The following is a 461,373-nucleotide window of genomic DNA, read 5'->3' as shown; positions in this document are numbered from 1 at the left end:
GTTAATTGATTGACGTTAGGCAGCATGAAGATCGAGATCACAACAATGAGAATCCACGCGATCAAGGATCCAACGTGGTTTTTAATAAATCGCATCTCAAAATTTCTCCTTACCTATTTATATAAAAAATAATGCACCAAAATTGCGGCTTGCATGTCCTAGGCTTTTTCAACGGGGTCAATCAGTCGAAAAAGCATTTGATGGTAGTTGACGGTCGCAACATTTTCATCTTCATCTTGGTAGAGTGGTGTCGTTTCAAGAAAAATATAGCCTAAAACCGCACCAATCAAGACGTGTGAAGAAATCAGCCGGTTGCCATCTACATCAACGACTTGATCGACCAGCTTGATCATTCGCTTGATTTCTTGATACATTGCCGAGTCGGTTGAAAAACGCTGGGCATGGTACAGGATCGCTGATAAAGAAGCATGGGCCAGTAAAAAATCACGAACGATATCCGCGAATTTTAAATAGGCCTTGGAACCGGAAAGACCGATAATGCCATCAACGACCTGCTGATACATTTGCTGCATCAGTCGAGCACCAGTCAGCGATACCATTTCTTCACGGTTGGCGACGTAGTTATAAAGCGATTGTGAGCGAATGTCGAGTGCTTTAGCCAGATTGGGCATGGTTAAAGCTTCAAGCCCTTGTTCATCGGCTAATTTTTCAGCAGTAGCAAGTACCTTTTCCCGATCAAGGGTTCGTCGCTTGGTCATGAAATCCCTCCTTTACTTTTTTTAACCAGAATAATATAACATTACTGAATGTAGATAACAATCTACACTCTGTAGTTTATTTGAGCGAGACGTTTCATTATGAGATGTATGTCGCAAATTATTCCATAATGACATAAAAAAAGACCTGCAACATTTGGCAAGTCTTAGGATAAGGGATGAGCAATATAGCGTAATTGATCGAAATCAAAGAAATAGGAAAGATTTTTTGATTGAACCAAATAGCGATCCTGACCAAGCGATTTTAAATAGCCGCGCACTTCAACCGGCTGGCCTGCAGCAGTTTTAGGCATCAGCTGCAGATAGACCAGCAGATGATCAGACAATGCTTTTTGGATAAACATTTTCCTTTGAAAAGCGGGCTGGGGATTTAATAAATCTGGAATAGGAGCGAACTCAATCGGCTCAAACAAATGGTGCAGACTTTGGGAGATAATTTTGGTACTACGATTAATAATTGACTGCCGCTGATTTTGCATGATCATTCCTCCGAACACTCGTTTGTGACTATAGTATACGAACAAGCGTTCAAAAAAGCAAGCAATAATTTCAATACAGCTTTTTATTTATTGAGATGAACGGGCCAAATGCCGGTAAATAAGGGACTGGCCGGCTTAGTTGATGTTGAGATGACCATTGCTGAAACAAGATGATCGACAGCCATATTAATAAAAAGAATCGCCGTAAGCATGGCCAGAAAAGATCGTTTCATCATCAAGGCGATATTTTTAAAATGCTCTGGCTGCCATCAAACAAATGCAGGCGCTTGTCAAAAGAATTCCTAATACAAGTCTTCTCTTAAGCACGAAGGATCATTCTCAATAGCAGCGAATGGTTTTGAGCTGTAATTCAAGCAATAGCAAGATCAGAATCCAGCTGCTGATTAGGCGGATCTTTAAATTTCCATTGAATTATGACCGAATTTATTGCAGAATATGGTATCATTAAACATTAAAAGAGCTATGAGAAAAGAAGGTATGGAAGCAATATGAGCAAGCGAGGAATGCTGATTGTTTTGTCTGGTCCATCAGGCGTAGGTAAAGGAACGGTTAGAAAAGCGCTGTTTAGTCAGCCCGGCAATGATTTTCAATACTCAGTCTCAATGACGACGCGGCAGCCACGGCCCGGCGAAGTCAACGGTAAGGACTATTTCTTTGTTTCAAAAGAGGAGTTTGAGCAGCACATTCGCGAAGGGCAGATGCTGGAATATGCCAAGTATGTTGACAATTATTACGGCACTCCTTTAAAATATATAAATGATACGCTAGACGAAGGTAAAGATGTCTTCTTGGAAATTGAAGTCAATGGTGCCATGCAGGTTCGCTCAAAATGTCCTGATGGCGTCTTCATCTTTCTTACGCCGCCGGATCTGATGGAGCTGCGCCAACGCTTGATCCATCGTGGTACCGACAGCATGGAAGTCATCAACAAACGAATCCACAAAGCTTTCGGCGAGATTCAAATGATGCAGAACTACGACTATGCCGTGGTTAATGATCAAGTTGACAATGCAGTCACCAAGATCAAAGACATTATTCGTTCCGAACGCTTGCGGGTACCTCGCGTAATGCCGGATTACCTTGAAATGTTAGGAGATTCAGAAAAATGATTCTTTTTCCATCAGTCGATGAATTGCTCAAGCGCGTTGACTCTCGCTACTCTCTGATTATGCTGGCAAGCAAGCGGGCTCACGAAATCGATAAGTACCGTGCTGATAAATGGCGTGCCGAAAATGCTGATCAGTCAAAGGACAATCACGCAGCCGAAGCATTGGCACAAGATCATCCATTGCTGCTGGATCATTACTACTCAACCAAGTCAGTCGGGATGGCGCTGGAAGAAATCGAAGCCGGCAAGGTAACGATTGATACTGATCATACGGAAGACTTGCAAGACTAGTTGCAGCTGCCAAAGAGCGACACCAGACAAAAGTTTTGGTGCTGCTCTTTTTATTTTTCATCAAGGAGGCAAACATGACGAAGATTGCGGTACATATGACAGGTGGGATTGCTGTCTATAAGGCAGTTGAAGTTGTTCGCGGCTTGCAGAAGCAGGGACATGAGGTTCGCGTGGCGATGACTCAAAATGCAGCCCGCTTTGTCGGCCCGGCAACTCTGGCGGCGCTAACCAAGCATCCCGTTTTAATCGATCAGTGGGCGGCGACTTTAAATGGTCAGGTGCCGCATATTGAACTGGCGGACTGGAGCGAGCTGGCCTTAGTGGTTCCGGCAACGGCCAATCTGTTGGCAAAAATGGCAGCAGGCCTGGCTGATGACGCGGTTTCAGCCACGCTTTTGGCAACCAGCGCGCCAAAGATCGTAGTCCCAGCCATGAACGTTCACATGTGGAACAATCCGGCTACACAAAGAAACGTTGCGCGGCTCAGACAAGATAACGTCATGGTAATGGATCCGGCAGCAGGCATGCTTGCAGAAGGATATGCCGGTAAGGGACGCATGCCGGAGCCAGCTGATATCATAAAACAGGTACAGGATTACTTAACCAATGGCCCCTTGAAAGGCAAGACGCTGGTAGTGACTGCTGGTGGTACCAGAGAGGCGCTTGATCCGGTTCGCTATCTAGGCAATCGTTCCTCTGGCAAAATGGGAATTGCAATTGCAAAAGCAGCGGCCAATGCAGGCGCACGGGTTGAATTGATCGTCGGCAGCGTTTCGGCTGAACTGCCGCATTCTGATCGCATTACGGTGACCCAGGCCCTTTCAACGAGCGCGATGGCGGCTGCCGTATCCGATAAGTTTCAAAATGCTGATGCCTTGATCATGGCGGCAGCGGTTGCGGACTTTCGGCCAGCTGTTTTGGCGGATCAAAAAATCAAAAAGCATGGTGATGGCACTTTGACTCTGCATTTGGTACCAACTGAAGATATTTTGGCAAAGATGGGCGCGCAAAAACGATCAGGTCAAGTAGTAATCGGCTTTGCAGCTGAGACCAATGATCTTTTGCAAAATGCCAATGCCAAGCTGCAAAAGAAAAATGCCGATGCAATCGTGGCTAACGACGTGTCTGATCCGGGAATCGGGTTTGGAACGGATGACAACGCCGTTACGATTCTGCGGCCAAACCAGGCACCGTTGAGATGGTCGCGCCAGTCTAAGATGATGATTGCCGAAAAAATCGTTGCTTTGACGGCCAAACTGCTGAAAGTGGGTGATTAAATGGCTGAACTGGCCCAGGTAATCGTTGACGTACCGACGATGCAGACTGACCAGCCATATACCTACGCGATTCCCAAACGCCTGGAAAGTCAGATTCAAGTCGGCATGCGCGTAATCGTACCATTTGGGCGGGGTAAGCGCGAGGTGCAGGGCTTTGTCGTTGGCATTGATCAACCGACGGAATATGATGGCACGCTCAAATCAATTATTGGGTTAATGGATCTGGTACCGGTCGTCAATACCGAACTGCTGCAACTGAGCCGTTGGATGGCCGATCAAACCTATGCATTCTGGATCTCGTGTTTGTATACGATGCTGCCCAATGCCTTAAAAGCCAAGAGTCATCGGGTGGTGCGCATAATCGATGAGGTTGATGAGCAGACAGCCCTGGATCTTTTTCAAGGAGCTGATGAGCTGGATTTTGAACGGTATCAAAACGATCCGCAAATCGTCAGCCAGCTGCTCAAACTTAAGCGGCAGGGCAAGGTCTCGTTTGAGTATCAGGTTGAGGACCGGGCCCGTGTCAAAAAAGAAACTGCCATTCAGCCCTTGATGTCGTTTGAACAATATGAAGATGAGCGAGTCGGCGTTCGGACCAACGCGCATGCTCAACAGCGGCTGCTTTCCTATCTGCAGCAGATTGACGGCCAAAAAGTCAAGCTTAAGCAGGCCGAACAGCAGTCGGGGCTGAAAGCTGGAACGTTTAACGTTGGCGAAAAGCGCGGCTGGCTCAAAAAAATCGCAGTGGAGACCTATCGAACGCCGGCTGGTATGATACCTGATGATCAGCATCTGGATTCACCATTGAAATTGAATCCGGATCAGCAGGCGGCCGTTGCCAAAATCGACCAGGCCATCGATCAAGCCCAAAATCAAACCTTTTTGCTGCAGGGAGTTACCGGGTCAGGCAAAACCGAAGTCTATCTGCAGGCAATGGCTGAAGCTTTAAAACAGGGGGAAACGGCCTTGATGCTGGTGCCGGAAATCTCTTTGACGCCACAGATGGTTAATCGGGTCCGGCGGCGGTTTGGTCAGCGCGTGGCCGTTTTGCACAGCAGTCTTTCGGATGGCGAGCGCTATGATGAATGGCGCCGAATTGAGCGTGGTGAGGCCCAGGTAGTGGTCGGCGCGCGATCGGCAGTGTTTGCCCCGCTTGAAGATCTGGGGCTGATCATTATGGATGAAGAACACGAAACCAGCTATAAGCAGGATGAAACGCCGCGCTATCATGCTCGTGACGTTGCCGCCTGGCGTGCTGAGTATCATCATGCGCCGCTGGTATTGGGATCAGCTACCCCTAGTCTGGAAAGTCGGGCGCGGGCACTGGCTGGCGTCTATCAGCTTTTGAGAATGCCAACGCGGGTCAATCAGCGGCCGTTGCCACCAGTAGAAGTCGTTGACATGCGGCCGGAAATGCAGCGCAATGGCGAGACCAATTTTTCAGATCGGCTGTTGAATCTATTGAACGAGCGGCTGCAAAAAGGCGAACAGAGTATTTTGATGCTGAATCGGCGCGGCTTTTCTTCATTTATTATGTGCCGAGACTGCGGCTTTGTTTTGAAGTGTCCCAACTGTGATATCTCGCTGACGCTGCACATGGACTCAAGAACGATGAAATGTCATTATTGTGGCCATGAGGAGCCGATTCCTTCAATCTGTCCGCAGTGTCAAGGCCGCCATATTCGCTACTATGGTACGGGAACCGAAAAAGTTGCGGCCGAGCTGCAGCAGCTGATGCCAAGCGCGCGTGTGATTCGCATGGATGTTGACACAACACGGCGCAAAGGGATGCATGCCAAGCTGCTGAAAGAATTTGGCGAACATCAGGCCGATATTTTGCTGGGTACGCAGATGATTGCCAAAGGACTGGACTTTCCCAACGTGACTCTGGTTGGGGTCTTGAATGCCGATACGGGATTGGACCTGCCAGACTTTCGGGCCAGTGAGCGGACGTTTGATCTGCTCAGTCAGGTCAGCGGTCGTGCCGGTCGTGCCGATAAGCCGGGAAACGTCGTGATTCAGACCTTTAATCCAGACAACTACGCGATTCGCTATGCGCAGCTGCATGATTATGAAGACTTCTTCAAGGCCGAGATGAACATTCGCTACCAGGCCGGCTATCCGCCTTATTACTACACCGTCCGCATCATGGCCAGCAATGAAGACGAACGCGCGGCTGCCAAGGCCATCTATGAAATCAGAAACCAGCTCAGTGTCAATCTGAGTAAAGAGACGGTCGTTTTAGGGCCTACGCCGCGGCCGATTGCTCGAATGAAAAACCGATACTATTATCAGATAATCGTTAAGTATAAGCATGATCCTAAGCTGCACGCGCTTTTAAAGGACGTCATGCGTCAAACGCAGGCCAAGAGCCGTCAAGATACCTTGGTCAGCATTGATCCGGAACCACAGTATTTTATGTAATCAAGAAAGGATTTGTTGTTATGTCAGTATCAGTCGTATTTATGGGAACGCCCCAGTTTGCCGTGCCGATTCTGCAGGCTTTGATTGATGATGAGGCCTATGACGTAAAGGCTGTCGTTACGCAGCCGGATCGTCGGGTTGGCCGCAAGCATGAACTGCGCGCGACACCAGTTAAGGAACTGGCCGTTAAGTATGGAATCGAGGTTCTGCAGCCCGAAAAGCTGAGCGGCAGTCCCGAAATGCAGCGCGTGATCGACCTGGCGCCTGATTTTGAGATTACCGCGGCGTTTGGTCAGTTTTTGCCCGTCAAGATGCTTGAAGCGGCTAAAATCGCGGCCATCAACGTTCACGGCTCGCTGCTGCCTAAATATCGCGGCGGCGCGCCGATTCAATACTCAATCATCAATGGCGATCAAGAAACCGGCGTCACGATCATGTACATGGTCAAGGCAATGGACGCCGGCGACATTATTGCGCAAAAGGCAATTCCGATCACCAAACAGGATGACAGCGGCACGATGTTTGAAAAATTGAGCCTGCTGGGCCGCGACCTTTTGATGGATACGCTGCCTAAAATGATTACCGGCGACGTAAAGCCAGTCAAGCAGGATCCTGAAAAAGTCGTCTTTTCGCCGAATATTACCAGCGAGCAGGAACGCATTGACTATCGCCTGCCAGCTGACCGGATTGACGACAAGGTGCGCGGCTTGCGGCCATTCCCAATTGGCAACATGATTATTGACGGCCTGCAGACTAAGATCTACGACGTCACGCCATTGGATGAAAAAACGAATCTGGCACCGGGACAGGTCGTACGCGTTGAAAAGCATGCTTTGATTCTGGCTGCTGGCGATCATACGACTTATCGGATCAATCGGCTCAAGCCTAAGGGCAAACGCGAAATGGACATCACTTCTTATCTGAATGGTCATCAAAATCTAAAGCAAGGAGTTCAGGCAATCACCGATGAAGAATAAGCAAATCAATACCGCACGCGGCGCTGCCTTAAAAACGCTTGATCAGGTATTGCAGAATGGCGCCTACTCCAATCTGCAGCTGAATCAGAATCTCAAGAGCAGCCAGTTGAGCGAAGTCGACAAGCGCTTGGCTACCAACCTGGTCTACGGCGTCTTGCAGCACAAGCTAACCCTGGAATACTGGATGGCACCTTTTATTAAGGGTAAAAAGATCGAAAGCTGGGTCAAAACGCTGCTTTTAATGTCGATCTATCAATATCGCTACTTGGATCGCGTGCCTGACTGGGCGGTAACCAATGAGTCGATCGAACTGGCTAAGCAGCTTGGCAATCCGGGAACCCGTCGTTTTGTGACCGGCGTTTTGCATGCCGTTTTGCGTCAGGGGCTGGGGGATGTTAACGCCATCAAGGATCCAATCAAGCGGCGTTCAGTCGAGTTCAGTCTGCCGCAATGGCTGGTTGAGGAATTGATCAAACAATATGGTCAGCCGACTGCCGATGCAATTTTTAGGGCCGTTAACGAACCAGCTCGCGTATCGCTGCGGGTAAATGAGGCCAAGACGACTATTCCCCAGGCAATTGCCATTTTAAAAGAGCAGGGCGTTGAAGTTGAGCCTAGTCAGGTTGCCAAGACCGGTCTGGTGGTCAAAAGCGGCGATGTCGTCAATACAGACGCGTTTATGCAGGGATTGGTCACGATTCAAGACGAAAGCGCCATGCTGGCAGTAGAAAGCATGGCGGTTAACCCAGCAGATCAGGTTTTGGATGCCTGTGCCGCGCCGGGAGGAAAAACCGTCCAGATTGCGGCCGCCTTGGATAAAAAACAGGGTGGCAGCGTTACGGCCCTAGACATTCATGCTCATAAGATCAAATTAATTGAAAAAAATGCTCAGCGGCTCGGGGTAGCTGATCGCGTCCATGCCTGCCAGCTGGATGCACGCAAGGCGGATGAAAAGTTTGAGGATGGTCAGTTTGATAAGATTTTAGTTGACGCGCCCTGCAGCGGAATTGGCCTTTTGCGCCGCAAGCCCGAGATTCGCTATGATAAAAAACTCAGTGACAGTCAAAACCTGCATAAAATTCAGCTGGCAATTTTAAATGCAGTTGCCCCAAAACTAAAAAAAGGCGGTATAATGACGTATAGTACGTGCACGATTTTGCAGCAGGAAAATGATGGTACCGTGCAGGCCTTTTTAGCCGCGCATCCTGAATTCAGACTGCTAAAGACGCAAACGGCGCGTACTTTGAAAAACGCGCGAACGGGGGCAACCTTGACGATTTTGCCAAGCGATTATGGTTCTGATGGATTCTTTATCAGCAACCTCCAACGTTTGTAGAAGGGAACATAGACCCATGGAAACAGCCTATCAATCAGATATTGGACAACAACGATCTGAAAATCAAGATCGCGTCGATAGTTTTACCACGGATGCCGGAATGCAGCTGGATTTAGTTGCGGATGGCATTGGTGGCAATCGTGGCGGGGATGTTGCCGCTCAAACAACCGTTCAGGCTCTCGGTCAGCGCTTCTTAAAGTCTGCGCCCAATGATGAGGCAGCTGCTAAACAGTGGCTTGCCGATCAGGTGCAGCAGGTCAATGATCAAATTATTGACGAATCACGCAAGAATAAAAATTATCAGGGAATGGGGACCACTTTGGTAGCCGCCATTTTCTTTAATGATCGGCAAAAAATCGTAATTGCCAATATCGGCGACAGTCGTGGCTATATCATGCATCAAAACGTCTTGACACAAGTCACGGTTGATCATTCCTTGGTAAATGAGTTAGTCAAGAACGGCGATCTAACCGAACAGGAAGCCGCCGTGTCACCACAGAACAATATTATAACCCGGGCAATTGGAATCTCGCATGACGCGCAGATTGATGTCAACGTTTTTCCATTTGAACCGGGAGATCAATTGCTAATGTGCTCGGATGGCCTGTCCAAAACTGTTGATAAGCAGGAATTGACCCAAGTGCTGCAAAGCGATGCACCGCTGAAGGACAAGTGCAGCGTTTTGGTTGAAAAAGCCAATGCAGCTGGTGGTCCGGACAATATCACCGTTCTGATCAGCCAAAATGATCAGGAGAGATAAAATCAATGAAACCCGGATATGAGCTTAATCACCGGTATAAAATAATCGAATCGCTGGGTGAGGGCGGCATGGCCAATGTCTACCTGGCTCACGATCTGGTGCTGGATCGCGATGTTTCGGTCAAGCTGCTGCGCTTGGACCTGCGCGATGATCCGAGTACCAAACGCCGCTTTGAACGAGAAGCCATGGCAGCCACTCAGCTTAACGATCCTCATATCGTTGGCATTTATGATGTTGGCGAAGAGCATGGCGTTCAATACATGGTAATGGAATACGTTAAGGGTACCGACTTGAAAACCTATATTCATGATCACTATCCGATTCCCTTGCCGCAAGTCATCGATATTATGGAACAGGTTTTGTCGGCAGTGCAGACGGCCCATGCGAACGGCATTATTCACCGCGACTTAAAGCCGCAGAACATTTTGATCGATGAGAATAAAAACATTAAGATTACGGATTTTGGGATTGCCATGGCGGCTTCGCAAAATTCAATGACGCAAACCAATAGTCTGTTGGGATCGGTTCACTACCTTTCTCCCGAACAGGCGCGCGGCAGCATTGCTACGCCGCAGTCTGATATCTACTCTTTAGGAATCATCCTATTTGAACTGCTGACTGGTCAAGTGCCTTTTGAAGGTGAGACAGCAGTTTCGATTGCTTTAAAACACTTTCGCGATGAGATTCCGTCAGTGCGCAAATTCAATCCGCAGATTCCGCAGCCGTTGGAAAACGTGGTCTATCGTGCGACTGCCAAACACCCTTGTGACCGATATCACGATGTGGCGGCGATGGCGGCTGATCTGCAGACCGCGCTGGACCCATCACGAGCTGATGAACCTAAATTCGTAGTTGGTCAGCGTTCCAGCAACGAAGAAACCAAAGTATTGGATCTGGATGCAATTAAAGAGGCTGCCAATCTTGATGAAAACAGCGATGAAAAGATTGACGACGACACCAAACAACTGACGGCAACGCGACAAAGCCGTATGAAACGCTCTATTCAGCGCCACCCAATTCGCAAGTGGGCGGTTATTTTAGTGCTGCTGGTCGCGGCAATCGGAATTGGTACCGGTCTTTACATGCATCGCTCGGTCAGTGTTCCTGACGTCGAGGGACTGACGACGGCACAGGCAGAAAAGAAACTGCAGGCAAATCATCTGCGCTTAGGCAACGTTACCGAAAAAAACAGTCAGACCGTAGCTAAAAATCATGTCGTCAAAGTTGCCGGCAATCAGCATCGTGCACATGCCGGCCAGTCGATCGACCTGGTTGTCAGCCGCGGCGTTAAGACATGGAAGATGGCTGATTACGTTGGCGACAGCTATTCTGACACGGCTGATGAGCTGCGCGATAAAGGCTTCGTCGTTAAGCAGACCAAAAAATATTCCGATACCGTTGCAACGGGGAAGGTCATTAAACAAAGCGTCAATGCCGGCACAACGATCAATCCCAGCCAGCAGACGGTCACGCTGACGGTTAGCGCCGGCAAGAAACAGGTCACGATTCCAAGCTTTAAAGGCAAGGATGTCAGTGAAGTGCAGGATTTTGCCAATAAGCACCAGCTGCAGCTGACGACAACGCAAAAAAATTCAACAACCGTCGCTACCAATCATGTAATCCAGCAAACGCCTAAAGCAGGCAGCAAGCTGACGCATGGTGATACCTTAACCGTTCAGATTGCCAGCAATTCCAATGAGTTAAGAACGACCAATATTCAAATCAACATTCCGTTTGATGGTAATGGTGGCAAGAAGGAAAACCGAGTACAGGTATATATTCGCGATGCCTATCATAACCTGACGATGGAATATGAGGATATTACCATCAATCAAGAAACGACGATTAACGTACCATTTACGCTGCGTAATGGTCAAACTGGCGCCTATCGAGTAATTCGCAATGGTCAGACCATTATGAGCGCGACGAATATTACAGGATAAGTTGAGGTGTAAAGTGCAACAAGGAATCATCCAGCAATCGCTCAGCGGCTTTTTTGACGTGCTTTGTGACGGCGCGGTTTATCGTACGCGCGGCCGGGGCAACTTTCGTAAGCGCGGCATTAAGCCGATCGTTGGCGATCAAGTAGAATTTGAAGACGGCTATCTGCTCAAGGTGCTGCCCCGTAAAAATCAGCTGCGGCGGCCGCCAGTAGCCAACGTCGATCAGGCAGTCGTCGTTACGGCCGCCAAACAGCCCAAGTTTTCCAGCAATTTATTGGATCGTCAGCTGATTGCACTGGAAAAACAAGCTATTGAACCAATCATCTATTTTTCTAAGACGGATCTGCTAAACGATGATGAATGGCAGAATCTGCAGCCGATCTTAGCTGGCTATCGGGCAATCGGCTACGCAGTAATTGCGCAGCGGCCGCCGTTTGGTCAAACAACACTGGATCAGCTTCAACAGCTGCTCAGTCATCATATCGTTACGATGATGGGGCAGACTGGGGCTGGCAAGTCAACGCTGCTGAATCATCTGGCGCCTGAATTAAATCTGGCAACTGGTGAGGTCTCACAGGCTCTAAAACGCGGACGGCATACTACGCGTAAAGTCAGTCTGATGACGATTGGCGAGGCCTTGATTGCCGATACGCCTGGCTTTTCGTCATATGAGGATTTTGATATGGACGTGACGGAGCTTTCAAAATTATTTCCAGAAATGCGTCAGTTGGCCCCAGAATGCAAATTTCGCGGCTGTCTGCATCTAAAAGAACCTGGCTGTGCCGTGAAGAACGCCGTCGAGCATGGTACAATAATGAAGAGTCGGTATGACAATTACGTTCAGTTTAATGAACTGATTGTCAGCCAAAAACCAAACTATTGAATTGAAACGAGGGAAAAAGATTATGATTAAAGTAGCACCATCGATTTTGAGCGCAGACTACATGAATCTTGAAAAGGACATTAAGCTGGTTGACCAGGCTGGTGCTGAAGAACTGCACATTGACGTGATGGATGGCACGTTTGTTCCAAGCATTTCCTATGGCCCAGGCTTTGTAAAGGCAATTCGTCAAATCACTGACATGTACCTGGACGTTCACATGATGGTTCAAAACCCTGAACACCTGATTCCAGCAATGGCAGAAGCAGGTGCCGACAACATTGGCGTTCACGTTGAAGCAACGCCGCACATTCACCGTGCTCTGCAGCTGATCAAGAACGCGGGCAAGGATGCTGAAGTCGTGATCAACCCAGGGACGCCGGTTGAAATGATCAAGCCGGTTCTGCACATGGTTGACCAAGTATTGGTAATGACCGTTAACCCTGGCTTTGGCGGTCAAAAATTCCTGCCAGAAACGGTTGCCAAGATTGCTGAATTGGATGCAATCAAGAAAGCTAACGGCTATGACTTTGACATTGAAATCGATGGCGGGATCAACAATGAAACGGTTGTTGACTGCTACAAGGCTGGCGCAACGGTTGCGGTTGCCGGTTCATACGTCTACAATGCCGAAGACCCACTGGCTCGCATTCAAGCACTGCGCGACGCTACTAAGTAATCAGATTAATTAGGTTAAAAACGTGACGAAGCGATTCGTCACGTTTTTTGAGAGGCTGCTTATGAATGAAAAGATCAACATTATGGTTGGCGGGCCAGAAGCGCTGATTCCTTATGATCAAGTTGCTGATCATCGCTCTGAGACTTGGCTGGGCGTTGATTTAGGAGCAACCAGACTGCTTGAGCATGGTATTGTTCCCGAATATGCTGCTGGCGACTTTGATTCCAGCACGCCTGAGCAATTGGCGCGAGTCAAAGCGGCGGTCCAAAAAGTAGATATCTATCCGCCAGAAAAAGACTATACCGATACTCAGATCGGTATTTTACTGGCAATGAAATATTACCAGCCGGCTTCAATCACGATCTGGGGTACAACGGGTGGCCGCCTGGATCAGCTGCTGGCCAACCTGTACACGCCATTGATGGAGCCATACCGTAAGTACCTGGCGAAGATTCATCTGGTTGATCGTCAGAATACGGTTGATTTTTATGAACCGGGCAGCTATGAGATTTATAAGGTGCCCGAGATGCCGTATCTGGCTTTTGTCAATCTGACGCCGGTAACTGGTTTGACCCTGCCTGATGAAAAGTACAATCTGGATCATTTTGACAGCCCGCTGCCCATTTCTTGGTCCAGTAATGAGTTTGTCGGGACGATCAATCATTTTTCTTTTGACAGTGGGGTCGTGGCTGTTATTCAAAGCCGTGATGTCCATTCACAGGGACCTTTCAAGGGTGTCAAGTGAAAATACTTGAAAGAAAACTATTGCATTGAAAGCCCCCCTATGGTAAATTATTTAGGTGAGTTACAGCGCGCATCTCAGCGCGGAGAAAATAACTGATGAGGAGAGGAGGGTTCCACATGGCTAAGGATTTCATGACCGGTAAGCGGACGCGCTTCGGCAACAAGCGTTCACACGCCCTTAACTCAAGTCGTCGTACCTGGAAGCCAAACCTGCAAAAGGTTACCATTTTGGTAAATGGCAAGCCAAAGAAGGTTTACGTTTCAGCACGTACCCTGAAGTCGGGTAAAGTGACTCGGGTTTAGTCCAAAGAAATAGGCTGTCCGCCTTGCGGGCGGCTTATTTTTTTGCCGATTGGTTTAAGCAATGCGGGCTAATTTGCTTTTTGACATTGCTGTGCTATGGTAAGATGATAGAGATATCAACTTGATGACAAACGATTAAGGGAGGCCATTGAAGATGGCAGTTAAGATTAAAACAAAGTCTGGCACGATCGATATTGCTAATGATGTGATCTCAACGGTCGTAGGCGGCGCCGCTACCGACAACTATGGCGTAGTAGGGATGGCCAGTCGCAATCCATTAAAAGATGGCGTCAACCAGATCCTGCGGCATGACAGCTACAGCAAGGGCGTTGTTGTTCGTCAGCAAGACAATGGCGTTTCCGTTGACGTTAATATCATTGTTGGCTATGGCACGAAGATTTCAGAAGTGTCTAAGAGCGTCCAAGAAAAGGTCAAGTACAACCTCGAATCCATGCTGGGCGTCACGGCCAATGCGGTCAATGTATACGTTCAAGGCGTTCGCGTTTTGGGCGATGATTAAGACGTGCCACGGGAGGAATTGATTTTGACAGTTACCAAGATTACTAATCTCGAATTTGGCAAGATGGTTCAGGCGGCAGCCGCCAAACTGAACGCTCAAGCCGAATTCATTAATTCGTTAAATGTATTCCCGGTTCCAGATGGCGACACGGGAACCAACATGAGTATGTCAATGGCCAGCGGTGCCAAGTATGAGCGTGAAGCTACCAGTACCGGTGTTGGCGATTTGGCACAGGCACTGGCTAAAGGTCTTTTAATGGGTGCCCGGGGCAATTCCGGCGTTATCCTGTCGCAGATTTTCCGTGGTTTTGCCAAGGGCTGTGCCGATAAGCAGGAATTGTCAGCCAAAGATTTTGTTGACGCCTATGCCAATGGTGCTCAAACGGCCTACAAGGCAGTTATGAAGCCAACGGAAGGGACGATTCTGACGGTTGTTCGCGAATCGGCTCAAGCTGGCTTAAATGAGGTCAAGGCTGGGAATGACGATCTGGTTGACATTATGGAAAAAATCTACAATGCCAGTGAAGAAGCCTTGAAAAAGACGCCGGACCTGCTGCCGGTGCTCAAGGAAGTCGGTGTGGTTGATTCTGGTGGTCAAGGGCTGGTGTTTGTTTTGCAGGCCTTTTATGAATCATTAAGCGGCAAGGTTGCGGAAAACGACCTGGTTAAGCCGGATAATGCTCAAATCGATGAAATGATCAATGCCAAGCACCATCAAAGTGCACAGGGTAAGCTGGATCCGAATGACATCAAGTACGGCTACTGCACGCAGATGATGGTTCGAATTGGCCGTGGCAAGCAGGTAACGCAAAAATTTGACTATGACACCTTCTATAACTACCTGGCCAAGCTGGGCGACAGTCTGTTGGTCATTAATGACGATGAGGTTGTCAAGGTTCACGTTCATACTGAATTCCCAGGCAAGGTGCTTTCATGGGGTCAGCAGTTTGGTGATCTGCAGACGGTCAAGGTTGACAATATGCGTTGGCAGCAAGAAGAGATCATGGAAAAGGACGAAGGCGAGCCGACACCGCTTGAAAAGGCCAAGGAAGCCGAAAAGCCAGCTCTGGATACAGCAGTGATTGCCGTAGCCTCTGGCGATGGGATTGCCAAGCTGCTGGAAAGTCTTGGCGTAACCCATGTGATCAACGGTGGTCAGACCATGAATCCAAGCATTCAAGAAATTGCCGAGGCCATCAACGAAAGCGGTGCTAAGCAGGCCTTGGTATTGCCTGATAATGGCAACATCTTTATGGCTGCCGATCAAGCTGCCGAAGTTGCCGACATTCCAACTAAGGTCGTTCATGCCAAGACGATTGCGCAAGGCATGAGCGCAATGCTGGAATTCAATCCAGAAGCTGACCTGGCAGAAAACCAGGCCAACATGGAAGGCAATCTGGATATGGTTAAGAGCGGCGAGGTTACCAACGCGGTTCGTGATACGACGATTGATGGTCAAACGATCAAGAAAGATGATTTCATGGGAATCGTGGATGGCAAGATCGTCAATACGGCGGCTGATGTTAAAACGGCAGCAATCGAAATGGTTAAGCAGATGCTGGATGAAGACAGCGAGATCGTTACGATTCTTTATGGGGTCGATGGCGATAAAGAAACTGCTGAAGCCATCAAGGAAGCTATTTTGGCCGTTGATGACGAATTAGACGTTCAGATCTATGATGGTGGTCAGCCGGTCTACCCATACCTGATTTCGGTTGAATAATTATCAGCGCTGAATTGGCGTAATCAAGTCGTGTCGTCAGCAGGCGATGCGGCTTTTTTTACCAGCATTAAAAGGGGGCGTTCGTTTGAAAAGTCTGCAGGATCCAGTTGGCTGCCTAAAAGGGGTTGGCCCGAAAACGGTTGAGGCACTGGCGACTTTAGACATTAAAACGGTTGAGGATCTATTGACGTACTTTCCTTCACGCTATGATGACTTTGCCCCGACTGATCTGAGTGCTGCCAAGGATCGTCAAAAAGTAACGGTGCATGGGACAGTTAGCTCGGAACCGGTTTTGACGCGGTACGGCTATCGGCGCAACCGCTTGAGCTTTCGGCTGTTGGTTGATCGCAACGTTGTCTTGACGACTTTTTTCAATCAGCCATATTTAAAAAACAGTATTATCCTAAATACCCATGTTACCGTGCAGGGAAAATGGGATGCCGCGCGTCAGCAGATTCTGGGAAGCAAATTGTTTACGCAGAATCAAGAGCGTGAATTGGGCGCGATCTATCCAGCCAACAAGCATGTTTCACAAAAAACACTGCGTAAGTTGATCAAACAGGCCTATGATCAATATAAAGACGTCATTGCAACGCTGCTGCCGATTTCGCTGCGCCAGCGCTATCAGCTGATGGAGCGCCGTGAAATGATCAAGCAGATGCATTGGCCAACCACGCCTTTTGTTGCCAAGCAGGCGCAAAAAACAGCTGCCTACGAAGAATTCTTCTTGTTTCAGCTGAGACTGCAGGCAATTCGACGGGCGCACCGGCAAGACGATGGCAATCAGATTCTGTATAACAATCAGGAACTCAAGGAATTTATCAAAACGATTCCCTTTGAGCTGACTGACGCACAGAAACGCTCGGTCAATGAGATCTGCCGCGACCTGCGCGCGCCTTACCAGATGAACCGTCTCTTACAAGGCGACGTGGGGTCAGGCAAAACAATCGTCGCCGCGCTGGCAATTGCAGCCACGGTTAATGCCGGCTACCAGGCTGCTTTGATGGCGCCAACCGAGATTTTGGCGGCCCAGCATGCTGCCAAACTGACCGATATTTTTGAAGGCACGCATGTCAGCGTCGGTCTTTTAACCGGGTCAATGACCGCAAAGCAGCATAAGCAGCTGCTTAATGAGATTAAAGCGGGAACCATTAATCTGGTTGTTGGTACGCATGCTTTGATTCAAGACAAGGTTGATTATGCCAATCTGGGGCTGGCGATTATTGATGAGCAGCACCGGTTTGGGGTTCGTCAACGGCAGCTGCTGCGCGAAAAAGGCGAGAATCCGGATGTCTTGGCAATGACGGCCACGCCGATTCCACGGACGCTGGCAATTACAACCTATGGCGAGATGGACGTTTCAATCATTGACCAGTTGCCAGCTGGCCGCAAGCCGATTGAGACGCGTTGGCTGCGGGAAAATCAGAGCGGAGCCGCGCTGTCGTTTTTAAAAGAACAGCTGGCAGACGGCGCGCAGGTTTATGTAGTCAGCCCATTGATTGAACAGTCGGAATCAATCGATGTAAAAAATGCGACCGACCTCTATGAAAAATTTGCCGAATATTTCGCGCCCGACTACCGAGTTGGACTGCTGCATGGTCGGATGAGCAGTGATGAAAAAGCAGCGGTTATGCAGCAGTTTAAGGACAATCAGCTGCAGGTACTGGTGGCAACGACCGTCATTGAAGTCGGTGTCGACAATCCAAATGCCACGGTCATGCTGATCTATGACGCGGATCGTTTTGGGCTGGCCCAGCTGCATCAATTGCGCGGTCGTGTCGGGCGTGGACAGCGGCAGAGCTATTGTCTGCTGATTGCTGATCCAAAAACTGAGGATGGTCAGGCCCGGATGCAGACCATGACCGAAACGACAGATGGTTTTGCCGTTGCTCAGCGCGACTTGGAGCTTAGAGGTTCAGGCGATGTCTTAGGAACCAACCAGTCAGGCTTACCGCAGTTTAAAGTCGGCGATCCAATTGGGGACTTGAAGATGCTGCAGACGGCGCGGGCTGACGCAGGCGCGCTCTTGGCTGCACCGCATTGGGATGAAAAAGATGAAAATCAGCCGCTGGTACTGTATTTAAAACGTCACCAGCTGGAAACGCACTTTGATTAAGGAGAAGAGAAAATGATTAAAATTGCCGTAGATGCCATGGGCGGCGACCACGCACCCCAGGCAATCGTTGCTGGAGTTGAAGCAGCCCGTGATCAGTATGCCGATTTGGAATTCGATCTGTACGGAGATCCGCAAAAAGTTGAACCGCTGATTAAGAATCAGACGCGGCTGCATTTGGTAAAAACCACTGAAGAAATCGAAATGGGCGAAGAACCAGTCAAGGCCATTCGCCGCAAAAAGGATTCCTCGATCGTACGGGCCGCGCAAGCCGTTAAGGAAGGGCAGGCCGATGCCTTCTTTTCAGCTGGCAATACCGGCGCGATCCTGGCAGCGGGCCTGCTGATCGTCGGCCGCATTAAGGGAATCGATCGGCCAGGTCTGACCAGCGTTTTGCCGATTGCGGAGCCAGGCAGCTCACGGCACAGTTTTGTCTACTTGGATTGTGGCGCTAATGCCGAGGCCAAGGAGCGCAATCTGGTTCAGTATGCTCATTTGGGCCGTTTCTATGCCGAAAGCGTGCTGGGAATCGAAAATCCACGGGTGGCACTGCTCAACAACGGTGCAGAAGAAGACAAGGGCGACCGGCTGCATAAAGAAGTTCACCAGCTGCTTAAGGCTGAAGACAATCTGAATTTTATCGGCAACGTGGAAGCCGGCGACTTGCTGGTTGGCAAGGCCGATGTCGTAGTCAGCGACGGCTGGACGGCCAACGCGGCACTGAAGGCTACTGAAGGCACTGCCAAGATGTTTTTGAAGCTGATCAAAAACGGGATCTTAAATGGCGGTCTGCGGGCCAAGATCGGCTACCTGTTCTTAAAGCCCGTCTTTAAAAACATTGCCAAGCAGATGAGCACTTCGACCTATGGCGGGGCCGTACTGCTTGGCTTGAAGGCACCAGTCGTTAAGACGCATGGCTCTGCTGATGCCGTTGCGGTCAAGAATACGATTGGCCAGATTCGCACCATGATCCAGACCGGCATTATAAAAGAAGCCGTTGACTACTTCAGTCCCGAGGAAAACATGGACAATCAGCCGAAAAACTAATACAATAGGAAAAGTTAGTTCAAAATAAAATTGTGAGGTAGAACAGACGATGGATAAAAAGGAAATCTTTGACAAGGTCTCATCAATCGTAGCCGATCACTTTGACATTGACCGGGCTAAGATTACGGAAGACCTGAACTTAAAGACCGACCTGGATGCCGATTCCATCGACTTTGTAGAATTCGTTCTGGAAGTCGAAGATACTTTTGGTGCTGAAATCGAAGACAGCGAAGCCGAAAAGCTCAGCACGATCGGTGAAGTGGTTGATTACATCGCTGCCCATCAACAGGACAAAAAATAAGCAAAATCACCGGGACCGCGATGAAGCATTACTTTGTCGGCGGTCTTTTTTTCAATGGAAATTACACGAAAGGAAGTTTTTCTCATTAAAGAACTAGAAGACTATCTTGCCAAAGAGTTTGGCATTCATTTCAATAATCCGGATCTTTTAGCAGAGGCCTTTACGCAGGCATCATACGTCAATGAGCATCCGCACCAGGGACTGAAATACTATGAGCGGATCGAGTTTTTGGGTGATGCAGTTTTGCAGCTGTTTGTTTCGGAATATATCTATAAGCGTTTTCCCGAGCTGCCGCAGGGTAAATTGACGCGACTGCGGGCAGCAATGGTGTGCGAGGACAGTTTTTCCAAGTTTGCCAAGGAATGTCACTTTGATCAATATATTCGTCTGGGGCATGGTGAGGAAATGGCCGGCGCTCGGCAGCGGGCCAGTCTGCTGTGTGACATTTTCGAAGCTTTTATTGGTGCTTTGTATCTGGATCAGGGTCGCGATGCCGTGGAAAAGTTCATTCACCGCGTCATCTTCCCGAAACTGGATATGGGTTGGTTTGACCACGCCGTTGATGCCAAGACCAGTCTGCAGGAATTCTTGCAGCGCAACGGGGATGTCGATATTGAATACCATCTCCTCAGCGAAGCCGGTACTGAAAACGATCCGCAGTTTAAAGTCAGCGTCAGCGTAAATGGCGAACCGATTGCTCAAGGGATCGGCAGCTCAAAGAAGCACGCTGAAATGCAGGCGGCACAGGCAGCTTTGAATCAGCTGCGCAAAAATAACTAAAAGGCAGGGAATCCCGATGCGCTTATTGTCGCTAACGTTGGATGGCTTTAAGTCATTTGCCCAACCAACAACAATTGAATTTCGTCCGGGAATGACCGGGATCATTGGCCCCAATGGCAGTGGGAAGTCAAATATCATCGAGGCCATTCGCTGGGTTTTGGGTGAGCAGTCAGCCAAAACTCTGCGTGGTAATAAAATGGCGGATGTCATCTTTAATGGTTCTGAAGACCGTGCGCCACTAAATCGGGCACTGGTTTCGATTGCCTTTGACAACAGTGATCATTATCTGAACAGTGATTTTTCCGAGCTCAAGATCACGCGCAAGCTGTATCGAAATGGCGACAGCGAATATTTGATCAACAGTCAGCAGGTTCGCTTAAGAGATATTGTTGATCTGTTTGTTGACTCTGGTGTTGGTCGCGAGTCGTTCTCCGTGATCTCACAAGGCCGGATTGCCGAGATTTTTAATGGCAAGCCCGCTGATCGCCGTGCCATTATTGAAACGGCCGCCGGAGTATCAAAATATAAACAAAATAAGGCAACTGCTGAAAAACGCCTGGATACGACGCGAGAAAACCTCAACCGAGTCAATGACATCGTTGCCGAGCTGGAAGATCAGCTGGAGCCTTTAGCCGAGCAGAGTGCATTGGCCCAAGACTATCTGGAGCAAAAAGGCAAGTTTGATCTGCTGGACAAGACCAGGACCGTCCGTGAGCTGGATTCGAATCAAGCTGCGCTAAAACAAATCGTTGCCAAGCAGGAAAAAGCACAGGCAATGGCGGCTGAATATGACGAACAGGCTAAGGAAGCTGCTCAAACATTGGCCCAGCAGCAGGCTCAGCAAAAACGGCTGTTAGTCGTCAAAGATGAGCTGCAGCAAAAGATTCTGGATGCCACGACGATCATTGGCAAGCTTAACAGCAAACAGTCGCTGTCCTCTGTCAGACTTGAACAGCGCGAAAATGAAAAACAGCGCCTGCTTGCCCGGCAAAAAGAGCTTAAACAGCAGCTGGCGGCAACTGAAGAAGCACTCATGCAGCAGGATCAGGCAATTGCCGATCAGCAGCAGGCAATCAAGGAACACCAAAAAGCGCTCAATGAAGCCAAATCGCAAAGTGCGGAACAGCGCGCGCAGCAGCTGGCTCAAGAACTGGAATCAATGCGTGATCAGCAGGTTGATCTGATGCAGAAACAGGCTGCGGCTCATAACCAGCAGACGTTTTTGCAGCGCAGCCATGAACAGGCACTCAATCAGTATCAGCAGCACAGCGATGAACTGAAAAACGTGCGGGAACGCCTGGAAAATGCCCAGCAGAATGCTGATCAGCAGGCCCAGCTCGTGATTGCCGCTCAAAAAGAACAGCAAGTCAAAACCCAGCAGCTTGATCAGGAAAAAGCTCAGCAGGCCCAGCTGCAAACGCAGTATGAACAGGTTCAGCAGAGTTGGTATCAAGCGCTGGGGGATGTGCGCTCGTGTCAAAACCGCGTGAAAAACTATCAGGCAATGGCTGCCGACTATACCGGCTATTACAGCGGCGTGCAGAACGTCTTAAAACAGCGCCGTCAGTTCAACGGTTTGTACGGTCCAGTCAGTGAGCTGATCAAGGTGCCGCAAGCCTATACGACAGCACTGGAAACGGTTCTGGGCGGTCAGCTCCAGCATTTGGTGGTGGCGACTCAAAACGATGGTAAGCAGATTATCAACTATCTGGTTCGTCAGCGCGGCGGTCGGGCAACGATTCTGCCATTGGATACGCTGCGCGGCGGCTATCAGCCTCGCAATCTGGCACGCCTGCGCACGCTGCCTGGCTTCGTCGGTCGTGCCAGTGAGCTGATTCAATATGATCCACGCTTTCAAGTCGTGATCGATCATCTGCTGAGCAATACGATCGTGGCCGATAATCTTGATCATGCCACGCTGCTCGCCAAAGAAGGCCAGCACCAGGTTCGCGTCATTACGCTGGACGGTCAGCTGATTAATACCAGCGGGGCAATGACTGGTGGGGCTAGCCGCAGTCAGCGCATTGGTCTGTTAAGCCAGCAGCAGATGGTTGAAAAGATGAAACAAGAGCTGCAGGTACAACAGCAGCGATCCAGTGAGCTGGAACAAAAAGTATCGCAGCTGGAACAGGCAAGGAGGAGCAATCAGCAAACGCTGGCTGCTTTGCAGAATGAAACTGCCCAGGCTAATCAAAAACTCAGTGAAGCCAAGGCCAATCAGCAGCTCGCTGACAGTCAGCTGGCTGAGCTTAAGCGTCAATTGAAGGCTTTGGACTACCAAGCCAATGCGGCCGGCAATCCAGATCAGTTTGCCCAAGAGATGGCCGCAGCCAAGCAAAACGAACAGCAGCTCGCTGATGAACTGACGCAGCTTAAGGTCACCATGGAGAAGATCAAACAGCAGCAAAATGATCTACAGAACAATGCCAGTGCCCAGCTTGAACAGCTTCATGAAATGCAGCAGTGGCTGGCCGTGGCGCGTGAACGGCTGCGTCAGGCCAAAGAGCAGCGCGCGGAACTGCAGACGCGTCAAGAGAATGCCAATGAGCAGCTAGCCAGTCTGGAACAGCAATTACAGGCGCTTGACCATGATGATCAGCTGCAGGCCGATGATCGCCAGACAACGGCCGCTGCATTGGCTGAGGCTCAACAGCAGCTTCACGATGCGCAGGATCAGTTGAAAGCCAGTGATGAAAAACTGACGACGCTGAATGATCAGCTGCAGGATGCCAATGAGCAGAACGATCGACTGCAGGCATTACAGCGCGCGGCTATCGAAGATCTTTCTGGCATCAAGTCGCAGCGAGCTCGTTTGGAGATGCAGATCGATCAAGGACTGAATCGTTTAAGCGAAACCTATTCAATGACGCTTGCCGATGCCAGACAAGAGCTCAGTCCACTGCCTGATGATGAATTGAACCGGCAGCTGAAGCTTTTGAAGCGCGGTCTGGATGAGCTGGGTCCGGTCAATACCGGTGCCATTCAGGAATATGAACGTATTTCAGAGCGCTATGACTTCTTGTCTGGCCAAAAAGCCGATTTGGAAAAAGCCAGAGATCAGCTTAAGGAAACCATGGATGCGATGGATGAACAGGTTAAGACGCGCTTTATCAAGACTTTTAAAGAAGTATCGGCCGCCTTTACCGAAACGTTTGCCACGATTTTTGAAGGCGGGCAGGCTAAGCTGGTGTTGACTGATCCGGATGACGTTTTGACCAGTGGGGTAGACATCATGGCCCAACCGCCTGGCAAACGCAATCAACAGCTGAGTCTGCTTTCTGGTGGGGAAAAAGCGCTGACGGCAATCGCGCTGCTATTTGCCATCTTGAAGGTGCGGCCGGTACCATTTGCCATTTTGGATGAACCCGAAGCTGCCCTGGATGAGGTCAACGTTGATCGATTTGCCAAGTACCTGAGTCGTTTCGGCGAGGATGGCCCACAGTTTATCGTAATTACGCACCGGAAAGGAACCATGATGAATGCCAACGTCTTGTATGGAGTTACCATGCAGGAATCGGGGGTTTCCAAGATGGTTTCCGTCGATGTTGAAGAAGCACTCAATAGCGATGATCGCAATTAGGTTAGAAAGAAGGCGTAAAAATGGGATTATTTGATATTTTCCGTCGTAAGTCCAAGCAGAAAAAAGAAGAAACCCCTGAATCAGCGGCCAGTGAAAATGCTGAAAGCCAGGCCGCTGCCAGTGAAAGTGCGACTGGCCAAAGCACGGCTGCTGAATCTAAGGTAAGTGAAAGTGCGGCCAGCCAAGGTACTGCTGCTGAATCTGGGGTAAGTGAAAGTGCGGCCAGCCAAGGTACTGCTGCTGAATCTGGGGTAAGTGAAAGTGCGGCCAGTCAAGGTACCGCAGTTGAATCCGAAGCAGCCAGTGCGGCAAATGATCAAAAAGAAGCAGCTGCCGAAATTGATGAAGCAACCGCAGCAGCCATGCAGGAATCGGCCGCGGCAGCCGAAGAACAAGCTGCTCAATCCGATGCCGCGCGTCAAGCAGAACAGGCTGCCATTGAAAAAGCACAGTCCGAAGCCGCCAAGCAAAGTGCCGCTGCCGCTGAGGAACAAGCCGCTCAATCTGATGCCGCGCGTCAAGCAGAACAGGCTGCCATTGAAAAAGCGCAGTCCGAAGCCGTCATGCAAAGTGCTGCTGCCGCTGAGGAACAAGCCGCTCAGGTTAAATCCGCTCAGTCACAAGCCGCATCAGAAGCGATCAGCGATGAAAAAACAGCTGAACAGGCCGCCTCGCAGTCTGCCAGCGTTGAAAATACCAGTTCAACCGCAGCTGATGAGCACGCGACTACAGCGACCGTCAAAGAAGCAGTCGCAGCCGAAGAAACCGTTGAAGAATCAGCCAAGACAGCTGAACCACAGTCAGCTGCTGACCATGATTCAGCCGCGGCAGTTCAAGCTGAAACAGACGCCGTGGCTGAGCCAAACAGCGAAAATAATGAAGAGGCTGTTTCGGCATCCTCAGTCGAAGAATCGACGACTGAAAAGTATGATCGCGGTCTGAAAAAGTCACGGACCGGCTTTGGGGCCAAACTGAATCACTTCTTAGCCAATTTCCGCCACGTTGACGAAGATTTCTTTGAAGACTTGGAAGACCTGTTGATCGAATCAGACGTCGGCTATGACATGGCGATGAAGATCTCTGATGAGCTGCGTGAAGAAGTTAAGCTGCAAAATGCCAAGAGCAAGCAGGATGTCTCCAACGTCATCATTGAAAAGATGGTGGATCTGTACGAAGACGCTGGCAAGGATGAAAACCCCGATCTGAATTTTGCCAAGGAAGGTCCAACCGTGATCATGTTCGTTGGGGTCAATGGTGCCGGCAAGACGACTACGATCGGTAAAATGGCCAAGCGCTTTAAGGATGAAGGCAAGCGCGTCCTGCTGGCAGCTGGTGACACGTTTAGAGCCGGGGCCGTTGAGCAGCTGGATGTCTGGGCTAAGCGCGATGGCGTTGATATCGTCATGGGGCCTGCCAATGGTGATCCAGCGGCCGTTGTTTTTGACGGGGTCAAGAAAGCCAAGGAAGAAAACTACGATATTTTGCTGGTTGATACGGCAGGACGGCTGCAAAACAAGGTCAACCTGATGAACGAGCTGGCCAAGATGAAGCGGATCATGGCGCGTGAGATTCCAGATGCGCCACATGAGGTCTTGTTGGTATTGGATGCAACGACTGGTCAAAACGCGCTGAATCAAGCCAAGCTGTTTAAGGAAAGCACGGACGTTTCTGGGATCGTGCTGACCAAACTGGATGGAACGGCGCGTGGTGGGATTGTTTTAGCCATTCGCAATGAGCTGCATCTGCCGGTTAAGTACGTTGGGCTGGGCGAAAAGGTTACCGATCTGGAGAAATTCGATGCCAGCGATTTTGTCTACGGACTGTTCAAGGGCCTGGTTGTCGAAAGATAAGAGGTGGCGGCCGTGGATATCGAAAAAAACGAGCGAATCAACGCGCTGTTTGAGTTTTATCAGCCATTGCTGACCAAAAAACAGAACGAATATATTCAGCTTTACTATGCCGATGACTATTCGCTTGGCGAGATTGCCGAAGAATTTGAAGTTTCGCGGCAGGCGGTCTATGACAACATCAAGCGGACCGAAAAGATTCTGGAAAGCTACGAGGACAAGCTGCATCTGTATGCTGATTTTGAGATGCGCAATCGCCAGGCAGATCGAATTCAGCGTTATGTCAAGGAGCATTATCCTGATGACGCTGAGCTGAATAATCTGATTGCCAACATGGAAAACATGGAAGAAGAATAAAATAAGCTGGCCGGTTCATTTTGAGTTGGCCGGCTTTTTGGTATAATAAGAAATGTTTGAACTATAAATTAAATTAACCTCATCGATTGCGATTCACCAAGCACGATGAAAAGAGGAGAAAAAAATGGCATTTGAAGGATTGACCGATCGCCTGCAAAAAGCGATGGAAAAACTGCGGCGCAAGCCTAAAGTTACGGAAGCCGATCTGCGCGAAACCATGCGTGAGATTCGTCTGGCACTTTTGGAAGCCGACGTTAACTTTGCTGTAGTTAAGGATTTTGTTAAAACGGTACGTGAAAAGGCAGCTGGGGCTGAGGTTCTAAAAGGCTTAAATCCGGCACAGCAGATCGTTAAAATCGTTAATGAAGAATTAACTAAGCTGATGGGTGAGGAAGCCGTCCCGCTGAACAAGGCACCGCACATTCCAACCATAATCATGATGGTCGGGCTGCAGGGTGCTGGTAAAACGACGACGGCCGGTAAGCTGGCATTGCGTCTGAAAAACGAAGAAAACGCCCGGCCAATGTTTATCGCGGCTGACGTTTACCGACCAGCCGCAATTACGCAGCTGCAGCAGGTTGCTGATCAGATTGGCGTACCGGTTTTTGAAGAAGGTACCGAAAAAGATCCCGTTGACATTGTTAGAGACGGGATGGCACAGGCCAAGCAGAATCATAACGACTATGTAATCATCGATACGGCTGGGCGGCTGCAGATTGACGAACAGCTGATGGATGAGCTGGTCAACATCAAGCAGCTGGTTCAGCCAAACGAAATTCTGCTGGTTGTCGATGCCATGACTGGTCAAAACGCGGTCAAAACGGCGCAGGGCTTTAACGACAAGCTGGACATCACTGGGGTCGTCTTGACCAAGCTGGATGGCGATACTCGTGGTGGGGCAGCCATGTCGATTCGAGCCGTTACTGGCAAGCCGATCAAGTTTGTCGGTGAAGGTGAAAAGATGGAGGATCTCGACGTCTTCCATCCCGACCGTATGGCTTCACGAATTCTGGGCATGGGGGACATGATGACCCTGATCGAAAAGGCCCAGAAGAACTTTGATGAAGAAAAAGCCCAGGAAACCATGGACAAGATGCGGGCCAATGAGTTTGACTTCAACGACTTTTTGGAGCAGATGGACCAGGTTACCAAAATGGGCCCACTGGAGAATATCTTAAAGATGATGCCTGGGATGGCCAATAATCCGGCGTTAAAGAACGTCAACATTGATCCAAAACAGTTTGCTCACATCAAGGCCATTATCCTGTCAATGACGCCTGAAGAACGGGAAAATCCTGATTTGATGAACCCGAGTCGTCGTCGTCGGCTGGCTGCAGGTTCCGGGCGGCCGATCGTCGAGGTCAACCGGATGATCAAGCAGTTCAATCAGATGCGTAAAATGATGAAGCAGGTTACCAATGGCAATTTTGGCGGTCTGCAGAACATGATGGGCGGTCAGATGCCTGGCATGGGCGGCAAGATGGGCCAAATGGCGATGAATCGCATGGCGCGGCAGGCTAAGAAACGTCAGCAGCAAAAACTGCGGAAACTGCGCAACAAGCACAAACGCCGCTAAAATCAGCCAATCAAAAACTTGGTTGGCGCTATAAATCAATCCTGAGCAGTTCTCTGTTCAGTCAATACCCTGTCTCGATAATGAGGCGGGGTTTTTATTTTGGTAATGAGGTGTTTGATGCTCACAGACTGGCAAATGAGATCGCCAAATCAATTCACTAAAAAATCTGTCTCCAAAAATTCCTTGTGTATCAAGGCTTTAGACGGATCGATAAAATTATTTTATTTTTAGAGCTTGCAAAAAACAAAAGCTTTGGTATTATTTAGTTAGTTACTTATGTAATTAACTAAGAGGATAAATAGGGAGGGTTGGTCATGCAATTTGAATTTGACCAAACGGAACCAATCTATCAACAGATTGCCGATCAGCTGGAGGACATGATCTTTACTGGTCTGTTGAAAGAAGGAGAACAGGCGCCTTCAACCACGCAGCTTTCTCAAGAACTGCACATCAATCCGGCGACCGTGCTCAAAGGAATGCGGCAGCTGGTTGATCGGGGCCTGCTGGAAAAGCATCGCGGCTTGGGGATGTTTGTCGCAGCGGGGGCTCAAGCCAAGATAGTCGAAGCACGTAAGGAAACATTTTATGAAAACTACATTAAAAGCTTGCTGGAAGAAGCCGGTAAGCTGGGAATCACTGAAGAGCATCTAATCGAATTGATCAAACGGGGGTATCAAGATGGAAACATTAAAGGTTAGTCAAATTACCAAAAAATATGGTCGGCAGACGATTTTAGACGATATCAGTCTGACGATTCAGCCGGGCAAGATTTACGGGCTGTTGGGACGCAATGGGGCCGGTAAGTCAACGCTATTGAATCTGATCGTTAATCGAATTCTGCCAACTGACGGCACGATTAAGCTGGGCAACGATGAGATCAATGACAATGACGCGGCCTTAACGCAGTTTTATCTGATGAGCGAGGTCAGTCTCTATCCTAAGCACGTGACCTTAAAGCAGATGTGGGAAATGGCGGATCTTTCTTATGGCAGCTTTAACTTTAATCGGGCACGGCGGCTGCTAAAGGAGTTTGACATTCAAGACGAGAACGTGAAGCTGGGCAGCCTTTCGACAGGTCTGCAGACGGCGGCTAAGCTTATCGTGGCATTATCGGTCAACGCCAATTATATTTTCCTGGATGAACCGATTTTGGGACTGGATGTCAACCACCGCGATGTTTTTTATCAAGAACTGCTCAAGGCCTACGAGGAAAACGTCAAGACCTATGTGCTGTCAACGCACCTGATTGAGGAGATCCAGCAGCTGGTTGAGCACGTCTTTATTCTGGATAATAAAAAAATGGTCGTTGACGCTGACGTTGAGGATCTGTTAGACGAGATGTTTGTAATCAGTGGTCCGGCAATGCTGGTTGAAGAATACGTCAAGGATCAAAACGTATTGGGAACGCGCAGCCTGGCCGGCATCAAGACCGCGTTCGTACGTGGAGCGCTGAGTGAAGAAAAGGAGATTCCGGACCAGATTCAAATCAAGCATCCGGATCTGCAGCAGGCATTTATCTATCTGACGAACAAATAGGGGGAGAATTATGATTTCATCAAAACAAAAAATCGTGGTGCAGACTGATCTGTACCGCTGCGGCAAGGGCTTTGTCATTGCTGCAATCTGGCTGGCGGCAATTCAGGCTTTCTTTGCCATCTTGAACCTGATTTTAGGACACATTGGCTGGAGCAGTTTTGGCAGTGATCTGCGCGGCATCTTTAGTTCTTGGAGCTTTGTCCTTGGTTTTGTGCCATTTTTCTATTTTTTGATTACGCCATACAGCACTTTTAAATGGACGATTCAAAACGGCATCTCGCGTAAAACCATGTGGCGCTCCCAGATGCTCAGCGCGGTTATCATTACTCTGGTTCAAGAAGTTCTGATCGTGCTGTTTGAAGTCTTGGCAGATGGTCATCCGGCAGAGGCGTTTATCGTTAACAGCAGCGTTTCGACTTGGCAGGGAATCTTGTTTGAGTTGCTGCTGCTGTTTGAAACAACGATGACGGCAATGGCAATCGGCTACTTCTTTAGTCTATTGAATCGCAAGTGGAAAGTAATCGTTGCAATCGGCGGCCCGATTCTGGCGGCATTCTGCATCTATTACCTGACGCTGCTATTGATCAAACTGGGGGTCTTCCAGTTTATTGGATCAAACTGGTCAATCGATTTGAGCGGTCAGGCAGCTAAAACGGCAATCATTGTTACGCTGGTTGTCTCAGCAATCGTTTGGACGCTTTTGATGATGCTGGTCTCACGCATCAGTGCCAAACACATGCAGCTGCGGCGCGACTAATCATTAAACGATCCCTGCCGATCAATCAGGCGGGGATTTTTTATTTAGCTTGTGTAATAAATCGTCGTGCTGCCAAGGTACGGATTGAATTGCCTGAAATACCGGGATTTCAATGACTTTGACAGGCTAAGGACTTATGGATTCAAGGAAAAAGAAGACGAAGATATGCTTAAAAATGATTTTTTTGAAAAAAGTTTAGCCTGTCAAGAAAAAATACTTTACATTCACTTGAATGACTGGTATATTATTAGCTGTTAGAAAAAATCAAGGAGGTGTGAATCAATGTCAGTAAAGATCCGTTTAAAGCGTATGGGTTCTAAGAAGCGCCCATTCTACCGTATCGTGGTTGCCGACTCACGTTCACCACGTGATGGCCGCTTCATCACGACGCTGGGTACTTACAACCCACTGACCACTCCAAAGGAAGTTAAGTTCGACGAAGACGCCGTTATGGACTGGCTGCAAAAGGGTGCCCAACCTTCAGATACTGTTCGCAACATGTTCCAAAAAGCTGGTATCATGAAGAAGCTCCACGAAGCCAAGTACGCTTCCAAGAAGTAGTGGTAAATAGTCATGACTGAGACAAATCTAGAGACACTGATTCGTACCCTGGTCACGCCGTTGGTCAAGCATCCGGATGCGGTTCGCATCACCGAATCAGAGACTGATCGGTATCACCGGTACGTCCTCGACGTTCATCCGGCTGACGTCGGTCGCGTGATTGGTCGGCAGGGACACGTTGCTTCCGCGCTGCGTACCGTAGTCGAAGGCATGCGTTCTAAGCGGCCCAACTCTAAGAAAGTCCGGTTGGTGATTAATGACCATCGACATTAAATAAAAACTCCCACACCAACCCTGTGGGAGTTTTTCTATTATTCGGAGGATTTTTAAATGCAATATTATAATGTTGGTAAAATCGTCAATACGCATGGTATTCGCGGCGAGGTTCGCGTGATTGCCACGACTGATTTTCCTCAAGAGCGTTTCCAAAATGGCGCCGTCCTTTATCTAAAGCAGTCTGCCGGTGAGCCATTACGCCTGGAAGTTGCCGGTGCGCGTCAGCATAAGGGAATGTGGCTGGTTAAGTTTAAAGGCTACGACAACATCAATGACGTGCAGAGCTTCCGTGACCACGAGCTCATGGTGACTGAAGACGAGCAGCAGCCTTTAGAAGAAGGCCAGTACTACTACCATCAGATCATTGGCTTGACGGTTAAGACGCTGGAAGGACGCGAATTGGGCGTGATCAAAGAGATTCTTTCACCAGGTGCCAATGATGTCTGGGTCGTTAAACGAGCCGGTCAAAGCGATCTTTTATTGCCGGTAATTGATGATGTGGTCAAAAACGTTGATCTGGACAAGGGCGAAGTTGACGTTGAATTAATGGAAGGACTGGAATAATGCGAATCGATGTTTTAAGTCTGTTTCCGGACATGTTTAAGCCAACGCTGGGTCAGTCGATCGTGGGGCGGGCTCAAGACGATGGCTTTTTGGATATTCATGTAACCGATTTTCGTCATTTTACGACTGACAAGCACAATCATGTCGATGACGCGCCGTTTGGTGGTGGTGCCGGCATGCTGCTGCAGGCTCAGCCGATTTTTGATGCGATGGCGGCAATTGACGAAGAAGCACAAAAGGAAAACTATCCGAAAGGCCGTGTCATCTTGATGGATCCGGCGGGGCGCAAGTTTGATCAGGACTACGCTCAGGAATTGGCCCAAGAAGAACATTTGACGTTTATCTGCGGTCACTATGAGGGCTATGATGAACGCATTCGCCAGCTGGTAACCGATGAAGCCTCATTAGGTGACTACGTGCTGACGGGCGGTGAATTGGCGGCCATGGTTATGATTGATGCCACGGTTCGATTCGTGCCGGGCGTTTTGGGTAATATGTCTTCTTCAATGGGCGACTCGTTCAGCAATGGCCTGCTGGAATATCCCCAATACACGCGGCCAGCTGAGTTTCGCGGGATGAAGGTGCCAGAAGTGCTGACCAGCGGCAATCATGAAAAAATTCGGCAGTGGCGGATGTATCAATCGTTAAAGCGCACCTGGGAACGCCGCCCAGATCTGATTGAACAGGCCAAACTGTCCCGCGAGCAGCAGATCATGCTTCAAGACATTAAATTGGGTGAAGACCCAACGATGCAGTAGGCGACGCGCATGATTAAGAATAAGTTTTTAAAACGACTGCTGGCTAAAGAGGATCCAACCGTCTATCAGCTCAAGGATGCATCGTTAGAACCTTCATTGACGACTTTGGATCTGATCGGTCTGGGGACGGGGATGGTCGTAGGCACGGCGATCTTTACCTTGCCAGGGATCGTAGCTGCTGAGCATACCGGACCAGCCGTACCATTAGCGTTTATCGTGGCGGCGATCGGAGCGGGACTTTCTGCCTTGGCCTACGCGGAAACAGCCTCAGTGCTGCCGTTTGCCGGTTCGGCGTTTTCTTGGATGAACGTCTTGTTTGGCGAATTTTTTGGCTGGATCGCGGGCTGGGCACTGCTGGCGGAATACTTTATCTCCGTAGCGTTCGTTGCCTCGGGCTGGTCGGCGTATATGCAGGGCTTTTTGGGCAGTTTCGGCATTAAATTGCCAGTTGCTCTGACTGGTGGCTTTAATCCGGCTAAGGGCTCGTATGTCGATATTTTGGCGGCGATTGCGATATTGATCGTTGGCTGCTTGATCGCGCGTGGCATTCATCAGGTCAGCCGCGTCGAGAATACAATCGTGGCCGTTAAGCTGATCGTGATTATCATGTTTGTCGTGATTGGCGCGACTGCCATTCATCCGCAAAACTATGTGCCGTTTATTCCCGCGCACCGGCCAGGAACGACTTTTGGGGGCTGGCAGGGGATCTTGGCTGGATCTTCGCAGATTTTTATTGCCTATGTGGGCTTTGATGCAATTGCGGCTAATACTGCCGAAACCAAGGATCCTCAGCACACGATGCCTAAAGGATTGATTGGCACGCTGCTGTTGGGGACCGGCTTTTTCATTGCTGTCTCGCTGGTCTTGGTGGGGATGTTTAAATACAGCCGCTATGCCAATAACGCCGAACCGGCTGCCTGGGCGCTGCGGCATTCAGGTCATTATTTAACGGCCAACCTGCTTTCGGTAGTAGCCTTGATCGGGATCTTTTCAGCCTTGATCGCAATTCTGCTGGCTTCATCGCGTCTGATCTATGCGTTTGGACGGGATGGTCTGCTGCCAAGCCGGCTGGGTCATATTGATGATAAGCACGTTCCTGATCACGCATTATGGCTGATCACGGTTCTGGCGATGATTCTCGGTTCTATATTCCCATTTACGTTTTTAGCGACGCTGGTTTCGGCCGGGACCTTGATTGCCTTTATCTTTGTCTCGTTGGGAATCTACGCGTTAAGGAAACGGGAAGGCGTCGACCTGCCGGAAGCCAAGTTTAAGATGCCGGGCTATCCGGTTTTGCCGGCCATCTCGGTTGTCTATTCAATCGTTATTTTTGCTGGTTTGAATATTGATGCCAAACTGCTGATGATCGGCTGGTTCGTTATTGGTTTGATAATCTACTTTGCCTATGGAATCAAGCATTCAAACCTGAATCAGCAGCTTAAAAAGGTTGTCAAGTAATTTACCCTTGCAGTCGTCAGGGGAATATGTTATATTATGTCTTGGCTTTTTATGGCCATAACAACGGTATTCCGCTGCTGAAATCGGGCAAGAATATCGACGAAAGGAAAAAATATTATGCGTCAAAACCAATTGATTGAAAAGATCACCGCCAGCCAACTGCGCGATGACATTCCAGAATTCCGCGCCGGTGACACGGTTCGCGTCCACGCTAAGATCGTTGAAGGTACTCGTGAACGTATCCAGATCTTCCAAGGTGTCGTTATCAAGCGTCACGGTGCAGGCATTTCTGCTACTTACACTGTTCGTAAGATTAGTAACGGTGTCGGTGTTGAACGTACTTTCCCAGTTCACTCCCCACGTGTTGCTAAGATCGAAGTGGTTCGTTACGGTCGCGTTCGTCGTGCTAAGCTGTACTACCTGCGTGAACGTACTGGTAAGTCCGCTCGTATTCCTGAACGCCGTCGCGACGTTAAGTAGTCGAGTGTCGACCAAAACCCTTGCTGTGCAAGGGTTTTTCTTTTTGCCTAATTTTTAAAATTCCAATTGAGTTTGTGAATTTTTGCCAAATATTTGCTTGTGGCAGACAACTGGCAGACACTTTGCTATAAATTTTCCAATTGATCACGATTTTTCACAAGTGCTTCGTGAGTAACATGAGTGTAGATTTCTTGAGTAACCCGGCTGTTAGAGTGACCAACCCGTTGTTGGATGACATACATGGGCACGCTGTTCTTTCAATCTCAAATGCAGTGTATCTTTTTTTGTTTTAGCGTCAATGATCTAATATTACTGTTTGGGATAGGTATAAGTGGGAAATTGAAGAAACTAAGCAGCTTTTGAAAAATTATCAGAAAAAGTTAGAGAAGTGGAGCAAAGATCATGAAAGTAATTAGTAAACTTTATGTTTCGGATGCTGACTTAACTTCTGTGGTAATTCCGTATGTCGAAAATCAAGAAATTCTTAAAGATATTGTTGATTCTAGTGGTAAGCTTTACGAAGTCGTTGGTATTAGAATGAATCAACATTTAGAAATTAATGGTCTTACCGATCTACACGTTAAAGGGAATTTTCAAGACGATAAAATTAAAAAGTTGGAGTATAAGCAGTAATGAAATAAAGTTGGAAAGATTAGTTGACTATTATTAGGTGTGCTTTGGGAAAGGTTATTGTATATATCGTTTTCTGTGGGTCATAACCACACGAATGGACAAAAATTATTTCTAGAAGATATAATGCTGTTGAAACATGAACGCTACGAGCGAAAGCTTATGAAGCAACACCCTGATTTGGATTATTATAGGGCCCATCATTTGACAAACAAAATTTATAATTATGAAGAGTTTGATAAAAAGAGACGAACTAAGGATAAGTGATAGACATGGTTGAATTCTTTTTAGTAGCTAATACCAGTGATGAAGTAACATATAAAATGGTAAATGCTGATCTGAATGAGGTAATTGGCAATATCACTGTCAATAAAAAGACTAAGGACTATAAGCTCGATTATGCTGAAGAGATGACTACTCATTATGAAAGTGCAACGTATAAATTTATTTTAGGTGCTATCGAGCGGGACAATTATCCTAAATTTGCTTTTGATGGCTGGTGTTAATTGACGGAGTACAACAATCCGCTTTTATAATTTCTTATAACCTGGACATATTGTTAAACTGTTCTTTTTGTATGCAATCAATTCTCGCGGGTCGTAACCGAATCAACAGTTAATGACAAACAGATCGCAATGAAAACGAATTAACAATCGCGTCAATACAACATTTGATGGTCAGTATATATTGGCACGATGCTATATGAGCAAAAAATTAATAATTAGTTTTAGTAGATTTGGTGATTATTAAAAATTTAATCCGATCTATTGGCGTCTGTGCAGCCATTAACGGTAAAAATACTGATGTTACTAGGATGAAAGTCCAACAATCAAAGAAGGGATGTCAAGCAGTGCCAGCTTTGTCAAAGGGGATGCCGAAGAATGAAAATAACACCGAAAACTAATCTATGGGATGTTAATAATAATTTTGCTGGTTCATGGGTGGTTGTTCATATGAAAGATGGACGCACATTGCATTTATACATTGTAGATACGGATGATGAATTCCAACGCAACGATGAAGATGATGAGCCTGAATTAAATGCCATTATCTATAACACAACTGGCAGCAATTCTTATGGCAATGGGATAGCTTTTGATGATATCGATTCGATTGAGTTAGATGATAATCACTAGTATTGACTGATGTTTTTTAATTAGTCATATTCGTTTAGTTTGAGTCTGGTGTATTGCTAATAAGCAAACTAGTCACTATTATCTTTATTAAGCAGGCACTGTTTTATGAAGAAGAAAAGAAGGACAACTAAGAAGTTAATTATTCAAAGACTCTAATAGACTGGAAAAAAGGTGAGAGTCGTGCATTTCATTGCAGTAGATGCAGTTAGCGATAATGGTAAAGAGCGCGTCTATAAAATTGAATCTGATATTGAAGTGGCAACTCTGATTTTGAATAAAGATTCTTTAACTACGACAATTAATGGGTTCAACGATACTCTAAAATACCTGATGTCAAAGAAGTTTGTTGACGATTTGATTGTCGATAATTACAAGAAAAATCCTAAGCAAAAATCATTTGCTTACGGTAGAGGATAAACACTAGCCTGGTTGGTACTTTTTTGAAAATAAACGGGTCTACACTATCTTGTATTGGTGAGTGCCAATATTCGATTTCGGGTATAAAAAAGAGGACAAAAGCCGTCCCCTTAAGCTACAATTACGAATTTGACAATGATCCAAAGCAAAGCCCACATCATTAACACTGTGAGCTAATAAAAAAAGAGCGCCTATTAAGCGCCCTCAACCGGTTCGGTACGTGAGGAGCTACCTCAACACCATTTTGCGCACCGGCCTTCTAATCATCATGCTTGTATTATATTACATTCTATGGCGTCTATGTAGCCATTAACGGTAAAAATACTGATGCTACTAGGATGAAAGTCCACCAATCAAAGAAAAGATGTCAAGCAGTGCCAGCTTTGCCAAAGGAGATGCCGAAGAATGAAAATAACACCGAAAACCAATCTATGGGATGTTAATAATAATTTTGCTGGTTCATGGGTGGTTATTCATATGAAAGATGGACGCACATTGCATTTATACATTGTAGATACGGATGATGAATTCCAACGCAACGATGAAGATGATGAGCCTGAACTAAATGCCATTATCTATAACACAACTGGCAGCAATTCTTATGGAAATGGGATAGCTTTTGACGATATTGATTCGATTGAGTTGGATGATAATCACTAATATTCACAGACATCTGATAATGAAGTTAAGGAAACGGAACAACTTAGGAAATTGTATGAGCGTAAGTCTAAAGAATGGATTGAGAAACATGGAAGTGATTGATAAACAATTTTTTCTCAAAAAGAATATCAGCGTGATTACAATTCCATCGATTAATATTAAAGCTGGACAAACTTTAGGGGATGAATTTGGCAATACGTTTGAAGTTTCTGAATTGGTTCCTAATGGTAAGCTGGCATCGTCTGGTAAAAGCTCAATAATAGTTAATGGAGAATTTAAAGGTAATACATTAGAAATTGTTTAACTGAACCAAGTTTTAGAAGAAAGGCAGGAAAAAATTCGTGGTTGAATGGTACCTAATGTCTAATACGGACGATAAGGTTACGTATCGGATGGTTAATGGTGATACTCATAAAATCATAGGGAATATGACTGTTGATAAGAAAACTAAGGATTATAAGCTAGACTATGCAGAAAAGATGATGACACATTACGAAAGTGCAACATATAGATTCATCTTGGGCGCTATCGAACGTAACATTTATCCTGATTATTCTTATGATGGTTGGTGCTAATGGCTTATGTATCTATCGCGGGTCGTAACCGAATCAACAATTAATGCTAAACGGATCGCAATGAAACGTGAATTCTTAAAAGATCTTGGGTAAGCACACAGTAACAACACGTATTCCAACCGCCATACGGACCTCCTATGCTTGAGGAAACTCATATAGGAGGCCTTTTTGGATGGCTCAAAATGAAATCGTTGAAGTCAGCGCCGCTTCAAACGATCGCAAGACTAATCGGCGCGTATTAGTAGCATCACTTTCGATTCAGAAGGTACGGCTCAACATCTATCAAGATGCTGATCCCGCAATGATCGAAAACCTGATTAAACTCCTCTTTGACCATGCTAGTTAATTGGACTCAGCCGAAACATTTTTTCATCGTCTGCGGCAAATAAAATCATTAGGATAATGAAATGGGGCATCTCGCCAAGCAGCGAGATGCCTCATTTGATACTACGCTAAAAGTACATAGGTTGTACCATATAATGCTAATGGTGCGGGGATGTATAAGCCGAAGTGGGATGTTACGCAAGGTAAGATGAATTATGATGACCGATTACTATTTCGTGAAGACAATCTACACGATTAGAGTAGAGTAATACAGGAAAATCACCGGCAAGGACTACGCAGCTGCATCAGATTCTGGGTCTGCTAATGCTGCTCAATCAGCTAATACGGCTGTCAGCCAAGCTTAAGAGCAAACAAAAAAGCCCACAGCATGATACTGTGAGCTAATAAAAGAGCGCCCTTTTGAGGAGCGCCCAGCCGGCTTGTAAGTTAGGAAGCACTCACTGCACACGGCTTAGTATTTATCACAAAGTCATTATAACATACTCTGATTATGTCACAATAATAAAGCACACGTGAGCAGGCTTAGGAAACCTGACTTGTGCTGAAAGGAGGCAACTCCCGATGTGGCATTTGTGCTTAGTATTTATCATCGTGCCTAATAAGCACGTTAAAAAGTTAATTAAGCGACTGTTCAAGTAGCAGTCACCAGCGCTCATCAGTTTGGATACTGATTGGGCGCTTTTTATTTTGCAAAAAAATTAGATTTTTTAGCGGCAGGTGCTTATAGGCTTTCCCCATTGATAAAATCAAAATTGAGGTGGAAATTATGTATAACTATAAACATGACTTAATTACAATTATCAATGCAACGACGCTTGACAAACAAGGGATTGATGCGGTGCAGGCGGCGGTCAATCTGCTAAAACATCAAGCCGGTTATGAAAAACACTTTCAAGAAGGACCAGTCGCTAAGGCTAATGATAAAAATGAGGTTATGCCAGCCAATCGGCAAATTGCTAACAGTGCCGGACAACCAGTAAGCCAAGCGCGGGTAGAGGATGGCCAGATGATCAATCCGCAAACGGGTATTGCGGTAGATGCCGGAGCAACGAATGAACAGTCAATCAGTCGGCCAACCGTAGCTACAACAGCTTTCAAAGCAGGAGATGGCCAGCCGAGCAATCCGCAGACTGCCGCCACTGCTGGTTTGAAATGGTCGGCGGATTCTCAAAAACCTACTGATGAAGATAAAGGCGCGGCATCTGATCAGCTCAACTGCGAAAAAGATCTTGTCAACAATCAGACGGCTACGCAACCAGCGCTGTCTGCCAATAATGAAAAAGATAGCCAGGCATTGTCCGCAAATTTGATTGAACAGACTGATCAGGCATTGAATCTGTCACAGTACAATGCCATTCAGAAATTTAAATCAGTTAATGAAACTATTGGCAATGAACTGAAGATGCTGCTCAAGAATGCCGATTATGAAGCCAAACTGACGGATTTAAAACAAAATCTGGAAGCCTATCATCATGACTTGAAGCAAAGTGATGGGGCACGCGTTGATATTTTCTACTCGTTGGTAATGCAGCGGCTGAAATGCGCGCAGCAGCTGGCAGACTTATTCCAAGACTATCAAACAAAAATGACGCAATTGGTTGAGCAGCTGATGATCAATAATCTGGAAAAACTTAACGATGCATCTGATACTGACCAACTGACTGAACTTAGCACGCTGATTGAAAACGCCAAGCAGAACAGTTGGCTCAAAACCGCTAAGATTACAGAATTTGAACACCGACTGACTGAGCAAGCAGCTAAGCTAAATTCTCAAAACAGCCAATCGCAGTCGACAAATGACCAACCTCAAACGGCAGCGGATGAGGATTTTCAAAAGCTGCTTGATGAAACGATGCCGCAACTCGATTCGCCGCTTTATGATCTGCGTAAAGGCGAGTACATTGTAAAACGGCGCTTAAATGGGGCCAAGCTCTTGGATCGTAATGGACAGCAGGCCTTTTTCATTGGCGAGAAGCTGCTCAAAAAGCGGTGCCTGCAGCCTGGCGACGTGGTCAAGGTTAGCGGCAAGCCATACCTTACCGATGAAAAATTCTATCTGGGCAAAGTTGTTGATCATCAAGAAATGCCTGATGACAATCCAATCGAGGTATTCAGCCAGGCCGTAATTGAAAAGCATGCGGATCAGCTGGTCGTTGCTCGTGATATCTACGGTAACGAACTAAAGCCTAAGGAACAGCCGGTAGTTTACAAAATCAGTTCACTTGATCAAGAAAAACTGAAGCTCAATGTTGGCGATATTGTCGATCTGGCCTGGTATGCCAATAACGATGCCTTGGCGGACGATCCCCAAAGCTGCATTGCGATTCGGTGGCTCTACCCAATTGACGGGGTAAAAAAGGCTAGTCAAACGAGCGCGAAAAAACACAGTGGCAAGGCCAAGCAAGCAGCAAAGAAGAAGCCTGCTAAAACTAAGAAGCATCATGCCTTTGACAATCTGATTCAGCAAAAGCTCAAACTGGATCTGCATGGTCAAAAAGTCGGCGTCGCGATTGGCAATGGTCAAAACGGGGAGATGCTCAAAGAAGTCGTGAAAAGCTACCATGGGAATCCCAAGCTGATCGATGCCTTCTCTGGCAAACGCAAGACGCTGCGCAAACAGACCAAGAATCTGGACATGCTGATCCTGGTAACGGCCTATGCCTCGCATCCATCTTCATGGGTTTTGAATGAAGCCTGCAAAGACTATGGCATTAAGTTTGCCGTCAGTCCCAAGCTGGCCGTTCAATCATTCAGCAAGGCGCTTTACCGGGCTGAGAATCATCTGACGGCCTTTGAGCAGGGAAATCAGGAAGTTGCATATCCAGTTGCTTAAGCAAAATGGTGCAAAATGAAAATGGCTCCGTCACGAAGATCGTGGTTGAGCCATTTTCTGCCTTTATTGATAATTATTGAGCATTTTTTGCAGAGTCGTGATCATCTGTTCCCTAAACCATTCTGGCTCAAGTACCGTAACCATGTCTTTTTGACTAAGCAGCCACATCATCGCGCCGATATCATAAGTTTCGACTTCAATGATTACTGGCTGCTGATCGGTTTTTGGTTGAACTATTTTGGAAAGCGGGAATTTGTCCAGAGCCGCTTCAACGACACCGCGATATTCAAAAAGAATCTTAACGTTTTTGCCGGGATACATCAGCTGCAGCTTTTTCTTGGTCAGTCCCTCATTCCATTGATGAGCCTGCCATTCGGACTGCGGGATGCTTTTTTGCGAAATGTGATAATCAATGATGCGATCCAAACGGTAGATGATGTTTTTTTGATATGTATTAGTGTAGCCGATGAGGTAGAAATAGTTGTCAGAAAACGTCAGCGCCAACGGAATAATAGTGTGTGCTTTGATATGGCCACCCTGATTGCGATAGTCGATGCGAATGGTTCGATGCAGGAGAGTATATTCCGAAAAGTTCCAGATCAGATTCATCAAGTCTTTATTTTGAAGATTGCGCAGCGGCTGATACGTGCTTTGCTCGCTGCTAATCAATTGTTTGACTTTTTGAGCATCTTTTGCGTCGAGAATTTTTAAAAGGCGATTGGAAAGCTCGATCAGCTGATCTTTGGGGAGGGCACGACTGGCAGTTAGAATCTTGATGAGACAAAGACACTGCGCCTTGTTTAAGCCGATTCCGTTGGCAGACAGCCAGTAGGAATTGTTTTGACGGTCATAATTCAGCGTGTATTCGGGCAGATATTCGTCCATAAACGCTCGCAGACTGGCAAAATCGCGCTGAATGGTCCGCGCGTCAACGGCAAACTGTTTGGCTAGCTGTGATTTTTGAATATGGCGACCGGCAGTCAATTGCTGATAGATGAAAAGCTGCCGTTCACTGGTAGTTGATTTGTATGTTTTCATGGAATTTCCTAATTGTTTAATTTATATTTTCACGTGGACAAAATCTGTCTAGGCGATTTGAGATAATTATAAATAGAAAATGGAATTAATCAATTAAAAGTGATTTTCAATTTCTAAAATAAACATGTTGTAATTGTTACCATGAATATATTGACGTTTTAGAATGTAAACGGTATAAATTAATTATACATAAATTGGGGGGAGACAAGATGAAGATGCGTGCAATCGTGCAATCGTGCAATCGTGCAATCGTGCAATCGTGCAATCGTGCAATCGTGCAATCGTGCAATCGTGCAATCGTGCAATCGTGCAATCGTGCAATCGTGCAATCGTGCAATCGTGCAATCGTGCAATCGTGCAATCGTGCAATCGTGCCGATTATTTAGTGCACGCTGATTCTGTCAAGTTTTCTGCTTATAGGCTTACTGTATCCAAAGGGGTGCAGTAGGCCTTTTTGCGTTCCTTAAAATATAAGTTGAAAGTGGTGAGGATGTTAGTGATAAAAGAGAACTCTCGATTGCCTAACATTGATGAACAGATTAAAGAAATACAAACAAATATTGATGAAAATCTAAGACTGCTGAGAGAAATCAGGAGAAGTCAAATCAGCAATCTGCCCTTAAAAAAGTTGGATAAGCTGATTAAAACTTTCACTAGCTTAAAACAGCCGGAAATATTAATTGCTGCCCCAATGAGTGCTGGAAAGTCAACACTGATCAACTCGCTGTTAGCTAGCAGGGTTGTTCCGGCCAGTCAGGAAGCATGTACTTCAGCCATCATGAGACTCTTCAATTCACAAGATAAGAAGGATGTTGAGGCTTTTGATGAAGATAACAATTGTATTGCCAGTGGGTCAGTCTCAATCGATGAACTAACAACCATGAATGAATTGTCTGAGGCGGTTAGGGTTGACGCATCCTTGCCAATACCGTTTGCTGGGGATGCTCCAGTAACTGTTATTGACACTCCGGGGCCGAATAATGCCTTGAATAAAGCTCATCAAAACGTATTGTTTGAATTTTTGGATCATCATCAAGCAGAACTCACTCTGTTTATCATGAATGGAACTCAGTTGGGGACGGACAGCGAAAAGCAGCTGTTGGATAGAATAATTGAGACGCAGCCTAATGTTGTCTTTGTGATCAATAAAATGGATGAGTTCAAGACGAATGAAGATATTACCAATGTATTGGAGAATGTCCGTGAATATTTAGAAAATCAGTTTTCTATTCAAAATCCCAGAATTTTTCCGGTCAGTGCCCAATTTGCATTGGATTTGCAGCTATACATAAAGAATCGAGAAATCGTTATGGATGAATGGGGAGAACTGACATTCAGTGATCATTCCAAGCAAGAATTGATGTCAAGCTACTCTAGAAATGAATTGACTAAAATTCAAAATACATTGACGATTGCAAACAATTTTATGCTTAATGAGGATCTTCATTTAAATCAATATGCACCAGTTGCAGTAAATAATTCGTTCAATGAATGCTATGAACGCTTGATGGCTTATTCCGGAGTAACTGGTTTAGCAGACTTTTTAAACGAGTTTATCAAAAATAATTATTTAAATGAGCTAAGACAACAGGATAAGGACCTTTTTGATCTAATCAGATTTGTTTTAGAAGAAATATTTAAAATCTTGGATAACTCTTTGGATAACTTTAGTGAAGAAAAACTTAAAAAACATATTCGAAATGATTTTAAAGTGATTGATCAAGGACAATCAGAATGGCGAAAGCCCAGGGTTGAGAATCTTTATCAGTACTTTAAGACCCACTATCCAAAAAATGAAAGCTCTTATCATTATTTAAAAGTTATTTATCTTTATTTAGATTCTGATAATGAATTTTCAGAAAAAGATATCCGAAACTTTGCAGAAATAGAAGCTGGATTAAATGTTTCCGAAGAAGTTGATACCAAGATAAGAGAATATCGATTTAGTAATAAAAAAGATGATATCATTGATGAATTTATAGAATTAAAAAATTTAATTCCAGAGGATAATAGGGATAAGATTCTACAATTATTAATAAGCAATATTTTATCGACATTTGATGAAGAAAAAATAAATTCATGGAAAGATGATGAAATACTATTAAAGCTTGCAGAGAAAGCTAATATTTCAAAAGACAAAGTTTCTCTGATCGTCATTAGTCAAAAAACCAATCACGATGTAATAGACGATAAGCTAACTGGGGATGAATATAAGGAAAGAATGAAAAAAATTAAAGAAATTAGTTCATCATTAGGAGTATCTAGTGTTACGTCAGTTTCCACACTAGCATTAACTGGTGCCGTTGTAAGCATAACTGAGTTTGGTTTCATTGATGTAGGCTGGGGTTTAGCAATTTTAGGCACGAGCGGATTAGGACTTGCGGTATTAGGAGCAAGTGCGGCTGGTTTAGCGGCTTATAAAGGCATGGAACGACGGAGTAAGCCAAATAATCCCCAAGAATCTATGAAAATTGAGATACTTCAAAATAAAATTAAGAAGTTAGTAGGGTCACAATCTTTAATTATAAAAGATATTAATTATTTATCAGATGCAATGATTCAAGCAACATATCGTAAGAAAGAACTTTCAAAACGGTTAACAGATAGTGAACAACAACTTAGTGGCATGGAAGAACAAATTGATCAATTGCTTCAAACTATTAAGAAGTTTTCATCAGCCGGCACAAAGATTTGTAACGAACATCGAGAAAGAGAACGCCAATTGATTAATGATAAGAATTGATTATTGCCAAGCTACCAGCACAAATTAATTTTGAAAAATTGCACGATTTGTTTATTTTATTAGGTAAGGATTTTAATTATGGAAAAAGATAAACTGGATGAATTAGACGAGGCGGCAAAGGTTGTCTCAGTTGGTCAGCATGAGGCAGACCAAGCTGTAGAACGGCTTGATGAACTAAAGCAGATTTCTAGTAACATGTCTGCAGACTTGGATCTTCAAGAAAAAATAAATGCTAATCAGCAACAAAGAATAAATGACACCCAAAGCAAAATTAAAGAGGCGCAATCATTATTAAATATGATTGATCTGGATAATCTTAATGTTAAGACTAGTGAAATTGAAGAGATAGAGAATCTTAGGGTTGAGGTGAAACCATCTGAACCTGAAAGCCCTGAGATTAAATTGCCACACTTGGATTATGTTGACGCCACAGGCAATTGGGAGGACTTGTTGTCTGAAAGTGAAGCATACGCTGCAAAATTTAATTTAAGCCTTGATAATCCATATTTTGCCTGCTTGAGTGATGCAGAGATTAATAAAATGAGTGCCTTATTGTCCGATAAATATGAATTGTCTAAATTAAAAAAAGAAGATTATGTTTTTGCTAGTATCGTAGGGATTATTGGCGGATTAGTTGATGCATTTTTAGTTGGAGCGATTACTGATGGTAATAATAAATATGCAAGTGAGCAGGGGATTTTAGGCCAAAAAGTAGACGGCACTGTTGATAAATTGGTAACAAAGTATGCGGAGTTTGCTAGTCGAAATGAACCATATAGTAAAAAAATAAATTCAAAGAATGATGCAATTCGTTGGCTTGAGAATCATTTTAAGGTTTCCTATGATGCTTCTAATAATTCGAACATTATAAATGATAGTATCGCAGGCATGAATCCTTCAAATCACCATTTGTTTTCTTTATCCCATGATATCGGGCCTCTAGGATTATTTATTAGCATTTTAGATCAATTAGATGGTAAAAGTACTTTCATTAGTGATGGAATGCTCAAACGAGTATATACAGCATCCAAAGAAGCAGATCAAGTAAAAGATTTACAGCTAGGTCCCCAAAAAGTTATTAAGGCTGTTGAGAACTGGTTTGGCCATACTTGTTCTGACGTTGCTGGTACATCCAAAAGTGTTGGTCGTGGAGCAGGATTGCCAATGCCATTTTATTCAGTTACTCAGCAGTTTAAGTTTGGTAATTTTAATGTTAATGGCAAAGACAAGGATTTTGCTGGAGTTGCAGAATGGCTTTATAAGCAAGGATTAGATTTTCGAGCCTTTGTTGCTCAGTCAATGCCTGTTTTGATAATGGAAACTTTAATACGGTTATATTGGGTTTATAAAAATCATTTTTATTATGGAAAGGAATGGAAAGAATGCATTCCAATAGCTAATAAACTGGATTTACAAACTTTACTGTTGGTGTCAACATCGACTTTTGCAGCAGTCGATATAACGGACGCAATAGTTAGAAACGGTAATATAGACGTCAGAATCTTATTAAGAATCAATTTTGCCAATGCATATGATTTAGGAGTTCGTTCTGTTCAAGTTATGAAGGGAAGATTTCAACGAGCACAAAAGCTCAAAAAGATCAACCAAGAAAATGAAGCTAACTGGAATGAAATCTATAAAAACATCTAACCGCCCCTCCATAACGACATATCTAAATTAAGCATACCAAAACGGCCCTGACGCAAAACTTGCGGCAGGGTCGTGCTGTTTTAGGTGAATTTTGAGACAGCCAGCTTTAAAATTCAATTCGCTTCTGGAAAATCGGCTGTTGACGCAGGTCATAAATCGAACCGGCAATTGGCGTAATAGCAAATGGTCTTAAAATGCTGCGCCGTTCAGAATGGTTTGCCGAAATCTGCTGCATTTCCGGTCGAGCGGCAAAAATCTGCTCCAGATACTGCTGATCGACTTCAGCTGCCGTGCCGGTTAAGGTAAAGCCAACACTGTCCAGGGTTTCGTTGCCTTGTAAAGCCGTAATCGAGATGCGGGGATGAGCCTTTAAACGTTGATAAAATGGTTTTTGATAGGTCGTTGCAAAAATCAGCCGGTTGCCGTCTAAAACCTCGATATCAGCGACATTGGTGTGGGGATCGCCATTTTGGTCAACCGTGCCAAACACAACGGACTGAAAACTATCGACAATCAGCTTGAGAAATTCATCGCCTGACAGATGACTGTCTAACATGGGAACTGGTTTGCGCATGATGATACCTGCTTTCTTTTATATTTTTGTGTTAATTGTAATCAAAAACATTACATTTGTATATAATCAACCGCGGCAAATCGTATCAAGGTTTCTTGATAAAAGCACAAGGCAGGCGATTTTAGAAAAAATTTGCCATTTGCCAAAAAAGTACTTACGAAGCCGCGGTAATCTTTGCTAGAATGGCAAGCATGCTGATTAAGATTAAGAGTTAGCGTTAATTGAATACATCAAATTAAGTCTGCTTGCTGTTTGGTCTTTAATCAAGTTAAATTGATTAAAGGAGCAAATTATATGCAAAACTTTTCTGAACCTGCTTTTCGCGTCAAACATCCGGGGCTGACGATGGCCAGTCTGCTTTTAGGCGCTTTTGTCGGCATGTTTAGCGAAACATCACTGAATATCGCGCTGCCTAAGCTAATGATCGTCTTTCACACCAGCACGGCCGTCTTACAATGGCTGGTGACTGGCTACATGCTGGTCATAGGGATCGTCTTGCCGCTGTCCAGTTTGATCGCCAAGTGGTTTACGACTCGCAAGATCGTGATTTTTGCCTTGCTGGATTTTATCATTGGCGCGGCAATCTCAGCGTTGGCGCCTAACTTTACGGTTCTTTTGGCTGGTCGAATGATTCAAGGGATTGGCACTGGTCTGATTCTGCCACTGATGTTTACGATTGTGATGCAGATTTTTCCACCGCAAAAAATTGGCAGCATTATGGGGATCTGTGCTTTGGTAATCATGTTTGCCCCAGCGATTGGTCCGACTTTGACTGGTTTGATCCTGGCCAAGCTTTCCTGGCGCTGGATCTTTTGGTCATTTGAGATTTTCTTGGTGATTGCGTTAGGCTTGGCAGTAAGTGCTTTGGCAAACATTGGTCGGCCAACGCGTCCTCACATTGATCTGCTTTCAATCGTTGAATCCGTGCTTGGCTTTTCCGGTCTGGTAATCGGCGCGAGTCTGTCCAGTCTGGATGGCTGGGGTTCTTGGCAGGTTCTGGGTTCGTTGGCAGTTGGCATTGTGGTTTTGATTGCCTATGTGATTCGTCAGTTGAAACTGGAAACGCCTATCTTGAATCTGCGCGTTTTCAAGGTTAAGTCATTTACGATTGGTGCCGTCTTGGTCATGCTTGATTTTGGGATTATTCTTTCGGCCATGTATCTGATGCCAATGTATCTGCAAAATGGTCTTCAGTTAGCCGTTGCCTTAACGGGGATCGTCATGCTGCCAGGTGGTCTGGTAAATGCTTTGGTTTCTGCGTTTGCTGGACGGATGTACGATTCAATCGGGGCCAAGCGTCCAGTCATGATTGGCTTGGTGATTGCCATTGCAGGGATCGTCATGCTGCTTTTGACGACGGCTCATTCCGCAGTTGCCTACGTGATTGCGGCTCACGTGATCTTGATGATTGGCTGTCCATTGGCGATGTCACCGGCGCAGACCAGTGCTCTAAATGCGCTGCGGGGACCGGCTTCCAGTGATGGCAGCACGATTCTGAATACGATGCAGCAGATCATGGGGGCATTGGCAACTGCTCTGGCTACCAGTTTTTTGGAATTCGGTCGGCACGCGGCAGCTGGCAGTCCAGCGATGCGTTTTACGTCTGGGGTACACACGGGACTTTGCTTTACGCTGACTTTAGCGATTATCGCGCTGATCGTATCGTTTGCCTTACCCAAGTAGGATGAAGATTAATAAAACACCTAAGGCCGCTAAACATTTAAAATAAATATAAAATATTTTTAATAGACCCCCATCCTCAAAATTTGTCTTTGAGAATGGGGGTCAAACTATTTTAGTCAACAATATTTGACGATAACGACATAAAGTGATAATCTATTTTATGTTGATAACGACATTTATGAAAGGTGGAAAATAATTATGGCAAATTTAAATCACATGAACAAACATTTTAAAACGCTGGATGATTTCTTGGGAACGCATTTTATCTATACGTACGACAATGGCTGGGAATACGAATGGTACGCCAAAAATGATCATACGGTTGACTATCGGATTCATGGCGGAATGGTTGCCGGACGTTGGGTTAAGGATCAGCCAGCGCATATTCATCAATTAACTGAAGGAATTTACAAGATTGCGTGGACCGAGCCAACGGGAACCGATGTCGCATTGGATTTCGTTCCTAATGAACATAAGCTTAACGGTACGATTTTCTTTCCAAAATGGGTACAGGAACATCCAGAAATTACGGTTTGCTTCCAAAATGAACACATTGATTTAATGCATGAATCGCGTGAAAAGTATGAGACTTATCCAAAATTGGTGGTTCCTGAATTTGCAACGATTACCTATATGGGTGATGCTGGTCAAGATAATGAAGAAGTCATCAATGAAGCCCCTTATGTTGGCATGACTGATGATATTCGCAATGGCCGCTTCTTTGACGAAAATTACCATCGTCTGGCTAAGTAGCTTGTTATATAATGTTTTGCAGAATCAGATAAGGAAGGATGCTGCAAAATGCCGCAAAAAAGGATACTGCCCTACGTTATTATGGGGATCCTGCTCAATAAAGACTGTACTGGAAAGCAGATTATGGATGAGTTTCGCTTTGATATTGGGGAATTCTGGCAATCATCACATAGTCAGGTTTATCCGGAGTTAAAGCGTATGGAACAAGATCGTTGGATTGAAAGCTACTCAAAAGAAGATAATGATAAAGAGATACACTACCATTTAACGGCTTATGGTCATGAAATCATTAATGACTGGTTGATGGAACCCGTTGATAAGCTGCCAGTATCCAAAGACCTATTTTCTTTAAAGACTTTTTTCATCAATGATCGTAATGATCCAAGACTGGAAAGATTGTTTAAGCACCAGATCCAACTGGTTAGCCACAGTCTTAACCATCTGCGCAAGCGTCAGCAAGCATTATTCAGCAGCCAAGAACAGATTGATCAACAATATGGACATTATTTGATTTTAGCTCGTGCAATCAGTCGCCAAGAAAATCAATTGGCCTGGTTGGAAGATAAATTAAATAATCGGTAATGAAAAGAGCAATCGCGTTACACCAGTTTTTTCGTAACTGGTGATGTGCGATTGTTTTTTATTTTGGCATAGTACTCGGTATTTTTTTAACTTAAAAAATGCATTTCCGCTTAAATCGTCTAAAGCATTTATAAGGACACTGATAGATGATTTGAGAAAGGAAGCAGGAAGAAAATGAGAAAAAAGCTCCAACAACTTGGTCCCCAAATGCGACACGTGTTCATCGGCCGGTTTGAGCGCGTTGGCTATAAGAAAAGCTACCGTTACTGTCGGCCAACGCTTTTGCTTACCCACGTTGCTCTAGCTGAAACCGGGGAATTGATTACTGATCATTTATGGCTCAATTATACGAAAGGCTTTTTAGATTTAGGCGAACTGTTAACTGGTGACCTGCTGCGATTCAACGGTCGGGTTGCCAGCTACGTCAAAGGTTATTTTGGCACCTCCCAAAAACTTGACTACAAGGTAGAGCGGCCCTCGCAAGTTGCGCTGCAGGCCAAAATTGAGGGACCACGCCGCTTGCTGCCCGACACTGCCACCAAATTTGGTCGTCAAGCACTGATTGGCTACATTATGGAACGGGAGCGCGCGTTTTACGAGGCCAGCTGTCGTCCGATTGATCCTTACTATATCGAGCAGTATCGAGTCTGGCTGACCAATCATGTTATGAAAGATGCGCAAAACTATGATATTGTCTCGCAAAAACAACTTACCGTAGCATCTAAAAAGCACTGAGCCGCATTAAGCAGTTCAGCGCTTGGAGATCAAGGTTGTCAGTATTTGATTAGTTTAGGGCGTTGATCAGGTTGTCCAGACTGGTCAGAATTTCAGCTGGCAGTTTTTCGCCCGTGTGCTGAGCTTCATAGTTCTTAACCCAGTCGCGCCGGATTTCAAAACGCGTCTTGAGCTTGGTTACGTATTCAGCATCATTAAAGTCAACTGGGTAGCCGTCATAAGCGATGTATTCCATGTTAGGCAGCTTGCCAAATGGCTGGAAGGCGGCCTGGTTTTGGGCAATGTCTTCCAAAGCCTTCAAGGTCAGTTCTTTAGGGATGTCCAAGCCGTTAAAGTTGGCGGTATTGACGATGTAGCAGTCAACGTGGCGTTCTTCAAACAGAGCCTTAAAGTCTTGATAGTCCTCGCTTAATGGGTAGGCGCGGAATGGGTCGGCAAATGGTTCGATAACCAAGGCGTTGCGGTCAGCGCCCACCACGTTTTCAGCTGTGGAGCGCTTGGTAGCCAGCGTCAGACCAAACGTAGCCGCGGTAACGGGATCGGTCAGTTTAACGACTGGCGGCAGACTGTCATCTTTCATAATCCAAAAGACGGCATTGATTGGGGCAATTTCGCGATCCACCCGGTTGGTAGAGGCATAGCGCGTCTTAATGGTCCGTCCATTGCCGTTGCGCAGATCCTGGGTTACCAATACTTTTTGGCCGGCTTCGTTAAGCGTGACGCCAACGTTCATCACCGTGGTAAAGTACTGCATTTCGCGGCTGCCCGGCAGATAGTCGTTGGTCTTGTCAAAGTAGGCCGGTTCAAGAGCCGTGGAGCTGCCGTCTTCACGATTGATTACAAACGCATCGTCATGCAGCACGGTAATATCGAATTTGCCACCATGCTTGGCGTGCGTCAGCGTAGACTTGCCCGAACCAGAAAGTCCATAGAAGGCAAATGTCTGATCATCACGGTCGCTGAAGTGGAAAGTCTTTTCGCCGCCGTGACAAGCAGTAAAACCATGCCGGTGCGCGGTTGCCCAGGCCAGCGTCAAAGTGGACTTCTTAAGCTCGCCAAAGTAGCGCAGACCCAAGACTGCTGCTGCATTGTGCTGAGCATCGATGACAACCAGGCCATGTGGATAGTCGGGACTGCTCCAGTATGGGTCGCAGTACAGATAGATGTCGCCTTCGTCATAGGCTCGTGAATCGGCATAGCGTTTCAGCCAGTTTTCGGTAGCTGTTTGGAAGTTGAGCATATAGGAAAGCAGATTGACCTCAAACCCTTCTGCCAGTGCCAGATGCGCCTTTACCATAAAGTCTTCATCCAGCCCCACGATCACGTCCGTCGTGTAAAAGTCGCGTTCGTGGCCTTCATAGATAGCTTCGCGCAGGACGCCATCGATTTTTTCGGCATCAACGTCTGGTGAACCGATCAAACGCCGTGCTGCCGCGGTCCGGCCCACAATCTGACCATGGTTGTCGACCAGCATCTTGGCATCGGCTGGCAGTCCCAGTTCTTCGGTATGCTTGATTGGCAGGTCGGTAACGATGGTGTTGGGGTTGTCGGCCGCCAAACGATAAGCAGTCGCGGTATCGGCAATATGCGTCATGTTGTTGGCGTAAAATGCCGATTCAATCGTAGTCCGCGTCCGTGAGAAGATCGGATTGGTCTTAACGATGTCTTTTTCAGAAAATTTTGTTTGAGTACTCATTGAACAGCCACCTTTCTGATAAACTATCGTGATTAAAGTGCTTACATTCCTATTATAATGCAAATATCAGCCAATAATAGATTTAAATTTTGATATTTGTCGAAAAGTTTGATAAATGTCAAAAAACTCTGGGATTGAGCATTTTATGAATTTTTTAAAGTTGTTGATTAAGATTAAAAGAATTTATATCGCATAAAATTTACATTTTGCCCCGTTATTCTTCAAAACTTCTCCTAAAAGGATTCGCAACTTTTCTTTAAGCTTTGTGTATCAGCTTTGATGGTCGGGCGTTAAGCGGTTTGTCGATCAAGGCGAAATTATTAATTTAATATAGGGAAGTGATTGTTTGCACCACAAAAAAGGACGCTGGCTGGCGCTGATCGCGGTGCTGCTGGTCTTATGCGGGGTTGGTGGCTGGTTTGGCTATCGTCATTATTCGCTGGGTGTCATTTCTGATAAGCAGATCATTAAAAATATCAATAGCCATCTGCTCAAGAATAATCCGACATCCAAGCAGACCAAGAGCTATGCCAAAATCGTCAAAAGTACTACGCGGACGCTGGATAATGCCTACGTCAAGGTTAATCCATACGGCACCTCGCCATTGACGGCCTTGATGATCTTTAAGACGGATAAGGCTGCTAAAGTAACTTACACGGTTGTCGGCAAGACGGATAACACGTCGATTACCAACACGGTTAAAGGATATCAGACCACGCACCAGGTACCGATCGTGGGGCTTTATGCCAACTACAGCAACCAGGTTCAGGTTACGCTTACCTACAAGGATGGCACGACGGAACAAAAGACGTTTACCATCAAGACGGGCAAGCTGCCAAAGAATCTGCGCAACACCAAGATCACGGTTTCTAAGAGCAACAAGTCCAAGATGGAAATCGGCAATAACGAGCTGACTTACATCAACAAGACTTCTGAAGAACCGTTTGCCGTTGATGCGGATGGCAATATTCGCTGGTACTCAACGCTCTACAGCCGTCACACGTTCGTTCAGCTCAGCAATGGCCATTTGTTGATTCAAAACCGGACGAATGGCAATAAGGGGTCTTACAACGTCTTATCTGAAACGGACTATCTTGGTCGAATCTACCGGCGTTACCGTTTCAGCGACAAGCTTGGCAAGAGTTCGCTTGAACAATACATTACCGCGGTTCACCATGACGCGCTTGAGTTGCCAAATCATAATCTGCTGGTAACGATCTCTGGTGGTGACAAGTACGCAGAAGACGTGATTGCCGAAATTGATTACAAGACTGGTAAGACGGTCAAGGTAATCGACTTTAAGAAACTGCTGCCTTCAAGCATGTACCGCAACTATAACAGTACGACGACTAAGGGTGGCAAGATCGACTGGCTGCACATGAATTCGCTGTACTACGATCAAAAGACGGGCAATCTTTTAGTTTCAGCTCGTAACCAAGATATCACCATGTCCATCAACTATAAGACGGGCAAGATTAACTGGATCTACTCTGGTAAAAAGAAGAGCTCCTGGCCTAAGAAGTACCGCAGCAAATTACTGACGCCAACTAAGGGTACTAAGATTACAGGTGGTCAGCATGACTTGACGCTGCTCAGTGATAAGAATGGCAAGCTCAAGGTCCTGCTTTATGACAACAATATTGACGTTACGAATGGTGATTCCAAGACGTCTGGCAAGTACTCACAGGCAGTTCAATACACGATCGACACCAAGAAGATGACGATCAAACAGACCTGGTCATACGGCAAGAGTCTGGGAAAGGCCAACTTCACGCGGGTAATCGGCTCAGCGCAGCGTTTGAGCAATGGCAATACCTTGATTGACTTTGGCTACAAGAACGATGGCAGCCAAAGCAACATTATCGAAGTTGACAGTAACAATAATCAGGTATTCAATTTGACGATCAGTTCGTCAAAGACAGATCGGACATATGTCTACCGTGCATTGCGCGTCAAATTTACGCCATCTAATTTTGTATTTGATGCAACAAAATAGTTTTGTGATCAGTTAAAAGAAGCGTCGGTTTTTTTTGCCGGCGCTTTTTCTATTTTTGGTTCAAGAGTATCAGTGATTTTGGTGACAATTAAGAAGACTGATTATTTAAAAAGCTGGGTGGCTGTTTTTGGGAAAGCAAATCGAGTCTGCATTCGAGAAATTTCAAAAGAGGGTTGTTATTATAATTATTGGCAAAAGTCGCTGATTGGCTTGGACTGTGTCATAATTAGATAATCCCTTGTCATAGTTTATGGATGCAATAGTGGTTTTCTAGAGCTGCGTCGTTTCGGAAATTTTTTATAGCAATCCATGTGACAGTAAGGATTGCCTTAGCCATCGCAATCTGATCAATCGTCAAAAACAAAGCTTTTCTGCTGTTTGGTGTAGATAGACAGGTAAACTTTGAAACTTTCTGACTCAGATATTTGCCTGCGTATCAATGCCGATAAGGGTATTTGTTGAGATAATCGCCAATTTCTTGATTAATAAACTAACGATCAATATGGATTGAGTTCGCTTATAAAATTCGTATTTTTATGAACAATAATCAAGTTAGGCGATCTAATATTCGTGGTCTGAAAAATAATTGAAAAACTTTTGATAAGCCGTTGACATATGATCGTAATCTTTGTATATTAGATAACGTTGTCGCGGCGATGAGTTGCTGATTGCTTGAAATCACAGGCTTTTCGCTAGAACGTCAGGAAATGTTTTAAAAAAGTTCTTGACTTCAAAACGATGATTTGTTAAACTGATAAAGTTGCTTGCTTGAAACGAGCGGGCAATGGTAGACCTTTGAAAACTGAATACAGTTTCGACGAACACAAATGTGCAGGGTCATCAATCATTACGATTGATGCAAAACATTTGCGAAGTCAATTCGCTTAATTTAAATTTGAGCTTTTCAAGTTCTTATATTTTATATGAGAGTTTGATCCTGGCTCAGGATGAACGCCGGCGGTGTGCCTAATACATGCAAGTCGAACGCGTTGGCCCAACTGATTGAACGTGCTTGCACGGACTTGACGTTGGTTTACCAGCGAGTGGCGGACGGGTGAGTAACACGTAGGTAACCTGCCCCAAAGCGGGGGATAACATTTGGAAACAGATGCTAATACCGCATAACAATTTGAATCGCATGATTCAAATTTAAAAGATGGTTTCGGCTATCACTTTGGGATGGACCTGCGGCGCATTAGCTTGTTGGTAGGGTAACGGCCTACCAAGGCTGTGATGCGTAGCCGAGTTGAGAGACTGATCGGCCACAATGGAACTGAGACACGGTCCATACTCCTACGGGAGGCAGCAGTAGGGAATCTTCCACAATGGGCGCAAGCCTGATGGAGCAACACCGCGTGAGTGAAGAAGGGTTTCGGCTCGTAAAGCTCTGTTGTTAGAGAAGAACGTGCGTGAGAGCAACTGTTCACGCAGTGACGGTATCTAACCAGAAAGTCACGGCTAACTACGTGCCAGCAGCCGCGGTAATACGTAGGTGGCAAGCGTTATCCGGATTTATTGGGCGTAAAGCGAGCGCAGGCGGTTTGATAAGTCTGATGTGAAAGCCTTTGGCTTAACCAAAGAAGTGCATCGGAAACTGTCAGACTTGAGTGCAGAAGAGGACAGTGGAACTCCATGTGTAGCGGTGGAATGCGTAGATATATGGAAGAACACCAGTGGCGAAGGCGGCTGTCTGGTCTGCAACTGACGCTGAGGCTCGAAAGCATGGGTAGCGAACAGGATTAGATACCCTGGTAGTCCATGCCGTAAACGATGAGTGCTAGGTGTTGGAGGGTTTCCGCCCTTCAGTGCCGCAGCTAACGCATTAAGCACTCCGCCTGGGGAGTACGACCGCAAGGTTGAAACTCAAAGGAATTGACGGGGGCCCGCACAAGCGGTGGAGCATGTGGTTTAATTCGAAGCTACGCGAAGAACCTTACCAGGTCTTGACATCTTGCGCCAACCCTAGAGATAGGGCGTTTCCTTCGGGAACGCAATGACAGGTGGTGCATGGTCGTCGTCAGCTCGTGTCGTGAGATGTTGGGTTAAGTCCCGCAACGAGCGCAACCCTTGTTACTAGTTGCCAGCATTCAGTTGGGCACTCTAGTGAGACTGCCGGTGACAAACCGGAGGAAGGTGGGGACGACGTCAGATCATCATGCCCCTTATGACCTGGGCTACACACGTGCTACAATGGACGGTACAACGAGTCGCGAACTCGCGAGGGCAAGCTAATCTCTTAAAACCGTTCTCAGTTCGGACTGCAGGCTGCAACTCGCCTGCACGAAGTCGGAATCGCTAGTAATCGCGGATCAGCATGCCGCGGTGAATACGTTCCCGGGCCTTGTACACACCGCCCGTCACACCATGAGAGTTTGCAACACCCAAAGTCGGTGGGGTAACCCTTCGGGGAGCTAGCCGCCTAAGGTGGGGCAGATGATTAGGGTGAAGTCGTAACAAGGTAGCCGTAGGAGAACCTGCGGCTGGATCACCTCCTTTCTAAGGAATTAATCGGAAACCTGCACATTCGTTGAAACTGCGTTCAGTTTTGAGGGGTTTACCACCTCATCTCAATAATCGTTCGCTTGTTGGGTCTATAGCTCAGTTGGTTAGAGCGCACGCCTGATAAGCGTGAGGTCGGTGGTTCGAGTCCACTTAGACCCATATATGGGGAATTAGCTCAGCTGGGAGAGCACCTGCTTTGCAAGCAGGAGGTCATCGGTTCGATCCCGTTATTCTCCATTGCCAGTCGTTTGACTGGTGCTTGTACTTTGAAAACTAAATAATATTTATTTCTTTATTCACAATTAAACCGAGAACACCGCGTTATTTGAGTTTTATTAACGAAATTAATCGCATACTCAATAACTGAGGTGATCGTAAGATCATCAAGGTTAAGTTATGAAGGGCGCATGGTGAATGCCTTGGTACTAGGAGCCGATGAAGGACGGGACTAACACCGATATGCTTCGGGGAGCGGTAAGTACGCTTTGATCCGGAGATTTCCGAATGGGGAAACCCAATCATCTTAGTCGATGATTGCCTGAGCAGTGAATACATAGCTGTCAGGCGGTAGACGCAGTGAACTGAAACATCTAAGTAGCTGCAGGAAGAGAAAGAAAATTCGATTCCCTGAGTAGCGGCGAGCGAAACGGGAAGAGCCCAAACCAACGAGCTTGCTTGTTGGGGTTGTAGGACTGAACATTTGAGTTACCAAAGTGCGACGTAGTTGAAGTCGTTGGGAAGCGACGCCAAAGATGGTGATAGCCCAGTAAACGAAACGTCACACTCTCAGTTCAGGATCCTGAGTACGGCGGGACACGTGAAACCCCGTCGGAATCCGCGAGGACCATCTCGCAAGGCTAAATACTCCCTAGTGACCGATAGTGAACCAGTACCGTGAGGGAAAGGTGAAAAGCACCCCGGGAGGGGAGTGAAACAGTTCCTGAAACCATGTGCCTACAAGCTGTCGGAGCACATTTACGTGTGACGGCGTGCCTCTTGCAGAATGAACCGGCGAGTCATGATTGCGTGCAAGGTTAAGGTGGAAAAACCGGAGCCGCAGCGAAAGCGAGTCTGAAATGGGCGTACGAAGTACGCAGTTATGTACCCGAAACCAGGTGACCTACCCATGTCCAGGTTGAAGGTGCGGTAAAACGCACTGGAGGACCGAACCCGTATCAGTTGAAAATGGTTGGGATGAGGTGTGGGTAGCGGTGAAATTCCAAACGAACTTGGAGATAGCTGGTTCTCTCCGAAATCTCTTTAGGGGGAGCCTCGAGGTTTAGAATCATGGAGGTAGAGCACTGTTTGGACTAGGGGCCCGTCATGGGTTACTGACTTCAGATAAACTCCGAATGCCATTGATTTTTACTCGGGAGTCACACGGTGAGTGATAAGATCCATCGTGGAAAGGGGAACAGCCCAGATCATCAGCTAAGGTCCCTAAATATATGCTAAGTGGAAAAGGATGTGGAATTGCACAGACAACTAGGATGTTGGCTCAGAAGCAGCCATCATTTAAAGAGTGCGTAATAGCTCACTAGTCGAGTGACTCTGCGCCGAAAATGTACCGGGGCTAAGCATATTACCGAAGCTATGGATGCATCCATCAGGATGCGTGGTAGGAGAGCGTTCCAAGGGCGATGAAGTCAGACCGTAAGGACTGGTGGAGCGCTTGGAAGTGAGAATGCCGGTATGAGTAGCGAAAGACAGGTGAGAATCCTGTCCACCGAATGACTAAGGTTTCCTGGGGAAGGCTCGTCCTCCCAGGGTTAGTCGGGACCTAAGTCGAGGCCGAGAGGCGTAGACGATGGACAACAGGTTGATATTCCTGTACCAGTTGATTGTGCTTGAGTGATGGAGTGACGCAGAAGGCTAAGCGATCCGGACGATTGGAAGTGTCCGGCCAAGCAGCAAGTCAGTTGATGAGTCAAATGCTTATCAGCAGGTTGACAAGCTGTGACGGGGAGCGAAATTATAGTAGCGAAGTCGTTGATGTCACGCTGCCGAGAAAAGCTTCTAGCGAATAATCAACTGCCCGTACCGCAAACCGACACAGGTAGTCGAGGAGAGTATCCTAAGGTGAGCGAGCGAACTCTCGTTAAGGAACTCGGCAAAATGACCCCGTAACTTCGGGAGAAGGGGTGCTGATCGCAAGATCAGCCGCAGTGAAAAGGCCCAGGCGACTGTTTATCAAAAACACAGGTTTCTGCAAAATCGTAAGATGAAGTATAGGGGCTGACGCCTGCCCGGTGCTGGAAGGTTAAAAGGAAGAGTTAGCTTCGGCGAAGCCCTGAATTGAAGCCCCAGTAAACGGCGGCCGTAACTATAACGGTCCTAAGGTAGCGAAATTCCTTGTCGGGTAAGTTCCGACCCGCACGAAAGGCGTAACGATCTGGGCACTGTCTCAACGAGAGACTCGGTGAAATTGAATTGCCTGTGAAGATGCAGGCTACCCGCGACAGGACGGAAAGACCCCATGGAGCTTTACTGTAGCTTGATATTGAGTGCTTGTACTGCTTGTACAGGATAGGTAGGAGCCATAGAAGCCAGGACGCTAGTTTTGGCAGAGGCGCTGGTGGGATACTACCCTTGCATTATGATCACTCTAACCCGCACCACTGATCGTGGTGGGAGACAGTGTCAGGTGGGCAGTTTGACTGGGGCGGTCGCCTCCCAAAAGATAACGGAGGCGCCCAAAGGTTCGCTCAGAATGGTTGGAAATCATTCGCAGAGTGTAAAGGCACAAGCGAGCTTGACTGCGAGACAGACAGGTCGAGCAGGGACGAAAGTCGGGCTTAGTGATCCGGTGGTTCCGCATGGAAGGGCCATCGCTCAACGGATAAAAGCTACCCTGGGGATAACAGGCTTATCTCCCCCAAGAGTCCACATCGACGGGGAGGTTTGGCACCTCGATGTCGGCTCATCGCATCCTGGGGCTGTAGTCGGTCCCAAGGGTTGGGCTGTTCGCCCATTAAAGCGGTACGCGAGCTGGGTTCAGAACGTCGTGAGACAGTTCGGTCCCTATCCGTCGCGGGCGTAGGAAATTTGAGAGGACCTGTCCTTAGTACGAGAGGACCGGGATGGACATACCGCTGGTGTACCAGTTGTTCCGCCAGGAGCATCGCTGGGTAGCTATGTATGGATGAGATAAACGCTGAAAGCATCTAAGCGTGAAACTCGCCTCAAGATGAGATTTCCCATTCCTTATGGAAGTAAGACCCCTCAGAGATGATGAGGTAGATAGGATGGAAGTGGAAGTGCCGCGAGGCATGGAGCGGACCATTACTAATCGGTCGAGGACTTAACCAAGTTTAGGGTGTTTCGATTGAACGTGAGAAGAATAGATATTGTTTAGTTTTGAGAGTGCAAGCTCTCAGTCCTGAAAAGGATTAGTGTGGTGATGATGGCTTGAAGGATACACCTGTTCCCATGCCGAACACAGAAGTTAAGCTTCAACGCGCCGAAAGTAGTTGGGGGATCGCTCCCTGCGAGGATAGGGCATTGCCATGCATTATGGAGGATTAGCTCAGTTGGGAGAGCATCTGCCTTACAAGCAGAGGGTCACAGGTTCGAGCCCTGTATCCTCCATTTTTGTTTATTGGGCTATAGCCAAGTGGTAAGGCAACGGTTTTTGGTACCGTCATGCGCTGGTTCGAACCCAGCTAGCCCAACTGATTAACCGTCAGATGACATTACGTCGTGTGGCGGTTTTTTGTTTACGATCGATTGAGTGTACTTAACGTGCTTCTCACTCAGGTTTGTTTGATAAATACGAATTAAGATTAGACAGTGTAGAAAATCAATTTTAGATGAAATCCCCACGTTTTAACTAAAACAGTGGAGAATTGTTGGTTGGGTAATAGCCACTATGCCAAAATCCTACATAATGATAGCCGATGAAAAAATCAAATTATTTCACACTATTAAAAAACTTGTATAAAACGGCCAATATACACCTGCCCAAAGGTTATAATTTAATAGTAAAACTATATTGGGAAGGTAATCTATGAAAAGCAATAATACAGAAGAACTAGCTTTTGAAGATGAATTGATTGAATATCTGCAGCATGTTGGTGCAAGTCGCCAATGGAAATATGAAGAAGAAATTAAAACAACCAATCAACTTTGGGCTAATTTTAGAAAGATTCTTGAACAGAACAACCAGGATAAGTTGGATGGCAAGCCGCTTTCAGACACGGAATTCAGCCAGGTGAAAAAACAGATTGAAAGCTTGGATAATCCTTATAAAGCCGGCATCTTTTTATATGGTGTCGGTGGTAAGAGCCAAGTATCGGTTGAGCGTGATGAAGATGGCAAGTCAGTGATTTTAACAGTGTTTGACCAAGACCAAATTGGTGGCGGCAATACTGTATATCAAATGGTTAATCAAATTCAGCGTGATCCGGTTATCAGTGGGAAAAAACCGCGTCGATTTGACGTTACGCTGCTGATCAATGGTTTGCCGATTATACAGATTGAGGAAAAACGTGATTCCATCAGTACGGATAAGGCATTTAATCAAATGAAGCAGTACCTTAGTGAACGTCAATATAGCGGAATTTATTCGACACTTCAGATTATTGTAGGGATGACGCGCAATGAAATTCGCTACATGGCTTTGCCAAATGATGCCGACCACTTTAACACAGACTTTGCCTTTGAATGGCAGGATGAAAAGACCAACCGTCCAATTCACGACTGGCAGGTGTTTGCATCCAAGGTACTATCAATTCCGATGGCACACCAGCTGGCTACCAATTACATGATTTTAGATGGTACGCCTTATCATCAAATGATTAAGGTTATGCGTCCTTATCAGGTGTATGCAACGCGTCGGGTAATGGATAAGATTAAAACGCATGATTTCGAAGTTGATGACCAGCGTTTGGGTTATATTTGGCATACAACTGGGTCAGGCAAAACAATTTCGAGTTTTAAAGCTGCCTGGCTTGCATCAAGGCAGCCAAACGTGGATAAGGTTGTGTTTTTAGTTGACCGAATCGCGCTCACCAATCAAACCGTAGCAGAATATAAAGCCTATGATCCTGAGAATGATTCCGAATCTAGTGGTGGCGTGGTAAAAGAAACTGCCAACGTCTCTGATTTGAGTCGTAAGCTGAAAAAGAAGGGTAACAGTGTGATCGTCACTTCAACGCAAAAGATGGCGACTTTAGTACGGCGGCGTGAATATACGGATCAGCAGCACGTGGTCTTTATCGTTGATGAGGCCCATCGATCGACCAGTGGCGACATGATCAAAGACATCAAAAAAGCCTTTCCTCATTCGGCATGGGTTGGCTACACGGGCACGCCAGTTTTTGATGATGAAACTGTGAATGGTACAAAAAGGAAAAACGCGGCTAAGATAACTACGACCAGAGATATTTTTGGTGATCCGCTACACATCTACACGATCAGAGAGGCAATTGCCGATCGAAATGTTTTGGGATTTAAGGTTGATTTCCAGACGACTCTGCCTAAAGACAGCCTGGAAAACGAGTACTTGCCAAAATACTTCAAAAAGATCAACCCAACGTGGACTGATGAGCATATTAAAGAACGAATTAGAAATCTAACGCCGAGTGACATGGACGATCTGATACAGCCGAGTGTTTATGATAATAACCGAGAACATGTGCGCTTGGTAGTCACGGATATCTTTAAGTACTGGTCGAATCGTTCGAATAAAGGATTGTATAGTGCGATTTTGACGACTCATGTTGGTGGTGGCAAGGCATCAACGCCAATGGCAATGATGTACTACGATGAGTTTCAACGTCAAAATAAATTAAGGCCTGCTGATCAACGCTTAAAAGTGGCGATTACGTTTAGCCAGGATACATCGAATGGAGAAAACCAGTATGAGAATAATCAAGGCTTGAGTCGTGCCATTAAAAACTACAATGCGGAATTTGGGACTGGCTTTGATGATACGACGGTAAAAGAATATACCGAAGACGTGGTTAATCGCCTGGCAAGAAATCTGGGTGACGATGCCACTAATCTGGATTTGGTAATTGTAGTTGATCAGCTGTTGACGGGATTTAATGCCCCGATGCTTAATACACTTTATGTCGATCGGACGCTGAAAGGGGCTAATTTAATCCAGGCATATTCGCGGACCAATCGTGTGCAGGATATGGAAAAAAAGCCGTTTGGACGAATCGTTAACTACCGCTGGCCTCAGCACGCAGAAGACTTGATGAATAAGGCGTTGACTCTCTATGCCAATCGCCAGTCAGCTGCCGTACAGGGCGAATTGATTGATCGCCCAGATGGAATCGTGGAAAAACCCTATGCTGAATTAGTTGATGAACTGGCAGAAGTTGTGAAGCAGATTAAGAATCTTACCGACAACTTTGATGATGTGCCAAAGAGCGAGAATTCACAGGTTGAGCTATGGCATACGATGCATCGGTATAATCATCTGATGGTAAAGATTAAACAGGATGATAATTACGATGAAAAGCATCCAGAAAAGCTGTTTGGGCAAGTTAATATGAATGCACAAGATGAAACGGCGCTGACCGGGCGTATTGCTACTAAGCTCAATAAATTGATTAATCAACGAAGAGGCGAGTCTGATGATGAGATGCCAATGCCAACGTTAAGAATGGAACACGTAAATGACGTCCGAGTCAATTATGATTATATTGAAGAACTATTGGCACAGTTGGCAAATCAGCTGCATGATGGTGATGAAGCTGGAGCGCAAAAAACGCATGAGCAGTTGCAGAGCTATACCAATCTAATTGAAGATGAAAAGTATGCTGCTCAGCTGGTGGCTTTTATCAAGGCCTTGTTCGATCGGGCAGTGCAGGGCGGTACTTATCCGCTTCAAGGCAAAGATGCGGGGAACCTGCTGCGATCATATGCTAAAGGCAGTGAATCAAATGATATTGAGCAGTTTATGCAAAAATGGGGCTTAGTGAACCTGAATAAAGATAAGATTACTCATTTGATTCAGCAGCATACGCTTGAACATGATGATCTGGATATGCAGGGGGAATTAGCCAATATTATTAAAGAAGCTCAAAAATCATACCAGACTACGGCACATGATCAAGAAGTCCGGAATCTGAAGCGGGTAAAATATCGAACCCATTTGCGGCAGGCCTTTAATGATTTTGCCGATACGATGAAACGCAAATACTAGAATTAGGAGAGTCAAAATGTCAAAAGCACAAGATGTATCAAGCCAACTATGGAGCATGGCAAACGAACTGCGTGGGACGATGGATGCCAGCGAATACCGTAACTATATCCTTGGATTTATGTTTTATCGCTATTTATCAGAAAAGCAGGAAAAATATCTGATTGATAATGATATTTTTGATCAGGTAGAAGGAAAGAGCATTAATGATCTGTATCGCCAAGACGCGGTTGGTGATGATTTAAAGGACTACCTGGAAGATATCTCTGGGGCGTTAGGATACGCAATTGCGCCAGAAGATACCTGGACGACATTGATGGAAAAAATTCATGACAGCAAGGCAAATGCCGAAGATTTTCAAAATATTTTTGATCATTTTGAAGAAAACGCGCAGCTTAATTCATTTGCCGAAAAGGACTTTCGTGGGGTTTTTGCCGATGTCAATCTGAACAATAGTCGGCTGGGAAACAATCTGGCCACGCGAACCAAAGCTCTGATTGCAACCGCCAAAATGGTAAACGACTTTGATTATTTTGATGAAAATGGTCATGATATCTTAGGAGACGTCTATGAATATCTGATTAAGCAGTTTGCCAGCAATGCCGGAAAGAAGGCCGGTGAATTTTACACGCCGCATGAAGTATCTAAGGTCTTGGCTAAGTTGGTAGCAGCCAACATGGATCTGAATCAAGAATCATTTTCAATCTATGACCCGACGATGGGATCCGGTTCCTTGCTGCTGACCGTGCGTGATGAGATTCCAAATGGTCGACAAAAGGGACGAGTACGTTTTTACGGCCAGGAACTGAACACGACGACTTACAACCTGGCGCGCATGAATTTAATGATGCATGGCGTTGACTATGGCAATATGACGCTGCGTAATGCTGATACTTTGGCAATGGACTGGCCAGACGGATTGGACCAAGATGGGGTTGATCGTCCTCACTTTTTCGATGCTGTTGTTGCAAACCCGCCATATTCACAAAAATGGGATGCTGATTCGAGTAAATTAAAAGATCCACGATTTAAGGATTACGGTGCACTTGCTCCCAAGGGTAAGGCTGACTATGCTTTCCTGCTGCACTCACTGTATCACCTGGAGCAAAATGGTACGATGGCGATTGTTTTGCCACACGGGGTTCTTTTCCGTGGAGCAGCAGAGGGCAAAATTCGCAAAGCCTTATTAGAAAAAGGACAAATTGACGCAATTATTGGGATGCCAGCTGGTTTATTCTATTCTACGGGTATTCCAACCATTATAATGGTCTTAAAAAAGCATCGTGATAATCGAGACGTTTTGTTTATCGATGCTTCAAAAGGCTTTGAAAAGGGCAAAAACCAAAATATCCTGCGTGATCAAGACATTGACAAGATTATCAAGACATATAAAAAACGCCAAGACGTCGATAAATACGCGCACTTGTCCACAATGGATGAAATTAAGGAGAACGAGTTTAACCTTAACATCCCTCGATATGTTGATACTTTTGAAGAAGAACCACCAATTGATATTGTGGCCTTGAGTAAAGAAATGCAGGACATCGATCAAAAAATTGCTCAAAGTGAAGCTGAATTTTTGTCATTGGTCGATGATCTTGATGTGAATGAACATACGCAATCCACTATTGATGCGATTAAGGCGGTGTTTAAGCATGACTAAACAAAATGAAAAGGATGCTAAACGAGTCCCAGAACTGCGATTTAAAGGCTTTACGGATGATTGGGAGCAACGTAAGCTGGGAGAGATAGGAGAAACTTTTTCAGGTTTATCCGGAAAAAATAAAAATGACTTTGGACATGGCGATGCGAGTTTCATTACTTATATGAATGTTTTTTCTAACTCTATTGCTGATCTTCGAGGTACTGAACATGTTGAAATTGATTCAAAGCAAAATCAAGTAATGTATGGTGATATATTATTTACCACTTCTTCTGAAACACCTGAAGAAGTTGGGATGTCTTCTGTTTGGCTTGGTCATATTAAAAATATCTATTTAAATAGTTTTTGCTTTGGATATAGAATTCTTGAAAAGCAAAATTTTGATTCTTATTATATGGCTTATTTACTTAGGGCTGAAAATTTCAGAAAGCGAATGACCGTCTTAGCTCAAGGCATATCTCGATATAATATTTCAAAAAAACAAGTGATGAATACATTTGTTAATTTTCCGACAATGGAAGAACAAAGGAAAATTGGCAAAGCATTATTCTTAATTGATAAAACTATCACTTTGCATGAGGAAAAGCAGCACCAGTTAGAACAGCTGAAAAAGGCTTTACTGCAAAAAATGTTTGCGGATAAAACCGGATATCCGGCGCTGCGGTTTAAGGGCTTTACTGAAAAGTGGGAGCAACGTAAGCCAAAAAATTATTTGAGGGAAAGTAGAATTTTAGGGTCAACTGGTGTAGATGCAAAAAAATTAACGGTTAAGCTTTGGGGCAAAGGTGTAGTCGAAAAGAAAGAATCTATATCCGGAAGTAACAATACAAGATATTATATTAGGCATGCCGGACAATTGATGTATGGTAAGTTAGACTTTTTACATGCTGCATTTGGCATAGTTCCCAAAGAATTAGATAAGTATGAATCAACGGCTGATTCGCCGGCTTTTGATATTATTGATGGTAATCCAAAATTTTTACTCGAATTTTTCTTGAGAAAGGAATTTTACTTAAGAAATGGTCAAAGAGCTAATGGATCCCGAAAAGCTAAGCGAATTCATGAAAAAGATTTTTTGGAAATGCCAATATTGGTTCCATACAAAAGCGAGCAAACAAAAATTGGAAACCTAATAAACTCTCTCGACAGAACTATCACTTTGCATGACAAGAAAATCCAGTATCTTAAACAACTTAAACGAGGATTATTGCAAAAAATGTTTGTCTAGATAAAAAGGATAGCGGCATGAAACCGTTATCCTTTTTGTTATAGTGATGCTAAATGCTGCATGATTTTTGAATTGTCCTTATTCTCTAACTCCTGAATAATATGGAGATAGGTTTGTTGAGTAGTTGTCATATCAGCATGTCCCAAACGCTTGGCAACACTCGCAATCGATACGCCCGCAAAAAGCAGCAAAGAAGCGTGAGTGTGTCTTAATCCGTGCACTGAAATTACTGGAATATCAAGTTCTTCACAGTACCGCTGTAAAAGATTATTGATGGTTGAATTAAATACACGTTTTTGGACAAATAAAGGCTGATCTTCAGGGAAGTCTTGAGTAACTCGGTTAAGTTGCATTGCTAATTTCCAGTCAATTGAAACTTTGCGAATCGATGAAGCATTTTTAGTCGGTTTAAAGCCACCCGCATAATTTTTATAGTCCCAAGTTTTGTCAACGTTAATAGTCTGTCCTTCTAAATCAATGTCTTTCTTGGTTAGTCCCAAAGCTTCACCAAAGCGCAGACCAGTTTTGGCAATGATTAAAATGAGCCAATCAAAGTTGGGGAACTTTGACAAATCAAGGTGGCGCAACAGTAATTTTAGCTCAAACTCATTTAAATATTTAGTTTTCTTCTCGGTTGGCGTTTTACCTTTGACAACAATTTTACGGGTTGGGTCTCGTTTTAAATAGCCTTCATCATACGCATCAAGCAGCATAGCTTTTAATTGATGGTGGAAGTCCATCGTAGTTGCTTTCTCATGTGTTTTGGCAAATTCATTTAAGATCTGCTGATACTCTAGTCGTGATACATCAACTAATTTAAGTTCTGGGGCAATCTGTTTTAAGTGCCGATATGATAGCCAGTACTTCTCTAATGTTCGCTCTCGGACTGCTCCATCCTTATACACCTCAATCCATTGAGCAAAGTAGTCATATAACAAAATTTGTTTTCTCCGCATAAAAAATCTCCTTAGCAAATGTCTTGCTAGGGAGATTTTAAATTAGACGAACATCTTTTGTAGTAATGCGCGCTTGAGACGCTTTAGATTATCAATTTTATGCTGGTGAAGAGTGATGAGGTGATCTAGCTTAGATAAATAATTACCTATCTTTTCTTGTTCTTCAATAGAAGGAATATTTAATTTTTGTTTTAACAAATCTTTATTTACCAGATTCGTCATCATTGTTGCTTTTGTTGTAGACTTTCTCAAAATATCCCGCATTATATTTTCATTATGAATATAGTACTTCCAAAACCAAAGATCGTGCTCTTTTTGTGTTGGCCTATATATATCAAAAACATGCGAGACTATGCCATTAGCTAAAGTATTCTCAACAAATCTTCCGAATTTAAATTTTTTGCTTTTATTACCTTCAAAAGCAATATCTCCAATGCGATAAACGTAGTAGGTTCTCATATATTTATCTGTTGAATTTTTGGGTGCAGTTCCCCATTTATTGTTAGCAACAGAAATAACTTTATCCTTAGAAAAAGACAAATCATTTTTTTCAGAAGACTTTTTGTAGATGTCAGAAAATTTTCGTTGCTCCCACTTTTCAGTAAAGCCCTTAAAACGGAGCGCTGGATATCCAGTTTTATCCGCAAACATTTTTTGCAATAAAGCCTTTTTCAGCTGTTCTAACTGGCGCTGCTTTTCTTCATGCAAAGTGATAGTTCTATCTATTTGATTAAATAAACGTCCTATCTTTTTCTGTTCTTCAAGAATTGGAATATTCAATTTTTGTTTTAACAAATCCTTATTTACCAGATTCGTCATCATTGTTGCTTTTGTTGTAGACTTTCTCAAAATATCCCGCATTATATTTTCATTATGAATATAGTACTTCCAAAACCAAAGATCGTGCTCTTTTTGTGTTGGCCTATATATATCAAAAACATGCGAGACTATGCCATTAGCTAAAGTATTCTCAACAAATCTTCCGAATTTAAATTTTTTGCTTTTATTACCTTCAAAAGCAATATCTCCAATGCGATAAACGTAGTAGGTTCTCATATATTTATCTGTTGAATTTTTGGGTGCAGTTCCCCATTTATTGTTAGCAACAGAAATAACTTTATCCTTAGAAAAAGACAAATCATTTTTTTCAGAAGACTTTTTGTAGATGTCAGAAAATTTTCGTTGCTCCCAAGCATTCTGACCCCTTAAACAATGTCGATGGCGACTTCAAAATGTACAAAAATGGCAATCTCAAATTGTACAATTATGGCAAAATAAATTGGCACATATTGATAAACCAATGGCGTCTTATGATGTTTATCAATCTGGTCATTTTGGATATACTAAGATCATCAAATACGAGTTAAGCAAATGGAGGTTAATTATGAGTAACAAAGTGATCTTGGTAACGGGTGCCAGCAGCGGAATGGGTTTTGAGACGGCAAAGGCTTTAGCACAGCAAGGCGATAAAGTTTATGGTGCCGCGCGTCGGGTTGAAAAAATGGCTGCCTTAAAGGAATATGGGGTAACGCCACTGAAGCTGGACATTACTGATGAAGCATCGAATAAGGCTGCCATTGCCGAAATTATTGCCAAGGAAGGCCGGATTGATGTCCTGGTTAACAATGCAGGCTATGGCAGTTACGGCGCGATTGAAGACGTTGATCTGGCAGAGGCCAAGCGCCAATTTGATGTCAACTTGTTTGGCTTGGCAGCTTTGACAAAAAACGTTTTGCCTTACATGCGTGCACAACACTCAGGTAAAATCATCAATGTATCATCGATGGGTGGCCGCTTGGTATCGTTTATGGGTGGTTGGTACCATGCAACCAAATATGCCGTTGAAGCTTTTAGCGATGCCCTGCGAATGGAAGTAAAGCAGTTTGGCATCGACGTAATTTTGATCGAACCAGGCGGCATCAAGACTGACTGGGGACACATTGCGGCTGATCATCTCGCTGCCTCAGCTAAGGGCGGCGCTTATGAAAAGACTGCGCTTAAGGTCGCTGAAGGGATGCACAAGCAATATAATGGCAACATGATGAGCAAGCCTCAGGTAGTCGTTAAGGCGACCGTCAAGGCAGTTAATGCGCGACGCCCTAAGCCACGCTATCTGATTGGGTTCGGGGCCAAGCCATTGGTATTTGCCCACGCCATTTTGCCAACGCGCGTATTCGACTTTATTATGATGCATGCTTCCTAAACCAGAAAATATCGCTTCTAAATTAAAGCTTTTTAATCTCATCTTGATGGAATCTAATAATTTTTAGAATAATGGTTGACATTTATCGTTATACCAAGTATTATAATCACAACAAAATTAGAAATTGCTTAGAAGAGATGAGTAGTCGCGGGCAACCCTTAAAGAGAACCGGGTTAGGTGAGAGCCGGGATCGTAAAACGCGATGAAGATGGTCTTGGAGCAAGTCGGTGGGCGAGCCGTTTGGTAAGCCGGCCGCGGGGTGACGTCCGATATCACGGTCCGGGTCTTCTAATTTTTAGAGTACTCAGTAAGGGCTAGATTGTGAGGTCTAGCTGAATCAGGGTGGTAACACGTTGAATAAGCAGTCAACGTCCCTGGGAGAAAGTGCAAGATGTGCTTTTCCCAGGGATTTTTGATTTCCTGAGAAGTCCTGCCAAACAAGCATTTTCGAAAGGAAGTTATCACATATGACGCAATCACAAACCTTAACTTTTACCAACCGCACGACTTCACCATTCCGTTATGACATTGTGGGCAGTTTCCTGCGCCCAGCCGAACTAAAGGCAGCCCGGGAAAAATTTGCCAATCATGAAATTGACCATGACGAACTGAAAAAAGTTGAAGACAAGTGTATCAAGGAACTGGTCGAAAAAGAGGCGCAAGCAGGTCTGCACGCAGTTACGGATGGCGAGTTCCGGCGTTCTTGGTGGCACCTGGACACGTTCTGGGGCTTTGAAGGCATCGCACACACGAATCCAGAGCATGGCTACTTTTTCCATGGTGAAGAAACTCGTGCAGATTCAGCGGCTGTGACAGGCAAGGTTCGCTTTAACGGCACGCATCCCGATCTGGAAGCCTTCAAATATCTCAAGAGTCTAACGGATGGCACGGATCTGATTCCACGCCAAAGCATTCCGGCACCGGCACAATGTTATGAAGAATTAGTATTGGGTGAGGGGAAGACCGAGGCAATCGCTGAATATTACTCATCCAAGGCAGAATTGGCCAAAGACGTTTCGCAAGCTTACCATGATCTGATTTTAGCTTTATATGATGCCGGCTGTCGTGACTTGAAACTGGACGACTGTACCTGGGGCTCAATTGCGGACAACGAATTCTGGCATTTGTTTGCAGAAGAGGGTCAAAGCCGTGAACTGTTGCAAGAACAGCTCTTAAAGATCAACAATGATGCCTTGGTAAACCTGCCAGCTGATTTGGTCGTGACTACGCATGTCTGCCGTGGCAACTACCACTCCACTTGGGCAACCAAGGGCGGTTATGGTCCTGTTGCTGATTATGTACTGGCGAAAGAAAATGTAACTGCCTTTTATCTGGAATACGATTCAGAGCGGGCGGGCGGTTTTGAACCCTTGGCGAAGGTCCCAGCTGATAAATACGTGGTGCTGGGTCTGTTAACCTCCAAATCTGGTGAATTGGAAGATCGGCAGGTAATCTTGGACCGCATTCAAGAAGCTGCGCAGTACCATGATCTGGACAAATTATGTCTGAGTACGCAATGTGGCTTCTCTTCAACTGAAGAGGGCAACATTCTGACTGAAGAACAGCAGTGGGCTAAGATTGCCTTAGTCAAGAGCATTGCCGAAGAAGTCTGGGGCGCTTAAAACAGTCTTGATTGATCTCCTTAATTGACATTTTTCCTAAAAAAACAGCATATGCAAAAGATCAACAATCGTGGGCTGAGATCGTTTTGCTCAAGTATGCTGAAATAGTATCAATATCTCCTCAAATACAACAAAACTCCTCGCAGTCAAGCGGGGAGTTTTATTTTGAGATTGAAAAGTCGGCTTAGCCTTGAACCGGGGCAGTTTGCAGGTCGCTGGCCTCTTTGATGTTGTGAGCATCCATGTATTCGATGATTTGATTGATGGTAATGTAAGGAACGTTGACGCGCTTGGCCATTTCTGCCAGATCGTCGCGGCGAGCCATGTGGCCATCTTCTTTAAGCACTTCAATAATCACGGCAGCTGGCTGAGCACCAGCGAGATATGCCAGGTCAACTGAAGCCTCAGTATGGCCGATTCGCTTGCGCAGCCCGCCGTCCAAAGCATAAAGCGGTTGGATGTGACCAGGGTGATTAAAGTCGGTTGGCTTGGCAGCCGGGTTGGCAATGCGGTTGATCGTAGCCGCGCGGTCAAATGCGGAAACGCCGGTCGTGACGCCGGTTGCCTCAAAAGTGCCATCCGTGGTCGTCATAAATGGCGTTTGGTGAGGATCAGTACTGTGTTCGACCATCTTGGTAAAGCCCAGTTCATGTGCTCGCTGGATGGTGATTGGTACGCACATTAGACCATTGGCTTCGTGCAGCATTTCGTAGACCGTTTCGGGAGTGATGCGGTCAGCCAAAGCCACCAGATCGCCTTCGTTTTCGCGATCCTCATTGTCGGAAAGAATTACGTAGCCGCCATTTTGCAGTTGTTGCAGTGCAGTTTCGATCGTGTCAAATTGAACCATGATTTTAGCCTCTTTCTCTCTTTGCCAAATGTAAAATCAACTCTCCGTTCGAACGTGGCCTTATCATATCCTGTTATCGTTAGTTTGTAAACCGTACTATCTACCTAATACAGCTTTGTTTATCAAATGAATCACGAACAATAACGCCGAAATGTAACGAACGTTCGATAATTGCTAACTGAACAATTGAACAAGAATTTGATTATTTAGACATGCGAACGTTCGTAAAGTTTTTCGATTACTTTAGTCGCCTGCTCTTTGAAACAAGTGTTGTTTTTGTTTAGTGGTGAACTAGAAAATGAACAAAAAATGCCATCAAAAACTTTTTCAAAAAATTTCTGATGACTTTCATTTGTTAAATATCTAAAGTTGATTAGGTGATTATTTGCGATGAAACCAATCGAATTAATTCAATAATTAAGGTTGCCGGCTTTGGCATTCCGTTCTTGTGCAGCCTGGGGAGCCATCTGTTCACGCAGCGCGCCATAGATTGGCCGTCCCCCTAACAGATCGTTGACTGTGTAGGCAATGAACGTAACCAGCAGCATTGGCAGAATCTGCTGAACCGTACCGACCATTTCAGTTAAAAGACAGATGGCGGTAAACGGGGCCATTTCAATTGCGCCAAAATAAGCAGCCATGCCAATGACCACCAGATTGATGTAGGCTTTGGCAGGAATGAGGCCAAAGTGAATCATCAAGCAGCCAGCCAAGCCACCTAAAATTGCGCCCAGTACCAGGATTGGCATGAAAATCCCGCCTGGAACGGCTGCGCCATAAGAAACCATTGAAAAGACGAATCGAATTATGAAATAAACTCCTAAAAGCATCATCATCGCTTGAAATCCGTGCACATGACGCGGCAGCTGGGCGATGACCTCAACAAAAACGTGACTGCCGCCCAGCATGCTGGCATCCCACAAGCCGATTGGAACCACCAGCAGCAAGGGGATGATCGCGCGCCGATTTCTTGGCAGCCAGGAAATCTTGCCATACCAACAATGAATATTAATCAGACAATATTGGTAAAACCAGGCGAGGATGCCCAGCAAAATGCCGAATCCAGCCAGGGGCAGGTAGGCAGCGGGCGACAGACGATCAACGACGGGCAGCCACATGCAGGGCCGCGTGCCAAAAAAGAGCAGGGTAACGAAATCAGAAGCAATGGCGGCAGTTAAAGCCGTCAGCCAGGTCTGCGATTCAAAGGTGTAGGTGATTTCTTCCAACAAGAAAAGCGCACCGGCTAATGGGGCTGAGAATGCCGCGGAAAGTCCAGCCGCAATGCCACAGGCGATCATGGCTTTGGTTTCCTGATGCGAAGACTTGAAGCATTTTTCCGCCAGTCCTTGACCAACTGCTGCTCCCATCTGAATGCAGGGTCCTTCCCGGCCAAGGAACAGCCCCGGGCAGATTGCCATCAGACCAAGCACGTATTTGCGCCATAGCACTGACCACCAAGACATCCAATGTTCATCATGTAAAACGTCTTCAACTTGCGGTACTCCCGAGCCAACGATGTCAAATAGATGATTTTTCAACAGACGCGCCATTATCAGCCATAAAACAAGCGTACCGATCAGATAGGCGCCCAGCACCAGATAATGAGTTCGCATATAAGGATAGATAACGTTGAGTCCCTGCAGCGTTGTGTCAATGATTTTGCGAAAGGTGGTCACGATCAGACCAGTTGCCAGTCCGACAACGATGCCATGCCCGATCCGGTTTAAAAAGGTGGAGGCAAAGGGTCGGTGCAGAATTTCGCTTGCGTCAATTTCTTTCAAGATACAATCTCCTTTTCGAATTTCTGTCTTTATTATTGTCACATTCTGATTGGTTGCCATTTTGATAACATTTATCAATTAATCGTTAAATAATGAATTACTTAATAATCAACTTATGGCAAAAAACAAAATGCAGTCTGTGTGACCATGAAAGAATATAACACAAATGAAAACGTTTTTTAAAGAAACATTCATTAAAATTAGTTAATCTAAAGTATATTTTTATCGAATTTAACAAAAAATAAGTTATTATTTTGTTAAAGGTGTTATACTTTTCTCCAATATCAAAAAGACGGTTTATTTAGCGATGAGTTGCTCAATGCCGTCCTAGGATATCCTTAAAAGTTGTTGTTGATTACCTGTCTGCAAGGATAAGGAGGAATTTATGATGACTAAAGACTTGGAAAATAAAACGGCGATCGTTACGGCAGCCAGTCGCGGCATTGGCCTGGCAATTGCCGAAAAGCTGGTTGAGCAGGGCGCCATTGTTTATATGGCTGTGCGGGACAGTGAAAAGAACCGTCAGCTAACCGCCCAGCTGCATGAGCAAAATGAAAACTTCCGCAGCGTTTTTTATGATGCGTTTGACTTTGCAACCTATGCACCCATGATTCAAGAAGTAGTGCAAGACGCGGGTCATTTGGACATTCTGGTCAATAACTTTGGCACGACGGATGTTAAAAAAGATACGACTTTGGTTGATGGCGACAGTCAGACCTTCTTTGATATCGTTGACAAAAACATCGCAAGCGTTTATTACACTTCCAAATATGCCGTTAAAGTAATGCGCGAGCAGGAAAGCGGCGGCAACATCATCAATATTTCATCAGTTGCCGGTACGACGCCAGATATCAGCCGCTTGGCATATGGCGTCTCAAAGGCAGCCATCAACTCGCTGACCAAACAGACAGCCGTTGAGTATGCGCGGGATAAGATTCGGGCCAACGCGGTACTGCCTGGTTTTGTTGGTACGGATGGCGCCTTGCAGAACATGTCAAAGAGCTTCTTGGATGGCTTCTTAAAACACGTGCCGTTAAATGAGGTCGTTAAGCCAGTGGATATTGCCAATATGGTTGCTTTCCTGGCCAGCGATAAGGCGCGCTATGTAACGGGTGAGCTGATTACGGTTGCCGGTGGCTTTGGCCTGCCAACGCCGATCTATGGGGATGCCATGAGCGGCAGCATTAAAAAAGGCTGATAATAATTAACCAGATAAAAAGGACTCGTCGATTTTGGCGGGTCCTTTTATATATTATTTAAATCATTAGCTTAGTTGGCTTGATTCAGCAAGGTCCGCATCGCTTGAATCGGGATGCGGCTGTAATTGATATCCAAGCGACTGACATAGTTCAAATCAGCCAGCCATTTTTCGATTGCTCGCCTAAACTTGCAATTAAAACAGTGGTCAAACTGTTTTTTATTCAAACTTTTGGTGCAGCTGACGGTAGCGTCGTGGACTGACACCGCAGATTTTCTTAAAAGTCTGATCGTAATGACTGGCGGAGGCAAAGGCGTAGTTTACTGCAATTTGGCTGATTGACAGTGAGGAATACACCAACTCATTTTGCGAGGCATTGATTTTACACAGATTGAGATAGGATTTAAGCGGCATCCCGGTCGTCGTTTTGAAGAGTGCTGATAAGTAGTTGGGAGTCACGTGCAGATGTCTGGCGAGAGCGGCTACCGTTAACGGCTCGTGCAAATGAACGGCAACCTCGGCCTTGACGCGCTGAACTAAGGGATGATCGCTGGCCAGTGACTGCTGCTGAATCTTTTTGACCAGCCGCAGATATTCAAACTTGCCGTTAACCGTAATTGAATAAACCTCATCAGCCGTCCGAGCATTTTCGATGGACTGAATATAGGCATCATTAAGCGAAAAAGAATCTTCATAGTTCATCCCGCCTTTAATTGCTGCCCTGGCGATGAGGCCCAGATCGACAATGGCCAGGTTCTTAAAAGAGCGGAGCGGATTTTGCGCAAGAGTGCCATATGAGCCGGTGAAGCTTTCATTTAACGCCTTTTTCAGCTGTTCTTCGTTGCCCGCTGCAATGGCACTGAGTTCGCGCTGCTCTTCGTCATAAGGATTATGGCGAAAGTTGGCTTCATGCGCGTTAAACAGGTGCCGAGCCGCACTTTTTTGCTGGGTTTGCCGCAATTCTTGAAAATAGCGGGTTTGACTGATCAGATCGCTGGCATGTAGATCAGTCGCTGAAATCAGATTCTGAATCAGACACACGCCTTCCAGAAAAGTTTGCTGCGGTTCACTGATTTGATCAGCGCTGACAGGTCCGATTAAGATTAGCTTTTGCCAATTTAACTTGATCAGCACGATGATTTTGCCGTGCGTGCCCGTAATCAGTGGGATATCAGTGTGGCATTGACTGCCAAGCCGGTCGACGTCAAAATCGCTGTTCAGCGGGGTGGCAGGATTCTTGATTTTCGGGGCCCAGCAGTGATTGCTTTTTTGCCAGTTTGAGATTGGGCAGTGATGGACTCTTTGAAAATAGTCGAGCGTTAATTGCAATGGCTGCATAAGATCACCTTACTTTTTTGATACCTTGCGTTGTTTTTTGATATTAAAAACCATATTGATAGCTTATGCTGAAACCGTTATCAAAAGCAAGCATTTTTTGACAACTTAGAAAGGGTAGGTAAGTCGCTTATGGAACTATCAATTGATATCGATCAAACGCTGGGAATCGTTGACCCTAAGCTACACGGGCAGTTTATCGAGTTTTTGGGTGAATGTATTGATCAAGGAATCTGGGTTGGTCCGGATTCAAAGATTCCCAATATTCATGGCTTTCGCAAGACGATCGTCGAAAAGATGCAGGCGCTGCACCCAGCAGTAATTCGCTGGCCAGGCGGCTGTTATGCAGACTCATATCATTGGCGGGATGGAATTGGTCCACGCAAGCAGCGGCCGATCACCTTTAATGAAAATTTTGGTACGTTTACCAGGGATGATCATCAATTCGGCACGGACGAGTTTATGGAATTTTGCGAACTGGTTGGTGCAGAACCGTGGATCAATATCAATCTGATGAGCGGCACGGTTCAGGAAATGAAAGACTGGATGGAGTACTGCAATCGAGAGTCGGGCACCGATCTGGCAAGACTGCGTGCTCAAAATGGACATCCGGCACCTTATCACGTTAAGTACTGGGGGATTGGCAATGAGGTCTGGGCAGGCGGCGGCTTTATGACTCCCACGGCCTATGCAGCCAAGTATCGTGAGTTTGCGACCGCTATGCCGAGCTTTAAGCATGATCTCTTTGATAAGGAACAGATCTATCGAATTGCTTCCGGACCCGATGGCAACAAACCGATCGAACGCGTGAACTGGACGCGCGATCTGTTGAAAGAGCTGGCAAGGTATCGACAGCCATCGATTCAAGGCCTCGACATGCATTACTATAATTGGAATCTGGCTAACGACGATACACCAACTGAATTTGATAAGCAGAGCTGGGATCGAGTAGTTAAAGGGGCTGGTGAGATTGAAGAAGTAATCGTTCAACAAGGAGAACTGATTAATCAAGGGCTTGCGAAAATGCCAACGCCGGAGTCAAGTATGGATCAGCGTCTGAGCAAACTGGAACTGATCGTCGGTGAATGGGGAGTCTGGCACCGAGATGCTTTTACCGCCAAACCGGCATTAAAACAGCAGGTAACAATGCGGGATGCAGTGGCAACTGCGATTACGCTCAATGTCTTGCAGCGTCACTGTGATCTGGTGAAAATGGCTACGGTAGCACAGTCGGTCAACGTGCTGAATGCATTGTTTTTGACTGAAGATGAAAAGACGATCATGACGCCAAACTATGATGTCTTTGTCATGTATCAGCGGCATCAAAATGGGCGAGTGATTCAACTGCCGGCAATGAACAGTGAAAAACTTGATGTCATGGCAACCATCAAGCAGGGCCAATTGACGGTAACCATCATTAATAAAGACTATGCCAAATCCCATCAGCTGATTTTAAGATTGGGCGCTCTAGCCACGATGACGCGTCACGAAGAACTCAGCGCGGCCTCGCCTAATGAATATAATTCGGCAGCTGCACCAGATCGTGTCCGAAAGCGTACTAAAGAACCAGCGCCATTTGCAGCTGATGTTTTCGCGCTCGAATTACCGAATGCTTCCGTCAGTCAATTCCAGTTTCGGATGAACTAGATTGCAGCAATGAACGCCCCTTCGAATTTGGCTGATTAATAAAAGCGGAGGTCTAGATTGCTGGACGCCTTATCGATCCTTTAATCAAACGACGCAAAACGGCTAGTCAAAAATTTTTTATTTATTTTTGGTAAGCGCAGTCGTTACGGTTAAATAGATACTTTAGCGTGATTTTGTTTAAGATAGATAAAGAAATTTGCATTGGCAAGTGAATCGATCTTTTGGTAGGATATACAAGTTGCTCAAAGCCAAAACGGCTGATTTGTTTTATTTTATGGGCCCGTAAAATAAGACAGCTGGCGAGAAACCGAGCACTTCTTGTCAACCGAGGTGGGGGTCGCCCCACGGATAAGCAGCCGCGCAGTTCGCGTGGTAAAAGCTACTGAGAAAAAGGAGAATCGATTCATGGAACGTAATGAAAACTACTTTGTCTGGCTGTTCAATCAACTGAAAGGGTGGCCAATGCAGAACTATCTGCTGTTTTTCTTTGCCCTGGGCTTTCAGCTGGCTTTGTTGATCAGCAGCAAGGTTACGTCGGTCACGCTGATCACGTTTATCGGCACGATCTTGGGGACGCTGTGCGTATTGGCCATCAATGCTACCAAGGCGATTAATGGCTGGCTGGGGCTGATCTCGGCTGCCTGCTTTATCTACGCGGGTTTGGCAGCGAAGAACTACCTGTCGATTTTTGAACAGATTGCCTATGTATTGACGCTTGATCTGCCGGTGATCTTTGCCGTACGCAGCTGGAACGATGACACTAAAAATCATCTGCGCCGTTTCGGAACCAAACAATGGATCGTAGCCATTATTGGTACGCTGCTGGTCTACGCTATCAGTGGTTACCTGATTTGCAGTTTCACTAATGATCCGCGGCCATGGATCGATGCCATCAGTTTTGCCATCAGTCTGACTGCAGGGATCATGTGCTTTATGCGCTACAATAACCAATACTACTGGTGGCTGGCTTCTGGGATCTTCCAGCTGATTCTTTGGGGCGTGACCTTTGCGCAAGGGGATGCTACGCTGGCAATGGCAATTAACAGTTTGATCTATGTGGTCAATGACATTCTGGCTTTTACGGTTTCGCCATGGTTTAATCGCGGCCGTCGTCAAGCTGGTTTAACGGAAATGGAATAAATCAGGCCGGATGTTATCGGCACCAACTGCTTTCAGAGCGATCTGAAGGCAGTTTTTTATTGGCGCAGTTTCCGATTGAGTCTTGACGGTGGCGTTTGGATTGCTTTTGGTTCCAGCTGGCTTGTGCCGTGATCGTCAATTAGATTCAGCGGTGTTAAGGGATGATGTGGGAACGTGACCCAGTTGATCGTAAGTGCATGATCATCCAGAGCACAGTTGCAATCTTTTCCATTATAAAGTGGAATCCAAGGTACGGTTGCGTTTTACTCCCAATATTTACTTCTTTAAGGCGATTATCTTTGAACGCATCGGCAGTACAATGCGGGCAGTTTTAACCAGTTGGGAATGATTAAAGCAGGCTTAATTGATTGTGCGATTGTCAAAGTTATCTGATTATGGCGTTAAACGACTGATATTGTGAAGAAATTCAGCACGAACAGCCACTGATTCCTGCAGATACCTACTATTCGCCGATTTTAGGTCAGAAGTAGGTAGTTGTATATTCGAACGGATCAACTTTACCTACTTTTGACGGCTTTTCTTCAAATCGTAGGTAATAATGCATATTTTAGGGTTGATTGGGCCAGACCGACTTTGTGAATTACCTACTATTACGCTTTTTTCATCAAATAGTAGGTAATGTTAGGGAGCCCTAACTCGATATAAACTCAATATACACTAACTTTTACCTACTTATACATCGATTTTGGTAAAAAGTAGGTAATGATAGTTTCGTCATATGTTTTATGCAAGATTTTTTGCATAACGGCCCCGACTAAGCAGTTCAAAAACGGCCGCTCATTGTTGCGAACCTGATCTAAGCAGCAGTACTTAAGGCTTCCGGGAACGATTGCATCACAAGCGGCATTACTTAAAGCTTCCAGGAACGATTGCATCAATCAAATCAAAAACCTCACCACGAGCAATTCCGCGATGAGGTTTTAAACGAGTCCATGCTAGATCAACAAGCAGGCAGATTAGTTATGACGTTTTTTGAAAGCTCCCGTTAAGGAAAGTGCCAGACTGGACAAGCCAAGTCCTAAGGCAGCCAGTAAACCAGTCTGTTCATTGCCAGTTTGTGGCAGCGTCTTTCGGCTGGTTTTGGTAGTGTTTTGGCGGTTGTTCATTGATGAAGCTGTGACTGTAACAGCCGGCGTATTCAAAACAGATGATGGCTGATCTGATGTTGCTGCCGGCGTGTTAGGCGTTGCTGGCTGATCAGGAGTTGATGGTGCCGGCGTTTCAGGCGTCGTTGGGTCAACTGGATCAACAGCCGGCGTTGCATGATAGACAACATTGATTTCAGAATCCGTGCTGTTTTCATCAACCGTTTCAGCAGCAATAACGGCAATCTCAGGCGTCATGTTGGCTACTGATGGCGCATCTACACTGGCAAACTGTCCTTGATTCCAAACCGTTGTGCTGTTGCCGGTAACCAGATCAGTTGACTTAGTGCCGGTCAAGGTTACGGTTTGAGTTACATCATTGGCAACCTGATTACCTTGTTCATCAACAAAGTGAATCGTCCGCTGTACGGTCTTTTCAACGTTTTCAGTCGTCAGGTCATGGTGGTAGACGACTGTGATTTCGGCATTGGCGCTGTTTTCGTCAGTCGCTGCGGCAGCTACCGTGGTCAGGTCCGGCGTCATGTTGGCAACCACGGGAGAGTCAACACTGGCAAATTCATTACCGGCAGCTGCTTGCCAGGTAAATTCAGTTCCCGCGGCATCAGTCGGCGTTCCGTAGTAGGTCAGTGATTGTACGACATCATCTGCGACGGCTTGATTGTTGTTGTCGCCATCGACGTAATGAATCGTCCGCGTAATTGTTTTGACGGCCTGCACGATAACTTGCGCGGTTGCCGTTACGCTATCTTGATCATTGATTTGGTAGATGTAGGTAACGTTGTAGATACCTGGCGTGGTTAAGTTGCCATCAGAATCCAGCGGCAGATTGGACGTGTCGACTTGGTAGGTTCCGGCGCCCCCAGTCGTGCTGTAGGCCAGTGTCTTTTGCTCGGTAACGGTCATTGAGGATTGATTGGTGAACTTGACGCTTGGATTCTGCTGCAGGTTCAGCGCTTGATTCCAGCTGCTGCCGCTTGGCAAGGTAACGTCCTGCAGCAAGAAGACTGGCTGCACTTCTACATACAGCTTGGTTGCGGAACCATCCGGATGAGTCGTGCCGAAAGAGAAGTAGTTGTAAGTCTGCCAAAGATCGTGGCCGTTGGGAGCAATATTGGTCGTATAGCCAAGATCCTTGACCGCGTTAAAGATATTAATGGCATTGATTCTAAAGTAGCCATCGGTAAACAAAGTATCTTCCGCGCTGCCATTGGTAAAGTTGGTTACGGTAACGTCGCTTGGTGAAACGTTAGGCATGGCTGCTTGAATCTCAGCTGGCGCGTCTTGGTAGCGACCGTTGGCATTTTTGATAACGGCGTGGTAGCTGCCATTGATGTTTTGGATGGCGCTGATCGTATCGGTTGCTGGTACGGCCAGCCGCATGTTTAGCGAATGAATGTCATCAGAATAGAAATTGCCGTCTGCATCCCAGTAGTAGAAATATTCATCAAACGTCATATTGCGTGCGGACAGGTCTTGTTCGAGCGCCTTGTCGGCAGTACCATCCGCCAGTGCTGCCAGCTGCTTTTTCATTTGTTCCAGGTTGGCAATCTTCATTGGAACGGTGGCCGTCAGCGATTGACCAGCCTGCAGAGTAGCAACGAATTGAATCTCAACGACTTGATCCCAGGAGAAATCAGCATTCTGCATTAACACATCCAGCGTTTCAAAGTCGCCGGCCGTGATGGCATAGTAGACCTCCAAATCGGTTGGCATGGAGCCGGTAGAGGAGGTAAATTGAATACCGCTGCCAATCTTGTCAGCATCGATAACTGGCTTGATCATGTTGACGTCGGTTGAGTTGTTGGCGGTAAACGTTGGCAACAGGACGATTTCTTCAACTTTACGGCTGTCAGAATTATTGTTGGTAACGACCGTGTTGACATCGAAAGTACCATCGGATTGATTGGCATTTAAAATTGAGCTGCCGTTATATCCAGTCGTCTGGTTGTTGGCCGTAATGTTGATGCCGTGCTGAATGTTATCCTTTGCAGGCGCCTGGGCACTGTTTTGCTTGGAGTTGATAATCGTTTGATCAGCCTCAGTGCTTTGAGCAGTCGAACTGTTCGTGCTCGTCGCGGTGTTGGCAGAATCAGTCGCGGTTGACGCTTGATCCTTGGCATTGTCAGCAGTGGTTGACTGAGCAGCGGAATCAGAGGCGGCTGCTGACTGAGTTAAAGCGTCGGAAGCAGTAGTTGATTGATCCGTTGAATTGGCTGTCAAGACAGTCGTCGCCGTGGATCCATCACTGGTATCGGCGTGGACCGTCGTGGCACTGCTGCCGATAAAGAACAGGCTGGCGATGGCTACCGAGGCAATCCCGGTACCGAATTTGCGCAGTGAAAACCGCAATTGGCGATCGCTGGCTTGTTTGATTTTCAGATTGTGATTGTTTTTACTAAGCATGGTGTAATCATCCCCTTACGTTTGGTAAAAAGTATCATTCATGTGATAACTAGGTCAAGGAGAAAATCACTTTTATAGAAACGATTCGCATTGCTGCAAGCAGTGGTAAACAATTATTAATAATTAGATATGATAATTTCGTCATAGCTTACAAATGCCAATATATCAACGTTTGTTAGCTAAACTAAACAAATAAGTGATTTAATAAATTAAATATGTTTTTGTTTATCTAACGAATCGCCAAGTGTGAATGTATTGACATAATGGCGGCTTTGGAGCGGATGAAGAGGCTGCTGGAATGCGACTGGCGCAACAAAAAATATCAGTAACCCAGTTATAAATACAGTGATGGGTTCGGATGAGTCAATGATCGAGAATAGCATAAGCAAGCTTACGACGGCATTCAGCGCGGAACCGGTCATAAACGCTTGGTCAATGGATATGGTGACGTGTGATCAATGAATCAGTGTCGGAAAAAGCGTCTGCAAATGTTCTCAGCACGAATTATGCAAAAAAACATGCATAAAACATATGACAAAATCATCATTACCTACTTTTTGCAAAAATCGATGTATAAGTAGGTAAAAATTAATGTATATTGAGTTAGGGATCCCTAACATTACCTACTATTTGATAAAAAACGGATAATAGTAGGTAAATCACAAAGTCGGTCTGACCCAATCAGCTCCAAAATATGCAATTTTACCTACTATTCCGGAAAAACGAGCTATAAGTAGGTAAAGTTAAGCAAATCGAATATTCACTTACCTACTTTTGCTTAAAAATCCGCGCGAAGTAGGTAAACTAGCGGCCCACAGCCAGTCTAAACCAGATATTCTTCACAAGCCTGGCGATCCAGCAGTCGCATCTGTCATTTAAGCGTACAGACTTAACACAAAATCGCTACGGTCGACGCACTGCTAGGAAATCGAATCTGTCGTTTAAGCATACTGACTTAACTGATCTAGGTATGAGTACTCGCAGCGTTAACGAATTTGAATGTAAATGTCGATGATGTCGATGGCAGCAATGGGGCGGGCATGGATGCTGATAAATCAAGCCGGCAATCATACCATTGCTGTAATGTGACATGGCGGGAGATGAATGTTTTGGCTGACAGACCGTGCCGGCAATCATATCGTGGCAGTAATGTAGTATGGTATGACCTGGATGCTTTGGCGATAAATCAAGCCGGCAATCATACCGTTGCTGTAATGTGACATGACATGGGATGGATGCTTTGGCGATATATCGAGCCTGCAATCGTGCTGTTGCTGTAATGTGGTAGGGCCCGGACATAGATGTTGGGGGCCAGGATAGCAGATATCTAGTTGCAAGGGTACGTTTAGGTTATATCTTTGGCACGAATTGATAAAACAATGACGCTAAATGATGTTCTAAATTCATGCTGTAGCCGTTAAGATAATGACATCGAATAGCTAATAGCATGATTTAAAAGAAAGAAGGACATTAATATGACTTACAAAACGACGAACCCATATACTGGCGAGGTACTGAAGACGTTTGACGACTTAACGGACGCTCAATTGGAAGCAAAATTGCAAAAAGCGCAGTCTGCATATGAAAAGTGGAGCAAAACTTCATTTGAAGAACGGGCAGCGGTTTTAAAGCGGGCCGCTGAACTGATGACGGAACGCCGGGAGAAGTATGGTGCCATCAACACGATTGAAACTGGCAAGCCGCTTCAGATCGCTGTTTGGGAAAATGATCTCTGTGCCGACATCATGAACTACTATGCTGATAATGCAAAGGAACTGCTGAAGCCTCACTTTATCAAAACAGATGACAAGATGGCTGGCAACGCGGTCGGCATTTATCAGCCACTGGGAATCATTTATGAAATCGAGCCATGGAACGTTCCATTTTTCCAGATGACACGTCCAACGGCAGCTCAACTGATGGCCGGCAACGTGGTCGTTCTCAAGCATGCCTCCAACTGTCCGCAAAGTGCTCTGGCCATGGAACAGCTGTTAAAAGACGCTGGCCTGCCTGAAGGATGCTTCCAAAATCTGTTTATCAGCTACGAACAGTCTGACCGCTTGATTGAAGACGAACGTATTTGTGGCGTAACGATCACTGGCAGTACTGAGGTTGGTCGTGGAGTTGCTTCTAATTCCGGCCGGGCATTGAAGAAGCATGTGATGGAACTGGGTGGCTCGGATGCCATGATCGTGCTGCCGGATGCCGACCTGCAAAAAGCCGTTCAAGGTGCGATGCTTGGCCGACTGACGATTTCAGGACAGGTCTGTGCCAGCGACAAGCGGATGTTTGTGCATGAATCACTTTATGATGCTTTCATTGGCGGAGTAACGCAGGCGGCAGCTCAGCTGAAAGCCGGCGATCCGCTTGATCAAACGACGACTTTTGGCCCTCTGAGTTCGATGAAGGCTGCCAACAAGGTCAAGGCTCAGATTGAACTGGCCGTTGCTAATGGTGCCAAGGCAGTTGAGATTGGTCCTGAAGTTCCGGCAGACAGTGCTTTTGTTCGGCCAACCCTGCTGCTTGACGTGACAGCTGACAATCCAATCTTCCAGCAGGAAATCTTTGGGCCGGTAATGATGATCTTTAGCTGGAACGATGAAAAAGAAGCTTTGAAACTGGCCAATGGTACGTCATTTGGTCTGGGCGGCTCAGTCTACAGTGAAAACGTAGTCGATGCAGCTCGAGTAGCAGCGGGAATTGAAGCCGGCGCAATTTCAATCAATCAGCCAACGATGGCCTCACCAGCAATTCCATTTGGCGGGATCAAAGAATCTGGCTATGGTCGCGAGCTGGGCGCAGAAGGTATTCGCGAGTTTACCAACCAAAAATACATTAACAGTGCCAACCTTGACATGGACCAGCTGTTTGCACAGTTTTAGGATCAAACGGTTTGATGTTAAAATCTGGTCAGTCGGTCAATAAAAAGTCTGCTTAGATTGATCAGCAATAAGTGGATATTTGAAGATGGAAGATTGTGTCATTTGGCCTATCAATAAGAAGGTTTGGCGCAATTGTTGCTCGTCATGGCTTGCGATGCGGAGTAAAATAAAGGCAAAGCATAAATCAAAAGCCAATTGAAAAAGGAAGTGTCGATCATGAAAAAGACATTATATGACGGCGAACATTTTCAAGTAGTTCTGGAAAGCAAAAAGCCCCTGGTTAAAGGCGTTAAGACTGACCTTCACAAAATGGCTGGCGTCATGCTGGCAGCTGGGGCGGCATGGCTGTTGATCAAGAAGCATTAAATAGAAGAACCGTTCGACTGGCTGAGGCTGGTTGAGCGGTTTTTGAGTAAAGGGGCGGGAGTGACTGAGCGGCAATCTTTAAGAAAATTAGCTGTTGAACGCCGGCTGGCAAATTATTGACAGGTGGCAGTTACGTCATTAAAGAATAGTTTTGAAAATTAATTAAGTAGTTTTTAAGACTATGTAAAGCGTTGCCAAACCAGTGTTAATTGTGGTATGATTGCCCCAAGTTATTGGATTAAAGGAGAGATTTTTCATGCCATTGGTACACATTGATCTGTTGGAAGGTCGCACTGAAGAACAATTAAAGGCCCTGGTTAAGGACGTTACGGCAGCTATTTCTAAGGATGCCAATGTTCCTGAAGAACGAATCCACATCGTTTTAAACGAAATGCGCAAGGATCGCTACAGTGTGGCTGGCAAGATGGTCAGCGATAAGTAAACGATTAGCCGCTGAATGGCCTCGGGTCGCCAGCGGTTTTTTTGCGTCCTCAAGCGTGCTGAAATTGAGTTGGGGGAGTCTCCAATCAGCATATCCAGACAGCTGGACAGCTTAGTAATTTTGCGAACGCTTGGGAATAGCCGGCATGCTGGGGAAGCTTACGAATGGGCAGCACCCAGGCAAACCGCGCAATACTCATAACGGAAAGGATTGAAATTCATGAGTGACGAACAATATATAATGGCAATTGATCAAGGAACGACCAGCTCGCGGGCAATCATCTTTGATCACCAAGGACATGAAATTGCAATGGCTCAGCAGGAGTTTCCGCAATACTTCCCTAATCCAGGCTGGGTTGAACACGATGCCATGGAAATCTGGGATAGCGTTCAATCGGTAATTTCTGATGTCATGATCAAATCACAGATCAAGCCGTACCGCATTGCCGCGATTGGGATTACCAATCAGCGGGAAACGACGGTTATCTGGGATCGGCACACTGGCAAGCCAATCTATCATGCGATCGTTTGGCAGTCCAAGCAGACCAGCGACATTGCCGAACAGCTGATCAAGGATGGCTATAAAGAGCTGATTCACGAAAAAACCGGTCTGGTAGTCGACTCTTACTTCTCCGCGACTAAGATCAAATGGATTTTGGATCACGTGCCGGGCGCGCGGGAAAAAGCAGCCAATGGCGATCTGCTGTTTGGGACGATTGATACTTGGCTGCTGTGGAATCTGACGGGCGGCCGCGTGCACGCCACGGACGTTACCAATGCCAGTCGGACGATGCTGTTTAACATTCACACGCGTCAATGGGATCAAGACATTTTGCAGCTGCTGGACATCCCAAGCCAAATGCTGCCGGCCGTGCGTTCCAATTCAGAAGTATACGGCTATACGGGCGATTACCACTTCTTTGGGGTCGAGATTCCGATTGCGGGGATGGCCGGTGATCAGCAGGCGGCTTTGTTTGGTCAGGCTGCCTATGAAAAGGGATCCGTCAAGAATACTTACGGTACTGGCGCCTTTATCGTAATGAATACCGGTACCGAGGCCACGCTGTCGAAAAATGGTCTGCTGACGACGATTGCCTATGAGCTGAACGGACAATTGAACTATGCTTTGGAAGGCTCGATCTTTGTAGCGGGATCGGCAATTCAATGGCTGCGCGATGGGCTGCAGTTCTTTACCAAGGCCAGCGAGTCAGAAAAAATGGCCGTTGAAGCCGGCTCAACTGGTGGCGTTTATGTAGTGCCGTCATTTACCGGGCTGGGCGCGCCATACTGGGATCAAGAAGTGCGTGGCGCGATGTTTGGCTTGACGCGGGGATCCAATCGCCAAAGCATTACGCGGGCTACGTTGGAATCGATCGCCTATCAGACACGGGATGTCGTTGATACGATGGTAAAAGACACCGACTTGCCGTTAAAGGCGCTGACGGTCAACGGCGGGGCTTCTCGCAACGACTTTTTGATGCAGTTCCAGGCTGATATTCTGCAAACGCCAATTGAACGAGCACAAATGGAAGAAACCACGGCACTGGGCGCGGCTTTCCTGGCTGGCCTGGCAGTCGGCTTTTGGAATGATCAAGAGGAGCTCAAGGAACTTTCCAAACTGGGCGATGAGTTTATGCCAGTTATGAAACATGAAGATGCCGAACAGCTTTACCACGGCTGGCAGCGAGCAATTAAAGCTGCTCAGTTCTTCAGCCACGGTGAGTAAAGCGTTAAGCTGTGTCCGCTGACATCCCGCATGACCTTAGTTCCACGCAAGAATAAAGCATTGGGTAGGTCCTAGGAATAATTCAGCTGCGCCCTAAGAAGAATGCTGCTTTTTGGGACAGCGATTTGCTTAAACGGCGGCACGTTGATTATTCTTAGCGGTAAAATAAAAATTGGTAAAACGCCTTGTCTGGTCTGGCAAGGCGTTTTCAAATTGCAATGCCGATTGAAATCAGCTATAATTATGGCGTAAACAAAAAGGCTAACGTGAGGGAACACGTTAGCCCGAATGTCCTTGAAAATCGACAGTGCTTACACTTTAAACTGAATTAAGAATGTACAACACCATCTTAGAGCTGCAACTCATAAAGATGGTTTTTCTTTTTGGCCAGAAATGACTGACCATGTAGCAGCCGGCAATAAGGGAAGCAATCATCCAGCGTTGTGTTTGCTATTTTGTTGGAAATCCTTTCTAGGTTATAATAGTTCTAGAATCGATCTGAAAGAAGGGATGACGATGCAAGAGAAAAAGGCATTTCACGTCAATGGCTATCTGGGATTGATCGTTGCCATTGCGGTCGCGGTTTTAGGAGTATGGCTGGGCTATCGCGGTTACGCTGATCAGCAGCATGGAGAACTGGCAGTTGGGGTCGTTTTGATTTTGCTGGCTGCACTGTGCGCTTCAGCATTGACGATCGTACAGCCTAATGAAGCTAAAGTACTGACTTTTTTCGGTAACTATATTGGCACGATTCGCGATGCCGGCCTGTTTATGACGGTGCCGTTAACGGACAAGGAGAGCATTTCCCTGCGAGTGCGCAATTTTAATTCTGAAATTTTGAAGGTTAATGACTCAAAAGGGAACCCGGTTGAAATTGCGGCCGTAGTAGTCTTTAAAGTTGTTGATACGGCGCAGGCTCTGTTCAACGTTGATGACTATGAGGAATTTGTTGAGATCCAAAGCGAGTCTGCCGTGCGTCACGTTGCCAGCGAATATCCGTATGACACATTTGATGAGCAGGATAAGCTGACGCTGCGTGGGAATCCGACTGAAGTTTCTGACCGCTTGACACAAGAACTGCAGGAACGGCTTAACGTGGCCGGCGTGCAGATTTTGGAAACGCGGCTGACGCACTTGGCATATGCCACGGAAATTGCCAGTGCGATGCTGCAAAGACAACAGTCCGCGGCGATTCTGTCAGCACGTAAGATTATCGTTGAAGGTGCCGTCTCAATCACGGAAGATGCCATGGAGCGGCTGGCCAAGGAAACTGATTTAAATCTGACTGATGAGCAGCGTTTACAGGTCATTAACAATATAATGGTAGCAATCATTAGTGAACGCGGCACACAGCCGGTAATTAATACTGGAAAATAACTGAATTTATCATAGAATGCTTAATCGCGCGCTCTAGCTGTCAAAGGCAGGGCGGGCGATTTTTTACGGATGGGAACGAGGCTTTTTATCGTACTGCCGACTGATGGTTAATTTAACCGGTTCGAGTCTTGGAAAGTGAGATCACTAGAGTAGTGGTCGGAAATGGGCGTGAGAAGTCCGGGAGTAATTTGGCAGGAATAGTGGCGGCTTGCCTGGGAATGATGAAAATGAGTTAGTGAGCATCGCAAAACGGCTAACTTAGTGAAGAAAATCAGGCTTTGACCAGCTAAGCCCTATGCAATTACCTACTATTCGCTGATTTTGAGCCAGAAGTAGGTAAGTGTATATTCAATTTGCTTAACTTTACCTACTTGAAGCGATTTTTTTCCGAATAGTAGGTAAAGATGCATATTTAAGAGCTGATAGGAGTTGATTGGGCTAGATCGACTTTGTGAATTACCTACTATTGAGCGCTTTTCATCAAATAGTAGGTAATGTTAGGTATCCCTAACTCGATATACATTGATTTTTACCTACTTATACATCGATTTTTAGAAAAAGTAGGTAATGATATTTTTGTCATATGTCATTATGCAGGATTTTTTGCATAATGCGTGTTGCTGATTTACCAGGTGAAGTAAATTAACGACATTTCCGGCTAGCAGCTAAATTATGACTGCTAGACTAGATTTCAGACAGATGATTTGAACCAGTGATGGGTTTATTATTTCCGTGAACTGATTTCAGATGGCTCAATAAAATGATTTAGTATTATCGTTATTGGCGGATAGGGGAGTTGCTTGCTGTCAGTCGTTGGATTATTCCATGAGCAGAGTCGAGTCGATAAATGTACGATTAGCTTTCACGCTAGTTGTTGACTTTTCTCATAGGGCAGAGCCAAGTCAATAAATGTACGATTAGCTTTCACGCTAGTTGTTGACTTTTCTCATAGGACAGAGCCGAGTCAATAAATGTACGATTAGCTTTCACGCTAGTTGTTGACTTTTCTCGTAGGGCAGAGCCGAGTCGATGAACGAGTCATCAGATTTTACGCTAGTTATATTGTCGAGTTTTCCGCGCACACGGCTAAGTTCATAAATCTCGTTACCTTTGATATTCAAACATACTGAGTAAGCGAACAGGCCCATCAACTAAGCCGTAACACCAGGTGACTTGCTGCAATATCGGTCAGCAGCTTAAAAATGGGTAAACAAAAAGACTGCCAGGCAACAGGAAAGCTGGCAGCCTTTTAATATTACTATTGTTGACTGATTTTTGATTGCGTCTGATTGCTAAAGCGAGAAGTGTTTCAACGAGGTGCTCAATCAAGCTGGATACGGAACCTGATTGATTAAAATGATTCTCGACCTTAACAAAGAGATAAGCCGCTCATAGTTAATTCACTATAAAAATCGAAAGGTATAGACTAAGAGGAGATCGATGTCTAAGCAGGCTTAACCAACCAATCATGCCCTCATTGGTAAACGAAACTAACTGTGGCACCAATCATTTCAACATGAGGATTTAAAACAAGGCGAAAATTAGAGGTACGTTTCGTCTTGCTTTGAAAGGTATCGGCAAAGCGAGCCTGTGAATCTCAACTAAATTCGGTTAATGCCAGTTGCGGAAGAAAGTTAAATAACTGGTTATAGGAAGTCGATATTTCCATGGTATCAACCGAAGCAGACTTCATAATTGCGGGAGTATAACAAGTGAAATCTGGCCAGCTTGAGGAGAAGATTAGAGAAAGGGAAAATACTTATGGGAGTCTCGACGATTTCTAATCAATCACTTTAATCAAACCGTTTGGGAGCTGGGTTCGATCATCATGGGAAACCAAGCTGGACACTATTGAGCTTCAGCAGGCGGATAAGCATTGTCGGCTGGGTCGCCAATCAGTCAATAGTCTTGAAAAAGTTTTAAAAAGGAAACAGGAATACACATCAGTTATTGCCTTATCACCTTCTTAAGTGTTTAATGTAAAAGCCTTACATTAGTTCTTATTATAAATGAGAAGAGACAGTTTAGACAGTATATGTTAGATACACTGAGTTTCGGAAGTTGATTTGGTAAAACAGGGAATCTCAAAAGCTTAATTGACGCAATTTGGATAAATTTAGCCTAGTTAAACGATTTAGCCGACGATCAGTTAACTCAACAAAAAGAGCAGCTGCAATTAAGCGGCTGCTCTTTTATGTATGTTTAGAATTGGTAGTCTTCAATATCGTTCAAATCTTCCGGCAGGTCGGAAAAGGCAAGCAGCTGCAGTGGTGACAAAATTTGAGCGGCTCCCATAATTCCACGAACCTGACGCTGTGAGATTGGGTCTTCAGAAGTCAGCCAGTGTTGAATAATATTGACCATCAAGCCGACATAGATCTCAAACAGGTAGTCAAGCGGAATCCGGACAGGCAACTGTTTTTTGAGATTCTGTACGGATGGGTCGTTGGCTACGACCAGTTTAGGTGCCCGTGCCAAGAGTTCTTTATAAACGGCCTTTTTGATTTTAGAAAGGAAGTTAATGTCACCATTGGCAGAAAGCAGGATCCGGGTGACTTCGCGGTGCTTAGCGCAGGCCTTGATGGTTTCGACAAAGGCTTGGTCGGCCAGCTTGGCAATTTCAACCTGGTCAGCAGTGTCGTCGAGCTGAGTAACTGCTTCCCGATCTTTCTTCATGCCTTCAACCAAATCTGAGATCATGGCATTTTCGATTTCGAAGAGCAGATCGTTTTGGTCGTTGTAGTAGGTGTAGAAAGTTTTACGACTGACTTCAGCTGCTTCGATGATGTCTTTCGTAGTAACTTCATTCAATGGCTTTTCTTTCAGCGCATTGATCATCCCCATGCGAATACGGTTCTTAGTATTGATAATGCGAATATCGGTCATAATCGATTCATCCTTTCAGATACATCTAAACTGAAATTTATTTTAAACGTATGCTTGTGTAAATATCAAGTGAAAAGTTAATTGAAATCACGACTTATCTTGATGAAAATTTTATTTAATAAACTAAATGTATCTTTAATTGATCAACTGGTAAACTCTAGAAATGAATGGTTGTTACAAAAAGACACCAATTCTTTATTTTGTACACATTAATGACGTAATAATCTGTTTATTTAACCTCGCTAAGGGTTGTGTAAGATGGGTTTACCTCGAGATCTCAATCAACACTTTTTGTATCATATAGTTAAGCTTATGTCAATTTTCGCGAAGATGGTTATATAACGATAACTTCCAAATAACAATAAAAACGATGTTGAATTGAAGAAGACAAGTTAAGCTGGAAAATCCATCATGGCAAGCTGCTTTGGTTTTTGGATGCCTGGTTAAGTCGATCTGGTTAAAAGAATGAAAGATGTCATGGTGAGCGGATGAATCTCTATATCAGATTTGAGTCCGCTGATCCAGCTTCAATCTTTTGCATGACGATTATTGGACCGCAAATATAGTATATGAAGAAAACGTTGCCTATGGATGGAGTTCCAATAAGGCAACGTTTTTTTTGCTGATTTTATATAGATGGGCGAATTAAATATCGATTGAAAGATTAAATTAGCAGAGGACATTTGATTGATTATGACCAAATTTAAAACGATTTTGGCTAATTTTGGTAAACACTTAGTTGGCTAAAGAAACTCGATTCAATAATAAAGCGCTATATAATAAGTATTTCTATGCATATGAGTGTTGTAATAACCGATTGATATAACCTTGCCAAGAAGTGTATAACATCCTTTAAATGAGAGATTTTGACCCTCCACCTCTTGTATCATATTCAAAACAGTTCGTCAATTTTCTAAAGATAGTTATAAAACGATAAATATTGAATTAATGGATTTTGATGAAAAGAGTAGTCATGAGAGGTGTTTATATTGAAAAAAGCGAACAATCGAGACTATGCTGAAGCCAAAGAGGCAAGTAAGGTCAAGCTTTATAAGACTCACCGCGGTTGGATGAGTTGTCTGTCCCGGTTCTTTTCGCTGATGAAATTTGGCAAAAAAGAAGAGATTTCAGCTAATCAAATTAAGCTTGAGAAGGGATTTGACGATGACGCGCTAAGCGGGCCGCTCGATTCCTATGCTAAGGGATTAGCTGCTTTTGGGGCAGTGTTGGGAACGACGGCACTGTTGCAGGGTAATGCATCCGCTGATACGACGCAGGTTCAGCAGACGACTGATGCTGCAGATTCCCAAGTCGTTGGCTCAACTTCGGAATCAACTTCCAGTTCAGCATCCGCTTCGACTTCAATGTCAGAATCTGTTTCAACGTCGATCAGTACTTCAACCAGTCTGGCATCAACTTCGACGTCAACCAGCAGCTCAACTTCCGGTTCTGGTTCAGCAGTTTCAAAATCGAGTTCAACTTCTGCATCGACGTCAAGCTCTCAGTCAGCAGCCAGCGCGTCTGATTCGACTAGCCAGTCAACATCCACGAGTACGTCAGATACCAGTGCCAGCCTGTCTGAATCGTTGAGCATGTCAACGGCAAGTCAGGCACAAAGCAGTACTTCCACGGCATCATCAACGACAAACGACTTGGCGGCTTCGCAAACGGTTGCTAAAGCTCGGGCGCTGACGTTGCGGCTGTTTGCTGCATTGAACACGACGGCCAACACGTATGGCACGCCAATCATCAGTAGCGATGGTTTGTCAGTGACGTATTACGGTAAAGGGACTGATAGTGTATCCAATAATCCTATTTACTACATCGTTAAAGTTACCAACAATCTGAATGGAACGGTTTCCTTTACTATTACGTACACGCTAAAGGATCCGATTACCGGAGAAATTTCAGCTGGTCCATCATCGAGATCCGATGTTTACCACTTTGGTAACAGTATTTACGCGAAGACTGCAACTTTTAACATGGGAAGCGGCTATTCAAATGGAACGCTTACTTCAGTAGTAACGCTGGATGCAAACGGTAATACTGTCTATAACATGACAAGTGGCGTACATTTGTACAATACGAGTGGTAATTCTTATGACTTCTACGATCTTGATGCCCAAGGACAGGGATTAACCTACCAAAATATTAATGGTAGCAGCCGATACAATAATTACGGAAAAAACAAAGTAATTTCAGAACAGATTACGGTTACTTTTAATTATGATGAATCATCAAGTAATCTGAATTATACGATTGCGCCTTACGTTTCCTATACTAGCGGCTTAAATGAAGGAAATTACTTTACAAATTCTGTTTCTGGTACGGAGCCAAGCAAGTCTAACAGTACTTCAGTATCACAATCGACCAGTAAGCAGCAAAGTACGAGTGCTTCACAATCGGCCTCAAACAGTCAGTCGGTTTCAACCAGCAAGCAGGCTAGTCAATCCAATTCTCAGAGTACTTCGGCTAGCCGATCAGCTTCAACGAGTTTGTCACAAAGCGCAAGTAAGTCCGCTTCAATCAGTGCATCTCAGAGTGCAAGCAAATCTGCATCAGTAAGTGCAAGTCAGTCCGCATCAACTAGTGCATCACAAAGCGCAAGTAAGTCTGCCTCAGTAAGTGCGAGTCAGTCAGCATCCACTAGTGCGTCACAAAGCGCAAGTGAATCCACTTCAACGAGTGCATCGCTGAGTGCAAGTGAATCGGCTTCAACGAGTGCATCACTGAGTGCGAGTGAATCAGCATCGACAAGTGCATCATTGAGTGCAAGTGAGTCTACATCGACAAGTGCTTCATTGAGTGCAAGCGAATCGGCTTCCACGAGTGCATCGCTGAGTGCGAGCGAATCCGCCTCAACTAGTGCATCCTTGAGTGCGAGCGAGTCAGCCTCGACTAGTTCATCACTGAGCGCAAGCGAATCGGCTTCAACGAGTGCATCACTGAGTGCCAGCGAATCAACTTCAACTAGTGCATCCTTGAGCGCCAGTGAATCCGCATCAGCTAGTGCATCTCAAAGTGCAAGTGAATCCGCATCAACGAGTGCATCTCTGAGTGCAAGCGAATCTGCGTCAACTAGTGCTTCTCTAAGTGCAAGTGAGTCAGCCTCGACAAGTGCATCTCAAAGCGCGAGCGAATCGGCCTCGACAAGTGCATCGCTGAGTGCAAGTGAATCAACTTCAACCAGTGCATCCTTGAGTGCAAGTGAATCAACTTCAACGAGTGCTTCACTGAGTGCGAGTGAGTCAGCTTCAACGAGTGCTTCTCTGAGTGCCAGTGAATCTGCGTCAACTAGTGCTTCACTGAGCGCCAGCGAGTCCGCATCGACTAGTGCATCACTGAGTGCGAGTGAATCAGCATCGACCAGTGCATCATTGAGTGCAAGTGAGTCTGCATCGACTAGTGCATCCTTGAGTGCGAGCGAATCAGCCTCAACTAGTGCATCACAAAGTGCAAGTGAGTCAGCTTCAACCAGTGCATCTCAAAGTGCCAGTGAATCAGCATCAACGAGTGCATCACTGAGTGCAAGCGAATCGGCCTCGACAAGTGCATCTCAAAGCGCGAGCGAATCTGCATCAACTAGTGCATCGCTGAGTGCAAGTGAATCAACTTCAACGAGTGCTTCACTGAGTGCGAGTGAATCAACTTCAACGAGTGCTTCACTGAGTGCGAGTGAGTCAGCTTCCACGAGTGCATCACTGAGTGCGAGCGAATCAACTTCAACTAGTGCTTCACTGAGCGCCAGCGAGTCCGCATCGACTAGTGCATCACTGAGTGCGAGTGAATCAGCATCGACCAGTGCATCATTGAGTGCAAGTGAGTCTGCATCGACGAGTGCATCCTTGAGTGCAAGTGAATCAGCCTCAACCAGTGCATCTCAAAGTGCGAGTGAATCAGCATCAACTAGTGCATCCCTGAGTGCGAGCGAATCTGCGTCAACCAGTGCATCATTGAGTGCAAGCGAGTCAGCTTCAACTAGTGCATCTCAAAGTGCAAGTGAATCGGCCTCGACGAGTGCATCTCAAAGTGCGAGTGAATCAGCATCAACTAGTGCATCCTTGAGTGCGAGTGAGTCAGCCTCAACCAGTGCATCCTTGAGTGCCAGTGAATCTGCCTCAACCAGTGCATCTCTGAGCGCAAGCGAGTCGGCCTCAACCAGTGCATCCCTGAGTGCAAGTGAATCTGCTTCAACGAGCGCATCATTGAGTACGAGTGAATCTGCCTCAACTAGTGCATCCTTAAGTACGAGTGAATCAGCTTCAACGAGTGCCAGTGAATCGGCCTCAACTAGTGCATCGCTGAGTGCGAGCGAATCAGCCTCAACCAGTGCATCGCTGAGTGCAAGCGAATCTGCGTCAACGAGTGCATCACTGAGTGCGAGCGAGTCAGCTTCAACCAGTGCATCACTGAGTGCGAGTGAATCAGCCTCAACCAGTGCATCCTTGAGTGCGAGTGAATCTGCCTCGACAAGTGCATCATTGAGTGCAAGCGAGTCTGCTTCAACGAGTTCATCCCTGAGTGCAAGTGAATCGGCCTCAACCAGTGCATCACAAAGTGCAAGTGAATCAGCATCAACGAGTGCATCACTGAGTGCGAGCGAGTCCGCATCAACGAGTGCATCATTGAGTGCGAGTGAATCCGCATCAACTAGTTCATCACTGAGTGCAAGTGAATCCGCATCGACGAGTGCATCTCTGAGTGCAAGTGAATCCGCATCAACGAGTGCATCTCTGAGCGCAAGCGAGTCTACTTCAACGAGTGCATCCCAGAGCGCAAGTGAATCAACTTCAACGAGTGCTTCTCTGAGTGCAAGTGAATCCGTATCGACGAGTGCATCGCTGAGTACTAGTGAATCGGCTTCAACGAGCGCTTCACTAAGTGCAAGTGAATCCACTTCAACTAGTGCATCCTTGAGTGCAAGTGAATCTGCATCAACGAGTGCTTCTCTGAGTGCAAGTGAGTCAGCTTCGACGAGCGCATCCTTGAGTACTAGTGAATCCACTTCAACTAGTGCGTCACTGAGTGCTAGCGAATCCACTTCAACTAGTACTTCTCTGAGCGCGAGTGAATCAACTTCAACTAGTGCTTCTCTGAGTGCAAGTGAATCCACTTCTACAAGTGCATCCTTGAGTGCCAGCGAATCCACATCAACGAGTGCATCTCAAAGTGCAAGTGAATCCGCATCGACGAGTGCATCTCAAAGTACCAGTGAATCCACTTCAACTAGTGCTTCTCAAAGTGCAAGTGAATCTGCATCAACGAGCGCTTCACTGAGTGCCAGTGAATCAGCATCGACTAGTGCATCCTTGAGTGCGAGCGAGTCAACTTCGACGAGTGCATCCTTGAGTGCGAGCGAGTCAACTTCGACGAGTGCATCTCAAAGTGCAAGTGAATCCGCCTCAACGAGTGCATCACAAAGTGCGAGTGAATCTGCGTCAACCAGTGCATCACAAAGCGCCAGTGAATCAGCATCAAGCAGCGCATCCCTGAGTGCAAGTGAATCAGCATCGACGAGTGCATCCTTGAGTACTAGTGAATCCACTTCAACTAGTGCGTCACTGAGTGCTAGCGAATCCACTTCAACTAGTACTTCTCTGAGTGCGAGTGAATCCGCCTCAACGAGTGCATCGCTGAGTGCAAGCGAATCCGCATCGACGAGTGCATCACTGAGTGCGAGTGAATCCGCCTCAACCAGTGCTTCACTGAGCACGAGCGAATCCGCCTCAACCAGTGCATCACTGAGCACAAGTGAGTCAGCCTCGACTAGTGCATCCTTGAGTGCGAGCGAGTCAGCCTCAACTAGTGCATCCTTGAGCGCAAGTGAATCAGCCTCAAGCAGCGCATCACTAAGTGCGAGCGAATCAGCCTCGACTAGTGCATCCTTGAGTGCAAGCGAGTCGGCTTCAACGAGTGCATCCTTGAGCGCCAGTGAATCGACATCAACTAGCGCTTCACTGAGCACGAGCGAATCAACTTCGACCAGTGCATCACTGAGTGCGAGCGAATCTGCGTCAACGAGTGCTTCTCTAAGCGCAAGTGAATCAACTTCAACGAGCGCTTCACTGAGTGCAAGTGAATCCGCATCAACGAGTGCATCTCTGAGTGCCAGTGAATCAGCATCGACCAGTGCATCCTTGAGTGCGAGCGAATCAGCATCAACTAGTGCATCCCTGAGTGCGAGCGAATCGGCCTCGACAAGTGCATCGCTGAGTGCAAGTGAATCAACTTCAACCAGTGCATCCTTGAGTGCAAGTGAATCAGCATCAACGAGTGCATCACTGAGCGCAAGTGAATCAACTTCAACGAGTGCTTCACTGAGTGCGAGTGAGTCAGCTTCAACGAGTGCATCCCTGAGTGCCAGTGAATCCGCATCAACCAGTGCATCACTGAGTGCAAGTGAATCCGCATCAACCAGTGCATCGCTGAGTGCTAGCGAGTCAACTTCAACTAGTGCATCACTGAGTACTAGCGAATCTGCCTCAACCAGCGCATCCTTGAGTGCTAGCGAGTCTGCTTCTACGAGTGCATCACTGAGCGCCAGCGAATCCGCTTCAACGAGCGCATCCTTGAGTGCGAGCGAATCTGCCTCGGCCAGTGCATCTTTGAGTGCGAGTGAATCAGCATCAACGAGTGCATCTCTGAGTGCCAGTGAATCAACTTCGACGAGCGCATCCTTGAGTGCTAGTGAATCCACTTCAACGAGTGCATCACTGAGTGCTAGTGAGTCAGCCTCGACTAGTTCATCACTGAGTGCGAGTGAATCAGCATCGACGAGTGCATCCTTGAGTGCGAGCGAGTCAACTTCGACCAGTGCATCACTGAGTGCAAGTGAATCTGCCTCAACCAGTGCATCTCAAAGTGCCAGCGAATCCGCATCAACGAGTGCATCCTTGAGTACTAGTGAATCCACTTCGACCAGTGCATCATTGAGTGCAAGTGAATCAGCCTCAACTAGTGCATCCTTGAGTGCAAGCGAATCCGCCTCAACCAGTGCATCGCAAAGTGCAAGTGAATCAGCCTCAACGAGTGCATCCTTGAGTGCAAGCGAATCCGCCTCAACCAGTGCATCGCAAAGTGCAAGTGAATCTGCATCCACGAGTGCATCCCAGAGCGCAAGTGAATCCACTTCAACGAGCGCATCATTGAGCGCGAGCGAATCCGCCTCAACCAGTGCATCCTTGAGTGCTAGCGAGTCTGCTTCTACGAGTGCATCACTGAGCGCCAGCGAGTCCGCATCGACTAGTGCATCACTGAGTGCGAGTGAATCAGCATCGACCAGTGCATCATTGAGTGCAAGTGAGTCTGCATCGACGAGTGCATCCTTGAGTGCAAGTGAATCAGCCTCAACCAGTGCATCTCAAAGTGCGAGTGAATCAGCTTCAACTAGTGCATCCCTGAGTGCGAGCGAATCTGCGTCAACCAGTGCATCATTGAGTGCAAGCGAGTCAGCATCAACTAGTGCATCTCAAAGTGCAAGTGAATCGGCCTCGACGAGTGCCTCTCAAAGTGCGAGTGAGTCAGCATCAACGAGTGCATCTTTGAGTGCGAGTGAATCCGCCTCAACTAGTGCATCCTTGAGTGCAAGCGAATCCGCCTCAACCAGTGCATCGCAAAGTGCAAGTGAATCTGCATCCACGAGTGCATCCCAGAGCGCAAGTGAATCCACTTCAACGAGTGCATCATTGAGTGCAAGCGAATCCGCATCAACGAGTGCCTCTCAAAGTGCAAGCGAGTCAGCATCGACAAGTTCATCACTGAGTGCCAGTGAATCCGCATCCACGAGCGCATCCTTGAGCGCAAGTGAATCCACTTCAACGAGTGCTTCTCTGAGTGCAAGCGAATCGGCATCAACGAGTGCCTCTCAAAGTGCAAGCGAATCAGCTTCGACTAGCGCATCCTTGAGTGCGAGCGAGTCTGCTTCAACTAGTGCATCCTTGAGTGCGAGCGAATCCGCTTCAACTAGTGCATCACTGAGTGCGAGTGAGTCAGCCTCAACCAGCGCTTCTCTGAGTGCGAGTGAATCGACATCAACTAGTGCATCTCAAAGTGCCAGTGAATCCACATCGACTAGCGCATCCTTGAGTGCGAGTGAATCAGCTTCCACGAGTGCATCCTTGAGTACTAGTGAATCCATTTCAACTAGTGCTTCTCTGAGCGCCAGCGAGTCAGCTTCCACGAGTGCATCGCTGAGTGCGAGTGAATCCACATCGACGAGTGCATCATTGAGCGCAAGCGAATCAGCTTCCACGAGTGCATCTCAAAGCGCCAGCGAGTCAGCATCAACGAGCGCTTCACTGAGTGCGAGCGAATCAACTTCAACTAGTGCATCCTTGAGTGCGAGTGAATCTGCCTCAACTAGTGCATCTCTGAGTGCAAGCGAGTCCGCCTCAACCAGCGCATCTCAAAGTGCAAGCGAATCAGCCTCCACGAGTGCATCACAAAGTGCCAGTGAATCCGCCTCGACTAGTGCATCACTGAGTGCAAGTGAATCCACTTCAACTAGTGCATCTCTGAGTGCAAGTGAGTCGGCATCGACCAGTGCATCCCAGAGTGCGAGCGAATCAGCCTCAACTAGTGCATCCTTGAGTGCAAGCGAGTCTGCATCAACAAGTGCATCACTGAGTACGAGTGAATCCGCCTCAACTAGTTCATCATTGAGTGCCAGTGAATCCACTTCGACTAGTTCATCCCTGAGTGCCAGTGAATCGGCATCGACTAGTGCAAGTGAGTCAGCCTCAACTAGTGCATCACTGAGTGCGAGCGAATCTGCCTCAACCAGTGCATCTCAAAGTGCCAGTGAATCCGCCTCAACCAGTGCATCACTGAGTGCGAGTGAATCAGCTTCCACGAGCGCATCCTTGAGCGCAAGTGAATCGGCCTCAACGAGTGCATCGCAAAGTGCAAGCGAGTCAGCCTCAACGAGTTCATCACTGAGTGCGAGTGAATCTGCATCAACGAGTGCATCTCAAAGTGCGAGCGAATCCGCATCAACGAGTGCATCACTGAGTGCAAGTGAATCCACTTCAACGAGTGCTTCTCTGAGCGCAAGTGAATCCACTTCAACGAGTGCATCCCAGAGCGCAAGTGAATCCACTTCAACGAGTGCATCCTTGAGTACGAGCGAATCCGCATCAACGAGTGCATCGCAAAGTGCAAGTGAATCTGCATCCACGAGTGCATCTCAAAGCGCAAGTGAGTCAGCATCAACCAGTGCATCACAAAGTGCGAGCGAATCAGCCTCGACTAGCGCATCCCTGAGTGCTAGTGAGTCAACTTCAACAAGTGCATCGCTGAGTGCAAGTGAATCCACTTCAGCTAGTGCATCACTGAGTGCGAGTGAATCAGCCTCAGCGAGCGCATCCTTGAGTGCAAGTGAATCCACTTCAACAAGTGCATCACTGAGTGCCAGCGAATCAGCTTCCACTAGTGCATCGCTGAGTGCAAGTGAGTCAGCTTCGACTAGCGCATCCTTGAGTGCTAGTGAATCCACTTCGACAAGTGCATCCTTGAGTGCAAGTGAGTCAACTTCAACCAGCGCTTCTCTGAGTGCGAGTGAATCGACATCAACTAGTGCATCACTGAGTGCAAGTGAATCAGCATCCACGAGTGCTTCTCAAAGTGCTAGTGAATCAACTTCAACGAGCGCTTCACTGAGTGCCAGTGAATCAACTTCAACGAGCGCTTCACTGAGCACGAGCGAATCCGCATCAACGAGTGCATCCTTGAGTGCCAGTGAATCAACTTCAACGAGCGCTTCACTGAGTGCCAGTGAATCCGCCTCAACCAGCGCTTCACTGAGCACGAGCGAATCAGCTTCAAGTAGCGCATCACTGAGTGCCAGTGAATCAACTTCAACGAGCGCTTCACTGAGCGCAAGTGAATCAGCCTCGACAAGTGCATCCCTGAGTACAAGCGAATCTGCATCAACGAGTGCATCACAAAGTGCGAGTGAATCAGCATCGACAAGTGCATCATTGAGTACAAGTGAGTCTGCCTCGACTAGTGCTTCATTGAGTGCAAGTGAATCAGCCTCGACAAGTGCTTCACTGAGCGCAAGTGAATCAGCCTCGACAAGTGCTTCACTGAGTGCAAGCGAATCTGCATCAACGAGTGCATCACAAAGTGCGAGTGAATCAGCATCGACGAGTGCATCCCTGAGTGCGAGTGAATCAGTTTCCACGAGCGCATCCTTGAGCGCAAGTGAATCCGCTTCAACGAGTGCATCCTTGAGTGCGAGTGAATCGGCTTCCACTAGTGCATCTCAAAGCGCAAGTGAATCCACTTCAACTAGCGCATCCTTGAGTGCAAGCGAATCTGCCTCAACCAGTGCATCCCTGAGTGCGAGTGAATCAGCCTCGACAAGTGCATCACTGAGTACTAGCGAATCTGCCTCAACCAGTGCATCCTTGAGTGCTAGCGAGTCAGCTTCAACTAGTTCATCACTGAGTGCGAGCGAGTCAGCCTCAACAAGTTCATCACTGAGTGCCAGTGAGTCGGCCTCAAGCAGCGCATCCCTGAGTGCGAGTGAATCCGTATCAACGAGTGCTTCATTGAGCGCAAGCGAGTCAGCTTCAACCAGTGCATCATTGAGTGCAAGCGAATCTGCCTCAACAAGTTCATCACTGAGTACGAGTGAATCGGCCTCAACAAGTGCATCACTTAGTGCAAGCGAATCGGCCTCAACCAGTGCTTCATTAAGTGCAAGCGAGTCGGCTTCAACAAGTGCTTCTCTGAGCGCCAGCGAATCCGCCTCAACTAGTGCTTCTCTGAGTGCAAGTGAATCCGCATCAACGAGTGCATCCTTGAGTGCGAGCGAATCCGCTTCAACTAGTGCATCTCAAAGTGCGAGCGAATCCGCATCAACGAGTGCATCCTTGAGTGCGAGCGAATCCACTTCAACAAGTGCATCTCAAAGTGCAAGTGAATCTGCGTCAACTAGTGCTTCTCTGAGCGCAAGCGAGTCTACTTCAACGAGTGCATCCCAGAGCGCAAGTGAATCAACTTCAACGAGTGCTTCTCTGAGTGCAAGTGAATCCACTTCAACTAGTGCATCACTGAGTGCGAGTGAATCCGCCTCGACAAGTGCATCACAAAGCGCAAGTGAATCAGCCTCAAGCAGCGCATCACTGAGTACGAGCGAATCCGCATCAACGAGTGCATCTCAAAGTGCAAGTGAATCAGCTTCAACTAGTGCATCCTTGAGTGCAAGTGAATCCGCCTCAACGAGTGCATCACAAAGCGCAAGTGAATCCACTTCAACTAGTGCTTCTCAAAGTACCAGTGAATCCGCATCAACAAGTGCATCCTTGAGTACTAGCGAATCCACTTCGACCAGTGCATCTCTGAGTGCAAGTGAATCTGCGTCAACGAGTGCTTCTCAAAGTGCGAGTGAATCAACTTCAACCAGTGCATCACTGAGCGCAAGTGAATCCGCATCAACAAGTGCTTCTCTGAGTGCGAGCGAATCAGCTTCAAGCAGCGCATCACTTAGTGCGAGTGAATCAGCTTCAACTAGTGCATCACTTAGTGCGAGTGAATCCACTTCGACAAGTTCATCACTGAGTGCGAGCGAATCCGCTTCAACGAGTGCATCCTTGAGTACTAGTGAATCAACTTCGACTAGTGCATCGCTGAGTGCAAGTGAATCAGCTTCAACTAGTGCATCCCTGAGTGCCAGCGAATCTGCATCAACTAGTGCTTCTCTGAGTGCGAGCGAATCCACATCCACGAGTTCTTCCTTGAGTGCAAGTGAATCGACTTCAACTAGCGCATCACTGAGTGCGAGCGAATCAACTTCGACAAGTGCATCACTGAGTACCAGCGAATCCACTTCAACCAGTGCTTCATTGAGCGCAAGCGAATCGACATCAACTAGTGCATCTCTGAGTACTAGTGAATCCGCATCAACTAGTGCATCACTGAGTGCAAGTGAATCCACTTCAACCAGTGCTTCTCTGAGCGCAAGTGAGTCCACTTCAACTAGTGCATCCTTGAGTACTAGTGAATCCACTTCAACCAGCGCATCACTGAGTGCAAGCGAGTCAACTTCAACTAGCTCATCCTTGAGCGCAAGTGAATCCACTTCAACGAGTGCTTCTCAAAGCGCAAGTGAGTCAGCATCAACCAGTGCATCACAAAGTGCGAGCGAATCAGCATCGACTAGCGCATCACTGAGTACGAGCGAATCAGCTTCAACTAGTGCATCTCTGAGTACTAGTGAATCCACTTCAACGAGCGCATCATTGAGCGCGAGCGAATCCACATCAACGAGTGCATCCTTGAGTGCGAGCGAATCCGCCTCAACTAGTGCATCCTTGAGTGCAAGTGAATCGACTTCAACTAGTGCTTCTCTGAGTGCGAGCGAGTCCACTTCAACTAGTGCTTCTCTGAGTGCCAGTGAATCGACTTCGACAAGTGCATCCTTGAGTGCAAGCGAATCCACTTCGACAAGTGCATCACTGAGTGCGAGCGAGTCCACTTCAACTAGTGCATCCTTGAGTACTAGTGAATCCACTTCAACGAGCGCATCACTGAGTGTAAGTGAATCCGCATCAACGAGTGCATCACTGAGTGCGAGTGAATCCACTTCAATGAGTGCATCTCAAAGTACGAGCGAGTCAGCATCAACTAGTGCATCACTGAGTGCAAGCGAATCTGCATCAACAAGTTCATCGCTGAGTGCAAGTGAATCCACATCGACGAGTGCATCCTTGAGTGCAAGCGAGTCAGCATCAACGAGTGCATCCCTGAGTGCGAGTGAGTCCGCATCAACTAGCGCTTCTCTGAGTGCAAGCGAATCCACTTCGACCAGCGCTTCTCTGAGTGCGAGTGAGTCCGCATCAACTAGCGCTTCTCTGAGTGCAAGCGAATCCACTTCAACTAGTGCATCACTGAGTGCCAGTGAATCAGCGTCAACTAGTGCTTCTCAAAGTGCAAGCGAATCTGCGTCAACTAGTGCTTCTCTAAGCGCAAGTGAATCCGCCTCGACTAGTGCATCACTGAGTGCAAGTGAATCCACTTCAACGAGCGCTTCGCTGAGTGCAAGTGAATCCGCCTCAACTAGTGCATCGCAAAGTGCCAGTGAATCCACATCGACTAGCGCATCCTTGAGTACTAGTGAATCAACTTCAACTAGTTCATCCCTGAGTGCAAGTGAATCAACTTCGACTAGTGCTTCATTGAGTGCAAGTGAATCAGCTTCGACGAGTGCATCACAAAGTGCAAGTGAATCTGCATCAACGAGTGCTTCTCAAAGTGCAAGTGAATCCACTTCAACTAGTGCATCCTTGAGTGCGAGCGAATCAGCCTCAACCAGTGCTTCACTGAGCACGAGCGAGTCAACTTCGACGAGTGCATCCTTGAGTGCCAGCGAGTCAGCATCGACAAGTGCATCACTGAGTGCGAGTGAATCAGCCTCAACCAGTGCATCCTTGAGTGCTAGCGAGTCAGCATCGACAAGTGCATCACTGAGTGCGAGTGAATCAGCATCGACGAGTGCATCACTGAGTGCGAGTGAATCTGCGTCAACCAGTGCATCTCAAAGCGCAAGTGAATCAGCCTCAACCAGTGCATCCTTGAGTGCCAGCGAATCAGCATCGACGAGTGCATCTCAAAGTACGAGCGAGTCAGCTTCGACAAGTTCATCACTGAGTGCGAGTGAATCAGCATCGACGAGTGCATCCTTGAGTGCGAGCGAATCCACTTCAACTAGCGCATCCCTGAGTGCAAGTGAATCCACTTCAACTAGTGCATCACTGAGTGCAAGCGAATCCACTTCAACTAGTGCATCACTGAGTGCAAGTGAATCTGCCTCAACTAGTGCTTCTCAAAGCGCCAGTGAATCAGCATCAACTAGTGCATCCCTGAGCGCAAGCGAATCTGCCTCGACAAGTGCTTCTCTGAGCGCAAGCGAATCTGCCTCGACAAGTGCTTCTCTGAGTGCAAGCGAATCCACTTCAACTAGTGCATCACTGAGTGCCAGTGAATCAGCGTCAACTAGTGCTTCTCAAAGTGCAAGCGAATCTGCGTCAACTAGTGCTTCTCTAAGCGCAAGTGAATCCGCCTCGACTAGTGCATCACTGAGTGCCAGTGAATCCACTTCAACGAGCGCTTCGCTGAGTGCAAGTGAATCCACTTCAACGAGTGCTTCATTGAGCGCAAGCGAATCTGCGTCAACTAGTGCATCCTTGAGTGCCAGTGAGTCCGTTTCAACTAGTGCATCCCTGAGTGCCAGTGAATCCACTTCGACTAGTGCTTCTCTGAGCGCCAGCGAGTCAGCTTCAACTAGTGCATCCTTGAGTGCGAGCGAATCCGCCTCAACTAGTGCATCCTTGAGTGCAAGTGAATCGACTTCAACTAGTGCATCCCTGAGTGCGAGCGAATCAACTTCAACTAGCGCTTCTCTGAGTGCGAGCGAATCAACTTCAACTAGCGCTTCTCTGAGTGCGAGCGAATCCACTTCGACAAGTGCATCGCTGAGTGCAAGTGAATCAACTTCCACGAGTGCATCCCTGAGTGCAAGTGAGTCAGCCTCAACGAGTGCATCACTGAGTGCGAGCGAATCTGCCTCAACAAGTGCTTCTCTAAGTGCAAGTGAATCCACTTCGACAAGTGCATCGCTGAGTGCAAGTGAATCGACTTCAACGAGTACTTCATTGAGTGCAAGCGAGTCAGCATCGACGAGTGCATCCTTGAGTGCGAGCGAATCTGCCTCAACAAGTGCTTCTCTAAGTGCAAGTGAATCCACTTCGACAAGTACATCACTGAGTGCCAGTGAATCAGCGTCAACTAGTGCTTCTCTAAGCGCAAGTGAATCCGCCTCGACTAGTGCATCACTGAGTGCAAGTGAATCGACTTCAACGAGCGCTTCACTGAGTGCAAGTGAATCGACTTCAACGAGTGCTTCATTGAGCGCAAGCGAATCTACTTCAACGAGTGCTTCTCTGAGCGCAAGCGAGTCAGCATCAACGAGTGCATCCTTGAGTGCGAGTGAATCCACTTCGACGAGCGCATCCTTGAGTGCAAGTGAATCCGCATCGACGAGTGCATCACTGAGTGCGAGTGAATCAGCCTCCACGAGTGCATCTCTGAGCGCCAGCGAGTCAGCATCAACGAGTGCATCCTTGAGTACTAGTGAATCCACTTCAACTAGTGCTTCATTGAGCGCAAGCGAGTCAGCCTCAACGAGTGCATCCTTGAGTGCGAGTGAATCCACTTCAACTAGTGCTTCTCTGAGTGCAAGTGAATCAGCCTCCACGAGTGCATCACTGAGTGCAAGCGAGTCAGCTTCAACGAGCGCTTCGGCAAGTGCGAGTGAGTCCGCATCAACGAGCGCTTCGGCAAGTGCGAGTCAGTCGGCTTCAACTAGTGCTTCGGCAAGTGCCAGCCAGTCAGCTTCAGCTAGTGCTTCAATCTCCACAAGTGCGAGTCAATCAATCTCTAAGAGTGCATCGCAAAGTGCTTCAAAGAGTCAGTCGCGCAGCTTGTCGGAATCAATTTCCAACAGCAAGATAAACAGCATCAGTCAATCCATTTCGGAAAGCAATGCTCATAACACCGGCTCTAATTCAGGCGGTTATGCTGAAAACAACAATGGCCGCTCGCTGATTGAACCAGTAGCGCTGGTAGACGTGCAGTCGTTTGACCGTGTCGCACCATCAGTTGAACAGCCAGCAACGGAAAGTGTTGTGCCAAGTCAGCCAACGCCAAGCGCAACGCCGGCCGCTAAGAAGCAGGCTGAAAAACTGCCACAGCTCAGCGGTTCTGATGATTCTCAAGCAGGTATCCTGGGACTGTCAGCCGTAATGCTGGGTGCATTGGCCGCTGCCTTTGGACGCAAGCGAACTGATGAAGATAAGTAACTGATCGATTGATATTTAAGACGAAGAACGTTGCATCATGGCAAAAACGCCGTGATCGCAGCGTTTTTCTTTTTTATTACTTAAATCGCCAAAAAGTTTCGAAAGTCACGTCAAAATATAAGTTGATGTTGATCTGTGCAACATCTGGAATTAACGGCCATTTCGAAAAAATATTATGTATATTGTTATTAACTGTAATAACGTTTATAAAATGATAAGTGTAAGAGGGAGCGATGGCTAATGACGGTCTACATTACAAACATGCATGGCCAACTTAAGAGCAGTACGGCTCAGATTGCTCAAAATATGGCGGCTCAATTTGCTGATGAAATTGGCATCAGAGAGTTGGGCTACTACTTTTATGATGCTTCGGCCGAACCGGCAGGCGAATTATCGGCACGGCTGGATGGTATTCTGTCGTCATTGACGGTTGACGACATCGTGATTCTGCAAGAGCCAACCTGGATGGAGATGCAATGGCAGCAGCGGCTGGTTGACAAGATCAATGCCTACCGTGTAGAGCATCACGTCAAATTGATCATGTTCGTGCATGACGTGGCACCGTTGATGTTTGACAATCCCGCGCGTATTCCGGAATGGATTGACTTTTACAATCAGGCTGACGTTTTGATTCTGCCAATGCCGCAGATGAAGCAGGAATTGGACAAATGGGGTCTCAAAGTCAAAAAGATCGTTTATCAGGAGGCCTGGGACGCTTTGACTGCCGATCAACTGACTGGTGAATCACCATATCGCACGGTGCTTAATTTCGCGGGCAGTCCCAGCAAGTTTAATTTTGTCAATGACTGGCACGAAAAGGTTCCGCTTGAGGTTTTTGCCGATCCAACCGTGCCGCTTAACAATCCCCAAGTTAAATTTCAAGGCTATGTAGCCAATGAATATCTGGCCAAGTGTCTGCATCAAAATGGGGGCTTTGGCCTGCTTTGGGAAAGTTCGCCATCCTGGTTTGAATATATGAAACTAAATGCCAATTTCAAATTCGGCTCCTATCTGGCGGCTGGTCTGCCAAGTATTGTTCATCGCGGCATCGCGCAGGCAGATCTTGTCGAAAAATATCATCTGGGCAAGGTGGTCGACTCGCTTGCCGAAGCCAGTGAATGGGTGCAGTCGGTCACTGAAGATCAGTACCGGCAACTGGCCAATCACGTCTATCAATTCGGCTGGCTCAATCGGCAGGGAATGTTTACTAAACGGGCGCTGACCGAAGCTGTTTTTCAAGCGCGCCTGGAAGAGTAGTTTTACGTGCTTAACAAGACAATTTAGCATGCCTAGAAGAATGGTTTGATGCACGCAAAAGAATTATTTAGTGTACTTAGAAAAACAATTAAGTGCACATAGAAGAGTAGTTTAACGTGCTTAAAAAATTTAGCGTATTTCAAAGAATCGTTTTTTAAGAACAAGCTAGCGCGCCTGGAAAAATGATTCAGCGCGCTACATAGATTGAAGAACGAAAGAATCGTAAACGAGCAAAGGGGTTGCAATGCTTTCTGAAACTAAAGGGATTTTAAAAAAGGCCGGCTTTACGCTGATGGCGATCACGATCTATCTGCTGGGCAGTCAGATTCCGGTACCGGCAGTCAAGATCACTCGCCACTATCAGCAGCTGATGCATGAATCCTCAGTCAGTGCCCTGGCTGCCATGTCAGGGGCTAATCTGCCGAAACTGTCGCTTTTCAGTATTGGCTTTACGCCGTTTATGGTAGCGATGATGGCAGTTCAGCTGGCGTTATTGATGAAACTGCCATATCTGCGGGAGCTTTCGCAGCGGCAGATTCTTCTGCTGCAAAACCTGCTGACGATGCTGATTGCCGTTTTTGAAGCACATCTGTTGGTCGGCAGCGCGCACTTGATTAATGGTCCGCTGGCAAAAATCACGGCAATCGCGGCATTGACGGCTGGCGCGATGCTGGTCACCTGGCTGGGCAATCTAAATGGCAGTCGGGGGATCGGCGGGATGGTCGTGCTCATCATCTGCAATATGATGCGGAGCGTGGCCGTGCAGGCAGGCAAGCTGTTTCACCAGTTGGCGGCAAATTGGCAGGGCTGGCTGCTGATCATCGGAATCGTGCTTTTGAGTCTGGGACTGATCTGGTTTTTAGCGGCTTTTCGTTTGGCTCGCTATGAGGACGCGCAGATCAGATCCTATCTGCCAAGCTACACGCCGCCTTTGATGTATCCAATCGGGCTCAACCTGGGTGTCATGATGACCTTTATGATTGGGACGGCACTGGCGGTACTGCCGGCTTTGATTGGAACCAGACTGGGACACCGCACGCTTTTGTTGAATTCACAATTTCAGATCAGCTTTGCGGCTGGCTTGACCTTTTTATTGACCTACTTTTTTGCGTGGCTGCAGTTCAATCCCAAGCAGCAGGCCAAACAGATGCTATACACCAACAGTTATCTTTTAAACGTGCAGCCGGGCAAGCCAACGCAGCGCTATCTGCGGCGGTGCCTGTTTAGTCTGACGTTTTTTGGCGCGCTTTTGGCAATGGGCGTGATTGTCATGAGTCTTTCCGGTTCTTTAATCAAAAATGAATGGGGCAGCATCCTCCAGTTGATGGCGCAGCTGATCATGCTGGTGATGTTTATGAACGGTCTGATCGATAAGCTGGATGAGCTTAAGATTCCGCGCCGCTATGCCAAGTTGAAAGGAGAGCTGGAAGATGAAGTATTTCGTGCCGGCTTGGCAAAATGAGCTTGACGACTGGGCATTTGCCGTTGATCGTCTCAAGTTTGACGATGCCATCAACAATTTAAAGATCTTCATGAGAAATGATGCCCAATGCGGCGTGATCGTCAGTGAATACATTCCGCAGCTAACGGCACAGCTGAATGAGGCGGGGCTGGCACCAGAGAAACTGCTGACGGTGTTTGATCTGATTCAGGGCGTTACTGACCCGCGCGCCCGGCAGGTTTTGGATCTAGCAGACTTTAACTGGCCGCGCGGAACCTGGTTTGAATATGATCCGTTTCGGGTGGTGGCTTACCATGCCGACCAAAAGCTGGCGCAGGTGATTTTTAATGCTCGCGGACAGATTCTGCGGATTGAGCGCTTTGAACACGACAAGCATTTTCAGGATCTGGTGATGGATTCGCGGGGCTGGCTATCTTGTCTGCAAAACTACGATGAACAAGAGCAGCTGGTTGAGCGGGTATTTTTAGATCCAGCCGGCAGTTGGCGCGTCAAGGAACGAGTCGCGGATGGCCGTGTTTTTGTCAATCCGTGGTTTGCCAAAGATTTTAGCACGGCCGCATACCAGGATCGGCAGGCATTGATTGACGAGTTTTTGCCGCAGCTCATCAAGCAAAATCTTGACGCTAAACAAGACGAGATTATTTTTACGGCGGCTAATCAGCAGCGGGCCAGACTCGACTTCTTTAACGGCTTTAAAACCGCGGCGGTCGTCAGTCGCTGGCATGCTTTTAAAAAATTTTTGCCACGGCTGAATGATTTTGCTGGGCAGCTGGTGACCGACTCGGCTGCCGTTGACGCGCAGGTGCATGAATTGCTGGGGAATGAACGCGAGACCCTGCTTTTGCCGATCTTTTCAGCTCAGTTTCATCTGGGCCACAGTCAAGAGCAGCTGGAGCAGACGATTCTGCTGGTGGTCAACGATCTGACACCGGCTGAACTGCGCGCTGTTTTGTCCCGGCTTTTAGCCCGTATTGATCAAGCGCAATTTAATGAAAATCTGAAGCTGGTCGGCTATGACGATGATCAGCTGAGTCGTGCTGAGGAGCTGATCAAGGAACTTGCCCAGGACCGTTATCCTTTGATCATGCTCAATCCAACGCCTGAACAGCTCAAGCCAAACGAGGATCTGCAGGACGCGGACCTTACGCCGGATATGGAAGATCTGGCCGCGCAGCCGATTCCGATCTATACCAAGCGGATCGCGCAGCCTAAGGATCTCTTGACAATGCTGGATTCCACCCGTGTATTGGTAGATCTCAGCAAGGCACCGGATGATTTTATTCAGATGGCAGCCGTCAGCGTTGGCGTACCGCAGATTAATCGCACGGCAAGCGAGCTGGTTGCGCATCAGCAAAATGGACTGCAGATTAAGCAGGTCAGTCAGTTAGACCAAGCCCTGGACTATTATCTAAGCTCCATGAAGCACTGGAACGAGGCGTTGGTGAGTTCAGTTGCCATGATCAATCGCTACTCGGATGAAATGATCATGAACGCCTGGCAGAATCTTTGGTAGAAAGGGATGCTAAGAATTGAAACCGATTAGAGTCTTGCAGCTGGGTGGCGAAGACTGGTCGCAGACGCTGCGGATTCCCGCTGGCGTGCAGTGGTACTTTAACGACCTGGCGCAGTTAAAAGTCAAAAAAATGCGGTTTGAGCTTTTGATTATTGCTGACCAGCTGGAAATGACCCCGGTTGAATGGGAACAGCTGCATGCCAAGGTTGATCCATATAACGTGGTCTTTTTGCCTGAAGCTGCCGGTGATGAGCTGCAGCAGTATTTTTTGGCGCGGACGCAGGCTCGGTTGTTAAAAAGCGATCGTCAAGCCTTTGTGTCGGCAATTCCTCAATACTACTATGTCGGCCAACAGGGAATGGGAATCGGTCCGGATGCTTTTTCTGTCAGTCCTAGCTATCAGGGAAGTCAGCGCTGGAAAGATTCCGCGGCCTTGGAGCTGACGGTTGATAGTGATGACTGGGAACCGTTAGCCAACCTGCGCACCAATCTGTTTGTCGATCCCGATCGGCAGCTGACGGTCTGGCCCGTTTTTCAGCATGATGCCAACGTGGAGATTCGCTACCGCTTCGTTTTGGTTTATGGCAGCGAGCGCCAGACTTATGAGTTTTCCGAGGCGCAGCTACAAAAGCCGCAGGTGATCCCGACGCCGATTAGTGCTCATAATCAGTTTTTAAGCGTGATCGTCTTTGCTAAGGGACATGGCCAGATGACGCTGGGCAACCTTGAGATTCGCTGGGCACGCTATGGACTGGGGACGTTTATCAATGGCGGGCAGGCCTTACAGGATCTTGAGTCGCGCGATGAGGTGCAGTTCTTCTTTAATCCCGGTGATCTGCGGCCACCACTGTGCGTTTATTTTGCCGGCTATCATTCCAAGAAAAGCTTTGAAGGCTATTTCATGATGAAAAAAATGAAGGTTCCCTATCTTTTGATTACTGATTCACGGTTAGAGGGGGGCGCTTTTTACACGGGACCGTTTTTCAACCAAGCCGTGCCGAAGATTATTGATCAGCATCTGCAGCTGTTGGGGTTTGATCATACGCAGCTGATAATGTCTGGCATTTCAATGGGAACTTATGGCGCGATTAAATTTGGCTTGCGACAAAAGGCTCATGCGGTGATTGCCGCCAAGCCCCTGGTACATCTGGGCACGATCGCACAGCGGAGTCGCTTGGCACGGCCGGACGATTTTGGCACCAGCTTTGATTTGGCCAGAGAATTGATTGCCGCGCCAAACGAGCTGGATGAAACCAGTCTGCGGCAGCTGGATCAAAAAATCATTGAAGCATTGATCCATGAAGATGCCAGCGAGACGTCGCTCAACCTCGCGTACATGTTTGATGACGACTATGATCCCAACGCACTGGCCGTCTTGAAAAAGCATCTGCTGGGGTGGGCCCGCCAGATCAACTACTATGGTCTGCCCGGCCGCCACAATGACGACAGCAGTGGAATGATCAAATGGTTTTTGCGGCAGTACGCGCGCGTCTTAAAAGAAGATTTTGGAAGGTGAGGATTTGCTGAACTACGTCTACTGGGGCAATCAGCCAAACAACAACTATCGCTATGGCTCGGCAATGACCGTGCGCGCCGATCAGTCGGTTCATTTTGTCAATCGGCTGATGGCACCGGGCAAAACGCTGGTCAAATGGCATTCAGCGGGCAACTATCAGGCTCAGCGTGTAGTCCCGCAGCTGCCGGAACTGCTCAGCAATCAGACCTATCAGATCAAGGCCGTGATGAAAGTTGAACCAGCAGCGCGCGTGATGCTCAAGGCGTCTTTTTATGATGCGCAGGGGGATGTGATCAAGGAGTTTCAGGCACACGGCACTCAGCTGACGGTTATCTGTCCTTTAGAAGTGGTCAGCTATACCGTTGAATTGATCAATCTGGGCTGTTGGGAGCTGGATTTTAAACGGCTGGAGATTGCTGACCAGGAAATTGATCAGCAAATAACCGTTCCCACGTTGATCAATCCGATTCCCGGTCAGCCAGTCAGCGTTTTATTGCTGGAAACGCGCCGCACCAGTAGCGGGATTGATTTTAACGCCTTAGCTGAACAGCACATCATTTCCAACCTGCTGCCGGTGGTGATTCCGTGGCAGGAACGAAACGACGCGTTGGATTTGGCAAAAGCGCGGATTAATCAGGCAATTCCCGATTATGGCCGGGTGAATCTGATTGGTACTTCGCCCGCGACCAATGCCTTGGTGCACCAGCTGATTGATTGGCAGCCGACCTGGCATGGCTTTACGCTGGCCCCAGATGAGCTGCCGATTAATCCAAGCATTGAACGCTATCAGATCAGCTACCGCGGCGATGCTTTTTGGCAAGGCGCGGTTCGCTTACCAATCATGATGATTCTGCAGGAACTGCGCGATCGGCTGGGAGTCGCGCGGCCAAAATAGAGCAAGGCCGTTTTTGCTTATTTTATGATGATCAGCAATGAGGATCCGCGGCCAGAAAGGAATTTTAAATGAGCTTTTCATGGGAATATCAAAAAGCACGGCGGATCCTGCGGCAAGTCAATGCGCTGGCACCCAAGATGCGGTCGTTAGATGACCAGTCGCTGCAGGAGCAAACGCCAAAACTGCGTGCCCAGCTGGCTGAAGGGGCGTCTTTAATGACGATTCTGCCAGAAGCCTATGCCACCGTACGCGAGGCTGCACGCCGGGTATTAGGAATGTACCCGTTTGACGTGCAGGTATTGGGAGCCATCGTCATGCAGCAGGGACAGATTGCCGAGATGAAAACTGGTGAGGGCAAGACGCTGACGGCCACGCTGCCGCTGTATCTCAACGGTCTGACGCAAAAAGGCGCGATTCTGGTTACGCCCAGCATGTACCTGGCCAAGCGTGATCAGGAAGAGATGGCGCCGCTGTATGAATGGCTAGGGTTGACCTGCAGCCTGGGCTTTGATCCGGATGCCGCTGATGAAGACGATGAATCAAAAAAGGTTAAGCCTGAGGTAAAACGGGGCTGGTATAATGCCGACGTAATGTACACGACGGGGACCACGCTGGCGTTTGACTATCTTTTCAACAATCTGGCGGCCAATCCGCGTGATCAGTATCTGCGGCCCTATCATTTCGCGATTATCGATGAGGCTGACGCGGTGCTTTTGGATGGCGCCAATTCGCCAATGGTGGTTTCCAGCAAGCCGTCGCTGCAGTCGAATCTTTATCAGCAGGCCGATCTGTTCGTCCGGACGCTGCGCTATCGTCAAGAGTATCGGCTGAATCTCAAGGATCAAGCAGTCTGGCTGACCAAGGCTGGGATTGAGTATGCTCAAAGCTATTTCCGTATTGATGATCTGTTCAGCCCCCAGCGCCGCGAACTGTATCGACACATTAATCTGGCACTGCAGGCACATTTTCTGCAGCAGCGCGGTCATGAATATGAAGTCCAGGACGGCAAGGTGGTACTGCTTGATGAGGCAAATGGCCGCCTGTTAAAAGGGATGAAGATCAATACTGGGATTCAGCAGGCCGTTGAGCAGAAAGAAGGCGTTGAACTGACCGCTAATCAGCAGGCCGTTGCCTCAACGACTTATCAGAGCTTGTTCGGCCTGTTTGAAAACGTCGCGGGGATGACGGGGACGGCGCGCTCATCAGCCAGCGAGTTTATCAACCTGTACAAGATGAAGGTCGTTGCCATTCCGACTCATCGTCCGGTTGTGCGCCAGGATTTCTCGCCCCAACTGTATCTGACGACCGGCGAAAAGCTGCGGGCGGCGATTGACTTGACGATGAGACTGCATCAAAAAGGACGGCCGATTCTTTTGATTGCCGGTTCAATCGAAAATTCCGCGATCATTTCTGAACTGCTGCTGAACCGGGGGATTGCCCACAACGTTTTGACGGCCCGCAATGAAGCCCGAGAAGCCATGATCGTCAAAGCAGCCGGTCAAAAAGGAGCCGTAACGGTCGCGACGAATCTGGCTGGCCGGGGTACCGACATCAAGCTTGGCAAGGGCGTCAAGGAACTTGGCGGACTAGCCGTGATTGGCACTGAGCTGCTGCTGCCGCGGGTTGCCGAACAGCTGCGGGGCCGGGCTGGGCGTCAGGGTGATCCTGGTTCCAGCATCTTTTTCTGGTCATTGGAAGATGATCTGGTCGGCAAAAACAGCAGTGTCAAGCTGCAGAACTACTATCGCCGCCAAAAACGCCGCCGCTTAAAGCACCCAATTGACGAGCCGCGGCAGTTGCGCAGTCCTTCACTCTGGGTTTCGATGCACTTTTTAAATGAGCGGCTGCTGGATAAGGAACAGAATCAGCGGGCGCGTACTTATCGCTATGAGCACAGCATGCGCATGCAGCGAGAGGTCTTTTATTCTGAGCGCGAGCAGGTGATGGAACTCAATGACTATCGCCAGGCCGCGGAAAATTGGCTGGCGCAGGGCTTTGATCAGCTGCTGGCTGAGCGGACGGATTGGAATGCGGATCTATTGAAGGACACGATCAATCACTGGATTACCTATGATCTGATTACGGAGCTGCCCCCAATCGACTTTAGCGATCAGGCGGCGATCAAGGAATATCTGATGCAGCTGAGTCGCAAAGTGCTGGATCAAAAAGAAAAGCAGCTGCTGACTCCCGCGCAGTGTGATCAGTTTTATCGGGCCGCGATGCTTAAGAGTCTGGATGACTGCTGGATTGATCAAGTGGCCTTTTTGGAGCGGCTGAAGTCTTATACCGAGCCGTGGTCATTGATGCAGCGAGACGCGGTGTACGTCTACCACAAGCAGGCCTATGAGGCATTTGAAAGGATGTTTAATCAGGTGCGGCTGGTTGCCGTGCGTCATCTGCTGCTCAGCTTGATCAAGGTTAATCGCAAGCAGGAACTGGTTTTGGAATTTATCTAAACAGAGGTGAGGAAATGACGGTTTATAACGTTAATCTTGGCATTGGCTGGGCCAGCAGTGGGGTTGAGTATGCCCAGGCTTATCGCGCCAAGGTTTTTGAACAGGCAGGCATTGAGGCCCGGTTTATCTTTTCGGATATGATTCTGGCCGATAACATTCAGGCGTTGACGAGCAATCTGGGACTGCGTGATGATCAGGTCATCTGGCTGTACAACTTTTTTACCGATATGCCAATCACGCCATCAACCTATTCATTGGCTGAGTTTCGCCAGGCCCATGAGCTGCAGGACGTGCCAATGAAGACGCAGACCTTTGTAGGCAACAAGCAGCTGGTTGACTTTGAAATGGCTGAAGAATGGCGGATCAGAGTTCATGTAGTCGACCAAAAACGGCAGCTGATTGACTATGCCGAGTATTTTGCGGGACCACGCTTAATGCGGCGGGAATTCTTCAGTGCCAGCTGCTATGCCGTGGAATATCTGGATGGCAGTGGCCAGGTCTATCTGCGCGACTTTTTGAATCAAGATGGCCGCGTTGCCTATCATCAGTACCTGAATGGCGAAAATGAGGTCTTTGAGTTTCCCGAGCAGATCTATTACTCCAAAACCGAACTGTACGCTGAGATGATTCGTCGCTTGCACCTGCAGGACGATGATCTGGTGATTTTGGATCGTGAGGACAGTCCGGATCTAAGCAGCGGCCAGCTCTGGTATCAATTGCATGGACCGGCCAAACTGGGCGTGGTAGTGCATGCCGAACATTATGACGCGCACCATACGGATAATCAGCGCGTCCTCTGGAACAACTTTTATGAGTATCAGTTCGTGCACGCGGCGGACACCGACTTTTTCATCGTGGCAACCGCGGCCCAGCAAGCGATGCTGACCAAACAGCTGAAGAAGTATCAGCACGATGAGGCCAAGGTCATCGTAATTCCCGTTGGCAGTCTGACCACCCTCAAGCAGCGGCAGTATCAGCAGCGACGCCGGCATACGCTGATCACGGCTTCCCGGCTGGCTGGCGAAAAGCATATTGACTGGCTGATCAGCGCGGTAATCGCGGCCCGGCAGACGGTTGGCGATCTGGTCTTGGATGTCTATGGCTATGGCGAGCAGCATGATCGGCTCCAGCGCCAGATCGACACGGCCCAGGCAAACGGCTATATTCATCTGATGGGACAGCACCGGCTGGATGACGTCTACCAAAACTACGCCGGCTACATCGCGGCCTCAACCAGTGAAGGCTTTGGGCTGAGTCTGTTAGAGGCGGTCGGCGGGGGCCTGCCAATGATCGGCTTTGACGTCCCGTATGGCAATCAGACGTTTATTGATCCAGAGCAGAACGGCTTTTTGCTGCCTTATGACGAACAGCAGGATGAAGCTGAAAAAGTCGCGGCTTTGACGGGAGCCATCGAGCAGCTCTTTGCCGATGAAAACCAGGGCGCGAAGTTCAGTCAGCATTCCTATGAGATTGCCGAGCACTATTTGGATGATCGGATTCTTGCAAAATGGCGACAGCTGGTAAAGGAGGAAACAGATGCTTAATCTATTTGACGACTGGCAGCGCGGCAGCATTGACCTGGTCCGCTCGCAAAAGATCGCTGAAATCAAGGTGCCAACAGTGGTGATCAATGATGATGGTTTTTTGCCGGCAGAGGTCGATTCGCCAATCAAGCAGTATCGTAAGCAGACTGGCGAGCCGCTTTATTTTGATCAGGTTCAGGTGCCTCGCTTCTGGCAGATCAAAGGGGATGCCAGTGGGGCCCAGGTTTATGACCTGAATACCAAGCGTGCCGAGATCCGTTTCTTTAAAAATGACAATACGCGTTTCGTCAAGCAGGTCGAATGGCTGAACGCGGCTGGCGAGCTGCAGTGGATCGATCAATATGATCAGCATGGGCAGCGTTTTGCCAAGACGTTTTATGCCAAGGGTCAGGCAAAACTCAAGCAGTACTATGACGCGGCACAAAACGTGGTGATCGACCATCATTTAACGACTGACGACATCTTTTTGTATACTGGCGGACGTCAGCGTCATTTCGCAAACTGGCTGGAACTGACGGCCGACTTTTTGCAAAGCAGCGGCTATCAGCTGGATCACGTCATCTACAACACGCTGAACCTGGCTTTCTTTACGACCTTGAAGCTGCCAAACGAAAATGCCAGCGACGTGCTAGTCTGGCAGGAAGGACTGGGTGACGAGCTGCCTGGCAACATGCGCTTTATCTTTGAAAATCAGACGCGCACCAAGCAGATCTGGATGCAGAATCATCAGGCATGGGTGCAGTATCAAGAAAAATTTGCCAAGACGTTGGATGCCGATCCGCAGCCAAGTGACGTTAAGGTGCAGCGGCTGGGTACGATCTATCCGCATCCGCGCGGCAATCAGATGCGGCCAGCCATTTTGATCATGACCAACTCGGATCAGATCGAGATGCTTTCTGTACTGGCAGCCCGGCTTAAGAATTTTGATTTTCACGTTGCGGCGTTGACCGAGATGTCGGAAAAACTGCTGCAGATCGGTGAGCAAGCCAACGTGCACCTGTATCCAGTGGTCAGTTTTGCAAAGGCTAAACAGCTGATGGCCGATTGCGATATTTATCTGGATATCAATCGCGGTGATCAGATTATGGATGCAGTGCGGGCGGCCTTTGAGAACAACCAGCTGATTCTAGGCTTTAATGACACGCTGCATCTGCCAGAACTGGTCGCGCCTGATAATCGTTATGATGAGACGCAACTTGACGCGATGATTGAAAAGCTCTTATTGGCAATGGTTAAACCGGCCGTTATGGAACAGCTGATCGATTCGCAGCGTGAGTTTGCCGGGGATGCCAAAGTTGAAACATACCAAAAGCGTTTTAAAGAATTGAGGTCTTAAAATGGCAACGCGCAAGATTGATTCATTAACCAAGCCCAATCAGCATGATGATCTGGTCGAGCGGCATGCCAGCGCGCGTTTGGCTCAGGTTGAACGCGAAAAGGCTCGTACCTACCAAAAGAATCCGCGAGAATCGTGGTTTGGTCAGCTGATCATGGGGGTAATTCTCTTGATTACACTGGGACTGATGCTGCTGGGATTGTTTCTATAAGTGCTAAAAAGCCGTTACCGTGATCACTTGCGGAACGGCTTTTCTGATTCAACAGCAGCAAGTAGTTGGATGTTATCAATATATAAACGGATTCGGCGCTAGCCAGCTATTTATTTCCCTATTTGGTTACTTTATGTAAACTGATAGTTTCTTAAATCGACTCACAAAACCATTAATTACCATTCATTGTATAACAAGGTGAAAGAGCTTGTAAGAAGGCGGATAGGTCTTTCTTTTTTGTAAGTTCCCATATACAATCATTCGTGTTGAAAAGGAATCTGCTTATCGACTTAAAAGTGAATTTAGGCGATTAAAAAAGTTTGCCAATTTGAAAATAGATTATAAAGTGATTAACAAAAAATTCACCAGATTAGCAGCTGCCAAGAAAACCTTGATATTAGCTTTATTCGATATTGAGATTTTAGATTTAGGAGGTCTACATATATGTATTCCAAGAATAATAAATATATGCAGGAACAAAAGAGTGCCAATCGCGCTCAACGGTTCTCACTGCGTAAATTAAGCATCGGAACGGTATCCGTGCTTTTGGGGACGTTGATGTTCTTCAACAATGGCCAAGTATCTGCCGACACGACGACTGGTACGGATACCAGTGCCGACACGGCTAGCGTAAACAGCGCCGCTAATGATACCAGTGCCAGTGCGGTTACGCTGAGCAGCACGGATTCTTCAGCTGCCAGCGATGCCAACAGCAGTGCGGCGGCCAGTTCAGCAGCAGCCGGCGCGCAAACTGCAACGGCTGCAGCGGCTTCAACGTCAGCTACGGACAGCTCACAGGCTGCTTCGACGGCTTCATCTGCTGCTTCCAGTGCTTCAGCAGCAACTACTGACGCCTCATCTGCTGCTTCAACTGCTACTACCGCAACTACTGATGCTTCAACTGCTACGACTGCTAATAGTCAAGCTGCCAGCGATGATGCAGCATCTGCGGAAGGTAAGATTACTGACGAAGCTAAGGCGAAGGGTCTGACTGACAGTGATGTTTCACCAGTGATGAGTGATCCGAATGGGGCAAGTCTGGTACTGGACAACTCATCAAAGATTCCTAGCGGCTACAAGGTTGATCCTACTGAGGGCCGCTACACGTTTGGGATTCTTAGCTTAGGACCAATTAATCAATCTGGCTATACCAGCTATAACCAAACGTATAATGTCAATTACTACATCCGGGTATCAACGGCTGCTAAAGCTACCGATGGGGTATATGATGACACTGTTTACATTCAATTGGTTGACGCTGATCAAGACAAGGTGATCTGGGAAACTACGGCTAAACCTGGCGATGTAAAGAAAACGATTGATGCCTTAAACCCTACAAATGGCAATCCATTCCAATATTCATATGCAGAAAATACTGTTAATGGCGTAACTACAAAGACTATTAGTTTTGATGCCAGTCCTATTGATGCTAATAATGGTCCAATGTACTCAACTGCTGTATATCAAGCAGATAGTGATTCGCAGACATCAGGGACTGCTATTAGCTTCAATTATCCAAGTGCAAGCACGATTGAAACGCGCTATATTGCTAAAGATGCCGCAGGTAATGAAACGATTTTAGCAACGTATGATGAAACTGGTCGACCAGGATCAACTTACACTGCATCAGGCCTGCGCGATTTCGTTGGCTATGACCTAGTATCAGTTCCTTCAGAAACGACTGGGACTTTGAAGCGTGGTTACAAAGTTGGCGACCTGTTAGTCTCCACTCCAAGAAAATTTTCTAATAGCCTTCAGATGGTTCGGACGAGTTTGATTACCAGCACTGATGGAACCAGCATTATCAGCATTCGCGTGGCTGAAAATGGTGCAAGCCTTGACGATATTAATGATCCTAACATTTGGAAAGTCGTCTTTGCCAGTGAAGAACTGAAGCCGGGTGAATGGTCTACCACTGGTAATAATCTGGCTAACTACAATGGTTCCCATGAAAAAGGCGCCTTTGTTATTACTGACGAAATTGCTAAGGCGGCTGGGTTTACTGACGAACAACTGGTGGGCAAGTATGTATTTAACTGGTTACTGCTTAACATTAACCCTGAAGGCCAAAAACCAGCTGACTACTACTACGCCCCACAAGGTCAAGTTAAGATCAACTACGTAACCAGTGATGGTACGGTAATTCAAGCACCAGTAACGGCCTACGAAAATTCAAGCAATAATACTGCTTATGATGTCTCCGGCTCAACCTACAAACCAGAAACGATTACGGTTAATGGTAAGACTTACCGCTACGTTAAGAGCGACAAGTCAATGGGAACTGCTGGTACGACGACCGTTAATGGCTACACTTACAATGTAACTCCATCCGATGAAACGGGCCGAATCAGCTCCAACAATGTTAATGATGTTTACTATGTTTACGAACAGGTAACTTATCACACGGAAGCTGAAACCAAGGACGTTACGCGGACGATCGAATATTACGACAGTGTAACGGGTGAACCAATTCCATCTAATTTGGAAAGCACCGTTACGCAAACGGCAACCTTGACGCGCAACAAGATCTATGATGATCAGAACAATTTTATCGGCTATGGTACGATTTCAGCTGACGGTTCCAGCTACACGATTGATGACAGTTGGAAAGTTGATGCTCAGACTTGGACGCAGCAGGATTCTGCCGACCTTTCCGACTACGGCTACACGGCTCCTGATCGCGCTTCAGTAGCTGCGGTTACGGTTGATGGCGACACGACCAACGTAACGGAAAAGGTTTACTATGGTCACCAAACGACGCCAGTGACGCCAACTGACCCTAAGACTCCTGGCGAACCAATCAATCCTAAGGGTGACGTTACCTACCCAGATGGTGTTGCTAAGGATGACTTGACTGCTACGGTAAAGCGGACGATTAACTACGTTGACGAAGACGGCAATAAGGTTAATGGTGCTCCGGACGGTACAAGCTCATACGTTCAAACTGCTGAATTTACGCGGACTGCTATCGTTGACAAGGTAACCGGCAAGATTCTGGGCTACGACACCAACAATGATGGCAAGGTTGACACTGAAAGTGCAGATCGTGCCTGGATGCCAATTGAAAAGACCTTGGATGCCGTTAAATCAGCAGATCCAAGCTCAGTAGGCTATGATAACGTCGATATTGCTAATGTTTCATCACTGGTAGTTACGCCAGATCAAGGCGACACAACGGTTACGGTAACCTACAGCAACAACCAAGTATCGGGTACGATCAAGTACATCGATGACACTACTGGTGTAGAACTTGATAGTGATAATTTGCCAAGCGGTAAGATTGGTTCAACGATCAAGTACACGACGGCAGATAAGATCAAAGCTTACGAAGACCAAGGCTACGAATTGGTAGCTAACGACTTCACTGATGGCAGTCAGGTCTACAAAAAGACTGGCAACGACTTTGTGGTTCACTTGAAGCACAAGACGCAGACCATCACGCCTAACGATCCAAATCCGGTAACGCCAGGCGAACCAATCAACCCTAACGATCCGAACAGCCCGGTTTACCCAACCGAGACTGACCGCAAGAACTTGGTCAAGGATGCTACCCAAACGATTCACTATGTTGGTGCCGGCGACAAGACGCCAGCTGATAACACTGTGACGCAAAAGGACGCCTTCACGCGGACCGTGACGATTGACAAGGTAACTGGTAAGGTGCTCTCAACGAGTGACTGGGAAGGTACCAAGACGTTTGACACGGTTGACACGCCAGTTGTTGACGGCTATCATGCCGACAAGAAGACTGCCGGTGGCTTGACGGCAACGCCTGACAATCCAAACGTTGAAGAAACGGTAACCTACACGCCAAACGGCAAGCTGATTCCGGTAGATGAAAACGGTACGCAAATTCCAGGTACGGATACGCCAACGTACACGACCGATCCTAGTGATCCAACCAAAGTTTTAGATCCAACCGTGCCAAGCATTGATGGTTGGAAACCAAAAGATAATCAGCCCGGCGATTCAATTACGCCAGCTGATCCTGGTAAGGACACGCCAGTACCATATGTCCAAGTAGTTACTGGTACGATCAAGTACGTTGATGACACGACTGGTAAGACGTTAAGTTCATCTGATCTGCCAAGCGGCACGGTTGGTTCAAAGATCAACTACACCACGGCCGACAAGATCAAGAGCTACGAAGATCAAGGCTACGAATTGGTATCCAACGACTTTACTGATGGCAGTCAAGTCTACGAAAAGGTTGGCAATGACTTCGTAGTTCACTTGAAGCATGCAACTGAAGAATCAGTAAGCTACAAGGATGCTACGCAAACCATCCACTACACGGGGGCTGGCGCCGACACTCCTGCTGACAAGGTTCAAACTCAAAAGGACGCTTTCAGTAAGACTGACACGATTGACAAGGTTACTGGTGAAGTAGTTTCAACTACTGGTTGGATTGGTACTAAGACTTTTGGTACGGAAGACACGCCAGTTGTTGACGGTTACCATGCCGACAAGAAGACTGCCGGTGGTCTGACGGCAACGCCTGATAATCCAGATGTCGAAGAAATGGTAACCTACGCACCAAACGGTAAGATTGTTCCGGTTGATCCAAATGGTACGCCAATCCCAGGTGCCGATACGCCAACTTACCCAACGGACCCTAACGATCCAACGAAGGTTGTGCCAAACGAACCAATTCCAGACGTGCCAGGCTACACGCCAGTTGACCCAAGTCCGGTTACGCCAACTGATCCTGGCAAGGACACGCCGGTACCATACAAGCAGAACCAATACGGTTTGACGGAGAAGTTCGTGGACGAAGATGGCAATGAACTGTCACCAAGCGTTGACAAGGGCAGCTCATACAAGAGCGGCGACGGCTTTGACGTAACTGGCGATGCCAAGGTCATCAATGGCTACGTTCTGGTAAAACAGGACAACACCAAGGGTACGTTTGGCAATGGTGATGAAACGGCAACGTTCATCTACAAGAAGATCGGTAAGATCATTCCAGTAGATGAAAACGGTACGCCAATTCCAGGTGCCGACACGCCAATCTACCAAAACGATCCAAACGATCCAACGAAGGTTGTTCCAAACGAACCAATTCCGGAAGTGCCAGGCTACACGCCAGTTGATCCAAGCCCAATCACGCCGGCAGATCCAACTGAAGACACGCCAGTACCATACAAGCAGAACCAATACGGTTTGACGGAGAAGTTCGTGGACGAAGATGGCAATGAACTGTCACCAAGCGTTGACAAGGGCAGCTCATACAAGAGCGGCGATGGCTTTGACGTAACTGGCGATGCCAAGGTCATCAATGGCTACGTTCTGGTAAAACAGGACAACACCAAGGGTACGTTTGGCAATGGTGATGAAACGGCAACGTTCATCTACAAGAAGATCGGTAAGATCATTCCAGTAGATGAAAACGGTACGCCAATTCCAGGTGCGGACACGCCAATCTACCAAAACGATCCAAACGACCCAACGAAGGTTATTCCAAACGAACCAATTCCTGAAGTACCAGGCTACACGCCGGTTGATCCAAGCCCAATCACGCCGGCAGATCCAACTGTAGATACGCCAGTACCATACACTAAGAAGGAAACGCCAACAACGCCTGATACTCCATCAACGCCGACTACGCCTACAACTCCTTCAACACCAACGGCGTCTTCTGAACCAGCACAGCCACAGACTCCTGCATCACCAGCTGGTCAGGGTCAAGCAACGCCAACGTCAGCTAAGACGGAAGCTGCTAAGGCTGCAACGCTGCCACAAACCGGTAACGACAAGAACGAAGCCACGGCTGCAATGGGCTTAGGCTTTGCCGGTATCGCATCAATGCTGGCACTGTTCGGTACGCGCAAGAAGCGTCGTGAAGATTAATCTAAAGGTTTCAAAAGCAGAATCCTGCTCATGAGAAACTGAAATAAAGGTCGATCACTTTACTATTAAGTGACCGGCCTTTTTGTTGTTTCAGGATTATTTTAAATTAAAACTGTTATCGGTGTATAAACTGATTAATGAAAAACTATTTTCTCGAAATTGTCAAAATATCCTATTGTAAACAATTAGTTTATTAAACATCTAAGTTATAAAAGATAATTATACTTAGGGTATAACAAGTTGAATAACCTTGTAAAAACGCGGTTTTCTCTTTATTTTTATAACGCTCCCATATAGAATCATTCTAGAGAAGAAGAACTCTGCTTATCGATTGAAAACGTTGAAGGGGTGATTAATGTGTTTCAAAAGATGAGCAGCAACAAGAAACCTTGATATTTATTTTGATATTGGGATTTACAAATTTAGGGGGTCTATATATGTATTCCAAGAATAATAAGTATATGCAAGAGCAAAAGAGTGCCAACCACGCTCAACGCTTTGGCTTGCGAAAGTTAAGCATCGGAACGGTATCAGTACTTTTGGGGACGCTGATGTTCTTTGGCAATGGTCAAGTATCCGCCGACACAACGAATGGTACGGATACGAGTGCCGAAGCAACTAACGTAAACAGTACTGCCAATGATACTAGTACCAGTGCGGTTACGCTTAGTAGTACGGGTTCAGCAGCTGCCAGTGCGCAAACGGCAACTGTTGCAGCAACTTCGGCAAACAGCCAATCAGCAGCTGCAACATCAACTGCGGATAGCTCGCAGACTGCTTCTGCGGCTTCAACTGCAACGAATGATGTATCGTCAGCATCCTCGGCTGCGACGACTGCTGACAGTCAGGCAGTTAGTGATGACGCGCTGACCAGCAAGGGCGAGATCGTTGCTAAAGACAAGCTCAGCGACAGCGATGCAAATCCAGGCATGAGCAATGCCAATGGCGCAACGATTACGGCAGATCAAAGTCAAATCCCATCTGGCTATGCAGCTGATCCGACTGAAGGCCGTTATACGTTTGGTATTCTGAGCCTGGGTCCGGTAACTGCTTCAGATTTGACCAGCTACAATCAAAAATACAACACGAACTATTACATTCGCGTCTCGGTAGCTAAGAATGGCAATAACGGTGTCTACGATGATACGGTTTATATTCAATTGGTAGATGCCGATACCAACACTGTCTTATGGGAAACTACCTCGGTCCCTGGTGATACTAATAAAAAAGTCGGTTACTTGAAGAACACAAGTGATAATACCTACTATACGTATTCATATACTGAAACGGTTGTCAATGGCGTAGCATCTAAGGGAATTAATTTTACTTCTAACCTTGGAAATATGTACTCAATCAATGTATATGAGCCATCAAATCCAACTAAGAATGCGCAAGCTACCAGTATTGGCTTTGATTACCCAATTGCAAGTACGCTTGAGACTCGCTACATTGCCAAGGATGCTGCTGGTAATGATGTTATTCTGGCAACTTATGATGAAACCGGCCGAATTGGCTATCAATACACGGCTTCCGGAGTACGAAACTTTGTTGGTTTTGATTTAACCAACATTCCTTCGTCTATTAGTGGAACCCTTAAAAGAAACTACAAAGTTGGGGACGTGTACATTACTGGGCAGCGAAACCTGTCAGGTACTAAAGAAAATCCTGTTTTACAGATCGCACGTGTTCAAGTAATCACTGATACTGATGGAACAAGTCGAATTCAGATGCGCGTAGCCAAGGCTGATGCAAGTCTTAGTGACATTAACGATTCCAGTATTTGGAAAACCATCTTTACTTCCGAAGAATTAAAGCCAGGTGAAATGTCATCCATTGGGAATAACAGTACGACCTACAATGGTGTGTTCTATAGCAATGGTGCCTTTACCGTCAACCTGAGCATGACGGATAAAGAGGGTAATAAGCTTAACCTTGGCCTTAATGAATTGAAAAAGGCTGGTTTTACGGAAGATCAGTTAACTGGTTGGAATAACTTTACGATGAACTGGCTGCTGTTGAACCGTTTAACCTTAGGACAAAAGACCATAGATTACTACTATGCTCCACAAGGCCAGGTTCGCATCAACTATGTAACCAGTGATGGCACGGTAATTCAAAATCCAACGACGGCTTACGAGAACTCTGGCAACAACACCTCATATGATGTTACAGGCTCAAACTACCGCCCAGAAACAATTACGGTTAATGGTAAGACCTACCGTTACGTCAAGGCGGACAAATCATTGGGAACTGCCGGTACGACGACCGTTAAAGGCTTTACGTACACTACAACGCCATCTGACGCTACGGGGACGATCAACTCCAACAACGTTAATGATGTCTACTTTGTTTATGAACAGGTAACTTATCATACTGAAGCTGAAACCAAGGACGTTACACGGACGATCGAATACTACGACAGTGTAACGGGTGAACCAATTCCTTCTGATCTGGAAAGCACGGTTACGCAAACGGCAACCTTGAAGCGTAACAAGATTTATGATGATCAAAACAATTTTATCGGCTATGGTACGATTTCAGCTGATGGTTCCAGCTACACGATCGATGACAGTTGGAAAGCTGATGCCCAGACTTGGACGCAGCAAGACTCTGCCGACCTTTCTGATTACGGCTACACGGCTCCTGACCGGGCTTCAGTAGCTGCGGTCACTGTTGATGGCAACACGACCAACGTAACGGAAAAGGTTTACTATGGTCACCAAACGATGCCAGTGACGCCAACTAATCCGGGCACGCCAGGCGAACCAATCAATCCTAAGGGTGACGTTACCTATCCAGATGGTGTTGCCAAGGATGACTTGACTGACACGGTAAAGCGGACGATTAACTATGTTGACGCTAATGGTAACCCGGTCAATGGCTCTCCTGATGGTACCCGTTCATACGAACAGACTGTCACGTTTGAACGGACGGCAATCGTTGACAAGGTAACCGGCAAGATTCTGGGTTATGACACCAACAATGATGGCAAGGTTGATACCGACAGTGCAGATCGTGCTTGGACGCCATTGAGTGCTGAACTTAGTGAAGTTAAGTCGGCTGATCCAAAGACACTGGGCTTTGACAATGTTGATAAGTCGGCGATATCTACGGTGACGGTAGTTCCTGGTCAAGCTGATCTGACGGAAACGGTTGTCTACAGCAATAACCCAGTCGTTGTATCAGGAACGATCACGTACATTGACGATACGACTGGCGTAACGCTGGATCAAGACAGTTTGCCAAGCGGTGAGGTTGGTTCCAAGATCAACTACACAACGGCTGGTAAGATTGCAAATTACGAAGATCAAGGCTACGAATTGGTAGCTAACGACTTCACTGATGGCAGTCAGGTCTACAAAAAGACTGGCAACGACTTTGTGGTTCATTTGAAGCACAAGACGCAAACGATCACGCCTAACGATCCAAATCCGGTAACGCCAGGCGACCCAATCAACCCTAACGATCCGAACAGTCCGGTTTATCCAACCGAGGCTGACCGCAACAACTTGGTCAAGGATGCCAGTCAAACGATTCACTACGTTGGGGCCGGCGACATGACGCCAGCTGACAACACTCTGACGCAAAAGGACGCCTTCACGCGGACCGTGACGATTGACAAGGTAACTGGTAAGGTTCTTTCAACCAGTGACTGGGAAGGTACCAAGACGTTTGATACGGTTGACACGCCATTTGTTGACGGCTACCATGCCGACAAGAAGACTGCCGGTGGTCTGACGGCAACGCCTGATAATCCAGACGTTGAAGAAACGGTAACTTACGCACCAAACGGTAAGATTGTTCCGGTTGATCCAAATGGTACGCCAATCCCAGGTGCCGACACGCCAACCTACCCAACGGACCCTAACGATCCAACCAAGGTGGTACCAAACGAACCAATTCCAGACGTGCCAGGCTACACGCCGGTTGATCCAAGTCCGGTGACACCAGCTGATCCTGGTAAAGACACGCCGGTACCATATGTCCAAGTAGTTACTGGTACGATCAAGTACGTTGATGACACGACCGGCAAGACGTTAAGCTCATCTGATCTGCCAAGCGGCGCAGTTGGTTCAACGATTAAGTACACGACGGCCGACAAGATCAAGGCTTACGAAGACCAAGGGTACGAGTTGGTTTCTAATAATTTTGCCGATGGTACGCAGACTTATGCTAAGGAAGGCAACGATTTTGTAGTGCACCTGAAGCACAAGGCACAAACCATCACACCTAACGATCCAACGCCGGTAACGCCCGGCCAGCCAATCAATCCTAATGATCCTGACAGTCCAGTTTACCCAACCGATGCTGACCGCAACAACTTGGTCAAAGATGCCACCCAAACGATTCACTACGTTGGCGCCGGTGACAAGACGCCAACTGACAAGGTTCAAACTCAAAAAGACGCCTTTACGCGGACCGTTACGATTGACAAGGTAACTGGTGAAGTCATCTCCATGAGCGATTGGGAAGGTACCAAGACGTTCGGTACGGAAGATACGCCAGTCATTGATGGTTACCATGCCGACAAGAAGACTGCCGGTGGCCTGACGGCAACGCCTGATAATCCAGACGTTGAAGAAACGGTAACTTATTCTCCAAACGGTAAGATTGTTCCGGTTGATCCAAATGGTACGCCAATCCCAGGCGCCGACACGCCGACCTACCCAACGGACCCTAATGATCCAACTAAGGTTGTGCCAGATGAACCAATTCCTGATGTGCCTGGCTACACGCCAGTTGACCCAAGTCCGGTAACGCCAGCTGATCCTGGTAAGGACACGCCAGTACCATACACGCAAAACCAATACGGCTTAACGGAGAAGTTCGTGGACGAAGATGGCAACGAACTGTCACCAAGCGTTGACAAGGGCAGCTCATACAAGAGCGGCGACGGCTTTGACGTGACTGGCGATGCCAAGGTCATCAACGGCTACGTGCTGGTAAAGCAGGACAACACCAAGGGCACGTTTGGCAATGGTGATGAAACGGCAACGTTCATCTACAAGAAAATCGGTAAAATCATTCCAGTAGATGAAAACGGTACGCCAATTCCAGGCGCGGACACGCCAATCTACCAAAACGATCCAAACGACCCAACGAAGGTTATTCCAAACGAACCAATTCCGGAAGTACCGGGCTACACGCCAGTTGATCCAAGTCCAATCACGCCAGCGGATCCAACTGAAGACACGCCGGTACCATACACTAAGAAGGAAACGCCAACGACGCCTGATACTCCATCGACGCCGACTACGCCTACAACTCCTTCAACACCAACGACTCCAGGCGAAGCAACAACGCCAGTTACTCCAGCTGAACAGCCACAGACTCCTGCAGCACCAGCTGGTCAGGGTCAAGCAACGCCAACGTCAGCTAAGACTGAAGCTGCTAAGCAGGCAACGCTGCCACAAACCGGTAACGATAAGAACGAAGCTACGGCTGCAATGGGCTTAGGCTTTGCCGGTATCGCATCAATGCTGGCACTGTTCGGTACGCGCAAGAAGCGTCGCGAAGATTAATCTAAAGGTTTCAAAAGCAGAATCCTGCTCATGAGAAACTGAAATTGAAAAGGTCGATCACTTTACTGTTAAGTGACCGGCCTTTTTGCTGTTAAACGTAAATGGGAAAATGATTTTTGATGAGCGTTTGATAAGCGGTGATTTAAAGAACTAGATAATTAGAAAAAGGAATTACCTTTTATGACAAGCTCTATTATGGCAGCGCTGCCTTAATTGCTATTATAAAGTTTTCATCTTTTGCTATTAGTATATCAATTGATTTTTTAAAATGCTAAATGGTTTAATATAACAACAAAATATCACTTTATTAAACTTCTTGATGTTATATATCAATTAGGTAAAATAGAAGTGTACCTATCAGTCTAAAAATAGCTGAAGGGCATGCTTTAGAAATTAATTGGATTTTGAGATTTTTAATTCGTGGGAGGGATCTTAATGCTTTCCAAAAATAATACATATTTAAAAAAGAAAAAAATCGCCAATCAAGCTCAACGCTTTGGTTTGCGAAAATTAAGCATTGGTACGGTTTCAGTGTTATTGGGGACCTTGCTGTTTATGGGGAATAGTCAAGCGTCGGCCGATACCACTACCGATACTACAAGTACTGGTACTGAGTCAAAGACCGCCAGCACGACGACGGATTTAAATGCCAGTCAAGTAGTGTTAAGCAGTACCAATTCTCAAGCAGCTGCCAGTGAAAGTGCTGCGACTGCCAGTCGGGCTACCTCGAGTTCCACGACGGCTGCCAGCCAAGCAGCGACAAATTCAGCAACGGCTGCAAGTGACACAACCACGGCTGCTGCTAAAACAACGACTCTAGCCACGTCGACAGCAGCTCAGAGTAAAACAGCGGTAAAGGCAGCTGCAACCGCGACTCCAACGGCTGATGCTAATGCTTCTATTACAACTGCTGAAGCATCAGCTGCTACGACTGCCAATAGCCAAACAACTAGTAATGATGCGGCATCTGCTGAAGGGAAGATTACTGACGAAGGTAAGACTAAAGGTCTGAGTGATAGTGATGTTACGCCAGGAATGAGCAATGCCAACGGAGCAAGTCTGGTCTTGGACAACTCATCAAAGATTCCTAGCGGCTATAAGGCTGATCCTACTGAAGGCCGCTACACGTTTGGGATTCTTAGCTTAGGACCTGTGACTAGCGAGGGAATGACTAGCTATAATCAGACGTACGGTGTCAATTACTACATCCGGTTGTCAACGGCAGCTAAGGCGACTAACGGTGTGTATGATGACACTGTTTACATTCAATTGGTTGACGCTGATCAACACAAGGTGATTTGGGAAACTGCGGCTAAGCCAGGCGATGTAAACAAAACGATTGATGCTTTGCAGGCGACTAATGGCCAACCATTCCAATACTCATACTCAGAAACGACGGTTAATGGGGTAACCTCGAAGTCGATTTCGTTTAATGCTAGTCCTTACAATACTGGTGCCAATGGTAAAATGTATTCCGCTAAGGTTTATGAGGTTGGCAGCTCTGCAAAGCGAACTGAAGCAACTATTCCAAGCTTTAATTATCCAAGTGCAAGCACGATTGAAACCCGCTATATTGCAAAAGACGCAGCAGGCAACGAAACGGTATTAGCAACATATGAAGAAACTGGTCGACCTGGTTCCACATACACTGCGTCGGGCCTACGCGGTTTTGTTGGCTATGACTTGGTGTCAGTTCCTTCAAAAACCACAGGTAATTTAGAGCGCAGTTATAAAGTTGGCGATCTGCAAGTCTTCACTCCTAGAACTATTTCGAACTATTTACAGATTGTTCGAACGCAATTGGTAACGAATACTGACGGAACAGTCCGTATCAGCTACCGTCTTGCCAAAATCGGTGCAAGTATCAATGATATTAACGATCCTAGTGTCTGGAAAGTCGTCTTTGAGAGCGAGGAACTCAAACCAGGTGAGGTATCAGCTACTGGCAATAGTCAAACTACCTATAATGGTGTGACGAAGGCTCGTGGCGGTTTTGCAATTGATCCAAGCTATAAACTTACGGAAAAAGATCCAGAGTATATTAGCCCAAGTGATCCTTCGTATGATGCTACGTATGCCTTTAAAGGTGGGGAAGCCGTTAAGAAAGCTGGCTTTACCTTTGATCAACTGGACGGTTGGAATGGGAAAGTTGTCAACTATGTTTTAGTTAATCCTAATCCTGCCGGTCAAGCACCGGTTGACTACTACTACGCACCGCAAGGCCAAGTCCGCGTTAACTACATAACCAATGATGGTACCGTAATTCAAGCGCCAGTAACGGCATATGAAAATTCAAGCAATAACACTACATATAATGTCTCTGGTTCAACGTACAAACCGGAGACAATTACGGTTAACGGCAAGACCTACCGCTACGTTAAGAGCGATAAATCTAAGGGAAATGCTGGCACGACTGAAGTCAACGGCTATACGTACAACGTAGCGCCATCCGATGAAACGGGCCGAATCAGCTCCAACACCGTTAATGATGTCTACTTTGTTTATGAACAGGTAACTTATCACACGGAAGCTGAAACCAAGGACGTTACGCGGACGATCGAATACTACGACAGTGTAACGGGTGAGCCAATTCCTTCTAATCTGGAAAGCACGGTTACACAGACCGCAACCTTAAAGCGCAACAAGATCTATGATGATCAGAACAATTTTATCGGCTATGGTACGATTTCAACTGACGGTTCCAGCTACACGATCGATGACAGTTCGAAAGTTGATGCTCAGACTTGGACGCAGCAGGATTCTGCCAACCTTTCCGACTACGGCTACACGGCTCCAGATCGGACTTCGGTAGCAGCGGTAACGGTTGATGGCAACACCACCAACGTAACGGAAAAGGTTTACTATGGTCATCAAACGACGCCAGTTAAGCCAACTGACCCTAAGACTCCGAATGATCCAATCAATCCTAAGGGCGATGTCAACTATCCAGATGGCGTTGCCAAGGATGACTTGACTGACACGGTTACCCGAACGATTAATTATATCGATGCTAAAGGCAACCCGGTTAAAGGTGGGCCAAACGGTGAGGAGACGATCACCCAGACTGTGACGTTTGAACGGACTACGATCGTTGATAAGGTTACTGGCAAGATTCTGGGTTACGACACCAACAACGATGGCAAGGTTGACACTGAAAATGCAGATCGTGCCTGGACACCGCTGAGTGCTGAATTTAGCGAAGTTAAGTCAACTGATCCAAAGTCGCTGGGCTTTGACAACGTTGATAAGTCGATGATATCTACGGTGACGATAGTTCCTGGTCAAGCTGATCTGAAGGAAACGGTTGTCTACAGTAATAACCCAGTCTTTGTATCGGGAAAGATTACGTACATTGACGAGACAACTGGCGTAACGCTGGATGAAGACGCCTTGCCAGAAGGAGAAGTTGGGTCCAAGATCAACTACACGACAGCTGGTAAGATTACGGGCTATGAAAACAAGGGTTATGAACTGGTTTCCAACGACTTTAATGATGGCAGTCAGGTCTACGAAAAGACTGGCAATGATTTTGTGGTTCGCTTGAAGCACAAGACGCAAACGATTACGCCTAACGATCCAAACTCGGTAACGCCAGGTCAGCCAATCAACCCTAACGATCCGAACAGCCCGGTCTACCCAACCGATGCTGACCGCAAAAACTTAGTTAAGGATGCCACCCAAACGATTCACTATGTTGGGGCCGGTGACAAGACGCCAGCTGACAAGCCTCAAACCCAAAAGGATGCCTTTACGCGGACCGTTACGATTGACAAGGTTACGGGTAAAGTCCTTTCAACCAGCGACTGGCAAGGTTCTAATACTTTTGGTACGGAAGATACGCCGGTTGTTGACGGCTACCATGCTGACAAGAAGATTGCCGGTGGATTGACGGCAACCGTTGATAATCCAAACGTGGAAGAAACGGTAACCTACACTCCAAACGGCAAGCTGATTCCAGTAGATGAAAACGGTACGCCAATTCCAGGTGCCGACACGCCAACTTACCCAACGGACCCTAACGATCCAACGAAGGTCGTGCCAAACGAACCAATTCCAGACGTACCAGGCTACACACCGGTTGACCCAAGTCCGGTTACGCCAGCTGATCCTGGTAAGGACACGCCAGTACCATATGTCCAAGTAGTTACTGGTACGATCAAGTACGTTGATGACACGACTGGTAAGATGTTAAGCTCATCTGATCTGCCAAGCGGCACGGTTGGTTCAAAGATCAACTACACCACGGCCGACAAGATCAAGAACTACCAGGATCTGGGCTATGAACTGGTATCCAACGACTTTACTGATGGCAGCCAGGTCTACGAAAAAGTTGGCAATGATTTCGTGGTTCACCTAAAGCACGCCACCAAGACGATTACGCCGGAAGATCCAGCCACGCCAGGCCAGCCGATCAATCCTAAGGGCGACGCGGAATATCCAAATGGTGTTGCTAAGGATGATTTGACTGAAACAGTAAAGCGGACGATTAACTATGTCGATGCTCAGGGCAAGCCGGTCAATGGCTCGCCAGACGGTACCAGCTCCTACGTTCAAACCGTGACGTTCAAGCGGACCGCGGTTATTGACAAGGTTACCGGCAAGCTTTTAGGCTACGACACCAACAATGATGGCCAAGTTGACACCACGGATGCTGAGCGGGCCTGGTTGCCAATTCGTGATGAATTTGCTGAAGTTGCGTCCAAGACACCAGCTGAAGTCGGCTTTACTCATGTTGACCGGCCAACGGTTGCCAGCCATGTTGTTTTGCCAGACGATCAGGATGCGATGGTTACGGTTGTCTACAGCAAGGATTCGTTAGCCGTTGCCGGTACGATTCAATACATTGACGATACGACTGGGACGCTTTTAGATGAAAAGGCTTTGCCAGAAGGAGAAGTTGGGGCCAAGATCAACTACACCACGGCTGATAAGATCAAGAACTACCAGGATCTAGGCTACGAACTGGTTTCCAATAACTTCAGCGATGGAACGCAGACCTACGCCAAGTCCGGCAATGATTTCGTGGTTCATCTAAAGCACGCCACCAAGACGATCACGCCGGAAGATCCAGCTACGCCAGGCCAGCCGATCAATCCTAAGGGCGACGCGGAATATCCAAATGGCGTTGCTAAGGACGATTTGACTGATACCGTTACCCGGACGATTAACTATGTCGACGCGGACGGTAATCCGGTTAAGGGTGGACCAAATGGCGAGACGACGATTAAGCAGACCGTCACCTTTAAGCGCGCGGCAGTCATTGATAAGGTTACGGGCCAGCTGCTGGGCTACGACACCAACAACGATGGCCAAGTCGACACTACGGATGCTGCGCGGGCCTGGTCGCCGATGCATGGTGAATTTGATGAGGTTGAGTCAAAGACGCCGGCTGAAGTAGGCTATCTGCATGTTGATCGGCCAAAAGTCAATACTTATGGCGTGGTTCCTGGTGATCAGGATATCGTTGAAAAAGTCGTCTACAGCAATGATCCAATAGTAGTTGCCGGCACGATTCAATACATTGATGATACGACGGGCGTTCTTTTAGATGAAGACGCCTTGCCAGAAGGAGAAGTTGGCACCAAGATCAACTACACCACGGCCGACAAGATCAAGAACTACGAAAACAAGGGCTATGAACTGGTTTCTAATAACTTTACCGATGGAACGCAGACCTACGCCAAGACCGGCAATGATTTCGTGGTTCGCCTAAAGCACAAGACGCAGACGATCACGCCTAACGATCCTGATTTGGTAACGCCGGGCGAGCCGATCAATCCAAACGATCCAAACAGTCCGGTCTACCCGCCAGCAGCTGCGCGCGAAAATCTGATCAAGGCAGCCACCCAAACGATTCACTACGTTGGGGCCGGTGACCAGACGCCAGCTGACAAGGTTCAGACCAAAGAAGACGCCTTTACGCGGACCGTTACGATTGACAAGGTTACTGGCAAGGTGCTTTCAACCAGTGACTGGCAAGGTTCTAATACTTTTGGTACGGAAGATACGCCGGTTGTTGATGGCTACCATGCTGACAAGAAGACTGCCGGTGGTTTGACGGCAACTGTTGCTGATCCAAACGTGGAAGAAACGGTAACCTACACGCCAAACGCCAAGATCATTCCAGTTGATCCAAACGGCAACCCAATTCCAGGCGCGGACACGCCAACCTACCCAACGGACCCAACTGATCCAACCAAGGTGGTGCCAAACGAGCCAATTCCAGGTGTGCCTGGCTACACGCCGGTTGATCCAAGCCCGGTTACGCCAACGGATCCTGGCAAAGACACGCCGGTACCATACACGCAGAATCAGTACGGTTTGACGGAGCAGTTCGTGGACGAGGATGGCAATGAGCTGTCGCCAAGCGTATCCAAGGGCAGCTCCTACAAGCATGGCGATGCCTTTGACGTCACTGGGGATGCCAAGGTTATCAATGGCTACGTTTTGGTAAAGCAGGAGAATACAAAGGGCACGTTTGGCAATGGCGATGAAACGGCTAAATTTATCTACAAGAAGCTTGGCCGCATCATTCCGGTTGATCCAAACGGCAATCCAATCCCAGGTGCCGACACGCCGATTTACCAAAACGACCCTAACGATCCAAGCAAGGTGGTACCAAATGAGCCAACGCCAACCGTTCCAGGCTATACGCCAAGTACGCCAAGTGTGACGCCAGCTGATCCAACCAAGGACACGCCGGTACCATATACCAAGAATGAGACGCCAACGAATCCAAGTGAGCCAACGACGCCAGCTAACCCGACGACTCCAAGCCAACCGACAGCACCTGGCACGCCAACGAATCCGGCTGCACCATCACCAGCAGTTCCAGGTCAAACGGCGCCAGCCAACCAGCAGGCTGCCTCATCGGCAAGCAAGGGCAAGTCGGCAGCTCTGCCACAGACAGGCAATGACCAAAATGAAACTGCCACGGCTGCAGGCTTAGGTCTGGCCGGGCTGTCATCGCTGCTGGCACTGTTCGGCACGCACAAGAAGCGTCGTGAAGACTAGTTGCTGCACGGCAGTAGAGTTTAATTGAAGGTATGAGACGTAAAAAAGACCGAACGCGGGCAGTCCCGTGGTTCGGTCTTTTGTTGTTTTATTCACCACTCAGCTCAACCAGAATCTTGGCCTGCTTTTTATCGTTGATCAGTGTTTCAAAGCCTTCTGCAACGATGTCATCAAGCGCGATTTCCTTGGTGATGATTGGGGCGACCTCAATCTTGTGCTGCGTAACCAAGTCAACGGTCTGCTTAAACGTCTGGCGCGAGTAGGCGATCGTTGAGGTGACCTTAACGCCGCTGTTGGTTAAAAGCATCGGATTGAATTCAATTGGACGCGCGAAAATTGAAACGACAACCATCGTGCCCCGCGGTTTGGTTGCGTGAATCGCCTGAATAAATGTAGGCTGTACGCCCGCGACTTCAAAGGCAACGTCAACGCCATGTGGTACCAGCTTGCGAATCTCCTTAACGGCATCGACCTGGCCAGAATTGATGACGTCGGTTGCGCCCATTTCAATTGCCTTGTTTAAACGGCTCTCAGACAGATCGCAGACAATAATCTTTCTAGCGCCCGCTGCCTTAGCCGCCGCCGTAACCAGACAGCCGATTGGGCCAGCGCCGAAAATTGCCGTCGTATCGCCGAATTTCAATGAACCTTCCTTGATGGCCTGCACGGCAACGGCGGTTGGTTCAATCGTGGCCGCCAGCTTTAAAGGAAATTCACTTGGCAAATGATAAATGCTGTGTGCAGGGACGTTGACGAAGGTGGTAAAACCGCCATCACAGCTTAATCCAATAAAGGAGTAGCCGTCATAAACGTTGAGATCATCACTCCAGCGTTCACGAGTAACGGTCGGATTGACGGTAACGTGATCACCGATTTTAACATCAGTGACGTTTTCGCCAACTGCCTCAACAATCCCAGAAAATTCATGTCCCATTGTCAGCGGTGCCTGGCCGCCAGTCAGTTCATCGACCTTATCGACTGGAATGAAAACCGGACCTTCGACGTACTCATGTAAATCGCTGCCGCAAATGCCGGCCCAAGCGACTTTTACAACGACTTCATCAGATTTTAAAGGCTTTAATTCAACATCTTCCACACGGATGTCTTTTACGCCATGCCAAACTGCTGCTTTCATAATTATCGACCTTTCTTGAATATTAAATGCATAAAAAGCAACGATGCCTTGCAGGATTTGTGAATATCAACTTTGTGAATATATCTTATCACCAAATATGTGAAAGCGCTATAAAAATGTTTTTGGTTTGTTGCGTATAATTAAAAACGTTATAGTTATTACCTATATATCGGCGATTTAAAAATATTTTTTTGCTTATCAATTGGTCGACTTAGAAAGGGAAAACGCTTAATTTACTTTTTTGACATTGTGAATTAAGATTTTAATTTCACAAACTTTAGGCCGATCAGACATAATTCATAGATTGTATTAATATAAATAAAAATGAACTAAATGTTGGAATTATCCCGAATATTGTTAATTGATTGATAACTTAAAAACGGACAATTTTAAGAGAATCATTGTTTCTTAAATATACTTAAAATCGCTTAAATTGCCGGATAACTGGGAGTTGAGAGACAAAATTAAAATAAAGCGATTTGCATGTTGAAAGCCTTTTATCAAAGCGGTACACTAAGGCTGTAAAAGCGGTATTCCTAATCTATTGATAAGTGATTGGGAAATAAGTTTAAAAGGGGATGTTAGAATGACAATCGTTAATCTAGCTCGTTTCCAATTTGCGATGACGACCGTTTTTCACTTCTTTTTCGTTCCGTTTTCGATCGGGACCGTTTTTGTCGTTGCAATCATGGAATCGATTTATGTTCATACCAAAAATGAACAGTATCAACGAATGGCAAAATTCTGGGGCAAGATCTTCCTGCTCAGTTTTGCCGTTGGCGTGGTCACAGGGCTGATTCAGGAATTCCAGTTTGGGATGAATTGGTCCGACTACTCACGCTTTATGGGTGATATTTTTGGCGCGCCGCTTGCTTTTGAGGCGCTGCTGTCGTTTTTTATCGAGTCAACGTTTATTGGCTTGTGGATGTTTACCTGGGATCGGGTTGGCAAGAAACTGCACTTGTTCTTTATTTGGATGGTCGTGTTCGGAACAATGACCTCCGCGCTTTGGATTCTGACTGCCAACTCTTTCATGCAGCATCCCGTCGGCTATACAATTCGCAATGGCCGGGCCGAAATGGTTGACTTTGGTGCCTTACTGACGAATCCGCAGCTGTTCTTTGAATACGGTCACGTCATTTTGGGGGCGCTGTTAACCGGGGCGACGATCATTACCGGTCTGGCTGCCTTCCAGCTGCTTAAGAAACGGCAGCTGTCAAAGGAAAACACTAAAGTCTATCACAAGACGATGCGGCTGGGCATGACATTGATGCTGGTCTTCTCTGTAGCAACGATGCTGATGGGGGACCTGCAGATGAAGTACCTGATCAAGGAACAGCCAATGAAGTTTGCCGCTACGGAAGCCGTCTACAAGACCACGGGCAAACAGGCGCCTTGGACGGTGGTCGGGATTGCTGATACCAAGACCCATGAAGTCAAGGGCAAGATCGACATTCCCGTGATGCTGAGCGTGCTTTCTTATGGCAAGACGACTGGTTCCGTCAAAGGGATGGAGCAGGTCAACGCTGAGCTTAAGAAGCAGTATGGTACGACGATTGCTGGTCACAAGATGAACTACTATGTACCAGTCAACACGCTGTTCTGGAGCTTCCGGGTGATGGCTGGCTTTGGGGCTTTGATCGCACTGTGCTCGCTGGTTGGCCTGATTCTGACGCATAAAAACAAGATGACGCTCTATCAGCATCGTTGGTGTCTTTGGGTAATGGCGCTCTTGACGTTTGCGCCGTTCTTGATGAATACCAGCGGCTGGCTGATTACGGAACTGGGCCGGGCACCATGGACGGTCTATGGTCTGTTTACGATTGCTCAAAGCGTCTCGCCAAACGTTTCAGTGGCTTCGCTCTTGATTTCCAACATCGTCTACTTCTGTCTGTTCAGCAGTCTGGCAGTGATCCTGATCGGCTTGATCGTACGGGCGCTGCACAACGATCCATTCGATCAGGCTGCGGCATCGGCTAAGATTATGGATCCATTTGCTAAGGGGGCGTTTTAAATGACAATGCTGCAGATATTATGGTTCTTTTTGATCGGTCTGCTGTTTGCGGCCTTCTTCTTTTTGGATGGCTTTGACTATGGCGTTGGCATGGCGGTTAAAACCCTGGCTCATAACGAGGCCGAGCGCACCCAGCTGATTCGTACGATTGGTCCGGTCTGGGATGGCAATGAGGTTTGGCTGATCACGGCGGGCGGGGCGATGTTTGCTTCGTTTCCATACTGGTACGCCACGCTGTTTTCCGGCTACTACCTGATTTTACTGGTGATTTTGGTTGGTTTGATTATCCGGGGCGTTTCGTTTGAGTTTCGGGCGCAGAGTCCCATGGAAAAAAAGCCGCGGTGGGATAACACGCTGGCATTGGGCAGTCTGATCGTACCATTCTTTTTTGGCGTGATGTTTATCTCGATGATCAAAGGGATGCCAATCGACGCGCAGGGAAACATTCAAGCTCACTTTTTCGACTACTTTAACTGGTTTTCGATCGTCGGCGGCGTTGCGCTGACTTTGCTGACCTACCTGCACGGCTTGAACTATATCGCGCTCAAGACAACGGGGGCGATTCAGGCACGGGCCCAAAACTACAGCCAGGCGTTCTACTGGGTTCTGTATCTGGGCGAGGTGATCTTTGCGCTGCTTTTGCTCTTCCAAACCGACTTTATCAAGGTGCATCCATTGTCAACACTGCTGGGGCTGGCTTTAATCGTTGCCTTTTCGGTGCTGGCTCATGCCAATACCTTCAAAAACCGCAATGGCTGGGCGTTCGTTTTCAGTGGTCTGACGCTGGTTTCACTGGTAGCACTGCTGTTTAGCGGCTTGTTCCCACGGTTGATGATTTCTTCGATCAGCAGTCAGTATGATTTGATGATCAAGAGCGCGTCATCTTCCAACTACACGCTGATTGTGATGACGATTGCGACGCTGGTTCTGGTGCCATGCATTTTGGTATATACGGCCTTTGCCTACTGGATCTTCCGCAAGCGGATTGAGATGCCGCGCGTTGAGGTACGTTAATGATTGATCGTGATTTATTTCAATTGCCGGGTTCCGGCGCGATCGTGAAACGGCTTGTCGGAATAAAGATTCTGCAGGCCGTTTTTATTATCGCTCAGGCTGCCTTTTTAGCTGGCACGCTGTTTATGCTCTGGCAGGGAAAAGGACTGTATTGGCTGCTTTTAGTGGGTTTTATTGCCAGCTATACCTTGCGCCAGCTGCTTTTGTGGCTGGAAAAATGGATCCTGGATAGTTTTGCGGAACAGACGGCCGTTGATCTGCGGGCGCGGCTGTTAAGCAAACTCTATGATCAGGGGCCGGCCCTGGTGCAGGAAAATGGGACCGGGAGCACGGTTGCCATGGCGCTTGATGGTATCGACGAGGTCAATCAGTACGTTAAGCTGACGTTTGACAAGACGATCGGCATGATGAGCGTCCCCGTTTTGATCTTGATTGCCGTTGGGATTTTTGATTGGCGCTCAGCCGTGATCTTATTGGTGACCTATCCATTGATCATCCTGTTTATGATCATCCTGGGCAAGGCCGCCAAAGCCAAAGCCGAGCAGCAGTATGGCAGCTTTCAGCACCTGTCGAACAATTTCATCGATTCGCTGCGGGGGATCGACACGCTTAAGTATCTTGGCTTAAGCAAGCGCTACTCTAAAAGCATCTTTACGGCCAGCGAGCATTTTAGAAAACGAACGATGGCCGTACTGAAAGTCGCGATGCTTTCGACGTTTGCCCTGGACTTTTTTACGACGCTTTCCATCGCGGTAGTGGCCGTTTATCTGGGGTTTGATCTTTTAAATGGCCGCATGGCGCTTTTGAACGCGTTGGCCGTCTTGATCCTGGCACCGGAATACTACCTGCCGATGCGTCGGTTTGCTGGTGATTTCCATGCCACGCTCAATGGCCGCAACTCGTTTCATAAAATGCTGACGATCCTTAATCAGCCCGCGCAGCCGCGTATCGAAGCACCACTGCATTCCTGGGGATCAACTGATGAGCTGGCGATTGACTCAATGGCGTTTCAATATCCAAAAGGCACCAGTATTAAGCCATTTTCGCTTCGGATCAAAGGCTGGCAGAAAGTCGGCATCATTGGGATGAGCGGAGCGGGTAAGACGACTTTGATCAACCTTTTGAGCGGTTTTTTGACTCCTAAACAAGGCACGATCAAGATTCAGGATCAAACGGTAACGACGCTTAACTTGCCGGACTGGCAAAATCAGCTGCTTTATCTGCCGCAGTCGCCAACGATCTTTACGGCGACGGTGCGTCAAAACGTTGCCTTCTACACGCCAGACGTTTCTGATGAACAGATCAGGGCCGCGCTGGCAACGGTTGGCATGACGGATTGGCTGGCCAAGCTTCCCGATGGCCTGGCAACGATGATTGGGTCAGGACACCGCGAGCTTTCTGGCGGTCAGGCACAGCGAATTGCATTGGCCAGGGCATTGCTGGACGACAGGCGGCGGGTCATGATGTTTGACGAGCCAACCGCTCATCTGGACATTGAAACCGAACTGGAGCTGAAAGAACGCATGCTGCCGTTAATGGATCAGCGGCTGGTCTTTTTTGCTACGCATCGGCTGCATTGGATGAAGGAGATGGATTGGATCTTGGTAATGGATCATGGCGAGCTGGTTGAACAGGGAACCTATGACGAGCTTTTGGCAAAAAATGGCTATTTCGTCTCATTGATCAATGGAATGCGAGGTGAGCGGCATGTTTAGACAGATCAAGCTTTTTCAGATTTTAAAGCATGATTCGTGGGTCCGCCCGTTTCTGCGGCGCTATCGCAAAAGTCTGATTCTGGCGATCTCGCTGGGAATTCTGACGTTTGTCTGCGCGGCCGGGTTGATGTTTAGTGCCGGCTACCTGATCAGCCGCGCCGCTGAGCAGCCGGTCAACATTCTGCTGGTCTACGTGCCGATCGTCTTGACGCGCGCGTTTGGGATTGGCCGGCCCACGCTGCATTATGCCGAGCGATTGGTCAGCCACAACTGGGTGCTTAAGATGACTTCCAAGCTGCGGCAGCAACTGTATGACGCCTTGGAAACCGACGCGATCTTTTGGCGCCGTCGCTATCAGCTGGGGGATCTGCTGGGATTGCTAGCCGACGATATCGGGCACATTCAGAATCTTTATCTGCGGACGATCTTTCCAATGCTGGTTGCCTGGGGTCTTTACGTGATCCTGATTATTGCGCTGGGCTGGCTTTCACCATTGCTGGGGCTGGCCGTACTGCTGATCTTTGGTTTGATGATCATCGCGATTCCATGGTGGTCAACGGTAGTCAACGGCGCGCGTCAGATGAAAGACAAGCAGCTGCGTGATCGGATGTATGCCGAATTGACGGATGACGTCTTGGGGCTGGCTGACTGGCGCTTGGCGGGACGACGCGAAGACTATCTGAAACGCCACGCGGCAACGGAAAAGCTGGCGATGAACAATCGGCTGGCGGAGCACCGGTTTGCCAGGCGGCGAGATTTCTTAATGGAGATGCTGTTTTTGCTGATGGCCGTCAGTCTGGTTCTTTGGGGCGCCGCGCGTTGGGGACAGTATCATGGCGGCGCAGCGGATTGGATTGCCGCGCTGGTCTTGGCGCTGTTTCCACTGGCTGACGCGCTGTCGCCGCTGCCGGCTGCGGCTCAGGAAACCAATTTGTATGGCGAGTCGCTGCGCCGTTTGAATGAGCTGCCGGCTGCCGATCAGAAATCAGCTGCTGATTCACACCCCCGCGCGCCGTATCAAATTGAGCTGCGTGATCTGCATTTCCGCTACGAGGCCGATGATGCCGAAGTGCTGAAAGGAATCGATTTAACGATCAAGCCTGGTGAAAAGATTGCCGTTCTTGGACGCAGCGGGAGCGGGAAAACGACCTTGCTCTCACTGCTGCGGGGCGATCTTCAGCCAACAGGGGGCACGGTAACCGTGGGCGATTGTTCGAGTTTTGAATTGGGCGACGCGGCCGCTGAGATTTTTGGCGTGATCAACCAGCGTCCGTACCTGTTCAACACCACGATTGCCAATAATCTGCGGCTGGGCAATGAAGAAGCCAGCGATGAGCAGTTAGCAGACGCGCTGCAGCGGGTTGGTCTCTGGGAAATGATTGACCAGCTGCCGCAGAAAATGGAGACGCCGGTTGCTGAAGCCGGGCTGCGTTTTTCTGGCGGTGAGCGGCATCGACTTGCATTGGCGCGGATTCTGCTGCACAACGCGCCGATCGTTTTGCTGGATGAGCCGACAGTTGGGCTGGACCCAATTACGGAGCGTCAGGTAATCGAAACGTTTCAAACGCAGCTGCAGGATCGCACGCTGATCTGGGTGACGCACCACCTGCAGGGAGTCGAACGAATGGACCGTGTGATCTTGATTGGCGATGGTCAGCTTAAACTGCAGGGCACGCCGGCAGAATTGTGGCAGCAAAGCGCGTACTACCGCGGCCTGCTGACTGCCGATCAAGGCGGAACCAGTCAGGCTGGCAAATAAATGCGGTCAATAAAAAAAGCACCGGCAAGCTGCCGATGCGGTTGAACCGATTTTGAAATTGAAAAAGCGCTCGGCGAATTTTTGAGCGCTTGATGCCGTAAGCCGGGTCAATGTCAAGCCAGTTTGATACTTCAAAGCATCCGGCTGATTATCGCGGCTGGCTAAATGGTTCTTTGCATAAGCTGTTGCGTCAGCTGACCCAACAGTTGCTGAGCAGGTGAATCCGGCAGCTTTGCCAGCCACTGATCGGCCTTTTGCGTAAACCGCTGGGCTAACTGACGGGCCTCATCCAATGCGCCGCTGTTGATTACGATGGCCTTGATCTGCTGCTCAATGGCGTGGGTCAGTGACTGTTCAAGCAGCGGCTGGAGTTCTTTGGCCGTCGCCGAGTGCTGCAGGGCCATTAAAAGCGGCAGTGAATAGACGCCGGTAGCCAGGTCCTGCATCACGGGCTTGTTGAGCTTGCTTTGATCGGTATAGTCAAGCAGATCGTCAATCATTTGAAAGGCAATGCCCAGGTTTTGACCAAAGCGCGCGGCATAAGCAGTGGTCTGGCGATCCGCTCCGGCAAAATGAGCGCCTTCGCTGGCCGCCAGCTGAAATAGCGCTGCTGTCTTGCCGTTGACGTTGCGCAGGTACTGAATGATCTGCTGCTGTTGATGATAGCGCAGCGCCATCTGTCCTAATTCGCCATCCAAGATCTTTTTCATGGACCGTGCGTTGATCTGCAGATACTCATCGTTGGCCAGGTTGGCAATCAACAGCTCAAAAAACTGGGTAAACAGCAGGTCGCCGGCGTAGACTGCGGTATCCTTGCCGAATTGAGCCTGAACGCTGACCTGACCACGACGCTTGGGCGAGTCATCGATAATATCGTCATGGATCAGCGTTGCCATGTGCAGAATCTCGATTGAAGCGCCCAGCTGGATCAAACGGCTGCGCGTGGCGGGAGTCCAATCCTTGGGCGCGGCCGCTTTGGCTACCAAGAGCAGCAGCGTTGGGCGCAGAAATTTGCCGCCGTGACTGGCCATCTGCTGCAAGGCCTGCGCCAGTTCGGGATTGCGGCACTGCAGGCGCGTGTCGATGAGCTGGCGAACCTGTTTTAATTCACTGCCGATTAAGCGTTTGGTTTGAGTTTGAAATGAATTGATCATAATAATGAGTTCCTTAACTAAATAATTTTTGCTGCAAGAGATGAAAGGATTGCTTAGAAAATGTCGCTGAAAGTTTTTTTGGAATTGATTGAGGTGAAAGCCAAGGCTGCCAGTCTGCTGCCCTTTTTATTGGGTGTTGGCTACAGCATCTGGTACTACCATTCGTTTGACTGGCGGGTAATGCTGGTGTTTCTGATCGCGATGCTGCTGTTCAATATGGCCGTCGACGTCATGGATAACTACAACGATTACCGCCATGCCATCGATACTGAGGTTTACCAGCAAAAGACCAACATCATCGGCCGCGAGCAGCTGTCATTGCCGGCCATGCGATACTTGATTGCCGGGATGATCTTGGTCGCGTCGCTATTGGGAATCTGGCTGGTGGCTCAGGTTGGCTGGCCGCTTTTAGGACTGGGCATCTTCTGCTTTTTGGTCGGGATCTTTTATTCGTTTGGCCCCTATCCGCTGTCCGGATTGCCGGTGGGCGAGTTTTTTGCCGGTTTTACGATGGGCTTTATGATTGTCTTGATCACCATCTATCTAAACGTACAGGAGCAATTTTCCTGGGATTGGCTAAGTCTGGGGCGGATCCTGGTGCTGGCAATGCCGTTGGAGCTTTGGATCTCAAACCTGCTGCTGGCCAACAACCTTTGCGACGCGGCCGAGGATCTGCGCAATCATCGGCATACGATTGTCCGGCTGTTGGGCAAGCGCGCCTGTCTGATTGCCTTTAGCGTCAAAAACGTCTTGGCATTCTTATTTATCACTATATCACCATTCTTTCACATTTCACCGTTTACAGTAATTTTGTCTTTGCTTATTGTACCTTTCGTTTTCAAACAGAACAAGATGCTTATCAAAAGACAAGTTAAAAAAGAGACTTTTATCTGCGCTGTCCGTATCTTGATGGTAGGCGGTGCGACTCAGGTTCTGACTTATCTAATTGGAATGGTTCTCTAAAAGGGGTTGAAAAAAATGAAAAAAATCGTCATTTTAGGTGCTGGCTATGCTGGCTTGAAAACCGTTGTTGAACTGCAGAAAAAAGCAGCCAAGACAGCTGAGATTACGCTGGTTGAACAAAACGACTATCATTACGAGGCAACCAGCCTGCATGAGGTGGCAGCCGGCAACGTTGCGCCCGAACATATCAGCTTTGGAATTCAAGAAGTTCTCAGCCCGGCCGTCAAACTGATCAAGGATCGCGTCGTCAAGGTTGATCCCGATGCTAAGCAGGTTGAATTAGCCGAACACGCACCATTGAACTATGACTACTGCGTGATGGCGCTGGGATTTGTCTCGGAAACGTTTGGCATCAAGGGGGCCGCGGAAAACAGCCTGCCAATGGCCAATGTTGATCAGGCCGAGCAGATTGCCCATCATTTAAACGATCAGATGATGCAATACCGTGCTGATCATGATTCCGACCACCTTAAGATCATCGTCTGTGGGGCGGGCTTTACCGGAATTGAACTGGCAGGGGCCCTTTACGATGCCAGAAAGCGTTTGGCCAAAGTGGCAGAAGTTGACCCAGCCGCAATTAAAATCAAGATGATTGATGCCTCGCCACGAATTTTGCCAATGTTTGATGACAAGATGAAAGATTATGCTATCAAGCTGATGCAAAAAGAACAGCTTACCTTGCAGGGACAGGCTGCGATTAAAGAAATCAAGCCGGGCGCAGTCGTTTATCAAACCAAGGATGAACAGCTGCATGAGGAAACGGCTGGCACGATCATCTGGACAACCGGGGTCAGCGGCAGTCCGGTCATGGCAGCCTCTGATCTGCCGCAGCGGCGTGGTCGGGTGATGGTTACCGATCACTTGACGGCTCCTGATTATGATGACCTGTACGTTTTGGGCGACGTGGCCGCGGTAATGCCGCCAGATGGCAAGCGGCCTTACCCAACGACGGCTCAGATCGCGCTGACGATGGGAATCTACGCGGCTAAGGATCTGGCAGCCCGCGTAACTGGTGGTCAGCGGCCTGGTCCATACTCATACCATTCACTGGGGACTGTGGCTTCAATGGGCAACACGCATGCTTTTGGCGTTGCGATGGGGATGAAGTACTATGGCTACCCAGCTTCGGTAATCAAGAAGATGATTGCCAACAAGTCGCTGATTGAAACTGGCGGGGTTAAGGAACTGCTTGCCAAGGGCCGGTTTGATCTGTATCACTAGTCATAAATAAATCTGACAGCAAAAAAACGCGCCAGCTCAGGTCTTAGGACTTGGGATAGCGCGTTTGCTGCTTAACAAGCGTTTGCTGATCGAGATGGGGAAATGAATGAACTTATTGGGCGGCCCATTGAATAACTTAAAGAAACTTAAAATTTAGTTTGGGTTATCATGTGTATATATTGTTAAAATCAAGCAAGATTCCTTAAATATTAGTATTTAATTTAGTAAGATAGGAGATGAAAGAAAGCGGTATTTTGCGAATTTTGTTATATATTGATAAAAGAAAAATACAGCTTATCGATAACTGTCTTCATTGGTCATTCAATTGCTTGTGTAACGTGGGGGTGGCAGTGAAGAAAGCGAGGGGAAAAACATGCTATCAAAGAATAATCGGCAAATGCTTGATCATAAAATGGAACGGCGATCATTTCGTTTTTCGCTGCGGAAACTGAATACGGGCCTGGCTTCCGTTGTGTTGGGCTTTACGTTTGGGTACGGCCTGATATCAGATCAGCCGCTGGTTCATGCTGATGAAGCGGCTTCCTCGTTAAGCAGTGCTTCATCAAATCAGCATTCGGCAACGATCAGCGAGGCAAATGCCGAAGCGAAATCGGCAATGCTGGCTTCAGAATCAACGAGTGCGGGTACTGAGACAGCGCTATCCTCAGCTGGCATTGCTTCAACTGCTGACGCTTCTGCATCGACAGTTCTTGATTCAGCAGCTGGCGTTCCATTATCATCAGACGTTCCGACATCTTCTGCAGTGGGCGAGCAATCAATCAGCGCACAGGAGCCAACCGCTGCCGTCAGCCAGACTGCTGCTGAGCCGGCTTTTGACAGTGCCAATGCCGCGATCCAGGAAAACTCACTGACGCTTTCTGGTACCGAGATCGGCAATACTGGGAACAGCCAGCGCGATATCACGGCAACGATTTCCTATACGGGGAATGCTGGCGACAAGGTAATCTTTAAGCTTCCAGCCAACCAGGATGGTCAAAACCAGGTTGCCTACTATATCGTTGGGGCCTCATCGCTTTCGATTGCCGACACGACGATTACCAATGATACGGCAAACGGTTTTTATTACGTTACCACCGTCCTAAAGCAAAGCGGCAGCATCAGCCAAAAGATCTCGATTGCCAGCCGCCGCAATGATTCTTTTGATGGTCAGCTGATTGACGGCGAGTCGATTGGTCAGCGCGAGTTTACGGCGACCCTGTCTGCAGTTGACGGCAATGGCAACGATCTGGGCTCAACTGCCAAAACGTTTACGCAGATCATCAGTCCTGACATGGATCCAGCTTTGAGTCGCGAGCCAAGCAGCGAAGCCTCAGAAACGCTTTTGCCAAACGTTGACTATACGTACAAGCTGGATTTGAAAGAAACCAAGGGCATCTATGATAATGAAAAATACCCAACTGCCCGCGTCAACGGCAGCGTCAACTATGGAACGACGATTACGATTCCGGTTCCCGCCAGTTTTAAACTGAATGCTGACGCGACGGCCGCCAAAAATGCGTTTACGGATGGAACGACGATCACGCAGGCGCAGACGGGGGCCGATATTATCATCACGGTGCCTAAGGGAGCAGGATCGACGCTGGCCCAGGCTGACGTGCCATACTATCTGGTCGGGCAGTACGTCGTGAGCGGCAATGTTGATGAAACCGTAACGGCTGATGGCAACATTACCATCGTGCAGAACCTTAATGATCAGCAGGACCATCAGCTGATCAAGACGCTGAATCAGCCATGGACTGAAAAGCTGAACTCAATCGCACAGCCAGGCAAGCCGGGTGGATCAGCAGCTGGCGCGTGGGATGACAAGACGATCTCAATCAGCGATGCGACGGCAAGCAAGCCATCCGCAACCAAGATCTCAACGTTTGGCATACAAAACATTACGATTTATGATCTGAACGACGCGTCGCTGACGTTTACGATCGCGGATGGTTTTAAGGCTACCGGAATCACGACGGCCAAATTAAACGGCGTCACCAAATATGCATACGTGCTCTACTATGCTGATGGCACCACCAGTCAAGGAACGGTAGCCGCCGGGGAAACGATCAATGGCAAAGGAACCAGCTCGATTCGCAAGGCCGTCTTAACTCCGGATCTGATCAAGGCAGGAGCCGCCACTGATGTTGCCTTGTATGCCATGAATGGTACGATTGGCAACTACTTTTACATCAATGGCCGCTTGACCGATAAGTACAATGACGGCACGGCGGTTCAGGTTGGTAATCAGCTGACGAATACGCTGACGATTGGCGGCTCCAACCTGATTTCAAGCGTGCTCAGCGTTACCCAGACAATTACGGGTGGGCTGTCCAGCAACTTTAAAGGCAATGGCGGTGGGGGCAGCGGCTACGCTGGAACCATTGGCGTCGGCTCGATTACCAATGGCTATGCTGGTGAATGGCCTACCTATGTTTTGGATCATCCAATTTTTTATATTAAGCTGCCGCAGTATACGTCATTTAATCCGGATCTTTCCATTTTTGAAGGCAATCCGGTGGTCTCCACTTTCTATGTCAATAACGGTCAAGAACAGGTCGTCAAGCTGGACTACAGTCAAAGCGATTATGTCTTTGATAACAGCAAGCTCTTTACCAGTGATACCAATGGCGTCTTTAAAGTAGCGTTTGATATTAACAACGATGCCTTGCCGGGGCTGTATCAAGGCCTGGTCTACGTCAAGACCTCAACGCCGCTGCCTAAGAATCAAAAGGCAATCAACGATAAAAAGCTTTATAAACCGGAATACACGGGCGGGGTCGTTACTGACGATACCTATGTAGCCAACGCCTTTTCCACGCAGGTTCTGAGTCCGGGCGCTGAATTTACGATTGGCGGGGTCAGCCAAGGGAATGCCGATGGGACCGATTATCATAATCACGGCAGCTCGCTTAATTCTGGCGATGATTCAATGAGCTACAAGCTGACGCCTAAAAATCTGACTGGCAGCGATCTTACCAATTCGCGAATCTATGTCAACCTGCCTGACAATGCCGACGTGGTGCTGACTGGGCCAGTTACGGCAAATACTGCGGGTAGCGTGATGGTTCTTTATTCAACCACGGCCGTTGATTTGAATGATAATGCCGAACCGGATACCAGCAGCTGGCTGACGGCTGATGAGGTGAAGGATTGGTCGCAGATTAAGAGCTTTGTGATTCAGCAGCCAACGTTAGCCAGCTCAACTGCGGCCAACCTCAGCAGCATCGTCGTCAACGTCAAGGACCGCACGCTGGCTGATGACGCGGGCAAGCAGCTGGCGTTGGGCTTTAAATCCTATGCCGATCAGTTCGCAACGCCAATCAAACAGCCAAACGCGACCTATGTTCAAGTCTACGGGCAAAGTACCGAAACCAAGACGGTAACGCGGACGATCAACGTTCACCAGCCAGATGGTACGACTGCCGTTATCACACAGACAGCTACGATTGCTCGAATCAATACGGTGCAAAAGGATGGCACGACGACGACTGGGACCTGGAGCACGTCTAACTGGGAGTCATTTAACGCGCCTGAGTTTGCCGGCTACACGCCAGACATTGCATCCGTTGCTGAGGCAGTCGTTGATGAAAACTCAACGGATCAGACGATTGACATCACCTATCAGGCAAATGAGCAGCAGGTGTTGATCAAATATATCGATCTGGATGAAAATGATCGCGTTATCGATGAGATTTCGTTAACCGGCCCAACCAACACGCAAAGCGACTACTCAACGGCCGCGCGCCTGCAGGAACTGATTGCACAGGGCTATGAATTGGTGGCTGACTCTGTTCCCGCTAAGATTATCTTTGATTCGATCGATGACATTGATGGCAATGTTTCGCAGGTCTATACGGTTAAGCTGCGGCACCAAACGCACGCGGCAACGACCAGCAGCTCAGTTACGCGGACGATCAATTACGTTGATGAAAAAGGCAATCCAGTCAATGGTTCGCCTGATGGCAGCAGTACGTACGTTCAAACCGCGACCTTTAATCGAACCGCAATCATTGACAGCGTAACGGGAGAGGTTTTAGGCTATGACGTCGATGGTGATGGCAAAGTCGATACTACCGATGCTGACACGGCCTGGATGCCAAGCAGTGCTGAATTAGGCGCGGTCAAGTCAGCCGATCCAGTCACGCTGGGATTTGACTACGTTGATCTGGCCACGGTTGAATCAGCTACGGTAACGCCGGGGCAACAAGCGCTGACACAATCAGTTGTCTACAGCAAGGCCAAAGTGTCCGGTACGATCAAATACGTTGATGACGCAACGGGCAAGACTTTGGATGAGTTTGAGCTGCCAATTGGCGAGGTCGGCTCTTTGATCGGCTACACCACGGCTGATCAGATCAAGCAGTATGAAGAACGCGGCTATGAGCTGACATCCAGTGATTTTGTCGATGGGACGCAGATCTATGCCAAAACAGGCAATGATTTCGTGGTTCACTTTAAGCACGCCATTCAGGTAGTCACGCCTAACGATCCTAATCCGGTAACCCCGGGTGATCCGATCAATCCAAACTATCCGGACGGTCCCTACTATCCAGCTGATGTTTCTCGCGCCAACCTGGTTAAAGACGCAACCCAAACGATTCATTACGTTGGGGCCGGTGATCAAACGCCAAGTGATAAGGTTCAGACGCAAAAGGATGCCTTTACGCGCACGATTACGATTGACAAAGTCACTGGCGAAGTACTCGCAACCAGCGCCTGGACGGGATCATTCACGTTTGGCACGGAAGATACGGACGTGATTGAAGGCTACCATGCTGATAAGAAAACAGCGGGCGGATTGACGGCAACGGCTGCTGAACCAGATGTAACGGCAACGGTAACCTACGCGCCAAATGGTAAGCTGATTCCAATTGACGCGGCCGGCAACCCGATTCCAGGAGCGGACACGCCGACATATCCGACAGATCCAACCGATCCGACAAAGGTCATGGCCGACGAACCAATTCCGGTAATTCAAGGCTACACGCCGGTTGATCCCAGTCCGGTTACCCCAATTGATGCGGGCAAAGACACATTTGTTCCATATACGCAAAACGAATATCAGTTGACGGAACGATTCGTCGATGAGGAAGGCAACGAACTGGCGCCAAGCAAGAACGGTGTCTACCATTATGGCGACTCGTTTGACGTAACTAAAGACGCGCAAGTAATCAGCGGCTACGTTCTGGTCAAGCAGGAAAACACTGCCGGTACGTTTGGCGATAGTGATCAGACGGCCAAGTTCATCTATAAGCAGGTCGGCAGGATCATTCCGGTCGATGAAGCAGGTAACCCGATTCCAGGAGCAGACACGCCAAGCTACCAAAACGATCCAAGTGATCCGACAAAGGTTGTGCCAAATGAATCCGTGCCAGTCGTGCCAGGCTACACGCCAAGCACGCCAACCGTGACGCCGACTGATCCAACGCAGGACACGACGGTAACGTACATTAAGAATCAGACACCGATCGCGCCGGAAGAACCGACTACGCCTGAGACGCCAGAACAGCCTCAAGCGCCAACTGATCCTGCTGAGTCGCCAGTGACGTCGAATATATCAGGTGAATTTGAACACTCGACGGATTCAGCAGCAGTTGAAAATAATGCTAAGGCCGTTTTAAGTCACGACAAGGCCAATGATACCAAGCAGCTGCCACAGACTGGCAATGCTCAACATGGATCGATCCTAGCGATGATGGGGTTGGTACTTGCTGGTTTAGGCTTTGGTGTTGTTAAACCTAAGAAGCGTAAATCGTAAAGCTGCTTAGTCTTGCAATTGACATCTGGGACGAGCCGAGCCCGTTCTAAGAAGCGTAAATCGTAAAGCTGATTAGTCTTGCCGTCAGCTTGACCTACAGAATCGACAACGATAAAAACGCATCATCCCGTGTTTGGGGTGGTGCGTTTTAGTTAATGATTGTTTGAAACTTAAGACGAGCCGGGCCGCGGCAGCGAAATATTTACGATTAGCGAAAACTAGCCTTAGCCATGCTGCTTAATGCGTCAATTAGGGAGTGTAAATTTAAAGGAGGTATTGAAAAAGGGAAAGCCCTCCCCGTATGATTGAAATCGTCAAAAACCAATCAGAATACGGAGGCTTTCCCCATGGAAGATTCTATCAAAAATATCATTACCGCGCTACTGGCAGATGACGATTCGGCTTTAAAAGAGCTGTTTCGGGCCCAGGTTGAAGATGCCGTCAATCAGTTCCTGCAAAATGAGATGACGGCCGCACTGGGCTATTAGCTAATATGCAAAAAATCCTGCATAAAACATATGACGAAACCATCATTACCTACTTTTCGTAAAAATTGATGTATAAGTAGGTAAAAATTAGTGTATATTGAGTTAGGGATCCCTAACATTACCTACTATTTGATGAAAATTCATCAGTAGTAGGTAATTCACAAAGTCGGTCTGGCCCAATCAACTCCTGGCAGCGCCAAAATATACATCTTTACCTACTATTTCGGAAAAAGGCGTCAATAGTAGGTAAAGTTAAGCAAATCGAATATACAGGTACCTACTTCTGGCGAAAAATTGGCGTAAAGTAGGTAAATGTAACGGTCTCAGTTCGCCAGACCCTGATTTGCTTCACAAAGCCAGCGTGTTTATGGCTGATTATCCGATGAATTGGTTTTTCCAAGTTCAGGAAGATTCGTGAGACTGGTGGAATACGTGCCGTTATGGGATGTATCTATCAGTAGGTTGTGGAATGGATGCTGATTTGTGATTTTCGTGGAAAGTGTAAACCATGGCGTTGGCTGGTTTGTAGGATTTAAAATTAACAAACGCATTAAAAACTAAAATGCCTTGCCGCCTGGATTGGGCGACAGGGCATTTTACGCTCCTAAGCTTGGTCGTATGAGTCTGCTCCGTGTGATGACGGAGACTTTTGTCGGTCATTCAGCCAATTAGCCAGATATTTCTGCAAAGCCTGGGCATCGGCTTGATTGAGTGAAAAGGTTGCGTCATGCGGTTCATCGTTAAGGCCGTGATTACTCAAAAGCAGATTTAAGCGGTGCTCATCATTAGCAGGCTGCAGACTCAATTCATTGGCACAGCCGTCATCACGATCTTCACCTTGATAAAAGAGATGCAGCCATTGACCATCTGTATTGATTTGATGCAAGATGATTATCCTTTCTAGAAATAAGTTCGCGAAATCAGCGCCCCCAGTTTCAAGTTTGGCCTAGCGAAGTCAGCGCTCCCGGTTTCAAGCTTGACCTAGCGAAGTCAGCGCTCCCGGTTTCAAGTTTGGCTTCGCGAAGTCAGCGCCCCCAGTTTCAAGTTTGGCCTAGCGAAGTCAGCGCTCCCAGTTTCAAGCTTGACCTAGCGAAGTCAGCGCCCTCAGTTCCAGGTTCGCCTGCGAAAATCCGCATTACCTAACTTCAGATTTGAACTGAAAATTCTCGGCGGCACTCATCTATAAGTTCAACCTGGAAAGTTCCAGTGCTATTCAACTTTAAGTTTGTCCCAGAGAATCTGGTGTTACCTGGTTTCAAGTTTGACCTAGCGCAGCCGGCAATGATCATCAATGAAATTGCCGCGATGCAGACTGGTCAGCATGTCACTGTCAACATAACGAGTCAGTGGACTGTTGTCATTAAGATACTGATCATTCAAGGCTGCCATCGCAAGCAGCTGACGTTCCAGTTTAGCCAGGTTGATGATAAAGGGCTGCTCGTATTCGCGTTCGCCGGTTTCGCGACTGGCCAGCAGTTCTTTGAGATAGCGCTGTTCGAGACCGGTTAATGGACGCTTGGCCTTAAACTTGGCAAACTGATCAAGCTGCGACAGTGAGTAGAGTCGATTTCGCATTCCAGGGGCGGGCATGGTTGCTTGATCGGGGTTGGCCGCTACGAACATGGAATGAATGACTGGCTGCGCGTTCATTAAAATCTGGCGTGCGTTGGCATCCTCAAATAACAGGCGTGAGACCGCATGCTCGTGGTTGCTGAGCTGTTCAGCGGCATTTTTAATCTGTTCACAGTAGCCGTTGGGGTAGGCAATGATGAAATCGCCATCTTTGGTCAGCTGCAGCGCCAGGCCTTGATAGTTTTTAACCTCTGGAATCAAGACACCGTTGCGAGTGATCAATATGATGTCGATCTGGTTAACGGCGGCGGCATTTTGCTTTTTGTAGTAGTCAAAGGGCAGGTTGAGCGAGTCCAGCAGTTCCTCATGAGGATAAAGCTCCTGCAGCAGTTGATAGACGCGGCGCTCCCCGATATCTCCCTGCAAAAGCTGCGTGGCGCGCTCATGCAGCTGAATGATTCCTTTAAGGTCTTTAGAGAGCATGGCCAGTTCGTGTGGAGAGCGATCCGTACCGTGGCTGTACCAAGAATAGGTTTTGGCCATCTCATAAGCTAAAAAACGCAGGCCAGGGAATGGATCTTGGAAAAAGGCGTTCTTCTGGGCGTCAGAAAAGTTTTGCCGAGCCTGGGTCGCAATCTCATCATGATCCGCTACCATGCTGAGATGCCGATCCCATTGCTGCAGCTGCTCTAAGTAGGCGGCATTGCTGATCGGTTTGGTCGTAAGCAGGTTTGACCAGTTTAACGGTTGCGCTGCCGTTGACCAATTAACCGGACGTTTGAAGCTAAACCATGATTTAAAAGGCGATCGTTTTGATTTAGCTCGCGGCCTGGACGAGAAATCTGCATCATGGGGGGCCTTTGAATCAGCTTTAGGCTGCACGCTGGTTTGATCTTGAAGCTTTGACGCTGGATTGGCCAGCATTTCAGTGTTGCCAAGATTCGGCTGGCTTTTGCGATCGTATTGAGCGGCATCGCGTTTTGATTCTGAGTTGCCAAGATCGTATTGAGCAGCATCGCGTTTTGATTCTGAGTTGCCAAGATCGTATTGAGCGGCATCGCGTTTTGATTCAGAGTTGCCAAGCTCGAGTTGAACAGTATTCTGTTTCGATTCTGAGTTGCCAAGATCGTGCTGAATATCATTTTGCGCTGGATTCAAACTGATGGCTTCAGTCTGTGACGAAATGTCTTGCTGTCCAGTAGCGCTGTTGTCATTTGTGGCCACGAAATCTTGCTCGGTAAAGTGGGCAGAGGCGTTTTCATGTGAAACAGCTTCGTGAGCATCCGGCTTAGGTGCCAGCACTGGTCGTAATTGATCGTTCTTTACCGTTTCATGACCGTCTGGCAGTGATTCAGCAGATTCATGATCATCTGGCAATGGTTGAGCAGCCGCTGCCGGTTCATGCTCGTCTAGTATCGATTGACCATGCTCATTTGGCGCTGATTGAGCGATTATTGCCGGTTGATGAACATTTGACGTCGATGGAGCAATTGTTTCTGGTTCATGCTCAGATACGGCATCCGGCTGACGAGCAGTTTTTTGACGTGGCGGATGTTTTCGGCCGATCCCAAGCCAGTCCTTAAAGATCAAAAGCAGAATGCCGCCAATCAGGATACTGATTAGATAGCGCAACAAGGGCCTGCCTCCTTTCGATTTTGAATACTGCCTTTATTTTATCATAACTAATAAAAGCATCCCCCTGATTGATCAAGCGGATGCTAAAGAAGATTGGCGATAAAGTGGCAGGACTACTTGTTTTCGTGGTGATCTTCCCAAACCTTGCGCAGCATCGGGTACCGCAGATCGCCGGTTTGAGCAACCTGATAATCGGCAGCGCTCAGCATTTCTGCGTCACCAACGCCAATTGAGATCAGGTGAGCCTGATTGATAGCATCGATATCGGCTGGAGTGGTAGCCAAAGCAATGCACTCACTTGGCGCTGCCGATAGCTGTTGAGCAAAGGCAGAGTAGGGATCGCCTTCATTAGGGATGATGGCAGTAAAGTAGTCGGCAATCTGCAGCTGTTTTAAAATGAGTTCGGCATGACCACCGTTATCGACGACGCCCATGTTGACGTAGTGATCGTCCAGGTTGATTAAAAGACGTTCGATCCCAGGCATTACTGAAGATTCATCCAGCGAGTCCAACGCTTTTTGATACATTTGTTCTTGTTCAGCCAGCAAGGCAGTCTGTCCAGCTTCATCGGCCGGTTGGTGCAGCTGGTTCAAAACGATTGGCAGGGCAGCAGCAGCGCTGAGATTTTTGAGCTGCGGGGCCAGTTTGCCTGGCAGTCCCAGTCCATACTCATACATTGCCAGTTCGCGCCAGGCGTCAAACTGCTGCTGATTTGTGTCGACGATTAGATTGTTGACGTTAAAAATTGCACCCTTCATAAAAATATTCCTTTCAATAAATGCGATAACTTTATTTTAACCTAAAGCTTGCAAAATGAAAACGCCGTCATACTCTGAGAGAGATTTATTGCCTTGATTTAGCCAACTGATCATGAAATGTTTTAAAATCAGGAGCTGCTCCAAAATAAAAATCGCACTGCCGCGAGCAAAAAGCTTTGGTAGTGCGATAATTTATTTACAGAAGTTTCCTTACATTTATTGTCTTTGCTTAATTGTTTTTCTTTTTAGATACTGCAACCCAGCCGGCCACGCTGACACAAAGCATGACTCCCAGCCAGCAGATTGCGTTGGAAGTTTGGTTACCAGTCTTTGGCAGCAGCTTTTGGGCTTGAGCGATTACGTCATTATCGGCAGCTGCCTTGGTAACTGGCTGTGATGAGTAATTATTGACTGCCACTGCATTTGACTTGTTGACATGAGCAGCTGAAGTTGAAGGTGTTGCCGTTGCTTCAGAATCAGCATGCTTATCAGCAGGTTTAATAATTGCAGCCGGGGTCAATGGTGCCCAAGGCTTAACGTCTTTGGCCGGCGTCAATGGTGCCCAAGGCTTAACGTCTTTAGCCGGCGTCAACGGTGCCCAAGGCTTAGTTTCCTTAGCCGGGGTCAATGGTGCCCAAGGCTTAGTTTCCTTAGCCGGCGTCAACGGTGTCCAAGGCTTAACGTCTTTAGCCGGGGTCAATGGTGCCCAAGGCTTAACGTCTTTAGACGGCGTGAGAGGTGCCCAAGGCTTAACGTCTTTAGCTGGCGTGAGAGGTGCCCAAGGCTTAACGTCTTTAGCTGGCGTGAGAGGTGCCCAAGGTTTAACGTCTTTAGCCGGCGTCAACGGTGTCCAAGGCTTAGTTTCCTTAGCCGGCGTCAACGGTGTCCAAGGCTTAGTTTCCTTAGCCGGCGTCAATGGTGCCCACGGTTTAACGTCTTTGGCCGGCGTCAATGGCGTCCAAGGAATCGACTTTTTAACATCATTGTAGACAATCAACGGCGTACCGTTTTCATTGTCCGAAATCTCAATCGTCCAAGTTTGGTCTTTGGCTTTCGAGAAATCGATCCAGTCAGGAACTGTGATCTGTTTAATCGTGTACTTTCCGGCTGGCAGGTCCTTGATGTCAACCACACCATTTTCATCGGTCGTGTAGGTCATTGATTCGCCATCTGGTTTGATGATTTCAAAAGTTGCGTCAGGCAAGGTCTTAATTTTACCTTCCTCATCAGTGTACTTGTTGATGATCTTCATTTCGCCAGGCTTGGTTCCCGTAACGTTGGCATCAAATGAAATGTTTTGCACTGCTTTGGAATAGTCAACGGTAGTAGGCTGACTTTCTTCTTTTAATTGATAGGTGACCGTGGCCGTGTTGTTGAAGACCGCTAAGTCATTATCGGTGATTTTCGTTCCGTAGCCAACCAGAATCGTTTTACCGGAAAATTCGTCTTTATTGAAGCGGAAAGTAAGAGTCTTACCGTTGATTTCGATTGAAGAATTAGGGTAGGCGGCTTTGAATTCTTTAAAAGACAGTGATTGTCCATTAACGGTAATTCGATTATATGGTGAATCAGGATCGAACTCTTGGCCACCTTGAATGGTATCTGAACAAACAATGTCACTGCCAAGCGCGGCCGCATTGCTGTTCAGATAGATCCCCCAGGCCAATGCATTATGATTGCCTCGATTAGTCATCATCCCAACTTTTTCACCACGCCATCCTTTACCGCTTGGCTGTTCACTGCTGCCTTTGGTAATTCCTTTGACTGGAATGTATGCAGCAGTACTACCAGCTGTGATTCGGATTGTTTGGTTCTGTTCGGCAGTGTTGCGAACCTCAACGTCAAATGAAAAACTGCCGCTAACGTTTTGCAGGTCATTGATTTGATCATTAAATGTCAAGGTTGCGCCAGTGCGATCGACGGTGTAGTGGCCAACCATCGTTCCATTAACGTAAAGATCCTTGCCGCCTGCAAAACTGTTGATGTAGGCTTGACCACAGTTGGGCCAGTTAACGTGAATCGTGTCGCCGCCTTGAATCTTACCGCGGGCATCGCTAAAAGTTCCGCTGACCGTGACAAAAGCGCCATCGTTATAGATTGACTGCGACTTTTTGGAATCACGTTCGACAACGGTCAGATTAGTGATGCGGTCACTGACGTCTTGCGGCTGATGACTGGTGCTGACGGCCGACACCGCGGTATGTTCATTAGTAGTGCTGTTTTGATCTTGTTTTGATTGATTATTGACAGAAGCGCTATTAACAATTGATTGTGAACTGCTGCTCGATGTTGTGGACAGTTCACTAGCAAAGACATGGCTGCCGGTCATAGCAAAACTGACCAGCAACATTAAAGAAAATGCAAGGGAAACGCAGAATAATACTCCCCTTTTTATCATGCGATTAAAAAATACCCCCTTAGTAACTTAAATCAGCACGAGAGCGATTATATTGCGGTTAGATAGATTTAGTCAACCGTTAATTTAAAACGTTTTACATAAAAATTATCAATTATGCATATTGGTTGAGATAATCTGCTTAAAAATTCAGATGAGAACGATACACCAAGCAGTCAAAATAATATTTTTTCGTTGTGATTACTTGAACAAAAAATCATATTTATCAAAAAAACTTGAAGATAAAAAAGACGCCGGCTCCAAACACTTATCGTCTGGATGCGGCGTCATTCTTATAATTAATGGATTATTGCTATTTGCTGGAGAGGGCTGGGTGAACGGCTTTTTCAACCGGTGAAGCAATCAAAAGCGCGATTACCGAGCCGACAATTCCTTGAATCAGGTTCGGGAAAACGCCGGCCGCCCCAGTTGCCCAGGTATAAAGAATTGCATCTGAGAAGAAGTAGCCGATTACCATCACAATCGTCCCCGCGGCCACACCAGCAACACGGCCCCATTTGCCACGAACGTATTTAAAGACCAATCCGGCAACGATGCCTTCCAGACCATGCGAGATGAACGAAAACGGTGCATATTGGGCAAAACCGGAAATCAAGTCCAGAAACATGGCGCCAAAGCCACCGATAAAGCCGCCTGCCCATGGTCCCAGCAGCATGGCACCGATAAAGATGCCGACATCGCATAGATTGATGTTGCCATGCGTCCAAGGCAGCGGAATCAAGAAGAAACGACCAAAGATCAAAGTCAGCGCCGTCAAAAGCGCCGTGAATACCAAATGTCTAACCGTTGCAGATTTTTTCATTAAAGTCACTCCTCTTATGCTTGCTTACATAGTGAATCAAATGATCGAGACGCAGACCAAATCGCCGCTCGTTGTCAGGGAGGGGAGCGGTCTGCTGGATTGCGATCTCCATGGCATCCGTCGCGTTCTCAACAGCTGTCTCCAGCGACCAGCCTTGCAGCAGCCGACCGTAAAGCAGTGCCGAGAAGATATCGCCAGTACCATAGAAATGACCGGCCTGAACGTCATTACCGGAAAAATTCAGTGGCTGATTATGATGCCAATCGTTTTTGCCTTGCAGAATCTGGTGTGAAGCAAAACCGTTTTGAAGATTCTGACCTTCATCATTACCGTGCTGATAATCCTGATGTTGAAGTCCGATTTGCGGTTGGGGATTAAATCCGGTTTGTTGATCCTGACGCCAGCAGCTGCCAATCTGTCCATTCAAATGAACACCGGTGACAATGACCGTGGCGTTGATTCCCACTGCCTTTAGCTGATCCATCCCTTGAATTAGTGTCTCAGCAGTTGGCAACGAATATGGAAGACCAGCCAAGAAACAAAGCTCAGTCCAGTTAGGCGTAATCAAATCAGCGTGGCGGCATAGTTTTTTGACCGCCTCGACATAATCTTGATCAAATCCAGGATATAGCCGACCTTGATCACCCATCACCGGATCGACGATTTTTAAGCAGTCAGTCAGGTTTTGCTGTTCAAGCCAGCTGCCTAGCTGTTCGGCGAGGGTGCACTGACCAAGGTAGCCAATTAAAACGCCGCTTGGTTCAATGTCTTGTGTCTGCCAATGTCTAAGCGAAGCCTGAATCCATTGCTTGGTGTCTAAAACTGCTGGCTGACCGAATCCCTCTGTTTGACTGGATAGAATGGTTGCAGGCAGGGATGCGGTTGTAATTCCCATTGCCTGCAAGATACTAAGGGCACCAATTAATGAAATTTGACCTAATGCCGAAAAATCCTCAATCAACAGGGCGGGCTTGATCATATCAACAATCCTCTCTAATCATTTTTTAATTTGATGGTCTTACTATACGGCGACTGCCACGGACTGACAAGACGTAGCCAGATATTAGTCTGAATTGTATTGATACAATTATTGAACTAATGATGATTATAAAATCTGCTTGACGATTTAAATAAACCGCGGTAGTATTTATAACTGTTGGTAATGTTGATTACTGATTTATTTTCGGGAAATAGCTCAGCTTGGTAGAGCACCTGGTTTGGGACCAGGGGGTCGCAGGTTCGAATCCTGTTTTCCCGATTTGATTAAAAACCCCTGCTCAGAATTGAGTAGGTTTTTTTTTAGCTTTATTGATTATAAGAAATGCTGCTGTGATGTACGATTTAGCTTTATTGATTTTAGAAACGGTATCTCGATATGGATCTGATTATCGCATTAAATTTTATTAGTTGTCGAAACATCTGCCTTAGCTGCTAACGAGTTAGAACACTGGTCATAGCATTAAACTTTATTAGTTGCCGAAACAGTCTTCTGATGTGCGTCTGGTCAGAGCTTACTGTGTTGCAGGGCAAAAGATTGGTACGATTTTTTTTACTCTAAGTCAAGTGCTATCAACAATTTTAAATAATTTAATTTTGAAATACGTACCTAGTTGGAAACTATCGGCCGTGGCATCGGATCAAATATCTGATTTCGATGGTGAATCCTGATATCAATCAGTCAGAAAATCTGATACAAGCCGAGCGATCATGATCAGTGCAATGAATGACTGAACTCATCGATTGTCAGAAATATCTCAGCAGCGAGTAATACGCAATAATAAATGATAAAAAGGATTCGTAGCCGATGATGGTGCAGATCTAGTCGGTAAACGGCCCTGACACGTGATGATGTCTAATTATTCATGAAAAACTGAATAATAGCATATGATAAAAATGTCATTACCTACTTTTTTCAAAAAAGCACTGTATAGTAGGTAAAAAATAATGTATATCGAGTTAGGCGTCCCTAACATTACCTACTATTGGCCGAAAATCCCCAAATTGTAGGTAATTCACAAAGTCGGTCTGGCCCAATCACTCCTTAAATATGCAACTTTACCTACTATTCAGAAAAAGGCTGCTGCAAGTAGGTAAAGTTAGGCCGATTTAATATACAGTTACCTACTTCTGGCGCAAAAACAGCGAATAGTAGGTAATTTCAAAGCCACTGGTTGTTAATACCTGTTTTGCTTCACAAGGTAAGCCGTTAATAGTCATCCTGGCCCGGAAAAATCGAAAATGACGCTGGCAGCTTGAAACAATCGTAAAATTCCAAGCTTTGCCAGTTTCCATCGCACTAACAACATTCTTTGGCGGCATTAAATTTCTAGAAGAGCACTTAACTATACTGGCGATTATCAATGGGGCGGATCCAGCAGCATCTCTGCGCATAGCCATAGTTGAGAATGAGCCTGGATGCAGCCGTGTTTTCGTTAATGAGAACTGTCAGAAACAGATTTTGCAAAATATGAAAATGTTTGCAATAATAAAAAACATGCATGAACCACCAAATGCGTTTAATTATTGATTAAATTAAATAAAAAATAATTTATTAATCGTGTCAGATGGAGGGGTGAGTCTGACAGCGATTGTTAAAGTGGGGATAACAATGCTTACGTATGAGTTGATGGTGTACCATTGTTCAAAGGGCTACTGTGCGGTTTTGCCGCCAGAGCTTAAAATGCTGGAAAGCCATTATCAGCAGCAGGTGTGTTTTTCTGATGGCCTGCCAGGTGAGCTGTTAAGCGGAACGGAGCGCGATAACGTTATTTTTCGTGGGCGCGTGGTCTTGGAACAGGTATTGAACTGCGCACGTTTTGACGACTTTGAGCTGCCGGAGCCGATTAAATGGTCGGAATGCCGCAATGCACAGTCGCAGGTTGAATTTATACCAGTCGCTTGTCTGCAGAAAGGAGCGATTCAGATTTATGAAGGCCGTCACGTTCGGTTTTATCATAACAGCTTAAAATCGCCGCTGGTCAATTGGCAGGGACAGGGCATTAAGCCGGTTGACAGGCCATGTCATGTTGCTGTCGTTGGAAATGCGTTTTTCGGGCTCTGCTACGACTGGACAGCTTAAGCGTTTGGCAACAGCTGACTTATGTGTGCGTGGGCTCTGTTGCGGCTGGATATTAGCAGCAGCTGATTTATGTATACAGGACGGTTCTGCTGCGACAAAACGACTGAGAACTTTCGTGTAAACGATTGATACTGAAGCAAAGAACGGATCAGATTCAACGGTCGGTTTTGCAATTGAAGCAATGTTGACCAGCAAATATTCAATCAATTGAGTCGCTTACGGGCGGCTTTTTATAGTTGGCATTGGCGGCTGGCTTCAGTTAGACTAAAAGAGTAATTAAATAGAATGAAGGAATGAAAATTAATGCAAGCCAATGATGTTCAATGGAATGCCCAATATGACGTGGTTGTCGTGGGCTTTGGCGGTGCTGGTGCTACGGCGGCTCGATTTGCGGCTGACGCAGGAGCATACGTTTTATTGGTTGACACGGCACCTCTGGGAAGAGAGGGCGGCAATACGCGCTATGCCTCACAGCACGTTGCAATGGGCAAAGGGATCGGTCAGCTGACCAAGTATTATCAGCAGCTCAATGACGATTATATGGTACCGGCTAAGCTGATGCAGACATATCTGCGCGGACTGGTCAATATGCCAGACTATTTTGAAAAGTACCTGGGCGTTAAGGCAGTCAGCTGGAAAGACGACATCCGCCTAGGCGATCCAGTCGTTCCCAAGCACTCGCTGGCTGAGTATCCAGAACTGGCCGACAGCGAGTCAGTCGACATTGCCCTGGTTCACCGACGCGATAAGGATGCAGCGCTATGGAAGATACTGCGGCAAAACGTGGTTGAGCGCGCGGACCGGATCGATGTCTGGCTCAACACGCGGGCTCGGCATCTGTACCAGGATGAACGAACCGGTGTGGTAAAGGGCGTTCAGCTGCGTCGGCGCGGTAAGGATTATCAGATTGCCGTTAAGAATGGTTTGGTATTGGCAACGGGCGGTTTTGAAAACAATCGGGAAATGATTCAAAACTATCTGCAAAAGCCTGCGCTAATGCCAATGGGAACGCTGTTTAACCGTGGCGATGGCATTAAAATGGCGCAAGAAGTTCAGGCTAAGCTTTGGCACATGGGAAACTACGAAAGCTATGGCACGTTGGCTGGGCTGACGTTTGCTGAAGAGGGAACGCAGCATCGGGGCCGAGTAATTCAAAGCTGGTCGCAGTTGAATCATGGCAGTATTTTTGTGATTGGCGATGATGGCACGCGTTTTTTTGCGGAAAATCAGCCCGCGCGTCATGGTCATCTGTATTCACATGGTCATTGGGTTCTGCCGCACTATCAAAAACATCCTTATCTGGTATTTGATCAGGCACAGTACGAGGTCTTTGCTCAGCAGGAAAAAGATGACCGGCGCCTGCCTTATCCGAAGTTTATGCAAAAGCTGATCAGCGCGGATTCATTGCCAGAACTGGCTAAACAGCTGCACGTGCCAGCAATCAGCCTGACACAGACGGTTACTGACTTCAATCATTTTAAAGAGATTGGCCGTGACTATCAGACCGGTCGCGATACGGATACCATGCGTAAGTTTGGGGCAGGGCCATACTATGCAATTGAGTTGGCCAGCAACGTTTTGAATACGCAGGGCGGACCGCAGCATGACGAAAAAGCACGCGTCTTAAACGTTGATGATCAGCCGATTCCTCATTTATACAGCGCCGGTGAATTAGGCGGAATTGCGGCTAACTATTATCAGAGTGGCGGCAACCTGGCGGAATGTCTGATTTTTGGCAAGATTGCGGGAGAAAATGCGGCCAAGCCAAAAAAGGATGCCGTCAACGTCGCGCGGCTGCATGATGCGGTTACGGTGCATATTAATGATCTGCTGGATCTGTCGGCTCAGCATTATATGGTAGGGCCGGATCAGTATCTGGGCGTTTCGGATGATGGCATGGGTGGCCGCATCGTAGTCCGCGTGACCTATCAAAATCAAAAGCTGCGTCAAGTTGAGATTTTAGAAAACCATGAAAACGAAGAGATTGGTCAGGCGGCTTTTGATCAGCTTGCCAAAAACATGATCAGTGCCAATACGCCAGCCGTTGACGCGATCTCGGGAGCAACGACGACCAGCCGCGCGGTGAGTGAAGCAGTTGCTGATGCACTGAGCAAAGTCAAATCAAAGTAATAAAAAAACGTCACCGAATTTAGCGTTCGATGACGTTTTTTTAGTTGTCTGCAGGCTCATGGATGTAATGTGGATTAAATTTTTAATGATTAGAGTGAACAAGAGTCAGTCATAAGAGATGAGCCTGCCAAACAAGGATGATCAGACGTGAAGCCTTAAAGTGGATTTAAAGGGATTGAGAGCCCGGTACTGGGGATTGGCATACCAGTACCAACAGCTTCACGATTTTGAGGAAAGACGAAGGATCGCCTTGAGGTTAAATGAACATCTGACCGTTAAAGTTGGCGTACTTCAACGGTCGAAGGAAGGGTCGGTCAAACGTTGGCGACAGATCGATTGATTGACGGTGACAGTCATCAGTAAACTTGGCGTAGTTAGGGGATGGCTATCGTCGACTGCCTGCACGAACGGTTTCACGATAAAACAAGTTATGAAAGAAAAGCAGGATTGAAAACACTTTCCTTACGACCCATAAATATAATAGTATAACGGTTTACTAAGTGCAAGCCTTTTTCGAAAATTTCTGAATAAAAAATCAAAAAGAGCCTAAAAAGTCTGTTTTAATAATGTTTTACCAAGCTTTGAAATTTATCGAAAAGAACACTCAGCAAGGTTGAATCGGCGTAAAATAAAGACACCTAAACTAGAAAGGACGTGTTGTCAATGAAATGTCCACACTGTAAAACTCCGCTTAAGGCTCACGAAAAAATCTGTGCAAAATGCGGCCACACGATCAAGACGGCTCGTCAAAAACAGCGGCGTGATCTGATTTTGACTGGTCTATTGTTGATGCGCCTGCTGCTTACGATTGGGCTGACTTTCAAGATGCTCAAGCAGCACCAGAAAAACTGAGCTAATACAAAAACAGTGCTGTCTCAAGTTTTAGTAGGGCTTGAAACAGCACTGTCTTTTTTTGATGTTAATGCCGGTGCAGCTTAAAATGGCCGGGTTCCTCATGACCATCTTGATAATGATTGACATACCAGATAAGCAGATAGTGCAGCTTAACCATGATCTGATAGGCAAAAGCCGCGTCGATTCGCTTTGGATGGCGGCCGACCGTGCGTAATTGAGTCAGCAGCATGATCAGTTCATCATTGAGCAGTTGCGTTGTCTGCAGCTTAGTCAGGCCATCCTCACTGTTGAAGGGGTGATTCAGATTGGGTAGTTCTTGTTTTACCAGCTTGCGAATCAAACGACCGCTGATCTCGCTGATCAACAGGGCTTCGGTGGCAAACTGCCCATTGCGATAGGCTTTTTCGGCCATATGGGAAAGATGATGCAGTTTGTGCATGCCATGATAAGATTTTAAAAACGCAAAATTGCTGGCCAAGATGACATCCTCATTTCATTTAAAGTATTACCATTATTTTATCATTAATTAATCGGCGTGATGACAGGGACATAAGCAGATTATTAGATTATACTAAGCATTGGGACTGGATAAACTAAATTAGGGCTATGGGAGGCAATCATTATGAATAAATCTTTAAAGATGCTGGGGATTATTGGTCTGAGCAGTCTGATGCTGGCGGGGTGTGGCCATCAGAGCCAGGAAAACCATTCGTCATCCAAGCAGGAAACATCTTCAAAAACGACGCATCATAAGAAAAAGACGACAAAAAAAGCGGCGCGGCAAACGGCTAGTTCTAAAAATTCTGCTTCCAGTGCGAGCGTTTCGAGCAGTCAAACGGCGCAGAGTTCATCGTCAGCTGCATCGAGCAATGCCAGTCAAGCAGCTGACCAAACGACAGGTACAAATCAAAATGCCGGTCAAACCGCGGGGAGTTCGGCTGGTCAATCTGCCGTCATCAATTCGGTTCAAGAAGCAATTGCCGCGGTTGACGCCAAATATGGCAATGGCGATATTCAATGGTCCTACATGTCGGAAGGAAACGGCACGATGGCTACCGATGCGAATGGTCAGCCGGTTTATTGGATTCGGGGCCAGGATTCGGCATATCGCAACGCGCACAATACGGCTGGCAGCTATGATGGACATGACTATTACGTCTACCCAGATGGCCGGATCATACCGCGTGATGGCAATGATTGATCAAAAAACATTTAGTCGTAGGTATGGTGCTGAAATGATCCAGGCCCCAAAAATGCAATGCTCGCAAAGCTGAAGCAACTGACTAAATGTTAAGCGGGTTCATTGTCAATTGATTTTCAATTAGGATACGCGATCTCAAAAATAGTTAATCCTTTTACCTAAACGACTATTGACCCTTTTGCCATGATACGACTAAAATTAAGTTATTCACTTCAAAATCAAATCAGTACTTTTGGCATATGGCAAACTTTTGAAATTCAAGCATATGCTTAGCTGCAGTCTGATTTTAATCAATGGTTCATCCGTTGACTCAAACCATCTATTAATAATGAAAGGAGAGTCATGCCTGTTTTGCCAGTTCAACAATCTTGAACTACTTGAATCGGCATGATGCTTTGTCAGTTCATGGCAACAATTAAAGATATCGCGGCACGCGCGGGAGTCTCGGTTTCTACGGCTTCAAGAGCTTTAAACGATAACCCGCGAATCAGCGAGGCAACGCGCGAAAAAATCAAGAAGATTGCCGTTGAGATTGGCTATCATCCAAACTATGCCGCCCGCAATCTAACTCGGGGCGAGGCCAATATGGTTGGACTGGTTTTTCCAGTAACCACCGATGAAGCGCCAGCCAACCCATTTCATATCGACTTAATGCGGGGAATTGCTTCAGCTTTGGAATCACGCGACTACTCAATGGTCGTTGCATTGGCGCCCACGCAGGAAAAACTGCTGCGTGCGGTTAAATCAATGGCGCTGCAGTCAAAAATTCATAATTTTCTATTGTTCTACACGCTGGAACATGATCCAGTAGCGGCCTATCTGCGCGAGCATGGCTATAATTTTGTGGTAATCGGTCATCCCGAACGGCACCAAAACGATCGCTATGTTGACAACGATAACGTCGCGGCAGGCTATGCGGCTACCAAGCAGCTGCTGATCAATCATGACGTCACTAATCTGGCCTATGTCAGCTCGCCGTACCATTGGCAGTATGAGGAGGATCGGCGCCTGGGCTACGAAAACTGTCTGGCAGAACGGCATCTGCCAGAACTGAACTGGTATTATGACACGCAATCGGCCAAGGAGTTCTTTGCTCAGCATCCAAAGGTCGATGGGCTGGTATGTGCCGATGACCTGCTGTTTTTGAAACTGAACCATGAGCTGCAGGAAATGCACCTGCTGGATCGGCTTTCCGTGATCTGCTTTAACAACAGCAAATTACTGGGAATGCTGCTGCCAACTGTCGAAAAAGTTGATCTGCAGCCGCATGAGCTGGGCAAAAAGGCGGTTGAGCTGCTGTTCAATCCTAATCTGCAGCATGCCTTTGTTGCGTTTAAAGTTGACTAGCCGGTCAATCAAACTACCGGAACGTTAAAAACATGATTGATTTCAAAGCGCCGGAATTAATCGTCAAAAAAAATAAAAAATTTTTAAGTCGGTCCATTCCTTGATGGGCCGGCTTTTCTTTAAGATTTTTGCGCAATCGGTTGCATTAAATTGTGTGCAAACGGTTGCGGAAAACGAATTCATTTGTTATATTATTAAGTGTTAAAAGTCATGAAGCGCTTACACGACTTGGCAATTATTTATTGAGTGGATTTTTTAGGATAGGAGTTTTAAGTCATGAGTGAAGTAGAACAAAAGAAACAGACCTCTGGCTTGCCATATTTGTCCAAGAAAACGATTTGGATGATTAACTTCGGTTTTCTTGGCGTACAGACGGCCTTTACTTTACAAAGTTCTCAAATGAGTCGGATCTTCCAAACGATTGGTGCCGACCCTAACAGTCTTGGGTGGTTCTTCATTTTGCCACCATTGATGGGTATGATCGTGCAGCCGATCGTTGGTTACTACTCTGACCGGACCTGGGCACCAAAGCTCGGTGGTCGTCGGCTGCCATATCTGATGCTTGGTACGATTGTTGCCGTTATCGTTATGCTGCTTTTGCCAAACTCAGGTAGTCTTGGCTTCGGGTATGGATCATTTGCGGCATTGATGTTCGGTGCGATTACCGTTGCCTTCTTGGACCTGTCTTCTAATGTTGCCATGCAGCCATTCAAGATGATGGTTGGTGACATGGTCAACGATGATCAAAAGAGTTATGCTTATGGTATTCAAAGTCTGCTGAACAACATCGGTTCCGTTCTGGCAGCCATCTTCCCATTCCTGCTGACTTGGTTTGGTCTGCAGAACACGGCTCCTAAGGGTGTCGTTCCTCCTTCGGTTCGCTGGGCCTTCTACATTGGTGCTATTCTGCTGATTTGTACCAGTGCTTTGACGATGACCCACGTTAAGGAATATGACCCTGAAACCTACGCTAAGTACCATGGCATCAAGGAATCCGACAACACGGAAGGCGGTAACTGGGTTGAACTGCTCAAGCACGCTCCAAAAGCCTTCTGGACGGTTTCTTTGGTACAATTCTTCTGCTGGTTTGCATTCCAATATCTGTGGACTTACTCTGCTGGTGCAATTGCTCAAAACGTATGGCACACGACCAACGCAAGTTCTGCCGCTTACCAGGCTGCTGGTAACTGGTACGGTGTGATGGCTGCCGTTCAGTCAATCGCCGCTGTTGTATGGTCTTACGTATTGGCTAAACTGCCTAACAAGTACCACAAGGCTGGCTACATGGGCTCACTGCTGCTGGGTGCGGTTGGTTTCGCAACTGTCTGCTTCTTCTCCAACCAATACGCTTTGATTCTGTCTTACGCCCTGGTTGGGATTGGCTGGGCCGGTATCAACACTTACCCACTGACGATCGTTACCAACGCATTGTCTGGTAAGCACATGGGTACCTACCTTGGTCTGTTTAACTGCTCAATCTGTCTGCCACAGATTGTTGCCTCACTTTGCAGCTTCTTCCTTTACCCAATGTTGGGCAACTCCCAACCACACATGCTGCTGCTGGGTGGGATCGTTATGGCAATCGGTGCATTCTCCGTTAATGCCATCAAGGAAACGTTCGCTGCTTAGTTTTGACTGATTTTGCAACTTTAGAAATTAATTGAGATTGAGAAAGGATAATATCTTATGAAACGAACTTTTGACGTCGCTCCTTGGAATATCGTAACTACCAAGTGGGCTCCTGAAGACAAGCGCCTGCAAGAATCAATGACCAGTCTGGCCAACGAAAACCTCGGGATGCGTGGTTTCTTTGAAGAAGGCTACTCTGGCGACAAGATGGAAGGTGTCTACTACGGTGGTGTTTGGTTCCCAGACAAGACACGGGTTGGCTGGTGGAAGATCGGCTATCCAAAGTACTTTGGTAAGATGATCAACGGTACCAACTTCCTGCAACTGACGATCAAGGTTAATGGCGAACAGCTGGATCTGGCTAAGCAGGAACCAACTGATTTCAAGCTGGACCTTGACTTGAAGAAGGGGATCTTTACCCGTGAATTTACGGCCGAAGTTGGCGGTGCCAAGCTGCACTTTACGTTTGAACGTTTTGTCAGCGTAGCACAAAAGGAACTGGTTGGTCAGCGCCTGCACGTCAAGAACCTGGGCGATGCTGAAGCCAAGTTGGAAGTTGCCAGTGTTATCAATGGTGACGTCTACAACGAAGACTCCAACTACGACGAACAGTTCTGGGATGTACTGGAACAAAAGGCAGCCGGCGAACATGCACTGCTGGTTTCCAAGACGAAGCCAAACCCATTCGGCACGCCTCAATTTACGGTTGGGGTAAAGACGACTACCAAGACGACGCTGGAACACGTTGGCGACGGCACGACTGCCAAGACGGCTGAAAACGACTTTGCCGGCACGTTGGCTGCTGGTGCAGAAGTTGAACTGGAAAAGCGTTCCGTGGTAGCAACTTCACGTGATTTTGACACGCAAGAAGCACTGGTTGCCCGTCTGGATGAATTGGCTGGTCAACTGGATGGTCAAAGCTTTGACGATCTGCTGGCTCCCCACGTTGCCGGCTGGGCAGAACGCTGGAACAAAGCCGATGTTGAAATCAATGGTGACGACGAAGCTCAACAAGGGATTCGTTTCAACCTGTTCCAACTCTTCTCAACTTACTACGGCAACGACTCACGCCTGAACATCAGTCCTAAAGGGTTTACTGGTGAAAAGTACGGCGGTGCTACTTACTGGGATACTGAAGCATACTGTCTGCCAGTCTACCTTGGTGTTGCCGACCCTAAGATTTCCCGCAACCTGCTGATGTACCGTTACGACCAATTGGATGGTGCTTACGTCAACGCCCAAGAACAAGGCTTGAAGGGTGCCCTGTTCCCAATGGTTACGTTCAACGGGATTGAATGCCACAACGAATGGGAAATCACGTTTGAAGAAATCCATCGTAATGGTGACATTGCCTACGCAATCTACAACTACACCAACTACACGGGCGACAAGAGCTACGTGCTGCATGAAGGTGCCAAGGTTCTGACTGAAATTTCTCGTTTCTGGGCTGACCGGGTTCACTACTCACAACGTCAAAACAAGTACATGCTGCATGCCGTAACTGGTCCTGACGAATACGACAACAACGTCAACAACGACTGGTACACGAACCTGCTTTGCCAATGGACGCTGAAGTACACGCTGCAAGTGCTGAAGGAAGTTGACGCTGACGTAGCTGCCAAGCTCAACGTTACTGAAAATGAAAAACGCAAGTGGCAGGCAATCGTTGACAACATGTACCTGCCATACGACAAGGAACGTGACATTTTCCCTGAAAACGATGGCTTCTTGGATAAGGATCTGAAGCCGGTTGCTGACATTCCAAGCGACCAGCTGCCAATCAACCAACACTGGTCATGGGACAAGATCCTGCGTTCGCCATACGTTAAGCAAGGTGACGTTATCCAAGGTATCTGGGACTTCATCGATGACTTTACGCCAGAAGAAAAGAAGCACAACTTTGACTTCTACGAACAATACACGGTTCACGAATCAAGTCTGTCGCCATCGATCTATTCCATCATCGCCGCTGACCTGGGTTACGAAGACAAGGCCGTTGAACTGTACGACCGTTCTGCTCGTCTTGACCTGGACAACTACAACAACGACACTTCCGATGGTCTGCACATTACTTCGATGACTGGTAGCTGGCTGGATATCGTGCAAGGCTTTGCTGGCATGCGGATTCGTGAAGGCAAGCTGCACTACGCACCATTCCTGCCTAAGAAGTGGGATTCATACCAATTCACGCAGGTCTTCCGTGGCCGCGTCATCAAGGTGCTGGTTGACAAGGAAGGCACGCACGTATCACTGGTATCCGGTGAACCACTGACCATTGACTTGGCTGGTAAGGATCTGGAACTGAAGTAGGAGGCATTTTACATGAAGTTTGAAGATCTGAAGGGTTTTGCCTTTGACCTGGACGGCGTTATTGCCGACACGGCCCGTTTCCACACGCAAGCCTGGCATCAATTAGCCGACAAAGTAGGAACGACTTGGACGCCAGAACTGCAGGAAAGTCTGAAAGGTGTCGGCCGAATGGATTCGCTGGAGCTGATCTTAAAGGCGGGTGGTCACGAAAACGACTACACGCAAGCAGAAAAGGAAGCCCTGGCTGCTGAAAAGAACGACAACTACCTGCGTTTGGTTGAAACCTTGACGCCAGCTGATGTTCTGCCAGGCATGCAGGCCTTCTTGGATGATATTCGTGCCAAGGGTTATCAAATGGTACTGGCATCGGCTTCCAAGAACGCGCCTAAGGTATTGAAGTACTTGAAATTAAGCGACTACTTTGATGGGATCGTCAACCCAGCTTCGGTTAAGCACGGTAAGCCAGCTCCTGACATCTACATTGCAGCCGCTGAAATGATGAACCTGCCTGTTGCCAACGTGGCAGGCCTGGAAGATGCTCAAGCCGGCGTGCAAGCCATTAACGATGCTGGCGAGCTCTCAATCGGTATTGGTGCCGGACTTGATGATGCCGACATTCGCTTTGACGCAACCAAGGACGTTACGTTGGAAGCAATTAAGGCTCAGCTCGACTAGTTAAAAGTTCGTTTTGAATCAAAATTCTCTCTCTCAACATGGTCTGCGAATTCGTTTCGCAGGCCATTTTTATTGGATTATTTTCAAATCGGCAGGTTAAGCAAGCTTGCCATAACGATACGGGTTGAAAAAGGTCGATTTTAAATCAGATTGGTGAAGATCAATTCCCCGCTGCAAAAATGGCGCGGGGAATTTTTATATTTGGTTGTGGCCGACTGCTGAAATAAAGCGATGATCAAATTGAAACGGCAGTACTGACGCGATACACCACTGCTTAATTACGCCAGGCAAACAGCTTCCGGCAATGCAGCATTAATGAATACAATTGTCCAAATGTTTCGGTTTTGATATCAATCAGCCAGTAAAATTGGTGCTAAACTAAACGTAGACAATCGAGAGCTTAGCAAGGGGGATGCACCAAATGGAATTGATGGATTTATTACAGTCGCGACGGGCCTTTCGCGAATATGATGATCAGCCGCTGACCAGTGAAGAGCTGCAGCCGATTCTACTGGCCGCGGAAACCAGTCCAGTTGGCTTGGGAAAATACCGCAATCATCGGCTGACGGTGATTCAAGATCCTAAGGTGCTAAATCAGATTAAAAATATCTATCAAGCGCCGACCTTGATCGTTGTTTCATCACCAGACCCGGGGCAGCTGGAGTTTATCGATGCCGGAATCATCGTGCACAACATGGAGCTGGCTGCTGAAAATGAAGGCTTGGCCGCCAACTATAACATGGCCTGCCTGGCATCGCTGCCGAAAACGGTAATTCCAGCGGGGATGACGCCTTGTTTTGCGATTACGCTGGGGCATACCAAGGAAAAACTGACGCCGCGCGATCTTGATATCAAGCGGATTCCCATTAATTGGATCAAGGCTGACTAGTGGTTTATTGCAACCTTCTGATTCGATTTCCCGGGAAATAAGATTGGCATTCAAAATAAAACAGCGTTGCCGCAAGCTTTGATAGCTTAAAGCAACGCTGTTTTTACGTGTACGCATTGGAATGATTGTTTATTCTGCCAGCTGCAGTTTGGCGGCATCGAGATGGAAATAATCCTGCAGATATTTAGCCAGGCCATCATGATCGTTGTCAACCGGCGTTACGTCATCAGCAATCTGCTTGATGTCGTCAACGGCATTTTTCATGGCAACCCCACGACCGGCATAGCTGAGCATTTCGGCGTCATTGTGCTCATCGCCAAATGCAATGATTTGATCAGGGCTGAGCTGATATTCCTTGACTAGGTGACGCAGCCCAGCTTCCTTGTGCGTACCGCGCCGAATCAGCTCCATAATCGAGTAGGGACCGCCCCAGACGCGTGGTTCAACGAAATCGCCATATTTTTGATCCACGGCATTTAAAATCGCATCTTTTTTAGCCGGATCAAACTGAATCGTTAAGGCAATTGGATCGTTGTTTAGATTATGCTCATTAAGAATCTGTTCGGGAGCCAGTTTGGCAGGTAGAAATTCGGGCAGATCGCTGCTGGGATGATCGGCCCAGACGTGGTATTTATCCTCGGCAATCACCATTTTGATCCCTAGTTCCTGTTTATGCGCCAACAGATCGAGCGTCATCTCGCGAGTAACATTGACCGCATATTCGCCGGCCCACTTGCGATGCGGAATATGACCCAAGGCACCGTTGAAGTTGATCATTGGCGTTTTGAGTCCAATCTGATCGTAGAGGTGGCCAGAAATCAAATATGGTCGACCAGTGACGATCGATACCAGATGCCCCTGCCGGCTGAGCGTCTGCAGAGTTTTGATCGTTGTCGGCGTCAGTTTTGACTGGTTGTTGAGCGTGGTTCCATCCAGATCGATGGCAATAAGATGCTGCTTCATTAAAAAATTCCTTTCGCAAAAAGTATCTGCTTAAATTATATCGATGATCGGCTATTAAAGGCAAATTATTCAACAGCAGTAAGACAATTAGCCTTTAATGTTTGAAAGCATTGTTTGATGGCCAATGAGCGCGCTACAATTGGCTTAATTAGATTCAGAAAGGAAGATGGCAACATGACAGCTTTGATTAATCGCAAGACGCGTCATATTGGCGGCGTTGAGTTTCGCAATCCGCGCAAATTTCAGCTGCTGGCGGTGACGGTTGCCAACAGTGCCATGGAAGGCTGGAAACCAACCGATGAGCAGATTCGGGCGCTGGCTGATGCATATGATCATCCACAGCCTGAACTAGACGCACAATTGGATCAGCTGCAGCATTGGCGGGTTCCAGTTGTCAAGCCGGCGATCACAGATGAGCAGGCCTTAGCTCAAGCTTTTTTATATCCAAACGGAACCTTGAAAAATAAGCTGGGCATTCATGATAAAGCGGATCTTGATGAGCATGAGTTTGTTCAAGGATCATTGGTAGGGCTGAGAATTCTGCAGCGTGGTTTTAAAGTAAGCAGTGTTGACAATCTATGCCGGATCAACCGGGCCTTGTTTGGTGATCTATACGACTGGGCCGGCGAGCTGCGCAACTATAATCTGACCAAGCAGCAGACGTTGTTTTTGCCGCCGAACGTTTTTGACAATGGCATTCGCTTGGTTAATGCTGAGATTACCGCTTTAAAACGGCAGTCACGTCCTCAGAGAGCCGCATACGCCAAGCTTTTGGACGAGCTGAACTACCTGCATCCATTTCGTGAGGGCAATGGTCGGGCCATTCGTATTCTGATTGAATTATTAGCAAACGAAAAAGGACAGTATCTTTATTATGACGCTGAGGATGATGAGTTTATCCAGGCGCTGTATGACTCAAAGGTTGACGTTCTAACCCGTAAGCTCCATCTAACGGCTTTGGCGGCAGAATAATGCTATAATAATAAGGATATTTTATGACGAGGAGCTTTTTTTGTGAAACTACCAACTGCTTTTATTGAAAAATACCGTCAGCTGTTAGGTAATGAGGCCGATGCGTTTTTGGCCGCGTTTGATCAGCCAAGCTGCAGCGGCTTTCGTACCAATCCTTTAAAAAACGGCCAGCCGGATGCCACTTTGAAAACAGCATCAGGCAAGGTTGAATATGTTGAAAATGGCTGGTTTGGCAAGGTTGATGGCAAGTCGCTGGATCACGTTACCGGTTGGGTATACAGTCAGGAACCCAGTGCCATGTACGTTGGGGAGGTCGTGGATCCACAACCGGGTGAGCGTGTGCTGGATCTATGCGCGGCACCAGGTGGTAAAAGCACGCATTTAATCGCCAAAATGCATGATGAGGGTCTGCTGGTTGCCAATGAGATCTTTCGCAAGCGGGCCAATATCCTAGCCGAAAACCTCGAACGTTGGGGGGCTCGGCATGCAGTCGTAATGAATGAGAGCCCAGCTGACCTTGAAAAACAGTTTCCGCAGTTTTTTGATCGAATCTTAGTGGATGCGCCTTGTTCTGGTGAGGGAATGTTCCGCAAAGAGCCGGCTGGAATTGAGTATTGGACGCCGGATTATCCAAGTGAATGTGCCAATCGTCAGCGCAAGATTTTAAGCTCAGCTATGAAAATGCTCAAACCGGGGGGCACGCTGGTTTATTCCACCTGCACGTTTGCGCCGGAAGAAGATGAGCAAAACGCGGCCTGGCTGTTGGACAACTATGATCTGACCATGGTGCCGATCAAGAAGTATGCCGGCATGGACGATGGCCGACCAGAATGGGCAGACGGCAATCCTGAGTTAAGTCGTGCCGTGCGTCTGTTCCCGCATCATATCCAAGGTGAAGGCCATTTTATTGCTAAATTCCGTCTGCAGGGCGGTTCAGTGATGCCAGTATCAGCTAAAAAGAAAAGCAAGAAAAAGGGCAAGCAGCGCGCTAACCATAATTCGATTACCAAAGAGCAGCGGGCATTATTTGAAAAGTTTGCTGCCCAAACGATGCCCAGCTATCAGGCAAATCATCTGCTGACTTATGGCGACCAGCTTTACGATCTGCCAAAGGGAATCGATGAGATCGCGCAGATGACGATTCTGCGGCCAGGACTGCATTTGGGAACGTTTAAAAAGAATCGATTTGAACCCGCGCTGGCCTGGGCCTTAGCCAGTCAGCCCACGGATACTGACCATGTCTTGTCGATTACGCTTGATCAGTGGCGCCAATATGTGCATGGCGATACGCTGCAGCTGAGCGGCGAGCCTGGCTGGCAGCTGCTGGTTTGTCAGGGCCATGTCTGCGGCTGGGGCAAGCTGGTTGGTCAAACGCTTAAGAACTTTTATCCAAAAGGGCTTCGATTCTAGGTCGTCTTATTTGATTGAACGATCAAGCAATCGGCCTAGCGAGAGTCGTAAATAAAAGCGGTGCTGTCCCGAGGTGAGGATGGCACCGCGTTTTTAGATTAAAAAAACCTCATCTCACCGGTTGAGAAGAGGCTTGAGATTAATTATAGGCCAGCTGCATGGCTTGACTTGAGCCGCGGCCGTTAAGCTTACCCAAGAGCTGCGACAGTTCCAGGCGCCGCTGCTGATGAGGAACCAAGACCCCCATTTTATCAGCGTTGAAACCCGTCAGCATTTTGTGACCACTGACGATCAGCGGACTTTTAAGGATCTGCGGTGTTTCTTGAATGGCATCAATCAGCTGATTCATGGTAGGAGCTGGATATTTGGCGTATAGTTCTTTGGTTGCCTTGGAACGTTCGGATACCAGCGTTTCAGTACCATCAGGCGAGAGTTCCAGCAATTGGAGAACCTCATCGCGCGTTAAAGGATTTTTATTCAGGTTGCGGGATTGGAAGTCAAGGCCATGCTTGGTCAGCCACTTTTCCGCGCGCCGTTTGGCAGGATTATTTGTGTGAAAGTAAAATTTAATCATCGGCAATTCCCTTTCATAAACTAGTTTCGTGTTTTTCTTCTTCAAACAAGCCATTAACCGAAATGCGGACGACCTTTTTAATCTTGGCATCGTCAACTCGCGTATTGTTGAGCTTTGCCTGACGCAAAAGCCACATGATTGGTCCCAGCAGCAGGGCGCCAACCAGAAACTGGTCGCCTATGACTGCTGCTTGACTTTCTTTGCACAGACGGCAGTATAGTCCGCTCAGGCTGTTGGTAAACGAGGCGCCTTCCTGCCTGGCAGTTGGTGTAATCAATTCGGGAGCGGCATGAATGGCCATGATGTAGTTGGCCTGCAGAGGATATTTCATATACTGCCGAGCAAAATACTCTAGGCAGGTGATTAGTTGTTCTTTGGTTGAGTCGGTTTGGGCCAGCTGTTCGTCCAGCCCGGATTCCAGCTGCTGTTTAGTAGCAACATAGATCTGTGAGAGCATGTCCGTTTTATCGCGGTAGTACACATAAGGGGTACCGGAACTGATACCGGCCCATTTGGCGATTTTACCAAATGACAGCCCCGCGAGACCGTCACGATCCACGATTTCAAAAACGGCTTGGATAATTTTAGCTTTTTTGGATTGGTCTTTTTCTCTCATGTTAATCATACTAAATAATCATTTAGTTAAAGTCAATGAAATCTTGAAAAAAACTGGAAAAACTTGTTGATTGATTAAGAAAGCGTTATTATTGATAAACGAATGACAATAATAGGACAATTTTAATGAGCGAGGGATTAATTTTATGATACTTGGTAGTATTGAAGCCGGCGGGACCAAATTTGTCTGTGCAGTCGGCAATGAAAATTATGAGGTAATCGATAAGGCAATCTTCCCCACGATTGACCCAGCAACTACGATTGGCAACTGTATTGCATTCTTCAAAAAATATCCGGAAATGCAGGCGATGAGCGTTGCCAGCTTTGGACCGATCGATATCGACAAGCATTCGGCCAAATACGGCTACATTACCGATACGCCAAAGATCAAGTGGTCAAACTGCGATTTTATCGGAATGCTGAAGCGCGGGCTGGGACAAAACCTGCCAATCTACTTTACAACCGACGTTAATGGCTCGGTTTATGGCGAGTACGTCAATCTAAAGGATCAGCTGCCTAAAGCCGACCTGGTCTACTATACGATTGGGACTGGCGTTGGAGCCGGGGCGATTCAGGATGGTCACTTTATTGGCGGCGTTGGAGCACCGGAAATGGGGCATGTCTTGGTAAAGCGGCATCCTGACGATCTGAACTTTACGGGAATCTGTCCCTACCATGGCGACTGTCTGGAAGGTCTGCTGTGCGGTCCGACCTTTAAAGCACGCCTTGGTAAGCGGGGTGAAGACGTAAGCGATGATGATCATGTCTGGGATATTATGGCTTACTATGCTGCTCAGGCAGTAATGCAGGCAACGTCAATCTTGCGGCCTGCCCGTGTGATTTTTGGCGGCAGCGTTTCACGACCACACTTTATGGAAAAGGTTCGTGATCAGTTCAGACAGCTCTACAATGGCTATCTGGAAGTCGGGGATCTGGAAGAATACATCACGAATCCAAGCGTTCCTGGCAACGGTTCGGCAACGCTGGGCAACTTTGCTTTGGCAGAAAAGATGCTTCATCAATAAAAATGAGATCACGGTGCGTCAAGCTACCCCCGAATAAAATTCGGGGGCTTGTAGACTTCACCCATCAGTTCATCGCTGAATGAGTTACTAGCTACAATTTGCCTAGATAAAGCCAGCGTAGCAACATCTCAGATAATAAATTATCTTCGGATGGCACTATGTCTTACAGCCAATAACTAGGCCATTTAAGATCAAGCTAACGCTTAATCTAGGGGCGCAAGTTTCCAAACGTCCCTTTCTAAAACTAATAAATTGCTTCTAGATTTTGGTCGGGTCTGGTTAGCAAGCGTTGACCCTTCGCTAAGATATTCAAAGCAGCATTGTGATCACGAATGTGATGAACATGGCAGTTAGGACAAGTCCATTCACGATCATGAAGAGTCAATCGTTTGGTACCTTTGCTGCCCATCACAAAGCCGCAATCATAACAAGTTTGGGTTGTGTAAGCTGGGTTAACTTCGACAAACGTGCGCCCATACAGCGGGGCCTTATACTCCAGCATACCCAAAAAGGTCCGCCAACCAACATCGGAGATACTCATTGCCAGGGCATGATTTTTAAGCATATTTTTACTCTTCAAGTTTTCCGCAACTACCAAATCGTGGCTCTTGATTAGTGCAGTCGAGGTTTCATGAAGGAAGTTTAGGCGCCGATTCCGAACCCGTTGATGGATTTTGGCAACGACCAGCTTCTCCTGCTGGTAATTCTTGCTTGCCCACAAAGGATGATGCTCTTTTTTGGCACGCCTTGCCCGGCGAGAAAGAATCCGTTGGTGTTTTGCCAAGTGCTTTTTGAGGGCACGATAATAGTGGGGATTAGCAACCTGCTTCTGATCACTGGTAGTAAGAAAGTTTTCGGTGTTTAGATCAATACCAACTGCTTGATTGGTATTGGGTAAAGCTTGGCGGAACGGCTCATTACTTTTAAGCAGTAATGAAACGGTCCATTGTCCGGTCGCATAGTGCTTAATTGTAACAGTGGCAATCCGTACCAGTCGATTGGTTGGCAATGAACGGTGTAATTTCACCTTAATAGAACCTAACTTCGGTAGCTGAATATGGTTATGATCTAAAAATTTGATTGACCCATTATAAAGTGAAGGAGTTCCCCCGTGTTTCTTTACGGTTGCACTCGAATAATGATTGGAAGTCGAATATGACTGAACAGGACGGCTTTTTCGCTTAAACTTTGGTTTTCCGGCAGTGTGTACTTTCCGAAACATATTCCAAGCAGCTTTATAATTAACTTCGGTATTGGTGAACATATCACTATCAAGATCATCATCATTAAGCCAAGGATATCGTTGAGCAGTAATACGAGCTAAACCAGTCGGCCGTTTTTGGCTCTTCTTAATTACCTTACCGTTCTTGCCATAACGCCAATATGCTTCTGGAATTGGGTATCGCTTATCAAGTTTGTTTTTGATAATTCTACTATCAGTCCAACTATTAGCTAATAATTGGTTATAAATGAACCGTGAAGCATTCAGATTCTTCCACAAAATCTTTTCTTGTTTCCAATTTGGGTATAAGCGTAACTTTAGCCCCATCATATATGGCAAATCATCTTTTTTCGGCATGTCATTTCACCCCCTTTACTAATTTCCATTGTACTACTAAATATCGGAATGCCACATTTACAACGCCAGCACTAGTCAACGAGACGAAAGATATTCCAGGCACATTGCCGATCTTCATGATATTACGATAGAAAAAATGGAAGTGGTGCCAGATCATGTTCATATGTTGATCAGTTTTAAGCCCAAGTATTCAGCAACTAATATCGTTAAGGCACTGAAGGGGGGCAGCGCGCGAATATTCCTACGTAATCATCCAGAAATCAAGCAAAGGCAATACTGGGTGGGGCGGCCATTTGTGGTCACGTAGCTATTACATGGGGACACTGGGAAACATGAGTAAAGAGGTTGTAGAGCGTTATATTGCCAACCAGAGGACGACTAAAAGTAACGCTGGCAGACCACCTCTCAAAAGAAAATAGCGCCTTACCGCACTAATAAAGGGGCATTCCTCCCCCGATTAAAATCGTGGAATTCCTGCCCAAGTTTTAATTGAAAACGAAAACTGTACGGGTAATTGACGAGGTTTTGGCAAGTGCCGTTTGAGATTTGACTAGGGATTAACGCGGCTCGGCTGTGATTCGCTGATAAAGATAATCTGATCGGGCATTGATGCTTTCAGGCGGGCTTGTTTGTGAAGAAATCGGGACTTGAGCAGCTGACAGGATTGGATTTACCTACTATTCTCTATTTTGGGACCGAAAGTAGGTAAGTGAATATTCAAAATTTGAAGTGGACTACAATTACCGGACAAAGAGTTTAGTAATTGCAGGTGATATTTTATGAATATATACAGTCCAGAGTTAAAAAGCAAAATCGTTCATGAATACCTTGAACGCAAAAATGATATCAGTATTAGCGAATTAAGCAGGCAGCACGACATTGATCCTCGTCGGGTTGGCGAGTGGATCCGCAACTATCAGCTTCGAGGAAAGATCATTACCCAACCCAACAAACGAAAATTCAGTCAGAAGTTCAAAGAAGATGTGGTAGACTACTATCAAACTCATGAGGAAACCTTGGAACAAGTTGCCGCAAGATTTGATGTACGTCCTACTCAGGTCAGCTCCTGGAAAAACATAGCTCAAAGATACGGCAACGAAGCCTTGGCATCTCAGAAAGAGAAGGCAGCGAAAACCATGGAGCATAAGCAAAAAGAAACACAACAACTGACGAAGGAAGATCGTAATAAGCATGAAATGGCGGCTGAAATCGCCCGCTTAAGAGCCGAACTTGATAAAACCAAGAAGGAGCTCTACTACGCCAGAATGGATCGTGACATCGCAAAAAAAGTCCAAGCTCTGGTCAAGGCCTCAGCGTCAAAGCCAAAACGAAAATAGTGACCGAGATCAGAGCATATCAAAAAACACTTCCCAAAGAGCGGCGTTATAAGATTGGCGATCTGTTAGCACGAATCGATCTGAAGCGCTCATCTTATTACGATGAATGCGAACGTATGAAAAATCCATATGATAAATACGTCAACGTCAAAAAACTAATAATGGAAATCGCCCAAAGCTACGTTGTCCGCGATCGCTATACCGCTGGCTATCGGCGCATTCAGAAGAAACTGGATCAGCGTAACGCTCATTTAGCTGGCGAAACCATCCGTAAACTAATGGCTCAGTTGAAGGTTCAAGTCGCAATCTATAATCAGAATCGCAACGGCAAGTATTCCTCATATCGCGGAACCGTTGGAAAAACCGCCAAGAACCTGCTTAAGCAAAAGTTTGATGAAACCCAGCCTTATAAAGTCATTCACACCGATATCACGCAGACCCAACTGGCTAATCAACAAAAAGTTTATATTTCAGTAATGGTTGATGAGGGCACCAAAGAAGTACTGGCCTGTCAGATCAGCGACCATCCAAATCGTAAACTAATCACTGATACGCTTGATGAATTATTGCAAAACCTGCCTGATAATGCCCGGCCGATCATTCATTCTGACCAAGGGTGGCATTACCAGCTGCCTTACTATACCCAAAAACTAGCCGATCATCACTTTACCCAAAGCATGTCGCGGAAGGCTAACTGCCTCGATAACGCGCCAGTAGAAAGCTTCTTCCATCTTCTAAAGACTGAACTGCTCAATGGCCGTCCCCTTGTTCGTGACATCGAGGAATTCAAGCGCCTGGTAAACGGCTATATTATGTTCTTCAACAATATTCGTATCTCTTTAAAAACAGACGGTCTGAGTCCAGTTGAATATCGCAATCAACAGTTGGCCGCTTAATTTTAAAAGTTTGTCCGGATTTTCTCTTGCACTTCAATATACAATATTTTTTACCTACTATACATCGCTTTTTTGCGAAAAGTAGGTAATGATGTTTTCGTCATATGATTTATACAAGATTTTTTGCATATCTGCTGGGCATCAGTTAATGATTGGGAAAAACGTTTGAAGAATTACTGCCGAAAAGTTCCTTAAGCATCAATAGCGCCACCTCAAGCCGGATAAAGCTTGGGATGACGCTATTTTTATTGACCAGCTGCCATAAATGAAGCAGTTTTGAATTTATTGCGCTTTTTTCGCGGTGTGCGGTGCCAGTTTATGCTGAACCCAGCCCAGTACCCAGTCAGTAATGATTGCCATTAAAGCAGTTGGCAAGGCACCAGCAAGGATGATGGCCCCGCCGTTGGTTGCGTTGGTCCCGCGAATGATAATATCACCCAGACCGCCGGCACCAACGAAAGAGCCAATTGCCGTAATCCCGATGGCAACGACCAGGGCATTCCGAATCCCAGCCATGATAACGGAAACGGAAAGCGGCATTTCAACCATGACCAAAAGCTGCCATTTCGTCATGCCCAACCCACGACCGGCATCCAGTGAAACGGGACTGACGCTGTCCAGGCCGGCTGCCGTGTTTTTAATGATTGGCAGCAGCGAATACAGGAAGTTGGCAACGATAACGGTCTGTGTCCCCAGTCCTAAGACCAGCATCAGCATAGAAACCATAGCCAAAGAAGGAATCGTCTGAATGATGTTGGCGATACTGATGATCGGCCCGTTTAAGTGATGATGACGCGAAATCAGTATTCCAAGTGGGATTCCAACTAAAGCCGCCAGTAAAACGCCATAGACAGAGATGGCAAAATGATGGTTAAACTGCTGCAGAACATAGGTGCCATTATGACCGAGGTAGTACCAGAACTGCTGCCATAGACTCAAACCTTTCATTAGTTGTCGCCTCCTTCAAAGTAGTGGTGCTTGACTAAGAAGCGGTGCGCAACCGTAGCGGGCTCCAATAATTCGTCATCGGCTTGGTAGTTAAGCTCCTGCATGGTTGCAAGATTGATCTTGCCGTCCAAGCGGTGCAGAACTTTTTTAAGATGCGGATCATGACGAATGATGGCGCCTCTGACGACTAGCGAACAGTTATATGGTGGGAAGAAGTGCAGATTGTCCTTTAAGATCTTCAGGTTATAGCTGCGGATTCGTCCGTCAGTTGAGTAGCCTAAAATAACCTGCATTTTGCCTTGTTCGGCCGCATCATAGACCAATCCGATCTGCATTGGGTAGACGCGCTTGAACTTAAATCCATATACCTTGGCAAAGTCGTTGTAGCCATCGCCTTTACGGTTCATCCAGGAACTGTCGACCCCAGCCGTTAATTGACTGGCAACCGGCTTCAAGTCACCGACCGTGGTTAGATTGTACTTTTTGGCATTGGCCTGGGTCACCATGAAGGCATAGGTGTCGGCAAAACCGTACGAAGGATAGCGAATCTCATCGTAACGCTGCTTTAAAAGACGATCGACGGTTTTCGTAGCTTTTTTAGGATCTTTTTGAGCTGGCATTCCCAAAGTCCCAGTCAAATCAGTCCCCGTATAGCTGGTCGCCATAATATCAGCATCATTGTTTTGCAGCGCCTTGTGTGAAACCGACGAGCTCCCCAGGTTGCTGACCATCTTGACCTTATAGTTAGTGTCGTGTTCGATCAGATCCTTAAGCATGTAGCCCATGATCTGAGATTCAGTTGAGCTTTGGGTAGCAATCCGCAGCGTCTTAGGCTGATGATAGGTGGTCTCAGTAGAAGAGCTGCAGCCGCTGACGCCTAAAACGAGGACAAAAATGCTAAAAAGCAGTGCCCCGATCTTTAAATTTCTATGCCTGATCATTAGCCGCACCTCCCCGACTCGTAGTAGGTGTGAGTTTGCGTTCCACAATGCCCAGCAGCCAGTCAGCAACCAAAGCCAGGATGGTAACTGGGATCGTACCGCCGATGATCAAGTCCGGTTCATAAAGGTCCAAACCATTGAAGATGAAATCACCCAAGCCGCCAGCCCCGATATAGGAAGCCAAGGTTGACCAGGCAATAACATAGACGGCCGCCAGACGAATTCCGGCCATGATTACGGGCAGGGCTAATGGCAGTTCCACCATCTTGATTGATTCCCAATTGGTCATGCCCATTCCCTTGGCACTGTCAATCAAGGTTGGATCAACGTCTTCCATGCCGGCATAAGTATTGCGCAGAATCGGCAGCAGGGAATAGATAAACAGTGCTACGATTGCCGGCGTCTTGCCAATTCCTAAGATTGGGATCATCAAGGCCAGCAGTGCCAATGAAGGGATGGTCTGCAGCATGCTGGCCAGCCCAATTACGAACTTGGCAATTTTTTTACAACGCGTTAAAACAATTCCAAGAGGTACCGCAACAATGATTCCCAAAGCAAGCGAAACAGCAGAAATATAGATCTGCTCCCATGTTTTGACGATCAGTTCGGTCCCATGTGCTTGCAAGAATGTCATCATTATTGCTCACCTGCCTCTTTTAGATCCTTGGCTTGGTCTTTGGCTGGATGGGGATTTTCAGTGGTTCCCCAAACGGCATCATAGATTACGTCAACCAGTGCTGATCGGGTAATGATGCCTTTTAAGTGATTTTGTTCATCGACTACGGGAACGTACTCCCAATTCCGTTCCAAAAGCGGTTCCGTAATCATCTGCAGGCGTTCGTCTTCCTTGATCTTAACCGGTACCGCATGTTTCATGTCGTCAATGATCAACTGCGGCTGCTGCTGGTTGCGCAGCGTCTTTAAGTCAAGAATTCCGGTCAGATGATCTTCATCATCGACGACCATCAGACTGTCGACATGGTATTGGTGCATTTGGTTCAAGGCATCGCCGAGATTTTGCTGAGCGTGAATCTTGATTGGGTTTGGCCGCATGATCTCAGCTGCCGTCAAGTGGTTGACCTTAGCCTGGCGGAGACGTTCTGGACCAATCAGATTGGCAACGAACTCATTGGCAGGGTGGGTCAGTACATCATCAGGCGAGGCGTTCTGAACGATATGGCCCTGATCCATAATTACGACTCGATCGGCCAGCCGAATTGCCTCATCCATGTCGTGGGTAACCATGATGATGGTCCGGCCCATCTGCTGCTGCAATCGCTTGACCAGCCGCTGCAGTGCTTCACGCGTCAACGGGTCCAGAGCACCAAACGGCTCGTCCATCAAGATGATCTGCTGATCGGCGGCCAATGCCCGAATAACCCCGATCCGCTGCTGCTGACCGCCGGAAAGCTCAGAAGGGTAGCGATCCAGAAATTCTTCGGGCAGTTCAACCATTTTGATCAGCTCTTTGGCACGGGCATCGCGTTTTTCTTTGGGCCATTTCAAGAGCTTGGGAACCAGCGTGATGTTGTCGCGAATCGTCATATGCGGCATCAGCCCAATGTTTTGAATCACATAGCCAATACTGCGGCGTAATTCGATTGGGTCAATATCATGGATGTTTTTACCATCGACAGTAATCTCACCGCCAGTTGGAATCAGCATACCGTTGATCATTCGCAGGGTCGTTGTCTTACCACCGCCAGAGGTCCCGATAAAACAAACGAATTCTCCACGCTCAATGCGCAGATTGATATTTTCAACAGCTACCTTGCCTCCCGGATAAATCTTGGAGACGTTCTTAAATTCGACCATTGGTGGTTTAGCAGCCATATGCATCCTCCTCCTTACAGTCAAAAATTAAAATTTCCCAGTGCAAAAAATTAGAAATCCCTCACTAACTTTAGTATAAGATTGACCAGGCGAATTGTCATTACTTAAAAAACGTTCACCTGTCGCGCAAGTGAACGTTTTCAATAAAATATCCAAGTATAATAGTTTATTAAATGTAAAATGTTATTCTAATTATCCAAAATAGTATTTTGAATAATGCTTATAAGCCACGTTGAGTTGCATAGCTGATCAGTTCAGGACTTAAGACTACTTCAGCCTGCTTCAGCTCGGCAAAATCATGACAGCCCAAAAGCGTCAGCAGGCGCAGGATTGCTTCTTGCCAAGTGTCCAGCTCGCGATCTAAAGCGTCATCGCCCTCATCAAGCAGCGTATGCAGAAAATGGCCAGCCACGCCAACCGCACTTGCTCCCAAAGCACCGGCCTTGATGACGTCGAGAGGGGAAGTAATGCCGCCCGAAGCAATAATGCTGACATCGGGATTTTTAACGGCGCGGGCCTCCAACAGCGATTCTGGCGTCGTCTGTCCCCAGTCATTGAGCATTGACAGGTCGAAATTATGATTGCGCCGATTTTCGATGGCCGCGAAGTTGGTACCGCCACGGCCGCTGACGTTGATATATCTCACGCCCAGTTTCTGCAGCCTGGCAATGGTTTTTTTATCCATGCCGAAGCCGACTTCCTTAACGATGACGGGGATGCTTAGCTGATTGACCAGCTTTTTGATGCGCTCCTGCCAGAAAAACTCACGATCTCCTTCTGGCATTACCAGTTCCTGGGCAGCATTGAGATGAATCTCAATGGCATCGGCTTTTAGAATCTCAATTGCCTTTTGAGCTTGTTTGGGATCGACGCTGGCGCCAAGATTGGCAATAACTGGTTCAGTCGGCATCTTTTCGCGAACGATGGCAAAAGATGCCTGGGCCTGGGGATCTTTTAAGGCAACGCTTAAAGATCCGGTTGCCATTGCCAGCCCATGCTGATGAGCAAGTGCTGCCAGCCGAGCGTTGATTTTGGCCGTCTGCATGCTGCCGCCAGTCATCGCTTCAATATAAAAAGGCGATTTGAAGGTCAATTCGCCCAGCCTAACGCATGGATCCGCCTGGCTGAGTGCCATTTCCGGCAGGCTGTTGTGAATCAGGCGGACCTGATCGAACGGATGCGTGGCGTGGGATTGTGAGTAAAGCTTTTCGGCCAGCGAAACATGTTCGTTTTTACGGTGAGCTTGCAGCGATTCCATGATTCCTCCTTGGATAGGTTACATAAAATTCGCGCGTCACGAAATAGCGGCGCGCGAACAGATTTATTTGATCTTGAGCTTGTAGCGGCGAATCGAATTGACAAAATGAACTGCTAACGGCAGCTGTTCAATTTTCTTAGTCTGCCAAGCTGCTAAAAGGCCATCCAGATCAGCGTGACCATCAATCGCCACGATGCCGCAGTCGCCGCCGCCAGCACCGGAAGTCTTGGCCGCGCCGCCGAAATCTTCGGCAATTCGACACAGTTCATGCAGAATCGGCGTTTCAATCTGAACTCCGGAATTGGCACCCAGATTTTTCAGCAGTTCGCGGTTTTTGCGAATCTCGCGCTTGATCACGTCCAGATCAGCCTGATGAAAGCCTTCAATCATGCGCTGAATGCAGGCCTTGCTTTCTTCCAGAAAATGATGATACTTATCCTGCTGACGAGCCTTAAATAAAGAGATCTTGTCGACCAGCCGTGAAGTTGAAGCCGGGCTGCCGGTCCAGCCGATCAAAAGCTGCAGGTTGGCTGGGGCCGTCAGTGATTCGATTTTTAGATCAGGCCATGGCAGGTCAAGCAGAGTCGGCAGATCCAGGTATTGGCGCTGTTCAGCCAGCCACTGCCGATCAAACGAGTGGTACGCGATCCAACCGCCATATACTGAAGCCGCCACATCCCCTAATGAACCATTGCCTTGGACAGCGAAATGGGCGATGGCAGCCAGCTTAAAGAGCTTGTCCTTGTCAACCGGCAGATCATAAAAAAGACACAGTGCCTTGACCGTGGCAACGGTAACTGCGGCCGAAGAACCCAGACCATATTTTTTGCCATTGGCTGAGTCAAGCTGACTGTCAATATAGATGTCATAGATCTGCAGCTGGCGATCCAGGCTACGGGCATATTCTTCGGTCACGCTGATGGCGGAAAGAATGTAGGCGAACGGGTTGTCGCGCTGATCAACGACCATTTTATCGCCTTGCCGCCGCCAGAGCAGGGAGTTTTCGTGGTACTGCTCACTGATGATGCGTCCTGTATCGGCAGGACTGACTTTGATTGAACAGGTAACAAACTGGTTTAGCGCAACCAGAATTGCCGGGTAGCCATTTTCAACTACGGCATATTCACCGGCAATATAAAGCTTGCCAGGAGCTTTTGCAGTAATCAATTTTCCATATTCCTCTCAATATTGGTTTATTTTTGATCCAATAAGACTGTTCCTGGTCCGGGCTGGGACACGACCAGATTGTCGGCGCCGAACAGTGGGGTCAGGGCAGCTTGAATTTTACTACGGTCAGCCCGATCGTAAATCACTTTTACGTTCGGACCCGCATCCATCGTATAATAACAGTTTGTACCACTGGCGCGCAAGTTATCAATCGCGTGCATGGCTTGGAGCGTGGCGGCATTAAAGTATGTAAAGCCAGGATCGGCAGCCAGATTCAGGGCATGCATACGCAGGGCATTTGTCTGAGCGATGTGGCCAATTTCATTGATATCGCGTTTTTCAATGGCCAGCTTGATTTTCTGCATGTCGGCTTGAACGACCTCGCGCCAGGCTGGGTAGTAAGGCGAGGTCTCAACGACGTGCTGCATGCCAAGCGTGCTGGAAACCTTTTTTTGCTCGGTATTCAACAGGATGGCCATCATTTCAAGCGGAAAATCCACCGTTTCCATAATTGGCTCCGCGTATGAGGTAAGGTCATCAACACCGCGATGCCACTCAACCAGGCCGCCATAGATTGAGCGCGTGGCCGAACCCGATCCGCGGCGCGCCAGTCTTGAAAGATCACGGCGCGACAGCTTCATTCCTGCAGCCGTGCTGGCGGCCATTGCCAAAGCAGCAAAAGCTGAGGCCGAGCTGGCCAGACCGGCTGCCATGGGAACATGATTGACTGATTCAACTCGGGCAAACTGATCGGTCTGACTCATCTGGCGCACGATCGACAAGACTTTTTGAACTTTTTTAAAGCCCTTGCCGCTCACTGATTGACCATCAATAATCAGCTCATCAGCGGTCAGCTGGGCGGAAAATTCAACCTTGGTGTCGGCGTAGAACTCATTCAGCGTTAAGGAAAGACTGTCAGTTTGCGGCAGCATCAGCTCACTGTCGCGTTTCCCCCAGTATTTGACCAATGCGATGTTGGTATGCGCACGCGCGACTGCACTTGTCATTATTCATCCCCCTTTGCCAATGGCTGAATCCAGGTTTCAACCGCACCATGCTGTTTTAAAATTTCGGCCAGCTTGCGAGCACCCAGGGCAGTTTTGGCAAGCGCAAACATGCAGCCGCCGCGTCCACCGCCAGTCAGTTTGGCACCTAAAGCTCCATTTTGCCGCGCGACTTGGATCAAGCGGTCAAGTGCCGCATCGCTGACGTTAAGCTCAGTCAGTTCGTCTTGAGCCAGATTTAAGACGCGCCCCAGCTCATCTGGATCATCGCGGCTTAAAATCGTACGTGCGCGCTCAGTCAGCTTACCCAGATGCGCCAAACGCTGCTGGGTAGTCTGCGGATCAGTGGCCAGCAGCTCTCTGACGGCCATGATGGCTTCTTTAGTGGCCCCTTTGACGCCAGTGTCGGCAATCACCATTGTGGCGTGCAGGTTGAGTTCGATTGGCTGACCAGGCTGTCCCTTGATGAAGTAAATCGGCTGATCAGAGCTGGTCGTGGCCGCATCCAAGCCGCTGGGACTGCGATGCGTGATCTGTTCTTCAACATCGGCCAGTTTCAATAGCGTTGCACGGTCCAATGGCGTTTCGTATAAATCAAAAAAGGCCCGTACAACGGCAATTGCAGTGGCGGCTGAAGATCCCATGCCGCGCTCGGATGGCAGCATGCTGTCGATTTCCAGTGTCCAACCGTCATCTTGACCGTTGAAACGTTCCATCAGGGTGTTGATGAGTTTTTGAATGCCTGCCATGGATTCGGGCAGACTGGTTAAATTTCCTTGGGCCCAGCTGCATTTGACAACGTGACTGGCAGATGTCGTGTCAGCCGTGAGCGTTGCCTTAAGCTTGACGTTTGGCAGCGGCAGGGCAATTGCCGGCTGACCATAGACAACGCTGTGCTCGCCAATCAGAATAATCTTGGCGTGACTTTGCCCAATACCTTGTTGTTTCAATCTGAAACCTACTTTCTTCAAAAATGTTTCTCTAATTATCTTAACCTAATCTGGGGATGTCTGAAAGATTTTTATATTTTTTGGCGCTTTTTGCTGCCAAACATCCAGATGCAACAATGGTCAAGATGACAAATGAATAGTATCATGGTGGTGAGAAATATAACGAAGTACGGTGAAGACAAGTGAAAAAACAGTCAAAAAAGCGCGAGCCGATTTATGCGATCGTTGACTTGGAAACTACCGGTACCAGCGTTAAGCATGGCGATCGGATCATTCAGATTGGCTGCGTTTTGGTTCAGGCAGACCAGATTATCAATCAGTTTGAAACCAAAATCAATCCGCGCACTAAGATTCCTCACAGTATCGAGCAGCTGACGGGAATCACCAACTCAGACGTTCATGACGCGCCTTGGTTTGATGACGTAGCGGATACGCTGGAAAGCCTGCTTAGCGATACGATTTTTGTTGCGCATAACGTTAATTTTGATTTTCCGTTTTTGAATGCAGAGTTGGAGCGGGCGGGGCATCAATCCTTAGCAATTCCAGCGATTGATACGGTGACGCTGGCCCAGATTCTGCTGCCCACGGCTAAGAGCTTTCGATTGCGCGATCTGAGCTCTTATCTGGCAATCGAGCATGATCAGCCGCACAGTGCCGCCAGTGATGCTGAGGCAACGGCCGTGCTGCTGATTGATCTTTTAAAAAAGGTTCATCAGCTGCCCACGCTGACCTTGGCAAGTCTGGTTAAGATGAAGCTGCAGCTGCCAAAACAGACGGCAGACGTGTTCAGCCAGGAGCTGGAAAAACGCCGCCATCATCCTCAGAATCTAAGCGCTGATCTCTACGTCAGCAACGGTCTTGTACTGCATAAGTCGCGTCCCTTGGCAACCCCAATGGCTCATGATAAGAATGCCTACCCAGCTACCAAAAAGGCCAAGGAGAAACTGTTTGGCGATCAACTGGAGTTCCGCGCCACACAGTCTAAGATGATGAACAGCATCTATAATCACTATGCTCATGATGCTGAAAAACCAATGATCATTGAGGCAGGAACCGGGGTCGGCAAGACTTTGGGCTATCTTTTGCCAATGGTCTATCAAGCTTATCCAGATCGGCAAATCGTGGTTTCGACGGCGACTAATCTGCAGCTGCAGCAGATTGAGCAAAAAACGATGCCGCAGCTTAACGCGATGCTGCCATTTGAGGTTGCCAGCGTGGTTGTAAAGGGCAATGATCATTATCTGGATCTTGCCAAATTTGCGCACTCATTGAGCATCGTGGAGGATTCTAAGCTCGTGCAGCTGCTTAAGGCACGCATCTTGGTATGGCTTTTGCAGACGACCAGCGGCGATATGGATGAATTGAATCTGAATGCCCAGCAGTCGCCTTATTTTACCGAGATCCGTCATCACGGACTCAGAACGCTGAGTCGCGACAACCCGTTTATCAAAGATGATTTTTTGATGCGGCGCAACCGTCAGCTTCAGCATGCTACGGTCGTGATTACCAATCATGCCTATCTGGCTGCCCACGCGGCTGAGTTTGGCCACGACGCGCTGCGGCCGTATCTGGTGGTTGACGAGGCGCAGCACCTAAGCGACAGTATCCTGAAAAAAGCGCGGCAGACCGTCGACTTTCAACGCTTGACGACGGCAGCTCACGTTTTAGAAGGGCTGGTTAAGGAAGGCAGCGAGCGCAATCTGATTGATGTTTTCGCGCACTTGCCGCTGGGAATCTACAACGTTGAGCTGCTGCAAGGTGATCTGCAGCAGCTGGATCAGGCATTCTTAGATTTTCAAGGCGCGCTTTACCGCAGTTTTATGCTGAACGCAGCGGGCGAGGACGATCAGATCATCGAACAGGTCGTTGATAATGAGCGACTTTATGCACTCCTGGATGCGTCAGGACCGGTGATGATGAGTCTTGAACAGTCGTTAGCCAGCGTCCAGCTGCATTTTACCGCGCTTGATCATCTGTTTGCCTCGCGCAGTGACAGCTGGCTGGCCAGTGATCGCTACCTGATGAGCCAGTTTGCGACCCAATTGGCAGCATTGAACGGGGCTGACGAGGTACTTCACGAGTTCGTGTCCGCCCTGGATCAGCATGATGAGGCCGCGGTTTTCTGGCTGACGGTTCAGCAGTCGCATGAGCGCAGCACGATGAAATTAAGCGGGGGACTCTTAAACGCCAGTCATTACCTCAGCGAACATGTCTATCCATTCTTTCAGCCGGCACTGTTTGTCGGGGCAACGCTGTTTACCTCCAAGCGCTCCAACTATCTGTACCAGCAGCTGGATCTGAATCGAGATAACGTCAAGGTCAAGCATTTTAAGTCGCCGTTCAACTACCAGCAAAACAGCCGGCTTTTGATTGCCAAGGACGCACCGATGCCAGCCGATGCCGATAATGGCGACTACATCCGCTATCTCAGCCAGACCATCTACCGGCTGGCCAATGAGACCCAGTGTCAGACAATGGTGCTGTTCAATTCACTCGTGACGGTTGAACAGGTCTACAGTCAGCTGCGCAGTACCAATCTGTTTAATCAGCGAGATATTTTGGCTCAGGGAATCACGGGCAATCGCGAAAAGCTGCTGAAACAGTTTGCAACGGGCGAAAATTCGGTTTTACTGGGCGCGGCCAGCTTTTGGGAGGGAATCGATCTGCCCAACAGCCAGCTGCAGCTTTTGATCATTACGCGGCTGCCGTTTGACTCGCCGCAAGAGATTCTCAACCGTGCGCAAAGCAGCCTGCTTAAATCAAAGGGCATCAACCCGTTTTATCATTTAGAGCTGCCTAAAGCGACGATGCGGATGCGGCAAGGGATCGGGCGGCTTTTAAGAACACCGGATGATTATGGCGTGGCCGTTGTCTTGGATCCGCGGCTGAGTGATCGGCGCTACGGGAAAACGATCCTGAACGCCTTGCCGGAAATGATGCCGGTAGCAACAACGGCAACTGCTAATGTGATTGAAGAGACAAAAAAATTCTTAAAAAACCATGAACGATCCACGCAGCGCCAATAGATTTTGTTATAATGCAAGAGATACTGAATTGAATTAGGAAGGAAGGCCGCTATGCAAAGTCGCCGCGAGGTACAAAGAGAACGCAGTCGTGGAACATCGAAGCGGATGATTCGTGATCTGCTGATTCTGATCATCCTAATTTTTTTGGTTGGCTGGAGCATCTATGCTGTCGGCAATCATCCCAAAGCAGAAGCGGAACGTCAGGCAACCACAATTGCCAAGCGTTATGCTGATTTAAAGACGCGCACTGGTTTTTACATCTACAACCGAGAAAATACTTATTACACGGTTGCAGGCAAAAACAGCAAGGGCCAGCGGATTCTGGTCATCGTGCCGCAGAAAAACGGCTCAGTGCGGGTTGTCAAGCAAAGTACGGGATTAACCGAACAGCAGGCGCTTGCCCAGGTTAAGAGCAATGAGCATCCGAAAAGGGTACTCAAGGCCGTGCCGGGGATTTTCAACGACAAGGTAGTCTGGGAAGTTACCTACCTTAACAGCAAAGGCAATCTCTGTTATGACCTGATCAACTTCAAGACGGGCAGCTATGTGCAACAGATCAACAATTTATAGTTACATTGTTTGGAGGAATTTTTTGTGGAAACCATCAACATTATTGATGCGCCAAAGCACGTCAACGAACGCGTGCGGATTGGCGTTTGGCTGACTGACAAGCGTTCCAGTGGTAAGATCGCTTTCTTGCAGCTGCGTGACGGGACAGCGTTTTTCCAAGGCATTCTGCGGAAAAATGACGTGACGCCAGAAGTGTTTGAAATGGCACGGCATGAACTGCGTCAAGAAAGCAGTTTTTGGGTAACGGGCGAGATTCATGAAGATGCTCGTTCCAAGTTTGGCTACGAAATTCAGATTGAAGACATCGAACTGATCGGCGAAAGCGTTGACTACCCAATCGGCAACAAGGAACACGGGATCGACTTTTTGCTTGATCACCGTCATCTGTGGCTGCGTTCCAGCAAGCCACACGCGCTGATGCGGATTCGTGACCGCGTCATTCGGGCCAACTACGAGTTCTTTGGCGAACATGGCTTTACCAAGATTGACGCGCCGATCTTGACGGCCAATGCACCAGAAGGCACGACCGACCTGTTTAAGACTAAGTACTTTGACCGGGATGCCTACCTTTCTCAGTCCGGTCAGCTTTACGAAGAAGCCGGCGCGCTGGCATTCGACAGGGTCTACAGCTTTGGCCCGGTTTTCCGTGCTGAAAAGTCTAAGACGCGTCGTCACTTGATTGAATTTTGGATGATCGAACCAGAAATGGCCTTCATGCACCAAGAAGAAAGTCTGCAGCTGCAGGAAGAATACGTGGCCTACCTGATCAAGGCCGTAATCAAGGACTGCAGTCGGGAACTGGAAGTCGTTGGTCGTGATCCAAAGACGTTGGAACCATTCACGCAAACGCCATATCCACGCATCAGCTATGATGAAGCAATTAAGCTTTTGCAGGATGCCGGCATGGACGTTCAGTGGGGCGACGACTTTGGCTCACCAGAAGAAACCTACCTGGCCAACCACTTCAGCAAGCCGGTATTTGTATTGAACTATCCTAAGTCAATCAAGCCATTCTACATGAAGGGCCACCCAACGCGCGATGACGTTTATGTCTGCGCCGATCTGCTGGCTCCAGAAGGCTATGGCGAAATCATTGGCGGCTCAGAGCGTGAAACCGACTATGACACGCTGGTAGCATCAGCTAAAGAGGCAGGACTGAACATCGATGACTATCAATGGTACTTTGACCTGCGCAAGTATGGCACGGTGCCACACAGCGGTTTTGGTCTGGGGCTGGAACGTTTCCTGACCTGGATCTGCCTGCAGGATCACCTGCGCGAAGTCATCCCATTCCCACGTCTGTTAAACCGGATCTACCCATAATCGGTATTAGACGCAATAATGTGGCTTAAAATAAATTAAAGGACCGATGGCAGCGAGTCATCGGTCCTTTTGCTTGATCTGGATTGGTTAGTTAATGATTGAACCTGCTTTAAGCAACGCGCGGCATTGTCATGAAGAAGACGTTTGAATGAACTGATGATTGAATGGCTTTGAGACTTGTATAAGTGCGGGCCGTTATTTTAAAATGGGTGATGCACGAATGAAAAAGGGGGATGCTTATGGCGAAGCAGGATTTTTTGTTTTCCTATCTGCAGGCCGGCGAAACATCAATCAGTAATCTTTTGCTTCATCATTACCGAGAAATCGGGATGACCAGTGGTGAGCTGCTGGTCTATCTGGAATTGAAGTCCTACATCGATCGGGGCATTGAGAACCCCAGCATCACCTGGATTGCAGAAAATCTGCAGACTGATGAGCGGACCGTCTATGAACAGATTCATCAGATGACTGAGCATCAATTGCTGGTGCAGCGAATGAAACGCGATGCTGAGGGAAAAGAAACGGCCTACTATGACTTTTCGCCACTGATCAGTCGTTTGGTTGGTCGTGAGGGACAGATTCAGTCGCAGCAAAAAAATGTCAAGCAGACCACGGCTCGCGAAAAACTGTTTGCCGAGATTGAAAGCGAGTTTGGCCGCCCGTTGACACCAATGGAGATTACCTATGTCAATGACTGGCTGGATAAGGATCATTATGAGATTGAAATGATTCGGCTGGCCTTAAAAGAAGCGGTGGTCAATGGCTCACTGCGGTTCCGCTATATGGATTCAATCCTGATGAACTGGCGCAAGAACAATCTTAAGACGCCCCAAGAAGTCGAACAGGATAAGCAGCGCTATCAGAGTCGCATGGCACAGCGGGGCGGACAGCTGGGCAACCGGCCGATCCCCAATATTCCAATCCTTAAGCTGCCTGATGATTAAGACGCGGCGGACAGCTTGATGACAGCGCTAATGACTGGCTAAGGGAATCAACTCTCTGATTAATCCTTAATGAGCGTTTGAGCTAATCTTTAAGTTTTGGTCAAGACAGGGCTTTTTATAACGAATTCAAGGTATAATTAAGAGGCAAATAATCAGAAAGGCGGTTTGCTAAAGATGAACAAACCAATCAAAATGCTGGCCGGATTGATGCTGGCAGTAACGCTTGCTGGTGCGGCAGCAGTGGCGGCTCCGGCGGTCGTATCTGCTGACACTGCAACCGAGCAGTCAAGCTCATCGTCTTCTACGGCTACGCATACCTTAAGCAACTCTTACGTGGTTTACGGTGCCGGTGCGCCACAAAGCGTTTATGATCAGCTGAACTCGGTAATGGGCGTGGATTCGTCTTTTAAGAAATTAACGGCCACGGCCAGCGACTACGCCAAATACATCGGCAATGGCACGACTACCGATGCGGCCATGATCAGTTCGGTAGCAATTGCACCAACCGATCCAGGCAGCGGGGTCAAGGTCAACATCAAAAAGTACAACGGCCAAAGCAACATCACTGAAGTTACGGCCCAGCAGTACGCAATGGTTGCTCAGATGGCAGGGGTAACCGACATTACGATCGTGGTCACTGCCAATCGCGCCGTTTCTGGTGAATCAGCTTTGACTGGGGTCTACAAGGCCTTTGAAGAAGATGGTCACCAGCTGAACAGTCAAAACACGGCGGCAGCCAACTCGGTTCTGGATGCTACTCAGGATGCCATTGATGCCAATAAGGACGACTCATCCTACCCAGGCAAGCTGATGGCAGCGGTTGGCGATACGTCTAAGCAGATCGCTCAGCAAAAACAGAGCAGTGGCGAGCTGGCAACCAAGGCAGATATTCAGGAAATGCTGAATAAGGCACTGGAAAAGCGCGGAATTGCTGATCAAACGACCACGACGCAGCAGGAAAAAATTGCCGGCGCGCTGGTTAACTTCCAAAACTCGCCAATTTCTTCCAGCAAGACCTATATCACCAACGTAACTAACACTATCAATAACGTTAAGAACTCAACCGGCAACTTGATGAATAAGGCAAAGAACTGGGCCAACAGTGAAGCCGGCAAGGAAACGGTCAAGCAGGCGCAAAACTGGCTGACTAGATTTATTAATTGGGTCAAGAGCTGGTTCTAAACTTAATATAATTAAGTAAACCGTTCGTGAAACTTTCATGAACGGTTTTTTTGCTGAAAAAAAGCATTTTTCCAGAAGAATTTATATAAAAATGTTAGAATATTTCTTATTGTGATTTGAAATAATTTATGGGTAGGATTTTAAGATGAATAAACAAAAAAATATCGTTAAAGGGATGCTGTGGGCAGGAACGGCCTCAATCAGCTGGGGTGTTTCTGGCACGGTTCTGCAGCTGATCTCGCAGAATCTGGCTATCCCTGCACATTGGATGCTTTCCATGCGTACCTCGGCTGCCGGGGCAATCTTATTGATCATCAGCGCTTTTTTATATCGTGGTAAGATCTTTAACGTCTTCAAGTCATGGCCATCCGTAATCTCGCTGTTCAGTTATGCGGTTTTTGGCTTGATGGCTAATCTCTATACTTTCTATTACTCGGTTCAGACAGGGAATGCGTCCATGGCAACCATTCTGCAGTATCTGTCACCATTGTTTATCGTTTTTGGCGGCTGGTTCTTCCAGCATAGCCGTCCGCTGAAAAGCGATCTTTTATCATTTGTGATTGCCATGGCCGGTGTTTTTCTCTGCTTGACCAAGGGGAACTTTGGTCATTTGGCGATCCCGCTGAATTCATTTTTATGGGGGCTGGGTTCTGGTATTACGGCAGCTTTTTACGTTGTTTTACCGCAAAAGGCCGCCGAAGAAAATTCGCCGCTGGTTGTGTTGGGTTGGGGGACCGCGATTGCTGGGGTCTTGTTTAATCTGTACCAGCCATTTTGGGTCAATCCGCCACACATTACCGGAACACTGGTCGCATCCGTTTCAACGGTGGTCTTGTTTGGGACGATTATTCCATTTGGGATGCTGATGCATGCGACCAAGTTTGCCCCTTCAGACGTGGTCAGCATTATGGATGCGCTGCAGCCAATCGTGACGGCAATTTTAAGTGTGATCTTCTTTAAAGAATGGATGAACTGGATCGAAATCTTGGGCATTGTGCTCGTAATTCTGGCCATCTATATTCTGCAAAATGGTCGTCGGAAGGGTCATCTTGAACAAGAATATGATTTGCACTACTAAGCTGTAATTTTGAAAAATAAAAAAAGACGATCAGTTCTCAATTTGGGAACTGACCGTTTTTTTGATTATATTGAATTATTGACCAGTGGCTGGCTGTGGCTGCTGAGCTGGCTGTTGAGCTGAGCTGGAAGCTGCCGGAGCCGAGCTGGCTGAACTGGCTGCACTTGATGAGCTTTCGCTGGCCGAGCTGGCAGCACTGGAGCTGGAGCTGGAGCTGGATGAATTGGATTCTGAGCTCGAATTAGAGGATGAGGATGACGAGCTGGAACTTGAACTAGCTGAGCTGCTGGAGCTGGATGACAGTGCTGAGCTGCTGGTTACGCCTAGCGCCCATTTAGAATCTTTAATAACCAGCTGACGAGTACCGTTTACCGTAACGGCCTCAACCGTGCTTGGCATTGACCAGTTCGTAGCGTGATTCTTGCCGTCAAGATACTGCATCAGATCCTTGTACAGCAATTGCGCCGTTGACTGGTAGGCTTTGGTAATTCCGCTGCCGGCCTGCATTGGATGATCATAGCCAGTCCAGATGGCAATTGAGTAGTTCTTAGTGTAGCCGGCCATCCAGGAATCCATTTCACCATCGGGATGGCTGGAGGTTGGATAATCCGTCGAACCAGTCTTGCCGGCTTGGTAGACGCCAGAAAGGTTGGCCTTAGTGGCGCTTCCTTGACCGGTAAAGACGCCCTTGAGCATATCAGTGATCATGTAGGCCGTTGCCTTGCTCATGGCCCGCTTGCCGCTTGGTGAGTAGGTAAGCGTCTTGCCATCCTGTGTCGTGATCGAGCTGATGTAGTAAGGCTTGTAGTAGGTACCGCCATTAGCAAAAGCCGCGTAGGCAGCCGCAATCTGCAGCGGCGATACGTAGATGCCAATCCCGTTTTGCAGCGTGTATGCCTTGGATTGGGAAATACCCAGGCCCTTTAAGAACTTGGTAGCCCGTGAAATGCCAACGGTCTGCAGCGTTCGAATGGCTGGGACGTTTCTGGATTGAACCAAAGCCTCGCGCATCGTCATCGTACCCTTGTATTGGTTGTCAAAGTCATGCAGAACCTTGTTGGTACCAGGGTAGACGAACTTGGTATCTTCAACGGACTTATAGGTTGGCCACTTGAGGTATTGAATAGCAGGGCCATAGTCCATCAAAGGCTTAACGGTCGAACCAGATGAGCGGTCAGTCTGAACGGCACGGTTAAGGCCGTAGACAACGTTGCCAGTCTTGCGGCCACCAAGCATGGCAACGATTTGACCATTATTAGGATCAACGACGGCGACCCCAGTCTGCATCTTGTCGCTTTGGAAGGCTACCGAGTTGTTGGCAGCATTGTACAGGTGCTTTTGGGCGCTCAAGTCAAGATTGGTGTGCACCTTTAAGCCGTCCGTGTAAGGGTTGTATCCTTTAGCCACCAGCTGCGACAAAACTTCCTTGACGTAGGAGTCAACCACTTTTTCCTTAACCTGGACAGAATTATCAGAAGTGTTGCCATGGTCAGGATCAAGTCCTTCTTTGATGCTGACTTTTTTAGCTGCGTTGGCCTGACTTTGTGAGATGTACTTGCTGCGGACCATGGCATCAAGTACCTGGTTGCGGCGTTGGGTTGCGTACTTGGCATTGCCGGTTGTCGGGTTGTAGTAGGTTGGCGACTGGGGAATCCCGGCCAGCATTGCCAACTGAGCCAGACTGAGCTCAGTTAGATCCTTGCCGTAGTAGTATTGAGCGGCCGTCTTCATCCCATAGACCCCGTTGCCCATGTAGACTTTATTGATATAAAAGCCGAGAATCTGCGACTTGGAAAAATGCCTTTCAACGTTAATAGCCAGCCATGCTTCCTGAGCCTTGCGCTTAAGCGTGCGGTCGGCATCAGAAGTTGAGAAGACGGAAAGCTTGACCAGCTGCTGAGTCAGGGTACTGCCCCCCTGCATGCCGCTTGAGCGATGGGTAATGTCGGCGACGGCAGCTCCCATGATTCGGACGGGGTCAACCCCATGATGCTTGTAGAAACGCCGGTCTTCAATGGCAACGACCGCGTTTTTCAAGGTACTTGGAATCTCGCTGCTGCTTGCATATTCACGCTTTTGTGCGCCTAAGCGTGAGATGACGTTATTATCAGCGTCATAAATCGTAGTAGTGGTCTGGCTGGCTAGCTGGCTGCGACTGATCTTAGGCGCGCTGGATGCATAATAGAAAAATACGCATGCCCCGGCAACGACCATCAAAACGAACAGTCCCAGGATCCACAGCAGCACGCGCTTGACAATGCTGCCGCGACCAGCTTTTTTCTTGCCGGACCGTTGACTGGAACGGCTCGGCCTTGCTTGGTTGTTCATTGCTTACTCCTTTAAAATTAGTGCTTTTTGGCGGCAATCAGCTGGTCAACCGCTGCTAGATAGTGCAGGCGCGGATTTAGGCCATACTGAACTGGATAGCCGTCTTGAATAATAGCGGTCAAGGGAATCGATTTGCGTCCGCCATGCAGCTGTCGTTGCCAGTATTCAAACAGGCTGGTGGCTGGAAAGACATACATTTGATCGAGTTCGACAAATCTGATCAAGGCAAAACAAATTCCGCCTTGATCAACACACTCACGCATATGACGAATCTGATGCTCATGAAAGTTCTTTAATGGAAAAGAGGCTTTATTGCGGGTTTCCTTGGCGTCAAAATCAATGTACCATCCTTTATAGATACCATTGTAGTCAGTGGTTGAAGGCTGTTTGAAGTAGGCCTCGCGAATAACGGCGGCACTTCTTTTAGGATAATCAACCTTGACCAGTTGAACCGGGGTTGGTTTTTTATGAATTACGGCAATATGATTTGCCAGATAATACCGATTGCTGGCATTGATCTCAGCTTCCAATGACATTCCGCGCTGAGCATAGGATGAACGCAGCGCAACGGATTGAGACTGCGGTCGTTCGTGAACAGCGAGTGGCTTTTGACCACTTGGATAATGAATGCTCATCAGTTTTTCCTCCCTTAACTAGGTGTTATTATACCAGAGTACGAAAAAAACCGGTTAAATCCATTCAATAAAATTAATTGTTAATTAAATTTAGAAAGGAACATGATTAAATGAAAAGACTGTGGACAACGGGCTATCGAGCATATGAGCTGGGCGTCTTTGATGAAAAGGATCCCAAGGTTGCGGTGATTAAAGACGTGCTGCAAAAGCAACTGCGCGATCAATTGGACAGCACGGCTGAGGAATTTTGGCTGATTACGGGACCGCAGATGGGTGTTGAGCGCTGGAGCATTGAAAGCGCGTTGACAATCAAAGCCGACTATCCGCAGCTAAAGATTGCCTTGATGGAGCCGTATGCTGATTTTGCCGCGCGCTGGAATGAAAACAACCAGGCACGCTTGGCAGCAATCAAGGCTCAGGTTGATTTTGCCGGTCGGGTCAGTGAAAAGAAATATGAATCGCCAGAACAGCTGCGCGCCTACCAGAACTTTATGCTTCATTATACTGATGGCGCACTTTTAATCTATGATCCCGAGCGTGAGGGGAAAACGGTCTGGGACTGGCGGGCAATCAATCGCTACCGTGAGCAGAATGCCGATTATTCAATGAGAATGATTGATTTTGATGAACTGCAGGAAGCGGCTGAAGAATACAGCGAGCGCCTGCGCGAAGCAGATGAGGAATAAAATTTAAAATTGACTCTTGAAATTATTTTTGAGTCTGGTAGAATTAATTAATGTGTTACGGATTAAATAAGCAATGAGGTGTTTAAGTTGGATGGCATTAAGTTTACACCGCAAGATATTTTGCAAAAACAGTTCAAAGAAAAAAGCATCGGTAAAGGTTACGACGTTTCTGATGTAGATTCTTTCCTCGATGATGTTATCAAGGACTATGACACTTTTAATAAAGAAATCACGCGACTGCAAGATGAAAATGCTCGCTTGCGGTCCAAGGTTGATGAGCTTAATCGACAGGTGGAGGTTGGTTCTTCCATTCCACGTTCGGCAAGCTCGCAGCCAGTTTCAAATGCAACCAACATGGATATTTTGAAACGACTTTCGAATCTGGAACGGCGGGTTTTTGGCTCACAGCTGAACAGCAGCGACCGTGACGATTCTCATTTGCTCTAGTCCGCAAATTAAATTGAAAAAACTAATGCAGGTCTTGGGCGATCGGGCATGATCATGCATCATGTCAGGAAGGTCCATGCTCGCACAGACTGCGATGTCTGTAGTGTTTGTGCTCGCTGAAAAAATAAGGCGGGGCACCGAGTCTGCTCGGTGACGGCGGGAAAACCGACTAAGGCGCAAGCTATGTCCCAGTATCCCTGAAAAGTGCCACAGTGACGAAGCAGTATTGGAAACAATACTGGTGGAACGCGGTAAACCCCTCAAGCGGTAAACCCAAACTACGGTAGGGGAGCTTTGGATAGCGAATTGAAGTGATTCCAGGGGAGAGTTTTACTCTGAGATAGATGATTGCCTCGACATCGTCATGACCTGGTGATGGTGTTACGACAAAACATGGCCTACAGAGATCTGCATTACAGGTACCCGAGTTATGCTCGGGTTTTTTTATTACCATAAAATGTAAACGTTTTCTAAAAGTGGGCTGTGGCTGAATTACAGTATAGTTTGAAATTTGATCCCGTTCATGCTGGCTTATGATGATCAATCTAATCGCTGCTCAGCCAGATCTTAGATTAAGGACGCAGAAACTGCTTGTCTGTTTGAATAATCACTATTTTTTCAATTGATCATATCCAAAAGAAAATTATGGAACGATGCATTTTTATAAATGGAACGAACCAAATAGATTAAAGAATATTCATTTAAAATGGATCAAGCAGGATATGCTGTTGTCAAAATTACAATTCAAGGGGCATATGTTGCAAAAAAAACTGAAAAAAAACACTTTTTTGAAACAATTTCCTAAATCTGTATTAGATTACTAATAATATATTACAGATTTAATTAAGTTCGTGTTGTTGAAAGTACGGAGTCGTTTTATACTTTAATTAGTTAAAAGCAGTAAACGAAATTTCTTTTGAAAAAGATAGTTGGCTGATTTTGTTAATTAATTTTTAATAATTAATAAAAAAGTGCTTTTAGCTAATAATTAGCTATTTTTATGCATAAAATTTACATTTGTTTTTGTAAAGGGGTGATCAAATGCTGAGTGAAAAGGATTTGTCAGCCTCGCTGCAGGCCTTTGTCGATGGCTCGAATTATCGTGCCCAAGATGTTTTAGGCGTTCATCGCGAAAAACGCGCAGAAAGCGAGGGATTCGTTTTTCGGGTCTGGGCACCGCATGCTCAGCAGGTTTGGCTGGTCGGTGACTTCAATCAATGGGATGAGCATTCGCTGCCAATGCAAAAGGATCAATACGGTGTCTGGAGCATTTTTACCGACCAGGCACAGGCCGGTCAGCTTTATAAATTTAATATCAAGCAGAGTACCGGCCGCGAAATCATGAAAATTGATCCATTCGCGGTCTGTTTTGAACAGCGACCTGGCGTGGCCGCCCGGATCATCGATTTTCCTAACCGAAAGTGGAAAGACGGCTTATGGCGGGGACGGCAAAAACGCGAGCATCACTTTAATCGTCCACTTAATATTTATGAGGTGCATGCCGGCTCATGGCGTTTTCATGAAGACGGTACTCCCTATGATTTTAGTGATCTGACGCGGGAACTGATTCCTTATTTAAAAAAGATGCATTACAGTCACGTTGAGTTTATGCCGCTGATGGAACATCCGCTGCCGGCATCCTGGGGCTATCAGATTATTGGCTTTTATGCGCTTTGTTCCAGCTATGGCACTCCCGAACAGTTTCAAGAATTCGTCGAGAGCTGTCATCAGGCCAACATTGGCGTAATCGTTGATTGGGTGCCTGGTCATTTTAATATCAATGATGACGCGCTGGCTTATTATGATGGCACGCCGACGTTTGAGTATGAGGATGCCGATCGGGCTAAAAACATCGGCTGGGGTGCCTTGAACTTTGATCTGGGCAAGCCGCAGGTACAGTCATTTTTGATCTCCAGCGCGCTGTTTTGGCTGAATGCCTATCACGTTGATGGGATTCGGGCTGATGCAATTTCCAGCATCATCTATCTGGACTACGATTTCGGTCCCTGGAAGCCGAATAAGTATGGCGACACGCGCAACCTGGAAGGCTATGATTTTTTGCATAAAGCAACCAAAGCCGTCAAGCTTGAGCACCCCGAGTCGTTATGGATTGCGGAGGAAAGCTCGGCTGGCGTACAGGTTTCCGGTCGAATCGAGGATGGTGCGCTGGGCTTTGACTACAAGTGGAACATGGGCTGGATGAATGATACGCTGGACTTTTACAGCGAGGATCCAATCTATCGCAGCTTTGACTTCCACAAGCTGACCTTCTCGTTTATGTATCGCTTGGCGGAAAACTTCATCCTGCCGCTGTCGCATGATGAGGTGGTTCATGGCAAGCGCAGTCTGATGAACAAGATGTGGGGCGATCGCTATAAGCAGTTTGCCCAGCTGCGGAATCTGTATGTCTGGCAGATGACGCATCCAGGCAAGAAGCTGCTGTTTATGGGCGGTGAGTTTGGCCAGTATCTTGAATGGAAATATGATGCACCACTGGAATGGGTTGACCTAAAAGACCCGTTGAATCAAACGATGCAGCACTTTACCGCGGTTTTAAACGGCCTGTATCATGACAACCCATCGCTTTGGGAACTGGATACTAAAGACAGCGGCCTAGAGATCATTGATGCCGATAATAAGGATCAGACGGTCTTGAGCTATATTCGGCATGGTAAGCGCAAGCGTGATTTTTTGATCGTGATTCTGAACTACACGCCGGTTGAAAGACGCGGCTTTAAGATCGGCGTTCCTTACGCGGGTACCTATCATGAGATTCTTAATACTGAAATGAAGGAGTTTGGCGGCACCTGGACTCGAAATAATCCTGCCTGTCATACCAAGCCGGATTCATTTAAAGAATATGAGTATACGATTGAAACCACGGTACCGGCATTGGGGGCTTTGATTCTAAAACCTGGCAAGGATGTCAAGATCGCGCGTCGTAAGCCACAGCCGCGACCAAGAAAGCAAGCTAAGCCAACCGATAAAAAACAGCAGCAAGCGGGGAGCAAATAGAAAGGGGTGTTGGATGGAGCCCACCATCCATGATTATGAATGATGAAATGTTAGGGATTGTATTGGCCGGCGGTAAGGGAACTCGTCTGGGCAAGCTGACGCAGAATCAAGCCAAGCCTGCCGTACCATTTGGCGGCCGCTATCGAATTATTGATTTTACAATGAGCAACTGTGTCAATTCAGGCATTCGTAATATTGGCGTAATCACGCAGTATCAGCCCCTGGTTTTGGATCGGCACATTGGTAACGGGGCCAGCTGGGGATTGGATCGTTTGGACTCTGGCGTAACGATCCTGCAGCCATACTCCAGTCCAGACGGCAGCAAGTGGTTTGCGGGAACGGCCCATGCCATCTATCAAAATATCGACTATATCGACAGTATCAATCCAAAGTATCTGCTGGTCTTGTCGGGCGATCACATCTACAAGATGGACTACAGCGACATGCTGCAGCAGCATATTGATAACGGCGCCTCTTTGACGGTGGCCGTAATCGACGTGCCATGGGAAGATGCTTCGCGATTCGGCATCATGAACACTGATGAGCATGATCGGATTACCGAGTTCGTGGAAAAGCCGGCTGAGCCAAAGAGCAACCACGCATCTATGGGGATCTACATCTTTAACTGGGCTCGGCTGCGCGAGGTCTTGGTCAACAACTTTACTAAAAACGACAATATGCTCGACTTTGGTAAGAACGTAATTCCATACTATCTGGACAGCGGCGAGCCAGTCTACGCCTACCGCTTCTCAGGCTACTGGCGGGATGTTGGGACAATCATGTCGCTTTGGCAGGCCAATATGGAATTTCTGGAGCCAAACAACGGTCTTAACATGCAGGATCGCAGCTGGCGGATCAATTCCCGCAGTCCACTGGCGCCACCACAGATGCTGACGGATACGGCGGAAGTCTCACAGTCGATGATTGTCGATGGCTGCTACGTGGCTGGTAAGATTCAGCACAGTATTCTGTCAGCCAATGTTCGGGTCAAAGAAGGCAGTCAGGTGATCGACAGTATGATCATGCCAGGTGCCAGCATCGGTCGCGACGTTACGATTCGGCGGGCCATTATTGGCGAGAATGCCGTGATTGGCGATGGCGTAACGATCGATGGCGGAGATGATGACATTGCAGTAGTCGGCAATGGCGAAACGTTAGGGGGAACTTCAAATGAAGAATAATCAAATGTGTGCAATCATTGTTGACGAGCTCAATGATGATGCCTTAAAGCCATTAACCAACGAACGACCACTGGGAACGCTGTTTTTTGACTGCAAGTACCGCTTGATCGACTTTGAGCTGTCCAGCGTCGTCAATGCCGGGATCCGTAACGTTCAGCTGATTGAAGACGAAGACAAGGTGCGGTCCGTTTTTGATCACCTGGGTGGCGGTCGTGAATGGGGACTGGATGCAATCGGTTCCTATCAGTACGTCAACTATTTCCAGGACAGCGAAAATAAAAAGGCCGCTGGCGAAAAGTATTTCGACAATACGATTGAGTTTTTGGAAAAATCGCACACTGCCTACACGGTTATCATGGGGACGCGGATGCTTTGCAATCTCAATCTGCGGGCAGCTTTAAAGATTCACAAGCAGACTGATAAACCGCTGACGGTAATCTACAGCCGGACCGATGCCGATGAGATTGCCACTTACGACAACATCTTGAGCTTTGACAGCCTGGGCAACGTGATTACCTGTGATGAGTTTGCCAAATTGTCTGATCAAACAGGAAGCTTCAACCTGTCAATGAACGTCTACATCGCTGATACGCGCTGGCTGATCGACGCCTTGCGCAAGGGACAGCAGATGGATGCCCCAGCGCAGTTGGATGACTTTTTAAAAGCGCAGCTGCCTAAGCCAGGGTTGGCAGGCGGCTATGAATACGTCGGCTATCTGCAGAACATCTATGACCTGCCAAGCTATTACCAAGCCAACAAAGACATGCTTGATTCCAACAAAATGAACGAGCTGCTCTATACCAATCAGCGCATTATTACCCGGACGCGCAATGAGGTTGCTACCTACTACGACAGACACGCCAAGGTTAAGAACAGTCATCTGGCAACCGGCTGCGATATTTACGGTACGGTTTCCGACAGTTTGATCTCACGGCGCTCAGTCGTTGATCCAAAAGCTGTCGTAACCAACTCGATCGTGATGCCAAATGCAAGGATCGGTCATGATGCCGAGGTTCACTGGGCAATTCTTGATAAAAACGTGGTCGTCAAACCGGGCGTCAAAATCGTCGGGACTCCTGACAACATTTTGGTAGTGCCAAAAAATACCCGAGTTGAGGCTAATTTGAGCAGTACGGAAGAAGAGGCGAATTAATCATGAAAATTATGTTTGCGGCCGCGGAATGCGCCCCTTTCTTTAAGAGCGGCGGCCTGGGTGACGTGGTCGGCGCGCTGCCGAAAGCCCTTGCTAAAAAAGGTCATGAGGTGCGGGTGGTTTTGCCGCTGTGGCGCTGGATGCCAGGCAAGTTTCAAGAAAAAATGGAAAGCTGGGGCTCGTTTGAGGTTAAAGTCGGCTGGCGAACCGAGTACTGTGGCGTTGAGACGCTCTATCAAGACGGCGTGCGCTACATGTTTTTGGACAACCGTTACTATTTTGATCGGCCTAAGCTTTACGGCTACTATGACGATGGAGAGCGGTTTGCCTGGTTTCAGCAGGCAGCCTGTGAATTGATGGGCCGCTACAACTGGGTGCCGGACGTTTTAAACTGTAACGACTACCATACCGCGTTTATGCCGTTTCTGCTCAAGGAAAAATATGGCTGGGTTGGACCATATCATCACATCAAGACCGTTTTGACGATCCATAATCTGGAATTCCAGGGTGAGTATGGCCGCGAAGTCATGACCGAACTGTTTGGCATGTCGCCGGAACGTTATGACGATGGCACCGTTCGCTATGGCACGGCCGTTAACTTTATGAAAGCCGGAATTCTGTATGCTGATCGGGTCAACACGGTCAGTCCTAGCTATGCGTCCGAGATTCAGACACCCGAATTTGGCTGTCATCTGGATGAGGTGCTGCGCATGGAAAACTTTAAGCTGTGCGGTATTCTAAACGGGATCGACTATGACGTCAACAACCCGGCAACTGATCCTAATCTGGCTGCCAATTACACAGTTAAGGATCTCAAGGGTAAGGCCAAGGATAAGGCAGCCCTGCAAAAAGAGTTTGGCCTGCCGCAACGTCCAGACGTTCCATTGATCGGGATCGTCAGCCGGCTGACTTATCAAAAAGGATTCCAGTTGGTCGTCAATGAAATGGAAAATCTGATGAAATTTGATGTGCAAGTTGTTCTGCTGGGAACGGGCTATGCCAATTTTGAACACGATTTTCGTTGGTTCAACGGCGTTCATCATGACAAGTTTGGCGCCAAGATTGAGTTTGATGTTGGTCTGGCCCAGCGCATTTACGCAGGAGCCGATATGTTCTTGATGCCATCTGGTTTTGAGCCATGCGGACTTTCGCAGATGATTTCAATGCGCTATGGCACGCTGCCAATCGTTCACCAAATCGGGGGACTAAAGGACAGCGTCGAGCCATATAATCCGATCACCAATACTGGTACGGGCTTTGGCTTTGAGCAGTTTAGCGGCTTTTACATGATGGAGGCTATTAAAGAAGCCATGGCAACCTATCAACAGCCGAAAATCTGGCGTCATCTGATGCAAAACGCGATGGCTAAAGACTTTAGCTGGGATAAGCAGAGCCAGGCCTATCTGGATATGTATAAGTCACTGTTTTAGTTTTTGATTGCGAAAAACTGAGAGGGGATAGAAATTTGAGTTTAACAAAATCACAGTTTAAGCAGGATTTTAAGCGACGTTTAAAAGACGATCTGGCCCTGGATATTGATGAGGCCTCCTATTTTGACATGTACAAGGTCTTGGCAGGCATGGTCAAGTCAGCCTACAACCAAAACTGGCATCACACCTGGCGCAGCTATGATCAGCAGCACAAAAAGCAGCTGTACTACTTCTCGATTGAATTTCTGCCTGGCCGCATGCTGCAAAGCAATCTGTTCAACATGGGCTGGCTGGAGATCGTCAAGGATGGCATGAAGGAACTGGGCGTTGATTTTGAAAAGGTCGTGGAACAGGAAAACGACATGGCACTTGGCAATGGTGGCCTGGGTCGCTTGGCCTCATCGTTTATGGACGCACTGGCCAGTGATGGCTATGCCGGCAATGGGAACGGGATTCGCTACAAGTACGGTTTGTTTAAGCAGAAGTTCATTGATGGCTATCAAGTTGAACTGCCAAACAACTGGCTGAACGAAGGCAATGTCTGGGAAGAACGCCGAGAAACGCATTCCGTGCTGGTTCGATTTGGCGGTCAGGTCTATCTGCAGCCGAAAAATGGTCAGCTGAAGCCGGTATATGAAGGCTCACAGCTGGTTAAGGCCGTGCCGTACGATACTGGGATGGTCGGCTATGAGAATGGCGTCGTCAACACGCTGCGGCTTTGGGATGCTGAGATTCCTGAAGACGAGGAAAGCAAGTATCGGACGATTGACGATCTGCGGCGGGTTGAGGATCTGACCAGCGTGCTCTATCCTGACGATTCAACGGAAGATGGTCGGCGCATGCGGATCCGTCAAGAATACTTCTTCGTTTCGGCTGGTCTGCAAAGCATTCTCAATCACTATCTGGAAAAATACGATCAGCCTTTAACCAAGCTTGATCAATACGTTGCCGTTCACATCAATGATACGCATCCTTCAATGGCAATCGCCGAATTGATGCGTCTTTTGATGGATGAGCATGGCCTGGGCTGGGAGGATGCCTGGCAGGTTACGGTCAACGTCATGAGCTACACCAACCATACGATTATGGCTGAGGCGATGGAACGCTGGGACATTAACATGATGCAGCAGGAAGTGCCACGGATTCTGCAGATCATTCAAGAAATCGATCGGCGTTTCGTGCTGTCCTTGGAAGGCAAGTATGATCAAAACTTCATTAACCGCACGCGCATCATTGCCAACAACCAGGTTCACATGGCACACCTGGCAATCATTGGCTCACACAGCATCAACGGGGTTGCCAAGCTGCATACCGAGCTGCTGAAAAAAGAAGTGCTGCATGACTTCTATCGGCTTTACCCCGAACGTTTCAACAACAAGACTAATGGGGTAACGCTGCGTCGCTGGATGGCCATCGACAATCCGCGGCTGGCTGCTATTTTGGATCAGGAAATCGGCTCTGACTGGCGCAAGAACCCGCTTGAATTGGAGAAACTGCTGAAGTACCGGAGCAACAACAAGGTCTTGGATCAGCTGATTGCCGCCAAGCAGGCCAACAAGCGTGATCTGGCCAAGTTTATCAAGCAGCAGACGGGAATCGAGGTTTCATCAAAAGCCATCTTTGACGTTCAGATCAAGCGGCTGCATGCCTACAAGCGCCAACTGCTGAACCTGCTGCGCATCGTCAAGCTTTATCAAGATTTAAAGGCCAATCCAAATGCCGACATCTACCCACGCGTATTCATCTTTGGGGCCAAGGCAGCACCAAGCTATCAATACGCTAAGGCTGTGATCAAGTGCATCAATGAGGTTGCCAACCTGGTCAACAACGATCCTGACATCCATGACAAGCTTAAGGTCGTCTTCTTGGAAAACTACAATGTATCATTAGCTGACCGGATTATTCCAGCTGCCGATGTTTCGGAACAGATCTCACTGGCCTCAAAAGAAGCATCCGGGACCAGCAATATGAAGCTCATGGCCAACGGTGCGCTGACTGTGGCTACGATGGATGGCGCCAATATTGAAATTCATGACTATGTTGGTGATGACAACATCTTTACGTTTGGTCTCTCATCACAGGAAGTCTACCGCTACTATGCCGATAATTCATATCATGCCAGCGAGTATTATGAAAACGACCCGGTTATTCATCGTGTCGTGGATGCGTTCGTTGATGGCACGATTCCAAACATCAGCATGGAAGGCCGCGAGATTTTTGAGTCGCTGGTTCAGTATAATGGCGATCAGTTCTTTGTGCTGCGCGACTTTGAATCCTACCTCAAGGCGCAGGACAAGGTTGATCAGGCCTACCGCAACCCTAAGCACTGGGCCCAGATGAGTCTGATCAACACTGCCAATGCCGGCCACTTCTCATCCGATTTGACGATTGACCGCTACGTTGACGATGTCTGGAAACTGACGCCAAACAAGTAAGGGGGGACTGCTTTGGGGCAGATCCATTACAATGCCTGGCAGTTGGAGTTCAAGCAGCCATTTGGAGCACTGCAGGCAGGCAACAACGTTCAATTCAGCGTTAAGGTTGACTGCCAAAACGTTACGCAGGTCGCGGTCGGCGTTACCAAGCTGGATGAGAACACGGTTTTTTATCCGCTGACTCAAGATGAAAACGAACCAGGCAAATATACTGGCGAGATCAAGATTACGACTTCCGGCTTGTACCACTACTATTTCCGGGTGCGTCGCGAAAACGATGCCGCGCTTTACCTCGGACATCTGCATGGCGGCACGGGGAAAGAGACCACGGATATCAGTAAGGTTGAGCCATTTCAGCTGACCTGTTACGATCGGCAGGTTCCACGGCCGGAATGGTATCGCAATGCGGTTTTTTACCAGATTTTTCCAGATCGCTTTGCAAATGGCAATCCGCATGGTGAGATTGACGGCAAGAAGCCAAATACGTTTTTATATGCAACCACCGCTGATCGACCAATGTATATCTATGACGAGAACCATAAGATTGCGCGCTGGGACTTTTACGGCGGCAACCTGCGCGGCATCATTGCCAAACTTCCCTATCTTAAGCGCTTGGGCGTGACGGCACTTTATCTGAACCCAATATTTGAGGCCTCTAGCAATCATCGCTACGATACCAATGACTACTTAAAGATCGATCCAATGCTGGGAACTGAAGAAGACTTTAAGACTTTGGTCACGATGCTGCATGAAAACGATATGCATCTGATCTTGGATGGCGTCTTCAATCACGTAGGCAAAAACAGCCGCTATTTCAACGCCGGTCATCTCTATGGCAAGCAGACCGGCGCGGCCAATGACAAAAACAGCTCTTATTATGAATGGTTCAATTTCAAGCATTACCCGGATCAATATGACTGTTGGTGGGGAGTTGATGATCTGCCAACGGTCAATAAGGACAATCCCAGCTATCAGCAGTTCATCTACGGTGAGCGAGGCAGTGTCTTGACTAAATGGAATGATCTGGGAGTTGATGGCTGGCGGCTGGACGTGGCTGATGAGCTGCCGGATGATTTTCTGCGGGCCATTCGTCGCAATCTGGACCGCTATGATGATCGCATTCTGATTGGCGAAGTCTGGGAGGATGCCTCCAGCAAGGTCAGCTATGGTCATCGCCGTCCCTATGTCAGTGGCGACAATCTTTACGGTACGATGAACTATCCGCTGCGTCAGTGGGTCATCAATTTTTTGCAGGGTCATAGTGATCCGATAAAGGCTGGCGAGGATTTGCTGACGCTGGTGGAAAACTATCCGCGCAATTTCCTGCTTGATTGTCTGAATAACCTGGGAACGCATGATACCGAGCGCATCCTGACCGTTTTGAATCAAAGCGTGCCACTGGTAAAGATCGCGTTTGCCCTATTGTTTAACCTGCCGGGAATCCCTTGCGTCTATTACGGGGATGAAGCTGGCGTAGAAGGCGGCAAGGATCCTGATAATCGCCGCTATTTTCCATGGGGACGTGAAAACACCGAATTACAAAAGACGGTGCACTACTGGTCGGATATCCGCCAAGAATGCGAATCGCTTAAAGAAGGACAGACTGGAGTCATGGTTGCTGGTAATGAGGTTTTGGGCTTGATTCGCTATACCGAAGACAGCGCGACCCTGCTGCTGGTCAACCGGGAAAATCAGTACGCGTTGGTGCGGGATCTGCAGTTTATGCATGTTCCAGCCAGTTTGCAGCAAGCCATTGAAAAACGAGTGGCTGGGCTGCGAATGGCGCCATTTACCACCAGATTCACTGAACTAAACGTGATCTCGGTAATGGCCGATGAAGACAGCTGAATAAACAGAAAAGCATCGCTGCAGTTTTGCGGCGGTGCTTTTTAGTCGCAGTTAAAGCAGAACTGCAGTTGGGAACTTTAGGATGTCGAGGAATGGTTGATAAATCTGGGTTTTAATGGCAACATGAAAAACGAGTATGTATTTAGCTACATCCAGCTAAAAATTGAAATAGTGGGTAATTTAAGAACTTGAGCTGGTCAACATTTAATTTTCTTCACATAGTCAGCATTTTAAAATCATTAATTTCTAATTAGTGATAGGCTTTTAGAGACTGATGAGGTCAACTTTCCTAGAGTTAGTGATGCCAAGCTGAACTTCGGTAATCACTGGTGAATCCGGCTGCTTAATACTGCTGATTTCTGATTGATGATGAGGGCAGATTAAAAATTTTTAAGATTCTTGTTGACAGTCGTCGTCGATTCAGTTAAGATACTTTATGAAAATTAAATTAAAAAGTGCTGAGAAAAGATGAGTATCCAATGAAGGCCGCTTAGAGAGTCGTTAATGGTGGAAAGCGATCGGTCAAAGTTGGTGAAGATGGTCTTGGAGCGGTTTGATGCGTGAGCCCCTGGTGAGCGCAGCACGGGGCGACGCCGTTATCAAAGTCGGGGTTTTCGAATAATCGAGAACTCGCTGAGGAGAATGCTGCAATGCGTTCTTGAAGATGGGTGGTAACACGCTGATCATGACTGTCAGACGTCCCTGAAAAATGGCTGAAGAGCCGTTTTTTAGGGGCGTTTTTAATTTTCAACAGCACTGAGGAGGATCTTATGAGAAAAAAGCGACGTCGAAACTGGATTATTGCCATCGCTGCCTTATTAATCGTTGCAGCAGGGGCGATTGGCCTAATCTACAAACGGACGGCCAAGCCAAAGACGACCACGGTGCGATTAGGATTGGTCGGGACTGACTCGCAGCCGGTTTGGAACAACGTCAAGGCGCGGCTCAAAAAGCAGGGGATCAATATTAAATATGTGGTCTTTGATGATTACGTTCAGCCAGACAAGGCCTTGAAGGATGGCAAGATTGACATGCACTCCTGCTTGACCAAATACTACTTTGAATCTTACAACAAGTCACAAAACGCGCATCTGGTAAGCATTGGTAATACGGTAATCTCGCCATTGGGACTGTACTCCAAGAAATACAGCTCACTTAAAGATCTGCCGGATGGAGCCACGATTGCGATTCCAAATGAACCAACGACTTTGGGCCGTGGACTGAACATGCTGCAGTCGGCAGGGCTGATCAAGGTAAAGAAGAGCAGCGGCATCAAGCCATCATTAAACGACATTACCAGTAACCCTAAGAATCTGAAGTTTAAAGAAGTTGATCCAGCAACGGCAGCTCGGGCATTGAGCTCTGTTGACGCATCTATAATCAACGGTAACTACGCGGTGGCTGCTAAGCTTAAGCCAGGCAAGGATTCGCTTTACATGGAACCAATCAACAAAAAGGCTAAGCCATACGTAAACATCATTGCCGTACAGGAAAAGGATAAGGATAACCCAGTCTACAAGAAGGTCGTAAAGGCTTACCAGACTGAAGAAACCAAAAAGGCAATCCAAAAGACCTACAAGGGAGCCCAAAAAGCTGCTTGGGACATCTATGGCACTAAGTAATAGTTAGTAACGATTAAATGAAAGGGGCAGTTAAGATGACTTTTGAAACGGCAATTTTTGCAGGAGGATGCTTCTGGTGCATGGTTGAGCCATTTGATACCTATCCGGGCATTGAAAAGGTAGAATCCGGCTATACAGGTGGGCACGTTGAAAACCCGACCTATGAACAGGTTAAAACGGGGACGACCGGTCATACGGAGGCAGTCCGCATTACGTTTGATCCAGCCAAAGTTTCTTATGAACAGCTGGTTGAAATTTACTGGCACCAGACTGATCCAACCGATGCCATGGGACAGTTTCAAGATCGTGGCGACAACTACCGCCCCGTAATTTTCGTTAAGGATGAGCAGCAGCGGCAGATTGCATTGGCGTCACGGCAGAAACTGGCCAACAGCGGGATTTTCGATGATCCAATCGTAACCAAGATTGAAGATGCCCAGCCATTTTATCTGGCAGAAGACTACCATCAGAATTTCTACAAGAAAGATCCAGAACGCTATGCTAAAGAGGAGGCTGGTGGACGAGAGCAGTTCAAACAGGAGCATTGGCACGCTTAGACTTTAAAAATCCAGAGTAGCTTAAAAGCCCGATTGATCCGCAAAAATAGCGAATCGATCGGACTTTCTGATTGCATTTCATAACTAGTCAGCATTAATTTGGCGGACAAAAGCCGACCAGTTCTTGGCTACGCTGTTTTGAGAGTAAGCCAGCATTGTTTTTGAAGCGTTTAGACTATACTTTTTTAGAATTTCGCGATGAGTCAGCAGTTTTGATAAGGTTCGTTGCAGAGTCCACGTATCGCCGGCGGGAACCAGATTGCCAGTTTCGTTGTTTTTAATCAGTTCATTTGGTCCATAGTTGATATCATAGCTTACCACCGGACATCCATGCCCTAAAGCTTCTAGAATGGCCATAGAGAAACCTTCATAAGCACTGGTAACGACTTCGATATCGGCAGATTGATAAATATCAGTTAAGTCTTTTAAATAGCCGCAGAAGTGAATATAACTGTCAGCATTTGCAGCTTTTACCAAATGATGCAGAGCAGTTGAGGTTTCATAATTTTGCCAGTCGTCATCGTAGCCATAGATCTTTAGGTCAATGAAAGGCAATGTTTGATGGAGCGAGATTACCACATTGATTAGCTGATCCAGCTGTTTGACTGGAGTGAGACGTGCCACGGCAATTAACTGACCGGGAATTCGGTTTTTAAAGGGAACCTGCTTTTCCAACAGTAAATCAGGTAGATAGCTGACCGGAATCGCGTAGCATGGTACTTTTACCTCAGGACGATTTTTTAAATCAACAGCTTCTTGGTTAGTTGAGACGATGATGCCATTGAGTTGATTGCCGAGTTCAAAAATTTCTTTGATATAAGGGAATGGCTCACCATCTGCTTGAGCATTCTGGGTAAACGCAGAGTGAAGAATGACGAATTTTTTAACTGGTACATTCATCATTTTAAAAATTGGTACGACATAATCTTCTCGATCTGAATATAAGATGGCAGCTGGATCCTGCTTAACGATAAGAGTTAGGAAATAGGTCCAAAAGTTGATTTCTTGATCAAATTGAATCCATTTGTTTGAATGCCTTAGCTGAATCAAGGTAAGGACGGGTACATTTCCAGGACCGCCACGATAATGATAGGTTAGAAAAGCAGTCCCCTGGCAATCAAAATACGTTCGCGTTATCAATTTGCCTTTGTCATCGAAATATTCAGAAAAACTGAGTTGGTTATTGACGTAAAAATCACGACGATCGGCGAATCCCCAACGATCCCAGTACGTAACATAATCTATTTCATTATCATACAGGTTGATTTCGATTCGAAGCCGATCATTAATAAAACCACGATTTCCTTGAATCGTCAACTGATTATCGCTTAGCAGCTCTTTTCTTAATTTAGCAGTTGCTATTTTGTGGTCAGATAATTTTTGAAAATAGGCAATTGGATTAATAACATCGTGCTCGATGCCTAATTCATACCAAATCTGTTGTTGATAACGTGAATAGACCAACGTAACGATTTTGGCCGGAATATGAAGTGACTTAAAGATTTTTAGCCTTTTGATCTCGGCTAACTCAATTGCTGAAGTGAGTTTATCGATCCGTGATGTAATAAAGTAGTGCATTTGATCACTTCTTTTTAGGCCTTGCGCTTGTTACGACGGGATATGAGACCAATCAAGCTACTTAAAATAATAGCGAGATAGCCTAAAACAGATAATGGGTGGTCAGATTGATTGCCAGTTTTCGGTAGCACTTGATGCTCTTGCTGATTAGCCGTCCTAGTTGTTGGCTCTTTGAAACTTAGATTGGTCAACTGGGTTGGCTGAGTTGGCTGAGTTGGCTGAGTCGGCTGGGTTGGCTGGGTTGGCTGGGTTGGCTGAGTTGGCTGAGTCGGCTGGGTTGGCTGGGTTGGCTGAGTCGGCTGAGTTGGCTGAGTCGGCTGAGTTGGCTGGGTCGGCTGAGTTGGCTGGGTCGGCTGAGTTGGCTGAGTCGGTTGAGTCGGCTGGGTTGGCTGGGTTGGCTGAGTTGGCTGGGTTGGCTGAGTCGGCTGAGTTGGCTGAGTTGGCTGAGTCGGTTGAGTTGGCTGAGTCGGTTGAGTTGGCTGAGTCGGCTGAGTCGGCTGGGTTGGCTGAGTTGGCTGAGTTGGCTGAGTTGGCTGAGTCGGCTGAGTTGGTTGGGTCGGTTGGGTCGGCTGAGTCGGTTGAGTCGGTTGAGTTGGCTGGGTTGGCTGAGTCGGCTGAGTTGGCTGAGTCGGTTGAGTTGGCTGAGTCGGCTGAGTTGGCTGGGTCGGCTGAGTCGGTTGAGTCGGCTGAGTCGGTTGAGTCGGTTGAGTATAGAGATCCCAGCGATGGGACTCGCCACCGCTAATATTGACAGAATCAGCGACGATATTACCATCAATGTTTACGTTTGCATTAACCGTTGCGTTTGGCGCCAGAATGCTGCCCATAAAACGACCACTGTTGAAATTGAGCGTTTGTTTGTTATTGCCAAAGTTCCACACAATATGATTCGGCTTGTCATGCGATTCACTATTAGCCAGAACTGTACCGTCCTCATACTTCAGCAGAATCTGGGTTGAGATGTTTAGACTGTCTGTGTCTGTGGGTATGTTGGTCACATTAATAACGATGGTTGGCGCAACCAACGAATTAGATAGACCCTTAATCGAAAGAGGCTGAGGCGCACTTAAGTATTCAAATGGAATGTTCAGATAGATATAGCCGTTTTCTGGTTTGGCATTTGAGACATCCACGTAACGATTATTCATGTCACTGAAATCAGCAGCTACGTTTTCTGAGTTGCTAGAGTGCTTTGCAGCAGTGGTTGAATTTAGTTTCAGTTTATTAAAAACTTGTTCAAAATTAATGAATGGTTCATTGCGATCACTTTGAACATCAGTTGGTTTTAAATTGTTTATTTTGATGTCGTTGATCAATACTTGGTCAGCCTGCTTGTCGACTTTAACTCCCTTACCAAAGATAACGTGATTAAAGGTTGTATTTCTAAACGCGTTTCCGGGGAGATTTTTAGTCAGCTGTTGAATGTAGCTAACATCACCTTTCGTTAAATTTGGAGACTTTCCCCGGGTACCAAAGTCATTTGCATTATTAAGCACTTTGACTGCCAGATTGCCATTGGTATCAGCGGTTAGATTAGCTTGATTGGCAAAAATATGGAACAAAGAGGCAAGGCTAAGAAAATTATGGGAATCTAAATCGTTGATATCGATACCAAGGCTTTTAATGTAATCGTCATTGTTGATCCATCCGAATTTGTTATTAACGATGCCGGCAGTGGTTGGGCTGTTTAATTTAGACTTTGGGGCTAAAACTGGAGTGATGCTGCTTGCATGGACTGGTTTTGGAGATATAGCCGCAGTTGATAGTATGCCTAAAGATGCAGCAATTATGCCAGCACTGAATTCTTTAGTAAGATTGGACTTTTTCATAAAATCATACCTTCTTCATAAAAAATACAAAAAAATTTATATTAATTATAATAAATTTAATAATTTAAGCATTCAATATCTGCGGTCTCTTTATATAAGGCAATAATGATTATTTATTTTTTTATAAGATAAAATGTGATAATTGAATATTAGTGAAGAAGTCCGTGTTAAAATTAATCAAAAAATGAGAGGAAGGATCAAGATGGCCTATATTAAAGACTTGCGCGCCAAGGTCGGTCATCAGCCGCTGATCATGACCAGTGCCTCAGGAGCCTTGGTCAATGAAAAGCAACAGGTATTGCTGCAGGAGCGAGCTGATACTGGTGATTGGGGCTTTCCAGGCGGTTACATGGAATTTGGCGAGTCATTTCAGGATACGGTTAAGCGTGAATTTAAAGAAGATGCTGGGATTGAGGTTGAGCCGGTTAAACTGCTGAAGATTTCAGATCAGGAATTCTACACCTATCCAAACGGCGATCAGGTTCAGCCAATCAATGCCTTCTTTTTGGTTAAGGAAGTCGGGAGTCGGCAAATGGCTTTTAAACCGACCGAAACACTGCGGATTCGCTATTTTTCCCTGGATGAGCAGCCTAAGTTCTTCAATCATCAGCACGCAATGATGTGGCAGACGATCAAGGATGAACTGCAGTAGTCGTTTTATGAGTTGTCTAAAAGTAAAATTCAAAAAAATGGCTTGCTGACTGTGTTTTTCCGTAAGCACACCATATTGAACCGTGTTGCCTACTAAGCGGTGACCAATTTCAAAAATTAAAGAACAAAAAAGCAGCGGTCGACCGGCGCATTTCTGCGTGGTCGACCGCTGTTCATTTATCAATTAGGCTTTGCAGCTTTCTTGAATTTCACGAGCCCATGGCAAATAAGCCTCTATTTCTGGCGTTTCGCGTTTTGTAAAGGCGCTAAGCAGGGTCTCTAAATATTTAAAGACATCCAAATGATTTAGTTTTGCGGTTTGCACGATGCTATACCAGATCGCATTGGCTTTGGCCCCAGCCGTGGACTTCGCAAACAGACTGTTCTTTCTGACCAGCGTGGTGGGACGAATCAGTTGCTCATTGTGATTATTATGCAATGGCAGCTCTCCATGCCTGAACATCTGGTAAACCCGCTTCTTCAATTTGAGGGCATTTTTGATTGCATTGCGTAGCGGTTTGAGTGGCGATTTCGTCAAGGCTTCTTCAATCAGCTGATAGAAATCATCAATCATCGCTTTTAAATGCTGACGCCTTTGGGCTGCCTTCTCACTTGCTGATGAATATTTCAACCGTTTTTCGATGTGAAATACTTTGGCAAGGATCCGCACGGCGTCACTCGCAATACTTTGCCCTTGAAAGCGGGTAATCTTTGGATCAAGCAGTCGCTTAAATTGGCGATTGATATGAACCAGACAGGTCCCCCAATACGCTTCTGGTAAGCGATTATCAGAATATCCACTAAACCCATCACACATAATACCGCCAGAAAAGTCATCACCTAAGATTTCTGTAATAACCTTTCCTGATCGTGAAGGGGCATAGTGGAAATACGATACTTGATGTGGACTGAATTCTGCCGTAGAACAGGCTGACCAGAAGTAGCCATGTGATTGATCAAGATCCAGAACTTGAAATGGCGTCTCATCAAGCTGCACCACAGGTGCTGCCTTGATTTCTTGACGCAGACGTTCATAAATCTTTTGCCCAAACCTTTCGCCAGCTTCAATTACCCCACGAGCCATATGTTTGCTGGTGATGGGAAGTCCGAGGCGCTCCCAATACTGCGTCTGGCGGGTAAACGGTACTGCCAGACCAAACTTTTCAAAAAGTACTTCGGCGATTACCGAGCTTGAAAGGTAACTGTGTGGAAACAAGGGCTGTGGCGTCTTTGCCTGAACGAGTACATCATTGTCGGTTTCCGGATCTTGACAGTGTTCGCATCTAGCCGTTTCAGTACATACGATTTTGCAGCACAAGTGGGCAGGAATCAGTTTAACTTCACGATATTGTTCATGTTTGCCGATAACCGTCATCATTTGACCGCATTGATCACAAGTCAGTTCTTGCTCGCTTAGCTGATGAAGTTCTTCAACTTGTTCTAGGCAATCAAGCAATTGTTTACGTGATTCCTTTGATTTGCATTTTCTCTGGTGACTGGTAACGGTAGTGGTCAACTTTTCTACTGTTGAATCATTCGTTGGCACGGTTTCCTGTTCGTTGTCATCAAACAGATCCAACTGGCCAGCACTTAATTTTTCAGTTTTTTTTCCAAAAAGTTGCTTTTGCAGATAGTTTACCATCTCGGTCAGTTCCGCAATCTTAGCCTTTAGTTCTTTGTTTTCACGCAAGGCTTCTTCTAAAGTGATCTTCTCAGCCATTACCAATCACCTCCTTTATTATCTGATGACCATTAGGTTATCAGATAATGGAGGCAAATAAAAGAGGAACTTGTTAATACCCTGGTCCCTTAATAGCCGGCCTGATTCGTTTCTGAGGCAGTGGCGAGATGCCTTCTAACAATGCCTTAATCTGACTCTTGGTTAATGCCACTGCGTCTTCTCGATGTCGCGGCCATCGCAGTCCACCATTTTCAAAGCGTTTATAAAGCAGGATGAATCCTTCGCCGTCCCAGTACAAGCCTTTGAAGCGGTCATTACGATTGCCACAAAATAGGAATAACGAATCATTATCTAATTCCAAGCCATAATTCTCTGCGATCACCATGGCCAAACCATCAATCCCCTTCCGCAGATCGGTCTTGCCACAAACTATGTAGACGTGCTGAGGGGCACTCCAGTTAACCAGCATAAGCGGCTACTGCTTTAATGATCTCACTAACCAGAGCGGGATCTGCTTCTTGGTAGACATTAATTTTTACTTGGTGCAGTGAAACGGTCGCAGTCAAGCGTGAGCGCTTAGTAACCGGCTTCTTTGTTCGTGGTATATCAACTTCGACAAAATCTTGCTTCATAAAAAGTCCTCCTCCTTGAATATGTCTTCAAGTATAGGAGAACTTGGGATTTAATCATATGCGGTTGGTTATAGTGTGCTTACGTTTTTCCATAGTCGGCAGGCCGTTTTTGATTTTAAATTTGATTTGGCGCAGATTGGCTGGTATGCCGCGATGCTCTGATTGGTGTTTTGGATTCACTGATCTTGCTAAAAGAATTGAAACAATTGAATGCCAAAAGTTAGAACGTGACGCAGGCAAACAATCACCTGGCAAACCGCTGATTGAAAGTTATGGTAAAATGATGTCAGCAAAATTTTCATGAGGAGTTTTAATATTGCAAAAATTTCATTTGATAGCTACTGCGGCAGCCGGGATTGAAGCCTTGGTAGGCAAGGAGCTGCGGGCACTAGGCTATGAAACGCAGGTTGAAAATGGCCGGGTGCGTTTTGAAGGCGATCTGCGCGATATCATGGTGGCCAATCTTTGGCTGCGGACGGCTGACCGGGTCAAGATTATCGTGGGTGAGTTTGACGCGACTGATTTTGACAGCCTGTTTGAGCAGACCAAGGCATTGCCATGGGAAGACCTGTTACCGATTGACGCGGCTTTTCCGGTTGAGGGCAAGAGTCATCGCTCACAGCTGCATAACGTTCCCAGCGTACAGGCAATCGTCAAAAAAGCAATCGTTGACCGTTTGACTGAGGTTTATCATCGACGGACGCGGCTGAGTGAAACTGGGGCGACCTATCCGCTGGAAGTTGCCATTAATAAGGATCACGTATTGCTGACGCTTGATACGACTGGCCCCAGCCTGTTCAAGCGCGGCTATCGCAAGGGCAAGGGGGGCGCGCCATTAAAAGAAAACATGGCCGCGGCCCTGGTGATGCTTGCCCATTGGTTCCCTGACAATCCGTTCGTAGATCCTGTTTGTGGTTCAGGAACGATTCCAATTGAGGCCGCCTTGATTGGTCATAATATTGCTCCTGGCATCAATCGCGGCTTTCAATGCGAGCACTGGGTCAATCTGATGCCAGAAAACCTGAGCGATGATGTACGTGATGAAGCCGATGCCAAGGCTGACTACGACATTGAACTGGATATTCACGGTTATGATATTGACCAGAATATGATCGATATTGCTCAGCGGAACTGTCAGGCAGCCGGTTTGACGCATGACATCACGTTTAAGCAGCTGGCAGTCAAGGATTGGCACACTGACAAGATCAATGGTGTCATCGTCGCCAATCCGCCATATGGTGAGCGTTTGAGCGATCAGGAGTCGGTGCGCGAGCTGTATCGGCAAATGGGCGAGATCTACCGTCCGATGACGACATGGAGCAAGTATATCTTAACGGCTGATTTGGAGTTTGAAACCTACTATGGTCAAAAAGCCACCAAACGCCGCAAGCTTTACAATGGTGCCTTAAGAACGGATCTATTCCAGTACTGGGGCAAGAAACAGAGGTAACGGATCAAAAGCCTAATGTTGATAAATAGAGGCGGGAAAATTACCTGCCCAATCAAAAAGCCAAGCACCGCATCCGGTGGCTTGGCTTTTAGTTTGCAAACTAGGCTTTGGCATCCCATTCTAAGAAAAACTCGTCTAAAAATTCTTTCATGATCTGCTGACGATGAGCGGCGATTTTGCGTGCTGTTTCCGTATTCAGCATGTCTTTGATTTTCAGCAGCTTTTCGTAAAAATGATTAATGACGGTCTCATCGCGTTCTGTACGGTATTCTTCACGATTCATATGCTCGCGCGGTTTGATCAGCGGGTCATAGATGCGCTCGCCGTGGCTGCCACCATAATAGACGGCCCGGGTGATGCCGATGCTGCCTAGACCGTCCAGCCAGTCGGCATCCTGGACGATCTGGCCTTCACGCGAAAGGGTCGGTCGTGCATCGCCTAACGTATCGGCAAATGACATGTTGGAAATGATATCCATGATTGCTTGGATCTGTTCATTGGTTAGGTCAATGCGCCGCAAGAAGTCTTCCAATTCTTCCTCGGCTTCTTTTACGCTGATTACCAGCTTTTCGTCAATCGTATCGTGAAGGTAGGCCGCGGCAACGGCGATAAACTCATTGGCAGCCTCGGTTTCGATCAGTTTTTTAGTCATCCGTACGACGCGCATGATGTGGTCGAGGCCGTGTCCAGTACTGTCACTGCCCAGTTTTTGGATGGTGTAGCGCTTAATGGCCTCCAATTGTGCTGCTTGTTCCATAAATCTTTCCCTCTTAATAATTGTAGTCGCAAATGTCACCACTTGATCGTAAGCCAATTTAAGCGGTTTGACAAGTAGGAAACCACAAATTAGGGCAATGAGATCGCTTGGCAGATAAATTGGTCTAAGAAACGTTTTGCATCATTTGCTTCGTGCAAAATCGGTCTGGTTATCTAAAATAGAATTAACAGCAGTTATGAGAGGTGAAAATTTTGAATCTATTGTTTTCAATTGATGATCGTTTTTGGCGCCAGATGCTGACGGTCCTGAACTCGATCCGACTCAATTCCCAGCCGCGCCAGCTTGATGTATACGTGATCCAATCGCAGGAACTGGTGCACACGCCAGAGATTCGCAAAACTTGTGAACGGTGGGGGATGAACTATCATCCGATTATTATCAGAGATGAAGAATTCGACCAGGCGCCGGTTACTGATCGCTATCCTAAGACCATCTATTATCGCTTGCTGGCTCATCAATATCTGCCAAAACAGCTGCATCGCATTCTATATCTGGATGCTGACGTATTGTGCATTAATGATATCGGACCGCTTTACGATACGGATTTGGATGGCTACCTTTATGCTTCAGCAATTCATACTGGCTTGACTGGTACCACGGAAGTCATCAATAAGATTCGCCTGCAGAACTTTGACGCGGATGGCTATTATAATTCCGGCGTGTTGTTGATGAATCTTGATCTGATCCGGCAGCGGGTTCATGCGGAAGACATTTACGAATATATCCGAGAACACGTCTTGCTGCTGCCGGACCAAGACGTGCTGAATGCCTTATACGGTAAAGATATTAAGACGGTTCCCGATCAGCTTTATAATTTTGATGCTCGCAAAGGTCAGACCTATGAGACGATCAGCTTTGGCGAGTGGACGCTGGACTGGGTCATCAAACATACGGTAATTCTGCATTATTGCGGTCGTCATAAGCCATGGCTCGTTGATAAGAATACGGGACGCTATACGGCGCTTTATAAGAATTACTTTCAAATGACGCAGCGGGCGCTTAAACAGGTGGCCATCAGTCAAACTGCTCCGGCGGCTACTGTCCTGCAGCCGGATTAAGTGTCGTTTGAAAACATTTGTGCAGTCGGCTTAGATCAGCACCGCATTTTTGCTAATGATATTACTAGATCAGAGTGTTTTAGACTGCCAAAAGACTAAAAATTTGTCTTTTGGCTTACAAAAAGTTAGTATAAAGCAAATAGTAAATCACCAGTGTAGCTGAAAGGAGATTGCAATGAAAGTTTTTGTCGCTGGAGCTACGGGACGAGTGGGGCAAGCCGTCGTCACTGAGCTCCAAAAAGCAGGTCATGAAGTAGTCGCGGGTGCTCGTCATCCAGAAAAGATCAGTCAACCAGATGTCTTGAAAGTCAGGCTTGATCTGCATGCTTCCGTTACTGAGCTGCAAAAAGCACTGGGCAAAGCTGACGCGGTAATCTTTGCAGCGGGCTCACGTGGTAAGGACCTGCTGCAGGTTGATTTAAATGGCAGCGTTAAACTGGCAGAAGCAAGCCGGCAAAATGGCATTAAGCGTTTCGTCCAGCTGAGCTCTGCCTTTGCACTTGATCAGGATAAATGGGCCCAAACGCCTATTTTAAAAGATATTACTGATTATAACATCGCCAAGTTTTATGCAGATCGTTGGCTGATTGATCATCCGGGATTGGATTGGACGATTGTACAGGCAGGGGTCTTGGATGAGCGGCCAGCTACAGGGATGGTTGCAATAAATGATGGTAGCTATGGTCATAACGCAATTTCTGACGTTGCAGCGGTACTCGTTAGGAGCCTGGGACATTCGAATACGATTGGCAAGGTCATCATGATGCACGACGGCAGCCAGTCAATCGATGCCGCATTAAGCAGCCTAAAGTGACCTGATTGCCATAGCTGTTTTTTTGCGAGCAGCGCGGTATCGCACAAAAGATTTATTGCTGATGATAAGCGATAGATTCAACAGTACTCGATTTTTACAATACTGCAATGCCTATTTGCCCCATAAGAACTTGATCAAGATCGCATCGACCTGTGGATTGCGGTGTAAAAGCTCATGTTTGGCATTGGCCCCTGTGATGCGCTGTTCTTGATATGATTTGGCTCGACTGGCAACCAGGTACTTCAAGGCTTTGGATGATTTATTGTCCACCTGGCTGTCGGTACCATCGCCCAGATCGCCATAAATATTTAGGACGCGGGCAGTGGTTGGATAGGTGTGGCGCAGTTTTTTGAGTTTTTGATATGATTTGGTGGCTGGCGTGGCTTCACCGGTCCGTTCGTTATACTGCAGGTTGGCGGGTTGATTCCAGCCGATTACGCCATCAAAGGTGCCAGCCATCGCGACTTCTTTTTGCAGCTTGGGAAACTTAGAATTGTTGGCGTTTTGCAGCAGGCAGTAAAGAAACGCCATGTTGCCCATCGAATGCGCCTCAACTTGATATTTTTTGAAATGATAGGTTTGGCAGACTTTTTGAATGGCCGCGGCAACGTAATGACCATCCGTAGTATAGTTTGAGTTCTCATTATCGATCAGGTTGACTTCAATGATTGGGTTGATCGCGCCGTGGGGAATCTTGCCTTCCAGCTCAACGGTGCCATTTTGCGCAACGTTGGCTACGATGACGGTTTTGGTGACACCGGCATCAATTGCCGCCTGAACCATGTGTCGTTCGGCATGCGCCCCGCTGCCCCAGCCATGAAAGAAAAAGGTTGGCGTGGTTGACTGAACGTATTTTTGGGAATTCAATGCAGCTGCTTTGGCGGATGAAGCCATGGTCATCATCAAACAGATCGTCAGCATAATTTTAAGCCAGAATTTATATTTCAAGATGTTCGCCTCGTATCAGTGTTGATGATGTTATTCTAAGTCTGTTTGTTGAAATTGACCATTTTATTGTCAATTTTTGGCAGAATGTGTTAAATTGATAAACGCTTGATATTTTAAGGAAAGAAGGTTGTGCTATGCATATTGAAAAAGCCGAAATGAAGGATCTGGATCGAGTTGTCGAAATTCTGCGTGATGGCCGCAATCAGCTGGCGGAAAGCGGGATTGATCAATGGCAAGGCGATTATCCGAATGTTGAACATATCCAAGAAGATATCGAACATGGCTTTGCATACCTGGTACATTCCGACGATCATGAAACGGTAGGAGCTTTTGCAATCGTAGCAGCTCCGGACCACTCTTACGACGAATTGGATGGCAAATGGCTGGTTGATACCGACAACTATCTGGTTATTCACCGGGTTGCCATTCACTCTGACCATGCCGGCAATGGCTATGCTTCTGGCTTGTTTAAGAGCGTTATCGATTACGTTAAGGAAAATCCAAACGGTGTCAAGTCATTACGGATCGACACCCATGAGGACAACAAGCCAATGCAGCACTTAATTGAAAAGTATGGCTTTACGCGGGTAGGGACTCTGCATGGCGTCTACCGTCCTGAAGAAACCTCATACGTCTACGAAATGCCGATTCAATAAAATCAAATAAATAATGTGATAAAATCGACTCAATAGATCATATCGATCATTGAAGTCGTTTTTTATTTTGGGGTGAAAAAATGGATGTAAATGCTCAGCTAACCGATCAGCAGCGAGTCGAGCTGGCAGGTTTGGAATATCAGCCGCTGGGGGTTGGCGATCACGTCAGATTATCCAATGGCAAGCGGGTCGGTCGCGTCAAACGAGCTTTTTATAAACAAGATGGTCTGCGGGGCACCATCATTGTCAATCACCATCAGGATCATAAAGAGATTACGGTGCTGTTTCGCGGCTCATCGGGCTTAAGACATGGCAATCCAACGACATGGTCCAATGAATGGCTGGCAACCAATCTGCCCATTGGCCGTTCGATCGTTGAACATCGCGTTGGTGAGATTCCTTCTCAGCTCAGGTCGGCTGCCAGTTTGTTGAATCGGTTGATGCAGCAGGACTTAACGGCACATTATTATATCTACGGCCATTCACTGGGAGCAATCAACGCCCAGTATGCCCTTGCCAACTGCGATTATCCAGCATGCCTGAGTGAGGCCTGGCTTTATGAGGGGCCAAACGTCTACTGGCTGCTTAATGACCAGCAGAAAGCCCAGGCTGCGGTTTTGCGCAATAAGATCAACAATTATATCGACTCACTGGACATCGTGACTCTGGGCTATACTGACCTGCATCATGCAATCGGCCGGGTGCGCTACGTTCAGTCGATTCTGCTTGACCCAATCAGTCAGCATATGTGGGGCGGCTATCAGTTCGATCAAAACGGTCGGCTGTATACCAAACCGGTTGCTGAGTATCGGGAAAAAATCGATCGTGAGCTGATTGAACATGTCAGTCAGGCCAGCAGCAGTTGGCATCAATGGCGTCAAGAACAGGTAAAAAAGCGCCAGGAACTGAATCGCTGGCTGCCCTATCGCTAGTTCATTTCTATGATGGCGTCAATCTGATTAGTTAATATCGCAGCATCAGAATTATAAATATTGGGGCTGGCAGACTATGGATTGGCGTATTTGGTCAAGATCGGTTGACGACTGGATCTCACAGGCATCATTGCAGTGATTGTCGTGGTGATTCGCTTGTCGCAGAGCAGCATGTATCTGAATGACAATGCATAAAATATCTTGCTGACAAAAAGGCTCTGTTAATCAATAGTGGCTTGCGTTAAAATTAATCTCTGTAATCACTTATTCACAGGGGAGAGGAAAATATGCAAGCATCACCACCGGCAACGCGCCAGGAAACCGTGCGCTTTGCTTTTAACAGTTCGTTACCGATTTTTTTCGGTTATGTTATCTTAGGGACCGGCTATGGGCTATACATGCATAACCTGGGCTTTGGTTTCTGGTTTCCCACGATAATGGCAGCGGTAGTTTATGGGGGCTCCGTTGAATTTATCCTGGCTTCCATGCTGGTTCAGAGCTTTTTGCCGGGCAACGTTGTCTTGATAACGCTGGTCGTTGGCTTTCGGCAGTTTTTTTATGGCCTTTCAATGCTGAAAAAATATCGCGGTGCGGGCTGGCGCAAGTTCTTTTTGATCTATGGCTTGACCGATGAGACCTTTGTCGTCAATTATAGTCTGTCGATTCCCAAAGAATATGATCGTTACTCAGTCTATACGCTGATTTCGCTTTTTGATCACAGCTACTGGGTCTTGGGCGCATTCTTAGGCGGCGCGCTGGGGAGTCTGATTGGCAAAGAGATTCCCGGCATGGATTTTGTTATGACGGCGCTGTTTATTGCCTTGGCCGTTGACCAGTTTCAAAAGGAAAAGGATCATCTTAGCTCAACCAGCGGCGTGATCGTTACGATTGCCTGTCTGCTGCTGTTTGGCAAGACGTATTTTTTGGTAGCGACGCTGTTGATTCTAGTGGCTGAATACGCCGTTATCTACTGGCGTCAAGCAAAGAGGGGGGACCAAAATGACGCTGACTGATCAGATTATCTGCATTGCCTTAGCCGCGCTGGCAAACTTTGCCACCCGGGTAACGCCATTTCTGCTTTTTAGAACGGAAGCGGCCACGCCTGATTTCGTAACCGGGCTGGGCAGGTTTTTACCGGCCGCGATTATGGGGATGCTGGTCGTATACTGCTATCGCAACGTTAATTGGCTTGGCGGCACGCATGGACTGCCAGAAGTCATTGCCGGCGTAGTGACGATAATCGTGCATTTATGGAAGCACAGCCTGTTTTTAACCTTGATCGTCGGGACTCTTTGCTATATGCTGCTGATCAATTTTATTTTTTGAGAATCAAGAATGGCTGCAAAGGCTAAGCTTAGAAAAATGCTGTCGTGGACTTTTGATGAGTCGGCGACAGCATTTTTGCTTTATTATAGTTTGCGCAGCCAGGCGGCCAGATTGTTTGCCTTGAACTGATGAGAGCCGTGAGTCGTGACGTGGAATCCATCAGTGACCTGCAGCCGGCCAGCCCGTTTAATGAAATTTTCTTGATAATCGTCAGAATCGCTCCAGGCAGTTGAGAATGGCGCAATCAAGCCTTGGTATCCTTGAATGGTTTTCAAAAACTCAATCACTGGTGCTGCCACGTTGCCATTCCAGACGGGGCCGCCGACCAAAACAACGTCATATTGATTCAGCTGCGGCATGGAATTGATAAGTTTAGGCAGCTGGTGTTGTTTTAGCTGCTGTTGATAGATGCGACCAGTAGCTTCCATGTTGTTTGGATAGACGCTGTCGGCCACGCGCAGACGCAACGCCGGAGCCTTGGTCGCATCTTGAATTAATTTGGCAAGTTTAGTGGTATTATTAAATTGTGAATAATAAACAATGAGTGCTTGCTGGGCCATTATCTACAGCTCCTTTAATCAGTTTTTGACCTTGATTATAGCAATGATTGCTCAGCGCGCTCAAATTAAAGGATGTGATGATGATGAAAAACGGCTCAAGCACCAGTGAAAAAGCCCTTAACGTTTTTTTGTGGTTTATTGTAATTTCGATGCTGGTTTCACTGATTTTAACGACCAAAACGGCTTTGACGGCTGCGACCGCCAAAGCAGCAGGGGCCGCCTGGTTTTTGGATCTGGAAATCGTGGCGGGCCTGCTGATTGTTATGCTGCCTAAGTTTTTAGCGATCAAGCTAAAGGTTTATCTGCCGCCGCTGCTTTACGGTCTGTTTTTAATGTTTATCTATGGAGCCATTTATCTGGGCACGATCTATCACTTCTACAGCATTCCTTACTGGGACAAGGGCCTGCATCTGATCAGCGGCGCTTTGCTGGCTGGTTTTGCGCTGTCTGCATTTGGCGGTCTGATTCCTGATGAGGGGATCAAGCACGTGCCGCCATTTTTTATCAGTATGTATGCCACGGCGTTTGCGGTCTTTTGTGGCGTTTTATGGGAATTTTACGAATTTACCTGTGACTCGTTTGGCATGAATCTGCAACGGTACATGAAAAACGGTCATTTACTACTGGGACGGGCGGCTCTAATGGATACGATGGGTGATCTGTTTGCCGATTTCTTTGGTGCTCTTATTTTTGCAGTGATTGCCTACTTTAAGCTACGCAAGGACAGTCGCTGGATTGAGAAGTTCTTCTTCCATCGTAATCTGTAATCAAATTAAACAGTTGCTGAATATGCGGTTGAGGCTTGATTAAGTCATCAACCGTTTTTTGTCTGCTTAGTGAACGATCCAATCCATAAATTATTGGCAATTGGATCCGCTTCCGAGTTTGCGGTGGCATGATAAAATGCACTATAATGTTTCTTATGTATCTTAATTGACTTTAAGAATTTTTCAGTGAGAGGTAATTTTATGCTGCGCGGCAAAAAAGGCTTACTGTTGTTGATCGGCGCCATTTTAGCGGTAGCTGGCGGGAGTGGTTATTGGTATCACCAGCAGCAGTCAGCATCGACAACGGTTCAACAGACTTCACAAAAAGATCGGGTTTTAAAGAAAAAAATAACGCTGGTCGCGATTGGTGATTCGCTGACGCATGGTCAAGGCGATGATAAAAACGAGCAGGGTTATGTTGGACGGATTAGGAAAAAACTGCAAAAACACTACCATAATCGCGTGACCACGTATAATTATGGGGTAACTGGCGACCGGTCCGATCAGATGCTCAAGCGGCTTAATGAACAGCCAGAAATGCGGGCAAATCTAAAAAAAGCCGATGTGATCGTGATGACGGTTGGCGGCAATGACTTGATGCAGAAACTGGAGAGCAACCTGCTGAGCAATTCTACCGATAAGATTGAGAGCAATATCGAACAGGCAGGCACGACCTATCAGCAAAAGCTAAATGAATTGCTGACTGCGGTTCGCAAGCAGAATGCCACTGCGCCGATTTTTATGTACAGTATTTATGATCCGGTTTATACTTATTTCCCTGATGTGTCGATTATCAACGAGTCCGTTGCCAAATGGAATCAAATCACAAAACAGACCGTGGCTCAGTATGGCCCGTCCTATTTCGTTGATATCAATCATTTAATGTCATACGGTCAGTATAAAACGGCCAAGCAGCGGCAAAAACTCTCACAGCAGGCTCAAAAAGCCAACAGCGATCAGATTACCCAAAAGCAGGTCATTGCGATTATGAACAATGATACGCATAACCTAAACAACTACATCTCAACTGAAGATAATTTTCACCCTAACAGCAAGGGCTATGATCAGATGACCAATGCTTTGTACAAGGTGATGCTGCAGCACGATGACTGGGAATATCAGCAAAAGTAGGATGATTTGAATGAATATGGAAGATAAGCTAAAAAAACAATATAATGGCTGGAAGGCAGCTTTTTGGGTCTTGGTAATCGTCTTGATCGGCTCGCTGCTGACGGTAGTTCATCTAGCCAGCGCACCAGTTAAGACGCCAGCTGAAACCGCGGCTCCCAAAGCCAGCGATACGTCATTGGAACTGGTTTTGAATCAAAAACAGGTCAATGCCTTAGCCAACAGCTACATTAAAAAAATTCAAAAAAAGTCCAAAAAACCGCAATATCGTTTTATTGTAGGTAATCAGTATGCAACGGTGATCGGTCGCGCCAAATTTTTGGGGGTCAACGTGCAATACGCGATGAACTGCATTCCGGTTAAAACCAGTGAAGGCAATATTATGCTGAAAGCTAAAGGACTGGCGGTTGGCCGGCTTAACCTGCCGATCGGGTTCGTCATGGGCTATATCAAAAAGAACTATCAGCTGCCAAACTGGGTCTACATTAACCAAAAGAAAAAGACGATTTTGCTGGATCTGAATAAATACACCAAAAATAAGGCAGTGCATGCCCAAGCTGATGAGATTAACATGGCAGATGGTCAGTTTAAGTTCTTGATTACCGTGCCGCAGGATAACTAACAAGGGGGTTGGCAGATGTTTCGTGAAAGCTTCTATCATTTTTTGATGACCTTAAGGCAGCCCAATCAGCCAACTGAGATTGAGCAGTTTGCCAACAATGCTTTTTTGGACTCGTCATTTCCTAAGCAATCCCAAGATTTTGATGAAATATCTCATTATTTGGAAGAAAATGCCGAATATCTGCCAGGAATGACGATTTTTGATGATGCCTGGCAGCTGTATCTAGAAAAAATGAATTAGAATTTAGGAGGAACTAAAATGGCAACAATTCAATGGTTCCCTGGTCACATGGCTAAAGCATTGCGCCAGATCAGAGAGCAGATGCCTTTAGTCGATATCGTATTTGAGCTGGTTGACGCGCGGGTGCCATACTCCTCGCAAAATCCAGAAGTTGATCTGGCAGCTGGCGACAAGCCGCGTCTTTTGATCTTAACCAAAACCGATTTAGCGGATCCAGAAGTCACCAAAGAATGGCTGCAGTACTTTAAGGATCACGGACAGCCGGTACTGGCACTGGACTCGCGCGCCCGCAGCGTTGCCAAGACCGTTACCAACGCGGCCAAGCAGGTCTTAGCCGAAAAGCTGGCCAATGAGCAGGCTAAGGGGATGAAGAAACGGGCGATTCGCGCAATGTGTGTCGGCGTGCCTAACGTCGGCAAGTCAACGCTTTTGAATCACCTGGTCAAAAAGAACGTCGCGGCTACCGGTAATCGGCCAGGGGTAACGACTGGTCAGCAGTGGCTGCGCTCATCGGCTGAATTGGAGCTGCTGGATACGCCAGGCGTTTTATGGCATAAGTTTGCGACCGAAAAAGAAGGCTTAATGCTGGCACTTTCTGGCGCGATCAAGGACAGTCTGTTTGCCAAGGATGACGTGGCCCTGTTTGCACTGCAGTATCTGCGCGCCAATCGGCTGACCGAATTAAAGCAGCGCTACCATCTGAGTGACGCTGATGTTGACGAAAGCGTGACTGATCCGGATCTGCTGCTGACGATTACTAAAAAGATGGGCTTTCGTGATGACTACGACCGCGGCAGTGAACGGCTGATCTTTGATTTGCGCAAGGGCAAGCTGGGAACGATCTCATTGGAAAAGCCGGCTGATATTAATGCTGAGGGTCTCAATGAATAAGCTAAGCATTAAAGAAATCAAGGACCGCTTAAAAGACACGCCCACGCTTGATGATCCGTTTGTTCAATCACTGCAGCAAGATGAGCGCAAAGGCGTCCAAACCGCGCTGGCCCAGCTAAAGCGTCGATTGGAACGGCAGGCAGCAAGCTATGCGGCCTTCAAAGAGCGTTTTAAATATGAAAATCAGCTCTGGCAAGATGGTCAGCAGTACGTTGCCGGTATCGATGAGGTTGGGCGGGGGCCGCTGGCTGGTCCAGTAGTAACGTGCGCGGTAATTCTCAAGCCTGATTTTGACCTGGTGGGGGTTACGGACTCTAAGCAGCTGACCAGGCATGAGCGTGAGCAGCTGTATCTGCAGATCGTTAATGAAGCTCTGGAAGTCAGCATTGCCGTCAATCCGTGCACGGTTATCGATCAGCTTAATATCTACGCGGCGACCCAGCAGGCAATGATCCGCAGTGTAGATTCTTTGGCGCATCGGCCGTCCCACCTGATTGTCGATGCCGTCCCCCTGGCAATTGATATTCCGCAGACGACCTTGATTAAAGGCGATCAAAAGAGCATCAGCGTCGCGGCAGCCAGTATCGTTGCCAAAGAATATCGTGACCATCTGATGCGTGATTACGATCGGCTCTATCCAGGCTATGGCTTTGCTGAGAATATGGGCTATGGCACCAAGCAGCATTTGCAGGGCTTGGCAGAACTTGGACCATGCCCGATTCATCGGCACTCGTTTTCACCAGTCCAGCAATATCTGCGTTAGCAACCAAATACTAAATAAAAAGAACAGCACTGTCTTGGTTTTGATGAAACTTGAGACCGTGCTTTTTTAATCGGCTTGTTCGTGTCGCTTTTAAAATTATTGAGGCAGTCTATCTTGCAGAAAACAGCCAGTCAGGCAGCTCCTCTAAGATGTCTTGACTGCTTAGAATCGGCCGCGCCCCAGCAGCAATCAGTTCATTGGCTCCCAGCGACATTGGTGAATCGATTGGTCCAGGTACCGCACCGACATTTCGATTGTCCTGCAGCGCCAGGTTGGCCGTAATCAGACTGCCGCTGCGCCGACTGCCTTCGACCACCAGACAGGCATGACATAAACCGGCAATGATCCGATTGCGTTCGGGAAAATTGCTCGGGTAGGGCGTAGTTGCCAGTGGATACTCCGTCAGCAAAAGACCGGACTGCGCGATTTGCCGCTGTAAAAATGCATTGCAGCGTGGATAGCTGCCATCTAGACCAGTCCCGATTACGGCAATTGCGGCTCCACCATCCAGCAGCGTAATCTGGTGAGCCAAGCCGTCAACTCCTTTGGCCAGGCCGCTGACGATTGCGACTTGACTGCTGACGATTCCTGGCAGTAATTGATTGATCGCTCGTTCACCATATTTAGTGATATTCCTTGATCCAACCACGGCTAGACAAGGGTACTGCAGCAGTTGTAGGTTGCCTTGATAATACAAAACCAATGGCGGATCATAAATTTCTCGCAGGCGCTGCGGATAGATCGCGTCAAGCGGCGTTATGAAAGGCATCGGCAGATTTTGCTCAGTCTGACGCCGCAGTTTTTGGCTGGACCATTCGTCAAACCACTGCATCCGTTTGTCAAAAGTGATGTTCAAGTGATCAGTCAATCTAGCGAGGTTGGTAATCTGTTTTTGCTGAACGGCAGCCATTAAAAGTCGATATTTCATCCGTCGACTCAAACAGCTGCATAGACTCAGCCTTAAGATAAATTCACGCAGATGCATTGCTTTTCCCCCCTTACCATTGCTATATGCTAAAAATTCAGTTTGACACTAAAATTCCATTCATTAATTTTTGAATTAGACTTTTTCGCTAAAATGATTTTATCGTTGCCTTGATTTTTTTAATAAACTCGATTATATTGATACGCTAGTTAGACCATTTTCTTTTTTGAATTAATCTAGGTCTATCTGATCGGTTCATTGCTGATTGAAATCAGTCAGACGGGTTTGACCGCACAAGAGACCATATAATAGTATAGAAGATAAAACCGATCAAATTCATCATGATAGGAGCCTTATGATGGCAACTAAAACTGTAAAATCAACTGCTAAAACAACTTCGGCCAAGACAAAAACTGCAAAACCGGCCGCTAAAACAACTAAGAAGACGACTGCCAAGCGCCCTAAGACCAAGAAAAAGCTGGTCATCGTCGAATCGCCTTCCAAAGCTAAGACGATTGGCAAGTATCTGGGACGGACCTATAAAGTCGTTGCCAGCCTAGGTCATGTCCGTGATCTGCCAAAGAGCCGGATGGGGGTTGATATTGAAAACGACTATCAGCCCGACTACATCTCCATTCGCGGCAAGGGTGACGTAATCAAAGAACTGCGCAAGGATGCCAAGCAGGCTAAAGCAGTCTATCTGGCATCTGACCCGGACCGGGAAGGGGAAGCAATTGCCTGGCACGTTGCCAATCTTTTAAAACTGGATACTAAAGACAAGAACCGGGTTACCTTCAATGAAATTACCAAAGACGCCGTTAAGGAAGCCTTTAAGGAACCACGTGAGATCAACATGGACCTGGTTGACGCACAGCAGGCACGGCGGGTTTTGGATCGGCTGGTTGGTTATTCGATCAGCCCGATTCTTTGGAAAAAGGTCAAAAAGGGACTGTCTGCCGGACGTGTGCAGTCAGTCGCACTAAACCTGATCATCCAAAGAGAACAGGCGATTCGCGACTTTAAGCCTGAAGAATACTGGACGATTGATGGTCAGTTTAAAAAAGGACGCGACGAGTTTGCGGCATCTTTTTATGGCGAAAATGGTAAAAAAGCCGCGCTGCCTAATAACGAAGCCGTTCAAAAAGTGCTGGCCAAGATTGATCGCAAGGCGCCGTTTACGATTGATGACGTTACGCGTAAAGAACGTAAGCGGATGCCGCAGCCGCCATACACTACCTCCACGATGCAGCAGGATGCCAACCGTCGTCTGAACTTCCGAACGCGCAAGACGATGATGGCCGCCCAACAGCTGTATGAAGGGATTACGCTTGGGCATGGCAGCGCGGTCGGTCTGATCACCTATATGCGTACCGACTCTACGCGGATTGCCTCAATTGCCAAACAGGAAGCTTCTCAGTTTATTCATGAAAACTATGGTGAGCAGTATGCCGCAATCAAGCCAGTCAAGGGCAAGCTGCCGGAAGGGGCCCAAGACGCGCACGAAGCGATCCGGCCAACATCGGTCAACCGTACGCCCGCAGAGATGAAACAGTATCTGACGGCTGATCAATATAAGCTCTACAGCCTGATCTGGAGCCGATTCGTGGCCAGTCAGATGACGCCGCAGATTGTTGATACGATGGCCGTTTCCTTGAGCCAAAACGGGGTCGACTTTCATGCCAACGGGTCCAAGGTCAAATTTGATGGCTTTACCAAGGTTTACAAGCGTGGTCAGGAAAAAGACAATGTTTTGCCGGATCTAAATCAAGGCGACCAGGTCCAAATGATCAGTGACGACCCGGCACAGCACTTCACGCAGCCGCCTGCTCGCTATACAGAAGCTGCCTTGATCAAGACGCTGGAAGAAAACGGGGTCGGCCGGCCTTCCACCTATGCGCCAACGCTGGACACGATTCAGCGCCGCTACTATGTTCGTTTGGTATCGCGCCACTTTGAGCCAACCGAGCTGGGTGAGATCGTCAACCAGATCATCGTCAAGCAGTTCCCAGAAATCGTCAATGTCAAGTTTACGGCCGAAGTTGAAGACGACTTGGACCGGATCGAAGAAGGCAAGGAAAACTGGGTTAAGGTCGTTGACAAGTTCTACCAGCCATTTTCTAAAGAAGTCCAGGCTGCTGAGGAACAGGTTGCCAAAATCGAGATGCATGATGAACTTGCCGGCAGCAATTGTGAGATCTGTGGGGCGCCAATGGTCGTTAAGATGGGCCGCTATGGCAAGTTTCATGCCTGCTCGCGCTTCCCGAACTGCCGCAACACCAAGGCAATCGTTAAGGATATCGGCGTAACCTGTCCTAAGTGTGGGCAAGGGAGCGTGGTTGAGCGCAAGTCCAAGAAGAATCGCGTCTTTTATGGCTGCTCGCGCTACCCTGAATGTGATTTTGTTTCATGGGACAAGCCAATTGGCCGCAATTGTCCTAAAGACGGTCATTTCTTGATTGAAAAGAAGGTTAAGAAGGGCAAGCAGATCGTTTGTCCTAATGGCGACTACGAAGAATCAGTCCAAAATTAAAAGATAGACTTGCGAAAGCCCTCTCAATCTGTTATTGTGCAGATTAGAGGGCTTTTGGCATATACCATTGTCCATTGAGAGTTTGAAAGGATGACGAGAGATGATTCAGATTGAAAACGAGCAGCTGACGGTACAGATTGATCCACTAGGCGCCCAGATGCACAGCATTAAGCGGAATGCAGAGGGAATAGAATATTTGTGGCAGGGTGACCCAAAGTCTTGGAAACGGCAGGCACCCGTCCTGTTTCCGTTTGTCGGCCGACTCAAGGATGATCAATACGAATATCAAGGCAAGGTCTATCATCAGACGCAGCACGGTTTTGCCCGCGATCGGGAGTTTCAGGTCGTGGAACAGAGCAGTGAGCGGGTAGTTTTTGAGCTACGCGATGATGAAAAAACACGGGCAGCCTTCCCATTTGCTTTTGTGTTGACGATTGCCTATCAGCTGGATGAGGATCGCCTGCTGGTCAGCTATCGTGTTGAAAACCCAAGCAATGACCAGACGTTGATCTATGCTTTGGGTGCGCACCCTGGTTTTAACGTACCGGTTGATGAACAGGGCAGTTTTGAAACGACTCAGTTCAGTGTTTCGCCGGCAATTGACTATCAACAGGTTAAATTGGTGGCACCTGGTCCATTTAATGATCTGGAACATCCAGCGGTTCTGCACATGCAGCAGCCCATCACACTGGATCATGAGCTGTTCGATGAGGATGCCTTGATCTTTGCAACCAAGGGCATGCCATTTACGGCGACGCTGACGGAACCGCAGACTAATCACGGGGTTCACGTTCAGGTTAACGGTGCACCATTTGTTGGCGTCTGGTCGCCATATCCAGCCCAGGCCAACCTGGTGTGCGTTGAGCCGTGGTGGGGGATTGCCGACAGTATTCACAGTGACGGCAGACTTGAAGACAAACAGGTGATGAGTCGACTGGCGCCTGGCAAGCATGAGGACTATGCGTTTGCCATTCAGCCGTTCTAATGAATCAAAAAAGACGTGGTGATCACCACGTCTTTTTGATTTCAGTTGAATTTGATCAGCGCAGCAGGTAGCCGCCATCAACCGGCAGCATTACACCAGTTACGTAATCAGATGCTGGACTGGCTAAAAATACCATTGGCCCCATCAATTGTTCAGGACGGCCCCATTCACCGGATGGAATGTGTTCTTTGATCTCAGGCCCCCGAACCGGATCCTCGGCCAGCGCCTTCGTCATATCCGTTAAAATGTAGCCCGGTGCCAGACCGTTGACTTGAATGTTGTATTTGGAAAGGGCATCAGCGTAGGCTTTGGTCAGACCTAACACGCCATGTTTGGCTGCCGTGTAGGGGAAGATGAACTTGCCGGCACGGTAGGATTGCATTGAGCCAATGTTGATGATCTTGCCGTGCTTTTGCTTAGCCATATACTTAGCTGCGGCCTGTGACATGTGGTAGAGCGCGTTGAGATTCAAATTGATCACCTTGTCCCAGTCTTCATCCTTGAACGCTAAGACGTCATTGCGGATCTGAATGCCGGCATTGTTGACCAAAATATCCAGACCACCCATTTCCTTAACGCATTGCGCGATGATTTCATCGGCACAGTCCGGTTCAGTGATGTCGCACTGCAGAAAGCCGATCTTTTGTCCATTGCCTTCGACTGCTTGACGAGTTTCTTCCCAGCCGCGCTGCGAGTTGGAAACGACAAAAATATCCGCGCCGTAAAGCGACAGCGCCTTTGAATAGTTTTGACCCAGACCGCTGGCACCGCCAGTGATCAATGCTACCTTGCCATTAAGCTGAAAACTTTGTTGATTAAATGAACTCATAAAAAGCACCTCGATGTTTAAATTCAACTTTAGGAAATCGTTACACCAGATTATAAGCGCTTTCAATTCTTTTTGCAAGAGGGTTTAGGAAATCGGTTGCCTAAATTTATCAGCAAAATAAAAATCGCATTCAGCTCGGTCTTTAATGCCAAGTGATGCGATCATCAGCTTAATTATTTTTGCTTTCGTTTTTGCTGCCGCCGATAGCCCAATCCAAAATGAACCAGCGATTCGGTACCATTGAAGATGCGCTTGATGTTGGCACGGTGCAGCCAGATGATTACCACCGTCAAGAACCCGGCAATGGCTGCCAAGATCCAGTCGTGAATGCATAAGGCAATGATGAAAATCGCGGTAATGCCAACCATGCCAGCCGCACTAGCCATGCTGGTCAACAATAATACCGTCAGATAGATGGCCCAGGCAACCAAAAAGAGCAGCGGGTTATATGCCAGCAAGATCCCGGCACTGGTGGCAACGGCCTTGCCGCCATGAAAGTGATCAAAAATCGAGCAGGTATGGCCCAAAACGGCAAATAAGCCAATCAAAAGCGGACTGACGGTCTGGCTGCAGTGAAAGAAATATGGCTGACAGGCTGCCAGCGTCCCCTTGAACATATCAAGAAACAATACGGTTACGCCTGCTTTAGGTCCCAAAACGCGCAGGGTATTGGTCGTGCCGATATTACCGCTGCCCAGCTGACGAATATCCTTGTGGTAGAATACCTGGCCGATCCAAAGTCCCCAGGGAATCGAGCCCAAAAGGTAGGCAATGACTGCCATTAAACAGATTTTAAAAATCATAAATCATTCAAAACTCCCTCGATAATAATTGCATAATTGTTATAATAGCACATTGAGTGGCATCGGCAACTTTTGTTTGATATGCTAAAATAATGGGGCACAAATGTTTGCAAAATTTCTTTGCTAAATTTTGTCAAATCAGTTATATTAAAAAACGTTACTAAAAAATTATGAGGAGGGCCTTTCGTTGGCAGAACAAGAATATCAATATGATGCATCCTCCATTAAAATCCTTAAGGGGCTGGAGGCGGTGCGCAAACGGCCTGGGATGTATATTGGTTCAACGGATACCTATGGCCTGCACCATTTGGTATATGAAATCGTTGACAACGCGGTCGATGAGGCTTTGTCTGGCTTTGGTGATGAAATCAACGTGACGATCGAACCCGACAATTCAATCACGGTTCAGGATCATGGTCGTGGGATGCCAGTTGGAATGCATGCTTCTGGCAAACCGACGCCAGAAGTCATCATGACCGTGCTGCATGCCGGGGGGAAGTTTGGTCAAGACGATGGCTACAAGACTTCCGGTGGGCTGCATGGGGTTGGGGCCTCAGTCGTGAATGCTCTTTCAACCAAACTAACACTGACGATCGTGCGCGATCACGTTCGCTATCAAGAAAAATTCGTCAATGGCGGCAATCCGGTCGGCACGCTCAAAAAATTAGGCAATACGCGTGCGGGTTCCGGAACGACGGTTACCTTTAAGCCGGATCCAAAAATCTTTTCTACGACGGTCTACAACTACGATACTTTGGCAAGACGGCTGCGTGAATCGGCATTCCTGCTAAAGGGCCTAAAGATTACGCTGACTGATAAGCGCGCTGGTCAGGAAAAAGAAGAGGTATTCCAGTTTGAAAATGGCATCAAGGACTTTGTCGGCTACCTCAATGAGGACAAGGATACACTGGGTCAGATCATGTACTTTGACGGTAAGCAGGATGGCGTTGAGGTTGAGGTTGCGGCTCAGTATAACGATGGCTATTCAGAAAACGTCTTGAGCTTTGTCAACAACGTGCGCACTCCAGATGGGGGAACGCATGAAGCCGGTTTTCGCAATGCCTGGACCAAAACCTTCAATGACTACGCCAGAAAAGTCGGTCTGCTCAAGGAACGCGACAAGAATCTGGAAGGGTCTGACGTTCGCGAAGGCTTGACGGCAGTCGTCTCAGTACGAATTCCGGAACGCATCCTGCAGTTTGAGGGCCAGACTAAAGACAAGCTGGGGACGCCAGAAGCCCGTAAGATCGTGGACTCAATCGTCAGCGATCAGCTAAGCTACATGCTGCTGGAAAATGGCGATGAAGCTCAGCAGCTGATCAGAAAAGCACTCAAGGCTCGCCAGGCAAGAGAAGCCGCGCGCAAGGCTCGTGACGAATCACGCGGCTCCAAGCGCAAAGGCCGTAAAGAACGCAATCTGTCCGGCAAGCTGACGCCGGCCCAGTCAAAAGATGCCGCTAAAAATGAGCTGTTCTTGGTTGAGGGTGATTCAGCCGGTGGGAGTGCCAAGCAGGGACGCGATCGGAAGTTTCAGGCGATCCTGCCATTGCGTGGTAAGGTTCTCAATACAGAAAAGGCCAAGCTGGATGACGTCTTGAAAAACGAAGAGCTTAATACGATCATCTATACGGTTGGCGCGGGGGTCGGCAGCGAGTTCAACGTCGCGGACTCCAACTACGACAAGATCATCATCATGACTGATGCCGACGACGATGGGGCCCACATCCAGATTCTGCTGCTGACGTTCTTCTACAAGTACATGCGGCCAATGATCGAAGCCGGTAAGGTCTACATTGCCTTGCCGCCGCTGTATCGCATCCAGTCTGGCAAAGGAGCCAAAACCAAGATTCAGTATGCCTGGACCAACGATCAGCTGACGCAGATGACCAAAAAGATTCGCGGAGCTCAGCTGCAGCGTTTCAAGGGGCTTGGTGAAATGAATGCCGATCAGCTTTGGGAAACCACGATGAATCCTGACACACGGACGCTGATTCGAGTGCGGATAGAAGATGCCGAGCTGGCTGAAAAGCGCGTCACTACCTTGATGGGCGATAAGGTTGCACCACGTCGGAAATGGATTGAAGAAAACGTGCAATTTACGCTGAGCGATGACGAAGAGTCTGATCAGCTGATGGAAAATCGCGGTCAAAAGGCCAAAACGCCTACGATCAATACCTGGAATCAAAAGTAAGAGGTGAAAGTCAATGAGTGAACCAAAAATCGAAAATATGACTTTGGAAGACTTGATGGGCGATCGCTTCGGCCGGTATTCCAAGTCCATTATTCAAGAACGGGCCCTGCCGGATATTCGCGATGGCCTCAAGCCGGTTCAGCGCCGGATTCTGTTTGCCATGAACAAGGATGGCAATACCTATGATAAGGGCTTTCGCAAGTCAGCCAAGTCAGTCGGTAACGTAATGGGTAACTTCCACCCGCACGGCGACAGTTCCATTTATGAGGCGCTGGTCCGGATGAGTCAGGATTGGAAGCTGCGTGACCCATTGATTGAAATGCACGGCAACAACGGGTCGATGGATGGTGATCCACCGGCTGCCATGCGTTATACCGAAGCTCGTTTAAGCAAGATTGCCGGCTTGATGCTTAAGGATATCGACAAAGATACGGTTGATATGACGCTGAACTTTGACGATACCGAAAAAGAGCCGACTGTCTTGCCAGCCCGCATTCCCAATCTTTTGGTTAACGGCGCGACCGGGATCTCGGCTGGTTATGCTACGGAAATTCCGACGCATAATCTGGGCGAGCTGATCGATGCACTGATCTACCTGCTTGGTCATCCCACAGTCAGTCTGGACAAACTGATGGAATTCGTGCCTGGTCCTGATTTCCCAACTGGCGGGATCATTCAAGGCAAGGAAGGAATCAAAAAAGCTTATGAAACTGGTCGGGGACGCATTGTCGTACGGGCCAAGACCAGTATCGAGACGCTGCGTGGCGGTCGGCAGCAGATCAATATCACGGAGATTCCATATGAGGTCAACAAGGCCCAGCTGGTCAAGCGAATCAATGACCTGCGTCTGGCCAAAAAGGTTGAGGGAATCGCTGAGGCGCGTGATGAGACTGACCGCAGCGGCCTGCGCATCGCAATTGAGCTGAAGCGCGGCGCCAATGCCGAGGGAATCTTAAACTATCTGCTAAAAAACACCGACCTGCAGATCAACTATAACTTCAATATGGTGGCAATCGACAATCAGCGGCCAATGCGGGTAGGCTTAAAGCATATTTTAACGTCTTATCTGAGCTTCCAAAAAGAGATCATTATGCGGCGGACGCGCTTTGATTTAAATAAGGCGCAAAAACGGCTCCACATCGTTGAAGGCTTGATCAAGGCGCTCAGCATGCTTGATCAGGTTATCAAAACGATTCGAGCTTCTAAAAACCGGGCTGATGCCAAACAGAATCTGATTGAATCGCTGGGCTTTGATGATCCGCAGGCCGAAGCCATTGTTACCATGCAGCTGTACCGGCTGACCAATACTGACGTGACGGCGCTTGAAGATGAGCAAAAGCGTCTGAATGATCAGATTGCCGAATACCAGCTGATCTTAAGCGATGAAAATGAGCTGGCCAAAGTGCTGCGCCAAGAAATGCGGACGATTAAAAAAGAATTTGCGACACCGCGCCGGACTGAGATTCAAAGCAAGGTTCAAAAACTGGAGATCGACACTAAGGTTACGGTCGCCAAAGAAGACGTGGTCGTATTAGTTTCTAAAGCCGGCTATATCAAGCGCAGCAGTCTGCGGTCATTTAAAGCTTCCAACGTTGAAGAAGATGGTTTGCGAGAAGACGACTATCCGCTGCTGATCCAAGAAACCAGTACGCTGGCGCATCTGTTCATGTTCACCAATCTTGGCCATCTGATCTATCGGCCGGTGCATGAATTGGCTGACGTGCGCTGGAAAGACGTTGGTGAGCATATTTCACAAACGATCGGTCTGGCCGCGGGTGAAGAGATTATCAAGGCAATGATTTTTGATCGGCTGGACATGCCAGGAACGCTGCTGATGGGAACCAGCGATGGTCAGGTCAAACAGACTGAGTTCAAGGAATATCAGCCAGGATCTCGTTATAAGAGCACGGCGACGGTCTACATGAAGCTCAAGGGCGATGACGCTCAAGTCGTTAACGTAATGTATTATGAGCCAAAAGATACCGCGCAGTCGCTGCTGGCAATCAGTCATGAAGGCTATGCCGTTCGCTTTGACGTAGCTGAAGTACCGATTGCCGGGGTTAGAACGACGGGGGTACGGGCCATCAACCTGCATGACGATGACAGAATGGTTGACCTGCAGCTGGTTGACGAAGATCAGCATCTGGCCATGGTAACTCAGCGCGGGGCCTTTAAAGAAATGGCCGTAGCCGACATTAAGCTTGGCGCACGGGCAAGGCGCGGCGAACTGGTGCTGCACCGTTTGAAGAAGCTGCCGCACAAGCTGGTCGACTTTTTGCCTTATGATGCCGACTATCAGGGAGCCGTTGAGATCATTACCGATCGGCCGATGTTCCAGGATGTTTTGATTACGGATCATCATCTGGGAACGGCCCATTCAAACGGTACTTTTGTAATTGATACCGAAAGTCAGGGCATTCCGGTTAAGCTGCGCATCAAGCCCCAGCTGACTGAAACGGCGACAAGCGAGCAGCTCGATCTGACGGACTCAATTTCATAGCCTGCATAAATATGCACCTGAAATGAAATTAGATTCCCATTTAAGGGCTGGTCGTGCTAAAATAAAAGGGTATAATTAATTTGCGAAAACGTTGCAGCTAACGTTTTACGTGATGATTGAATCAAAGGAGTTGTCTTTATGAGCAAGGAATTAGTTTTTGGTCATCAAAAGCCAGATACTGACGCCATTACGGCCGCAATGGCATTTTCATACTTTGAAAACGAACTGGGCTACGAAACGGAAGCCGTTGCCCTGGGCGAACCAAACGATGAAACGAAGTACGCTTTGAACTACTTCAACATGGAAGCACCACGGGTCGTTAAGACGGTTGCCAACGAAACTGACAAGGTAATGCTGGTTGACCACAACGAACCACAACAATCAGCTGCTGACATCGACCAAGTTACGGTTACGCACTTGGTTGATCACCACCGGATCGCCAACTTCAACACGGCACAGCCACTTTGGATCACGGCTCGTCCATACGGCTGTGTTTCTACGATCATCACGGAACTGTTCCAAGAAAAGCACATTGAAATTCCTGCCAACCTGGCTGGGATGATGATGTCTGCTATCATTTCCGACACGCTGCTGCTGAAGTCACCAACGACTACTGACCACGACGGCGAAGCTTTGAAGTACCTGGCAAAGGTTGCCGGTGTTGAAGACTACGAAGCTTACGGAATTGAAATGCTGAAGGCTGGTACCAATCTGGCTGCCAAGTCTGACGCTGATATCGTTGATGGCGATGCCAAGACGTTTGAACTGGGCGACGCTAAGCTGCGGATCGGTCAAGTAAACACGGTTGATCTAGATGATGTCTTCTCTCGTCAAGCCGACCTGGAAAAGACGATGCAACAGCTGAACGATGAAAACGGCTACGACACGTTCATCTTGATTGCTACCAACATTTTGAACAGCGATTCTGATCTGCTGGTTGTTGGCGGCAACACGGAAAAGGTTGAACAGGCATTCGGTAAGAAGCTGGGCGACAACCACCGTATGAACCTGCCAGGCGTGGTTTCACGTAAGAAGCAAGTGGTACCTCCATTGACGGACGTCTTTGAAGGCTAATCAGCGCTTAATCAAAACAGCACTCCGCCATTGCCGCGGGGTGCTTTTACTTTGCATAATTAAATCAATTAATGGTTTGACGGAGGAAGTAAGATGAAAGTCTGTCCAAACTGTGGTAGTGAAGTTTTAGAAAATGCCCAATACTGTACGCGTTGCGGCTGGCATTTTGAAACGGTCGCCAATCAGAAAACGGCTGATCAAGAAATTCAGCCAGCTTCGATAGCCAGCGAAAACAGTGAGTCGCCAGCAACTGAACCAATCAGCGAGCCACGGGCGATATCGGCTGCGGCTGAACGGCCTCAAGCAACAGCAGGGCAGCATGAGTCGCAAACATCAACGGATCCTGTCCATGCACAAAAAGCTGCTGAACCATCGTACCAAAACGCGATGGCACCAAGTCGTGAAGAAGTCTCAGACGTTCAAAACGTTACAGAACAGCCGCATCCTTTAGTCAACAATCCAAAAGCAGCCAGCCAGCCGGCCAAACCGGATCCAAAAGCAGCAGTCAGCGCGGCTGGTGAAGCTAAGGCCAATCAAGAGTCCGCGTCATTCAAGAGTCGTGCGGAAGCCAGAAAGCAATCCGAATCAAGTACGACCGGGGATTCATTTGAACTGACGCTGGATCTCGAGCATACCAAGCAGGGATTTAAACGGGCCTGGGCCTGGCTGATTGAGTCGCTAAGACATCCCAGTGATTATCAGCAGCCAAGCTGGCGTTGGACTGGCCTGACGATGCAGATTATCGAGGCCTTGCTTGCGGTCGTGACGATTGGCTGGATGGTTGATCATCTATCGGCTAAGCTTGCTCAGCTTGCGTCAGGCTCGGCAATCGTTTTTCATATCAAGGCCATGACGACGGGGAGCTTTTTCTTGCTGTGGCTGCTGATCGTGGTTGCCATGCTGCTGATGAGTGCCGTGGCGTACGTCTTTAAACGCTATGTCAGTGGTATTGAAGGCGGCGATTACGTTGACATGATCAATCATTTGACGTGGTCCAGCAACTTCAACGTTATTTTGCTGCTGGTCAGCTTATTGCTGGCATCATTAACCAGCTCGCTTGGCATGATGACTCTGATTGGCGTGATTCTGCTGACTGCTTTGGGAATGTTTGCCCTGGCATTGGCTGATACGATGCTTGAGGCTGGCAGTCAGAAGCTTGATCGCATGTATGGCGCGCTGATCGTTTTGGTCATCAATGGTCTGATCGTTTTTGCCGCGATTTCGTTAGGCGGCCAGCTGATTAAAGAAATGATCGTGGCGCTGATGCTGCAGCTGTTTTAGTTATGAAGGCATAAATCCAGTCTAAAAATACCCCCAACCGATCCGCTGGTTTGTTGCGAATTGATTGGGGGTTATTATTTAGATAAGTTTGGCTAGCGTCTTGCGAATCGTGGTCGCGGTTATGCCGGGAAAAATCGACTGCATTCTGATATTATCCGGCTTGGCCATGTATTCAGCCAATGAGTCCAGCTGCTCAGCCTGGGTAATGCCAAGTGCGGCCAAAGAAAGCGGCAGGCCAACCTTGGGATAGTAGGCGCGGATTTCTTTGATCAACGCGGGATCGTCTTCCAGCGTTACTTGAAACAGATTGCCTAAAGCAACGATTTCGCCATGCGTAAAGCGTTGCGGGCCAATGACCTTGACATAGGCATTATAGAAGGTATGAGCTGCCACGCTGCGTCCATCCAGGTCAGCCAAGCCATCAACCAATGACGCCGCTAAAAAGATGGTATCGATAAAGTTCTGCAGGTCAAGACCGTTAAGCGACCGTGGATCATCCACTTTCAGCATTTCCTGACGGCACCGCTCAATCAGATCCCGCGCTAAGGACAGCGATAGCGAATGCATTTGATCGTCAGTCAGGCGCCGGCGAATCTCATAGTATTTGGCCAGCGTGTCGCCGATGCCTGAACGCAGATATTCAAGCGGCGCGTTTTTCAACAGCTCAGGTTCCAGGATAACGGCATCAACGGGCTTTTTTTCGCGCACGCTGGCAATCATCTCGTGAGTTGGCGAATAGACGATGCTTTTAGTGGTGAAGGCCGCACAATTAGAAGGAACGGTCTGGACGTTGATCAAGACATTGTTGAGGCGGTCACTGACGACTTTTGCCGTGTCCATCAGCTGACCGCCTCCAAAAGCGATGATCCCGTCGTAGGCTTTCAGCTGTTTGGTAAGGCGATCGATTTCGGCAAACTCGCAGCTGCCGTTAAAGATTTCGACTGGGTACCGGGTCAGAAAATCAGCCGGCAGGTACTGGGGGATGACTTTTAAAACGGTTTGATCAGTTAAGATGACTAGCTTTTCCAGCATGAAGGCCTTGATCAGTTCAGGCAGCTTTTTCAGTGCGCCGGGTTCATTGACATAAATACCGGGACTGAGCCGGATCGTACGTTTAAACATCAAATCATTCCAATCTATAAAATTAAAGGTTAATTCAAAACCGGCCCAGCATGGTTCAACGCCTGTTTGAGCCGGTTGTTTTACCGATTTTGTTGCCAAACGGCAGGGTAGGGGTCATCAATGAAACGGTGCGTCGACAGCTGACCATTTTCCACCTCGCCCAGCTGCAGCAGATATGATGCAATACCGGCCGCACCATCATAAAAGCCCAAGGCCGCGGTAACGTTTTGCGGGTTCTTGCGTTCAAAAGCCTGCTTCCAATAGGCAAACCGGTCATTTTGAGTTGCCCGTTCAACTAAAATCGTGGCAGTCTGCTGAGCACGTTTAAGATAGTCTTGATTATTCGTTACCAGATAGGCGCCGGTAAACAGCTGCAGAATTCCGGCCGTGCCACAGCAGTAGTTGTCGGTTTCCCAATAGCCGGCTGAACGTTTTTTGGGTGCCTGTACGCGATCAAGTCCCGCGATGGCTGCCTCAAAATCAGCCACGGCATGAGCATCGTCGGTCTGTTTGGCCAGTTCATAAAAGTAGCGCGCCGTGCCCACGGGTCCACCGCAGTAGCCGACGTAGCAGATATGCTCAGTATCGGGATGATAGTGCGGTAAAAGCAGTCCCTTACCATCATTATAGTATTCATAAAATTCGCGAATACCCTTGGTGCCATCGATAAAACGATTTTCTCCTGTCAGCTCAGCTAATTTAAGCAGCGTAAACGCCACGCCGGCTGGTCCCAGTGGAAAACCGGTATTGAACTTGCCGATGGGACCGCCCACGAATTTAAGATCCAAGCCGACATAAAATGACTGTCCGTGCTCGTCAATTCGCTTGTGGGCTAGAACATAGTCGCCAAATTTGATCAAAGCATCCTGCAAACCATCGATCAGATACCTTGAACCCAGCCGTCCCAACAAAAGCGCCGTGCCACCGTCAGCCACGATGCCAATCTGGCCGCTCCATGATCCATCCTGCTTTTGATCATTGACGATACCGTTTAAGATTTTGATGATGGCGTGGTCAAAAACGGCCTCATGATGTTCTTGATTGATCCAGTCCAATGCTTGCGCCACACCGCTGAGTCCGGTGGTAAAGGCATAGCGGCTAAAGGCTTTGTCCAGATGCGGATTGCGTTTTAAAATTCGTGCGGCTAGTTCATGACCAGCCGCGACAGCTGTGTCTAGATAGCGCTGATTGCCGCTGATCTGGGCCAGCTCCAGGTAAAACTTCACGATCCCACTGGCCCCAGCATACATGGAGGCTTCATCATAATAGCGCCAAGGTCCCTGAAACGACTGGCTGATATCCCAGGTGATACCGTGGTCGGTTTTGATGATATGTTCATCAAGCCAATTGGCAGTTTTTATGGCAATTGGTAAATACTGGTTGGTACTCAAGTTAAGCTGTCTCCTCTCCAAAGCGACGTGCCAAGCGTTTTTCCAATAATTTCTGCAGCAGCGTGTAGGCGTAGATCATGATTACGTACCAGATTCCCACGACCAGGTAAACATCAAAGTATTCAAAGTTTTCCGTTGCTAAAAGCTTGCCGGCACCAAAAATTTCCGTCACCCCGATTGAAAATGCCAGTGAGGTTTCCTTCAATAGGCCGACAAAGGTGTTGCCAGCGGGCGGAATGATGATGCGAATGGCCTGCGGGATGATGATCTTACGGTAGACCAATGATTTGGACATTCCCAACGCCAGGCCGGTTTCCAATTGACTTTTGGCAACTGAGGCAATGCCAGACCGGAAAATCTCAACCAGATAAGCGCCTTCTTTTAATGCCAGGCAGACCGTTGCGGCGATTGAGGCCGGTACCAGAGAGCGACTGTGCAAAAGCTGCGGCAATCCATAATAGCCGACAAAAAAGATCACCAAAGTCGGAAACCCCCGAAAGATCAAGACGTATAAATCAACCAGCCAGCGACTGGATTTATGATGCTGACCAACGCTTAGAACAGCAGCGACAATGATGGCAAGCATCATCGCCGCAACTGCCATTAGCAGCGTTACCGGGACGTATTTGCCGATTTCAGGAAAGACCTTGAGCATATAGGGAAAATCCATATTCGTTCCTCCGTTGACTGGTAATTAGTCGTTGCTGATGGACTTTTTGGTTACGTCCTCACCGTTGTAGTACTTCTTGGACAGCTTTGAAAGCGTGCCATCCTTCTTCAATTTCAGCAGGGCCTTGTCAAACTTCTTCTGCTTGGCTTGAGCTTGGCTGTTTTTGGCAAATGGGAATGCCGACTTGTTCCAGCCAGCCACGCCTTTAAGAATCCGCAGATCCAGATTTTGCTTCTTGATGGTTTCTTGCAGGAACTGCCGCTGATTTAAGACCCCGGCAACCGTACCATTATTGGCATCCGTGAAGACGGCATTGCGATCATCGTATTTCTTGATCTTGATCTTGGAATCATACTTTTGCAGCAGGTCAATGTTAGAAGAGCCAACCGTCGCGGAAACCGTCTTGCCTTCCAGGTCCTTGATCGTTTTGTACTTGGAATCTTTTTTGACCGCGATCTGAGCCGCATAGTAGGAGTAGACTGGCGAGAAGCTGTACTTCTTTTCACGTTCAGGCAGGACCGTTACGGAGTTGGCAATCGTATCAATGCTTCCCTTGTCCAGCTCGCCAAACAGACTTGGAATGTCGCCAACAACCTTGAACTTCACTTTGTCGCCCATTTCCTTGGCTACGGCTTTGGCAACGGCAACGTCAAAACCGGTTAATTTGTCGCCTTTTTTGTAGGAAGTCGGGTAGGTCTGTGCCGTGGTACCAACCGTCAAAGTCTCGGCATGAGCAACGGGAGCAGCTGCAACGGTTCCACCTAAGGCAAGTGCGGCAATCAGCAGTTTGATCTTCGTAAATTTCATTTGTAAAACCCCTTTAAAATTGAATAATAGCAGTAAACCAACAAAAAAGGCCGTGACTCCATCAAAGGAATCACGGCCCGGTCGCCTACCTGGGTATGGCAAGCGCTTTGTTGGGGATCAACGTCCGATTACCTAAGTCCAGATTGATTCAGTGATGGCATGCCAAATAGTGCGCGGCACACTACAGTACAGCACATGCATTGACAACACATCATTGAATCAGACTTAATCATGGCGTTGAAATCCTCCTTTCGAAAATCGTTGCAAATAGCATACCGGTTATTAGTGACAAATGTAAACAATAAAATTAGAATTTTTAAAGAATTATGCAGGGTAACAGTCTAAAAAAACCAAGTATAATCAGAAGACAGCTGTATATTTAGCAAGGTAAAAAAATTATTTTGTCGTTTTTAACAAAAAATGGATTACTTTACGTCAGCGGCTTCTTTCGGAGTAACAAAATCACGTTGAATCCAAAGCGAGATCAGCATGGCGATCACGTCAATCACGATAAAGGCCAGCAAAGTAACGTAGTAGTTGTGCAGAACTTGGTGCGTAACGGAAAGCAGTACGGGACCGACCATGCCGGCAACTGCCCAAGCCGTCAGCACGTAGCCATGAATTGCGCCTAGTTCCTTGGTGCCAAAAACATCGCCCAGGTAGGCTGGAATAACGGAGAAACCGGCACCGTAGCAGGAAAGCAGCAGGCAAAGAGCAATGGCGAAGATTGCGGGTACCTGGCAGAAAATCAGAATAATCAGCATAATAATGTCAACGATAAAAATCAGGCTGTAGGTCAGTGGACGGCCAATCCAGTCAGAAAGCGTAGCCCAGATCAAGCGGCCGAAACCGTTGAACAGACCTAAGATACCAACCATTACGGCTGCCGTAGCCGCGCTCATTTTAGTCATTTCTTGGGCCATTGGCGAAGCAGCCGAGACCAGACCGATCCCCGTCGTAATGTTGATGAAGAACATCAGCCACAGAAAAGCAAAAGTTCGGGTTTTAACAGCTTCGTTGGCCGTCAGCTGTTGACCATTCGTCAGGCTGACGCGGGATGCTTTTTGCGCGATAGCCATTGGCAGTTCATTTGGCCGCGGCTTTTTGATGAATTGAGCGGCAATCAGCATTACAACCAGGTAGAAGGCGCCTAAGACGTAGAAAGTTGCAGAAAGGCCAACATTAGACATCAGCTGTTGAGCAATTGGACCCGTCAACAGTGCAGCAAAACCAAAGCCCATGATCGCAAGACCCGTTGCCAAACCACGCTTGTCAGGGAACCAGCGGATAATCGTAGAGACCGGCGTTACGTAGCCAGATCCCAAGCCCAGTCCGCCAATGACGCCATATGCCAGATACAGCAGCCAAAGTTGGTGCGTGTGGATGGCAACCCCGGTCAGCATGATGCCGGAGCCGTAAAAGATTGCCGAGATGGTACCAGTAACGGTTGGGCCAAACTTTTCTACCAGCCGGCCCATAAAGGCAGCTGACATTCCTAAACAAAAGATGGCCAGGCTAAACGCAAATGAGACTGATGCTTCCCGCCAACCCGTCTGTTGCGCGATTGGCTTGGTAAAAACGCTCCAGGCATAGACGCCGCCGATCATTAAGTGCAAAACGACACCAGCGAAGGCGACGCCATAACGATTCCTTGTCTTAGTCATAGTTTTCTCTCTCCCTTATATAATTAAACACGAACAATAATAAATTTAAGATTGTTAAAATTCGGTGTATTGCTACATTAACATGCTGAACTTGAAAAAACAACGTCGAAATGCCACTTCTAACCGAACTTTAATTTGAAAACCTTTCCAGTGGCTGATCAGAGACGAATTTGCTAAAAAAAGAAAGCTTTTCTATAATTTGGCAAAAACAATAATGAGGTGAGCAGCAAATTGAGTATTCGTTTTGAAAAGGCCAGGCATGAGGATCTGCGCCGGATTGTTGAAATCTATAATCAGATTATTCCTTCACGATTGGCCACGGCGGATCTAGAACCATTGATGACTTCAGATCGCGAGGCATGGTTTCACAGTTTTACGCCAACCCATCCGTTATGGGTTATCAGAAACGATGCCGATGAGATTTGGGGATGGGTAGGACTGGAGCCGTTTTATGGGCGGCCAGCCTATGAACACACGGCTGAGGTCAGTATCTATATTGATCAGAACGTGCGGCATCAAGGCTTGGGGTCGCAGGCCATCCAGTTTGTGATTGCCCAGCTGCCCAGTTTAAACGTGACTGCGCTGGCCGCTTATATTTTTGGGCATAATCAGCCAAGTCTGGGTCTATTCAGAAAGTTCGGTTTTGAACAGTGGGGCTTTTTGCCGGCCGTTGCGGAACTGGATGGTCAAAAACGGGATTTAGTGATTATGGGGCAAAGATTTGACTAGCAAATAAGATTTTATAAAAAAGCCTGAGTCGCAGCAATGAAACGGCTCAGGCTTTTATAATGTAAAACTAATTATCGAGTGAATGGTTAAAATGTTTTTCGGTAAATTTTTGAACGCAAATGATCATATCAGCGATTAAATTATTTTAATCTGCTTAAAGGATATTTTTTAATTAAAATTGAACATGTTATGTTAATTATGAAAAGAATATAAAAATAATTATTACAAAAAGAAAAACGTTTTCATAAATTGATGATATATTTACTAAATATAAATGTAAACATTAACACTACAATTGTTGAAGAAAGTAAACAGTGATAATATTTAATTGATTAACTGTTTCTATAATGATGATTTGTGTACTGGGATTACAGAGGCAGCTGATCATGGAGAATTTTTGATTTAAAGGATAGTGTTTTTAATTGGTTTCGAAAAATAATTATCAGCAGTTGATTAAAAAATGCTTTAATCAGCGCCAGCATTGGGGGCTGCGCAAACTAAGCATTGGGGTTGCTTCAGTTTTGCTGGGAACGGCGATTATCGCACAAGGCTCTGTCTATGCCGACACCCAGTCCGTACCTGCCGACTCTGCAGAAAATGGTGTCAGCAGCACTGGGGAATCAGCTGCTTCGGGCAATACATATGTTTTGAAGAGCAGCCAAGATACGTCAGCAACTACTGACTCGCAGGCGGCTGCAACTTCAGCGGCTCCGGCAACGGCTGCGGCAAGTGAAGAACAGACTGATCATGACGTTAATGGAGTTCAGACGACTTTTACGCGTAGTCAATCAGCGGTGACTGGCAACAGCGACAGTAATCCAATTAGCGATGAGTCAGGAGCGTACTGGCCTGATACTAAGGGTGCTTCACTCAAGAATTATGATAAGACTCATTCGGTTGATTTTGCGCAAGGTGGTACTGATTTAAGCGGTGGTAAGTTTGTTGATCCAACTAAATTAACTGACTACGATCAAGAATATAGTGATACGCCTAATCTAATGCATAACCAAGATCTGCATCTGTATGTCAATGGTAAAGAAGTTGACATCAGCACTTTGCAGGATGATGACTCTTTAGGGAACCAAAAGCAGCTTAATTCATCGTATCCTGGACATAATTCAAAAGGTCATGCTCATCTGATTAAAGTTAGTGATTTTGGCCCGAATACATATTTCTACGCGCGCAATGCCGTCCAAAAATACAACCAAATAACGGGCGCGATTGAGCACTACGATGTCAAATGGACGCTGGAATCGGTTAACTATGCAAATGAGCAGGCCTTGCTGGCATTTGGGATAAAAGGTCTGCTTGATGGCGGCGGCAATCCTTTGTTTAATGTTGGTTCTGGCTGGCAGGTAGCTAAACGAGGCAATTTCGCCAATACACATCTTCAATTTTTCAAAGAAGTTAATATTGATAATTTCGTTAATCAAGATGGCACTTTGAAAGAAACAGTTGCTGAAGCGATTAAGAATGGTGATATCGTGGCAACTGCATTGAAGATCCATGAAGGTTTTACCGATCTTGACAATAATGAAGCGATTGAGATTAGTGAGAATGCAGTTCATAGAGTCCTGGTTGATAATTCTTCGACCTTGGCCTATCAAAAAACTAATGATGGTTATTTAGCTATCACGCGGACGTATAATGACATCAGTGATCATGAGGCTAAATTTAATAATGCCAATGAGGTAGTTGCTCTGCTTGAATTAGATGTCCCAAAAGAAGGATTTGATCTTTCGATAGCAACGGCAGGTCATTCCGTCAAAGGTGAAATGGCTGAAGGCAGCAAGGTTGCGCCAGCCGTTTTGGATACGGTAGCTTATTTGAAGACTTTAACCGTCAATTACTATGAGCTTGATGAAAATGGTAATCCAACTACGATTAAGCTAAAAGACACCAAAACTGCCCATAACTTTATTGGCAAGTCATATGGTCTTCAAAATACTGATCAAGACCAAGATGGCAAACAGGATGCTTTTGATTACTCGGCACCACAAGAGATTACTGACCAGGATGGTACAACTTGGAAATTAGTTAAGCAGACTGGTAATAACTTAAAAGATAACGAAAAAGACAAAAAACACGATAATACATATCAAGACTGCTTGAACGTTATTAATTACTACTATCAAAAGAGCGAGGTTCGTCAACAAGGTACAGAAAGCGTCACTTATAAGTTTTATAACGATCAAGAAAAGACTAAGCTGGTCAAAGAAATCACTAAGACGCCGGTATACCAAGATGGCAAGTGGCAATGGCGGATTGAAGAGACCGATTATGACGATCAAGGCCACAAGACTTACCAAGCCACAACTACTACAGACAGCCTCATGGAAGGTTTGAGTGCCGATCAAGCAACGGTTAAATTTACTGGGACCGTAAACTATGACGGCAATGGCAAAGCTACCGGTACAGCTTGGGATGCAAATGACAAAACGTACGGCACGATTAAAACGCCAGCAGTTGAGGGCTACACGGCAGATAAGGCCAGCGTTGGTGGAGAAAAGGTATTACCTAATGATTCATCACTTAACCGCGCGTATGAAGTTGTGTACATCCAGAATCGGTACAGCCTAACAGAGAAATTTGTAGATGAATCTGGTAATGAACTGTCACCAAGTGTTCCTAAGGGCAGCTCGTACAAAAATGGCGATGGCTTTGACGTAACTAAGGATGCCAAGGTAATCCCTGGCTATGTTTTAGTAAATCAGGACAACACCAGCGGCAAGTTTGGTAATAGCGACCAAACGGCTACATTTATTTATAAAAAGGTTGGTAAGCTGATTCCGGTAGATGAAAACGGTACGCCAATTCCAGGTGCGGACACGCCGACCTACAAGAATGATCCAACCGATCCAACCAAAGTCTTGAATCCAACCGTGCCAAGCATTGATGGCTGGAAACCAAAAGACAATCAGCCAGGCGATTCAATTACGCCAAAAGACCCAACCCAGGACATGCCAGTACCATATATTCAAGTTGTCTCTGGCACGATCAAGTACATTGACGACACGACGGGCAAGAAACTAAGCAGTGAAAATCTTAAAAAGGGTGCAGTTGGTTCTAAAATCGACTACACTACTAAAGACAAGATTAAAGACTACGAAGACCATGGCTACGAATTGGTATCCAGCGACTTTACTGATGGAAAACAAACCTATGCCAAGGAAGGCAACAATTTCGAAGTTCATCTAAAGCATGCCACGAAGTCAGTTACGCCAGATGATCCAGCTACGCCAGGCCAGCCAATCAATCCTAAAGGCGATGCCAAATATCCAGATGGCGTTGCCAAGAATGACTTGACTGCTACGGTAAAGCGGATAATTAACTATGTCGATGAAGACGGCAATAAGGTTAACGGTGCTCCAGACGGTACCAGCTCGTACGTTCAAACTGCTGAATTTACGCGGACTGCGATCGTTGACAAGGTAACCGGCAAGATCCTGGGCTACGACACCAACAATGATGGCAAGGTTGACACCGAAAGTGCAAATCGTGCCTGGATGCCAATTAATAAGACTTTAGAAGCTGTTAAGTCAGCCGATCCAAGCTCAGTAGGCTATGACAAGGTTGATATTGCAAACGTTTCATCACTGGTCGTTACGCCAGATCAAGGCAACAAGACAGTTAAGGTAACCTACAGCAACAACCCGGTTTCCGGCAAGATCAAGTACATTGACGACACAACTGGCAAGGAACTAAGCAGTGAAAATCTTGAAAAGGGTAAAGTTGGTTCCAAGATCAACTACTCTACTAAAGACAAGATTAAAGACTACGAAGATCAAGGCTACGAACTGGTATCCAGCGACTTTACTGATGGCAGTCAGGTCTACAAAAAGACTGGTAATGACTTCGTGGTTCACTTAAAGCACAAGACGCAAACCATCACGCCTAACGACCCTAATCCGGTAACACCGGGCCAATCAATCAATCCTAACGATCCGAATAGCCCAGTTTACCCAACGGAAGTCGATCATAAGAATCTGGCCAAGGATGCCAGCCAAACGATTCATTACATTGGTGCCGGCGACAAGACGCCAGCTGACAATATTGTGCGGCAAAAGGATGCCTTCACGCGGACTATTACGCTTGATAAGGTTACTGGTAAGATTCTTACGATAACGCCATGGAGTACTAAGACGTTTAACACGGTGAATACGCCAGTTATTAATGGCTACCATGCTGACAAGAAAGTTGCTGGTGGTCTGACGGCAACGGTCGACAATCCAAACGTAAAAGAGACGGTGACCTACGCGCCAAATGGCAAGCTGATTCCAGTGGATCCAAATGGTACGCCAATTCCAGGTGCGAACACGCCAACCTACAAGACCAATCCAAATGATCCAACCAAGATTTTGAATCCAACCGTGCCAAGCATTGATAACTGGCAGCCAAAAGATAATCAGCCAGGCGATTCAATTACGCCAAAAGATCCGAGTGAAGACACGAAGGTATCATATATTCAAGTCGTTTCTGGCACAATCAAGTACATTGACGACACAACTGGCAAGGAACTAAGCAGTGAAAATCTTGCAAAGGGTACAGTTGGTTCTAAGATCAGCTACACTACTAAAGACAAGATTAAAGACTACGAAGACCATGGCTACGAACTGGTTTCTAGTAACTTCACTGATGGAACGCAGACCTATGCCAAGGAAGGCAATGATTTCGTCGTTCATTTAAAGCATGCAACTAAAGAAAAGGTAAGCTACAAGGACGCTACCCAAACCATCCACTACACGGGTGCGGGCAGCGACACTCCTGCTGACAAGGTTCAAACTGAAAAGCATGCTTTCAGTAAGACGGATACGATTGACCAGGTAACTAATAAAGTAATCAAAACTACCGGCTGGGTTGGTACAAAGACTTTTGGTACGGAAGACACATCAGTCATTAATGGCTACCACGCTGATAAAAAGACAGCTGGTGGTCTGACGGCAACGGTCGACAAGCCAAACGTGAAAGAGACGGTGACCTACGCGCCAAATGGTAAGCTGATTCCAGTGGATTCGAATGGCAAGTCAATTCCAGGTGCAGACACGCCAACGTACAAGACCAATCCAAATGATCCAACCAAGATTTTGAATCCAACCGTGCCAAGCATTGATGGCTGGAAACCAAAAGATAAGCAGCCAGGCGATTCAATTACGCCAAAAGGTCCTGGTGAAGACACACCCGTAATGTATGTAAAAAAACGTCAAAAACCGGTCATGCCAGTTATTCCGGCGCAGCCTAAGAATCCTGCTGTACCAAATAATTCGGGGCAGTCGAGAACGCCAAATCAGTCTGATAATTCAAAACAACCGACAATACCGACGGCGCCTGATCAACCAAATGATTCGATTGTGCCAAACGATTCAAAACATTTGGCAACGTCAACGCCTCGCGATCAGTCGATTTCTACTATGCCAGGCAATTCTAAGCAACAGGCAACAGTAAGTAATTCAGTGACAGCTGAACGGTCAGCAGCTGCTGATTCTGAAAAAGAGTCAACCCTGCCACAAACCGGTAACGATAATAACCAAACAAAAGCAGCCATGGGACTGGGCTTAACTAGTCTAAGTACAATAATGGCAATGTTTGGTCTGAAGAAACGTCGTCATAATTAATTACGAAAAAACGGAGCATCCAGAAAACTGGAATGTTCCGTTTTGTTTTTCACTAAATTTAAAGCGTTTACATGTCGAGTAGCAGCTGCTATTCGGCATGTTTTCGTTTTCAATAAAACAGATTAATTACTATATGCACAATTTAGTGTTCATAGCGAAATGCTTTTTTACAAATTTTAAATGCATATAGTTTAACCTTTTACCGCTTTTAAAACTTTACGAAAAATAAAAAAGGCGAGACGGGGCAAAAATGTCTCGTTTCACCTGGGATTTCAAGGGAACCAAGCCTCGTCGCCGCGAACGAGTAAATGACAAAAGTCAAACTTGGTAATTTATGTCGGGCAACGGCATCTTTGCTATGTCACCACAAAAATGGGGATTTAGCGGCTTAAACTGCGTTGATGCGTTGAGGTGGGGTGACTCATAACTTAGGAGTTACGAACCCCATTTTCTAGGCATGTATGCACATAAAGCTGAAATTAAATGAAATCTTTGGCAAAACGATATCAATAAATCTCAAGCCTACGTACGATACTGCTTTTATACTTTTAACTTTAATGTTTGTTGAACAATAAGTCAATGATTTCCTTAACATATATGCCAATCCCTTAAAAAAATTTTTGCATTCTTTAATAACTCATAACTCCTAAGTTTTGATTCTTTTTTATTTTGCAAATAGCGTAAGCACTTAAAAATGCAGCTCGGCTATTTAAGAAATTTTCATAAAAGAATTAAGCCAAAAGACGGTTTGATGGCAACAAGGTCTTCGGGAAAGCAAGGGGGAATTGTGTAGGGGAAATTCGCTGTATTTAGTTGGGAAACAATTACAACGGTGAGTACTGATTTTTATACGACGAAATAATGTCGAAATTTTCCATAATGCAAAATTTAAGGGAGTGTTTTAGCAATATGGTTGGGAAAAATAATAATTATGTAAGGGAAAGCAAATCTAATGAGCATTTTCAACGGTTCGCACTGCGTAAACTGAGCGTTGGAGTCGTTTCAGTAGCGGTTGCGGCTGGTTTTTATTTAGGCAGCGGCACAACGGCACAAGCTGCAACCACTGAACCAGATGCATCTGCTAAAACTGAACAAGTTGTGCAACAGGACGCCAATTCAACCGCCAGCGAAACAGCTTCAGCATCTAATAGCAGTGCAGCCGTGTCTACAAGCAGTGCTACACCGGTAAGCGCCGAGTCTGCTTCTAGCATGGCAGTTTCTGATTCACCAGCATCGGCCAGCGCTGCTTCAGACAATCAAGCTTCATCTGCCAATGCCAGTGAAAGCAGCAGTCAGTCGGCATCCAGCTCAGTTGCCAGCGATGCAGCAGCTATTGTAAGCAAAGATTCGCAGGCAGCTAGTGAAGCCAACAGTCAAAGCGCTGCTGATACGCAAACGGCGCAGTTGCCAACGTCAGCCGCTAATGCCAACGAAAGCCAAGCAGCCAATATTTTGAGTGCTCAAGTCGTTCAACAAGCTGCCAATCAGCAGGCCCCAGCCGGATTTACGGTTACTGATCCAACTTATCCAGCCGGGATGTATCAGGACACAGATGCCAGTCACTATACCTACTGGTGGGCACAAAGCTCGGATGGTGAGTATAACCTGGTTCTTTCAACTGATCGAAATGGCGATGGCAAGGTTTATGTCTTCTTGTTGGGCCGCAATAACAATGTTTTAGATCAGTACACAGTTGATAAAAATAAATCAACAGAAGTAGCTACTGATGACGAGGGAGACTTTGGCACAGTTTACAATGATGGTCAGTCAGGGGTGTTTGTTTCCTCTGATGGTACTTGGAAGTCAAAGTTCAACGTTTTTGATCCTAATGCAGGCGAGGATAATGGAAACTATGGCAGCATTAGTTTCATGATTCCGCAAGTCGAAACACAGACGACGACTTATGTTGATAGCAAGGACAAGACGATCAGCGACTCAATCGTTCAAAAAGGGTTGGATGGTCAAATCTATACGACACAGGGCGGTAAGGTACTCGGGGGCTATTTTGCCAAAGAGCCATCAAATGCCAATGGCTACATGTCGCCATTTGGCAAGCAAGGTGCAACCTACACTAAAAATTGGCATGATGGGCTTAAAGCCACTTTTACCGAAACTGATACCAAGACTGGCTTGATGCATGTTGTTGTGAAATACCATTATTTTTTGGGTGGTTGGCAAACAGTAAAAGAGTTTGATCTTGCTCCAGGTCAATCAAAGAAAGTTGACTATGATTTCTATAAATCAGTTACTATTCACAGCATCTACATTCCGCAAACGATCAACATTCAGTATGTCTATGAAAAACTTGGCAATCTGATTATTGATTCTGATTCCAAGGCCTTTCCAGCTGAGGACAAGACGACCACGCAGTATCCAAACGATGAAAACGACTCAACCAAGGCGGGCAACGTCACAATTCTAAAAGTGCCCGGCTTTACGCCAACGATCAATGGCAAGACGGTTACGAACTACACGTTTAACCCTGCAGATTACGTCAGCGACCTGAGTAAGGACATTAATGTTGTTTATGTAGCTGACACGCAAGAAGCTGCCATCAACTTCTATGACGAGACAGACCAAAAGCAACTGGATGACCAAACGATTCATCTGACTGGCAAGACTGGTGAAAAGGTTGATCGGACGCAAGCGGACAAGACGTTGACTGAACTTGAAAAGCAGGGTTACGTTCTGGATAAGGAAAACACTAAGCTGGGCTTCCCAACCGATGTAGCATATGACAATGATGATGCTGTACCACAAGAGTTTACGATCTACTTGAAGCATGACACCCAGGATGTTTCTGATACTGATAAAGAGGCTAAGACGACGGCAACCCGGACCATCAACGTTACAACGCCAGATGGCAAGACTAATTCTGTAAAGCAGGAAGTCAACTACAAGCGGACTGCCACGAAAGACCTGGTTAACGGGCATATTACTTACGGTCAATGGCAAGCAGATGGTGCCTCAGCTTGGGAAGAATATACGCCAACACCTCAAAAAGGCTACACGACGCTGATTGACGGTGCAGCAGGTACTAAGGTTGTTCAAAAGACGCCAGCATTTAAGGACGACAAGCCGGTTAATGAAACGGTTAACGTTACGTACCAGGCTGATGCTCAAGAAGCTGCCATCAACTTCTATGACGAGACAGACCACAAGTTGCTGGATAAGCAAACGGTTCATCTGACTGGCAAGACTGGTGAAAAGGTTGATCGGACGCAAGCGGACAAGACGCTGGCTGAACTTGAAAAGCAAGGCTACGTTCTGGATGAAGATAACACTAAACTGGGATTCCCAGCCGATGTGGCATACGACAATGATGATGCTAAGCCACAAGAGTTTACGATCTACTTGGAGCATGGCACGACGCACACAAGCGCAACTGATGAAAAAGCCAATCAAAAGACGGTTACGGAAACGATTCATTATGTTTACAAAGATGGTATCAAAGCTGGCAGCACGGCAGCTGAAGATCATACTGATTCAGTAACCTTCAAACGCGGCTACACGACTGACAACGTTACGCATAAGATTGTTTCCTATGATCCTTGGACGGTTGATGGTAAGCAGGCTGATAACAAGACGTTTGATGCTGTTAAGAGTCCGGCAATTGCTGGCTACACGGCTGACGTGGCCCAAGTAGATGCCACAACGGTAACGCCAGATTCTGAAAACATCGTAAAGACGGTTAACTACACGGCTGATTCTCAAGAAGCCGCCATCAACTTCTATGATGAGACAGGCCGCAAGCTGTTGGATAACCAAACGATTCATCTGACTGGCAAGACTGGTGAAAAGGTTGATCGAACGAAAGCAGACCAGACGCTGGCTGAACTGAAAAATCAGGGTTACGTTCTGGATGAAGAAAAAACTAAGCTGAGTTTCCCAGCTAATGCAGTGTATGACAATGATGACGCTAAGCCGCAAGAGTTTACGATCTACTTGGAGCATGGCACGACGCACACCGATGCAACTGATAAGAATGCTGAACAAAAGATTGTTACGGAAACAATTCACTATGTTTACGAAAACAATCAAACCGCTAAGCCAGATTACACGTCAGCAGTTGACTTTAAGCGTGGCTACACGACCGATAACGTCACTGGTAAGGTTGTTTCCTACGATCCATGGACGGTATCCAGCAAGAAGTTCGGTGTTGTAAAGAGTCCTGCAATTGAAGGCTACACGCCAAACCATTCGCAGATTGATGAAATCACTGTTACGCCAGATTCAAAAGATGTCGTCAAGACGGTGGTTTATGTTGGAAATGCCCAAGAAGCCCAAGCTATCTTCTATGATGAGACGGCGGGTAAGGAAATTGACAACACGCGTGAAATTGCAACTGGCAAGACTGATGAAACGATCAGCTTTGCCAAGGATCCAAATGAAGTCGTCAAGGAACTGGAAGCTAAGGGCTATGTCTTTGACAAGGACAACGCCAACAACAATGTCTTTGTCGCTGGAACGGCCTACGACAAGAATTCTGAAGTTCACCAATACTTCAAGTACTACCTGAAGCACGGCCATGCAGCAGTAACGCCAGACCAAGATTCACAAAATGGTCAAACGACGGTTACGCAGACAATCAAGTACGAATACGCTGATGGTACGGCAACGGGATTAGCAGACAATGTTCAAACCTTGACGTTCAAGCGTACAGGTGACAAGGATCTCGTTACTAGGAAAGTAACCTGGCCAGACTGGTCAACGGTTGCCGGTCAACAAACCAGTGCCGTAACCAGTCCAGATCTTAAGGGCTATACTGCTGATACCAGCGAGATTCCAGCCGTTACCTACCATGCCGGCGACAGTGATGTTACCTATGTCGTTAAGTACAGTGCCGATGCCCAACGTGCCGTAATCGAGTACATTGATGGCGAGACTGGTAAAGACTTGCAGGAACCGGACACAGTTGATGGTCACACTAATGAAACGATTCCTTACAGCACGGCTGCCACGATCAAGAAGTACGAAGATCAAGGCTATGAACTGTTCAAGGACAACTTCCCGGCTGGTGAGAAGTTCGACAACGATGATGCCAACGATCAAAACTACACGGTAGTCTTCAAGCACCATCGTGAAAACGTTGATCCAAACCACTCCTCGGCTGACGGTACGAAGGGTACGAAGACGCTGACGGAAACGGTTCACTACAAGTACGCTAATGGCACCACGGCGGCTGAAGATCAGACGGCTCAAGTAACGTTTACGCGGAACGGTGTCCTGGACGACGTTACTGGCATCGTCGCTTGGGGCAAGTGGAACGAAGCCAGCCAAAGCTACAAGGCCTTGACTTCGCCAACGATTGCCGGTTACACGCCAAGCGAAACGGTAGTAAAGCGCAGTTCCAACAGCGATGCCGAACAGGGTCCAACGCTCACGGTCATCTACACGGCGGACGCGCAAAAGGTTCACGTTCAATACATTGATGGCGAAACCGACCAGCTGCTGCGTCAGGATGACTTGGACGGCTACACGGATGAAACGATTCCTTACAGCACGGCTGCCACGATCAAGAAGTACGAAGATCAAGGCTATGAACTGTTCAAGGACAACTTCCCGGCTGGTGAGAAGTTCGACAACGATGATGCCAACGATCAAAACTACACGGTAGTCTTCAAGCACCATCGTGAAAACGTTGATCCAAACCACTCCTCGGCTGACGGTACGAAGGGTACGAAGACGCTGACGGAAACGGTTCACTACAAGTACGCAGATGGCACCACGGCGGCTGAAGATCAGACGGCTCAGGTAACGTTTACGCGGAACGGTGTCCTGGACGACGTTACTGGCATTGTAGCCTGGGGCAAGTGGAACGAAGCCAGCCAAAGCTACAAGGCTCTGACTTCACCAACGATTGCCGGCTACACGCCAAGCGAAACGGTAGTAAAGCGCAGTTCCAACAGCGATGCCGAACAGGGTCCAACGCTCACGGTTGTCTACACGGCGGACGCGCAAAAGGTTCACGTTCAATACATTGATGACACGACCGGCAAGACGCTGCGTCAAGACGATCTGCACGGCTACACGGATGAAACGATTCCTTACAGCACGGCTGAAGGCATCAAGAAGTTCGAAGGCGACGGCTACGTTCTGGTATCGGACGGCTTCAAGCCAGGTACTAAGTTTGGTGTCGGCACGCCAACCTATGAAGTTCACTTCAAGCATGGCACGACGCACACGAGCGCAACCGACGAAAATGCGGATCAAAAGACGGTTACGGAAACGATTCACTACGTTGACGAAAACAACCAGACTGTTCAGCCAGACTACACGGCAGCAGTAACCTTCAAGCGTGGCTACACGACCGATAACGTTACCGGCAAGGTTGTTTCCTACGATCCATGGACGCTTGACGGCAAGCAGGCTGACAGCAAGACGTTTGCAGCTGTAACTAGTCCAGTGGTTGAAGGCTACACGCCAAACCATCAGCAAATTAACGAATTCACCGTTACGCCAGATTCAAAAGACATTGTCAAGACGGTCGTTTATGTTGGGGATCCTCAAGAAGCTCAAGCCATCTTCTATGATGAAACAACGGGCAAGGAAATCAGCAACACGCGTGAATTCGCAACTGGCAAGACTGATGAAACGATCAGCTTTACCAAGGATCCAAATGAAGTCGTCAAGGAACTCGAAAAGCAGGGTTACGTCTTTGACAAGGACAATGCTAACAATAATGTCTTTGTCGCTGGTACGACCTACGATAAGAATTCTGAAGTTCATCAATACTTCAAGTACTACTTCACGCATGCTACGACAATCGTTACGCCAGACAATCCAAAGACGCCAGCTGATGTATTGCCAGACAACCCTGGTAAGAATTACCCAAGCGGCGTTGCCAAGGATGATCTGAACAAGACGATTACGCGGACGATCAACATCACGACGCCAGATGGCAAGACGCAAACGATCACGCAGAAGGCTGAATTTACGCGGAGTGCTACGGTTGATGAGGTTACCGGTGAAGTAACGTATGGGCCATGGTCAAAGAATGTCGTTTTGGAAAGCGTTGACGTACCAAACATTCCTGGATACGTGCCATCTGCATCAGTTCCAGAAATTACGGTCACGCCAAATGACCAAGACACGACGATCAACATCACCTACAAGAAGCTTGATTCCGGCAAGGCAGCAGACCAAGGCGGCAATGCTTCTAATGGTGGTTCAACGACTGGTCAAGCTGCTCAAAACGGTCAGTCAGGTCAAACCCAAAACAACGCTGGTGCTCAACAGCTGCCACAGACTGGTAACGCCAACAACGAAAAGGGCGCACTGGGCTTAGCAGGAGCAATGTTTGCAGCCGGTCTTGGCCTGGGCTTTGGCTCTAAGAAGAAGCGTCACGAAAACTAGATGAAGAAATAAGAACAGATTCATCAACGATAAAAAAGACTCATCCTTTGATTTTTCAAAGGTTGGGCCTTTTTGTCTTTTTTATCAAAAATATACTAATGATTTATAAATGTATCTATATAATGTAATATCGTTCTAAAATGATCATTCGTTAAAAATAACCGTTCATTTTATGGAAAAAGTGTTTATAAAAAGAAATCATTTGCTACAATAGAACGGTTTTGTTGCAATCAAAAGTTTTGAAAAGGCAAGATACCAGAAAAGGTAATAACTGTTTAAAGAAAGGAGATCCCACACGCATGCTTTTGATACTTAAATTGTCTTGGTGTGGTGTTTAGAACATGAAGTACGGATATGCGCGAGTAAGCACGGAAAGCCAGAGTTTATCGACACAGCTGCAACTGTTGAAACAGGTTGGAGTTGACGAAATATTCCAGGAAAAATATACGGGAACGACTACCAAACGACCAGAATTTGCTCGCTTGTTGGCAATCGTTCAGCCAAATGACGTAATTATCGTCACTAAGCTGGATCGATTTGCGCGTAATACGGGTGAAGCTCTGCAAGTGATTCAGCAATTGTTTGAAAATCAGGTAAAGATCAATATTTTGAATATGGGCACGATTGACGATACGCCAGTTGGTCGCCTGATTTTTACCGTGTTTTCGGCATTTGCCCAGTTTGAGCGCGACATGATCGTTATCAGAACTCAAGAAGGCAAGTCATATGCTCGACGTCATAATCCGAAATATCGTGAAGGCCGACCAAAAATTTACTCGGACGAAAAAATTCGGCAGGCATATCAGCTCTATCAAAAAGGACTGACCTACCGTGAACTTTCAATGCGTACTGGAATCAGTATTTCGACTTTACGGCGACGCTTTGCTCTGCTCAAGTCGGTTGAGGCAATGGAGCATGAAAAGTTGAAAGAAAATGGTCGTCCTTAATCTAATTATTCGTGCTAAGCTTATCTAAAAGTTTAGATGTATTTGAAAAGAGGAAAAATGATGGGTCTTATTTATGTTACTCGCGCCATGCAAGCTGATATTCCAGCAATCGGGGCAATTTTTGATCAAGCCAAGGCGTTCTTAAAGGCTTCCGGCAGTCCGCAGTGGCAGGCGGGATATCCGAATACCGATACAGTTGCTCAAGACTTAGCCAATCAATCAGCTTGGGTGCTGAAAGTCAATGGCCAGGTTGCGGGTTATGCGGCGGCAATTATTGGTGATGATCCAAACTATCAAGAGATTGATGGTGCTTGGCAAAATAATACCGAGCCATACGCAACCATTCATCGCTTGGCATTAAGCCAGGATTACCGGGGACAGCATTTAGCCAAATATTTTATGAGCAGCCTGATTTCAATTTTAAATGAGCAGGGAATCCATAACTTCCGTGTTGATACGCATGATCTGAACCAGCCAATGCAGCACGTCGCGACTAGCAATGGCTTTATCAGACGCGGTCACATCAATATTTTAGATGAGCCCAATGATCCATTACGCTGGGCATTTGAATTGAATCTGTAAAGTGAAGCCTCACAGCCAAAGTGGTTGCGGGGCTTTTATTATAGCTGATCTGGCGATGTCGATAATGATTCGATGGGCAGTAAAAGATCTTAGCCACCAGTAATGATCAAGGCAATTTGAGTGATGGCAACTGAGGAGGAATTTTCGGCTGCCAGTAATGTCTGATAACAGTCGAAAACTTTCATTGATGCGGCTGACGATTGAAGTGCATCATCCACCAGCGATATTTGCTCACCGCGCCAAACGTCCTCGCAATAATCCAGGACTAATTAGCGTCATAAGCAACCTCATCAGCAACAATTATGCAAAAATTTCTGCATAATGACAGCCGACAAAATCTCATTACCTACTTTTTTCGAAAATCGACTGCATAGTAGGTAAAAGTCAGTGTATATCGAGTTAGGGATTGAAGTGGACTACAATTACCGGACAAAGAGTTTAGTAATTGCAGGTGATATTTTATGAATATATACAGTCCAGAGTTAAAAAGCAAAATCGTTCATGAATACCTTGAACGCAAAAATGATATCAGTATTAGCGAATTAAGCAGGCAATATGACATTGATCCTCGTCGGGTTGGCGAGTGGATCCGCAACTATCGGCTTCGAGGAAAGATCATTACCCAACCCAACAAACGAAAATTCAGTCAGAAGTTCAAAGAAGATGTGGTAGACTACTATCAAACTCATGAGGAAACCTTGGAACAAGTTGCCGCAAGATTTGATGTACGTCCTACTCAGGTCAGCTCCTGGAAAAACACGGCTCAAAGATACGGCAACGAAGCCTTGGCATCTCAGAAAGAGAAGGCAGCGAAAACCATGGAGCATAAGCAAAAAGAAACACAACAACTGACGAAGGAAGATCGTAATAAGCATGAAATGGCGGCTGAAATCGCCCGCTTAAGAGCCGAACTTGATAAAACCAAGAAGGAGCTCTACTACGCCAGAATGGATCGTGACATCGCAAAAAAAGTCCAAGCTCTGGTCAAGGCCTCAGCGTCAAAGCCAAAACGAAAATAGTGACCGAGATCAGAGCATATCAAAAAACACTTCCCAAAGAGCGGCGTTATAAGATTGGCGATCTGTTAGCACGAATCGATCTGAAGCGCTCATCTTATTACGATGAATGCGAACGTATGAAAAATCCATATGATAAATACGTCAACGTCAAAAAACTAATAATGGAAATCGCCCAAAGCTACGTTGTCCGCGATCGCTATACCGCTGGCTATCGGCGCATTCAGAAGAAACTGGATCAGCGTAACGCTCATTTAGCTGGCGAAACCATCCGTAAACTAATGGCTCAGTTGAAGGTTCAAGTCGCAATCTATAATCAGAATCGCAACGGCAAGTATTCCTCATATCGCGGAACCGTTGGAAAAACCGCCAAGAACCTGCTTAAGCAAAAGTTTGATGAAACCCAGCCTTATAAAGTCATTCACACCGATATCACGCAGACCCAACTGGCTAATCAACAAAAAGTTTATATTTCAGTAATGGTTGATGAGGGCACCAAAGAAGTACTGGCCTGTCAGATCAGCGACCATCCAAATCGTAAACTAATCACTGATACGCTTGATGAATTATTGCAAAACCTGCCTGATAATGCCCGGCCGATCATTCATTCTGACCAAGGGTGGCATTACCAGCTGCCTTACTATACCCAAAAACTAGCCGATCATCACTTTACCCAAAGCATGTCGCGGAAGGCTAACTGCCTCGATAACGCGCCAGTAGAAAGCTTCTTCCATCTTCTAAAGACTGAACTGCTCAATGGCCGTCCCCTTGTTCGTGACATCGAGGAATTCAAGCGCCTGGTAAACGGCTATATTATGTTCTTCAACAATATTCGTATCTCTTTAAAAACAGACGGTCTGAGTCCAGTTGAATATCGCAATCAACAGTTGGCCGCTTAATTTTAAAAGTTTGTCCGGATTTTCTCTTGCACTTCAGATCCCTAACATTACCTACAATTTGATGAAAAACGCTAAATAGTAGGTAATTCACAAAGTCGGTCTGACCCAATCAGTCCAGAAATATACATTTTTACCTACTATTTGGAAAAACGCAGCTCAAAGTAGGTAAAGTTAAGTCCGACGAATATACAACTACCTACTTGAGGGTGAAAATTAAGCAATAGTAGGTAAATCCAAGACCGATAGCCGATTAAAGCCAATTTTTCTTCACAAGCACTGCAATCAGAGAAGACCGAATATCTTTGAAATAGAAATCAGTGCGTTAAAGTTCGAGTGGTCGAGATGATCTGACTAAGCGCCTTTTTTAGTAAATAAAAATCTGGTATCGACGTTTGCCAATACCAGATTGTAGTCCCACATGCCATTTTTGAATGATGCGAAATCATTATTGATCATATTTATAAAGCTTGAATTTTTTAATCGCATAAATCAGTTCGTTGGCGTAATTAGGATCCGTTGCGTAGCCATCTTTTTGCAGCGCCCAGGCAGCTTCCTGGTAGTTCTTGGCTTTTAGCACGTCTTTAAATACGTTTGGCTTGGCCTTGGTACCATGGGCAAGCAGCTCGGCGTGGGCCTTTAGTGAAGCCTCCCAACTATCATATACGGCAAAGTACTGTTTGACTTCGACCGTCTTACCATTGATGTTTTCCTTGGTATACATGCGAACGCGATTCTTTTTAGAAGTGGCCTTGATGCCAAAAAGGTTGTTGTATTTATAAGCCAGCTTGCTACGACCCCAGTTTGATTCGGTACCAGCCTGAGCAATGATGATACTGGCGGGAATGTGGTACTTTTTTTGTTCTTTTTGGGCAATTGGTGCAATCGTTTTGATGAATTGATTAACCGTGATTTTGGATGAATGAGTTTCGCGCTGTGGCTTGGCAGATTGACTGGTTGAGTGCAGGTAGATTCCCAGACCGATTGCCAATGCAAAACACAGTACCGCGATGCCAATTCCAATCCCAGCCCATTTTTTTGATTTGATCTTCATAAAAAGCCCCTTAGTAAAATGAATATCCCTTTGAAAAAATTCATTGAAGTCTTAAATGTGATTATAAATATGTTTGTCGGCCAAGCATAGGAAAAAGCTAAAAATTCCCAAAATAAGCAAAAATCATTCACAATTCAATCATGATCGAAAAATTTAGATAAACGATTATCAATGCTATTTTCTTCATGTATTCAAGTGATAGATCATTAAATGGATTTTTTTTGGTGATTATGCAAACAACACTCATGATTTTTGTTTGGCTTTGCTAAAACTAAGAAGGATCCTAATTTATTTCTGGTAATTTTTCATTAGATAACATAAACTATAAATGTATATACTTAATGTTTCTTAAAGAGTGCGATTAGTTACATATTTCTAATCGTGAGGATTTATAATATCATTTAAAACCTTTCTTCTTGATTGCTATGAATAAATGTCAATTTATAAATTATGATTTAGCGATCACGCTTGTTTTTAAAATTAATAAGCATTCATTGGCAGTAAAATTTTTTATACATAAAGGAAGATTAACGTGAAATCTAGAAATGTCCGGAAAAATTCAAAAGTTGATGAAACTGAACGCGTAAAACTTTATAAGACGCATCGGGGCTGGTGCAGTTCGTTGTCACGCTTTTGGACCTTTTTGAAAGCGGCTTCGGTTGATGAAGATGATGAAACTTCATATGAAGACTACTTAAAAGCAATTGCTACAATTGGGACCATTGCTGGGGCAACCATGCTGATGCCAACGACTGCAATGGCCGACAGTACGCAATTGCAGCGGACGTTGGATTCGCGCAGTTCAATGGCAATTGGTCTTTCATCAAATACTCAAAGTGAGTCGGTTAGCAATTCGCCTGACAGCTCAAATAGTCTTAATTCAACCAACAGTACGACTTCGGAAACCAGTACGAGCAAATCTGAGACGGTTGAAAACGGGTCAACCACGACTACGGCTGAAAATTCAACAACTAGTTCGACCAGTAGCGAGGACGGTCTAAATTCAGCAGGTGATTCAAACACATCATCTGAAAGCAGTCAGACCACGGCGAATAGTCTATCAACCGACAGTAAAACCGCGGCCAGCAGCTCAACGACAAGTGATGTCAACAATTCAGCAAGTGAGAACTCACAGGCAGAGACAACACCCGATTATAGTCAGACAGCAGCCAGTCAGTCTGCTAATACCTTAACCGCAGCAAGTGTTGATCCTCAAGCAGCCGCGGCCAACTATCTTCAAACTGTTTTAAGTCAGCTATGGGCACAACAGTCTAATCAAATTACTCATCCTAATACTATTTTAGAAGATGAGTATCTTAATAATAAGAATACATACACTTTTGACTGGAATCACATATTTAATGATACCTGGGGCGAAATTCTTGACGGTATCCTCAATAAAGATTGGAATAATTTTTACAACTACATTCAAAATTATCATGGCAACGGTACGCTTGATTTAGCATCAATTTTTGGGACTTTTTCCAAGCATTTAAAAATTGATGCTGATTATCGTGGTAATTTGGCAACTGGTGATTATCAAGGCGGCCAGCAGTTTGGTACCCAAGATGATATTAATGGTAATCTGACCAACATCGACGTTGACTATATTCAGAAAATCAGCGGCTGGCTTGGCAGCAATGCATTTTTAGCTGATTATAATCACATTGTTTTTGGAAAAGACGTTAATGCCAAAATAAATCCAAAAGATGGCAAGCTATACGTGAATAACAATCGGATGGATCATGTCTCGCCAGGCGATAATGCAGACATTACTCAAGATAAAGCTGGCAGCAACTACATTGATTTTGAACAAATTTTTAACATTCTTAGTGGCAATGCTCAACGCTTGAGTCAGCATGATCAAGACTCAAGGAAGGTTCGTCAAGGATATATTGGTACAAATATAGATGCCAATCCTTCTAATGCCGACTACTTAATTGATGTCTCCAAGGCGAAGAAAGATGCTAATAATCGAATTTATGTCAACGTTCCATATGAATATTTGACGGGAGCACGCAATACTAGAATTGTCGGGCTGACTGGGTCTAATTTTGGCCCGGTGGTGGTAATCAATGTGACGGATATTCCAGAAGGCCAAACGATTCAGATCAATCGTCATCTGCAATTACAGTATTCGAATTGGAAACAATGGCTTAGTAGCAATGTCTGGCAAGTAGAACCTAACCACCTGCTGTGGAACTTCGGCACGACCAGCAGCACGATTGAATTTCAAAGTCCCTTTGCTGGCAGTGTCTTAGCACCTAATGCTCATGTCATTACTGATGCAGATTTTGCTGGAAATATTGCTGCTGACACGATTGAAACCAAGGGTACATATAGACGTTGGGATTTGAATGGTCAGTTGATTTCAACTAAAGAAGAACGGGCACAAAGCAGCAGCGAAAGTGAGAGTAAATCAACTTCTGCATATGACTCAATCAGCACGTCAGCCTCAACGATTGAATCCGAAAGTGCATCTGGATCTGCATCGACTAGTAGTTCTGAAAGCACATCAGAAGTGGAATCGGCCAGCGAATCCGAATCGACTTCTGAATCAGAAAACGAATCATTAAGTGAGAGTGAATCAGAATCTACAAGTGACTCTGAGTCTACCAGTGAATCGGAATCCGAGTCAGAATCAACCAGCGAGTCCGAATCAGAGTCTGCATCGGAAAGCGAATCGTTGAGTGAGAGTGAGTCAACTTCTACAAGTGATTCTGAATCTATCAGTGAATCCGAATCGACATCCGTATCGGAAAGCGAATCGGCCAGTGAATCCGAATCCGAATCTGAGTCTGAGTCAGAAAGCGAGTCTGAATCTGAATCAGTCAGTGAAAGTGAATCAACTTCCACAAGCGACTCTGAGTCTATCAGTGAATCGGAATCCGAGTCAGAATCAACCAGCGAATCGGAATCTGAGTCAGAAAGTGAAAGCGAGTCCGAGTCGGTAAGCGAAAGTGAGTCTGAATCTGAATCAGCTAGCGAAAGTGAATCTGAGTCTACAAGTGGCTCTGAATCCACTAGTGAATCCGAATCGACGTCCGAGTCAGAAAGCGAGTCTGAATCTGAATCAGTCAGTGAATCTGAATCCGAGTCAGTAAGCGAAAGTGAGTCAGAATCAGCTAGCGAAAGCGAATCATTCAGTGAGAGTGAGTCAACCTCCATAAGCGACTCTGAGTCTATCAGTGAATCGGAATCTGAGTCAACAAGTGAATCCGAGTCTGAATCATCTTCAAAGGTAACTAGTGCATCACTGAGCGAGAGTAAGGCGGCATCTACTAGTGCCTCAATTAAAGAATCACAAGTAGCTAGCGCGTCGATGAGTGAAAGTGAAGCAGCCTTGAAATCCAAGTCTGCCTCTGAATCCGCCAGTGCTGCCAAATCGGTAAGTGTTTCTGAGTCGGCATCGGTATCAAAAGCAACCAGCGAATCCATAAAAGAAAGCGAAATTGCATCGACTAGCAAGTCTATTGAGGCATCACAAGTAGCCAGTGCATCGCTGAGTGAAAGCGAAGTAATCTCTGAATCCACGAGCACTTCAATTAAGGCTTCTGAGTCAACATCGACTTCAATTGAAAACTCAAAGTCAACCAGCACGTCGTTGAGTGAAAGTGAATCAGAATCTACAAGTGACTCTGAATCCATCAGTGAATCCGAATCGACATCTGTATCGGAAAGTGAATCTGAATCTGAGTCTGAATCAACGAGCGAGTCCGAGTCGGAATCTGAATCAGTCAGTGAATCTGAGTCGACGTCTGTATCGGAAAGTGAATCAGCCAGCGAATCGGAAAGTGAATCCGAATCTGAATCTGAGTCAACGAGTGAATCCGAGTCTGAATCTGAATCAGCCAGTGAATCCGAATCCGAATCGACGTCTGTATCGGAAAGCGAATCATTGAGTGAGAGTGAGTCAGAATCTACAAGTGACTCTGAGTCTATCAGTGAATCCGAATCAACGTCTGCATCGGAAAGCGAGTCATTGAGTGAAAGTGAGTCAGAATCTACAAGTGACTCTGAATCCATCAGTGAGTCTGAATCTGAGTCTGCATCGGAAAGCGAATCGTTGAGTGAAAGTGAATCGACTTCCGTAAGTGACTCCGAGTCAACAAGTGAGTCAACTAGCGAGTCCGAATCTGAATCAACGTCAGAGTCAGAAAGTGAATCAACCTCCACAAGCGACTCTGAGTCTATCAGTGAATCTGAATCGACGTCTGTATCGGAAAGTGAATCAGCCAGTGAGTCCGAATCAGAGTCTGCATCGGAAAGTGAATCGCTGAGTGAAAGTGAATCAGAATCTACAAGCGACTCTGAATCCATTAGTGAATCCGAATCAGAGTCTGCATCGGCAAGCGAATCAATCAGTGAAAGCGAATCGATATCCACAAGCGACTCCGAATCCATCAGTGAATCTGAGTCGGAATCTGAATCAGAAAGCGAGTCGGAATCAGTAAGCAGCTCCGAGTCATTGAGTGAAAGTGAGTCGACTTCTACGAGTGAATCTGAATCTGAGTCTGAATCAACGAGCGAATCCGAATCTGAATCAATCAGTGAATCTGAGTCTGAGTCAGGAAGCGAGTCGGAATCTGAATCAGAAAGTGAATCTGAGTCCGAGTCAGCCAGCGAATCCGAGTCAGTAAGCGAAAGTGAGTCTGAATCTGAATCAGCTAGTGAAAGTGAATCCGAGTCATTGAGTGAGAATGAGTCGACTTCAATGAGTGATTCCGAATCTATCAGTGAATCTGAATCAGAAAGTGAATCGACATCTACAAGCGAGTCCGAATCAGAGTCTGCATCGGAAAGCGAATCGTTGAGTGAAAGTGAGTTAGAATCTACAAGTGACTCTGAGTCTATCAGTGAATCGGAATCGACGTCTGTATCGGAAAGTGAATCAGCCAGTGAGTCCGAATCCGAGTCTGCATCGGAAAGTGAATCGCTGAGTGAAAGTGAATCGACTTCCGTAAGTGACTCCGAGTCAACAAGTGAGTCAACCAGCGAGTCCGAATCTGAATCAACGTCAGAGTCAGAAAGTGAATCATTGAGTGAAAGTGAGTCAACCTCCACAAGCGACTCTGAGTCTATCAGTGAATCCGAATCGACGTCTGTATCGGAAAGTGAATCAGCCAGTGAGTCCGAATCCGAGTCTGTATCGGAAAGTGAATCGCTGAGTGAAAGTGAATCGACTTCCGTAAGTGACTCCGAGTCAACAAGTGAGTCAACCAGCGAGTCCGAATCTGAATCAACGTCAGAGTCAGAAAGTGAATCATTGAGTGAAAGTGAGTCAACCTCCACAAGCGACTCTGAGTCTATCAGTGAATCCGAATCGACGTCTGTATCGGAAAGTGAATCAGCCAGTGAGTCCGAATCCGAGTCTGCATCGGAAAGTGAATCGCTGAGTGAAAGTGAATCGACTTCCGTAAGTGACTCCGAGTCAACAAGTGAGTCAACCAGCGAGTCCGAATCTGAATCAACGTCAGAGTCAGAAAGTGAATCATTGAGTGAAAGTGAGTCAACCTCCACAAGCGACTCTAAGTCTATCAGTGAATCCGAATCGACGTCTGTATCGGAAAGTGAATCAGCCAGTGAGTCCGAATCAGAGTCTGCATCGGCAAGCGAATCATTGAGTGAGAGTGAGTCAGAATCTACAAGTGAATCAGAATCCATCAGTGAGTCTGAATCTGAGTCTGCATCGGAAAGCGAATCATTAAGTGAGAGTGAGTCAGAATCTACAAGCGACTCAGAATCCATTAGTGAATCCGAATCGACGTCTGTATCGGAAAGCGAGTCATTGAGTGAAAGCGAGTCAATCTCTACAAGCGACTCCGAATCTATCAGTGAAAGTGACTCAGAGTCTGAATCAGAATCAACGTCAGAGTCAGAAAGCGAATCGGAAAGTGAATCCGAATCTACAAGTGACTCTGAATCTATCAGTGAATCCGAGTCCGAGTCAGTAAGCGAAAGTGAGTCCGAATCAGAGTCTGCATCGGCAAGCGAATCAATCAGTGAAAGTGAATCGACATCCACAAGCGACTCCGAATCCATTAGTGAATCCGAGTCCGAGTCAGTAAGCGAAAGTGAGTCCGAATCAGAGTCTGCATCGGCAAGCGAATCGTTGAGTGAAAGTGAGTTAGAATCTACAAGTGACTCTGAGTCTATCAGTGAATCGGAATCTGAATCAGAATCAACGTCCGAGTCAGAAAGCGAGTCTGAATCAATCAGTGAAAGTGAATCGACATCCACAAGCGACTCTGAATCCATCAGTGAATCCGAATCCGAATCAGAATCAGCAAGCGAGTCGGAATCAGTAAGCAGCTCCGAGTCATTGAGTGAAAGTGAGTCGACTTCTACGAGTGAATCTGAATCTGAGTCTGAATCAACGAGCGAATCCGAATCTGAATCAATCAGTGAATCTGAGTCTGAGTCAGGAAGCGAGTCGGAATCTGAATCAGAAAGTGAATCGACATCTACAAGCGAGTCCGAATCAGAGTCTGCATCGGCAAGCGAATCGTTGAGTGAAAGTGAGTTAGAATCTACAAGTGACTCTGAGTCTATCAGTGAATCGGAATCTGAATCAGAATCAACGTCCGAGTCAGAAAGCGAGTCTGAATCAATCAATGAATCTGAGTCAGAAAGCGAAAGTGAGTCAATCTCTACAAGCGACTCCGAATCTATCAGTGAATCTGAGTCCGAGTCAGCCAGCGAATCTGAGTCAGAATCGGCCAGTGAAAGTGAATCAACTTCCACAAGTGATTCCGAATCGGTAAGCAGCTCGAATTCTGTATCTGTCTCGACGTCGATTGTGGAATCAACTAGTACGTCTGCATCCACTTCAGCAGTGGTTTCGGGCTCAATCAGCACTTCAGCTTCCGAGTCAGCCTCGACTTCAACGTCTGCGGCCAACTCAATAAGCGAATCTGAAGCGGCTTCAACGAGCAGCTCGACATCAGCCAGTGCATCTGGATCAACCAGTAGTTCAGTTTCGACCAGCACGTCGTTGAGCGAAAGTGAGGAATCTGCTTCAATTAGCAGCTCAAACTCTGTCTCGACGTCGATTGTGGAATCAACTAGTACGTCTGCATCCACTTCAGCAGTGGTTTCGGGCTCAATCAGCACTTCAGCTTCCGAGTCAGCCTCGACTTCAACGTCTGTGGCCAACTCAATAAGCGAATCTGAAGCGGCTTCAACGAGCAGCTCGACATCAGCCAGTGCATCTGGATCAACCAGTAGTTCAGTTTCGACCAGCACGTCGTTGAGTGAAAGTGAGGAATCTGCTTCAATTAGCAGTTCAAGCTCTGCCTCGACGTCGATTGTGGAATCAACTAGTACGTCTGCATCCGCTTCAGCAGTGGTTTCTGGCTCGACTAGCGCTTCAGCTTCTGAGTCAGCCTCGACTTCAACGTCCGTGGCCAACTCAACAAGTGAATCTGAAGCGGCTTCAACGAGTAGCTCAATATCATCTAGTGCATCTGGATCAACCAGTAGTTCAACTTCAACCAGTACATCGTTGAGTGAAAGTGAAGAATCTGCTTCAATTATCAGCTCAATCTCTGCCTCGACGTCGATTGTGGAATCAACTAGTACGTCTGCATCTACATCAGCAGTGGTTTCGGGCTCAATCAGCACTTCAGCTTCTGAGTCAGCATCGACTTCAACGTCTGCGGCCAACTCAACAAGTGAATCTGCGGCGGCTTCAACGAGCAACTCGACATCAGCCAGTGCATCTGGATCAACCAGTAGTTCAGTTTCGACCAGCACGTCGTTGAGTGAGAGCGAAGAGTCTGCTTCAATCAGCAGCTCAAACTCTGCCTCGACGTCAATTGTGGAATCAACTAGTACGTCTGCATCCGCTTCAGCAGTGGTTTCTGGCTCGACTAGCGCTTCAGCTTCTGAGTCAGCCTCGACTTCAACGTCCGTGGCCAACTCAACAAGTGAATCTGAAGCGGCTTCAACGAGTAGCTCAATATCATCTAGTGCATCTGGATCAACCAGTAGTTCAACTTCAACCAGTACATCGTTGAGTGAAAGTGAAGAATCTGCTTCAATTATCAGCTCAATCTCTGCCTCGACGTCGATTGTGGAATCAACTAGTACGTCTGCATCTACATCAGCAGTGGTTTCGGGCTCAATCAGCACTTCAGCTTCTGAGTCAGCATCGACTTCAACGTCTGCGGCCAACTCAACAAGTGAATCTGCGGCGGCTTCAACGAGCAACTCGACATCAGCCAGTGCATCTGGATCAACCAGTAGTTCAGTTTCGACCAGCACGTCGTTGAGTGAGAGCGAAGAGTCTGCTTCAATCAGCAGCTCAAACTCTGCCTCGACGTCAATTGTGGAATCAACTAGTACGTCTGCATCCACTTCAGCAGTGGTTTCTGGCTCAACCAGCACTTCAGCTTCCGAGTCAGCCTCAACTTCGACGTCTGCGGCCAACTCAGCAAGTGAATCTGAAGCGGCTTCAACGAGCAGTTCGACATCAGCAAGTGTATCTGGATCAATCAGTAGTTCAACTTCAACCAGCACATCGTTGAGTGAAAGTGAGGAATCTGCTTTAATTAGCAGCTCAAGCTCTGCCTCGATGTCAATTGTGGAATCAACTAGTACGTCTGCATCCACTTCAGCAGTGGTTTCGGGTTCAACCAGCACTTCAGCTTCCGAGTCAGCCTCGACTTCAACGTCTGCGGCCAACTCAGCAAGTGAATCTGAAGCGGCTTCAACGAGCAGCTCGGCATCAGCAAGTGCATCTGGATCAACCAGTAGCTCGACATCAGCCAGTGTGTCTGGATCAACCAGTAGTTCAACTTCAACCAGCACGTCGTTGAGCGAAAGTGAAAAGTCTGCTTCAATTAGCAGCTCAAGCTCTGCCTCGACGTCGATTGTGGAATCAACTAGTACTTCTGCATCCACTTCAGCAGTGGTTTCGGGTTCAACCAGCACTTCAGCTTCCGAGTCAGCCTCGACTTCAACGTCTGCGGCCAACTCAGCAAGTGAATCTGCGGCGGCTTCAACCAGTAGCTCGACATCAGCCAGTGTGTCTGGATCAACCAGTAGTTCAACTTCAACCAGCACGTCGTTGAGCGAAAGTGAAGAATCTGCTTCAATCAGCAGCTCAAACTCTGCCTCGACGTCGATTGTGGAATCAACGAGTAATTCCGCTGCCGAATCGATGAGCATTTCCCAATCAACAAGCACCTCAGCTTCAACAAGTACCGCAACTTCAACGAGTATTGCTAATTCCGTCAGTGCCTCGACATCAACCGTGACGGCTGCTAACTCAGCAAGTCAGTCAACGTCTGCTAGCGCTTCTGCCAGTGTAGCTGCAGCAACGACCAGTACCACGGCCCGGAATCGAGTTATGACACGGTTGGCTGCTGTATCGATGGCAACTTCATCAACTTCAGCTAACGTCAACAGTACGTCCAGCCCAATTCAGAGTTCGCAAAGCGCGTCAACGGCAGCTTCGCTAAGCATGATGCAGTCGGCTTCACGGAGTCAGGCAATTTATGAGAGCCTGCTTGCTTCACGTTCAAACAGCTCGTCCAACGTAATCAGCAACTCAACTTCGCTTAACAGCCAGCTTTCAGCATCCAAGAGCAATTTTGAATCGTTGAGTGCTTCAAATTCAATGAGCTTGGAAGTTTCGGCTACTGAAAGTCAGACGCTTTATGAAAGCATGTTTGCCTCACGTTCAAACAGCTCATCAAACGCAATCAGTAATTCGACTTCGCTTAACAGTCTGCTTTCGGCATCTAAGAGCAACCTGGACGCAGGCAGCAGCTCGATTAATGGCACGACTCAGCAGAGCGCCGTGGAGACACTGGCAGTTGCCGATTCGATGAGTGATAACCAGGCTCAGCAGCTTTCTGATACAACGAACTCGCTTTCCGTCAGTGCAACGTCAAGTCAAACTCAGCAGCGTAATTCTGGACTTTTGAACACTTTAAAGACGATGCTAGGTTTTGGTAAACGTCAATAATTTGGCTAGAAAGTGCAGGAAAGAGATTTGCAAAGAAAAAAATTAAATGTTTCGACAAAAGGATTCCTAAAAAAAGCGCTTTTCACGGTGATGGCAATTATTGTCTATTCATTGGGCAATCAGATACCGATTCCGTTGGTTAAGATGACAGTTGAATACCAAACCATGATTCGTCATTACCATATGGGTATGCTCAGCATCTTGACTGGTGCCAATCTGCCGGATTTATCGCTGTTTTCACTGGGATTCAGTCCTTATATGGCCGCGATGATGATCATTCAGCTGCTGGTAATGATGAAATGGTCGATCGTCGAGGAAATATCACAGCGTCAATTGATGTATCTGCAAAACTTTTTGTCGCTGCTTTTTGCCTTGATTGAAGCAGCCATTATTGCCAATGGTTTTAGTCTGGCAGCCGGCAGTGATCATTTATTGAAGGTTTTGATGATTATCGTAACCTTGACGGCCGGCGCGATGTTCGTTCAATGGCTGGGCAATGTGACTACGATTTACGGTATTGGTGGCATGGTGGTCCTGATCGTCGGCAATATGCTGCATTCCAATATGAATCGTTTGGTTCTGCCTTGTCGTCAGCTGTTGAAAATGAAAAATGGAATCTGGCTGCTGGCGGCACTGATAATCGGCAGCCTGTTGATTGCCTGGCTGACGATCATTTTCCATGCGGCTCACTATGAAACCAAACAGATCCAAATTTCATTACCAAGTCAGATTGAGCCGACTGTGTTTCCGATTGGCTTTAATTTAGGAACGATGATGACTTTTATGCTGGGGATGTCTTTTCTGGTTATTCCTTCGCTGGTGGCATCGTTGTTTAAAATGCCGGCCTTTTGGAGCAGTCCTAAATTTCAGATTGGCTTTGCGATCGTAATGACGTTTTTAATCGACTATTTCTTTGCGTTTGTCATGCTTAGTCCACGTCAAATCGCCAAGGGTATGCGGCATAGTGGTAATTACCTGCTTGGGGTAGAAATTGGCAAGCCAACGCGGCGTTTCATCAGACGACGCCTGGTTTTGTTTAACTTTTTCAGTGCTTTGGTTTTGGGATTGCTGGTTGGCCTGCAGATTGCGGGTAGTCTATTAGCTCCTAAGATCTGGCAGCCGCTATATGCACTGCCGATTTCAATCGTAATGATGGTACTGTTTATGGAATCCTTGGTTGAAATGCTTAATGAGCTGACGATTCCTAAACGTTATCAGAAGCTTAAAGAAGGGATCTTAAAAAGCATATGAAGTATTTTGTTCCGTCTTGGCATCTTGATATTGGCGACTGGGCCTCCACTCAGCAAAATATTACCTTTGATGATGCAATTGGCAATATGCGAATCATGAATCACGCTGATGAAGATTATGGCTTGATCATTGGGGACTATAAGCCACAATTGATTACCCAGTTGAATGCAGAAGGGGTTGCGCCGACTGATACGCTGGCGGCCTTCGATTGGATTCAAGATACTGCTTTGCAAGACAACAGCCGAATCGTGGATATCCAGGACTTCAACTGGCCTAAGGGAACCTATTTTGAGTATGGACCGTTCAGTGTAGACGCTATTTGTAATGATGAACATATCGCACGTCTTTTGTTCAATAATATTGGTCAGATTCTGCGGATTGAGCGGTGGCAAAACGGCTATCATCAAGAAGATATCATTATGGATACGCGTGGCTTTGTCTCAAGCATCCAAACGTTTGATAAACAGAACCAGCTGCAAAAAACGATCTTCTTTAATCTGCATGGTGAGTGGCGCGTAATTGAGGATGCCCAAACCGGTCGCTGTCATATCAATTCACGGTATCAGGGTGATTTTACCCAGTCAGATTATGCCAGCCGTCACGATTTGATCAATGAAGCAATTGCCAATTTGATCCAAAAACGACTTGATAAAGATAGCGACCAGATCGTCTTAACGGCTGATGATCAGCAAATAATTGACTTAAAACAGTTTAATGGTTTTAAAACGATTATTCAGGCGAGTCAGTGGCATGCCAATGATCGCTTTTGGGAGCCGATGAATGGACGAACTGATTTAACGATCGTCACGGATTCAGAGGCTGCAGATCGCCATGTACATAAAATCATGGGCGATCAAATTGAGACCTATCTGCTGCCAACGTTTGCCTCACAGTTTAGTCTTGGTCATAGCGATGAATACACGACCCAGACGATTCTGCTGTTTGTCAGTGAGCAGACGACAACGTTGAATTTAAGAAAAGGCTTAGCTCAGCTCATGGAAATGGTTGATCAAAATCAAAACAGCGAGCGGCTGCAGATTGCGGCCTATGATGAGCAGTTATTGAGTCAGGCTCGCCAAATCGCTCAAGAAATCGCTCAGAACCATCCCCGGCTTTTGATCGATCCAGAAGAAGAGCAGATGACGTCCAATCCGGATTTGGTTGATAAAGATATTGACCCACGGATGGGAAAACAGCAGCATTGGCAGCCAATACCGATCTACACCAAAAGAATCGTACAGACGACCGACCTGCTGCAGCTGTTAGATCAAGTCCGAGTAGTCGTGGATCTGGGCAACAACCCGGATTCATACGTTCAGATGGCTTCAATCAGCGTTGGTCTGCCACAGATCAATCTGATCAAAACCGACTTGATAAGAGATCATGAAAATGGCTTGCTGCTTGCCAACGTTGCTGATCTAACCGCAGCTCTGCAGTTTTATTTGGGCAGCATGGAGAACTGGAATCGAGCGCGGGTTGACGCGGTTCAGCAGATCAACAACTATTCAGGAAAACGGATTTTGCATAATTGGCAATTGCTTTGGAAGAGGTGTGCACGTTTTGAAGCTTAACGTTTTACAGCTTGGAAAAAATAATTGGCAGACGGCTTATCAGATTCCAGCTGCTTTAAACTGGTATTTTAACGATCTAAGTTGTTTAGATGACCCTAAAGCCCGACTGCAGCTGATAATCATTTCAGAATCCGTCGCCTTGGCACCGGCTGACTGGCAACTTTTACAGCAGCGCACCGATCCATATAACGTCATTCAGACTGTGGATTTGGCGATTGAAGACGATCATCTGGCAGCCTTTCTGCAAAAAATGGCGGCGCGGCAGCTGACTATGCCGATTCAAGAGTTTATCAACAATATTGAGCATTACTATTTTGTTGGTCAGCAGGGGATTAGTCTGACACCGGCGGCATTGATGTTTGACAGTAAGTTTCGCGATATGATCCATTATGAGGATTCATCTTGCGTGGAGATGCAGATTCATACGCCGGATTGGCAGCCACTGGCCAGTTCACGCAAGAATATCTACGTTGATCCGGGTCGTCAATTGGAAGTCTGGCCCCAGTTTCAAAAAGATGCCGATGTGGAGCTGAAATATCGATTTGCCGTTGTTTATGGCGAGAAGCGGCGCGTTTTTGAATTTACCGAAGAGCAGCTCAAGAGTCCGCAGATCGTTGACACAAAGATTTCCAACGATCATCAATACATTACGATGGCCATCTATGTCCGCGGCTATGGTCGGTTAAGTCTGGGCAACGTAGAGTATCGGTGGACGCGCTATGGCCTGGGAACTTATCTGAATGGGGGGCAGAGCTTAGTCGATCCCAAGACGAGAGAGGAACTGGCCTACTACTTTAATCCTGGTGATCTTAAACCGCCGCTATGCGTATACTTTGCCGGTTATCACTCCAAAAAAAGCTTTGAAGGATATTTTATGATGCGTCGCTTAAATGCGCCATATCTGCTGATTACCGATTCCCGGCTGGAAGGTGGCCAGTTTTATACGGGCGAGTATTTTAATCAAGCCATCCCTAAAGTAATCGATCAGTATCTGCAGAAGCTGGGCTTTACTCGTCAGCAGCTGATTCTATCGGGAATCTCAATGGGAACGTATGGTGCGCTTAAGTTTGGCGCTTTGATGGGCGTGCATGAGGTGATTGCGGCTAAGCCATTGGTGCATCTGGATTCAATTGCTACGCGCAGTCGTCTGGCCCGTCCCGATGAATTTGAGACGGCATTTGATATCAAGCGCGCCATTGAGGCAGATGGACAGGTTGTTGATGATGAGATGCTTTTGCGGCTGATGGATCAGCAAGACCTGACCAAAACCAATTTCAGTATTGCCTATATGGAAAACGATGATTATGATCCCACGGCTTTTGCTGATTTAAGCCGCCATTTGCTGACTCGGGCCAATCGCTTGAACAGCTATAGTCTGCCTGGACGTCACAATGATGACAGCGCGGGAATGCTGCAATGGTTTTTGATGCGCTATCGTCAGATTCTGCAGCATGATTTTGGGAGGTGAGTCGATGCGAATTATCAACTATATCTACTGGCTGCCGCAAAATGACACCACCTATCGTTATGGCTCACGAATCGATGCCTACGATAATCAGGTGATCCATTTTGAAAACGAGTGGATGGCACCAGGACGAGCAATGATTTCGTGGTATTCAGCGGTTAACTATCAAGCCAGCCGTTTCGTGCCCCAGCTGCCGATTCTGCGTGGCGGGGTCGAGTATCGCATCAAGGCCAAGTATATTGCCAAGCCGGCTGATTCGGTAATGCTGCGAATCATTTTTTATGATATCCAAGGCGAGATTATCGACCAGAAAATCGCGCATGGCTGTCAGCTCAACTTTACCTATCCGTATGCGGCGACTCGTTATGAGGTGCAGCTGATCAATGGCGGCTGTCGTTCAATTACCTTTTGGCGGCTGGAACTCACGCATGCCTTTACTGAACAGACTGGCAATCTGATGTTTTATGCCCCTAAAAAAATCGATCAAAAACAGCCAATCAACATTATGCTGCTGCGCTCACTTAGAACGGCAATGATTCCCAGTGAAGAAATCAAGAAAAGTCATGACGTGCCGAACCTTTCCTTGATGGTGGTTGCCTGGCAGGAGATCGATCAGGTTGACAGTGAGTTGCTGACTTATTTTGAAAATCTGAAAGAACGTCGCATAAACTTTATCAGTACGGCTCATCGTTTAAATCCGGTCGTGCGCAAATTGGTTAAGAAAAGCCCTTATTGGCGAGGATGGCTGATTGACGCGGATGTCATGCTGACTGATTATCGGCTGAGCAATTATGAAATGACCGGCAGTGAGGGCCATTTCTTTAAGCACTTGGAATTAGTACCAATTCAAGAGACGCTGAATCAGATTAAAGATGAATTAAAGAGGTGAGAACGACGGCATTTTCATTTGAACTGCAGCGTGCCAGGCACATCCTGACCAAGGTGAATGCCTTGGCGCCAATGATGCGGGAAATGAGCGATCAAGAACTGCAGGCTCAGACCCCGCGCATGCGTAAAATGCTCAAGGGCGGCAAATCCTTAAACAGTCTGCTGCCAATGGCGTTTGCGACCGCGCGTGAGGCAGCCAGGCGCGTCTTGGGGATGTATCCTTATGACGTACAGGTGATCGGGGCCATCGTTCTTCATCATGGCTGGATTGCCGAGATGAAGACTGGGGAAGGCAAGACGCTGACCGCGGCCCTGCCTCTTTATCTCAACGGTTTAACCGGCAAAGGAGCAATTTTGGTAACGCCCAGTCGCTATCTGGCTCAGCGTGACCAAGAAGAATTAAGCGTCCTGTATGAATGGCTGGGATTGACCTGCAGTCTTGGTTTTGATCCCGATGATGAGTCGGGCAATCAGGCAACCGTTGCCGACAAGCGAAAATGGTATCAAGCCGATATTCTGTACACGACCGGCAGCACACTGGCGTTTGACTATCTGTTCAATAATCTGGCTTCACGGCCCGAAGATCAATATCTGCGACCTTACAACTATGCGATCGTTGATGAGGCCGACGCGGTGTTTTTAGACGGGGCCAATTCGCCAATGGTGGTTGCCAGCAAACCGGAACTGCAGTCAAATCTTTATCGCTTGACTGACGAGTTTGTGCGCAGTCTGGAGCCAGGAACCGACTATCGCCGCAGCCGGAACCATAAATCGGCCTGGCTGACTCATCAAGGTGTTTTAAAAGCGGAGCAGTGGTTCAGAATTAAAGGTCTTTTTGATGACCGGCACCGTGAATTGTATCGACACATCAGTCTGGCTCTGCAGGCGCATTTCGTTCAGCAGCGTGGGCACGACTATATGGTTGAGGATGGCGAAGTGATCTTGCTGGATGAGGCGAATGGCCGTTTAATGCGCGGAATGAAGGTCAACACCGGGATTCAGCAGGCCGTTGAACAAAAAGAGGGCGTCAAGATTTCTGATAATCGGCAGGCCGTTGCTTCAATTACCTATCAAGGCCTGTTTCGGCTGTTTAACAACGTTGCTGGAATGACGGGGACTGCTCGCATTGCAGCCGATGAGTTTATTGACGTCTACAAGATGAAAGTCGTCCAGATCCCGCGGCACCGTAAAAACATTCGTAAAGATCATCAGCCGCGCGTCTATCTTACGACCAGCGAAAAACTGATTGAAGCGATCAAGCTAGCCGAAAAGCTGCATCAAAAAGGGCGGCCGATTTTGCTGATTGCCGGTTCGGTTGAAAACTCGGAAATCGTTTCTGAGATTCTGCTCAACCGCGGGATTCCGCATAACCTGCTGAATGCACGTAACGAAGCCAACGAAGCCGCGATTATTAAAAACGCGGGACAAAAAAATGCCGTAACCGTGTCAACCAACATGGCGGGGCGCGGTACCGACATTAAGCTTGGCCCAGGCGTTGCCAAATTGGGCGGTCTGGCCGTAATTGGTACTGAAATGCTTGATCCGCGCGTTGCTGAGCAGCTGCAGGGGCGAGCCGGCCGCCAAGGAGATCCGGGCGACAGCTGGTTTTTCATTTCGCTGGAAGACAATTTTGTTTCGCAAAACAGCAGTCCCGTGATTCGCAAATACTATCGCCGCCACATCAAACATTTCAACCACCAGGCCAAGCCTCACCGTCTGCACAATCCTCGTATTTTGCTGTCGCTGCTGCTTTTACGTGATAAGGTCATGGTCAGTCAGCGCCAGACCCGCGCGCGAATGTACAGTTATGAGAACAGTATGCGCTTGGAGCGAATGGCTTTTTATGAATCGCGGGATGCCATCATGAACGCTAGTGACTATCGCAAGACCGCGCTTAACTGGATGGAACACGGTTTTGACGTAATTTTAAGCAAGCGTTCAAGCTGGGATTATGGTCATTTAAAGGCAATGGTTAATCATTGGATAACTTATGATGATGCCCAGATTCCTGCTGACTTGAACTATCAGGATCTAGCAGCGGTCAAAGGTTATCTGATGCGCCGGACCAATGAGATTTTAGATCAGATTGAAGACTCAATTGCTGATCCCAAGCAGATTGATCAGTTTTATCGTTCAGCACTGCTTAAGGCAATGGATGACTGCTGGGTTGACCAGGTGGCCTATCTTGGCTATTTAAAAACGCTGGTCCAGCCGTGGACGCTGCTGCAGCGCAATCCAATGGCAGTCTATCATGAAAAGGCGTATGAACGTTTCAAACAAATGATTGATGCGGTTACTCAAGAAGCGATTCGCAACCTGTTGTTAAGTACGGTAGCCTTGAATGAAGATGGAGAGGTTGTTGTATATTTCGTTTAGACTATCATTTGAAAATCAAAATGATTAGGGAGCTGATTTTAGATGGCAACACACAGAATCAATCACCATGGACCCGATGATTCACTTGATAATGTCGTCGAGCAGCATGCCAGCAAGCGGCTCAAAAAAATTCAAGAAGAACAGGCAAAGGCTTATGAAAGAGGTCATCACCATTCAGGCCTGCCGCGCTTCTTTATGAATCTGGTCGTGATCATTGCCGTCGTGCTGATGATTATGATGATGTTTTGGAAGTAGCTGCGTGGCTGATCAGCTTAGCGATTTTAATCAAAACCATTAAAAAATTAAAAAACTACTTGCAAAAAAATAAGAATGGATTAAAATAAAAAACAATCAAACAGTTTTGAAAAACCATGAGAAAGACGAGTAGCTGTTTTCATTCGTAAAGTGAGCCAAGGATAATGGGAACTTGGCCGACCCTGATGCAGCGAAAAACACTTCCCCGCGTTGCTGACCCAAATGGATTCGTCCAAAGTAGGCTCAGACGTTTTCGACACGTTACAGTCGATGGAGCATGTTTGTGCTCTGATCAAAGCGGTCTGGATATCTCTGGACAACTTGGGTGGCACCGCGGAATAAAGCCTTTCGTCCCATGAAACTACGGGGACAAAAGGCTTTTTATTTTGTCCTCAAGTCTAAGTTTCAAGGAGATTTTTTATTATGAGTCTGATTATTCCAGAACACTACGATCCAAAGCTGTCAGTCCGTGAGACCGAAGCCGCTATTCGCTACATTCGTGAAACCTTCCAAGATGAGATTGGACGCGAATTGAACCTGCAGCGGATGAGTGCGCCAATGTTCGTCGAAAAGAAAACTGGTTTGAACGATAACCTGAACGGGGTAGAGCAGCCAGTTTCGTTCACGATGAAGGAACTGCCAGGCGAAACGATTGAAGTCGTTCACTCGCTGGCCAAGTGGAAACGCTATGCCTTAAAGAAGTACGGCTTTGGGATGCATGAAGGCCTCTACACCAACATGAACGCCATCCGCAAAGACGAAGATCTGGACAACTTCCACTCCATTTACGTTGACCAATGGGACTGGGAAAAGGTGATCGCTAAAGAAGAACGAACCGAAGAAACCTTAAAGGCCACGGTTAAAAAAATCTTTAAGGTTATCAAGCACATGGAACATGAAGTCTGGTACAAGTTCCCGCAAGCCGTTCACCATCTGCCAGATGAGATTCACTTCGTTACGACGCAGGAATTGGAGGATCGCTGGCCAGATCTGACGCCAATGGAACGTGAAGATCGCATTGCCAAGGAACTCGGCTGTGTCTTTGTCATGAAGATCGGTGACAAGCTGCGTCGTTCCGGCAAGCCTCATGATGGCCGCGCCCCTGACTATGATGACTGGTCTTTGAACGGCGACATTATCTTCTGGTACGAACCGCTTGACTGCAAGTTGGAAGTATCCAGCATGGGGATTCGGGTTGATGAAGATGCAATGCGCTACCAGCTTAAGGAAGCCGGCGAAGAAGCTCGTGCCGAACTGCCATTCCACAAGATGCTGTTGAACCATGAACTGCCATACACGATTGGTGGCGGGATTGGTCAGTCGCGGCTGTGCATGCTGCTGTTGGGCAAGGCACACGTTGGCGAGGTTCAGGCAAGCATCTGGCCAGAAGACATGCGTGAAAAGTGCGAAAAAGCTGGCATTCAACTGCTGTAATCAAGCGGTGTCGTGCTGAATCTAGTTTTTCAACTGCTATCAATAAGCGGTTTGGCATAGTGGGCAGCAGATTGGTGATTGCGACATTTGCATTCTGATTGGATCAGTCTTATTTGCGGACGAACTTCCTAACCTCAGTATCACTTTCTCAGAGTCAGCAGAACAGGACTGAGCTAATTTGAAATGTAAAATGCCAATGATCAATGTGTGAAATGGCGAAACCGTAAAACCGAGATACGGAAGGGAAGATCCCGACTGTGTCTCGGTTTTTGTTTGGCGTTAAACGGCTCGCCTTGGGAAAGAAATGGTGATCACCACGTATTATGCAAATAATTTTGCATAATACATATGACAAAAATCTCATTACCTACTTTTTTCGAAAAACCAATGCATAGTAGGTAAAAATTAATGTATATCGAGTTAGGTACACCTAACATTACCTACTATTTGAAAAAAGTTGCCCAATAGTAGGTAGTTCACAAAGTCGGTCTGAGCCAATCAGCTTCAAAATATGCATCTTTACCTACTATTTTGGCAAAAGGCGTCAATGGTAGGTAAAGTTGGGCCGGTCGAATATACATTTACCTACTTTCCGTAAAAAACCAAGGAATAGTAGGTAGTTTCCGGGCTGCCAGCTTGTCAAACCTGATTTTCTTCACAAACTGACGATCGGCTCATTCTTCCATGGCTGTTTGGCTAATGCTCCTTGTGATGCACTATTAAATCAATGAATCGCATGACTTTCATTGATTTGAGTTATGGCATTTGACACAACATGCTTGCGAGCTTGACGAATCAGCGGGTGGTTGATGTCATTATGAGATATTTCGAGAAACTTTTTTAGCTAAGATTTAATCGTCTAATCATTGCGACTGGATCGTCAGCTGAAAGATGCAGCTTAACTTTTACGACAGCAGTTGGTGGTTGACCCAAAACTGGCTTCATGCGGTGATAATAATCATTCTCGGCATTAAAAATGTTAGGCAATAATGATTCGCATTAAATCTAGTAGGCAAACAACGGCTAATAATGGTGTCAATATCATTAAATGGATCGGGATTAATTTTGACCTTTACTGCTAATCGTAATTGATGTGAATTTATGAACAAATGATCATTTGATTAAAAATAAAAATTAAAACTTATAGAATCCCATTACATCAATGTTTTTGGGCTAAACAGTGCTCTGATATCAGGACAAAATTTGATTAAATCATCGCTAATACGTGACATTTTTAATTTTCTGACTAAAATAGAGTCGTAAACGATTTCAAAGCCAGACGCATAATCGTTTATCAAGTTCAATGCTGCTAAAGAAAGGGGTATTTTCAATAATGGCTTATCAATCAATCTACCCATATACGGGCGAATTGAAAAAGACTTATGAAAATCAGAGTGATGAATACGTGGAAGACAAGCTGCAAAAAGCCGATGCTCTGTACCACGAATGGCGCAATCAACCACTCGACGGCCGGGCCGAGATCCTTCACGCAGTTGCGGACAATTTGATGAAGCATCAAGATGAACTGGCAAAAGCAATGGTTCAAGACATGGGGAAGCTTTTTGGCGAGGCAAAAGCTGAAGTTGCTCTGTCAGCAATGATTGCCAACTGGTATGCCGATAATGCCAAGGACTTGCTGCGGCCACAGCGCGTCTACACGATCATGGGTGACGCACACTACGAATACCATTCAACGGGGGTCATCATGGCGGTTGAGCCCTGGAACTTCCCATATTACCAAGTCATGCGCGTGTTTGCGCCTAACTTTATGCTGGGCAACCCAGTTATGTTCAAGCAGGCCAGCTCTGTTCCGACCACGGCTTCACTGTTGGAAAAGTACACCTTGGAAGCTGGCGCGCCGGAAGGATCTCTGGTTAACCTGTTCGTTACCTATGATCAGATTGAAAAAATCATTGCCGATCCACGAGTCAGCGGGGTTGCCTTGACTGGGTCTGAACGAGCGGGACAAAAGATTGCTGCTGAAGCCGGTAAGTATTTGAAGAAGAGCACGATGGAGCTGGGCGGCTCGGATCCGTTTATTGTTTTGGATGATGCTGACCTGGATGACATCAAGAAGATTCTCTACATGGCCCGGCTGTTCAATGCTGGCCAAGAATGTACCTCAGCTAAGCGGTTTATCGTTACGGAAAAGAACTACGACCGGTTCCTGGAAATGCTGAAAGAAGAATTCAGCAAGGCTAAGATGGGCGACCCGATGAACCCTAAGACGACCTTGGCACCGCTAAGTTCTAAGAGCGCGGCTGATGATCTGCACCAGCAGGTTAAAGACGCCATCGCACATGGGGCTACTCTGGCTTATGGTAATCTTGACGCGCCGACGCCAACGCCAAACGGTTTCTGGATGCCGGCTGTGATCCTGACCGACGTTACCCGCGACAATCCAGCCTACTACCAAGAATTCTTTGGTCCAGTCGGGGTTGTCTACAAGGTGGCTGACGAAGAAGAAGCCATCAAGCTGGCCAACGACTCGCACTATGGCTTGGGTGGACAAGTCTTTGCCGGTCATTCCAAGCACGCAGCCGAAGTGGCATCCAAGATTGAGACCGGTGCCGTTTACTGCAACAACTTCCGGGGCTCGATTCCTGAATTGCAGTTTGGTGGGGTCAAGAATTCCGGCTATGGTCGTGAACTAGGTCGGGCCGGGATTCTGGCGTTTGCCAATGAGCAGATGATTATGCGCAATCCATACGACAAGATCGATCTTAACCATACGATTGGCGGTTTTGTCTAGGATTTAATCGAGCTGGCCATTAAAGTAAAAAAATGGCAGATTGCAAGAATCCTCCAATATATATGTAGGCATCAAGTCATCTTGACCTGGTGCTCTCAATAAAAAACTGCCGGGCTGATTATCAACTCGGCAGTTTTCTTCATATTTATTATGCTTTTGGTCCGTGACCAGGCTGCCATTTGAGACCGATACCTGAAAAACCGCTCAAGATTGAGAAAAGTGGCGACAACAGACTAAACAGGGTAAATGGCAGGAATTCCAATACCGGGACACCCAGGGCAGAGGCAACGAATGAACCGGCCACGCCCCAAGGAATCAGGTAGTTGATGACGCTGCCCCCGTCTTCCAGCGTTCGACTCAATGCCAACGGGGAAAGACCAATGCGCTTAAAGGCTGGCTTGAAGGCATTCCCAGGCAGGATGACGGAAAGGTACTGCTCGCCGACGAACAGGTTGACGCCGATTCCCGCAAAGATCGTTGCCGTGATCAGACGGCCTGGTTTGTTTAATTTAGCTACTAAAGGCTTCATGGCGCTTTCAATGATTCCCATGTGCATCAGAATCCCACCAAGGGCCAAGGTCATGATAATCAGAGAAACGGTCCCCATCATGCTGGAGATGCCGCCCCGGGTCAGCAGTGCATCGACGGCCTTGTTACCGGTCTTGGAGACAAAGCCGCTTTCGATCAGGGTGGCAAATTTAGCGACACCCAGCTGTGGATTGTTGATAAAGATCATCACGGTTGAAACGATGATGTTTAAAAACAGGGTAGGAATGGCCGGCATCTTTTTCCAGGCGCAGATAAACATCAAAACGATTGGCAAGGCCGCCCACCAGGAAACGGCAAAGTGTTTGGTTAATGTGGAACTGACTGAAGCGATGCTGGCAAGTGACGTTCCCTTATTGCTTTGGCCCAAGAAGAAAAAGACGATCAAAGAAACCAAGAAAGCGGGGATGGTGGACCACATCATATTGTTAATGTGATCAAACAGGTCGTCTTCAGCAACGGCCGAGGCCAGGTTGGTCGAATCAGAAAGCGGCGACATCTTATCACCAAAAACGGCACCGGAGATAATGGCCCCTGCCGTTAAAGCTGGGTTAACGCCTAAAGTTGATCCCATCCCAAACAGGGCGATTCCCACGGTCGAAACGGTGGTGAATCCAGAACCGATTGCCAAGCCGACCAGTGAGCAGACAATGAAGACGGATGGCACGAAGAAACGGGCACTGATTAAATGAAAACCTAGGACCATCAGTGAAGGGATGATCCCAGCTTGAATCCAAACGGCAATCAAAGTCCCAATCAGAATAAAGATAAAGATGGGAATGATGGCAGTGGAGATCCCCTTGGTAATTCCTTTCATAATGTCATCCCAAGATACGTGGCGCAGGGCCAGCCAGAAGACCAGGAACGCGATCACGGTCAAAACCGGTACCTGTGGCGAAAGACCGAAGCCAATTACGCCACTGCCCAAGATAACCAGCATGATCAACAGGATTGCAACAGATTCTTTAAATTCAATTTTCTTAGTCATATTATCGACACCTCATGTTTTAAGCTGATTTATTTAACGGCATTTGGATTGTAGATAATGACTATAATATCGTTTCATAATTTTTCTCCCCCTCGAGCAAATAAAAAGGCGCTCCGACTAGATTAAATCTAATCGGGACGCCTAAACGTGGTACCACCCAACTGAAAAGAGTCAACGACAGCTTTTCACTCTTGCCAGTTGCTAACGGTACCGGCCCAATCCGTACGGGCTTATTTTGTCGGGTATTTCGCAGCAGACACCCTGTCCGGTTCGCATCGACCACCGGTTTTCTGAACGCTGAGGTGCAGCTCTACTTGACGACCACTCGTAAATTTCATTGGCATTAATATATCACCGAAAAAAAAGAATAGCAAGTTTAATTCTGATAATTTTTTAATTTCATTTTAATACAAGCGCTTTCTAAATGAAGAATAAAAAGTCGCTGGATCATTATATTGGCGCGCTTTATAATGAAATTAATCTATGCAAAAAGGAATCAGTAAACATGACCAAAAAAATAAATGTTGTTGGGGCAGCCATCTTAAATGAGCAGCACCAGATTTTAGCAAGCAAGCGCAGCGATGATCGGATTTTAGGCGCGTTATGGGAGTTTCCCGGAGGCAAGATTGAGCCGGGCGAAGATCCCAAGACAGCCTTAAAGCGCGAACTAAGAGAAGAATTCAATGATCAGATCGAAGTCGGCAGCCAGGCCGCGCCAACTGCCATCAAGCAATATGATTTTGGCGAGATTCATCTTACGGTTTATTATGCCAAACTGGACACGCATCATTTTGATCTGATTGCTCATAGTCAGGTCAAATGGTGCGATCAATCAGAACTGATGCAGCTGCACTGGGCCGATGCCGACTTGCCGATTGCCAAAGCCATTGCCCAGGCTGATCTGGGAAAGGCGGCGTTTTAACCATGGCTGGCGTTGACTACGATCAGATTTTAAAACGCTTGCGATCAGGCGATAACGATCAGCTGGTAGAAGAAATCCATGGCTCGCTTTTAAACGGCTATGTCGATCAAGACGAATTTGCCACGGTTGGCGATCTTGGCCCCAAACTGCTGACCAATCAAGCGGGTAACCAGATCTGGAACCAGCTGCGTCATGAACTGCAGACTTGTCGCAGCTATATCTTCGCGGTGGCTTTTGTGACGGACGCAATGATCTCATGCTTAAAGCCGGTCTTCAAACAGCTGGCTGATCATGGCGTACAGGGCCGCTTATTGACTTCTGACTATCTGTACTTCAATCAACCCAAGGCCTTTAATGAGCTGCTCAAGATTCCAGGCTTGACGGTTAGGATTGCCAAGGTGGATGGGTTTCATCAAAAGGGCTATATTTTTCAACACGACGGCTATCAGACGATCATCATCGGCAGCGCCAATCTGACTGAGAACGCCTTGATGCGCAACTATGAGTGGAGTCTGCAGGTCAACTCGCTGAACAATGGCGACATTACGCGGCAAGTCAGTGAAAATATCGAGGATGAATGGCGAAACGCGCAGCCATTGACCAACCAGTGGATTGCGCAGTACCAGCTGATTTATCAAAAGAATCATCAAGCGGCGCAGACCGTAGCGAAGATGGTTAAAAATGGTCAGCCAGAGATTAATGATGAGCGAATCGAACCTAATCAGATGCAAAAAGATGCCCTGGCACAGATTGCTCAGCTGCGTGAAGCCGGCAAGGATCGTGGCCTGGTGATTTCAGCAACGGGGACGGGCAAGACCTATCTGGGAGCGTTTGACGTGCGCAGTGCCAAGCCAAAGCGGATGCTGTTTTTAGCCCATCGTGAAGAAATTCTGCGTAAATCGGCTCGCAGCTTTCAAAAAGTAATTGGCGGATCAAAGCATGACTATGGTCTGTACACGGGCAATGCGCATGAAAAAGATGCCAAGTACCTGTTTGCCACGGTTCAGACACTGCAGGACGATGCACGTCTACAGGAGTTTTCGCCGACCGAGTTTGACTATATTCTGGTTGATGAGGTTCATCATGCTGGTGCCAGATCCTATCAAAAGATCATGCATTATTTCAAGCCTAAATTTTATCTCGGGATGACGGCTACCCCAGAACGGAATGACGATTTCAGTATCTTTGAGCTGTTCGACTATAACGTTGCCTATGAGATCAGACTGCAGCAGGCCTTGGAAGCCGACATGCTGTGTCCGTTTCATTATGTCGGCATCAGTGACTATCAGTTTGCCGATACCAAGGTCAATGATGAGATTGCCAGCTATCAAAATGCCGCCAGCCATCATAAAAAAGAGGTTCAGGCAATCGAGCATCTGACCAGCGCGGAACGGGTGCGCTATATTCTGCAGCAGACAGAATACTATGGCTATTCGGGTTCCAAACTGCATGGCTTGATCTTTTGTGCGACGGTGCAGGAGGCCAATCAGCTGGCAGCAGAATTGACCAGGCAGCATCATCCAGCTAAGGCCCTGGCCGGTGCGGATTCAATGAGCGTTCGGCAGCAGGTGGTCAAGGAACTGGAAAGCGGTCAGATCGAGTATATCGTCACGGTCGATCTTTTTAACGAGGGTATCGATATTCCATGCGTCAATCAAGTCGTTTTTCTGCGCAGCACCAATTCCAGCATCGTCTACGTCCAGCAGCTGGGTCGTGGTCTGCGGAAGGCTAAGGATAAGGACTACGTTGAGGTGCTTGACTTTATCGGCAACTATAAGAATAGCTACATGATCCCGATTGCCTTGACGGGGGATGCCTCATACTCCAAAGACAGCGCGCGGGAAACCGTTGAGATTGAGCCGACGATTGGTCTGTCAACGATTGCGTTTGATGAGATTGCCAAGGAACGGATCTATCAGTCGCTGCGTCAGGTGAAGCTGGATGACATGCGCAAACTAAGGACCGTCTACCAAAACATGAAATATCGCGTTGGCCGCGTGCCGCGCTTGCTTGACTTTATGACTGCCGATTCGATTGATCCCGAGATTTTGGCCAATAAAAAGAAGAACTACGCGCAGTTTTTGATTGGCGAAAAAGAACCGGTTGAGATCAGTGATTATGAAAATCGCCTGCTGACCTTCTTGGACGCGGAACTGTTAAATGGCAAGCGGCGTCACGAGCTGATCTTATTGGATGACTTGCTGAGTCAGACGACGGTTACGGAAAAAGAGCTTATGCAGCAGCTAAAAGAGGCCGGCTGTCTGGTTGATGAGGCAACGCTGGCTTCGATGCGGCGCGTTTTGGATCTAACCTTTTACAATAAGAATGCCGCGCCGTCTCGTGCTGATTATGGCGGCCGCCCAATCGTGATTTTTGATCAGACAGCGCGGAACTATCGGCTAAATGATGAGCTGCGCGATTCGCTAAAAAACGATGCGTGGTTCAGCCGCCTTTGGCAAGATGGCATCAAGACCGGGCTTTTGCGGGCCAAACGCTACCAAGCGGATCAGCGGTTTACGCTGGGTGAGAAGTACACGCGCAAAGACGTCATGCGCCTGGTCAACAATGCGGTCAATACAACTGCGCAAAATATTGGCGGCTACTTTTTTAATGAGCATGATGGCGTGATTTTTGTTACTTACCATAAGGCTAAAAACATCAGCCGCTCGATTCAGTATGAGGATCAATTTTTAAACGATCACGTCATGCACTACTTTTCTAAGGGCAAGCGGCGCCTGGACAGTCCTGATGTCAAGAAGTTTATGGATGGCAAGCGGCAGCTGGCACTCTTTGTCAAAAAATCAGATGCTGATGACGACAAGACCTTTTACTATTTAGGCACGTGTCGCTATATGCCGGGATCAGCCCGTCAAGAGCAGCATGATGGCAAGCCGATCGTTTCAATGAATCTGGAGCTTGATCAGCCAGTTTCTTATACGCGCTATCACTCGCTGATTGACTAGTTTTAATCAAAAAATGCACTGGCTTGAACTTTTCGCGGCAGTGCATTTTTGATTTGGTCAGCTGCTGGCATTTGATTGGATGCCAATCCGCTGCTTTGGGCTATTTTGGCTGATGCGCGTCAAGGTACGCATTGAGATCAGCATTCTTGACATCGGTAATAAACATGTGCCCCGGCGCGTGAGTAATTACTAATGGGAGGCCAGCGTTTTCAATGGCTGCCTGGGGAGTAACGCCGCATGGCCAAAAGACCGGCACCTCACCAGGCTTGATTGAATCAGCATCGCCATAGTCCGGATGAGCAAGGTCAGCGATTCCGATTGCCTGGGGATTGCCGATCTGCAATGGCGCGCCGTGAACGTTTGGCATCTGTGCCGTAATCTGGCGGGCCAGCTGAGCTTTAGCCGGCGACATGGGCCGCATTGAAACCACCATGGGACCCTTGAAACGGCCGACGGGATTGGTCATTACGCTAGTTTTGTACATGGGGACGTTATGCTTTTCAGTTAGATGCCGAATCTCGATGCCAGCTTTGAGCAGGGCTTCTTCAAAAGAAAATGAGCAGCCGATTAAAAAACCGACCATATCAGGATGCCAGTACTCACTGACATCCGTTGCTTCTTTGGTAAACCGGCCATTTTCATAGATTCGATAACGCGGGATGTCCGTGCAGATATTGGCATGCCGGGCAATCGTTTTGGTCAGTGGGGCTAGTTCAATGGTTTCTAATAAGGGGCAGGCTTGCGGATTTTGCCGGATCCATTCACGAAAATCACGAGCATAGATTTGCGGCAGAATTACCAGATTGGCCTGCGCGTAGCCGGCTGCCATGCCAGCAGTGGGAAAGTCGATTTGACCAGTACGAATCTTTTGGCGGACCTGGGCTGGCGTTTGCTGGATGTATGGTCGAATATCAAAAGATGGCATGCATTTCACCTCTTTGATTATAAAATGATGTGAAGATTGGATTTGCATTAAATGATAGCTGTTGAATGATCATTTGCAAACCCATTTTGCTGGTAAACTGGCTAAATTAAGCAGTCAGGGCCTGAAACTTAACTCAGTCGGCTCTTGATCAACGTGATGGTTAAAAATAACACAGCTGTTTTGGACAAGGCATGGTTATTGCCCAGTCAAACGACCAGCTGCATCTGGTGAAAAATTAAGTAATGGAATAAAAAAGAGTCGGCAGAAACTGCCGGCTCTTTTTAATCAGGATTTTTTGGCAGCTGCCGATTCGATCTGGATGATCTGCGGCTGCGCATAGTCGAAGCGATGGTCAGTACGGTGGTCATGCCATTTTACGATCCCAATTAAAATCAAGATAATAACGATCGTATATAGCAGGGCCGAACGACTGGAAGGACGATCAACCATGGCCGCGCTGCGATACCAACGAAACAGCCAGGCCAGCATGCTATAGACCAGAATTCCGCAGACTACGGCAAAAATAACGGCCCACATAAACGTCGTGGCCATCGCCATTACGATTCCCGCGGCGATTAAAAATAAAACCATCAAAACGATGAACAGGCACATTTAAAAATCCCCCTTGTTGTTTAACCAGCCAGGCAGCGGTACGTCGATTACGCGTGGCGGCTGATTTAATTGACAGGCAACAGCTTGACCGATCCCCAGTCCGCTGACGGTGGCGACTAATTGTGCATCCAGATTGAGACTGCTGATTTCTTCGGGACTGGCCAGATGGTGAACCAGCAGATTAGGAAACTGAGAGCGCAGTTTGGCTGGCAGGTCTAATGGTGATTGCGTGGTTAGAATCATGTTGAGTCCAACCTTGCGACCTTCACGCAGAACTTGAAAAATTCCGTTTTCAGCCAGCTTGGTCTCGTTGGCTGGGAGATAGCGGTGAGCCTCATCAATTATAATGTTGACGGGAAAAGCCGCGTTATGCTGCAGACGGTGCTCCAGGATGCGTTTCATTAACAGCGAGATGACGGCCCGTTGACCAATCGCGAGCGTTTTCAGCGCGGAAAGGTCGATTACCAGCGTTTTGTGGGCGCTGCGCTGATTTAAAAACATCTGCAGCACGAAATTGAGCTCGGTTTTAACCTGCTGAGGCTGATGAATCGTACCGAACAATTTCCGCACTGCCAAGCTGGCCAGCAATTCTCTTAGCTGAATGATTTTGGGCCATGCTGCCGCGATCAGCTGCCGGTCATAGGTCTGGCCAAGCAGCTGATAGTCGGCGCGCTGATCGTCATATGGGATCACCAATTCTTCAATTAACTGGTCGGGCAGCAGCTGAACGGCATATGATTTTGACCAGCGACCAAGTTTTTCCAGTTCCTGCTGGTGAGCAGCGATTGGCTGGCTGATACGCTGATAGCAGCCAGGATGATTTAGCAGATTGTTTTGAATGCGCAGGTCATTGACTGCTGAGGCGGCGGCTGTGTTGAGACGTTCGTCAAAATGCAGTCCCAGCGCCTCAATCAACTGAGCAGCCGAAAATTCACCAGGTTCCAGGTAGGCATTCTCTCCCAAGCGATAAACGATGGCATTTGGCAGCTGCGCGTATTCACCGGTAGGATCCAGGACAATATTGGCTTGACCGCTGCTTTGCAAATGATCCAGCAGCGTTAACGTCGAGGTTGTCTTGCCGCTGCCAGTCTGTCCAATGATCAGCAGATGTCTTTTTGTCAGCTCATTCATGCATTCATCCCCTAGTTTCATCATTATAATATTTTAATTATATATAAGAAGAACTTAAATTGTCATAAATGTTGTCATTAATTTTAAACGGCCGACATTGACTTAAGATTCTAAAACAATGCAAGCGGATCCATAAGTGTAATATAATGTGATTGTAGTAAAATATTAGTCTTCTAAAGAAACGATCAGTATGTTGATGAAAACGATCTGCTTGTCGTTTAGGCAGATTGAAATGGGGGAATTTCAATGAACAAGTTGCAACGATTAGGAAGGGAGACGGAAACTGACCGCACTTGCCGCGTCAAAATGTATAAAGCCGGTAAGAATTGGCTTACGTCATGTCAGATCTGCCGCTATTTTTTAAATCGCGCGGTTTTGAAACGCGTGGCGATTTCTGCCGGAGCAGTAGCAATGGGGATGAGTCTGGCTGCTCATAGCGTCAAGGCCGATACGACTGATATACCGGTCAGCGGCAATGCCCAAATGCTTGCCGGCCCGGTGACTCAAACCGAGACGAAAGCCGATATTGTCGTCACAAATGAAAGCAGTCAAGCTTCCGTAAGCGCAGCGTCAGCCAGTACCGCAACGCTTGCTGAAAAAAGCATCAGCAGTGCAACGGAATCTTCAGTCGGCAGTGATGCAGCCACGACAAGAAGCGACTCAGCAGCTGATGCCAGTCAAAAAAGCCCAGCCGCGGCAGCCAATGACTCAATAGCCGCTAGCCCAAATAATTCATCCAACTCAACAGCGCCAAATCAAAGCGCCGGTTCTGAAAATAAGAGTTCTAGCGCTGGTTCGGTGGTAAATGAAAGTACAGGTCTGAATCTAAGCAGCAGTCAGATTAAATCAGCCAGTTCAGCAGCCAACACGGCTCGGTTAAAGACAGCAGCCATTGCTTCAGCCAACGAGCTGGCAGTCTCAACTACCGATTATCAGGCCCTAACTAAGGACTGGCAGGTTGATGCCAAGGGAAACGTGACCTATATCGGTAAAAGCACGGATCTGACCACGATTACTGTTCCTAATAACTATGATTTTTATCAGGCTGGCAAGATTCAGGCTGGTCAAAGCGTGACGATCGCGGCCAGCGTGATTCACAACCTGCTCAAGCAGAACCGTCAGTTAAGCGAGCTGATCATTTCATCAGATGGGGACGGCAAACTGATCGCCAAAGGTAACTGGAAAGCGGCTTTCAGCGGCTATGACGATAACTATCTGAATCAGTATACTTGTCGCGTCAAGTCGTTTGATTTAGGCGGGCTGGATGTTTCGCAGGTTACCAGTATGGCGCGGATGTTTGACAGTGATCGCGAGCTGGTGCGGATCACGGGACTCGGTAATTGGAACACTGGCAAAGTAACGGATATGTCCTATATGTTTAATGGCACGTCGAAGCTGAGCACTTTGGACAGTATTGAAAAATGGGACGTCCAGAAAGTCTCCAATATGGACTATATGTTTTCCCAGGCGTTTGATAATGCTTGCGAATGGCCGCTGACGCTGGATCTGTCAGGCTGGAACACCACGTCGCTGACCAAGCTTAGTCATTTATTCTATTACGCTGGAATTACCAATCTGAACATCTCAAACTGGAACCTGACTAAAATGGCTAAGCAGTCGCGGACGCAGTATCTTTTTGCCAACGCGGGCACGCTGCAAAAGAGTAAGGGCGATAATGAAGACGTGGCCTCGTTTGGGTTCGTCTTGACGATGAATCAGGTCAAGCTGCCGCAGACGGCCAATTATAAGCTGCAGGCTAACGATTTTTATGCAACGCGCAGTGGTGACATCCCGCTGCTGGTCTTTACCGATCTGAAGGATGCCAATCTGTTGAACATTCTTAATTCTGAACTGGCCAGCTTTAACTATATGACCGGCAAAGATGAGCCTTCACGACGGCATGCGTTCAGCGTCAAGCTGGCAGATGGCACGACCAAGACCATTTCAATTAGCCGGGTCTACAAAAATGAACAAGAAGAAATCGCAACTATTCAAGCCGCGATTGCGCAGACAGTTGCCAAGCCCGGCTACATAACGGTAACTACGCCAACGATCAGCAGTCTGACGCCGGCCCAGCGCATTTCAAATACATATACGATCAGTTATGTTGCCCAGCCACAGACTACGCATATTATCTTTGAGGATGAAAATGGCAATCTGATTCAGTCATCAACCATCAACGGTAAAACCGATGAGACCGTTAATGTTAACATTCAGGTGCCGAATGGCTGGGAGATCGTTTCTGGCACCTTGCCAGCTCAGATTACGTTTGCGGGAACCCAAACGCCAGATACCATCATCAAGATCAAGCATACCATCACCTCAACGGCAGTCGAAAAAACCGTTACTCGAACCATTCAGCTTACTAATCCTGATCAGACCAAGCAGACGATTCAGCAGAAGGTCAGCTTTACGCGGACAGCGATAACGGATGAAACGACGCATGAGACGACTTATACTGCCTGGCAGGTCGTTAACGGTACCGCGGCTTTCTTTGCCGAGCTTGACCTTGGCAGCTATCAGAAAAAAGGCTATACGATGCTGATTGATGGGCAGACTGGAACCCAGATTGCCCAGTTTTCTCCCAATGCCGAATCTGAAGATATCATCATTGCCGTTACGTTTACCGCGGATCAGCATACAATGCACATCAACTATGTCAACAGCCAGGGCAATGTCATCAAGTCACAGGAAGTCACGGGTCATACTGGCGAAACCAAGATCGTTGAGTTAAGCGCGCCAGCAGAATGGCTGATTACTGACGGCAGCACGAAAAAGGCGGTTGTCTTTGGGGCAGACGGCGCTCAAGACATCACGATCAATATTGAGTATGCGCGCATCTATGTTGAGCCGACCGCTCCCAAAACGGTTACCGATCCATTGCCTGACAATCCGACTAAGTTTTATCCAGCTGGCGTTGGCTATGATGATTTAAACAAAGCAGTCACCCGCACGATTACGATTGTCGATCCCAAAGCCAGCAGTCAAAAAATCATTACTCAGATCGTACGCTTTACGCGGCGCGCGATCGTCGATGAGGTCGTCGGGACGCTGGTTGGCTATACAAACTGGCAGACGACCAATGCGGTTTGGGATGGCATCGATGTCGACAGTCTTTATCCCGGCTATACACCCAGCAGTCAGGTAGCAGCCAAGACAGTTACGGTCAACGACGCTGATCAGACACAGACGATTACGTTTACCGCCAATGATGCCGTTCAGACCGTACGTTTTATGGATGGCAATACACAAGTCGGTTCGGATTACTATTTACGCGGCAAGACCGATCAGCTGGTTGAATTGCCAGCACTGCCGGATGGCTGGCAGCTGGCGCCTGGACAGATACTGCCAAAAAACGTTCAGCTGGCTGCTAATGACGTACCGATCAAGATTCAGATCATCGCCGGCTTGTGCACGATTACCACGGCGACGGCAGCCGGAACGCTGATCCCAGGAACCAAAAATCAGCATCTGCAAAAAGCAATTGCTGATGACGAATTGAATCGGCAGGTTACTCAGACGGTCGTCATCGTCAATCCGCTCGATCATACCTCAACTACCCAGCAGCAGATCGTTCGCTTTACGCGCAGTGCCGTGATCAACATGACCAATGGCGAGCTGGATCATTATACCGCTTGGCAGTCAGTAGGGCTGGATTCGTTCAATGAGGTCACCCTGCCTGTTTTTGCCGGCTACACGCCTCAAGCCTTGAATGATCATCAGCAGGCAATCGCATTAACGTTAGATGGCGATTTGCCAGCAGTCGATCAAGTGGCGGCCACCCAGGCAGACAGCGTGATTACGGTCAGCTATCAAGCCAATCCAGTAGACGTGGCGGTAATCTTTAAAGACGCGGCGGGCAGTCAGATTGGCTCGATCGTTACGATTCATGGTCAAACCGATGAAGTGCTGCAGCTGATTTTTGATCAAGCCACTCAGCAGCTGAAAGTCAATACTGGTCTTGCGCATCCCGATAATCCAGCCACGATCGCGCTGCCAGCCAATTGGGAACTGGATGATGGCAACGACTTGAGCCCAGTCAAAATGGCAAGCGGCCAAACGATTGCCTTGCGGGTGCGGCATCAAACAAGCGATGTTTCCGCCACGGACGCGTCAGCTAAAGAAGAGTTTACGCGGACCATCAATATTTTTGACCCATACCAGGGACAGCTGCAGCCAATTACGCAAACGGCAGTCTTTCATCGCAGTGCCATCAAGGATCTGGTGACCGGCCTCGTGACCTATGGCAGCTGGGTACCGGCCCAAGGAATTTTTATCAAGGTGGACATTCCAAGCGTAGCCGGCTATACCCCGGATCGACAGGTTAATGAAGAGACAGTTGATCCGCTCAATGGTAAAAACGAAACGATTGACGTGCACTATCAAGCCAATGACGGCAATATTCAAGAAATTGACTACGTTGACCAAGATGGCAATGTAATCAACCATTTGAATCTGAGCGGCAAGACTGATGCAGTTGCCAAGATCAGCTATCGAGCCCCTAACAACTGGCAGATCGTATCTGGACAGACTCTGCCTGGCGAGGTACGGTTTAAGGTTTATAATCCGGTAATCAAGGTGATCGTCGAACATCAAACCAAAGACGTTACGGGACTGGATCAACAGCTGGGAATTCAAACCAGCAAAACGGTCACGCGTCAGATCACTGTTGCCACGCCAACTGGGCAGGTCAATGAGATCAAGCAGGTTGCTCGGTTCCAGCGCTCAGCGGTCCAGGATCTGGTAACGGGTGCGATCAGTTTTGGCGAGTGGCAGTGGCAGGCTGGCGATCAGGTTTTCGAAAAGTTCATGCCGGCCTCAATCGCGGGCTATACGCCAAACTACCAGTTGATTGAGGAGCTTACGCCAACTGCCCAAACGAATGATTCGGTTTATCAAGTCAGCTACCAGGCCAATCCTGGTCAGCAGACGATCTCATATCGGGATGCACATGACAATATCGTGTTGACGCAGATCATTCCTGGAGTAACCGATCAGCTCGTTGACGTGCCAACGGTTTTGCCATTTGGCTGGGAACTGGCGGCTGGACAGGCCATGCCGGCGACGGTGACGATCAAGCCAACTGATACGCCAATCATTATCTATGTTCAGCACCAGTTAAAAGACGTAACGGCTGAATATCCAAATACCACCCAGGATACCGTTAAACGAATCATAAACGTGCATCTGCCAAATGGACAGGTGGTTACGACAGCGCAGACGGTCAACTTTAAGCGGACCGCGACAATGGATCTGGTAACCAAGCTGGTTGATTATGGTCAATGGCAGGCAGACGGCGGCTTTGCCAAGGTCGTGATTGATCCAATTGCCGGCTACCAGGCTACGCAGACCGAGGTGCCGGCAATGACGCCAACGGCAATGGCTGATGATGTTACTATTGAGGTCAGCTATATCGCGCAAAAAGCTACGCAGCTGATCCAATATGTTGACCCAAACAATCCAGCTGGCAGTCCGATTGGTGAGCAATCCATTTCTGGGCTGGTTGATCATGACGTGGCCGTGACGCCATCAATCCCAGCCAATTGGGAACTGGTACCAAATGAAACAATTCCAGGCAGTGTCACGATTAAGCCGAATGCCGCGCCAATCCGGGTTCTGATTCAACATCAGCATCAAGACGTTTCGCAAACGGATGCGGGGGCGACTAAAAAGGTTACCCGAACGATCAGATTTAACAACCCCGATGGCACCAGTCAAACGATCGAACAAGCCGTAACGTTTACGCGCACGGCAGTCAAGGACCTGGTTGACGATACGATTGCCTATGGTGCCTGGCAGGGCGGTGGCGTTTTTGTAGGCATGGAAGTTCCAAAAATTGCGGGCTACTATGCCAGCCAAGACATTATCTACAGTGTGCAGCCAACGCCGGATACTGAAAATCGAACCATTGACATCACTTACTGGGCCAAGCCGGTTATGACGCGCATCGTTCAGTATGTTGATGAATCTGGTCAGCTGATCAGCAGCGATCCCGTCACCGGCAATCTTGGCACGTATGCTGACTATACGCTGAAGCTGCCGGAACATTGGGAATTTGTCGATGCCGATCTCAAAGCGGGGACAAAAATTTCAATCAACATGGGTAAAACTGACGAGATTATTTATCACGAGATTATTTATCAAATCAAGCATCAATTGACTACTGGCACGTTTTTCAAGGACTTCACGCGTCATGTCGTTTTGCACAAGCCAAGCGGAACGGAAACGATTGATCTGACGGCTAAGATGCAGGCCACGCGAATTCATGATGAGGTTACGGGCACGGATACGTATGAAAACTGGCAGGTCGTTAACTCGTTTGGTCAAGTAGCAGCCGATAAGATTGCCTACGCTGGCTATCAGGCCTCAGTTAAAGAAATTGCTGCCAGCGCGCCAAATGAAAATATGGCCGCTGAGACGACGATTGATGTGATTTATACGGCTAATCCCGGCGTGCAGACGATTGAATATGTCGATGGTCAGGGCAACGTGATTTCAAAACTACTGCTTGCCGGACTGGTTGATCAAGAAGTCACCCTGGATACAAGTCAGAATGGCAACGCGGCTTTACCGGCCAACTGGCAGCTGGCAAAGGGCGTGACGGTACCAAGCAGCATTAAGATTTCAGCGTATGATCAGGTAATTCCTTTTGAAGTTGAGCATCAGCTGCAGGACGTTTCCGCGACTGATCCCGATGCTCAAAAAGTAGTTACGCGAGTCATCAACGTCTTTGATCCACACACGGGTCTTAATACCAAAACGGATACCATTACGCTGGTCCGCACGGCAATTAAGGATCTGGTTACCGATCGGACGGTCTATGGCGAATGGCAAAACCCCGATCATCAAGTATTTGACGAGTTTAATGTGCCACAACTTACCGGCTATACGGCCAGTCGCGATCTGATTGCCGCCTATATGCCAAATGGCGAAGATACCACGCTGACGTACAACATTACCTATTCGGCCAATGAGCAGTCAGTGCTGGTAGTCTATCAAGATCAGCAGCATAACGTGATTGGACAGACGGCTGCTGTAGGACGGACGGATCAGCGCCTTACGATCGATTTTACGCAGTCATTGCCTGATGGCTGGGTCTTGGCGGCCGGACAAGCTGATCAGCAGCAGATTACGTTTACGGGATCGGCAATGACGCCAATCATAGTTGAGATCGCACATGGTCAGGTTTTGGTTGAGCCTGATGATCCCAAGACGCCGCAAGATCGCCTGCCATATACCAAAAACGCCTTTTATCCCAGCGGCGTGGGCTATAACAAACTCAATCGAACCATTGCGCGTCAGATTACGGTCGTCTATCCAGATGGGCAAACCGATCTGATCAGACAGACCGTTCAGTTTAAGCGCAGCGCGACGGTGGATGCGGTTACCAAAGCCGTTGTCTATGGTGAGTGGCAGGTAATCGGCAATGATCGTTTTGCTGAGTTCGTGCCTAAAGATGTGCCGGACTATCTGCCAAGCCTCAAGCTGATTGAAGCCGCCGTGCCTGGTCCAGAAGACGTTGGCGGTAGCTTGACGATCAGCTATTACCACCGCTATACGACCCAGACGATTGAGTATGTTGATGCTGACAGTGGCGAATTGATTGGTGATCCTCAGGTAATTGCTGGCGAAACGGGAACGATGGTTGAGCCAACGCTGATGCTGCCTGATGGCTGGGGATTGGATGAAAATCAAGCCGTCCCAAGCAAGATTGCCATGAAGCTGGCTGACACGCCAATCAAATTGAAAGTTCGGCACCAGGCTGTTCTGGTTGACTTTGATCATCCCGTGCAAAAAGGCGAGTTGATTGCCGGTACCCAAAATCAGCACTACCAGGTTGATTTGGGAACAGACAAGCTGAATTCTTATGCCACGCGAACGATCATCATTACTGATCTGCAGGGCAAGCGGTCCCAGATTACGCAGCGGGTTCATTTCGTGCGCAGCGTATGGGTAGATGCAGTAACCGGTTTGCCGATCATCCCTTTGACAAGCTTAGAATGGCAGCTGCTCAATACTAAATCATGCTGGAATGCCGTAACGATTCCTCAAATTGAAGGCTATCAGGCAATCATTACGGATGAGGCCACGGGACAGCAGCTGTCGGCAATTGAGCAGGTCAGCCCGGATGCAACGAGCAGCCAGACAATCATGGTGGTCTACCAGGCGCAGAGTGGTCAGCGGCGCATCAATTATGTTGATGAAAATGGCAGCATTATCAGGACGCAGACGGTTAACGGTGCCTTAAATGCCGTGGTACCAGTCAAACTGATTTTGCCGCCAAACTGGCAATTGGCAACTCCAGATCAGCAGCCGGCCAGCGTTAAGATTCTGGCTACCGATCAGCCAATTGAAGTCTTGGTCGCGCATCAATTAGCGGAAAAAGAGCCACAGCTGCGCCAGATTACGCGGACGATCAACTTTAAGAATCCGCTGAACCAAAATGCTGTAACGACGGTCGTGCAGACGGCAACTTTTAAGCGGACAGTCTATCACGATCTGGTCAGCGATACCGATACTTATGGCGATTGGATTCCATTGGTTGCCAAATGGGATGAGCTGGGCCTGCCCGAAGTTGCCGGATATCAGCCTTCTCAGACGGTAAGCGAGCTCGCGGTAACGCCGGATACTGCCAATGTCGTCTTGGATGTTGAGTATCTGCCTGAATCAAGGCTCCAGACGGTTAATTACGTAGACCAAAACGGCAATCTGATCAAGACGCAAAACTTTACTGGCAAGATTGGCGAAACGATCAAGCCGGCATTCAAGCTTCCCGCTGGCTGGCGATTGCTGACGGGGCAGCGGCTGCCGGAATCATTGGTCATTCAAGCAGCCAACGCGCCATTGACCGTGCAGATTGAGCCTGAATTGGTCAGTCAGCCAGCTGAAACACGGACGGTCAGCCGCACGATCGTCTTGAATCTTCCAAATGGCAAGACGCAGACGAAGGTTCAAACTGTTAAATTCACGCGGACCGTTGCCCGTAATCTGGTAACCAACCAGTTCGTTTATGGCGAATGGCAGCGTCAAGGACAGTTCGACCAGTTTGACGTCCCGACGATTGCTGGCTATTTGTCTAATCTCAAACGACTGCCATTGATTACGCCAAGCGCTGATTTTGCTGACAGTACGGTTGAGATTGACTATGAACCGCAGATTGAAACACAGCTGATTCAATACGTCGATGCGAGTGGTACTCATAGTCAGGTAATTGCAGAACAGTTCGTAGCCGGCAAGACGGGACAATGGCTGGCATTAAAGCTGACGGTACCGAAAAACTGGCAGCTTGCCAATATGCAAAGCGTGCCAACGATGATTCAGATCAAGGCCCAGGCAGATCCGATCGTAATCCTGATTCAGCACAAGCAAAAAGACATTACGGATATTGCCAATGATACTGAACGAACCGTGACAAGAACGATTAAGATCACTTACCCAAATGGACAGATCGAAACCATCGTTCAAAAAGCAGTGTTTGACCGCAGCGCGACTGAAGATGAGGTTACCGGCCGAATCGTTTACGGCAAGTGGCATGGCAGCGATGTATTTGAAACTGTCGACATCCCTAAGATTGAGGGGTGGCAGCCGAGTCTGAGCCAAGTTGAGCAGTCAGTGCCAAACGCGAACACGCCTGACAGTACGGCATTTATTACCTATAGCCAGGCGCAAGGCGTGTTTGTGATTCGCTATGTTGACGCCAGCGGCAATTACGTTGCGGCTCAGCCATTCTGGGGTCAAGTCGGTGAAACGATCAAGCCAACTTTGCAGCTGCCAGCCGGTTGGAAGATGATTGGGGCCAATCCAATCCCAGCTGAAGTAATTCTGCAAGCCGGTGAGCAGCTGCTGCAGGTTCGCGTAGCACACGTTCTGCGGGTGATTGATGAAGATGATCCGGATCGTCATACAACGGTTACGCGAACGATCAACATCAAACTGCCGGACGGTCAAATCAAGCAGATTCAGCAAAAGGTCAGTTTCATTCGGCTGGCTTTTGAAGATGAGGTAACCAATCAGCGCAGCTATGGACCTTGGATTGCCGAAGACGATGGCAGCGGTGTTACCGATCGCTTTGCCGAGGTTAAGATACCGACGATCAAGGGATGGGTGCCAAGTCAAACCGTGGTGGCTGAATATAAGCCTAGCGGGACGGCCCGCAGCACGGTTATCGACGTTACCTACCTGCCTGAGGCGCGCAGCCGGACGATTGAATATGTTGATGAAAATAATCAATTGATCAGAAGTGATGCCATCGTCGGCCGGACTGGCGAAACAGTGACCGTCCAAAGCAGCGTGCCAACTGGTTGGGAAATCGTTGCTGGCAAGGTTCCCGATACGGTTGCATTTGATGAGCATACCGATCAGCCAGTCAGAATCGTCATTAAGCATCGAGTGATTACGGTTGACGCCGAACAGGCAGCCGAATTGAATCACGTTGATGCCAGCGAACTTACTGAATCCGTCGTCAGAGAGATCAAGGTCTTGATGCCGCACCAGGATCAGCCATTGATTACTAAGCAGCAGGTTGATTTTAAACGGTTGGGTCAGTATGATCTGGTTGACCAAAAATTCGTCGGTTTTGGCGATTGGCAGGCAGTCGGCAGTACGATGTTGGCGGCATATCGTGTTCCTAAGGCTGCTGGCTATCGTCCATCAGTCAGTGGAATCGGCGAACAAACAGCAACGGCTGGCGATGCTGATGAAACCATTGTCATTAGCTATGTTGCCAGCCAACAGACGATTCATGTCAAATATGAAGACGAGCATGGTCAAGTGATCAGCACGGATTCGATCAGTGGACAAACGGATCAGACCGTGCCGATTACGATTAAGGTTCCGGCAGGCTGGAAACTGACAGCTGATCAAGTTGTACCTGATCATGTTAAGTTTGGGGCCATAACGCCAGACATCGTGCTTCAGGTTGCACACGCTATGGTAACGGTTTTGCCAAATAATCCTAAGACAACAGAGGAGCTGCTGCCGGACAATCCAGGTCGTCACTATCCAAGCGGCATTGCCTTTGCCGATCTGAACAGAACGTTTACGCGGTCGATTGTCTTTAAGTTCCCCGATGGTCATATTAAGACGATCAAACAGATGGTGCAGTTTGCAAGAAGCGCGGTGGTTGATGAGGTCACCGGACAGATTGCTTACCACGACTGGCAGACTATTGGTGATCGTGAACTGGCCAGCGTAACGGTACCGGCATTGGCAGGATATACCGCAACGATGCAAGTCATTCCATCATTACAGGCAACGCCAGCCATGCATGATGTGACGATTGAAGTCGAATACGTCAAGAATACCGTGCCTCTCAATCCAGATCAGCCTGTGGAGCCGGATAAGCCAATCACGCCAGATCAGCCTGTGAAGCCGGATAAGCCAACCTCGTCAGATCAGCCTGTGGAATCAAACAGTACCCCAGACGCTGATGTCGTTAAAGAAGCACCAACGACTTTGCCAGATCAGGCAGCCAAACCAAAGCAGACTAAAGCCAAACGTTTGCCGCAAACAGGCAGTGATGATCAAAAGCACAGTCATGTCTGGGCAGTTCTGGGGATGCTGAGTATGCTGTTTGGCGGTCTCTTAGGTGGCAAGCGTCGCGATAAGCGCTCCTAAATAAATCATGCTCGAAAAGCAATTGGTACGAGTAACGGAACAGTCAGCCAAACGTTTACAAGCATGGTCAACCAAGGACAAATCCAGTTAGATGGCAAGACTTTGGATGTTGATGCGATCAGCGTTGACATCAAAAAAGCTGAACCATTCCAGTGAGGCCATGACCCTGGCTTACCTGGGGCTTGATCAGGTCAGCCGTAAGCACATGCTGGACAAGATTGATTTTGGGTAAAAGAAAAGCAGACGCGCCAAGAATTTTGGTGTGTCTGCTTTTTGAATTTTGGCAGAAATTCGGAAAACTGAATGACTCCTAAAGCAAGGTATTGATTGAGCATAACGGATAATGACGCTGATACATCAGTTTAACGATACGAAATGAGATGATATGACATCTTTGGCGGGAGCAAAGCTGAAGGTGCGATGCTGATCAAGCAGGGAACAACGCGGCGACAGTTTAAACTGATAACAACATATGAAAGATACAAGAATGAAAGTCATCAGGAATGTTCCGCGATGATGCCGCTTAAGTACATGGATGATGATGCCGCTTAAGTACGTGGGTAAGGTAGTTTTAGACAGTAGAAGCATTATTGATCAGAAAGAAATATAAATATGCAAAAGGGAACTGCATAACATATATGATAGAAAAGTCATTACCTACGATCGGGGAAAAATGGATGCATAGTAGGTAAAACTTTTTGTATATTGAGTTTGGCACCCCTAACTTTACCTATAAATCGACGAAAAAATTAAAATAGTAGGTAAAATATGGTTTTATACAGTTTTGGCTTAGGCCGTTTGAACTCCAAATATGCAAGATTACCTACTATTAAAGCAAAAATTCTGTAGAGTAGGTAAATTTCGGAAAAATGATTATACAGTTACCTACGATTGGCTAAAAAATTCAAAATAGTAGGTAAATTTGCTGCTGACATCTTATCAACCACGGATTAATGATTAGATTGAGCAGAAATCTGTCTATCATTTAGTCGCACCGACCGTGAAAACGACTAACTGAACTATCAATGAGTCGCGCCAGCTTCGAAAACTACCAACCGAACTATCAATGAGTCGTGCCAGCTGTAGAAACGGCTAACTGAACTATCAATGAGTCGCCCCAGTTGCAGAAACGGCTAACTGAACTATCAATGAGTCGCCCCAGCTGCGGAATCAATCAAATCATCGGAACATTTCTGAATGCCAATAGCCCAAAATTTCATCCGCAAGAAAGATCCCGGTCACCGTTTTTAATCGTGATCGGGATAATTTCGTATTTATGCCTTTTGATTAGCAGTTTCTTCACTTAAACGCTTTTCCTGGTCCCTAATCAGCTGCTTGGTATGAGCCCAGACATCAGGATGCTTGGTACCGTTGACCCAATAGTCGACATCAGCAAAAATTTCGGCTTGGCTGGCTTGGTCGTAGTCGTGGTGCAAAAAGTTGGCAGTGGTCTCAGCAGACTGTTTTTCCCACATGGCGGCCATGATGAATTGGCTGCGAGTCCGCTGCAGCTTTTCTTCCTCTGGTCCAAGATCACGCGCTTCGACATTGCTGACCTTGGCCGTGGCAATCGGCGGCTGAACCGAGTTGCTTGGCAGATATGGTGCTACTGGGACGTTCATCAGGGCATTTTGCATTACTTCATTCCAACTGTCGCCATAGGTATCCAACCGATGCTGCAGACCTGGCTCTACGTCATTGGCAATTAGGTAGTCGCGTTTTTCGCCCCAACTTAGTGTTACATGGGCAACAAAAACTTTTTCTGACATGATTTCACCTTCCGATTGTTTGAATATTCACAATATTAATTATAGCGCGAATTTAGATTTAGAAAAGCGAAAAAAGTAACGGCTAATCATCAAAATAAATAAAGCGTTAAACTTTAAAAAATTAATATAATTAAATAAAAAAATAAATTTTAAATGCTGATTTCCGCTATAAACAGCTGTTTTTTAACCGATAGCTTACTTAAATCAAGTGCAGGAGTTAATGATTTATGTTAGATTGAAAGCGCTTAGATTTAACTATTGGGGGAATTTAAGATATGCGAAAAAGAAATTATATCTATTTATTTGGTTCGGCAATTTTAGGATTAACGATGTCGGCAATGCCGGTCAGTGCTGATGATGCAGCTGCGACAGCGCCTGTTAGTCAAGCCAGTTCCGTTCAAGTGGTGACCAATCCTGATACGGCCAGTCAGCCGGGGCAGGCTACTGATTGGTCGGATCCTGCTAAATATCAAGGATACGTACCGGTTCAAATTCTAGGGATCAATGACTTTCATGGTGGGCTTTCCAATACCGGCACCGCTCAGATTGGCGATCAGACCTATCAAAATACGGGGACGGCAGAACGACTGGCTGGCTCTTTGAATCAAGCTGAGAGCGACTTTAAGGCGGCCAATCCAGCGGGGACAACGATTCGTGTTGAAGCTGGTGACATGGTCGGCGCCTCACCGGCCAACTCGGCACTTTTGCAGGATGAATCCACCATGCATGCACTCAAGGCAATGCACATTGAGTATGGTACGCTGGGTAATCATGAGTTTGACGAGGGACTGGGCGAATTTAACCGGATCGTAACCGGTGGCCAGCCAACCAAGCAGTATAACGATGCTGAAATGGCCTACCCGCATGAAGCCTCAGACATCAACATTATTACGGCAAACGTGATTCTCAAGGGCACTAAGACTGATGATAACTATGGCGAGATTCCATATGGTTTTCAGCCATACATCATCAAGGAAATTCATACTAGTGATAACAAGGTCGTTAAAATCGGCTTTATCGGCATTGAGACGACCGATTTGCCGATTCTGACGCTCTATGACAACTACAAGGATTATGAGATTCTTGATGAAGCCGAAACCATTGCTCATTATGAAAAAATTCTGCGCAATCAAGGCGTCAATGCGATCGTCGTCTTGGCACATACCGGGGTAGAGACCAAGAATGGCGAAACCAAGGGCACGGCGGTTGATATTATTAAAAAGCTCTACCAGATCGATCCTGACAACTCTGTCGACATCTATCTGGCTGGGCACTCTCATCAGTATGCCAATGCCACGGTTGGTTCAGTCAAACTGGTGCAGGCCATCTATACTGGTAAGGCTTATGATGACATTATTGGCTACATCAATCCGGCGACTAACGACTTTGCGCCTGACAGCATCGTCTCACATGTCTTCCCGGTCCTTTCAGAAAAAGACAATCCGGCTGCCGTCAGCGACCCAACCGTTGCGGGAATCGTCGAGGATGCTACCAAGCGAGTGGCGCCAGTCATCAACCAAAAGATTGGGGAGGCAGCAACGCCAGCAACCATCACCGGCCGTCTGCATAATACGCCAACTCGGGAAAACCAGGCTGGTGAGCTGGTAGTTGATGGACAGTTGGCCGAAGCCAGAAAACTGGGTGTCAATGCTGACTTTGCAATGACTAATACTGGTGGTGTGCGGGCTGATCTGGTAGTTGAACCCGACCGTACGATTACTTGGGGTGCTGCCCAGGCAGTTCAGCCATTTGGCAATATTCTGCGGGTAGTCGAGATGACGGGGCAGCAGGTAATTGACGCCTTAAATCAGCAGTATGATGAAGATCAAAAGTATTATCTGCAGATTGCTGGTCTCAAGTACTACTACACTGACAGTGACGATCCTAACCAGCCATATCGCGTAGTGGCCGCTTATGATGAAAACGGGCAGCCATTAGACATGAACAAGACTTATCGCGTGGTCATCAACGACTTTTTAGCTGGCGGTGGTGACGGTTTTACGGCCTTTAAGGGTACCAATCAGATTGCAGTGATTGGCGCGGATACGGAAGTCTTTATGAATTACATTGCTGATCAAACCAATGCCGGCAATTTGATCAAGGCGCCAGTTACTGATCGCAAAAACTACCTGACGCCGGCAGAAGCTGAAGCCTTGCTGCATCCTATTGTGCCAGATACGCCAGCGAACAGCGAAACTGGTCAGACTAATACCGAAAATACTGGCAATACTAATGGTTCAGCAGCTGATGCAAAGCAGAGCCAGGAAATTACGGTCGACAATTCGGCAGCTCCGCAATTAAAGATCGTTAATGGTCAGGATCAGACGGCTCCAGTCGCGGTTGCGGTTAAGTCAACCGAACAAGAAGCCAGCCAGACCGCGCTGCCACAAACCGGCAATGACGAAAAATCGGCCTTGGCATTGCTTGGAACGGCGCTGATCGGGCTGTCAGGCATGTATGTAATTCGTCGTCGGCCACGGCGGCAAAAATAGCCTGGTCAATCGGATATGAATTTAGGATCGAATAGCGGAAAGATTCAAAACGGTTCTTAAATGATGCTGGAAACTGTTTGACTAGTACATCGATTCTTGAATTGATAATGAACTGACTCAGCCAGCAGCGCGATGTTTGCTTGAGCAGGATGCCGAATCACTGATTGGTAAACCAGCTGGCTGATTGATTTTAATATTTACAAATATTTGATAGCGTTATGCTGGGCTTTTGACGGTCTGGCATAACGCTGTTTTTTTAAAATGGAAAATTTTTTGAAATATTCAAATTCTTAATTTTTTTAATTTATAGCATGGTTTGATTTATTTTATTAAGAAAAAGTTAGTGAATAGCCGTGTTTGAAAAAGCAAAGTGAGATTGTGGAAGAGCTGTGAATATAAGCAAGGTTGACAAGTTTGGACGATTCAAATAGCATAAAAATTACTCTAATCGTTCTATAATGATTGATTTAATAATTTTAAGTCACTGATAAAAAGGGGGGATGTTCAGTGACCAGTTATCAGATTATACCAGTTGGTGATCAAGCGCTGGCGATTGAGTTTGCCAATCGGATTGACCCAGTCGTTAATCGTCATCTGCAGCAGATTGGTCGACGAATTCTAAAACAGCATCTTTCGGCGGTTAAAACGATTATTCCAGCCTATCGGACGCTGGCCGTGGCGTTTGACGGCAGCCAGATCAGTTTTGCTGAACTGAAACAGCAGCTGCAGCCCTTGATTGAAGAATCGATGAACGCACCGCTGCCGCCATCCAAGACCTGGCTGATCCCAGTCTGCTATGGCGGCGAGTATGGTCCGGATCTAAAAGACGTGGCGCGCTTTGCCAGTCTAAGCACGGCTGAAGTCATTAAAGAGCATACCGCCCAGTCTTATCTGATCTACTTTTTGGGCTTTTTACCCGGCTTTGCCTACATGGGCAGCGTCGACCAAAAGATTGCCATGCCTCGTCTAGAACAGCCACGCCTGGAGATTCCGGCGGGCAGCGTTGGGATTGCTGGCGAGCAGACCGGTTTTTATCCAGTGGCTTCACCAGGCGGCTGGCGCATTATTGGGCAGACGCCGCTCAAGCTTTATGACGAAAAAAATCCAGCCAGCTTTTATCATGCCGGGGACAGTGTTCGGTTCTTTGCCGTTGACGAAGAAGAGTTTCAAAGGATCCAGCTGGCTGATCGGCTTGGCAAGTATCAAGTAAAGGCGGTGACATCAGATGCCGATGATTAACGTGATCGAACCAGGCCTACAGACCACCGTTCAGGACCTGGGCCGGCCAATGCATCAGATCAATGGCTTTCCGGCTTCGGGAGCGATGGATCAGCAGGCGCTGCAGGTTGGCAATTTATTGGTAGGCAATTCGCCATACGCGGCCGCATTAGAGTTCTCGCTGACTGGGCCTACGCTGCGTTTCATGGCCACAACGTTCATTGCCTTAACGGGAGCCGAGTTTCATGCTCAGCTCAACGATCAGCCAGTCAAAGGATATCGCTGCCTGCAGGTACATACGGGAGACGTTTTAAAAATCGGTCCTGCCGTTAAAGGACGAATTGGCTATCTGGCAGTAGCAGGTGGTCTGCATCTGCCACTGGTGCTGGACAGCCGCTCGACCACGCTGCGTTTAAAGCTGGGTGGCTTGAACGGTCGGGCACTGCTCAGCGGTGATCGTCTGCCAATCGAAGCCAAGCCCACTTTGGTCAGCTACTATCATCGTCATGCACCATTGCCTGAATTACCAGATCTAGAACAGCCGATTAAGATTCGCGTCTTAAAGGGACCACAGTGGGATAAGTTTGCTGAAGAAGATCAGCAGCGCTTTTTATCAGGCACGTATACGGTAACCAACCAGTCTGATCGCATGGGCTATCGTTTAAAAGGCGACGTTATGGAAACTAAACAGGAAAGCATGCTCTCATCGGCAACGGTAATGGGGGGCATACAGGTGCCGGCAAATGGCGAACCGATTGTCTTAATGGCTGATCGTCAGACAACTGGCGGCTATCCATTGCTGGCGGTTGTCGCCACGGTAGATCTGGCCAAGCTGGTACAGTGTCGCCCCAAGCAGCGGATTGAATTTGAACTGATTGAATTGGATGCCGCACAGGAACTGCTTAGACAGCAGCAGGCAGCCTTAAAAGAACTGCATCGTCGCATCAAAAAGGCACGCTATCAAATGCCATATGGAATTACGCGGGAAGCCAGCCAGCGGATTCAACGACTTTTTAAGGAGTGATTGATTTGGATACCAAGAATATTGAAGAACTCATCAAGCTGCTCAAGGAAAATGATTTGACCGAACTTGAGTATGAAAAAGGCGATGAACGAATTTGCGTCAAGCGCTCAGCCAGTGAATCGTTTACTCAGCCAGTCAGCGTTGCCCCGCAGCATGGCAATCCCAGTCATCATATCATGGCCCCTAAAGAAGTCGTTACCAGCAGCAATACGATCAACGCGCCAACGATTGGGGTCTTCTACACGGCTAAGTCGCCGCAGGATCCGCCATACGTCAAGCCAGGCGATCATATCAAGCAGGGCGATGTCGTCGGGGTGATCGAAGCCATGAAAGTCTTTACCAATGTGGTTGCTGACCGTGACGGCATCGTTGAAAAGGTTTTGGTAAACAATGAAGAGGGGGTTGAATATGACCAGCCGCTTATTCAAATTAAATAATTCCGTCAGCAAATGGCCCTTTCATAAAGTGCTGGTAGCCAATCGAGGCGAGATCGCGGTTCGGATCATTCGTACCTGTCGAGTATTGGGACTGGCGACGGTGGCCGTTTATTCAGAGACTGACGCCAAGTCGCTGGCAGTTCAGCTCGCTGATCAAGCCGTCTGTATCGGACCCGATAACGTCAATGCCAGCTACCTCAACATTGCCGCCATTATCTCCGCGGCTCAGTTAACCGGTGCTGACGCGATTCATCCGGGATATGGCTTTTTGTCGGAAAGTCCCGATTTTGCAGACGCCTGCTTGAAAAATGGCATCAAGCTGATTGGTCCAAGCGGCGATGTGATGCGGCTGCTGGGGGACAAGGAACAGGCGCGCATGACGGTTGCCAAAGCCGGCTTGCCAGTCGTTAAAGGCAGCAGCACGACGATTGATAGTCTAGCTGAAGCGTTGCAAGAGGCCCAGGAGATTGGCTATCCGATTATGGTTAAGGCCAGTGCGGGTGGTGGCGGCAAGGGCATGCGGATCGTTAATTCACCGGATGAGATGGCTGCCAAGTTTACGGTCGCTCAAGATGAAGCCAAGGCCGCGTTTGGCAGCGGTCAGATGTATCTGGAGCAGTATCTGGCCAACCCGCGGCATATCGAGGTGCAGATTGCTGCCGATCGTTATGGCAATGCGATTGCGCTGGGTGAACGGGACTGTACGATTCAAGCACGCCATCAAAAAGTCATGGAAGAAGCTCCGGCCGTGGTAGTGCCCGCGCGGATTCGTGATGAGATGCTGCGGCGCTCGGCTGATGCAGTTGCGCAATTGAATTATGAAGGCGTGGGCACGATTGAGTTTTTATATAATCATGACGGCTCTTACTACTTCATGGAGATGAACACCCGCATTCAAGTTGAGCATCCGATTACCGAAATGATTACCGATGTTGATTTGGTTGAGCTGCAGCTGCGATTGGCGGCTGGTGCTGAATTAGAACCGCAATTGGTTGCCACGCATGGCTTTGCCCTTGAATGCCGCATCAATGCCTTGACGCCGGGCAGAATCACCGGACTGCATCTGCCAGGTGGTCAGGGCGTCCGGGTTGATACGGCAATCTATCAAGGCTATGTCGTCCCAAACAGCTATGATGGCATGATCGCTAAAATCATCGTTTATGGCGATCGTCGGCAGCGAGTCTTGCAGCAGATGCAGGCAGTGATTGATGAAACGGTGATTACCGGAATTCAAACCAACCTCGGACTGTTGGCTCAGATTCTAAAAGAGCCATCGTTCCAACGCTTAACGGCAACGGTCAACTGGCTTGATGATCTGCAGAAAAAAAGCAATGACAAATGAATGAGAACGATTCAAGAAAGGAGCAGCAAAATGAGAGTTGATTTAAACAGTGATCTGGGTGAAAGCTTTGGTCATTATGTCCTGGGAAATGATGATCAGATTCTGCCGCTGATTACCTCGGCTAACGTTGCCTGTGGCTATCATGCCGGTGATCCAAACGTCATGGCCAAAACGGTGGCAGTTGCTGAACAAAACGGTGTGGCAATTGGGGCTCATCCCAGCTATCCAGATCGCGTGGGTTTTGGGCGCCGCAGAATGGACATGCAGCTGGAAAACGTGGAGAACATGATTACCTATCAGGTCGCGGCACTGCAGGGATTCGTCAAGGGACACCGACTGCATCACGTTAAGCCGCATGGGGCGCTCTATAACGCGGCAGCCAAGGATCTGCCATTGGCGCTTGCAATCTGTCGTGGCATCAAGCGGGTGGATCCGGAATTGCCAATCTATGGTCTGGCCGGCAGTCAATTGATCGTGGCTGCGCGTGAGGTCGGTCTGCCCTATGCCAGCGAGGTGTTTGCCGACCGTGCCTACCAGGCTGATGGGACGCTGGTGCCCCGAGTCAAGCCGCATTCAGTGCTCCATGATCCGCAGGCAGTCGCTGAGCGTGCGGTTGGCATGATAAAAGAGCATGCCGTAACCGCGATTACTGGCGAGCGGGTTGAGCTTGAAGTCGATACGATCTGTGTTCACGGCGACAATGAGGAGGCATTGGCAATCGTCCGCGCACTGCGATCGGCGCTTAAGGACGCAGCAATTGCAATCGCGCCTTTTGACCCGCGCCATGCTTGATACGCTGGTTGATGATTGATAGTTAATTTAGCAGCTAACGGTTATTACATAAGAGAGGAAGATGTCTATGCAAAAGCACAATAAGAATGGCGCATCTGAGCTGCCGGTTTCTCATGACAAAAAACTGCGCGCGGCTGCGATCGGCGGGGCTTTCTTAATGGCCATGTCGGCAGTCGGTCCCGGCTTTTTGACCCAAACAGCTACCTTTACTGGTCAATTAGGCGCTGACTTTGGTTTTGCCATTTTGATCTGTATTTTAGTTGATATTGTCGTGCAGCTGAACATCTGGCGTATTATCGTCGTTGCCGGCAAGCGCGCGCAAGTGGTTGCTAACGAGGTCTTTCCGGGCTTGGGGTATCTGCTGAGTGCGCTGGTGGCGATTGGCGGCTTGTTCTTCAATATTGGCAACGTCGGCGGGGCTGGCTTAGGGCTCAATGTTTTGTTTGGCATCTCGCCGCAAGCCGGGGCCGTGTTGATTGGTATCTTTTCAATTATTGTCTTGGTAATTAAAGATGCTCTTAAAGCCGTTGATCGCACGGTTCAGGTGTTGGCGGCCATCATTGTTCTGGTTTTGATCTACATTCTGTGCGTTATGAAGGTGCCTTACCAAACCGCGGTCGTTCATACGTTTAAGCCAACCCACATTGACTTTTACTCGATTTTGACGATCGTTGGCGGAACCGTTGGAGGCTACATTTCATTTGCCGGTGGTCACCGTCTGTTGGCGGGCGGTGCCAGTGGTCAAAAAGACATCAAGTACGTTAATGAAGGTGCCTTGACGGGGATTGGGCTGGCATCAATCGTGCGGGTAATGCTCTTTTTGGCTGGTCTGGCAGTGGTAACGGCTGGCTACAAGCTTGATCCGGCCAACCCCGCGGCTTCGATTTTTAAATACGCGGCCGGTAATTTTGGCTACAAGTTCTTTGGCCTGGTCCTGATCGCGGCCGGCCTGTCTTCTGTCTTAGGCTCAACGTTTACTTCGGTCTCATTTCTGGACTATGCCGTCAGCAAGAAGGGCAATGCCAAGTTTGATCAGTTCCGCAGCTGGATTACGATCGGCTTTATCGTTTTTGCCACGGCGATCTTCTATTTCATCGGTCAGCCGGCCAAGGTACTGGTTGTGGTTGGCGCGCTGAACGGCTTTATCCTGCCAATCGCCTTGGGTATTCTGCTGGTTGCCGCGCACAGGTCCAAGATCATGGGGAGCGATTATCATCATCCGGCTTGGCTGACTTGGACGGGCTGGATCGTGGTTGCTTTTATGGCCTACTCCAGCATTGCCGCGGTTATGAAGCTGCTTTAAGACAATTTATGGCTGATGTGCTTAACCGTGCATCAGTCTTTTTATGCCCCAAAAAGTATAACGTTGTACATCTTTTAAACACTGGTTTGGAAACGATTGCTAAAACGTTACGAAACATGTTATGATGGAACGGTAGGATATCAGATGGTTTATTTTCAAGGAGGGGATAACAATGAAGAAAACTCGCATGATGATGTTTAGTCTGGTCCTGTTTGGTCTGCTGCTGGTGGCGGTACCCGCGAAGGCAGCCAGCATCGATGCTACGGAAAGCACTGCTTCAGCGTTATCCTCTTTAGCCAGTCTGCCAGTCGCGACGGCCGTTGATGATGGCTGGGCCGTTTTAGGAGCATTGGTGGTTGCTTTGCCAGGTGCATTCTATTTTGGCAAGAAAACCGACGAGAAGAATCGTCAAAATGCCAAATCAGGCCAACCAGACCAGCTGCTGCTTAACTATCGCGGTCAACAAGGCACGGTTGAGCAAATGAGCGGCAAGCAGGGACTCTTTGGCCATATCGTTGGCGTTCGTCACCTGGTATTATATGAAGGCCGCGATTTTGAAGAGCTGGAAAACGATTTTCACGAAGCGGTCGATGAATACCTAGCTAAATATTAAAAACCGAGCACGGTCGCAAAAAGCGGCGGTGCTCTTTTATTACGTTGATTATTAGAGTATAATGAGAAAATGTTATCAATTTATAGGGAGTGGCATTTTGGCAAAGCGAGAATCAATCTATACCAAAGACGTGATTTTAGTCATGATTGCGTCTTTTTGCTTTATGTTCAGCAACATGTACTGTAATCCGCTGATTAATGGCTATGCGCAAAAACTGGGAGCCAGCAGCACGTTTGCCGGTGTGATCGCAGGGATGATGAGTCTGGTGGCAATGTTTCTCAGACCAATTGCCGGTAATCTGACGGACCGAATCTCAAAGTATCGGCTGGCTTCTTGGGGCGGCCTGCTGAGCTTTATTGGTGTGACTGGCTATATTTTCGTACCCAACAGTGGCCTGCTGATGTTGTTTCGCTTGATCAACGGGACGGGGTACGTTTTGTGCACCGTCTGCATGACGACTTGGCTGGCCAGCTTGGTGCCATTGTCGCATGTTGGCGAGGCGATGGGACTGTATGGAATCATGAATGCACTGGCAATGGCGTTTGCCCCGGCAGTCTCCATTAATCTGTATCACGTAATCGGCTACCGGCCTGCCATTATCGTCTCGGCCGCGGCGGCGCTTTTGGTTGCAGTGATCGTTCAGTTTGTGAGTGATCGTTCCGTGCCGGTAAAGAAACTGCGCTCAAATGGGTCCGGCCGAATCAAGATCATTCAAAAAAGCGCGCTGCCAGTTGCGGCCATGACGGCTCTGTTTGCAATTCCTTACTTTGCCACGCAGGCTGATATCGTGACCTATGTTGAGCAGCGTCACTTATCGGTTGCCGTGGGCGCGTACTTTATGATCTATGCGGCCGTTTTGCTGGTAATCCGGCTTTGTCTGCGTACTAAATTCGACACGGTTCGTTTCGGCAAATGGCTGATCGTCAGTTTATTGGCCAATGTTTTTTATTTGATCATGCTGTCAATTATGAAAACCAATTGGGAAATGGCTTTGGCGGCCGCTGGCATGGCAATGGGATATGGCATCATCTACTCAGTCTGTCAGTCAACGGCCCTGATGCTGGCGCCACAAGGAGAACAGGGACTGGCCAGTTCAACGTTTTTTCTGGGCGTTGACATTGGGATGACGCTGGGACCGGTTCTAGGGGGCTTGATTGACCAGTATCTGCCGCTTAAAGCTTTTTACCCGGTCATGCTGATCATCGTGCCAATCATTTTCTTGATCTATTTGGGAGACCGCAAAGAGTTAAACAGCGCGGTCGCAAAACATTAAAAAAACGCTGGGTTGTCAGATGCAATCCAGCGTTTTAAATATCTGTTGCTTAATTATCAGCCAGGTCGGCCCAGGTCTGGTGAGTATAAGCCATTTGCCAAAAGCCCAGCTCATAGCTGCTGCTGCGCAAAAAGGCCGTCATCATCTGTTGCTTGACGGTTTCACTGCTGTTGGCGGCCAGTTCGTTGACTAAGCCGATCAGCTGTTGAGTACTGGTATCAAAACCGACTGTCTGATAGCTGTCAAAAAATGCTTGGTAGACGGGAACGGGACTGGTCTGATCTTTCCAGTAGTCGGCAATCTCATCATAAAGCCAGTAGCAGGGCAAAAGAGCGGTCACGGCAGCAGCGGGATCAACGTTCAGCTGATGTTCCATATGGGTAATGTAAGCGTAGTTGTTAGGAGCGATGGGAGCTTGCTGAATCTCTGCTGGACTGAGCTTGAGCTGTTGCAGCATTGGACTGCGCTGAATGTCTTCTCCGGAACCGTTGGCCAGCTTTAAGAGCAGCGCGCCCTGTGATTGAGGAAGCAGGGCGGCGGTTTTTTCGTGCAGCTTTTCAAACGCGGTCAGGTATTTGGTATCCTGCGTCAGATAATAGCGAAAGGTTGCCAATGGCAGTTTGCCGCTGGCCAGTTCAGTGATAAATGGATGGTGAATGCTTTTTTGCCAGAGTGGTGCAGCTGCTTGATGCAGTTTTTCAGAAAATTTAGTGGTTTTTGCGTCGTTCATAAAAATTTCACCTGGTTGATCTAGTATAAAGAATTGATATGCTGAACGGTTTTTTGAATGTCAGCACTTTGCAGAATCATCGAGATCATTGAAAGACCAGCGACTCCGGCAGCAAGCGTCTTAGCCATGTTGGCTTCGGTAATGCCGCCAATGGCCACGATTGGATGGGTGCTTAGCGTGACCAGCTCATGCAGTTTTTCAAGTCCCATCGCTGGATCAGCATCATTTTTTGAGTTGGTTGGAAAAATCGGACCACTGCCAACATAGGCCACCGGCAGCTGATTAGCATGCTCGATCTGTGCTGGCTGATTGCATGAATAGCCGACAAACATAGTATCCCCAACCGCGGCTAAGACCTGTTCGACACGCTGATCCTTTTGACCAACGTGGATGCCGTCAGCGTTGATTGCCTGGGCCAATTCAACGTCATCATCAACGATCAGCGGAATATGATGCTGATCGGCAAGTCTGCGCAGCTTCAGTCCCAGCTGCACGCGCTGTTCTTGGTTGAGCTGGCTGGTACCTTTTTCGCGATACTGAAAGGCGGTAATGCCGCTGTCCATTGCGATTGATACGTCATTTAGAAACTGTTTTGGATCATGATTGACGTCTTGGGTGCCGCCAACCAGATAGCAGTGAAGCATTTCTTCTCTAAATTGCATACGGACCTCCTAGACTGCCCAGTGATTCAAAGGACCGTGCCCGTGCCCAACCTGGATGCCATCGCGAATCGTGGCTTCCACGTATGCCTTGCCGATACGAATCGCGTTCTCCATCGACACGCCCTTAGCCAGCTCGGCAGTAATGCAGGCAGAGATCGTATCACCAGTACCGTGCGTGCGTTTGGTGTCGATCCGGGGCGAGCTCATCCAAAAACTTGATCCATCAGCCAGCAATACAAAGTCACTGGCCTGTTTTTGATCATTAAAATGACCGCCCTTAACCAAGACGTTCTTGGCGCCTAAAGCCTGCAGCCGCTGTCCAGCTTCTTTCATATCGGCGTTGTTCTTGATCGTCATTTCAGCCAGTGCCTCTGCTTCCGGCAGGTTGGGCGTTACCAGATCGGCGAGGGGAAGCAGCTTGGTCCTGACCGTGCTGATTGCCTCATCGGTCAACAGATGCGCGCCGCCTTTGGCAATCATGACTGGATCAACTATCAATGGTCCAAAGTCGTATTGTCTAAGATTGGCGACGACGGTTTCAACGGTTTCAGTGTCAGCCAGCATGCCCGTTTTGCAGGCCCGGATCTTTAAATCGGCGTTTAAGGAGGCAAACTGCTCATCAATGATTTTTTTTGGCAGCGGCATGGCGTCTTGAACCCCCAGCGTGTTTTGTGCCGTAATGGCCACTAAAACAGTCGTGGCAAAAACATGCCGCATCTGCATGGTTTTTAGATCTGCCTGCATGCCCGCGCCGCCACCTGAATCAGAGCCAGCAATCGAAAGGGCTTGTGGAAATTCATTGATCATCTTCAGTCTTCTTTCTGTAATTCGGTTTGCCAGGCTGCAATCAATTGATCATCGGCTTGGTAAAGATTGTCCAAAAACATGTTATACCAGCGGCTTGGCATCTGGGTCTTTTTAGCCGCGGCCTGGCCGGCTAAGGCAAATACCTTGCAAGCCGTGGCGGCCGCTTCCAAGACACTGCCGCCCAAACCGATAAAGGCCGCGATAATACTGGAAAGCATGTCGCCAGTTCCCACGTGAACGGCAAATAGCGGCGAGCCAAACGGAACCTTGATGACTTTTTGACCATCAGTGATGATATCTACGGCTCCAGTCATTGCAACAACGGTTTGGTATTTTTGAGCACATTTCTGCGCGATGGCGGTCAGATCACCATCACCAGATCCCGCATCGATGCCGTGGCTTTGCCAGTCAATCCCGGCTAACGCAGCAATCTCGCCGGCATTGCCGCGGATGCAGGCAAAGTGATACTTGCTCAAAAGCTCGTTGGCGACCTGAGTACGGTAGGCGCTGCCGGCACAGGCCACCGGGTCAAAAACGGCTGGGACCTCTAAAAACTGCGCGGCATCCATAACCGCCAGCATCTCTTCTCTTTGTGCGGCTTCAACGGTTCCCAGATTAATCGTAACGGCCTGGGCAATCTTGACCATGTCTTCGGCTTCTTCGGGCGCCTTGGACATGATTGGCGAAGCGCCTAAAACGTTTAAACCATTGGCAACATCAGCGGGCGTAACCATGTTGGCAACCGTTAAGACGACCGGATTTTGTTTGCGCAGCTGTGCAATCAGACTCATTTGAATTCCTCCTTTGATTGGCTGAAATAAAAAATCCGCGAACTCGTTAAAACGCTCGCGGATCTGGTTGATTCCAATTCAAAAAGAAGAAGCACTTTCCTTCGCAAGCATCGACTTAACAGGTTCAAAGAGTTTACGCGTCACTGCGCGCGTCTCAGTCCAGAACATGGACTCCCCTAGTGCGGAAAAATATTCAACTTAGTTTTTAGTATAGCAGAAAATTCAAATTTAGAAAGGTTTAATTAATTCAATGGGACGCGATGATCAATTTCAATCAATAAAGTCGTTAGCCATACGATTTTATCTTTGAAAACTTATCAAGCAGTCAATTCAGTGATAGATTTATTATAATTATATTAAAAAGGGGGGATGGACATGCCAAATCATCAAGCGGGCAAAATCAGCTTTGCCTCGGTGTTTTTATTCGGGATCAACAGCATGGTCGGGTCCGGCATCTTTTTATTGCCTGGCGTGCTGTTTCAGGATGCCGGCAACTGGAGCCTGGCCTTGATTCTGCTGGCGGCATTGGCAGTCTTGGCAATGGCCTATTGTTATGCCGAGATGGCGCATCACTTTTCGGGGAATGGCGCGGGCTGGTATTATACCTACAAAGAGTTTGGCCGATTTTGGGGCTTTGAGATCGGGCTGTTTACCTGGCTGCAGGGCGCCGCGGCTATTGCTACCGAGATCGCGGCTTTTTTACGCGGGCTGCGACCATGGCTGCCGCGATTAAGCGAGATTACGGTCTATCGCTGGGCTGGACTGGGAATGATTCTGATTTTATTGACGATCCGGCTGCTGGGTAAAAAGGCATCAACTTGGGCCAATAACTTTTCAACGGTCTTGAAGCTGGCAGTTTTGGGATTGTTTGTCGTGCTGGGGATTTTTTACGTCAAGCCGGGCAACTTTAATGCTGCGGTTCATAATTCGATTGATGACTTTGATCATGCGTTTATGCTGATCTTCTTTATGTTTCCAGGATTTTCTTTTTTGCCGGTACAGGCATCGTCCATTCACAATTCCAAAAAGAACCTGCCAAAGCTTTTGATTGGCGTGGTCATTAGCGTTGCCGTCATCTATATGGTTACCATGAGCGTGGCAATCGGGATGCTTGGCAATCGAATCGACAACGCAGACGCACCGCTGGCTTGGGCGTTTGGTCAGCAGTTTGGCAAGCTGGGCGAGGCCGTGATTATGATCGGCATGTTAGGATCGATTGCCGGCGTTGCGATCTCAATGTTTTACAGTACGCCATACGTGGTTTCGTCGCTGGCTAATGAAAAAGCGCTGCTGCCCAGGTTTATCGGCATCAAATCACAAAATGGCGTTCCATACGTTGCCACGCTTTTGACGGCTGGCATTGTTTTGATTTTGGTAATGGCGGGGGATTATCTGGCGCTGATTCCCTGCAGCATCATGATTGCCGTTGTTCAGTACGCATTCGTGGCGATGGCAACCATCAAGCTTGAATTTGCGGACTTAAAACGGCGGCATGCACAAGGCAAGATTGACCATATTGACATTTATGAAATGGTGCTGGCCGTGATAGCATTGCTGTGCTGTTTGTTTTTGGCCCGTTTTGTAACTCCTTTGGCAATCGAGATCACGGCTGGCATCGCATTGATCGGCGTGGTCAGTTATCTGGGACAGCTGATTAAGCGGCCGCCAGCTGAAAATTAATCAAAGACAGCGCTTTCTATCCGCGTTATAATCGGATTAGATGAATTTAGAAGCGGAGGGATTTTTAATGACGGAAATCAATTCATACGTCGATTTAAAATGGCTGCCGATCATTGAAAAGTTTCGCCATGAAGCCAAAATAAATGACGATGCGCGTGATGCCGGGTTGAATCCGTACCCAGAAAACGTTGATCGCTTTGACAATATTCGCTATGGTGATCATGGTGATGACAACCTGCTCGATTTGTATCGGCCGCATCGCTATCAAGGAAAACTGCCGGTGATCGTACACGTGCATGGCGGCGGTTTTGTCTATGGTAACAAAGAAACCTATCAATTTTATGGATTGGCGATGGCGCGGATGGGTTTTGCCTTTATCAACTTTAACTATCGCAAGGCACCAGAAGTTGAATACCCAAGCGAGCTGCGGGAAACCAACCAAGTCTTTCACTGGCTGGTGCAGCACGCCGAGAAGTATGACCTGGATCTCAACAACGTCTTCATTGCTGGCGACAGTGCCGGCGCGCAGATGGCAGAACAATATCTGGTGATGTATACCAATCCAGAATATGCACAGCTGCTGGAAATGCAGATGCCGGATTTAAACCTAAAAGCTGGTCTGCTCAACTGCGGCTGCTACTTTTTGGAACGGCAGCTGGCTCAGCCAAGCGTTCTGGATGCCTATTTTACAGGACATGCCCGTTCGCTGCATCCACATGATCTGAAAGTAGAAGACTATATTACCAAGGACTTTTTGCCGGTCTTTATTATGACTGCCAACCAAGACTTTCTGCATGATACGGCCGTCCGCTTTGATCAGTATCTGCTTGATCGAAAAATTCCGCATGAGTTTAGAAGCTATGGCGATTCTCAACACCCCCGCGGTCATGTTTTCCATGTCAACCAAAAGGATCCCGAAATCGCGGCCCGCTGCAATGCTGATGAGATCGATTTTTTGCGACGCTTTATCGATTAGTGGCGAATGTTTATGTAAAAATCGGTGAAGAAATGCCTAATGTTGAAATGAAATCTTCGGCTCAAAACTTGGGTCGGGGATTTTTTGATGTTTGCTGCGGGTGGCTAATTAACCTATAATGAAAAATAGTCTATCAATGGGGGAATGAGTATGGATCGTCAGCCAGACATGCGAGACTGGTCGTTTGCCAAGCGGGCGTTAGCTGAGATTCAGCAGGCCAAGCGCAAAAAATGGTACAGCTTTTGGGTGCAAGTTGAGCTGCCAGACGGCAAAAAGCACTGGTATCAATTGCCCAAAGACGTTCAGTATGCAATGCGGCAGCACGAAAAAAAGCATCGTCAAGACTGGTTTTTGATCATTAAAGGCGCTTTGATCAACGTACCGGTTTCAGCATATGATGAACAGGGCGATGTTGAGCTAAAGACTGGCGTGATTCGTCGAGCCGAGCGCCGCCATCAGCATACGTCTGATCCAGCTCAGATCTCACGCAGTCAATTTGTCCAGCCGCGCTACAGCTGGTGGGGCATCAGCAATCAAAAAGAAATGATCGTCTATCTGCAGCATGACCATAATCAAGGTAATCGTGAACAAATCAAACGAGATGTCAAAATCATCAACCGCAACTGGCAAAGAGCACGCTGGCAGGCGCCTTGCCGCTTGATGCTCAAGTATAGTCTGGCGGTCAGCTGCCTGGTGATGCTGTGCAGCTGGTCGATCATGCGCGGGCTGCTGTTGGCTGGCGGACTGATCGGGCTGATCTTTTCGCTTTGGCTGGACTGGTATCTCAGACCAGCCGCTTAGCTGACTTTCAAAAAGCAGCAGATGGCTTGTTATCATGCTCGCTAAAATCGTTTAAAATAGCAAATGACGCTGGATCAGCTTGACCCAGCGTCATTTTTTAGGATTGAATCGTGATTTTGAGACTATTTATAGTTATTCAGCGCATTTTGCAGCTCGGTTTTAATCTGGTCAACCAGGGCAGTCGGTTCCAAGATCTTAACCTGTGAACCGGCACTGAGCAGCCAGATCAAGGCGCCTTGAATGTTGGCCACGTGGGTTTCAATGACGACGTTTTCCTCATCGGCAGCCAGCTGATCAAAGTCAAACGACTCTTGTTTTCTGGCGTCATAGATCGGTGCAGCAAGGTCATTTTCATGATAGACCTTGGCTGCATAGGGAAATTTGTCGAGTGATGGCTCGATGATGCGGCGTGCACAGCGGAACACGATTTTTTCGACCGTCCCGTTGATGCTGCCAAACATGTTGGCCAGACTGTTGATGTTGGCGCTGCGGCTGGTTTCAATGGCATCGGGATCACAGTCGATCGGCAGGCTGGTTAAACTGGCCTGTTGAATGCGATCGATCCGGTAGTTGCGAATGTTGTTAGCTTTTTCCGGCACGTTGTATAAAATTGCGCGCAGATAAAAATAGTGATCGTTAAAGTCGATGCTTAACGGATCCAGTTCGCGCTGAGCAATCTGACCATGTGCGTCTTGGTAGACGATTTTCAAGACGTGCTGATCCGACAGGGCATGGCAGATCGTTTCAAAGGTATTGACGTCAACCAGTGATTGGACGGGCTGGTACTCGTCACGACTGGGTTTTAAAAGCACCTTGAAAAGCTCATCTTTATTGACGACCTTAAATGGAGCCATTAATCCCTTGATGACCGCGGAAAGGTCGGCTTTGCTGAAGGCGCGGCTGGCAATGATGATCTTGGCGATAATCAAGGTGCGGCGGAAATCGATCGTCTTTGGTGCCGTGTTTAACCGAAAAATCCGATCATGATCATTGAACGACTGGACGGTGATCTCCATTGGTGCCAGCCATTGCTTGATTTTATTGAAGTTCTTGTTGATGGCATCTGATTTGACATTGGCCACGGCTTCGATCTCGCTGCTGGTTACCATCCCTTCCGTCAGCAGCTTGATCAGCATGAAGCGTGCAGCTTGTCCCTTGGTGTCGGCCATTGAAAACTCCCCCTTTTTAAAATACGATTATACCAAATAAAAATTCAATGGTTAGTCGACTGATCATGGATATGGAAATTGATTAAAATCATATTAACAAGCACTAATAGTCGTTTTAAACCAGTCATCACTTATTCGGTCTCAGCAGCTTAGCGGTTCATTAGCGGCTGTTTGACTGGCAAAAGCAGCATTGCCGATATCTAGACTCTTTGCTGAAATCATTTCCGCACATGACGGTACAATTTATTTTAGTAAATCAAAAACGTTTATTTTAATTTAAATTAAAAAATATATTGACATTCTAATTTAATTATCATAAACTAACACCATTAAATCTTGACCAGGCTTAAAACAGAAAGGAGCCGTTTAAAATGGAATTTCAATTCAATGTTCAATTTAATCAGCAAACGGCTCTCAAAAAACAAGCCCTGCTGATGCTGTCAATCAAGGACCCGATTATTATTCAGTGCTGACTGAAAATAATTTGGCCCTTCTTTAGCTTGGCTGAGGGCCTCAAATGAAGCTCTCATTCAAAGCGAATGGGAGCTTTTGTTTTGCCGGATGAAGATTTTGACCAATGCGACATAAGATACATGAAAGAGGGAATCTACCATGATGTTTTCACAATGTGGACCACAACGTTTTATTTCTGCCAATGATGCCTATGACTACCTGCCAACTTATTTTGAGGAAGGCGGCATCAAGAAGGTGCTGTTCCTGCATGGTGAAAAGTCATGGGCCGCAGCCAAGCCTTACATGCCAGAGATGCCAGCCAGCGTAGCAATCATTGACGTGCCCTTCAATGGCGAGTGCTCCTATGAAGAAATCGCACGCGTCAAAGAGATTGCAACGGAAAATCAGGTTGATATGGTAATCGGTCTGGGCGGCGGCAAGTGCCTGGATACCGTCAAAAGCGTTACGCAGGGAACCAATTTTAAGCTTGGCCTGATTCCAACCTTGGCCAGCAACTGTGCGCCATGGTCGGCTTTAAGCGTGCACTACCATGAAAACGGCGAGCATATCAATCACGAGATCTATCATGAAACGGCCGACATTATGCTGCTTAATCCTCAGGTAATCGTCAACTCGCCAATCAACTATTTCGTTGCGGGGATTGGCGACACGCTGGCCAAGTACTACGAATCCGAGATGATTTTTGAAAACATGCAGCCAGAACAGTTCAACACGCAGCTGACGATCTCGCGGGCAATGGCTCAGGCCTGCCGCGACGATCTGCTGGAAAACTCGGAACAGGCAATTGCTGACATGAAGAAGGGCGAAGTGACGCCGGTCTTTCGTAAGGTAGTTGAGACGGTGATCGTAACTTCTGGCCTGGTTGGCGGCTGGGGCGACTACTTTGCGCGGGCAACCGGTGCTCATTCGGTTCATGATGCTTTGACCGTCTTTCCAGAAACCAGTGATTCGCTGCATGGCGAACGGGTTGCTTATGGGATTCTGGTACTTTTGGCTCTTGAAAAGCGTGAGGATGAAATGGCTGAGCTTTTGCCGCTTTACCGCAGCATGGGTCTGCCAGTCTGCCTTGCTGATCTGAATCTTGATGGCTCAGATCAAGACGTGGTGGCGCAGATTGCCCACGACACTTCCGCAGACGGCACGCAGATTCATTTCCTGCCAATCGATACGGGTGAACAGGCTGTTGCACGGGCGATTACCCGCGTTGAAGAAATTACGGCTGGCGAAACGGTTGTTTAAAATAAAGAATCGGCTGGCGGTACAATCGCAGCTGAAAAATAAATAAACGAAACGATGCGGCTTGATTGCGGATATTTCCGTAGTCAGGCCGTTTTGTTTGCCGACACGCTTAGCTTAAAAAGATCCTGAATCCCTAAAAATTCAGCTATGTTTTGGAGAAAAAGAAGCGACTGTAAAAGTTATGGGAACAATTATCTGTAAATGACTTCCGTAACTACAATATGCTATTATGCAATTACGAGGTGATCATATGATTAAGCTGACGGGCAAATCCAAACTCTTCAAAACCGGCAACTCATTTGGCCTGCGATTGACTAAGAGTGATAAGGAACTTCTTCATGCTAACCCAGGCGACGAGTTTGAAAAAAGTATTTCACCAGATGGCCAGACCATTACTTTTCGCAAAAAACAAGAGGTTAGTGACGAGACTAAAGCGATGATCAAGCAGCTTTTTGATGATAACAGCGAACTGATGGAACGGTTAAAAGACAAATGATCTATTTAACACAAGCAGAAATAATCGCCGTTAATCAATATGCGCTTGCTGGGGTAGGGCAACATTACCAGGGCATTCAATATCCAGTGGGCCTTTCATTAGTAGTTGAAAGCCACAGATGATCGTTTTTGGACGAGCTCTTTATCCCACAATTTGGTTGAAAGCTGCTTATATCATGCAAAAAATCACCAAGAAGCATATTTTTGCAGATGGAAACAAGCGAACGGCATTTCTAGCAACCTTACTTTTCCTAAGAAAGAACGGCTATCTGGTGAAATTCACAACTGATGAAGGTGAAGCACTGATGATACAGATTACTATGGCAGAAGATACTGAAGACGAGATGATAAAAGTCTCAGAAATTCTTGAGCAGCATAGTATTCATATGTAGTCTGAGATTGAAAAGATAAATAATTAATGATTGGCTTGATTATGGTCTCGATATTCGAGCAGTGATGCAAAACAATTCAATCGGCTGATGCGGCTTGGTTGCGGATATTTCCGTAGTCAGGCCGTTTTTTTAGCTGAATCTTGAAATTAGAAAAAGCCCATCGAATAACCAGATGAATTTTTTGATTCGCCTGGTTTCTCGGTGGGCATATCGGCAATGAACCGATTACGGATTTTTGGAGCTTATTTAAGATAGTCGCGGGCAATCTGCTTGTAGATGTCAATCATGCTGAGATACTGATCCAAGTCGATATACTCGTCGATCTTATGAGCCGTGGCGTTGCCGGGACCAAATACCAAAACGTCCATGTCGCGGTTGGCTTTGGTCATTTCTGAAGCATCCGTGCCAAAAGCAATGCCGCGGACGTTAAAGCTGCGTCCCAAATGATCGGCGGCAGCCTTTTGCGCAATGGTGACGATTTCGGCATCACGCTCAGTCGTGACGGCGATCTTGCTGCCGAGAATCTCGATGGAAAGCTGCGCGTGATCCTGATCGTTGATATTGGCGATGATGCAGTTTAAATGAGCGATGATTTTGTCATTGTCCGTTTCGGGGATGGTTCTAAGCTTGACAAAAAGTTCCGCATGATCAGGCACGGCATTCAGCTGCTCACCGCCATCAATCTTGGTAACTACCGGCACGGCGCGTCCTAAGACTGGATTTTCGTATTTAGCAACCAGTTCGCCAAAATATCGTTCCTGTTCCTGATAAAAATGAATCAAGGGCGTAATGGCATTAAAGCCCAGATCCGGCCGCGAGCTGTGCGCGGCTTTGCCAATCGAGTCGATGCGGTAGGTGATTGATCCTTTATGCGCGTAGGCGATGTCGGCATTAGTCGGTTCGGCAAAGATTGCGGCGGTCAGATCATCAACATAGCCGTCTTTTGCAAACTGCTGCGCCCCTTGCATGTGATTGATCTTGGAGCTTTCTTCGGCTACGGTGCCCAACAGTTCCAGCTTACCGTTTAAACCCGCGCCTTCATCTTTTAATTCGGCCATTGCGATCGCCATGGCTGCCAGACCGCCTTTCATATCAGCAGTCCCGCGTCCATACATGCGATTGTTTTCAATATGAGCACTGAATGGCGGAAACTGCCATTTGGCGGGATCCTCAGTCTTTACCACGTCTTGATGACCACAGAACGCCAAGACCTTGTCATTGTTTCCATAGCCCAGCTCAGCGTAGAAATTGCTGCGGCCCTTCATGACTGGCAATAGCCGGCAGCTGACGTCATGTTCCTGCATGAATGACTGCAGAACAACGGCCAAGCGATCCTCAAAACCGCCAGCCGTGTCGATTTCAATCAGCTGTTTTAAAAAGTCGATGCGTGCCTGGTTATCCATGGAAAAGACTCCTTTAAATCATTTTTAAACATCATCTTAGCGCGCCGATCATCAGCTGTCTAAAAATTTTTTTTAAAAGCAAAAGGCAACAGCGCCAACGTGTTTCGGTTTATCGATTTCCCAAATTTAACTGGAAGCGTTGACAAAACTTGAAAGCGCATTTATTATACTAGGTGTATCGATAACCTAAAGCGTTTTCAATAATTGTTGAAGATAAGGGAGAGTTGAAGATGAACTATCTAATTGGTGTGGACGTCGGCACGACCAGCACGAAAGCGGTCTTGTTCGATGAGAAAGCTCGGGTACTGGATTCTTATAAAGAACTGTATCAGCTTTATCGTGACGGCAATGGGATGGCGGAGCAGAATCCGGATGATCTGACCGTGGCCGTCGAAAAAGTGATTCATGACGCGGCTGATCGAGCCAAGTCATTAGGCGGCCGGGTATTGGCAGTCTCGTTTTCCAATGCCAACCAAAGCGTGATCTTACTGGATAAGAATCATCAGCGGCTGACGCGGGCGATGACCTGGGCTGATACGCGGGCACGTGAGGTTGCGGCTAAGCTGAAGGCCACCCCGGATGGAGCCGACATCTACGCGCAAACCGGGACGCCGATTCATCCAATGTCGCCTTTGACCAAGCTGATGTGGCTAAAGCAGACGCAGCCTGAAAAAATGGCAGCAGCCGCATATGTTGCTGACATCAAGTCGTATTTGTTCTGGAAACTGTTCGGCAAGTTTAGAGTCGACATCTCAACGGCCAGCTGCACTGGATTTTTCAATATGCACACGCAGGATTGGGATGATCAGATTCTGAAGCTGACTGGCATTACGCGCTCACAGCTGCCAGAGATCGTTGATGGTACGACCAAAGAAACTGGATTGACGCCTTCAGCCAAGCAGGCAACGGGGCTTGATGATGAGACGCCGTTTGTCTATGGTGCGTTTGACGGCGCGCTTTCCAATCTTGGCGTTGGGGCCACGCGGCAGGACACGGTTGCCATTACGATTGGAACTTCAGCGGCGGTGCGCGTGGCTACTGATCATCCAGTGGTCGATCCCGAACAGCGCTTGTTCTGCTACTCAATTGATCGGCAGCGCTGGGTGGTTGGCGGTCCTTTGAACAATGGCGGTGATGTTTTTCAATGGGCGGCCAATCATTTGGTCGACAGTTCGGCTGCCAAAAGTGAGGACAAATCGGTTTATGACGTTGCCAATGAAGTGATTGCCAGTGTTCCAGCTGGTGCGCATGGCTTGTTGTTCCATCCGTTTCTGGGTGGTGAGCGGGCGCCGCTTTGGGATGCCAACGCGCGCGGCAGCTTCTTTGGCCTGAATCCGCTGCATACCCGTGCCGACATGCTGCGGGCGGTAATGGAAGGCATCTGCATGAACATTGCCACGGTCTATGATGCGGTATGCGATCTGGTTGGTAAGCCTGCCAGCGTAACGGCAACGGGTGGCTTTGCCCGCTCTGAGGTCTGGAAGCAGATGCTGGCGGATGTCTTGGACGTCGCGGTTAACATTCCGGAATCCTATGAATCAGGATGCCTGGGTGCGGTTACGATGGCGATGAAGAGTCTGGAAATGATTGATGATCTGGACGCGGTACAAGAATTGATCGGCAGCGTTGGCGCTTATCAGCCGGAGCAGGCTACAGTGCGGGTCTATCAAAAGTATCTGCCATTATTCAAACAGGTTGAAGGATTGCTCAAGCCGGCCTATTCAACGATTGCTCGGCTGCAGCAGGAAAATTAAAATTGAGGGGGAAACATTATGCCACTGCTCATTGTTTTATTAGGGGTTTTGATTCTGATCTTCTTGATCGTTAAGTTGAAGCTCAACACATTCGTTTCACTGGTCGTTACTTCATTTATCATTGCGCTTTGTCTGCAGATTCCGGTTGCCAAGATACCAACCGCGATTGAAACTGGGATTGGCGGTCAGCTGGGCCACTTAGCAATTATTTTCGGATTTGGGTCCATGCTGGGTCAACTGGTTTCTGATGCTGGTGGCGGCTACCGGATTGCCACGACTTTGATCAATAAGTTCGGGCGGCGCTGGATTCAGGTTGCCGTAATTCTGGCATCGTTTATCATTGGTCTGGCACTGTTCTTTGAAGTTGGTCTGGTTGTCGTTTTGCCAATCATCTTCATTATTGCTAGAGAGCTCGACATGCCGCTGATGTACCTGGGGATTCCGATGGCAGCTACTTTGAACGTCTGCCACGCTTTCCTGCCGCCACACCCGGCACCAACGGCCATTACCGACATTCTTGGTGCTACTTTGGGTCACGTGCTGCTTTTGGGGATCATCGTCGCGATTCCAACGATTATCATCTCCGGTCCGGTTTTCAACTACTTCCTGCACAAGATCTATCCTTCCGTTTACCGCAAAGACGTTGATATCTCGGTCCTTGGCGAATACAAGGAATTCAAGCTGGAAGAAACGCCTGGCTTTGGCATCTCCGTTTTGACGGCCATGATGCCGGTTATCCTGATTGCCGTTGCTACGATCTGTTCATTTGTACTCTCCAAGACCAACCCAGTCAACCAGTTCATTCAATTCGTCGGTGCTCCTGATGCGGCCATGCTGCTGTCGCTGCTGTTTGCAATCTGGACGATGGGACTGGCCCGCAGCGAAAAGATGAGCGAGATCTCCAAGTCAATGACGACTTCTGTTAAACAAATTGCCATGATGCTGCTGATTATCGGTGGTGGCGGTGCCTTTAAGGAAGTTCTGGTAGAAGGCGGCATCTCCAAGTACGTCTCCACGCTGTTCTCTGGTACCAGCATCTCGCCAATCCTGGCTGCTTGGCTGATCACGGCACTGCTGCGGGTTTCGCTTGGCTCCTCGACCGTTTCTTCAATGACGGCAGCTGGCCTGATTGCACCAATGACTGCTCACATGTCGCCAACGATGAGTGCTTTGATGGTACTTTCGGTCGGTGCCGGTTCCGTCTTCTGTGACCATGTCAACGATGCCGGTTTCTGGATGATCAAGGAATACTTCGGTCTGTCACTTAAAGAAACGCTGCTTTCCTGGTCGACGCTGACCTCGGTATTGTCGCTGGCTGGTCTGGCAAGCGTTTGGGTCCTGTCATTGATCATTGCCTAGCCGATTTTCTTAGCTAAAGATTCACTCTTAGAAATATCTATAAAAGTGCGTGAGCCTAGTTGTGGTTCCGCACTTTTTTAATTAGTGCCCGGTTATGATAAAATAAGTCTTACTAAGCAAACAGTCTAAAGGAAGAGGATTATGTCACAGCATGTAACAATCAGCGACGTTGCCAAGGCGGCGGGGGTTTCGGTAACGACCGTCTCGCGCTATCTCAACGGCCATTATCAAAAAATGAGCGCGCAGACCAAAGAGCGTATTGATGCCACAATCAATCAACTGCATTACGTGCCGGCTGCTTCGGCCAGACGACTGCGCCAGACGCAGAGCCATTTGGTGGGGGTATTGGTCGGGGATATTGCCAACCATTTCTCATCACTGCTCAGTAAGGGAATCTATGACGTCTTGCAGCCAGCGGGTTATGATGTATTGTTGATGAACACCAACAACTCGCAGGAAATGGAGCAAAAGGCCCTAGATGATCTATATCAGCAGCGCGTTGACGGCATTATCGTGCAGCCAAACTCGCGCAGCTTTGCTCAATATCAATCGATTCTGCGCAATCAGACGCCGCTGGTTTTGGTTGACCGAGAAGTCGACGACCAGCCGCTGACAGTGGGCAAGGTAACCAGTGCCAACCTTGATGCCAGTTACCGGTTGGGACGCCAGCTGGGCAAAAAAGGCTATGCCAATGTAGTCACGGTCAGCTCACGATTTGCCGAGGCTTCCGGGCAGCATCCCCGAATCAAGGGCTTTCAGCTGGCGGCCAGTGAGACGGGGCTGACCTATCATAACATTGAAATCAAGGGCCATGATGACGACTGGCTGGCAAGAGAATTGACGCGCGTAATGGGACAGCTTAACGGACGAACGGTCGTGATCTCATTGATGGGGCCGATCCTGTTTACGCTGCTTAAGATCTTTAAGCATGAAAAAGTAACGTTTCCTAAAGATCTGGGGCTGATCAGCTTTGATGACTGGAGCTGGTCGCAGTACGTTGGTGAAGACGGCATCTTTTTGCTGCGGCAGGATATGGAGCTGATGGGTAATCTGGCGGCTCAAAAACTGCTGACTCAAATCGAAAACCGCTCAACGATCAGTGATACGTCGATTCTGCCGGTTACGATCGATGAGCATCCTTCAATTTAATGTAAAACCGATTGATCAATGACTGCGATCAGTCGGTTTTTATATTGTCGGAAAGCAGGCTGATCATCTGTCTTATGATCTTAAGATTTGCTGGGGCGGCGTGGCACGATAGGCTTCGATGATCTGTAAAAGCGCGGCGGGAGACTCCTGCATGTCGCGCTGAATCCAAAGCGTAAACAGTGAGGCAATGCCGCCAAAAACGATTTCGGATGCATAGGGCTGCTTGATCTTGGGCTGCTGCAGATTGGCATGCTGGTGAACAAAAGCCTGCGCCAGGGTTTGGGAAAGCCGCTCTTTGACTTGTCCCTTTAGATCGCTGTTTAAAAGAGCATGGGCAAAAGCGAAATTATTCTGCACATATTCAATAATTTGACTGATGGCAGTGGGTGAAAACCAGTCGTTGCGATCGCCGTTGTCCTGTTTTAGGATCGTGGCAATGCCAGTAAAGAAATCGTTGATCAGCTGCTGGGCCAGATCGTCTTTGTCAAGATAGTTCAAATAAAAGGTTCCGCGATTGATGCCGGCCTGCTTGACCAGACTGCTGATCGTCATTTTTTGAAATCCTTCCGTCTCTAGAAGTACGATAAATGCCTGCTTGATTTTTTCTTTCGAGGCTGTTTTGCGGATCGTTCCCATTTTTTCTCCTTAAATCAACAACTTATTCATTTTTGGTCATCACAAACTGAATTGAATCCATTAAAATGTAGCGTAAAGAAATCAAAAAAGCAAACTGCTGACAGTAAAGAAGGGAAAACTATGGCCTTAATCGAGGTACGCAACAACACAAAAATATACCAGACTGGTGATGAAACGCTTTATGCCAACAAAGACATCAGCTTTTCAATTGAAAAAGGCGAGCTGGTAATCATTCTGGGCGCTTCTGGCGCGGGCAAGTCAACTCTGCTCAACGTCTTGGGCGGGATGGATACGAACACGAGCGGCGAGGTTATCGTTGCCGGTCATGACATTGCCAAATATGATCGTCGTGAGCTGACGACCTATCGCCGACTAAGCGTAGGGTTTGTGTTTCAGTTCTATAATCTGATTCCCAACCTGACAGCTAAGGAAAACGTTGAATTAGCTTCAGAAATCGTTCCCCAGGCGCTGGATGCCGTTGAAGCGCTAAAAGCCGTGGGACTGGCCAATCGCATCAACAACTTTCCCGCTCAGCTTTCCGGCGGCGAGCAGCAGCGAGTGGCAATTGCGCGTGCCGTCGCCAAGAACCCGCAGCTGCTTTTGTGTGATGAGCCGACTGGTGCGCTGGACTATGAAACGGGTAAGCAGGTGCTGCAGATTCTGCAGGATATGAGTCGCGAGCATGGCTCAACGGTCATCATTGTTACGCATAACGCGGCTCTGGCTCCAATTGGCGATCAGGTGCTGCATATTCATGATGGTCAGCTGGTCAAACGGGAGCGTAATGAGCATCCAGCCGACATCAAGACGATTGAATGGTAGGTGAGCATCTTGAGCAAGCGAATACTATGGAAAGATGCCTGGCAGGCGATTACGCACTCGCTGGGCCGATTTATCGCGATCTTTCTCTTAATGGCCGTAAGCGCGTTTGCCTTGATTGGCTTAAAAATTACGGGACCGGATATGCGGCAGACGGCCACCAGCTTTTTTGCCCAGCATCATCTGGCCGATACCACGATTACGTCGAACTATGGCCTGGACAGCCGCGACCGTCAGATCATTCGGCAGCAAAAGAGCGTCAAGCAGGTTGATTTTGGCTATCTGCAGGACAGTACGATTGATCAGACGAAGCGGGCACTGCGGATTTTTTCACAAACCAATGGCGTCTCAAGCTGGCAGACGGTCAGTGGACATCTGCCGCGGCACGATAATGAGATTGCCGTCAGCTACCTGCTGAAGGGCAAGTATCATATTGGCCAGTGGATTACGCTCAAGCAGGCGGGCTCGTTGAAGCATCGTCAGTTTAAGATCGTCGGCTTCGTACGCTCCAGCGAGTATCTGGATCGCAGCGACATTGGCCAGACAACGGTAGGCACTGGCCAATTGAGCGGGGTGGCCGTCGTCAAAAAATCAGCCTTCAAGACCGGGACTGCCTATGCAATCGCACGGATCACGTATAATAAGACGGCGAAAATGAATCCTTATTCCACGCGCTATACCAATTATGTTGAAAAACAGCAGCAGTTGAAAAAGACCTTGAATCGGCATGGCAAAACCAAGCAGCAAAAACTTGAACGTCAGCTGAAGGCAGCTCAACAGCAGCTTGCCCAGGCAACGCAGCAGGCCGCTGTGCTTCAGCAGACGAATACAGCAGGCAATTCGGCTCTCATTCAGCAGGCTGCCGCGCTTAAAAAACAGCAGGCTAAACTCAAGCAGCTGGGCACGCCAACCTATACGCTGAGTGATCGAACGGAAAATCCCGGCTATGCCATTTACCGTTCCAACGCTGAACGAGTCGATATCCTGGCAAACGTCTTTCCGGTGCTGTTGTTTGCAATCGCGGCCCTGGTCAGCTTGACGACGATGACGCGGTTTGTGGAAGAAGAGCGGATCCAGATTGGCACGCTCAAGGCTTTAGGATATTCAAATGCCGATGTGGCCAAAAAGTTTGCGCTGTTTAGTCTGCTGGCCAGTTCAGCTGGGGTGGCGCTGGGAGCTTGGGGTGGTTTTATGATACTGCCAAAGATCATCTTTAAGGCCTATGCTGCCAACTCTACGCTCAGCGGCTTTCAGATCCACTTCTCATGGGCACTGCTTTTGACGACCTGGCTGATTGCCATTCTCTGTACGACGGGAGCCGCGCTGTGGGCATTGCATCGAGACTTGAAAGCCAAGCCGGCCGCATTGCTGCTGCCTAAGCCGCCTAAGGGAGGATCACGCATCTTGTTGGAGCGTTGGCATTGGCTGTGGAACCGACTCAGCTTCAATTATAAGGTAACGATGCGCAATCTCTTTCGGTATAAGAGTCGGGCGCTGATGACGATCTTTGGCGTTGCGGGCTGTACGGGACTTTTGGTAATGGGCTTTGGCATTCGCGATTCGCTCAGCGGCATCAGCAACATTGAATACAGCCGGATCATCAAGTACGATCTGATCGCTGTCCAAAATTCAAACAGCACTGCCAAACAGCAGCGGCAACTGAAAAATGAGCTGAACGGCAAATCAGTAAAGAGACATACCGGCGTTTATTTTGAGCAGCTGACCAAGAAGGCCGGTGATGATGATGCCACGCAGTCGATCTCTTTAATCGTTCCAAACAATGAAAAAAACTTTAAGCAGTATTTCGCGGTCAAGAACCGGCAGACTAAAAAAACGCTTAAGCTGCCGCAAGATGGCGTGATAATCTCCGAAAAGCTGGCACGACTGCTTAACGCTAAAAAGGGCAGCTCAATCAAGCTTAAGGACGCGAGTGGAAAATGGCGGACGATGAAGGTTGCTGGCATCATGGAGATGTATATCGGCCATTATGTACTGATGAGTCCGCAGGCATACCAAAAGATTTTCCATCAGTCATACCAGACCAACGCACAATTGATTACCCTTAAAAAAGGCGCTAAGCTGCAGCAGGAGTCGCAACGCTTGATGGCAACCGGCGCCGTGAAGGGGATCAATCAAAACGTCAATAATCAGCGGACGATTGACAACATTATGGGCAGTCTGAACCGGGTCATGATTATCTTGATCGGTTTAGCAGCCCTGCTGGCACTTGTGGTTATCTACAACCTGTCCAACATCAATATTGAAGAACGGATGCGCGAGCTGTCCACGATCAAGGTGCTCGGCTTCTATGATCAAGAAGTAACGCTCTATATCTATCGGGAAACGATCATTTTATCCGTGATCGGCATCTTACTGGGATATCTGGTCGGGATCGGTCTGCATCGCTTTATCATCTTAAGTTTGCCGCCTGCCAACGCGATGTTTGATCCAACGATGACGCTGACCAACTTTATCGTTTCGGCATTGATTCCGGCAGTTATTACAGCAGGGGTGGCAATGGCCATGCACCGCAAGATCAGAAGCGTTGATATGCTTGATGCATTGAGTTCAGTTGACTAGATGTGATTTACGAAAACCGTCTCTTTATGGGCGGTTTTTTTATTTTGAAAAATATGAGCAGCAGGTTTGTAGCTGTCTAGAGAAACAAGTTGCCGGGCTTGGGATTGGTCGATTGGAAATGTTGTTTTTAAATTTGCAAATGCTTTTGCAGATTAATTTACAGAAAGCAGTGCGGTTTAAAAACATAAAAGTTAATGGTGTAGACCATTATTGATTAAGATATCAAGGAATTCTTAGAATATTATTAAAAATTAGCTGATCTGCGTTATGATTATCAGCACCAACTAAAGCTGAGGGGGTTTGATAATCATGCTGAGTACTTTGATCTTTGCCTTGATTCCTATTTTCGTTACGATTGGTCTGGGCTATCTGGCAGCCAGACGCGGTATTTTTAACGATCAGGACAGCAAAAAATTCGTTAAGCTGGTTTTGACCTTCATGCTGCCGCTGCACGTGTTTGGCGGTCTGTGGAGCACCTCGCGCAGAATTTTGATTGCCAACGTGCCGCTGATGGGCTGGCTGATGCTTTCGATGACTGGCTGCTATTTGATGATGATCCTGATCTATCGGTTTGGTCTTCATAACTCAAGGCAGCTGGCCACGCTTAGAGCCATGTCGGTTGCCAATCCATCGGTACCGTTTATTGGCTCGGCCGTTTTGCCATTATTGTTCAGTACCAGCAACAGCGCGATTACGATTGGTATCTGTTCATTGACGGTCAATATCATTATGCTGCCGATTGCCTTTGATGCCTTGAGCAGTGACCGCTCACCCTGGAAACGGCTGGCGGCCACGTTTAAAAAGCCGTTGGTAGTTGCAGCTGTTTTAGGATTCTTCTTGACGTTATGCGGAACTCAGATGCCAAGTCAGCTGACCAGCACGTTTGATCTGCTTGGGAAAGGTGCAGGCGGGGTCGCGATTTTTGCGGCTGGCATCGTTTTAGGCACGCGGCATCTATCGTTCAATCAAACGATTTTAGGAACCGTATTGTTGAAAAATATCGTCTTTCCGCTGATCGTCTTGCTGATTATGTGGATCGCGGGAACGCCAGCTGTTTTAAGACGGCTGGTCGTGATTGCATTGGCGATCCCAACGGCAACGATGCCATCAACTTTGGCCATTCGCTTTGGCGTCAATGAAAAAGAGCTGGCCTCAACGCAATTCTGGAGTACGGCATTTTCCTTGGTTACGCTGTCGGCATTCGTGCTGGCGTTGGCCTAGCATATAGTTGAATTAAAATCAGCGAATAGTCAAATTAAGTATCATTAATTTAAAAATTTACAATAGAGAAACAGCGCCGCAATAAATTCTTTACAATGATCCGTTAGTCTTAACCATGGAAACAGAAAAACACCTCAGATTGATCCATTGCGTCAACTAAGATCCATTTCGTGTGATTCCTCGCCTATTTTGAGTCGTCTTGAGGGGTCGGGGCGACTCTTTAACTGGATTGCAATTGACAGGGCACCAATTTGAAATCTGCTCGTTTTGCTGCTTCCGAGGCAAGTCAAGAAAGTTCCTAGAATTAGACAAAACGTACCATACTCTTAACCTTAAGCACGCATGTTTCACAAAGAAGCAGCGTGCTTTTTTGTGTTAAGCTTGAATGGAAACTCAGTATATTTTAATTAAAATAGCTAACGACCGGTTCTGATAAAATAACTGATCAGCAAAAAGGAGTGATTGTTTTGAGTGAATTAATTGAAATGAAAAATGGGCAGCTGCAGGTTCCCGACAATCCGCAAATTCCCTACCTGCAGGGTGATGGAATTGGTCCAGAAATTTGGCAGGCCACGCAGCCAGTGCTGGATGCCGCCGTTAAACGCGCCTATCAAGGACGGCGTAAGATTGACTGGCTGCCGCTTTTAGCTGGCGAACGAGCGCATGAGCTGGCAGATGAGTGGCTGCCGCAGCAAACCATTATGGAATTAAAACGACATCTGGTTGCAATTAAAGGCCCCATGACGACGCCGGTTGGTACTGGTCATCGCTCAATCAACGTTGCCCTGCGACAAACGCTTGATCTGTATGCCTGTTGGCGGCCGATTCGCTATTTTGCAGGGGTGCCGTCGCCAGTTAGGCATCCGGAGCGCGTTTGCATCGATCTGTTTAGAGAAAATACGGAAGACATCTACGCTGGGATTGAGGCATCAGCTGATTCCACGGCCGCTCAGTCTCTAAAAAAGTGGCTGCAAGAAACCAATCAGCTGCAGCGCGTACGTTTTCCCGATACAGCCGCGTTTGGCATCAAGCCGATCTCAAAAGAAGGCTCACAGCGGCTGATTCAAGTAGCAATTGACTACGCGCTGAAAAATCATCGTCAGTATCTAACCCTGGTGCATAAAGGCAATATCATGAAAGAAACTGAAGGCGGCTTTAAAAAATGGGGGTATCAGCTGATTGAGCAAAAATATGCCAAACGAGTCTTGCCGATGCCGCGACTTGAGAAAATAAAAAAAGAGCAGGGAGAAGCGGTGGCGCAACGGGTCCTCCAACAAGCCCAGGCACAAGGAATGCTGATCGTCAATGACATCATCTGCGACAATTTCTTTCAGCAGGCATTGTTATTTCCAGAGCACTTTGATGTTGTTGCCACGATGAACCTCAACGGCGACTATCTATCTGATGCATTGGCGGCGCAAGTGGGCGGCTTGGGGATTGCGCCGGGCAGCAACATTAACTTCCAGACTGGCTGCGCAATTTTTGAGGCTACACATGGTACGGCACCGCAGCTAGCCGGAAAAAACTGCGCCAATCCAACGTCGCTGATCTTATCAGGTGCAATGATGATGGAGTATCTGGGATGGGGGAAAGCAGCCGAAATGATCAGAAAAGCAGTTGCGCAGGCCATTGCCATGCAGAAGGCCACGCCGGATCTAGTACCGGCAGCTGCAGCGCTTTCCACCAGTCAGTATGGTCAGCTTTTGGTTGAACTCATCAATTCTTAATCAAAAGCCTAGTTGGCAAAAGTTGCTTTTGATGAAACGGACGGTCAGCAAGACACCAATCAGTAAATCGAAAGCCGAACATTTGGATTTGATTAGGGCTGATTATTCTTGCTAAAATAAAATGTTTTTAAAAATTTAAAAAATACCGTAATAATTTGATGGATTTTAAATTTGAAAATAAATTCGCAAATTTAAAAAATAAGGTTGACATTATCTTGAACAGGGACTATTATAATAATCGTAAATTAAAAGTTGATAAGAAACAAAGCATTCTTAACGGAAAAGATTCGCTTAGAACTGCAATCCTGTAAGCATTAAGAGTCCATCTTATCAGATTTTAATTCTTCATTAAAACTGCGCATAATCTTTAAGATCGCGTACGAAAAAACGCCAGTGGCTTTTCAGTCACTGGCATTTTTGTTTTCATAATGATTAAATTACTGCCTAGTTCTTACGCAGCCGTCCGACGATTTACAATAATAAAACGTTGCCTGCCAGACGTCTCTGACAAGCAGCGTTTTCAATTAACGGCCTCTAGTAGCGAATCTCGTTGCGGGAACGGCCGCCATTGGCAATTGTAATGGCATCATTGGAGGCAATCTGCACCATATTGCGAGCCGCGGTCTGAGTAAAGAAAGCGACGTGAGGAGTAATGACCACGTTTGGCATGGCTGCCAGCTCTTTGTAGTCGGCAGGAACGTCTTTTTCGGCCACGTTGGTTTGACCAAAGAAAGTCGTTTCGTCAGCCAGCGTATCCAGACCGGCACCGGCAATCTCGCCATCTTTTAGGGCCTTGATCAAAGCAGATGTGTCGATTAAAGCACCCCGCGCCATGTTGATCAGGTAGGCAGTCTTTTTCATCTTCTTTAGTTCTTTTTCGCCAATCATACCCCGCGTGCTTGGCAATAGCGGTGTATGCAGGGAGATAATGTCGGCTTCCTTGAAGATGGTTTCCCGATCAACGTATTCGGCAAATGGTTCCAGGGCAGGGTCATAGGCGATGTCATTGACCAGAACGCGGGCTCCTAAGGCTTTGTAGATCTGCGCCGTAGCCGTACCGATGTGGCCGGCACCAATCAAGCCGACCGTGCAGTTGTAGATTTCATTGCTGATGAGCGTTTCATTCCAGCTGAAATCGTGGTTTTGATTCATGCGGGCATCAAAAATCCCAATGCGGCGCAGCAGATACATTGCCTGGGCGACTCCCATCTCGGCAATTGCACGTGGCGAATAGCTGGCAACGTTGGTAACGGTCAGATGGTTGGCCTTGGCGGCATCCAGATCCACCATGTCGACGCCGACCATGCGGCAGCTGATCTGCTTGATGCCGAAGCTGGCCAGTTTTTCGTAAACCGCAGTACTGCCCATTGAAGCAGTCTGCAGAACCGTGATGGCGTCGAAGCCTTTTGCCAGATCAACCGTTTCGTCATTGAGCGGCTCATCAACCATCTTGAGTTCGGTTTGCGTCTGTTGGGCCCATTTTTCAGCGTAGGGCTTTTCATATGGGTGCGTACCATACATTAGCACTTTCATTTTAACGATTCCCTCCTGAATTTATTTATAAAACGACTAATATTATCATATCACGAGTTGCATTGAATAAATAAAACGAATTACAAAATGTGATGAAAACATTTGCAAATGGGATTTTACTTAATAATCTTTAATGTTAAAGCCGTGTGCCGAATTGATAAACGATTTGTTAAAGAAAAAAACAAAGCAGATTAAGTCCGAGCGATCGGCTGGAACATATTGCGGATTAACAGCTTGAGTCGGCTAAAGCACCCTGCTTAATTTTATTAATCATTGATCAAGTGCTGATGCTCAATGATTGTTGTTTGTTTAATTTTACAAATATTAGTTTTAAACGATTGACATTTTAAGGTGGCTAAATTAATATAATGGCAATTCAATTAGAAAAATATTAGAGGAATGGAGGCATTCATTATGGATTTAGTCGTTGTAAATTTCATGGAAGATAACCAAGCAGGTGTCAGCCGACTGATTAGCGAGTTTCTACATCGTCCCGTTACGGATCTGAATCAGGAAATCGTTAATCTAAGTGGGCAGACGATGGACGAACTGACGATGAGCCGTGGTGAAGAAAACCTCCGTCAAATCGAACATGACGTTTTCGGTGCCAAGCTGGCGGAACGAAATGTCGTTTTAACCGCGCCAAGTCATGTTCTTGCTCGCTACGAAAACCTGAAGATGCTGCAGGAAACAGGAGCATTCGTCGTCGTATTGAAAGATCAAAAAAACGCGGACAAAACGTTTGAGGCGATGCTGGAACAAAGCTTTGGACATGATCGTATGATTGACGCGGCTGAGCTTTCAACTAAAGAAGCCGCCCGACGCGTTGCTGCTTGTTGGAGTACTCAAAAGGCTGCCTAGCCAGATAATTCGATTTCAAAAAAAGACTGATCGGCAAGATGCTGGTCAGTCTTTTTGATTATTGTTGATCATTATTGATTTTTAAAACTTCAGGAAAAAGCGAGAGCAGATACTCGCGCGGCCCGATCTGGTAGTCAAACGTAACGTGGATGGGGAAGATCTCCTCATGTTCTTTAAGCTGCAGATGCAAGTGATGCTGATCAAGCCGTACCTTGATTCCCAGCTCCACGGCTTGGCGAATGAGCGACTGCAGACTGGCAGAGCACTTGCCTTTCAATGCCGCTAATGGCTCGGTATATTCAGCAATGCGCTTGCGATCTGCCAAAGCGGTTGTGAGCCCAAATTCCAAAAGATCGCCTTGAGGACTGATGTGATCGAGCAATTGGCCACTCAGCGTCAATTTGGGATTTTCCAAGCGCTGTTCAGCCAGGTCCAGGCTCTTGGCATATTTATCCGGCAAGTCCAGCTGGGCAGCAGTAGCGCGCAGCTGTTTAATCAGTGGGGCAGCAAGCGGCTTGACCCAGGCAAAGACTTCGGCCGGGTGCTGCAGGGCAATCTGCTCATTGCGTTGGGCAGCCAGTTTTAGCTGTTCCGCTGTTTTTTCAGGAAGCGGCTGCAGCAGAGCATTGATCAAGAATAATTCCAAGAAGTTCAATGCGACTGGGCTGACCCGCGCCGGAGCAAACGGATCCAGGTCGAACGAACGAAATTCCAGCCGTTCGGTACCGTTATTCTGCAGGTCGGCCAGACTGTCGCCACGACCTTTTAAGCGGACAGGGCCGTAAAATTCATGCATCGAGAAGAACTGATGCTGATCAATCCGTTCCTTGAGCTGAGCAAGCTGTTTTTCAAATGAGTCATAGGTAATCTCCTCGCCTTTTTGGTTGGCATAGCCATATGAGCTGCTGCGAAGACTGCGAACCGGAAAACGCAGATCACGTGGTAGATTGCTTGGCAGATTGCCGGCAATTGGACTGGCCCCAAAAAAGTAGGTAAACAGCCAGCGCCACAATACAAAACTCTGGGCCAGCTTGAAGTTTAAAGCATTCTTAAAGTCGGCCAGCGTGGCGAAGTCCTCATTAAAACCGAAGTCCCACAGTGATTGCACCAGGGTTTGATTGATGCTGTAGTTGACATGGACGCCGGTAAAGATCTCCCGAGCCGTGCCATATTTTTGCTGCAGATAGTCGTGATATTCGGCCATCCAAAAGCGAGTGTTGAATGAACCGGCAAAGTCTAAATCATCTTTTGAAAAAGCAGGCGCGATGCTTAGCGGCCAGATGATCTCGTCAGCCTGCAGATGATCAGACACCAGCTGCTGGAGCATTTCAAGATTGGCCAGATTGGCATCGGTTCCCAATGTTGGCGTGCCGGAAATCTCCAGCATGTTGTCGGCAAAATCGGTTTTTAGATATGGATTATGCCGGCGTGACAAAAATTCGGCTGGGTATGGGTAGCGGCTGATGCGGCCGTCTTTTAGCAAGCGGTGCTCCTCCAGCTCTAATCCCATGTAGTTTTTTGTCAGCAGGCTGCTTAGCTCATTTTCGGCGATGATTTGACTTAACTTGCTCATAATGATGGTTCCCCCATATCGATAAATGGATGTTCGGAGATATTATAACGAAAAAACCAATTTTGTCTAATTATTTACTCATTTTATTTTAAAGAAGCTGGTCAGCTGCCGTTATGATCAAAAAAGCTAAGCCGTCTTGCCATTCCAGATGGTGACGGGCAGAACCACGGATTTAACGTTTTGACCGTTGATGCGTGCCTGCAGCAGCTGTACTGCCAGATCAGCCATTTCATCAATGGGCTGCTGAATCGTGGTCAGTCCCGGCAAAAGCAGGCGGGTAACGTTGCTTCCATCATAGCCGACAATCTTGAGGTCTTCTGGGATTCGCTTGCCATATTCGCTGGCCAGATTGATGATCGTGCTGGCATCGGTATCGTTAGCGGCAAAAATACCATCGACTTCAGGGTGTTCTTCAAAGATGCGGCGGAAAACCCGCTCTTTATCAATGGTACTGATGTTAAAGTCCAGATGGTAGGTAATGGCTGGCAGATTGTTTTTGGCCATCAGATGCTCATAAGCCTCGCGCCGTTTTTGCGTTGGCGTGTCCAATCCAAGCGGGCCGTTGGTGTGGATGATGTGGCGACAACCGTCATCCAACAGGCGCTGGGTCGCCAGCAGACCACCTTGATAGTTGTCTGAAGAAACCACCGGAATATTTTTACCGACAACCTGATCAATGGCCACGACTGGCAGATTGGCATGCTGATAGCCGATCAGACCACGATTTTGGGTTCCGACGATCAAACCATCGACTTGGTGCGTCAACAGCTGCTGGAGATAGTTTTCTTCTTTGGCAGGGTCGTTTTGGCTGTTGCCGATCAAAACCTTATAGCCATTGCGATAAAGCTGACGTTCCATCTCGGCTTCCAGCTGACTGAAAAACGGATTATCAACGGTAGGAAAGATCATACCGACCAGATCCGTCCGCTGCTTATACAGCTGGCGAGCGATGATGTTGGGGCGATAATCAAGTTCCTGCATTGCTTTTTGAACCTTGGCAATTGTTTTTTCGCTTAGGTAGCCGCGATGGTTCAGGACACGCGAGACAGTGGTCTTGGAAACGCCGGCCGCGGCAGCTACGTCTTCTAATTTAGGCCGATGATTGGCTTCCATATTAGGCATTCCTCCATTATTCGTAAAATTGCTTAATCTTCATGTTACACGTTTTCATGAATAAAAGCCATTCGTGAGCGGATATTTGCTGTGAACTGATGAAATAATCACTGACAACCGGTTGACAGTCATGATAGGAAGCGTTAACATAATAGCCGTAGAGAAGTGAAAGCGTTTTAAAATGACGCTCAAATAAGGATTCAGAGGTGACATTTATGTTGTTAGGAAGCATTGAGGCCGGCGGGACAAAATTTGTATGTGCAGTAGGGAACGAAGACTATCGCATCATGGACAGTACCAAGTTTCCAACGACGACACCTGCAGAAACCTTGCAAAAATGCATTGACTACTTTAAGCAATTCAATGATCTGCAGGCGATTTCGATTGCTTCGTTTGGCCCAATCGAGATTCGGCGCAACTCACCAAAGTACGGCTACATTACCAACACGCCTAAACCGGGCTGGGCCGATACTGATTTTGTTGGGACGCTGAAAAAGGCCTTTAACGTACCGATTGCCTGGACGACTGACGTCAACGGGTCGGCATACGGCGAATACGTCTTGTCAACGCTGTTCAACCAGCGGCTGCGCTCTTTGGTCTACTTTACGATTGGAACTGGTGTTGGCGGCGGCGCGGTTGTGGATGGTCATTTTCTTGGCGATCTGGGACACCCGGAAATGGGACACATTCGCGTAAAGCGGCACCCTGATGATCTTGATTTTCCAGGCATCTGTCCGTTCCATGGCGACTGCCTGGAAGGTCTGGTCAGCGGGCCGACTTTTGAGGCACGGACAGGAAAGAAGGGTCAAGACGTGCCACTTGATGATCATGTCTGGGATATTATGGCCTACTATGTTGCTCAAGCTGCCCTCGACACGACTTTGATGATGCGGCCAGGGAAGATCATTTTTGGCGGCGGCGTAGTCAGTGAGCCGTTTTTGGCAAAAGTGCGGGATGAATTTGCCAAGCTGTTGGACAATTACGTTGAAGTAGGTGATCTAAAGGACTACATCACAATGCCGCTGGCGAAAAACAATGGCTCAGCGACGATCGGCAACTTTGCGCTGGCATTGAAGGCAATTCTTGAATAAATAAACAAAATGTTTCGTAAAGATACTCCAGCAAACTGAAATGCTGGAGTATTTTTGTTTTTTCGGTAATCCAATAATGATATTATTACTCATTAGAAAGGTTGAAAAGGTTTAAAGGACGGAGGAAACGTTGAATGAAAAAGATAATTGTTCGTGCTGATGATCTGGGATACTCATGTGCCGTCAACTACGGAATCTATGAGGCAACGCATCGTGGCATCGTTAATAACGTCTCGCTGATGGTTAATCTGCCATTCAGCGAGCATGGCTGGGACCTGTTAAAAAACGAACCAGACACTGATATTGGACTCCATGTCGTAATCTGTGCGGGGAAACCGCTGAGCGATCCAAAACTGGTAGCGAGTCTGGTGCAGGAAGATGGGAGTTTTAAACGTTCGCAGGTCTATCACGATGCTTTTGAACAGGGAAAAGACATTGTTGATTACGAAGACGCGGTCAGAGAAGTCGAGGCTCAATACGAATGCTTCGTAGAAATGACCAAGCGCGAGCCGGACTATCTGGCCGGTCACACGGTATTAAGCCTTAATTTTATTCGGGCGCTGCGTGACGTGGCCAGCGAGCATCAGATTCCATATTTAAGCTTTGACGTTGAGCATGAGGTTGAGTTTCAAGGTCAGAAACTGACGCCATTTATGGAAGATTTCAGTTTGGATTATGATCCAGTGGCAACGCTGGCGCACGTGCTTTCAGTAGCTGACAAGCGTCCACATGTGATTCCTGAACTGATTTTGCATCCCGGCTTTTTGGATCAGTTTATCCTGCAGCATTCACATCTGGTCTACCCAAGAACGCTGGATGTTGAAATGGCAACCAGTGGCCAGGCAATTGAAATGATTGAGCGACACGATGTTCAATTGGTTCGCTATTCCGAGCTGGCCGACTCAGCCAAAGCATGACGTCTAGACTAGGGATAAGCATGGGCAAAGCGAAAATTGGGAACTAAAGTACGGTTCAGCTGGAAATCGTTGCTGAATCTGGCTTAAATGCTTAATCAAACAGCAATCATGCAGGATCTTTTTAGCTGCATATCAGCTGAGCACATGATGAGTTGGCAGATTCATCGGCGGCTCAGCTTTTTTATGCTTAAATTTTGATGATACTGAATTTCAATATAGCAGTATGAATTTACCTTAACTAAAAGCATAAAATAAATCGAGCGGCAGTTGCAGTTGATAAAAATGACAATTATTACTAGGTGAAGCGACTTGATTTATCAAACGGAGAGTTTTTATTGGCAACTGCGATTAGTAATGCTGGTGATTAGCGTTAATGGCTTGATCTATGATAGTTGAAGCAGCGATTTCAGCAAAATTGATTGGTTCGTTCTATCGCAGGCATGCGAGCGTATCTTTCTACCAGTCAATTACGCCTCCGTGGGTATGTGGGTGTGTCAATTGTGAAGCAAATCGAGTCTTGGTCAGCTTGAGGGGCGGAAATTACCTACTTTACGCTGATTTTGAGCCTGAAGTAGGTAATGAATATTTTGGTTAACCTAACTTTACCTACTTTTGATGGCTTTTCCTCAAATCGTAGGTAAAAATGCATATTTTGGGGGTGATTGGGCCAGACCGACTTTGTGAATTACCTACTATTGCGGGATTTTTGTTAAATAGTAGGTAATGTTAGGGATCCCTAATTGGATATACACTGACTTTTACCTACTATGCATCGCTTTTTTGAAAAAAGTAGGTAATGATGGTTTTGTCATATATTAATATGCAGGACTTTTTGTATAATAGCCGCAATTGAGAAATCAGTCATTACCATAAGTTGAATCATCTGCTGTCAATAGCGTGTCTTCAGCAGACGATGAGCTGATTGGCAAAGCACTGTAACGATAAAAGAGGGCACCTCGCCAAGCAGCGGGATGCCCTCTTTTTAAGCCTTAGTCTCAATAATATTTCTAACTTAGTACGACTTTTTTGGCTATTTTTGATTTTCCTTTGCCAAACGGTCAATCAATTGCAGATCGTCTGAGAAGAAGCGATGGTAGGCGATGTAGCATGAGCATACCGATCCCAGACTGGTAGCCGAAAGCAGCATGAAAACGACCATGATCTGATATTTGATCGCGTATACTGGGTCCACGCCGGCAAAGATCAAGCCTGACATCATCCCTGGCAGACTGACGATGCCATAGGTTTTGGCAGAGTCGATCGTTGGCTGCATACCGGTCTTAATGCAGGCTCTCACAATGTCGCCGCAAGCTTGAAAGGCAGTCGCGCCAAGGGCAAGCCGTTCCTCAACCGCTTGATGCATGTCATGAAATTTGGTTTTCATCTGCCGATAGCAAAGACCGATGGCAACCATTGAATTGGAGGCGATCATTCCGGCAATCGGCACGATCTGAGAAGGGATAAACTTGATGGCTCCAGACCAAACCAGACCGCCCATCGTAATGCCGGTACTGATCAAGATTGCCAAAAAGGATGGCCAAAACAGCTTAGGAATGCCACTGCCACGGCCGGCCGCGTTATGAGCCGCGTTAAAGATGATGATGAGCACCATGGCCCCGGTAACCAGAACGTTATTGAGCGCGAAAATGTACTTGAGAAGATAGCCGACAATCGTTAGCTGAATGATAGCCCGGACGACGCTGATGATCATGTCGCGGTTCAGTCCCAGCTTTTGACGATATGAGATAAACAGAGCAATCAGTACCAGTCCGGCGGCATAGACCAGGCTGATGTTGTTGACGTGAACGCTATTCATTGATTTGGCCTCCCTTAACGGTAATGATCTTTTCTGCCTTGGCCAGTTCATCAGGATCATGGGTAATGGCTAAAATAGTGCCGGTTTGACGATAATTGGCAATCAGCTGATGGACGATCTGCTTGTTTTGCGCGTCCAGGCCGGTCGTTACCTCATCCAGCAGCAGAATCGCTGGTTTAAACATCAGATTACGGATCAAAGCCACGCGCTGCTTCTCGCCGCCGGATAGACTGGCAATGCTTTTGGTCAGGTAGTCCTTGGGCAGATTGACCTGATCCAAAAGTTCCTGCTGTCGATTTCGGTCAGGAGCCTGATTGCGAATCTGAAATGGGAAATCAAGATTGTCGCCGACCGTTTCGCCAAACAAGACGGGCTGTTGAAAACAATAGGAGACGTGGCGGCGATATTCCTGGGGCGGCATCTGAAAGGCATTTTGTCCTTGATATAAGAGCTCACCGCTGCTGGGCGATAAAAGACGCGCACAGATTTTTAGAATCGTGCTCTTGCCAGCTCCAGAAGGCCCGGCTAATGTGATATAGGCTCCTTTGGGTACGCTTAGATTGATGTTTTTTAAAAGCGTTTTTCCCTGCATAGTCAAGCTGATTTGACGCAGTGTTAATATGTCAGCCATTTTTTTCACCTCAATAGATTGTTTAAGCATATTTAGATTCTATCTTTTTCAGATGAGCAGCTCAACAAATTGAACCTGTAGGCGCTATCAAAGATTTGCGATATAATATCTTTATTAGGCAGATAAAGTTTTGGGGGAAAATCATGCGAAAAACCATTAATAAAAGCACAACAGAATTGCCAATCAGTCTTGACCCAAAGCCGGCTGAACCATTGCAAAATCTGAGTCAAAATCCCAGTGAGTACGATCATGTCTACGTGCGGGCATTTTCGGGCGTTGAGTTTATCATTTTAATCAGCGTGATCATTCTATGCCTTTTCTATCGATTTGGGCTGGCACTGGCAGTGTTGCTGGGCGGTTTGCTGTTTTATCAAAAAGTCGGCATCCGTGATCCTAAAACCGGTCAGTCATGGGTCGTAGCGCGCAAAAAATGGCACCAATACTGTCGCTATAATAACATCGACTGGAAACGGTGGCGTGAGCAGAGCCGAGCAGAGGCGGTTGCGGCGCAGATCAAGAAACGGCAAGCCAAACAATAGTTGATAAGGAGTTTATTATGTTACAGTCAATGAATTTAATGATCTATGTCGATGATGTCGAAAAGGTAGCCGCTTTTTTTGAGCAGGCAGCTGGGACGCCACGGATCAGTGAAGAAACGATGATCGACGGTTCAAAGGCGATTACGGTCCCGGTTCTTCCTGAAGCCAGTCTCCAGTTTTACAGTCGCGCCTTTATTCAGAAATACTCGCCGGAAGTTGCGCTGAACTCGCCTTCAATCATGTTTTATGTTGACGATCTGGCGTCGGCACATGCCAGACTGCTGCAGATGGGCGCGACCGTTAATGAAATCGTTTTGGTAGGCAGCCAGCAGACGTTCAATTTTGCCGATCCAGAGGGCAATTGGTACGCGATTGCTGAAAAAGAAGTTTAGGATCCGGCTGCCTTTAATCATGGCTGAATCCTGATCTTGACGGCAATTGACAGATAAATAAAGCGATACCCGATATATTTATCCGTACAAATATCTGATCTTGAGCTATAATTAGAGTACAAATAAAGCTTAGGGGATGGATATCATGAATAAGAATAAGCTGCCGCTGCAAAGCGATGCTACGATGGAATACGACCGACCGTTTGAGCGCTTGATTCCGGTTGGTCAGTTTCTCTTTTTGATGCTGGCCTTGGCATTTGCGCTGTTCATGCAGTTTGCTCTGGCAGCCGTTTTATTGGTATTGGGCCTGGCTTGCGGCATTCGCGTCTCAATTCGTGATCCTAAAACGGGGCGGTCATGGAGCGTGCCGCGGCAAAACTGGCGGCGCTACTGTGAATATAATCGAATCGATCGTCACAGTCTAAGACAGCAGATGAACGTGGCCGCCATTAACGAAGCCATTAAGCAGCGAAAGGCTCAAGCCGCTCGCTAAATGAAAGTCAAACAAAGAACCGCACCGACTCAGCCAGTCAGTGCGGTTTTACTTAGTTCTGTTTTAGTTGGGAATGACTTTGAGCTGGATGCTTTGATGGCCGTTTTTTAGGCGGCAGCAGCCAGCAGATCAGGTTCATCAACGCAATGATTGCCAAGACGATCAGCAGTCCGATCCAAAAATCATGAGCCGGATGAAAAGCAGTTAATAAAGTCATCATGATGATCACCTTCCTTAAAGCAGCTCGCCATAGTGACGAATATAAGCTTTCTTGATGCTGGTGGCTAAAAGCATGTAGCAGATTACACAGGGGATCAAGTACCAGAAATAGCTGTCTGGCAAGGCGACAAAGCCGATTGCCCGGCCAACTGCAGTGAACGGAATCAAGGTTGCCAGGGCAATGCCAATCGTTGAGAGCAGAATCAGTTCAGCAGAGGCACGACTTTGAATGAAGGGGATCTTAGGAGTTCTGATCATATGAATTACCATCGTCTGACTCCACATTGACTCGACAAACCAGCCAGCCTGGAACATGCCGACGTATTTAAGCTGCATGGCCGCTAATACGGCACCGGAGAAATGCGCCGGCAGATCGGTATAAAGAATGCCATGGGAAACGAATAATGGACAGAAAATAAAGTACATAAACAGGTAGGTTGTCAAATCAAAGACTGAGCTGGTTGGCCCCATCCAGATCATAAAGCTGCCAATCGAAGAAGCATCCCATTCGCGCGGTATCTTGAGATAGTCAGCATCGACGTTGTCCCAAGGAATGGCGGTACAGCAGCAGTCATAGATCAGATTGAGCAGCAGCAGGTGAATACTCTTCATCGGTAAGAATGGCAGCAGCGCGGCAGCAATCAAGACGGAAAAAATGTTCCCAAAATTGGAAGAAGCCGTCATCTTGATGTACTTGATCATGTTGGCATACGTCTTGCGTCCTTCCACGATGCCACGCTCCAGAATCATCAGGTCTTTTTGCAGCAGGATAATGTCGGCCGATTCTTTAGCCACGTCAACGGCATTATCAACGGAGATTCCGATATCGGCTGCTTTCATGGCTTCTGCGTCATTGATGCCGTCCCCCATGTAGGCAACGGTATGGCCTTTAGCGCGCAGGGCAGAGACGATGCGGGCCTTCTGATCGGGAGTCAGTTTGGCAAAGATCTGCGTTTGTTCGACCTGCGCGGCTAGTTCTTGATCTGACATCTTGACTATCTCTTCACCCAAAAGCAGGTGGGTGACCGACATACCGACTTCTTGACAGACGGTGGCCGTAACCTTGTCGTTGTCGCCAGTCAGAATCTTGGTGGTGACGCCATGCTCCAATAAGGCTTTTAGCGCGCGCCCCGTTGATTCTTTTGGCGGATCCAGAAACGCCAGGTAGCCCATTAAAACCATGTCTTTTTCATCTTTGGCGCTTAAAACGTCAATTGGCGCCGGATCGGTTTTCTGTGCCAGAATCAGAACTCGAAAGCCTTTGTCGTTTAAACGATCAACCGTGGCCTTAACTTGTTTTTGCAAGGCGTCATTGAGCGGCTGGACACCGGTTTTGGTTTCGGCATAGCTGCAGACGCTAAGCATTTCTTCAACCGCGCCCTTGGTTACCATCTGCCGCTTGCCGTTTGGATCCTTGACGACGATACTGAGTCGCCGCCGCTTAAAGTCAAATGGAATTTCGTCGATCTTAACGTAGTCGTTTTCAAGATCCTGCAGTTCGGGATGCGACTCGGTGTCCTCGGCTTTGGCAATGATAGCCTTATCCATCACGTTTTTATAACCAGTTTGAAAATAGCTGTTTAAAAAGGCATGTCTTAAAACACGATCATCGGCTTGACCATCAATATTCCAATAACAGTCCAAGACGATCTTGTCCTGAGTCAGCGTGCCAGTCTTATCAGTACAAAGAATGTCAGCGGCCCCAAAGTCTTGAATCGAATTAAGATTTTTGACGATCGTTTTTTTGCGGCTCATCGCGATGGCACCCTTGGCCAGACAAGTAGTAACGATCATCGGCAGCATTTCTGGCGTCAGCCCAACCGCCGTTGAGATCCCAAACAAGAAAGCCTCCAGCCAGTCGTGCTTGGTCAGACCATTGATCAAGAATACCAATGGCACCATGACCATCATGAAGCGGATCAAAACCCAGCTGACGGAATTGACGCCCTTGGTAAAGTTGGTGGTGACCTTTTCTTTGGCGACGGCCCCGGCCATTGAGCCAAACATTGTGTCTGAGCCGACTTCAATGACCAGTCCCAGCCCGCTGCCTGAGATGACGTTGCTGCCCATCAGCGCGATATTTTCGTAATCAGTAATCTGATCTTTGGACGTCTCATCAGCCGCGCTTTTTTCAACGGGACGGCTTTCCCCAGTCAGCTCGGAACGATTGACGAACAAGTCGGTGTTTTCCAGGATTCTCAGATCGGCGGGAATCATATTGCCGGCTGAAAGATGAACGATATCGCCGACCACGACGTCATTGAGATCAATGTCTTTTTCCTGACCATTGCGCGTAACGGTACAGGTCGTCTTGATCATTGCCAGCAGCTTGGCCGTTGCGTTGCCGCTGCGGTATTCCTGAACAAAGCGCAGCAAGCCGGAAAGCATGATCATCGTAACGATAATGACGACCGTGGCACAGGTGAAGTTTTCTGGCCGGCTGCCAAATAAGGAAAAGTAGGGAAAAATCATATCGGTAAACGTGGACACGATTGCCAAAATCAATAGAATTGCCGTGAATGGATTAACAAAAGCGCTGATCAGACGCTTGCCAATTGACGGCTGGTGCTGCTGCTGCACGTGGTTGGCTCCGAACAGCTTGCGGCTTTGCGCTACCTGCGAATCATTTAGGCCTTGTTGACTGGTGTTGAAATGTTTGAAAAGCTCGGCTGGCGAATGCGTTGCTGCATAGTCAACGCGTTTTTGCCGAGCCTTTTGCGCCGCGACTTGATCGGAGGCGGCGTCAGCATGATTTTTTTGCCTGCTCATTATTAAAGCCTCCTTACTGATAAAGATCGCTTTCATCTGATTTTGCCTTTATTTTAGCGCGTTTTTCGCAAGCGGTTTCAAGAAATCTGAATAAATAGACAGTTATGGGGAATTGTATCAAAATATTTATTCCTATCTGATGCTCGATAGTAAGGACGTTGATAGCAGTTTTTTATAGTAGGCTATTTTAAAAAGCGCGGATTTGGTAAAATTAAAGAAAATATTAAGAAACGGGGGCAGGCGAATGAAAAAGCAGAATGCCTGGCTGCTAGGATTTTTGGCTTTGATGCTGATCATGCTGGAGCCAGTCGTGGGTCATGCGGATGGCGACTTTACCATCAAGCATTACCAAGTGAACGTTGACGTGTTAAAAAACGGCGATGCGGATCTGACGCAAAGGATTACTTATGATTTTGACGGTGATTTTCATGGCGTTTATTATAATCAAGACCTGCAAGGCATCGGCAAGGCTGATCAGATCTCGGCAGCCGTGGAGCAGAACGGTAAGCTGACTAACCTGGCGCTCAGCCAATCCGGTCAGAATAATACCGTTAAGGCCACGCAGAGCGCAGACTGGCTCAAACTCAAGGTCTATCATCAAATCAGCGACGCGGAAGCAACCTTTATCTATCACTACCGGCTGCATGGCGTGATTACCAGTTATCAGGATACGGCCGAGTTGAATTGGAAGATTATTGGGACGGGCTGGGATGAAGCACTGCATGACGTTTCAATCACCATTCAGCTGCCGGCTAAAAACGTTGACTCGCTTAAAGCCTTTACGCATGGTCCATTAAACGGCAAAACGTCAGTCAAGAAGCGGCAGGGTCAGGTTAAGATGACGGTCGACCGCGTGCCGGCCAATCAGTTTGTTGAAAGCCACCTGCTGTTTGCCAATGCCGTCGTACCGCAAAACGATAACCGAGTCGCCAAAAAGGTCCTGGCTGCTAAGCTAAAGCAGGAGCAGCAGCTGGCAAAAGCGGCCAATGCCAAGCGCGCCCGGGAAAAAAGACGGCGACAGCTTTTCAAAATCGGCTATAGTACCATTTGCGGCATCAGTATCTTAGCTTATGGCTGGTGGCTGATTAAAAAACATCCCCAGCGATCCAAGCAGCCGCCACTGGTTCATTCTTTTGAGATTCCGCCATATCCAGTTGAACAGGCCTACGTGATCGATAAAAATCAACAGCCTGACGCGCGCGTACTCAGCGGCTATCTGATGCAGCTGGCAGGTGAATATAAGATTGCAATCAGCAAGACTGAAAACGACGACTATCGATTTACCGTCAAAAAACCGGCCGTTATTGCCGAAAATCAGCTGCTTAAGATTATGTTTAGCGATTGCGGGGACGGCCAAAGCTTTACGATCCAGCAGCTGAAAAAATGGAGCAAGCAGCGCAAGCACGCTAAAAAGATCGCGAAAGCCTTTGATCAATGGTCGCAAGCCAGTCTGGAAAGTGCCAGAAAAACCGGCTACTATGATGCCGACGCGGACCTGTTCAAGCAGATTGGCATCTTTTGGCTGATCGCCGAGCTTTTGCTGATTTTTGGGATGATTTTTATCGTCGCTGGCTGGATTTTCAAAATGATCGTAGGGCTGATATTTGCAGGCGGCTTTGGCTGGGGAATTATATATTACCGCCAGCTCCTGCCATATACGCCAAAGGGGCAAAAAATGAAATATGATTTAGACTGCTTTATTCTCATGCTCAAAGATATTGGCGACTTCAAGCTCAAAGAAGTTGGCGACATTGTTTTATGGGAACAGATTTTGCCATATGCGACGGCGTTTGGACTGGCCAAAAAAGTTATTCGTGAATTAAGGCTTTCGTTTGATGAAGCTGAGCTTAATGATACGCTTTTAATTACGTATCCATGGATTTTTGCCAGTGATCCTTGGACGGGCATGTTTGAAAGCACTTTTGAAAAAGCATTGGATACCGGCAACTCATCATCATCAACTGGCGGCTCGGGTGGCTTTTCAGCCGGCAGTTCCGGTGGCTTTGGCGGTGGTTCAGGCGGCGGAGCGTTTTAAAACGGCCGCTTTGCCAATAACGTCGCTCTTAAATTCGGGAGCTGTCAGTCCGTGTTGTTAGCAGCGAACCATGCTTATCACGGCTGCAATTGGGTAGGCGACGTTAGACACTCTGAATAGGAGAGGATTGCTTTGAAAAAAATTGAAGGACATATTCACTTGATTCGGGCGATGGCCGGCTCTAAAGGACAAGGGCGCTTGAGTCCATTGGGCAATGGCTATGCGATCTGGGACGATGGTGAGATTATTCACCTGCTGCCAGCGGGATGGGGCGACGATGATTTTCGCGTGGAAAAATATCTTCCCATCATGGCGGCTGAAAATATCGAAAAGGCCGTTTTACTGCAAGGAACACTGAACGGCTATCAAAACTATTACACTTATCAAGTCATCAAACGATATCCTGATCGCTTTATCGGCGCGTTTGCCGTGGATCCATTCGCTGAGCGGGCGATGGCAATCGTTAAACGGCACGTTGAAGAACTGGGCTTTCGGGCCATTAAGTTTGAGATCAGCCAAGCAGGCGGCCTGCATGGCTTTCATAAACCGTTCCGCTTGGATGATGACGTTCATGTTGGGCAGATTATGCATTATCTGGCTGACTATCCGGGATTTGTCGTAACCGTTGATTATGGTGACGATACCCAGACCAGCTATCAGCCCGAAGCCATCGTTAATCTGGCCAAGCGCTATCCCAAAATGGATTTTGTCGTTTGTCATCTGTCATTTCCCAACGCTGATCATCTGGAGCGCTTGGCAAACGTTTTGCGGCAGTTTGCACCGCTTAAAAACATCTATCTGGACATTTCAGCAATCCAAGATATCGATGGGGAAAAGCCGGCTGACTTTCCTTATCCGCGCTGTCAAAAAACGGTCGCGCTGGCCAAGCAGATCGTTGGATCAAAGCGCTTGATCTGGGGGACTGACTCACCATGGTCGGCAACGTTTAATACCTATCATCAGCTGGCTGTCTGGTTGGAGCAGACTGATCTGTTCAATGATGCCGAGCTGGCTGATGTTATGTACAATAATGCCAATCGGGTCTACTTTAAGGCCGCCAACGTTGCTGCTGCCCAAGCCGCTGAAGATCCAGTCGTTGCTCAATTCAAAAAATCACGCTAAATAAAACGCGCTGTCAAGCTGTTTAGCCGATAGCGCGTTTCTTTTTGGTTATAGATAATAGACAGATTATTGATTCTTGACTATGATTCATTTAATCAATGCCTAATGGCTGATTGACGCTCCACAGCGGTTTTTCGCCATTCAAAACGCGCACGACCTCGCTGGCGGCATCAACGGCCATTCGATCCATACATTCTTTGGTGTTGCCGGCACAATGCGGCGTCAGCAAGACATTGGGCGTGCTGAACCAGGGATCGTCTTTGGGCAGCGGTTCTTGATCAAAGACATCGACCGCAGCGGCAGCAATCGAACCGGTTTTAAGCGCGGCCTGCATTGCTGCTTGGTCAACCAGAGCGGCCCGACCAAAGTTAAGCAGGACGGCCGAATCTTTCATCATGTCAAACTCACGCTGGCCAACGCTTCTGGTAGTTTCTGGCGTAACCAGCATGTTGAGCGAAATGATGTCAGCCTCCTTAAAGACCGTGTCGCGATCAACCATTTCGGCATTGCCGTCTGAACGGTTGGATGGCGTGTAGGCGATGATTCTCATGTCAAGGGCGCTGGCTTTTTTGGCAATCATGCGGCCGATGCGACCATAGCCGACAATTCCCAGCGTTTTGCCGGCCAGATCAAACCCCTGATGAGCAAACGTCCATCCCCAGTCACCCTGGCGCAGGTGCTCAGTGGTGGGAACCAGATTTTTAGAGATTGCCATCATGGCTGTCAGAGTTGATTCCGCAACCGTTGAGGCATTGGCGTTTTTAGCGATGGTTACCCAAACGCCTCGTTTAGCCCAGAATTCAGAATCGATATTGTCGTAGCCGACGCCATGGCGGGCAATGACTTTTAATTTGGGCAGCAGATCGGCTAAGGTGTTGGGAAATGGTTCCGTCATCAAAATAATGCCATCTGCTTCCGCGGCTTCCTTAACCAGGGCAGCGGCGCTTTGGCTTTTGGTCTCGATCAGTTCAAAACCGCGGCTGGTCAGATAATCCTTGCCAGCCTGCGACATAATGCTTGGTACGGCAACTTTCATTCTCTCTCACTCTTTTCTTGGTTAAGGTGGTTAAAATCAAATATCAGCGGCTAAATGCAGCCGTGTTTGCGTAAATCTTAAAGAAAATCGCCTTAAAAGTCAATTTGCGGTTTACGCTGTTGGTGCGGCGCTCATCTAATCAGGATCTGTCTAAAAGCAAATTAGAAACTTTACAAAAATAATACCCAAAAACCGAATGAATCTTTACAATGCCTCGTTAGACTAATTAATGTTGAGAAAGCTTTTAGCGGTCTCACAATCCATTCAGGTTCTCTCTAAACTGCAGGTCTCGCTGTCAATGGCGAGGCTTTTTATTTTATCCAAACAAAACATACTAATCTAGTGTTGGATGATTACTCGACGGAGTAGTCGTTCAACACTTTTTCTTTTACTATGTAAAGTGGAGATGAAGCCAATGCCGTGGAGCTCTTGGACACATGATGTCGTAAACAAAACTGGCAGCTTCACCATTCAATTGAGAATCTCGTCTAAGTATGTTGGCTGTTAAAGTCCGGTTGAGAAAATTAGATCTGATTGAATTGGGTGAAGGCAGCTCATCTCCAAGTAAAGCGGAGGTTTATTCTTATGGATTTATTGAAAACTGTTTTCGGTATTGATGTTAGCAGCCGGAAGTCTAACGTATGCATTATGGTCAATGGCCAAAAAGTTAATGACTATGCCATCTCCAACGATATGGTAGGCTTCAATCAGCTGCTAGATGATCTTAAACAGGTTACCAACCCGCAAATTATTTTTGAAGCAACTGGCGTCTACTCCAGAAGACTTCAGGCGTTTTTGGACATGCACGAATTACGCTATGTCATGATGAATCCGCTGGAAGCCAAAAGAAAGACAAAGGATGACCTGCACCAGAACAAGACCGATAAGCTTGATGCCTTGTGCCTTGCCAAGCTGCAGTCTGAGCACCCACAACGGCTGGCCTATGTTCAAAGCGAAGAATATCAAGAATTGATGGCCAACAACCGCATCTACGAGCAGGCTTCGCACGATCTGATAACCAACAAGAATAGACTGCACAAAGCCATTCAGCTCACTTTCCCAGAGATTGAGCACCTAATGGCTAATCCGAGAGGAAAAAACTACTGGAGTATTGTTCTCAGATTCCCGCACCCTGATATCGTATTAGAAACAAAAGAAGCCGATATCATCGACTTCTTAAAGAGCTTATCTGGTATTGGTGAAAAACGTGCCAATGATCTGGCACAGAGGCTTATCCGGCTGGCTAAGCTCGCATGCCCAGCTGTCAAAAAGAGCAGTGCTTATGTTCGTGGCCTTGAAATGGCCATTAACAACATCCTAAGCGCTGAAGAAGAGTGCCAGACTGCTTTAAAGGAGATGACCAAGCTCGCTCCCAAGCGGGATCTGGAGATCCTTAAAAGCATTCCTGGCATCGCCGAAAATACTGCCTTGAGAATTATTAGTGAGCTCGGAGATATCAGACGCTTTAAAAACCCTAACCAATTAAATGCCTTCGTTGGCGTTGACCCTCAGATTTATGAATCTGGCAACCTTGCGGCCCACCTGTCAATTTCAAAGCGCGGGACAGCTATTGGCAGAAAGGTGCTGTACTTGGCCATAAACCAAATTCAGTCGGCTAAGAAAGCGGGAAACCCTTGTCATATTGCGGATTATTACGAGAAACGAAAACGGTCTTCTGAGACTGCAAGTCACAAGAAGGCCGCTATCGCATCGATCCATAAATTATTACGGACGATCTTCGCTTTAATTAAGAATGATCAATTATATAGCTATGACGTAGCCAAACATAACCAAAGACTTTTGTCATAAAAATTGATCCAATAGATATTATAACAGCCTCTTTTTGAAATTACAGAAGGTGGCTGTATTTATCATGCCCTAAATCAGATATTTGACTTGATCCTTCGGGAGTCATTTCCCGATCAAGTCCTTATTTTAAAATAAAATTGCCTAAAATCGTTGATAACACTTGACTTAGAGTAGAAAAAACCGCCGCTGCTTTTGGGGAACAACGGCGATTAAGCTGATTGAGACATGAATTTAAAGTACTAGCGGCATGGCACTGTCTAACGCCATCACCGCATCATAGATGTTATCACGATCGGCTCTGGTATAGGTATGTTTTTTCACTTTTTCATCGACTAATTGACGAAATTCTTTGGCTTGCTCTAAAAATTTGACATATTGTGCGGCATTTTCAACCTCACTGGTATGGTACATAAATTCATTCATCGTATTGACGTTGCGCTGAAAAGCATCCAGATGAGCCCAGAGCCGTTCCTTGACGCCGGTTGACTTCATGGCATCAACGAACAGCCGCTGTACGTTGACGGCTTCTTGATAGGCCAGGCGCATGTAGTCGCGAATATAGTTTTCCGTCATGATCTGCCTCCGATAGATGATCTTATTTTTTATGATAGCAGTTTTTGGCGAATAATGGTCTAAATCAGATGGAAAAACGGTCAATTAAGTTTGAAATTGTTGGATTGAAAGGCGAGTTAGCGTTTGAACGTCAATTTAAATAGATTTTATCCAAGATATTTGCCGTCAGCTATGTCAAGCCCGGCTGAATTCAGTTAAAATTGGTATATGTATATTTATTTTGAGTAAAAGGGCGGATCGGTTTGAAGTATCAGAAAAGATTTGTAGACAAAGCAATCTTAATGGCACTGCAGGATCTGGGCGGTTCAGCCAGTCGCGAGATGATTCGCAAAACGATTGCTGAAAATCAGTATGACGGGCTGCGCTATGAGGATGTTTATGCAGGCAAGGATGAGAATCGTCATACGCCATTTATGGAGGATTTTACCGCCGCAATTCAAGATCTGTATGAGTTTGGCTATATTGAGCAGCCCCGAGCCGGTGAGGATATCGTCACAACGGATCTGGGTAGACGGCAAGATCTGGCTGACTATGAGACCAAGCATGATTCAAAGCGGCATTCTCATCAGCAGCCTAAACAGATGACACTTACGCGGGCTTCTGAGGCACAGGATCTGCAAAACGCGGATTGGAAAGCGGATCTGCTTAAGTGTTTGATGCAGTTTAGTCCAGCCAAGTTTGAAAGTTTTTCGCGGCTGCTGATTTCCAAGATGGGCGTCCGATTGGATAAAGAGCGCGGCATTAAACTGACTGGCGATCATGGCATTGATGGGTTCGGTTATTTTATGGCGGATGATTTTCGTACCAGCCGGGTTGCCATCCAATGCAAACGCTATGGCAAGCAGCCGGTTTCGGAACCGGAAATTGACAAGTTTAAAGGCGTAATGGCAAGCTTTAACGCGGATTATGGCATCTTTATCACTACCAGTCATTTTACCGCTCAGGCCGAGTTCAAGGCTTATCAAGGCAGCAATACGGTTACCTTGATCGATGGTCAGCAGCTGGCAGAATTGGTCGAAAAATACCAGCTGCATATTAAGCCGGTTAAGACGTATGTACTTGACGACTACTATTATCAGTTCAAATAAAAAGGCACCTCATCGCTGAGACGCCTCGAAAAAATGATCCTTGCAGCAGCTGGTTTAAGCGTTGCCGTTAGAATCAGTCAACAAGAAAATTTAATGATAAAGCTTATTGACGCCTTGATTATAGCATTAATGGCAATGTGAAAACAGTCTGGCTAAATCAGTTGCAATAAAAGAATTGGGGGAATGAGCATGGGATTATTTTCTAGTCATAATCAACCAAAAATGAATCCTGATCAATGGTACTTTCCATATGGTCAAGATCTGCAGATGGAATCAGGATCCAACGCGTCTTTGGAAATGTTTCGCGACCAGCCATTGGATTCACTGGCTCGCGAGATATGTCAAAATTCGCTTGATGCAGCAGCCAGCCGGGAGCCAGTAAAAGTCGCATTTCAATATTTTGACCTGCCTACTGAACAGCTGCCAAACGTCAATCAACTGCGTGACGATATCCTGCCAGCCGCGCAAAAAGAATGGTCTCATGAGAAAAAGACGCAGCAGATGCTTAAACGGATGGCAGAAACGCTGAGCCGGCCAACGATTCCGGTATTAAAAATCAGTGACTACCAAACGACTGGGCTTTTGAATAAAAACTGGCAGTCGCTGATTGAGCAGGCGGGGTCGTCAATCAAAAAAGACGATTCTTCAGCCGGCTCATTTGGAATCGGCAAAGGAGCGCCGTTTGCAGTCAGTGATCTGCGAATGGTTGGCTATAACTCGCTGGCAGCTGACGGGCATCGTTCAATCTGCGTGATGAAATTCGTTTCCTATAAGCTGCGAGAGGCCAAACAAAATATTACTCAGGGTACCGGTTATTTTGGCGTGTGTGGCAAACAGCCTTTTGATACCGATCTACCGTTTGATCAAAAACATCCTCGCCAAGAAACTGGTACGGACATCTATGTTCTTGGCTTTAACCGCAGTCTGTTGAGTGATTGGCAGACGCAGATCAAGCGTTCGATCGTTGACAACTTCTTATTCTCACTTTATAAGAATCGACTGGTGGTTGAAGTAGATGGTGAAACGATTGATTACCCAGCTGCCAAGATGATTTTAGATGACCTGCAAAAAGATAAACGACTGGCTAAGAAATATCGAGATGCCTTTTGCTATCTCAACGTTTTGGAAGATCCCGACCACTGCGAGTTTTCGCTTCAAGGATTGACCAACTACGGGGTACCGGATGGCGATGCAATCTTGCTGACTTCAAACTGCTCACAGGCTAATAATCGTCGAGTCTTAATGACGCGTGAAGTGGGGATGAAAATCTATGAACAGAATCGAATCAGTTCCACGCTTCAATTTTCGGGTATTTTCTGGGCCAATGGTGAAAAAATCAATCAGCTGCTGAAGGAACTGGAAAATCCCAATCACGACAAATGGTCTGAAAAGCGAGCCGCGGATCCAAAGAAAATGGGTGAGTTTTTAAGAAGTATCCGTCGTTTTATCAGTACCACGATTAAAAACCAATACGAGCAAAAGATTGAAGAACAGGTTGATGCGTTTGGCGTCAGCAGCTTTTTGCCGGATGATCTAAATGCTTTTAAAGGTGCCAAGGCGCAGCTGAAACAAAAAGGCAGCAATCGTCCTAAAGTCAAACTAGAGGCCCAGCCGCAGACCAGCGATCAAAGTCCAGTGCGGGCCAGTGAGACCGAGCTTAGCGATGATCTGGATGAATTTGGCACGACTGGCGTTCAGGATGGTGAGACCAGCGGCTCGGGATATGATGGTGGCGAAGGTGGCGGCATTGGCGGTTCAAACAATGCCTCGTTTGGTGATCAGCCCGGCAGCCATGCTCCTGATAAAGGTAGTGATCAGTACGCTAAAATCAATGTAAAACGGCAGCTGATCGGTAACGTTACCTATCGCTGTATTGAAGCCGACTATCATCAAGGCCGCTATAATCTGTTGATCAATCCCGGCCAGCCGCTTGACCAGGTACGAATCGGAATCAATGTGGTGGGCGACTCAGGCAATAAAGACATCGTACATGTAAAAGCCGCTTCCTTGGATGGCACGCCGCTGGGAACTAGCTTTAACAGTGTCTATCTTGACCAGCTGGCAAAAGGACAGTGGCATCGGATTGAAATGATTTTGAATCGGAACTCGCGCTTGAAACTGGAGGTGGAAGTCTATGCGCATTGTGAATAGCATCTATCCTTACCCAGTTCTGTCGATTAACGACCCGGATTACCAGGCAGATTCAAGCTTTGTCGTGCATTACCGCCTTGAGGATGCGACGCCATTTAAAAATGCGGTCTTGTATGCTGATTTTGAGCTGCATGATCAGGTGCTGAACGAGCAGATTGAACTGGATAAGGCTGGTTTTTATCTGCACATTGAAAATTCGCGTGCGGCTTTTCGGCGGCTGATCCCGGTTGAACCAGGCAAAACACAGATTGCATTCGAGATTGATCCGCGCTACTTGCGTCAAAAAGTAGAAATTACTGGCTTTTTATTGGCTAAGGATACAATCATCGGCTTACGCAATGCCAGCGTAAATCCTGATCTGTACGGGCCGGGCTACGTTTTTCCTGATTTGGAGCCAGGGGACCCATTGGCAGTATCATTTACGATCAACCTGGACGTATCCGATATCGACAGTTTCCAAAACATTTCTTCAATCATGAAGGTAACCTCGCATAAGGACAAAGAAATGAAAGTCAACAATGATGGGGATGTCGTTTATATCTATCTGCCAGAAAAGATCTATCAGCAGTATGTTCGGGATCAGGACCTTCCCAACACCTCACTGAGTATCGTGATTATGCCGGCCCTGCTGCAGTTGCTGAATTTTATGGCCCAGCCGGGAGCTGAAGAATTGTCTGACAAACGCTGGTATCAGGTGATTGAAAAAAAGATGCAGGCTAATGATTTTGAAGTTGAGGATCTGTATAAAGACCCCAGCCTATCGCTGAAAGTAGCGCAGATTCTACTGGAAATGCCACTGGATCGTGCGTTTGACGAAATAGAAAGGTTGACGACGGATGAAGACTAAGCTGCGGACGTGTACGAATGAATTTTTGGAAGCTTTTAAACGTGATTTCGATGAAAAATACCTGGATCTCTATCGCAATCTGGATCGAGCAGCAATCCAAAAACTTTTTGAAAACGATGAGGTATACGAGATCAATCATGAGTTTGAATACCAGCTGCTGAAACCAGGCGATGAGGTCCATAATACGATTGCCGTCTACAGTGCGCTAAATTGGCTGACGCCGGTGCAGGCCACCCAGGAAGAGATGTGGTTTACGATGCTTAACACAGTCTATCTTGATTATTTATTGGCCAGTCTCAAACAGGTAGCCAACCATCAAAATTTTGATCAGCATATCAAAAACTATCTTTTCTTTTATGGCAGCACCATTCGCGCTCAGTTGAGACAGCGATTATCAAAATACTGGTGGGTAGGCAAGCGCTTGTATGATGAGCAGAATGCGGATACGGATCCTTACTGGCTGATTCGTTTCTTTTGCGAGCTGGACCTGTCTGGTAAGGCAATTAGTTTCTTTGCCAGCAAGCTGACGAACAATCAAGATATCGCGCTGGGAATCGTGGAAGGCATCTACACCCGACGCGACAAGGTAAAAAACGTTAAAGAGACCTATACTTATATCAATAAGCACTTTAACATGATCGGCGGCGTTAAGGTATTGGACATCATGACGCGTACCCAGGTCAAGCAGGAAACAATGGATTTTATCGATTACTTCACTGCCAACCCGCATACCTTGCCAGTCAAGAGTCGTCAAATCATAATCTAAACTTTAACGTTGGTTTGACTGGATTTAAGCTGCATCAAAATGTCTAACTAGTAGCAGCAGGAAATCCAGATTAAGAGCAGACAAAAAACGACTTGGCTGATTCTAAAACAGCTGCCAGTCATATGAATACCAACAAATAAAACCCGTTGCTAAGCAAAATACTTAGTAACGGGTTTTTGATCAGCGTGCCTTGGCCAGACTTTGGCAAACCGTAGTCGTTTCTTTTTCAACCAGCGGCAGGATGTCCATTGCCATGCAGTCGTCAATATGCAGCTTAATTTGATAGTCGCGGTCGTTAGGAAAGAAAGCATGATCTTGAACGTAGACGATTGCGCTTTGTACGGAATCCAAATGCCGCCGCTCGATTACTTCCGACAGTTCAACTGCCAGGCGTTCGATCATTTTTTGATTGTGGTGATATTTGAAAAAGCTGCGCAAAGTCACGTTTCATGCCTCCTAAAATTTATTAAAGCGAAGATGCTTTTTTCGATTACTCACGAGATAGTATTTTAGCTGAATCGATCTAAAAATCAAGCCTTTTACCACGAAAAAATTATTATATTTTGATGGGAATCTGAATTACGAAAAACTACTGATAGATCAAGGTTTCTGCGCTTTTCAAAGCAAATTTTAAAAATTAAATTCGGGGATTTGAAGTCACTAGGTAAAATGTTATACTAGTTTTACAATTGAAAACGCTTTATCAAATGGAAAGGCAGGAAAATTTATGACGAAAAAAATTATCCTCGATTGTGATCCTGGTCATGACGATGCTTTGGCAATGACGTTGGCGGTGGCCTCGCCTAAAATAGAGCTGCTGGCCGTTACGACTTCAGCTGGCAATCAAACGCCAGACAAGACACTCAACAACGCCATGCGGATGCTTAAGCTGTTGGGCAGAGAGGATATTCCAGTTGCTGGCGGGAACCGGACTCCTTTGGTCAAGCCATTGGAAACAGCCGGTGAGGTGCATGGTGAAAGCGGTCTGGACGGCTATCCGCTGCCGGAGCCAGATTTCCAGCCGGTTGAGCTGACTGCGATCGAATTGATTGCCAAAACGCTTAAAGAGAGTGCAACGCCGGTGACACTGGTAGTTACTGGACCAATGACCAACGCGGCGCTGTTTTTGCGGGTTTACCCAGAACTAGCCAAGGCAAAAATTGATCAAATCGTCTACATGGGAGGGGCCATGGGACTTGGCAACTGGCAGCCCAGCGTGGAATTCAACATCTTCGTTGATCCCGAGGCGGCTAAGATCGTCATGAATTTCGGGATTCCATTGGTAATGGCACCATTAAACGTTACGCATCAAGCGCAGATCTTGAAACCGGAAATTGAGGCCCTGCGGCAGATCAAAAATCCAGTTGGCCAGGCATTTTATGGCCTGCTGAGCTTTTTTGAGCGTTATCATGAAAATCCAAAGTGGGGCTTTCAAGGAGCACCGCTGCATGATCCTTGCACGATTGCCTGGCTGATTGAACCAGAGATGTTCCAAACCGAAAAAATGAACGTCGATGTTGAAACGACCGGTGAGCTGACGCGTGGCGAAACGGTCTGCGACTACTATGAGCTGACCGGCAAGCCGCAGAATACCGAGGTCATGCTGGGAATCAATCGGCAGCGTTTTATTGAGCTGATTATGGAAGCACTGCATAGCTTTGATTAATTGTTAATGAAACTGGGATTGGCTAAAGCCGGTCTCAGTTTTATTTTTTTTTGAAAAATTTAAGTCAGCGGTGCAGATTAATGAAGCATTCAGTCAGTCGTGAAGCTAAACGTTTATCAATAAATTGGTCTGGATGCAGTTTTCTGACAACCGGTTGACATTAAGTTCAATGGTGTTAAGATGAAACCGTTAACAAGTTGTAAACGTTTACGATTGAGTTTGGGATTTTGCAAGATGTTGACTGATTTAAGCCGATATCGATCGGAAAGAAGGAACTTATTCATGACTAATCCACATTCACATTCAGCACATTCCTTTACCAGCGAAAAATTCATCAGCTGGCTGGGACGTTTTGCCAGCGTAATCGCCATTCTCATGTACATTTCCTATATTGCTCAGATCATTAATAATCTGCATGGTCAGTATGGCTCACCGGTACAGCCATTTGTCGCCGGCATCAACTGTACGCTGTGGAGCATCTATGCTTACTTTAAAGAAGATCGGGACTGGCCGGTTTTTTGGGCCAACTTCCCTGGGATCTTTTTCAGCTTTGCAACATGCCTGACTAGTTTTGCCTGGTAATAAAACGTTGATTCCTAAAGTTTTGGATGAGCTTTAGGAATTTTTTGTTGACAGCTTATTTTTTGTAAGTTATCATACAGTTACTAACTTTTTCAAAGGAGAAATCAGCAATGGCAAACTTCAATCCATTAACCAACCATTCATGTTGCAGCGGACCGCGCTTTAGCTGTCCGCTTATTGCCGTTGCTCAGCTGGTTGGCTGAAAACGGCCGGATCAGTATGAAGCGCAGCCTGGTCAATCCCGACTGCGCCTTTTTTATTACATTTGAAAATCATTTGAAACATTTAACTTAGGAGGGATAAGATGTGGCATACGATTCAAAGCTCGCTGCCAGAACTGTTGGCGGCCGGGTTTAAATACACGATTCCATTAGCCCTGGTATCTTTTTTCTGGGGACTGCTGATCGCGCTTTTCGTGGCGCTGATTCGTTTGTCCAGACAAAAGGGCGCATTTCGAATCTTAAAGGGAATCGCAGTCTTTTATGTCTGGCTGTTTCGTTCAACGCCATTATTGGTTCAGCTGTTCATTGTCTTTTTTGGCCTGCCGCATTTGGTTATACCAGGAGTCTTTCCTGACGGCGTGCAGCTCAAGCCGTTTACCGCTGGGGTGATTACTTTCTCGCTCAATACTGGTGCTTATGCCTCAGAAACGATTCGGGCGGCGATTGCTTCCGTTCCCAAAGGTCAATGGGAGGCGGCTGAAGCAATTGGCATGACCAGACTGCAGGTACTTTGGCGCATCATTTTGCCCCAGGCATTGCGAGTCGCGCTGCCGCCGCTGGCCAACTCATTTATCAGTCTGGTCAAGGATACCTCATTGGCAGCTTCTATTACGATTGCAGAAATGTTTTCGGTAGCTCAGCAGATCACGGCTGAAAACTACGAGCCGCTTTTGATGTACATTATCGTGGCTTTGATCTATGCCCTGTTTACGACCGTTTTATCGCGTCTGCAGGCCTGGCTGGAAAAATCACTGGCCAAGACCGCACCTGTTCAATAGGAGGTTTTAATGAAACTCGCTAAGATTAACAAATGGTTTGGCAAAAAGCACGTTTTAAAAGATGTCAGTCTGGAGTTTCCGGCTGGGCAGACGACGGTTTTGGTTGGCCCTTCTGGATCGGGCAAGTCAACGATCCTGCGCTCGCTGAATCTGTTAGAGCAGCCTGATCGCGGCACCTATGATTTCGATGAGCTGCATTTGAACTTTGAAAAGAGCGTCAGTCGCAAGCAGAAACTGATGCTGCGGCAGAAAACAGGCATGGTTTTTCAAGACTACAACCTGTTTCCACATCTGACGGTTCGGCAAAACGTTACGGAAGGTCCCATCCGCGTGCTCAAGCAGTCTAAAGAAACTGCCAATCAAGAAGCACTGGAAATATTAAGCAAGGTCGGACTGGGTGATTTGGCTGGTGCCCATCCCGCACAGCTTTCTGGCGGGCAGGCGCAACGAGTGGCAATTGCCCGTGCGCTGGCCATGAAACCGGAATACGTGTTATTGGATGAGCCAACTTCAGCACTTGACCCGGAACTGGAATTAGAGGTCTTGCGCGTGCTGCTTAAACTGGCTCAGGAAAATCAATCATTGATTATCGTAACGCACAACATGGTCTTTGCTAGACGCGTTGCCGATAAGATCGTTTTTGTCGAGGATGGCACGATCAAATATGATGGCGATCCGGCAGCTTTTTTTGCACCGGATAATCCTGATGAGCGGATTCGCCATTTTATTGCGGCCATGACAATGGAAGAACTGGAAGCCTAAAAGGAAAAACAAGGGGAAAACAACATGAAGATTTTTAAGAAGATTGCCTTAATGACAGCTGCACTGGCATTGGGAACTGCGATTGGCACGACGATCAGCCATGCCGACTCGGTCAAGTCCGAGTTGAAAACGCCTGATACGCTGACGATTGGTCTGGAAGGTACCTACGCACCGTTCTCATATCGTAAAGACGGCAAGCTGCAGGGATTTGAAGTTGAGCTGGGCAAAGCCGTTGCTAAAAAGATGGGCTTAAAGGCCAAGTTCGTGCCAACCAAATGGGACTCTTTGATTGCCGGATTAGGCGCCAAGAAGTTTGACGTGGTCATGAACAACATTGCGCAAACGCCTGAACGCGAAAAGAAGTACCTTTTCTCTGATCCCTACATTTCATCGCACTTTGTCATGATCGTTAAAGAAAACAGCTCGCTTAAAACGCTTAAGTCTATCAAAGGCCACAAGTTTGCCGCGGGTGTGGGGACCAACAACGCTACGCTGGTTAAAAAGTATGGCGGGATTACGGTTGACGACAGCGACTTTGCCAGTGGACTGGATATGATCAAGCAAGGCCGGGTCGAAGGGATGATCAATAGTCGCGAGGCTTGGTACGTCTATGCTAAAAAGCACAGCACCAAGGGACTCAAGATGATTGACGTTTCCAGCGAAGCCAAGCCGGTCAAGGTTGCAGCAATGTTTAACAAGAACTCATCGGCGCTGCAAAAACAATACAACCAGGCACTACAGGAACTGCAAAAGGATAGCACGCTCCAAAAGCTATCCCAAAAGTACTTTGGTGCTGACATTACCAAATAGCCGCTAAAACATGATCCGGAGTTATCCAGACCATGTTTTTTATTTGGATATGGATAGAATAAGTGGCTTAAAATCAAAATCTTGTTAAGCATCTCACTAAACATTTAAGAGATTGTGGTATATTAAGTTACTGGATGAGCAAGATTAAGGAGTGAACTTATGGGAGAACTGGCTTTTTTGATTGCAGAACGAGTGGGACTGATTATCCTGCTGGCCTTTATTCTGGTCAATATCCGGCCGTTTCGGCGGCTGCTTTTAGATGCCACGCCGGCCAATCTATTTAAATTGGCGCTGATTTTTTCAGCCTTTGCAATCATTTCTAATTTATTGGGGATTGAGATCGATCCTGATAATCATATTATGCGCGAAACCATTTTATGGCACGTCACTCCTGGCTATTCAGTGGCTAACGTCCGCATTCTGGCCGTAACGGTAGCCGGGATCGTTGGCGGACCTGGTGTTGGCGGACTGACGGGTCTGGTTGCCGGAACTCACCGAATGATGCAGGAAAGCTGGGCCGCGGATGCCTGGTTTTACATTGTCAGCTCGACTTTGATCGGGATTTTGTCTGGGATGCTGTACCACAAAAATCGCCGTCATTTTGTCGTCATGCCGCCATGGCAGGGCTTTTTGGTCAGTTTGGTGATGGAATCGATTCAGATGATCTTTGTCGTTTTCTTTAGTCCGACGCATTTAAAACTGGCCCACTTTATCGCGCTGCCGATGATTGTGATCAGTTCGATTGGGACGGCTTTTTTCCTGATGATTCTGTCTTTATATTTTCGCCAGGAAGTTGATACGCGCGCCGTTCAGACTCGTTCGGTAATGAAACTGGCAGTCAGGACGCTGCCGGCATTTCGCCATGGTCTGCAGTCAGAATCGGCGCGTCAGGTTACTGATCTGATCTTGGAGTATACTGATTTTGACGCGGTTGGCATTGGCAATACTGAAAAAACGCTGGCCTTTGCCGGAGCTGGCAGCGACCATCATTATCATGACATGCCAAAAGCTGATGTGCCGCGTTTTGCTAAACAGGCGCTGCAGAATCGGCAGACACAGCTGGCCTATAACACTGGACAGATTGGCTGTCATAACGATCATTGCCCCTTGCAGGCAGGGATGGCGATTCCCTTAACGTTGGGCAGCCGAGTACTAGGCGTTTTGACGCTGTATTTTAAGGAAAACTGGCAGCTGACCCCCGTTGAGATTCAAACCGGCGAGGGACTGGGTGAGATTTTAGCCACGCAGATCGTATTGGGCGAAAAAGAACGCCAGGCAGGACTGCTTAGAGATGCGGAGCTTAAGTCGCTGCAGGCCCAGATCAGTCCCCACTTTTTCTTTAATTCGATCAATACGATTATTGCCATCTCGCGTTTTGACAGTGAAAAGGCGCGGTTTCTGCTGCGTGAGCTCAGTACGTTTTTCCGTTCTAATCTGTTGGGTGCCAATCAATCCAAGATTCCGCTCAAACAAGAGGAAGCCCACGTTAAGGCCTATCTGAATCTAGAACAGACGCGCTTTCCCGACAAATATGACGTTGAGTTCTACAGCAGCGTTGATGATCAGGTGCTGGTTCCGCCATTTGCCATTCAGGTCTTGGTAGAAAACGCCATTCATCATGCATTTGGCAATCGCAAGACCGGCAACATCATTAATATCTGGATTACCAAATCCGGTAAGTATCTGGAAATAAGAGTAGCCGACAATGGCGAGGGAATCGATCCGGCAGTCATAGGCAAGCTTGGCAAGGAAAAAATTGATTCAGAGCAAGGGAGCGGTACGGCCATGCAGAATCTGAATGCGCGTTTGAAAGGTCTTTATGGCGACAGTGCCAAGATGCAGATCGTAACCGGCAAGACGGGGACTTCAATCTCGCTTTTGATACCTTATGCACAAACTAAACAGGATCTAAATACGGAAGGGGCATCTATATAATGAAAGTACTGATTGTTGATGATGAACCGCTGGCCAGAAATGAACTGCACTATCTATTGGAGAAAAACACGCTGGTCAATCAGATTGATGAGGCCGATGGGGTGATGACGGCTGATCAAAAAGTCAATGCCACGCATCCCGATCTGGTCTTTTTGGACATCAAACTAGATGATGGCAACGGTATGGCACTGGCCAGACGTTGGAAAAAGCTGCCTCAGCCACCAGCAATCGTTTTTGCCACGGCTTATGACAACTACGCAATCGATGCGTTTAATGAAGCGGCCGTTGACTATGTTTTAAAGCCGTTTGACCCGGATCGAATCAACGAAGCCGTTGCCAGAGTCGCCAAGCTTTTGGGCAATGCGGAACAGTCAGAAGACGTTGCTGAACAGACTGCCTGGCAGAATCCGCGGCTGTCGATTACGATTGATGACAAGACGATGGTGATTCAAAAACGCGATGTGATGTATATTGAGACCCAAGGCGGCTACACGCATCTGCATCTCAGAAACGATAAGCTCTTGATCAGTCGGCAGACGCTAACCAGTATTGCTCAGCTCTTGGATCCAAAGCATTTTTTGCGGATTCATCGGGGATTTATTGTTAATCTGGACGAGATTGACGAAATGCAGCCCAGTTTTAATCATACCTACGAGCTAACGTTAAAAGACGGCAGCAAAATTCCAGTCAGCAGGTCATATGTGGCTAAAACCAAGAAGGCAATCGGACTGCAGTAGCTCGAATTGTCTAATATTTGCACAAGCATTGAATGTTAAGATAATGCATTCAGTGCTTTTTATTTTGTCAAAAAAGAATCCTCAGGGCATCTCAGCAGCCGGTAAAGGCATTTCATCGTCAAATTCTGTCAATCAATGTGAAAACTAACACAAAATCAATAAGATTAACTACAATACATTGTGTAATCGATATCAAAGATGGCCATCTTAAATAAGATTAACTGCAATTATTTTTTATGATATTTTCGGATTGATTTGAGGGAAGGGAAAACAACATGGATAAGAAGGAAAAACAAGCGTCAGCCAAGGAAGAAAAAAAGGCAGCGCCAATTCTGGTACAAATGGGCATTTTTGCCGCTATTCTGTTTGTCTCACAGCTGATTTCAGATTTGTTCCCAGCTAGTTTCGTAGTACCAACGCCACTGATTGGGATGGTGCTGCTCTACATTCTGTTGGCAGCTCACATCGTTAAACTGGAGCAGGTTGAAAAGTTTGGCGACTTTATGATCAGTATGATTGCCTTTCTATTCGTGCCATCTGGCGTTCAGCTCTGTGGCAGTCTGGGACTGATGAAGCGTGAAGGTCTTCAGGATATCTGCGTCATCATCATCTCCACGATTATCCTGCTGGTCGTAATTGCTTACGTGGGCAACTTCTTTGTTAAGCTGCATGAACGCTTGGCACATAAGCAGTCAAACACAGCGTCAAGCTCAAATGCAAGTCACGCGGGCACGCAGCATATGGCTCACTAAGCCGTGTACGAGAAAAGGGAGGATTAAAAATGTTTAGTCAATCAATGGTATTGCCTTATACCGGTATCTTAATCTCACTGGCTGGTTATCTTTTAGGGATGTGGCTGTTTAAGATCAGTCATGGGTTCTTCTTGTTTACGCCGCTTTTGGTCGGAATGGTCTTTGGAATTGCGGTTCTGGCAATCTGGGCTAAGGGCATCGGATCTACGACGGCAGCCGTCTACACTAAGTACTACCTGCCGGGCGGAAACATCATCTTCTGGTTCTTAAACCCGGCTACGGTTGCGTTTGCCATTCCGCTGTATCGTCGAAATGATATTTTCAAGAAGTACTGGCTTGATATTGTTTTGACGCTGTTTGTCGGTGGCTTTATCTCCTTGTTTGGGATTCAACTGGTTTCCAAGCTGTTTGGTCTGTCGCGAGTTTCCACGGCTGCCATGCTGCCACAAGCCGCAACGACTGCTGTTGCCATGCCAATTGCCAAGGGGGTTGGCGGTGACCCTGCCGTTACTGCCATGGCATGTATTTTAAACGCCGTCATCATCTACGCCCTGGCCAACTTCTTGATCAAGATCTTCCGCTTGAAGAAGATTTCCAAGGTTGGTACTGGTCTGGGTCTGGGTTCTGCTGGCCACACGGTTGGTTCTGCCAAGGCGCTGCAATTAGGTTCAATTGAAGGGGCAATGGCTTCGGTTGCCGTAGTTATCGTTTCGTTGGCAATGGACATTCTGGTTCCAATCTACGTCAACCTGTTCATGAAATAATTAACAAAGGGGTATCGTAATATGTCTTATCGACAACAAAAAGTCGTGCTGATTGGTGACGGTGCGGTTGGTTCTGCCTATGCATTTGCCATGGTTCAGCAAGGATTGGCAGAAGAATTCGCAATTATCAACCACACCAAGAGCAAGGGTGAAGGCGACACGCTGGACTTAGAGGATGCGACGGTCTTTACCTCACCAAAAAAGGTTGAATCAGCCGACTATTCGGTCTGCCGCGATGCCGACTTGGTCGTGATCTGTGCCGGGGCTGCCCAAAAGCCTGGCGAAACCCGGCTGCAATTGATCAACAAGAATCTCAAGATCATGGCTGATGTTACGCAAAACGTGGTTAAGTCCGGCTTTAACGGCATCTTCTTAGTGGCGGCCAACCCAGTCGACATTCTGACCTATGCCGTCCAAAAAATCTCCGGTTTCCCAACCAGTCGTGTAATCAGCTCCGGCACGCTGTTGGACACGGCACGGCTGCGCGTGGCTTTGGCTAAGGAGTTCAACGTCAGCCCTGCCGATGTATCAGCTAACGTGTTAGGCGAACATGGCGATTCTGAATTTGCGGCCTACTCATCAGCAGCAATCGGTGGCAAGAACCTGCTGCAGATTGCCAAAGAAGAAGGTATTTCAGAAGAACGTCTCAAGCGAATTGAAGATGAAACTCGTCACAAAGCCTACGAAATTATCAACCGGAAAGGTGCGACCTACTATGGCGTTGCCACGGCCTTGATGCGGATTACCAAGGCTATTCTGCGCAATGAGAATGCCGTTTTGCCAATTGGTGCCTATGTTAACGGCGAATATGGCGTTCACGACCTTTATCTGGGGACGCCAGCTGTCATCAATGCGCATGGGGTTGAGCAGGTTATTGACGTTCAGCTTGACGAACGCGAACAAAAAGCAATGGCACATTCCGCGGCCGTTCTGCGTGAAGCAGTTGATCGCGGCATGAAGGAAACGGGTCTGAATAAAGATGTCGTTTCGCTGGTTGCTAATGCATAATATTTCACAAAATCAACGAGGAAAACGTTTTCTTAAAAAGATGATGTTTTCCTCGTTTTTTCGAAAAAAGACTTGATTTTTCAAAAAAATGTTATAAAACTATAAGTGTAAGCGTTTCATTGTTTATTAAAGGAGGTTGTTCTAGATGAAAAAGTTGGATTTTGAGGAGCTGAAACATAACCCCGAAATCAAGCCGCTTCAAGTTCTGGACGAAGATGGCAAAGTCGTCAACCCCGATTTGATGCCTGACCTGAGTGATGAAGAGTTGGTTGAACTGTTTAAGCAGATGGTTTGGTCGCGAGTATTGGGTGACCGTACCATGAAGCTTTGTCGGCAGGGCCGGTTGGGATTCTTTGCCCCGACTGCCGGTGAGGAAGCCAGTCAAATGGGTTCCAACTTCGCAATGAGCAAGGATGACTTTCTGCTCGGCGGCTACCGTGACGTGCCACAGCTGGTTAAGCACGGTCTGCCAATGTGGAAGGGATTCTTGTGGAGCAAGGGCCACGTTAACGGCAACAAGTACCCTGAGGAATTAAATGCCGTTCCGCCTCAGATCATCATCGGTGCCCAATATGCCCAGACGGCCGGCGTGGCACTTGGTCTGAAGAAGAAGGGTGCCAAGAACGTTGCCTACACCTACACTGGTGATGGCGGTACCTCACAGGGTGACTTTTATGAAGGGGTCAACTTTGCCAGTGCCTTTAAAGCACCGGCCCTGTTCTTCGTACAAAACAACCTGTACGCAATCTCGGTTCCAAGAAAGGCTCAGACGGCAGCGCCAACCTTGGCTCAAAAGGCTGTTGCCAGCGGGATTCCTGGACTGCAGGTTGATGGGATGGATGCCTTGGCTGTCTACAGCGTTGCCAAGCAGGCTCGTGACTGGATCACGGCCGGCAATGGTCCCGTCCTGATCGAAACGCTGTGCTACCGTTATGGACCGCACACGACGGCTGGTGACGTGCCACGTCGTTACCGTTCCGAAGATGAAGAAGATATCTGGCTGAAGAAGGATCCACTGATTCGGATGCGCAAGTTCTTAGAGAGCAAGGGCCTTTGGGATGAAGACCAGGAAAAGGCCTGCGTTGAAGCAGCCAACAAGGAAGTCGATGACGCAATGCAGGAAGTTGAATCACAGCCAACGCAGACCGTTACCGAACTGATGCAAAACGAGTATGTGGTTACGCCGCCAGCAATTCAAAAAGAGCTGGATGCTTACCAAGCAAAGGAGGCTAAGTAATCATGGCTAAGATGACAATGATCAAGGCAATCACGGCTGCCATGGATGAAGAGCTTGCTCATGATGACAAGGTAATGATCTTTGGTGAAGACGTTGGTAAAAACGGTGGTGTCTTCCGGGCAACTGATGGTCTGCAGGAAAAATATGGCAACGATCGCGTATTCGACACGCCGCTGGCTGAATCCGGCATTATCGGGCTGGCTAACGGGATGGCGCTGGAAGGCTTCCGTCCCGTACCAGAACTGCAGTTTATGGGCTTTATCTACGAAGCCTTTGATGAGCTGGCTGGTCAGATGGCGCGCTACCGCTTCCGGATGGGTGGCACGCGCAAGTTCCCAATCACGGTGCGGGCTCCATTTGGTGGTGGGGTACACACGCCAGAACTGCACTCAGACAGCTTTGAAGGCCTGCTGACTCAGGTTCCTGGGCTGCGCGTGGTTGCGCCAAGTGGTCCTTATGACGCCAAGGGACTTTTGATCTCGGCAATCCGCTCTGATGATCCGGTCTTCTTCTGTGAACACATGAAGCTTTACCGCTCGATCAAAGAAGAAGTGCCTGATGAAGCCTACACTGTTCCATTGGACAAGGCAGCCGTCAAGCGCGAGGGCACTGACGTATCCATCATCACGTATGGCTACATGGTTCAAGAAAGTCTGGCAGCTGCTGATGAACTGGCCAAGGAAGGCATCAATGCTGAAGTCGTTGACCTGCGTACGCTGGCACCGCTTGATGAAGATACGATCCTGGAATCCGTTAAGAAGACGGGCCGCGTCGTACTGGTTCAAGAAGCTCAAAAGCAAGCCGGCGTTGGTGGTCAGTTGGCCTCGCTGATCGGTGAAAAAGGCATTTTGTACCTGGATGCACCAATTGCGCGGGTAGCTGCTCCGGACACGCCATATCCATTCAGTGATGCCGAAGAAGTATGGCTGCCTAACAAGCAAGATATCGTTGACAAGGTTAAGGAAACCGTCAACTTTTAATCGCGAGGTGGAAGATCAATGAGCAAATATGAATTCAAAATGCCAGAACTTGGTGAAGGGATGGCAGAAGGCACGATTGGCGAATGGCACGTTAAGGTTGGCGACACCATTCAAAAAGACGCCGATATGGTTGAAATCGAAAACGACAAGTCAACCTCTGAAATTCCATCACCAGTCGATGGCAAGGTAACCAAGATCAATTTTGAAAAGGGCGACGATGTTACGGTTGGCCAAGTACTGATCGAATTTGAGGTTGCTGATGGTCAAGGTAATGTTGATGCCGGTGCCGAAGCAGAAAGCGATGCCAGTGCTGCTCCTGAGCCAAGTGCCGCCCCAGCACCAAGCACTGCTTCAGTTGCCCCAGCATCAGCGCCAGCCGCTTCTGCTCCAGCGGCTGCTCCTAGTGCTGCCGACCACTCCCTGCCAGTACTGGCAATGCCAGCCGTACGTCGCTATGCACGCGAAAAAGGTGCCGATTTGGCTCAGATTGCCGGTACCGGTCGTCATGGCCAGATTCTAAAGACTGACGTTGACGCCTTCTTGGCTGGCGGTGCCAAGGCTGCCCCAGCTGCTGCTGAACCGGAAACGCCTCAAACGGCAGGTGCGGTTGCTATTGAACAGCCAGCACTGCCAAAGGGTTCCGCTGAATGGCCACTGCACGATGAAAAGATGACGCCAGTTCGCAAGGCAACGGCTAAGGCCATGATCCGCTCCGTACAGCAGATTCCAATGATTCATGTCTTTGATGACGTAGTGGTTGACAAGCTTTGGGATCACCGCAAGAAGTACAAGGAACTGGCTAAAGAGCATGGCGTTCACCTGACGTTTATGGCCTACCTGACCAAGGCACTGGCCGTAATCATGAAGGAATACCCAATCTTTAACTCAATGGTGGACATGGCTGACCAAAAGATCGTCTACCGTGACTACATCAACGTCGGTATTGCTACGGACACGGATCGCGGTCTGTTCGTACCAAACGTTAAGCATGCTGATTCCATGAGTCTGTTTGACATCGCGCGTCAAATCAGCGCCAATACCGAAAAGGCTAAGGAAGGCAAGCTTTCTGGTGATGATATGAGCCACACTGGCATGTCGATCACCAATATCGGCTCAATTGGCGGCGGCTTCTTTACGCCAATCATCAACTGGCCGGAAGTAGCCATCCTGGGTATGGGACGCATTGTTGAAGAACCAGTCGTTGTTGATCACGAAATCAAGGTTGCCAAGGTCTTGAAACTGTCGCTGGCCTGCGATCACCGGGTAATTGACGGTGGTACGGCACAGCGGGCAATGAACCGGCTCAAGGAATTGTTGAGTGATCCAGAACTGTTATTGATGGAAGGGTGATCAGGCATGGTTGTTGGTGATTTTGCAATTGATTTGGATACCATCGTAGTTGGCGCGGGCCCTGGCGGCTATGTTGCTGCCGTTCACGCTGCCGAAATGGGACAAAAGGTTGCCGTAGTGGAAAGTACCTATCTTGGCGGTGTTTGCTTAAATGTCGGCTGTATTCCATCAAAGGCTTTGATTCAGGTTGGCCATAACTATCAAACGGCCAAGAACTCAGCTGATCAAGGCGTTGAAGTCAGCGATGCCAAGCTTGATTTTGAAAAGGTTCAGGCATTTAAGAACAGCGTCGTAAAGCGCATGACCAATGGGGTTGGTTTCCTGTTCAAAGAGCACAAGATTGAATTGATCAAGGGAACGGCTTATCTCAAAAACGACCACAGCCTGCGCGTTATCAATGATCAGCATGGTCAGACCTACACGTTTAAGCATCTGATCTTGGCAATGGGCAGTCATCCAATTGAAATTCCAGGCTTTAAGTTTGAAGGTCGCGTTCTGGATTCAACCGGCGCGCTGGCTTTAAAGGAAGTGCCAAAGGAATTGGTCATTATTGGCGGAGGCTACATTGGCAGCGAATTAGCCAATGCCTATGCCAACTTTGGAGCACACGTTACGATTCTGGAAGGTACCAAGTCGATTCTGGGCAACTATGAACCCGATCTGGTCAAGGTTGCACTTAAAGACTTTAAGGCTAAGGGAATTGACGTGATTACCAGTGCCATGGCTAAGCAGGCTGAACAAACCGAAGATGGCGTAAAGGTTACCTATGCCGTTGGCGACCAAGAACATACGGTGGCTGCCGATTATGTCGTCGTTTCCGTCGGCCGGCGTCCCAACACTAAAGACATGGGCCTTGAACAAGCCGGCATCAAGCTTGACAAACGCGGCTTAATCGAGGTTGACGCGCAAGGACGAACCAGCGTCAAGAACATCTTTGCGATTGGCGATATCGTTGCTGGTGCCGCGTTAGCACACAAGGCCAGCTATGAAGGCAAGGTCGCTGCCGAAGCAATCTCTGGCAAGCCAACAACCGTCGACTACCACGCAATGCCGGCTGTCTGCTATCTTGACAATGAGATTGCCACGACTGGGCTGACTGAATCTGAGGCAAAAGAAAAGGGATTGGACGTCAAGACTGCCAAGTTCCCATTCATGGCTAATGGTCGGGCCGTATCCATGAAGGCAACGGAAGGCTTTGTCCGGCTGGTATTTATGAAGGACACGCATGTCATGGTCGGTGCTCAGATCGTGGGGCCGGATGCTTCAGATCTGATCAGTGAGCTGACTTTGGCAATCGAATCAGGAAATGAGATTGATGACATTGCATTGACGATTCATCCGCACCCAACTCTTTCAGAAACATTGATGGATGCTGCTGATGTCGGCCTTGGAATGCCAACCAATATTTAAATTGGATGAAGGGAACAGTGGTGTCGAATGCAATATTTAGCAATGCCTAGTGAGGATATCCGTCGCAATCTGGCAACTGAGCAGTATCTGATGAACAGCGACAAAATGAAGCTGCCATTTATGCTGTTTTATATCGAAAAGCCTTGCATTATCGTGGGACGCAATCAAAACACGATGGAAGAAATCAATGCCGAGTACTGTCGTGAACATGATATTACGATTACGCGGCGTCTGTCGGGTGGCGGCGCGATGTATCAGGATCTGGGCAACATGTGCTTTAGTTTTGTCGTTCCTGCCGATGAGATTCGATTCGGCGACTTTAAGGACCTGGTCAAGCCAATCGTTGATGCACTGCATGACATGGGCGCAACCGGGGCGGAAACCACTGGACGCAACGACATTGTAATTGATGGCAAGAAATTTTCTGGCAATGCCATGTACACGCGCAACGGCCGGACCTTTTCACACGGGACGCTGATGTATGACGTTGATACCAGCGCGGTTGCTTCTGCATTGCACGTCCCAAAAGACAAAATCGAGTCAAAAGGCATCAAATCGGTACGGGCGCGAGTTACCAACGTTAAGCCATACCTTAAGCCGGAATTTCAAAATCTGACGACGCAGCAGTTTAGAGATGAATTGATCAAACGCATCTGGCATGTCGATTCGGTCGAGAAGGCCAAGCAGTTTGAATATCAGCTGACGCCTGAAGATGAAGCAGCGATTTCTGAATTGGAAAAACGCTACTACGATAATTGGGACTGGGTATATGGCAAGTCACCAAAGTTCTCAGTTAAAAAACGGCAGCATTTCGATGGCGGAACCATTGATGCCCGTTTCCTGGTTGAAGATGGCCGCATCAATGACTTGAAGATCTATGGCGATTTCTTTGGTACCGGTGACGTAGCCGATGTCCAAAACGCCTTGATCGGGCAGCCTTATGATCAGGATGCCATGCAGCAGGCACTGGCCAAGCTTGATCTGAAACGCTACTTTGTTGGGATTGATCCCGAGGCTGTTATCAACCTGCTGACCAAGCAGCATTAAAATTTCCAGCACCCAGCGACTGCTTTTCAACGCCTTAAAGCGATGATCAGGCAGTCATTGGTCGGCAGGCAAAAGACCGGCGTATTACAGCGTCGGCCTTTTTTATGGCAATAAATTAGAAAGAAGGTGGCCAGATGGGATGGCAGATCGCCAGCAGCCGCTTGACCCATGATTTCAGCGCGCTGCCTTTTAAGATGAAGGAACTCACTTCGCTGATCAAGATTACGCCTCAAGTCGACGGCAGTGGTCTGCGTTTGATTCTGCAAAACCGTTTTAATGATGCGACGCTGTTTTTTGATGAGCTTACCGTCAGCCATGATGAAAAGATGAGCGATGCAAAATCAATTACTCGTGGCCAGCAAAAGCAGATTGCCATTGTCGGTAACGGGGCAGTGCATACGGACGCGCTGCCGTTTGAAGTCGTTGCCGGTCAGCCGCTTTATTTTAGGATGCGGGCGTCGCAAAAACAGACCTATGCCGATTTCAGCTGTGTCTATGACGAAACGTTTTATAACGCGATCATGGCCGGAACTAAGAACGCCGCGCCGCATTTGCCGCATAACTGGCAGGCACGCAAAGGCTGGTTTTCCATCAGCTGTTTAGAGGTTTGGACGGATAAAAAAACGCCGATCATTGAGCTGACCGGCGACTCCCTGGCAGAAACGGGAATGATTGAAACTGGACTGATTAAGCAGCTTTTAAATCAGGCTGTGGTAGTCAACACAGGCATCTCGGGTAATCGGCTGCTTCATGATGCTCCGCAAGATGGTCCGCTGTATCAGACGTTTGGTGAGTCGCTGATTAAAAGAGTCGCCCAGTCAACCGATTCGCGTCCGCATCCAGTTATTGCCCTGATTGGCAGCAACGATCTGGTTTTGCCGCTGATTGACGGTCAGTCGGCGCATGAGCTGGTAACATCGGGTCAATATCTAGCCGGGGTCAGTCGACTAAAGCAAATCTTGGATGATCGGCGGTGCCCGTTGATTCTGACAACGATTCCGCCATTTTCACCGCACGTGGCTCCACAACAAGAAAACGTGCTGCTTGATGCTCAGCAGCGGCGGCTTTTGATCAACCAGGAACTGCGACGGTTTGAGTGGGTCATTGATCTTGATCCATGGCTGCTTGATAGCGATGGTGGTCTTAAAGAGATTTATGATTTTGGCGATCATCTGCACTTGAACGCGGCTGGGGGAATGGTTGCAGCGCAGGCAATCATGCAAAAATTAAGCCAGTTTGGTTACGGTAAATGATTTTAATGGCTGCGGCTGATTTTATTGCCACTGGTCATAGCGGTTTGAGGGCATCATAAAAGCCGTCACGGTAAATTCCGTGGCGGCTTTGTTGTTTATCCTAAACTTCAGCGGGCATCTCAATCTGTAAGTCAGCGGCGATTTCCTGCATCTGTTCAATCGTCTTGGCATCAATGTCAACGCCATGCTTTTGATTTTCAGCCAGGTTCTTGTATTCGCGATCACCTGGAACCCAGATCGTCTTGCCGGGAACGTGATTAAGGTGGCGAATTCGATCGAACATGCTGGTTGCGTTGGCTTTAAGCGTTTCGACATCACCGAAGAACGCTGGATCAAAAGCAAAGACGAACTGACTAAAGTCGTGCTTGCCCGTGTTGGTGTCGGCCGAAATGGATCCCTGTGCCAAAATACCGGTCAGAATCTCAACGACAATCGAGTTGCCCATGCCCTTGTAGTTGGAGTTGATCTCACTGCCGCCCAGCGTCAAGAGGCCGCCGCCTTTTTGTTCTTCTTCAAAGGCCGCGGTTGCCAGGATGCTTTCTGCTTCTTTTGGATCCTTGACGACTTGACGATTCTTGTCAACGACCCAGTCACCGGGCAGCTCAATGCCTTTTTTGTCCGCCAGCTGAATCTTGCCGCCAGCAACCACGGAAGTAGCCCCGTCAAAAATGAAAGGATGTGGTGAGGCCGGGAAGCCAAACGCAAAGGCATTTGATCCCAGAAACGCTTCCGTGGCATTGGTTGGTACTACCAGCGGCCGCGTGTTGGTCAGGGCAATCCCAGACAGCCCCGCAGCCAGTGCCTTGCGAACGTAGTAGCCGGCAATACCGAAGTGGTTGGAGTTGCGAACGACCCCGATGCCGACCCCAATCTGCTTAGCCTTTTCAATTACTTTATCCATTGCCAGGCTGGCTGCCAGATGACCCATGTTTTGGTTGGCATCGACTAAAACGGCGCCAGGCAGCTCTTTTAAAACCTTGGCATGATTTTGGGGTACGATGATGCCGTCGTTGATCATGCTGCGATACCAGTATAGTCTTTGGATCCCATGTGAGGAGATTCCACGCAGGTCAGCATCAACCAGCGTATCAGCAATCAAGGCGCCATCCTCTTTTTGAAAGCCCAATTTGTCAAAAACGTTTTGTAGATAGCTGCGTTCATCTTCCGCGTTGATTCGCATATTCTTTCATCCTTTCATTAAAAAAACGCCCCTGAGCCGGCTGCTCAAGGGCGTTTGTGTTCGCTGTACCACCTTGGTTTGCCATTGCATAACAATGACCTCCATGATTGATAACGGTAATCAGCCGGGGACGTAGCTTGCACCCGTTCCATTTAACAATGAGTTCATTTCGCCGTGTCTGCCAATGCGTGCTTGCACCAGACCACGCTCGCTAAGATTAGAAAAAGCGGCTACTATTCTCACTAACTTTTCATTATTTAAATATAAGCTCATTTTAGAAACAGATCGTTAATTTGTCAAGCGGTCCCAGTAAATTAATTTAAGCAGGGCAAAAATGATGTTGTTTTTGTGCAAACGCTTGCTCAAATATTGAAAGGGCTTTATAATAAAGTCAATCAAAATCTGGGAGGCACTAAAATGCAAAAATTTTCTGTCCGCCATCCTTTCATGGCTGGGTATGCCGCAACTTTAGCTACTGGTCTGATCTTTTGGGGGCTTCGCGGTGTAGTCGGCGCAAATCTGCTGAATCTGTTAGGGATGCTCGCGCTGGTTGGTCTGGCATTTTATTGGAATAAGCTGAATTCCTATGCCAAGCTGGCCTGTGAAAAATACGATCTGCATTTTAATCTGGGCCAAAAGCAGCGGCACAATCCGCACTGGCCGCTATACTTCAACACGGTACTGTTCGCCGTGGCCGCGGTAACGATTCTGTTTTTGAACGTTTCTTTTTATGGCGCCCGGATCATTGGGGTAGTGATGGCCATTATTGCCGCCAATGCATTTATTCCGCTGCCAACGCGCAAGCTGGCTCAAAACCATGAAATCAGAGAACTGGTCAAGCAGCTCAATGCCAGACGAGAAGCTGAGTTTTACGGTACGGCTAAAGATCGTCAAACGGTTCAGGCGATTGCCAAGCTGGCTAAATCGGAAAAATAAAACCAATCAATCATTAGGTTAAGCGTCACTAAGCAATTGGGCTTGGTGGCGCTTTTAATATTGCAAGGCAGTAGAATCGGCAAGAGCAGTGATCCTGGTTTAGCTACCCCTTACATAACAGTATAAATTTACCTTAACTAACAACTTATAGAAAATCAACCAAATAATCCAATCCCTATTCGTTGTCAATTAATTATTGCCGCACACTATCAAAAACGCAGCAGTCATCAATTAATCAAGATTCATATCGACGACTAAAGTTTAGCGATATTGACGCTGATTAGAAACGTGGTGAACGATAACCTTGTGAAGAAAAGCAATCCTTGAACGGCATTCGAGGGATAGATTACCTACTTGGCACGGTTTTTTAGCTAAGAGTAGGTAAATGAGGGTGAGTGTATATTTCGGCTCACATAACTTTACCTACTTATGATGCCTTTTTCCGAAATCGTAGGTAAAGATGAATATTTTGAGGGTGATTGGGTCAGACCGACTTTGTGAATTACCTACTATTATTGAATTTTCGATCGATCGTAGGTAATGTTGGGGATCCCTAACTCGATATACATTGCTTTTTACCTACTTATACATTGATTTTTGCGAAAAGTAGGTAATGACTTTTTCTTCATGTGTTGATATGCAGTATATCTTGCATAACGCCCGCAATCGAACAATCTAATTGGACAATTGAGGAGGCTTAATTGATAAACCGCCCAGCGACATAGCTTTGATGGTGTTATAGATTACAGCAATAAAAAGCCCCAATTGAAGGCAACTCCAATCAGGGCAAACGTTTATTTCAATTTTAAGACTTGGGCAATCAAGTTTTCCATTTCATCAGGTGCGATTACGGATTCTTTGCGCGGCTGATGATCAAACAGTTCCTTGACTCCAGCCGTTAATTCGCCACCGACCAGATCATGCAGCTGTTTGATGGATGGCAGACCTTGCTGTTGAGTATCCTGGCCAGTCAAAGCATGATAGACGGTTTCTGGGAATTTATATGGGCTGGCGGTTGAAACGATAACCATTGGCGTCTGATCATCACTGTTCTTTTGATATTGACGAGCGACAAATGATCCCACGGCGGTATGCGGATCAATCAAATAGCCGCTGGTTTCATAGACATATTTAATCTCACCCGCGACTTGGCTCTGCGTAGCGTAACCAGCCGCAAATTCGGAATCCAGCTTGGCTTTGGCGGCAGCAGTGATCTGATACCAGCCATCATTTTGCAGCCGTTCCATTAATTCCTTAACGCTGGCAGCATCTTCATCATAAACGTCAAACAAAAGCCGTTCCAGATTGCTGGAAACCAGAATATCCATAGCGGGCGCGGAGGTTAGATGAAAATCGCGCCGCCGATCATATTTGCCAGTAGTGAAGAAATCAGTCAGGACGTTGTTTTCGTTTGAGGCGCAGATCAGCTTTTTGATTGGCAGTCCCAGTTTCTTGGCGTACCAGCCGGCCAGAATGTCGCCAAAGTTCCCAGTTGGCACGGTGAAGTTGATCGCATCGCCAAGCTTGATCCGGCCTTGTTCAACCAGCTGACCATAAGCGGCGAAATAGTAGACAACCTGTGGAATCAGCCGGCCGATGTTCATCGAGTTGGCGGAGGAGAACTGGTAGCCATTGTCAATCAAGCGCTGGTTAAAGGCCTGGTCGTTAAAGATATGCTTGACTTCAGTCTGGGCATCATCAAAATTCCCCTTAACAGCCACAGCGGTAAGGTTTTGCCCCGGCTGCCCAAGCATCTGCTTTAGCTGAACTGGACTGACCCCGCCATCTGGATAAAAGACGATTACCTGCGTGCCATCAACATTGGAAAAGCCGCGCATAGAAGCCGTACCGGTATCGCCAGAAGTAGCGGTCAGGATTACGATGTCGCGATCAACGCCATTGAGCTTGATTGCTTTGGTCATTAACTGCGGCAGCATCTGCAGGGCAATATCCTTGAAAGCCAGGGTCGGGCCATGATATAGCTCCAGATAGTTAAAACCGGCTTTTTGTTTGCTTAATGGTGCGATTGAATCGTTATCCCATTGGTTGGCGTAGGCCTTGGTTGTGCCATCAGCCAGCTGATCTTCAGGATAATCGTTAAAAAACCATTGCAGGATTGTCTGCGCCAGTTTCTGATAGGGCAGCTGGATCAATTTTTCCAGATCGTACGCTGGTTTGGGAAAGTCAACCGGAACGTACAATCCGCCATCCGGAGCCAGTCCTTGAACAACGGCGTCACTAGATTTTAATGCATCTTTAACATTACCACGCGTACTGCGATAGTTCATTGTGATCCTCCATTCTTAATACAGTAGTGGTTTGGTAGAATTCTTTTAAATATTGTAGCCTATGGATAGTCCATGTTACAATCATAAATATGAAAATTTAATTAAAAACTACAGAGAATGGAGCAGCGCTATGGAAACTGTCAAACTGGGAATGCTGGGGCTGGGGACTGTCGGCTCTGGCGTTTTGGAAATGATTGAAAACAACGAGAACAAGATTCGCAATATTATTGGTCGCGAACTGTCAGTCAAGACGGTCGTGGTTCGTCATCCAGAAAAGCATCAAAACGCGGCCACGGTTACCAAGCTGACGACTGAATTTGAAGAAGTGCTTAACGATGAAGAAATTCAGATCGTCGTTGAGCTGATTGGGGGGATTCATCCTGCCAAAGAGTATATTGAGCGACTGCTAAAAGCACATAAAAACGTGGTAACTGCCAACAAAGACCTGATTGCATCATATGGTCCGGAACTGGCAGCGTTGGCTTATGAGAATCACTGTGATCTGATGTATGAAGCCAGCGTGGCAGGCGGGATCCCGATTCTGCGCACGATCGTCAATAGTTTTGCGGCTGACAATATTCTTGAGGTCAAAGGAATCGTTAATGGTACGACCAACTATATCCTGACTCAGATGAATCAAAAGCACTGGACCTATGAAGAAGCACTGAAAAAAGCACAGGAGCTGGGCTTTGCCGAGGCCGATCCAACCAACGACGTAACGGGTAAGGACGCGGCTTACAAAATGATCATTCTGAGCTATTTTGCCTTTGGAGCACAGCTTAGGATTGATGATTTCAAAACGGAAGGAATCGATACTCTGAATGCCTATGACGTCAGCCAAGCCGAGTCACTAGGCTACGTTATCAAGCTGGTCGGCTCAGCCAAGGTCATCAATGGCGGCGTGTTCGTTGATGTAGCGCCGACCCTGGTTCCAGAAGATCATCCACTGGCAACGATCAACAATGAATTCAATGCCGTTATGGTTACTGGCAAGGCCGTTGGGGACACGCTGTTTTATGGGCCAGGTGCCGGTGGTCTGCCAACTGCCAACAGTGTCTTGAGCGACATTACTTCAGAGGTTAAGAATCTGATCATGGGTACCAGCGGCCACGCGTTTAATACCTATCAAAGCGAATACGTGCCAGCTGATCCCGACAACGTGCGCTACCCTTACTATCTTTCATTGACGATGCCGGACGTTTCTGGACAGATGCTTAAATTTACCAGGATCATGGCTGATATCAAAGCCAGTTTCAGTCAAATCGTGCAGGCACCAATCAAGGATGAAGGCATTGCTCATGTAGCCGTAATCACGCACGAGCTGTCACAAAGTCAATTGGCGGAGCTCAAAAAACAACTGCAGCAGGCCGACTCGATTAAGCTTAATGCGGCTTACAAGGTTTTGGAAAACTAGGGGGAATGATTATGCAGATCAAGGTACCAGCTTCCAGTGCCAATCTGGGACCGGGATTTGATTCAATTGGGATGGCTGTTTCGCTTTACCTTACGCTGGACGTACTTGAACCCAGCGACGAATGGGTTATCGATCACGACTTTGACGATCTGCCGCATGACCAGTCCAATATGATCATCGATACGGCATTAAAAATCAAAGCCGACCTGCCGCCGCATCATTTGAAAATGCAGTCGGCCATTCCAGTAGCTCATGGTCTGGGCAGCAGTTCCAGTGCCATTGTTGCTGGGATTGAACTGGCCAATGTCTTGGGCAAGCTGCAGTTGAGCAATGATGAAAAAGTAGCGATTGCCTGCGAGATCGAGGGCCATCCCGATAACGTCGCACCGGCAATCTTAGGCGGCCTGGTGATTGGTACCAACGTTAACGGTCATTTCGATGCTATTCAGGCGCCATTGCTTCCTTACGCGCTGGCTGCCTATGTGCCGTCATATAATCTAAAGACTGCTGATGCCAGAGCGGCCCTGCCAGCCAGCCTGACATTAAAACAGGCAACGCATGGCAGCGCGATTGCCAACGTTTTGGTAGCCGGCCTGTTTGCCAATCGCTATGATCTGGTTGGTGAACTGATGGAGGCTGACGAGTTTCACGAACAGCCGCGTGCCAAGCTCGTACCGGAACTGGCCAAGATTCGCGAAATCGGTCATGAAGCCGGTGCGCTGGCGACCTATTTAAGCGGCGCGGGTCCGACCGTCATGACGATTATCGATAAACAGGGGATTCCGCGGTTTAAGCAGCTGCTTTTACAGGCCGGACTTAGTGATCCATTATTGGAAATTGAACCTGATACGGAAGGCGTTCAGGTAATTGATTAGTCGAAAATGAGAATTTGCCACTGTTTATTTGTTTAAAAAGACTAAAATATCAAGAGATCAAAAATAATCAACCTTTTTTATGATTAGAGGTTGACGAGATAAGATTAGAGTGTTTTAATATTAGCAACAAATTATTGAAAGGAGAAGTTATCATGAAACTTCAATGCCAAAATCGACCAGCGTTTTATTTCGGCTTTGCTTATTATGCTTTCGGATAGCGTTCGTGCTGCTCAAGCGCGAACGCGAGACGTTCAGCGCTTGAGCAGAGTCGCATTTTGGCGCGTCTTTGCCGGGCAACTCTAAATCCAGCAAAGACGAAGCTTACTTCTTCTTTAAATAACCAACCTTAAGTACATCCCTTCATAAAAAGTATTGTGCAGAAGGTCAGCTGGATTGATGAGGCAGACGTCTCAAAACTGGCTGACTTTTTTTAGTACCTGACTAAGGGGGATTATTTATGGAGATTGCAAAAAATCAGATCGATACAACTGCTAAAAGACGTCTTTCCGTCAGCCTGTACCTCAACTACCTGGTACACGGAATGGGATTGATTATTTTGGCGCAAAACATGAACAGTCTAGGAACGGCCTGGAATCAACCCATCAAAATCGTTTCCTTCGTAATTTCGGGGATCGGGATTGGCCGCTTGATCTCATACCTGATTACCGGCTTTTTGTCGGACAAGATCAGCCGCAAGTTTTTCGTTGAATTAGGGATGTTCTGCTACGCGGTATTTGCGCTTGGCATGCCAATGGCGAAAAACATCTGGATTGCCTACTTCTTTGCCATCCTGGCGGGGGTCGCCAATTCATCGCTTGATGCCGGTACTTACACGACTTTTGTTGAAATGAATGGCGGCAACGGAGCCTACACGATTCTGATCAAGGCCTTCGTTTCCGTTGGCGAATTCATTCTGCCAATTCTGGTTACGATTCTGGCTGGTCAAGGAATGTGGTTTGGCTGGAGCTTCATGGCAATGGTCATTTTGCTGGCAATCAACTTCTGTCTGATTCTGCCGCTTAAGTTCCCAGCTGCCAATCAAGCTGATGGCAGTGCCGTTAATGAGCAGGAATCTGAGATCAAAGGAGTTGCCAAAAAAGTCATGACTGGCGCGCTGGTTGTGTACGGCTACTCTTCAATGGCTCTGATGATCTGGTTTACGCAATGGATCACGATGTTTGCTCAGCAGACGATGCACATGTCAGATAGCGCGGCCCATTTCTTGCTTTCGCTTTACAGTATCGGCTCAATCACTGGGGTTTTGGTACTGTTTGCCTTATTGGGACGCAACGTTAAGGAATCGCGCCTGCTGCTGATCGTAAACGCAATTGCCCTAGCAGCCCTGTTGGTGATCATGCAAAGCGGACAGCTCCTTATGATGCAGATTGCCTCGTTCGCATTCGGTTTCAGCGCGGCCAGCGGAATCATGCAGACCGGCCTGACGATCTTCATGAAGCTTTACCCAACGCACCGCGGCATGATTACTGGCGTCTTCTACTTCTTCGGCAGCATTGCCTCGTTTACGGTACCAATCATTACCGGGATGCTTTCCGACATCAGTATGGCCGCAGTTATGGCTGGTGATCTGGTGATGGCAGGAATCGGGATCCTGGTAGCTGTCATCGTACTGCTTGCTGAAAAGAAAGGATAACAGATGGAGACTCCGCAATTAAACGCTCTGCGTGATCAGATCAATGACATCGATGAAAAAATGCTGCAGTTGCTTGAGCAGCGTTTTGCCATTGTCAAAGAGGTGGGCATGGTCAAGCAGGCTGCCAATCTGCCGGTAAAAGACGAGGCACGCGAACAGGCGGTTTTGAATCGCCTTAGAGGACAGGTCACGGATCCGTCCTTAAAACCAGCTATTCAGGCGATTTTCCAAACTATCATGGATGAGGCCAAAAAGCTGGAGTAATGAGTTTGAACTATTGAATACGGAACAGGAAAATTAGAAAAGAGGAACATTTATGAACTACTTGACTGCCGGTGAATCGCATGGACCACAGCTGACGGGAATTTTAGAAGGAATCCCCGCTGGCCTGCACTTGGATGTTGATCAGATCAACCAAGCGCTGGCCGCTCGCCAAGGAGGCTATGGACGCGGCAACCGCCAAAAAATCGAACATGACACGGTTGAGATCGTCGGTGGCGTTCGTCATGGCGTAACGCTGGGCTCACCAATCGCATTGACAGTCAAAAATCGCGATCATGCGCATTGGTCAGAGATCATGAATCCAACATCGCCAGCCACACCGGAAAATACCGTACGCAAGGTTAACCATCCGCGTCCTGGACATGCCGATCTGGTTGGCGGAATGAAGTACAGACATCGTGATCTGCGCAACGTTTTGGAGCGATCATCAGCACGAGAGACGGCCATGCGGGTTGCAGTCGGCAATATCTGCGAGCAGCTGCTGGCCGCATTGGATATTTCAATCGTTGGTTACGTACAGCAGGTGGGCTTTATTGATGCGCGCGGCAACCAACCAGCCAATGTCAAGGCGATCCAGATGCTGATTGCCCAAAACGATCTGCGGATTATCGACAATTCCAAAGTCGAGGCAATTCATCAATTGATTGATCAAACCAAGCGCAATGGCGATACGCTGGGCGGGGTGATCCGCGTCGTTGCCGAAAACGTACCAGCTGGTCTGGGGAGTCATGTCAGCTGGGATACCAAATTAGATGGCAAACTAGCCGCAGCCGTAATGGGCGTCAATGCCATGAAGGGAGTTTCAATCGGTGATGGATTTGAAAACGCGGTGCGGCTTGGCAGTCAAGTGATGGATGAGATCAGCTGGGATCAAGAAACCGGCTACTCACGCCTGAGCAATCATCTTGGCGGTTTTGAAGGCGGGATGACCAACGGGATGCCAATTATCATCAACGCGGCGATGAAACCAATTCCAACCTTATACAAGCCGCTGCAGACCGTTGACGTCACCAGTCATGAGCCAGTTAAAGCCAATGTCGAACGCTCTGATACAACCGCGATCGTGCCAGCATCTTTGGTGGTTGAAAATGTCGTTGCCATCGAACTGGCCAAGGCAATTACGGATGCGTTTGAAGCTTCCAGCCTGGAACGCCTGCAAGAAGAAGTCGCAGCCTGGCGTCAGGAAATGCGCGAATACTAAGGAGGAAACGTCATGAAAAAACTAGTCACGGCACCCCATGGACTGCACGGATCATTGACGGTTCCTGGTGATAAGAGCATCTCGCATCGGGCAGTCATGCTTGGTTCAATCAGTAAGGGCAAAACGGTGATTCATCATTTTTTGGCTGGTGACGACTGTCTGTCAACTTTGGCGGCTTTTAATGCCATGGGGGTCAAAAGTGAGCGGGATGGCGAAACCGTCATTATCTACGGCAACGGAATCGACGCGCTTAAAGAGCCTGCTCAACCACTTGATATGGGCAACTCAGGAACGACTACCCGGCTGCTGATGGGGATCTTGGCGGGCCGTGACTTTGAGACCCGACTCTTTGGGGATGCCTCGCTGCAGAAACGTCCGATGAAGCGGGTCAGTGAACCCCTGAGTCATTTAGGGGCGCGAATTGAGCTGACTGATAATGGGACGCTGCCGGCAACAATCCACGGGCAAAAGCTGCATGGCACTCATTATCAAATGCAGGTAGCCAGTGCCCAGGTCAAAAGCGCGCTGATCTTTGCTGCACTGCAGGCCGATACGCCATCAACCATCATCGAGAAGCTGCCAACCAGAAATCACACTGAGATCATGCTGAATCAGTTTGGTGCCAATATTCAAACCGCGGCAGATCAAAAAACGATTCGCGTCATACCGAAACCGGAATTGACGGGGCAAACGATTGAGGTGCCTGGTGACATCTCATCGGCAGCCTTTTTCTTGACGGCAGGAGCAATCGTTGCGAACTCCAGAATCAGACTGGAACGCGTCAACCTTAATCCTACACGAACCGGCATCATTACCGTATTGCAGAAAATGGGCGCGGATCTGCAGATTGAAGCACTGCCAACCGATGGCGAACCATTGGGCAATATTACGATTGCGACCAGTCAGCTCAAGCCGATTCAGATTGAAGCTGAAGACATTCCGGCCGTGATCGATGAGTTGCCGCTAGTGGCGCTGCTGGCAGCCTGTGCCGCGGGAACCAGCTCGATTCGTGGGGCCGAGGAGCTGCGGGTAAAAGAAACGGATCGAATTCAAACCGTAGTTGCCGAACTGCGCAAACTGGGCGTTGAAGTCGAAGAACTGACGGATGGCATGATCATCAAGGGAAGAAGTCAGTGGGCAATCAATAATGATCAGCTGGACAGCTATGGCGATCATCGCATCGGTATGATGGATGCAATTGCGGCTCTCAAAGCGGATCGACCGCTGCAGCTTGCTAATGCCGATGCAGTCAGCGTGTCTTACCCCGGATTCTTCCAGGATCTAGAACGGCTTTTGGGAGGCGACCTGGCATGACGACGGTGTTTGTCAAAGGATTGGGGCTGATTGGCAGTACTCTGATTCGCGCGATTCGGCAAAAGCATCCCCAATATCGCATTGTGGGCAGCGATATTTCAACGGCCACACTGGATTTTGCCATTGAACAGGGGCTGATTGACGACGCGGGAACCAATCTATACCAAGCGGATCAAGCCGACTTTATCATCCTTGCCGGGCCAGTCTCAGCAATCGTAAAAGACCTGCATGATCTGGCTCAGTTGGAACTAAAGCCAGGAGTGATCATTACCGATGTCGGCAGTACCAAGCAGACGATTATTGATGCTGCCCAACCGCTGATTGAGCGCGGCGATATCTTTATCGGGGGGCACCCAATGGCCGGTTCACATGAATCAGGCATTCAAGCTGGTCGAGTCGATCTTTTCAAAGACGCCTACTACTTTTTGGTTCCAACCAGCGGCTCAAAGGGAGTTAGCGAACTTAAAGATCTTTTAAGCGGTCTGAACGTCAATTGGTACTTAATTCATGCTCGTCAGCACGACAAGATCGTCGCGCAGCTCAGTCATGTTCCCCACGTGATTGCGACTGCTCTGATGACTCAATCGGCGGCTACTTTTAAGGATCATCGCGAGCTTTTAAAGCTGGCGGCGGGTGGCTTTAAGTCAACGACCAGAATTGCCAAGTCAGATCCGACCATGTGGAGCGCGATCATGCACAACAACCGTGAGCTGATCGTTCAACAGCTTGACGAATATCTAAACGAGCTGCAGTCACTGCGGCAGGTAATTGCCGCCGATGATCAAGAAAAACTTTTTGCCGTATTTTCAAAAGCCAAGGCCGACCGAGAAGAACTCGATCATTAGGAGGAAGCAAAATGGAACTGATTTTGATAGGATTTATGGGAAGCGGCAAAACTACCGTCAGTCGGCTGCTGGGTGAGATGCTGAACACACCAGTTACTGATTTGGACGTTGAAATCGTTCGGCGTGCGGGCATGCCGATTCCGGACATCTTTGCCCAAAACGGCGAGCCATACTTCCGTCAGCTGGAACATGATACCTTGGCTGATATTCTGAAATCTGACCAGGGAATCTTGGCAACTGGTGGTGGCACGCCGATGCGCCCTGACAATCTGTCCATGCTTAAAGACTCGCCAACGCCGGTAGTGCTTTTGAAAGCCAGTGCGACTGAAACGCTGCGGCGAATTGGCGGTGACAATGGTCGGCCGCTGGCACAGTCGCTGGACGAAAAGGGCATTGCCGACATGCAGGCCCAGCGCCAGGTCAACTACAATGCCTGTGCCGATCTGACCATTAAAACGGATGGCTTGAGTCCAGCTGCCATTGCTGAAGAGATTATCAGCTTTTTGAATCTGCCGGTATCAGCGAGCTAAGTCAGCTGATAGTTTGGAGCGTTTGTCAAATCGTATTGGCAAGACCAATTCCCTGCTTCCAAAATGAAGTGGGGAATTTTTATTTTACGAACATCTGTTTGACAAAATCATACTGATGCGTTAAGATAATTTTTGAAGATTTTGTGAATTTTGCTGATTTCGCCAAACATAAATGCAACGACGATAATTTAGAAATTTACAAATTTGCGGAGTGCCGGTCTAAACGCTGTTATTTGCAATGCTCCAAGCTGTGGGGTTCGATTCCTCACCTCCGCGATTGCCAAGCACAATTGTTTGGCAGGGGCTGCTAGCCCTCAGTGGTTAAGGAATCTCATGTCAGTGGGCATGGGATTTTTAAAAACAATTTTAATAAACCGCTTACAAAAACTTGATAAAGTGATATCCTGTAGTTTAATTGATTCAGAGGGGGAAACCTAACATGAAGAAAAAAGACATCCGCAAACGATTGGAAGCCCGTTTTGAAGAGCTGAAAGACAATTCTTATGATTCTTATCAGGCAATGCATAAACTCACTAATGACCTGGGTGAAAAAATCGGTCAAGACAACCTTGATTTCTTTGCCCGTCATGTTAAGGGTGGGCTGACCAAAAAGAAGATGACGAATCTGATCTATGCTGCTGCACACCAAAAGCCGCTGGAAGAAGCCGTTAAATTAGATCCGGCTGCCAAACTGGCTTATCGTATCATCAAACTGCGTCAAGATAAAGGCTGGACGCGAGAAACCCTTAGTCATGCGGCTGGCGTTCCGTTAGCCGAGCTTAATGCATTGGAGGAAGCCAAGGCGCAAACCGTCAGCCTGGTTGATCTGCAAAAGCTTAGCAATACTCTTAATGGCAAGATCAAGCTGTCGTTTAAACCGGAAAAAGAATAGCTGAACTGGGCAAAATAAAAAAGAGATCAATTACTTCGTTGATCTCTTTTAATTATGGTCAGCCAGAAACCTGGCAATCTCAATCTTGAAATGACCGCCTGCTTACCTATGCTTATCAAAAGCAATCGTTTAGTCAGTAGTCGTGGATTCAGTCATTTCCTCATCAATCAAGGATCCTGGCTTAAGTACGAACGCGTAGACCAGCAGCGAAATAAATACTGCACCGGATACATACCAGAAGAAGGCAGATTCGAGGTGAATCGAACGCAGCCATAAAGCAATGTAGTTTACGGTACCGCCAAACAGGGCCACGGTCAGACCATAAGGCATCCCTACGCCCAATGCCCGAATTTCAGATGGGAAAAGCTCAGCCTTAACAATGGCATTGATTGAAGTGTAGCCGGAAACGATAACAATGCCTACAATCATTAATAGTAGTGCTTCCAAAGCAGTTGATGCGCCAGCCATCAGCGTGAATAGTGGAACCGTGCACAGCGTACCGCCAATCCCAAAGAAAATCAGCAGTGGCTTACGGCCGATTCGATCCGACAGATGCCCAAATAGCGGCTGCAGCACAACCATCACCAGCAACGCCACAAAGTTGATCATGGCTGCCGTTTTTTTAGAAAGACCGGTCGTGTTGATCATAAACTGCTGCAGATACGTAGTGTAGGTATAGAAGCTGATCGTGCCGCCAAGCGTCATCCCGACAACCGTCAGGACCTGTTTTGGATAGTGGGCTAAAAGACGCAGTGTCCCAGCTTGGCGATTGTTGCGGTTGCTGTTCTTGAACTGATCGGATTCTTCCATTGAAAGCCGCAGCCATAATACGACCATCGCACCAGCCGCGCCAATGGCAAATGGAATCCGCCAGCCAAAGGCATATAGTTGTTGGCTGGTATAGATGGCCTGCAGAATAATCTGTACCAGCAGTGCACTTAATTGACCGCCAATCAGCGTGACATATTGGAAGGATGAGTAAAAACCGCGCCGATTTGGGGATGCCATTTCTGACATGTAGGTTGCCGAGGTTCCATATTCGCCACCTAATGAAAGGCCTTGTACCAGTCGAGTTGCAATCAAGATGATCGGTGACCAGATACCGATCTGCGCATAGGTTGGGACCAACGCAATAATCAATGAGCCGGCTGCCATGATCGAAACCGAAAGCGTCAATGCGGCGCGACGACCTTTTCGATCAGCAAAACGGCCCATCACGAATGATCCCAGCGGCCGCATGAAAAAGCCAATGGCAAAGACGCCTGCAGTAGCCAAAAGCTCGGCTGTTTGATTATGAGCCGGGAAAAAGGCGCCGGAAAAATAAATGGCAAACGAGGCATAGACATACCAGTCAAACCATTCAATCATGTTGCCCAAAGAACCCTTTAAAATGTTGCTGGCAATTTTGCGTTCGCTTCGTTTCACCGTTGTTTGAATCGTTGCTTGCATGTAAAAAACCTCGCTTTCAAATTGATTTTTAAGATTGGGCATAGCTTAACGCATTAAAAGGCATAAGTTAATAGTCTTAAGTCATTAACGCTGATAATTAAGCGTCCCGTGCCGATGACCAGCTAAAAGTTGTTAATGGCAGCGCTTGCGACTATTGATTTTGAATCAGTAAAAATACTGGGTAACATTCAAAAAAGTCCCATCTAAGCATAAACAAATGCCTGGATGGGACGATTGAATGATTTATTTTGCTGAAAAAATTAACGCAGCGATTGCTTGATCTGATCCTTGAGCGCCAAAATATTTTTTTCAATCTGCTTGATAACTTTAATAAACTCATCATCGGCTTGGCCGGTTGGATCGTTTAGCCCCCAATCAACCCGCCATTTAGCCGGCAGATAGGGACATTTCACGCCGCAGCCCATGGTAACGATACCGTCAACTGGCGGCAATGCATCAAGCGTCTTGTTATATTGTCCTGATGCTTCCATATCAATGCCATAGATTTTTTTTATTAAGCGAACGGCATCAGGATTGATCTGATTTTTGATCGCGGTCCCCGCCGAATAGCTTTCAAAAACATCACCAGCGAGCTTTTTGCCCAATGCCTCGGCAATCTGACTGCGGCAAGAGTTATGCGTACAGATAAACGCAATTTTAGGTTTGGTCACGGCAAGCGCCTCGTTTCTTTATAATTGATTCATAATTTGACTTTCTGAATCATTGTAATTGGCTGATCAGACTTTGACAACCTATCTTATAACTTGTCGTTGAATGATTTTAGCAGAATCCTGCCTGTAATCCCTATCATCTCTGCAGTATCAATGTTATGCTTATGTTGTAATAGTTGTTGTAGAAAGGGATTATTAAATACGGAGAGGGGTTTAACGTCTATGAAAGAACAATTTTATCGTCAAACCACCTTGCAGGTTTTAGAACGACTTCACGCAACGCCACAAGGACTGCTGACGACCGAAGCCATGGAACGGTTGCAGAAAAATGGTCCTAATGAGCTGCCCCAAGGAAAAAAGATCACGCTTTGGCAAAGAATCATTGCCCAGTTTAAAGACCTGATGATTTTGATTCTAATGGCAGCAGCAGTGGTAGCGGCATTTGCTGGTGAATTGTCAGATGCCATCATCATTTTGCTGGTCGTGATTTTAAATGCCGCATTTGGCGTCTTTCAAGAGACCAAGGCCGAGAATGCAATTGATGCGCTGCAAAAAATGAGTACGCCAACCACGCGCGTCAGAAGAGATGGTCAGATTGCTCAGCTTTCCAGCAAGGAACTGGTAGTTGGCGACGTGATTCTTTTAGAGGCTGGAGACGTTATTCCAGCTGATGTGCGCTTTTTAAAGACGCAAAACGTTAAAGTCGAGGAAGCAGCTCTGACTGGTGAATCGGTTGCCGTAACCAAGGATGAAGCTGTAATCGATGCTGAATCGGCTGCCTTAGGCGATCAGCATAACATGGGCTTTATGAATACCAGTATGACGGCTGGTACGGCAGAGGCAGTAGTAGTCGCGACTGGCAAGGATACCGAGGTTGGCAAGATTGCTCAGATGCTGAACAGTGCCGAACAGACCGTCACGCCGCTGCAGCGCAATATTACTCATCTCAGTAAGATTCTCAGTGTTCTGGTGTTGGCAATCGCCGTCATTATTTTTGCACTGGGAATGCTGACCAAGCGCGAAACGCCACTGGATATGCTGCTGACTGCCATCTCACTGGCGGTTGCCGCAATTCCGGAAGGGCTGCCGGCAATTGTTACGATTACGCTGGCTTTAGGAACCCAAGCCATGGCTAAGCGCCACGCTCTGATTCGTAAGCTGCAGGCCGTTGAAACACTAGGGGCCACTGAAATTATTGCGTCTGATAAAACGGGGACGCTGACTAAAAATCAGATGACGATCGAACAGCTGATGCTGAATGGTCAGGTTACGGCCGCGAATGATTTTAAGATTGATGCTGATTCACCATTGACCAAGGCGATGATCCTGGCTAATGATGCTGAGCGGGGCAGTCAAAAAGAACTGTTGGGCGATCCGACCGAAACGGCGCTGTGGCAGTTTTATATTGATAAAGGACTGGATATTGACGAATTTAGGAATCGTTATCCCCGGCTTAACTCATGGCCATTTGATTCAGAACGTAAGCTGATGTCGGTCGCCGTCAATGACAAGCTGCCGACCTTGTATCTGAAAGGGGCGGTTGACGAACTGCTAACGCGTGCCGATCGCATCCTTGACGGTGAGCAGGTACGTGAGATGACGGCCGCTGATCGTGAGCAGATTCTTAAAATCAATCACCAATTAGCCAAACAGGCATTGCGAGTGCTTGGCTATGCATATCGGCCGCTGACAGATGCTGAGAGTCAAAGTGACGACCCGGCTGCAGTTGAGCAGTCGCTGATCTTTATTGGACTGTCAGGGATGATTGATCCGCCACGCCCTGAAGTCAAAGCGGCAATTCAAGAAGCTAAGGAAGCCGGTATTCGTCCACTGATGATTACTGGTGATCATAAAACAACGGCACGGGCGATTGCTGAACGATTGGGAATCATCGAGCCAGGTGATGAAAACGGCGCGATTACCGGTCAAGAGTTGAATGAACTCAGTGATCAGGAGTTGAAGGATCAAGTCGCCCAATACTCGGTTTACGCACGGGTTGCCCCTGAACATAAAGTCCGGATCGTCAAGGCTTGGCAGGCACATGATAAAGTCGTTGCCATGACTGGTGACGGGGTTAATGACGCACCAGCGCTTAAGACGGCTGACATTGGCGTTGGGATGGGTATTACCGGGACTGAGGTTTCTAAGAACGCAGCTGATGTGGTCTTGGCTGATGACAACTTCGCTACGATTATTGCCGCGGTCAAAGAAGGACGCAAGGTTTTTGCCAATATTCAAAAAGCCATTCAATACCTGCTTTCGGCCAACCTTGGCGAAGTCTTGACGCTTTTAATCATGACGATGATGAACTGGTCAATTTTAGCACCGGTTCAGATTTTGTGGATCAACCTGGTTACTGATACCTTTCCAGCGATTGCACTAGGAGTCGAGCCAGCTGAAGGTGATGTTATGAAACATCGGCCACGGGGTAATCAAGGCAGCTTTTTGGCCCATGGCGTCGGTTTCAACATCATCTACCAAGGCATCCTGGAAGGGCTCTTGACGCTGGGCGTTTACGCTTTGGGTATTCTCTACCCGGTTCATCAAGGATCCGCGCTGATTCATGCCGATGCATTGACCATGGCCTACATTACCCTAGGCCTGATTCAGCTGCTGCATGCCTGCAACTGCAAATCGCTGCAGGGAACGATCTTTAAAGCTGACGAATTTAAGAATCGCTACTTTAACTGGGCAGTTTTAAGTTCGGCAATTCTTTTGGCGGGCACGATCTTCATCCCATCACTGAATCCAGTCTTTCATACTACCGAGCTGAATGCGGCTCAGTGGGGCATTGTGATTGGAGCTGGCGTCTTGATGGTACTGATCGTTGAAATCGTTAAAGCAGTACAGCGTCGTCAAAAACATTAAATGTAAAAAAGCCACAAGCACTGATTGAATTCAGAACTTGTGGCTTTTGTTTAGCGATCAACGTGCTGCCATTTAGCAGTCTTGTCTTCATTGCCAGCGATCCGCTTCATATTGAATAGACAGCGCATCAATGAGATCCAATCAACGATATTGATTAGATACAGGATCAGGTAGGCAAACGGCGCTGCCATCATCAAACGGATGCGTTCCCAGAATTTAAGATCTTCTGGAATAAAGGTAGCCATGGCGAAAAGATAATAGAGACCCAGGATGGCAAAAATCGTTGAAAAGTCGGCAAAGTAGTGGATGATGCCTAAAATCCAAAGCAGCAGCAATGGATCGATCAGCATCAAAAATTCTTCAAAGAAAACCTTGGGCAGTTTCCAAAACGTGAGCTTAAAGGTGTATTTAGCATCCCGATTAAAGATTACGCGACGATGCTTGAATAAAGCCTTAAAGCGGCCCTGTTTCCACCGATAGCGCTGTTTGAGCAGCTGAGAAAACCTGCTGACTGGCGGAGTATAAGCGATAACGTCATCCGCATAGCCGAATTGACGATTGCTGTTGCCGAAGTAGTCGATCATCTTCATCGTAAAGTCAATGTCTTCAGTGATCGAGTCAGTGTCATAGCCACCGACTTCCAGCATGGCTGCCTTGCGAAAAGTTGAGCCAACCCCGCCAATGATATATTCAATTCCCAAAAGCTCCTCAGATCCCTTTAGCCGATAACCAAGCAGGTATTCGACTTTTTGAACGTATTCCAATAGATTATGGGGCCTGGTAATTCGAACGTTGGCACTGACCCCCAGCTGGCGGGGATCGTCAAAACGTCGCGCCATGCTGGTCAAAGCGTCAGGCGCGAGATATGAGTCGGCATCAAGCACCATGATCAAATCGCCGGTCGCAAATTTTTTTAAAGCATGATTGATTGCCACCGACTTGCCTTGATTCGGCTGGTGAATTACGCGCAGCTTGGGATTTTGCCTGGCCAGTTCATCCAGAATCATCCCCGTTTGGTCACTTGATCCGTCATCAACCGTGATAATCTCGTAGTTGGAATAAGTCTGGTTTAAGACTGACTCAACACAGCGACGGATAAATTTTTCCTCGTTAAATGCGGGAATCACGACCGAGAAGCGATGATGGGCTGATTTTTGATCAAGCTGCTCACGATTCAGACTGTTGATCTGATGCAGATTTGATACGATCAAGCCAACCAGGATGCGGCCAACTGCCAAAATACTGAGTGCAAACACCGTAATGGCGATAATCAGGGCCAGGTTGAATTTCATAATGTTCCTCCTTTTTAAACATTAGGAGGAACGTTTCTTGATCTCAACCACAATCAGCGTTATGGCCAGGATCGCCATCAAAATACCAATGGCAGTGGCAAAAATCATGCTTACGGTATTGCCTGTCTGCGGTAAAACGGCTGCTAGCGGAGTGGCCATCAGACCTTTGGATAGGTTAGAGTACATAGATTAAAACCTCCTTGTCATTGCTGTTTCGACTATGACTAAAGTATAGCGAGAATATTTGAACTATTTTTGAACAAATGTTAAAAAATGACTTAATAGTGAACTAAATCACATTATCAATAGGAAGAATAAATCAAATGAAATGGGTAATTACCGATTCAAAAACTATCTATTGTGGTTGATTAACTAATTTGTGCACAATTAACGCTTTCTTTTTGCAGATGCTGTCGCTAATGATGAAAATAAAAACAGTGTTGGAAGCTTCAGGGCTTTCTGACACTGCTATTAAAATATTCTATTTAGAGAAAATCGCGTCATTACCGTTTTCTTGCTGTCGACTCTTAAACGGGAAAGGGATGCCGCTGGTTAGAAAATTCATCAGTGGCGGGTACAATCCCAGTTCTTCAGCGTCATTGGGATCAACTTCATAGCGTATATCAGCTTCTCGACCGGCCTGAACTTTTTCGATCCAATGCGGCTCAACCAGATATTCACGGCCAATTGCTGCCAGATCGATACCAGCTGCCATTGCTTTTTCTACGTCAGCAGGCGTCTTCAAAGAACCAACGCCAATTAAGGGCAGTCGACCGCGCAGCTGATCCTTGATTCGCAAAATCGTAAAACGCTGCTCATCAGGATCGTTTAATGATTTCCGCCATAGATTACCCATGGAGACGTGCAGATAGTCTAATGGCTGATCGGCTAATACGTCAACGAATCGCAGCGTATCGTCAATGCGAATGCCTGGTTTTTCCGTTTCTTCAGGCGAGAGACGATAGCCAAGAATAAACCGTTTCGCGCCCAGCTGCTCAATCATTTCATGGCTGCGTTTGATGATGCTTAAAGCAAACCGCATTCGCTGCATAACATCGCCGCCCCATTGATCAGTACGGCGATTGGAGTGAGGAGAGAAGAACTGCTGGATCAGGTAGGTATTGGCACCATGAATCTCAACGCCATCAAAACCGGCTAAAATAGCTCGTCTGACTGCCTGAGCAAAGTCTTCGATCGTCTGTTCAACCTCAGCTTCAGTTAAGGCGTGCGGCATTTCATTAAATTCGCGGCGACCAGGCACCGCACTGGCACTGACCGGCTGTTTTCCCCGCAGAATCGCGGAAGTCGTTTTGCGGCCCGCGCTGAAAATCTGCAGAATCGCTTTAGAGTTACCCTGCTTCATAACGGCTGCCATTTTGGCAAGACCAGGAATAAAGCGATCGTCAGCTGCTGACAGTTCACCCTCAAAACCCTTGCCAAGTTCGTTGACATTGGCAACTGGTGAGATAAACATGCCCACGCCCCCTGATCGCTTATTCAGATAGTCCAGTTCATTCAATGATACCGTACCATCTTCAAGCGCCAATTGTTCGGTCATTGGCGGAATTACGACGCGGTTTTTCAAGGTAACGCCGTTGGGCAGCTTAAGCGGCGTTAAAAACTGATATTGTTTCATGATTGTTAAGGCCCCTTTGTTCAGAATTATTCAATTTATTACGAGATTAATTATAAAAGGGGAGTTAACAAAAAGTAAGTAGGCACTTTAAAGTAACCTGCTTACTTTTTTTGGCAAACGATTAGAATTAGCCGTAAATGTAATGATTTTCACCAACCACAATTGATAAACGCTAATCTTGATAAACGATCTGAACGTTAAGCGCATGCTGGGGATCAGCTGCGGTTTGAATACCCTTTTCCAAGTCTTCCCAGGCAAACTCGTGCGTAACCATCTTTTCGATTAAGTCGTTGTTATGCTGCATAATGTCTAAAACGATCTGAACGTCTTTTGGACGATAGCCGCCAGAACCGATAATCGCCCGTGATGAGTAGGTCAAAGACAGCAGATCTACCTGACGAGCCTGTTTGGCAACGCCTACGATGACGTAGCGGCTGTCGATCGGGCCCTTAGCCATAAAACGATCAAAGATTTCAGCGGCCCCCACGGCATCAATCGTAATGTCAATCGCCGGCACCTGACCATTTAAGCTGGGAGCCAAGCCGAAAAACTCAGTGCAGGCAGCTTCCAAGTCGGTTTCACTAGAGTTGCAAGTCGCAAATCCCATTTGACGCGCAATTGATAAACGATAATCGCTTAGATCGACCAACATGATCTTTTGACAGCCGGCATGACGCAGAGCGGTTGCTGCTGCGATGCCAATTGTGCCTGCACCATATACGATCGCGTTTTCGCCTGGTTGAGGATGAGCTTGATAGGCAGCATGCGTACCGACCGTAAATGGCTCGATTAAGGCACCGGTTCGATTGCTGATTGAATCAGGGACTAGATAAAGCTCGCGATTCAAATGCGCGTTTGGCACCAGCAGATATTCGGAAAAGCCTCCCAGACTGCCAGCATTGCTAGGGTCACCACTAGCTAATAATGGGTAAGGGTAGACGCGTTGTCCCACCTTAAAGTCAGTAACGTTTTTGCCAACCGCGGCCACTACTGAGATCATTTCGTGACCAAATGGATGATCGAGCTTGATCTTATGTCCGCTTGCCAGACCATGTTCATAAACGGCAACGTCTGAGCCGCAGATACCCGCGCGCAGGTTTTTGATCAAGACATCATTTGGTCCGCATTCTGGGATCGGTTGTGTGGTCAGCTTAATACTGTGCTTTCCTTCATAAAGAGCTGCTTTCATTTTTTATCACCTCGCTGTTTGTTGCAAAATATTATAACGGTCTCAAGCTAATAATGGTATCAACAGATTAACGATTTTTGTTGGGTAGATCATCACCAGAATTTGATATAATTAACGTTTAAAACCAAGCGTCAAGGAGATGAGCAACAAAATGAAACGATGCTTGCTCAAATCATGGTCGGCTGTGGCTGGCGTTCTTTTGATTCTTTTGCTGCTGCAGCCAATGATTTTTATGATAAAGCTTCCCCAGCTGCTGCAAGTCATCATGATGGTGATTTCCGGAGTCTTGGCGGGCTGGCTTTTGCTTAGTCTGATCAATGGTATTAATCAAGGCTGGCAGCGGTTTTTAAAGCGGGTTCCCTTAATGGAGCAGCTATTTAAAAATCAGCGCCTAAATGCCTTGATCAGTAATTATCTGGGGCTGATGGTGGCAACTTTGTATTGTCTTTATACGTTTTCGATCGGCATGATGTATCGATCAGCATGGTTTATCACGCAGGCATTCTACTATCTGCTTTTGTTTTTGATTCGCTTGATCTTAAGCCATCAGATTCGAACCAGTCGTCGCAGTTCACCAGCTGCTCGTTTAAAGACATGTTTGATGATCGGCTGGCTGCTGCTTTTATTTACGCCGATTCTGGGCGGCATGACGATTCTGATCCTGCATCAAGAAAGCTCAACGACGCATTTCTCACAAAACGTGCTGCTGGTCGTGGCTCTATATACCTTTATCAACTTAGGCAGCGTGCTTCGTGGTTTTGCCAAGACCCGCCGTGCCGCGATTCTCTTAAAGACCGATAAAAGCGTGGTTATGGTTACCGCGCTGATCTCTCTGTATAACCTGCAGACGCTGATGCTTGCCGCCTATAGTCATGATCAGCAATACACGCGGTTGATGACTTGGGCAACCGGTCTGGGCATCATTGTACTGATTATTGCTCTGGCGGTTTGGATGATCATTGAAAGTCGACATAAAATCAAACAGCTGGCTAATAATGCCGGATAAGTCAAATCAGCAGCGTTGATATGTTGATGCGCGATCCTGCGTTATCAATGCTATGCCAAGAACGCATACCGGCATACTAAATAAGTATTTTAAAGACTTGACGCTTAGTAATATACTAAAAGTAAGCAAAATAAAAGGAGCTGATCACTTTGGCTAAAACGATTGTATTTTACTTTTCGGCTACCAATACGACCAAGCAGCGCGCGGAAAAAATCGCATCAAAGCTGGGCGCGGATCTGTTTGAAATTCATGCTGAAAAGCCTTATTCAGCCGCTGATCTGGACTGGCATGATCCTAACTCGCGCACGTCCATTGAACAGCATCAGCATGCCAGCCGGGTTGCAATTAAAGACGATCTGCCCGCGATCAATGACTATGATACGGTACTGATCGGTTTTCCAATCTGGTGGGGAATTCCGCCTCGCTTGATTGCTGACCTGATTGATCGTCTGCCGCTCAATGGCAAGCAGCTGGCTGGATTTGCAACTTCCGGCAGTTCTGGCTTTGAGCGCGCCCAAAGCTATCTGGAACGAACCGTCAAGGAAAACAATGCTGACGTTCAGGTCCTGCCAGGCGCAGTTTTAAACAGTGACGCCCAGATGGATGCCTGGTTAAAGCAGCTTAATCTTAATTAATTGTTGCTCTGAAATGATGCTGAGCCGCTCTTTGGTAAGAGTCTGGCATGGCATCATTTTTTTGTGGCTTTTTTTGAGCAGATTGATTGCTTTTTGAAAGTCGCTTATTTATAGTAAGTAAAACATCAATTATTTTGAATTGGCGAAAGGATGATCGGCAATGGAAAAATTTAAAAATGTGGTAATTGGCTTTGGTAAGGCGGGTAAGACGCTGGCTAAGTTTTTGGCGCAGCATGATGGGGAAGTGCTGCTGATTGAGCGATCGGATCAGATGTATGGCGGTACCTGCATCAACGTTGGCTGTCTGCCATCCAAAAATATGATTATCAATGGTCAGCGTCACCTTGAGTTTACCGACGCGGTTGCCAAACGAGGCACGATGACCAAGCAGCTGCGGAACAAGAACTATCACATGGTTGCTGATGAACCGCTGGCAACGGTTTGGAATGGTCAGGCCAGTTTTGTCAGCAATCATGAACTAAAAGTTGCCATGGCTGATGGGACTGTACGACAGGCTGCTGCCGAGCGCATCTTTATCAACACTGGTGCCACGCCGGTCTGGCCAAAAGTTCCGGGGCTGGATCCCAGCGAGCGCATTGTCAGTTCCAAAGAAGCCATGGAACTTGCTAAAAAGCCGGCCCGCCTCGCAATTATTGGCGGTGGCTATATCGGGCTGGAATTTGCCGAAATGTTTAATTCCTTTGGCAGCGAGGTAACCATCCTTGACCACCATGCTCAGCTTTTGGGCCGCGAAGACGCAGACATCGCGGCTGAAGTAACGAATGATCTTGCCAGCCTTGGGATTAAGATTGAGCTGAATGCTGAATTAACCAGTGCGGCAGATGATGGCCAAAAAGTCTTATTGACCTACCGCCAAAACGGCCAAAAACAACAGGCCGAGTTTGATGCCGTGCTGGTAGCTGCCGGGCGACGTCCCAACATCGACGGACTAGGACTGGAAAACACCGATATTGCCTTGACCGAGCGCAATGCCATTCAAGTTGATGATCGGCTGCGAACCACGGTGCCAAATGTTTGGGCTTTAGGCGACGTCAACGGCGGGCCAATGTTTACCTACATCTCGCTTGACGACTTCCGGATCGTTAAAGACCAGCTGTTTGGCCAAGGCAAGCGGACGACTGCCGATCGCAATGTCGTGCCGACTGCATCGTTTTTGACGCCGCCGCTGGCAAACGTCGGAATCAACGAGCGCCAGGCCCAGGCTGCCGGTAAGGACTATCTGGTCTTCAAACTGCCAGTCAAGGCCATTCCTAAGGCGCGCGTGCTGGAGGATCAGCGGGGAGTCTACAAGGCAATCGTTGAGCGCGATACGCATCGGATTCTGGGCGCAACGCTTTATGCTGCTGAGGCCCATGAAACGATCAACCTGATTGCGCTGGCGATGAAGGCGGATCTGCCATACGAAACGCTGCGCGACATGATCTTTACGCATCCAACCATGTCTGAGGCCCTAAACGATCTTTTTAAGGCGCCAGTAAAATAGGCTTAATAATTTTTTGCAATCAGTCCGCTTAAAAGGCCGAACTTTGCTACAATGAAAAGAAAAAAGTGAGGTCGATGCCATGCCGACTAAAGACGAATATAGTCAACCACCATCGGCTAAAGTCGATGGCTTGTGGGCAAACACCCCTGTATTGAGTATCCGAACCACAATTTGCATAGATACGGACGATTTACTCAAACAGCCGCAGTTGCTTGAGCAGTGATCATCTAATTACCAATGCCTTTTACATTCCCAGGTTGCCATAGGAATGAGCCTAGCTTTTTGACTAGGCTTTTTGTTGTTTCTGGAGTCCTTTTTCTAAAATATTCAGTGCTGCATTGTAATCACGGATATGATGAACATGGCACTTTGGACATATCCATTCACGATCTGCCAGGGTCAGCTTTTCGGTCCCGTCACTTCCCATTACAAAACCGCAGTCATGACAGGTTTGGGTCGTGTTTTTAGGACTGACCGTGATAAATTGACGGTCATAAAGGTCGGCTTTGTATGACAACATCCCCAAGAAAGACCGCCAGCCAACATCACTGATGCTCATTGCCAAGGCATGATTTTTTAACAGATTCTTACTCCTCAATTCTTCGGCTACAACGAGATCTTGGTTCTTGATCAGTGCTGTAGACGTGCGTTGGAGAAAATCATGGCGGCGGTCAAATACCCGTGCATGGATCTTAGCGACTAACAAACGCTGCTTCTGGTAGTTTTTGCTTTCTCGCAAGGAACGTTGCTCTTTTTTAGCCCGGCGCTGGCGGCGTGAAAGAGTGCGCTGTGCTTTAGCTAATTTTCCCTTGATTGTTCGATAGTAGCGTGGGTTAGCGATGGTTCGACCATCACTGGCAGTCAGAAAGTTTTCTGTGTTTAGGTCAATGCCAATTTGCCGATTAGTGCGGCTAAGCTTAGGAACAAACGGTGTATCTGAACCTAGTTGCAGCGACAAAAAGAATCGATCGGCAGCATCTTTGGAAATGGTCACCGTACCAATGCGTGTTTCGCCTTGACGATCCAATAGTCGCTGTTGAGTGCCTTTGATCCGCAAACGTCCTAGTTTAGGCACCACAATATGTTTGCGGTCTTCAAAGCAGACGGTACCGTTGTCTAGCCGGGCCGTCTTTTGTTTTGGATATTGACAGTTGGTCTGGTATCGCCAGGCATAGCTTTTACGATGAAATTTTGGCACACCGGCTTCATGAACCTTGCGAAAAGCGTTCCAAGCCTTGTGATAGTTTTGAATGGCATTAGCCTTAGCAAGACTGTCAATGCGCTCATCTTCTAAAAACTGGAAATGATTTGACATCTGCTTAGCGTTTTGACGAAGCTTTAGCTGTTGGATCCGATCTTGAACCGTATCAATCGACAGTTTTACTCGGTTTAATTGCCAGAGCTCTTTACCTATCGCAACCATCTCATTATAGACGAAACGACTGGCATCGCTGTTAACCTTGATTATTTGTTTCTGGTAATCACTCGGATAGATGCGAACCTTCAATCCATAATGATATTCTAACTGGGCCATTGACTTCATTTTTTCACCTCCTTTAATTGGATTATATCATCAGCTAATGACTATAACGATTGAGGTGTTCTTAATGACTAAAGAAAAAATTCAAGATGCAGTTTATACTCGTCGATATATCTATAATTTTCATTATCACTTAATCTGGGTAACTAAGTATCGTCACCAGACTTTTTCAACTAAGGAACTGGTAGACGAAATGAAAGACATATTGCGAATGGTTGCAAAAGATAACGAAATTGTAATCGAAAAGATGGAAGTAATGCCAGATCATATTCATGTACTGATCAGTTTTCCACCTAGCAAGTCGCCAACCAGCGCTATCAAAGCACTAAAGGGACGTAGTGCATTCATCTTTCTCAAACGACATTCTTTCTCAAACGACATTCTTTCTCAAACGACATCCAGAAATTCGACAATCACAATATTGGGGTGGTCATTTATGGTCGCCTAGCTACTACATGAGTACGCTTGGCAATATGAGCAAAGACGTCGTAGGAAACTACATCAATAATCAAAAATACAATGCGCTTCAAAAAGAACGTCTTAAGGAAGCCTATCCATCCCACGACTAAAGTCACGGGATTTTCGGCTAGACATAATTAAAAAGCTCAACTTAACGCCACATCCAGAAGGCGGTTGGTATCGTCAGGTCTACCACAGTGCCAAGACGCATTATGATGCTACATCCCTGGCCAGCCGTTATGAGTACACTTCAATCTACTTTATTCTGGACGGGGGCTCGCCATCGCATCTGCATCGGCTGCTTCATGATGAACTATGGTATTTCCATGATGGCTCATCAATCGTTGTCCACTGCTTTTATCCGGATGGTACCTATGAGGCCGTACATTTAGGCCGTGATATTGAACAGGGCGAACAGCTGCAGTTCCGAGTGCCAGCGGGAACGATTTTTGGTTCTGAGGTCTTGGATGCTTCATCGTTTGGGCTGGTCAGCTGTGCTGTAGCACCGGGCTTTGACTATCACGACTTTGAACTATTTACCCAGGACCAGCTGCTGGCTAAGTATCCGAAGCAGGCTGAAGTAATCAGACGGGTGGCATACCAAAAACTGCCAGCTTGAACCTTATGAAATAAAAAACACTCAGCAGTTTTGAAACTGACTGAGTGTTTTTTTCGTCTGACGCATATACACAGTAAAATGACCGAATAAATCAAATTATCAATCAGCGCTGATAGTTTTGCCGCAGGAACTGGTCCATTGGCATTGGCTCATGACCAGTAATGTGCTGGAAATCATCAGTGACGGCATCCATCAACCCCATTGCGGCCGCATGATACATCGAGGACAGTTCATCGCCATCGCCTTCCGCCCGGTAGATGTCGGCAAACTCCTGCAAAGAAACCGGGGCATAGCCAATCTTCTGGCCCGTCACCTCAGACATGATCCGACTGAGTTCAACCATATTGTAATTCTGCTTTTGCGTCAGCAGGTAGATTTGCCGGTGATCACGCAGGTAAGGCTTGACGGCAACATTGGCAATTGCCTCGGCACTGTCATCGCGGGTAATAAAACTCATGGCCTGATCGCCGACTGGGTAGATCACATTCTGCCGCTCAATTAACTCTGGCAGGTACGGTACCAGCGGATCGGCATATAACGAATTTTTGACGACCGCGTAGTTCAGTTTGGTGCCAGCGAGCCGAGCGGGCAGGTAGGCATAATATCCCGCCATCTGGAAAGGATTATTGGGCTGATCGGCAATGAAACTGACATCAACCAGATTTTTTACGTCAGCCTTTTGCATTGCCTTTAGCGAGTTTTCAAATTCCAGCACGCGGTTGGCGACGTCATAGGTGATGCTTGGAATGTAGATCAAGACATCGGTATCGGCAAACGCTTTGGTCATTGATTCAACATCATAATAATCGCTTTTAACGACTTCATAGCCTTGATCCAAAAAAGTCTGGGCCTTGCTAGGCGTATGGGCGGCCAGGCGAATATCCTGGACATCAACCAAACGGCTCAATTGCTCAACGACTTTACGGCCTAGATGTCCAGTGGCTCCGGTAATGGTATATTTCATGATTGCTTCTCCTTTTCTGCCTGCTTAACCAAAATCGTATCAATAACGTCTTGCAGCGTGATCTGCTGCAGCTTGGCTTTGGCGGCTGTTTCGGCGTGACGATAATAGTCTTCCAGCGTTGATTGAATATTGCCGCCCACGATGCACTGCGGATTGGTATTGTGATCAATGGTAAAAAGCGGTGTCTGTCCCTCGGTTGCCAGGTAGACATCCAAAAGCGTGATTTTTTGAGGATCCACCAGCAGCTCAGGGTCGGGGGTGCCATGCTTGGTCTTGATGAACCCAGCCTCCTTGAGGGATGTCATTAAACGACGGACCACCACTGGCGACGTTTCCAGTGAACCAGCAATGTTGGCACTGGAAAGCGTGATTTTCCCTTGATAGATGCAGATGAAAGCCAAGATATGAATGCTGTCACTGAATCGAGTGGAAACCTTCAAATAATCATCTCCTGTTGTAACTTTATTAGTTATATATAATATAACTGATCCAACTTAAAAAAGCAACGGCAAATGAATGGCACGTTTGAAAGTAACTGTTTATCTTATATAAATTAAAGCATATCAATTTACAAAGATGTGAAGATCGAGTAGAATGCAAAAAGAAACTTTAATGGTTACATCAAACAGAGAACATGGTGATTAGATTGATTAAATACGAAAACGTGGGCATGAGATATGGTCAAAACGTCATCTTAAAAGACATCACGCTGACGATCAATGATGGCGAATTGTTCGTCCTGGTTGGTCCCAGCGGTAGCGGCAAGACCACGCTGCTTAGAATGATCAACCGGCTGACGGCACCGACTACCGGTAACGTCTATTTGAATGCAAAGCGCGTCAAAGACTATGACTTGCGCAAGCTGCGTCTGCATATGGGATACGTATTGCAGAGCAGCAGTCTGTTTCCTAATCTAACGGTTGGCGAAAACATTGCCATTCAACTAGAGCAGCAGGGCATCAATAAAAATGATCGGCGCAAGCGTTCGATGGAGCTGCTTGATCAGGTTGGTCTGCCAGCCAGTGACTTTATCGACCGGCATCCAGATGAGCTTTCGGGTGGCCAGCAGCAGCGCGTGGCGATTGCTCGTTCAATGGCTACCCAGCCGCAGCTGATCTTGATGGATGAATCGTTCAGCGCGCTGGATCCGGTTTTGCGTGCTCAACAGCAGGATCTGTTGTTAAAACTGCATCATCAGTCAAATACAACGGTTGTTTTTGTAACCCATGACATGCAAGAGGCACTGCGGTTGGGCGATCGGATTGCCGTGATCAATGATGGTCAGCTGCAGCAGGTTGGTACGCCAAATGAGATTTTGGAACAGCCGGCTAATCAGTTTGTCGCTGACTTTTTTGCAACGGCGCGACCAAGATTAGGCACTATGACTGCACTCTTATCATCAAAACTAGTACAAAAAACGCCAGCCACTGATCAATCTGTCGTTATCGCCACGGTAGCGCAACTGGCAAGTCTCACGCCTGACGCGGCTGGCTGGCTTCATTTTCAATATCAGGGGCAGAATTTCAGAATTCAGACAACTGATCTGCTGCATTATTTAGGACAAAGAGAGGATCGGTAATATGACTGAATTGCTTAATACGATCGTGGCGCAAAAAAGCCAGATTGGACAGGCGCTGTGGGAGCATCTGTCGCTATCGTTTTGGGCGCTGGTGATTGCCGTATTGATCGCGATTCCATTGGCAGTATTGCTGAAAAACAGTCGACATGCCGGCGAGATCGTTTTGCAGCTGGCTGGTGTGATGCAGACGATCCCCAGCCTGGCGCTATTGGGACTGCTGATTCCGCTGGTTGGGATTGGCAGCGTTCCAGCTTTGATTGCCCTGGTCGTTTACGGCATCATGCCGATTTATCAAAACACCTATTCTGGACTGCGCAGCGTTGACCCCAACCTTGAAGAAGCCGCGACGGCATTTGGTCTTTCGCGCTGGAAAAAGCTGACGCGACTGGAATTGCCCATGGCTCTGCCTGTGATCTTATCCGGAATTCGCATCTCGTTGGTCATGATTATCGGAACGGCAACTCTCGCTGCTTTGATTGGTGCCGGTGGGTTGGGGACCTACATTATGCTGGGGATCAATCAAAACAACAATGCCTACCTGATCATCGGGGCGGGGCTGTCAGCATTGTTGGCGCTTTTGATGTCGGCACTGCTAAAATATGTCGGTGCTTCTAAGAAACATCTGAAGCAGGGAATCGTCGTCGCCGCGCTCGCTCTGGTCGGATTTGGCGGCTGGCGGGTCTGGAGCAGCTTTCAAAGCGAATCAGAGCCAATCGTAATCGCTGGTAAAATGGGGAGCGAACCCGATATTTTAATTCATATGTACAAAGATTTGATTGTAAACGATGATCCACATGCCAAGGTCGAATTAAAGGCTAACTTTGGCGGGACCAGCTTTTTATTCCGTGCGCTGCGCAACGATCAGATCGATATCTATCCTGAGTTTACCGGAACCGTTTTACAATCGCTGGTTCATGACCAACGATCGACGCCGCATGATCCGGTTAAGACCTACCAGCGGGCGCGGCGTCTGTTGAAACAGGAATATGATCTGACGTATCTGAAGCCAATGAAGTATCAAAATGGCTACGACCTGGCCGTCAATGCTGATTTTGCCAAGGAACATCAGCTTACCAAACTCAGCGATCTGGCTAAAATCAATGATCAGATTACGGCCGGCTTCGATCCGGACTTTGCCAATCAAAAAGACGGCTATCTAGGCCTCAAATCAGCGTACGGCTTAAACTTCAATCAGGTAAAGACGATGGAGCCCGCACTGCGCTATCAGGCAATTGCCGATGGGCGCGTAAATCTGGTCGATGGCTATACGACGGATCCGCAAGTGCGCCAGTATCATCTCAAGGTGCTTAAAGATGATCAGCATTTCTTCCCGCCTTACCAAGGAGCACCTTTGATGAAGGCCTCATTTGCCAAAAAGCATCCCCAAGCCGTTAAAAGTCTGAACAAGCTGGCCGGTAAGATTACTGAAAAAGACATGCAGGAGATGAACTATCAAGTAACGGTTCAGCATCGAAAAGCCAGTCAGGTTGCCCATGAATATCTGGTTGAGCATCATTTGATTAAAAAATAACATCATAAAAAGTCAGGAGCTTCAACTTAGAAACTACCTGGCTTTTATTTCAATTTCTGTATTTTACATAATATTAAACGAGTAAAAATTATCAATATCAATGGAAGATGCCCATTAAAGGTCGCGAATGGCATCTTTCATTGACCGTACATAGTCAGCAACTGGCTTAACGCAGTCTTGACCGTATTTTTCGCACAGGCGGACAATTGCTGAACCTACGATGACGCCATCAGCCTGCTGAGCCATTTCACGGGCCTGGGCTGGCGTGCTGATCCCAAAGCCAACTGCGCAGGGAATCTCTTGTTCATGCTTAACCAGCTGAACCATGGCATTGATGTCAGTGGTGATGGTATTACGCACGCCGGTAACTCCTAGTGATGAGACACAGTAGACAAAACCGGCCGCGTCTTGGGCAATCATTTTTATCCGATCATGTGAGGTGGGCGCGATCATTGAGATCAGTTCAACGCCTAACTCTTGACCAACCTCGGCAAACTCGGCCTTTTCTTCATAAGGAACGTCAGCCAGGATCAAGCCGTCAACGCCAAGATCCGCGGCTTTTTGCAAAAAGCGGCGTGTGCCATAGTGATAGACGACATTGGCATAGGTCATAAAAGCCAAGGGGATCTGTGTCTTTTGACGAATCCGCGCAACCATTTCAAAGATCGCATCGGTAAGCGCGCCGGCATGCAAAGCTCTAAGATTGGCCGCTTGAATAACGGGGCCTTCCGCGGTGGGATCTGAAAATGGAATTCCCAGCTCAATCAAGTCGGCGCCAGCAGCCTCCATCGCGTAGACCAATTGTTCAGAAATCGTCAATGAAGGATCGCCACAGGTAATAAATGGAATGAATGCCTTGCCATTTGCGAAGGCGTTTTTAATTTTAGTCATAGATCTTCTCTCCTCGATAACGGGCAATTGCAGCAACGTCTTTATCGCCACGGCCAGAAAGCGTGACGATGATGATCTGGTCAGGATTCATCTTAGGCGCAAGCTTCATCGCATAGGCAACGGCATGCGCGCTTTCGATAGCCGGGATGATGCCTTCAGTGCGGGACAGATACTCAAATGCATCAACGGCTTCATCATCAGTGATCGGAACGTATTGCGCCCGGCCATTATCCCGCAGCATGGCATGTTCGGGACCAACGCCTGGGTAATCCAGTCCAGCTGAGATGGAGTAGACAGGGGCAATCTGACCAAATTTGTCTTGGCAGAAATATGACTTCATACCATGAAAAATACCACGCGTACCAACTGCCAGCGTGGCCGCTGTCTTTGGCGTATCAATTCCCTTGCCAGCCGCTTCACAGCCAATCAGCTGGACGGATGGATCATTGATAAAGTTGTAGAAGCTGCCAATCGCGTTGGAACCGCCGCCGACACAGGCAATTACGGCATCCGGCAGGCGGCCCTCGTCTTCAAGAATCTGCTGACGGCTTTCCTTAGAGATTACGGCTTGAAAATCACGCACGATCGTTGGGAAAGGATATGGTCCCATGGCTGAACCCAAGACATAGTGCGTATCGTCAATTCTTCTGGTCCATTCGCGCATCGTTTCGGAAACCGCGTCCTTCAGCGTACCGGTACCGGACTCAACGGCATGAACCTTAGCCCCCAGCAGTTTCATACGGTAAACGTTTAAAGCCTGGCGCTCACAGTCGACCTTGCCCATGTAGATCTCGCATTCCATCCCCATCAATGCCGCAACCGTCGCGGTAGCAACCCCATGCTGGCCGGCACCGGTTTCGGCAATTACACGGGTCTTGCCCATTTTCTTAGCCAGCAGACACTGGCCAAGCACGTTGTTGATCTTGTGAGCGCCAGTATGATTGAGGTCTTCGCGCTTCAAATAGATCTTGGCGCCTCCCAGATCTTCTGTCATATGTTTGGCATAGTAGAGCATTGAAGGGCGGCCGGCATATTCATTGAGCAGCTTGGTGAGCTCTTGTTGGAACGCGGGATCGTTTTGATAGTGGCGGTAGGCATTTTCAAGCTCAATTACCGCGTTCATTAAGGTTTCAGAGATATATTGACCACCAAATTCGCCAAATCTTCCTTTTGTCATTTATTTTCCTTCTTTCTAAATCGCTTTAAAAATTCAAGTTATGTCTTCTGACGATCGCAATTGCTTTTTTAACCTTGACTGGGTCCTTAATGCCTTGCGTTTCAACACTGCTGCTGAGATCGACGGCATTTGGACGCAGCGTTTCAATCGCCTGATCCAGATTATTAGCATTCAATCCGCCTGCCAGAATAAACGGCCGCTTGATTGCAACGTCGCTGACCAGCTGCCAGTCAAACGGCTGGCCGCTGCCAAGCCCCTGATCAAGCAATATCAAATCGGCTGGCGAGTTCAGTGCCGCGATCAAGTCTTGGCGCTCGTGAATCAGATAGGCGCGGATCACTGGGCGGTGCGTAGCTTGTTGAATTCTGCGCACATCGGCATCAGTTTCGCGACCATGCAGCTGGGCCATGTCGATAACGCCATCATTAAGCAGCTGGATAATTTTTTCCGCCGGCGCGTCGACAAATACGCCAACTGATCTGATGCCGGGATCCAATTGACTCGTCAGCGATCGCAGCTGCTCTTCAGTTATGGAACGATGACTGCGCGGAAAGTCAACGATAAAACCAGCCAGATCAGGGCGATAGCGGTTAACCATTGCAATGTCTGCCGATCGTTTCAGACCGCATATCTTGATTTGACATCCAGCCAATTCAATCAACTCCTCTCAGTGATGGCTCAACGAGGGGACCGCCATTGAGCTTTTGCAGCATCCGCGCCTTATCAGGACTGCGCATCAAAGTCTCGCCGATTAGGACGCCGTTGACGCGATTGTCCTTCAGTTCTTGAATGGCCGCCGCGTTTTTAATGCCGCTTTCAGAAACGAATAAAACGTTATCAGGAACCAGCCCGCGCAATTGAACACTGGTGTGGGGATCAACCGTAAAGTCGTTCAGATTGCGATTGTTGACGCCGACAATCCGCGCGCCGCTTTTGAGAGCCCGTTGCAGTTCTGATTCGTTATGTGCTTCAACCAACGCATCCATGCCAAGACTTTCTGCCAGTTGTCGATATTCAGCCAGCTGCTCAACGGAAAGCAGACCCGCAATCAGCAGAATCGCCGCCGCGCCCAATCGTCTTGCCTCATAGATCATATAGGGATCAACGATAAAATCCTTACGCAGCACGGGAATCGTTACTGTCTGAGCAATCTCTTGCAGATATTGATTCTTACCCTTGAAATAAAATGGTTCCGTCAGACAGGAAATCGCTGCTGCCCCCGCGTTTTGATAGTCAAGCGCGATCTGGCGGTAGGGGAAATCTGGCGCGATCATCCCCTTAGAAGGCGAGGCGCGTTTGACTTCGCAGATATAGGCCAGGCTGGTATTCTGCAGTGCCTGATAAAAAGAGGGAACCGGTGAAGTCTGAGCTAAAAGCCGCGCTGCCTGGGCGACATCAGCCAGGGGACGCTTCTGATCAGCGGCAACTACTCGCTGTCTGGCCTTGGCAGCCAATTCATCTAAAATGCTCATGCCAACGCCTCCTGATTGGTTATAGTAATAAACTGCTGGAGCTTTTGAGCAGCCGCGCCACAGTCAATCGTTTGTTCCGCCAGCTTGACGCCTGCTTTGAGATCAGGCGCTGCGCCAGCAATATACAACGCGGCCCCGGCATTCAGACAGACGGCTTGGCGTTTAGGTCCTTGTTCTTGACCATCTAAAATGGCACGCGTGATCGCCGCGTTTTCTTCAGGCGTACCACCGATCAGATCAGCAGATGTACAGAATGAATAGCCAAAATCAGCCGGCTTGATCACATAATTAGTAAATTGATCGCCATTGATCTCACAGACGGTTGTCGGCGCGCTCAGCGAGATTTCATCGAGTCCATCCTGACCAAATACGACCATGCCGCGATCAACGCCCAGCTGATGCAAAACGTGGGCCAGCGGTTGAACCAGCTTTTCATCAAAAACGCCCATGACCTGGCAGCTGGCACTGGCAGGACTGGTCAGCGGCCCTAGAATGTTAAAGATCGTGCGGATGCCAAGCTCTTTGCGAACTGGACCGACAAAACGCATGGCACTGTGATAGCGCTTGGCAAACAGAAAACAGATATTGGTGTTTTTAAGTACCTGCTCATTTTGCTGAGGCGCCAGATCAATCTTGACGCCCAACGCTTCCAGACAATCGGCCGCGCCGGATTTTGAAGAGGCGGCGCGATTGCCGTGTTTGGCAACCGGGACGCCTGCCGCGGCAACGATCAATGATGCCGTCGTTGAGATGTTGAATGAATTAGAGTGATCACCGCCAGTTCCAACGATCTCAACAACGGGGCGGTCGGGATGAATCTTGGTACCGGCTGCGCGCATTCCTTCTGCTGAAGCCGTGATCTCCGCAACCGTTTCGCCTTTCATTGCCAGCGCTGTCAGATAGCTGGCGGTCTGCACGGCTGACGCTTGACCGCTCATCAGCTCGTCCATTACCTGCCGAGCTTGACTGTAGGTGAGATCTTCTTGGTTGACTAATTTTTTAATTGCCTGTTCAATCATGATTTACTACCTCCAAAAAATTTTTGATTATCTGCAGTCCGTCAGTCGTCATAACGGACTCAGGGTGAAACTGAACGCCAAAAAGCGGTGCGGTGACGTGTTCTACGGCCATGACTTCTTGATTTTCATCATCAGATACCGCCGTAACCTTTAGATCAGGCGGCAGAGCAGCTGCATCGGCGACCAATGAATGATAGCGGGCCGCCTTAAAGGTTGGGGGAAGTCCCTTTAGCAATCGGCTTGCTGACAGTTGACGGATGGGCTCTTTTTTGCCATGCATCAGCTGCTTGGCATAGGTAATCCGGCCGCCCAGTGCCTCACAGATCGCCTGGTGTCCCAGACAGACGCCCAAAATCGGAATCTTGCCGGTAAAATAACGAATCACGGCTAAGCAGATACCGGCATCTGCTGGCCGGCCAGGTCCTGGTGAAAGAACGATCGCCTGAGGATGCATGGCCGCGATCTCCTGAATGTCTTTTTCATCATTGCGGATGACTTTAACGTGTGGATCGACCTTGCCAATTAAATGGTAGAGATTATAGGTAAAACTGTCGTAGTTATCGATTAAAAGAATCAATTTTCTAAACCTCCTTCAGCTGCCAAGACGGCCAGTTTAACGGCGCGGGCCTTATTTTGGCATTCCTTGAATTCCTGGCGCGGAACCGAGTCGGCAACGATCCCCGCGCCCGATCGAATGCCAAGCTGATCGCCTTGTTTGGATACGAAACGAATTGCAATGCAGATATCCAGATTGCCGGCAAAATCCAGATAGCCGATCCCGCCGCCATAAACGCCCCGCTGATCCTGCTCCAGTTCTTCAATAATCTGACAAGCACGGAATTTAGGTGCTCCGGAAAGCGTCCCTGCCGGCAGCACGGCATCTACCACGTCAATCGCGTCATGATCAGGGTTAAGCTGGCTTTTGATGGTGGACCCCAGATGCATGACTTGAGAGAAATATTGAATCTGCAGGTATTTTTCCAGATGAACGGTGCCAATTTTCGAGACCTTGCCTAAGTCGTTGCGTCCCAAGTCAACCAGCATGTTGTGCTCAGCCAGTTCCTTTTTGTTGGTCTGCAGCTCTTTAGCCATGGCCTGATCCTCAGCTGGTGTGCGGCCGCGGCGGCTCGTGCCAGCCAATGGAAACGTGCTCAGCTCACGGCCATTTACCCGAGCCAGCGTTTCAGGCGAGGCGCCGGCCAATTCCAGATCATCACTGGCAAAGTAGAACATATAAGGGGAGGGATTGCTGGCACGCAAAATGCGATAGGTGTCAAACAGACTGCCAGATGCTTGAGCCTGCAGTGGATTGGAAAGAATCATCTGAAAAATATCGCCTTCATGAATATAGCGTTTGGCGCGTTCGACTTTCTGGCAATACTCATCAAGATCAAATCTGGGCGTCAGCGGCGTTTTCAGCTGCAGAGGGGGAAACTCCTTTTTGACGGCACTGGCCAGGTCGTCTTTCATCTGGTTGATATTGGTCTGTGCTTGTTGGTATGAATTTTCAAAATCATCGGTCATGACACCGCTGATCAAATAGATTTTCTGCTGATAATGATCAAAAGCAATCACATCGTTAAACAACATCAGGTCCAGATCTTTAAAGCTGCCATCGCCTGCAAGATTCAGCTTGGGTTCGCTGTATCTCAGATAGTCGTAGGCAAAGTAGCCGACCAAACCGCCAGTAAATGGTGGCAGTTCTTTCATAACGGGACTGTGATAGTTTTTGATGATCTTTCTTAGCGTGTCGCCAGGATGTTTGACTGAAAAAACATTGGATTTCTCCCCGCCAGCATATTTTTGTCTGATGGTCATCAAGCCTTTTTGACAGGTGATTTCCATTTGGGGATGGTAGCCTAGAAACGAGTAGCGGCCACGACTGCCATCCTGACTGGCGCTTTCCAGCAGATAGCAATGCTGACTGTGGGCGCATAGCCGCTGCATGGCCGCGACCGGTGTAATCTGATCAGCAAGCATTTCTTGATAGACGGGGATTCGCTGATATTCATGGGTCTGCATGATTTCTTTGATTTTATTGATTTCTGGCTGCATAGTTTTGATTCTCCCTTGCATGATGGTTTTCTGATCGGGACCAATAAAAAAACTCGTCCCCACCAGAGTCGTACTCTTGGTCAAGGACGAGCTGTCTGCCCGCGGTGCCACCTTGTGTGACGATTTATATCATCGTCCGCTCATTGCAAAGCAGATAACGCCTGCTGCTGCGTCGTGGAATACTCAAGCGGCTGCTTTTTCACCACGCCCTCAACGGTCCATTTGGCAAGCAGCTGTTCGGTCTGGCTCTCAGTTTCCCAGGCTCCCTGTGCGCGCTTGACTTGCTTTGATCTCCGTCTCATTGGTTTAGTATGAAAACCCAGCAGATACTTGAAAAAAAAAACCGCATTGGCCTGATTGGCTATGCGGTCGCTCTTTGATTGAAGATTGTACCGGCATAGGTCTTCTTTGTTTACAGTGTAAAACGAAGCAAACCTACACCCTTGAAATGTAAGTCTACTTTAACCGATGCCAGCTTTGCCATGATTGACTAATAAATTTCATGTTTACAATCTTCCTTTCGTTTGATTTTTTATCATGATATTTTAATGTCGAACAGATGTCAATCAAATTTTTTATAATTTTGTTTTTAATAGTCTGGGATCGTTTTCGCCGGTGTCTCGTTAAGAAACGATCTTTAATTCTGATATACTTGGCTTTAGATTATAAAGTTCCTGGATATCCAACGACAATTACCGAACGACATCCGAGCAGGCGCTTGATTTCAATTCTAAGCACTGCTTTTATTAAAAGAATTAAAGAAAGCCGTTAAGATAGTTGAAAAAGATGAGATTTTCGTTATAATGAACAAAATTTAGTTAATGAACACTGGGAGGCGAGCCAATGTTTAGCAAGATTGGACAGATTATATTTGACAATGAGGCCGTTTTAGAGGCATCCGACTTTAAGATGGGGCTGGAGATCGAGATGCAGCGAGTGGATGAAACCGGTCATCTGAGTCAAGAGCCATATCCTGACACGATTGGCGATGAAAAGGTCAATCCATGGATCACCAATGATTTTTTGGAAACCATGTCAGAGATCGTAACGCCCCCAGCTGACAATGCTACTGATGCAATGCATTATCTGTACAGCATCAATACCGTTTTAAGAACCGCGCTGGCACCAGGCGAGCTGCTCTGGCCATTATCGATGCCGCCGATTTTGCCTAAGGATCGTGCCAAGATTCAAATCGCACATGCTGGTCCCGAAAAAGAAGCCTACTTTAAAGAATGGCTCAAGCACCACAGCATTTCAGAAGGGGCTCCATCTGGCGCGCATATCAACATGAGTATCAATGATGATCTGGTGGAGTTGGTCTATCAACAGTTGCCGCAGCGTTTTGAAAACAAGGTCGCTGCCCAGAACTATCTTTATCAGATCATCGTTCAAGGATTTATGCGCTATCGCTGGTTTTTGACTTATTTATTTGGCGCTAGTCCGATTGCTGAGGCCAACTTTTTTGAAAATGGCGAACAGCCGTTAAAGCGTCCCGTCCGCAGCATTCGTCAAAGCCAAAAGTATGGTTTTGAAAACAAATTCCCCGGCGACTATTCTTCAGTTGAAAACTATGCCAAGAAGGTCATGAACGCGGTTAAGGCTGGCAAGCTGCAGTCAGCGGCTGAATTTCATGGGCAGGTTCGCTTTAAGGGCAACAGCGATTTAAACAAGATGGTCAAAGAAGGCGTTGACTACATCGAACTGCGCATGCTGGATCTGGATCCGACCAGTTCCGTGGGGATTCGGACGGGAACTTTGCGCTTTATTCGCTTGCTGGCCGGCTACTTCATCATGAGCCCATCATTAAAGGAGAGCGAGGCTGGTCGCGTGATTGCCCGTGCCGATGAGATGAATGAGCACGTGGCCTTGGAGGATCCGACCGCGCCGTGTGAGTATGCACCAACTGCCAAGGCTTTGATTCGTCACCTGCAGCTGTTCGTCAATCAGATTCAAGCCGGACCCGAGTATCAAGAAATCCTGGATGATCTGGAATATCGGGTCAACCATCCCGAAACGACGCCAAGCGGTCAGCTGGTCGAGAAGATCAAAAACAATTCCTTGGTTGACTATGCGCTGCACCAAGCACGTAAATATCAGGATGGCGCAATTCAAGCACTGCGGCCATTCCGCGGATTTGAGGAAAACAACGGCAATCTCAGTGCCAATGAGTTGGCTTCCGATCTTTTTGGCGGTACCTGGCGCCTAAACAAGCCTGAATAACCACTGATTCAAAAGTTAAAGCTGGTTTGGAAATCACTTGATTTTCCAACCAGCTTTTTAGCTTTAAATGAGGCTGATACTAGGGGGCGAACAGGCAACGAAAGCAAAAAAATAAGCTGATTTTCGGCGAGCGTTTGATCAGTGTTGGCTTTGAGCAATAAAAAAATTAATAAGGAAACCAGATAATCATGCTAAAATAAAGCGCAGAGAAATGGATTAGGAGGGATGAGATGACCCCAGTTGAACAACAAGTATGGGACGCGCTCACTGCTGTAATCGATCCTGAGCTTAACGTCAGCATTGTTGATCTAGGCCTGATATATGAAGTTGAAGTCGATGAACAGGGCTGTTGCCGCATTAAGATGAGTTTAACGACACCTGGCTGTCCGCTAAGCAGTTTTTTACAAAATGACATCGAAAAAGCCGCTCAAAACGTGCCCGGTATTCGTGATGCCCGCGTCCAGCTGGTCTGGTATCCAGTCTGGAGTATTGCCAGAATGTCGCCCAAAGCACGCCGTCAGTTAGGAATTGGAGGTAGCCTGCATGACCATCAAAACCGTTGACTTTAGCCGACCAGTACACGATCTGGCCCAACAGGATCCTGATTTTATCGCTATCATGGTCGAAGCCGGCTTTGATAAAATCAAGATTCCTGGGATGCTTGACACGGTTGGCCGTTTCGTCAATATCAATCGGGGCTGTCTAGCGATGAATATTGATAAGCACCTTGTAATCGACACTTTTAAACGACATGGGTATGAGGTGATTAACCATGACTGAACCGCATAATCTCCATCAGCGTCAGCAGCAGCTGGTCAAGATTCTGACTTTTTTAAGCAATGGTGGCAATTTTGATCAGGCCAAGCAGTTATTTGATCAAGAATTTGCCAACGTTGACGTAGCTGAGATTACGGCAGCCGAAAGAGAGCTGATTGCCAATGGTCTGGACCCACGTGAGATTCAAAAATTATGCAACGTGCATGTAGCACTGTTTAAGGATGCCATTGCGCCGGGCAAGCCAACCGCTGCTTTTGATACTCCTGGACATCCCGTCTACACACTGAAACTGGAGAACAAGATCATTGACTCTTTAATCAATGACGAACTGCTGCCCTGTCTTAAAAAGTGGCAGCAAGATGGCAGTGAGAACGAATATCTCAAGCGAATGCAACAGGCCCTAAAAGATCTGATGACCATCGATCGGCATTATGCCAGAAAAGAAAATACCTTGTTTCCACTAATGGATAAATATGGCATTACGGCACCGCCCAAGGTCATGTGGGGCGTTGACGACGACATTCGCGGCTATATCAAAAAAGCCTGTCAGCTGGTCGATCAGCAGCCGTTGCCCGACAAATATGTCATTGAGGCAGCCGTAGAAAAAGCCGCTCAGGAAGTCTTGGCAATGATCGTTAAAGAAGAAGACATCATGCTGCCAATGCTTGCTGAGGTTGCCACGCCTGCTGACTGGGCCCGCGTACGAGCAGATGAGGATTCGATCGGCTATACGCTGATCTCACCGCCAATCAATTGGCAGCCTACCGAACAGGAGCTTGCTGATGCGGCAAACAAGCCCACCAACTCCGCACTGGGCCAGCAGTTTAATGAAATCGCCAAACAACTGGCCGCCACTGACGCGCAGGTTAACCAAATCACTCAGCCAAATCATCAAGAACCAGCAGCTAACTTGCCAGTTGATCCGCAAGCCAGAATCGATCTGGCAACCGGTCAGCTGAGTCCGGAAGAATTGATCGCAATCTTTAAGCTGCTTCCAGTTGATCTGACCTTTGTCGACGCGACTGATCAGGTCCGCTGGTATTCAGATATTCCTGATCGCATCTTTCCGCGGACCAAGAGCGTGATTGGGCGATCCGTCTACAACTGCCATCCGCCCAAGGCCCAGCCTAAGGTTAAGAAAATTCTTACCAGTTTTCATGAGGGGGCCAGTGATCGCGAAGAGTTTTGGTTTAGTCTGCATGGTGAGCGTTTTATCCATCTGGAATACATTGCCGTTCGTCGTGAAGATGGCACTTATCTGGGCTGTCTGGAGGTTGGGCAAGACGCGACTTATCTGCGCAGCCTCAAAGATGAGAAGCGCCGTTAAGAAAGCAGTGCTGATTTATTGATTAGCGAAAATTTAACATAATATATAAACTGTAAAAAACAAAAAGCGACTCCTAAATGCAGATAGGGGTCGCTTTTTAGCAGTTCAGTATTTAAAAAAGGTCTGCCGAATCGCAGCAATGTCGTTAGTCTGGGTCAGACAAAGCATCAGCAGAATTCTGGCTTTATAAGAGGTGAGGGTATTGACTCCAATAAAGTGATCATGCGGGTCAAAAATCGGTTCGTCAAAAACGATTGAATTTGATACCCGTGAGCTGCGCACGACAACCACGCCCTGTTCAGCCAACGCATCCAGTTTCTGGCGCCAGGCTTGAGAATAGTTGCCGCTCCCGGTTCCAATTACTACCAATCCATCGCAGTCTTGTCCCAGTAGTTCTAAAACCTCAGCCGGGGCCCCTGCGTAATAGACCGCCACGCCAACTTTGGGCAATGTTGAATATTCAAGCTTTGAAAACCTGGAGTGAATCGTGTGTTTTGATACTGGCCGACTGGTAATAAAGACCTCAGCGTCACGCATGTATCCTAGTGCGGCATGATCATTCAGACTGCTGAAGGCATCAATTTTATAGTTGTTGATCTTGGCAATATCGCGCGCTGAGTAGATCGTACTGGAAAACAGACAGACCACGCCGCAGTCATAGGTCTGATCATCTGCTGCCAGCGCAACGGCTTGGTAGATGTTGAAGGGACCATCAGCGCTAGTAGCAGTTGCCGGCCGCATTGCTCCCGTCAAAACGACTGGCTTGGCAGTATTGACCGTTAAGTTTAAAAAATAGGCCGTTTCTTCAATCGTATCGGTGCCATGCGTAACCACGATGCCATCTACATCATCACGAGCGGCCTGCCGATTGATAACCTCGCGCAGCTGCAGCCATTTCTGCTCGTCCATTTCATTGGAATCAACGCTCATTAAAGAAATCATTTCAATGTTGGCCAATTTTCCCAGTTGGGGCACGCTCTTTAAGATATCAGCCACCGCTACCGTTCCTGCCCGATATTCAGTAGTCCGGCCAGCTTCACCACTGCCGGCAATCGTACCACCAGTTGCAATAATCACGATATTCTTCAAAATCTCACATCCTTGAATTGATTGATGGTTTTAATGATACAAGAAAGGCGTGAAAATTAAAAGTCTTTAATTTTTTACATAATATTATGGACGTTAATTATTTTGGGTTAACCAGCTGTCTGCTTTTAAATCCGCCTGATTAACAGCTAAAAATCAACAAGCCTATTTTTCAATATAATCATATAACAGTCTTACACGTTTTTCTGCCAATCAAAAATCTTGATTTAACGGCATTTGTGGCAGTTTAGTGTAAGATTCTTTTATCAAAAGTGTCTTACGATTAACGTTTTGGCACCAGAAATCAGCGTAAAACCAGGTATTTTCAGAATTTGGCTCTCAGACGCACTGAAATCAATCTGCGTGGGTAGTTGGTCGCTTAGATGCGGCTGAGCGGCGATTTTGCAAATAATAATTTGCCAAGGATCTTAACAGTCGTTTTAGGCGTCCTGACCTAGGCTTATTATTGGTAGGGATCATAAGTCATGCATAATGTTGCAGAGAAGGGGGATTTAATCTAGGTCGGCCAGCATGCCAAATTGGCTACTTTAAATCGACAGCTAAAATGGAGAACCAACTGAATAATAGTTATCGGCATCTCGATTGAATATTACGTTTTGAATATTATGTAAAATCAATGCTGATAAAAAGCTGCTGTCTAGCCATTGCCAGACAGCAGCTTGATTATTCATTTTGCGGCGCTTGGTTTGCCTGCTCGCTGATTTCTCTTAACGCTGCCTTTTGCTCTTTTTGGTCAACGTGCGTGTAGAGATCGGTAGCCGAGGTGCCTTTTTGTCCCAATTGCTGAGAGACCAAAACCTGATCCTTGGTTACGTCATACAGCTCCGAGGCCAAAGTGTGACGCAGCTTGTGCGGGGTCAAGGGATGGCCAAATGCCGTCGAATACTTTTTAACCATCCGTTCAATGGCATTGGCAGTAATCCGGCGCGTTTTTCCTTGATAGATCGTCAAAAAGAAAGCCTGGTCCTTTTTAGTAGCCCCGTAGCGCTGAGCTCGTAGATCGCGATAGTCCTGTACATATTTGACTGCCCACGGAGCAATCGGCACGCTGTCTTTTTGGCCACCTTTACGGGTAACGTCCAACATCTGCTGCTGCCAGTTGATATCATTAACGTTGACGTTGGCGGTCTCAGAAACCCGGATTCCGGTCCCCAAGATCAAGGCAACGATCGCGATGTCGCGTTCCTTATTACGCCGGTATGCGGGCAATGAACGCTTGTCGCATACTTTTGGATAGCGGTTTTCAATAAAATCAATGAAATCAAACTTCATCTGACCCCGATACATGTGCGCAGCCAAAGCATGGGCGCGATAGTTCAAGGTCTTGGTATCATTTAGCGAATTGATCTTGAGCATGACGTTGCGCTCAAAATAAGGCTCGCCATCGTTGTTGTCAGCAGTGACCGTCAAAAACTTGAACAAACTGCGCAGGGCATTGATTGAACGATTGATTGAGGTTGGCGAGTTGACGCGTCCCTGAGCATTGGTAGTATGGCGCAGATGATCGATATAAAGCATGATGTCATTGCGACGCAGGTGTTCCAATACTGAAGTCGGAATTTCTCGATTGGACTTGGCATCAACCAGGCCGCTGGTACGCAGCCAATCCATAAACCGACGAATCTCAGTCAGATACTGATAGGTTGTCGTAATGGCATGATTGGTTCCAAGGCGGTATTCATTAACGTAATCTGGGAGCCGCGACAGTTCCTCATCGATCAGTTTCAAATACTTATCGGCTTCCATATGTTTCCTCTTTTCTATTTGTTTCTACTATTATATAGTATCAGATTTGCCAGAAAGATTCTTGCTAAGTTTTGAGCATGGTTTGACATGAAATGTGGAAATCGGTAAAGTAAATATTGAGATTGGTTTGACCACCAACTTGTTTGATAAGGGAGTAATCTAAGATGAAGAATCAACATTTAAAACAATCGGTCTTAACGGCAGGAGTCATTGCCGGTGCAGCGTTTTTTGGCGGTGGCTGGCAGGAAGCTCATGCCGATACCGTCAACAATTCCACTGCACAAATTACGACGACTAATCCAAATGCTGCAACTTCGACTACCGATGCGCAATGTGCCGTTGCCAGCGCGCAGGCCGCCGTTTCCCAGGCTCAGCAAAACGTGAATTCTGCTTCTGCCGCCGTGGTCTTGGCTTCGGCAGCGGTTAATTCGGCAGCAGCTGTCCAAAGCAGCGCGGCCAGTGCAGCCAGTGCCGCGCAGAGCAACTATGCCATTGCCAGTGCGGCGGCTCAATCACAAATGCCATCCAGTGCTGAACAGGCAGCCGCTTTAAACGGCAGTACGATTGACACCAAAAATGCCAATCTAAGCATGTTTGACAATACGTCATCTGATGAATCAGCTAACGTTAAGAATCAGATTGGCGAGACTAACGTTACCGAAAACTGGCATCTCAATTCGGCCACGCAGAAATACGAAATGGATCCAAGTCTCAAGGATGCCTTAACCGTCGTGCCGACACTGGATGATGAAAGCATGACGCTTGATCCAACCAAACTGACGCTGGCTCAGCAAAGCGAGATCAGCAATTATGTTGCCGCTTTGATCAATCAGATTCGGGCTAGATTTGGGCTGACGGCTTGGATCTACAACGACATGACCTTGGCCCAGGCGTTGGCAATCGTTAATTATGCCTATAATAGCCAAAACTGGAATACCAGTGTCAAGTTACAGGAAATCATTGCTCAAAACAAAGCAATTGAAGCCAAAAACAAAACTGCCAAGCCAGATGAGCAGGAGCCGCTGATTGATCTTGACAAAGCTCATGATCTTGATAAGCTTTTTAATAACGTTGAATACCAGTATAATGGCACCAGCGACAAAGTTAAGGCCAGCTGGGAAAACATTGGTATTATTTCAGAAAAGAATCCAAACATTGCTTCCACGCTGATTAAAACCATGGGCGATTTAAAGCGTGTTGCCACGGTCTCGATTTGGGATATGCTGTTTAACGATGCTCACTCGCAAAACAGCCATGCCAGAATGCTGCTGAGTACCAATACTGAATATGTCGGCGTCGCGATGGACAACTATGGAGTCTTACATATCTATGGGCTGATTCCATCGGCACTGCAAAAGGTCAATGAAACACAGACGGCTTTAGCCAATGCCAATAAAGACGTTGAAACGCAAAAAGACAGGCTGAGCGATGCAGAGAAAGAATTAAACGATGCTGTCGATGCCTTGAATAAAGCACAGGATGCCCTGGAAAAAGCCAACCTGCTGATGGCGATTGAAGCCGTCGCCAAGGATGCTAATCAGACGTCATCTTCGCAAAGCACCGCTTCCAGCACCAAGACGTCCAACAGCAAATCGAACAAGCAGAGCAGCCTTAAAGACGTTACGGTCAAGGCAACCAGTGAACCAACAAAGGTCAGTCAGGCTAAGCACGGCGACAGTCAGCTCTTAAGCACGTCCAACGCCATTACGACTGCTGAGCCATCAATTTTTGAACAGCTCCTGCCACAGACCGGCAATCGCAATGGTTTAGGAATGACGATTCTGGGCATGCTGATGGGGATGCTGAGCTTTGGCTTTTTAGGTCTGCGCAAGCGTCGCTATTAATCAGAATCATCTTTATTATCCTCAATCGATTGAAGGGAGGATCGCCATGTATCGCTATATCGCAACCGACGTCGATGGCACCATGCTTGACAGTCGGCACCAGCTAAATTCTGCTGCTTTGAATATGGCATTAGGTCAGCTGCAGCAGCAAAACGTTTCTTGGATCGTGGCCAGTGGTGACAGCTATCGATTTTTAAAAAAGTGTTTTGCGCCTTGTCCATTGATTGACACGTTTATCTCAATCAATGGCGCGCTGATCGTCCAAAAAGGGCAGGTCGTTTTTGAAAGAACGCACGCCAAGTCACAGGTCAATGAGCTGATCAAAGCAGTCAACGCGTTGCCAGTTACGCCTGATGTAATTTTGCTGACTGGTTGGAACCATACCTGGGGCACCAGGATTTCTGACCTAAAAGCCTGGCCGTTTGGAATCAATATCGATTTTGTTGATGATCTGACTCAGGTTGACGATAAGATCTATAACGTTAATCCGATCTGGCTCAATCATCAAGTCACGCCAGACCAGATCCGCGGTTTTGCTCAACAGATGATTGAGCGCTATCCGGTTTATGCAACCTATAGCGGCTTTGGCTGTATGGACGTCTTACCTTTGGGCGTCAACAAAGCAGCCGGACTAAAAGAACTGATTATCAATGACGATCATGATCAGCTAAAAAACGTCGTAGCCTTTGGTGATTCATCAAATGACCGGCAAATGCTGCAGGAAGCCGGTCTGGGGGTGGCCATGAAAAATGCCAGTCCCGATATTTTAAAGCTCGCCAACCGCATCACCAGTTATGATAACGATCATGACGGCGTACTGCGCGAGGTTCAGTCGATTTTCAACCTGTCCTGATCGACCAAAAACAGGCCCAGCATTGCTGCTGAGCCTGTTTTTCATTAAGCAACGTTATTTAACAAAGAATGCGGTCGGCGCCAGGGCTTGATCCAATTCTGCCGTTGTTAGACGATCACCAACCAGTTCACGAATCGGCCGCTGTTCTTTTAAGGCCTTTTTAACCAGATGGCTGACGGTTTCATATCCTAAAAGCGGAGAAAGGGCAGTCGCGGCTTCCGCGGAAGATTCAACCATCTGCCGACAGCGCTCCACGTTTACGGTAATTCCCATCAGGCAGTTTTCGTTAAGCGTCTGCAAGGCACCGTTCAACAGGCGGGCATCGTCAAACAGATCAAAGAACATAACCGGCTCAAAAGCGTTGAGTTCCAGCTGTCCGGCTTCGGCAGCCATAGTGATGGTCGCGTCATGACCGATCACCTGGTAGGCAGTCTGGGTTACGAATTCAGGGATGACCGGGTTGACCTTACCCGGCATGATTGAAGAACCGGCTTGACGCTGCGGCAGGTTTAGTTCGCCCAAGCCGTTTTGCGGACCCGATCCCAACAGGCGCAGGTCGTTGCACATTTTAGAAAGATCAACGGCCAATGACTTGTAGGCACCCGAAAGCTGAACGTATTCATCAGTGTTTTGCACGCCATCAATCAGATCTTCACAGCCTTTTACCGGCAGCAGCGTGACGTTTTGCAGCTCCGTGATTACGTTTTTGAGATACTCATGCGTGGCAGTCAAGCTGGTGCCAATCGCCGTTCCACCCAAAGGCACCGTCAACAGCTGATCACGGGCAGCTTTAAGGCGTTTGAGGTCGCGTTCCAACAGTGAGGCATAAGCATGAAACGAGCGGCCAAACGTGGTTGGGATCGCATCTTCCAATTGAGTACGGCCCATTTTAAGCGTGGCTTGGTATTTTTCAGCCAGCTGCTTGAGCGTTGCAATTACTTTTTTCAGCGTTAGCGACAGACGATCCGTAAGCTGAATCATGGTCAGATGGCCCGCGGTTGGGTAGGTATCGTTGGTCGACTGTGATTTGTTGACGTCATCGTTGGGGTTGACCAGCTGATAGTCGCCTTTTTGTCCATCCAGCAGCTCAATCGCCCGGTTGGCAATGACTTCGTTAACGTTCATGTTGGTACTCGTGCCAGCACCGCCTTGGATTGCAGGGATGGCAAATTCATCTTCATATTCCTCAAAGTGTGCCAACAGATCCTGGCAGGCTTTGGCAATCGCCATTGGAACACGCTCATCATCCCAGCGGCCCGCTTTTTGGTTGGCACGGGCACAGGCCAGCTTGACGCGTAGGAAGTTCTTGATCAGCTCTCGATCATTGACGCTGCTGACAGCTGGAAAGTTGCTGCGAGCCCGGACGGTATGAATGCCATAGTAGGCAGTTTGGGGAACGCTTTGAATGCCAAGTGAATCGTGTTCTTTTCTCATTATTAACACACCTTTCAAAATCAATCTGCTTTCTCTTTATGGTTTAAGACTTTATCACCAGCTGACCGACGTGTAAACCAATTTAGGGGATAAACGAATAATCACAAGTTTTAATCAATTTTAGTTGCTTAAAAAAGAAAAAAAGGGCCTTTTTTGTCTTTATTTTAATCATTCATTGGATTTCTAATCAGATTCATCAATTTGAATTAAACTAGACCAATTAAAAACAGCGCCATTCTGAAAACCAGATGACGCTGTATTGAGCTGTATTATTTTCTCCACAAGAAATTGATCAGCAGGGAATCAACCTGTGAGTTGCTGTGTAATTTGCTGTGCTGAGCGCGTGGACCTTTAATTTCATGCTCAGTATACGATTTGGCAACTGGCGACACCAGATAGCGCAGTGATTTGGATGAGTTGTTAGGGACCGTGCCATCAGAATTGGAGCCGTCCTGCAGATTGCCATAGATATTTAAGATTTTGACGCCGGTTGGATAGGTCGTTCGCAGCTTAGTCAGCTCACGATAGAAACGATTGGTCACAGTCGGCTTGCCATCTTCAGCCAGCTTTGATGATGCCTGGTCCTCGCCATTCAAGCCATTGAAATGTCCGGCAATGTCAACTTGTTTTTGCAGTTTCGGCAGCTGCTGGCTGTTGGGATGATCCAAAAGGCAATACATAATGTCCATATTACCCATTGAGTGACCAACCAGATTCATCTTTTTGAAACCCCATTTTTGCTTAGCCGCGCTCAAAACGTTGAAGGCCCACTGTCCATCAGTATGATAGTTGGTTTCCCGCGGGTTTTCATAGTTGACCTCAATGATCGGATTAATGGCGTTGGCCTTGATCTGACCATGGAAGGTAACCTTGCCAGCACGGTCGACATTTGCCCAGATAATCGTATTGGTCGCCCCTGCTCGTTTGGCGGCGTTAGCCATGTGTTCTTCAGCATGACGGCTGCTGCCATAGCCATGGAAAAAGAAGGTCGGCGTTTTGGATTGAACGAACTGTTGAGCTGCCTGGGCTCGCTGCCACCAGCAAAGTCCACCGCCAATTACTGCCAATACCAAAACCGTCAGCAGCCACCGCCACTTTTTTAAAAGAAATCCGTGCATTTTCAAGTCCCCCAATTTGAATTTCTTTTAGCATAGCGGTTTTTAGATGTTAAGTAAAATAACTTTTACTGATAGCAGTATACGAATTTTTGATCGCAGTAAAAAGGATGACTATTGCTGCTCATAGCCCTTGACAAAACCAATCATCAGACCGCCCTGCTCAGCATAAAAACTGCATAGTCCGCGGCATTCGCCAATTACTACGCTGGCATTGGGATACTCAGCCAACAGCAGCTGCTGAAACTGTTCGGCAGCTGCTCGATTCTGCACGTGATCGATTCTGACCGCGCCGCCTTGATAGCCTTTTTGTTCCATCTGGCTAATCAGGGCTTGGAAGCATTTCTTTGGGCCGCGTGCCTTAGTCAGCATTTTAAAGCTGCCTTGATCCGCCGTACCGATCACTCGTAGATTCATTAAATGCGCCACTTTAGCCAATACGGGACTGATCCGACCGTTTGCCGCCAGATTATCTAATGAACCCAGTGCAAAGATCAGCTCAACTTGCGACATGAATTCATTTAAAGCCATCACGACGCGGTCAAACGACAGGCCGCTATTGATCAGCTCAGCCAGTTTTTCAGCCATTAAATGCATTGCCGGTCCAGCTGAAAGCGAGTCAAAGACCTGAATCTTAGCAGCGGGATGCGACTCAAGATAAATTGCCGCGGCTTGCTGAGCGGTACTATAGCTGCCCGACATTTTGCCAGTAATCGTTAAGACGTAGATTTCATCAGCATCTTCATAAGCGGTCAGCCACTGTGCCAGATTGGGACATGAAGAGGTGGCCGGCTGGCTCGTTTGCTGCAAGGCGGCCGTGAAAGCAGACAGGTTAAGGGCTTCATCGTCAGACCAGACTTGATCTTCAATTGTCAGGGTGAGCGGAACATTAACGCATTCAACGTTTTTGATGGATTTTTCCAGCAGATTGGCGCCGGAGTCAACGACGATCTTTTTCATTAATAGTTACCTCGATTACATTAGCGGTTTTTCGAAAACTCTTTAATTGAAGTTTAGTTGATCCGATTTCCAACGTCAAGTTTTTTAAAAACCGGAAAGAGAATTTAAGATACTATTAGTTTAATTATCAAGACTGAGCTATAATATTTTTAATTGATTTGTGAAAGGAAACTATGATGACCAAGAGAGAACAAAAAATGGCCCAAGACCTGATTGATTTTAAACTGCCGCGCTATCAAGATCTGCCTAACGTTGGCCTTTATCTGGAACAGACGACCAATTATCTGAATCAGTGTCTCAGTCCATTAGGCGACGTTAAGCTGACCAGCTCCATGATCAGCAACTATGTCAAGCATGGTTTGATCTCGCGGCCGCAAAAGAAGCTTTATCAAACAGAGCAGCTGGCCGAGCTGATGTTTATTGCCGTGGCTAAAAACGTCCTGCAGCTGGATAATCTGAAACTGGCAATCCGGATTCAACAGCAAAGCTATGATACGCAGACAGCCTATGACTATTTCTGTGAAGAACTGGAAAACGTCTTACGATACGTGTTTGGATTGCAAGATGAGCTGGCAGTAGTGGGGCATGATCATACCGAACAAAAACGCATGCTGCGCAACCTGATTATGACGGTCAGTCACAAAGTCTATCTCGACAAGTATTTTCAGACATTAGCAGCTGGCGAATCAGCGGTCTCGTCGCCCAAACAGTCACAACAATAGCGTCATGATAATGAAATAGGTAGTCGTTTGGCGTTAATGGCAGCCAAAATCTTCTCAAGCTGGATCATTATGCAAAAAATCCTGCATAAAACGTATGACGAAAAAATCATTACCTACTTTTTTTCAAAACAGGCTGCATAGTAGGTAAAAAATGATGTATATCGAGTTAGGGATGCCTAACTTTACCTACTATTGACTAAAATCTGCGCCATTGTAGGTAAATCACAAAGTCGGACTGGTCCAATCAACCTTTAAATATGCATCTTTACCTACAAATTGGAAAAAAGCCGGCAAAAGTAGGTAAATGCTGGAAAATCCAATATACATTTACCTACTATTGATTAAAAATCCGTGTATCGTAGGTAATTTCAAGGCGGTTATCTTGTCAAAGCCTGATTTTCTTCACATGCTTGGCGAATGGACAGTCAATAAGCAGCCAACGGGACGTGTTTATTGGCAGTTCAGGCAGTCGTTAAAAATTACTGAGGTTAGATCCGGCACCGCTTTTGTAATCCGGGCGACCGTTGATCAAGCATGGCCGTGAGCATCAAAAAAACGCTGAATCAATTCTCTCAAGGATAGATGATTCAGCGTTTTAATTATTTCCATAAAAACTTGATTACGGCAGTCTGTACTTGCGGGTTGCGCGTCAGCTGATCATGACCTGCACGCGTGCCCTTGACTTCTTGTTCTTGATAACTCTTGGCGCGTGGCATTACCAAATATTTCAGCGCACGTGATGAGCGATTGGCAATTGTTCCATCCGAATGATTGCCTTGATTGCCGTAGATGTTTAAGACGGCGCTTGACTTGGGGTAGGTCTTTTTTAAGCCAAGCAGCTCATGATAAAGCATGTTCATATGATAGGGGCGGCCGTTTTTCATCAGCTTTGAATCGGCGTTTGGCTGAATATGCGTGCCATTAAAAGGACCAGCAATGGCAACCTGTTTGGCAAGGCTTGGCAGCTGACTTTCATCGGCATATCTCGTCAGACAGTTCAGCAGGCCCATATTGCCAGTACCAATTCCCACCAGGTTCATGGTCTTAAAATGCCACTTAGCCCGTGCTTGTTTGATAACTTGATATGACCATTGCGCAGTTTTAGAATAGCTGCCTTCATGCTTGGCAAACTCGACTTCGATTACGGGCGCCGTTTCCTTTGTCAATTTTCCGCTCAGCCTGACCTTTCCTTGCGCACTGACCTTGGCATGCAAAACGCTTAGCTTCACGCCATCTTTTTGCGCGGCTGTAATTAATGGCGTCTCGTCACGCTGACTGCCGGTTCGATCATGAAAGATAAACGTTGCTGAATTCGTAGCCGCACGTGCTGGAATCGTCAGCATCATCATTCCCAGTATGATTCCTAAAAGCAGGCTCCATTTCTTTTTCTGCATCCCACTGCCTCCCAATTTAATTGACTTCTATTATATCGTTAAACGGCGTGATTTGACTAAACAACCGGTTTGCATCTAGAATTTAGTTATTTAATCAGCTGCCTGGCATGGGAAGCTGAATTGATCGAACATGACTTAAGAAAGGCGGGTGATGCAATGCTCAAGCAGGCATCAACAAATAAAGTAAGGCTGTTGGATCTGCTGATGATCACGATCGGCTGCGGCATTTATGCATTGGGATTCGTTAAGATCAACATTGCCAATCGATTAGCGGAAGGCGGGGTTACCGGGATTTCTTTGATTATCTATCACCTGTTTCATGTTGATCCTTCCATTTCGACACTTTGCATCAACATTCCGCTGATTATTATCGGGTATCGGCTGTTGGGACGGCGCGCTTTGATCTATACCGTCTATGGCACGATCTGGCTTTCAGTGTGGATCTGGATTTGGCAGCGCGTCCCATTCACTCTGGATATTCAGCATGACCTGTTCCTTTCTGGGGTCTTGGCTGGTCTGATCGGCGGCTTTGGCTCAGGAATCGTCTACCGTTTTGATGGTACGACGGGCGGGTCGGATGTCGTCGCGCGGATGTTTGAAAGGCATCGCGGCGTTCCAATGGGGCGTTCGCTTTTAATCTGTGACGCGATCGTTTTAACGGCATCGCTTTCCTATATCGATATTCGTAAAATGATGTACACGCTGTTAGCATCCTATGTCTTTTCCAAGGTGGTTAACTTTACGCAGGCCGGTTCCTATCCTGCACAAGGCTTTATCATCATCTCGACACAAGCTGAGGAAATCAGCAATCAGATCATGTGGCAGCTGGAACGGGGCGTCACGCTGCTGAAAAGCGAAGGCGCCTATTCGCATCAGCCAGGGCAAGCCGTCTATTGCGTAGTGGCCTCTGAAGAAGTCGTGACCTTGAAACGCTTGATCAATGACATCGATCCGCATGCCTTTATTACTACGTTTGACATCGCCAGTGTGGAAGGCGAGGGCTTTACTTATAATCTGCCAGATCAGTCGCATTGACCGCATTCTCCTAGAACCAGCATGAGTTTTAGGAGATTTTTTTATTTTGGGTTATACTGATTTTAATAAAAACAAAGAAGGCGTTTATCAATGCAGACGATTAAAATTGGCGCGACAAGCTGGGAAGTGTCAAACGTTGCCTTAGGAATTATGCGAATGGGGACACTGCCCGCTGCTGAGGCCGTTAAGACGCTCCAGGCCGCTCATGAAGCCGGCATCAACTTTATCGATTCGGCTGACATCTATGGTCGTGATCCCAAGCTTGGCCGCGGCTCATCCGAGATTCATTTCGGTCAGGCACTCAAACAAAGCGGGCTGCACCGGGATGATTTTTATATTCAATCCAAGGGCGGGCTGTTTGCTGATGAAACGGGCCGCATTACCCGCTATGATTCTTCTAAAAAGCATCTGCTGACTGCCGTGGATGGCATCTTAAAACGAATGGGCATTGACTATCTGGATTCGTTCTTGATTCATCGTCCCGACCCGTTGATGGATCCTGGCGAGGTTGCCGCGGCTTTTGATGAGCTGCAAAAAGCCGGTAAAGTGCGGCACTTTGGCGTTTCCAACTTCAACCCGCAACAGATTGAACTGCTGCAGCAGGCCTGCTCCCAGCGGCTTTTGATCGATCAGCTGCAGTTTTCGATCATGCATACGGGGATGATTGATTTTGGTCTGCATACCAACATGACCGATCCGGCCTCGCTCAATCATGATGGGGGAGTGTTGGAGTACGCGCGGTGCAGGCAAATGACGATTCAAACCTGGTCGCCGTTTCAATATGGTACGTTTGCGGGAACCTTTATCGATAATGAGAAGTTCCCTGAATTAAACGCGGTGTTAAAGCAGCTTGCCGATAAGTATCAAGTCTCTAAAAATGCCATCGCGGTCGCTTGGATTCTCAAACATCCCGCTAACATGCAGGTGCTTTTGGGGACGATGAATCCGCGGCATCTGATTGACAGTGCATTGGGCAGCGATATAACCTTGACCAACCAGGAATGGTACGATATCTATCTGGCAGCTGGCAACTCACTGCCATAAAGGAGAATTGAATTGAGCAAACAGATTACGATTGGCATGATCGCACATGTCGATGCCGGTAAAACAACACTTTCAGAGGCGCTGCTTTATCAGACGGGAATCATTCGCCGCCTGGGACGCGTTGACAATGGGGATGTATTCCTGGATTCTGATCAGCTTGAAAAAAAGCGCGGCATTACGATTTTTTCGCATCAGGCCAAGCTTGAGTATGACAATATGACCGTCACGCTGCTGGATACCCCTGGCCACGTTGACTTTGCCGCTCAGACTGAACAGGCGCTGCGGGTTTTAGACTATGCGGTTTTGGTAATTTCGGCAACCGATGGCGTGAAAGGATATACCAGAACGCTTTGGCAGCTGCTGACTGAAAACCGCGTCCCGACTTTTATCTTTATCAACAAAATGGATGCTGATACGGCTGATGGTCAGGCTGTCCTTAGTCAGCTGCAGACTGAGCTGGCGCCAGGCTGTTTTGCGTTGACGGATTTTAATGGCAATCTTAAAGCATTTGATCATGAAGAACTGGCTATGCAAGATGATGCCGCGCTTTTAGAGTATCTGGATCAAGGACAGCTTTCAGATGAGCGGATTCGGCAGATGATTCAACACCGACAGCTTTTTCCCTGCTGCTTTGGCTCAGCATTAAAGCTGCAGGGGATTGATGCCTTGCTGGCTTCACTTGCTCAATGGACGCAGCCCCGTGAATTTTCCAGCGAGTTTGCGGCTCGTGTGTTTAAGGTCTCACATGATGAACGGGGCGAGCGCTTAACCTGGGTACGGGTGATGGGCGGCAGTCTCAAGGCAAAGACCGCGATTTTACCGGATCAAAAAGCCAATCAGCTGCGGGTATACAATGGCAGTAAGTTTACCATTGTCAATCAGGTTGCATCAGGCGCTACCTGTGCCATTGCCGGACCGACGACAACCTATCCGGGGCAAGGACTGGGGAAGCTTAAAGACGATACGCAGACGCTTATGCAGCCCGTGTTGAGCTATGCGGTTGACCCGAAAGAAAATGACGTTCACCAATGCTTAAAGGCCATGCAGACACTGGCTGACGAAGATCCACTGCTGCACGTGGTCTGGGATGAGCAGCTGCAGGAGATTCGCGTTCAGATCATGGGGAACGTACAGCTCGAGATTATGCAGCAGCTGCTTCTAGAACGATTCGATATAGATGTCGACTTCATTAAGGGCGGCATTTTGTATCGCGAGACCATCACCGCGCCAATCGAGGGAGTCGGCCACTTTGAGCCATTGCGGCACTATGCCGAAGCCCATCTCTTGCTGGAACCGGCCAAGCGGGGAGCAGGGATGCGCTATGCCAGCCAATGCAGTGTCGATGTGCTGAATAAAAACTGGCAGCATCAGATTATTACCAGTCTGGAGCAGGCCAGTCCCAAAGGCGTTTTGATTGGCGCTCCGCTGACTGATGTCAAGGTGACGCTGGTTGGCGGCCGCGCGCACGTTAAACATACTGAGGGCGGGGACTTCCGTCAAGCTGCCAGTCGCGCGCTGCGGCAGGGACTAATGACTCTAAAAGCTCGGCAGCAGTGTCAGCTTTTGGAGCCGTGGTATCGTTTCCGCCTAATAGTTCCAAGTACTCAGGTTGGTCGCGCGCTTAACGATCTGCAGCGAATGCATGGCGAGGTTGACCCGCTTGGTGATCAGACGACTGACAGCGTTTTGCTGACCGGTCTGGCGCCAGTTGCCCAAATGAGCGACTATGCCACGGTGCTGCGCGGCTATACGCATGGTCAGGGGCAGCTGGAGTGTCTGCCGGCTGGCTATCGACCATGTCATAATGCCGACGAGATTATTCAGCAGGCGGACTATCTGCCGACTGCCGATCTGGCCAATACGCCGGATTCGGTTTTCTGCGCGCATGGTGCCGGCTATCCAGTCAAATGGGATCAGGTTCCGCAAGCCATGCATTGTGACTATTACTGCGACTTTATGCATGCATGAACGCAATCACACCATTGATTGGATCTGTTATCTTAAAAAGGCCTCAGCAAGTTCGCTGGGGCCTTTCTGCTTATTTATGATAGTGATACTTTAGTTGGATGATTTGAATAGCCGTCTCAGTTACCGCGTATACCATGCGATGCTCGTCATTAATTTTTTTAGACCAAAATCCTTGCAGGTCATGTTGTAAAGGCTCTGGCTTTCCCAATCCGGAAAAGGGATGCCTAATTGTATCACTGATCAGCTTGTCAATACGTTTAACCATTGATCGATTGACCTTTTTCCATTCCAAATATTCTTCCCAAGCATCGGCTGTAAAAACAATATTCAGCTTATTCATGACTGTTTAAGCTCTCAAATTCTTCTGGCGTTAAAAAATGTTCCTGCTTGCCGAGCTGTTCAATCGAATGCTTTAAAGCATCCCTGTTCGCCTCGCTTTTTAGCAGATAGTTGGTTTCTTGCCAAGAGTTGTACTCTTTTTCAGAAATCATTACAACATTCTTATTTTCGGGTCTTGCAACCAAAACCGTATCACCATATTCAACTATATCATCAGCATACTTCTTGAAATTTTTCCGCAATTCTCGTGTCGTTACAGCTTCAATCACGATCATTCACCACCTTGGTTTGTTGGTTTAATTATAACATTTGTGTACACAAAATAGTACACTTTTAATAATCATCATAGTTTTCAGCAATCACTGCAGCTAGTCCGTCAATGCCTTTGCGCAGTAGTGTTATGGTGTGCTTACGGATGAACGACAGCCACTGATAAATAAAAAGCTCTCTGCCGGGGCCATTTGTCTGGGCAGGGAGCTTTGTCATCTTTGCAACGTACCATCATGCGGCAGTCTGACTGCTTGTGCTGGTCTAATCGTGCTGATCCAGCCAATCCTGCAGTACTGCTTGATATTCCAAAGGCTTTTCGACAAACGACATATGCCGCGTGCCGTCAAACAAATGCCATTGCGAATTGGGCAGGGCATCGGCCATCGTCTTGGCAACCAGGGGCGTGCAAAGGTCGTTGGTCCCACTGGTGATCAGCGTTGGCACGTATAGACCGCGCAGCTTGTCGGTATAGTCATATTCCTTGAGATTGCCGGTCGGCGTAAACTCATTGGGTCCCCAGGCCGTTTGATAGGCCAGTTCGCCAACGTTTTTCTCGCGCCACAGATATTCAGGAGCATTCTCATCAGGTGCTGCTGCCGCGTGCAGTTCCATAAACCGGGCATTGACCCGCTGATAGGCATCGCCGGTGAAATCATTGGCTGCTTCAGCTTGAGCAATGACTTCCTGATCCTCCTTGCTCATAAAGCTGATCAGACGGTGCTGTTCTTGACCCCATAATTGGGCATTAGAAAGGGTGCTTGAAAGAATCAGGCTCTTAATTCCAGCCGGCATTTCATCACAAAGATACATGATTGCCAGCATACCGCCCCAAGACTGGCCCAATAGATGGATCTGATCCAGATGCAGCCGTTCCCGCAGATTCTTTAGTTCCCGCAGCCAGGTCGCAGCCTGATAGACCCGGGGATGATCGGGCATTGAGGAAAGGCCGCAGCCAATCTGGTCGTACATGATCAATTGCCGCTGATCACGCTCCGCCAGCTCATCCAAAGCCTCAAAGTAGTTGTGTGTCGAGCCCGGCCCGCCATGCAGCAGCAGTAAAGGTGCCTTATCGCTGGGCTTGCCAACGATCCGATAATAAGTTCGGTAAGGGCCAAAAGGGATAAAGCCGTCTTTAATCATTAAGATCACTCCTCAAAAACGAATTGACTGCTTTTATTCTAAGGTTCATTTTGTCCAGTGACAAGCCGCAGTTAAAGATTGAAATAGCTGAAATGCTAACCAAGGGGATGCGGTTGGCTGGGCAAAAGCTTGGTCATGTTGTACCAGACTTCGCCGGCATGCGCTGACGCCGCGATGCCTTGATTGACATAGCCGTTTTTCTCATAAAATGGCACGCGATCCAGTAAACAGGTCAGCGCGATGTGATGCCGCTGATTTTGAATTGCCTGTTTTTCAATGGCCTGCAGCAGACTGGAGCCAATCCCTTGACCACGATAATCAGGATCAACGGCAATCGTTTGAATCATCTGGTTGCCGCCAGGCTGAGCGCGATTTTGCACGTTAGCTTCATACATCCAGTCTTCAATATATTTAAAACGCGCATCAACGACAGGACCGACGATAAAGCCAACGAGCTGATCGGCGTCGCGTGCTACCAGAAACGTATCGGCAAGCTGATTGATCCGCGCTTGATACTGAGCAGCAGTTCCAGCTTCGGCCTCGTTAAAGCCAAGTCGTTCAATGCGCAGGATGGCTGGCAGGTCTTGGGGATCAACGGCAGTAATTTTAATCATGGCAAACTCCTTGGATAGATCATGTTAGATATAGATAAATATAGACATCCTGAACGATTTTAAAACACAAACGCATTAAAACTAAAATTTTAATGCTACTTTCAAAAATTAGGGAAAGCGGCTCTGCTTAATTTGGATGCTAAAATGCCCGCCAAGTTTTTAGCAGCTTGACGAGCATTTTTATGCTAATCATCGGTTTCGGTGCTGATCACCTTTTCATTGACGGCATTGATTTTGACTTCGGTTTTTTGGCGGTCTCAATCCAGTTGCCGAGCATAATATTTAAATTTAATTATACAAACATCCAACTGGTTATGGCAGCCATTTTTCGATGATTTCGTCATTATTGAACTCTTTATTCTGACCATTAAAGACCAGCCAGTCGTTTTTCAGTTTCATACGCACCAGCTGTCTTAAAATCCGTGTTTCAGAATATGGCAGCGTTTCACGGTTGCTTTCATTGAGCAGACGCAACAGCCGGTCAATTTCAAAAAAGATGCGCAGATCCAGCGACTTTTCGCCTTTGTCCAGTTCTGCGAAGCGATCCAATTCGTGGCGCAGCTTTTCAAAAGATGGCTGCAGTGAATCATCGGTACTAAAACAGCGATGCTCATAAAACGCCAGAATCTTTAAGTTCATGCGGTTGCGGATCTTTTCCAGGTCAGCTGCCGTCCAGCGCGGATTGTCGATTGCCTCAAATAATGCCTTGCGCCAGGCCGATTCACCATGAAAGGCAATGCGATGCGTGTTGCGGACGATCTGCCAACTAACCGTAATCGCGACCAGAGCAATCAAAATACTCAAGATCTGCAGTAGAATTCCCATTTTCTTTCAGCTCCTTTAAATTTATTATAGCCGGTTATGAAACTAGTGATCCGTTTAAATTAATGCTAGAATTGCGGTGAAGTTTAAGAAAAAGGCGTTGATAGCATGTGTACGGCAATCAGTTTTACAACCAGGCAGCAGCATCGCTTTGTCGGGCGCACGATGGACTTTCCGACCCGCTCTACGCCATGGCAGCTGGGATATCTGCCAATCGATTATCAATGGCAGAGTCTGCCGGAATGTGACTCATTTGCCAACGACTACGCAATCTTAGGCGGGATGCGCAAAATCAATCACCACTATCTGATTGGCGATGGCTTGAATTCGGCGGGCTTATGGGCAGCTGAGCTATATTTTCCCGGTCCGCAGGTTTATTATGACCATCCCCAAAGCCAGCGTCTTAATCTGTCGCCACAGGACTTGATCGGCTGGCTGCTGGGCATGCACGCATCAGTTGCCGAAATCGCTGCAGAATTGGATTCAGTAGCACTAAATGGCGTAATCTGGCACGATCATGACATCGTCCATCCATTTCATTGGCTTTTAAGCGATGCCACTGGTACCTATCTGATCGAGCCCACCCAGCTTGATTTAAAGATTCAGCCCATCCAGCTGGGTGTCTTAACCAACAGTCCCTGCTATGCAAAACAGCATCAAAAACTGACTGACTATCTGGGAATCGATCAAGCGGCCAGCGATGCCGAGATAATCATGGCGATTCGCGGCTCCAAGACTCCCCCACCCTTAAAAAGAACGCCCACTTCACGTTTTATCAATGCCTCGCTCAATCTTTGGCAGACATCCCCTATTGAAGATCAGGACGCTATCAAGCAAGGAGACAAGCTTTTAAAACAAGTCGTGCTCGAGCAATTGGCTGGCCATGAAGTTTATACCCATTATCTAGAGATGGTAGACGTTCAAACCCAGACCAGTTATTTTTATGATCTGACCACAAAGCAAAAATTGAAACAGCGGCTGCCAGATTTAATGGTACGTTTTGATCAGCCGTATCTGTTTGAAAGCTGAATTAAAAAAGCGTCTGGCTGGCTGCCAGGCGCTTTGGTTTTGATTGAATAATGTCTTAAATGCTGTACTGACCCATAATCGCCATCTCATCCAGAACCTCGCCGATCGTGGCCTCATGCAGCTTGGCATATCGGGGTGCTCCCATCAGCCCATCGTCCAGATAGTAGTCGATAATGTTGCGATAGCCTTCCCCCGGCTGTACTAAAGGATTGCGCTCGATCTGAATACGCGATTCACGAGTCAGTGGCGGATACTGCCCGCGATAGTTTTCATCAAAGATTGCCCGATTCAAGTCGTTGATCATCACGTGATAGTTGCAGATCAAACGGTGCTGATTCATTTTGGCCAGGTCTTTTTTATAAACGTGCTTTTCTAAATACTGCAAAGTCTGAGATGCCACTTTTGGGTCCCATTCTCTTACAAAAGACTGGCCTTTGCGTACCTGCTTAATGGCTTTCTTGGTTGCGTTGGTATGCTTACACACTTTTTTGAGTTTCTTTTTCGGCAAGACAACGATGATTGATTCTAAAAGCTGCCAATCTGCTCCGGTAAGTGTCACGTAGATCCCTTCTTTACTTAATTTCAATCATAGTCTTATAAAACTTAAAGTATTATAACATGCTCAAAGTCAAATGGGCTTCAAAATAGTTTAATCAATCTTTGATTACGGTCATCAATGCTTAGTAAGCCGGCTGTTTTCAATAAAAAAGCGCTCGATCAGTATCCAAACCGATGAGCGCTGGCAGCCATTACCTGAACAGCCGCTTGATTAGTTGTTTAACGTGCTTGCTTGGCACGATAATTCGGAATATATACCAGTGAGACATTGGAAGGAGCCTCCTTCCCGCACTAGTCGAGGGTGTCAATCTCGCTTTAGTTGTGCGAAAATATTGTAACACAGCACAAAAGTATGTTACAATTCCATCGTAATTAGGAATATATCGTTGTGCAAGCTGGACCGTCAATCCGGCAAGCCGGCTGGGCGCTCCTTATATAAGGGCGCTCTTTTTTTATGACTTAATGAGAACTTCATTGTAAGACAAGCTGTCGATTTTAGGTGCAGGCTGTTTAAGCCGGGTTGCCGTAAAGGAAAGCTAAATGATTTAATTCAGTTCTGCCAAATAATTTTACATAAGATATAATATCGTCAATAAATTATCGAGATAATAAAGTGCGTGTCAGTATCCGCAGTCTGGTCTGATCAGTTATAATTAAATAAATTAATATTGGGAGGAACCTTATGACCACTGTCTACATTGTTGGTCTGCTATTGATAACCGTTGTGGCAGCCAACATCATTCATCTGCTCTGGCCGGTTTTGCCATTGGCGATTTATCAGATCCTAGCCGGCATCATGCTCAGTATCTTGCCGATTGATACGCATGCCATCGTTTTGGAGCCTGAGATTTTCATGCTGCTGATTATCGCGCCATTAATGTTTAACGATGGCCAAAACGTGTCTTTTCGCCAGCTTTCGCAAAATATTCGGCAGATCCTGTCAATGGCGGTCGGCTTGGCAATTGTCACCGTAATTCTGGTTGGCAGCGGCCTCAAGCTGGCTTTGCCGCAGCATTTCACCTATGCGCTGGCCTTCATGCTGGCGGCGATCATTACGCCAACGGATGCCGTCGCGGTTAAGTCTTTGACGACCAATGTTGAGATGCCGAAAAACGTTAATGAGACTCTGGAATACGAATCGCTGTTCAACGATGCTTCCGGACTGGTCTTGTTCAGTCTGGCTACCGGGACCTTGACTTCTGGGGAATTTTCGCTGGGCCACGGCGTTTTAACCTTTTTATACGTGTTCTTTGGCGGGATTATTTTTGGATCGCTGATGGGCTGGATGCTGATCGCGCTGCGAACGACGCTGATGCGAACCCACGTCGATATCGGCTCCATCGTTATTCCAATCAACGTTATGACTCCATTTGCCGTCTATTGGCTGGCCGAGGAAATGCATCTTTCGGGAATTCTGGCGGTCGTGGCAGCCGGAATCGTGCACAGTATCTTATACGACCAGCTGCGGCTCACTTCTTCGCGCGTGCAGAATGCTACGACGACGCTTTGGAATATCATTGCCAGTCTGCTAAACGGTTTTGTGTTCGTGCTGCTGGGGGTTATGCTGCCAGAAGTCGTCAGCCAGACTTTGACCGCCACGATCTTGAAACTGGCGCTCTTGGCACTGGGTCTTTACCTGGCAATGGGCTTGATTCGCTATCTATGGGCACGCTTCAAATTAGTCGACATGCACTCCACGAATCCGAAACGTGATGGTCTGCTGCTCGCTTTAGGCGGAATTCAC

337 protein-coding genes, 5 tRNA genes, 3 rRNA genes, 1 other RNA gene, 5 pseudogenes, 1 riboswitch and 1 other annotated feature (2 of these 353 cut by a window edge) are annotated in these 461,373 nt (G+C 47.4%); of the genes and pseudogenes, 243 read left to right on the top strand and 108 right to left on the bottom strand.

Annotated elements, in window-relative coordinates; translation table 11 throughout:
* The 3 genes from ABC765_RS07590 to ABC765_RS07580 all read right to left on the bottom strand — a co-directional run.
* Positions 1 to 95, bottom strand: partial view of an MMPL family transporter gene (locus ABC765_RS07590; RefSeq protein WP_347980105.1) — the beginning only. It extends 3,319 nt beyond the left edge of the window; the window shows 95 of its 3,414 coding nt (coding positions 1–95); it begins with the start codon at positions 93 to 95; the stop codon falls past the left edge of the window.
* Between the two features lie 63 nt (positions 96 to 158).
* On the bottom strand, positions 159 to 719 hold the full coding sequence (locus ABC765_RS07585) for a TetR/AcrR family transcriptional regulator (RefSeq protein ID WP_033935172.1): 561 nt from the start codon (positions 717 to 719) through the stop codon (positions 159 to 161).
* Positions 720 to 883: 164 nt separating this feature from the next.
* The gene (locus tag ABC765_RS07580; protein ID WP_034540459.1) at positions 884 to 1,216 is read right to left on the bottom strand and encodes a hypothetical protein; all 333 of its coding nucleotides are present in this window, start codon (positions 1,214 to 1,216) and stop codon (positions 884 to 886) included.
* 509 nt (positions 1,217 to 1,725) lie between these two features.
* On the opposite strand from ABC765_RS07580, the gene gmk reads away from it, so the two are divergent.
* The 39 genes from gmk (at position 1,726) to ABC765_RS07385 (ending at position 40,788) form a co-directional block, all read left to right on the top strand.
* On the top strand, positions 1,726 to 2,346 hold the full coding sequence (gmk, locus tag ABC765_RS07575) for a guanylate kinase (RefSeq protein WP_006499602.1): 621 nt from the start codon (positions 1,726 to 1,728) through the stop codon (positions 2,344 to 2,346).
* Positions 2,343 to 2,636 (top strand): DNA-directed RNA polymerase subunit omega, encoded by a 294-nt coding sequence (gene rpoZ, locus ABC765_RS07570; protein ID WP_347953530.1) that lies wholly within the window; start codon positions 2,343 to 2,345, stop codon positions 2,634 to 2,636. Before gmk ends, rpoZ begins: the two co-directional genes overlap by 4 nt.
* A 74-nt stretch (positions 2,637 to 2,710) precedes the next feature.
* Positions 2,711 to 3,913, top strand: coding sequence for a bifunctional phosphopantothenoylcysteine decarboxylase/phosphopantothenate--cysteine ligase CoaBC (coaBC, locus tag ABC765_RS07565; protein WP_347980104.1), 1,203 nt, complete (start codon positions 2,711 to 2,713; stop codon positions 3,911 to 3,913).
* Complete coding sequence (gene priA / locus ABC765_RS07560; protein WP_347980103.1) at positions 3,914 to 6,337, top strand: primosomal protein N'; 2,424 nt, start codon at positions 3,914 to 3,916, stop codon at positions 6,335 to 6,337.
* Positions 6,338 to 6,357: 20 nt separating this feature from the next.
* On the top strand, positions 6,358 to 7,314 hold the full coding sequence (gene fmt, locus ABC765_RS07555) for a methionyl-tRNA formyltransferase (RefSeq protein WP_347980102.1): 957 nt from the start codon (positions 6,358 to 6,360) through the stop codon (positions 7,312 to 7,314).
* Positions 7,304 to 8,650 carry a 16S rRNA (cytosine(967)-C(5))-methyltransferase RsmB gene (gene rsmB / locus ABC765_RS07550; protein ID WP_347980101.1) on the top strand — a complete coding sequence of 449 codons (1,347 nt, stop codon included), beginning with the start codon at positions 7,304 to 7,306 and terminating at the stop codon, positions 8,648 to 8,650. Before fmt ends, rsmB begins: the two co-directional genes overlap by 11 nt.
* Positions 8,651 to 8,666: 16 nt before the next feature.
* Complete coding sequence (locus ABC765_RS07545) at positions 8,667 to 9,410, top strand: Stp1/IreP family PP2C-type Ser/Thr phosphatase (RefSeq protein ID WP_347980100.1); 744 nt, start codon at positions 8,667 to 8,669, stop codon at positions 9,408 to 9,410.
* A 5-nt stretch (positions 9,411 to 9,415) separates the two neighbouring features.
* Complete coding sequence (pknB, locus tag ABC765_RS07540) at positions 9,416 to 11,353, top strand: Stk1 family PASTA domain-containing Ser/Thr kinase (protein WP_347980099.1); 1,938 nt, start codon at positions 9,416 to 9,418, stop codon at positions 11,351 to 11,353.
* Between the two features lie 13 nt (positions 11,354 to 11,366).
* A complete protein-coding gene (rsgA, locus tag ABC765_RS07535; RefSeq protein ID WP_347953523.1) occupies positions 11,367 to 12,236 on the top strand; it encodes a ribosome small subunit-dependent GTPase A in 870 nt (289 codons plus the stop codon).
* Positions 12,237 to 12,258: 22 nt separating this feature from the next.
* The gene (gene rpe, locus ABC765_RS07530; RefSeq protein ID WP_034540451.1) at positions 12,259 to 12,912 is read left to right on the top strand and encodes a ribulose-phosphate 3-epimerase; all 654 of its coding nucleotides are present in this window, start codon (positions 12,259 to 12,261) and stop codon (positions 12,910 to 12,912) included.
* Between the two features lie 61 nt (positions 12,913 to 12,973).
* A complete protein-coding gene (locus ABC765_RS07525) occupies positions 12,974 to 13,657 on the top strand; it encodes a thiamine diphosphokinase (RefSeq protein ID WP_347953521.1) in 684 nt (227 codons plus the stop codon).
* Positions 13,658 to 13,773: 116 nt separating this feature from the next.
* Positions 13,774 to 13,959 carry a 50S ribosomal protein L28 gene (rpmB, locus tag ABC765_RS07520; RefSeq protein WP_006499613.1) on the top strand — a complete coding sequence of 62 codons (186 nt, stop codon included), beginning with the start codon at positions 13,774 to 13,776 and terminating at the stop codon, positions 13,957 to 13,959.
* Between the two features lie 154 nt (positions 13,960 to 14,113).
* On the top strand, positions 14,114 to 14,479 hold the full coding sequence (locus tag ABC765_RS07515; RefSeq protein ID WP_006499614.1) for an Asp23/Gls24 family envelope stress response protein: 366 nt from the start codon (positions 14,114 to 14,116) through the stop codon (positions 14,477 to 14,479).
* A gap of 24 nt (positions 14,480 to 14,503) precedes the next feature.
* Entirely contained in the window at positions 14,504 to 16,201 is a 1,698-nt protein-coding gene (locus tag ABC765_RS07510) for a DAK2 domain-containing protein (RefSeq protein WP_347980098.1), read from the top strand.
* Positions 16,202 to 16,286: 85 nt separating this feature from the next.
* On the top strand, positions 16,287 to 18,317 hold the full coding sequence (recG, locus tag ABC765_RS07505) for an ATP-dependent DNA helicase RecG (RefSeq protein WP_347980097.1): 2,031 nt from the start codon (positions 16,287 to 16,289) through the stop codon (positions 18,315 to 18,317).
* 15 nt (positions 18,318 to 18,332) lie between these two features.
* Positions 18,333 to 19,361 carry a phosphate acyltransferase PlsX gene (gene plsX / locus ABC765_RS07500; RefSeq protein WP_347980938.1) on the top strand — a complete coding sequence of 343 codons (1,029 nt, stop codon included), beginning with the start codon at positions 18,333 to 18,335 and terminating at the stop codon, positions 19,359 to 19,361.
* A 49-nt stretch (positions 19,362 to 19,410) separates the two neighbouring features.
* Positions 19,411 to 19,662: an acyl carrier protein gene (acpP, locus tag ABC765_RS07495; RefSeq protein ID WP_006499618.1), complete on the top strand. Its 252-nt coding sequence runs from the start codon at positions 19,411 to 19,413 to the stop codon at positions 19,660 to 19,662.
* Between the two features lie 54 nt (positions 19,663 to 19,716).
* Entirely contained in the window at positions 19,717 to 20,442 is a 726-nt protein-coding gene (rnc, locus tag ABC765_RS07490; RefSeq protein WP_033935201.1) for a ribonuclease III, read from the top strand.
* 16 nt (positions 20,443 to 20,458) lie between these two features.
* On the top strand, positions 20,459 to 24,022 hold the full coding sequence (gene smc, locus ABC765_RS07485; protein WP_347980096.1) for a chromosome segregation protein SMC: 3,564 nt from the start codon (positions 20,459 to 20,461) through the stop codon (positions 24,020 to 24,022).
* Between the two features lie 20 nt (positions 24,023 to 24,042).
* Entirely contained in the window at positions 24,043 to 25,872 is a 1,830-nt protein-coding gene (ftsY, locus tag ABC765_RS07480; protein WP_347980095.1) for a signal recognition particle-docking protein FtsY, read from the top strand.
* A 12-nt stretch (positions 25,873 to 25,884) separates the two neighbouring features.
* Positions 25,885 to 26,226, top strand: coding sequence for a putative DNA-binding protein (locus ABC765_RS07475; RefSeq protein WP_033935160.1), 342 nt, complete (start codon positions 25,885 to 25,887; stop codon positions 26,224 to 26,226).
* 124 nt (positions 26,227 to 26,350) lie between these two features.
* A complete protein-coding gene (gene ffh / locus ABC765_RS07470) occupies positions 26,351 to 27,802 on the top strand; it encodes a signal recognition particle protein (protein ID WP_347980094.1) in 1,452 nt (483 codons plus the stop codon).
* Positions 27,803 to 28,116: 314 nt separating this feature from the next.
* Positions 28,117 to 28,500 carry a GntR family transcriptional regulator gene (locus ABC765_RS07465; RefSeq protein ID WP_347980093.1) on the top strand — a complete coding sequence of 128 codons (384 nt, stop codon included), beginning with the start codon at positions 28,117 to 28,119 and terminating at the stop codon, positions 28,498 to 28,500.
* The gene (locus tag ABC765_RS07460) at positions 28,481 to 29,338 is read left to right on the top strand and encodes an ABC transporter ATP-binding protein (RefSeq protein ID WP_347980092.1); all 858 of its coding nucleotides are present in this window, start codon (positions 28,481 to 28,483) and stop codon (positions 29,336 to 29,338) included. The genes ABC765_RS07465 and ABC765_RS07460 overlap by 20 nt, the downstream gene beginning before the upstream one ends.
* Positions 29,339 to 29,348: 10 nt before the next feature.
* Positions 29,349 to 30,095 (top strand): hypothetical protein, encoded by a 747-nt coding sequence (locus ABC765_RS07455; protein ID WP_347980091.1) that lies wholly within the window; start codon positions 29,349 to 29,351, stop codon positions 30,093 to 30,095.
* Between the two features lie 282 nt (positions 30,096 to 30,377).
* Positions 30,378 to 30,656, top strand: a complete 279-nt coding sequence (gene rpsP / locus ABC765_RS07450; protein WP_033935155.1) for a 30S ribosomal protein S16 — start codon at positions 30,378 to 30,380, stop codon at positions 30,654 to 30,656.
* 12 nt (positions 30,657 to 30,668) lie between these two features.
* A complete protein-coding gene (locus ABC765_RS07445) occupies positions 30,669 to 30,929 on the top strand; it encodes a KH domain-containing protein (RefSeq protein ID WP_033935154.1) in 261 nt (86 codons plus the stop codon).
* A 57-nt stretch (positions 30,930 to 30,986) separates the two neighbouring features.
* Complete coding sequence (gene rimM, locus ABC765_RS07440; RefSeq protein WP_347963851.1) at positions 30,987 to 31,496, top strand: ribosome maturation factor RimM; 510 nt, start codon at positions 30,987 to 30,989, stop codon at positions 31,494 to 31,496.
* Positions 31,496 to 32,254, top strand: a complete 759-nt coding sequence (gene trmD, locus ABC765_RS07435) for a tRNA (guanosine(37)-N1)-methyltransferase TrmD (RefSeq protein ID WP_006499630.1) — start codon at positions 31,496 to 31,498, stop codon at positions 32,252 to 32,254. The genes rimM and trmD overlap by 1 nt, the downstream gene beginning before the upstream one ends.
* A 9-nt stretch (positions 32,255 to 32,263) precedes the next feature.
* Entirely contained in the window at positions 32,264 to 33,712 is a 1,449-nt protein-coding gene (locus ABC765_RS07430) for an amino acid permease (RefSeq protein ID WP_347980090.1), read from the top strand.
* A gap of 117 nt (positions 33,713 to 33,829) precedes the next feature.
* Entirely contained in the window at positions 33,830 to 34,192 is a 363-nt protein-coding gene (rplS, locus tag ABC765_RS07425; protein ID WP_006499633.1) for a 50S ribosomal protein L19, read from the top strand.
* A 402-nt stretch (positions 34,193 to 34,594) separates the two neighbouring features.
* A complete protein-coding gene (locus ABC765_RS07420) occupies positions 34,595 to 34,825 on the top strand; it encodes a hypothetical protein (RefSeq protein ID WP_347980089.1) in 231 nt (76 codons plus the stop codon).
* A 269-nt stretch (positions 34,826 to 35,094) separates the two neighbouring features.
* Positions 35,095 to 35,328, top strand: a complete 234-nt coding sequence (locus tag ABC765_RS07415) for a hypothetical protein (protein ID WP_347980088.1) — start codon at positions 35,095 to 35,097, stop codon at positions 35,326 to 35,328.
* A gap of 375 nt (positions 35,329 to 35,703) precedes the next feature.
* Complete coding sequence (locus tag ABC765_RS07410) at positions 35,704 to 35,958, top strand: hypothetical protein (RefSeq protein ID WP_347980087.1); 255 nt, start codon at positions 35,704 to 35,706, stop codon at positions 35,956 to 35,958.
* A gap of 180 nt (positions 35,959 to 36,138) precedes the next feature.
* A complete protein-coding gene (locus ABC765_RS07405; RefSeq protein ID WP_347980086.1) occupies positions 36,139 to 36,375 on the top strand; it encodes a hypothetical protein in 237 nt (78 codons plus the stop codon).
* A gap of 405 nt (positions 36,376 to 36,780) precedes the next feature.
* Entirely contained in the window at positions 36,781 to 37,035 is a 255-nt protein-coding gene (locus ABC765_RS07400; RefSeq protein ID WP_347980085.1) for a hypothetical protein, read from the top strand.
* A gap of 88 nt (positions 37,036 to 37,123) precedes the next feature.
* Complete coding sequence (locus tag ABC765_RS07395; RefSeq protein ID WP_347980084.1) at positions 37,124 to 37,339, top strand: hypothetical protein; 216 nt, start codon at positions 37,124 to 37,126, stop codon at positions 37,337 to 37,339.
* A 443-nt stretch (positions 37,340 to 37,782) separates the two neighbouring features.
* Positions 37,783 to 37,956 (top strand): hypothetical protein, encoded by a 174-nt coding sequence (locus ABC765_RS07390; protein ID WP_347980083.1) that lies wholly within the window; start codon positions 37,783 to 37,785, stop codon positions 37,954 to 37,956.
* A gap of 765 nt (positions 37,957 to 38,721) precedes the next feature.
* Positions 38,722 to 40,788: a DUF2325 domain-containing protein gene (locus ABC765_RS07385; protein ID WP_347980082.1), complete on the top strand. Its 2,067-nt coding sequence runs from the start codon at positions 38,722 to 38,724 to the stop codon at positions 40,786 to 40,788.
* A 63-nt stretch (positions 40,789 to 40,851) separates the two neighbouring features.
* On the opposite strand, the gene ABC765_RS07380 is transcribed toward ABC765_RS07385, so the two are convergent.
* Positions 40,852 to 41,826: a WYL domain-containing protein gene (locus ABC765_RS07380; protein ID WP_347980081.1), complete on the bottom strand. Its 975-nt coding sequence runs from the start codon at positions 41,824 to 41,826 to the stop codon at positions 40,852 to 40,854.
* A 517-nt stretch (positions 41,827 to 42,343) separates the two neighbouring features.
* On the opposite strand from ABC765_RS07380, the gene ABC765_RS07375 reads away from it, so the two are divergent.
* Together ABC765_RS07375 and ABC765_RS07370 are read left to right on the top strand one after the other, a co-directional pair.
* Complete coding sequence (locus ABC765_RS07375; protein ID WP_347980080.1) at positions 42,344 to 44,569, top strand: dynamin family protein; 2,226 nt, start codon at positions 42,344 to 42,346, stop codon at positions 44,567 to 44,569.
* 78 nt (positions 44,570 to 44,647) lie between these two features.
* On the top strand, positions 44,648 to 46,219 hold the full coding sequence (locus ABC765_RS07370) for a hypothetical protein (protein ID WP_347980079.1): 1,572 nt from the start codon (positions 44,648 to 44,650) through the stop codon (positions 46,217 to 46,219).
* Between the two features lie 106 nt (positions 46,220 to 46,325).
* Here the strand turns inward: ABC765_RS07370 and ABC765_RS07365 are convergent, their stop codons facing one another.
* Entirely contained in the window at positions 46,326 to 46,793 is a 468-nt protein-coding gene (locus tag ABC765_RS07365) for a pyridoxamine 5'-phosphate oxidase family protein (RefSeq protein ID WP_347980078.1), read from the bottom strand.
* Positions 46,794 to 47,087: 294 nt separating this feature from the next.
* Between ABC765_RS07365 and ABC765_RS07360 the strand changes: the two genes are divergently transcribed.
* The 4 genes from ABC765_RS07360 (at position 47,088) to ABC765_RS07345 (ending at position 50,546) form a co-directional block, all read left to right on the top strand.
* The gene (locus ABC765_RS07360) at positions 47,088 to 48,476 is read left to right on the top strand and encodes a DHA2 family efflux MFS transporter permease subunit (protein WP_347980077.1); all 1,389 of its coding nucleotides are present in this window, start codon (positions 47,088 to 47,090) and stop codon (positions 48,474 to 48,476) included.
* Positions 48,477 to 48,692: 216 nt separating this feature from the next.
* Positions 48,693 to 49,229 carry a phenolic acid decarboxylase gene (locus ABC765_RS07355; RefSeq protein WP_347980937.1) on the top strand — a complete coding sequence of 179 codons (537 nt, stop codon included), beginning with the start codon at positions 48,693 to 48,695 and terminating at the stop codon, positions 49,227 to 49,229.
* A 48-nt stretch (positions 49,230 to 49,277) separates the two neighbouring features.
* A complete protein-coding gene (locus ABC765_RS07350; RefSeq protein ID WP_347963833.1) occupies positions 49,278 to 49,811 on the top strand; it encodes a PadR family transcriptional regulator in 534 nt (177 codons plus the stop codon).
* 174 nt (positions 49,812 to 49,985) lie between these two features.
* Positions 49,986 to 50,546, top strand: a complete 561-nt coding sequence (locus ABC765_RS07345) for a hypothetical protein (protein WP_347980076.1) — start codon at positions 49,986 to 49,988, stop codon at positions 50,544 to 50,546.
* A gap of 49 nt (positions 50,547 to 50,595) precedes the next feature.
* Here ABC765_RS07345 and ABC765_RS07340 read toward each other — a convergent pair whose 3' ends face one another.
* A complete protein-coding gene (locus ABC765_RS07340) occupies positions 50,596 to 52,242 on the bottom strand; it encodes a phosphoenolpyruvate carboxykinase (ATP) (protein ID WP_347980075.1) in 1,647 nt (548 codons plus the stop codon).
* A gap of 346 nt (positions 52,243 to 52,588) precedes the next feature.
* Here ABC765_RS07340 and ABC765_RS07335 point away from each other — a divergent pair, with 346 nt between their 5' ends.
* From ABC765_RS07335 to ABC765_RS07285, 11 genes are all read left to right on the top strand, one after another.
* Positions 52,589 to 54,238, top strand: coding sequence for an aryl-sulfate sulfotransferase (locus ABC765_RS07335; protein WP_347980074.1), 1,650 nt, complete (start codon positions 52,589 to 52,591; stop codon positions 54,236 to 54,238).
* A gap of 919 nt (positions 54,239 to 55,157) precedes the next feature.
* A 16S ribosomal RNA gene (locus tag ABC765_RS07330) occupies positions 55,158 to 56,734 on the top strand.
* 91 nt (positions 56,735 to 56,825) lie between these two features.
* A tRNA-Ile gene (locus ABC765_RS07325) sits at positions 56,826 to 56,899 on the top strand.
* 5 nt (positions 56,900 to 56,904) lie between these two features.
* Positions 56,905 to 56,977 (top strand) — tRNA-Ala (locus ABC765_RS07320).
* Positions 56,978 to 57,127: 150 nt separating this feature from the next.
* Positions 57,128 to 60,049 (top strand): 23S ribosomal RNA (locus ABC765_RS07315).
* An 84-nt stretch (positions 60,050 to 60,133) separates the two neighbouring features.
* Positions 60,134 to 60,250 (top strand): 5S ribosomal RNA (rrf, locus tag ABC765_RS07310).
* The 16S, 23S and 5S rRNA genes sit together here with 4 tRNA genes alongside, the layout of an rRNA operon.
* 5 nt (positions 60,251 to 60,255) lie before the next feature.
* Positions 60,256 to 60,328: transfer RNA gene (locus ABC765_RS07305), tRNA-Val, on the top strand.
* Positions 60,329 to 60,339: 11 nt separating this feature from the next.
* Positions 60,340 to 60,411 (top strand) — tRNA-Gln (locus tag ABC765_RS07300).
* Positions 60,412 to 60,746: 335 nt separating this feature from the next.
* Positions 60,747 to 63,896 (top strand): HsdR family type I site-specific deoxyribonuclease, encoded by a 3,150-nt coding sequence (locus tag ABC765_RS07295; RefSeq protein ID WP_347980073.1) that lies wholly within the window; start codon positions 60,747 to 60,749, stop codon positions 63,894 to 63,896.
* Between the two features lie 16 nt (positions 63,897 to 63,912).
* On the top strand, positions 63,913 to 65,556 hold the full coding sequence (locus tag ABC765_RS07290) for a type I restriction-modification system subunit M (RefSeq protein WP_347980072.1): 1,644 nt from the start codon (positions 63,913 to 63,915) through the stop codon (positions 65,554 to 65,556).
* On the top strand, positions 65,549 to 66,784 hold the full coding sequence (locus tag ABC765_RS07285; RefSeq protein ID WP_347980071.1) for a restriction endonuclease subunit S: 1,236 nt from the start codon (positions 65,549 to 65,551) through the stop codon (positions 66,782 to 66,784). The genes ABC765_RS07290 and ABC765_RS07285 overlap by 8 nt, the downstream gene beginning before the upstream one ends.
* Positions 66,785 to 66,822: 38 nt before the next feature.
* Here ABC765_RS07285 and ABC765_RS07280 read toward each other — a convergent pair whose 3' ends face one another.
* Positions 66,823 to 67,740: a site-specific integrase gene (locus tag ABC765_RS07280; RefSeq protein WP_270360909.1), complete on the bottom strand. Its 918-nt coding sequence runs from the start codon at positions 67,738 to 67,740 to the stop codon at positions 66,823 to 66,825.
* 42 nt (positions 67,741 to 67,782) lie between these two features.
* Positions 67,783 to 68,919 (bottom strand): annotated as a pseudogene (locus ABC765_RS07275) (restriction endonuclease subunit S); the annotation flags it as partial.
* Between the two features lie 205 nt (positions 68,920 to 69,124).
* Here ABC765_RS07275 and ABC765_RS07270 point away from each other — a divergent pair.
* On the top strand, positions 69,125 to 69,943 hold the full coding sequence (locus ABC765_RS07270) for an oxidoreductase (RefSeq protein WP_347980070.1): 819 nt from the start codon (positions 69,125 to 69,127) through the stop codon (positions 69,941 to 69,943).
* Between the two features lie 467 nt (positions 69,944 to 70,410).
* Positions 70,411 to 71,565 carry a 5-methyltetrahydropteroyltriglutamate--homocysteine S-methyltransferase gene (locus ABC765_RS07265; protein WP_347980069.1) on the top strand — a complete coding sequence of 385 codons (1,155 nt, stop codon included), beginning with the start codon at positions 70,411 to 70,413 and terminating at the stop codon, positions 71,563 to 71,565.
* Between the two features lie 184 nt (positions 71,566 to 71,749).
* On the opposite strand, the gene ribB is transcribed toward ABC765_RS07265, so the two are convergent.
* Together ribB and ABC765_RS07255 are read right to left on the bottom strand one after the other, a co-directional pair.
* On the bottom strand, positions 71,750 to 72,415 hold the full coding sequence (gene ribB / locus ABC765_RS07260; RefSeq protein ID WP_376752302.1) for a 3,4-dihydroxy-2-butanone-4-phosphate synthase: 666 nt from the start codon (positions 72,413 to 72,415) through the stop codon (positions 71,750 to 71,752).
* A gap of 410 nt (positions 72,416 to 72,825) precedes the next feature.
* On the bottom strand, positions 72,826 to 74,196 hold the full coding sequence (locus ABC765_RS07255; protein WP_376752301.1) for a ClC family H(+)/Cl(-) exchange transporter: 1,371 nt from the start codon (positions 74,194 to 74,196) through the stop codon (positions 72,826 to 72,828).
* 388 nt (positions 74,197 to 74,584) lie between these two features.
* Here ABC765_RS07255 and ABC765_RS07250 point away from each other — a divergent pair, with 388 nt between their 5' ends.
* Positions 74,585 to 75,394 (top strand): SDR family NAD(P)-dependent oxidoreductase, encoded by an 810-nt coding sequence (locus ABC765_RS07250; protein WP_270635736.1) that lies wholly within the window; start codon positions 74,585 to 74,587, stop codon positions 75,392 to 75,394.
* Positions 75,395 to 75,613: 219 nt separating this feature from the next.
* Here ABC765_RS07250 and ABC765_RS07245 read toward each other — a convergent pair whose 3' ends face one another.
* A complete protein-coding gene (locus ABC765_RS07245) occupies positions 75,614 to 76,732 on the bottom strand; it encodes a helix-turn-helix domain-containing protein (RefSeq protein WP_347980068.1) in 1,119 nt (372 codons plus the stop codon).
* 129 nt (positions 76,733 to 76,861) lie between these two features.
* Between ABC765_RS07245 and ABC765_RS07240 the strand changes: the two genes are divergently transcribed.
* On the top strand, positions 76,862 to 78,376 hold the full coding sequence (locus tag ABC765_RS07240; RefSeq protein ID WP_347980067.1) for an alpha-L-arabinofuranosidase C-terminal domain-containing protein: 1,515 nt from the start codon (positions 76,862 to 76,864) through the stop codon (positions 78,374 to 78,376).
* Positions 78,377 to 78,781: 405 nt separating this feature from the next.
* A complete protein-coding gene (pnuC, locus tag ABC765_RS07235) occupies positions 78,782 to 79,516 on the top strand; it encodes a nicotinamide riboside transporter PnuC (protein ID WP_347980066.1) in 735 nt (244 codons plus the stop codon).
* A 977-nt stretch (positions 79,517 to 80,493) separates the two neighbouring features.
* Here the strand turns inward: pnuC and ABC765_RS07230 are convergent.
* Entirely contained in the window at positions 80,494 to 83,046 is a 2,553-nt protein-coding gene (locus tag ABC765_RS07230) for a YSIRK-type signal peptide-containing protein (protein WP_347980065.1), read from the bottom strand.
* Positions 83,047 to 84,521: 1,475 nt separating this feature from the next.
* Here ABC765_RS07230 and ABC765_RS07225 point away from each other — a divergent pair.
* The 5 genes from ABC765_RS07225 to ABC765_RS07205 all read left to right on the top strand — a co-directional run bounded on the left by ABC765_RS07225 (position 84,522) and on the right by ABC765_RS07205 (position 89,838).
* A complete protein-coding gene (locus ABC765_RS07225) occupies positions 84,522 to 85,928 on the top strand; it encodes an aldehyde dehydrogenase family protein (protein ID WP_347980064.1) in 1,407 nt (468 codons plus the stop codon).
* 216 nt (positions 85,929 to 86,144) lie between these two features.
* Entirely contained in the window at positions 86,145 to 86,294 is a 150-nt protein-coding gene (locus tag ABC765_RS07220) for a hypothetical protein (RefSeq protein WP_155403341.1), read from the top strand.
* Positions 86,295 to 86,550: 256 nt separating this feature from the next.
* Entirely contained in the window at positions 86,551 to 86,736 is a 186-nt protein-coding gene (locus tag ABC765_RS07215; protein ID WP_006499107.1) for a 2-hydroxymuconate tautomerase, read from the top strand.
* A 219-nt stretch (positions 86,737 to 86,955) separates the two neighbouring features.
* Positions 86,956 to 88,461: a glycerol kinase GlpK gene (gene glpK / locus ABC765_RS07210; protein ID WP_347980063.1), complete on the top strand. Its 1,506-nt coding sequence runs from the start codon at positions 86,956 to 86,958 to the stop codon at positions 88,459 to 88,461.
* Positions 88,462 to 88,977: 516 nt separating this feature from the next.
* Positions 88,978 to 89,838 carry an SPFH domain-containing protein gene (locus ABC765_RS07205; RefSeq protein ID WP_347980062.1) on the top strand — a complete coding sequence of 287 codons (861 nt, stop codon included), beginning with the start codon at positions 88,978 to 88,980 and terminating at the stop codon, positions 89,836 to 89,838.
* Between the two features lie 2,202 nt (positions 89,839 to 92,040).
* On the opposite strand, the gene ABC765_RS07200 is transcribed toward ABC765_RS07205, so the two are convergent.
* Positions 92,041 to 92,724, bottom strand: a complete 684-nt coding sequence (locus tag ABC765_RS07200; protein ID WP_347980061.1) for a TetR/AcrR family transcriptional regulator — start codon at positions 92,722 to 92,724, stop codon at positions 92,041 to 92,043.
* Positions 92,725 to 93,713: 989 nt separating this feature from the next.
* On the opposite strand from ABC765_RS07200, the gene ABC765_RS11025 reads away from it, so the two are divergent.
* From ABC765_RS11025 to ABC765_RS07040, 13 genes are all read left to right on the top strand, one after another.
* Positions 93,714 to 108,587 carry a serine-rich glycoprotein adhesin gene (locus tag ABC765_RS11025; protein ID WP_376752322.1) on the top strand — a complete coding sequence of 4,958 codons (14,874 nt, stop codon included), beginning with the start codon at positions 93,714 to 93,716 and terminating at the stop codon, positions 108,585 to 108,587.
* A gap of 240 nt (positions 108,588 to 108,827) precedes the next feature.
* Positions 108,828 to 109,844 (top strand): beta-1,6-galactofuranosyltransferase, encoded by a 1,017-nt coding sequence (locus ABC765_RS07095; RefSeq protein WP_347980042.1) that lies wholly within the window; start codon positions 108,828 to 108,830, stop codon positions 109,842 to 109,844.
* A 244-nt stretch (positions 109,845 to 110,088) separates the two neighbouring features.
* Positions 110,089 to 111,306 carry a hypothetical protein gene (locus ABC765_RS07090; protein ID WP_347980041.1) on the top strand — a complete coding sequence of 406 codons (1,218 nt, stop codon included), beginning with the start codon at positions 110,089 to 110,091 and terminating at the stop codon, positions 111,304 to 111,306.
* Complete coding sequence (asp1, locus tag ABC765_RS07085) at positions 111,275 to 112,819, top strand: accessory Sec system protein Asp1 (RefSeq protein WP_347980040.1); 1,545 nt, start codon at positions 111,275 to 111,277, stop codon at positions 112,817 to 112,819. The genes ABC765_RS07090 and asp1 (ABC765_RS07085) overlap by 32 nt, the downstream gene beginning before the upstream one ends.
* A gap of 16 nt (positions 112,820 to 112,835) precedes the next feature.
* Entirely contained in the window at positions 112,836 to 114,335 is a 1,500-nt protein-coding gene (asp2, locus tag ABC765_RS07080; RefSeq protein WP_347980039.1) for an accessory Sec system protein Asp2, read from the top strand.
* Between the two features lie 4 nt (positions 114,336 to 114,339).
* Entirely contained in the window at positions 114,340 to 115,230 is an 891-nt protein-coding gene (gene asp3 / locus ABC765_RS07075; protein WP_347953460.1) for an accessory Sec system protein Asp3, read from the top strand.
* Between the two features lie 68 nt (positions 115,231 to 115,298).
* Positions 115,299 to 117,686 carry an accessory Sec system translocase SecA2 gene (secA2, locus tag ABC765_RS07070; RefSeq protein ID WP_347980038.1) on the top strand — a complete coding sequence of 796 codons (2,388 nt, stop codon included), beginning with the start codon at positions 115,299 to 115,301 and terminating at the stop codon, positions 117,684 to 117,686.
* A gap of 14 nt (positions 117,687 to 117,700) precedes the next feature.
* Positions 117,701 to 119,230 (top strand): accessory Sec system glycosyltransferase GtfA, encoded by a 1,530-nt coding sequence (gtfA, locus tag ABC765_RS07065; protein ID WP_347953458.1) that lies wholly within the window; start codon positions 117,701 to 117,703, stop codon positions 119,228 to 119,230.
* The gene (gene gtfB / locus ABC765_RS07060) at positions 119,223 to 120,566 is read left to right on the top strand and encodes an accessory Sec system glycosylation chaperone GtfB (RefSeq protein WP_347953457.1); all 1,344 of its coding nucleotides are present in this window, start codon (positions 119,223 to 119,225) and stop codon (positions 120,564 to 120,566) included. Before gtfA ends, gtfB begins: the two co-directional genes overlap by 8 nt.
* Before the next feature lies 1 nt (position 120,567).
* Positions 120,568 to 120,777, top strand: coding sequence for a hypothetical protein (locus ABC765_RS07055; protein WP_270631736.1), 210 nt, complete (start codon positions 120,568 to 120,570; stop codon positions 120,775 to 120,777).
* 444 nt (positions 120,778 to 121,221) lie between these two features.
* Complete coding sequence (locus tag ABC765_RS07050; RefSeq protein WP_347980037.1) at positions 121,222 to 126,627, top strand: MucBP domain-containing protein; 5,406 nt, start codon at positions 121,222 to 121,224, stop codon at positions 126,625 to 126,627.
* A 437-nt stretch (positions 126,628 to 127,064) separates the two neighbouring features.
* Positions 127,065 to 132,149 carry a YSIRK-type signal peptide-containing protein gene (locus ABC765_RS07045; RefSeq protein WP_347980036.1) on the top strand — a complete coding sequence of 1,695 codons (5,085 nt, stop codon included), beginning with the start codon at positions 127,065 to 127,067 and terminating at the stop codon, positions 132,147 to 132,149.
* Between the two features lie 435 nt (positions 132,150 to 132,584).
* Positions 132,585 to 139,163, top strand: coding sequence for a YSIRK-type signal peptide-containing protein (locus tag ABC765_RS07040; protein ID WP_347980035.1), 6,579 nt, complete (start codon positions 132,585 to 132,587; stop codon positions 139,161 to 139,163).
* Between the two features lie 88 nt (positions 139,164 to 139,251).
* Here the strand turns inward: ABC765_RS07040 and ABC765_RS07035 are convergent, their stop codons facing one another.
* Complete coding sequence (locus tag ABC765_RS07035) at positions 139,252 to 140,298, bottom strand: 2,3-butanediol dehydrogenase (protein WP_347980034.1); 1,047 nt, start codon at positions 140,296 to 140,298, stop codon at positions 139,252 to 139,254.
* A 586-nt stretch (positions 140,299 to 140,884) separates the two neighbouring features.
* Between ABC765_RS07035 and ABC765_RS07030 the strand changes: the two genes are divergently transcribed.
* Genes ABC765_RS07030 through cydC form a run of 4 tightly spaced genes read left to right on the top strand, consistent with a single transcriptional unit; the run spans position 140,885 to position 146,800 of the window.
* A complete protein-coding gene (locus ABC765_RS07030; RefSeq protein WP_347980033.1) occupies positions 140,885 to 142,312 on the top strand; it encodes a cytochrome ubiquinol oxidase subunit I in 1,428 nt (475 codons plus the stop codon).
* Positions 142,313 to 143,326 carry a cytochrome d ubiquinol oxidase subunit II gene (gene cydB, locus ABC765_RS07025; RefSeq protein WP_347953451.1) on the top strand — a complete coding sequence of 338 codons (1,014 nt, stop codon included), beginning with the start codon at positions 142,313 to 142,315 and terminating at the stop codon, positions 143,324 to 143,326.
* A complete protein-coding gene (gene cydD / locus ABC765_RS07020; RefSeq protein WP_347980032.1) occupies positions 143,326 to 145,041 on the top strand; it encodes a thiol reductant ABC exporter subunit CydD in 1,716 nt (571 codons plus the stop codon). Before cydB ends, cydD begins: the two co-directional genes overlap by 1 nt.
* On the top strand, positions 145,034 to 146,800 hold the full coding sequence (gene cydC, locus ABC765_RS07015; protein WP_347980031.1) for a thiol reductant ABC exporter subunit CydC: 1,767 nt from the start codon (positions 145,034 to 145,036) through the stop codon (positions 146,798 to 146,800). The genes cydD and cydC overlap by 8 nt, the downstream gene beginning before the upstream one ends.
* Positions 146,801 to 146,961: 161 nt before the next feature.
* Here cydC and ABC765_RS07010 read toward each other — a convergent pair whose 3' ends face one another.
* Positions 146,962 to 147,954 carry a polyprenyl synthetase family protein gene (locus ABC765_RS07010; RefSeq protein ID WP_347980030.1) on the bottom strand — a complete coding sequence of 331 codons (993 nt, stop codon included), beginning with the start codon at positions 147,952 to 147,954 and terminating at the stop codon, positions 146,962 to 146,964.
* Between the two features lie 60 nt (positions 147,955 to 148,014).
* Between ABC765_RS07010 and ABC765_RS07005 the strand changes: the two genes are divergently transcribed.
* The 4 genes from ABC765_RS07005 (at position 148,015) to ABC765_RS06990 (ending at position 156,387) form a co-directional block, all read left to right on the top strand.
* The gene (locus tag ABC765_RS07005; RefSeq protein ID WP_347980029.1) at positions 148,015 to 148,917 is read left to right on the top strand and encodes a prenyltransferase; all 903 of its coding nucleotides are present in this window, start codon (positions 148,015 to 148,017) and stop codon (positions 148,915 to 148,917) included.
* 15 nt (positions 148,918 to 148,932) lie between these two features.
* Positions 148,933 to 150,138: an NAD(P)/FAD-dependent oxidoreductase gene (locus tag ABC765_RS07000; RefSeq protein ID WP_347980028.1), complete on the top strand. Its 1,206-nt coding sequence runs from the start codon at positions 148,933 to 148,935 to the stop codon at positions 150,136 to 150,138.
* A 373-nt stretch (positions 150,139 to 150,511) separates the two neighbouring features.
* A complete protein-coding gene (locus ABC765_RS06995; protein WP_347980027.1) occupies positions 150,512 to 155,899 on the top strand; it encodes a MucBP domain-containing protein in 5,388 nt (1,795 codons plus the stop codon).
* Positions 155,900 to 156,246: 347 nt separating this feature from the next.
* The gene (locus ABC765_RS06990) at positions 156,247 to 156,387 is read left to right on the top strand and encodes a hypothetical protein (protein WP_347980026.1); all 141 of its coding nucleotides are present in this window, start codon (positions 156,247 to 156,249) and stop codon (positions 156,385 to 156,387) included.
* A 604-nt stretch (positions 156,388 to 156,991) separates the two neighbouring features.
* On the opposite strand, the gene ABC765_RS06985 is transcribed toward ABC765_RS06990, so the two are convergent.
* The 6 genes from ABC765_RS06985 to ABC765_RS06960 all read right to left on the bottom strand — a co-directional run bounded on the left by ABC765_RS06985 (position 156,992) and on the right by ABC765_RS06960 (position 164,549).
* A complete protein-coding gene (locus ABC765_RS06985; RefSeq protein ID WP_347980025.1) occupies positions 156,992 to 157,273 on the bottom strand; it encodes a hypothetical protein in 282 nt (93 codons plus the stop codon).
* Between the two features lie 380 nt (positions 157,274 to 157,653).
* The gene (locus ABC765_RS06980) at positions 157,654 to 159,591 is read right to left on the bottom strand and encodes a nuclease-related domain-containing protein (RefSeq protein ID WP_347980024.1); all 1,938 of its coding nucleotides are present in this window, start codon (positions 159,589 to 159,591) and stop codon (positions 157,654 to 157,656) included.
* A 116-nt stretch (positions 159,592 to 159,707) separates the two neighbouring features.
* The gene (locus ABC765_RS06975; protein ID WP_347980023.1) at positions 159,708 to 160,352 is read right to left on the bottom strand and encodes an HAD hydrolase-like protein; all 645 of its coding nucleotides are present in this window, start codon (positions 160,350 to 160,352) and stop codon (positions 159,708 to 159,710) included.
* 229 nt (positions 160,353 to 160,581) lie between these two features.
* Positions 160,582 to 162,546, bottom strand: a complete 1,965-nt coding sequence (locus tag ABC765_RS06970) for a SpaA isopeptide-forming pilin-related protein (RefSeq protein WP_347980022.1) — start codon at positions 162,544 to 162,546, stop codon at positions 160,582 to 160,584.
* A 514-nt stretch (positions 162,547 to 163,060) separates the two neighbouring features.
* Entirely contained in the window at positions 163,061 to 163,570 is a 510-nt protein-coding gene (locus ABC765_RS06965; RefSeq protein ID WP_347953438.1) for an ECF transporter S component, read from the bottom strand.
* Entirely contained in the window at positions 163,548 to 164,549 is a 1,002-nt protein-coding gene (locus ABC765_RS06960; protein ID WP_347953437.1) for a bifunctional hydroxymethylpyrimidine kinase/phosphomethylpyrimidine kinase, read from the bottom strand. The genes ABC765_RS06965 and ABC765_RS06960 overlap by 23 nt, the downstream gene beginning before the upstream one ends.
* A gap of 205 nt (positions 164,550 to 164,754) precedes the next feature.
* Here ABC765_RS06960 and ABC765_RS06955 point away from each other — a divergent pair.
* The 4 genes from ABC765_RS06955 (at position 164,755) to ABC765_RS06940 (ending at position 169,631) form a co-directional block, all read left to right on the top strand.
* A tRNA-Pro gene (locus tag ABC765_RS06955) sits at positions 164,755 to 164,828 on the top strand.
* Positions 164,829 to 166,178: 1,350 nt separating this feature from the next.
* On the top strand, positions 166,179 to 166,649 hold the full coding sequence (locus ABC765_RS06950) for a hypothetical protein (RefSeq protein ID WP_347980021.1): 471 nt from the start codon (positions 166,179 to 166,181) through the stop codon (positions 166,647 to 166,649).
* A gap of 303 nt (positions 166,650 to 166,952) precedes the next feature.
* Positions 166,953 to 168,779 carry an FAD-binding protein gene (locus tag ABC765_RS06945; protein WP_347980020.1) on the top strand — a complete coding sequence of 609 codons (1,827 nt, stop codon included), beginning with the start codon at positions 166,953 to 166,955 and terminating at the stop codon, positions 168,777 to 168,779.
* A gap of 663 nt (positions 168,780 to 169,442) precedes the next feature.
* Positions 169,443 to 169,631 (top strand): DUF2116 family Zn-ribbon domain-containing protein, encoded by a 189-nt coding sequence (locus tag ABC765_RS06940; RefSeq protein WP_347980019.1) that lies wholly within the window; start codon positions 169,443 to 169,445, stop codon positions 169,629 to 169,631.
* Between the two features lie 67 nt (positions 169,632 to 169,698).
* On the opposite strand, the gene ABC765_RS06935 is transcribed toward ABC765_RS06940, so the two are convergent.
* Entirely contained in the window at positions 169,699 to 170,112 is a 414-nt protein-coding gene (locus ABC765_RS06935) for a hypothetical protein (protein ID WP_347980018.1), read from the bottom strand.
* Positions 170,113 to 170,256: 144 nt separating this feature from the next.
* Here ABC765_RS06935 and ABC765_RS06930 point away from each other — a divergent pair, with 144 nt between their 5' ends.
* The 6 genes from ABC765_RS06930 (at position 170,257) to ABC765_RS06905 (ending at position 177,685) form a co-directional block, all read left to right on the top strand.
* A complete protein-coding gene (locus tag ABC765_RS06930) occupies positions 170,257 to 170,835 on the top strand; it encodes a hypothetical protein (RefSeq protein WP_347980017.1) in 579 nt (192 codons plus the stop codon).
* Between the two features lie 405 nt (positions 170,836 to 171,240).
* Positions 171,241 to 172,182 carry a LacI family DNA-binding transcriptional regulator gene (locus ABC765_RS06925; protein WP_347953431.1) on the top strand — a complete coding sequence of 314 codons (942 nt, stop codon included), beginning with the start codon at positions 171,241 to 171,243 and terminating at the stop codon, positions 172,180 to 172,182.
* Between the two features lie 276 nt (positions 172,183 to 172,458).
* Entirely contained in the window at positions 172,459 to 173,811 is a 1,353-nt protein-coding gene (locus ABC765_RS06920) for an SLC45 family MFS transporter (RefSeq protein ID WP_347953430.1), read from the top strand.
* Positions 173,812 to 173,868: 57 nt separating this feature from the next.
* Positions 173,869 to 176,121: a glycoside hydrolase family 65 protein gene (locus tag ABC765_RS06915; protein ID WP_347953429.1), complete on the top strand. Its 2,253-nt coding sequence runs from the start codon at positions 173,869 to 173,871 to the stop codon at positions 176,119 to 176,121.
* Between the two features lie 12 nt (positions 176,122 to 176,133).
* Positions 176,134 to 176,796: a beta-phosphoglucomutase gene (pgmB, locus tag ABC765_RS06910; protein ID WP_006499227.1), complete on the top strand. Its 663-nt coding sequence runs from the start codon at positions 176,134 to 176,136 to the stop codon at positions 176,794 to 176,796.
* 421 nt (positions 176,797 to 177,217) lie between these two features.
* On the top strand, positions 177,218 to 177,685 hold the full coding sequence (locus ABC765_RS06905; RefSeq protein ID WP_347953428.1) for a nitroreductase family protein: 468 nt from the start codon (positions 177,218 to 177,220) through the stop codon (positions 177,683 to 177,685).
* A gap of 129 nt (positions 177,686 to 177,814) precedes the next feature.
* On the opposite strand, the gene ABC765_RS06900 is transcribed toward ABC765_RS06905, so the two are convergent.
* A complete protein-coding gene (locus tag ABC765_RS06900; protein WP_347953427.1) occupies positions 177,815 to 178,648 on the bottom strand; it encodes a Cof-type HAD-IIB family hydrolase in 834 nt (277 codons plus the stop codon).
* Positions 178,649 to 178,822: 174 nt separating this feature from the next.
* Here ABC765_RS06900 and ABC765_RS06895 point away from each other — a divergent pair, with 174 nt between their 5' ends.
* Together ABC765_RS06895 and ABC765_RS06890 are read left to right on the top strand one after the other, a co-directional pair.
* Positions 178,823 to 179,620 (top strand): Fic family protein, encoded by a 798-nt coding sequence (locus ABC765_RS06895; protein WP_347953426.1) that lies wholly within the window; start codon positions 178,823 to 178,825, stop codon positions 179,618 to 179,620.
* Positions 179,621 to 179,662: 42 nt separating this feature from the next.
* The gene (locus ABC765_RS06890) at positions 179,663 to 181,030 is read left to right on the top strand and encodes an RsmF rRNA methyltransferase first C-terminal domain-containing protein (protein ID WP_347953425.1); all 1,368 of its coding nucleotides are present in this window, start codon (positions 179,663 to 179,665) and stop codon (positions 181,028 to 181,030) included.
* Positions 181,031 to 181,169: 139 nt separating this feature from the next.
* Here ABC765_RS06890 and ABC765_RS06885 read toward each other — a convergent pair whose 3' ends face one another.
* Together ABC765_RS06885 and ABC765_RS06880 are read right to left on the bottom strand one after the other, a co-directional pair.
* A complete protein-coding gene (locus ABC765_RS06885) occupies positions 181,170 to 181,604 on the bottom strand; it encodes a Spx/MgsR family RNA polymerase-binding regulatory protein (RefSeq protein ID WP_347953424.1) in 435 nt (144 codons plus the stop codon).
* Between the two features lie 13 nt (positions 181,605 to 181,617).
* On the bottom strand, positions 181,618 to 182,229 hold the full coding sequence (locus tag ABC765_RS06880) for a TetR/AcrR family transcriptional regulator (protein WP_347953423.1): 612 nt from the start codon (positions 182,227 to 182,229) through the stop codon (positions 181,618 to 181,620).
* Between the two features lie 136 nt (positions 182,230 to 182,365).
* Between ABC765_RS06880 and scrK (ABC765_RS06875) the strand changes: the two genes are divergently transcribed.
* Positions 182,366 to 183,244, top strand: coding sequence for a fructokinase ScrK (gene scrK, locus ABC765_RS06875; protein WP_006499220.1), 879 nt, complete (start codon positions 182,366 to 182,368; stop codon positions 183,242 to 183,244).
* Between the two features lie 244 nt (positions 183,245 to 183,488).
* Here scrK (ABC765_RS06875) and ABC765_RS06870 read toward each other — a convergent pair whose 3' ends face one another.
* Positions 183,489 to 184,823 (bottom strand): RNA-guided endonuclease TnpB family protein, encoded by a 1,335-nt coding sequence (locus ABC765_RS06870; RefSeq protein WP_347980016.1) that lies wholly within the window; start codon positions 184,821 to 184,823, stop codon positions 183,489 to 183,491.
* Between ABC765_RS06870 and tnpA (ABC765_RS06865) the strand changes: the two are divergent.
* The 3 genes and pseudogenes from tnpA (ABC765_RS06865) (at position 184,799) to ABC765_RS06855 (ending at position 187,056) form a co-directional block, all read left to right on the top strand.
* Positions 184,799 to 185,242 (top strand): annotated as a pseudogene (gene tnpA, locus ABC765_RS06865) (IS200/IS605 family transposase). The gene ABC765_RS06870 and the pseudogene tnpA (ABC765_RS06865) sit on opposite strands and share 25 nt — an antisense overlap.
* Before the next feature lie 360 nt (positions 185,243 to 185,602).
* Positions 185,603 to 186,160, top strand: a complete 558-nt coding sequence (locus ABC765_RS06860; RefSeq protein ID WP_347980015.1) for a transposase — start codon at positions 185,603 to 185,605, stop codon at positions 186,158 to 186,160.
* Entirely contained in the window at positions 186,160 to 187,056 is an 897-nt protein-coding gene (locus ABC765_RS06855; protein ID WP_347953351.1) for an IS3 family transposase, read from the top strand. The genes ABC765_RS06860 and ABC765_RS06855 overlap by 1 nt, the downstream gene beginning before the upstream one ends.
* 282 nt (positions 187,057 to 187,338) lie before the next feature.
* Here ABC765_RS06855 and ABC765_RS06850 read toward each other — a convergent pair whose 3' ends face one another.
* The 8 genes from ABC765_RS06850 to mvk form a co-directional block, all read right to left on the bottom strand.
* Positions 187,339 to 188,004: an ABC transporter permease gene (locus tag ABC765_RS06850; RefSeq protein ID WP_347953420.1), complete on the bottom strand. Its 666-nt coding sequence runs from the start codon at positions 188,002 to 188,004 to the stop codon at positions 187,339 to 187,341.
* Positions 188,004 to 188,945, bottom strand: a complete 942-nt coding sequence (locus ABC765_RS06845; protein WP_347953419.1) for an osmoprotectant ABC transporter substrate-binding protein — start codon at positions 188,943 to 188,945, stop codon at positions 188,004 to 188,006. Before ABC765_RS06845 ends, ABC765_RS06850 begins: the two co-directional genes overlap by 1 nt.
* Positions 188,932 to 189,582, bottom strand: coding sequence for an ABC transporter permease (locus ABC765_RS06840; RefSeq protein WP_347953418.1), 651 nt, complete (start codon positions 189,580 to 189,582; stop codon positions 188,932 to 188,934). Before ABC765_RS06840 ends, ABC765_RS06845 begins: the two co-directional genes overlap by 14 nt.
* Positions 189,582 to 190,778, bottom strand: coding sequence for a betaine/proline/choline family ABC transporter ATP-binding protein (locus tag ABC765_RS06835; RefSeq protein WP_347953417.1), 1,197 nt, complete (start codon positions 190,776 to 190,778; stop codon positions 189,582 to 189,584). Before ABC765_RS06835 ends, ABC765_RS06840 begins: the two co-directional genes overlap by 1 nt.
* A gap of 220 nt (positions 190,779 to 190,998) precedes the next feature.
* Positions 190,999 to 192,039: a type 2 isopentenyl-diphosphate Delta-isomerase gene (fni, locus tag ABC765_RS06830; protein WP_347954001.1), complete on the bottom strand. Its 1,041-nt coding sequence runs from the start codon at positions 192,037 to 192,039 to the stop codon at positions 190,999 to 191,001.
* 60 nt (positions 192,040 to 192,099) lie between these two features.
* On the bottom strand, positions 192,100 to 193,203 hold the full coding sequence (locus ABC765_RS06825; protein ID WP_006499213.1) for a phosphomevalonate kinase: 1,104 nt from the start codon (positions 193,201 to 193,203) through the stop codon (positions 192,100 to 192,102).
* A 26-nt stretch (positions 193,204 to 193,229) separates the two neighbouring features.
* Complete coding sequence (mvaD, locus tag ABC765_RS06820) at positions 193,230 to 194,210, bottom strand: diphosphomevalonate decarboxylase (protein WP_347953416.1); 981 nt, start codon at positions 194,208 to 194,210, stop codon at positions 193,230 to 193,232.
* Positions 194,210 to 195,157, bottom strand: a complete 948-nt coding sequence (gene mvk, locus ABC765_RS06815; protein WP_347953415.1) for a mevalonate kinase — start codon at positions 195,155 to 195,157, stop codon at positions 194,210 to 194,212. The genes mvaD and mvk overlap by 1 nt, the downstream gene beginning before the upstream one ends.
* Positions 195,158 to 195,339: 182 nt before the next feature.
* Between mvk and ABC765_RS06810 the strand changes: the two genes are divergently transcribed.
* The 6 genes from ABC765_RS06810 to ABC765_RS06785 all read left to right on the top strand — a co-directional run bounded on the left by ABC765_RS06810 (position 195,340) and on the right by ABC765_RS06785 (position 203,280).
* Entirely contained in the window at positions 195,340 to 198,183 is a 2,844-nt protein-coding gene (locus ABC765_RS06810; RefSeq protein WP_347953414.1) for a helicase C-terminal domain-containing protein, read from the top strand.
* 51 nt (positions 198,184 to 198,234) lie between these two features.
* The gene (locus tag ABC765_RS06805; protein ID WP_347953413.1) at positions 198,235 to 198,753 is read left to right on the top strand and encodes a DUF5590 domain-containing protein; all 519 of its coding nucleotides are present in this window, start codon (positions 198,235 to 198,237) and stop codon (positions 198,751 to 198,753) included.
* A gap of 24 nt (positions 198,754 to 198,777) precedes the next feature.
* Positions 198,778 to 200,076: an asparagine--tRNA ligase gene (gene asnS / locus ABC765_RS06800; protein ID WP_006499207.1), complete on the top strand. Its 1,299-nt coding sequence runs from the start codon at positions 198,778 to 198,780 to the stop codon at positions 200,074 to 200,076.
* Between the two features lie 239 nt (positions 200,077 to 200,315).
* Positions 200,316 to 201,020 (top strand): DnaD domain protein, encoded by a 705-nt coding sequence (locus tag ABC765_RS06795; protein WP_347953412.1) that lies wholly within the window; start codon positions 200,316 to 200,318, stop codon positions 201,018 to 201,020.
* A gap of 174 nt (positions 201,021 to 201,194) precedes the next feature.
* Positions 201,195 to 202,202, top strand: a complete 1,008-nt coding sequence (locus ABC765_RS06790; protein WP_376751273.1) for a DUF1002 domain-containing protein — start codon at positions 201,195 to 201,197, stop codon at positions 202,200 to 202,202.
* Between the two features lie 145 nt (positions 202,203 to 202,347).
* Positions 202,348 to 203,280, top strand: coding sequence for a DMT family transporter (locus ABC765_RS06785; RefSeq protein ID WP_347953411.1), 933 nt, complete (start codon positions 202,348 to 202,350; stop codon positions 203,278 to 203,280).
* Positions 203,281 to 203,355: 75 nt separating this feature from the next.
* Here the strand turns inward: ABC765_RS06785 and ABC765_RS06780 are convergent, their stop codons facing one another.
* A complete protein-coding gene (locus ABC765_RS06780) occupies positions 203,356 to 205,608 on the bottom strand; it encodes a PBP1A family penicillin-binding protein (RefSeq protein ID WP_347980014.1) in 2,253 nt (750 codons plus the stop codon).
* Positions 205,609 to 205,625: 17 nt separating this feature from the next.
* On the bottom strand, positions 205,626 to 206,243 hold the full coding sequence (gene recU, locus ABC765_RS06775; protein WP_347953409.1) for a Holliday junction resolvase RecU: 618 nt from the start codon (positions 206,241 to 206,243) through the stop codon (positions 205,626 to 205,628).
* Positions 206,244 to 206,353: 110 nt separating this feature from the next.
* On the opposite strand from recU, the gene ABC765_RS06770 reads away from it, so the two are divergent.
* From ABC765_RS06770 to msrA, 11 genes are all read left to right on the top strand, one after another.
* Positions 206,354 to 206,929, top strand: a complete 576-nt coding sequence (locus ABC765_RS06770; protein WP_347953408.1) for a DUF1273 domain-containing protein — start codon at positions 206,354 to 206,356, stop codon at positions 206,927 to 206,929.
* 87 nt (positions 206,930 to 207,016) lie between these two features.
* Positions 207,017 to 207,376, top strand: a complete 360-nt coding sequence (gene gpsB, locus ABC765_RS06765; protein WP_179944428.1) for a cell division regulator GpsB — start codon at positions 207,017 to 207,019, stop codon at positions 207,374 to 207,376.
* 30 nt (positions 207,377 to 207,406) lie between these two features.
* Positions 207,407 to 207,782, top strand: an RNA gene (gene rnpB, locus ABC765_RS06760) — RNase P RNA component class B.
* A 635-nt stretch (positions 207,783 to 208,417) separates the two neighbouring features.
* On the top strand, positions 208,418 to 210,391 hold the full coding sequence (glgB, locus tag ABC765_RS06755; RefSeq protein WP_347953407.1) for a 1,4-alpha-glucan branching protein GlgB: 1,974 nt from the start codon (positions 208,418 to 208,420) through the stop codon (positions 210,389 to 210,391).
* A 35-nt stretch (positions 210,392 to 210,426) separates the two neighbouring features.
* Entirely contained in the window at positions 210,427 to 211,572 is a 1,146-nt protein-coding gene (locus tag ABC765_RS06750) for a glucose-1-phosphate adenylyltransferase (protein ID WP_039945028.1), read from the top strand.
* Entirely contained in the window at positions 211,562 to 212,725 is a 1,164-nt protein-coding gene (gene glgD / locus ABC765_RS06745; protein ID WP_347953406.1) for a glucose-1-phosphate adenylyltransferase subunit GlgD, read from the top strand. Before ABC765_RS06750 ends, glgD begins: the two co-directional genes overlap by 11 nt.
* Before the next feature lie 2 nt (positions 212,726 to 212,727).
* Positions 212,728 to 214,155, top strand: coding sequence for a glycogen synthase GlgA (glgA, locus tag ABC765_RS06740; protein WP_347953405.1), 1,428 nt, complete (start codon positions 212,728 to 212,730; stop codon positions 214,153 to 214,155).
* Positions 214,156 to 214,190: 35 nt separating this feature from the next.
* On the top strand, positions 214,191 to 216,590 hold the full coding sequence (locus tag ABC765_RS06735; protein WP_347963780.1) for a glycogen/starch/alpha-glucan phosphorylase: 2,400 nt from the start codon (positions 214,191 to 214,193) through the stop codon (positions 216,588 to 216,590).
* Positions 216,591 to 216,602: 12 nt separating this feature from the next.
* A complete protein-coding gene (locus ABC765_RS06730; RefSeq protein ID WP_347953403.1) occupies positions 216,603 to 218,438 on the top strand; it encodes a glycoside hydrolase family 13 protein in 1,836 nt (611 codons plus the stop codon).
* A 770-nt stretch (positions 218,439 to 219,208) separates the two neighbouring features.
* Positions 219,209 to 220,060, top strand: a complete 852-nt coding sequence (locus tag ABC765_RS06725; RefSeq protein WP_347953402.1) for a MetQ/NlpA family ABC transporter substrate-binding protein — start codon at positions 219,209 to 219,211, stop codon at positions 220,058 to 220,060.
* Positions 220,061 to 220,095: 35 nt separating this feature from the next.
* On the top strand, positions 220,096 to 220,617 hold the full coding sequence (msrA, locus tag ABC765_RS06720) for a peptide-methionine (S)-S-oxide reductase MsrA (protein ID WP_347953401.1): 522 nt from the start codon (positions 220,096 to 220,098) through the stop codon (positions 220,615 to 220,617).
* An 84-nt stretch (positions 220,618 to 220,701) separates the two neighbouring features.
* On the opposite strand, the gene ABC765_RS06715 is transcribed toward msrA, so the two are convergent.
* On the bottom strand, positions 220,702 to 222,195 hold the full coding sequence (locus tag ABC765_RS06715; protein WP_347953400.1) for a glycosyltransferase: 1,494 nt from the start codon (positions 222,193 to 222,195) through the stop codon (positions 220,702 to 220,704).
* 14 nt (positions 222,196 to 222,209) lie between these two features.
* Entirely contained in the window at positions 222,210 to 223,757 is a 1,548-nt protein-coding gene (locus tag ABC765_RS06710; protein WP_347963778.1) for a collagen-binding domain-containing protein, read from the bottom strand.
* A gap of 112 nt (positions 223,758 to 223,869) precedes the next feature.
* On the opposite strand from ABC765_RS06710, the gene ABC765_RS06705 reads away from it, so the two are divergent.
* Positions 223,870 to 224,130 (top strand): hypothetical protein, encoded by a 261-nt coding sequence (locus ABC765_RS06705; RefSeq protein ID WP_347953398.1) that lies wholly within the window; start codon positions 223,870 to 223,872, stop codon positions 224,128 to 224,130.
* A 96-nt stretch (positions 224,131 to 224,226) separates the two neighbouring features.
* The gene (locus ABC765_RS06700) at positions 224,227 to 224,676 is read left to right on the top strand and encodes an NUDIX hydrolase (protein ID WP_347953397.1); all 450 of its coding nucleotides are present in this window, start codon (positions 224,227 to 224,229) and stop codon (positions 224,674 to 224,676) included.
* A 183-nt stretch (positions 224,677 to 224,859) separates the two neighbouring features.
* Here ABC765_RS06700 and ABC765_RS06695 read toward each other — a convergent pair whose 3' ends face one another.
* From ABC765_RS06695 to ABC765_RS06685, 3 genes are all read right to left on the bottom strand, one after another.
* Positions 224,860 to 226,395 carry an IS66 family transposase gene (locus ABC765_RS06695; RefSeq protein WP_347952914.1) on the bottom strand — a complete coding sequence of 512 codons (1,536 nt, stop codon included), beginning with the start codon at positions 226,393 to 226,395 and terminating at the stop codon, positions 224,860 to 224,862.
* Between the two features lie 73 nt (positions 226,396 to 226,468).
* Positions 226,469 to 226,825 carry an IS66 family insertion sequence element accessory protein TnpB gene (gene tnpB, locus ABC765_RS06690; protein WP_013437559.1) on the bottom strand — a complete coding sequence of 119 codons (357 nt, stop codon included), beginning with the start codon at positions 226,823 to 226,825 and terminating at the stop codon, positions 226,469 to 226,471.
* A complete protein-coding gene (locus ABC765_RS06685) occupies positions 226,815 to 226,988 on the bottom strand; it encodes a hypothetical protein (RefSeq protein ID WP_303094221.1) in 174 nt (57 codons plus the stop codon). Before ABC765_RS06685 ends, tnpB begins: the two co-directional genes overlap by 11 nt.
* Before the next feature lie 316 nt (positions 226,989 to 227,304).
* Between ABC765_RS06685 and ABC765_RS06680 the strand changes: the two genes are divergently transcribed.
* On the top strand, positions 227,305 to 228,438 hold the full coding sequence (locus tag ABC765_RS06680; RefSeq protein ID WP_347953396.1) for a class I SAM-dependent RNA methyltransferase: 1,134 nt from the start codon (positions 227,305 to 227,307) through the stop codon (positions 228,436 to 228,438).
* Between the two features lie 100 nt (positions 228,439 to 228,538).
* On the opposite strand, the gene ABC765_RS06675 is transcribed toward ABC765_RS06680, so the two are convergent.
* A complete protein-coding gene (locus ABC765_RS06675; RefSeq protein ID WP_347953395.1) occupies positions 228,539 to 229,195 on the bottom strand; it encodes an HD domain-containing protein in 657 nt (218 codons plus the stop codon).
* Positions 229,196 to 229,407: 212 nt separating this feature from the next.
* Between ABC765_RS06675 and ABC765_RS06670 the strand changes: the two genes are divergently transcribed.
* Both ABC765_RS06670 and ABC765_RS06665 read left to right on the top strand, forming a co-directional pair.
* Positions 229,408 to 230,274, top strand: coding sequence for a glycosyltransferase family 8 protein (locus tag ABC765_RS06670; protein WP_347953394.1), 867 nt, complete (start codon positions 229,408 to 229,410; stop codon positions 230,272 to 230,274).
* A 175-nt stretch (positions 230,275 to 230,449) separates the two neighbouring features.
* A complete protein-coding gene (locus tag ABC765_RS06665; protein ID WP_347953393.1) occupies positions 230,450 to 231,088 on the top strand; it encodes an NAD(P)H-binding protein in 639 nt (212 codons plus the stop codon).
* Between the two features lie 111 nt (positions 231,089 to 231,199).
* Here ABC765_RS06665 and ABC765_RS06660 read toward each other — a convergent pair whose 3' ends face one another.
* Complete coding sequence (locus ABC765_RS06660) at positions 231,200 to 232,039, bottom strand: alpha/beta hydrolase (protein WP_376751291.1); 840 nt, start codon at positions 232,037 to 232,039, stop codon at positions 231,200 to 231,202.
* 131 nt (positions 232,040 to 232,170) lie between these two features.
* Here ABC765_RS06660 and ABC765_RS06655 point away from each other — a divergent pair, with 131 nt between their 5' ends.
* From ABC765_RS06655 to ABC765_RS06640, 4 genes are all read left to right on the top strand, one after another.
* Entirely contained in the window at positions 232,171 to 232,692 is a 522-nt protein-coding gene (locus ABC765_RS06655) for a GNAT family N-acetyltransferase (protein ID WP_347953392.1), read from the top strand.
* Between the two features lie 80 nt (positions 232,693 to 232,772).
* Positions 232,773 to 233,624, top strand: coding sequence for a hypothetical protein (locus tag ABC765_RS06650; protein ID WP_347963773.1), 852 nt, complete (start codon positions 232,773 to 232,775; stop codon positions 233,622 to 233,624).
* A gap of 287 nt (positions 233,625 to 233,911) precedes the next feature.
* Entirely contained in the window at positions 233,912 to 234,637 is a 726-nt protein-coding gene (locus ABC765_RS06645) for an AzlC family ABC transporter permease (protein WP_006499178.1), read from the top strand.
* Positions 234,624 to 234,950: an AzlD domain-containing protein gene (locus tag ABC765_RS06640; protein ID WP_347953390.1), complete on the top strand. Its 327-nt coding sequence runs from the start codon at positions 234,624 to 234,626 to the stop codon at positions 234,948 to 234,950. The genes ABC765_RS06645 and ABC765_RS06640 overlap by 14 nt, the downstream gene beginning before the upstream one ends.
* 83 nt (positions 234,951 to 235,033) lie before the next feature.
* Here ABC765_RS06640 and ABC765_RS06635 read toward each other — a convergent pair whose 3' ends face one another.
* Positions 235,034 to 235,510, bottom strand: coding sequence for a flavodoxin (locus tag ABC765_RS06635; RefSeq protein WP_347963772.1), 477 nt, complete (start codon positions 235,508 to 235,510; stop codon positions 235,034 to 235,036).
* 77 nt (positions 235,511 to 235,587) lie between these two features.
* Here ABC765_RS06635 and ABC765_RS06630 point away from each other — a divergent pair, with 77 nt between their 5' ends.
* From ABC765_RS06630 to ABC765_RS06605, 6 genes are all read left to right on the top strand, one after another.
* Positions 235,588 to 236,277 carry a hypothetical protein gene (locus tag ABC765_RS06630; RefSeq protein WP_080967895.1) on the top strand — a complete coding sequence of 230 codons (690 nt, stop codon included), beginning with the start codon at positions 235,588 to 235,590 and terminating at the stop codon, positions 236,275 to 236,277.
* A gap of 201 nt (positions 236,278 to 236,478) precedes the next feature.
* Positions 236,479 to 237,408 (top strand): SGNH/GDSL hydrolase family protein, encoded by a 930-nt coding sequence (locus ABC765_RS06625; RefSeq protein ID WP_347963771.1) that lies wholly within the window; start codon positions 236,479 to 236,481, stop codon positions 237,406 to 237,408.
* Between the two features lie 16 nt (positions 237,409 to 237,424).
* Positions 237,425 to 238,027, top strand: a complete 603-nt coding sequence (locus ABC765_RS06620) for a YpmS family protein (RefSeq protein WP_347964180.1) — start codon at positions 237,425 to 237,427, stop codon at positions 238,025 to 238,027.
* A 15-nt stretch (positions 238,028 to 238,042) separates the two neighbouring features.
* Entirely contained in the window at positions 238,043 to 238,267 is a 225-nt protein-coding gene (locus ABC765_RS06615; protein WP_006499170.1) for a YozE family protein, read from the top strand.
* A gap of 18 nt (positions 238,268 to 238,285) precedes the next feature.
* A complete protein-coding gene (gene ylqF / locus ABC765_RS06610) occupies positions 238,286 to 239,158 on the top strand; it encodes a ribosome biogenesis GTPase YlqF (protein ID WP_270362471.1) in 873 nt (290 codons plus the stop codon).
* Positions 239,151 to 239,921 (top strand): ribonuclease HII, encoded by a 771-nt coding sequence (locus tag ABC765_RS06605; protein ID WP_347953387.1) that lies wholly within the window; start codon positions 239,151 to 239,153, stop codon positions 239,919 to 239,921. The genes ylqF and ABC765_RS06605 overlap by 8 nt, the downstream gene beginning before the upstream one ends.
* A gap of 109 nt (positions 239,922 to 240,030) precedes the next feature.
* Here the strand turns inward: ABC765_RS06605 and dprA are convergent, their stop codons facing one another.
* The gene (gene dprA, locus ABC765_RS06600; protein WP_347953386.1) at positions 240,031 to 240,906 is read right to left on the bottom strand and encodes a DNA-processing protein DprA; all 876 of its coding nucleotides are present in this window, start codon (positions 240,904 to 240,906) and stop codon (positions 240,031 to 240,033) included.
* 298 nt (positions 240,907 to 241,204) lie between these two features.
* Between dprA and topA the strand changes: the two genes are divergently transcribed.
* Positions 241,205 to 243,376: a type I DNA topoisomerase gene (gene topA / locus ABC765_RS06595; protein ID WP_347953385.1), complete on the top strand. Its 2,172-nt coding sequence runs from the start codon at positions 241,205 to 241,207 to the stop codon at positions 243,374 to 243,376.
* Between the two features lie 100 nt (positions 243,377 to 243,476).
* Positions 243,477 to 244,361, top strand: a complete 885-nt coding sequence (locus ABC765_RS06590) for an aldose 1-epimerase family protein (RefSeq protein WP_347980013.1) — start codon at positions 243,477 to 243,479, stop codon at positions 244,359 to 244,361.
* 55 nt (positions 244,362 to 244,416) lie between these two features.
* On the opposite strand, the gene ABC765_RS06585 is transcribed toward ABC765_RS06590, so the two are convergent.
* Both ABC765_RS06585 and plsY read right to left on the bottom strand, forming a co-directional pair.
* Positions 244,417 to 245,190 (bottom strand): SDR family NAD(P)-dependent oxidoreductase, encoded by a 774-nt coding sequence (locus ABC765_RS06585; protein ID WP_347963768.1) that lies wholly within the window; start codon positions 245,188 to 245,190, stop codon positions 244,417 to 244,419.
* Positions 245,191 to 245,363: 173 nt separating this feature from the next.
* The gene (gene plsY / locus ABC765_RS06580) at positions 245,364 to 245,993 is read right to left on the bottom strand and encodes a glycerol-3-phosphate 1-O-acyltransferase PlsY (protein ID WP_347980012.1); all 630 of its coding nucleotides are present in this window, start codon (positions 245,991 to 245,993) and stop codon (positions 245,364 to 245,366) included.
* Between the two features lie 187 nt (positions 245,994 to 246,180).
* Here plsY and parE point away from each other — a divergent pair, with 187 nt between their 5' ends.
* The 4 genes from parE to ABC765_RS06560 all read left to right on the top strand — a co-directional run bounded on the left by parE (position 246,181) and on the right by ABC765_RS06560 (position 253,039).
* Positions 246,181 to 248,184 (top strand): DNA topoisomerase IV subunit B, encoded by a 2,004-nt coding sequence (gene parE / locus ABC765_RS06575; protein WP_056967834.1) that lies wholly within the window; start codon positions 246,181 to 246,183, stop codon positions 248,182 to 248,184.
* A 13-nt stretch (positions 248,185 to 248,197) separates the two neighbouring features.
* Complete coding sequence (parC, locus tag ABC765_RS06570; protein WP_347980011.1) at positions 248,198 to 250,684, top strand: DNA topoisomerase IV subunit A; 2,487 nt, start codon at positions 248,198 to 248,200, stop codon at positions 250,682 to 250,684.
* Between the two features lie 138 nt (positions 250,685 to 250,822).
* On the top strand, positions 250,823 to 251,758 hold the full coding sequence (locus ABC765_RS06565; protein WP_006499160.1) for a manganese-dependent inorganic pyrophosphatase: 936 nt from the start codon (positions 250,823 to 250,825) through the stop codon (positions 251,756 to 251,758).
* 93 nt (positions 251,759 to 251,851) lie between these two features.
* Positions 251,852 to 253,039, top strand: coding sequence for a zinc-ribbon domain-containing protein (locus ABC765_RS06560; protein WP_347980010.1), 1,188 nt, complete (start codon positions 251,852 to 251,854; stop codon positions 253,037 to 253,039).
* A 78-nt stretch (positions 253,040 to 253,117) separates the two neighbouring features.
* On the opposite strand, the gene ABC765_RS06555 is transcribed toward ABC765_RS06560, so the two are convergent.
* From ABC765_RS06555 to ABC765_RS06535, 5 genes are all read right to left on the bottom strand, one after another.
* Positions 253,118 to 254,161 carry an iron-containing alcohol dehydrogenase family protein gene (locus tag ABC765_RS06555; RefSeq protein ID WP_347980009.1) on the bottom strand — a complete coding sequence of 348 codons (1,044 nt, stop codon included), beginning with the start codon at positions 254,159 to 254,161 and terminating at the stop codon, positions 253,118 to 253,120.
* An 80-nt stretch (positions 254,162 to 254,241) separates the two neighbouring features.
* The gene (locus ABC765_RS06550; RefSeq protein ID WP_347980008.1) at positions 254,242 to 255,552 is read right to left on the bottom strand and encodes a lanthionine synthetase LanC family protein; all 1,311 of its coding nucleotides are present in this window, start codon (positions 255,550 to 255,552) and stop codon (positions 254,242 to 254,244) included.
* A 1-nt stretch (position 255,553) separates the two neighbouring features.
* A complete protein-coding gene (locus tag ABC765_RS06545; RefSeq protein ID WP_347953377.1) occupies positions 255,554 to 256,222 on the bottom strand; it encodes an amino acid ABC transporter permease in 669 nt (222 codons plus the stop codon).
* A 24-nt stretch (positions 256,223 to 256,246) separates the two neighbouring features.
* Positions 256,247 to 257,029, bottom strand: a complete 783-nt coding sequence (locus ABC765_RS06540) for a transporter substrate-binding domain-containing protein (protein ID WP_347980007.1) — start codon at positions 257,027 to 257,029, stop codon at positions 256,247 to 256,249.
* A gap of 425 nt (positions 257,030 to 257,454) precedes the next feature.
* Positions 257,455 to 258,693, bottom strand: a complete 1,239-nt coding sequence (locus ABC765_RS06535; protein ID WP_347980006.1) for an OFA family MFS transporter — start codon at positions 258,691 to 258,693, stop codon at positions 257,455 to 257,457.
* A gap of 231 nt (positions 258,694 to 258,924) precedes the next feature.
* On the opposite strand from ABC765_RS06535, the gene ABC765_RS06530 reads away from it, so the two are divergent.
* The 7 genes from ABC765_RS06530 to ABC765_RS06500 all read left to right on the top strand — a co-directional run bounded on the left by ABC765_RS06530 (position 258,925) and on the right by ABC765_RS06500 (position 275,834).
* A complete protein-coding gene (locus ABC765_RS06530; protein WP_347980005.1) occupies positions 258,925 to 259,422 on the top strand; it encodes an N-acetyltransferase family protein in 498 nt (165 codons plus the stop codon).
* A 422-nt stretch (positions 259,423 to 259,844) separates the two neighbouring features.
* A complete protein-coding gene (locus tag ABC765_RS06525) occupies positions 259,845 to 265,034 on the top strand; it encodes a MucBP domain-containing protein (protein WP_347980004.1) in 5,190 nt (1,729 codons plus the stop codon).
* Between the two features lie 909 nt (positions 265,035 to 265,943).
* Complete coding sequence (locus ABC765_RS06520) at positions 265,944 to 272,390, top strand: YSIRK-type signal peptide-containing protein (protein WP_347980003.1); 6,447 nt, start codon at positions 265,944 to 265,946, stop codon at positions 272,388 to 272,390.
* A 341-nt stretch (positions 272,391 to 272,731) separates the two neighbouring features.
* Positions 272,732 to 273,337, top strand: a complete 606-nt coding sequence (locus tag ABC765_RS06515; RefSeq protein ID WP_347980002.1) for a recombinase family protein — start codon at positions 272,732 to 272,734, stop codon at positions 273,335 to 273,337.
* 60 nt (positions 273,338 to 273,397) lie between these two features.
* Complete coding sequence (locus tag ABC765_RS06510; protein WP_347980001.1) at positions 273,398 to 273,919, top strand: GNAT family N-acetyltransferase; 522 nt, start codon at positions 273,398 to 273,400, stop codon at positions 273,917 to 273,919.
* Positions 273,920 to 274,380: 461 nt separating this feature from the next.
* Positions 274,381 to 274,938 (top strand): transposase, encoded by a 558-nt coding sequence (locus ABC765_RS06505; RefSeq protein ID WP_347980000.1) that lies wholly within the window; start codon positions 274,381 to 274,383, stop codon positions 274,936 to 274,938.
* A complete protein-coding gene (locus ABC765_RS06500; RefSeq protein ID WP_347953351.1) occupies positions 274,938 to 275,834 on the top strand; it encodes an IS3 family transposase in 897 nt (298 codons plus the stop codon). Before ABC765_RS06505 ends, ABC765_RS06500 begins: the two co-directional genes overlap by 1 nt.
* Positions 275,835 to 276,279: 445 nt before the next feature.
* Here the strand turns inward: ABC765_RS06500 and ABC765_RS06495 are convergent, their stop codons facing one another.
* Positions 276,280 to 276,885 carry a glucosaminidase domain-containing protein gene (locus tag ABC765_RS06495; RefSeq protein WP_347963755.1) on the bottom strand — a complete coding sequence of 202 codons (606 nt, stop codon included), beginning with the start codon at positions 276,883 to 276,885 and terminating at the stop codon, positions 276,280 to 276,282.
* Positions 276,886 to 277,417: 532 nt separating this feature from the next.
* Here ABC765_RS06495 and ABC765_RS11020 point away from each other — a divergent pair.
* Positions 277,418 to 277,612 (top strand): annotated as a pseudogene (locus tag ABC765_RS11020) (serine-rich glycoprotein adhesin); the annotation flags it as partial.
* A gap of 1,634 nt (positions 277,613 to 279,246) precedes the next feature.
* Here ABC765_RS11020 and ABC765_RS06490 read toward each other — a convergent pair.
* Together ABC765_RS06490 and ABC765_RS11015 are read right to left on the bottom strand one after the other, a co-directional pair.
* Positions 279,247 to 286,074 carry a clumping factor B gene (locus ABC765_RS06490; protein ID WP_347979999.1) on the bottom strand — a complete coding sequence of 2,276 codons (6,828 nt, stop codon included), beginning with the start codon at positions 286,072 to 286,074 and terminating at the stop codon, positions 279,247 to 279,249.
* 90 nt (positions 286,075 to 286,164) lie between these two features.
* The gene (locus ABC765_RS11015; protein ID WP_376752211.1) at positions 286,165 to 286,293 is read right to left on the bottom strand and encodes a hypothetical protein; all 129 of its coding nucleotides are present in this window, start codon (positions 286,291 to 286,293) and stop codon (positions 286,165 to 286,167) included.
* On the opposite strand from ABC765_RS11015, the gene ABC765_RS06485 reads away from it, so the two are divergent.
* The 9 genes from ABC765_RS06485 to ABC765_RS06445 all read left to right on the top strand — a co-directional run bounded on the left by ABC765_RS06485 (position 286,262) and on the right by ABC765_RS06445 (position 298,850).
* Positions 286,262 to 286,858 (top strand): hypothetical protein, encoded by a 597-nt coding sequence (locus ABC765_RS06485; protein WP_347979998.1) that lies wholly within the window; start codon positions 286,262 to 286,264, stop codon positions 286,856 to 286,858. The genes ABC765_RS11015 and ABC765_RS06485 overlap by 32 nt on opposite strands.
* 90 nt (positions 286,859 to 286,948) lie before the next feature.
* Positions 286,949 to 288,109, top strand: a complete 1,161-nt coding sequence (locus tag ABC765_RS06480) for a hypothetical protein (RefSeq protein WP_347980934.1) — start codon at positions 286,949 to 286,951, stop codon at positions 288,107 to 288,109.
* Positions 288,106 to 289,680 carry an accessory Sec system protein Asp1 gene (gene asp1, locus ABC765_RS06475; protein ID WP_347963751.1) on the top strand — a complete coding sequence of 525 codons (1,575 nt, stop codon included), beginning with the start codon at positions 288,106 to 288,108 and terminating at the stop codon, positions 289,678 to 289,680. The genes ABC765_RS06480 and asp1 (ABC765_RS06475) overlap by 4 nt, the downstream gene beginning before the upstream one ends.
* A complete protein-coding gene (asp2, locus tag ABC765_RS06470; RefSeq protein WP_347979997.1) occupies positions 289,661 to 291,148 on the top strand; it encodes an accessory Sec system protein Asp2 in 1,488 nt (495 codons plus the stop codon). The genes asp1 (ABC765_RS06475) and asp2 (ABC765_RS06470) overlap by 20 nt, the downstream gene beginning before the upstream one ends.
* Positions 291,149 to 291,152: 4 nt before the next feature.
* The gene (gene asp3, locus ABC765_RS06465; RefSeq protein ID WP_347979996.1) at positions 291,153 to 292,034 is read left to right on the top strand and encodes an accessory Sec system protein Asp3; all 882 of its coding nucleotides are present in this window, start codon (positions 291,153 to 291,155) and stop codon (positions 292,032 to 292,034) included.
* The gene (gene secA2, locus ABC765_RS06460) at positions 292,031 to 294,409 is read left to right on the top strand and encodes an accessory Sec system translocase SecA2 (RefSeq protein ID WP_347979995.1); all 2,379 of its coding nucleotides are present in this window, start codon (positions 292,031 to 292,033) and stop codon (positions 294,407 to 294,409) included. Before asp3 (ABC765_RS06465) ends, secA2 (ABC765_RS06460) begins: the two co-directional genes overlap by 4 nt.
* A gap of 42 nt (positions 294,410 to 294,451) precedes the next feature.
* Positions 294,452 to 294,664 (top strand): hypothetical protein, encoded by a 213-nt coding sequence (locus tag ABC765_RS06455; RefSeq protein WP_347979994.1) that lies wholly within the window; start codon positions 294,452 to 294,454, stop codon positions 294,662 to 294,664.
* Positions 294,665 to 294,771: 107 nt separating this feature from the next.
* Positions 294,772 to 295,023: a binding site (T-box leader), on the top strand.
* A 64-nt stretch (positions 295,024 to 295,087) separates the two neighbouring features.
* Positions 295,088 to 296,098 (top strand): aspartate--ammonia ligase, encoded by a 1,011-nt coding sequence (asnA, locus tag ABC765_RS06450; RefSeq protein WP_006500929.1) that lies wholly within the window; start codon positions 295,088 to 295,090, stop codon positions 296,096 to 296,098.
* A 1,333-nt stretch (positions 296,099 to 297,431) separates the two neighbouring features.
* Complete coding sequence (locus tag ABC765_RS06445; RefSeq protein ID WP_006500933.1) at positions 297,432 to 298,850, top strand: NAD-dependent succinate-semialdehyde dehydrogenase; 1,419 nt, start codon at positions 297,432 to 297,434, stop codon at positions 298,848 to 298,850.
* 148 nt (positions 298,851 to 298,998) lie between these two features.
* Here ABC765_RS06445 and nhaC read toward each other — a convergent pair whose 3' ends face one another.
* Positions 298,999 to 300,384 carry a Na+/H+ antiporter NhaC gene (nhaC, locus tag ABC765_RS06440; protein WP_347979993.1) on the bottom strand — a complete coding sequence of 462 codons (1,386 nt, stop codon included), beginning with the start codon at positions 300,382 to 300,384 and terminating at the stop codon, positions 298,999 to 299,001.
* Positions 300,385 to 300,889: 505 nt separating this feature from the next.
* Here nhaC and ABC765_RS06435 point away from each other — a divergent pair.
* Entirely contained in the window at positions 300,890 to 301,306 is a 417-nt protein-coding gene (locus ABC765_RS06435) for a (deoxy)nucleoside triphosphate pyrophosphohydrolase (RefSeq protein ID WP_347953357.1), read from the top strand.
* Between the two features lie 2 nt (positions 301,307 to 301,308).
* On the top strand, positions 301,309 to 304,269 hold the full coding sequence (locus tag ABC765_RS06430; RefSeq protein WP_347979992.1) for a DEAD/DEAH box helicase: 2,961 nt from the start codon (positions 301,309 to 301,311) through the stop codon (positions 304,267 to 304,269).
* Between the two features lie 100 nt (positions 304,270 to 304,369).
* Here ABC765_RS06430 and ABC765_RS06425 read toward each other — a convergent pair whose 3' ends face one another.
* The 3 genes from ABC765_RS06425 to ABC765_RS06415 all read right to left on the bottom strand — a co-directional run bounded on the left by ABC765_RS06425 (position 304,370) and on the right by ABC765_RS06415 (position 306,937).
* Positions 304,370 to 305,194: a putative hydro-lyase gene (locus ABC765_RS06425; RefSeq protein ID WP_347979991.1), complete on the bottom strand. Its 825-nt coding sequence runs from the start codon at positions 305,192 to 305,194 to the stop codon at positions 304,370 to 304,372.
* Between the two features lie 285 nt (positions 305,195 to 305,479).
* Positions 305,480 to 305,806 carry a hypothetical protein gene (locus ABC765_RS06420; protein ID WP_347979990.1) on the bottom strand — a complete coding sequence of 109 codons (327 nt, stop codon included), beginning with the start codon at positions 305,804 to 305,806 and terminating at the stop codon, positions 305,480 to 305,482.
* Entirely contained in the window at positions 305,807 to 306,937 is a 1,131-nt protein-coding gene (locus ABC765_RS06415; RefSeq protein ID WP_347979989.1) for an ATP-binding protein, read from the bottom strand.
* A 246-nt stretch (positions 306,938 to 307,183) separates the two neighbouring features.
* On the opposite strand from ABC765_RS06415, the gene ABC765_RS06410 reads away from it, so the two are divergent.
* Together ABC765_RS06410 and ABC765_RS06405 are read left to right on the top strand one after the other, a co-directional pair.
* Positions 307,184 to 318,553: a BspA family leucine-rich repeat surface protein gene (locus tag ABC765_RS06410; RefSeq protein ID WP_347979988.1), complete on the top strand. Its 11,370-nt coding sequence runs from the start codon at positions 307,184 to 307,186 to the stop codon at positions 318,551 to 318,553.
* Positions 318,554 to 318,692: 139 nt separating this feature from the next.
* Positions 318,693 to 318,785 (top strand): annotated as a pseudogene (locus tag ABC765_RS06405) (site-specific integrase); the annotation flags it as partial.
* A 1,042-nt stretch (positions 318,786 to 319,827) separates the two neighbouring features.
* Here ABC765_RS06405 and ABC765_RS06400 read toward each other — a convergent pair.
* Positions 319,828 to 320,322: a hypothetical protein gene (locus tag ABC765_RS06400; protein ID WP_347979987.1), complete on the bottom strand. Its 495-nt coding sequence runs from the start codon at positions 320,320 to 320,322 to the stop codon at positions 319,828 to 319,830.
* Between the two features lie 275 nt (positions 320,323 to 320,597).
* Between ABC765_RS06400 and ABC765_RS06395 the strand changes: the two genes are divergently transcribed.
* From ABC765_RS06395 to ABC765_RS06355, 9 genes are all read left to right on the top strand, one after another.
* Positions 320,598 to 322,814 (top strand): bifunctional metallophosphatase/5'-nucleotidase, encoded by a 2,217-nt coding sequence (locus tag ABC765_RS06395; protein ID WP_347979986.1) that lies wholly within the window; start codon positions 320,598 to 320,600, stop codon positions 322,812 to 322,814.
* Positions 322,815 to 323,321: 507 nt separating this feature from the next.
* On the top strand, positions 323,322 to 324,053 hold the full coding sequence (gene pxpB, locus ABC765_RS06390; protein ID WP_347979985.1) for a 5-oxoprolinase subunit PxpB: 732 nt from the start codon (positions 323,322 to 323,324) through the stop codon (positions 324,051 to 324,053).
* Complete coding sequence (locus ABC765_RS06385; RefSeq protein ID WP_347979984.1) at positions 324,040 to 325,056, top strand: biotin-dependent carboxyltransferase family protein; 1,017 nt, start codon at positions 324,040 to 324,042, stop codon at positions 325,054 to 325,056. Before pxpB ends, ABC765_RS06385 begins: the two co-directional genes overlap by 14 nt.
* On the top strand, positions 325,053 to 325,493 hold the full coding sequence (locus ABC765_RS06380) for a biotin/lipoyl-containing protein (protein WP_347953346.1): 441 nt from the start codon (positions 325,053 to 325,055) through the stop codon (positions 325,491 to 325,493). Before ABC765_RS06385 ends, ABC765_RS06380 begins: the two co-directional genes overlap by 4 nt.
* Positions 325,465 to 326,835 (top strand): acetyl-CoA carboxylase biotin carboxylase subunit, encoded by a 1,371-nt coding sequence (locus tag ABC765_RS06375; protein WP_347979983.1) that lies wholly within the window; start codon positions 325,465 to 325,467, stop codon positions 326,833 to 326,835. The genes ABC765_RS06380 and ABC765_RS06375 overlap by 29 nt, the downstream gene beginning before the upstream one ends.
* A 30-nt stretch (positions 326,836 to 326,865) precedes the next feature.
* The gene (locus ABC765_RS06370; protein WP_347953344.1) at positions 326,866 to 327,627 is read left to right on the top strand and encodes a 5-oxoprolinase subunit PxpA; all 762 of its coding nucleotides are present in this window, start codon (positions 326,866 to 326,868) and stop codon (positions 327,625 to 327,627) included.
* Positions 327,628 to 327,694: 67 nt separating this feature from the next.
* Positions 327,695 to 328,930 (top strand): NRAMP family divalent metal transporter, encoded by a 1,236-nt coding sequence (locus ABC765_RS06365; RefSeq protein ID WP_347979982.1) that lies wholly within the window; start codon positions 327,695 to 327,697, stop codon positions 328,928 to 328,930.
* A gap of 172 nt (positions 328,931 to 329,102) precedes the next feature.
* The gene (locus tag ABC765_RS06360) at positions 329,103 to 329,543 is read left to right on the top strand and encodes a hypothetical protein (RefSeq protein ID WP_347979981.1); all 441 of its coding nucleotides are present in this window, start codon (positions 329,103 to 329,105) and stop codon (positions 329,541 to 329,543) included.
* 97 nt (positions 329,544 to 329,640) lie between these two features.
* Positions 329,641 to 330,816 (top strand): MFS transporter, encoded by a 1,176-nt coding sequence (locus tag ABC765_RS06355; protein ID WP_347979980.1) that lies wholly within the window; start codon positions 329,641 to 329,643, stop codon positions 330,814 to 330,816.
* A 49-nt stretch (positions 330,817 to 330,865) separates the two neighbouring features.
* Here ABC765_RS06355 and ABC765_RS06350 read toward each other — a convergent pair whose 3' ends face one another.
* Genes ABC765_RS06350 through thiM form a run of 4 tightly spaced genes read right to left on the bottom strand, consistent with a single transcriptional unit; the run spans position 330,866 to position 333,806 of the window.
* The gene (locus ABC765_RS06350; protein WP_347963731.1) at positions 330,866 to 331,546 is read right to left on the bottom strand and encodes a TenA family protein; all 681 of its coding nucleotides are present in this window, start codon (positions 331,544 to 331,546) and stop codon (positions 330,866 to 330,868) included.
* A gap of 20 nt (positions 331,547 to 331,566) precedes the next feature.
* Positions 331,567 to 332,208 (bottom strand): thiamine phosphate synthase, encoded by a 642-nt coding sequence (gene thiE, locus ABC765_RS06345; protein WP_347979979.1) that lies wholly within the window; start codon positions 332,206 to 332,208, stop codon positions 331,567 to 331,569.
* Between the two features lie 9 nt (positions 332,209 to 332,217).
* On the bottom strand, positions 332,218 to 333,015 hold the full coding sequence (gene thiD, locus ABC765_RS06340; protein WP_347979978.1) for a bifunctional hydroxymethylpyrimidine kinase/phosphomethylpyrimidine kinase: 798 nt from the start codon (positions 333,013 to 333,015) through the stop codon (positions 332,218 to 332,220).
* Positions 333,016 to 333,017: 2 nt separating this feature from the next.
* On the bottom strand, positions 333,018 to 333,806 hold the full coding sequence (thiM, locus tag ABC765_RS06335; protein WP_347979977.1) for a hydroxyethylthiazole kinase: 789 nt from the start codon (positions 333,804 to 333,806) through the stop codon (positions 333,018 to 333,020).
* A 79-nt stretch (positions 333,807 to 333,885) separates the two neighbouring features.
* Positions 333,886 to 333,994: riboswitch (TPP riboswitch) on the bottom strand.
* Positions 333,995 to 334,181: 187 nt separating this feature from the next.
* Between thiM and ABC765_RS06330 the strand changes: the two genes are divergently transcribed.
* From ABC765_RS06330 to ABC765_RS06320, 3 genes are all read left to right on the top strand, one after another.
* The gene (locus ABC765_RS06330) at positions 334,182 to 335,486 is read left to right on the top strand and encodes an APC family permease (RefSeq protein WP_347979976.1); all 1,305 of its coding nucleotides are present in this window, start codon (positions 334,182 to 334,184) and stop codon (positions 335,484 to 335,486) included.
* Positions 335,487 to 335,553: 67 nt separating this feature from the next.
* Positions 335,554 to 336,462 (top strand): alpha/beta hydrolase, encoded by a 909-nt coding sequence (locus ABC765_RS06325; protein WP_347979975.1) that lies wholly within the window; start codon positions 335,554 to 335,556, stop codon positions 336,460 to 336,462.
* A gap of 150 nt (positions 336,463 to 336,612) precedes the next feature.
* Positions 336,613 to 337,263 carry a hypothetical protein gene (locus ABC765_RS06320; protein WP_347979974.1) on the top strand — a complete coding sequence of 217 codons (651 nt, stop codon included), beginning with the start codon at positions 336,613 to 336,615 and terminating at the stop codon, positions 337,261 to 337,263.
* A 122-nt stretch (positions 337,264 to 337,385) separates the two neighbouring features.
* On the opposite strand, the gene ABC765_RS06315 is transcribed toward ABC765_RS06320, so the two are convergent.
* Positions 337,386 to 338,432 carry a WYL domain-containing protein gene (locus ABC765_RS06315; RefSeq protein WP_347979973.1) on the bottom strand — a complete coding sequence of 349 codons (1,047 nt, stop codon included), beginning with the start codon at positions 338,430 to 338,432 and terminating at the stop codon, positions 337,386 to 337,388.
* A 612-nt stretch (positions 338,433 to 339,044) separates the two neighbouring features.
* Between ABC765_RS06315 and ABC765_RS06310 the strand changes: the two genes are divergently transcribed.
* The 3 genes from ABC765_RS06310 (at position 339,045) to ABC765_RS06300 (ending at position 341,032) form a co-directional block, all read left to right on the top strand.
* Positions 339,045 to 340,145 (top strand): iron-containing alcohol dehydrogenase family protein, encoded by a 1,101-nt coding sequence (locus tag ABC765_RS06310; protein WP_347979972.1) that lies wholly within the window; start codon positions 339,045 to 339,047, stop codon positions 340,143 to 340,145.
* Positions 340,146 to 340,395: 250 nt separating this feature from the next.
* Positions 340,396 to 340,641, top strand: coding sequence for a hypothetical protein (locus tag ABC765_RS06305; protein WP_347953331.1), 246 nt, complete (start codon positions 340,396 to 340,398; stop codon positions 340,639 to 340,641).
* Positions 340,642 to 340,759: 118 nt separating this feature from the next.
* Positions 340,760 to 341,032, top strand: coding sequence for a type II toxin-antitoxin system death-on-curing family toxin (locus tag ABC765_RS06300; protein ID WP_347979971.1), 273 nt, complete (start codon positions 340,760 to 340,762; stop codon positions 341,030 to 341,032).
* Positions 341,033 to 341,274: 242 nt separating this feature from the next.
* Here ABC765_RS06300 and ABC765_RS06295 read toward each other — a convergent pair whose 3' ends face one another.
* Entirely contained in the window at positions 341,275 to 342,435 is a 1,161-nt protein-coding gene (locus ABC765_RS06295) for an ArgE/DapE family deacylase (RefSeq protein WP_347979970.1), read from the bottom strand.
* A gap of 230 nt (positions 342,436 to 342,665) precedes the next feature.
* On the opposite strand from ABC765_RS06295, the gene ABC765_RS06290 reads away from it, so the two are divergent.
* The 3 genes from ABC765_RS06290 to ABC765_RS06280 all read left to right on the top strand — a co-directional run bounded on the left by ABC765_RS06290 (position 342,666) and on the right by ABC765_RS06280 (position 346,697).
* Positions 342,666 to 344,189, top strand: coding sequence for a gluconokinase (locus ABC765_RS06290; protein ID WP_347979969.1), 1,524 nt, complete (start codon positions 342,666 to 342,668; stop codon positions 344,187 to 344,189).
* Positions 344,190 to 344,207: 18 nt separating this feature from the next.
* Complete coding sequence (locus ABC765_RS06285; RefSeq protein ID WP_347979968.1) at positions 344,208 to 345,548, top strand: gluconate:H+ symporter; 1,341 nt, start codon at positions 344,208 to 344,210, stop codon at positions 345,546 to 345,548.
* A 141-nt stretch (positions 345,549 to 345,689) separates the two neighbouring features.
* Positions 345,690 to 346,697 (top strand): LacI family DNA-binding transcriptional regulator, encoded by a 1,008-nt coding sequence (locus ABC765_RS06280; RefSeq protein WP_347979967.1) that lies wholly within the window; start codon positions 345,690 to 345,692, stop codon positions 346,695 to 346,697.
* Positions 346,698 to 346,769: 72 nt separating this feature from the next.
* On the opposite strand, the gene ABC765_RS06275 is transcribed toward ABC765_RS06280, so the two are convergent.
* On the bottom strand, positions 346,770 to 347,333 hold the full coding sequence (locus ABC765_RS06275; protein ID WP_347979966.1) for a TetR/AcrR family transcriptional regulator: 564 nt from the start codon (positions 347,331 to 347,333) through the stop codon (positions 346,770 to 346,772).
* A 120-nt stretch (positions 347,334 to 347,453) separates the two neighbouring features.
* On the opposite strand from ABC765_RS06275, the gene ABC765_RS06270 reads away from it, so the two are divergent.
* The 4 genes from ABC765_RS06270 (at position 347,454) to icd (ending at position 353,680) form a co-directional block, all read left to right on the top strand.
* On the top strand, positions 347,454 to 348,155 hold the full coding sequence (locus ABC765_RS06270; RefSeq protein ID WP_347979965.1) for an ABC transporter ATP-binding protein: 702 nt from the start codon (positions 347,454 to 347,456) through the stop codon (positions 348,153 to 348,155).
* 9 nt (positions 348,156 to 348,164) lie between these two features.
* A complete protein-coding gene (locus ABC765_RS06265; RefSeq protein WP_347979964.1) occupies positions 348,165 to 350,732 on the top strand; it encodes an ABC transporter permease in 2,568 nt (855 codons plus the stop codon).
* Positions 350,733 to 351,041: 309 nt separating this feature from the next.
* Entirely contained in the window at positions 351,042 to 351,953 is a 912-nt protein-coding gene (locus ABC765_RS06260; protein ID WP_347979963.1) for an AEC family transporter, read from the top strand.
* A gap of 467 nt (positions 351,954 to 352,420) precedes the next feature.
* Positions 352,421 to 353,680, top strand: a complete 1,260-nt coding sequence (gene icd, locus ABC765_RS06255; RefSeq protein WP_347979962.1) for an NADP-dependent isocitrate dehydrogenase — start codon at positions 352,421 to 352,423, stop codon at positions 353,678 to 353,680.
* A gap of 534 nt (positions 353,681 to 354,214) precedes the next feature.
* Here the strand turns inward: icd and ABC765_RS06250 are convergent.
* Positions 354,215 to 355,213, bottom strand: a complete 999-nt coding sequence (locus ABC765_RS06250) for a D-2-hydroxyacid dehydrogenase (protein WP_039945705.1) — start codon at positions 355,211 to 355,213, stop codon at positions 354,215 to 354,217.
* Between the two features lie 414 nt (positions 355,214 to 355,627).
* Between ABC765_RS06250 and ABC765_RS06245 the strand changes: the two genes are divergently transcribed.
* Complete coding sequence (locus tag ABC765_RS06245; RefSeq protein WP_347979961.1) at positions 355,628 to 356,074, top strand: shikimate kinase; 447 nt, start codon at positions 355,628 to 355,630, stop codon at positions 356,072 to 356,074.
* Positions 356,075 to 356,132: 58 nt separating this feature from the next.
* Here the strand turns inward: ABC765_RS06245 and ABC765_RS06240 are convergent, their stop codons facing one another.
* Positions 356,133 to 357,647 carry a glutamate--cysteine ligase gene (locus ABC765_RS06240; RefSeq protein ID WP_347979960.1) on the bottom strand — a complete coding sequence of 505 codons (1,515 nt, stop codon included), beginning with the start codon at positions 357,645 to 357,647 and terminating at the stop codon, positions 356,133 to 356,135.
* Positions 357,648 to 357,773: 126 nt separating this feature from the next.
* The gene (locus ABC765_RS06235; RefSeq protein WP_347953316.1) at positions 357,774 to 358,760 is read right to left on the bottom strand and encodes a LacI family DNA-binding transcriptional regulator; all 987 of its coding nucleotides are present in this window, start codon (positions 358,758 to 358,760) and stop codon (positions 357,774 to 357,776) included.
* A gap of 215 nt (positions 358,761 to 358,975) precedes the next feature.
* Between ABC765_RS06235 and scrK (ABC765_RS06230) the strand changes: the two genes are divergently transcribed.
* Entirely contained in the window at positions 358,976 to 359,851 is an 876-nt protein-coding gene (gene scrK / locus ABC765_RS06230; protein ID WP_128512979.1) for a fructokinase ScrK, read from the top strand.
* 134 nt (positions 359,852 to 359,985) lie between these two features.
* Positions 359,986 to 360,768 (top strand): ChbG/HpnK family deacetylase, encoded by a 783-nt coding sequence (locus tag ABC765_RS06225; protein WP_347979959.1) that lies wholly within the window; start codon positions 359,986 to 359,988, stop codon positions 360,766 to 360,768.
* A 1,030-nt stretch (positions 360,769 to 361,798) separates the two neighbouring features.
* Here ABC765_RS06225 and ABC765_RS06220 read toward each other — a convergent pair.
* Together ABC765_RS06220 and ABC765_RS06215 are read right to left on the bottom strand one after the other, a co-directional pair.
* Positions 361,799 to 362,584, bottom strand: coding sequence for an ABC transporter permease (locus tag ABC765_RS06220; RefSeq protein WP_034540360.1), 786 nt, complete (start codon positions 362,582 to 362,584; stop codon positions 361,799 to 361,801).
* Positions 362,577 to 363,215, bottom strand: coding sequence for an ATP-binding cassette domain-containing protein (locus ABC765_RS06215; protein ID WP_347979958.1), 639 nt, complete (start codon positions 363,213 to 363,215; stop codon positions 362,577 to 362,579). Before ABC765_RS06215 ends, ABC765_RS06220 begins: the two co-directional genes overlap by 8 nt.
* A 143-nt stretch (positions 363,216 to 363,358) precedes the next feature.
* Between ABC765_RS06215 and ABC765_RS06210 the strand changes: the two genes are divergently transcribed.
* From ABC765_RS06210 to ABC765_RS06200, 3 genes are all read left to right on the top strand, one after another.
* The gene (locus ABC765_RS06210; RefSeq protein WP_347979957.1) at positions 363,359 to 363,754 is read left to right on the top strand and encodes a hypothetical protein; all 396 of its coding nucleotides are present in this window, start codon (positions 363,359 to 363,361) and stop codon (positions 363,752 to 363,754) included.
* A gap of 17 nt (positions 363,755 to 363,771) precedes the next feature.
* On the top strand, positions 363,772 to 364,146 hold the full coding sequence (locus ABC765_RS06205; protein WP_347979956.1) for a VOC family protein: 375 nt from the start codon (positions 363,772 to 363,774) through the stop codon (positions 364,144 to 364,146).
* Between the two features lie 145 nt (positions 364,147 to 364,291).
* Entirely contained in the window at positions 364,292 to 364,639 is a 348-nt protein-coding gene (locus tag ABC765_RS06200) for a hypothetical protein (protein ID WP_033935433.1), read from the top strand.
* Between the two features lie 52 nt (positions 364,640 to 364,691).
* On the opposite strand, the gene ABC765_RS06195 is transcribed toward ABC765_RS06200, so the two are convergent.
* Entirely contained in the window at positions 364,692 to 364,859 is a 168-nt protein-coding gene (locus tag ABC765_RS06195; RefSeq protein WP_270641136.1) for a hypothetical protein, read from the bottom strand.
* Positions 364,860 to 364,873: 14 nt separating this feature from the next.
* Positions 364,874 to 367,627 (bottom strand): magnesium-translocating P-type ATPase, encoded by a 2,754-nt coding sequence (mgtA, locus tag ABC765_RS06190; protein WP_347979955.1) that lies wholly within the window; start codon positions 367,625 to 367,627, stop codon positions 364,874 to 364,876.
* A gap of 244 nt (positions 367,628 to 367,871) precedes the next feature.
* On the opposite strand from mgtA, the gene ABC765_RS06185 reads away from it, so the two are divergent.
* The gene (locus ABC765_RS06185) at positions 367,872 to 369,662 is read left to right on the top strand and encodes a DUF2207 domain-containing protein (protein WP_347979954.1); all 1,791 of its coding nucleotides are present in this window, start codon (positions 367,872 to 367,874) and stop codon (positions 369,660 to 369,662) included.
* 132 nt (positions 369,663 to 369,794) lie between these two features.
* Positions 369,795 to 370,784, top strand: a complete 990-nt coding sequence (locus ABC765_RS06180) for an amidohydrolase family protein (protein WP_347979953.1) — start codon at positions 369,795 to 369,797, stop codon at positions 370,782 to 370,784.
* Between the two features lie 91 nt (positions 370,785 to 370,875).
* Here ABC765_RS06180 and ABC765_RS06175 read toward each other — a convergent pair whose 3' ends face one another.
* On the bottom strand, positions 370,876 to 371,820 hold the full coding sequence (locus ABC765_RS06175) for a phosphoglycerate dehydrogenase (RefSeq protein ID WP_347979952.1): 945 nt from the start codon (positions 371,818 to 371,820) through the stop codon (positions 370,876 to 370,878).
* 585 nt (positions 371,821 to 372,405) lie between these two features.
* Between ABC765_RS06175 and ABC765_RS06170 the strand changes: the two genes are divergently transcribed.
* On the top strand, positions 372,406 to 373,629 hold the full coding sequence (locus ABC765_RS06170) for an IS110 family transposase (RefSeq protein WP_347979951.1): 1,224 nt from the start codon (positions 372,406 to 372,408) through the stop codon (positions 373,627 to 373,629).
* A gap of 231 nt (positions 373,630 to 373,860) precedes the next feature.
* On the opposite strand, the gene ABC765_RS06165 is transcribed toward ABC765_RS06170, so the two are convergent.
* Positions 373,861 to 374,202: a hypothetical protein gene (locus ABC765_RS06165; RefSeq protein WP_347953305.1), complete on the bottom strand. Its 342-nt coding sequence runs from the start codon at positions 374,200 to 374,202 to the stop codon at positions 373,861 to 373,863.
* Positions 374,203 to 374,444: 242 nt separating this feature from the next.
* Between ABC765_RS06165 and ABC765_RS06160 the strand changes: the two genes are divergently transcribed.
* The 4 genes from ABC765_RS06160 to ABC765_RS06145 all read left to right on the top strand — a co-directional run bounded on the left by ABC765_RS06160 (position 374,445) and on the right by ABC765_RS06145 (position 379,054).
* Positions 374,445 to 375,290 carry a restriction endonuclease gene (locus tag ABC765_RS06160; RefSeq protein WP_347963703.1) on the top strand — a complete coding sequence of 282 codons (846 nt, stop codon included), beginning with the start codon at positions 374,445 to 374,447 and terminating at the stop codon, positions 375,288 to 375,290.
* Positions 375,291 to 375,479: 189 nt separating this feature from the next.
* A complete protein-coding gene (locus tag ABC765_RS06155) occupies positions 375,480 to 377,441 on the top strand; it encodes a hypothetical protein (protein WP_347979950.1) in 1,962 nt (653 codons plus the stop codon).
* Entirely contained in the window at positions 377,425 to 378,288 is an 864-nt protein-coding gene (locus ABC765_RS06150) for a hypothetical protein (RefSeq protein ID WP_347953302.1), read from the top strand. The genes ABC765_RS06155 and ABC765_RS06150 overlap by 17 nt, the downstream gene beginning before the upstream one ends.
* Positions 378,278 to 379,054 carry a DUF6339 family protein gene (locus tag ABC765_RS06145; protein WP_347979949.1) on the top strand — a complete coding sequence of 259 codons (777 nt, stop codon included), beginning with the start codon at positions 378,278 to 378,280 and terminating at the stop codon, positions 379,052 to 379,054. Before ABC765_RS06150 ends, ABC765_RS06145 begins: the two co-directional genes overlap by 11 nt.
* Positions 379,055 to 379,234: 180 nt before the next feature.
* Here ABC765_RS06145 and ABC765_RS06140 read toward each other — a convergent pair whose 3' ends face one another.
* Positions 379,235 to 379,498: a hypothetical protein gene (locus ABC765_RS06140; RefSeq protein ID WP_347979948.1), complete on the bottom strand. Its 264-nt coding sequence runs from the start codon at positions 379,496 to 379,498 to the stop codon at positions 379,235 to 379,237.
* Between the two features lie 283 nt (positions 379,499 to 379,781).
* On the opposite strand from ABC765_RS06140, the gene rihA reads away from it, so the two are divergent.
* The 16 genes from rihA to ABC765_RS06060 all read left to right on the top strand — a co-directional run bounded on the left by rihA (position 379,782) and on the right by ABC765_RS06060 (position 396,347).
* Positions 379,782 to 380,720 carry a pyrimidine-specific ribonucleoside hydrolase RihA gene (gene rihA / locus ABC765_RS06135; protein WP_180304286.1) on the top strand — a complete coding sequence of 313 codons (939 nt, stop codon included), beginning with the start codon at positions 379,782 to 379,784 and terminating at the stop codon, positions 380,718 to 380,720.
* Positions 380,721 to 381,002: 282 nt separating this feature from the next.
* Positions 381,003 to 381,302, top strand: coding sequence for a SemiSWEET family transporter (locus ABC765_RS06130; protein WP_033935439.1), 300 nt, complete (start codon positions 381,003 to 381,005; stop codon positions 381,300 to 381,302).
* Between the two features lie 304 nt (positions 381,303 to 381,606).
* Positions 381,607 to 382,302: an amino acid ABC transporter permease gene (locus ABC765_RS06125; RefSeq protein ID WP_347979947.1), complete on the top strand. Its 696-nt coding sequence runs from the start codon at positions 381,607 to 381,609 to the stop codon at positions 382,300 to 382,302.
* A 9-nt stretch (positions 382,303 to 382,311) separates the two neighbouring features.
* The gene (locus ABC765_RS06120; RefSeq protein ID WP_347979946.1) at positions 382,312 to 383,064 is read left to right on the top strand and encodes an amino acid ABC transporter ATP-binding protein; all 753 of its coding nucleotides are present in this window, start codon (positions 382,312 to 382,314) and stop codon (positions 383,062 to 383,064) included.
* A 24-nt stretch (positions 383,065 to 383,088) separates the two neighbouring features.
* Positions 383,089 to 383,874 carry a transporter substrate-binding domain-containing protein gene (locus ABC765_RS06115; RefSeq protein WP_347979945.1) on the top strand — a complete coding sequence of 262 codons (786 nt, stop codon included), beginning with the start codon at positions 383,089 to 383,091 and terminating at the stop codon, positions 383,872 to 383,874.
* Positions 383,875 to 384,033: 159 nt separating this feature from the next.
* Positions 384,034 to 385,809: a LytS/YhcK type 5TM receptor domain-containing protein gene (locus tag ABC765_RS06110; protein ID WP_347979944.1), complete on the top strand. Its 1,776-nt coding sequence runs from the start codon at positions 384,034 to 384,036 to the stop codon at positions 385,807 to 385,809.
* Positions 385,809 to 386,546 carry a LytTR family DNA-binding domain-containing protein gene (locus ABC765_RS06105; protein ID WP_347953293.1) on the top strand — a complete coding sequence of 246 codons (738 nt, stop codon included), beginning with the start codon at positions 385,809 to 385,811 and terminating at the stop codon, positions 386,544 to 386,546. Before ABC765_RS06110 ends, ABC765_RS06105 begins: the two co-directional genes overlap by 1 nt.
* Positions 386,547 to 386,821: 275 nt before the next feature.
* Positions 386,822 to 387,298 carry a CidA/LrgA family protein gene (locus ABC765_RS06100; RefSeq protein WP_347979943.1) on the top strand — a complete coding sequence of 159 codons (477 nt, stop codon included), beginning with the start codon at positions 386,822 to 386,824 and terminating at the stop codon, positions 387,296 to 387,298.
* Positions 387,299 to 387,327: 29 nt separating this feature from the next.
* Positions 387,328 to 388,062 carry an LrgB family protein gene (locus tag ABC765_RS06095; RefSeq protein ID WP_347979942.1) on the top strand — a complete coding sequence of 245 codons (735 nt, stop codon included), beginning with the start codon at positions 387,328 to 387,330 and terminating at the stop codon, positions 388,060 to 388,062.
* A 21-nt stretch (positions 388,063 to 388,083) separates the two neighbouring features.
* Positions 388,084 to 389,070 (top strand): L-lactate dehydrogenase, encoded by a 987-nt coding sequence (locus tag ABC765_RS06090; protein ID WP_347953291.1) that lies wholly within the window; start codon positions 388,084 to 388,086, stop codon positions 389,068 to 389,070.
* A gap of 145 nt (positions 389,071 to 389,215) precedes the next feature.
* On the top strand, positions 389,216 to 390,307 hold the full coding sequence (gene pdhA, locus ABC765_RS06085; protein WP_048344922.1) for a pyruvate dehydrogenase (acetyl-transferring) E1 component subunit alpha: 1,092 nt from the start codon (positions 389,216 to 389,218) through the stop codon (positions 390,305 to 390,307).
* A 2-nt stretch (positions 390,308 to 390,309) separates the two neighbouring features.
* Positions 390,310 to 391,287, top strand: a complete 978-nt coding sequence (locus ABC765_RS06080; RefSeq protein WP_347953289.1) for an alpha-ketoacid dehydrogenase subunit beta — start codon at positions 390,310 to 390,312, stop codon at positions 391,285 to 391,287.
* An 18-nt stretch (positions 391,288 to 391,305) separates the two neighbouring features.
* A complete protein-coding gene (locus ABC765_RS06075; RefSeq protein WP_347979941.1) occupies positions 391,306 to 392,637 on the top strand; it encodes a dihydrolipoamide acetyltransferase family protein in 1,332 nt (443 codons plus the stop codon).
* A 6-nt stretch (positions 392,638 to 392,643) separates the two neighbouring features.
* Positions 392,644 to 394,047, top strand: coding sequence for a dihydrolipoyl dehydrogenase (gene lpdA, locus ABC765_RS06070; protein ID WP_347953287.1), 1,404 nt, complete (start codon positions 392,644 to 392,646; stop codon positions 394,045 to 394,047).
* Between the two features lie 27 nt (positions 394,048 to 394,074).
* Positions 394,075 to 395,094: a lipoate--protein ligase gene (locus ABC765_RS06065; protein WP_347979940.1), complete on the top strand. Its 1,020-nt coding sequence runs from the start codon at positions 394,075 to 394,077 to the stop codon at positions 395,092 to 395,094.
* 134 nt (positions 395,095 to 395,228) lie between these two features.
* Complete coding sequence (locus ABC765_RS06060; protein WP_347979939.1) at positions 395,229 to 396,347, top strand: GDSL-type esterase/lipase family protein; 1,119 nt, start codon at positions 395,229 to 395,231, stop codon at positions 396,345 to 396,347.
* A gap of 100 nt (positions 396,348 to 396,447) precedes the next feature.
* Here ABC765_RS06060 and ABC765_RS06055 read toward each other — a convergent pair whose 3' ends face one another.
* A complete protein-coding gene (locus tag ABC765_RS06055) occupies positions 396,448 to 397,527 on the bottom strand; it encodes an Ldh family oxidoreductase (protein WP_347979938.1) in 1,080 nt (359 codons plus the stop codon).
* Between the two features lie 417 nt (positions 397,528 to 397,944).
* Here ABC765_RS06055 and ABC765_RS06050 point away from each other — a divergent pair, with 417 nt between their 5' ends.
* Positions 397,945 to 398,463 (top strand): hypothetical protein, encoded by a 519-nt coding sequence (locus ABC765_RS06050; protein WP_347963688.1) that lies wholly within the window; start codon positions 397,945 to 397,947, stop codon positions 398,461 to 398,463.
* 794 nt (positions 398,464 to 399,257) lie between these two features.
* Here ABC765_RS06050 and thrC read toward each other — a convergent pair.
* Positions 399,258 to 400,751, bottom strand: coding sequence for a threonine synthase (thrC, locus tag ABC765_RS06045; protein ID WP_347979937.1), 1,494 nt, complete (start codon positions 400,749 to 400,751; stop codon positions 399,258 to 399,260).
* A 130-nt stretch (positions 400,752 to 400,881) separates the two neighbouring features.
* On the opposite strand from thrC, the gene ABC765_RS06040 reads away from it, so the two are divergent.
* The 9 genes from ABC765_RS06040 to ABC765_RS06000 all read left to right on the top strand — a co-directional run bounded on the left by ABC765_RS06040 (position 400,882) and on the right by ABC765_RS06000 (position 409,755).
* Positions 400,882 to 402,165, top strand: coding sequence for a homoserine dehydrogenase (locus ABC765_RS06040; protein ID WP_347979936.1), 1,284 nt, complete (start codon positions 400,882 to 400,884; stop codon positions 402,163 to 402,165).
* Between the two features lie 11 nt (positions 402,166 to 402,176).
* Positions 402,177 to 403,040 carry a homoserine kinase gene (gene thrB, locus ABC765_RS06035; protein ID WP_347979935.1) on the top strand — a complete coding sequence of 288 codons (864 nt, stop codon included), beginning with the start codon at positions 402,177 to 402,179 and terminating at the stop codon, positions 403,038 to 403,040.
* 457 nt (positions 403,041 to 403,497) lie between these two features.
* Positions 403,498 to 404,691, top strand: coding sequence for an MFS transporter (locus ABC765_RS06030; RefSeq protein WP_347979934.1), 1,194 nt, complete (start codon positions 403,498 to 403,500; stop codon positions 404,689 to 404,691).
* A 3-nt stretch (positions 404,692 to 404,694) separates the two neighbouring features.
* Entirely contained in the window at positions 404,695 to 404,955 is a 261-nt protein-coding gene (locus tag ABC765_RS06025; RefSeq protein ID WP_347953278.1) for a chorismate mutase, read from the top strand.
* Between the two features lie 52 nt (positions 404,956 to 405,007).
* On the top strand, positions 405,008 to 406,174 hold the full coding sequence (aroC, locus tag ABC765_RS06020; RefSeq protein ID WP_109588200.1) for a chorismate synthase: 1,167 nt from the start codon (positions 405,008 to 405,010) through the stop codon (positions 406,172 to 406,174).
* Between the two features lie 12 nt (positions 406,175 to 406,186).
* Complete coding sequence (gene aroA / locus ABC765_RS06015; protein ID WP_347979933.1) at positions 406,187 to 407,488, top strand: 3-phosphoshikimate 1-carboxyvinyltransferase; 1,302 nt, start codon at positions 406,187 to 406,189, stop codon at positions 407,486 to 407,488.
* The gene (locus tag ABC765_RS06010) at positions 407,485 to 408,333 is read left to right on the top strand and encodes a prephenate dehydrogenase (RefSeq protein WP_347979932.1); all 849 of its coding nucleotides are present in this window, start codon (positions 407,485 to 407,487) and stop codon (positions 408,331 to 408,333) included. The genes aroA and ABC765_RS06010 overlap by 4 nt, the downstream gene beginning before the upstream one ends.
* A gap of 11 nt (positions 408,334 to 408,344) precedes the next feature.
* Positions 408,345 to 408,863, top strand: a complete 519-nt coding sequence (locus ABC765_RS06005) for a shikimate kinase (RefSeq protein ID WP_347979931.1) — start codon at positions 408,345 to 408,347, stop codon at positions 408,861 to 408,863.
* Between the two features lie 439 nt (positions 408,864 to 409,302).
* On the top strand, positions 409,303 to 409,755 hold the full coding sequence (locus ABC765_RS06000; protein ID WP_347979930.1) for a helix-turn-helix transcriptional regulator: 453 nt from the start codon (positions 409,303 to 409,305) through the stop codon (positions 409,753 to 409,755).
* A 129-nt stretch (positions 409,756 to 409,884) separates the two neighbouring features.
* Here ABC765_RS06000 and ABC765_RS05995 read toward each other — a convergent pair whose 3' ends face one another.
* Both ABC765_RS05995 and ABC765_RS05990 read right to left on the bottom strand, forming a co-directional pair.
* A complete protein-coding gene (locus tag ABC765_RS05995) occupies positions 409,885 to 411,204 on the bottom strand; it encodes an MFS transporter (protein ID WP_347979929.1) in 1,320 nt (439 codons plus the stop codon).
* Positions 411,205 to 411,464: 260 nt separating this feature from the next.
* Positions 411,465 to 411,875: an arsenate reductase ArsC gene (locus ABC765_RS05990; RefSeq protein ID WP_347979928.1), complete on the bottom strand. Its 411-nt coding sequence runs from the start codon at positions 411,873 to 411,875 to the stop codon at positions 411,465 to 411,467.
* A 222-nt stretch (positions 411,876 to 412,097) separates the two neighbouring features.
* Between ABC765_RS05990 and ABC765_RS05985 the strand changes: the two genes are divergently transcribed.
* Positions 412,098 to 414,743, top strand: a complete 2,646-nt coding sequence (locus ABC765_RS05985; protein ID WP_347979927.1) for a cation-translocating P-type ATPase — start codon at positions 412,098 to 412,100, stop codon at positions 414,741 to 414,743.
* 50 nt (positions 414,744 to 414,793) lie between these two features.
* Here ABC765_RS05985 and ABC765_RS05980 read toward each other — a convergent pair whose 3' ends face one another.
* The 4 genes from ABC765_RS05980 to ABC765_RS05965 form a co-directional block, all read right to left on the bottom strand.
* Positions 414,794 to 416,035 (bottom strand): glycosyltransferase, encoded by a 1,242-nt coding sequence (locus ABC765_RS05980; protein ID WP_347979926.1) that lies wholly within the window; start codon positions 416,033 to 416,035, stop codon positions 414,794 to 414,796.
* A 21-nt stretch (positions 416,036 to 416,056) separates the two neighbouring features.
* The gene (locus tag ABC765_RS05975; RefSeq protein WP_080749628.1) at positions 416,057 to 416,221 is read right to left on the bottom strand and encodes an LPXTG cell wall anchor domain-containing protein; all 165 of its coding nucleotides are present in this window, start codon (positions 416,219 to 416,221) and stop codon (positions 416,057 to 416,059) included.
* Between the two features lie 295 nt (positions 416,222 to 416,516).
* Positions 416,517 to 417,671, bottom strand: coding sequence for an NADH-dependent flavin oxidoreductase (locus ABC765_RS05970; protein WP_347979925.1), 1,155 nt, complete (start codon positions 417,669 to 417,671; stop codon positions 416,517 to 416,519).
* Between the two features lie 172 nt (positions 417,672 to 417,843).
* Positions 417,844 to 418,860 (bottom strand): alcohol dehydrogenase catalytic domain-containing protein, encoded by a 1,017-nt coding sequence (locus tag ABC765_RS05965; protein WP_347979924.1) that lies wholly within the window; start codon positions 418,858 to 418,860, stop codon positions 417,844 to 417,846.
* 151 nt (positions 418,861 to 419,011) lie between these two features.
* Between ABC765_RS05965 and ABC765_RS05960 the strand changes: the two genes are divergently transcribed.
* The 3 genes from ABC765_RS05960 (at position 419,012) to ABC765_RS05950 (ending at position 422,005) form a co-directional block, all read left to right on the top strand.
* Positions 419,012 to 419,866, top strand: a complete 855-nt coding sequence (locus ABC765_RS05960) for a hypothetical protein (protein WP_347979923.1) — start codon at positions 419,012 to 419,014, stop codon at positions 419,864 to 419,866.
* Positions 419,867 to 420,015: 149 nt separating this feature from the next.
* Positions 420,016 to 420,501, top strand: a complete 486-nt coding sequence (locus ABC765_RS05955; RefSeq protein WP_347979922.1) for a flavodoxin — start codon at positions 420,016 to 420,018, stop codon at positions 420,499 to 420,501.
* Between the two features lie 160 nt (positions 420,502 to 420,661).
* Complete coding sequence (locus ABC765_RS05950) at positions 420,662 to 422,005, top strand: FAD-dependent oxidoreductase (RefSeq protein WP_347979921.1); 1,344 nt, start codon at positions 420,662 to 420,664, stop codon at positions 422,003 to 422,005.
* A 286-nt stretch (positions 422,006 to 422,291) separates the two neighbouring features.
* On the opposite strand, the gene ABC765_RS05945 is transcribed toward ABC765_RS05950, so the two are convergent.
* On the bottom strand, positions 422,292 to 423,548 hold the full coding sequence (locus tag ABC765_RS05945; protein ID WP_347979920.1) for a transposase: 1,257 nt from the start codon (positions 423,546 to 423,548) through the stop codon (positions 422,292 to 422,294).
* A gap of 64 nt (positions 423,549 to 423,612) precedes the next feature.
* Here ABC765_RS05945 and tnpA (ABC765_RS05940) point away from each other — a divergent pair.
* Positions 423,613 to 424,114: pseudogene (gene tnpA, locus ABC765_RS05940) on the top strand (IS200/IS605 family transposase).
* Positions 424,102 to 424,623, top strand: a complete 522-nt coding sequence (locus tag ABC765_RS05935) for a cupin domain-containing protein (RefSeq protein WP_347980933.1) — start codon at positions 424,102 to 424,104, stop codon at positions 424,621 to 424,623. The pseudogene tnpA (ABC765_RS05940) and the gene ABC765_RS05935 overlap by 13 nt, the downstream one beginning before the upstream one ends.
* A gap of 103 nt (positions 424,624 to 424,726) precedes the next feature.
* Here the strand turns inward: ABC765_RS05935 and ABC765_RS05930 are convergent, their stop codons facing one another.
* Together ABC765_RS05930 and ABC765_RS05925 are read right to left on the bottom strand one after the other, a co-directional pair.
* Positions 424,727 to 425,587 carry an SDR family oxidoreductase gene (locus tag ABC765_RS05930; protein WP_347979919.1) on the bottom strand — a complete coding sequence of 287 codons (861 nt, stop codon included), beginning with the start codon at positions 425,585 to 425,587 and terminating at the stop codon, positions 424,727 to 424,729.
* Positions 425,584 to 426,027, bottom strand: a complete 444-nt coding sequence (locus tag ABC765_RS05925) for an Rrf2 family transcriptional regulator (RefSeq protein WP_347953261.1) — start codon at positions 426,025 to 426,027, stop codon at positions 425,584 to 425,586. Before ABC765_RS05925 ends, ABC765_RS05930 begins: the two co-directional genes overlap by 4 nt.
* Positions 426,028 to 426,233: 206 nt before the next feature.
* Here ABC765_RS05925 and ABC765_RS05920 point away from each other — a divergent pair, with 206 nt between their 5' ends.
* A complete protein-coding gene (locus tag ABC765_RS05920) occupies positions 426,234 to 427,166 on the top strand; it encodes an ABC transporter ATP-binding protein (RefSeq protein ID WP_347953260.1) in 933 nt (310 codons plus the stop codon).
* Position 427,167: 1 nt separating this feature from the next.
* Positions 427,168 to 428,697, top strand: coding sequence for an ABC transporter permease/substrate-binding protein (locus ABC765_RS05915; protein ID WP_347953259.1), 1,530 nt, complete (start codon positions 427,168 to 427,170; stop codon positions 428,695 to 428,697).
* Positions 428,698 to 428,811: 114 nt separating this feature from the next.
* Here ABC765_RS05915 and trpA read toward each other — a convergent pair whose 3' ends face one another.
* The 8 genes from trpA to ABC765_RS05875 all read right to left on the bottom strand — a co-directional run bounded on the left by trpA (position 428,812) and on the right by ABC765_RS05875 (position 435,613).
* Positions 428,812 to 429,588 carry a tryptophan synthase subunit alpha gene (gene trpA / locus ABC765_RS05910; protein WP_347953258.1) on the bottom strand — a complete coding sequence of 259 codons (777 nt, stop codon included), beginning with the start codon at positions 429,586 to 429,588 and terminating at the stop codon, positions 428,812 to 428,814.
* Positions 429,581 to 430,765, bottom strand: a complete 1,185-nt coding sequence (gene trpB / locus ABC765_RS05905) for a tryptophan synthase subunit beta (RefSeq protein ID WP_347953257.1) — start codon at positions 430,763 to 430,765, stop codon at positions 429,581 to 429,583. The genes trpA and trpB overlap by 8 nt, the downstream gene beginning before the upstream one ends.
* A gap of 25 nt (positions 430,766 to 430,790) precedes the next feature.
* Positions 430,791 to 431,417 carry a phosphoribosylanthranilate isomerase gene (locus ABC765_RS05900; RefSeq protein ID WP_347979918.1) on the bottom strand — a complete coding sequence of 209 codons (627 nt, stop codon included), beginning with the start codon at positions 431,415 to 431,417 and terminating at the stop codon, positions 430,791 to 430,793.
* A gap of 1 nt (position 431,418) precedes the next feature.
* Positions 431,419 to 432,237, bottom strand: coding sequence for an indole-3-glycerol phosphate synthase TrpC (gene trpC, locus ABC765_RS05895; RefSeq protein WP_347979917.1), 819 nt, complete (start codon positions 432,235 to 432,237; stop codon positions 431,419 to 431,421).
* Positions 432,234 to 433,256 (bottom strand): anthranilate phosphoribosyltransferase, encoded by a 1,023-nt coding sequence (gene trpD, locus ABC765_RS05890; RefSeq protein ID WP_347979916.1) that lies wholly within the window; start codon positions 433,254 to 433,256, stop codon positions 432,234 to 432,236. Before trpD ends, trpC begins: the two co-directional genes overlap by 4 nt.
* A complete protein-coding gene (locus tag ABC765_RS05885; RefSeq protein ID WP_347979915.1) occupies positions 433,249 to 433,833 on the bottom strand; it encodes an aminodeoxychorismate/anthranilate synthase component II in 585 nt (194 codons plus the stop codon). Before ABC765_RS05885 ends, trpD begins: the two co-directional genes overlap by 8 nt.
* Positions 433,830 to 435,311 (bottom strand): anthranilate synthase component I family protein, encoded by a 1,482-nt coding sequence (locus ABC765_RS05880; RefSeq protein WP_347979914.1) that lies wholly within the window; start codon positions 435,309 to 435,311, stop codon positions 433,830 to 433,832. The genes ABC765_RS05885 and ABC765_RS05880 overlap by 4 nt, the downstream gene beginning before the upstream one ends.
* A gap of 140 nt (positions 435,312 to 435,451) precedes the next feature.
* Positions 435,452 to 435,613 carry a hypothetical protein gene (locus ABC765_RS05875; RefSeq protein WP_270361306.1) on the bottom strand — a complete coding sequence of 54 codons (162 nt, stop codon included), beginning with the start codon at positions 435,611 to 435,613 and terminating at the stop codon, positions 435,452 to 435,454.
* Between the two features lie 541 nt (positions 435,614 to 436,154).
* Between ABC765_RS05875 and ABC765_RS05870 the strand changes: the two genes are divergently transcribed.
* From ABC765_RS05870 to ABC765_RS05855, 4 genes are all read left to right on the top strand, one after another.
* Positions 436,155 to 437,531 (top strand): glutamate--cysteine ligase, encoded by a 1,377-nt coding sequence (locus ABC765_RS05870; RefSeq protein WP_347953251.1) that lies wholly within the window; start codon positions 436,155 to 436,157, stop codon positions 437,529 to 437,531.
* Between the two features lie 230 nt (positions 437,532 to 437,761).
* Complete coding sequence (locus ABC765_RS05865) at positions 437,762 to 438,094, top strand: metal-sulfur cluster assembly factor (protein WP_347979913.1); 333 nt, start codon at positions 437,762 to 437,764, stop codon at positions 438,092 to 438,094.
* Positions 438,075 to 438,311: a DUF1858 domain-containing protein gene (locus ABC765_RS05860; RefSeq protein ID WP_347979912.1), complete on the top strand. Its 237-nt coding sequence runs from the start codon at positions 438,075 to 438,077 to the stop codon at positions 438,309 to 438,311. Before ABC765_RS05865 ends, ABC765_RS05860 begins: the two co-directional genes overlap by 20 nt.
* Positions 438,304 to 439,635, top strand: a complete 1,332-nt coding sequence (locus ABC765_RS05855) for a DUF438 domain-containing protein (protein ID WP_347979911.1) — start codon at positions 438,304 to 438,306, stop codon at positions 439,633 to 439,635. Before ABC765_RS05860 ends, ABC765_RS05855 begins: the two co-directional genes overlap by 8 nt.
* Positions 439,636 to 439,740: 105 nt before the next feature.
* Here ABC765_RS05855 and ABC765_RS05850 read toward each other — a convergent pair whose 3' ends face one another.
* Complete coding sequence (locus ABC765_RS05850) at positions 439,741 to 440,724, bottom strand: asparaginase (protein ID WP_347979910.1); 984 nt, start codon at positions 440,722 to 440,724, stop codon at positions 439,741 to 439,743.
* 681 nt (positions 440,725 to 441,405) lie between these two features.
* Complete coding sequence (gene xerS / locus ABC765_RS05845) at positions 441,406 to 442,488, bottom strand: tyrosine recombinase XerS (RefSeq protein WP_347979909.1); 1,083 nt, start codon at positions 442,486 to 442,488, stop codon at positions 441,406 to 441,408.
* A gap of 164 nt (positions 442,489 to 442,652) precedes the next feature.
* Between xerS and ABC765_RS05840 the strand changes: the two genes are divergently transcribed.
* Both ABC765_RS05840 and ABC765_RS05835 read left to right on the top strand, forming a co-directional pair.
* The gene (locus tag ABC765_RS05840) at positions 442,653 to 444,332 is read left to right on the top strand and encodes an SEC10/PgrA surface exclusion domain-containing protein (protein WP_347979908.1); all 1,680 of its coding nucleotides are present in this window, start codon (positions 442,653 to 442,655) and stop codon (positions 444,330 to 444,332) included.
* A 46-nt stretch (positions 444,333 to 444,378) separates the two neighbouring features.
* Positions 444,379 to 445,185 carry an HAD-IIB family hydrolase gene (locus tag ABC765_RS05835; protein WP_347979907.1) on the top strand — a complete coding sequence of 269 codons (807 nt, stop codon included), beginning with the start codon at positions 444,379 to 444,381 and terminating at the stop codon, positions 445,183 to 445,185.
* A gap of 54 nt (positions 445,186 to 445,239) precedes the next feature.
* Here ABC765_RS05835 and ABC765_RS05830 read toward each other — a convergent pair whose 3' ends face one another.
* The 3 genes from ABC765_RS05830 to ABC765_RS05820 all read right to left on the bottom strand — a co-directional run bounded on the left by ABC765_RS05830 (position 445,240) and on the right by ABC765_RS05820 (position 448,694).
* A complete protein-coding gene (locus tag ABC765_RS05830) occupies positions 445,240 to 446,619 on the bottom strand; it encodes an aspartate ammonia-lyase (RefSeq protein ID WP_347979906.1) in 1,380 nt (459 codons plus the stop codon).
* A gap of 269 nt (positions 446,620 to 446,888) precedes the next feature.
* Positions 446,889 to 447,737, bottom strand: a complete 849-nt coding sequence (locus ABC765_RS05825) for an alpha/beta hydrolase (RefSeq protein ID WP_347979905.1) — start codon at positions 447,735 to 447,737, stop codon at positions 446,889 to 446,891.
* A gap of 111 nt (positions 447,738 to 447,848) precedes the next feature.
* On the bottom strand, positions 447,849 to 448,694 hold the full coding sequence (locus ABC765_RS05820; protein ID WP_347979904.1) for a DegV family protein: 846 nt from the start codon (positions 448,692 to 448,694) through the stop codon (positions 447,849 to 447,851).
* Positions 448,695 to 448,867: 173 nt separating this feature from the next.
* Between ABC765_RS05820 and ABC765_RS05815 the strand changes: the two genes are divergently transcribed.
* Positions 448,868 to 449,416, top strand: a complete 549-nt coding sequence (locus tag ABC765_RS05815; RefSeq protein WP_347979903.1) for a DUF1836 domain-containing protein — start codon at positions 448,868 to 448,870, stop codon at positions 449,414 to 449,416.
* A gap of 599 nt (positions 449,417 to 450,015) precedes the next feature.
* Here ABC765_RS05815 and ABC765_RS05810 read toward each other — a convergent pair.
* A complete protein-coding gene (locus tag ABC765_RS05810; RefSeq protein ID WP_347979902.1) occupies positions 450,016 to 450,810 on the bottom strand; it encodes an alpha/beta hydrolase in 795 nt (264 codons plus the stop codon).
* A 156-nt stretch (positions 450,811 to 450,966) separates the two neighbouring features.
* On the opposite strand from ABC765_RS05810, the gene ABC765_RS05805 reads away from it, so the two are divergent.
* The 3 genes from ABC765_RS05805 to ABC765_RS05795 all read left to right on the top strand — a co-directional run bounded on the left by ABC765_RS05805 (position 450,967) and on the right by ABC765_RS05795 (position 454,857).
* Entirely contained in the window at positions 450,967 to 451,845 is an 879-nt protein-coding gene (locus ABC765_RS05805) for a YitT family protein (protein WP_347980932.1), read from the top strand.
* A 90-nt stretch (positions 451,846 to 451,935) separates the two neighbouring features.
* Complete coding sequence (locus ABC765_RS05800) at positions 451,936 to 452,889, top strand: aldo/keto reductase (RefSeq protein ID WP_347979901.1); 954 nt, start codon at positions 451,936 to 451,938, stop codon at positions 452,887 to 452,889.
* Between the two features lie 12 nt (positions 452,890 to 452,901).
* Positions 452,902 to 454,857 carry a translation factor GTPase family protein gene (locus tag ABC765_RS05795; RefSeq protein ID WP_347979900.1) on the top strand — a complete coding sequence of 652 codons (1,956 nt, stop codon included), beginning with the start codon at positions 452,902 to 452,904 and terminating at the stop codon, positions 454,855 to 454,857.
* A 70-nt stretch (positions 454,858 to 454,927) separates the two neighbouring features.
* Here ABC765_RS05795 and ABC765_RS05790 read toward each other — a convergent pair whose 3' ends face one another.
* From ABC765_RS05790 to ABC765_RS05770, 5 genes are all read right to left on the bottom strand, one after another.
* A complete protein-coding gene (locus tag ABC765_RS05790; RefSeq protein ID WP_347953239.1) occupies positions 454,928 to 455,197 on the bottom strand; it encodes a Txe/YoeB family addiction module toxin in 270 nt (89 codons plus the stop codon).
* Complete coding sequence (locus ABC765_RS05785; protein WP_128513202.1) at positions 455,190 to 455,471, bottom strand: type II toxin-antitoxin system Phd/YefM family antitoxin; 282 nt, start codon at positions 455,469 to 455,471, stop codon at positions 455,190 to 455,192. Before ABC765_RS05785 ends, ABC765_RS05790 begins: the two co-directional genes overlap by 8 nt.
* A gap of 256 nt (positions 455,472 to 455,727) precedes the next feature.
* A complete protein-coding gene (gene pepI, locus ABC765_RS05780; RefSeq protein ID WP_347979899.1) occupies positions 455,728 to 456,606 on the bottom strand; it encodes a proline iminopeptidase in 879 nt (292 codons plus the stop codon).
* A gap of 95 nt (positions 456,607 to 456,701) precedes the next feature.
* Entirely contained in the window at positions 456,702 to 457,220 is a 519-nt protein-coding gene (locus ABC765_RS05775) for a GNAT family N-acetyltransferase (RefSeq protein WP_347979898.1), read from the bottom strand.
* A 312-nt stretch (positions 457,221 to 457,532) separates the two neighbouring features.
* The gene (locus ABC765_RS05770) at positions 457,533 to 458,045 is read right to left on the bottom strand and encodes a hypothetical protein (RefSeq protein WP_347979897.1); all 513 of its coding nucleotides are present in this window, start codon (positions 458,043 to 458,045) and stop codon (positions 457,533 to 457,535) included.
* Positions 458,046 to 458,150: 105 nt separating this feature from the next.
* Here ABC765_RS05770 and ABC765_RS05765 point away from each other — a divergent pair, with 105 nt between their 5' ends.
* Positions 458,151 to 459,071: a linear amide C-N hydrolase gene (locus tag ABC765_RS05765; protein ID WP_347979896.1), complete on the top strand. Its 921-nt coding sequence runs from the start codon at positions 458,151 to 458,153 to the stop codon at positions 459,069 to 459,071.
* 55 nt (positions 459,072 to 459,126) lie between these two features.
* On the opposite strand, the gene ABC765_RS05760 is transcribed toward ABC765_RS05765, so the two are convergent.
* Positions 459,127 to 459,630, bottom strand: coding sequence for a hypothetical protein (locus tag ABC765_RS05760; protein ID WP_347953234.1), 504 nt, complete (start codon positions 459,628 to 459,630; stop codon positions 459,127 to 459,129).
* 681 nt (positions 459,631 to 460,311) lie between these two features.
* On the opposite strand from ABC765_RS05760, the gene ABC765_RS05755 reads away from it, so the two are divergent.
* Positions 460,312 to 461,373: the 5' portion of a sodium:proton antiporter gene (locus ABC765_RS05755; protein ID WP_347979895.1), read on the top strand. The gene runs 948 nt beyond the window's last position; 1,062 of the gene's 2,010 nt are visible here — the first part of the coding sequence; it begins with the start codon at positions 460,312 to 460,314; the stop codon falls past the right edge of the window.

The organism is Limosilactobacillus sp. WILCCON 0051, from assembly GCF_039955095.1.
Classification (GTDB): Bacteria; Bacillota; Bacilli; order Lactobacillales; family Lactobacillaceae; genus Limosilactobacillus; species Limosilactobacillus allomucosae.
Note: the sequence above shows the minus strand (reverse complement) of the source record. Positions and strands in the feature narration are given on the sequence as shown.

What these genes read in the sequence shown, in the direction of transcription:
- ABC765_RS06445 (WP_006500933.1), top strand. Translation starts at nt 297,432, where the DNA reads ATGGCTTATCAATCAATCTACCCATATACGGGCGAATTGAAAAAGACT.
- ABC765_RS07205 (WP_347980062.1), top strand. Translation starts at nt 88,978, where the DNA reads ATGCAAGAGAAAAAGGCATTTCACGTCAATGGCTATCTGGGATTGATC.
- ABC765_RS06845 (WP_347953419.1), bottom strand. Translation starts at nt 188,945, where the DNA reads ATGATCAGGCATAGAAATTTAAAGATCGGGGCACTGCTTTTTAGCATT.
- ABC765_RS06605 (WP_347953387.1), top strand. Translation starts at nt 239,151, where the DNA reads ATGAATAAGCTAAGCATTAAAGAAATCAAGGACCGCTTAAAAGACACG.
- secA2 (WP_347980038.1), top strand. Translation starts at nt 115,299, where the DNA reads ATGAGCTTTTCATGGGAATATCAAAAAGCACGGCGGATCCTGCGGCAA.
- mgtA (WP_347979955.1), bottom strand. Translation starts at nt 367,627, where the DNA reads ATGAGCAGGCAAAAAAATCATGCTGACGCCGCCTCCGATCAAGTCGCG.
- asp3 (WP_347979996.1), top strand. Translation starts at nt 291,153, where the DNA reads ATGCGAATTATCAACTATATCTACTGGCTGCCGCAAAATGACACCACC.
- ABC765_RS06940 (WP_347980019.1), top strand. Translation starts at nt 169,443, where the DNA reads ATGAAATGTCCACACTGTAAAACTCCGCTTAAGGCTCACGAAAAAATC.
- ribB (WP_376752302.1), bottom strand. Translation starts at nt 72,415, where the DNA reads ATGGTTCAATTTGACACGATCGAAACTGCACTGCAACAACTGCAAAAT.
- ABC765_RS06130 (WP_033935439.1), top strand. Translation starts at nt 381,003, where the DNA reads ATGACTAATCCACATTCACATTCAGCACATTCCTTTACCAGCGAAAAA.
- glgB (WP_347953407.1), top strand. Translation starts at nt 208,418, where the DNA reads ATGCTGAGTGAAAAGGATTTGTCAGCCTCGCTGCAGGCCTTTGTCGAT.
- glgA (WP_347953405.1), top strand. Translation starts at nt 212,728, where the DNA reads ATGAAAATTATGTTTGCGGCCGCGGAATGCGCCCCTTTCTTTAAGAGC.
- ABC765_RS06715 (WP_347953400.1), bottom strand. Translation starts at nt 222,195, where the DNA reads ATGCACTACTTTATTACATCACGGATCGATAAACTCACTTCAGCAATT.
- ABC765_RS06075 (WP_347979941.1), top strand. Translation starts at nt 391,306, where the DNA reads ATGAGCAAATATGAATTCAAAATGCCAGAACTTGGTGAAGGGATGGCA.
- ABC765_RS05860 (WP_347979912.1), top strand. Translation starts at nt 438,075, where the DNA reads ATGACCATCAAAACCGTTGACTTTAGCCGACCAGTACACGATCTGGCC.
- ABC765_RS07285 (WP_347980071.1), top strand. Translation starts at nt 65,549, where the DNA reads ATGACTAAACAAAATGAAAAGGATGCTAAACGAGTCCCAGAACTGCGA.
- thiE (WP_347979979.1), bottom strand. Translation starts at nt 332,208, where the DNA reads ATGCAATTTAGAGAAGAAATGCTTCACTGCTATCTGGTTGGCGGCACC.
- ABC765_RS05875 (WP_270361306.1), bottom strand. Translation starts at nt 435,613, where the DNA reads ATGAGACGGAGATCAAAGCAAGTCAAGCGCGCACAGGGAGCCTGGGAA.
- ABC765_RS06365 (WP_347979982.1), top strand. Translation starts at nt 327,695, where the DNA reads ATGCAAAAGCACAATAAGAATGGCGCATCTGAGCTGCCGGTTTCTCAT.
- ABC765_RS05995 (WP_347979929.1), bottom strand. Translation starts at nt 411,204, where the DNA reads ATGCAAGCAACGATTCAAACAACGGTGAAACGAAGCGAACGCAAAATT.
- ABC765_RS07415 (WP_347980088.1), top strand. Translation starts at nt 35,095, where the DNA reads ATGGTTGAATTCTTTTTAGTAGCTAATACCAGTGATGAAGTAACATAT.
- ABC765_RS07090 (WP_347980041.1), top strand. Translation starts at nt 110,089, where the DNA reads ATGCTTTCTGAAACTAAAGGGATTTTAAAAAAGGCCGGCTTTACGCTG.
- ABC765_RS05775 (WP_347979898.1), bottom strand. Translation starts at nt 457,220, where the DNA reads ATGATTAAAATTACTGCCGTTGATCCCCAAGACCTGCCAGCCATCCTG.
- ABC765_RS06650 (WP_347963773.1), top strand. Translation starts at nt 232,773, where the DNA reads ATGGATGTAAATGCTCAGCTAACCGATCAGCAGCGAGTCGAGCTGGCA.
- gtfB (WP_347953457.1), top strand. Translation starts at nt 119,223, where the DNA reads ATGCTTAATCTATTTGACGACTGGCAGCGCGGCAGCATTGACCTGGTC.
- ABC765_RS06120 (WP_347979946.1), top strand. Translation starts at nt 382,312, where the DNA reads ATGAAACTCGCTAAGATTAACAAATGGTTTGGCAAAAAGCACGTTTTA.
- scrK (WP_128512979.1), top strand. Translation starts at nt 358,976, where the DNA reads ATGTTGTTAGGAAGCATTGAGGCCGGCGGGACAAAATTTGTATGTGCA.
- ABC765_RS07220 (WP_155403341.1), top strand. Translation starts at nt 86,145, where the DNA reads ATGAAAAAGACATTATATGACGGCGAACATTTTCAAGTAGTTCTGGAA.
- trpA (WP_347953258.1), bottom strand. Translation starts at nt 429,588, where the DNA reads ATGACTAAAATTAAAAACGCCTTCGCAAATGGCAAGGCATTCATTCCA.
- ABC765_RS06385 (WP_347979984.1), top strand. Translation starts at nt 324,040, where the DNA reads ATGCCGATGATTAACGTGATCGAACCAGGCCTACAGACCACCGTTCAG.
- ABC765_RS06645 (WP_006499178.1), top strand. Translation starts at nt 233,912, where the DNA reads ATGCAAGCATCACCACCGGCAACGCGCCAGGAAACCGTGCGCTTTGCT.
- lpdA (WP_347953287.1), top strand. Translation starts at nt 392,644, where the DNA reads ATGGTTGTTGGTGATTTTGCAATTGATTTGGATACCATCGTAGTTGGC.
- ABC765_RS05965 (WP_347979924.1), bottom strand. Translation starts at nt 418,860, where the DNA reads ATGAAAGCAGCTCTTTATGAAGGAAAGCACAGTATTAAGCTGACCACA.
- rpsP (WP_033935155.1), top strand. Translation starts at nt 30,378, where the DNA reads ATGTCAGTAAAGATCCGTTTAAAGCGTATGGGTTCTAAGAAGCGCCCA.
- ffh (WP_347980094.1), top strand. Translation starts at nt 26,351, where the DNA reads ATGGCATTTGAAGGATTGACCGATCGCCTGCAAAAAGCGATGGAAAAA.
- ABC765_RS07410 (WP_347980087.1), top strand. Translation starts at nt 35,704, where the DNA reads ATGAAAATAACACCGAAAACTAATCTATGGGATGTTAATAATAATTTT.
- ABC765_RS06245 (WP_347979961.1), top strand. Translation starts at nt 355,628, where the DNA reads ATGGATTTAGTCGTTGTAAATTTCATGGAAGATAACCAAGCAGGTGTC.
- ABC765_RS06560 (WP_347980010.1), top strand. Translation starts at nt 251,852, where the DNA reads ATGAAAGTCTGTCCAAACTGTGGTAGTGAAGTTTTAGAAAATGCCCAA.
- ABC765_RS06965 (WP_347953438.1), bottom strand. Translation starts at nt 163,570, where the DNA reads ATGAAAAAATCTGCAACGGTTAGACATTTGGTATTCACGGCGCTTTTG.
- ABC765_RS06280 (WP_347979967.1), top strand. Translation starts at nt 345,690, where the DNA reads ATGTCACAGCATGTAACAATCAGCGACGTTGCCAAGGCGGCGGGGGTT.
- ABC765_RS06425 (WP_347979991.1), bottom strand. Translation starts at nt 305,194, where the DNA reads ATGCCATCTTTTGATATTCGACCATACATCCAGCAAACGCCAGCCCAG.
- ABC765_RS06235 (WP_347953316.1), bottom strand. Translation starts at nt 358,760, where the DNA reads ATGGAAGCCAATCATCGGCCTAAATTAGAAGACGTAGCTGCCGCGGCC.
- ABC765_RS06545 (WP_347953377.1), bottom strand. Translation starts at nt 256,222, where the DNA reads ATGGATTTTCCCTATATGCTCAAGGTCTTTCCTGAAATCGGCAAATAC.
- ftsY (WP_347980095.1), top strand. Translation starts at nt 24,043, where the DNA reads ATGGGATTATTTGATATTTTCCGTCGTAAGTCCAAGCAGAAAAAAGAA.
- ABC765_RS07030 (WP_347980033.1), top strand. Translation starts at nt 140,885, where the DNA reads ATGACAATCGTTAATCTAGCTCGTTTCCAATTTGCGATGACGACCGTT.
- ABC765_RS06700 (WP_347953397.1), top strand. Translation starts at nt 224,227, where the DNA reads ATGGCCTATATTAAAGACTTGCGCGCCAAGGTCGGTCATCAGCCGCTG.
- ABC765_RS07265 (WP_347980069.1), top strand. Translation starts at nt 70,411, where the DNA reads ATGACGCAATCACAAACCTTAACTTTTACCAACCGCACGACTTCACCA.
- ABC765_RS06695 (WP_347952914.1), bottom strand. Translation starts at nt 226,395, where the DNA reads ATGGCTGAGAAGATCACTTTAGAAGAAGCCTTGCGTGAAAACAAAGAA.
- ABC765_RS05805 (WP_347980932.1), top strand. Translation starts at nt 450,967, where the DNA reads ATGCTCAAGCAGGCATCAACAAATAAAGTAAGGCTGTTGGATCTGCTG.
- ABC765_RS07580 (WP_034540459.1), bottom strand. Translation starts at nt 1,216, where the DNA reads ATGCAAAATCAGCGGCAGTCAATTATTAATCGTAGTACCAAAATTATC.
- ABC765_RS05825 (WP_347979905.1), bottom strand. Translation starts at nt 447,737, where the DNA reads ATGCACGGATTTCTTTTAAAAAAGTGGCGGTGGCTGCTGACGGTTTTG.
- scrK (WP_006499220.1), top strand. Translation starts at nt 182,366, where the DNA reads ATGATACTTGGTAGTATTGAAGCCGGCGGGACCAAATTTGTCTGTGCA.
- ABC765_RS07270 (WP_347980070.1), top strand. Translation starts at nt 69,125, where the DNA reads ATGAGTAACAAAGTGATCTTGGTAACGGGTGCCAGCAGCGGAATGGGT.
- ABC765_RS06325 (WP_347979975.1), top strand. Translation starts at nt 335,554, where the DNA reads ATGACGGAAATCAATTCATACGTCGATTTAAAATGGCTGCCGATCATT.
- ABC765_RS07390 (WP_347980083.1), top strand. Translation starts at nt 37,783, where the DNA reads ATGGCTCAAAATGAAATCGTTGAAGTCAGCGCCGCTTCAAACGATCGC.
- ABC765_RS05815 (WP_347979903.1), top strand. Translation starts at nt 448,868, where the DNA reads ATGATGACCAAGAGAGAACAAAAAATGGCCCAAGACCTGATTGATTTT.
- ABC765_RS06360 (WP_347979981.1), top strand. Translation starts at nt 329,103, where the DNA reads ATGAAGAAAACTCGCATGATGATGTTTAGTCTGGTCCTGTTTGGTCTG.
- ABC765_RS06920 (WP_347953430.1), top strand. Translation starts at nt 172,459, where the DNA reads ATGAGTGAAGTAGAACAAAAGAAACAGACCTCTGGCTTGCCATATTTG.
- ABC765_RS06105 (WP_347953293.1), top strand. Translation starts at nt 385,809, where the DNA reads ATGAAAGTACTGATTGTTGATGATGAACCGCTGGCCAGAAATGAACTG.
- ABC765_RS06520 (WP_347980003.1), top strand. Translation starts at nt 265,944, where the DNA reads ATGGTTGGGAAAAATAATAATTATGTAAGGGAAAGCAAATCTAATGAG.
- ABC765_RS06005 (WP_347979931.1), top strand. Translation starts at nt 408,345, where the DNA reads ATGGAACTGATTTTGATAGGATTTATGGGAAGCGGCAAAACTACCGTC.
- ABC765_RS06930 (WP_347980017.1), top strand. Translation starts at nt 170,257, where the DNA reads ATGAATAAATCTTTAAAGATGCTGGGGATTATTGGTCTGAGCAGTCTG.
- ABC765_RS06685 (WP_303094221.1), bottom strand. Translation starts at nt 226,988, where the DNA reads ATGAAGCAAGATTTTGTCGAAGTTGATATACCACGAACAAAGAAGCCG.
- ABC765_RS06640 (WP_347953390.1), top strand. Translation starts at nt 234,624, where the DNA reads ATGACGCTGACTGATCAGATTATCTGCATTGCCTTAGCCGCGCTGGCA.
- ABC765_RS06010 (WP_347979932.1), top strand. Translation starts at nt 407,485, where the DNA reads ATGACGACGGTGTTTGTCAAAGGATTGGGGCTGATTGGCAGTACTCTG.
- thrB (WP_347979935.1), top strand. Translation starts at nt 402,177, where the DNA reads ATGCAGATCAAGGTACCAGCTTCCAGTGCCAATCTGGGACCGGGATTT.
- ABC765_RS06210 (WP_347979957.1), top strand. Translation starts at nt 363,359, where the DNA reads ATGCGAAAAACCATTAATAAAAGCACAACAGAATTGCCAATCAGTCTT.
- mvaD (WP_347953416.1), bottom strand. Translation starts at nt 194,210, where the DNA reads ATGACAAGTGCAGTCGCGCGTGCGCATACCAACATCGCATTGGTCAAA.
- ABC765_RS07360 (WP_347980077.1), top strand. Translation starts at nt 47,088, where the DNA reads ATGCAAAACTTTTCTGAACCTGCTTTTCGCGTCAAACATCCGGGGCTG.
- ABC765_RS05820 (WP_347979904.1), bottom strand. Translation starts at nt 448,694, where the DNA reads ATGAAAAAGATCGTCGTTGACTCCGGCGCCAATCTGCTGGAAAAATCC.
- fmt (WP_347980102.1), top strand. Translation starts at nt 6,358, where the DNA reads ATGTCAGTATCAGTCGTATTTATGGGAACGCCCCAGTTTGCCGTGCCG.
- ABC765_RS06780 (WP_347980014.1), bottom strand. Translation starts at nt 205,608, where the DNA reads ATGAACAACCAAGCAAGGCCGAGCCGTTCCAGTCAACGGTCCGGCAAG.
- ABC765_RS07245 (WP_347980068.1), bottom strand. Translation starts at nt 76,732, where the DNA reads ATGCAGCCATTGCAATTAACGCTCGACTATTTTCAAAGAGTCCATCAC.
- ABC765_RS07445 (WP_033935154.1), top strand. Translation starts at nt 30,669, where the DNA reads ATGACTGAGACAAATCTAGAGACACTGATTCGTACCCTGGTCACGCCG.
- ABC765_RS06225 (WP_347979959.1), top strand. Translation starts at nt 359,986, where the DNA reads ATGAAAAAGATAATTGTTCGTGCTGATGATCTGGGATACTCATGTGCC.
- ABC765_RS06880 (WP_347953423.1), bottom strand. Translation starts at nt 182,229, where the DNA reads ATGATTAACATGAGAGAAAAAGACCAATCCAAAAAAGCTAAAATTATC.
- glgD (WP_347953406.1), top strand. Translation starts at nt 211,562, where the DNA reads ATGAAGAATAATCAAATGTGTGCAATCATTGTTGACGAGCTCAATGAT.
- ABC765_RS07055 (WP_270631736.1), top strand. Translation starts at nt 120,568, where the DNA reads ATGGCAACGCGCAAGATTGATTCATTAACCAAGCCCAATCAGCATGAT.
- ABC765_RS06200 (WP_033935433.1), top strand. Translation starts at nt 364,292, where the DNA reads ATGAATAAGAATAAGCTGCCGCTGCAAAGCGATGCTACGATGGAATAC.
- ABC765_RS05790 (WP_347953239.1), bottom strand. Translation starts at nt 455,197, where the DNA reads ATGAATAAGCTGAATATTGTTTTTACAGCCGATGCTTGGGAAGAATAT.
- ABC765_RS07515 (WP_006499614.1), top strand. Translation starts at nt 14,114, where the DNA reads ATGGCAGTTAAGATTAAAACAAAGTCTGGCACGATCGATATTGCTAAT.
- rihA (WP_180304286.1), top strand. Translation starts at nt 379,782, where the DNA reads ATGACGAAAAAAATTATCCTCGATTGTGATCCTGGTCATGACGATGCT.
- ABC765_RS06505 (WP_347980000.1), top strand. Translation starts at nt 274,381, where the DNA reads ATGAATATATACAGTCCAGAGTTAAAAAGCAAAATCGTTCATGAATAC.
- ylqF (WP_270362471.1), top strand. Translation starts at nt 238,286, where the DNA reads ATGGCAACAATTCAATGGTTCCCTGGTCACATGGCTAAAGCATTGCGC.
- ABC765_RS06515 (WP_347980002.1), top strand. Translation starts at nt 272,732, where the DNA reads ATGAAGTACGGATATGCGCGAGTAAGCACGGAAAGCCAGAGTTTATCG.
- rimM (WP_347963851.1), top strand. Translation starts at nt 30,987, where the DNA reads ATGCAATATTATAATGTTGGTAAAATCGTCAATACGCATGGTATTCGC.
- ABC765_RS06900 (WP_347953427.1), bottom strand. Translation starts at nt 178,648, where the DNA reads ATGAAGCAGCATCTTATTGCCATCGATCTGGATGGAACCACGCTCAAC.
- thiM (WP_347979977.1), bottom strand. Translation starts at nt 333,806, where the DNA reads ATGAGTCTGATTGCACAGCTGCGCAAACAAAATCCGGTCGTCTTAACG.
- ABC765_RS07295 (WP_347980073.1), top strand. Translation starts at nt 60,747, where the DNA reads ATGAAAAGCAATAATACAGAAGAACTAGCTTTTGAAGATGAATTGATT.
- rpe (WP_034540451.1), top strand. Translation starts at nt 12,259, where the DNA reads ATGATTAAAGTAGCACCATCGATTTTGAGCGCAGACTACATGAATCTT.
- ABC765_RS06770 (WP_347953408.1), top strand. Translation starts at nt 206,354, where the DNA reads ATGAAAAGACTGTGGACAACGGGCTATCGAGCATATGAGCTGGGCGTC.
- asnA (WP_006500929.1), top strand. Translation starts at nt 295,088, where the DNA reads ATGAGTCTGATTATTCCAGAACACTACGATCCAAAGCTGTCAGTCCGT.
- ABC765_RS06285 (WP_347979968.1), top strand. Translation starts at nt 344,208, where the DNA reads ATGCCACTGCTCATTGTTTTATTAGGGGTTTTGATTCTGATCTTCTTG.
- ABC765_RS06905 (WP_347953428.1), top strand. Translation starts at nt 177,218, where the DNA reads ATGGAATTGATGGATTTATTACAGTCGCGACGGGCCTTTCGCGAATAT.
- ABC765_RS06565 (WP_006499160.1), top strand. Translation starts at nt 250,823, where the DNA reads ATGAGCAAGGAATTAGTTTTTGGTCATCAAAAGCCAGATACTGACGCC.
- ABC765_RS07035 (WP_347980034.1), bottom strand. Translation starts at nt 140,298, where the DNA reads ATGAAAGCAGCAGTTTGGCATGGCGTAAAAGACATCCGTGTGGAAGAT.
- ABC765_RS06945 (WP_347980020.1), top strand. Translation starts at nt 166,953, where the DNA reads ATGCAAGCCAATGATGTTCAATGGAATGCCCAATATGACGTGGTTGTC.
- rplS (WP_006499633.1), top strand. Translation starts at nt 33,830, where the DNA reads ATGCGTCAAAACCAATTGATTGAAAAGATCACCGCCAGCCAACTGCGC.
- ABC765_RS05865 (WP_347979913.1), top strand. Translation starts at nt 437,762, where the DNA reads ATGACCCCAGTTGAACAACAAGTATGGGACGCGCTCACTGCTGTAATC.
- ABC765_RS06395 (WP_347979986.1), top strand. Translation starts at nt 320,598, where the DNA reads ATGCGAAAAAGAAATTATATCTATTTATTTGGTTCGGCAATTTTAGGA.
- ABC765_RS07525 (WP_347953521.1), top strand. Translation starts at nt 12,974, where the DNA reads ATGAATGAAAAGATCAACATTATGGTTGGCGGGCCAGAAGCGCTGATT.
- ABC765_RS05810 (WP_347979902.1), bottom strand. Translation starts at nt 450,810, where the DNA reads ATGCAGAAAAAGAAATGGAGCCTGCTTTTAGGAATCATACTGGGAATG.
- ABC765_RS06170 (WP_347979951.1), top strand. Translation starts at nt 372,406, where the DNA reads ATGGATTTATTGAAAACTGTTTTCGGTATTGATGTTAGCAGCCGGAAG.
- ABC765_RS06370 (WP_347953344.1), top strand. Translation starts at nt 326,866, where the DNA reads ATGAGAGTTGATTTAAACAGTGATCTGGGTGAAAGCTTTGGTCATTAT.
- ABC765_RS07355 (WP_347980937.1), top strand. Translation starts at nt 48,693, where the DNA reads ATGAACAAACATTTTAAAACGCTGGATGATTTCTTGGGAACGCATTTT.
- ABC765_RS06125 (WP_347979947.1), top strand. Translation starts at nt 381,607, where the DNA reads ATGTGGCATACGATTCAAAGCTCGCTGCCAGAACTGTTGGCGGCCGGG.
- ABC765_RS07380 (WP_347980081.1), bottom strand. Translation starts at nt 41,826, where the DNA reads ATGAAAACATACAAATCAACTACCAGTGAACGGCAGCTTTTCATCTAT.
- ABC765_RS06295 (WP_347979970.1), bottom strand. Translation starts at nt 342,435, where the DNA reads ATGGATAACCAGGCACGCATCGACTTTTTAAAACAGCTGATTGAAATC.
- glpK (WP_347980063.1), top strand. Translation starts at nt 86,956, where the DNA reads ATGAGTGACGAACAATATATAATGGCAATTGATCAAGGAACGACCAGC.
- ABC765_RS07000 (WP_347980028.1), top strand. Translation starts at nt 148,933, where the DNA reads ATGAAAAAAATCGTCATTTTAGGTGCTGGCTATGCTGGCTTGAAAACC.
- ABC765_RS06095 (WP_347979942.1), top strand. Translation starts at nt 387,328, where the DNA reads ATGTTTAGTCAATCAATGGTATTGCCTTATACCGGTATCTTAATCTCA.
- ABC765_RS06655 (WP_347953392.1), top strand. Translation starts at nt 232,171, where the DNA reads ATGCATATTGAAAAAGCCGAAATGAAGGATCTGGATCGAGTTGTCGAA.
- ABC765_RS06275 (WP_347979966.1), bottom strand. Translation starts at nt 347,333, where the DNA reads ATGGGAACGATCCGCAAAACAGCCTCGAAAGAAAAAATCAAGCAGGCA.
- ABC765_RS07365 (WP_347980078.1), bottom strand. Translation starts at nt 46,793, where the DNA reads ATGCGCAAACCAGTTCCCATGTTAGACAGTCATCTGTCAGGCGATGAA.
- ABC765_RS05770 (WP_347979897.1), bottom strand. Translation starts at nt 458,045, where the DNA reads ATGGGAATTCTACTGCAGATCTTGAGTATTTTGATTGCTCTGGTCGCG.
- ABC765_RS06165 (WP_347953305.1), bottom strand. Translation starts at nt 374,202, where the DNA reads ATGACGGAAAACTATATTCGCGACTACATGCGCCTGGCCTATCAAGAA.
- acpP (WP_006499618.1), top strand. Translation starts at nt 19,411, where the DNA reads ATGGATAAAAAGGAAATCTTTGACAAGGTCTCATCAATCGTAGCCGAT.
- ABC765_RS05915 (WP_347953259.1), top strand. Translation starts at nt 427,168, where the DNA reads ATGACTGAATTGCTTAATACGATCGTGGCGCAAAAAAGCCAGATTGGA.
- pnuC (WP_347980066.1), top strand. Translation starts at nt 78,782, where the DNA reads ATGGAACGTAATGAAAACTACTTTGTCTGGCTGTTCAATCAACTGAAA.
- ABC765_RS07200 (WP_347980061.1), bottom strand. Translation starts at nt 92,724, where the DNA reads ATGACCGATATTCGCATTATCAATACTAAGAACCGTATTCGCATGGGG.
- ABC765_RS06630 (WP_080967895.1), top strand. Translation starts at nt 235,588, where the DNA reads ATGATGATGAAAAACGGCTCAAGCACCAGTGAAAAAGCCCTTAACGTT.
- ABC765_RS07340 (WP_347980075.1), bottom strand. Translation starts at nt 52,242, where the DNA reads ATGAGTACTCAAACAAAATTTTCTGAAAAAGACATCGTTAAGACCAAT.
- ABC765_RS07395 (WP_347980084.1), top strand. Translation starts at nt 37,124, where the DNA reads ATGGAAGTGATTGATAAACAATTTTTTCTCAAAAAGAATATCAGCGTG.
- ABC765_RS06555 (WP_347980009.1), bottom strand. Translation starts at nt 254,161, where the DNA reads ATGTTTAAACGTACGATCCGGCTCAGTCCCGGTATTTATGTCAATGAA.
- rsmB (WP_347980101.1), top strand. Translation starts at nt 7,304, where the DNA reads ATGAAGAATAAGCAAATCAATACCGCACGCGGCGCTGCCTTAAAAACG.
- cydB (WP_347953451.1), top strand. Translation starts at nt 142,313, where the DNA reads ATGACAATGCTGCAGATATTATGGTTCTTTTTGATCGGTCTGCTGTTT.
- nhaC (WP_347979993.1), bottom strand. Translation starts at nt 300,384, where the DNA reads ATGACTAAGAAAATTGAATTTAAAGAATCTGTTGCAATCCTGTTGATC.
- ABC765_RS06455 (WP_347979994.1), top strand. Translation starts at nt 294,452, where the DNA reads ATGGCAACACACAGAATCAATCACCATGGACCCGATGATTCACTTGAT.
- ABC765_RS06410 (WP_347979988.1), top strand. Translation starts at nt 307,184, where the DNA reads ATGAACAAGTTGCAACGATTAGGAAGGGAGACGGAAACTGACCGCACT.
- ABC765_RS05980 (WP_347979926.1), bottom strand. Translation starts at nt 416,035, where the DNA reads ATGAAATTCAACCTGGCCCTGATTATCGCCATTACGGTGTTTGCACTC.
- ABC765_RS06240 (WP_347979960.1), bottom strand. Translation starts at nt 357,647, where the DNA reads ATGAGCAAGTTAAGTCAAATCATCGCCGAAAATGAGCTAAGCAGCCTG.
- ABC765_RS06090 (WP_347953291.1), top strand. Translation starts at nt 388,084, where the DNA reads ATGTCTTATCGACAACAAAAAGTCGTGCTGATTGGTGACGGTGCGGTT.
- ABC765_RS06205 (WP_347979956.1), top strand. Translation starts at nt 363,772, where the DNA reads ATGTTACAGTCAATGAATTTAATGATCTATGTCGATGATGTCGAAAAG.
- ABC765_RS06220 (WP_034540360.1), bottom strand. Translation starts at nt 362,584, where the DNA reads ATGAATAGCGTTCACGTCAACAACATCAGCCTGGTCTATGCCGCCGGA.
- pknB (WP_347980099.1), top strand. Translation starts at nt 9,416, where the DNA reads ATGAAACCCGGATATGAGCTTAATCACCGGTATAAAATAATCGAATCG.
- pgmB (WP_006499227.1), top strand. Translation starts at nt 176,134, where the DNA reads ATGAAGTTTGAAGATCTGAAGGGTTTTGCCTTTGACCTGGACGGCGTT.
- ABC765_RS05985 (WP_347979927.1), top strand. Translation starts at nt 412,098, where the DNA reads ATGAAAGAACAATTTTATCGTCAAACCACCTTGCAGGTTTTAGAACGA.
- cydD (WP_347980032.1), top strand. Translation starts at nt 143,326, where the DNA reads ATGATTGATCGTGATTTATTTCAATTGCCGGGTTCCGGCGCGATCGTG.
- ABC765_RS06485 (WP_347979998.1), top strand. Translation starts at nt 286,262, where the DNA reads ATGGCAACTTCATCAACTTCAGCTAACGTCAACAGTACGTCCAGCCCA.
- gmk (WP_006499602.1), top strand. Translation starts at nt 1,726, where the DNA reads ATGAGCAAGCGAGGAATGCTGATTGTTTTGTCTGGTCCATCAGGCGTA.
- ABC765_RS06540 (WP_347980007.1), bottom strand. Translation starts at nt 257,029, where the DNA reads ATGAAATTTACGAAGATCAAACTGCTGATTGCCGCACTTGCCTTAGGT.
- ABC765_RS05785 (WP_128513202.1), bottom strand. Translation starts at nt 455,471, where the DNA reads ATGATCGTGATTGAAGCTGTAACGACACGAGAATTGCGGAAAAATTTC.
- ABC765_RS07045 (WP_347980036.1), top strand. Translation starts at nt 127,065, where the DNA reads ATGTATTCCAAGAATAATAAGTATATGCAAGAGCAAAAGAGTGCCAAC.
- pepI (WP_347979899.1), bottom strand. Translation starts at nt 456,606, where the DNA reads ATGATTAAAGACGGCTTTATCCCTTTTGGCCCTTACCGAACTTATTAT.
- ABC765_RS06100 (WP_347979943.1), top strand. Translation starts at nt 386,822, where the DNA reads ATGGATAAGAAGGAAAAACAAGCGTCAGCCAAGGAAGAAAAAAAGGCA.
- rpmB (WP_006499613.1), top strand. Translation starts at nt 13,774, where the DNA reads ATGGCTAAGGATTTCATGACCGGTAAGCGGACGCGCTTCGGCAACAAG.
- ABC765_RS06260 (WP_347979963.1), top strand. Translation starts at nt 351,042, where the DNA reads ATGCTGAGTACTTTGATCTTTGCCTTGATTCCTATTTTCGTTACGATT.
- ABC765_RS06110 (WP_347979944.1), top strand. Translation starts at nt 384,034, where the DNA reads ATGGGAGAACTGGCTTTTTTGATTGCAGAACGAGTGGGACTGATTATC.
- ABC765_RS06050 (WP_347963688.1), top strand. Translation starts at nt 397,945, where the DNA reads ATGCAAAAATTTTCTGTCCGCCATCCTTTCATGGCTGGGTATGCCGCA.
- aroA (WP_347979933.1), top strand. Translation starts at nt 406,187, where the DNA reads ATGAAAAAACTAGTCACGGCACCCCATGGACTGCACGGATCATTGACG.
- ABC765_RS06585 (WP_347963768.1), bottom strand. Translation starts at nt 245,190, where the DNA reads ATGAGTTCATTTAATCAACAAAGTTTTCAGCTTAATGGCAAGGTAGCA.
- ABC765_RS06625 (WP_347963771.1), top strand. Translation starts at nt 236,479, where the DNA reads ATGCTGCGCGGCAAAAAAGGCTTACTGTTGTTGATCGGCGCCATTTTA.
- ABC765_RS06150 (WP_347953302.1), top strand. Translation starts at nt 377,425, where the DNA reads ATGCGCATTGTGAATAGCATCTATCCTTACCCAGTTCTGTCGATTAAC.
- ABC765_RS06885 (WP_347953424.1), bottom strand. Translation starts at nt 181,604, where the DNA reads ATGATTAAATTTTACTTTCACACAAATAATCCTGCCAAACGGCGCGCG.
- ABC765_RS06350 (WP_347963731.1), bottom strand. Translation starts at nt 331,546, where the DNA reads ATGAACGACGCAAAAACCACTAAATTTTCTGAAAAACTGCATCAAGCA.
- ABC765_RS06975 (WP_347980023.1), bottom strand. Translation starts at nt 160,352, where the DNA reads ATGAAGGGTGCAATTTTTAACGTCAACAATCTAATCGTCGACACAAAT.
- asp1 (WP_347963751.1), top strand. Translation starts at nt 288,106, where the DNA reads ATGAAGTATTTTGTTCCGTCTTGGCATCTTGATATTGGCGACTGGGCC.
- gtfA (WP_347953458.1), top strand. Translation starts at nt 117,701, where the DNA reads ATGACGGTTTATAACGTTAATCTTGGCATTGGCTGGGCCAGCAGTGGG.
- ABC765_RS05880 (WP_347979914.1), bottom strand. Translation starts at nt 435,311, where the DNA reads ATGCAGCCAGAAATCAATAAAATCAAAGAAATCATGCAGACCCATGAA.
- ABC765_RS06060 (WP_347979939.1), top strand. Translation starts at nt 395,229, where the DNA reads ATGGGATGGCAGATCGCCAGCAGCCGCTTGACCCATGATTTCAGCGCG.
- ABC765_RS06870 (WP_347980016.1), bottom strand. Translation starts at nt 184,823, where the DNA reads ATGCCGAAAAAAGATGATTTGCCATATATGATGGGGCTAAAGTTACGC.
- ABC765_RS06850 (WP_347953420.1), bottom strand. Translation starts at nt 188,004, where the DNA reads ATGAAAGGTTTGAGTCTATGGCAGCAGTTCTGGTACTACCTCGGTCAT.
- ABC765_RS06620 (WP_347964180.1), top strand. Translation starts at nt 237,425, where the DNA reads ATGGAAGATAAGCTAAAAAAACAATATAATGGCTGGAAGGCAGCTTTT.
- ABC765_RS06195 (WP_270641136.1), bottom strand. Translation starts at nt 364,859, where the DNA reads ATGATGACTTTATTAACTGCTTTTCATCCGGCTCATGATTTTTGGATC.
- ABC765_RS06080 (WP_347953289.1), top strand. Translation starts at nt 390,310, where the DNA reads ATGGCTAAGATGACAATGATCAAGGCAATCACGGCTGCCATGGATGAA.
- trmD (WP_006499630.1), top strand. Translation starts at nt 31,496, where the DNA reads ATGCGAATCGATGTTTTAAGTCTGTTTCCGGACATGTTTAAGCCAACG.
- ABC765_RS06725 (WP_347953402.1), top strand. Translation starts at nt 219,209, where the DNA reads ATGAGAAAAAAGCGACGTCGAAACTGGATTATTGCCATCGCTGCCTTA.
- ABC765_RS06615 (WP_006499170.1), top strand. Translation starts at nt 238,043, where the DNA reads ATGTTTCGTGAAAGCTTCTATCATTTTTTGATGACCTTAAGGCAGCCC.
- ABC765_RS06320 (WP_347979974.1), top strand. Translation starts at nt 336,613, where the DNA reads ATGGATCGTCAGCCAGACATGCGAGACTGGTCGTTTGCCAAGCGGGCG.
- ABC765_RS07040 (WP_347980035.1), top strand. Translation starts at nt 132,585, where the DNA reads ATGCTTTCCAAAAATAATACATATTTAAAAAAGAAAAAAATCGCCAAT.
- ABC765_RS07400 (WP_347980085.1), top strand. Translation starts at nt 36,781, where the DNA reads ATGAAAATAACACCGAAAACCAATCTATGGGATGTTAATAATAATTTT.
- thiD (WP_347979978.1), bottom strand. Translation starts at nt 333,015, where the DNA reads ATGATCAATGAATTTCCACAAGCCCTTTCGATTGCTGGCTCTGATTCA.
- ABC765_RS06835 (WP_347953417.1), bottom strand. Translation starts at nt 190,778, where the DNA reads ATGGCTGCTAAACCACCAATGGTCGAATTTAAGAACGTCTCCAAGATT.
- ABC765_RS07585 (WP_033935172.1), bottom strand. Translation starts at nt 719, where the DNA reads ATGACCAAGCGACGAACCCTTGATCGGGAAAAGGTACTTGCTACTGCT.
- trpB (WP_347953257.1), bottom strand. Translation starts at nt 430,765, where the DNA reads ATGACAAAAGGAAGATTTGGCGAATTTGGTGGTCAATATATCTCTGAA.
- ABC765_RS06270 (WP_347979965.1), top strand. Translation starts at nt 347,454, where the DNA reads ATGGCCTTAATCGAGGTACGCAACAACACAAAAATATACCAGACTGGT.
- ABC765_RS06950 (WP_347980021.1), top strand. Translation starts at nt 166,179, where the DNA reads ATGCTTACGTATGAGTTGATGGTGTACCATTGTTCAAAGGGCTACTGT.
- ABC765_RS05930 (WP_347979919.1), bottom strand. Translation starts at nt 425,587, where the DNA reads ATGAAATATACCATTACCGGAGCCACTGGACATCTAGGCCGTAAAGTC.
- ABC765_RS06535 (WP_347980006.1), bottom strand. Translation starts at nt 258,693, where the DNA reads ATGACTAAGACAAGGAATCGTTATGGCGTCGCCTTCGCTGGTGTCGTT.
- aroC (WP_109588200.1), top strand. Translation starts at nt 405,008, where the DNA reads ATGAACTACTTGACTGCCGGTGAATCGCATGGACCACAGCTGACGGGA.
- ABC765_RS06995 (WP_347980027.1), top strand. Translation starts at nt 150,512, where the DNA reads ATGCTATCAAAGAATAATCGGCAAATGCTTGATCATAAAATGGAACGG.
- ABC765_RS06960 (WP_347953437.1), bottom strand. Translation starts at nt 164,549, where the DNA reads ATGATCAAGCCCGCCCTGTTGATTGAGGATTTTTCGGCATTAGGTCAA.
- ABC765_RS07455 (WP_347980091.1), top strand. Translation starts at nt 29,349, where the DNA reads ATGATTTCATCAAAACAAAAAATCGTGGTGCAGACTGATCTGTACCGC.
- ABC765_RS06925 (WP_347953431.1), top strand. Translation starts at nt 171,241, where the DNA reads ATGGCAACAATTAAAGATATCGCGGCACGCGCGGGAGTCTCGGTTTCT.
- xerS (WP_347979909.1), bottom strand. Translation starts at nt 442,488, where the DNA reads ATGGAAGCCGATAAGTATTTGAAACTGATCGATGAGGAACTGTCGCGG.
- ABC765_RS06665 (WP_347953393.1), top strand. Translation starts at nt 230,450, where the DNA reads ATGAAAGTTTTTGTCGCTGGAGCTACGGGACGAGTGGGGCAAGCCGTC.
- ABC765_RS05800 (WP_347979901.1), top strand. Translation starts at nt 451,936, where the DNA reads ATGCAGACGATTAAAATTGGCGCGACAAGCTGGGAAGTGTCAAACGTT.
- ABC765_RS06480 (WP_347980934.1), top strand. Translation starts at nt 286,949, where the DNA reads ATGGCAATTATTGTCTATTCATTGGGCAATCAGATACCGATTCCGTTG.
- ABC765_RS06790 (WP_376751273.1), top strand. Translation starts at nt 201,195, where the DNA reads ATGAACAAACCAATCAAAATGCTGGCCGGATTGATGCTGGCAGTAACG.
- cydC (WP_347980031.1), top strand. Translation starts at nt 145,034, where the DNA reads ATGTTTAGACAGATCAAGCTTTTTCAGATTTTAAAGCATGATTCGTGG.
- pdhA (WP_048344922.1), top strand. Translation starts at nt 389,216, where the DNA reads ATGAAAAAGTTGGATTTTGAGGAGCTGAAACATAACCCCGAAATCAAG.
- rpoZ (WP_347953530.1), top strand. Translation starts at nt 2,343, where the DNA reads ATGATTCTTTTTCCATCAGTCGATGAATTGCTCAAGCGCGTTGACTCT.
- rnc (WP_033935201.1), top strand. Translation starts at nt 19,717, where the DNA reads ATGGAAATTACACGAAAGGAAGTTTTTCTCATTAAAGAACTAGAAGAC.
- ABC765_RS06990 (WP_347980026.1), top strand. Translation starts at nt 156,247, where the DNA reads ATGGAAGATTCTATCAAAAATATCATTACCGCGCTACTGGCAGATGAC.
- ABC765_RS05855 (WP_347979911.1), top strand. Translation starts at nt 438,304, where the DNA reads ATGACTGAACCGCATAATCTCCATCAGCGTCAGCAGCAGCTGGTCAAG.
- ABC765_RS06635 (WP_347963772.1), bottom strand. Translation starts at nt 235,510, where the DNA reads ATGGCCCAGCAAGCACTCATTGTTTATTATTCACAATTTAATAATACC.
- ABC765_RS06675 (WP_347953395.1), bottom strand. Translation starts at nt 229,195, where the DNA reads ATGGAACAAGCAGCACAATTGGAGGCCATTAAGCGCTACACCATCCAA.
- topA (WP_347953385.1), top strand. Translation starts at nt 241,205, where the DNA reads ATGGCAACTAAAACTGTAAAATCAACTGCTAAAACAACTTCGGCCAAG.
- ABC765_RS05970 (WP_347979925.1), bottom strand. Translation starts at nt 417,671, where the DNA reads ATGAAACAATATCAGTTTTTAACGCCGCTTAAGCTGCCCAACGGCGTT.
- ABC765_RS06795 (WP_347953412.1), top strand. Translation starts at nt 200,316, where the DNA reads ATGGCGAAGCAGGATTTTTTGTTTTCCTATCTGCAGGCCGGCGAAACA.
- ABC765_RS06915 (WP_347953429.1), top strand. Translation starts at nt 173,869, where the DNA reads ATGAAACGAACTTTTGACGTCGCTCCTTGGAATATCGTAACTACCAAG.
- ABC765_RS06305 (WP_347953331.1), top strand. Translation starts at nt 340,396, where the DNA reads ATGATTAAGCTGACGGGCAAATCCAAACTCTTCAAAACCGGCAACTCA.
- ABC765_RS05870 (WP_347953251.1), top strand. Translation starts at nt 436,155, where the DNA reads ATGTTTAGCAAGATTGGACAGATTATATTTGACAATGAGGCCGTTTTA.
- ABC765_RS06415 (WP_347979989.1), bottom strand. Translation starts at nt 306,937, where the DNA reads ATGAATGAGCTGACAAAAAGACATCTGCTGATCATTGGACAGACTGGC.
- ABC765_RS07215 (WP_006499107.1), top strand. Translation starts at nt 86,551, where the DNA reads ATGCCATTGGTACACATTGATCTGTTGGAAGGTCGCACTGAAGAACAA.
- ABC765_RS06330 (WP_347979976.1), top strand. Translation starts at nt 334,182, where the DNA reads ATGCCAAATCATCAAGCGGGCAAAATCAGCTTTGCCTCGGTGTTTTTA.
- ABC765_RS07465 (WP_347980093.1), top strand. Translation starts at nt 28,117, where the DNA reads ATGCAATTTGAATTTGACCAAACGGAACCAATCTATCAACAGATTGCC.
- ABC765_RS06435 (WP_347953357.1), top strand. Translation starts at nt 300,890, where the DNA reads ATGACCAAAAAAATAAATGTTGTTGGGGCAGCCATCTTAAATGAGCAG.
- smc (WP_347980096.1), top strand. Translation starts at nt 20,459, where the DNA reads ATGCGCTTATTGTCGCTAACGTTGGATGGCTTTAAGTCATTTGCCCAA.
- ABC765_RS06155 (WP_347979950.1), top strand. Translation starts at nt 375,480, where the DNA reads ATGGGATTATTTTCTAGTCATAATCAACCAAAAATGAATCCTGATCAA.
- ABC765_RS07345 (WP_347980076.1), top strand. Translation starts at nt 49,986, where the DNA reads ATGAGAAAAAAGCTCCAACAACTTGGTCCCCAAATGCGACACGTGTTC.
- ABC765_RS06590 (WP_347980013.1), top strand. Translation starts at nt 243,477, where the DNA reads ATGATTCAGATTGAAAACGAGCAGCTGACGGTACAGATTGATCCACTA.
- ABC765_RS06315 (WP_347979973.1), bottom strand. Translation starts at nt 338,432, where the DNA reads ATGGCCGACACCAAGGGACAAGCTGCACGCTTCATGCTGATCAAGCTG.
- ABC765_RS05765 (WP_347979896.1), top strand. Translation starts at nt 458,151, where the DNA reads ATGTGTACGGCAATCAGTTTTACAACCAGGCAGCAGCATCGCTTTGTC.
- coaBC (WP_347980104.1), top strand. Translation starts at nt 2,711, where the DNA reads ATGACGAAGATTGCGGTACATATGACAGGTGGGATTGCTGTCTATAAG.
- ABC765_RS07350 (WP_347963833.1), top strand. Translation starts at nt 49,278, where the DNA reads ATGCCGCAAAAAAGGATACTGCCCTACGTTATTATGGGGATCCTGCTC.
- ABC765_RS06895 (WP_347953426.1), top strand. Translation starts at nt 178,823, where the DNA reads ATGACAGCTTTGATTAATCGCAAGACGCGTCATATTGGCGGCGTTGAG.
- ABC765_RS07280 (WP_270360909.1), bottom strand. Translation starts at nt 67,740, where the DNA reads ATGCGGAGAAAACAAATTTTGTTATATGACTACTTTGCTCAATGGATT.
- ABC765_RS06055 (WP_347979938.1), bottom strand. Translation starts at nt 397,527, where the DNA reads ATGCGAATCAACGCGGAAGATGAACGCAGCTATCTACAAAACGTTTTT.
- ABC765_RS06250 (WP_039945705.1), bottom strand. Translation starts at nt 355,213, where the DNA reads ATGAAAGTGCTAATGTATGGTACGCACCCATATGAAAAGCCCTACGCT.
- ABC765_RS06495 (WP_347963755.1), bottom strand. Translation starts at nt 276,885, where the DNA reads ATGAAGATCAAATCAAAAAAATGGGCTGGGATTGGAATTGGCATCGCG.
- ABC765_RS06215 (WP_347979958.1), bottom strand. Translation starts at nt 363,215, where the DNA reads ATGGCTGACATATTAACACTGCGTCAAATCAGCTTGACTATGCAGGGA.
- ABC765_RS07225 (WP_347980064.1), top strand. Translation starts at nt 84,522, where the DNA reads ATGACTTACAAAACGACGAACCCATATACTGGCGAGGTACTGAAGACG.
- trpC (WP_347979917.1), bottom strand. Translation starts at nt 432,237, where the DNA reads ATGAGCATTTTAGATGAATTGGCTGCCAAGGCCAGACAGCGAGTAGTT.
- ABC765_RS06290 (WP_347979969.1), top strand. Translation starts at nt 342,666, where the DNA reads ATGAACTATCTAATTGGTGTGGACGTCGGCACGACCAGCACGAAAGCG.
- ABC765_RS07545 (WP_347980100.1), top strand. Translation starts at nt 8,667, where the DNA reads ATGGAAACAGCCTATCAATCAGATATTGGACAACAACGATCTGAAAAT.
- dprA (WP_347953386.1), bottom strand. Translation starts at nt 240,906, where the DNA reads ATGCATCTGCGTGAATTTATCTTAAGGCTGAGTCTATGCAGCTGTTTG.
- ABC765_RS06840 (WP_347953418.1), bottom strand. Translation starts at nt 189,582, where the DNA reads ATGATGACATTCTTGCAAGCACATGGGACCGAACTGATCGTCAAAACA.
- ABC765_RS07240 (WP_347980067.1), top strand. Translation starts at nt 76,862, where the DNA reads ATGGAACTATCAATTGATATCGATCAAACGCTGGGAATCGTTGACCCT.
- ABC765_RS06510 (WP_347980001.1), top strand. Translation starts at nt 273,398, where the DNA reads ATGGGTCTTATTTATGTTACTCGCGCCATGCAAGCTGATATTCCAGCA.
- ABC765_RS06430 (WP_347979992.1), top strand. Translation starts at nt 301,309, where the DNA reads ATGGCTGGCGTTGACTACGATCAGATTTTAAAACGCTTGCGATCAGGC.
- thrC (WP_347979937.1), bottom strand. Translation starts at nt 400,751, where the DNA reads ATGAACTATCGCAGTACGCGTGGTAATGTTAAAGATGCATTAAAATCT.
- ABC765_RS07420 (WP_347980089.1), top strand. Translation starts at nt 34,595, where the DNA reads ATGAAAGTAATTAGTAAACTTTATGTTTCGGATGCTGACTTAACTTCT.
- ABC765_RS05945 (WP_347979920.1), bottom strand. Translation starts at nt 423,548, where the DNA reads ATGAAGTCAATGGCCCAGTTAGAATATCATTATGGATTGAAGGTTCGC.
- ABC765_RS07095 (WP_347980042.1), top strand. Translation starts at nt 108,828, where the DNA reads ATGACGGTCTACATTACAAACATGCATGGCCAACTTAAGAGCAGTACG.
- ABC765_RS07005 (WP_347980029.1), top strand. Translation starts at nt 148,015, where the DNA reads ATGTCGCTGAAAGTTTTTTTGGAATTGATTGAGGTGAAAGCCAAGGCT.
- ABC765_RS06030 (WP_347979934.1), top strand. Translation starts at nt 403,498, where the DNA reads ATGGAGATTGCAAAAAATCAGATCGATACAACTGCTAAAAGACGTCTT.
- ABC765_RS06185 (WP_347979954.1), top strand. Translation starts at nt 367,872, where the DNA reads ATGAAAAAGCAGAATGCCTGGCTGCTAGGATTTTTGGCTTTGATGCTG.
- ABC765_RS06145 (WP_347979949.1), top strand. Translation starts at nt 378,278, where the DNA reads ATGAAGACTAAGCTGCGGACGTGTACGAATGAATTTTTGGAAGCTTTT.
- priA (WP_347980103.1), top strand. Translation starts at nt 3,914, where the DNA reads ATGGCTGAACTGGCCCAGGTAATCGTTGACGTACCGACGATGCAGACT.
- ABC765_RS07250 (WP_270635736.1), top strand. Translation starts at nt 74,585, where the DNA reads ATGACTAAAGACTTGGAAAATAAAACGGCGATCGTTACGGCAGCCAGT.
- trpD (WP_347979916.1), bottom strand. Translation starts at nt 433,256, where the DNA reads ATGATTGAACAGGCAATTAAAAAATTAGTCAACCAAGAAGATCTCACC.
- ABC765_RS06750 (WP_039945028.1), top strand. Translation starts at nt 210,427, where the DNA reads ATGAATGATGAAATGTTAGGGATTGTATTGGCCGGCGGTAAGGGAACT.
- ABC765_RS06175 (WP_347979952.1), bottom strand. Translation starts at nt 371,820, where the DNA reads ATGAAAGTTGCCGTACCAAGCATTATGTCGCAGGCTGGCAAGGATTAT.
- ABC765_RS07050 (WP_347980037.1), top strand. Translation starts at nt 121,222, where the DNA reads ATGTATTCCAAGAATAATAAATATATGCAGGAACAAAAGAGTGCCAAT.
- ABC765_RS05830 (WP_347979906.1), bottom strand. Translation starts at nt 446,619, where the DNA reads ATGAGAAAAGAACACGATTCACTTGGCATTCAAAGCGTTCCCCAAACT.
- ABC765_RS07370 (WP_347980079.1), top strand. Translation starts at nt 44,648, where the DNA reads ATGGAAAAAGATAAACTGGATGAATTAGACGAGGCGGCAAAGGTTGTC.
- ABC765_RS07430 (WP_347980090.1), top strand. Translation starts at nt 32,264, where the DNA reads ATGATTAAGAATAAGTTTTTAAAACGACTGCTGGCTAAAGAGGATCCA.
- ABC765_RS07460 (WP_347980092.1), top strand. Translation starts at nt 28,481, where the DNA reads ATGGAAACATTAAAGGTTAGTCAAATTACCAAAAAATATGGTCGGCAG.
- asp1 (WP_347980040.1), top strand. Translation starts at nt 111,275, where the DNA reads ATGAAGTATTTCGTGCCGGCTTGGCAAAATGAGCTTGACGACTGGGCA.
- plsY (WP_347980012.1), bottom strand. Translation starts at nt 245,993, where the DNA reads ATGATTTTTAAAATCTGTTTAATGGCAGTCATTGCCTACCTTTTGGGC.
- ABC765_RS06000 (WP_347979930.1), top strand. Translation starts at nt 409,303, where the DNA reads ATGAAGAAAAAAGACATCCGCAAACGATTGGAAGCCCGTTTTGAAGAG.
- ABC765_RS06375 (WP_347979983.1), top strand. Translation starts at nt 325,465, where the DNA reads ATGACCAGCCGCTTATTCAAATTAAATAATTCCGTCAGCAAATGGCCC.
- parC (WP_347980011.1), top strand. Translation starts at nt 248,198, where the DNA reads ATGAGTGAACCAAAAATCGAAAATATGACTTTGGAAGACTTGATGGGC.
- ABC765_RS06860 (WP_347980015.1), top strand. Translation starts at nt 185,603, where the DNA reads ATGAATATATACAGTCCAGAGTTAAAAAGCAAAATCGTTCATGAATAC.
- recU (WP_347953409.1), bottom strand. Translation starts at nt 206,243, where the DNA reads ATGAGCATTCATTATCCAAGTGGTCAAAAGCCACTCGCTGTTCACGAA.
- ABC765_RS07230 (WP_347980065.1), bottom strand. Translation starts at nt 83,046, where the DNA reads ATGCTTAGTAAAAACAATCACAATCTGAAAATCAAACAAGCCAGCGAT.
- ABC765_RS06300 (WP_347979971.1), top strand. Translation starts at nt 340,760, where the DNA reads ATGATCGTTTTTGGACGAGCTCTTTATCCCACAATTTGGTTGAAAGCT.
- ABC765_RS06400 (WP_347979987.1), bottom strand. Translation starts at nt 320,322, where the DNA reads ATGTCAGAAAAAGTTTTTGTTGCCCATGTAACACTAAGTTGGGGCGAA.
- ABC765_RS05835 (WP_347979907.1), top strand. Translation starts at nt 444,379, where the DNA reads ATGTATCGCTATATCGCAACCGACGTCGATGGCACCATGCTTGACAGT.
- msrA (WP_347953401.1), top strand. Translation starts at nt 220,096, where the DNA reads ATGACTTTTGAAACGGCAATTTTTGCAGGAGGATGCTTCTGGTGCATG.
- ABC765_RS06420 (WP_347979990.1), bottom strand. Translation starts at nt 305,806, where the DNA reads ATGTGCCTGTTCATCGTTTTGATGGTTTTATTTTTAATCGCCGCGGGA.
- ABC765_RS05975 (WP_080749628.1), bottom strand. Translation starts at nt 416,221, where the DNA reads ATGTACTCTAACCTATCCAAAGGTCTGATGGCCACTCCGCTAGCAGCC.
- ABC765_RS06040 (WP_347979936.1), top strand. Translation starts at nt 400,882, where the DNA reads ATGGAAACTGTCAAACTGGGAATGCTGGGGCTGGGGACTGTCGGCTCT.
- ABC765_RS07290 (WP_347980072.1), top strand. Translation starts at nt 63,913, where the DNA reads ATGTCAAAAGCACAAGATGTATCAAGCCAACTATGGAGCATGGCAAAC.
- ABC765_RS06805 (WP_347953413.1), top strand. Translation starts at nt 198,235, where the DNA reads ATGCAAAGTCGCCGCGAGGTACAAAGAGAACGCAGTCGTGGAACATCG.
- ABC765_RS05960 (WP_347979923.1), top strand. Translation starts at nt 419,012, where the DNA reads ATGAAACGATGCTTGCTCAAATCATGGTCGGCTGTGGCTGGCGTTCTT.
- ABC765_RS06310 (WP_347979972.1), top strand. Translation starts at nt 339,045, where the DNA reads ATGATGTTTTCACAATGTGGACCACAACGTTTTATTTCTGCCAATGAT.
- ABC765_RS05950 (WP_347979921.1), top strand. Translation starts at nt 420,662, where the DNA reads ATGGAAAAATTTAAAAATGTGGTAATTGGCTTTGGTAAGGCGGGTAAG.
- ABC765_RS06785 (WP_347953411.1), top strand. Translation starts at nt 202,348, where the DNA reads ATGAATAAACAAAAAAATATCGTTAAAGGGATGCTGTGGGCAGGAACG.
- ABC765_RS06025 (WP_347953278.1), top strand. Translation starts at nt 404,695, where the DNA reads ATGGAGACTCCGCAATTAAACGCTCTGCGTGATCAGATCAATGACATC.
- ABC765_RS06115 (WP_347979945.1), top strand. Translation starts at nt 383,089, where the DNA reads ATGAAGATTTTTAAGAAGATTGCCTTAATGACAGCTGCACTGGCATTG.
- ABC765_RS07385 (WP_347980082.1), top strand. Translation starts at nt 38,722, where the DNA reads ATGTATAACTATAAACATGACTTAATTACAATTATCAATGCAACGACG.
- ABC765_RS06065 (WP_347979940.1), top strand. Translation starts at nt 394,075, where the DNA reads ATGCAATATTTAGCAATGCCTAGTGAGGATATCCGTCGCAATCTGGCA.
- ABC765_RS07010 (WP_347980030.1), bottom strand. Translation starts at nt 147,954, where the DNA reads ATGATCAATTCATTTCAAACTCAAACCAAACGCTTAATCGGCAGTGAA.
- ABC765_RS05840 (WP_347979908.1), top strand. Translation starts at nt 442,653, where the DNA reads ATGAAGAATCAACATTTAAAACAATCGGTCTTAACGGCAGGAGTCATT.
- tnpB (WP_013437559.1), bottom strand. Translation starts at nt 226,825, where the DNA reads ATGCTGGTTAACTGGAGTGCCCCTCAGCACGTCTACATAGTTTGTGGC.